We start from the raw sequence: 461,373 nt of genomic DNA on the forward strand, positions 1-461,373 counted from the left end.
TATTGCGGGGGTGATTACGGCAATGGCACTGCCGGCCAAACCCAAATATGACCCGGTGGCCTTTAGTACCTTTGTAAAGGATATTATTCGCAGCTTTGACCGCTGTTTCCGTCCAGGCGATAAGATTATTGCTAACGATGCGTTGCGCGCCCGAGTGATGGCGCTGGGAAATGGCGTCAACCTGGCGCAATCGCCGCTACAGCGTATGGAAACCCGCCTGCACACACCGGTGGGTTTCGTCATAATCCCTATTTTTGCATTGGCTAACGCCGGTATTCCCTTTAGTAGTTTTACCAGTTCTTCGGCAGTGATAAACCCTGTCACCCTAGGGGTCATTTCCGGCTTGGTTGTGGGCAAGCTGGTGGGTATCGTTGGCGCCACCTGGATTGGCTGGAAGCTTGGCTGGGGCAAGTTGCCTAAGTCCGCCAATTTCCAACATATTGTCGGTGTTGCACTCCTTGGCGGGATTGGCTTCACTATGTCGATCTTCATTGCCGAGCTGGCCTTTAGCTCTGAATATGAGCTGTTGATCCAAGCTAAAGCGGGTATCCTACTGGCATCAGTAATTGCTGGAGTGGCGGGGTTCCTGGTATTGCGCAAAGCTCCGGTGGCCGATGAGTTTGAAGTTCATGGGGAGGGGGAGCCCCTGGATGAAGGTGGCAGCGATAGCCTTGGGGAAGGGAAAGACGTAGAACAGCAGCCCAGTCGCCAGGGTTAAGTTGTTTTAGCGTTCCTGATGTCACTGCGTCTCGGTCCTGGAGGGGCCTGATTCCATTAGTTTCCAGTTCCCATTGTTAATGTACGTGAGAGAAATAAGAATTATGTATTTGAGAACACTGGCACAGGCGCTATCAGTGCTGGCTATTTCCCTTCTGCTCGGGGCTTGTGATGGCCAAACTACAGCTAATAAAAAAGCCGATTCTGAAGTCGGGGTTGATAACCAATCGACTACAACCAATCCCAAATCCGATAATGGAGATAGTGCGATGGATAGTCTGGCCCAGGCTTATGTCCTTCTAGTACTTGAACTGGGAAATTATGACGACAGCTATGTCGATGCCTATTACGGTCCGGCTGAATTGCGTGAAACTGCCACCAAGAGTAAGGCGAGCGCTGCAGATATTGCCCGGCGCGGTGAATCTTTACTGGCAGAGCTGCTAGCGGTAATCGACGGCGATGGTTCTATCGAAAACCTGCGTATGCATTACCTGAAGACACAGTTGCGGGCCCTGGTGTTCCATGCTCGTAGTCTGGCAGGAGAGAGCCCGAGAAGCTTCGCCAATGAAGCTCGAACCCTCTACGACACCGAGCCCCCGCAGCAGGATTTGGAAAGTTTTGAACCCATGCTGGAGGAGTTGGAAGCATTACTCCCAGGTGAGCAGCCCTTAAGTGAGAGGGTAGCCAGCTTCCGCAAAGCTTATGAAATTCCTGCCGATCGCCTTCAGGCCGTATTTGATGCCGCTATTAAAGAATGTCGCGCGCGCACTAAGCAGTATGTTTCGCTCCCGGCGGATGAGAGTTTTGTTCTGGAGTATGTCAGCGACAAACCCTGGAGTGGCTACAACTGGTATAAGGGGCGTTCGCACAGTCTTATACAGGTGAATAATGGCCTGCCTATTACGATAGATAGGGCTATTGACCTGGGCTGTCACGAAGGGTATCCGGGGCATCACACTTATAACGCGCTGTTGGAGCAAACTCTGGTCAAGGAACGGGGTTGGGCAGAGTACAGCGTTTACCCGCTTTTCAGTCCACAGTCATTGATTGCCGAGGGAAGTGCAAACTACGGGATTGAGCTGACTTTCCCCGGTGAGGAGAAAACCCGTTTTGAAATGGAAGTTCTCTACCCCCTAGCTGGCCTGGATCCGAAAACGGCGGAAAAGTATGAGCAGGTAATGGCCCTGGTAGATAAGTTGGGTTTTGCCGGCAATGAGATTGCCCGCCAGTATATCGACGGGGAAATTGAGGGCGCGCAGGTACCTGCGTTGTTTGAGAAATATACCTTGATGAGCCCCGCCAAGGCGGCACAGCGGAAGGATTTTGTAGATGCCTACGGCGCCTACGTAATTAATTACAATTGGGGTAAGACACTGGTTGCTGATTATGTAGAGCAGGGCAGTCAAAATAATGAAGAGCGCTGGCAGCGCTTTACCCGTTTGTTATCCTCGCCGCGCCTGCCGTCATCCCTGGATTGGTAATCATGCAGAAAGGCACTTTGAGAGAGTATTTACTATCGCGACCGGAAGCTATCGAGGATTTTCCTTTTGGCCCGGATGTAGCGGTATTTAAGATTAAGGGGCGCATGTTTGCTACCTTAAGCTGTTACCGCGGGGTGGACGCCAGTAATCTTAAGTGCGATCCCGATGAAGCCCAGGCCTTAAGGGACATCTTTTCCGGTGTTATCCCGGGTTACCATATGAACAAGAAACACTGGAATACGGTGTTGTTGGATGGCACAGTGCCGGATTATGAGATTGAGCGAATGGTAGATCGCTCATATGGCCTGGTGGTTAAGGGGCTTCGCAAGCTTGAGCGGGAGTCCCTGGAACTGGCCTATGGAGCGGAGCTGCTCTACCGTTAGAGGCCCCTGAGAATAGAAATACCCAGATTTAGTCTAGGAGAGGATGTGAACGAATTTATTGTCGATGTAACGGCAGAGAACGCCCAGCAAATTCTGATTGAAGAGTCCATGAAGCGCCCGGTAGTGGTGGACTTTTGGGCCGATTGGTGTGAGCCGTGCAAGCAGTTGATGCCGGTGTTGGAAAAACTGGCCAATGAGTATAGCGGTCAGTTTTTATTGGCGAAGGTCAATGCAGATACCGAGCAAATGCTGGCGGGTCAGCTGGGTGTACGCAGCTTGCCCACGGTAATGGTTTTAAAAGATGGCCAGCCGGTAGATGGCTTTGCCGGTGTGCAGCCAGAGACACAGATTCGTGAGATGCTGGATAAGTATCTGCCAAAACCCTGGGACATAAAGTTGCAGCAGGCACAGGCGTTAATCGGTGAAGATAAAGTGGCGGAAGCCCTGCCTTTGTTGCGTCAGGCTTATACGGAATCGTCTGAACGCACTGATATCGCCAAACAACTGGCTGCTATCTTGCTCGACCAAAACCGTGCCCAGGAAGCGGAGACTGTGCTCAGTAAAATTCTGCTGGCAGATCAGGACGCGGAATACCAGCAGCTGATGGCTCAATTGGAGCTGAAGCAACAGGCAGCGGAAACTCCAGAAATTCAGGCTCTGCAAAAGGCGCTGGAAGAAAACCCTGCGGATAGCGATTCTGCTTATCAATTGGCCGTGCAGTACAGCCAAGCCAACCGCCATGAAGAAGCACTGCAATTATTGCTGGATATTTTGCGTAAAGACATGGGCTTTGCCGATGGTGCTGCCAAGCAGACGTTCCTGGATATTGTAAAAAGTTTGGGTGCTGGCGACCCTGTTGCCACTCAATACCAGCGCAAGTTAATGACTATGATGTTTTAAAAATACTCTGCCGGTAAACAAAGGGGCCCAAGAGGCCTCTTTGTTTTTTGGGGGAGAGAAGGACGATTATTTATGTATAAGCTCTGTGTTTATATTCCCGAGTCTCACCTGGAAGCGGTAAAGCAAGCGCTATTTTCCGTGGGGGCTGGGCGTATTGGCGACTACGATAGTTGTTGTTGGCAAGTCCTGGGAGAGGGGCAGTTCAGGCCGCTGGATGGGAGTCAGCCATTTATTGGTCAGTCGGGACAGGTCGAGACTGTGATGGAATACCGTGTGGAGATGGTCTGTGCCGATGAGCTGGTGGATGCTGCTCTCAATGCAATGCGAGCAGCCCACCCCTATGAAGAACCGGCGTTTGACCTCTGGCGATTGGATGATCGCTGCAGTAGTGCCGGCTTAAATAAAGCAGAGGCCTCTTAAAGGCTATCGAGTACCTTTTGTCGTTCGTGGCTTTTTTGCTCGATCGCTTTCGCATCTTCCAGTAATTTTGAAACGCTGGTGTGGTGGGTCGGCAGTTTATTTTCGGCGGGGCTACTGTCTTCAACGATCGAGTCAGAACTCAAGTCAATAGGGTCATTGGCGGTGACTGTATTTAGAGGCTTGACGCGGTGAATACGCACGTGTGAATCCAACCCCTCCGGTACGGTGTCTGAGAAGTGCCAGTTCCCATCTTTATCTTTCCAGGTAAAAACCTCAGATGTTTGCTTGGTAGAATCCCCTTGAGGCACAAGCCCACTGGAAGTTGCCAGCTCTTCAATTTTTGAAACCGATTCCTGGGTGGTTTCGCGCACACTTTGCATAGCTCGCTCACCGGTTTCGCGAATCGCTGAAATATCCGGTTTTTGTGGCAGCCAGTCGGAGGGTGACATGATGGGTTTGCCATCTGGGCCCGGTAAAATCATTGGCAGGACAATGCCTACCAGTAATAAAGCACCGAGCATTGAGAAGTATTTCATGCAAACATCCTTTTAATGCAGGGTCATTAACTAAAGTGGCTCACAGCTTGCGATTGATGACGCCACGATGCAGCTGGTACTGGCCGATACGCGTGTCATCGAAGTAATGCTCCAGAGTACGGTGCATGATAGGAAACGCGATTTCTTTCCAGGGAATTTCATCTTCGCGAAATAGCTCCACCTCAAGAGATTCTGGCCCGGGCCCGAAATTCATATCGGTCAATTCCCCCCGGTACATCATATAAACCTGATTGATGTGAGGAATATCATAAATGGAGTAGAGATCGTCCACACGAATACTGGCCCGGGCTTCTTCCCAAGATTCCCGTAAGGCGCCTTCTTCACTTGTCTCACCACTCTCCATAAATCCGGCAGGTAGGGTCCAAAGCCCCAAGCGCGGTTGTATAGCGCGCTTGCACAACATTACTTTATTGTCGACGTAGGGGAGGACCCCGACAATAACACGGGGGTTAATGTAATAAATGGCGCCGCAATCGCCACAGGTGTGGCGGGGGCGGTCATCGCCCTTGGGAATGGAAAGTGTTACGGCGTTACTGCCGCATTGGCTGCAAAATTTCATGGCGTCAGTATACCCATGCAAGATTTGAGCGCCAGCTTCCCGACCGGTTGACGCCTATAGTTGTTAGTGATGTTGAAGTATAAAGGCGGTATCTACCCTGCGATGGCGCGTTTTTTTCTGCTCGGACTAGCGCTCCTTGTCCTTTGCGCCTGTGGCGGTAAAGGCGAAGAGGAAAAGGCGCCACCTCCCCCGCCAGTAGAAGTACTGGTTGTTAGGGAGGAGCCTGTTATCCCCCGCTTTGAATTCGTCGGACGGGTAGAGGCAACTGATGAATATCAAGTCCGCCCACGAGTACAAGGGTATATCCAGAGCCGCAATTTTACCGAGGGGGAAACCGTCCAGAAAGGGCAGTTACTGTTTGAAATTGACCCGCGCCCTTTTATTGCCGAACTGGCGAATCAGCGCGCTACTCTGGAACAATCCCAAGCCTCCCTGAGAGTTGCTGAGCGGAACTTCCACCGTGGCCGCCGTTTGGTGGCCACTGGGGCTATCAGCCAGGTACAGATGGATGAGCTTGAAGGCAATTTTGAGGAAGCGGAATCCCAAGTCGATGCCAATCGCGCCAAAGTGCAAAGCGCTGAGCTGGATCTTTCTTATACCAAAGTTTACGCGCCACTCACTGGAAGAATCGGGCGTACAGAATTTCCAGTGGGTTCCCTGGTAGGGCCAAGCACCGATCCCCTGGCCACCATCGTAAAAATGGATCCCATTTATGTGCTCTTTGAAGTGCCAGAAGAGCAACTTTATGCGGTGCAGGTGGATTCCCAGAGGCGACAGCGAGAGGGTTTAAGTCCCACTCGCCTGGATGTCCGCATTGAGTTACCCGACGGCAATTACTACCCCCATAAGGGCAAAATCGTATTTATCGATAATCAGATCGATCCCAATACCGGATCGGTAGCGGTGCGCTCCCTGTTTCCCAATCCAGGCCAACTATTAGTACAGGGCCAGTTTGCCCGAGTTTCCATAAGCGTCTACACCGGCAATGACGCCCTGAGGCCGCTGGTACCCCAGTCAGCGGTCATGGAGGATATGCAGGGCCGTTACGTCTTTGTTTTGGGCAAAGATAATATTGCGGAGAAGCGCTACCTGACCTTGGGGCAGAGGGAAGGGGAGTTGTGGGCTGTAGATCGCGGGCTTGTCGCCGGTGAATCTGTAATCGTTAATGGTTTGCAGAGGGTTGTCGCAGGAAAGCCGGTGACGCCGCAAAACACCCCTAGAAACCCCTACGATGTTGAAGCACCACCAGCCCCTCCCGCCGAGCAAAGTAGTAGTTCTGCGGCGAAATCTGGCTCTACAGACAGTCAAGGGGAGAGAGAGCTACCGGTAACTGATGGGGAGGCGGCGCCAGCAAGCCCTGAATCTGAGGGGCATGACGATGACTACAAATAGCTGTCGCTGCCCATGATTAGCGCCTTTTGTATCCGGCGGCCACGATTCGCCTTTGTTATTTCCATATTGATCACCCTCGCAGGGATACTCTCCTTGCCACAATTACCGGTGTCGCAATTCCCTGAAATAACGCCACCGACCATCAATGTCGCCGCCACGTTTGCCGGTGCCAGCGCTGAAGTAGTGCGCGATAGTGTGGCTGTGCCGATTGAGTCGCAAGTTAATGGTGTGGAGGGCATGGATTATATGTCTTCCACCAGTGGCAATGATGGCTCCTACAGTCTCACAGTGACATTCAAGCCTGGCTACGACGATGACATCGCCCAGGTTAATGTTCAGAACCGGGTGGAGCAGGCCACTCCCCAGCTACCTGAGGATGTGAAAAGGGATGGGGTGGTAGTTTCCAAGCAGAGCACCACGCTGTTACTAGTAGTCAATTTGTTTTCCCCAGATGAAAAGTTTGATGAATTATTTCTGGCAAACTACGCCGAGATTTATTTAAAAGATGAATTGGCGCGGGTGCTGGGGGTGAGCAGTGTTGTTATTTTTGGCTCGCGCAATTACGCCATGCGCCTTTGGCTCGACCCCAACCGAATGGCCTCGTTAGATGTCACCGCCCAGGATGTTATCTCTGCGGTGCAGGCACAGAACGTAGAGGTAGCTGCCGGTCAGATCGGGGCGCCACCGATCCGCCAAGATCAGCAGTTCCAATACAATATTTTGGTGCAGGGGCGCTTGGTATCTCCCAGTGAGTTTGAGGACATCACCATCCGCGCCAAGCCCGATGGTGCCATGGTAAAAGTCAAGGATGTGGCGAGGGTGGAGCTGGGAAGTGAATCTTACTCTTCCTATGGGCAATTGGATAACCAGGCTTCAGCAGTGATAGGGGTGTACCAGCTGCCCGAGGCAAATGCGATCGAAGTGGCCGATGGCATAAAGGCCAAGGTTGCTGAGCTGTCGAAGCGCTTCCCAGATGGGCTGGAAGCGGAGATTCTCTACGACACCACATTATTCGTAGAGGCCTCAATTAAAGAGGTTGTGGAAACACTGATTATTGCCCTGATATTGGTAATACTGGTGGTTTTTTTGTTTCTGCAGGATTGGCGCTCTACGCTGGTACCAGCCATTGCTATTCCCGTATCCCTGATAGGCACCTTTGCCTTAATGCTGGCATTTGGGATGACGATTAACACCATCACATTGTTTGCCTTAATCCTGGCGATAGGCATAGTGGTAGATGATGCGATTATCGTGGTGGAAAACACCCAGCGGTTAATGGCTGATGGCCTCCCGCCAAAGGAAGCCGCGCTGGAATCGATGCGTGAAGTTACCGGCCCCGTTATTGCTACTACCCTTGTTTTGTTTGCAGTTTTTGTCCCGGTAATGTTAATGCCGGGAATTACGGGGAAAATGTATCAGCAGTTTGCTGTCACCATTTCAATGGCGGTGGCCATTTCCTCCCTGAATGCACTGACATTAAGTCCGGCCCTCTGTGCCAGTTTGTTAAAGCCGAGCAAAGACGGGGAAGTAGCCGGTATTAAAGAGACCGGTATTTTTGGTTTCTTTAATAAAGCTCTGCATATTTCTACAAGTTTTTATGTGGGAATGGTGAGGACTTGTATCAAAATACCGCTTATCGGTATTGCCTCAATTATTCTGATTTTATTATTCTGTTATTTACTCTTTACCCGAATTCCTACCGGTTTTATTCCCGATGAAGATCAGGGCACGTTTATGTTACACGTGCAGTTGCCAGATGGATCTTCCCTGGAGCGAACCGGACCCATTGTCAATCAAGTGACCGATGTTCTAATGGAAGAGCCAGGTATGGCTCATGTGGTTGGAGTGCCCGGTTACAACCTGCTTACCAGCAGTGTTTCTTCCAATACCGCAATGATGTTTGCTGTGTTAAAACCCTGGGATGACCGCACGAACAGAGAAGATAGCCAGTTTGCCATTATGGATCGGGTACAGAAAAAGTTATCTGCAATTCCCGATGCGCAAGTGCTGCCGTTTGTCATTCCACCACTACCGGGTATTGGCACTGTTGGTGGATTTGAATTTGTACTCGAAGATCTACAGGGGCGCAGTATTACTGAATTGTCACAGGTCTTGTTTGACCTGCTGGGCAATGCCAATCAGCGCAGTGAAATCTCCCAGGCCTTTACCAGTTTTCAGGCCGCCACACCGCAGCTGGAATTAAAGGTGGATAAAGAGAAATCACATGTGCTTGGGGTCCCGCTGCCAGATGTGTATTTAACGTTGCAAACCTTTTTGGGTGGCTATTACATCAATGACTTTAACCTATATGGAAAGGTCTTTCGTGTAATCGCTCAGGCCGATGCACAATTTCGCGATAAAGAGGAAAATCTGGCTGGTTTTTATGTTCGTGCCAATAGTGGCGGTTTAGTACCGCTGACTTCGATCTCAACTATTACTCCGGTGGTCGCGCCACAAACAATAACCCGTTACAACTTATATAACAGCGTCACCATTAATGGGTCACCGGCACCGGGGTATTCCAGTGGCCAGGCAATGGATGCGATGGAAGACTTGGCATCAAAGTTGCCAGAAGGTTATGGATACGAGTGGACGGGCATCAGTTTACAGGAGGTGACTGCGGGTAATCTGGCCCCAATCCTGTTCTCTTTGGCCGTGATATTTGTCTACTTGTTTTTGGTCGCCCAATATGAGAGCTGGACTATCCCCTTTGCGGTGATGTTGTGTGTCCCCATTGCGATTGGTGGCGCAATGTTTACGGTATTTATCGCAGGGTCTATCAACAATCTCTATACGCAGATCGGCTTGGTATTACTGATTGGGATGGCAGCAAAGAGTGCGATTCTGATAGTAGAGTTTGCCTGCGTGGAACGCGATAAGGGTCAGTCTATTGCGGATGCGGCTCTGTCGGCCACACGCCTGCGATTCCGCGCGGTTTTAATGACGGCCATGTCCTTTATTTTAGGGGTAATTCCACTACTGGTCGCCACCGGTGCCGGCGCAGTAAGCCGGGTTTCCCTGGGGCTGGTGGTCTTTGGTGGGATGTTGGCTGCGAGTCTCTTCGCCACTTTACTAGTGCCTGTGTATTACGCCTTGGTGCAAACGGTGCGGGAAAAGCTGAAAGGGGGCTATACCCCCAAAATTGATGAGGATAAGACCGCGAATGGTGGGTCTGAATCCACCTGAGTCAAGCTGTTGATTGTGTGGTAGGGTGGTAAGTCACAAATGGATATTGTGGCATATCGCTCAGTGTTACTGCTGAAAACCGGTATGATGAATGTTAAGGAGCCTCGTAGCAGTCGGGGTAGGACACAGATTTATGCTAGAGATCATTGAACAGAAAATCGTAGGGCAAATTGAAGATTTGGAAGCGCGGGTTCCAGTAGGCCCGGATCTCCACGGGCATGCGGCAGTATTGATTGCACTTACTGATGAACCCGATCCCCAGGTTATTCTTACTAAGCGCTCAGCAAATCTCTCTACACACTCCGGTGAAGTCTCACTGCCAGGAGGCCGCTGGGATGCTACCGACCCATCACTTCAATTTACCGCCTTGCGTGAAGCAGAAGAGGAAGTCAGTCTGCCTATGGATGATGTGCGTATACTCGGCCCCCTTTGGCCACGCACTACTCGTTGGCAGGTACATGTTACCCCTTGGTTGGGAATAATTTCTCCGGAAATTCACCTGTCCCCAAACCCTGGAGAATTGGATGCAGTATTTCGAGTTCCTTTGTCATTTTTTCTGGCGGACCCACGTATTCGCACTGATCGGATTATTATTGATAATCAGGCGATTTATCTGCCGGCCTACAGATATGAAGGTTATGAAATCTGGGGCTTTACAGCAGGTGTCATAACCGAATTTTTAGTGAAAATACTGGGGGCATCAATTGGCCGCCGTGATGATGTGCCGTTGCGTGCACTCAATTAGCTCGGCTTACTATATAAGATTTGGATTTTTATTTGTTTGGGGGCTCAGGTATCGGCTCACCCAAGTCATCCCAAGCATCCAGTAGTTTTTGTATGATTTTTCCAGCATCAGGGTCGGCGTTGAGGATGGGAAATTCCGGGTCTTCAGGTAGTTTAACCTCTTCTCCTCGTCGACATTCGATTAACCAGTTGTTATCGATTTTTACGAACTTATCCCGGTATTCTCCTACGGCACCAATACGATAGCCGGATCGTGTTGCTATTACTTGTAGAGTCGCTGCTTTCCCTGAAGCGGACTGCCCATCTTTAGAAATGGAATATAGGGGGAGCTTGTGATGTGCCAACTTCCCAACTTGCTGTGAATAGTTGCGTAGCGCTCTAGTTTCTCCCTTCCCCGAATCATAATATTGCCACGTTCAAATCGACCATCGGGTGTAAATAATGATGCCCAGCCTCGGGCATCATTATTGTCGATAGTTAGTGTGTAACGGGCGAGTAGATCACTAATCGCAAATCGGTCTTTGAATAATTGTAAATTATCCATTCCCCTGCCCCTTTTGTTGTCACAAGTGGATACTAATGAGAATAGCTTCTATAGCTGAAATTGTAAGTGCATTTTCCTGGCCTGTGATCAGTGCCAATGTAATTCAAAGCTAATCACAAATTGTTTGGTTGTTTTTGAGGGAAGAATAGAAATGTTTACTTGTGTAAAGCGAGGTGCACAACCCCGTTAAATCCTTTGTCGTTTGGTGACTATTTCAGGATTTTAACCAGTGGCGGGATTTATTTGAGACATAAGTACTAGATATACTGTAAGTTTCTTATATTCTTATTTTTTCTTATTGTATACGTTATTGGGTTGTTTGAATGAGATCTCTCTCTTTTTTCTGTGTGTTGCTGGGAATCGGATTAATCCAGGCTTGTGCAATGTCTACGGTACCCCCTAAGTATCAAGGGCAATGGGCTGGAACCCAGGAATCCTGTAAGGCCTCTTCTGCAGATAATTTGATGACTCTGGCGGACAATCGAGTTCTGTTTACTGAATCATCAGGGCAATTGATGTCGGCTAGCCAGAATGATGGCAACCTTCACCTGGTATTTGATATGCAAGGCGAAGGGGAGCAGTGGAAATCAGAGGAAGTCTACTCTCTGACTTCAGGAGGAAACGTATTGGTGCGTTACACTCAAGATTCCACATTTAAGTATTTTCGCTGCAATTAATGATATTGAATGTTGCGATAATTAGCTTAAAAAAGGTAAGGGGAGCTATTACTAGAGTTTCTTCTCCTCAAACTTAGGAGACTTTGAATAATTCCTTGATGCCTCTGGTTTCCAGGACGGTTCACAATCAAGTTGCGGCCTCGCAGAAATGTCTAGACCTTTCAAGAAGTCGCAACTCAGAGTGTGGACCGCTCTGAAAACCCCGTAAGGCGAGCCTTGAAGGCCGCGGGCATTACAGCTGCGAAAAGCTCTCTCTCACTTCCATCTTTGTGCTCATGCAGATAAGTTGTAGGCTATACCCGATAATAGAAGTGTCGCCTCCAAAAGCTATAAATATAGCTCTATTGAGCTGAATAACTCTGTGAATAAGCTCTTTTTTACTGTTAATTATTAGCTAAAGATTTTAATTGGGTCTTAATGGCTTTGATAAATTTTTGTACCTTTGCCGGCGGTCTTTTTGAAAATAGATGCATATAATGAATAGGCGCAGCGGCGACAGGTGCTATCGGACAAAGAGCTCCGTTATCAACTCTTTTTCGGGCGGCAATATCAGGTAGCTGGGCAACACCTAAACCGGCTTCAGTTAACTGCATGATGTCGTGCAGGGAGTTGCAGCGTATGTTGGGTCTGACTTTTACTTGAACGCCATTTTTAAATTCATATTTTAATGGTGTGCCCTGCCAATCATTGGCAATATGTGTCCAGTTTTGTAACTCGGTAAGGTCTTCAGGAGTGCCGGACTGCTTCTCGATTAGCTGAGGGCTGGCGTATAGACTTTCACCCAATAAGCCAATCTTTGCAACTTTGGCGGATTGAAGTTCAAGATTGCCTACACGAATGGCCAAATCCACCTGGGATTCAATCAAGTCCATGGGGGAATCATTGGCTAATAGTCTAATTTTCAATTGCGGGTATTGTTCGGCCAGTCTGATGATTGCTGGAACAATCACTGACTCACACAGTGCGTGGGGAGCTGTCACAGATAGTGAACCCGCCAATTTATCGCTATTATTCTTAAGGCCTGCTAATGCTGAGTTATATATATCCTTAATCTCTTGGCAGTGGGCGTAAAACTCTGATCCAGCTTCAGTAAGGGAGAGAGAGCGGGTGCTGCGATAAAGCAACCGTGTGCCAATATCTGACTCCAACCGGGTTACGGCTTGGCTTACTGCTGATTTGGTGCGCTCCAGCCGATCGGCTGCGAGGGTGAAGCTACGTGCCTCAACTACCGCTAGGAATACCTGCATATCTTCCAGGTTTGGCTTCATTGTTTAATTTTCCTAAACACTAATATCAATCAATAGGTATTTATCACAGCTGGTGCCATGAGGCAATCTATACGCATAAGGTCGTTACCTATAGCAGAAGAGGATTTTGAAATGAGCGACATTCTGATTGAGAAAACAAAAGCCGCCAGTGAACAGTGGAAGTCTTACTTTAATAGTGGCAATGCCGCAGGCTGTGCATCTATGTATGAAGAGCTGGCTCAGATGACCGCCAAACCCTTTGGTCTGTTTGAGGGACGGAAGGATATACAAACCTTCTGGCAAAACTTGATTGATCAAGGTTTCGCCGATGTGAGTTATATAGGCGCAAAGATTGAAGTAGTGGACGAAACCTCAACTGTACTTTCAAGTAATTGGAAAATGAACAATGCACAAGGGGTCATTACACGCGAACTTTGGGTTCTGCAGGAAGACGGTACTATGCTGCTACGTGATGATCAATTTGAAGCTATAAATCCTAGTGAGAATTAAGGGTATTAGCCATGAGTGAATTTTGGTATAGCTTTACCCGCGAGAAAACCGACGAGCAATATAACCCTACACTGTGGACACGACGTCTCCCCACAGATCTTCTACTGCCGTCTCATGCTGAGTTTACCGGGAGCCGTAGCTCTACTTATCGCAGAGCGATTAAGGATGGTTTACAAACTGTCAGTTTTGGGGAAGGTGACTTTGAGGGCTCGATGGATGTTTTCAGGCCAGATGAAGTCTCAGAAAATGCTCCGGTTGTAATCTATATTCACGGTGGCTGGTGGCAGTGGTTTTCAAAAGAGCAGTTTTCTTTTCTGGCCGAGCCTTTTAATAAAGAAGGTTTTGCGGTTTATATGCCGGGTTATCGTATGGCTCCGGATTGGGAAAATGATGCTCCTATGGAGTCTATTGTCACGCAGATGCAGTGGGCAGTAGCAAGCGTGCTGAATGAGGCCGAGGCAAAAGGGGCTCCATCTGTTCATTTAGTGGGGCATTCTGCGGGGGCAGCTGGTAGCTTTGTTGCACCAAACGGACTGGAGCCAATTTGGTGTGTCAGTATCAGCCCAAAGTAAGTTTAAGGGCGCGTTTTCTCTTGCTGGGCTTTTTGATATCCGGCCACTGGTAGACAGCTTTGTGAACGATGCCATCCATATGTCGATGGAGTCTGCTGAAAAAGTTAGCCCCCAATTGTTAGAGTCTAGTGTCGACGCAACAGCATGCCCTTTACACTTAATAGTACCTGAATTTGATACTCCAGAATTTTTCCGGCAGACCAAGGAGTATCAAGAGAAAATGCTAAAAATGGGTAACCCCTGTTATTTCAAATTAGCGAATAATCGGGATCATCTTGATCTGATTGAAAAGTTGATCGATGACCGAGATGAAGTTCTAACTTATTTACTGGAGCATATGAAAGGTTAGCGACGATTTGCTATCTTTTGTTCCCGGTAGGGTTTCACTGATGTTTTTCTGTTTTATGACTGCCATAGTCGCATTGCTGAAAGCACTGGTGTGATGCCCTACTGGTGCCTCATTAGGTGAGGCCTCTCCCCCTACTTGCTCGAGTATCACTGTGCGCCTGTTTTGGTAGATCCCTACCGGATTGGCACCAAGATCGATGGTTTTCCCTCCAGATTCCCCTAACGAGTATTGTCGAAAATCCGGATAGTGCAGGGGGCTCGGCCCAGATGTGGCATTACCTTTGGCTTGCATTAGGCCTTTACATTTTTCCAGAACTCTGCTTTATGATACAGAACGACCCCGTGCAGAATCCTTTAGTGGAGAAGGAATATTCTCTTCATTTAGAGGTAGATCAATCTAGAATAAAGCCTAATTGGCGAGCTTTCAGGACTGTCTGTGTTCGATTGTTACAGCTAAACAGTGTTAGTAAATCTGAAACATATTCTCTGACGGTGGAGGGGGAGATGTTGAGCTGAGTCGCTATTTCTTTGTTTGACAGGCCGAGAGAAAGAAGCTCTAGCGTAGTAATCTGTCGAGGAGAAAGTGTTGGAGAGCTGGAATTACTTGGCCCCTCTATAATGACTACTTCACCTTCCATAAAACTATTCAACGCCTTAATTATCGTAGTTTTAGAGCTTGCTTTTGAAATAAAACCATCAGCACCCAATAGTAGCATCTGTTGAATACTAGCTTGTTGATCAATAGTAGAAATGACAACCAGAGGCAGAGCCGGGTATCGGCTTTTTATTTCTTTAAGGCCTTTGAGTCCACTGGTTCCAGGAATATGAATGTCCAACAGGATCAGGCTGATATCGTTGTGACTTGCTAAGGCGGTTATGGCCGCAGGGAAGTCATCCACCTTGATAACCTGGATATTGGGAAAGGCCTCGTGCAATATAAAGCACAATGCATCCCGGTAGAGTTCGTGATCTTCGACTATAAGTACTTTAAAAGTCATTCACCTAGCTCTTTCTACTTTTATCAACCTACCGCTTTTCATGGGATAGAATGATTCATGGTTATAGAATAAACTCTTGGGGCACCTCAAGGATACTAGAGTTTCCAGATGTTCTATCTTAGAGCTAGAGGACAGTCAATATTTTTGGCTTGGAATAGGATTTTCATGATTAACAACATTCTTAGTTTGGTTAATAAGTACGATTGGTACTTATGAGCTATTACCCACTGAACGAGAATGAACGATACCAGATCTACAGCCTGAGAAAAGCCGAACAATCTCAGAAAGTAATAACAGAACTGTTGAAAAGGTATTCCTCAGCGAATGGTCTAGTACAAGCACACCGGCTAGCTTATTTTTGGTATCAGAGAGTGTATAAGATGCGGAAAGCAATAGATGGTGTGCTGCAACGAATAGATACACTAACTCAGAAAGAGTTAAGCCCCCAGCAACTAGTAGGCGATTTAAAGAGATATAAGGACGTATTGTTACACTGCAACACAATCCATCCGCTGATTTATTCAGATTGGGAAAATAGCGAAGACTTTGTACAAATTTGAGAATTACATCAAAATCCTATCGCAATCGCTATGGTAAGTGCGACTGGGAAGATGGTACCGTGATAGGTAAGGGACGTAGTGGGATGTTGCTGACAATATTTGAGGAGAAGTTGTTATTTACTCTTTTGTTAAATTAAAAGGTAAATGGTTGGAATTGTTGGCTAAAGCAGCGATTACCCATATGGTACGTTTTAAGTTCGGAGTTTATAAAACGATAGTAAAAGGCTTAGAAGCCAATAACTTTCTCCCCCATTTATACTCATCTTGGGGAGGAGGGGGCCATGAGAACGCTAGTGATTGTATTCGACAGCATTCGTCAAGGAAAACGGATTTTAGTAGCGTGAAAAATGAGCAGTTCCGATTAGCCAAGTGGTCCCAAATATACTTCATATCTACTTTTCCATCCTCTTCTCTTAAGATGGTAGCTCACCTCTCATCAATTTAGTTTCGCATCAAATTATTTAGCAGTTTCTTTCGGAGGTAGTGTGACTCGCAAGGTATTGTGTCCACCTACAAATAAACTTAATCTATTCCTGACCATATTCTTGGTAGTATTGGTGATGGGGCTTAGCTCTTCCCAAGTAAAGAGGCAATATTCCGCGGAGCACACGGCTAAATTCTTCTCGCCTATCAAGTTAACTAAACCTGATACTCGCTACAGATTGGGTTCCCTCAATCATTCCTCCGATTTCATCGTCGCTTCAGAAGGTCTGTTATTGGAAAATGCTCCGGATCTTGTTCCCCAGGGGCAAGCATTTGGTCAGACCCCCGACTTTGAGCAACACGACCGATTCTGGCTGTACGCTAACATTGTCAATTATTCAGAAAATAGTGACTGGGTATTACACATCAGAAATTTCGATTTCCAGCAATTTAGGGTATTGATCAGGGGAAGAGATGGTCAGGTTGTTCACACTCTAAGAGACGCTGACTTTCTTGACTCTACTGACATCAGCACTATCGGTCGGGCAGTAAATATTGAGCTACAAAAGGGTGAATCCTATTTATTGGTTATTGAGTTGAACGCTAAATTTACTACTGGCTATCCATACTTGGCGTTGATGGGGGAGCATCAATACAAGCTCTGGAACCTGCAGATGGATTATACATTTAAAATAATGATCGGCATTATTCTTGGATTCATCCTGCTTGGCTTTCTTTGCTGGCTACTAATGGCAGAAATGACCTTCTTTTGGGGGTCTCTCTCTTCTCTCTTAATGCTGATCTATTACATTGAATTTAGCTGTATGCCAGCTATTTTGTGGCAATCAACTTATGAAAAAGCAACACTGTTTTGGTTGTTGGTTTCTTCGTCACTGTTATCTCTATTGGCATTTTCTGCAAGCTTCTTGCAAATCAAACGTAGTTCTGGAATATGGAATTGTGCGTTTGTGGTGGCGGTCCTGACAACAGTGTCTGTTGCAGTAGCTAGTACCATGATTTCATTTAAAGAAAGTACATTTCTATATATCTTCAATTCAATATTTGTTTGGCTGCTTATTCTAAGTTCTGGTATTTCCAAGGCCCGCAATGATGGTCATTATTACACGATTTATATTTGTGGGTGGCCTTTGCTGATAATGTTTATTTTGGAAATAACATTAGTTGTTGATCGGCCTTCCAATTCTATTGAGGAAGTCAATGAACATTATGAAATGATTCAAGTTCTCTATGTTCAGATTTTGCATATGCTTATACAGGCGATTGCACTAATACTGCGTATAAAAGCTCTATATATGGAAAAGCTGAAAATGGAAAAGCTTAATCACGAAAAGTCCCGTTTCATTGCGCAGAGCAGTCACGACTTGAGCCAGCCACTCTATTCAATGGGTATTTTTCTGGAGCACCTGAACCCACACGTTCATGGTGTGGATGGAAAAATGATGTTTGAACAGCTGAAGAATACACACCACCAGTTGAGTGAATCTTTTCATTCCATTATTGATTTATGCAAACTAGAATACGGGGGTATAATACCTGAACTTAAGTCAATACAACTGACAAATCTGTTCTCCCAACTTCAGAATGAGATGCGGATTTTAGCGGAAGCGAAATCCATTCGATTGAAGTTTCAGCCATGCTCCCTGCAGGTCCTAAGCGATCCAATACTGCTAGAAAGGATGCTGCGTAATTTGATTACCAATGCGATCAAATATACGGACGAAGGTAAGGTCGTTATTGGCTGCCGGCGGCAAGGCAAAAATGTTGTTATTCATGTTACTGATACCGGATGTGGCATTGACAATGAAGATCTGAAGCGAATCTTTGAGATTTATCAACGGTCAGGTAGAAACTCATTGGATTCTAGTGGTTCTGGTATCGGCCTATCCATTGTCAAACTTATTTCTGAATTGTTGAATCACCCTGTGGAAATTAAATCTATCCCCGGAAGTGGAAGTGATTTTACGATTTGCGTGCCTAGACTTGAACATGTTTCGCTGAAGCATGAAAAGGAAACTGAGCCAAAAGAGGACCTACCTGTAGTTGCGTTGGTTTTTCAAGATGATGACCTTAAGGATACGCTTTCTCATTGTTTGCAAAAGTGGCGCTGTCCAGTATTGACATTTACTTCGGTAGAGGATGTTTGTCAATCCAACGCCCCCCTCTCCATATTGCTGTGTGAATATGCCACTCTCAAAAATTCGTCTCTATCTTCAGATGAGGCAAGTGCACTGGCTCAGGAAATCTTGGCAGCCTGCACCTGTGACTCTGATACTAATTTGCCGGACAATTGGATTACCCTGTCTCCGACTGCCCCACCAGCTCAGTTACGTGCTTTATTGAATGCGGCAATAAGGTGTCGCCAAGGATAACTTTTAATTTGTAATGGATTGATAGGCTAAAGGTAATCCGAGGGAAGATGTTATCAAGTGAATTGTTTATCATGCTGCAAGATGATTTACTTGCAGCATGATAGGGTAGGAGTTATTACTTGATGCTAGGTAGTAATATACAACCTCTTTAGGGGTTTTATATCTCTTCTTTTTCTGAGGGTTGTTGTGGTTTGCGAGCAATAAAATTTCGTACACTCTCTACAAAAACCTTTGATGCATCCTCCCGCCCCAGTAGCAGATGTCCGCTGCTATCCAGCCCTATGAATTCGGCATTGGGAATTGTAGCGGCAATATCGCGAGCGGTTTCGACGGGAATGCGCTGGTCTCCCAATGAGTGAATTACTAAGGTTGGTACTTTCACTTGCTTGAGTCGTTCACGCACGTCAATATTAGCGGATATAGATAAAAACCGAACAGCGTTTTCTGCGGATGTCGTTAAACGCTGGAATTCATTGAACCAAGAAAGTTCTTCAGGCGTGGCGCTGGGCATGAAGATAGATGAAAATATCTGTCGACATGCAGGGTTTTCTTTTCCCCAGCCTACCTCGGTCAAAGTCATCAATGCCTCGTGCTCTCTGCGAATATCGTCTGTCGAATCTATTCGCCAGCCTGCGGCATAGCCTCCAAACAGGATCAAATGTGATACTCGTTCCGGGTGTCTGACAGCGTACTCTATGGAAGCAGCTGCACCTTGAGATATTCCGAGTAGGGCAAATTTGTCGATTTTGACAGCCGATACAACAGTCTCAAGATCACTCACAAATTTTTCAAAGGACATATTGTCCACATTCCAGTCGGAAAGACCATTTCCACGTTTGTCATAGCGGACAAAATGATGGTCAGAAGCAAGATCGCGAAATAGGGGACTCCAAATTGGGGCATCCCAGTCATGTTCAAGATGGCTGAGCCAATTAGCAGCCTTGATAATGGGGGGCCCTTCCCCCACTGAAGAATAAGCGATGCGTACACCATCATCTGAAGTGCAAAAATGGATCTTTTGCCGAGCAATAAGGTCACTTGCTTTAGAATCTTTGTCGACATCGGCGGTAGTTGGATTGTTTTCTTCGACCACTTTTCTTGTAAGTTCGATCTCGGACCGTGTATTTGGAGACCAGGTAATTCCCGCGTTGTGAAACCGCCTTGCAAAATCATGAGTTAAAGCTGTGACTTCAAAAGTGTGACCAAGGCGATCCAGTAGAGTTAGAAGTTGAGTCGCAGCATTAGGGTTGAGTGGTTCTAAGGCTTCCCATTCACGGGCCTTATTTAGTCGTTCATGGAGGTTAATATCTGGATGTGATGACAAACGGGCTAGCACTTTGCCTTGCAAACGAACTATTTCTTGTCTTTCTGCTGTTAACCACTGTTGGAATAACTCCTGGTCTGGCAAGTCGATACCATCCAGAAATGGTTGCTGTAAGCTGTCCGCAAGCGAGGCCAACTCCACAGGTGTTAAATTCTTGGCCACGATCTTTTCTTTCAGGATGTTGATATCGATTTCGATATCAGGAGCCGCAATGCCTGCGCGTTCCCGGTCTGCTACTAGTCGTTCAGTGGATGTGTCATTCACCAGGGGGCGGAGCTTACTCAATGACCAGCGCAACGCCCCGCGCGGATCATCTGGGGTTTCCCAGAAGACTTCACATAAACGTTCACGACGATGTGGTTTGGCGGTCTTCGCAAGGTAGGCAAGAAGAGCGCGTGTCCTTTTCGAAGCCGGTAAATCCACAGCTATACCATCGTGAAAAACACTTAATTCCCCAAGCATCTTCAGAAAAATTTTCATTATAATAGTAACCCCGGTGTTGGGTTGCCTGTTATAGGTAAGCTGCCATTCGTAATCCCGTTATTGGCGCTTGCAAAAGTCTTGACTGGATTTCTATCTGCCCTCCCACTATTTACAGTGGAATCCGTGACTTTTGTTGCTAAGCTGACTCCGTTAGTGTTTCGGGAAACTCTCCATGTACAATCTTTGACCCAGTATCAGACTTAGAAATAGTTATTTACCTGGGGTTGATGTCGTAATTAGTCAAAATAGCGGTACGGGTTTCTGGTATGAAAGTTCCGACCTCGACATATTTCCCACAGATTGTTTTTTCTTTTGGTGACTGGGCGGATATTAATTCTGGAGGGCGGGGCGGACAACCCGACAAATGTAGGGTAACGCTGACAGGAAGGATATAGCATGCTTTGTATGTTTTGACCTGCCCAGACTGCCTTTTCGTTATCCGCATACTGGATGTTGTTATGTGGCTTAGTGATTTTTACGGGAGGATTTCTCTCTGTGGACACCTGCTTTCAGGTCATAATTTAGGTATTTGTCTAGGTTAAATATCAGAGAATAGGTCGGTAAATAAAGTACTTCGATTTCCCTTTCTGCCCTGCCAGCCGGAATTCCAGGTTGTCATTATTCAAACGATAGAGTACGGCCTTCTCAGTATCGTTCGACTTGCTTGTTTATTGATACCTTAAGCGCACCAACGGGTATCTGCGATCTTTTGAGGTAGAACTCTCTTCCTACACAGCCGAAATGGCAATTTTCAGCTTTATTCATATCGGTATTAGCGCAAATTCCAGTTGCCAGGTTAATAACAATCTATTTTGTTTAAGCTATTTTTCAATTATTTCGGTACTGCAGTTCATATCAAATTAAACCGTCAATCCGTCCGTCAAAAACAGATTGTTATTCGCGGTATTGGTTCGTGTTCGAATAGAAAGAATTTCCATACCCATGTTTTTTCCATGGAGAGTACCTCGCTCAATCACATGATTGCTCAGCATAAAAATGTGCTACGGCACCGCATATTTAATGCAAAAGCACTGAATACGCGGTTTGAACAGCAAACGATTGGGGAGACGTTTGATGAGTGTGTATAGCGGGCAGTTGGCTTTTCTGTGGGGGGAGGATGCGTGGTTAGATCTTGCTGCGGCAAGGCGGTGGCATCTTTGGGTAAAGGGGTTTTGCAGGTGCTCCGTGTTGTGTTGGCCATTGCCTTTGGCTTGGTGGGTTGGTCGGCGAGCACGCAGGCACAAGTGCAACCAATGCCGGCATGTGATTCGAGCCTTTATCTGACGCAAACCGTGGTGCTAAACACGCCTCCAACGGAGTTGATTCGTTTCGATACGAGTTCGGACCCATTTGGATTCACTATTTTGGGAAGTGCCGCAGGGGAGGTCTATAACGGCACTGCATTCAATCCTTTGGACAACTATCTGTATGCCATCAGGCGTACGACCAACATTCTGTTAAGAATTGGCAGGGATGGGAGTGTCCAGCAACTAGGGGCTATACAGAATCTTCCAGTCCCCGATCCAGATAATTTTCCTGCGGGTTACACCTCAGGTGAAATCGATCCAATTGGTAATTACTATGTCAGACATACTGGTCCCAATAATAATCTCTATCGAATAAATATATCTAATCGTACCGCTGTTAGGATCCCTACGAGCTTAACTTTCCAGGCACAAGATCTGGCGTGGCACAATGATCGACTTTATGCCGTTGGTAGTGAGTGCTTGTTCTGCATCACGGGTCCGCTGTACGAAATTAACCCTGCAACGGGCCAGACGAGGAAGATTGGGTCTTCAGCGCAGTCGCCCTATCCGGATTTTTTTGGTGCCATGTTTGGTGCCACAAATGGCGTATTTGGAGTTAACAATGATGGAGGTTTCTATCAGTTTGATACGATAACCGGCATCGGCACCATGATCTCTGATATCCGGGGCACTGATACGAACGACGGTGCTAAATGTGTTACCACAAGCATGTCTTTCCCTGCTGACCTGGCAATATCCGTGGACGATGGCAGTGAAATCTACACTGCTGGTGATGAGGTCGTTTATACCATAGCCGTTAGCAATCTGGGGCCGTTTGAGGCTCCCGGCTCAATAGTGAATGCCCCCTTACCTTCAGGTATCCCCTCGGCCAATTGGACCTGTAGTAGCGGTGGTGGTGGTGGCAGTTGTAGTACTGCCAGCGGGGTCGGCGCCATCAATAATATATCCGTCAACCTGCCTGTGGGCGGCTCTGTAACGTTCACTCAAAGTTTGTCCGTTCCAGATGATCATACTGGTGAGTTGGTCAATGTGGCGACGGTGGACCCTCCCTCGTCGGGTGTGTTCTTCGACCCTAATCTTGACAACAATACCGACGATGACGTCAACATCACGGCGACGATCTTAGTCAGCAAGAGCGCGATTCCTTCTAGCGGCACGGCAGTCTCGGTCGAGGACACTTTGGACTATACGTTGACGGTGGATGTAGATAATGCCGTCACTGGTAGGGATGTGGTGCTGACCGACACCCTGGATAACGGCCTTGACCCAGGTCCTTTGCCAAATGGCTGTTCGGCATTGGGGCAGCAGATCACTTGCACCCTGGCTGCGGGCGCGGCCATCGGCTCATACACCTTCGCTTACTCCGCTACCGTGAACGAGGATGCGACCACCGAAGTAGATAACAGTGTCATCACTGACACTGGAGACTGCGGGACTTGTATCACTAACCACCCGGTCGACCCGACGATCTCAGTCAACAAAAGTGCGAGCCCTGCCAGCGGCACGGCGGTCTCGGTGGGTGACATTGTGTCCTATACCCTGACAGTGGATGTCGGCAATGCTGTCACCGACGGAGATGTGGTGCTGATCGACACCCTGGGTGAAGGCCTTGATGTTGATATTACCAGCCTGCCAAGTGACTGTTCGGCGTCGGGGCAGGAGATTACCTGCACGCTGGCTGCGGGCGCGGGCATCGGCTCACACACTTTCGATTACTCCACCACCGTGAGCGAGGATGCGACCACCCAAGTAGATAACAGTGTCGTCACAGACACTGGAGACTGTGGGACTTGCATCACTAACCACCCGGTCGATCCCACGATCCGGGTCAGTAAGAGTTCGAGCCCTGCCAGCGGCATGGTGGTCTCGGTGGGTGACACTCTGGCCTATTCCCTGGCGGTGGATGTCGCCAATGCTGTCACCGACGGGGATGTGGTGCTGACCGACACCCTGGGTGAAGGCCTTGACGTTGATATTACCAGTCTGCCAAGTGACTGTTCGGCGTCGGGGCAGGAGATCACCTGCACGCTGGCTGCGGGCGCGGGCATCGGCTCGCACACTTTCGATTACTCCACCACCGTGAGCGAGGATGCGACCACCGAAGTAGATAACAGTGTCGTCACAGACACTGGAGACTGTGGGACTTGCATCACTAACCACCCGGTCGATCCGACGATCTTGGTCAGCAAAAGCGCGAGCCCTGCCAGTGGCACGGCGGTGCTGGTGGGTGACACTGTGTCCTATACCCTGACGGTAGATGTTGCCAATGCTGTCACCGATGGGGATGTGGTGCTGACCGACACCCTGGACGAGGGCCTTGACCTCGGCCCTCTACCAAGTGGCTGTTCAGCATCGGAGCAGGAGATCACCTGCACCCTGGCTGCGGGTGCGGCCATCGGCTCGCACACTTTCGATTACACCGCCACATTAAACGACAACGCAACCACTGAAGTTGATAACAGTGTTGTCCCCAACACCGGAGTTTGCGAGACCTGTAGCACATCGCACCCGGTACTTCCGAGAGTGCAAATAAGCAAAACCTCAGATCCGGAAGATGGTATTGAAGTCACGGTAGGTGACACAGTCACCTATACGCTTAACGTGACGGTGAGCAATGGTCCGACCACCGAAGTGCTGACCCTGTCCGATACCCTGAGCGATGGTCAGAGTTTATTGACGGACTCCATCATCTCCCCACCAGGCGGAAACTGTCTTGTCGCGTCTGGTGGTCTCGAGTGCACTTTGGCAGTGGGTACTGCGCCAGGTGTCTACCTCTTTAGCTACCAGACTCTCGTGGACCCCGATGCAGGCGATACGATCAGCAACAACGTGGTCGCGTCGGGCGGGGGCGGAGATGATCCCGATTGCACCGTTTGTAACACCGGCCACCCGGTGGACAACCACTTGGAATTGCGGTTGGTCAAGACTGCAGGCGTGGGATCTGCACGGATCGGCGACCTGGTGCGTTACGTGCTGACCGTCGAGAACGTCGGCGTGGTGCCCGTGACGGATGCAGCTCTGGTCGATACGCCGCCGCCGGGATTCAACTATGTCGAAGGCTCGATAACCGTGGATGACGGTGATGATGCCTTCGAGCTGTCGCCCGGTCGCTACCCGCTCAGGATAGGTGGCCTCGACATTGATGTGGGTGAGCAGGCCACCATTGCCTATGTGCTGCGCGTCGGCGCTGGTGCTCGGCTTGGTACACAAATTAACTCGGCGGTGGTGCAAAGCGACACCGGTGATTCAATCTCGAATGTGGCCACCGCGCAGGTGACGGTCGAAACGGGCCCACTGCTCGATGACAGTTTGATTTTCGGCACGGTGTTTGACGACCGCGACGCCGATGGTTGGATGGACAGTGCCGCGCTGACGGGAGTGCGAGTGCAGGGTGGATTCGCATCCAGTGCCTATGCTCCCCCGGTGGCGGGTGCTACTGCGCCTTTGCTGCAGGGCATCACTCTGGGCCGTATCACAGCCCGCCAGTCCGAGGGTGATCCTGTAGAGCGGCACCAGATAGTAATTCGAAATAGTCTGGTCGAGCCCGCATTTACCGATGACTTCGTGCTTACCAGCGACCAGGGCGTGACCGTTCGAATGGACGCTGCCGGCAACACTTGGGTTGAGAAATCCGGTGAGGCAGCCCAAGGGCTTAACGCCGCCGAACCGACAGTGGAGCGTCGCCTGTTCCAGAGTGAGGAGGGGCTGGTCGTTGACTATGTGATCAGTAACGCCGGCATAGACGAGCGTGGCCTGCCGGGTGTCCGCCTCGCATCCGTGGAGGGTGTGCTGATTGAAACGGATCAGTACGGCCGTTACCACTTGGTTGATGTGCAAGGCGGCGAACGTGGCTATCGCAATTTTATCCTCAAGGTCGATCCATCCACGCTGTCTCCAGACACAGTTTTCACCACCGAAAATCCACTGGTACGGAAGATTACTCCAGGCGTGCCAGTGCGCTTCGACTTCGGTGTTCATTTGCCGGTAACCCTGTTGCCCGGCCGTACCGAGGAGGTTGAGCTGGCGCTGGGGGAAGTCATCTTTGCGCCGGGCAGTGCGGAGGTGCGCGCCGAGTACCGGCCGGCGATTGCCCGCATGGCTGAGGAGGTGGATGCCTACGGTGGCGGCGAGGTTGTCATCACTGCCGATGGACGAAGTCAGGCACTTGCTTTTCAACGTGCGATCGCAGTGCGCGACCTGCTGCTCAAGCAGGTTGAAGCAGAGCACGCACAGATGTTGAGGGTCACCGTGCGCACCGAGGTTCATGAGTTGGTCGGTGGTATCAGCGCGGGTGAGCTACTGCTGGGCACGGTGCTGTTCGACACCGACCGCTCCGAGATCCGACCGGAGTTTGAGGAGCTGTTGGATAACGTGGCTGCCCACCTGGAGGAAATGGGTAGTGGCGTTGTGGCAGTGGTGGGCCATACCGATGTGCGCGCCAGTTACCAATACAACATTGCCCTGGGTTTGCGAAGGGCCAGGTCTGTGTACAACGCCCTGGCTATGAGGTTGAGCCCGGAAGTGCGTTCCCGGATACGGGTCGAGTCCAGTGATGACCCGACAGCGTCTGTCACTTTGCCTGTCACTTCTGAAGATAAATAAGGGGCCGATCATGCAGATGAAATTACTCTATGCCGTCGTGATCAGTAATCTGGCCAGTTGTACAGCACAGGTACTTGCACAGCAAACACCAGTAACCATGACGGGAAGCTCCGAGCCATTGCATACGGGCGCTACTATGGAACCTATCTCCATAGTGCCCCCCATGCCAGCGGTTTGATGGATGGCGAATCCTATACCGTCGCCAGTGGCGACTATTTATCTAGTATTGCTGCCCGGGCCGGTGTGGGCTTAATTGAACTCGCTAGCTGGAATCTCATTGATTCCCCTTACACAATCTATCCCGGACAACAGTTGCGTTTGTCGCCGCCGCCGAGTGCATCGGTGTCACCTCAGAAGAGGCTGGCGAAGCAAGCGACAGCCTTGAAGGATGTCACTCCAAAAGGCGCCACCATCGAACATGCCCCTGCAGCGCCGCATGCCAAGGGTTTTATGAACGATGACTTTTATACCGTTGCGAGCGGCGACTATTTATATGCTATCGCTGCCCGTGCTGGTGTGAGTTTAAAGGAACTCGCGCGCTGGAATAGCATCGATCCCCCCTACAAAATCTACTCCGGTCAGCGCCTGCGTTTGTCTCCGTCACCGGTTGATGGATCGTCTATTACCGCTGTTAGTAGTGGTGTGTCGCCGGAACTGGTGTGCGCTGCCGACGGTTGTCGTACCGGTGATGGATTGCTATTCCAGCTGCGTACTCGCAGTTACGATGAGCCTCTTACGGTAGGCACAAGCAAGCAGTCCTCATCCGAGGAGCTGCAACCTGATCGCAGGGTCGCAATCGGATTGGAAAAGCCGGGACGAGCTGTAGCGCAGGGGCGGTTCTCTGTGTCATTGCCTGATAACGGCGTAATCTGGGCTACCGAAGATCCCGCACTGGGCCGGCGCGACTTGTCGGTGTCGGCCCCCACCATGGTGCCATTCGAAAATGGCGCCATCACCCGGCCGGTGCGTTTTTTCGTGCGCAGTAATTACAGCAGCTTTGTCTCGCGTATGGAGTTGGCAGTGTTCCGCAGCACCGACGTCGACTTGATCAGCCCGCTGGCAAAAGTTGCGGTTGATGTAGCTCCAGTGGCGGAGGCTCAGTGGGATAGCGCGTTGCCCCGGGAAATTCCGTTTCGAGTCGGTGATGAATTGGTCTATGTACTGCGTGCGTTTGATGTTGAGGGGCATGTTGACGAGACCTATCCCCAGCGCTTGCAACTGGTACGTCCCGACGAAGCTGAGCGCAGCCAACAACTCCTGCGAAGTTCGACTGAACGCTCCTTCGGCAGTGCGCTGAGCGAGGAGGAAGCTGAGACCCAGCGCCTGATCGACGATGTGTTCGACGAGAGTAACCTGCGCTACCAGAATATCCCGATTTACGGATCGCGAGTGCGCATACAGGGCCGCAATATTCCGGCTGCTCACACCCTGTGGATCAACGGCGACAGCTACCCGGTCGACCTGGAGCGGAAGTTCGTTGCCGAGTACCTGATGCCGGTGGGCCAGTACCGCTTTGATGTCAGGCTTGAAGGTCCTGGGGGCTCCGTTGTCGAACGCGAGCTGCCGATAGAAGTGAGCGGGCGCTACTTCTTCGGTGTGGGCATCGCCGATGTAACTGTGCGAGAGAACAGGGCCAGTGGCCCCGGCCGCGACTTGGTGCTGGATGGCCGCGATGATGACCTTCTCAGTGACGGCCGGTTGGCGTTCTACCTAAAAGCCAAAACGAAGGGCAAATACCTGATCACCGCCCAGGCAGACACCCAGGATCGGCCCCTGGAAGATCTATTCGACGGATTTACCCAGGCCGACCCACAGGATGTCTTCCGGCGCCTGGATCCGGACCTGTACTACCCGACCTACGGGGACGATTCGACCACCTCCCGGGACGTCGACACCATGGGGCGGTTCTACCTGCGCGCCGAATGGGACAAGAACGAAGCGCTGTGGGGCAATTACTACACCGGAATCACTGGCACTGAATATGCGCAATACGGACGCTCGCTGTATGGCGCAGGGCTGAACTGGCGCTCAAGTTCGGCCAACCCTTGGGGGATGCGGATACCGAGTTGCGAGTATTCGGCTCCGAGGCGCAGACCGCGCCCGGCCACAGCGAATTCATCGGTACCGGCGGCAGCTTGTATTACCTGCGCCATACCGACGTGCTGCCCGGCTCAGATCACGTCGTATTGGAGGTGCGCGACCCGGGAACCGGGCTGGTGGAGCGGCGCATCGAGCTGCAGCGCGGTGCTGACTACGAGATTGATGAACTGCAAGGCCGTATCCTGCTGACTCGGGCGCTGTCGCAAATTACCCGGGAAAACATCCCTTTCATTACCCGCGACACGCCACTGGATGGATTCGAGCAGAGGCTATTGGTGGACTACGAGTGGGTGCCATCGGGCTTCGATGCCGATGAGGTCACTGGGGGTGTGCGTGCCAAGCACTGGTTTGGTGACCATGTGGGAATAGGGCTTACCTATATCGACGAGAACCGCGCCGGTGAGGATTACACGCTGATGGGGGCCGACCTTACCCAGCAGTTTGGCAAAGGCACTTATCTGAAATTCGAACACAGTCGGACCGAGTCCACTATTGCACCAGTGTTCTTCTCCGACAACGGCGGCTTGAGTTTCTCTCGACTTAACCCGGACGGCTTGCGCGAGGGCGTGGCCAGTTCTGTCGAATCGCGGGTGAATTTCCGCGAGCTGGGTTGGACCGAGCAGGAGTGGAGCGCCGCCACTTGGTGGCGGCAGGTCGACGGTGGCTACTCGATCTCGAGGCATGACACTGGTCTCGATATCGAGGAACACGGCGCAGAGCTGTTGGGCCATTTCAACCAGGGTCTCGGTATCAACGCCCGTTATAGCGAGGCTGAGCGCGATGGTGAAACACTGGCTCAAGCGCACCTCAACAGCGAGTTGCGTATTGGTGACAACAGTGCCCTGAGCGCTGAAGTGCGCGGTATTGAGGAGCAGCGAAGAGAAGGCGATGCCACCGGCCTCTTGGGTGCGCTGCGTTATTCTCATCGATTCGGTACATCGCTGGACGTGTCCGGCACTACCCAGATGACCCTGAGTAACGATGGTGGTGACTATGCCGACAACGATGCTTATTCGCTGGCGGCGCGCTACAACTTCGCCAACCTGTCGACCCTGGGAACTGAGATAACCACTGGCGATCGCGGTGACGCGGCGACGCTCAACGGCGAATACCGGCTTACTTCACAGCACAGCTTCTACGGCGGCTACACCTACTCGACCGACAGTACCGAATACGACTCGCTCTTCAACCCTAATCGCCAGAACGGCTGGACCTTCGGCCAGCGCTGGAGATTGTCGAACCAAGTAAATTTGTTCAACGAAAGTCAGCACATCAGAAGTCGTGATGAGTCAGGGCTGGCGCATACCTTCGGTATGGACTTTTACCCAGCAATTGGTTGGAACCTGGGTTTAATCCTGAGTGATGGCGAGCTGACCAACAGCATCGGCGAGGAGGTATCCCGGAATGCGGTTAGCCTGACCGGCGGGCGTACTTCGCCCGAAACTGACTGGCAGAGCAAGTTGGAATGGCGGCGCGATAGTGGGGCTGAGCGGCGCACACAATGGGTCAGTACCCATCGCCTATCCCATAAACTCAATGAGAGTTGGAGGATTGCTGCGCGCTTTAACTACGCTGACACCGAAGACGAGCTGAACTCGTCTGAGGGAGCAAAGTTCATTGAGGGTAATGCTGGTTTTGCCTACCGGCCTTGGAGCAACAGTCGTTGGGGGTTGTTCGGGCGTTACACCTATCTTTATGACTTGGCCTCGCCGGGGCAGTTGGGTGAGGTGGACTACGACCAAAAGACTCAAGTGCTGGCATTTGAAGGTGTATACCGCTTAGACCACCATTGGGAGCTGGCTGCCAAACTGGCGCGGCGCGAGGGCGAAGTTCGCTTTGGGCGTAATACCGGTGACTGGCTTGATTCGTCCACCACTTTTACCGCAGGACAGGTCCGTTTTGAGTTTTACCAGAATTGGCACGCGCTGGCTGAGTATCGTTGGCTCAATGTAGATAATGGTGGCACTCGGCAGGGATTCCTAGCCGGTGTCGATCGAGATATTGGAAAAAACATTCGTATCGGTGCAGGTTACAACTTCACAGAGTTTAGTGATGACCTGACGAACTTTGATTACGACCATAAGGGTTGGTTCGTCAACTTTACTGCGCGCTATTGATGGTCGCATGTGCTCGCCCTGCTCAGGTCGGGCACATATACAGGTGCAGTACGGTACAGCGAGAAAGCAGGAAGCGTTGGTAATTACGAAGTTATTCAGAGGCTCCTCAGAGAATGCTTTGTAATCCAGACGGTATCTGAACCGCTGATAAAAAATCTGGCGACCTTATTAGGGGGCAATAAGCTCAATAAGGTCTTTCTCCCCCCTATATTGGGCGCATATCGCGAGCGGGCATTTAATGCCTGCTCTCAACACTTACATTACGCCTGGTCAACCAGTGATAATTCTCCGAAGATTTTCAACATAATACGGGGTGGGCATGTGAAGAGTTTATCCCTGAGGGGTACTTCTACATTCACCTTAACAACCAATGCTTTTTAGGCGTGTATATTTTTCCTCAAACATCAATTTAAGAGTTTTTCGTTCTGGATTAGACAAGTTTATTTTTCTTAGGTCAATAAGGTGAATGTGTAGGCAGGGCGTCATAGAGCTAAATTCGTGGAGGTCGTTTTTGGTGAATACAGGGAATAATTCGTTGTTATTGCTGAATTTCCTGAATAGATCGAAGCCTGCGCTGGGAGGTCCGATCATGGGATTTTTCGGGAATGTTAAATCTTTGGCTAAAAAAGCAGCCCTAAATTGATATTGGTGGAGGTCGAAAAAATCTCCTGGAAAAATATAAAGACCTGAGGGGCGCAGAGTGTTTTCGGTAATATTGATATAGCGGTCAAGGCCATATATCGAGGGTGTTGCCACCAAGCGTGATTTCTGGCCATGCAATAGCTCTATTGTGAAATCCCCATAGATATGTTTTAAGGCTGGGGAGTAGATGGAGAAAAATCCTTCAATGCTACGGGCAAAGTTATAGGTTAGTTGTTTGTTGTTGAAGGTATCTAAATTCCAGGTTGTTGTATCTTGCTGCATGGAAAACCTATTTTCTGGATTGCACAAGATAACTGCTAGCTCCTTGCATTTTGTATTAAATTTCAAGGATGTATCTAAGTGCTGGGTTGGCTGGATGAGCGGTTTGAGCAAGATGTTAAATTTCAATAATGTGAGTGATCGTTTAAATGATCGTGATATTTACTGCTGGATTACGTAGACAGAATCTTTCTGAATTCAGCTGGCTAGACTGTCACAATTCTAGTATGGATAGTTGTGTACTTGAGGGTTCATTTTTCTGTGATATACATGGGTGTTTTGTAGGTCGCTAATACTTCCAGGTGCTACAGTGAGATTGTAAGTTCCGGTATTTTTATCTGGCAGTTTGACTCTATTATTTTTTGTGATTTAAACGTAATTCAAACACGATTAGAGTTTTTTTGCAGTGGTATACATGTTTAGTGCCACGTTTTATTGGTTCACTGGTTGTGAGTCTAGTTATGTGTTGTGGGTAAAAGGTACATTAAAGCAGTAGATTTTCCGGGGTGAGGGGAAAGTTTCCTGCCTGATCTTAATTGGTGATGAGCCCAATAGGGTAATACTTCTGGATAAAGGATAAGATTTCAATGAGGAAATAGGAATGAACTTGAGAGAACTGAACGTAAAATCAGACCTTACTCTTCTTTATATAGATTTGGAGGGCGTCCGTTTTGTAACGTCTCCAATCACCCTGCCGGGACATGCAGAAAGTTGGCTGCGCGTTGGTATAACCAAAGATTGTGTTCTGGTTGTTCAGACCCCAAAGCGAGCGAGGTCGATCTATGGAGACCGACATGTTTTGTTAGTCGCCATCGTTACAGCCAAGCATAGATTTAGTGTTGAGTTAAACAAATTGGCTGGTGTTGTTTTTATGGGGGACGAATTCAAGGTGGAGAATGAACCTAAAGGTAATAAAGGTTAAGTCAATCTAGAGTCTTAACTTTCTGTTTGATGTTTTGAGGGAGTGGTCAAAGCGGTAAAAGGCCTTGAAGGCTACCTACGCCTGCTGTGTTGCAGCTTTTGCAAAGGGCTGCAGCTATTTGAGGTGAGCTGCTCCTAATATCTGTAGTCTTTAAAGTCTGCAGGGATATTAAAGAATTGTTCAAAAGCTCCTTCCAGTTAAATCAGTTTGACTGCCGAATAGTAATCCAAACGATACTTAAACAAAAATATAACTTATTTACTTAGTCGGTTACACGATGAGTACCATGTTTGACTGTTTTACTGGTTGAAATTCAATAGTGCATTGGGTGTTAAGGTTTTCGCACTCTTACGCAACCTCCCCTGCTTGTGCTGGCCCCGCACAAGCCCCTTTGCCCGGTAGCTTGCCGGGCTTTTTTTTACTCCAGTGCTGGCTCCTCATTTCTGCAACTCCAATTTTTTTCAACGCTGAATCCCACGGTCGGTTGTTTCACTGCTGGTGAATCCAGTTATCTGCTAGAAGGTGGTGTCTTTGGGGCTTTGTTATGTCCCCTTGCAACCGGGGAATTCCTCTTTCCATGCCTAAGGGAAAAAGAAAAGGAAATATGACTATGTATTACGTAGTGTCAAAACTTGAGCCTGCTGCGATGATATTAATACGCCTGTTGTTGGGGCTTGTACTGTCGGTTGTTTTTATTCTGTCCACAGTCTTTGGCGGTGACGATCAGGGGCATGCCCCGACCATTATGGTCGAGAAGGTGGCCAGCCCAGCCGTAGGGTCGGCCTTTGCAACTCACACCTCTAAATACTCAGCCAAGGCAAATGGGGGGGCGGACGTCGGGGTGGGCAACAAGGTAGCCACCGATATAGGTGGTGACCAGAAGAGTAATGAATTTTTTAGCACTCGAATTGGTGACTTTTTCAACCGTTCCATAGCTTTAAGTGCGAATGGACTTACCCTTGCCGTGGCCGCCCCCGATGAGGCTAGCGCTGTTGTTGGTATTAATGATGACCATGCAAATAGTGATTCAGCTGGTTCTGGAGCTGTCTATGTATTTTCCCGTGAGGACGGTACCTGGCATCAACAAGCGTACATCAAGGCGAGTAACTCTGATGTCTTTGACCGTTTTGGTATCTCAGTAGCCCTGAGTGCAGATGGCCATACCCTGATCATAGGTGCCTATGGAGAGGCTAGCGCCACAACCGGTATTGATAGAGGTCAGATGAATAATGATTCAGTCGGTTCTGGAGCAGTTTATATGTTTGTCCGCGCGGATGATTCATGGCATCAGCAGGCGTATATTGAGACAAATCATATCGAGACAGGTGATAGTTTCGGCGGGTCCATCGCCTTGAGCCCGGATGGTCATACTTTAGTTTTCGGAACTCCCAATGAGGACAGGGCGGCCATCGGTATTATGAGCGATCAGGCCAATGACTCTGCGGAAGATTCAGGTGTCGTATATTTGTACTGAGAGGCTGATTATTCCATAAAAATGCAACCTTTCTTGCTGCAGTAGTCCATGCAATCAAAAAATAGCCTTCCACAAAAAATCATTAAAATTGATAAGTTGAATTTACCAGTTGGCGGTTATCCGTGTATACCATCTATTATCTCTCTACTAGAGATTCGAGCATAAAGGAATTGCTGCTGAAATGTTTATAGGTATTTACGGAAAGGGGGAACTTTATACAAAAAATATTTTCATTGATTGGTAAGTGTTATTCGCAACAAAATCTACTTGTTTCCTGCGCTATGCTACAGAAAATTTGGCCGCCCAAAACTGGCGCGGCCCCACCCTGTGAGGAGTGTTCATCATTCAGCCTATTGCCAAGTGTGGTTAGGTTGATCTGGTGGCCGGTTTAGAGTGCATTCATGGGGTAATAGCTGATTACTATTTGGTGTCATCATAAGTTTGTAATCTCGAATAGTTTATTTGTGAGCAAGTTCCCTATCTTGTACCTATTACTAACCAATAAATTTCTCAAAAATAGTCTTTTTCTATTGGTCTTTATGTTCTACGTTGGTGTGCTTGCATAGTGTATATGGCTCCGAATCTACGCCAAGATCTTAAAGTCAAATTGTTGTTTAGAGATTTATCGTATTGGTAGGTTAGTTTGCATTCGTTTGAATCAGAGTGGTATTTAGGGATGAAAGTATCTTGAATTGCTTGGATTGTTGATGTGGTCTCAGTCAGAGACTCACTTGATGAGGCGCCAGTACAGTTTGTTGGATTAACCAGAGGATCGATGCCCCCCTTAAATTGTAATGTTCTGCGTTTTAGGAGATAGAAAGGCCTACCATAAGCAGAAATCAAGCCGGCTAAAAAATCCCTCTGCTTTTATTTGAGGCATTAAGGTAAATACCTCGATAGTTTAAATGGTAGATAACACGATCCAGGGTTAATTTTTTAATAAAATCTTATATGGGGATACCTTCAAAGGATTATATGTTTTCCGGTAAGTTGGTTCTTGCTGGTGAGGTGGTCAGGAGCATATTCCGCTAACTTAGAAATTTAAAAAGGGTCATCGGTATGAGTAAACTCAGTTTCGTGGAGTACCTCTGGATTGATGAAGCGGGTCCGATGCAGCAGATTCGTTCGAAGGCCAGAGCTCTTAGTTTGCCAGATTGTCCGGTAGTGACGGATTTCCCGTTGTGGACTTTTGACCGCTCCAAGACGGAGCAGTTGGATGATAGTGATTCCGACTGTTTCCTCAATCCAATTCGAGTCTATCGGGACCCACTACGTGGGCTAAATGACTATATCGTACTTTGTGAGGTACTTGAGGAAGGTAAAAAAATTCACCTGTCAAATATACGTGCCAGAATAAGAAAAACGTTAGACTGTCTGGAGAGAATTATTGAGCCACAGCTGGGTTTTGAACAGGAATATAAACTCATTTCTGATTGCTATCCGTTTCGTTTTTCAGGGGTTGAGGCCTTTTTATTGCAAAGGGTTTATTACTGTGGTGTAGGCAGTGAATCGGTTTATGGGCGAAAGGTTGCTGAGGCACATGCGAAAGCCTGTATCGATGCTGGAATTCTTATCAGTGAGATCAAAACCATAACGCTGGGGCAATGGGTATTCCGAATCGGTTATCGTGGTATTGATGGTGAATGTTGCGATGCGCTAACGATAGCGGACGATGTTTGGGTTGCCCGATACCTTTTGAATCGTGTTTGCGAAAGATTTATGGTGCGCGTATTTTTCAGCAGCAAATATCTTGATGACAGCTGGAAAGGACCTTGCATACGAACTAAGTTTTCGACCGCCATTACTCGAGACCCAGATAAGGGACAAAAGGCCCTTATGAATATTGTTAATGCGCTTAACGGGAAGTTCAATGTCGAACATGACGATGAACTTATTCGAGAAGCCCGGCCTGTCGTCAGGCAAGGTTGTGTCTATTTGGAAGGACTACACTCCGGGGTCAATACAGACCCTTATCACATCGGGTACAACCTTATTGCTTCTACCATCGATGACGTTGACGATGCTGATGCGTTGCGGTCACTGCGCGAAGCTGGCCTACTTTTGACGAAAAGCCATCGTGATACGGAAGGCAGTGCCAATACATTAAGAGACCGAAGTGGTCACACTATCCCAGCGAAAAGTGAGGGTGTTACCCGTGAGTGAATTTTGGAATTGCTTTACTCGTGAGAAAACGGACGAACAATATAATCCCGTTTTGTGGACACATCGCCTCCCTACAGATCTTCTTTTGCCGTCTCATGCAGAGTTTACTGGAAGTCGCAGTTTAACTTATCGCAAAGCGATTAAGGACGGTTTACAAACTGTCAGTTTTGGGAAAGGGGACTACTCGGGCTCGATGGATGTATTCAGGCCGGATAAAGTCCCTGAAAATGCTCCGGTTGTAATTTATATTCACGGTGGTTGGTGGCAGTGGTTTTCAAAAGAACAGTTTTCTTTTCTGGCCAAGCCTTTTAATAAAGAAGGATTTGCAGTGTATATGCCGGGTTACCGTATGGCCACGGACTGGAAAAATGATACTCCAATGGAGTCTATTGTCGCGCAGATGCAGTGGGCAGTGGCGAGCGTACTAAAAGAGGCCGAGGAAAAAGGATCTCCATCTGTATACTTAGTGGGGCACTCGGTTGGGGGGCAGCTGGTGGCATTATTACATCAGACAGATTGGAGTCAATTTGGCGTTCCGGTAACTGCTCAACGTAAATTTAAAGGTGCATTCTCCCTCGCTGGCATATTTGATGTTCGCCCATTGGTTAATAGTTTTTTCAATGATCTCATTAAGATGTCGATGGAATCTGCTGAAAAGGTAAGTCCCCAGATGCTAGTGTCTGGTATTGATACAACAAGATGCCCGCTACATTTAATAGTGCCTGAATTTGATACTCTGGAATTTTTTCGGCAGACCAAAGAGTATCAAGAGAAAATGCTAGAAATGGATAATCCCTGTTATTTCAAATTAGCTAATAATCGGGACCATCTTGATCTGATAGAAAAATTAGTCGATGACCAAGATGAAGTCCTTGCCTATATGCTTGAGAATATGAAAGCCTAGCGACGATTTAGTCTTTTGAAGTCCTCTTAGGCGGCAAAAACATTTTGCCGTTTGATGACTGCTGCTGTATCGGCGACAGTGTCAATTTTGTGTGGGAGTGAGGGGCGGCGCTTTAGAGACAAGCGTCTATATAAGTTCTATTGACGAATTATAATGGGCGCCTGTTTTCTCCTCCTGGATAGATTATGCCGAGACCCAAATCCACTGTCTCTTTGGATGAGGTGCACTGGGGTGCACTCAAAACCCTCTTCCCCTACTTATTGGAGTTCCGCCGCGCCGTAGTCTTGGCGATCCTCTGCCTGATTGGCGCCAAGGTTGCGGGTGTTACCCTGCCATTTTTGCTCAAACATATTGTCGATGACCTGGATAGTGCTGGGGGCCTGGCCCAGGCAGTGGCATTACCTTTGGGGCTGCTGTTGGCCTATGGGGCTGTGCGCCTTTCCAGCACTCTGTTTGGCGAACTGCGAGACACGATTTTTGGCCGTGTCACCGAGCGGGCCCAGCGGCGGATCGGATTGGAAGTGTTCCAGCATTTGCACAAGCTGGACCTGGATTTTCACCTGAACCGCCGTACCGGCGGGCTCTCTCGGGATATTGAGCGGGGCAATAGCGGCATCGGGTTCCTGATGCGGTTTATGGTCTTCAATATCGTACCCACGCTGGTAGAGATAGCTATGGTGGCGGGGTTGCTCTGGTGGAATTACAGCGGCTTATTTGCGCTATTAGTGCTGGCCGCAGTGATTATTTATATCGGCTTTTCAGTGGTAGCCACTGAATGGCGTACGCGCTTTGTCAGGGAGTTGAATGAGGCGGAGTCACAGGCCAGCAGCCGTGCAGTTGATAGTCTGCTCAACTATGAGACCGTTAAGTACTTTGCCAATGAGCGACATGAATCCGGTCACTATGACCGGGAGCTGGCCAGTTGGGAGAAGGCGCGGCGTAAGAACAGGCTGTCCCTGTTTGGCCTAAATAGTGGCCAGGCGCTGATTATTGCCAGCGCAATGTGTGCAGCAATGGTTCTTGCCGCAGTAGGAGTCACCAAAGGCACTATGACCATCGGTGACTTCGTATTGGTAAATGCCTTTATGATGCAGATCTTTATACCGCTAAATTTCCTCGGCTTTGTGTACCGGGAGATGAAAGGGGCACTGGCAAATATTGAGAAGATGTTCTCTTTACTTGCGGTAAAACCTGCTGTGGAAGATCTTCCCCAGGCGCCCCCCTCACCGTGATGGAGGGCCGAATTGAGTTTGATAACGTCCAGTTTGGCTACAAAGATAATCGCCAGATCCTCAAAGGTATCAGCTTTGCTGTGGAACCACGGCAAAAAGTGGCAATTGTTGGCGCTAGCGGCGCAGGTAAGTCCACCCTCTTTAAGCTCCTGTTTCGTTTTTATGACGCTAACAGCGGTTCAATTTCCATTGATGGCCAGGATATTCGCAGTGTTTCCCAGGAGTCGCTGCGCAGGACTATTGGTGTTGTGCCTCAGGATGCAGTGTTGTTCAATCAGTCGATCCGGGACAACGTGCGTTACGGACGTGTAGATGCCTCAGATACTGAGGTGGATGAGGCGATCCGCCACGCCCAGCTGGAAGGCTTTGTTCAGCAGCTGCCAGAGGGAGCCGATACCCTGGTGGGGGAGCGGGGTCTCAAATTGTCCGGAGGGGAAAAGCAGCGGGTTGCTATCGCTCGGGCCCTGCTGAAAAAGCCTCCGATTATGATCTTTGACGAAGCGACCTCATCTCTCGACAGCCACTCAGAGCAGGGCATAGTGGCATCTCTGCAGGATATTGCCCGCGAGCAGACATCATTAGTGATCGCTCACCGCCTCTCCACAATTGTGGATGCGGACTGCATTCTGGTAATGGATCAGGGCGGAATAGTCGAGCAGGGAGCCCACCGGGAATTGATGCAGGCTGATGGACACTACGCGGCCCTCTGGCGTATGCAGCAACAGGAGCGTGGAACTGAGACCCAAGCAGCCGAGGTGCCTACGCCATGACGGTTGATAAATCCCTACAGCCAGACTAATGTGGCGCCGATACAAAAAAATGATAGGCAGAGCGATATGACCATTCCTTTTCAGGCTACCAAGATAGCGGCAGCAGTGTTGGCACTGGCCCTTGTTGGCGCTTGTTCCAAAAAAGAGCAGCAGCCCGAAGAAGTTGCCAAAGCGGAAGCTGAGGCTCAGATTGTAGAGTCCAAGACTGTACCTGTGCCCTCAGGCCAAAAGGTAGAAGATGCGGATAAGCGTTTTGATATCTATGTACCGGTTGAGCTCACTGCAAATCTAAGCGGTCTCTCCGACAACCAGCGCAAAATGATTGGCCTGCTGATTGATGCCAGCCAGATTATGGATCGCTTGTTCTGGTTGCAATCCTACGGCCCAGCTGAGGAATTGCTGCCGGATATTGAAGACAACCGCGCTCGTAAGTTTGCCGATATCAACTATGGCCCCTGGGATCGCCTTAACGACAATAAGCCGTTTATTGTTGGTTATGGAGATAAGCCCCTGGGTGCTAACTTCTACCCAGCGGATATGACCCGCGAAGAGTTCGAGAAATGGGACCAGGCAGGAAAAGACGGCTTGTACTCGCTGGTACGCCGCAATGAGTCTGGCAGTCTCGAACTGGTGCCTTACAACGAAGCCTACAATGCGGACCTGAATAAGGCGGCCAGCATTCTGCGCCAGGCAGCTGAATTGGCTGAGAGCAAGGAATTTGCTAACTACCTCACTATGCGTGCCGATGCACTTCTCTCCGATAATTTCCGCCCCAGTGATATGGCCTGGATGGATATGAAGGAGAATGATATCGATGTGGTTATTGGTCCTATTGAAAACTATGAAGACCAGCTGTTTGCCTATCGTACCGCTTATGAGTCTTACGTCCTGCTGAAAGACAAAGAGTGGAGTAAAAAACTGGCCAAGTTTGCCGCTCTGCTGCCCGAGCTGCAGAAGGGTTTGCCGGTTGAGGAAAAATACAAATCTGAAGAGCCCGGTACTGATTCAGACTTGAATGCCTACGATGTACTCTTCTACGCCGGCCACAGTAATGCTGGCTCCAAGACTATCGCCATTAACCTTCCCAATGATGAGGAAGTACAGCTGGCCAAAGGCACTCGACGTTTGCAGCTGAAGAATGCAATGCAGGCCAAGTTTGACAAGATCCTGGTGCCGATCAGCGATGTATTGATCGCAGAAGATCAGCGCAAGAATATTACCTTCCCGGCTTTCTTTGCCAACACCATGTTCCACGAAGTGGCCCACGGTTTGGGAATTAAAAAGACCGTAGAAGGCGGCAATAATGTTCGCCAGGCTTTGAAGGAAACCTCCTCCGCCCTGGAAGAAGGTAAGGCTGATATCCTCGGTCTGTACATGGTTACCCGCTTGCATGAAAAAGGTGAGTTGGAAGAGGGCCAGTTGATGGATAACTATGTCACCTTCTTGGCGGGTATCTTCCGCAGCGTACGTTTTGGTGCGGCCAGTGCCCACGGTAAAGCCAACATGATGCGCTTTAACTACTTTAAGGAGCAGGGTGCCTTCACTCGCGATCCCAAGACTGGTCAATACAGTGTTGATTTTGAAAAGATGCAACAGGCGATGACCAACTTGTCTCGTTTAATCATTACTATTCAGGGTGATGGCGATTACGAGAAAGCCAAATCATTGCTGGAGACCAAAGGCGTAATTGGCCCTGAACTGCAGGCTGATTTGGATCGCTTGGCCGAGGCCAATATTCCGGTTGACGTTACCTTTATTCAGGGTAAAGAAGTACTCGGTTTGAAGTAATTTTCTTACCTTTTGTTTAAAAAACCCGGCACCCGCCGGGTTTTTTTGTGCCCCTAAACTTTATCCCCGCACGATTTGTAATTTTCCCCGCTGATTGCAGCTTAGTACTTTAAGTACTTTTTCTTATGGCGGAATTAATAGTCACGTCCAAACTAAGGAGGCGGTCTGTATCCCGGGCAAGGAAATCCAACTCTTATACACAATTGATAGAGGTTTTACATGGATATTAAACAGTCAGTTATTAAGTCATTAATATTAGGCGTAATGGGGCTATTTACAGCGTCATACTCTTTTGTAGCTTCAGCTCAGGTATCCTGTGGTGATGTTATTACAACCGCCGAAGTGCTTACACAGGATTTATCCTGTGACCTTACTGCTGCTGAGCCAGATGCCCTTACGATAGTTGGTCCTGAAGGTAGTTTGAGTATGGGAGATTTTTCTGTGACCTGTGATACAGGTGCGGGATTTGGCGGTGCTGGAATACGTATCCTGGGTCAAGGTGCGGTGTTGACTGGCGGCACCATTAATGAATGTTTTGACAATATTTTTATAGGCGGTGTGGGTTATCACACGGTGGTCGGAACTGAGCTAGTTGGTAGTGTTGACGATGGTATTGATATTGACAGTATCTTTAACAATATTAGTGGATGCATAATCACTGATAGTGGTCGGGTAGGTGTTGATATGGATGATGATTTTAATACTCTCTCTTCTTGTGTTGTATCGCTCAGTGTCTCTGATGGAATTCAGGTAGATGATAGCTTTTCAAATGTGTTCAATAATATATCTACATCCAATGGTGGAGCAGGAATTCTAATCGAGGGCTCATCCAGTAATATAATCTCCCAAAATTTAATAGCAAGTAATGATGGTGGAGGTATCGTTTTGGAATTCACGAGTTCGACTAATAATGTCATAACTGGAAATTTCTCTGAACTTAATCTTTCCTTTGATTTATATGATACGGTTGACCCCGATTGTAGTGGCACCAACACTTGGTACGCTAATGTTGCCATTACTAAAAGTCCAAGCTGCCTGGATTGAATTTTTTGGCGATTTTCGAAACTTACTAAAAAGGGAGAAGGAAAGAATACACTGCGCTCGGGACCCTATGAGGCATGGATGCCGATTAGGAGCTTACAGGGATGTATTCACTGCGTGTCTCGAGTGCGGTGTATTCTTTCCTTCCACCCCAGTAGTAAGTTGTGTCTCTTAGGCGATTCAATTGAATAGTGAGAGCTAACCTAAACTTGAGCCGCCTTTTGGTTTCTTTAAGTTTGTGAGGCGATTCAAAAAAAATAGCTGTTTGTGATGAGGCATTGATGGCTATGAACCGTAGTGTTGTTAATGCACAATAAATTTGATGCTATATTCTAATTGTTTGGCGGTTAAGCGGTATAATTGAAGCTCCCAATTGATCAATATAATTCAACTATAACAATGGATTAATTATGTCTCGTGTTCTGTACTCGGGTACTAAAAATGCATCCACTTGGGCCTTTAGGGCTTGGTTGGCATTGCGTGAACAGGAAGTTCAATTTGAGGAAGTGGTTGTAGATATTCGCCGGCCACAGCGATTCCAGAACTTACAGCGTATCGGTGAGCTATCCCCTGCGAGATCAGTACCGGTACTGGAAGAGGGGGATATGATTATTTTTGATTCCTTGGCCATTATGGAATATGCCAATGATATTGGCTTTGGTGAGCTGTTACCTCAAGATCCATTGATGCGGGCCCGAGCCCGGGCCATGCTTAGCTGGCAACATTCTGGGTTGTCCGGGTTGTGTCCACGTCTGTCCTTTGAAAGTGCATTTTATCCAGATAAACGTCTAATGACCCCTGAAGAAGAGATGGATGCGGAGCGCTTATTTGCCGCCTGGGAGGGAGAGCTTGAGCAAAATGGTGGCCCTTACTTGATGGGTGCTTTGTCCCTGGCAGATTTAGCCTTTGTGCCAACAGTGATAAGAATTTTCTCCCACGCCCCAGATTTGCAGCCCTGGCCGCTTACCAAACAGTGGATAGACCGGTTGCTGGGGCGTGACAGCGTAAAAGAGTGGATGTCAGAGGCTGCTGAACTGCCACCGGTAGTACTATCGGATTATCGGTAGGGACTAACTTCCGCAGAGATCAGGATTTTTTAGTGACTAAACCCGTTAGGTGAAGCTGAACCAGCTTCACCTTTTTTACTATTAGTGGCGTAAATTAATCGGAAAAAGAAGCAGGGTACGTATTTTTTATCGTAAGAAAGTTTCAAGCGCAATCACTGGCTAATAGTGATGCCAATGAGGTCTAAACTGTGCTGGGTTAACCAGTGCGCCAGTTGATGTTTGAGGCGATCAATTTATCAAATATTAAGGATAATATTTAGATCAATGAAAAGATTAGCCTTTAGTCTATGTTTCTTGTTGAGTAGTGGGGTACAGGCATCGTGCCACTTGGAAGAATATGAACGCTTTATCAATACTCAAAGCCTGGTAATGCTTGAAGCATCTGTAAAACTATTCGAGGAGGATAAGGAGAAGTTTAAAATTATTAAACCGTTTGTAAAATTGGAAGTGCGCAATAACAAGCTTAAGGTTTATGTGGCGAAGAAATTGAGTGAGAAGGAATCCACCGTTCTTAACTTTGAAGGCCCTATTGCGAATTACGTTCCCAGCGTATCGGTGCAAATTATGCCGGATGGCTCCATACGGGATAAAGTTGATTTGGCAATGTCTGATGATGTTTTTTATCGCACAGAGAAAACTGCCATGGCGCCACTGCAAAGTTTATATATGTTTCACGAGGGAATGAATGCAGCGGAAAAGAGAAAATTTACACGAGCAAGAAATTCCCTGAGTAAGCATATGGAGACCATTGAACAATTCTCATATATGAAAAGAGCCTTCACGATGCGTCTTGAAAATGTTTGCCCGGTAAATGGTTGAGTGTAAAATTATTTATGCTGCTATTTGAAATAAAAACGATAGCTTTGTTTCTGGCTACGGCGCTTGCAGAGATAATTGGATGCTATACAGTTTATTTGTGGTTAAAGCAGGATAAAAGTATTTGGCTGCTAGTGCCAGGAGGTATTAGCCTGGCAATATTTGCTTGGCTGCTGACATTGCATCCGGCCCCTGCGGGTCGGGTGTATGCGGCTTATGGGGGGATTTATATTTTGAGCTCAATAATGTGGTTATGGTTGGTTAATGGCGTTAAGCCCACCATTTGGGATGTGAGTGGTGCCGCTGTAGCAATGCTGGGTATGGCTATTATTATGTTTTCACCTAGGCAGATGGTTAGTTAGCTTAATTACATACACCTTACTGTTATCCAATATGAATAACGGTTGATTACTATATTTCCTGTTGGCACAAAACCTATGAGATGTAGATCTCCCTGAAGCTCAAAGAGCTTATGGGCCTGTGCAAACACCCCTTTTTTATCGAGCCAATTAATAATTGCTCTATGCTCAATCTCTCCTATAGTAGCCATGCTTGGGTGATTTCTATTGGGGCTTTCTATTAGTTCAATGTTTGATTGATCTAAAGCCATATAATTACTATATGGAGCTATTCGATCTGTAGATGAGGAGATTAATAATACCGGAATCTTGGAGGCATTGAGTAGAGGGAGAATATTGGTTTCGCTGGGTTCTATATCGGATCTCTCTAAAGCTAGGTTTGCTCCCCGGCGAATATCTTTGTCAGGAATGATCCGGCTAAGTATAGGATGATTTAGTCTTGCGTAATTATAAAAAGCTTGATCAAAAGGTAGCATTGGGGCTAGCAATATTATACCGGTTATATCAGATCTTAGGGTGGAAATATATAGTGCAGTTAGCGCACCCATGGAGTTGCCCAGTAAATATAAGTTTTTATCTTCGATTTCTCCTTTTTTAATCAAGTTGTTGATTAGCTGGTTAATGATCTTGCTATCGCCAACACCATATTTTTTAATGTTGTTTGATTCGCCGTGGCCAAGAAGATCCGGAATTATAACTTTGAATCCAAGAAAGCGAAAATATAATGCTGAATGCAGCATAAATTCTTTAGAGGCGCGAAATCCATGAAACAAAATTATCGTTCCTTTATATCTATTTTTTAGTTGCTCTCTACTGATATTGAGGTTAACAGTGCTTTTCTGGTCGTGTGCGTCGAATGTAACGGAATAGCTAAGTCTGTTTTTGGGTAGTGGTGATGCGTAATAATAGCTGACACAGTTTTCTCTATTTTTTGTGCAAAACTGATCCTTTTTAAAACCTAAATCGCTTACTTCCTCTGGCGTTATTGTTTCTGTAAATGGGAAGCTTTTAGATCTTTCTATAAGTGTGGCGATTCTCTTGGAGCAAGCTGGCATGGTTAAACAGGTGGCAATAATGATAATTGCTATATTAAATTTACTAGTGTTTCTTGCTGGCAAATAATGTCCCATGGCTGTCTCATTCAGGGGCATATTGCCTCTAAAAGATTAGATTTTAAGGGAATCGGTGCCAATAACTCCCAGCAATAAATTGTGCTTCGATATTTCCGGTGCCGCATATCTTGTGTTGTTTTTCATTAAATCAATAAGCTAGCGACAAGGATAATATATTGGGGGTTCAGGTTTTTCTCTTTGCAAAAGCGTTTGTTATTGAGGTGTTTCGAGCGAAAGACCACAGAAGCGGTTGGGGGAGATGTATTAACCAGGTGGCGACGCTTACTCTATTATTTAGCCCTCTCCTTCTTCCTCCTTTCTTTAGTGAAACCAATAAATCCGTAGCTGTACTGGCGCATATTAAAAGGAAAACCAAACTAAATTCCTATTTTATTAGGAACAATTTCTCATGGCTCTTTCTTGGCGCTGGATCAAAATCTCCTAGGCATACCCGGAACTATTAATAACGAATACAGCGCTAAGGATAAATTTGATGAAACTCCGTCGTTCAAATCTCTATAAAATCGCCATTGTCTCAATGATAGGGATATCCAACATCACCATTTCCAAGCCAGCGATTGCCGATGATGTTGAATGTGGGGATACGATAACCACATCTGTTACTCTGAACCAGGACCTCACTTGTGATGTCAGTCCCGCTTTAACAGTAATAGGCCCAGATGGACGCCTGGATATGACAGGATATGAGGTTAAGTGTGATGGTGGCGAAGTTGGAGTGCTGTTAGAGGGGCGTGCTGCGCTACTTCGAGGAGGGCAGGTTGCAGATTGTGAGGTTGGTGTTTTAGCGAATGGAAATGGATTTCATAATATTCAAGCGGTATCGTCTACGGCTAATGCCAGTGCTGGATTTCAATTGGTTAGCAATAGCAACTATATGACCGCCTGTACCGCTCAAGCAAATACTGGCGTTGGACTAATTGTCACTGGAGAGAGAAACAACGTCTTCCAGAATATCTTTGAAGAAAATACCTTGAGTGGTATTCAGATAGATGGTGATCGGTCATATATAACAGAGAATTTCTGTTTTGAGAATATTGGCTCAGGCATAGAGATTAATGATTCCAGTAATAGCTGGATCGTTGAAAATGCATCGGAAAATAATGGCACTTCAGGTGCGGGAACGGCAGGAATCTTAATGAATGACTTTGATCAGCAATATAACTTGATCATTTTAAATGTGGGGATTCTCAATGAAGATTTCGATGCGCAAGATTTAAACAGTGATCCTTGCAACAGTACTAATTTATGGAGAAATAATACCTTTGATACTGCAGACCCTAGTTGTTTGGATTGAAATACTCTTGTTGTATGGATGATTTACCTATAGTAACTAGTATGATGGTGCTGTCTGTTTTTTGCTCTAAGTTAACTGGTTGAGTCCCGATATATCCTGTGCTTTGCATAAACTAATTTACTAATTTTTGCAGAAAAATTTCTCATGGCCGTTATTGTTTTTTAGATCAAAATCAGCATGATGAATATCTTTGGAATCTGAGGTCTATTTGGGAGGTTTCTTGTGAGTGATATGTCTAGAAATGTGGTGAGTAAGTCGTTAATAACTTCTCTAGCCGTTTCTTTTTTAGCAATGCCTTTGATTTTACAGGCAAATGGTGCCGTTGAGTGCGGTGATACCATTACAAGTCGAGTAGTACTGGATCAAGACTTGCTTTGTGATGTTACCCCGGCTTTGACTGTCACTGGTCCAACCGGATATCTGGATTTGAATGGCTACACGCTGAGTTGCGATGGGGCCACAGTGGGAATTTTAGTTAATGGCATGTCAGCTATAGTATCGGGCGGGGTATTTAAAGATGGGTTTGTTTCAAATTGTAATACGGGAATTTCGGTTGAAGGTAGTGGTATTCATAATTTGTTGGGCTTAAATACGTCTGGTAACAGCTCATCAGGTATTGAGTTTGTAAGTAGTAACAATACGCTGATTCAATCAAATATATCTGATAACACTGGCACGGGTATTATTATCGCGGGGGGTAGTAATAACCTATTCTCGAATGATATTAGCCGAAATGAAATAACAGGCATACAGGTTGATGGCAGTAGTTCAATAATATCATCAAATACGGTATCAGATAATGTTTTAACCGGTATACAGATTAATAATGCTGGCAGTTGCCTTATTAGTCAGAATACAGTTGAGAATAATGGCACTGAAGGATCGAACACTGCAGGTATTTTAATGGAGTTGTTCGGTCAGACTGGAAATTCTATTGTTGGAAATACTGTTTCCGGTAATGAAGATTTTGATTTGCAAGATGATAACTCTGAACCTTGTGAGAATAGCTGGATAGGAAACACTCCTGATGCTACTACCTCTGGAGAGTGTGTAACATCAAACTAGTATTTCTTGAGGTTGGTTAATAGGCCTGTAGGTGATTCGCTATCTACTACAGGCCTATTAGGGATAGTCGTACTACTCAATGCAGGCTTCATTTGCTGAATCGAAAGTATTTCCCAGCCAGATTGCTCCGGCACAGTTACCATTTAGATCTATCAGGTCGATAGAGCCGTTATTTAAAGCGGTATTCCCGATCATTTGATTACCCGTTTGTCCTAGCCCGCTTACGAACATGCCAAAGGACGAGTTAGAGTTAAATGTATTTTGAATAAATGAGCTGTCGTCAGAGCCTTGAATAACAATGCCGCTTGGCTCATTAGAGCTTACTTGGCTGTCGGATATCAGTATTCTATCAGCGAATGTTATTATTCCATCTAGTGAGTTTTCCTCAACTGTAACTTGGTTTAGAGTATTGTCACTCCCAAATATTATTATGCCTGTACCGTTGTTATCACTGGAATTGACGTTTGTTAGAATATTATGGGTACTTTGAATAATTACTCCGGCCATAGAGGCATCAGTTGCATTAATGCCGCTTACAAAGTGAAATCCATCCCCCTGAAAACGAAGTGAAACACCGCAATTACTGATGCTGCTGGTTGAATTCTCTCCCCGGTTAGATTTGCAAACATACCATCGAGAAAGATTCCTGTTCCTACGCCGATACAGCTAATATTGTGATTGTTTAAATTGAGACTGCCATTTGGACCAATGATTGTAATAGCGGGGTCAGCAGCGCAATTTGTAATGTCGTTATCTAATACCTCTGCGGTTGTAATACTGTCACCACAACTTACGGCTAAAGTAATGCTCGATACACCTATTAAACAACAACCTGCCACTGCAATTATTGATGGCTTAATATTTGATATCCCCTTCATTGATATGTTCCTGTTGTGTTTGTCTGATATTTGAAGCGGTTGATATAGCTTAAATATCTCGAAGTCTGGCCTTTGTTTGGTTGATGGCAATAAGAATTTTTTCTCATATTGTTGGTAATCATTTCCTGGTTACTAATTGTGTGGTCGGGATAGGTTGTGGAGAGATTGGGTCTACATTATTTGATGTCTTTATGGGTGGATTTAATCCTTGGTTTTCGGTTTAAATATGCGTAATTTCCCCGCGATTATTTTTAGGGAGCCTCTTAATAACTCCGTAATGCCTCTGCGGGTCTTGAAGGCTGCAGATGTTAGGCGCAGCTCGCCGCGAATGGCCGTAGCCCTTTGCAAGAGCTGCAACGCAGCAGGTGCGGCCTTCAAGGCCCGCCCTTCGGGGCTTGCAAAGCGATTCACACTCCGCGTTGCGACTTCTTGAAAGGTCTAGACATTCCTGCGAAGCCGCGCCTTGATTGTGAACCGCTCTGCAAGCCAGAGGTATCACGAAGTTATTCAGAGGCTCCTTAGGTGGTTTTGTCGTATATATGTGTAGTGTTGGCGTTAAAAATAATGGATTGGGCCGCGGTATGGCTCTTTTCCTAAAGAAGGGGGAACTTTCTTCCTATTTTTTCAGCACTATTCTCCTATTGCTGAAAGTGCCATCGAGGATAAGACTCAACACAGCATCAAGCATGAGTTCCTGAAGGAAACTGGGGATTGAGTTCTTGAGAAGCGAGAGTTTATAAGCATAAATGCTGAAGTTCTGGTGTTTGTTTTAGCAAAATTAAGCGCAGCTGATCGTAAATTACTTTCTCTTAATGTTGTTGCGTAGGTGCTAATTAAATTTGTTTTGATGCGGTATAAGAATCTTAATTTAGCGACATTTCATATTCTAAGGAGATAAATATGAAAAGGTGTGCCCCGTTGGCGGCTGCGGTCCTACTTGCTATTGCAAGTCAGGGTGTTTTTGCCTCTGACAATGTTGCGGTCCAGAATCAAAGCGGAATAGGTAATACCGCGACAGCGGATCAAAGTGATCCAACTGTGACTTCTAACTTTATTAGCCAAACCCAAACTGGCGACAATAATACGGTATTTGCGGCCCAGGTAAATAGTAATACCACAAGCACGGTAAATCAGATACAAACCGGGACCTCAAATACTTCCACTGTTAGCCAGAATTCATCTGATACGGTGACTGCTGTTGTTACCCAGAATGGGATAACTAATACAGGCGTAATTAATCAGGTGTTGTCTACTACCAGCGTGGCAACTATTAACCAGTTTAACCTGACCAACTTTGGTACAGTTACACAGTCGAATAGCACTACTGATAATGCGGTTATCAATCAAGTGGGTGATTTAAATACGGGTACTGTTGTGCAAACCAATAGTATGACCAGTTCGGCGGTAACTGCTCAACAAGGGAACTCGAATGTGGCTACTGTGTCGCAATTTGTTTCTGACACAAATACTTCCACATTAAGTCAGCTGGGAAATAGCAATAACGCTACTGTGACGCAAACAGATAATAATAATACCAGTGCCATAAGTCAGCAGAGTGACTCCAATACGATTCTCCACTCTCAATCTGGTAGCTTTAATTTGGCAAGCACGACTCAAATTGGTTTGACCAATATGGGGTCAACTATCCAAAGCGGAATGTTTGGTGTTGCCACTTCATTGCAGCAGGGTAATTTGAACATGTTTACCGTTAGCCAAGCAAATGACTTTCAAAATGCCAATGTTACCCAGATTGGGAACAGTAATATGGTAATTATTGTGCAGTAGGGGGAGAGGAGAAGGGTATTTGAGTGCTGGTCGCTGTGCGAAGTAATCTCGCTCAGCGACCGGGCTTTTAGCTATCGATAAATAGCTTATTAGAAGCGGTAAGTAGCAGATACGCCGACGTTGCGAGGCTCAACAATTGCTACGTAGCCATCGGGGTAGCGATCCCCAACTGGCTCAAGAGTCAAGTAACCCTCTTCGTCAAATACGTTGTTGATATAAGCAGAGATGCTCCAGTCCTGGCCTTCATAGTTAGCATTCAGGCGTGTCAAAACGTAATCGCCAGCAACTCTCTCTTCGGTATTGGTAAAGTCACCGTAGTATTCACCCACATAATTTGCAGAGATACCGACGTTGAGCGCATCGGTAACCCAGAACTTTGTGCCCAGATTTGCAGTAATGTTGGGCGCAGAGTTGAGCTCATTGCCATCGGCATCAGAGTAGTCAGTACCGGCATCAGTAATTTCAGTTTCCAGCAAGCCAAGCCCGGCACGCAATTCCCATGATGGAGTCAGCATGGCGACTGCTTCAAGTTCCATACCGTAAGTCTCAACTTCGTCCATATTGACGATAACACGGGAAGAACTCAGGGCCTGGTAGCCGGAGTAGTCGTTAAAGAACAGGTTACCACTCAGGTTGATGGTGCCGTTAGCCAGGGAGCTACGTACTGCCAGCTCGTAGGTGTTAACGGTTTCTTCATCGTAGTAGTAATAGTCTTCTGCAGCGAAGTTAAGGGCGCCACCTCCGGCGTTGTAGCCTTTGCGGGCACTGGCAGAAACAACTGTGTCCTCAGTCAGATCGTATTGCAGGGCGAGTTTAGGCAGGGTGGTGGTTTTGTCGGTTTCGTCTGGGTCCAGCCCCGCGATCAAGTAGCCATTATTGAAATTGAAGTCACGACTTTGCTCTTCATTCTCCACACGCAGGCCACTGATCAGGTTCAATCGGTCAGTCAGTGCGTAGGTTACTTCACCATAAATAGCGGTAGAGGAGCTCTCGTCATCGCCGAAATAAATGGTGCTGCCGCTGCTGTCAAACTCCTGCTCTCTCTCGAAGTGCGCAAATCCGATAAAGCCGTGCAGGGTGTCACTGGTGAGGCCAAAATTCAGCTTTGCGTCGATAGTGGTATTTTGCTCGTCCATGCGAACATACTGTTGGCTGCTGGCATCTTCTTCGTAGGAATCAAAGCCCCACTGGTAATCCATATAGGCTGCCAGGACCTCGATAGAAATATCATCGCTGATTTGGTAGTCCACTTTTGCGCTGGTGGTTATGGATTCGGTGTCCATGTCGCGATAGAAATAAGTTTCGTAGTCATCAACACCGGTCAGGGTGTAGTACATACGGCCGGTATTTCCGTCTTCACTGTTAGTGGACACAGTAAACAGTGTTTTCAATTTTTCAGTAGGGGTCCACAACAACTTGCCTTTTAGGCGCTGGGTTTCCAGGGTGTTCAGGTCGAAGTCAGCGGGGTTGCCCTCGTACTCTTGAGCATTGCTGATAGTGTCGCCAGTGAGCTGTTGGGCAGTGAGGCGGAATGCTAGGGTGTCTTCAACGATCGGACCGGAAATCATACCGGAAGTATCGATGTAACCGTCCTGATCGCGGTAGCCAACGCGAGCTGCACCTTCCCAGTCGAAGCTCGGGTCTTTGGTTTTGATATAGACGGAACCGGCAATGCTGTTACGGCCGTTGCTGGTGGACTGGGGGCCGCGAAAGACTTCAATTTGCTCCACATCCCAAATACCGGAGTCGCCAGTAAGGTCTGCGACAAAAGGCTCGGCAACACCATCAATAAGTGTAGAAACTCGGGTTTTTGCACCACCGGAGAAAGAGTTAAAGCCAGTGGCTGAACCGTTGCCGGACACACCGCGAATATCTGGGGTGGCACCAGAAAGTACTACTACGTTAGAGATATTGGATACCGCATCAGTGATGCTCAGGTGCTGCATGCTATTTAAGGTTTCTTCGGTAATTACGGATACAGAAGAAGTGGTTTCCTTGAGGGAACGCTCTGTTTTCTCACCAATAACAATGACGTTTTCCATTGCTTGCGGTGCATTGTCATCCTTTTTCTCATCTGCAGCTAATACGGCAGTACTTAGTGAGGCAACAATAGCAAGCGAAACGGCGTTGCTGAGAAGGTGGCGTTTAAACATGGCGTAATCCCTAGCAATATAAAGAAGTCAGAACGACAAAGAAGATCGGCACGGAATATAATGCTAATCATTCTTATTTGCAAATATAAGAATACCGAAATAAACTTCTAATATTCTTACTTTGAGCATCGGCTTGTGTTTCAACGATTGGTCAATGCTTAGTAACCAGTCTGCTACCCCTTTGGTAGTAGTACTTCTAATTCTTAAGTGAAAACTAGAAATGTATTCCTCAGTTTTAACAGGATTCGGACTACTTGGTTGTATTCTTGCGTCCTCTGTCTTTTATTTGGGGTGTCCCAACCAACAGTGGCGTGAGCAGAGGCCGATCCAGTTTTACCCCGCTCTCCTCACCTGTCTTGCGCTTCTCGTTATCTCATGGGTGCTTTTCCATCAAAGTTTTTCGGCAATGTCCGCGTCCTTTACACTTCTTAGCACAACTATGTTAGCTCTGGGGTTGCTGCCTTTTAGTGGTGTGCTGGATAAGCCGGGCAAAGTTCTGGCAAAGAAAAAGAAGCGTATTCAAAAAGGATTAGAAGGCTATAAGCCCCAGTGGTGGGTAAAAAGCCTTTGTGCAGTTTTCTTCGGATTGTCGATCGCGATTGCCATTTCCGGATTGATTGCCTTATGGGGCCCTGGAGATGTAGCGGTCGACGATAGAAGCCAATTTGTGATGTGGATAATTACCCCTATCTGGCTAACTTTGGTGAGTTTGGTGTATCTATTCATCAATGTAAGACGCATGTTGTCCCTCTACCTGGGGCTAAATTTGGTGCTGTTTACCCTGTTGTGGATCGCGAGATCCGGAGGCTGAGGCTATGCGTGTTGAACTGATCAAAACTTATAAGAGCGTGCATACCTGGACCGGTATTCTTGCAGGCCTGTTTCTATATATCGCTTTTGTCGCTGGTGCCCTGACTATGTTTAAAGGGCCGCTCAATCAATGGGCCCTACAACCTGAGACTACCCTGCCAAGTATTTCTGTCGAAAAGTATGACAGCCTTATTACAGAGGTTTTACAGGCGCATCCTGAGGCCGCAAAGCGAATGACAGTTCACCTGCCGCTAGCTGGATTGCAGGTGGCGCCGGTGAGCTGGGAAATAGAAGATGAAGTAACCCATGATCACACTCTCTGGTATGCCAGTTTCGATGGAAATGGGAAGCTGATCACTCAGAGCTTTACCGTTTCTGCGATTGGTGAATTTGTTGACCATTTACATCGCACCGGCGGTATTCCCGGTGGCGAAGGCCATGATGCTTTCGGTACCTATGTATTGGGTGTTGTGGCGGCACTGTATTTTATTGCGCTGGTTTCTGGCTTGATTATTTTCCTGCCAACCTGGTTTAAGGATTTATTGGTACTCCGAAAGGGTAAGAACCGCAAGCGCTACTGGCTGGATTTCCACAATGTGCTGGGGATTACTTCCTTACCGTTCCACCTGATCATCGCCTTTACCGCCTTTGTGTTTGCTTTCCATGACCCGCTTTATGATGCCCTGCGCGTGACGGCCTACGGCGACTCGCCCATGTTCACTCGGCCCGCCCCCCAAGAAGTTAAGAGCTTTTCCGAGCTAGTGCCGATTGCCGAGTTAGAAACTGCGATCCAGGAGTGGGAATCCAAATTCCAGATGGCGGAAATCCTTTATATAAATTTGGATACCCGCTCACCGCGTATGCGTGTAGGTGGAATCATGCATGGCGAGGTGGTGCGCGGTGCGGAGTATGCCTATGTACTAGGCAACCCTTATTTGAGCGAGATTCCTTATAGCAGCTTTATGCCGAGCAACTTTAATGGCTACAGTGGCACAGTAATGAGCATTTTCTCCCTGCACTTTGGCAGTTTTGGTGGAAATGCAGTGCGTTGGGTGTATTTCGTGCTCGGGATTATGGGGGCACTGATCTTTTTTACTGGCAATCTATTGTGGATTGAAAGCCGCCGTAAAAAACGCAGGGCGCAGGGAGCTCTGCCGGTACAAACAACCTCATCAATGGTAATGGCAAGGCTCACAGTGGGCGTTGGTCTGGGCACTATTTTGGGTATCGCCGCCAGTATGCTGGCGGTTAAGTGGTTGCCCCATGCGCAAGTGGATATTGAATTTTGGCAGAAAACCACTTATTACACAGGCTTTTTATTTGCGGTGGCTTGGGCATTTGTTCGTCGTCCCATGGCCGCTGCTCGGCAGCTCCTTGTTTTTTGTGCCGCTGCTATCTTCCTGATACCAATTAGCTCGCTTATCAAAGGCGAGTTGCTGGGAGCTGCCACTCAGGTCTGGGCAGTGGACTTTGTTGCGCTATTGCTAGGTGTATCACTTGCTTTACTTTCAGTTCATCTTTGCAAGAGGCAGGCAAAAATCGAACCGGACAGTGTCTGGTCTGAGCTGGTGGAGAGCCCCGTAACAGAAAGCAGTATTCCAACTCCTCTGCCTAATTCTCATCCACAGGCATCGAGTTAACAGGATTGGTTAAAGAAAGGGCTCTATTCAGGGCCCTTTTTATTGCACTCGCAAGTTTCATTTTAAGAGTTGGCAGAATGTACAAGTGCTGCCATAAATACAGGCATTTTTTCCTCCCTACATATACTCCAACCTGACAACTAAACTTTTTACCGCTATTTGATGAGGCGGAGGTTCCACCTGGAAAGGCACTTTCTTCCCAGTCGCTCACAACTAATCTCTCATAGAGAAAGTATCCTTTTTCATTAATACTGACTTCAGCATCGTTTTATTACTCAAGAAGTATCGCAATATTGTTGTTTGTATGCGAAGTAGTATGAGTTTGACTTATGAAGCCAGTCATTCAACTGTTACCGCCCGCCCCTAAGTGGCCTATGCTATGCGCCACGACCTCAATATTTGTTCTACTCAATGATGCTGCGTTCTTGAAAAAATCGTCGTAAAAGCTTTCGAGCTGGACCTGTCATCTTTAAGGAGTATTAGATGAGCATGTACAGACCTGTTGCAGCAACTGTTTTATTCTCAATGATTGGAACTGCCGCTCTTGCCGCAGACCACACCTATGATGTCCTTCAGATAGGATCGGGTAATACCGCTAACTCAGATCAAAGTGACAATTCTGCTGTTGGTGATACGGTTATCCAAGTTCAGGTGGGTGATGATAATGAGGTGAATGCAACCCAGAACCTATTTACTTCCTTCAGTTTGATTCAACAATCACAGGTGGGTGATAGTAATTATATTGAGGCAACCCAAGCCGGCTCAGTTTTTTCAAGCATTCTAGTAGAGCAAATTGGTGATAATAACTCAGCGACACCCGCGCAGGAGTTTGCCGAGTTAAGTACTATTTTGATAGTGCAGATTGGGGATAATCATGAAGCCTCATTTACTCAAACAAATACACTGAATGAGTTTATTGGTATTGTTCAGGTGGGAGATACTAACGTTCTGAATGTATCGCAGACTGGCTCAGCAGCAAACTCTATCTCTATGCATCAAGAAGGTAGTGCACAGAGTGCGGCAGTGACACAAACTGCAAGTGTAGGGAATAGTATTACCACTGAGCAATATGGAAGTTCCAATACGTTAAATATAAGTCATACTCTTGCCTTTGACTCTACTGCAATTGTTGCTCAGGATGGTACAGGCAATAGCGCAAATACTCTTCAACAATCTATCGGGCACTACAGTGAAATTCGCCAGGAAGGCGAAGGCATGGATGCCTGGCACTCTCAGACTGGTGTCTACAACGAGGCATACTCTCAGCAATTTGGCGAATCAAACAGTGTAGATATTACTCAAAGCGGAGAGTTTGGTGTTGTTTATACGGAACAGCATGGCAGCACCAATACTGCTGAAATAGATCAGGCAGGTGCCTTTAATAGTGTAGATATTATGCAATTAGGGGGATCAGGAAACTCTGTAATGGTCACTCAGCTGGCTAGCTTTAATGCCAGCTCCACTTCCCAGCTAGGAAACTCAAATCAGATCACTCTTACACAAGCCAACGCTAATAATAGTGTGTCTACTACTCAAGTAGGAGACGGTAATGTGGGTATGTTAACTCAGTAAATTATAGGTTCGAGTGCTGAAGTGATAAGGGGCATATCTGTCACATTCTTTGGCTCTGTAAAAAAATAGCGGCGGCAAGCCTAATTGCCTGCTGCTTTAAGGAGTTAGTGATGAATTCGTTCAAGCCTATTTCGGTGGGTATTTTAGCTGCGATGGTTAGCGCTTTTTCAGTGGCTGCTGATAACACTTATGAGCTTATCCAAATTGGTAATGGTAATACCGCGTCGGCGGATCAGAGTGAGATAACGGTAGTTGGCAGTACCGTCATTCAGGTACAAATTGGCAATTCTAATGATGCTCAGGTAACACAGGAAGGCTTGACTATATCTAGTACAGTTATCCAACGACAAGTTGGTATCGCCAACATGTCAAATGTACTGCAGGAAGGTGCGATATCTACGACCTCTACAGTTGCTCAATATGGAGAAAGTAATACTGGTAATTCCCAGCAGTTTGATACGGAGGGAGATATAAGTGATATTTTCCAGGTGGGTTCCAGTAATACCATGCTCGTTGAGCAAGACAGTAGTCTTAATAATTCCATAAGTATTGGCCAGTTAGGGGTAAATAACATGGGGTTTGGCTCTCAGAAGAATGCATCTGGTAATGTGGGAGTGATGGTTCAGGTGGGTGAGAATCTCAACTTTATTCTGAGTCAGAATGCTGGTGAGATGAATACTGCAATAGGCTTTCAGGCCGGTAACTTACACGGAATGTCTATTAACCAGAATTTGGCCTCGGCATCTAACTCTGTAGGGATTCAAGCAGGTGGGAATAATAATAGTGCGGAGTCGCGACAGGTAGGTTTAGGACATGATAGTTTTATCTTCCAAAATGGTACCAATCTTGGAGCCCTAACTGAACAAGAGGGGTTATTTAGTACCGCGTATACGGAACAGTTTGGTGGAATAAACACGGCCATAACGCTACAGACTGTTGGGTTTAACACTGCAGAAACACTCCAGTTTAGTGGTTTACTCAATGAATCTTTAATATTGCAATTTAGCGGATTTAATACAGCGGCTGCTGTCCAAACTGGAGCCAGCAATTCTACAAGACTTAGCCAAACAACAGGCGGAAATCTTGCAGGTTCTGCCCAGTATGGTGATAACAATACGGTATTGGGTCTTCAGTAGCGTATTGATTTTAAATTCATTAGGAGATCCAGCCTCCCTCATTATATGGGGAGGCTGTCTAAAACTCACAATATGAGACAATTTTTTCTCCCAAAGGGTTTAGTGATGACTAAATTTGAGCCTCTCTCGGTAGGTGTGTTACTTGTGCTAGCCAGTGTATCCTCTGTAGCTGCCGATAACACCTATAACCTCATTCAAGTGGGGTCAGGAAATACAGCAATGGGTGAGCAAAGCGATCCCAGTGTTACCAATAGCCTAATTAGCCAAACGCAAATAGGGAATAACAATGATACTACTGGAGAGCAGCAATCATTTACCGAATCTAGCGAAATAGTTGTAGTTCAGTTGGGTCAAGGTAATACCGCAGAAGTTGAGCAAAGCGCTTCTGTTTTAACCAGTATCACAGTTACACAGATTGGTTCGAATAATTTTTCAATTATTTCACAAGATGGGGTCTTACTATCTACCATTGATTCCGTACAGCTAGGAGACGGTAATGTCAACGGTCTTGTTCAAGATAGCACTTTAGGAAGTATTATAAATATCGTGAGCATTGGTGATGGTAATAATGCTAATGTGGCACAAAATTCCAGTGTGGATATTTCTGCCAGAGGAATAACTTTAGGTGATTCAAGTAGTATAACAATTACCCAGGAGTCTGGTCAGGTGAATTCGGCAAGTGGATTTCAGTTTGGGTCAATGAATACTCTATCACTTACTCAGAACGGTGGGGCTGGTAATGCTGAGGTTACAGTGCAAACGGGAAATGCACTAAATGCTCAGACATTTCAGATTTCTGCTAATGGTTCTCGTTCATTTATCTATCAAAATAATAATAATAATTCTTTTGAAAGTCGTCAGGAAAATGTGGGTAACGTTAGTATTGGATTCCAAAATGGAACCAGCTTAGAAGGAATTCAGAATCAGATTGGTAACTTTAGTAGGGGGTTTATCCAGCAATTTGGTGGGCTGAATTTTGCTGAGCTTGCTCAGGGTGGTGATTTTAGCACTTCAGAGATCTTGCAGTTTAGCGGGCTTCTCAATAATGCAGTTGTTGTGCAGCTGGATGCATTTAATACTGTCGGTGTGATACAGACCGGTGATACAAACTCTACCCGCCTCAGTCAGGCTACAGTGGGAAATTTTGCTACCTCTGCACAGTTTGGTGATAGTAATACTATTTTGGGACTTCAATAACTTTATTGATTTCAAGCAACTTAAGTAAATCTATCTCTTCCATTTCTTGCGGAAGTTGTCTGGATTCAGGGTTTTAAGCTGAGTTTGATCTTTTAAGGGAATTATGATGACTGTATTGAAACCTGTTTTAGTAGGAATTCTGGCTGTTGTGGCCAATACGGTTTCAGTGGCTGCTGAAAACACCTATAACCTGATACAGGTCGGATCGGGAAATATGGCAACGGGTGAGCAAGGTGATTTAACGGTTAGTAATAGCCAGATTAGCCAGATACAGATTGGTAATGACAATGAGGTGACAGGTGAGCAGCAGTTGTTTACCGAGTCTAGTGAGATTTATCAGTTACAGCTGGGTGCCAGTAACTCTACCGAATCTAACCAGAGCGCAGCTATATCGTCCACCATTACCATTATACAGATTGGGAACAACAATAGTGCCGAAAATATCGGTCAAACGGGTACTGCACAATCGAGTATTGCTATTACACAAGTTGGTACCAATAACGATGTTGGCTCGTCTCAAGCCGGCGTGGTAGCTGGAGATATTAGCGCAATTTTAATTGGTGACGGCAATAACTCAAGTTTAACACAGGATAGCAGTGTCAGTGACTCTATAAGAGTAACGATAATTGGCGATTCCAATAGAAGTGGAGTATCACAAAATATTGGTTTTGAGAATTCTGTAGTTAATTTTCAGTTTGGGTCTAGAAATGATTCGAATGTTGATCAGAATTTAGGGGTGGCCAATAGTGTTCTTGTTGTGCAGTCGGGTAATGAATTGCGTTCTTTTGTAGCTCAGAGTACAGCTGCGAGTTCGTCCTCACTTGTGAGTCAAAAAAATACCGCAAACTCTTATGCAGTTAGGCAAGAGAATATAGGTAATTTAAGTGTTGGAGTTCAGGACGGTATTGGTCTGGACGCCATGCAGGATCAAATAGGTAATTTTAGTGCTGGGTTAGTCCAGCAGTTTGGAGCTTTAAATTTTGCTGAATTGGCTCAAAGTGGAGATTTTAGTACATCAGAGATGCTGCAATTGAGTGGATTTCGTAACAATGCTTTTGTTTTGCAGCTGGAGGCATTCAATACTGCTATTGCAACACAGGCTGGGGATACGAACTCTACCCGTTTGAGTCAGGCTACAGTGGGGAATTTGGCTAATTCCTCCCAGTTTGGTGACAACAATACAGTTTTGGGGCTTCAGTAATCAATATTGTCAGATGAAAGGGAGTAACCGCTCATGAAGTACAGTTCTCTTGCGGCCTGTGTTCTGTTTTCGATTTCCAGTGCAGCAGGGATAGCTGCTGATAATACCTATCAGCTCATACAGATTGGTGAAGGTAATACGGCAGAAGCTGATCAGAGTGATCCTGGCGTGAATGGAAGTACTATCATTCAACTACAAGTTGGTGCCAATAATGAGGCTACGGCAACTCAGATTTTTTTGACAGAATCTAGCACTATTGTACAGAGGCAGATTGGTAGCAATCTATCTGCCTCTGCACAGCAGAGGGGGTCACAACTAACTCAACCTCTGTTCAGTATCAGTTTGGCACGATGAGCACGGTTAATTCATTTCAAGCTAATTCTGAAAATAACTCTGCTTTTGTCTTGCAGAGTGGAATAGGACTTGATGTATCCATCTTACAGGCCAATGCCGCTGATAATTCGGCTGTTGTTCGGCAGTTTGGTAATAATAGTAGTTCTGGAATTTTTCAGGTTAATAATAGCTTTGGAAATGTAGCGGTTCTTTTTCAAGCGGGTGACAATGGAGGATTTAACATATCACAAACTACCGCGAGTGACAGCTATGCTGCTGGCGTCCAGGTGGGAAATGCTGTTAGAGTGGAAATTGAGCAAAAGTTTGTCGTCGGCGCCAGTTCTTTTGTAATTCAGCGTGGTAATAATAACTTCGTAACAGTTACTCAAGAAATTCTGGGAAATGATAGTTATATCCTGCAAAGTGGTACTAGCCTTGAGGCGACTCATGATCAGGTGGGTGAATTCAATACTGCAATTACCGAACAGCGCGGCGGTATCAATGTTGCTGCGACAGGGCAAACGAGTCAGTTTAATTTTTCTGAAACCTTCCAGTTAAATGGCTTGCTTAATCAGTCCTTAATTAACCAGATTCAGGGGTTTAATACTGCAGCGGTTGTACAGGATGGTGATTCCAACCAAGTGGGGTTAACGCAGGGAACAGTGAGTAATATAGCTACTGCCACTCAATTTGGAAATAGTAATACTGTGCAAGGGTTTCAGTAAGTTGGCTTTTAGCGGCCAATTCTATATCAGGTTAGACAACGGACGCGCCGATAATTTCCCTAGAGTTATTTAGTGACGCATCACTTGATAGGATTGTTTGAATAACTCGGCTGGTTCGGGCTTTTCCATATGCACATTGAAAATAAAAAGGTTCTAGTAGGGTGGGAAGACTTTTAATGCGTCATTAAAAACGCATAAGTATAGATTTCGGAGCCATTTAAAGTTTTGCTTTAACTGTTGCTATACTTCTCCGTATATCAAAACTCTTTAGCAAAAATTTATTCTCGAGGAAATGATGAATCTGAAGGTATGTGCATCATTGGCATTATTAACAATCTTTATTTCAAAGCCAATTTTTTCCCTGGCAGATGTTCAGTGTGGAGATACGATAACGACAGCAGAAGTTCTCAGTCAGGACCTTTCCTGTGATCTTGAAACTCAGGTCACAATAGAAGGGCCTTCCGGAAGCCTGGACATGAACGGTTATGTACTTACTTGTGAAGATAGTGATAGCGCAGGGATCTCTCTTGAAGGTTTAGGAGCTGTATTAGTAGGAGGTACCATAGACACTTGTGGAATTTCTGTCTTTTTAGAAGGCGATGGATTTCATTCAGTTCAAGGTTTGATTTCTGATAGTCCAGGGGTGGGTTTTATAGTGGAGAGTGACAATAATTCTATTAATGGCTCAATGTTTCTTTCAGGTGGCCCTGGTAGCATTGGTTTTCAACTCAATGGGGATTTCAGTCATATTTCAGGGAACTCTCTAAGTGGTAATAGTGATGCCATAGCGGGGATTGTCATTGCGGGTAGTTTCAGTCAGGTTATTCAGAATACCATTGATGGATCTATTTTTGGAATTATTATAGAGCCTCCAACTGTTAATGGATTGGTGATACAGAATGTGATATCGAATTCTTCAGATATTGGCATCGTGATGGATTTTGATATAGTGGATCCGCCTTCAATGAACTACATTATTTCGGGAAATCAGGTGACTGGTAGTAATGGTGAAGCTGATTTGGTAGATGAGACTCCTGATGCTTGCCTCTCCAGTAATACTTGGTTTGGTAACATATTTGATACTGCTAGCCCAAGTTGCTTGGAATAATTGTATTCTTGTTATTGGTGGGAGAATAGCGTGTTGCTTGCTCAATAAGTATGCTATCCAAAGCTATATAGCTCTGATTAGAACCTCTTTTGTCTTAGCGCCATGGCTAATATCAGGAGAAGTAAAAATGAGAATGTCATTGATATGGGAACGAATTTCACTGATGGGATTTCCAGGTAGCCCTGGAAAAAACTGTAAATTGCGGAAGTAAAGGCAAAAGAAAAGGTGAGTAGTGCAGATGCCATACCGTGCCCACCTTTAATTTCTGCCATGGCGAAACTGCTGGATAGCGGGTTTAGAAATCCTACAACAAAACAACATAGATAAAGTGAACCTAGCAAGAAAGTTAGAGTGGAGTGGTACTCCAGGTAGATAACAGCAGCTACTGGTATTAGTAGGGTTATCAAAATCCTCACTATTGGTAGTTTGTTGTAATTAACCAATATCCTAAATGTGAGTATGCCCAGTATATAGGTGGCGCTCAATCCAGTAACCGCGAGGTTTAATTGCATATAGGAGAGCGTGGCGCTGTACTTTAAGATTCCATGAATATTACCGATAATTGTCTGCATAATCAGTGCATAGCCAACCCCTGTTGATAACATATTTAATATGCAGCTTTTTGTTGTTAGACAGCGCTTCCATATATTTAAGACTGATTTAATCGTTGAAAGGGGCTGTCGATCTTTTCTGAGCGCAAGCTGTGAGTAGATCAGCATTGCCACCTCAATAGCTATCATTATGTAATAGGCGTATCGCCAATTAATGGGTATAAGAGTGTGGGCGAGTATTGTTGCTAAAATAGGGGCAACAATAATAGTTAGCGAAATAAATGAGGTCCGTTTCTTTACCGCTTCAGAAGAGCTGGCGTGTCGCAACATCACCGATCGCCCTATAGAGGAATAGCACCCAGTCCCGCCACCTATCAGGATGCATCCCAGGTAAAAAGTAGAAAGGCTATGTGTATTGGCGACAGTGAAAAGTCCAGCAATCGACATAATCTGAGCATATTTCAAAATGCGACCAGCACTAAAAATATCCGAGAACATGCTAAGAACAATGGCGGAGGCAGAAAACATCAGGTACAGAGTACTTATCGCCAAATGAATCTGGCTCGTCTTAACCTCCAGGCTGGAGGCAATGGTGTCGCTTAAAGGCATAGATAACATCAGCGTCATGTAGCTGACAGTTGCCAGGCCATAGGAGAGATAGTGAAAGTTCGGTTCAGTGAGCTTATTCAAAGGATTGATAGAAGTTTTGAGTTGTTTTTTCTCGTGGCTACCGGAAACTAATGTAGCTTAAGGCTGGTAGCGGTAGGTGATTTATAAGTAGTTAGGATTGGGGTTGTCGAACTTTTCTATGTGCTCCTCTAGCAAATAAATCCCCATAAAAAAGCCCCGGCAAGCCGGGGCTTTTAACCTCATATTTTAGTTATGGTTGGCCGATTGGCGCTGCGCAGGCGAGATAGACATCCAATTGATTATTGGTGAAGCTCAACCCTTCCAGTGTCAATCTCACTTGATCAAAGTCACTATTGGTGGTGGCCAGCAGTAAGCGGTGGTTATGTGCACCGTTGACTTTGAATGGGGCCAGACGATATCCACTAGTGGACTCCCCTGTAGCTACTCCATCCAGGTAAGTGCTGATTGTGATGGTGTTCAGGTAGATGATATCCAGCAGTGGTGTGGTGTGCTCTACCAGGAAACCGACCACATGGCGTCCCTCTTTAACCGAGTGGTGGTTGATTTGAATATGGGTAGAGCCACCTGCACCGCTGACAACTTCCATTCTGGCAGCATCCGATAGGACGCCGTTAAATACCCTTTCTACTGCAGTAATAGAACATCCATCGCAGGGCTGTTCGATACCGTAGCTCAGGTCTGCATCTACACCGTTAACGATCTCCAGGTCTTCAAACGCTGCACAGGATAGTCCTGATTCGAGGTCGCAGGCATCGCCGATACCATCGTTATCAGAATCTTCCTGCCCGGGATTGTGAGTCTGGGGGCAGTTGTCGGAGTCATTTTCTACTCCGTCGCCATCCATGTCTGAGTCGCAAGCATCTCCCTCTCCATCACCATCAGTATCGGTTTGGTTTGGATTTGGAATCGCGGGGCAGTTGTCGACGGTATCATCAAGGCCGTCATCGTCGCGGTCGTTATCGCAGAGGTCTCCGGCACCGTCGTTATCGCCGTCTTCTTGCCCTGGATTCGGAATCATTGGGCAGTTGTCGACGTCATCATTAACGCCATCACCATCCAGGTCTTCGTCACAGGCATCCCCAATACCGTCACCGTCAGTATCGGTTTGGTCGTTTGGCGTTAGTGGACAGTTGTCATCGGTGTTGTCTATGCCATCGCCATCAGCATCGCTATCACACTCATCGCCGACACCGTCGCCATCCGTGTCCGTTTGATTCGGGTTGGGAATGGCTGGGCAATTGTCTTCACCATCGTCGTGGCCATCGTTGTCGGTATCATTGTCATCGTCGCAAACGTCACCGATGCCGTCACCGTCCTGATCGGCTTGATCATCATTTGGAATAGCCGGGCAATTGTCGGAAGTGTCCGGGACAGTGTCACCATCCCGGTCGCTGTCACAGACATCACCAACGCCATCCTGATCGATATCCGACTGATCGCTGTTGGCAGTATCCGGGCAGTTATCGTAGGCGTTATCTACGCCGTCGTTATCGTTGTCGCCATCGCAGGCATCGCCGATTCCGTCGTTATCACTGTCTTCCTGTAGTGTATTGCTGACATAGGGGCAGTTATCGTCGTCATTGAAGATACCGTCTCCATCAAGGTCTGGATCGCAGGCGTCACCGACTGAATCCCCGTCGGTATCTGTTTGATCACTATTGGATGCCGTGGGGCAGTTATCGGCTGTGTCATCGACGCCGTCGTTGTCGTCGTCGCTATCACAGATATCGCCGCTGCCATCCCCGTCACTATCGAGTTGGTCTGAGTTGGGTATTGATGGGCAATTGTCGGCATCGTTATCGGTGCCGTCTCCATCCAGGTCTTCGTCGCATGCATCCCCGACACCATCTCCATCCTGATCGATTTGATCGGTGTTGGGGACGAGTACACAGTTGTCAACGCTGTCAGGTACCTGATCGCCGTCGACATCGGTGTTGTCATCGCAGGCATCTCCGTAACCGTCACCATCTGTATCTGTTTGATCTGCGTTGGGTACCAGCGGGCAGTTGTCATTTTCATTTTCAACGCCGTCATCATCGCGATCGCTGTCGCAGGCATCGCCGGTGCCGTCGCCGTCGGTATCGGTTTGATCATCGTTGGCAACGGCCGGACAGTTGTCATTACTATCGTCTATACCATCGCCGTCATCGTCGCTGTCACAGCTATCGCCTTGCCCATCACCATCGATATCGCTTTGGTCTGAATTGGCGGTAGCAGGGCAGTTGTCATCGTCGTTTTCAATACCGTCACCATCCTGGTCGCTATCACAGGCATCGCCGACACCGTCTTCGTCGATATCACTTTGGTCGCTATTGCCATGGCTGGGGCAGTTGTCATTCTCATCATCGACAGAGTCATTGTCGTCGTCGCTATCACAGGCGTCGCCAATGCCATCTCCGTCGTTATCGTCTTGGCTTGGGTTGTGGGTGGATGGGCAGTTGTCATCTTCGTTATCGATGCCGTCACTGTCCGCATCGTCATCGCAGGCATCGCCTATACCATCGCCATCCTGGTCGGTTTGTGAGGAGTTGGCTGCGGTTGGGCAGTTGTCGTCTTGATCGTCTACGCCATCACCGTCGTCATCGCTGTCACAGGCATCGCCAATGCCGTCTCCGTCAAGGTCGGCTTGGTCTGGGTTGGATGCGGCTGGGCAGTTATCCTGGCCATCGTCGTGGCCGTCATTGTCAGTATCGCTATCTTCGTCACAGGCGTCGCCGATGCCGTCATTGTCCTGATCTGATTGGTCTGGGTTGGCTACATCCGGACAGTTATCCAAGCTGTCGGTGTAGTTGTCCCCGTCGCGGTCGTTGTCGCATACATCCCCGACGCCGTCGCCATCGATATCACCCTGCTCACTATTTGAATCAGCAGGGCAGTTGTCAGAATCGTTGGGGACGTTGTCGCCATCCAGATCGCTGTCACAGGCATTGCCTATGCCGTCGCTATCACTGTCGGCTTGGTCCGAATTCGGGGTTTGTGGGCAGTTGTCTGAAATGTCTGGGTGGGAGTCGCCATCGTCATCAGTATCACAGGCATCACCGCTGCCGTCGCCATCTAAATCATCCTGGTCTGAATTACTAACAGCCGGACAATTGTCATTATCATCATCGATACCGTCACCATCTGAATCTGTGACGCCAGGGGGCGGGAGCAAGTCATCGGCGGCATCGCCCCGGCCTCCATCAGAACCGCAGGCACTTAAAAGTACCAATGAAAATAGTATCGCAATAAGCGAAGGTAGACGCATGGTCATAATCTCCCGAACAAAATCCATTTTTGTTATCTGTCGGACAAGCGCGGTAGACCTATAAAAAATACGCCTGCAATAATTATTTATTCTGGCGCACTTAGACTCCGGCTTATTTTTAGATAGGTGTCCTTATTTGGGTTGTACGTATTTCTAATACTAAAGTTATGGCGCACAACCGTTTATGAGTGTGATAACTATGCGTTCTTTCTCACTAAAAGTGTGATGAATGGCGAAATTTTGGCGGGATAATTTATGGGTGATAAAGCATGTAATTAGTAAAGCTAAATTCACGCCATTAAAAATACGGGAATAGATAATTTGACAGTTTGTTGTGCTGGTGGACTTGACTCTTTGTGGAGTGGAAACAGCATCTGAGTCTGATTAAGCCGCTGCAAAGGTAGGGCTTATCCCACCATTTTTAATTGGGCAGTGGCTGAAGGCGATAAGGGAAGTTCATCTTGTGGTGAATCTTAGGAGGGGCAGGGGAGACAGGAAGTTATTCCCTGTGTTTACGGGGTTTTTATTAAATTTATCGTTAAATTTGTTTTAAGTATGCTCGCCAGAAGCGTAGAAGGTTGGATTTTTGTGGAGTTTACTTTTCCTAATTGATCATAACATTTATAGCTATGTCTTTAATCCGAAATATGTCGGCTAAGTTATTCGGTAAGAGCGCTCTGTGAAGTCGCGCAATGTAAGTCAGGTGAGCATAAGGCATCACCTGGATTTGTGGGTTGTGGGCTTTCTATTTAAGGTTAAACTTCATTTCCATAAGTGATGGTTTGAATCCGACTTTTTCATAGGCTTTTATCGCTGAGCTATTTTGAGAGTAAACGTCAAGGTAGAAATCTTGAACTCCATTCTGTTTTCCCCATGCAATTAATTTCTCTATTAGCTTTGAGTTAATGCCCTTTCCTCGGTGCGCTGGTGATACATACATAAAACCTAGATAAGCATGCCGCTCATGATCAAGAGATATCTTTGAATTCCGTATCTGGGCATATCCAGTTCCAATAATCTCATCTTCGGTTTCAGCTACCAAAAGATATGAGTCATCAGATAGTATCAAATTCTCTATATCATAATAGAATGCTGATTCAGCTTTAATGGATGAGTTGTATGGCCTTTCGGCTTCGATAACGCATTGTTCAAATTTAAGTAAATCAGGAAGGTCTTCTATAAGTGCTTTTCTAAAATTTAACATCTTTATTTTCAGTGATGATAGGTTTGAAACTGAAAGCTGCTTCAGCTTGATAAGGGCCTGTATCTGACCACTACTGTGAGCCGTTATCTGTGTGATTGCGTGAGAATAGCAGATTATACTAAAAAGGGAGAAGGAAATGATACACCGGGATCGGGACCCTATGGGGTATGGACGCCGATTAGAAGTTTACAGAGATATATTCACAGCGTGTCTCGAGTGAAGAGTATTCTTTCCTTCCACCCCAGTAGTAAGTCTTGAAGCAGCTTTTGCAATTCAAGCTTTGCTTGTTTAGGAAATTAGCCCCAGAGTCCTGTCAATGGCCCAATACCCGCTGGTTATTCCAACTGGATAAATAGCGTATTTTGATCGTGTCAGAAGTTGGTTATACAAAGTTGTAATTTTCCACTTCGAGAATATCCACTGAACTGTAGATGATAAGAAAGTCAAAACCAATACAAATAATATCTGCCCCAGTTCTACACCTATATTAAAGCTAAATAACGCGGTGATTTTATGGCTGTGAGGAAGGCCTAATTCCGCTAGCGCACTGGCAAACCCAAACCCGTGAAGTAATCCAAAGCCACTGGCAACAATCGCAGGGTAGCGTCGGGTTAAACTCGTTTTACTCTGTCCATTATGCGCGTATACAATTTCTGCGGCTAACAGCATAATACTCAATGGGATCAACACTTCAACAACATCTACTCTTATGGTGAATAAGTCCAAACTTGCGAGCCCTAGAGTGAGAGAGTGGCCTACTGTAAATCCACTAATCGCTATTAAAATGCCTCTAAAGTTTCTGGCGATAAAGACTAAACATAATACGAATAGTAAGTGATCATAGCCCTCTAATATATGTAAGAAACCTGCATCAATATATTGATGGACACAATCCCAAATAGTTAGGCGGGAAGGCAAATTTATCTCTAAGACCTTGGGGCCATTAAAGAGATTAATAGTGTCACCGTCTGATTTTTCAAAATGAATTAAGCTCGATAAAGCTGGATTGGCAATCGGGTATGTGATTTTTATTGTTAGGGGATTATATAGCCTTGTAAAATTATTTGGGTGGGGGTTCCTGCATAGGTAACTCTTCACGTTGGGTCCGGCAGGCCCTGTTATCTCTGGTTGTATTTGGCAGAGTTCGCCCTTTAAGTGTATCTCAGGTTCAGTACCTGGCTGCATGATAGGCGGGATTTTCCATCGAAGGATATATCTGCTTTCCGTGACTTCTTTTAACTCAATGTATATCGGTCTTCCGTCATGAGCGAAACTAAAATTGCTAGTTGTTGTAAGTAACAATAAGAATAGAATGGCTTTGATGATCTTGTAGGGATTTTTAGTTGGCATAGGTGATGTCCATAGGTACATATGGTATCGAGGCATCCCTCTCTATTCTGTATCCTGCCAACAGCTCTTGTATCCTAAGTTGTCTGTTTTCCTCCATTTTTTCCCGTCGATAATCCTCAAGCACTAAAGGGGAGGCTTCTCTAAAGTTAGGTAGGCGGCTTGTCTTGTTTTCACTAACCAAAATCAGATGTAGACCATACGAAGATTCAAACGGACCGGACCAGGTGTTCAAGGGTAGCTGAAAGATGCTTTCTGCCAAGTTATCTCCAAAATGGCTGGCTACTAGACGGGGAGTACGATCTACATAGTTCCGATGAAAGATGAATCTGTCTCCGTAGCGGGCGGACTCCTCAAATGGAACTGACTGCTTTATTAAGTGGTTCAAGCTCTGTTTAACAGTCTTCTCTAACTTGTCCTTAGGATGACGTCTAAAATCAAAGAAAACATGAGTGAAGGTAATGGATGCTTCAATTCGATATTTTTCGTGATGAAGCTGGAAGTAGTTTTCCAAGTCTTCTTCACTAATGTCAGTGTTACTGGAAAAGCCACCATTTACATAGTCCAGCTTTTGAATAAGGCGCCGTCGTATAATCTGATCATGCCTCTGTAGGCCTAGATTAAGGGCTTCTCGGTAAAGTACTTCTTCTTTAATGTAATCATTAATCAGGTTGGACTTTTCTGGCTGAGTCAAGCCCTCCCAGTAACGCCGTGCAAAACTCTGATTAAATGTTTTTTTCTGGAATTGAAGGTGCTCAATTAGTTTATCCTCGCTTATATACAGAGTGTCTTCTCGGTAGGTTCCACTTTCTTGGATAAACAACTCTGCGACAACGAACAGCAATAAAGCGATAATAGAAAAATGTACAAGAGGTTCCCTTTTCAGAATCTCTAATTTCCGCTGCATGAAGCTTCCTCCATTGAAACCTGCAGAGAGTATTGATATCAGTATGCAAGCTACTTTTTTAGATATGCTATTTGCTTGCTGTAGCGTCGAGGTATCCTATCGGTATCAGGGGGTATACCAAATTGGGGATGTATAAGCGCGCTCCTGGATAACAGCGGGTCCTTCAGAGGGTATCTGAATATTTCCGTTGTTAATTTCTTTTACGGCCACTGCATCGTAAAGTGAATGGCGAGGAGTAGGGATTTGTAATACCCGAACATAGTAAAATGCTCTTTCGTTCACATTAAAGCTTGGATCCTGCCACAAGGTCGATAACTCAATAGAACCAATATTGTTAGTGTATTGCCCTGTTTCTCGACTAACGGTATCACCCACTGGCTTTAACTGACCTTGGTTATTAAGAGTGCGTTCCCCAGACCAAGCAACATTAATTACTTTCTCATGACTTTTTCCCGTTGCGTCTAACCAAGATTTTACCACCTGAACTCGATCCAGATTTGCTCCTTTAGGATCTTTTGTCGCGCGTATAAGTAGCTGAATTGGTTGGTCAGTTCCTTGTGGTTTGACTAAATCCCCCCCATAGGTACTCCATGGGAATAACCTAGTTCAGCAATGTTTTCAGCATCTATAGCGTCTTTAGGAAAATTCCAACCAGCAAAGACGCGCACCTGAATTCGAGGGCCTGTAGTGGCATATACTTCACGGCGTTTAAATGCAGCGAAAAGGCTTTCTCTGGTATTTTCTTCTGCCCAAGCGGCGGCGAGTCCAGAAGCAGACATGTTCCAACCTGTAGCCTTGGTTCCGCCAATGACAGTGTTAGTTCGTTTGCTGCTTGGTACTGAGTCATGAGCAAACTTGCCCCAAAAGTTGTTCTCCTCAGCAGTTGACATGCCCGTATGTGAATCTGTGGACCCTACAAACCCCAGCTTATAAGGGTTTACACCAATTTTTTTCTGTATTTCCAGCCCAGAGCGCAAGGCAGACCGGACGAAGTCACCTTTGGCAACACGGTACGACTCTGGGTCAGCTTGTAGGTAAAATGGATAATTCTCAAAGTCGGCAAAAGGATCGTCCGGGGAAAGCGTTGAATGGGTTTCTGAGTCCCCCTTAATTTGCGTTATTTCAACCAGGGGCTCCCAGCGCATGCGTGTACGTGCATACTGGGTATCAATTGGCTCACCACGCAGAGTGGTTTCTGCAAACATATAGCCTTTGGATACATTGGAGTTGTGGGGAATCGCAATGAATTCACTGCCAGTTCGTTTAGATGTCTCATCTAACCAGTGCCACAAATCTTCTGGGTACTGGCTCTGATCAGCCCCAAAAGGAAGATACTGCTTAGCTTTATCCGCCCCATCAGGGGAGACCACAACCCGGTGTAAGTTGGCCCCTGTTGGGGTTGAGCTCCATTCCCAGCCAATAAAACTGGTAAAGGTGCCTGGGTTGTTATGGCGCTCTGCAGCATCGACTATTGCGCTCCATGCACTTGTCCGGGTTTTATCCAAATCACCAAGAACCGGCTCTGGGAACTTGTTAGCCGGGTCCTGGACAGGGTCGGTGGGAGCTACTGTGCCGAGAGCCTTAGCGGGCAGTAACTCATTGAAAATATCCATACCTTCATTCATAGATACTTTATATCGGATATGCTGCTTGGCAAACCAGCGCATCATCGACTGGTATAAGGACATATCGCTGTCTAGCTCATCTGTCTTATTCACCACTGCCCTCATAACACCCAGCCCTTCAGCGTGATCTGAAACCACGAGAAAATCCAACGGAGTGTCTATACGTACTTTTGCATGAGTGTAGGGGTGAATAACCGGCTGCCCCTTGGCCCACCGATAAGCGGTGTCCGGAGTTGCCGAATAATTTTGGCTTAAGAAGGCATCGAATGAGTAGGAGGTATGAAGGTGCATATCTCCCCAGAAAACCTGAGTGGGCTCACTAGCAGCAACACTTAGGTGAGTGATGGATAATGTAACCCCTACCAGACGTGCTATTCTTTTTATGGGATTTTTCATATTTCCAATTGCCAACGTCGGCTGGCTATCTTTTTGGTGACTAGATCCTCTTAACATGTCAGGATCGTTAGGATAATCTTGGTAAATAAAGAAGTGCTTGATTAGATGCTAATCATTTGGCTTTTTGGTTTCTTTGCAAATAAAGCCAATCTCTTGACCAATTAGGACACATTTGTAGATGGCTGAGTATGGACACACGACCATTGCAACTTGGGTATTACCTATTATTGAGGCCCTAAAACCATTCTGTTCTACCCAAGAAATTTTGCAGCGTGCAGAAATTGACCCTAAATGCATAGTGGATGCGAACCAGAGAATCCCTTTAGAGAATATGAAAAAACTATGGGGGCTCGCTGAATCTATATCAGGTGATGATTGTATCGGCCTGCAAGTCACTAAGTATGTGAATCATACAAATCTTTATGCCTTGAGTTATGCCCACTTGGCCAGTAGCTCCATCAGGGAGAGCTTACTAAGATCTGCTCGATTCTCAGAAGTGGTTACCACCGCTATGCGAATCAATGTTCATGATGAACAGCAGCAAGTAGTAGTATCCTGGGAAAAGGTTGACAATTTTCCATATGATCCAAGTATTCACGCTATAGATGCCTTTATGGCTTTGCTAATAAAGTCCATCAGAAAGATATGCCCTGATGTGCATCGTCATTTGATTTCTATTAATCTGGAGAGGCCCAGACCTATCACTCTTGAGCGGCATCAATTGATGTATAAGTGCCCAATTAACTTTTCGGCGGACACTTGTGAGATTAGATTTAAACAAGAGTTTGTTGATCGAAAGCTCTCTTCGGGAAACGATGAGCTGGTCAGGGTCAACGAGCAAGCCCTAATTGGTTACTTGGAGCGTTTGCAGAAGAATGACATAGTTAGCATAACCAGTAGAGTGCTTGTTGATCTGATGGCTACAGGTAATTTTTCACAAGAGGTCGTGGCCAAGGAGCTTGGTATTAGTTGCCGTGGTTTGCATAGAAAACTAAAAGAAAGAGGTTTCAGTTATCAGACTGTGCTAGATGAAATACGCCAGTATCAGGCTGTGCAGTACCTTAAGCAAAACGATACCCCGATCACGTCAATCGCCTACAAACTTGGATTCGGTGATACCAGTAGTTTTTCCAGAAGCTTTAAAAAATGGACTGGGCAATCTCCGCGAGAGTTTCGGACTAAGCATAGTAGAGATACCTCAACAGAAATCTGTATAGATTAAGAGCGACTTTATTTATCAATAAAGGATTCGATTTGTTTGCATTAATTACTCCTAGGGCTATTGGATATTACATACCACCCAGCTACATTTGGTTGGACTATTCTATAGTTATCGAGAGAAAAGAGGGGAAGTCTAGTCTTTAAAGGGGCTGATAAAGTACTTGAATTTCTCATTCGGTATCATCAAATGCCTCAAGCTCTTCCTTGCTTCGAACCCAAGACTTAACTCTGCCAACTGTAATCCCATTATCATCGTCAAACAGGATTTCAGTGCCTTCAGGATCAAGTTCATCATAGATGGGAATAAGACTGCTTAGTCCCTCAAAAATCCAGCGACCTCTACGCCCTTTATCATTTGTCCAGTCACTTTTGTCTTCGATGCCGGACTTCCCGTACTGAATGGCCTTCTGGTAAGCTTGCTCTCTATCATCAGCTCTTAGTATCACAACATTTGAGAATGCCCGGCAGCGCCGACGCATATTGTCGAGTTCCTCATCATCAAATTGAAACCTCTCTATAATTGTTGCGACCCACCAGCCGTAGGGGCTCTTATTTCTGTCAGGGATTCTCTGGTTACTCATTTTAACTGCCTTGTACTCGCCAGTGATGGGGAAGCTAATAATCTCTTATTATGCATTAATTCCCCCGCTTGCAGTCATGTAAAACAGGAATAAAGCAGCGGCGAGATATAGGGGTACACGAATAATACCTGCAACTCTGTTTGGGCCCCACTCATCTTTATCTATGGCTGCCTTGAACTCATTTAGAGTGAAGTAACAAAATGCGCAGCCAAGTAAAAAGGAGCCTGCCCGAGTATTGAAAATGGACAGATTTAGCATCTCAGGATTCAAAAACCGGATAGCCAGCAAGCCAAGCATTGCCAGTAGGGTGGTGAGGATAATAATTTCATTAATTCCAAGTGCCTTCTTGTTCATAAAATACGATGTTCCAATTAGTGCGGGCTAACAACTAAGGCAACTTGCCAGTGATGGGCTTTTCTTTGGGGACTTACCGGTTTGTTAAACTAGTGCATGTCCTCGCAAGCTTGTATGGTTGCTCTCATCCGAACTTGATCTTAACGCCTCCACCGCGAGGGGATAGGTAGGGCCCCACCTTTGGAGCCAATTTTAGACCAAACAAAGGATCAATTGCAGCCTAATTCCCACACTAACCAACACACTTGGAGGTAGTAATGGGAGCTAGCAGTGGACAGGCGTACCCTACACAGACAAGCCGGGGATTCCATAGGAATTTATATCGGCTCGCTGCATCTGGATGAGCGGCACCAGAGTTGGTGTACTCAAGTGATAAAAACGCTAGCCGCTAACTGTTGTGCTACACCTCAATTACTCCACAATCTCATCCCTAGCGAGTTCAATCGTGGTGTGGAGAGGGCTCTTCAGTAGGCGCTGTAGTGGTGATATTAATTTCTTGGCATCAAGCACGGAGGTGAAAGTACGGATTACCTTTCCCTGTTTTGTATGTTGGCTATGAAGGCACGATTAACGGGTTCGATACACGTATATTTCGATTGGACTTCACTTTCTGAGATACCCTAAGAACATTTAGAATTTACAGTTTCACCCTTTGAGTGAAGTAAATTTTTAGGGGGTGTCGCATCAAAAAGTCCAATCCCTAAAGGGTATAAAAATAACGCCATTACTATTCCTAATAGGATGGTTACCTAAAATCCTCAGCAACATATTAAAAAACCTAAGCAATTTTGCCTGTAAGCAGAAAGGCGCTTGTGGTAAGTGACAGCATTGATAATCTTTTCTTCTGAGTTCCTTGGTGTGAGCTTAATAAAAGCACCAGGCTAAATGATTTGTTTTGTAAATAACTCAGATTATTCAAAGCGTAAAGTTAAAAAATATAGGCACAAAAATAATCTTATTGGATTTTATTAAGTTTGTTTTAGTGTCAAAGCTGCGTAAAATCAATAGATGATTATTGGTATTTTGGTCGGCGTCGATCCGCCTCTTAAAACGCCAGCTACCAAAGAAATTTAACCGAGTCAATATTTTTCTAAAATCAGCCTGTCAAAGGGGAGCGGTATTGTGACGTAAAAGCAAGTAAAAGGCGCTGACCCGAGGTGCTCGAACACCAGGGGCCAGCTAACCAAATTGATAAGCAGACTATCAAAATGGCTATATGGATCATACGCTAGAAACCCGCTCGTCTTCAATAAACTGGAGAGTATTGAGCAGTTTGGAGAGGTTCTCCAAGCTCTGGGAGCGTAGTGCCCGCCTTTTCTTCTTCTATGCCTACCGTTCTCGTGCACCACCTCATATTTCCTCAAAAAATTACTTACAAAGCCTTCCATTAAGGGTGGCCTACAAATGGTTTGAGTCTTAGAGGAAACAAAAATGTTGATCTTAAAGCGCCGGACGGGTCAAAACTTAAGGATTGGAGCAAATATCTCAATTACCGTACTGGAAGTTAAGGGTAATCAAGTGAAGATAGGCATACTTGCTCCCAAATCCCTGCCTGTTCACCGTGAAGAAATATATATACGTGTACAAAAGGAGCGGGCACTTGGAAGAGGAGATCGTTGATAGCCCCGCTGTTGCTACGGATGTCCCAAAGCATCCATGTCAAAACCATGGTGAGGTAGCGGTTTTGATATAGGGTGCCTTTGCTAGCGAACCCTAATTGCTGGATGTAATCACTGGGTTAGTGTTGAACTCACCTACCAATATGCAATAGGTGTCCAATTTATGGGCGCTCAAGATTGTTCTAATTCAAATGAATCCCTACTCAACACTATCGTTGAGTAGAGATTCATTGCGGACCCGCACGATGGGTGTTATGGGTACAGGTAGCTAAAAACTACCGGCTACCTGATTTATAAAAAACTTACTCATAATCTGTAAGGCTTAATCCTTCTTTCTTGCAAACACTTACAACTGAATCACGCAGAGCTAGTTTTCGGAGATAGCGTGCTAAATTTTTAAACGATAAGGGAGGCCTCTTAAATTCATCTGACCAAACTGATAGCATGAATAAGAAAAAATCACAGGCGCTAATAGATCCTCCAACTAAATAATCTTTACCCTCAAGCTCGTTATCAAGTAATTTCAGCATTTCTGTAATTCTTATTTCTTGAGCCTGAGTTATATTCTTAACGCCTCTTTCATCTGTAGTATGCTTTTGAGGATAAAAGTAGACCATCAATTCAGCTTGAACTGTATTAGTTAAATACATCATCCATTGAAAGAACAAAGCTCGATCAGGGGAGCCTATTTCAGGTATTAAGTTTGAGGATGGATTTGTTTCCGATAAATGAATGCAAATCGCAGCACTTTCAAATATTGGTTGTCCATTATCAATTAGTGTTGGAATTCTTCCAGATGGATTTAAGGCTAAATAATCCTGAGATTTTTGAGCATTACTTTTCCTATCTACTGTAATTAATTCGAAATCAGCTTTTAGCTCTTCAAGGATAAAGTGAGGAGCCATACTGGCATTTAAAGGATAATAATACAGATGGTACAACGAACTCTCCTTTCTAGGTTTGCTAAACGGCAGCCGGAACACAGTGTGGGCTGTCCGGTGGAGGGCGTGCCCTTCGCGGCAGGAACGAATTTCAGCAACTTGGTACGCCCAGCATGGGCGTGAACTAATGGGGTGAAAGTCCCCTGTAGGAAGATCACCATTTCATGGGGTCCATTAAATGCTAACTACTAACGAATGGCAACTACAACACAGTGAGGTCTTGTGGGGAGGAGTCCGCTAGCAAAACTGCGCGATGACGAACAGAAACATCTTAGAAGGCTTAGCCGAGTGATCTAACGGGTAGAGTCAATGATACAGTTGTGTAGTGAAAGTTCACGTTCTTATTGTCTAACTTGCTTCTGTGGAGCTGTCAACATGGCAACTGATTCAAAAATAGGCCAAGCCCGCTAGCGACCATCGCGGGGATAGAGAAAAGTGGTGGAACACGGCAGTGCTGCGGTCAGTAATGGCCAAGGTGATTAAACAGAAGTCAGAAGATGGCATAGTAGCTAAGTGCCAAGATCAATATCTTGGACACGGTGAAGGACTGAACCTAAATCCAAGAGTTAAAAGACAGGGCTTGTAGTGGTCTAATCCTTCCGGACACTTCGTTAAGATGGTAAAACTACCTAGCGAGGTGAAGTATGACAACAAAAGGTACACGCCGGAAATTCAAGCCGGAGTTCAAGAAAGACGCCGTAGCTCTTGTCTCAGAACAAGGGTATTCGATTTCCAAGGCCGCAGAGGCTGTAGGAACCACTGCTAACAATCTGCGACGCTGGATAAAGGAGCTGGAGCAGGAAGAGAACGGAGTAAGGTTGGATTCGGGCGAACGAGCTGAACTGGATCAACTGCGACGTGAAGTAAAGCAATTGCGGATGGAGAAGGAAATCCTAAAAAAGGCCAGCGCCTTCTTTGCGAAAGAAATGAAATAAAGTACGAATTTATTAAAAAGCAGCAAGGTAGCTTTCCAGTTAGAGTGCTCTGCCGAGTAATGCAAGTAAATAAGAGCAGCTATTACGAATGGTGTCGTCGTAGTGATAGCCCAATAGATGGCCAGATTTGGCAACTATGCCATCGATTGAAGGCCTTATTTGCAGAATCTCGTGAGAGTCTCGGAAGCCGTCGGTTAATGAAGCTGTTGCGCAAAGAAGGCTTTGAAATTGGGCGTTATCGAGTCCGCAAACTCATGAAAAAGCTCGGCTTGGTAGTAAAACAGAAGAAGCGATTTACACTAACCACAAATAGCAAGCACCAACTGCCAGTTGCTGAGAATCTTCTAAATAGGGATTTCTCACCGAGTGCTAAAAATCAAGTTTGGACTACGGATATTACCTACATCTGGACTTTGCAGGGTTGGTTATACCTAGCAGTGGTAATTGATCTTTATTCACGCCGGATTGTTGGCTGGCACTTAGACCGCCAGATGGAGACGGCCCTGGCAAGTCGTGCACTGGTTATGGCTATCAATTTGCGCACCCCAACAAAAGGTCTGCTGCATCACTCTGATCGAGGTAGCCAGTATGCCAGCCATAGCTACCAAGCGCTACTAAAGCAGCATGGAATGGTGTGCTCAATGAGCCGCAAGGGAAATTGTTGGGACAATGCACCTACTGAGCGTTTTTTTAGTAGCCTGAAGCGGGAATGGTTAACAGGAAACCTCTATCCGACAAGGGAGGGTGCGATAACAGACGTGAGGGCCTATATTGCGTATTACAATTCACGCAGAATACATACAACACTGGGGGACGTAACCCCTATCGAATTTGAAAAATGTGCTTAGGAAAGTGTCCGGTTGGAGTTGACCACAACAGCTAGCCTACCGATAGGTTTCCAGTCGGATAAGTTGAGGTGGCGCACTGCCATGACACTCAACTCACATGAAGAGCTACTCGACGCTGTCATTGGGTAAAGATTCATTACGGATAGGGAACCGCCCATTGCGGACCCGCACGATGGGTGGTGTGGGGGCCGGTAGCTAAAAACTACCGGCTACCCGATTTAACCGCGTGCCACAAAATATTTAAATATTATTTGTATCGTTTACGGTTTCTTCAAGCATCTCTGAAAATTCTTTGGGCTTGGCCCGATAAATCACATGATCGCCACTAAATGTACGAATTGTCCATTTTCGCTCTACTGCCCGATGCCAAGAAGGATCTTTAGCTCTATCGGCTTTCGACACCCCCTCAGGAATAAAAGCTACATAAGTGACATTGAGTTTTTTTGCCAGAGGATTCTTATACGATACAGGTTCCGTAAGTGTTTTTAATGGCTGCGTAACATCTCGTGGAAATTCGGAATTAACATCGATCCATGAGAAGTGAACTTGACCATTTACCACTTTATGTTCCTCTGGTATTGGCTGCCCCTCCATCATTGACATGCCATCCTCAGGTACTTTCGCGTCTAAAAATGTAACATGATGAATTCGCTCTGGAATACGATCGATAACTCCGGTGATTACCATGCCACCATAGCTATGACCTACAAGTACCACATTTTTCAACTTTTCAAAAATAATCAGGTTAACGATATCGTTGATATGTGTGGTTAAGTTAACATCAGGAGTGGAAAGGTGATGCCTTTCACCTAACCCCGTCAGTGTTGGCCTGTAGACGGTATGACCTTTAGCGCTAAGGTGTTTACCAACCTCCTTCCAGTCCCACCCCCCGCCTGTAGCACCATGAACCAAAACAAAGGTGTGATAATCTTTTTTTGTATCAACTTCTTCAGCAACAGTTTCAAATGTCGCAAATATTAAGAATATTACTAATGAGAATATAGTTTTCAATGAAATTCCTCTTTTTGTATTCTTGATTTTCCACCTACAGGTAAAATTGCTAATAAAGCAGTTAATGCCTCAAACTGCAGCGCGAAGCGTCCGACACCTTGACCTGGTACGCCCGCCCAGCATGGGCGTGAACTAATGGGGTGAAAGCCCCTTATAGGAAGATCACCATTTAATGGGCTTCATTAAATGCTAACTACTAGCGAATGGCAACTGCAACACCGTGACTTTTGTGGGAAGGAAGCCGCTAGTAAGACTACGGACTGAAGAATATAAGTATCCTATAAGGCTTAGCCTGGAGGGGAGGTGGCCAAGGACACCGAAGCATTGTGATCTAATGTGTAGAGTAAATGATGCAGTTGTTTGGTGAAGTTCACGTTCTTATCTAGAGAGATCTGTTAAGCCTGCTGCTGTGAAGCTGTCAGTGTGGCCGCTAGTTCAAAAGTAGACCCAACCCGCTAGCCACCTTCGAGGGTATAGACAAAAAGCAGTGAAACACAGCAGCTCCTCAATCAGCATTGACCACGATGATTAAATAGAAGTTAGCTGACGGCATAGTAGCTAAGTGCCAAGATTAATACCTTGGACAGAGTTAAGGCCTGAACCTAAACTCTACGAGTTGAAAGAGTGGGCTAGCCTTCCAGTCGGATAAAGTTGAGGTAGGATACCGCCATTATGCTTAGCTCAAATGAAGAGCTGCTCGACACTATCGTTGGGTAGAGATTCATTACGGATAGGGAACCACTCATTGCGGACCCGCATGATGGGTGGTGTGGGAACCGGTAGCAAAAAGCTACCGGTTATCCGATTTAAGATTGGTCCGTAGCTCTTTCCCATTCATCTGCATAGCCACTTGAGCGTAGATATGAACGTAGGGAGTTCATTATGTATTCGTTCCAAGCCTCAAGATCTTTATGGCCACAAACTAATCTTTCTTCCTCTATATCCTCTACAGATAAGTCAACCATAGACCAGAAGAATTTTGCTAAATGAAACGCCTCGTCTCTATCAGAAACCATACCTTTAGAAATTATAAGGCTTGTTTTTTGATCGTCGAGGACGTTTGCGTAGTGAAGAATAATATCTTTTTCTTCTTCGAACCTATATTTGATCATAGAGCGTCTTGTGCCTCCCTAATAACCGACATTCTGTCAGCAAGCCAAATGAGCTTTTGATGTAATTGGGCTGTGGTCATTTTTCGAGTGACCGTCAAGAAATAATGCTGTTTATCCCTCTCGTCAGCGATAAATTCAAGTCCTTCTGGTAAATCACATTTTTCTATTACCCAAAATACATCGACTGGGCTACCTTTGGCATGTTTCTTTTTTAGTTTGTACTGATCCTTTAAGTGCTGCCAATGAGCCGAAAACGATAGCCCCATTTGAGAATGCGGTATAACCCATTGCTTACACTGTGAAAAAAGGTAATCTTTCTCTCGAATATTGTTGTATGTTTTACCTTGTTTATCATCCATATACAGAGTCGGATGCTCACCTCTTTGTGTTGGTCGTGCAAAAAAAGCATCATAACTTTTAATGTACTCTCGAATATCTTGAATTATCCGAAACTGTTCCATATTCACATTCCATGTCTAAAATCTTAACGTTGCCAGCACACGCAGTGTGCGATCGTACCTGTGTTTGGTACGCTCAGCATAGGTGTGGACTAATCGGGTAATAGCCTCCCTGTATGAGGGTCACCATTATATGGGTTTCATTAAATGCTAACTACTAGCGAATGGCAACTGCAACACCGTGAGGTCTTGTGGGGAGGGAGCCGCTAGCAAAACTACGAGCTGACGAACAGAAACATCATATAAGGCTTAGCCTGGAGGGGAGGCGGCCAAGGACACCGAAGCTGCGTGATCTAACGGGTAGGGTAAGTAATGCAGTTGTTTAGTGAAAGTTTACGTTCTTATCTGGGGAGATCTGTTTAACTTGCTGCCGTGAAGCTGTCAGCGTGGCCGCTGATTCATAAATAGGACCAGCTAGCCGCTATTGCGGATTGGCACGATGGGTAGCGTGGGAGCTGGTAGCTAAAACTACCGGCTACCCGATTTATGCGCCTGTCCCTGCCTTGTCACAGCGACATCTATGTAGTGACCAAATAGTGCTTATTTACGATTAGCCCACGGAGAGTTATTTTCAAAAGTTGAGATATACAGATCCTCGACTTTATCTCGTGCCCACTGGGTTTTGCGTAAAAACTTGAGCGAAGACTTAATTGATGGGTCGCTCTTAAAGCAATTGATATTGATCCTGTCTGCCAAACCATCCCAGCCATAATGCTCCTGCAAACGTGTAACAACTTTCTCAAGAGTAATACCGTGTAGCGGATTATTTGGTTGATCTTTACTCATTTTTCAATTAATACTCTATGTTAAATGACGTATAATGCCGTGAATATGGTCTGATGAAGTTGGCGCGTAATCGCAAATAAAATTAGGTGACAGGCTTGCCGGCCCTTTCCCTAAACTTGCTATGTGTTTAAAGCCCTTTAATAATTATAATTGATATACTAATAAATGTGGATATAAGTAATATAGTGATACATTGTTTGAATCTTTGATTACTTCGTTTTGTTAACTTTTGAGTAAAGGTGGTATCTGTTTCGATAGCATTTTTTAATAGAATATTTGAGCTAGATTGCAATAGTTCACCTATCTTTTCAGCTTCCTCTGGGCTCATTTCAGTCTTCGATGATATTTCAGATATCCTCTGGTGAATCGATGAGAGCTCATTGTATTCAGCCTTGTTGATTTTACCTGACTGAAATAACTCTTCCTGCTTTTCTCTCAGTGTAGTTACATCCACAATTCTTCCTTACACATAACGCCTTGCACCGGCACCGCTTTGTGCTAGCGTAGCGTACAGCACAAAGCGAACGGAGTATAGGTGGTGGGATGCAGCAACTTGTTAAAAGCTTACTGGGACCAGTAACCCAATATATGGTATTTGCCAGACTCTTCAGGTTTTAAACGAATGCCGAGAGCTCTAAAGCCAGGGCAGATAATAAGAGCATGATTGCTAGCGCTACCAGCACCTATTGGTTGTTTGGCATCACCTTCGAGAATGTTGAGGGTGCATAACGAGCTAATGCTTCGCCGCTTGTTGAATTCTGACTGTGTGCTGTTTCCGACGTGAACGAAGCTATCTGTATTCCCTGATTCTAATAGAGATCTGACCGCTATTGAAACTGCCTGATATGATAAGGCACTAGAAGATAGGGCAGTCAAAATTAATGCTGCGATTATTTTCATAACTTTTAACGCCTTATACACAGGCGAGTGGAACGACGTGTAGCGAGTCCATCCCGCATCCTTTGTGGGCGATTGTGCCACAATTTGTAAGTACTACTTAACAGCATTGATCTGAACTACCGTGACATTAGCAATGCGACCACCGCGCCACCAAGTCCCTTTTGTACCAATCTTAAGCCTTTTATGGTGATACTCACGGCGCTCTTCACTTAATATCCACATACTGGCAAAGCCTTCATTAGGAATATTACCTGGAGTAGTATCTCTTATGACTCTGCCATTTTCATCAAGAATCTCTGGCCAGATCATGTGTATACCTTCAACTTGCGGATCATCCCCGTCATAAAGAAAATCCACTCTCATTCCTTGTCCCGGCTTGGCATTTTTATTCTCTTCAGATAAGTCTATCTTGTACTTGACTACAAAATCCGGATTTCTTCCAGATCTTTCTTCATAAGGTATATGTACTTTCATATACGGTGCTAACACGAAGTTGTGGGGCGCCGTAGGCGTCCCTGGCAGTTTGCTGCCGAACGCCGACGTCTTGTTATGCCCACTGGTTTTATTGCATGAATGTGATTCGCACAGCGTTCACTGTTAAGGCTAATAATGGAATGTTTGATAGAGCAAATATTAAAAACCTGATTTCAATTTTGTTAAAAGTTACTTGCACAATACTATGAATTACTCGAATACCGACATATGTCCATGCCAGAATAAAATTTATGCCATCTCCTGCGCCAAGGACTGCAAGTGATATTGCCAAAGCATAGAAAATAGTTGGTTGCTCCATGAGATGATTATAATTATCAGCTTTCCAACGAACATGGGGAGGCAGGGTTGACATTTGCTCTCCGCGAGGAGCATTCGGATCAAGCTTTAATTTAGCTTTCTTCACTGCAGGCAATCGTGTTGCGTACATCCACAACCACATAACCATTGACCAACATATCAAGGCAATTACAGGCTGAATTATTTGGGCACTTTCAATCATTCGTTGATTCCTTTTTATTATTTACTGATGTTAGAGAGCTGAACAGAGCATAATGACCATAACAGGAGCAGCTGGAGCGTTGGTCGTCCCGTGTAAGGCTGCAGGCCCAACGCCAAGCTAAGCAGCGCCGTTTACGACCTCTTTGCTTGAGCACCTGGCTAGCCTTCTAAGATGGAAATCAGCACCATAGTAGAAAAGTGGTGGTGCTAGAAAACCAGATAGTAAAATATACCAAAACGGTACTTCACGAGCAGGAAAGAGAGCTAATACTAATATTATTAAAGAGACGATAATCGGATTAAGTAATTTGCCTTTTCGGGATATTTTGGAGATTATAAAGCCTGACCAGAGATAGCTAAAGGCACATGCAAAAACCAAGATAACAAGCTCTTCGGTAGTGTATGGAGCATTGTATGGTTGAGAGCCAAACAGCATAATTTTAATAAATGTCGAGATTACGGCGATAACGAAAACACCGAGTAGCCCAAGAAATCCACCGACGAAAATTCCTTTTAAATCTATATTTTTCATAAAACTCCTATAGGAAGCTAGCAACCATATAAAAGGCGGAGCGTCAACTACGTTAGGCGCAACGTGGTGGAGCGACTTTTAATGTGCTTTGTATGTGTTTTACTCATTAATTACACAAAACCCATTACCAAAAGGATCTGAGAAATATGCAATAGTACCCCAGTCACCTCTTTCTCCGCCTTCATGCTTTCCGCCTAGTTTAACAATTCGCTTAACTATTTCATCTACGTTTTCAGCTAGAAAGTCAATATGAACGGGGGTCCAATGACGAGAATAATTTCGCTCAACTGTCTCGGTGGGGACTGCTACTGATCTAGCCCCTTTCTCTTGTAGATAAATATCACAGTTCTCTACTGAAATCACTGACATTCCACCTTGATCTCTTAGTTTTTTACAACCAAGAGCTTCTATATAAAAATTCTCAGCTTGTTTAATATTAGAAACATCAATACTTACAGAGAGCTTTATCAAAATATATCCTCTTTTATTGATTTATGAGAAATGACGGCCACAACAGTGGCGACCAATACTGGCTACGTTTTGTACAAAAATGGGAGCGCAGCGACCTGCACATAACTGCTTGTGCTTGCTAGACTGATGCACTCTAAACGGATCAGAAGAAGTTACGTCTCTACTTTAAATAAAACTGGAATTCTATGCAGCCCTTCACTTGGATTTGGCAGCCATGTAGATAGGTAATAATTTGAATGCTTTGCCAAGCATTTTGCATAAGCGCGTAATTCTTTAGGATTAATGTCCTCTGGTTTAGCATCAATCAATCTTCCATTCTTCGCAATAGTGAGAACCATTACAAAGCTGCCTTCAATATTTCCCTCTCCTAAATACTCCACATGAGGCGTGCAAAAACCGATCGAAGTAGCTGCCGCAGTGGAGATCTCTGTTAAGAGGATAGCCAGAAACATTACTTTAAATATATTGTGAATCATCAAATAAGTCCAACGCCTTGCTAATGAGCAGCCGAAGTAACGCGCAGGCTATCCTGTGGAGGCCGCGCTTTTCGCGGTCGGAACGAAATTGAGTAACTTGTTATCATCTTTTACCACGTAACTTTGCCCTTAACGCTCGTACACCTACAGGCTTTAAAGCACAGTACTTTGCAAACAGTAACTCGCCCAGAAATGGGACTAAGCTCAGTACTATACCGAACACAACCCAACTCTTACTGGCCAAACCCAATATAATAGCCAGTATTGGAATAATGGCGCCTATAAATGCGAGTACCCATTTTGACAACGAAGTGTACTCGTACTGAAAGAAGCACTTTTCACAGTGCATGCGGTTTGAAAAAGACAGCATTCTGACTTTTACCGCTTGCTTTCCACATTGTGGGCACTTTCTTATCATGGCTTACAACGCCAAGCTTCGTGACTGCTGTGAAGCGGATGCGTATCAGTGGCTCCAGCCACGGTAGTGCCGAACAAGAGTGCTTTGCTATGCATTTTCCGGTCAATCAGAAAAAAATCCCCATTCAATATCTGCTGCATTTAGGTAAAAACTCCAATTACCTCTCGGCAGTCTTTTGGAAGCAAAGCCAATAATAGGCAATGGATATTCAAGCAAGTCTTCTCCATTAGTTAAATCCTGCTCATATCGTTCTTGAATATTAGCAATTTTAAAGGATTTTCATTCTTTATGATTATATGCAGGAGAAATAGTGATAATCGAGGTTTTGCCGTTTTTTTTATCACGATACAAGATTATGAGCTACATTACCTCCTAATGCAAATTCTTCGATTTTTGATAGCACTAACGTGTTGCTCAGTTGCGGCCTGAATGGAGCTTGTATTGTGCTAATGTTTTCTAGCACAATACAAACGGAGTGTAGGATGTCAATTGTAGTAATTCGTTATGGCATTTTTGATGGATGGGGGAATTGGAATTCTAACTTAGCTAAATGCATGTTTGTGCGAATTTTCTGAATATCTGTTCCCAAGTGATTTCCAGGATTGTAAGGAATATAAATTCTCTTTGTATTTGTGAAGAATGTCAGATTGGCGGAATGTAGATGGCATTATGGCGCCATTGCAGATTTAATATACGCCTCAAGATACTTATCTCCGGCCGTATATCTCTATTTAACAAAAATTCAACTATTAAGTAAAAATATCTTTGAATTACTAGGTTAGAGAAAAAACTGCAATCTATCTGTTTTGTGGAGGTGGTCTTGAGGCGCTTATTCCTGGTGGTTGTGGATCATTTATTTTTTAAAACTCTTTGAAATTCAATAAATATTTTGTAGAGCGTTAGCGTCCAAGGATAAATGCCTTAAGGCATTTAGCTTGTGGGAGGGGTAATACTTAAGTGTCAATCTTGGCTGAAAAATTCAAATCTAAGTGTTATAAGCTGTAATTAAATGGCTGCAGATTTTCTTTGCGTTTTCATGACTATCGACATTGAATTTAGAATAGTGTTTACTAGATTCTCCATAGGCGATTTCAGATAAATTTTAAAGTGAAGGGCCAGGCTCTCTCAGTTACCGCCTATGGTTTAAATGTTTTTTTGTAGTATTTTTAATTAATAGGTTTATTTAAACGTCAATTGCTTTTAATCTCCTGTCAGTATCTATAAGTAAAAACTGATCGGGAAAGCTGTAGTGTTTGGCGCTTAAATTACCTTTTATCTTAAAAAATTTTCCGCAGTATTAAGAAGGCTTTTTGTTAAAAAATGGGCAGGCCTGTGCCTGTATATATCACAAATATTAATGGGAACTAACATGGCTACAAACACTTACATCTATAAATCCTACGCAGATGGTGAGTCAGACAGCGATACTTTGTGGGGGCAGGTACAAAATAGCCTTAATAGCTTAAGCCAGAATGGTCGCGATTCGGTAAAAATCGCAAGTTCAAACGAACATGGCGGCAATTGCCGGAGTGTCATTATTTACACAGACGACGCGGCACCCGCTGGCTCAGTTGATACATTGTCACAGACTTGGAATTACGAAACCTTCAACGATTCAGACGGATATAGCACAATGTATCAAAATGCCGTCAATTTTCTGAATGAAACCCTTAATTCCGTACAGGCATACTACTCACGACTGTCTATGATCGACGCCAAGAGTCACTCAGCACACCTCGTTGTTTGGTACCGGGAAGGTGCATAAACAGTATTATTATATTTTCGGAATTCATTGATGGCTCATAGTCGTCATCTCTTTTTACACCAATGCAAACAATTAGCCAGCCTGTGCTCGCGCGCCATAAGAGCGTAGCTCTAAAGTCGAAGTGAGCAGCTGTCAGGCTGTAGGATAAGGCGTGTGGAGATAACAAGACACAGTTAATCTGTTTGCGTAGCTTTTATATTTATATAAGGTGAGCACGTGTCAAACTTCGACCAGATGGCAAACTTTTCTAGTTCTACCAATATCGCTAGCACCTCCACTGGCTCTAACTCATCCTCTGTCGCCAAAAATTATGCGAAGAATTTCCTTACCCAAGTCAATCCCCGTACTGGTTTACTCAGCGTTACGATTCCATCGCCACCTCTAAAAGGGATTCTCTCGATGGATGTGAATCTCGGGATCACATACGCGCAGGAGACCGTAGGTTCCTATGAACAATTGTTTGGTCTACCTGTAGGATGGTCCTATTCGTTAAGTTACATTAATGATGGGATCTTGACTCTCAACGGTAGCCAAACCTATGTTTTGAGTCCGGAAAGTCCTTCTGGCTTGCAGTATTACTACCAGAAAAATCTTGAAATGACGCAGTATAGTCCAGGGCAGTACCCTAATTTGCCCTATGCCCCAAGTACCCCTTACGCATACCTGCTGACCTTTTTGGACGGCCATCATCAGTATTTCGATGTCCAGGAGAAATTGATCTGTTGGGATGACAAAAATGGAAACCATCTGCTTTTTACCTATGATTCAAGCGATGCTTCCATTACACAAGCGAAGCTTATCAGTGTTACTGATGCATACGGACAAAACCTATCGATTTCACTCAGTAGTGACTCCATCGACGTGATTTACCCAAGATCCGATGCCAACCCTAACCCGATCACCTATTCTTACCAGCTACTTGAGGGCGCACTGGTTTCCTACATTGACCCTATGGGCTTGACCACGCACTTTATTTACAACGGAGGTCTTATAAATAGCAAGCTCCTCTCGAACGTCAACTATCCCAATAAAGTCAGCTCGACGTTTGACTACAGTACAATCTACTACAAAGATAGTTCTGGACAACAAGAGCAACAAGATGTCGTGAGCAAGGTGATCAACACCTATGAAGAAGAAACCCGTAGCACAACCTATAATTATCACCCTGAGCAAAGTGGTCCAGATGGCCACAATTATCTTGGAAACCCTACGTATGAGGTCGCATCTACAACATCAGATGCTTTATTTCAAAGTAATGACAATAATTACAGGTATTACACCACGATCAACAATAACAAAACGTTGGTTGTTAATCAGTACAACAATCTGCACCTTCTTCTAAAGTCGACCACTTTCACAGCAAATGGAAGCGAACGCATCCAAGAAATAGCGTACACTTATGTTGGTGAAACGGACGGCGACTTCCCCTACAACCAGCTCGATCCGAATTATCAACTGATTGCAGAAAAGCTAAGCACCTTCTACAACGAGCAAGAAGACACCAGACCCGCTAAAATTATTCGCAGCTACACAGACAATGGTCAAATTGCCTCTATCGAAGAGTACGAACAGGTAGAGGGTGAATTACAGCTCGTCAAAAAGGGAGAGGTTGAATACGATATCAGTTTTGGTATGCCCACTTCCGTTAAGGTATACGACTACAAACCTAGAGGAGTACTTAGTCAAACACCAGAGATTATAAGAACGGACAATAAGCTTTCAGATGATAAGAAGCACATCCTCACATCCACCCGCGGGACTGAATTGAGTGGCCTATTAAATCCACTACTCGTGACCTCTGTTGAGTATGACACTGCTGGCCGTCCCAGTTCCTCCACGCGTACCTGGGGTTCAGCAGCACCAGGTCATTCTGGAATTGTGAAAACCAACACGACCTTCGAAAATATTCTTGACTCTACCGCACACACATTGACGCATGCCACAACCGATTTCTTTGGCAATACCTCTAATGAGGTTTACGATTTATGTACTGGTTTCCCAATCTCAACCAGCAACGCCGTGGGTGCGATCACTACGTATAACTATGACCTCGCTGAAGCAACCGTAATACGCACTGACCCTATGGGAAACACCACAACATGGAGCTACGATCTTACCAATAACATAATGCGAAAGCTCGATGCCAACGGTTACGAACAGAAGTACTACTACAACGGGTTTGGGCAACTTATCCAGCAAAGTGATTATCCTGTGAAGGGTGGGGCAGAGCGAACCTTAACGACGAATACTTATGATCAGCTGGGGCGTCTCAGCGTACAATTGGGTATTCTAGGCGAAGCATCAAAAGTCACATTCGCCTATAACGCACGCAGCCAATTAGCCTCTAAGACTGATGCCCTGGGCAATATATCGGGATACGAATATGATTCGGTAGCTTGCACGAAAGCAAGCTCTTTTAATTCGTTGAAGTCAACTGAAGTCACTTACGGTCCTGAGAAGTCTGGCGGCCCACTTCTTAGTAAATTCAAAAAAAGAGCTAAAAAAGAATATAAACAAAGACTTGTCGCTTCGGCTAAAAAGTTCGATAGGCACAATGCTAATCAGTACGCCTGCGCTACACGCTTGTGGAACGCTTTTCAACTCAATGTACAGACCAGTATTGGGGATCAGCAGACTCCTCAACAGTTTTCTCTAGCGAGATCCTACAATATCCTCCAAAGCCCCACCCAGTATTGTCTCGGTGGTGCAAATCTCAAGCGCACACTAGTGGCCTCGCGAGATCTAAATGGGAATATGCTTCAGAGCACTTGTACACTTGAAGGTGAAGGTACGCCTCAGACAGAAGCGTCGTCAAATCGTAGTTACAATGAACTCGGGGAATTCACACAAGAAGCCACACTGACGGAACAGGCTCGAAAATATTCTTATGATGCGGTAGGAAATAGGACTCAGATCACCCAGTTTAATGGATCACAGGTAAACAGCACCTATGATTTAAACAAGCGAGTCTCTTCTCATTCGTACACCGAGAATGGCTCGAGCATTGAAATTCATTATGAATACGATGGTGTCGGGCAGCGCACTTCCATCGAGCGCTTCGTGGATGGGGAAAGCGATGCACTGCTCAGCTACACCTACACGCTTGATGGCAATATTTCTTCAATAAGCTATCCAGACGGGAAAACAGTTTCATGGAACTACGATGTCAATACGGGCCTTCTGACTTCATCCATTGATGCGCTCGGGCATCAGTGCAGCTATTCCTACGATAGTTATGGTCGGCTCGCTAAAATTGCTCGGGACGATGGCTCTATTTCCGTGGGGATCACCTATATCACCCAGGATATCGATAAAGCTAATGTGGGAAAAATAGCCTCGGTGAGCTATTCAAATGGGGTCAAGCTCGCTTACACCTATAACGGTTATGGGCGCCCCCAACAAATCATCGCTACCAGTACGGGTGAAGGCGAGCCGATTACCCTTACCTACAGCTACGATGCAACGACCTCATTCGTAACCGCCATTAGCTACCGACACCCTGGGGGCTCAAGTGCACTCAACCGCGATGTTTCATTCGTATATGATGATGTCGGACAAGTCATTGGGGAGTCATCTGTAGACCCACAAGGCAACCCACTCGAGACCGTATCTTATAGCTATGATGCGCTAGCCAATATCAAAACTTGCACCCGCTCACTGCCTTCTTCTGAAAGTGCGGAGACAAATTACACCTACGACGCCGATAACCGGCTAAATTCCATCAGCGTGGCTGGCGCCCAAGATCAGGCTTTGAGCTACGACGAAAACAACAATCTGATTAAAGATGAAAATGGCAATAGCTACCAATACAATGCATTGAATCAACTCACACAATTCACCTCAAGTGACGGCGAGAATACGACCTACACCTATTATCCCAATGGGCTGCGTGCAACGAAGCAAACCGGTGATGAAGAAATCATTCACTATTATTACGACAACGCCAGCAATGCCAATATCATCAATGAAGTTCAGGGGGATTCAGAGGCCAGCTACATAATATCAGCATCGTCGCGACTCGCTCGTTTGCTGGAGAAAGACTCGTCATCTGAACTCCAGTCTTATCTACTCGATAGACAAAATGTTCTTCTGACTTTCGGTAATTCAGGTTCTATCAGTAGCGAGTATGTCTATGACGTATATGGCAACTGTAGGTCATCCCAGAGCGGAAGCATTGCTGACAATCCATTTGCTTATTGTGGAGAATATGCCGACTCAGAATCGAGCTTGCTCTATCTGAGGGCCCGGTACTACGCGGCGCAACGGATGAGGTTTGTGAGTCGAGATAGCTTCCTGGTTATGAACCCTTACAGCTATGCCGATGGGAACCCTGTCATGAAGCAAGATCCTTCTGGGCATCTTTCAACCGCAGCAAAGATTGGTATCGGCGTGGGCTCAGCTGTCGGTGCAACCATCTTAGGATATGGCGCGTGGAGTGCCTGGTCACGCATGGCACGTGAGAATATTCCTCAAGGTGAGCAGCCGCCAGAAGTAGAGGGGTTGGATGGTATTGTTCCTGATCATGGCAATATCGGTGCTCCTCCAAATGATGGCAATATTGACGCTCCTCCAAATATTGAAGCTTTTGGGTACGCGAATTCACCAGACCAAATATTTGATTATTTGAAGCGGGAGGGGGAGGGGTTTGATTCAGACTCAGTTGTCTCTATTGAAAGGGATGAGGGCGGGCAATATTGGTACGAAGCTTGGAGGCCCAGACCCAATGACAATCAAGATATTCTGGATGGCGCTGAAGCACTCCCGGATGTGGATCAGTTGACATTTCGGACACTCCCTCGAGGTATAAATACAAAGCGAGCTAACCGCAATAAAGATGAGGAGGTATTCGGAGATGAAGAAGAAATGGTGGAGCTAGGAGCATTGATGATGTAGGAGAAGTTGAACCTATAGAAATAACGGATAGGTTTAAATTGCATTCCTGAGTGTAGAGCACGACTTTACCATTGTGTAATGGAAAAATTGTGCTCTACACTTATTCATATCCAGAAGATAGATTATGTAAAATTTTTTGTGTATCTGCCCGCCCATTTGCAAATTGATGCAATCTATCATTGTCAATTGGTTGCCAAGCTCCGCAATGCTTTCGGGGCGCAAATTTCGTCAATCAACTTCAGAGCTCTCAAAATATATTGGTATTTCTATTTCGCGAATACTTAAAGCAACTTGCAGAGGTAATTACCCGTTGGGAGAAGCTGTTTCGGGCTCCCTCTCTGGCTCTGCGCTATCTCAAAGGCGATACCCTCGATCAATGTGAGCTGGAAAAACTAAAAGAAGTCACCGCTATATGGCGGGAGCGCTTAACAGGTATCAGTTAGTTTATGCGCTGTTTAAATGAGTCTATCGCCCGGCAAGCTAATGTTGAAGACGAGTGTACAGGCCGTTTTTGGGAGGGGCGATTTAAGTCGCAGGCTTTACTGGATGAAAAAGCCCTCGCCGCTTGTATGGCCTATGTAGACCTAAACCCTATCCGTGCTAATATTGCCAAAACGCCTGAAGACTCTGATTACACTTCTATTCAACTGCATATTCGTTCTGCAATCACCGCTGAGCAATCCAAAAGTTTACTGCCGTTTGTGGGAGATGAGCGTTTAAATATGCCAAAAGGTTTACCTTTTCAGCTGGGCCACTATTTGGAGTTGGTGGATTGAAGTGGTCGGCATCTAGATCCCAGAAAGCGCGGCGCTATCGCTGAAAATACCCCTCCCATACTTGAGCGCCTGGGTATTTCACCTGAGCACTGGCTTTACCTCAACCGAAATTTTGAAAGACGATTTAAAGGTTTAGTAGGGTCGGTTGAAGCAGTACGGAAAGCGTGTATTTTATTGAATAAACGCTGGGCCCACGGTGTGCATGATTGCCAAAATTTTCTCTCTTACCCTTCATCTCAACTCAATTGAATCATTTTTTATCCCGCCGATCGATCCCCGTTCGCCCTGTGTGCTGAAAGCCCTGGACACCAAAAATAGACAAAATACTCTGCACAATTGTGCCTCGATGCTCCTCTGGTGAGCATGGCTTTTTATTTTTGCCGATTTCTTCCTCTCCCACATGATTCATGGATGTCCTATTTGTGTTGTCACGAGGAAAGAATGCCGTACTTTCTTCAACCAATTCCTATCTTACTGGCACTCTGCGAAATTGCAGCGGACTACCCCTTTTTCAGTACTTAAGCGAACACTCTAGGAGCGAAATTGCCTGAATAACAATCAGTACAATTGCTCAATACCGAGTGCTATGTATTGGCACTAAAGCTTCAGTTACTACGAAAAACCAATAAAGCCGACCACCACAATAACGACTATAACTGGGGAGCTTGGAGTACAGCGCAGGCCATCCCATGAAGGGTTAAAAGCCCGTAGCAACCTGCTTGTATTCGTTATGTATGCCGCACCCCACGAAGCTCAAATATACCGAACCAAAAGAGACCTACACTAATAGAAAACGACAAAATTAAATTCAAAATTAGTTTTTCTTTTTCCTCAACACCAGAAATCAACTGCCTGTTATCGTAGTAAGCTCCAACTATGTACTGGTCTTTATCGATCTTTGACGTGTAGTATTCCAGTTCTAGCTCATCCCCAACTTGAAGGTCGTCAAAAATATCTTTAGAAGAGTTTGAATACTTGAATTCTAGGTCTTCAATGATAATGGTGTGTAGATAATCACCTTTTCCAACATATCTAGTTTTAATTCTTTCAAGCAAGCCAACCTGGGTAAAAACTCCTTCCCTCTGAGGAAAATCGCTATAAAGGTAGTATCCTGAGGCAAGTGCAAACACCGAAAGTACAAGTGCAGTATATCCAACCAATTTTGACTTACTATCTAATCGCTCAATCTTCATATACATAACGCTGAATGAATGCGCCGTGTTGCTGCGAAGCAGCGCTTTTAGCGGTCCAGCCCAAAGGGTGATTATTGCACGCTTTGTTAAGCATTTATTACGCCGTAACCGAGAATATTGCAACATAAACTAAAAGTAACTGACCTAGCCATGCAGGCCATTTTGAAAAATGAAGAAGCATGATGCCAGCGGCTGTTAATGACGACCCGAAGACAATGCCGTATAAAGCGTATAGTCCCTCGGCTACCCCGCATCCATCTGTAAATAGGAAGCAAGTATAACTATGGATATGCGCCAACACAGATACAAGAATTAGAATGAATCCTGCCACAATTTCAAATTTGGAAATAATTAATTTCATATTTGCCACAGCTTTATTGCCTAACCTTGTTAGCCATTTTCCATTTTTTCCTTCGAATGCTTATATATATGGTAAATGCTATATGCGATCATAAAAAACCATATAATGATGTTATCAAAGCGATCTTTGTAGAGCGCCCTTAATGCCATGGCAGAACAAATACCGACCATGACTGCATCAATGGTGAGCAATAAGGCTGCTATAGTTTTCTTCGCTTTGTCGCCATGTGCAGATTGATATCTTTCTACCAGACGATTGATTACAAGCGATGTTGTGTAAAAGCCTAAAAATATAATGGCGATATATCCAAGGAACACCCGCCCCTCTACAGAGATATTGGAAATCCCCTGCAAAAATAGAAAAGTAACGTAGGAAAAGATGGCCAGCATTATGAGCCTGCCACTTCCTCTTACAAATTCTTGTCTAGATATATTTTTCATGATCATCTGGCTAACGCCACAATAACCGAGCGGAGCCAAGCGTGGTATTGTGAGCAAAGCGAACCACGCTTAGCGGAGTCCGGTTGATTGTTTTGTTAAATTTAGTGGGCAAACTCTACTTTACCTTTGTAAAGAACAGGTCTAGACATCCACCGAACAAAAAGCATAAGCCGCCAACCCTATTAGGTATGATTCATGGGTGTCCTATTTGTGTTTCAGATATACGTAATGTCGCTGGTCCTGCGGCAATTTGGCCGATCCACATCGAAGCAATACTTAAGTAGCTTGGCGGCGACATTGATATTCCCCTCTACGGGCTGGCTATATCGAAAGCCTTTGCCGTTTTTCGCTTTAATATGCTCCTGTTACATCTGCGGAACTCCTCCGTATACGCCTGAGTTCTCTTCTTGCCCATGATGCACCTTCGTGTTAGGCCTACACCTAACTATATAAGGTGTCTACCAAACGTGGGTAAGTCTTGCCTATAATGTCTGCATAACCAGCTTACGAAATATTACGGTCAGTTTTTATGCCTCAATATTTTACTATCTGCATTGATGGAGTTTTAAGATGTTACAGGTCGGGGGTATGCCGTTTTAATTCTTGAATAATATCATCTTTTCGAGAGCTATTTATGTAGCGTAAAACTAGCCCAGGATACTTCCCGTTAGCCAAACCCAACACTCCTGACACTCTGGAAGAAAGACTTTTTCTATTGAAAGACTTAAGAACACTAGCATAATCATTTGCTTCAATATGCAATGTGAAATCCCTGTGATACCGCTGATAGATTTCATCTATGTCTATAGACGTAAATACTGAATCCAACTGCTTTGATATGTCATCCACTCCCTTTGATGTGTCATTAAATATGTTTAATCGAAACTTAATATCAAATGAAACTTTCTTAGATACTTGACTAGTCAATTCCTTCTGGAACTCGGTAAAGACAAATTTTTTAACTTTTTCAAAAATCTCAGTTGGATCCAACTCAAGGCTAACTGCAACGTATTTAATTAAGCCTTCGACACATAGTAGATTTTCCACTTCAGCAACATCAATAGTTTCGATTCCATGTGCTTTTAACGACTTCAGCTCTTCCTCTGTCCTGTAATCCCTATCTATCAGCCCCCTTACTTCTAAATGGTGTAACGAGGGAATAGATTTTAAGGCTTTTGTCGCCTCAATGACCTTTACACAGCTTCCCCTTGGTATAACTAAGTAGTCAGAATAAATAGCTTGATATATCTTATGGTCGTAACAGTTCTTTTCACCTTCAACAAACAATATCGGCTTCCGGCTACCAATTATTTCTAAGATGCTATCTTCATTTAATTCTTCATTGCAGGGAACTTCCTCCCAAAACCAAGACTCTCCGTCAAACGAACGCAGCCAAATTTTTGAATTAGTATCTCGATTCGCTGCAAAGTTTAAATCATGAGTTAAGTACACAAAGCAGCAATCATCTCGAAGTGACTCGATTTTGTCCCATAAGCAAGTTTGAAGAGACCTATGAATGTGTATCTCAGGCTCATCGATAACAACCACTGAGTTTTTTGGCGCTAGCAAACACTGACCTAAAAGATAGAAAACTATTCTTTCGCCATCACTCATTTCTGATGCAGAGTATTCTTCACCATCAATAGTTGTGGTTATAAACTTATTACTTAAAAGCTCTATCTTACGATGTGGAAATAACTCGTGCCAGGATTCTCTAAGAATGTCTAGCGAAGAGGCTGGAAGCTTAACACCTCGTTTCGACGTCTTAACCTTTTCAACATATTCTCTATTTCTTCTTTCCTCTTCTGCATATAGAAATCCCAATACAGAGTCAAAGTCCCACGACATTCCAGTAACAGGTTCGTCACCCCAGCGACCATACTTTGGATCTTTCTTCGCCTTACGCTTATTAGAAGAGTTTCCATACAAAAAACCGCTCTCTGCCTCTTCGTAGCTCATCGGCCAAACTTCTGATTCCATTTGGGCAATTCTTTGCGCTGAAATACGATGAACAAATTTGTCATCTAGTTGATTATACTCGATCCAATGCCCTAGGCGGCTTTTTCCAGAGCCATTAGCTCCAACTATAACCATCGAGCGCACATCATTAACGGCAACTTCTGTATTTGAATCACCACTTGATGGTAATAATATTGAAAACGTTTCCACTGCAATAGAGATCCTTTTTGTCTTACGCTTGCATTTGTGGCCCACGTTTTTTGTGGGCTTTATTAATTGCCTTGGTGTCTTTGCGGTTGCACATCAACTTTGTTGCAACCATTTTTAAAATCTAGCTTGGAGTAAAACTCGTCCAAAACCTGTAGGTCAGCTTTTCAAAGTGGACGATTTGTCAAAACGAACCTATTTGCCCGTGTATTACTCCTAGCTCACCAGTGCGTTTTTTTACTACGACTTTAGCTAGTTTCAATTTTAACACAGTGATTTTACCGTCATTTAGGGTAACTTCAAATTTTAATCGCCTTTATAAAGAAAACGCCTCAAGCAGCCGATGCGTCAGCGGTCGGCTAGATTTATTTGGTACGCCCAGCATGGGCGTGAACTAATGGGGTGAAAGTCCCCTGTAGGAAGATCACCGTTTAATGGACTTCATTAAATGCTAACTACTAGCGAATGGCAACTGCAACACCGTGAGGTCTTGTGGGGAGGAAGCCGCTAGCAAAACTACGAGCTGACGGACAGAAACATCATATAAGGCTTAGCCTGGAGGCGAGGTGGCCAAGAACACCGAAGCCATGTGATCTAACGGGTAGAGTAAATGATGCAGTTGTGTAGTGAAAGTTCACGTTCTTATCTGGGGAGATCTGTTTAACTTGCCGCTGTGAAGATGTCAGGGTGGCCGCTGACTCATAAATAGGCCCAGCCCGCTAGCCACCATCGCGGGGGATAGAAAAAAATGGTGGAACACAGCAGCGCTCCGCTCAGTAATGAGTAGGGTGATTAAACAGAAGTCAGCAGACGGCATAGTAGCCAAATGCCAAGATTAATACCTTGGACAGGGTGAAGGCCTGAACCTAAAACCACGAGTTGAAAGACAGGGCTAGCCTACTGATATGTTTCCAGTCGGTTAAAGTTGATGTAGCGCACTGCCATGACACTCAACTCAAATGAAGATCTGCTCGATACTATCGTTGGGTAGAGATTCATTACGGATAGGAACCGCCCATTGCGGACCCGCATGATGGGTGGTGTGGGGGCCGGTAGCTAAAAACTACCGGCTACCCGATTTATACGAAAACTGGTTGCTGGTTTGCATATCCCCATACCCTGTAACACCCATTTTCTAAGGAGTATGGGATATTGTACTTTTTCAGAACAGTTGCTATAAAGCCACTGAAGTCAGTAATTCTATCACTTAAAAGATTGCCCCTTCGCTCTCTTTTGAATGGGTCAATATCCATCCACTCGATACAGTTAGATTGACCATAACGAACCCATTCCCAATCAAGCAGCGAAAACCCAGGCATTGCCTCTAAGTCTCGTAGATATTTAAGCCTTACTTGAGGCTCGAAATCACTGTTACTTGTAATGGCATTAGCGAGTTCTCGCCACTTTGTTTTGTTCATATACGAAACAAGGCGCCGCTCTTCAATAAATTTTAGTGTTTCTTCGTTCATTGCCTACGTATAACGCCTGCCCTGTGTTTTATACACATTATTTAAGTCCACTTAGAGTTTCTGCTGCCTCTATATAATGAAGTAGCTTGGTGTATCCCTGCCAAACGGTTTTAACTCCTGGCTCGCCATCCCCTTTACGCCCCAAAAAACCTCCTAAACCTGCCAACATACGGGTTATCTCCCTCATACTTGGGGGTTCATTTGGTGGAGTAGTTTTATCTCGCATCATCCATATCATACGCCATTCTTTTTCAGAGTAGGCACTTGTACACGGTGCGTCAGGAACTCTTCGTGCATGCGTAGTTATCGAATGTAGCCGCCATCCAATAATCATATAGATCGCAATGCAGTTCAACATGCGCTGCTCTGTTCTAAAACGGTTACTTTCTATCTGGCATCCGCCTTTCACCACCCGAAAATAGGTTTCAATTTCCCACCGGCTTCGATACCACTCAATGATGACCCTTGCCTGCTTAAAGTCTTCAACTGGAAGATCAGTTAACAGCATCCACTCAATGCCTTTTTCACCCTCTGGTGGGTTTAATTCTTTAGCCAATACAGCATAGAGAGAAAGTGGTCGTTTAGATTTTCCTTTCCCAAGTAGCCGTATCTCAGTAGTGGATACACTGACTTTGGCTTTTCTTCCAGATTCACCATTCCGTTTGGGAATATCTACCGTGTATAGACCAACAGATTTCTGCTCATTCATATGATCCCAAAGCAAAACCGTTTCTTCTCCATCGAGCTCTAAAGTGCGATTGGCCTTAGCTCGAACGATATAGCTCGCCCGCCGCTGTTCACTTTGATCTTCAGCCAGTTGAAACCACTCATGAATATCACCCTCTCTATCAGCAATACTCACAATTGTACTTTCAGGGCAGCGCTCCTGTATCTGACAAGCCGTTTCGTAATGGTCTAGCCAGCGTCGACTCTCCTTATTCTTTATCGACTTGGTATAACGGGAATTAGAGCTTGATTCCTTGTCTCTCTGCCACATACTACCCTCAACAACACCCAAGTTAACTCTTGATGGCGTTATAGCGATGGAGGTGTGCAAGAGTTGCTGATTGGTCTCTTTCCGCCTAAGTGTTCCCATCTCTTTACTTTCTAAGTCAGTGGCAAAATTTAGAAAGGTGGTATCTTGAGGGATAAGAACAACGGGCTGCGCCTTGATTCTCTCAAGAGTTGCCGATTTATGGCCGCTCATAATAGAATCAAAATTGACTTTATCATTTTCGATAAAGCGATAAGCTGCAAACGTTTCTGCCCAAGTTTTGTTTGCACAGGGAATGCTATTCTTTGGATCTGAACTTAAACTACTAAGAATATTGGACAAGCGCTTATTCAAACGTGTATCACCCATAACCTGATTTTTTACTTCCTCCATGACCCAGCCCTGCATAATTATCCAATCAAATCTGTAATTCATGCCAGGTCAAACTGTAACTTATTGATTTACATAATAAAACCGGAAAAACTTGTGTATAAAACTTAGCGCCTGCCGCACAGGCGAGCAACTTGTTGCGAGTCCAGCGCACGAAGTGCGCGATTGTGCCGGCACTTGTATGGTGTTTTTACCGTAGTACTTGTATAAAACAAAGCATGTAGCTAAAAACACCAAGATTTGTATGCAGTAGTAAATATAGAAATCTGGAAATGCCCAGATAATTACAAGCACCATTGCAAATGAAAGGCTGAGTATAAAACCCGCCTGTATCTTAAACAGCCGGTTACTGCCGCCTGCTATAAACATAGAGTATGCAAGCAGCAATAACTGTACGACCAAAAATATTACTAACCCGCCACCCATTCGATTTGACGCCTAACGCCGAGCGCACGGGCGAACAAACCAGCGGTTTGTGAGTCCAGCGCAGCGGCCGTGGCGCGTTTTGTTAACTGTTGCTAATAACATGACAAACTTTCTCATTAAAAAATAGATACTTTCCTTGTTTTTCAAAGTGAGTATTTTCAGACCACCACTTTGCAGCATCAGGGTTACTTTCATTGAGCAGATTTATAGCAACACACCCCTCTACAAGATAACCAATTTCTCCTTGAGTGTTGCCACTAAGTAGTTTCCACAACTGGCCAAGTATAGTTTTTGGCCCACTGACAACTCCCACGGTTCGGCAGTTCTGTAGGCCTTCTTTAGCAAGTGGCAACTCAATACCCACCCAACTTTTACGTATCTCTAGAGGGGCTTCGCCTTGTGGAACTTCTACTATTCTTACTTTCATTTTAAACAGTTAACGCCTTTGTAACGGGCCGTGTTGTGGCGAAGCCACGCTTTTAGCGGTCCAGCCCGAAGGGCGATCGTTGACAAGCTTGTTAGGTGTTTTTACTTGGCACATTCTCTATTTAAACCTCGGAGCACAAAATTGGCATAATCCACGATCATCCAAATCCATTTCAGGAAACATATTCTCAAAATTCACCTTTGGAATATTATCTGGAGTTTCTGGATCCCTGCCGTACTGGCCACAGGCAGCACACTGCCTTATCCATTTCCTAGTTCTCGGATCTTTCAGGCACCACTCTTGAGTCTTAGTCTCAGTTCTCATGGACACCTAACGCCTCAATAAAGGGCCGGAACGCAGCGGCGAAGCCGCGGAGTGGAGGTCCAGCCCCGTAGGGGCATCTTTGATTGATTTGGTACGCCCAGCATGGGCGTGAACTAATGGGGTGAAAGTCCCCTGTAGGAAGATCACCGTTTAATGGACTTCATTAAATGCTAACTACTAGCGAATGGCAACTGCAACACCGTGAGGTCTTGTGGGGAGGAAGCCGCTAGCAAAACTACGAGCTGACGGACAGAAACATCATATAAGGCTTAGCCTGGAGGCGAGGTGGCCAAGAACACCGAAGCCATGTGATCTAACGGGTAGAGTAAATGATGCAGTTGTGTAGTGAAAGTTCACGTTCTTATCTGGGGAGATCTGTTCAACCTACTGCTGTAAAGCTGTCAGCGTGGCCGCTGACTCATAAGTAGGCTCAGCCCGCTAGCCACTATCGCGGGGGTAAACAAAATTGGTGGAACACAGCAGCGCCTTGGTCAGTAATGATCAAGGTGATTAAACAGAAGTCAGCCGACGGCATAGTAGCCTAATGCCAAGATTAATACCTTGGATACGGTGAAGGCCTGAACCCAAAATCCACGAGTTAAAAGACAGGGCTAGCTTACGGATATGTTGCCAGCCGGATATAAAATTGACGTAGCGCACTGCCATGACACTCAACTCAAATGAAAATCTGCTTGAAGCCATCCTCAGCAAAGAAAATCTTAATGCTGCATGGAAACACGTGCGAAGCAACAAAGGTGCCGCAGGCATTGACGGGATTACTGTCGATAATTTTGTGCAGCACTTCAAGGCAGTTGGCGACGAGCTCATCGAGACCATTCGACAGGGTCATTACCAGCCGCTTCCCGTCAGGCGCGTCTACATTCGCAAGCCAGATGGTGGCCAGCGTGGTCTCGGGATACCTACGATCTTTGATCGTGTTATTCAGCAGGCTATCGCCCAAATCATCGGTCCCTGTTTCGATAAAACCTTTTCGGAGTTCAGCTATGGATTCCGCCCAAAGCGATCACAGCATCATGCGGTGAAAAAGCTGCGAAAGTATATCGAGGGAGGGAAACGAATAGCAGTGGATGTCGATTTATCCAAATTCTTCGACCGGGTAAATCATGATTTCCTCATGAGTTTACTTGGCCAAAGAATCAGCGATAAGCGCGTACTCAAACTGATCGCAAACTACTTGCGTGCAGGAAGTGTAGAAGATGGATGCTGGAAAGCCTGTCATGAGGGGGTGCCACAAGGTGGCCCTTTATCGCCGCTGCTCTCCAACATTGTACTCCACTTGCTCGACAAAGAGCTGGAAAAACGCCGACACAATTTCGTCCGCTATGCGGACGATTTTGTGATTGTGGTTTCCTCTAAACGCGCGGGTGAACGGGTTATGGCGAGTATTAAACGCTTTGTTGAGCGCAAGCTTAAGCTCAAAGTTAACGATACTAAAAGCCAAGTGGTTCCTGTCAGCCGTTGTAAGTTCCTAGGCTTCTCTTTTCGGGGGCAAAGCTTGTCTGGCATGATAAGTCCCTGCTCCAATTTAAATACCGCGTCCGACAGATTACAGGGCGATCTCGTGGTATCTCTATGGAAAAGAAACTGAAAGAACTTACCGTATACCTCCGTGGTTGGATCAACTATTTTGGAATAGCGCAAGGCTATCAAAAATGTATCGATCTAGACTGCTGGATACGACGGCGATTAAGAATGAGCTATTGGAAGAATTGGCGCAGAGTGAGAACGAAAGTTCGAAATTTACTGCGTATGGGTGTGAGTGAATCGCTGGCAGTTACCTGCGGCTCGTCCGGTAAAAGTTACTGGCGAAGCGCAAAAACTGAGGGTATTCATATTGCGCTCAATAATGAGTTCTTCGAAGGGATGGGTTTGATTTCATTGCGAGATCGTTGGGTAGAGATTCATTACGGATAGGGAACCGCCCATTGCGGACCCGCACGATGGGTGGTGTGGGGGCCGGTAGTTAGAAACTACCGGCTACCCGATTTATATTTTGTAATTTAGCCAACGAAGAACACCCAACCAAAAAGCACCATTAATGAGTGCTTCTGGTTCGTTTTTCTTAAGCCAAGCCACAAAGCTATCTACGTATTGGCTAGGTATATTGTTCTTTATATAAGCTTGATCGTCTATATCTACAGCTCCATTAATACACTCTTGAAACAGATGTAATGACTGAGAAAGCTTCAAGAGATTTGTTGCCATAAAGTCCTGCTCTCCATCCCTCAAGCGAACCACAACAAAGTTACCATTTATACATATAGGGTAATCGTCACGATCAGAGCCGATAGCATAAAGAATTTCATTCTCGTAGTTGATCGCCGGCAACCAGGTTTCTTCATCGCCGAAATACATATTTGGCGCACACCAGTTCGGCAACCCAACTTCTGACATAAAAGCTATAGCTTCGTCATCAAGTCCGATATCGGACAGCCTTGATTTTGGATATTTAGAATATGAGTCAAATAGTTCGTTCATCGCTCAAAAAATATAACGTCGCCATAAAAGGCGAGAAACTTGTTGCGAGTCCAGCGCGTGAAACGCGCAATTTTTCATGGCCTTGTTAAGGCCGTATTACCTCATACAAGCACTATTTGTCAGCCATAAAAACGGCCCAAACAAATCACCAAAAGCCCAGTAAATAGTACCAAACACTGATGAAATATAAATTGCGTGATGAGTCCACTGCTCAAGCGTTGTCCCATTTGAGAGTACAGCATTGAACGTGTCTGGATTTGCATAGGCATAACCTTGCATTAATACAGCCAAACCAACAAGCAGGCCACCAAACCTTGGAGACCAGCAGGCCTCTGAATTAATACCCTCAGCAAATGTCGAGGCGCCTAAAACAAAAACATTTAGGATAATTATCAAAATTATTGGCCAAAGTCTAAATAACACCTAATTTCCTTCTAGTGCCTTAACGCCCGCAACAGGGGCGACCAATGCTATGCACATTTTGTGCGAAACTGGGAGCGCAGCGACCCGCACAAAATGTGCATAGCGTTGGGCGTCCCGCGGAGGCCCGAAGGGCCGGAGCATACTGCTTGCGTTTGTTAGGAATTTTCTCGAATCGGAGTTTTTGAGATAAAACCGCAGTACTCTCCAATTGCCCTCTCTTGATTTTTGCCTTTAGTTTTTCTGACATTTTCGAGCAAAATGTAACCCATATAGATGGACTGGAGATCTGCAACTCGAAATATATCAGTATATCCACCGGCTTTAAGGTTCGCTGAAAGCTCATCAATGGCAATTTGAGCACTTCTCTTGCTGAAATCGCTCGCTCCCCAGCGAGCATTTGGGTTTAAAACGCTCCACTCTATAGATGGGCATAGCTCTTCAGCAGCTGAGCTGTACGATAGTAAAAAAAGAAGAAAAATAGCTGCTCTCATATTATTCCTAACGCCGCAAACAGCGGTCGAAGTAAAGTGGCGCAGCTTTTGCGCAAGCAAAAGGTGTGACGCTTTGCGGCGTCCGCTGCTTTGCCTTGTCAACTGTGCTCACAGGATTACTATTTCGCCATTTTCTTTGATACCACATGGCCACATTCCTCGTTTAAAGAGGTGAAGTATCTCCGTCCACTTCCCAATCTGGTTGGAAGCATTCTCGTGTGCAGCCTGCCTTACGCAGAACAGAGCTGCACCTTTAAAACTCTCAGTATAATCATGCGGGCCATCTATCAAAAGGTGGCGTTTTTCCTTCACTTTTCGAAGTGAGGTGAGCGCGACTTTGTATAATTTCGAAGCTAGTTCTTTGGCACTATCTTTGTCTATATCAGTGACAGTAACTGGAAAAGGATTTGTATCATCTCGACTAGTTGGCAGCCAATCCCAGCGGTAGTCTGTATCCAATACAGAGCTGACAGGCTGAGCTTCAACAAGCCAGTCTATTTCCTCGATCATTTTTAAGAAGTCTGAACTTTCCATGACAGTTAACGCTCGGCTTTGGGGCGGACTTGTAGCTGCGGAGCAGCGGAAAGGCCGTCCCAGCCCCGCAGGGGCGACAACAGCCGCTTGTTATGCATTACTTCCACTTTGGCAAAATTACGTTGTCAGGGTAGTCAGGCGATGTTGTTGACATTCCCCAATAGTAAACGAACGAAACAGGCTCACTTTGATTCTGTAAGTGGCCAACGACAAACCAATGCTGAAACTTGAATAAATTTAATCTTTTTACCTCAACGATATCAGTGACTACGACTGAATCGCCTTGTTTGAGCGTTGCTACAGTATCACCGATGTAGCACTTGTCATTCTTATTCTGCCAGACAATCTCATTTTGGATTGACATTCCCGCTCTGGGAGCTCTACTACAAATGAGGCCATCGCTAGTAAGTATTTTAGTGCCCAGCATATTCTGAAACCGAGCTTCAGAACCCAACCTGTCGACGCTAGTGCAACCTAAAGGCAAGAGACAGAACACAATAATTTTCAATTTACTCATAGATGCATAACGCCGCTAGCAAGGGCAGCCGAAGCAACGCGTAGGCTGTCCAGCCCAACCCCGAAGGGGTTGGGCTGGACAGCCTGGTTATGGCTGGCGCGCTCGGGACCGACTACTAGCACTTTGCCAGCCACAGTTTGGCTGGCCACTGCCCAATATTTACGAGGGAAGAACACAGCACTTCCCCCAACCAATTCCTACCTTATTGGCACTCCACGAAATTGCACCGGGCTGCCTCTTTTTACAACAACCGAGCGAACACTCTAGGAGCGAAACTACTTGAATAGCAATCAGTAAAATTGCTCAACACTGAATGCTATTTAGTGGCACTAAGCTTTCAGTTGCCACGTAAAATCAATAAAACTGACCGCCACAATAACGCCCACAGCAGGGGCGGCTGAAGCGAAGCGTAGGCCGTCCCGCAGAGGCCCCTATAGGGGCCGACGCTAACTGCCTGTGATTGTTAGCATGTTCACTATTTGACTTCAATATCATGACTTTCCCAACTTTCAAAGTGGTTAAACCAACTAAGGATGAAAGAGCCACTAGGAGATTTTTTTACAAAGTAGCCAATTCCTTTGCCTGGCTGTTTGTAAAGGTTTACCTCACATGAGTACTCTGAAGCTCGGACATATTGTGGCGATAACGACTTTAGCACTTCTGGGATATCCTCATGCATTAAAGTGCGCTCTTCTCCATCCTTTATTAACTTCGAGCACTCATTAATTATTTGCTCGTGCTCGATACTGCCATGTTTGCTCAGAAGTTCTTTAGCCTCGCCGATTGAGTTAATAGAGTTTATATCCCACAACCAGACAAACCCTATAGTTAAGAATATAAGGATTGCTGAAACTCCAATTGCTCCAAGAAACAGCCAATGCAGTATTCTATATAAAAATTTCATATTTACTGAATGCTAACGCCTGCATCACCAGCCGGAGGTAATTGGAGGCTTTTTTGCAGCTCTACCGCAAAAAAGGTGCAAATTGCCGGAGGTCGGGTGCATGCCCTGGTTATGTTTATTTCTCGTTCCATGCTAACCCCAATTGGGCTACCACTACAAAATCACTAAATTCTACAAAGAATAAAATGTACTCATCACCGTCATCATCAAGAAATCTTAAAATCGTATGTTCTTGACTAATAAATCTATTCCAAGGGCCATCTTCTTGGTCTGATGTTGAGATAAGACCATAATACTCAATTAGATTCCAATCTAAATTATCCAAAGCCCTAGTTTTGGTATCCGATATTTTCTTATAAATATGATCGATGAATAATTGATAAGTAGTTTTGTAATCAGATTGTCTTTGTTCTATGAGTTTTCCAAACTCACCAATACTTTTTATTGTGTCTTCGACAATAGAGTTTAAACCAGTATTCTTTTCGACAAGTGTTGCACTAAATATCCTTTTCGGATAGCCGATCACACACCTTAATGCATTGAGGAAGCCATTCAACTCAATTACTGCAGGCTCTGCTCTATGAATTTCAAGATTATTTGTTTTAATGGAACGACCTCTCAAAAAACTTAACGCCAAGCTAAACGGCACAAAAAGTTGTGGTAAAGTGAAATGTGCCATGGCTTTTTGTGTCCGGTGGAGCACCAACGATGCAGAACGAATTTGAACGCCTTGTTATGTATATTAAGCTGAATAATTTTGATAAACCAAAAATACTAACGCACCTGCTAGAAAAACCCATGAAATATACTTACTAAAAATACCTTCTGCAGTTTGAATGCTAACTTCTAAGAGTTTTTTAGAAGTGTTACTTGGGCTAAGCATAGGGATAGAAACAAATACACTTTCATTTGGCTTAACTAATGAAAGACTTCCATCTGAATCACACCCTATAAACTCGCCCTGAGCATCATAGTAAGAAAGATTGCAGTCAACAAAGGATAGAGCTTTTCCTCCTATGTTTTTTAGCTCAATCTGCACATCTTTTTCATATATAGTTTTTCCCTCTTCGGTTACTCCGCGAACAGGTTTAATTGCCATACCACACACTTTTATCTCAGGTGGTAATTTTTTAATCTCGATATCTTTAATCATGGTGATGCATAACGCCGCCAGCAGGGGACGAAAAACCAGAGCGAAGCGGCGGTTTTTTGTTCCCTCTGGCTGGCCTTGTTAGGAGTATTTGATTTGATGCTGTTCATTTCCAGCTACCTCGACCATGCTCTTAAATACCCAACGGTACTCAGACTCAAAACCTACCATAAACCGTTTGAGATTGCTCAATAGGGTGATGGCCTCCTGCCAGGATATGCTGGCCTTGTGCTTCTCTGTTTTCGGTGAAGATATGCCTGTTATTGGACTTACATACTCACTTTTTATGTATGACTCTATTGAGGCCGACTTATAAAATTTGAAGCCATCAGTCTCATCACTGGCATAATTATCAATGGTAAATATTAGTTCGTGCTGCGTACCTTCAGTGTCTCGAAAAGATGCACTCAAAGATCCACCGTCACGATAGACATCAAGTGATAACAACTCAGATACTTCGGGAGTCATCTTTACTCCTAACGCCGTTAGCACCGGAGCAGCGTCAGCTGATTCCGGTGCCTGACCTGGTTATGTGTTTTACTTGAGCAATACACTTTTTAGTTGCTCCTCGTCCTCGCCATATTCTTTTACGAGATATTCTACTAACTCTAGAACACTAGCTCCAATACGATTAATGGAATTAAGATCATCTATGTCGTAGGTGATAAAAACTGGACTGCCGTTTTCTAAATAGAACCCCGTAATACTGTAATCACTCTCCCAAATAGGAATAACATCGATACCTTGAGGAGAAAAGTCTTCGTTTTCTAGCGAATATTTTAAGGGCGTGAATCTATACTCCAAATCTTCGTGAACGAATTCACCGTTCATAAGATTATGAATGGCATCAGGGAATTCCAGGTTTTTGATTTCTTTATCTCTTTTCTCTCCGATGATTATCATCTGACCTATTCCTTACACATAACAGTTATATAGTAATCATTCTGATCACTATTATCCTGATTACTATCCTGGAATCAATCTTACGCCTTGGCTAAAAAATGTTATTCAAATCAAAAGATTATTTGCTTTTATGTCAGTCGTACCAAATGTAAAAATGATCACTTTGACTACTATCCCCAAAAAAGACTACCTTTGTAACTCATTGTATTTCATCAAATTTTTTCCTGATAAAGCTATTCTGCAAAAATAACAGTCAAGATGATCAAAAATACCCCTGTATGCCCATTAATTGTTAGCGACCGTTAGTGCAGATAGGGCTGGGATTGAGCAACAGCTATGGCCTGGGTATTTCAAATGTATAGAGCCGCTGAATAATTTCATGATACTTCTGGCTAACCGGGCGTTTCACAATCAAGATGCGGTTCGACGGAAATGTCTGGACCGTTACAACGTCGTGGTGCAGGTTGCTAATAACTCTACAAGCGTCGAAGGGTGTGTCTTGAAGGCGATAGCTGCTGCATTACGGGGTTTGCAAAGCATTAGGTCCATTTGCATCGAGTTGCGCTTACTACTTATAGCCTTCAAGGTGCGCATAGAATGAGTGGCTCCGTTGCGATTGCCTTGCGTTATAGATTGCCTTGAGCATTTACGTTTCAGGGTTTGTATCAATTAACGTTCCTGATGGGGAGTAGGGCTATTCCGGGGCTGTTTAATCCACTTACGAATACCTCCCTAGAATGGTTAAAAGCCTCCGTTTTATCAGTTTATTTAAAGAATAATCTTTAGGTGTGACTTATCGGCCGAGGGGCTTTTTGCGTAAGGTAGTCAAGAGTATCTAATTGGCTTCCCTCTCTCAGGCCGCGGCTGCCTGACTTATAAGTCTACAGCCCAAAATGGTCAGTTCCGTTTATGACTAGTTCCGATACCGTCCAATCCATACACTGGTAGTCAGAAACGAGAGAGACTTATGAAGATTGATGCAGCAGTTTGCTCCAGTGCGCGATTGGCCCGAGACCGGCGCTTTGATGGGCGCTTCTATACCGCAGTGAAAACAACCGGCATTTTCTGCCGCCCGATCTGTCCCGCTCGGCCACCGCTGGAGCGCAATGTCACTTATTTCGAGACTGCGGCGGAGGCGGCCAATGCGGGCTTTAGGCCTTGTCTGCGCTGTCGCCCCGATTCTGCGCCGGGCAGTCCAGCTTGGGGATTGGTTTCGACCACCGTACAGCGCGCTTTAAAACTGATGCGCAGTGAACGCGAGCCTCAATCTGTGGAGCGGCTTGCAGAGCGTCTCGGGGTCAGCAGCCGCTATTTACGCCGTCTGTTCTCTGAACACCTGGGGGTAAGTCCCTTAGCGGTTTGGCAAACCGAGCGGGCACTGTTTGCTTTTCGTTTACTGCGAGATACGGACCTGCCTATTGCTGAAATAGCCTACGAGTCCGGTTTTAACAGCTTGAGACGCTTTAACGGCGTATTCAAACAGATCTACAAACGCACCCCATCCGAGGTGCGCAGGGAGGGACACGCAGTGCGCGCGGAGAAGGCGAGTGCCACACGGGTGCGGTTGTACCTGGATTACCGCCCGCCATTAGATTGGCAACAACTCCTGGCTTTCTTGGGAACTCGCGCTTTGGCGGGGGTAGAGCAGGTGGAGGGGGAGGTCTATTCACGCAGTTTCGAGCTGGATGCCTGTCGCGGCGTGATGGAGGTTTCTCATGATCCGGAACGCAATCGCCTGGTAGTGGAGATATTTGGCCAGGAAGGTGGGGCAGGGTTATATCTACTGAACCAGCGCCTGCGCCGGTTGTTTGATCTGGATGCGGATATTGAAGAGATCCAGACGGTATTAAATGAAGATCCACTGCTGGCGGATCAGTTGGCGAAGAATCCGGGCCTGCGCTTGCCCGGTGCCTGGGACCCATTCGAATATGCACTGCGGGCGATTCTCGGTCAGCAGATCAGTGTCGCGGCGGCGACCACTATTGCCGGACGTATCGTGGCCCGCTACGGGGAGTCTTTTGTGGACGATGCTGGCAGAGAGCGGTTTTTATTCCCAACGGCGGAGCGTCTCGCTGAGGCGGACTTTGCCGATCTGGGCTTGACCCGGGCTCGGATGAAAACCCTGCAGGAGTTTGTCGCCGCAACTTTGGATGGCCGTGTGAGTTTTGCCGATCAGTCCCTGGAGGATTGGTGCAATCAAGCCACGGCACGGCCGGGTATTGGCGATTGGACGGCGCATTATATTGCTATGCGTGGCCTGTCGATGCCGGATGCTTTCCCCGCGTCGGATTTGGGTATTCTGCAAGCCCTGGGCAGTGATGGCGAAAAGGCAAAACCCAAGCAGGCCCTGGAGCGGGCAGAGCAGTGGCGGCCCTGGCGGGCATATGGAGCCATTTTGTTGTGGCAGTCCCTGAAATCTGGAGAGAAAAAATGATTGTCTATGAGAGTTACACCACGGAATTGGGGGATGTTGCCATCGCGGCCTGCGAGCAAGAGGGAGAGGGTCTCTCCCGAGGTATAGTTGCACTCCAGTTTTATGACGATGAACGACCATTGCGTTTGGGGGCCGGTTGGCAGCGGGGCGCCTCGGAGCTGACAGATTTGGCCGCCCAGCAGTTGCGGGAATATATCGCTGGCCAGCGCAAAAGCTTTGATTTGCCTCTGGCGCCAAAGGGTACTGAATTTCAGTGCCGAGTTTGGGATGCGCTGTTGCAAATTCCCTTTGGCGAAACCCGCAGTTACAGCCAGCAAGCCCAGTGGCTGGGCCAGCCCCGCGCTATCCGTGCAGTGGCGCGGGCCAATGGTGCGAACCCGATTGCCATCGTTATTCCCTGCCACCGTGTAATCGGAGCTAATGGCAGCCTTACCGGCTACGCCGGCGGCCTGTCTTTGAAAGCGCGCTTGCTCACTCTTGAGGGTGCCAACTTTGTTCAGCAGGGCGAGCTGCTCTAGCGGGTAATATTGGGAAAAGCGCAATCATCTCTCCCTAGCCACGGCCTCTTTGGCGCGAGATAATAAGCGGTTCATAATCATATCGAGCTGGAGGCCAAATGCTGTACAGATTGGGGGATAAACAGCCACAACTGGAAGGTGAGGGCCACTATATTGCGCCCGGTGCCCATGTGATTGGAGATGTGCGTATGCTTGCGCACAGCTCCGTATGGTTTAACGCGGTGGTGCGCGGCGACTGTGCGCCGATCACTATCGGTGAATACAGCAACGTACAGGATGGCTCGGTTCTGCATGCCGATGTGGGTGTGCCATTAACCATCGGTACCGGTGTCACCGTAGGCCATAAAGTGATGCTGCACGGCTGTGACATTGGTGATTACAGCCTGATTGGTATCAATGCCGTGATCTTAAACCGGGCCAAAATCGGCAAGTGCTGTATCATTGGCGCCAATGCGTTGGTGACCGAGGGCACAGAAATTCCCGATTACTCTATGGTGCTGGGCTCTCCCGGCAAGGTAGTAAAATCTCTCGATCCCGCCACCTACGAGCTGCTCAAAGCCAGCAGCGATCACTATGCGGCCAACGGCAAACATTTCGCCAGTGAATTGGTCCCGCTTGAGGCTAAAGATGTCTGAACAACCGGTAAAAACCGTGCAGCCGAAAGAGCGCCCGGTTAAATCCCCCTGTATCTCCGTATGTGCCCTGAATGAGCAGGACCTGTGCGAGGGCTGTTTTCGCAGTGGAAACGAAATCAGCCGCTGGGGCTCCATGGATAACGATGAGCGCCGTGCAGTGTTAAAGCTCTGCACCGAGCGCGCGCGGCAAATGGGCCGAATCTGGTAAACAATCGATAGCGCTTTGTCGGGGCCGGGCCTCGCAGGGCCCGGAACTAAATGCGACTATGACCCAACCCTTTGTCCACCTAAGAATTCACTCAGAATTTTCCCTGATCGATGGCCTGGTAAGAATCAAGCCGGCCATCGCCCGCGCCCAGGAGCTGGAAATGCCAGCCCTGGCGATTACCGACCAGTGCAACCTTTACGGGCAGATCAAATTCTACCGGGCCTGTTTGGGCTCCGGTATCAAGCCGATTACCGCAGCGGATTTTTGGCTCAGCGAAGGCGGCGAGGGCAAGCCAACGCTGATCACGCTCTATGCGATGAACGCCGATGGTTACCGCAATATTACCGAGCTGATTTCCCGGGCCTGGATGGAAGGCCAGTACCACGGTAACGCCTATATCAAACGCGAATGGGTTAAAGAGTACAGCGAAGGGGTGCTGATGCTGTCTGGTGCCAAGTACGGCGATGTGGGCCGTGCCTTGGTAGCGGGGCGCCGCGCCCAGGCAGAGGAGCTGGCACGGGAGTGGGCAGAGTTATTTCCCGGCCGCTACTACCTGGAATTACAGCGCACTGGTCGCGCCGGCGATGAGGACTACCTGCACTCGGCGGTGAAGTTGGCCCAGAATCTGAACTTGCCCGTGGTAGCCACTAACGACGTGCGCTTTATGGGCGAGAGCGAGTTCGAGGCCCACGAGGTGCGCGTCTGTATCCATGAAGGCCGCGCTCTCGATGACCCCCGCCGCGAACGCCGCTACTCCGCGCAGCAGTATTTCCGCACACCGGAAGAAATGTGGGAGCTGTTTGGCGATATCCCCGAAGCCCTGGAAAACACCGTGGAGATCGCCAAGCGCTGCTCCGCACCGATCCAGCTGGGTAAGTACTTCCTGCCGGAATACCCGATTCCCGAGGGTATGACCGAAGACCAGTTCTTCGAAAAGGTCTCCTATGAAGGTATGGAGCGGCGTCTCGCCACCATCCTCGACAAATCCGCTGCGGACTATGCCGAGCGCCGCCAGGTCTACGAAGACCGCCTGCGCTTTGAACTGGATATCATTATCCAGATGGGATTCCCCGGTTACTTCCTGATCGTAATGGACTTTATCCAGTGGGCCAAAGACCACGATATCCCGGTGGGCCCGGGGCGGGGTTCCGGTGCCGGCTCCCTGGTGGCCTACTCGCTGGATATTACCGATCTGGACCCGCTGCAATACGATCTGCTGTTCGAACGATTCCTGAACCCGGAGCGGGTGTCGATGCCCGACTTCGATATCGACTTCTGTATGGAGAAGCGCGACCGGGTAATTGGCTACGTTGCGGATAACTATGGCCGCCAAGCGGTGAGCCAGATTATTACCTTCGGAACCATGGCCGCGAAGGCGGTGGTGCGAGACGTGGCGCGGGTGCAGGGCAAGTCCTACGGCCTCGCCGACAAGCTGTCCAAAATGATTCCCCCCGATGTGGGCATGACCCTGCAAAAGGCCTTCGACCAGGAAGAGATCCTGCGGGAATTCCTCGACCACGACGATGAGGGCCAGGAAATCTGGGAGATGGCCCTGCAACTCGAAGGGGTCTCCCGTAACGTGGGCAAGCACGCCGGTGGTGTGGTTATCGCCCCCACCAAGCTCACCGACTTTGCGCCGCTCTACTGTGACGAGACCGGCGCGGGTCTGGTAACCCAGTTCGACAAAAACGATGTGGAAGATGCGGGCCTGGTGAAGTTTGACTTCCTCGGCCTGCGGACGCTGACCATCATCGATTGGGCCAAGCGCATGGTGGACGAGACCCGTGCGCGCGTGGGTGAGGAACCCCTGGATATTGCCGCGCTGCCGCTGGACGATGAAGAAACCTTCAAAATGCTCAAACGGGCAGAGACCACGGCGGTATTCCAGCTGGAATCCAGGGGTATGAAGGACCTGATCAAGCGCCTACAGCCGGACAACCTGGAAGATATGATCGCCCTGGTGGCCCTGTTCCGTCCGGGTCCGCTGCAATCGGGCATGGTTGATGACTTTATTAACCGTAAGCACGGTCGCGCCCAGGTGGCCTATCCGGATGCCAAATACCAGCATGAAAAACTGCAACCGATCCTGGAGCCCACTTACGGGGTTATTGTTTACCAGGAACAGGTGATGCAGATCGCCCAGGAGTTGGCGGGCTATACCCTCGGTGGCGCCGACCTGTTGCGACGGGCGATGGGTAAAAAGAAACCGGAGGAAATGGCCAAACAGAGGGCCACTTTTGAAAATGGGGCAAAAGAGCAAGGAATTGACCCCGAACTTGCGATTAAGATCTTCGACCTGGTAGAGAAGTTCGCAGGCTATGGTTTTAACAAATCGCACTCTGCGGCTTACGCACTGGTGTCATACCAGACCGCTTGGCTGAAAGCGCACTATCCCGCCCAGTTTATGGCGGCGACCATGTCTTCGGATATGGATAAGACCGATAAGGTGGTGACCTTTATCGAAGAGTGCCGAGCCATGGAGCTGGTGCTGGTGCCGCCGGATGTGAATCTGGGCAGCTTCCAGTTCTCGGTGGATATCGACAATCGCATTATCTACGGTCTCGGTGCGATTAAGGGCCTGGGTGAAGGTCCGATTGAAAATATTATTGCGGCGCGGGAAGAGGGTGGTCCCTTTACCGATTTGTTCGATTTCTGCTCGCGGGTTGACCCGCGCAAGGTGAACAAGCGCGCGCTGGAGGCACTGGTGCGCTCTGGGGCACTGGACAGCATAGGCCCGGATACCAATGGTGCCGACGGCTTGGATTATTCCCGCGCTGTGCTGTTTAACGCGCTGGATGAAGCGGTAAAAGCGGCGGAACAGCAAAAGGCCAATGCCAATGCGGGCATGATGGACCTGTTTGGCGAAGTGGTGCCCCAGGCATCGGAAGGCGATGTGTACGAGGATTTCCGCCGCACACGCTGCTGGAGTATCCGCGAGCGCCTGGAAGGCGAAAAGAATACCCTGGGTCTGTATCTAACCGGGCACCCGATTGACGAGTATGCCGGTGAGTTACAACACCTGGTGAAGGCGCGAATCGCCGATTTGAAACCCGGCCGGGAATCGCAAAAAGTTGCGGGCCTGGTTGTGGCGATGCGGGTAATGAAAACAAAACGCGGTGATTCCATGGCTATTGTTACCCTGGATGACCGCAGTGGCCGTATTGAAGCGGCCATGTTCAGCGAGGCCTTTGGCGAACATCGAGACAAGTTGGCCAAAGATGCTCTGCTGGTATTGGATGGACCGGTTGCCACTGACGATTACAGCGGCGGCCTGAAGATGACAGTAAACAGCGTTTCCACGCTCGATGAGTTGCGCCAGAGCCGGGTGACCGGGGTGCGCTTGCGAGTGGATAGCGGCAGTGTGGCACCGGGGCTGGCCAAGCGGCTGGCCGCTTGCCTGCAACCCTATACCGGTGGTCAGTGCGGGGTCAGCCTTGAGGTTTCCCGCCACGATGCCCGGGGCTTGTACCGACTGCCGCCGCAGTGGAACGTAGAACCAAACGACCAGATGGTCCAGTCCCTCAGGGAACTGTTGGGACGTGAGCAGGTGGCGCTTCAATACGCACAACGGCGTTAAAATCTACCGGGCTCGACTGGCTGGTTCTGTACAGTTAAGCTATGCCGCTGTGATAGCCCGGTGGTAACAAAAAGAGTTAAAGGCGCAGATTTCATGAATTTTAATTTTCTCGAGTTTGAGCAGCCAATTGCAGAGCTGGAAGGCAAGATAAAAGAGCTGCAGCTTGTGGGTGATGACAACGAGCTGAATATCGCCGATGAAGTTACCCGGTTGCGGGAGAAGAGTAGAACTTTGACCGAGTCCATCTACTCCGACCTGAGCCCATGGCAGGTCGTACAGGTAGCCCGCCATCCGCAACGTCCCTATTCAAAAGACTATATCGAGCGTTTGTTTACCGATTGGGATGAGCTGCACGGCGACCGCCACTTTGGTGATGACAAGGCGATTATCGCCGGTATCGCGCGCTTAAATGGCAAGCCGGTAGCGGTGATTGGTGAAGAGAAAGGCCGCTCTGTAAACGAGAAGGTTGCGCGCAACTTTGGTATGCCGAAGCCGGAGGGTTACCGCAAAGCCCTGCGTGTTATGGAAATGGCCGAGCGCTTTAAAATGCCGGTGCTGACCCTGATCGACACCCCGGGAGCCTATCCGGGTATCGACAGTGAAGAGCGCGGTATCAGTGAAGCCATCGCCCAGAACCTGGCAGTGATGTCCCGCCTGCGCACGCCGATTATTTGTACCGTGATTGGTGAAGGTTCCTCCGGTGGTGCACTGGCGATCGGTGTGGGTGACCAGCTGAACATGCTGCAGTACTCCACCTACTTTGTGATTTCCCCTGAGGGTTGCGCCAACATTATCTGGAAAACTGTTGAGAAAGCGCCTTTGGCCGCTGAGGCGATGGGGGTGACCTCCAGCGTGTTGGAAGAGTTGGGTATTGTGGATGAAACCATCCCCGAACCTCTCGGTGGCGCTCACCGCGATCCAGATGCAATGGCCAATAACCTCAAAGACCGTCTCAGCGAGCAGCTGGACCAGCTGAGCAGCATCCCCATTGATGAGCTGCTGGAGAAGCGCTATCAGCGCCTGATGAGCTACGGCAATATCGTTTCCTAAGCTGCTTTTTTGCTTTAGGGAGTTGTTCGGAGGCTCCCTAGATCCTTTCCTGCCGCGCCAAGTGTATAAAAGTATTGCCCTTGTGTGCGGTTGGTGTTTCCTTCCTGGTCCCTTCTTTCCCTGCTCATAGATACTTGCGCTTGTGTGTCATTTTCCGCGCGATTGAGTTTTCATTTCGCTGTCCCTCTGCCTGAAAAAAAACCACTATTTACAGAGCTGCCTTGTGGTCAGTCTCCTCTATGTGGCTAGGTTATTGGACTCCCGGGAAGTCTTAGAAGGAAATAAAGTACTCAAACAGGTTGATCTACTCTTTCGATGGAGGCCGTTGAGAAAGCGGTTCAGCTGGCCCGATAGCAGACAGTCTGAAGCTTGGCGGCCGCTGTATGTCCACGCTGCCCCCATTTTGAACCCCCTTATCGAAAAGGCCTCTGAGACGGCGCTGCCTCCATGATAGAAAGTACCAACAATAAAGATTGGTGCAAAAGGCACAGGTTTGCCCGGCTGAAAATATCGACCGGTGAAGCCTGTGAGCTGAAGTCTCAGGATTAATAATTATGGCAATAATGCAGAGTAATACAGCAACGGATGCTGCGCAGATACCGACGGGTGACCAGTCGGGGCACAGGTTTGCCCTGGTGGCGCTGACCTCACTATTTTTTATGTGGGGATTTATCACCTGCCTGAATGATATTTTGATTCCCTACTTGAAAGGGATTTTCGAGCTGAACTATGCCCAGGCAATGCTGGTGCAGTTCTGCTTTTTTGGTGCTTATTTCCTGGTTTCCCTGCCTGCCGGTGCCCTGGTCAGTAAAATTGGTTATCAGAAAGGGATTGTGACTGGCTTAAGTATTTCGGTGGTTGGCTGTTTGCTGTTTATCCCCGCTGAAAGAATGGAAGTTTATGCACTGTTCCTCGGTGCTCTGTTTATTCTGGCTTCCGGTATTACTATTTTACAGGTTTCCGCCAACCCTTATGTGACAGCACTGGGCGATGAGCGCACGGCGCCCAGCCGCCTGACCCTGACCCAAGGTTTTAACTCCCTGGGTACCACTATCGCCCCTCAATTTGGTGCATTGCTGATTTTACCCGCTGCCGGCGTTGCAGCGGGTGCTGCCAGCGCTGCGGTTATTGAAGTTCCCTACCTGATCCTGGCGTCCGCGCTGGCGATCCTGGCTATCGTCTTCGCATTTTTGAATTTGCCAAAAATTGTCAGCAGCGCAACCTCCGCTGCAGCTTCCAATGCCGAAGCCGCTTCCGCCTGGAGCTACCGCCACTTGGTATTGGGTGCGATCGCTATTTTTGTCTACGTGGGTGCTGAAGTCTCTATCGGCAGCTTCCTGGTGAACTTTATCGCTGAGGATTCCATCGCCGGCTTGGAAGAGTCTGAAGCTGCCTTCTATATCTCCCTGTATTGGGGTGGCGCTATGGTCGGTCGCTTTGCCGGCGCTTTAATTATGCGCTTTATCTCTGCTGGCAAAGTGCTCGCAATCTGCTCTATCGGCTCCTGTGTACTGTTGTTGATTACTGTTACGGGTAGCGGCTATCTGGCGATGTGGGCGGTACTGGCTGTGGGTCTGTGCAACTCTATTATGTTCCCGACTATCTTTAGTTTGGCTCTGGCCAAGCTGGGCCCATCGACCAGTCAGGGCTCCGGAATCTTATGCCTGGCCATTGTAGGCGGTGCCATTGTGCCGTTGTTGCAGGGGCTTCTGGCTGACCAGATTGGTATCCAATTGGCGTTCGTTCTGCCGATCTTCTGTTACCTCTATATTCTCTACTACGGTCTCTCTGGACACCGTACAGATAAACGCGCTTAAGTTTCTTTTCTTCTCTTCTGAGCTCGTTTGCCGGCATTTTTATGCCGGCTTTTTTGTGTCCGGAATAAATGGTCAATTTGAAATGTTTTGAATGGTGGGGGAAGAGGGGGTACCGGCGATCCCTGCCAGTTTTAGAGAGGTTGGGGGTTAGGAAGCTTGGGGGGCAGTTAGATCAGACTGTTTGTTGGAATCGAGAAACTCTTTAATCGGTAAGCGATAGTTGCGGCTTACTTTCAGCTTTGCACCGCTGCTCAGGGTGAGAAAGTACTCGCCCTTGGTCAAAACCTTGATATGTACAATAAAGTTCAGGTTAACCAGTGTGGATCTGTGGATGCGTTTAAAAGTGTCCGGGCAGAGTTGTTTTTGCAGGTCTTTAATAGTGCTGCGCATTACATGGGTTTCCCCTTTGGCATGCACACACATATAGTCACCCGCCGCATCGATCCACTCGATATCCGGTTGGTTAACCATTGTGATACTGCCTCGGTCTTTAATGGCGAGACGCTGGGTTGCTGCTGCAGCGGTACTCTCTCCACTTGAGGCTTTGCTGGCACTGCTTTCAAAAGATCGCATCAGGCGATTTTTCTCTTCCTGATGACCATCCTCTCCTTTGGATAACATCTGTGCCTGGCGCTGTCGGGCGCGGTCGAGGGCGGTTTCCAGTCGGCGCGGGTCCAGTGGCTTGAGCACATAGTCAACCGCGTGGACTTCAAAAGCCTTAAGGGCGTATTGGTCGTAGGCTGTGGCAAAGATTACTAAGGGCATGGTGTCAGCCTGCAGGTTGCGCACCACATCAAAACCGTTCATTCCGGGCATCTGCACATCGAGAATGAGTAGGTCCGGGTTGTGCTCTGAAACTGCTTGGACAGCTTCCCGGCCATTGCGACAACAGGCGAGAATATCCAGGTCCTTGCGTTCTTCGAGCATACTTTTAAGTAGCCGTAAAGCCAGGGGCTCGTCGTCCACCAGTACGACGCTGAGCTTGCTCATTGAACTTCTCCCTGTGTCAGGTGGGTTGATGGGTTGGAAATTTCCAGTGGAATATTGATGAGTACTTGCATACCGCCATCAGAGTTTTTGTTTTGTTCTATTTTGAAATCTTGTGGGTAGAGCGTCGACAGGCGTTCGCGTACGTTTTTGAGGCCCACTCCCGTTGAGGAGGACTCCGGGTCACATTCGCTGGCAAAGTGATCTGGGCAGCCGGTGTCATAGACTTCCAGTACCAGGCGATCATCGGTGTTGTGAGCGTGGATGCCGATAGTGCCCCCCATTTCGTTGGGGGCTATGGCATATTTCACCGAGTTTTCTACCAGTGGTTGCAGCAACATGCTGGGCACTTGTGCGCGGCGTACGGTTTCATCGATCGACAGGTCTACGGACAACCTGTCGGCAAAGCGGGTTTTTTCAATCTCCAAATAAAGCAATACCGCCTCGATCTCTCGTTCAAGCTCAACTTTCTGCATGGGGTCTTCTTTTAGGGAGAGCCTTAAAAAATCACTGAGACGCACAACCATTTCCCTCGCTTCATCAGCTTGCTGGAATCGAATTAGGGCGTTAATGGAATTGAGCGTATTGAAGAGAAAGTGGGGGTTGAGCTGGTAGCGCAACATTTTTAGTTGCGCTTCATTGGCGATGGCCTCTGCTTGGAGTCTGCGGAGTTGCTCCCGTTCATGTACTGCTGCGACCTCCAGCATTTTTTTGTGCTCTTCATTGAGTAGGAAGTGATATTTTACCCCGCAGTAGAGGGCGCTCCAGAATAAAAATACAAATAAAGAAGCGTAATACCAGCCGCCGAACTCAGACCAGATAGAGTGTTCACCACTGAGGCGTATATAGGCCTCCATACGAACCAGGGTCCATATTCCGGAAATAACAGCGACAGCCAGAAGGTAGATCACGGTGCGGAAAGCGAGTTCTGATTCCCAGGCGACATCAAAAATCGGTTTTAGAAACAGGGATAATAAAAATGCAATAGCGCACTGGAATACTGTATTGACTGGCTCGAAGTGTGGCCACTCAGTAGGGGAGTGCCACAGGGTCAGTGAAAGAAAAGTGACCAGTAGTATGCCAACCCAGCTGACCAGCTGCAGTTTCCAAAACCAGCGGGTCGACTGAATATCAGTGTTTGGTCTCGTATCTAGACGGGTCGAGTACTGCATGATGTCCCGCGTATTTAGTATTGTGAAAAGGACGGGATAGACGCTCATCGTCGCGTTCATTATTATCTGCCGAATATTACCCTGCAGAAACGTGACCCGCCAGAGGTGATAGCGCCACACTTCCGGCTCACCCTTGAGAAAGTCCTTTTTATCTGATTTCGGGGTGAATAGTCGAGTAATTTTCGGCAATCTCGATTCAGAAGACAACACTCCTCTCTTTTTTAAAAGTGATTTAATCGGCCCGGACTCCTCCAGTTCCAACGATCAGTGGTACACCGGTTTATTCAGCTGGCTACTAATAGATTGTCTACCTGGTCAAAAATGGTAATTTGAAATTTGGTTGAGTGGATAGGTAGTTGTCGTTAAGTGTGGTAAAAATGTACAGGGCCTTTTACGGCTTGAATGAATCCACAGTCGCAGGAGCGATACTGACTTCTGCCAATAAATATGTGGTGGCGGAAAAAGTTCCGGGTGAATGGACCAGCCGCTGGTAAGAAATAGTTTAGATTTGGGGATCGGTTTCCGATGAGCCAGATGTTGCCCGAACCGGGGTTCTCCTCGAGCGAGATGGCTAAATATGATACTGATACCCGTGCCGAAGTAGCGGCCGGCGTCGCCCCGCGCTATATCAATTTAATTGCACTTACGTCCCTATTTCTGATTTGGGGATTTATTACCGGCCTGAACGATGTGCTGGTTCCGCACTTAAAAAATGTTTTTGAGCTGAGTTACACCAAAGCTGTCTTGGTGCAGTTTTACTTTTTTGCTGCTTACTTCCTGGTATCTGTGCCGGCAGGTATGCTGTTGAGGCGGGTTGGCTATCAGCTTGGGCTGGTGCTCGGGCTTTTGGTGGCCTGTGCAGGTTGCCTGGTCTTTATTCCCGCTGCCCGCCTGCAAATCTACGAAGTCTTCTTGCTGGGGCTGTTTGTCCTTGCCTCTGGTATTACTCTGCTGCAGGTTTCCGCAAATCCCTATGTTATTGCGCTGGGAAGTGCTCGCACGGCGCCCAGTCGATTGAATTTAACCCAGGCTTTTAACTCCCTGGGAACTACCTTGGCACCGGTGATTGGTGGCGCAGTTTTCTTTGCGGGACTCACTATTACCGCCGACCCGGATACAGCGGCAAGCATTATTGAGTTCAGGGCCCGGGAAGCGGCTTTAGTTGAGACCCCGTATTTCTGGTTAGCAGTGCTTCTACTGGTGATGGTCGCTTTCTTCTCCTGGATCAGGTTGCCGGCTATTCCCGAGCACCAACAGGGTGGTGGAGCGGATGGTCACGATGTGTTTTCTCTGTGGCGCTTCCCCCGCTTAACCCTGGGGGCTGTAGGTATTTTTGCCTATGTGGGTGCAGAGGTGGCTATTGGCAGTTTCCTGGTGAGTTTCTTTGGTGAACCATCAGTGGCAAAGATGGCTCCTTTTGAAGCGTCAAAGTATGTCTCTTATTACTGGGGCGGAGCGATGATCGGGCGCTTTGCCGGGGCTTTTTTGTTGCGCTTTGTTTCTGCGGGTAAAACACTGGCGGTTTGTGGCCTGGGTTCGGTGGTGCTTATTGCAATCGCGATGATGACGTCAGGCCCGATCGCGGTCTGGTCCATAGTTGCAGTGGGCCTGTGCAACTCGATTATGTTCCCGACTATATTCAGCCTGGCCTTGCGTGGGCTAGGCAAGCATACCAGTCAGGGTAGTGGTGTCCTGTGTATGGCAATTGTCGGCGGTGCAATTATTCCTCTATTCCAGGGGATGCTGGCTGATAGTGCCGGTATCCAGTATTCATTTTTGGTACCTCTGGTGTGTTACTGCTACATCGTTTATTACGGCGCTTTTTCACGAACCCTGCGCGGTAGCGCGGTGGAGTAGAACCTTCATTTATCCTTTCCGCCTTGTCTGTGATTTGGACCAGCCCATCGGATTTCTATTGGCCTATAGAGACAAGTACTGCAATTTGTTGCCATTGCGAACTGTGCCCACAGGGTGGCTATGACTTGGTTTTATGGCTGTTTGGTGAATGTGGCATCAGTAGAGCTTGATTCCGACGAGAGCTGGATTTGGAGGTAATCTCTACTATTTCGGTTCAGTGGAAGCAGACCGTGCAGATCTGTTTGTGCAGCTGATGCGCGGCATAATAAATAAGGCGATAGTTGAAGCGTGCTGGTCGCATAGCTTTGGGAGTATTTTCCAAAGGTTAGCCGTTCGCTACTTGTAGAGCCAGTTAACAAGCGTGGAATAATTTTGGGAGTTATTCGTGAATTTTAGTAAGCGATTTTCGCTGGGCTTTGTGCTCTGTGCCTCTGTGCTCGCCGGGTGTCACTCCGAGAGCCAACAAACTGAGCCAAAAGCCGATAAAGCGCAGGCTGACACCGGCACCAGTGCCGCCGAGGGCATCGACAACTGGCCTGAACTCAAGCCAGCCTTACCACGCGATGAAAAGCTGGAAGCCCAAATCACTGAAATCATGTCCCGCATGTCTCTGGAAGAGAAAGTGGGTCAGATGATCCAGGCGGAAATCCGCAGCGTTACTCCTGAAGATGTGAAGACCTATCACCTGGGTTCCGTATTGAATGGTGGTGGCGCCTTCCCGAACAACGATAAGTTTGCCACGCCGCAAGACTGGTTGGCCCTGTCTGACGCCTTCTTTAAGGCTTCTATGGACACTTCCGATGGCGGTGTTGCGATTCCCCTGATCTGGGGTTCCGATGCGGTTCACGGCCACAACAATGTGATCGGTGCGACCCTGTTCCCGCATAATATTGGTCTGGGTGCCGCCCAAGACCCGGAGCTGATTGAGCGTATTGGCAGCGCCACCGCCCGCGAAGTGGCAGTGACCGGTATCGATTGGACTTTCGCTCCCACCGTCGCGGTAGTGCGCGATGACCGCTGGGGCAGAACTTACGAGAGCTATTCCGAAGATCCCAAGATTGTTGCGGATTATGCCGAGGCAATGGTGAAGGGGCTCCAGGGCGAAAAATCCAGCGCTGAATTCCTGCGCGGCGAAAACCTGGTTGCCACTGCCAAGCACTTTGTCGGTGACGGTGGTACGAATCGAGGAATTGACCGAGGTGATAATGCGGTTCCGGAAAAAGAACTGGCAGAGGTCCATGCGGCGGGTTACCTGACATCTCTGCCGGTAGGCGTACAGACCGTTATGGCTTCATTCAATAGCTGGAACGGTGAAAAACTCCACGGCCACAAATATCTTCTGACCACTGTTTTGAAAGAGCGCCTCGGTTTTGATGGCTTTGTGGTGGGCGACTGGAATGGCCACGGTTTCGTGCCCGGTTGCACCGTAGAGAGCTGTGCAGCGGCGATTAATGCCGGCCTTGATATGTTTATGGTGCCGGCGGACTGGAAAGCCCTGTACAACAACACCCTGGCCCAGGCCAAGAGCGGTGAAATCGGTGCGGAGCGTATCGATGATGCCGTTCGCCGTATCCTGCGAGTGAAGATCCGTGCAGGTCTGTTTGACCGCAATATGCCGCTGGCAGGCAAAGACGGCATCTTGGGCAACCCGGAGCACCGCGCAATCGCGCGTGAAGCGGTACGTAAATCCCTGGTATTGCTGAAAAACAACGACAAGCTGCTGCCATTGGCTGCGGACCAGAATATTCTGGTTGCCGGCGATGGTGCGGATAACCTGTCCAAGCAGAGTGGTGGTTGGACGATTTCCTGGCAGGGTACTGGCAACACACGCGCAGATTTCCCTGGTGCGACTTCCATCTTTGAAGGTATTTCATCGGCGGTTAAAGCCGCTGGCGGTGAAGCGGTATTGAGTGCGGATGGCAGTTTCTCAGATGCGACTTTTGCCAATGGTAAGGCGCCCAAGGTTGCAATTGTTGTATTTGGTGAAGAGCCCTATGCAGAGTGGCACGGCGATATTACCAACCTGGAATACCAGCGCGGTAACAAGAAGGATTTGGCGCTGCTGAAAAAACTGCGCGAGCAGGGTGTTCAGGTAGTGAGCGTTTTCCTTTCAGGCCGTCCTCTCTGGATTAACAGTGAATTGAATGCATCCGATGCCTTTGTTGCTGCCTGGCTGCCTGGCTCTGAAGGTGCTGGTGTTGCAGATGTGCTGATTAAAGGCGCCGATGGGGAAGCCCGTTACGACTTTACTGGCAAGCTGCCATTCAGCTGGCCAATGCACAGCTATCAGAATGTCCTGAATCCTTACCACGACAATTACGAGCCATTGTTTGAGTTGGGCTATGGCCTGGCTGCTGAACAGGAATCCCTGGTGAGCAACGAATTGCCGGAGACCAGTGAATCCAGTGCCGGTGGCGGTTTGGAAGAAGCCTGGCTGTTGGTATCCCGCCCGCAGGCTCCCTGGGTGTTGAATATTGCTGAAGCTGGGGCAGAGGTTGTACCTGTACACGGTAACTTCGCGGTTAGCGGAGACGATAAGAACATCACTGTCAGCTCCATCGATATGTCTTCCCAGGAAGATGCGCGACTGATTACCTGGAAAGGTCTGCGTCCTGGCGCAGTTCAGTTGTCTGCTGAATATATGCAGGACCTGAATGTCTACCTGGAAGAGAAGTCTGCGCTGACACTGAATATCCGTGTCGATCAGCCAATTGAAAAGCCGGTGGTGGCCACCATGAACTGTGGTGATGGCTGTTCTGCCAAGGTACCGCTGGAGTCTGCGCTGAAATCCATGGAACAGAAAAGCTGGACCCGGGTTTCTGTAGATCTGCAGTGTTTTGTAAAAGCCGGTGCGGATTTCGGCAAGGTCTTTAGTGCCTTTGGTCTGGAGAGTGAAGCTCCGATGGCTATTGCGGTTGCCAACGTTAAGTTGACCCCGGAAGCTGGAGTATCTGCTGATATTCGTTGTGACGGTTAAGTTACAACACACTTAAAGGGCTAATTACCCTCAGTTCTAACCGGAGCCTGTTTTTTGGTTCCGGTTAGTGGCTGAAACAATTTGTTCTCACAGGAACGGTGCCAGTGTGATGTTCTATCCCGTTGGCACTTCTTTGCCCGCCAATCTCTTCTTTCCAGATATTACTATTTCTTTTATCTCATAAATTTTCTGCTGGGGTGGAAGGAAAGAATACACTTCACTCGAGACTCGCTGTGAATACAACTCTGTAAGCTCCTAATCGGCATCCATGCCTCATAGGGTCCTATTTCCTTCTCCATTTTTAGTATATTGGGTAGCGTTATCCCACGATAAATCTACCTCTCCTGATTTTTGTTATTTCACGCCTTCATAGTATTACTTGTCACAAAATTATTGCCGCTATTGGTGCTGTATTGAGTTGTCAGGCACTGCAAACGTGCAAACGAATAAATAATTCAATAAATTTTATTTTCTAATCTTATTTAAATTTTGGAGTGGGGTAGGCTTTGCGCAGATTCCATTTTCTCGGGAACAGAAAGGTAATTAATTTGAAATGAAGCTGCCATTCCTCACTGGTTAGTATGGCTTCGCTCTCAAAATTAGGGCTCTTGGATAGTTGGCATTCTTATTGCTGGTTATTTTTCGAGTGTTTACTTTTCAGACCTGGCCTTCCATTGAATTATGGCGGTTATGGTGGGTTGGTTCCCTATTTGATTTTTGTGCATTTTGAGGTCCTCGGTCATGGTAGTGCCGGGGGTGGTGCGGATAAATTAACTTGAAATGGAGTTGGAGGAACTAATGGCACCTTGTCATATCGTTTTTTTACCTGGACTTTTCGCGCGTGGGTGGATTTGGAATCAGGTTGCAGATGCTTGCCGGCAGCAGGGACATAAAATAACTGTTATCGAGCCATCTATCCCCGAGGTTTTTATGGGTAAGTTGGATTCGGCGCACGAAATGATTAGAGAGTGTCTCCAGTTAAATGGAGATATGGAGAATAATATTCTCGTCGGCAATTCGATGAGTGGGCTTATTACGTTAGATTTTGCCGCAAAATATCCTGAACTGGTGGCTGGGGTGGTTATTAGTGGAGCTCCGGGGCTTGAGGAATTGGAGGCAGGAGTTTCCCTTTCTGATTTACGCGGGGCGGTACCTGGAGCAGCAAATATACTTTGTGAGCGGGTCTTCCGAGATATTAACCGCCTGCCGAAACCGGACTACGAAAAGGGCGTCGCCGATATCAATACTATTTTCTCCACCAACGAAACGTTTAAGTCGGTAGTTAAATGGCTGAATATAAGTAGGAAGTATGATGTTCATAGCAGTCTGAAGAAAGTGAGATGCCCGATCAAGTTAATATGGGGAGACTTCGATCAAATAACACCGGCTGAATCCTGGCGGTTGCTGGCTTCCCAGAATGATAATTTGGATTATTGTGAAGTGTATGATTGCGGGCACAGTCCTATGCTGGAAAAGCCTGAAGAATTTTATCAGCTTCTCTCTGGGTATCTTCTTGGTATAAACAGGCCCTTGGCGCGGACTGCTTGATGACAAGCATTTCCCGGGTGGCTCGAGATACATAGCTATGACAGAAGTTGCGCTTGTCATAGCTATGTATCTCGAAGGCTGTTATTAATGTTCTCTCGAAGTTTTTTCTTCGAGAAGATATTCGGGTCGTTAGGTTCCCTGCATATAGTCTGTAATTGTTTTTTCCTCAAAGTTAATATCAGAAAACAAAGCTTGTACTTTGGGGCCTGTAGGTGATTGGGCGAGAAAACCAATCCTGGTGGGCTTGGAGGTCTGCAGGGAAAATGATCGAAGGTATGACCAGTGTCTGCTATCCTCTGAGTGATAAAAGAAGTATGTAGTTCCTTTCCTTGCAATTTTTAGATGGCTGTATTCCCTCTGGGTTTCTACATGGTAGGCATCGTCACCACCTTTATAAACGACGGTAGACGCTATGCCATTTTTGCCAGAATTAAACCTCTCAAGTAGAAGTTTTGCCCAGTTTCCCTCGTCTGCATAAACAATTAAAGCGGCTCCATCAAAGTTTTTCTCAAGGTCTACAGAGACTTTTGCGGAAAAAATAAAGTCAGTTTTCGGTGCGAAAAGTAACCTTGGGGCATTGTCTATTTGATAAGAGTTGTCGGCATTGGTGAATAAATCGCTGCCTTTTGTGGCGGTGATGGTGATTTTTGAAGGTGCGATACTTGGTTCTTGAATGGTGTGCTGTTTTTCCAGCGGATAAGGAATTCTTAAATAGTCGTAAGTTTCTGGGGCGGCTGTCATTGCTATGCAATTGCTGGCTTGAAGTATCAAAGTCAATAGGGCGGGGAATAGGTATTTCATGATTTTATATCCTTTCTAGTGGACATATACGATGAAAGGTATTGCTGAAGATTTGCTTTTGATTTTATAAGCGCCTCTATTGTTTCCATACCCTTTGGCGCAGTCTCCTGCTCAAGAATAATCCACTGGCTGCCGCCGACTTCGATACTGGCCTCAATAATTGAAGGCCAATCTATTAGATCCATGCCGATTATAGGGAGCCTCTGAATAACTCCGTAATGCCTCTGCGGGCCTTGAAGGCTGCAGATGTTAGGCGCAGCTCGCCGCGAATGGCCGTAGCCCTTTGCAAGAGCTGCAACGCAGCAGCTGTAGCCTTCAAGGCCCGCCCTTCGGGGCTTGCAGAGCGATTCACACTCCGCGTTGCAACTTCTTGAAAGGTCTAGACATTCCTGCGAAGCCGCGCCTTGATTGTGAACCGCTTTGCAAGCCAGAGGTATCACGGAGTTATTCAGAGGCTCCCTAGCTTTATTGTTAATATTCTCATCAGGAACCCAGGATTTAAAGTGAGTGGTATAGGTTCGCCCCGGATATCGTTTTAGATAGTTGATAGGATCTTTGCCTGCCGCAGAAATCCAGCCGATGTCTAACTGCAAAATGAAATTGTCATCAGTAGACTGGGATATATAGTCCCAGAAAGTTGTGTTTTGGTAAGTGGAAAATTCTTTATCGTGATTATGAAATCCAATTTTCAAACCGTACTTGGAAAGAACGGATTGCGCACTGCGAAGCTGCGATATTAACTTGTCTACCCCGTTAGGGTCCCAGCTTCTCGGGTCCCAGCCAACAATTAGGTATTCGGCACCCAGGGTCTGGTAATAAGTGGCCGTTGCATCAATTGATTCCGGGAGCAGCTGGGTAATAGAAACGTGTGCACCGCTCACTTTTAGCTTTAATTGCTCCAGTAGAGAGCGGAGTTCCTTTGGCTTTTCTTTGTACGGACCTAGTTCCGTAGCCAGTTCTATCGCATTAAAACCTGCTGCTTTTAGTCTTTTTAGGGTGCCTGAAAAGTCCCGGTTTAACTCATGGCGAACAGACCATAGTTGAACCCCGAGTTGGGGTTCAATTTTCTCAGTAGCCATATTCACTTCAATTGCGACTGATTTTAAGGTGGGTAAAGTTGTCAAGAGAAGAGCTGTAAACAGATTGCGATATAAACTTCGTAGGCTTATCACTTTTATAATCTCCCCGCAGAAAGTTCGCTGGCTGCATAGTTTGCGGCTCGAGCAGTTAATGCCATAAAAGTTAGAGAGGGGTTTTGAACTGCTGAAGAGGCGAAGCAGGAGCCATCGGTTACAAAAAGGTTGGGTATATCGTGCGATTGGTTGTGCCCATTTAAAACTGAGTTGGTTTTATCACTACCCATTCGTGCTGTGCCTACCTCATGGATGGCACTTCCAGGGGGATATTTATCACTAGTGACTTGTCCACTGACTTCATTTAGCCCCAAATTCTTAAGCATAGCTTGCATGGTCTCACAGGCATCCTCCATCATTAGGCGCTCATTTTCAGACCATTGGCAATTGATATGTAGTTGCGGGATTCCCCACTTATCTTTTTGGGTGGAGTGGAGGCTGACCTGGTTTTCGTGCCTCGGTAACATCTCTCCCTGTGCACCAATCCAAAATCCCCAGCGCCCAGGTTGTTGCAGTTTTTCTTTGAAAGATTTTCCAATCCCCTCGGAAGCAGCCATTGTCCGCCAGTCCTGCCGATAGGCGCTTCCTGAAATCTGGTAGCCGCGCTTGTAGTGTTTTCGGTAAAGTTCGGGGCGATATTGGAAATTGGGAATCAGGATGCCGGTTGGTCTCCACCCGGAGAAGTACTCATCTTCATAACCATCAATAAAGCCGTGGGCTGAGGCATTGTAATTGTGATCCATAAGGTAGTGGCCCAGTACACCAGAGCTGTTGGCGAGCCCCTTGGGGAAATGCTTGTTGGCTGAGTTGAGGAGTATTTGGGTTGAGCCCAATGTGGATGCGCAGAGGAAAACGATTCGGCCAAAATACTCTCGTTGTTGCAGGGTTTCGCTGTCGATTACCCTTACGCCAGCTACTCGGTTCTTTTGCGAGTTGTAAATAAGGCTGTGTACCACGCTATTACTGGCAATTTGTAGTTTGCCGGTTCTCATTGCGGCTGGCATGGTGGCGCTTTGTGTCGAAAAGTAGCCGCCGAATGAGCAGCCTCGTTGGCACTGGTTACGAGCCTGGCAGTTGTATCGGCCTAGGGCTACCTGTTCCCGGTTTGGCTTGGTCAGGTGAGCAGCTCTTCCAATAATGAAATGTTTATCACTGTACTGCTTTTCAAACTTGGACTTGATGTCTTGTTCACACTGGTACATCTCAAATGGTGGTTGGTATTCGGAGTCTGGCAGCTGCTCAATATTGTCCGTATTGCCACTGATTCCGGCAAAGCGTTCGACTTTGCTGTACCAGGGTGCAATATCCTTGTAGCGAATGGGCCAATTAACTCCTACGCCATCACGTTTGTTTGCGAGAAAGTCGTGGTTACTAAATCGATATGACTGCCGGAACCAGAGAAGGCTTTTGCCCCCTACTTGATTGCCGCGAATCCAGGTAAAGTCTGAGCCGGGCTCTGTGGAGTAGGGTTGTTCGTTGTCATTACAGAAAAAATGCTTGGTGCTTTCATTGAGAAAAATACTACGACTTTGTATCGGATAGGTTTCTTTTTTCTCTTTCAGGTTCATTTTAGTACGGAGTGGGAATTCCCAAGGTCCCTTGTTTTCTGTGGGGTAGTCCTGACCGTGTTTTACCATCCGGCCCCGATCTATCATCAGGGTATTTAATCCCCGTTCGGTTAGTTCTTTTGCTGCCCAGCCGCCGCTAATACCTGACCCTATAACGATTGCGTCAAATATCTGGCTTTCTTTTTGGATCAATAATTCATCATTTTGCATAGTGCTTTCCTTTAAATACGTGGCAGTGAACCCCAGGCCTTCCCGGTTTGATCCAATGGAACTGAACCTTTGAATCCACCGGGAATTGCTTGGTAAGCAAGCTCACGAGTGGCTCCGGTAAAGCTGGTGTAGTAGCCAAGGCACACCAGAAATTTAAGATTCCTGAAATCTTGCTGTAAGTCTGGGTTAAAGGGGGCTATTCCGGTGTCGAGTGATTCGAGTAGAGCAACCGATTGTTCTGGGGCAAGATGAATAAAGGGGTGTCCATACCGGGTGGTGGCACGCTCATCCAACTCATGTAAGAGCTTTTTGGTTTTTAGCTGGGTCTGCTCTTCTATGCTGTCAGTTAAATAGTGATCGACAAATAAATGGCACTCTGTTTCAGCTGCGCCGGGAGTATCCGTTGCGGGTATCAGGTAGGAGCAGATTTTGTGCAGGGTGGTGAGTTGTTCAATAGAGAAAAGCCGTGCCCGGTAGGCGTCAGTTCTTCGCGATTTGAAAAAATTATCTGCTGCCGCAAGAGCTTGCTGCTCTGTGCAGGTTAGGGCCAGAGAGGTCCCGCCCACAGTGGCCAGTCCTTGAATAAATTTCCGACGGTTTATCATCCCGGTCTCCTCTTGTTGCTTGAAGAGTTAGTTCTTTTCTAGTGAATTGATACTGGTAGGGAGATTTTGTCTTGGGGGCCTCAGCTCGTCGTCTTGATTTGTGGTGATACCCACATCTGGACGTACAAATTCAGGTATTACCTAAAGCTTTACCCCTTATTTGGGCGGGCTGATGGTGGTTTAGTGGTAATATCTTTCTAGGGAGCCTCTGAATAACTCCGTGATACTTCTGGCATGCAGAGCGGTTCACAATCAAGGCGCGGCTTCGCAGGAATGTCTAGACCTTTCAAGAAGGTAGAAGGGCTATTTGAGTATCAATGGACGCTTTACTATTCAATTTCCACGATATTGTTCTGATAATGACCAGTTATCAGTGCGCTCTTTTTGCACTGTTGTTGTTAGTGATTCGTCGCGAGCGGCGTTTCAGCAACACCTTGTTGGCGCTATTTCTGTTCTCACAAGCCGCTATTCCCCTGGATATCCTGATTAATTTTGGTGAAGGTTTCCGCAGTTGGTCCATTGAGACTTCCCCGAACTTGTTCTTTGTATTTGGCGCAGCCTACTGGTTAGAAGGTCCCCTGTTACTTTGGTATACCCGCTCCTTAACTCGCGAGGGGTTTAGGATTTCCAGGCGAGACCTTTGGTACCTGCTGCCTTTTTTACTGGCAGTCGTGTTTGAATATTTCTCCTACTGGCAATTTGATAGCGAAACCAAGACAGCCATGCTGCGTGGGGAGAATTTAACTACTGGCTCAATGTTCGATCACTTGTTGGGATTGGCTCGTGAATCGCTTCGGGTACTTTTCGGTGTTTTGTGTCTTTTTGAGGTGCGTCGATGCCGCAGGCAGATTCGAGATAATCATTCCAGTATTGAGAAAATTGACCTGACTTGGCTGTTGGTGTTGATCTGGGGCTTCTTGCTGGTTCGTATTTGGGCTCTGATGATTAACCTGGCGGTAGGGTTGGCGCAGGAGTGGCAGCTCCAGTTGGATATTGGAGCGATGGGGCTGTTTAGTAACTACGCCGTATTTGTTTTGGTTAGTGCCATGATCTTCTTTAGTCTCAGTTACTCCTCAATGTTTGAGGGCGATGGGCATAAAGTGGAGAAGTCCGGGGAAGATGTAAGTTCTGACCAGGAACAGGATGCTAATGGGGAGCCTGAGATTGATCTGGAGTTGGCAGCCCAAATTGAAAATTATATGCGGGAAGAAAAGCCTTACTTGGTTCCAGCCCTTACCCTAGAGCAGTTGTCAGGGCAGTTACAGGTATCACGCAGGTTGCTTTCACAGACGATTAATCGTCATTTTCAGTGCAACTTCTTCGAATTTGTAAACCGTTACCGTATAGATGAGGCAAAACGGATGTTGCGGGAGCCGCAAAATGCGGGGCTCACCGTGATGGAGGTAATGTTGTCCTCGGGCTTTAATACCAAGGCTACATTTAACTCCTTTTTTAAGAAAATGGTGGGTATGACGCCGACCGAGTACCGCCGGCTTAATTGCGAAGCCAGGGCTGGCAGTGAGAAGGGTGCTATAGAGCCCAACTAAAGGGCTCTAGCCGCCTTTGCTGGGTTTGGCAGTATACTTTTGAAAATTTGATTCTGGCTCGACCCCTTGTGAAACCCGTAGACCGCCCTGAAAAACTCCCAACTCTGATAAAGGGGTTGCTAAAGTCCCACCCTGCCAGCGGCCAGCTGTGGGTGGGGTTTTCTGGTGGTCTGGACTCCACTGTTCTCCTGCACCTTCTGGTAACTTGCCAGGTTCCCGTGCGTGCGCTTCATATTCACCATGGCCTGAATGCAAATGCGGACATTTGGCTGGCTCACTGTAAAGAGTTTGCTGAAAATCTGGCGGTACCCTTTACAGCCATCCAGGTTACTGTTGATTACAAAGATGGCGGATTGGAGCAGGGGGCTCGCCGGGCGAGATATGCGGCCTTCAATCAGGTGATGTCCGAAGGTGATCAAATTCTGCTCGGTCACCACGCGGACGACCAAGCTGAGACTTTCCTGCTGCGCTTAATGCGGGGCGCGGGCGTGTTGGGATTGGCCAGTATGTCCGAGAGTCGAACTATCGGAGATGGTAAGTACTTACTGCGCCCTCTGCTCGGAGCGGGGCGAAAAGAGCTAGAACAGTGGGCTGAGGCTCACGGATTGAGCTGGATTGAAGATGACAGCAATGCGGATGAGGCCCTGGAGCGTAATTTTTTGCGGCATCGAGTTGTGCCACTGCTCAACCAGCGTTGGGGAGTGAGTCGCCAGATCGCTCGGGCAGCGGAGAACCTGAGGGAGTCTGCAGACTTGCTGTCTGAGTTGGCACTTGCTGACCTGGAGGAGGCTGATTTAAAGGTGGAGCGATTTGGCGAAAGTCTGGCCCTGCCTCGCTTCTTCAGCTTTAGCGAGGGGCGCCGTAAAAACATTATGCGGCATTGGGTATTGCGCCAAGGGGGGCAGCCGCCAGAGTCGGCCCTATTAAATCAGGCGCTTTTCCAGGTGACTCATGCGGCAGAGGATGCACAGCCTGAAGTTAATTTGGGCGGTTGTGTGGTACGGCGTTTTCGGAATCGCCTTTACCTGACCCCTGAGCTGGCGCCAATTGCCAATAACTCCGATAAAAGTTGGCACTGGGATGGCCGCTCTAATCTGGCTCTGCCAGCGGGTGGCATTCTTCGGCCCTCGTCGGATTGGCCAGTGGACGATTATAGAGTGTGTTATCGGAGAGGAGGGGAGCGTGCGCACCCGGTAAATCGCTCCAGGTCACAAACGCTTAAGAAGCTCTTGCAGGAGTGGGCCCTTGAGCCCTGGCTCAGGGATCGTGTCCCATTGGTATTTTTGGGGGATGATCTGGTGGCTGTCGCGGGGCTCTTTTCATGTAAAGCAGGCTGCGCCATCCCGGATGAACCACCCGGCTGGCGGTTTTTCGATTGAGTGTTAAGGGGGTTTCTGCTACCCTGGCGCCCCGTCTAAAAGGCACCGGGAGAAGCTGGATTATCCGCCCGGGCCAGCCCTGTAAGCTCGACATTCATCGAGCGCTCAACTGACCAAGGTTTTGCATGACGCGCTATATTTTTGTAACTGGTGGCGTGGTTTCCTCGTTGGGGAAAGGTATCGCCTCCGCCTCTTTGGCCGCCATTCTCGAGGCCCGCGGCCTCAAGGTTACCATCCTCAAACTGGACCCCTACATCAACGTAGACCCGGGTACCATGAGTCCCTTCCAGCACGGCGAGGTGTATGTCACCGAGGATGGTGCCGAGACTGACCTGGACCTGGGTCACTACGAACGCTTTATCCGTACCCGGATGTCCAAGCGTAACAACTTCACCACCGGCCGCGTGTACGAAACCGTACTGCGCAAAGAGCGCCGTGGTGACTACTTGGGTGGCACCGTACAGGTGATCCCCCATATTACCGACGAGATCAAGCGCCGCGTTGTAGAAGGTGGCCGCGATGTCGATGTTGCTATTGTTGAAATCGGTGGCACCGTAGGTGATATCGAATCCCAACCGTTCCTGGAATCTGTGCGTCAGCTGCGTGTGGAAATGGGCACCAATCGCGCCCTGTTGATCCACCTGAGCTATGTGCCTTTCCTTGCAACTGCTGGTGAAACCAAGACCAAGCCGACTCAGCACTCTGTTAAAGAGTTGCGTTCTATCGGCTTGCAGCCGGATATTCTGCTGTGCCGTTCCGAGCGCGAGATCGATGAGGACTCCCGCCGCAAGATCGCACTGTTCACCAATGTGGAAGAGCGCGCTGTTGTACCGCTGCCCGATGCCAAGACCATCTACGGCGTACCGCGTCTTCTGCACAGTTACGGCCTCGACGATATCGTTGTGGAAAAACTGCAGCTGGAATGCCAGGCACCAGACCTTTCCGAGTGGGATGAAGTGGTCGATGGCAAGCTGAACCCGCAGCACGAAGTAAAAATTGCCATGGTTGGCAAATACATGGAGTTGCTGGATGCCTATAAGTCCCTGATCGAGTCCCTGACCCATGCGGGTATCAAGCATCGCTGCAAAGTGGATATCGACTTTATCAACGCTGAAGACGTTGAGGGTGAGAACGGCATTGACCTGATCAAGGATGCCGATGCAATCCTGGTTCCCGGTGGATTTGGTGAGCGCGGTTTAGAGGGCAAGCTTGAATCTGTTCGCTACGCTCGTGAAAACAATATTCCTTACCTGGGCATCTGCCTCGGTTTGCAGTCTGTGGTTATCGAGTTCGCGCGCAATGTGCTCGGCCTCGAGGGTGCCAACAGTACTGAATTCAATACTAAAACCCCGCACCCGGTTATTGGCCTGATCACAGAGTGGATCGATAGCGAAGGCAATATCGAGAAGCGCGACGAGCAGTCCGACCTGGGTGGCACCATGCGCTTGGGTGGCCAGGAGTGTCGCTTGGCTAAAGACACCAAGGCTCGCGATATCTACGGCGCCGACGTCATTGTAGAGCGCCACCGCCACCGCTACGAAGTGAACAACAACTACGTTGATCGCCTGCAGCAAGCTGGTTTGAAAATTGGCGGCTGGTCTGCAGACGATACCCTGGTAGAAATGGTTGAATTGCCGAACCATCCCTGGTTCGTTGCTTGCCAGTTCCACCCGGAATTTACTTCAACCCCGCGCGACGGCCATCCGCTGTTCGAAAGCTTTGTTGCCGCCGCAATGAAGCAGCGTGAAAACCAGGGTTAATCAGTAATCCGCCCCCGGTCTCTGTGACTGGGGGTGAGATGACAGGGAGCTGACAGTGAAAACAATTGAAGTCGGAAATATTCAGGTCGCCAACGACAAGCCCTTCGCGCTGTTTGGCGGTATGAATGTACTGGAATCCCGCGACCTGGCGATGCAGGTGGCTGAGCACTATGTAAAAGTCACTGAAAAACTGGGTATTCCCTATGTTTTTAAAGCGTCTTTTGACAAGGCCAATCGCTCTTCCATCAATTCCTATCGCGGACCGGGAATGGAAGAAGGCCTGAAGATTTTTCAGGAAATCAAAGATACCTTTAAGGTTCCCTTGATTACCGATGTCCACGAAGTACACCAGGCTGCTCCGGTTGCCGAAGTCGTGGATATTATCCAGCTGCCGGCCTTCCTGGCCCGCCAAACTGACCTGGTCGCGGCTATGGCAGCGACTGGTGCAGTGATCAACGTCAAAAAGCCCCAGTTTATGAGCCCGCCACAAGTTAAAAATGTGGTGGAGAAATTTGCTGAGTGTGGCAACGAAAATATTCTTTTGTGTGAGCGCGGTGCCTGCTTTGGCTACGACAACCTGGTTGTCGATATGCTGGGCTTTAGCACCATGATCAATGCCTCCGGCGGTGCGCCGCTGATTTTTGACGTCACCCACTCACTGCAAATGCGCGATCCTTCCGGTGCAGCTTCTGGTGGTCGCCGTGCACAGGTCACTGAGCTGGGCCGCGCAGGTTTGGCTATCGGGATTGCCGGCCTGTTCCTGGAAGCACACCCGAATCCAGACAAAGCATTGTGTGATGGCCCCAGTGCATTGCCACTGGAAAAGCTGGAGCCATTCCTGGCGCAGATGAAAGCGGTAGATGACCTGATCAAAGGTTTTGAGCCGCTGGATACGAAATAAAAAAGAGATACTTTTGCGCGCCCTGATTGGGCGCGCGGCACTTTCCCCTCTGCTATTTGGCCTGAGCGCTGTAGCAAAAAGTGCGTAAAGTCTGATTTACGAAAACCTATTTTCAGTAAGTACCAATACGGAGCCCATTGTAAATGAGCAAGATTGTCGCTGTTAAAGCCTTTGAAGTAATGGATTCTCGCGGTAACCCTACCGTTGAAGCCGATGTAATCCTGGAGGATGGTTCTATTGGCTCCGCCTGCGCCCCCTCCGGTGCCTCCACTGGCTCCCGTGAAGCGCTGGAACTTCGCGATGGCGATAAAAGCCGTTACTTGGGCAAGGGTGTCCTGAAAGCGGTTGAAAATATCAACACTACTATCGCCGACCTGCTCAAGGGTATGGATGCTTCCGATCAGCGCGCCTTGGACAAGGCGATGATTGATGCCGACGGCACTGAAAATAAGGCGAACTTCGGCGCTAACGCTATTTTGGCGGTTTCCCTGGCTGCCGCTAAAGCAGCTGCTGCTTCCAAAAAAATCCCCTTGTACCAGCATATTGCTGAGGTAAACGGCACTCCGGGCGAGTACTCCATGCCGGTACCGATGATGAATATCCTCAATGGCGGCGAACACGCTGACAACAATGTGGATATTCAGGAATTTATGGTTCAGCCGGTTAAGGCTGAATCTTTTGCTGAAGCTCTGCGCCAAGGTGCTGAGATCTTCCACTCCCTGAAAAAAGTACTGTCCAGCAACAGCCTGAACACTGCGGTTGGCGATGAAGGTGGCTTTGCTCCGAACCTGCCTTCCAACGAAGCAGCGCTGAAAGTGATTGCTGAAGCGGTAGAGAAGGCCGGTTACACCCTGGGCGATGACATTACCCTGGCTCTGGACTGCGCTTCTTCCGAGTTCTACAAAGATGGCAAGTACGATCTGGCTGGCGAAGGCAAGCAGTTCGACAGCGAAGGTTTTGCCAGCTACCTGGCCGATCTGTCCGCCAACTATCCGATCCTGTCTATCGAAGACGGTATGGATGAGAGTGATTGGGACGGTTGGAAAGTACTCACCGACAAAATTGGTGAAAAAGTACAGCTGGTAGGTGACGACCTGTTCGTAACCAACACCAAGATCCTGAAGGAAGGTATCGAGAAAGGTGTCGGTAACTCTATCTTGATCAAGTTCAACCAGATCGGTTCCCTGTCCGAGACTCTGGATGCGATCAAAATGGCTAAAGATGCGGGCTACACCGCTGTGATCTCTCACCGCTCCGGTGAGACCGAAGATACTACTATTGCAGATCTGGCGGTTGCGACTGCTGCTGGCCAAATCAAGACCGGTTCCCTTTGCCGTTCAGACCGCGTAGCCAAGTACAACCGTCTGCTGCGCATCGAAGCTGAGCTGAATGGCTCCGCTCCTTATCGCGGCCGCGCTGAATTCAAGTAATCCATTATTTGAATTAGCGTGCAAGTACTACAAAGAAGGGCCAGCCCCTCTTTGTAGTACTATAAATACGAACAAGCGAAATATCGTAATCTCGTATGAAATGGCTGCTGGCAATACTCACCATTATGCTCCTCGCCACCCAGTACCGACTTTGGGTTGGTGAAGGTAGTCTCGCCGAAGTTACCCGTCTCAAGCGTCAATTAGCCCAACAGCAAGAAAAAAATATCGCGCTGGTGCGGGAAAACCGTCAACTGTTCAGGGAAGTCCGCAGTTTGAAAGTTGGAACTGATGGTGTGGAAGCGAAAGCCCGTTATGACCTGGGACTGATCAAGGAAGGGGAAACACTGTTTATCTTCCTGGATAAGGAAGAGGCTGAAAATTGATTAAGGATTATTGGGTCATTGTACCCGCTGCCGGCGTTGGCAAACGTATGGGGGCTGATCGCCCGAAACAGTACCTGCCATTGCTCGGGCGACCACTGCTATCCCTGACTTTAAAAAATATTCTTGGGTGGCCAGGCTTGGCCGGCGTTGTAGTATCACTATCGGAGCAGGATACCTACTTCCCTCACCTGAAAGAAGCAAACCACCCCTTGGTACACACCGTCATTGGTGGAGCTGAGAGAGCAGACTCTGTTCAGTCCGCTCTGGATTTCCTGGCGGAGCGAGAAAGCGGCGATACTCCGGTTTTAGTCCACGATGCTGCACGACCCTGTGTGTCTGAGCGCGATATCTGCGCTTTACTCAGTGACGAAGTCTCACCGATGGCACTTTTGGCGCGCCCCGCAAGCGACACATTAAAGCGCAGTCATGTGACTGGCGGTGTAGCCTGTGTGGAAGAAACGGTTGACCGCGAAAGTATTTGGTTGGCGCAAACCCCGCAACGGGCCCCTCTCAGTACTCTGCACTCATGCCTTGGTAAAGCCCTGGAACAGGGGGTTGCTGTAACCGATGAAGCCAGTGCACTGGAGTTTTTTGGCCATTCACCGCAATTGGTTGCGGGTGATAGTGACAATATTAAAGTGACGCACCCCGCCGATATCATAATTGCAGAAACTATTTTACGTCTGCGCTACTCCCCGACTGAGGATAAGCGATAGTGAGTTTTCGAATAGGCCAGGGCTTTGATGTGCACGCATTTGGCCCCGGTGATCATGTAGTGCTCGGAGGAGTACAAATCCCCTATGGGTATGGTTTGGTAGCTCATTCTGACGGGGATGTTTTACTGCACGCCCTCTCGGATGCCTTACTGGGTGCTCTGGCCCTGGGAGATATTGGTAAACACTTTCCCGATAACGATGAACAATTTGCCGGAGCGGATAGCAGAAACCTGCTTCGACATGTTGTTGGGTTAATCGATGATAAAGGGTATCGCCTGGTTAATGCGGATATGACGTTGATTGCCCAGGCCCCCAAAATGGCTCCGCATATCGATGGAATGCGAGTCAATATTGCCGCTGACTGTGGTGTTGATTGCGATGCGATCAGTGTCAAAGCAACCACTACAGAAAAGCTTGGATTTACTGGTCGCGGTGAGGGTATCGCCGCGCAAGCTACTGTTTTATTAGAGCGCAAAGATGTCTGAAGTTTGGAACCTGGATTGGCCCCGAGCGCTTGGGGGTGCGGTAATTTCTGGTGATTTTCGCACAGAACCAGAAGATTTTATTGTCGATGAATTGGCTATGCCGCCGGCTGATAAAGATGGTGAGCATGTTTACTTACAGGTTAAAAAGCGCGGGGCAAATACTGCCTGGGTTGCCAAAGAGTTGGCGAAGTTAGCCGGGGTGCAAAGCAGAGATGTCAGCTTTTATGGCTTGAAAGACCGACATGCTGTTACCACTCAATGGTTCAGTGTATGGCTCGGACAAAAGCCAGAAGCAGACTGGTCGCAAATAAACAGCGATGAGATTTCATTGCTCCAGGCCTTCCGGGGACCACGCAAGTTGCGTCGCGGCGAACATATGGGGAATCGCTTCAAGATTCGGCTGCGCAATGTAGAAGGTGATCGGGACAAAGCAGAAGAAGTACTTCAGCTGATTCCCAAAGGGGTGCCCAATTACTTCGGTGAACAGCGCTTTGGGATTGATGGCAATAACCTTAGCTTGGCAAAAAACTTAGCTGAAGAAGACGGTCGCTGCCGCAAAAGCGAAAAGGCCTTCGCCATGTCTGCTGCCCGTAGCTGGCTGTTCAACCAGGTTTTGGCTGAGCGAGTCAACACCGGAACCTGGCAGAGCCCCCTCGTTGGAGAGCCTGAAGATTACCCAACCGGGCCTCTTTGGGGGCGTGGCAGAAACCTGTCAACGGATGCCCTGGGGCAGTTGGAAGAGCAAGTGTTGTCTCCGTGGCAGCCTTGGTGCAACTGGCTGGAGCACTGCGGTCTTAGCCAGGAGCGCCGGGCCATGATTTTATCCCCGGAGGCATTTCGCTATGAGTGGGAAGGTGATCATTTAATCGTCGAATTTGCCTTGCCACCGGGTACTTTTGCTACGGCTTTGCTACGGGAGATAGCTCAGCTGGTCAATGTTAAACAGTGCACATAAAATTTGTATTTAGGTGACTGGCACTGTTGCACAAATCATGGACAAGAAAAGAATATGGATCGCTTGAGACAAGAAGGTCTGGGGATGACTTCCCAGCGAACCCGTAATCGCTTGATCCAGCGATTACGGGAAGAGGGGATATCCAACGAGGAGGTACTGGATGTAATGGCATCTACACCTCGACACCTCTTTTTGGATGAGGCCCTGGCTATTCGGGCTTATGAAGATACTGCTTTGCCCATAGGGTATGGCCAAACTATTTCCCAGCCATACATTGTCGCCCGTATGACTGAACTCTTACTGAGTAGAGCCAAGTCTCTACACCGGGTTCTGGAAGTGGGTACGGGCTCTGGCTACCAAACGGCCATTCTTGCTCGTTTGGTCGAACAACTTTATTCCGTCGAGCGTGTCGAACCTCTATTGGAAACCGCTCGCCATCGGTTGGGGGAGCTGGGTTATAGCAATGTAGAGTATAAGCTCAGCAGTGGGGGCTTTGGTTGGAAAGAAGAGGGTCCTTACGATGCTATCCTGGCTGCAGCAGCACCTGCAATGATTCCTGATGAGCTGCGAGAACAGCTGGCTCCCAATGGAGTTTTGGTAATTCCGGTGGGGGCTGAGCAGCAATACCTGACGATGGTGACTCGTCGTGAGGATAGTAATAAGTTTGATGTGGAAAAGTTGGAAGCGGTACGTTTCGTGCCTTTACTCGGTGGCGTGGTTCGATGAGATTTACTGAGGTTCTAAAAAGTCGCTACCCCGGAGTACTTCTGCGGGGAATGGCAATGGGGGCTGCCGATGTGGTGCCCGGTGTTTCCGGGGGAACTATTGCCTTTATTACCGGCATCTACCAGGAGCTTTTGGACTCCCTCAGTCGAATAGGCCCGCATTGTATTACAGTGTGGCGGAAGGAGGGGTTTCTATCCACTTGGCGCTATATTAATGGGAGCTTTCTTCTCTCTCTTTTCCTTGGGGTATTGTTGAGCGTTTTTAGCTTGGCCCACCTGATTAGTGGCTTACTGCAAAATTATCCAATTGTTGTGTGGTCTTTCTTTTTCGGTTTGGTTCTCGCCTCAATTGTTCCCATCGTGAGAAATATCCCCCGGTGGTCGCCATCTGTTTTGGTTTTTCTCGCACTGGGTATTGCGCTTGCAGTAACAGTGAGCGAGATGCGGCCTTCGGAGATACCGGCAACTCCACTTACACTGTTTTTATCAGGTGCTTTGGCGATATGTGCGATGGCACTGCCGGGAATTTCCGGCGCTTTCCTGCTGTTATTAATTGGGATATACCCCAAGGTTTTAGCTGCAGTTCATGAACTCCAAATTTTAAACCTATTGTGCTTTGCGGCAGGGGCGGCAATAGGGCTGATGCTCTTCAGCCGCTTGTTGTCTTGGCTGATGCACAAATATGTAGCCAGGACATTGGCATTTCTTGCCGGGGTTTTGTTGGGTAGTTTGAAGATTATTTGGCCCTGGAAACTGCCAATGTCCGGGGAAATTGAAGCATCAAGCAAATTGGCCCCTTTGCTATCCAACACTTCTCCGCTAACTTATGTCGAGCAAACCGGCGACAGTGCTCATTTGGGGGGCGCAATTGTTGCGGCTCTAGTGGCAGCGCTCTTAGTTCTCGCTGTAGACTTCTTTGGCAAGGTGCACAGAGAGAAGTCTTGCGCCACTCCGCAATAAGATCTGGAAAATCTCGGTATGGCAGCGTTTTATCAAACTTTTCCAGAGATTTTTGGAGCTTTTCTTTAGACACTTTTTCCATAAATGCCGTGGTCTGATGTAAAAAGAGAATAATGGAATGTCATCTTTTGCAACCTCTTGAGCGCCGATGTTGGCGGAACAAACTCCCTAAAATCGGTCATTGTTTGTGGGGGGTGTTTAAAATATTAGGCTTGCTGGTTCTACTGCAGGCCGTTTCCTCCTGTTCCAGCCATAAGGCTCCCTCAAGCTCCCTACGCCAGCCCCCGAGTATCAAAATTACCCACCACACGGTTGGTAAAGGGGATACCCTCTATTCGATAGCCTGGCGTTACGGCAAGGATTTTCGCCAATTGGCGGCGATAAATGGTATCCGCTCCCCTTATCAAATATATCCTGGGCAGAGAATAAGGCTGGCGGGCTCAGTGCCAACCAAGAGCACCGCTAGTACGCAAAAGAAGCAAAAAGCGCCAGTCGCAAAAGCTAATCCTAAAACAACACAAACGACCACTGCTAAAAAATCTTTAACATCAAGCCCAAAGCGCCAATCAACAGCATCTCGCCGGAGCGGATCGGTCAACTGGCGCTGGCCCGCCAAGGGGAAAGTGATTAGTCACTTCCGCTCTGGGGACCCATTGCGTAAGGGAGTTGATATCGCGGGTGAAAAGGGTGAGTCTGTACTGGCAGCGGCTGATGGCACCGTGATCTACGCAGGAAGCGCCTTGAGAGGTTATGGAAAGCTGCTGATCGTCAAGCACAACGAGGTTTACCTCAGTGCCTATGCACACAATCACCGGTTGCTCGTAAAGGAGGGCAGCAGGGTAAAGGCGGGGCAAAGGATAGCGGAACTGGGTTCGAGTGGTACCGACCGCAACAAGCTCCACTTTGAGATTCGCAAAAACGGTCAGCCAGTAGACCCTCTTGCCTACTTACCGTAAGTTCACGGCCGCAGTAAAGCTCTGCAAATAAAAATGGACTTTTAACTAGTACCACTTGAGGTAGTCACTGTAATCGTGGCCATCCCAGGGTCAGCCGATTCAGTGGCTGTCGCCACATACCTGCGGCATTGATAGTTGTGTTATCAATGTCCGAGTGTGTTGTGCGGCTGAAATTGGCAAAGTACAAGGAGCAGGGGAAATGGAAGCACAACGGCAAGACCAGTCTTTGGCTGGCCAGGCAGAAGACTTTCCTCCTGAGTTAGACGTTGAAAATGATGAGCAGAAATTAGGTTCAACTGAAGCAGGTGTTAGTCGCACGCGGAAATCTGCGGCTAAAAAGAGTTCCGCACCCTCCCAGGCAGAGAAAAGTAGAGTTTGTAGATTGGATGGCGATGGCCATTTGCAGAAAAATCTCGACGCTACTCAACTCTATCTCAATGAAATTGGATTCTCCCCCTTATTGACCGCAGAAGAAGAGGTGTATTACGCGCGCAAGGCTTTGCGTGGAGATGCTGCGGCAAGAAAACGAATGATCGAGAGCAATCTTCGCCTTGTTGTAAAGATTGCTCGCCGCTACGTTAGCCGAGGTTTGGCACTGCTGGACCTTATTGAGGAAGGCAATCTGGGCCTGATTCGAGCAGTTGAGAAGTTTGATCCAGAGAGAGGTTTTCGCTTTTCCACTTACGCCACCTGGTGGATACGTCAGACGATAGAACGGGCCATAATGAATCAGACCCGGACCATACGCCTGCCCATCCATGTCGTGAAAGAGTTAAACGTGTACTTGCGTGCATCTCGAGAGTTGGCGCAAAAGCTGGATCACGAGCCATCCGCAGAAGAAATTGCCACCCTCCTTGAGAAGCCAGTCGAAGATGTCGAGCGTATGCTGGGGCTCAATGAGCGGGTTACTTCTGTAGATACTCCCATTGGGCCCTCTTCTGAGAAGACCTTGGTAGATACCATCCCCGATCAGCAGGAATCTGACCCAGCAGAGCTTTTACAGGACAGGGACCTTTTTGACAGCATCAACCGCTGGTTGGGAGAGTTACCTGACAAGCAGTGTGAAGTGGTCTCTAGGCGGTTTGGTTTGCGCGGTTTTGAAGCGAGCACCCTGGAAGAAGTAGGGCGTGAAATCGGTCTCACCAGGGAGCGGGTCAGGCAGATACAGGTGGATGCACTGAAACGTTTAAGAGAGGTTATGGAGAAGCAGGGGCTCGACGGGCATTCACTATTTGGTAATTTGTAGCCTCTTCTCCTTTATAAAACCCCACCGCCGATTTCTGGCTGTGGGGTTTTTTATCGCGTCTACATGCTGAGCGGAAGTCTTCGGGCTACGAGTTACTTCCTGACCCAGCGTCCCAGGTTGTCCTGGTAGTATTCTCCAGGTGATAAGCGTGCTTCCAACTTTTCAGCGGCGCGTGTTGCCACCTGGGCTATATCAATTTTATTGCGTTCAGCGATTCGAGCGTAAGCAGCTTTTCGCTTGGCATTCACTTCTTTGACCAGTTTTTCCAGTTCTGGTGAGCTGGCATCTACTATAGCGATGTATCCGCTATTGGCTTCACCAACCAGGCCCTTACTTTTGGCTTCATTTAGGGAAATTGCCATTGCAGGCAGGGCGATTAATAAGCTCAGTGCCAAAAAGGCTTTCATTAATGTCTTCATATTTGCCTCCTTAGAAAATCCCTTCCTTGTCTTCAAACAGGTTGTCCAGGTCCTTGTCGACCTTGACCCGAATTTCATGCTCAATTTTCACATTCAGGTTTACTGTAATTGGCTCACTGGGAGCCTTTACCGCTACAGTAGGTGTACACCCTGTAGCAACCATAGCGTATAGCAGCCCCATAGGAATCAGTCGGCTGGCTTTCATCTGACACTCCTCACAGTACCTCTTTGGTACCCTTTTACTTTTTGTACCTAGCCCGTGTTACCTGCCTGGTTCAGCAGGTGAGTTGGATGCCGGCAGACCCAAGTATTTTATTGAGTCAACCTTAACCGGTAATGAACCAAGCAGGCTTCTACATACCAATAAAGGCTACTTCACTCCTGACCTATTGGTCCAGCTGCTTTTCCAGGGTTTCAGTCAAATCACGACTGGCTTGCAATGAGCGCAACATGTCTGGGATATTGTTTTCAAGGTTCAGGTTGATCACCAGGTCTCGATCAGAATCGATAGCCTCACTTCGACCAACCAGCTTTAGCTGTAGTTGGAGATCTCCGCTGGCTGGATAGTCTATGCTGCCTTCCAGTGTTTGAAACTCATAATCTTCCAGTGCATTGGCTATCAACTTAAGTTGTGGGTTGCTTGCCAGCATCTGCGGAGAAAAGGCTCCGTAGTAGCGCAAGCGTCCGCCTGGAGCTTCACCCTGAAGGTGGCCGGCTTCCACAGTGATACCCTCAGGCCCCGTTACAATGGGGATTTCCAAGTTAATTAGCCCGCTGGCCTCAAAGTTCTCTGAGTCCGTCTCCTGTGCTAAAGCCTCTAGAGAAATACCTTGTGCATGTACAATGCTTTTTCGAGTCTCTTCCGCGAGACTCCAAATAAGGGCTGATGAAGTAACCTTGCCTTGCAAAAAATCAGCAGAAAAATTATGCAATGTAATATCTTTCTGTTTATCCAGTTGCAGTGATAACTGGACATTTTTCACTGGTAAGCCCGCGTTAATAGATTCTATCGATAGTGGGTATGGTGTAGGTGTGATCCAGTGCCCATCTTCGTTTTCTACTTTTAGATCTCCACTGATTCCGGTGGCAAAACTATCTTTATAGGTTGCTGCAATATCGTCCAATGAAACATGGATACTATCTTTGGACTGGGAGGGCAAAGACACAGAACCACCGGCAGAAAGTCTGCCGGAGACGATATTGAGGGGAAGGCCCTGGATCGTATCGTTTAGAGAGCGATCCGTACTAAAGGTAACTTCAGGAACGGAAAATTCAACTCCACCTGAGGATTTTGATAAGTCGTAAGAGCCGCTTAAATCAATTTCAATTGCACCTGCTTTAATTTGACTATGACTTGTTAGCTTATTTTGTTGCAGGGATAGCTTGCCTTTGGCTGAAGAATTAACCTTGTACTTTTCCGGTGTCTCAATCTCTAAATTGTTACTATTAAATTCACTGTCCAGCGCTGTAGCACCATTTTTGATGGTAACAATACTATCAAGAAAATTGAGGTCTCCAGAAAGGGAAAATTGCTCGGTGTTGATAATTCCAAACTGACTGCTTATTTCTGGGAGAGTACAGATTGTAGGCTCTGTTACTTCGCAGTGTACTGTTGGTATATCTAAGTTTACCCTGTCAGCCGCCAATGTTTTGGTTGCTATTTTTTCTCCAGATACTTTAATGCTCTCTAGCGTGAATTTTTGACCTTTAAGATTGCTTTCAATCTTTGCCTTGGCAGTTGAACTCAAATTAGTAACTGCTAATTCTCTGGATCGCTCATAAAGTTGGGGTATTTTTGTCTTTAGGTCAAAGTTACAGGCACTGATGTCAGAGAAGTGACATTGTATGTCGCTAGCGGTTAACTGTACTGTCGAGTCCCCATTGGAGCCTTGTATCGTTGCAGTTAGAGATCCTTGTTCGACCTTAATATCTCTTTGGTTGGGATTGGTCAGGTCACCTGTAATGGAGATAAGATCTTTAATGCTTGCCTGTATCTTGCTCTGATGTAATCCAGTAGTAATTAAAGGCGAGTTTTTTCCTGATGTGGAAGCTGAAATATCCAATTGAATAGTTTGGTTTGGCATCAATTCTAATTGAAAGCTATTTACTTCTGGAGAGTTAATATTGTTAAGCGAACTCAGTTGAAGTTTACTCTTAAATGCCACATCTCCATTAACACTATCTATAGGTAGTGCTGGCAAGTGCCTGAGATATAGGGGGAATTAACTATAGTATTTGCACTTGTTAGATGAAAAGTACCTTCGATATCTAATTCGGGAGATGTCGCCGATGTGCTCGAGCTAAAGTCCGCACTTAATAGCGGGGTATTGGTGTTTTTATCAGTACCTAAAGCTATATCAAGCTCGCAACTCCCCTTGATATGTCGAGGTTTAAATGGAAATAGTGATTCAAGTGTTATTTTTATTGGATTACTTATAGATAATTGGGCTTCTATATTGGAGTTTAGTTGAGCGTATGGGATTGTGGCCTTTAGATCATTGCCATTAAGTTGAATGTCAATTTCTCGGTAGCTTGAAATGGATAGCAGATTGTCTGGCAAGCTAATTGCGGTGGTAGCTATAATTTTGCCTGATACTGTCGGCTTAGTTGTGGAGCTAGCTTTAGGTTCAAATATCTCTATCAGTGGGGCTATAGATTCCAGCTCTGATACAAGTTCATTGTTTAAAATCCATGTGTCAGTTTCTAGTTTAGCAATAGTTATATCAGCTTCAGACAGAATCTTTGAGTTGTTAGTTAGTATTCTGGGTTTTAGTTTGATTTCTGACAAACCTAAAAAAGCCTCAAAATATAAATTAAGCTCGCCAAACTGGGGGTGTTTAAGGGGAGTTTCGGCATGAATTTTTGTGCTGTCGCGAGCTATATTTAGTGGGCCGCCAATCAATTGGCCATCGAGTACTATTTGCTTAACGGATATCTTGCCTGGCAAAAAGCGGGTTAGACTTTGGCTTAGGGCACTTAACGATAATGTATTACTTGTCTTGACATTATTTTCCGGGAGCTGCTCGTCGATATGGGCTTTGGTAACGATATCTTCAGCTTCCATGCTCCTAGTTAGCTTTTCTATTGATAGTTCAATTTTTTGAGTGTTATCTCGGTCATAAATAATATGGAAAGGATAGACAATTTTTACTCCCTCAAGGAGGATAATGCTATTTACACTGGACTTTAGGCGAACTTCCTGGATCGAAACTTCTTTAAAACCCAGTCGTAGTCCTGTCAGCTCCTGAATAACTACCTCTCCTGAGAAAATATTGATTAGCTGAGAGGCAACGATATCCTTTTTCCACCAGCTAGCTGCTATGAGGGCAGCTAAAAAACAAGATAGAGTTATGATGGAGATACGGAGTTTACGCACACTGAACCTCGGAATTCCCGCAAGAGATTAGCTCAAACTTAAATCTATTATTCGTTACGAAAGGGCGAAGTAGGAGTACTTTACTTCCTTACTTCTACCTTATGACGAGTTTACCAGATTGGATAATTATACTGGCTGCAATTTCTCACCATGTTGGTCAGTATCTACTGTGCTGTGGGGCGGGGCAGACAGTAAGTGCTTTATATGGGTAGATAATCGACTACCAATTAATAGTTTTCACCTATTTAGGTGATCTTGCTGATAGTTTTTGGTTTCTCCACCGCTATTGCCGCCATGTCTGTGGAGGCAGACGTGCCAAGAGTGCCGGTGGGCAAGGCTGCAAGGGCAAGTATTAATCTAACTTATCTATGCGTGGCACCAATCGCGCTGGGAAGCTATAGTCCGGTTTTTAACTTGGGTGATAAATAGTATTAGCCCGGGTAACGATATTGTTGGTCCAATTAATCGAATTCATACTGCCCCGGAAGGGCATAGAATGACTGAAGGTGTTTCAATAATGAAAGATAGCCAGCCAAAGACCATTTACCTGAAAGACTATCAAGTACCAGATTACCTGGTGGATGCTACTGATTTACATTTTGAGCTGGAACCCAAGGCAACTTTGGTCAAATCTCGTTTGAATATTCGCAGAAATCCGAAAGCGGGCACAGGGCTGCCGCCTTTAGTGCTGGATGGCGTCGAGCTGGAATTACTTTCGGTTTCTTTGGATGGAGTTTTGTTGTCTACATCTGATTATCAGGTTCTACCTGAGGGCCTGTCTATCCCTGTAGAGAAACCAGAATTTCTGCTGGAAATCCGCAATCGGATAAATCCGGAGGAAAACACATCTCTAGAGGGATTATATCTCTCTAATGGTATGTATTGCACTCAATGTGAAGCTGAAGGATTTAGAAAAATTACTTTCTATCCTGACCGGCCGGATGTTATGTCCAAATTTACCACCACCATCGTCGCGCCGATGGACCACCCAGTACTACTTTCAAATGGCAATGAAGTTGAAAGGGGTAGATATGAAGATGGTCGTCAGTTTGTAACTTGGGAAGATCCATTCACCAAGCCGGCTTACTTATTTGCGTTGGTAGGCGGGGACTTGGAGCATGTGGAAGATAGCTTCACAACAGCCTCTGGTAGAAAGGTTAAGTTACAGATCTTTACGGAAGCGAAAAATATTGGGAAGTGTGATCATGCTATGCGCTCACTTAAAAATGCGATGCGTTGGGATGAGGAAAATTACGGAAAGGAATATGACCTAGACATCTTTATGATTGTTGCTGTTGATCATTTCAATATGGGGGCTATGGAAAACAAAGGATTGAATATTTTCAATTCGGCCTGTGTGCTCGCTAGCCCAGAAACAGCAACGGATTCAGCTTTTCAGCGGATTGAGTCTATTGTAGGACATGAGTATTTTCACAACTGGTCCGGCAATCGGGTTACTTGCCGGGATTGGTTTCAGTTGAGTCTGAAGGAGGGTTTTACCGTATTTCGTGATGCGGAGTTCTCTGCTGACCTTAATTCCCGAGCGGTTAAGCGTATTGAAGATGTATCCCTTTTGCGTACTACCCAGTTTGCTGAAGATGCCGGCCCTATGGCCCATCCTATCAGGCCAGATTCTTATATAGAAATTTCAAATTTTTACACTCTGACAATTTATGAAAAGGGTGCGGAAGTTGTACGGATGATTCATACCCTCTTAGGTGCAGAAGGATTCCGCAAAGGAAGTGACTTGTACTTTCAGAGGCATGATGGCAGCGCGGTAACCTGTGAAGATTTCGTCAAGGCGATGGAAGATGCTAACAAGGTTGAACTGAAGCAATTCCGCAACTGGTACAGCCAAGCAGGCACGCCGATACTTGATGTGACAGATAGCTTTAATGAAACTGATGGCACTTATAGGCTAACTATTCGCCAGTCTTGCCCTTCATCGCCAGGTCAGGAAGAGAAGTTACCTTTCCACTTACCAATAAGAATTGGATTGCTGGGGGCTGATGGCGCAGAGCTTGTACTCAATGAGCAGGGTGATACTGAAACTGTTTTACAGTTAACAGAAGATGAGCAATCTTTTGAGTTTTCCGGACTTGCGGAGAAGCCTTTACCCTCATTGCTGCGAGGCTTCTCCGCTCCAGTAAAAATAAGGTACAACTATAGTAATGAGCAGCTTCAATTTTTAATGAGGAAGGATAAGGACACGTTTAACCGCTGGGATGCAAGTCAGCGCCTAGCATTAAATGCTTTGTGTGAGCTTCAGGTGGCTTTTCGTAAAGGTGAGGAACTACAGGTACAACCAAGTTTAATTAGTGCTTTTAAAGAGGTTTTACAGGATGTTGATCTCGATCTAGCGCTGGTTGCAGAGATCTTGCAGTTGCCCAGCGAGCAGTTTATCGCTGAAGAGTCATCATCTATTGATGCGGAAGCAATAATTGTTGCGAGGGAATTTGTTAGGAAGGTAATTGCAGGTGAATTATTTGATGAATTTCGCACGCGCTATCTAGAATTGAATACGACTAAGCCCTATAGCCCGAATGCGTTAGATATTGCGCAAAGACGACTTAAAAATACCTGTTTATCCTATATGTGCATAACAGAAACTGAGGAGGCGTTAAATATAGCCCAGGTTCAGTTTGAGAGCGCTAGTAATATGACAGATAGTGCGGCGGCTCTCGCTGTTATTATTAATCATGCACCGGAAGATCGAGCCAGGGCGTTGATTGAGCAATTTTATGAGCGCTGGAAAACCGATACTCAAGCCGTAGAACTATGGCTGAGTCAGCAGAGTTGTAGTCCCAAGCGCGGTACATTGGAAAATATTCGTGCATTTATGGATCACCCTGCTTTTGAAATGAAAAACCCCAATAAAGTAAGGTCTGTAATAGGTGGTTTTGCTAATCGTAATTTTAAGCAATTCCATAAGAGCGATGGTAGCGGGTTTGAGTTTGTTGCCGATCAGGTTCTGGCCTTGGACAAGCTAAATCCACAAATTTCAGCAAGACTGGTTATACCGATCACACGTTGGAAAAAATACTCTGGTAGCCTGGGTGAGAAGATGAAAGTTGCCCTGCAAAGGATTGCTGATTCGGGAGACCTATCTAAGGATTTGTTTGAGGTAGTCAGCAAAAGCTTGATTTAAAATAAATGCCCGCTTGGGGTATGCTGGACATACCCCATTTTCTTATAGAATTTTGTTATCTTTTTCTTCGCCTAGCTGGACTAAATGTAGCTTGTTTCCATCATTTTTTAGCTCAGTGATTGAAGTGTAATCGGGCCTAAACTGTTGTACTTTTTGGTGGTTTCGGATATGTGCAACAACTGAATTGATGACCATAAAATGGCAGAAGATAAAGGTGTCCTCTGAAAGACTTTCCAAATACCTGATTATTCCATCGCGCCAATCTTTTTGTTCTCTGTCACAGGGGTCCCACTCTCCAGTAAGTAATGTTCGTAACCAGGTTAGGCGTTGAGCTTTGGGTATTTCCTCTGGTGTAGGTATTTCCGTCAGTGCATTTTCAATTACAACCTCTATATCCCAAACTTCGGCCAAGGGCTTTGCTGTTTGCTGTGCTCTGAGTTTGGGACTGCTTATTAATTGAACTTTCTCGAGTGTGGAAAGTTTTAGGGCTAGCTCTTCTGCCTGCTTGTAACCTTCGTCTGTGAGTATTGGATCGGGGATGTGCTCCCCTTTCGCTGCTTCTCCATGCCTGATTAAAAAAATTCTTGCCATCTATGCCAACCTAAAGATAACCATTCAACCTATCGTCGGGTATATGTTGCCATAAACTGAGAAGCTCTGGTGAGTTAAACGCCCTGGCTGAGGGATGATTGCCAAATCGCTTACTGTGTTTTCCTGAAAACTCTGGCCAATCATTGCCGGGTTTCCCTGTTTCAGCAAAATTCAGCCAAGCTTGTTGCATTGATGCACTTAATAAATGGGGGTTTTCTTCAGCACCATATAGTGTTTTCAAGGACTGATCGCTATGGGTTCCAAATACATAGCCAAGCTCAACGGCGTGACAAGCCCCCAGTAAAGGCTGTGCAGCGAGAGGTTGCGCAAAGTGATAGTGATAGTTTTCCCCCTGATGGTTTTGTAGGTGTCTCAGCCCAGGCAAGGTGAATACCATATCAGTGAGCAAGAGGTTCCAGGCTCGGCTCCATTCTGGCCAGGGGTTGTCTGTCATTTTTTTTGCTAGTTGATAGTAATGCCTGAGTAAGGGCTTTAATTCGGACTCTGGAATAAGCCATTCCAAGTGAGTACATATTTGCCGGTAGTCCATGTTAAAGCTTTCAGGGTTTATAGCACTGAAAAGATTCCATTCCTCCAAATTGTTCCCTAACAAAAGGGATGTTTGGTGTGTCGGGGAGAGTTTTTTTCCAGGGGAAAAAAGGTCTCTGTCTGCGACAGGTTTAAATGGCAGTTGCCCCCATTTTGCTGTCATAGACGTGTCAGAGAGTATTGCTTTTTGGGTTTGCAGAAGAAGTTTGGTTGGACAATTTTTTAGTGAGATGCCACCAGAGATTTTCTCAAATTTATGAATGAAAGTCTTACCAACATGGTTAGCGCTTTGCTGGGAGTGAGAGGCTCTTGGGTGCCCACTTTGGACAATAGCACGCCGTATAAGACCTTTACATTGTGGAGTTTCAAGTAAGGAGGCAATACTCATTGCCCCGGCTGATTCGCCAAAAAGAGTGATATTTTTTGGATCTCCGCCAAATGCTGAGATATTTTTCCGAACCCATTGTAGGGCGGCTATTTGATCTAAAAGCCCTTCATTGCCGGTTGATGGTATATCACTAATATCCTTTAGACGCAGAAATCCCAGTGCGCCTAATCGGTAGTTTATAGTGACAACAATTGTCCGACCGCTAGCTGCCAAGTATTTACCATTGTAAATTTCTTGGCATCCTGATCCCATGTAAAAAGAGCCGCCATGAACCCAAAACATCACTGGCAGCTTTTTTCCTTGCGACATTGCGGGAGAGAATACATTCAAATAGAGGCATTCCTCTCTTTCAGGAAGATTCCCATTTTGATCTCGAACTTCCATTAAGGTGGATGAGTTTTGCGCAGCTGGTGATCCAAAACTATGTGCTTGGAAAGGGTTTTTCCAGCGGTCCAACTCTTGCGGCGGTAACCAACGTAAATTTCCCACAGGAGGGAGGGCGTAGGGGATACCCAAGAATTTATATACGCCAGTTTCCTCATCTGTAGTTCCGATGATTGGCCCGGCAGGCGTATCAACAACAGGTGTAGGTTTTTTGTTTAAGTGCCTGCCAATTTCCGGGTCTGTAGTCATTTGTAACTTCCTAATCTTGCTGAAGTTAGCACGAAAACCGTTTTTCTCCTGCCGCTGCCTAACTCCTCCTTGAAAAGGTTTTGAATTACGTCCATACAAAAGTAGTGCGCGTAAAAACGTACTGGCGTAATTGTTTTTATGGAGGGAAATTAGCAAGGCGATGTATTAGTGAATCTAGTCACGGATGGGCTCAAAGTGGGGTATTTTCCGTCTTTAAGCTCAGGCCATGAACTGTGTATTTAGGAAGTTGCACCGTTTGAAGTTGGTGAGAGCATGATTGCGAAAATCTTTGACAAATCCACGGGCTCTATCGATGAGCGATCACTGGAGGGGCTATCATTGTCCTCTCCTGGTCTAGTCGAAATGCCCGCAGATCCAGAGGATATTGCGTCTTTTGAAAAAGACGGAGTAGACCTTGTAATTGTTTTAAAGTCTGGTCAGGTCATTATCATTTCAGGGTTCTACCTGTTGGATGAAGATGGCGACCATAGTGAGCTGGTGCTAACTGGGGCAGAAGAGCCCCTTATGTTAGCTTCTAATGGAGATTTAATTTCTGCCTTTGCGGCGGCTGGTGGTGCATCGTATCCTGCACCAGCTCCAGCTAGCCCTGGTTTCTCTTGGTGGATTCCTGCATTAATTGCCCTTGGAGTTGTTGTTATTGCTATTGCGGCTAATGATGACGATGACAATGATGGCGATCGCTTCTTTATCCCCGATTCTGATGCAGATGCCGACTCGGACTCGGACTCCGACTCTGATAGCGACTCGGATTCTGACTCTGACAGTGACTCGGATTCTGACTCCGACTCTGACAGCGATTCGGATTCTGACTCTGACAGTGACTCGGATTCTGACTCTGACAGTGACTCGGATTCCGACTCTGACAGTGACTCGGATTCTGACTCTGACAGTGACTCGGATTCCGACTCTGACAGTGACTCGGATTCTGACTCCGACTCTGACAGCGATTCGGATTCTGACTCTGACAGTGACTCGGATTCTGACTCCGACTCTGACAGTGATTCGGATTCTGACTCTGACAGTGACTCGGATTCCGACTCTGACAGTGACTCGGATTCTGACTCTGACAGTGATTCGGATTCTGACTCCGACAGTGACTCGGATTCCGACTCTGACAGTGATTCGGATTCTGACTCCGACTCTGACAGCGATTCGGATTCTGACTCTGACAGTGACTCGGATTCTGACTCCGACTCTGACAGTGATTCGGATTCTGACTCCGACTCTGACAGTGACTCGGATTCCGACTCCGACTCTGACAGTGATTCGGACTCTGACTCCGACTCTGACAGTGATTCGGATTCTGACTCCGACTCCGACTCTGACAGTGACTCGGATTCCGACTCCGACTCTGACAGCGACTCGGATTCCGACTCTGACAGTGATTCGGATTCTGACTCCGACTCCGACTCTGACAGTGACTCGGATTCTGACTCCGACTCTGACAGCGATTCGGATTCTGACTCTGACAGTGACTCGGATTCTGACTCCGACTCTGACAGCGACTCGGATTCCGACTCTGACAGTGATTCGGATTCTGACTCCGACTCCGACTCTGACAGTGACTCGGATTCTGACTCCGACTCTGACAGTGATTCGGATTCTGACTCCGACTCTGACAGTGATTCGGATTCTGACTCCGACTCTGACAGTGATTCGGATTCTGACTCCGACTCTGACAGTGACTCGGATTCTGACTCCGACTCTGACAGCGATTCGGATTCTGACTCTGACAGTGATTCGGATTCTGACTCCGACTCCGACTCCGACTCTGACAGTGACTCGGATTCTGACTCCGACTCTGACAGCGATTCGGATTCTGACTCTGACAGTGACTCGGATTCTGACTCCGACTCTGACAGTGATTCGGATTCTGACTCTGACAGTGACTCGGATTCTGACTCCGACTCTGACAGCGACTCGGATTCCGACTCTGACAGTGATTCGGATTCTGACTCCGACTCCGACTCCGACTCCGACTCCGACTCCGACTCTGACAGTGATTCGGATTCTGACTCCGACTCTGACAGTGATTCGGATTCTGACTCCGACTCTGACAGTGACTCGGATTCTGACTCCGACTCTGACAGTGACTCGGATTCTGACTCCGACTCTGACAGCGATTCGGATTCTGACTCTGACAGTGACTCGGATTCTGACTCCGACTCTGACAGTGACTCGGATTCTGACTCCGACTCTGACAGTGATTCGGATTCTGACTCTGACAGTGACTCGGATTCTGACTCCGACTCTGACAGTGACTCGGATTCTGACTCCGACTCTGACAGTGATTCGGATTCTGACTCCGACTCTGACAGCGATTCGGATTCTGACTCTGACAGTGACTCGGATTCTGACTCCGACTCCGACAGTGATTCGGATTCTGACTCCGACTCTGACAGTGATTCGGATTCTGACTCTGACAGTGACTCGGATTCTGACTCTGACAGTGACTCGGATTCTGACTCCGACTCTGACAGTGATTCAGATTCTGACTCTGACAGTGACTCGGATTCTGACTCCGACTCTGACAGCGATTCGGATTCTGACTCTGACAGCGACTCCGATGCAGATGTTGATATTGACATAAATATCGATATTGACATCGATATTGATATCGACATCGGTACCATCATCATCAATATTGGAACTGGTTCCAATGACGCTGATGCTCTGGATTACGGGCTCTCTTCTACGCCAGAGACTGGAGTAGAAATGGTGGATGATGATTCTGGTACGGAGATGGATTCGCTATCTATCCCAGATTCTGACTCTGACAGTGATTCGGATTCTGACAGTGATTCGGATTCTGACAGTGACTCGGATTCTGACAGTGATTCCGATTCTGACAGTGACTCGGATTCCGACTCCGACTCTGATAGTGATTCGGACTCTGACAGCGATTCGGATTCTGACAGTGACTCGGATTCTGACAGTGACTCGGATTCCGACTCCGACTCTGACAGTGATTCGGACTCTGACAGTGACTCGGATTCCGACTCCGACTCCGACTCTGATTCCGACTCCGACTCTGACAGTGATTCGGATTCTGACAGTGACTCGGATTCCGACTCCGACAGTGATTCGGACTCCGATGCAGATGTTGATATTGATATAAATATCGATATTGATATCGACATCGATATCAACATTGACACCATCATCATCAACATTGGAGCGGATTCTAATGAATCTGATGCTCTGGATTATGGGCCGACCTCTGCGCCTGAGACTGGAGCAGATATGTTGGGCGATGATTCGGACGCTGATGCTGATTCGGACGCTGATGCTGATGCTGATGCTGATGCTGATGCTGATGCTGATGCTGATTCGGACGCTGACGCTGACGCTGATTCGGACTCTGATGCCGATGCTGACTCCAGCATTGACATAGATATCAATATCGACATTGACATCTCAATTGATATCGATATTGACACTATCATCATCAATATTGGAACAGATGGTGGCGTCGGATACGAAGGTATCCTGGATATTGGTGCCGCTGCAGAGACGGATATCGATATGCTGGATAGCGGTTCCGACTTGAGTCTTGATGACCTATTAGAATCTGCGAGCAGTGATGCTCAAATATTCGATCCTGTTGGAGATGAGGTCGGCATAGATGCCAGCCAAATTCCTAGTGAGGCAATAGGTGATATTGAGGCGCTGGCGGCAACTGATAATGCAGTAGCGTTTGATGATCCTGTCGGAGATATGTGGCAACAAAATGGCTTGAGTGACACTTAGATCTGAAAGCTAAACATTAACTTAATTACCGGGCCGTAAGGCCCGGTTTTTTTGGCTAGACTTTTGTAGCCACTCTTCAAACCGAGTCGTTAAAAGAGTGTTTTACCTCCCAGTAATTACTGATAAGTGAATATAGTGGAAGTGTTTAAACAACTATGGAAAATACCATTTGCAGTTTTTTTGGTATTTTGGGCGCTCGTTGTGGACGCCGATATTTTTAGTTCATCTCCCTCTGCTGAAGTAATTAGCCCAAGTAATATGGACATAGAGGCTAATAGCTCATTAAAGAAAATGTCTTTTCGGGAGTATGAGGAAGGAATTAAGCGAATGGAACTCAACATGCTTGAGGTGGTACATCAAGCGGTTGGGTGGCACCCATTGATCGCAGAAGCCATTGGTAATCTCTACCAACAGAGGCAGGGTGTTCGAGCTGCACGGTCTGGCTACTTTCCCCAACTGAGTGCTGGCATTGTAGCGGGGCAGGATTCCGAATATAAAAATGAGGGGGATGGGCATGCGTTCCAAGTGAATATCTCTCAAATGGTTTACGATTTTGGCAAAGTGTCTAGTAATGTTGATTTTGCCAAGGCTGGAGTACAACGATCTCAAGCAGAAGTTCTTCAGTCCATTGATGAGGTTGCAAGGAGGACTGCACGAGCAGCCATTGAAGTGCAGCGTTATCAGTCATTGCTAATAACATCTGATGCGCAAGTGCAAGGCGTATCTGCTATTGCCCAGCTTGTACAAATTCGAAAAGAACGCGGGGTTAGTTCCCGTTCCGATGTTTTACAGGCCCAGTCTAGAGTCGATGCTGCACAAGCATCAAAACAACAAGTAGAGGCTTTGCTGCGTCGATGGCGTAGCACATTGCAAAATCTAACCGGCTTCGAATCTCCATTTCGGGTTGCTATGTATGTTCCTGAGGATGTGGCTCAAGCTTGTGATGTTGTGTCGTTTGATTTGTCGTCAGTGCCTGATGTACTTATTGCTGAGGCATCTCGGGCTGAGGCTGAGGCACAGTTAAAGTCAGCAAAGGCCAATACATGGCCCACACTTACACTCGATGGCAATGTAAATCAGTATTTAGATCAAAACTATGTCGATGCCAATGCGCTTGATGATAATGAAAAAGCTATTTTCTTTAATGTTTCGATGCCTTTATACCAGGGAGGAAAGATATCTGCAGGAAGAGAGGGAGCCAGTTATGCCCTTTCATCGGCCGATGCTGCCAGAGACTCGGCACAGTTATCAGTAACCCAAAAGTATCGTGAAGCACAGGAAGAAGCAGAGGGTTTAATGCGCAGCTTGAGTGCCCTCAGTGCCAGGGAAAGCGCAATAGCTGAAACGAGGGACTTATACAAACAGCAATATGCCACTCTCGGAACGCGGACCCTAATTGACTTGTTAAATTCCGAACAAGAGCTTCACCTTGCTCGCCAGGAAAAAAATAATACAATCTTTGATTTGCATCTTCTTAAAATAGATTGTCTTCACAGCCGTGGCGGTTTGCGGGAAGCTTTCAAGCTTGATGGAACTGAAATTCAGGGTGTGGAGGTGTTGCCTTGAGTGAGAGTCAGATAGAAAATTCTGATGGTGGCAAAAGTTCATCTGTTAATTCAGAAAACACTTCTGCTGACTTCGCTCCCTGGTGTGAAGCAATCATTTCCATTGCAAGGCATTATCGAATTGATTGTTCTTCTGAGAGAGTGCGAATAGCTGGAAACTGGGGAGGCTGTACTTCTACTGAAAGTGTTGTTCGGCAGATGGCTCGGCAGGCTGGGCTTAGCGTAAAATTTTGCCCCTTCAGTGAATCTGTAATCAATTCCTGGCGCATGCCGCTGGTCGCTCAGATGGTGGACGGTCAGTTAGTTGTTATAGACTCCGTCGCTAAAGAAAATCAGTTAAGTGTTATCTACTGTGGAGATCAAGGATTAAAGAGCACGGTCCCTCTGGATGAGTTAAGAAATAGTATTCTAAGCTTGGCAGTATTTCGCCCCAGACGGACGGCAACTGACTCTCGTGTAGATGACTATGTCAAGGCTGGAGATCAGCACTGGTTTCGTAGAATTGTCCTTCGGGATTTAAAGCCTTATTTCCATGTAATGATCGCTACAACAATTGCTAATTCTTTAGCTTTGGCTGGAATTGTTTTCTCGAAACAAGTTTATGACAGGGTGATACCTGCCGAGTCTTTTCCAACTCTTTATGTGCTTTTTAGCGGTGTTGTTGTTGCGATAATTTTTGATTTCATTATGCGAACTATGCGGGTTAGGGTAACAGACTTACTGGGAAAGCGGGCTGATATTCGCATGTCGGACTTGGTCTTTGGCCATGCTATTCGAGTTAAAGATCAAGCAAGACCAAAGTCAACCGGTACATTTATATCGCAAATTCGTGATCTTGAACGAATAAGAGAGCTATTTACGTCTTCCACAGTTTTAGCTCTCGCAGATTTACCCTTCTTTATTCTTTTTCTATTTGTTATGTGGTGGGTTGCTGGGAGTTTGGCACTGATACCACTGGTTGCGGTATTTATGTTGATTATTCCGGGACTACTTCTTCAGCCTAAACTCGCGAAGCTATCAAAGGAATCAATTAAAGAAGGGGCGTTGCGTAATGCGATGTTGATTGAGACAGTTCAAGGGCTGGAAGATATAAAAGCCATGCAGGCAGAACAGCGCTTTCAGGGACAGTGGAACCATTTCAATGCTATTACCGCAGAGTCGAGTCTAAAACTTCGTTATATTGTTGGAGTATTGCTGAGCTGGACTCACAATGTGCAGTCGTCAGTTTTTGCTGTAGTTGTATTGTTCGGGGCGCCAATGGTAATGGCCGGTGATATGACAACAGGAGCACTGGTTGCAGCTTCTATTCTTGGGTCACGGATGATGTCGCCAATGGCAAATATCACTCAGGTATTAAGCCGTTGGCAGCAAGCTCGGTTTGCAATGAAGGGAATTGATCAAATTATGCAGCTACCGGTAGATAACCCGGAAGATGAAAAGAAAGTACAGAAGTCTGCTATTCAGGGAAACTACCATTTTAAGCAGGCGGTCTATTACTATGGTGATGAATCATCTGAGCCTGCTTTAGTTATTCCCGAGTTGAAGATTCAACAAGGGGAAAGAGTTGCCATTTTAGGCCGAAATGGCTCAGGCAAGTCAACTTTATTACATGCCTTGTCAGGGTATATTGAGCCAACCCGTGGTCAATTGCGGTTGGATGATGTAAGTCTGACACATATTGATCCTGCAGACGTTAGGCGAGATGTTTCCCTTCTCAGCCAAAAGACAGGCTTATTTCACGGTACTATCTATGAGAACCTGGTCTTAGGTGCTCCTTATGCCAGTGATGAAGAAATTATTTTTGCATTAGAGATGAGCGGTGCTAAGTCCTTTGTCAGTAAGCTTTCGAAAGGTTTAGGCTGTATGATTCAAGAGGGTGGTTATGGATTGTCTGGAGGGCAAAAACAATCCCTGTTGCTTGCTAGGATTCTACTGCGCCAACCGAATGTACTTTTACTAGATGAACCTACCTCTGCATTAGATGAAGCTACTGAGAAGCAATTTATCCAAGCATTATCAGAGTGGAGTGCCGAGAGGACAGTCGTAATTGCAACTCATAGAACCAGCATTCTCAGCTTTGCAGAGCGAATACTTGTATTGGATAGTGGGCGAGTTGCACTTGATGAGCCAAAAGAAAAAGCACTGTCTATTTTGTCCAGACCAAAAGGTGCAAAAAAGGGTGAAAAAGTTTCCTAGATAATAGATTGGAGTAGGTACGATGTCATTTCCTGGTGATTCTGATTTGATATCAAATCAGCGGCGAGAGCCAAAACGTGTTGCTCTCCTTGATATTGATTCTCAGAATGATGAAAAACAGTATGGGGATGATGTTGATGATGCGTCTTTAGTACGTTCTGGAAGAATAGTTTGGATGTTTTTTCTTTTACTTGCCGCATTAGGTACCTGGTCATATCTTGCCAAGGTTGATGAAGTCTCCTCTGGTAGTGGTAAGGTAGTTCCCACCTCACGTTCTCAGGTTATTCAGTCTCTGGAAGGCGGAATACTTGCAGAGCTAAAAGTTTCTGAGGGCGATATCGTAGAGCAAGGCGAAGTATTGGCCCAGCTAGATCCTACAAAGTTACGTTCAAATGTAGAAGAAATATCGGCTCGTTATAGGGCTGCATTGGCTAGTGTTGCACGCCTGAGTGCAGAGGTGAATAAGACACATTTAAAATTTCCAGAAGAGCTTGCCCAGCATGGTGAGTTAATTGCAAAAGAGAAAAAATTATTCGACACGCGGCAAAGTGGACTGGCTGAATCTTTGAAGGGGTCAAAAGAAACCTTAAAACTGGTCAATAAAGAGTTGTCAATAACGAGCTCATTAGTTGATTCTGGTGCCGCCAGCAGCGTTGATCTTTTACGTTTGCAGAGACAAAAATCAGAACTGGAAACAAAGATCCATGAAATTCGGTCTATGTATATGGTGAAAGCTCGCGAGGAGTTAGCTAACTTTAGTGCTGAAGTTGAGGCCCTCTCTTCCGTAATGGAGGGCCGATCCGATTCACTAACTAGGCTTACCCATAAATCTCCAGTAAGGGGAATCGTTAAAGCAATTGAAGTGACCACAATTGGTGGTGTTATACCTCCGAACGGTAAGATTATGGAGATAGTACCACTTGATGACCAGCTTCTAATTGAAGCTAAAATTTCTCCAAGGGATGTCGCATTTATTCGACCGGGTCAGGCAGCAAAAGTAAAAATAACTGCTTATGATTATGCCATCTATGGAGGTTTGGATGGTGAAGTGACAACCATATCTCCTGATACAATTCAGGATGAACTTGTACCGGGGGAGTATTACTACAAGGTCTTTATTCTTACCAAATCTGACTCTCTGGTTAATAAAATCGGCACTAAATTTTCAATCGTTCCAGGTATGATTGCAACAGTGGATATTAAAACTGGATCAAAAACTATTTTTGACTATTTGATGAAACCAATTAATAAGGCAAATGAAGCTCTTCGGGAGAGATAGTGGTATATTTCTAATGCTTAAAACAAGAATATTTGCTTCTGTGCTTTCTTTTTTTATTGGATTGTTCGGCTGTTCTTCCTTAGTGCAGGCTAATTCACGTCCGGTTACCCTCTCTGCTCAAATAACAATACAGAATACTTCAGGACAGGATGCTATAGGATATATTCAAAGATTGTCTATCCCTGTGGAGCATGGTTTGCAGCAGTCCTTAAAGGAGGTTAGGTATGATTACTCTGAGGGGCTTACTTATAGAAAGCATAAGAAGGGTGACTCCAAATACTTGGAATTTACGCTGGATATCCCTGCTGGTGCAACAGTTACCAGAAGAATTGATTTTGATTTAATACTATCGTCTTATAATTATGCTCAGATACCTCGGGGACGTGAGCCCTTTCCCGATAAAAGGTATCTACAGTCGTCGAAGTATATTGAATCTGACTCTTTGCCAATTAAGAAGTTATCTTTAGAGATACAGAATACTTTTATGGATGAAGAGGGCCGTTTGCGAGCAGCTTTCTTGATGCCGCAAGCAATGATTGAATATAAAATTCAACCAACAAAGGGAGCTTTGGCTGGGCTTGAATCGCGCGAGGGGGATTGTACTGAGTATGCTTCACTTTTTGTTGCGCTTGCACGATCAATGGGGTATCCGGCACGGACAACTTCTGAATTTCTATTTACAAAAAGAAAAATTTTTAAACAGCCTAACCATCATGCAGCTGAAGTTTATACTAACGGTCGCTGGATCCCAGTTGATCCTAATTTGGCGCAGGAAGGCCGTTTTGGCTATGGTTTTGGTAAGGGAAAAATCAGTAAAATTACCCTAACTAGAGATTTTACCTGGGTCTGGTCAAATTTATGGCCAAAGAGCTTTAAAGGCAATATAGACAAAACCAAGGTATCTATAGAATGGAGCATAAGGTAGTTTCTTGCGAGGGTGCCTCTTTATAGTCCTGAATGTTTTTTAAGCATGATGTCGAGACATTTCAAAATTATTTAGAGTCTCCTTAAAGCTTTAAAGGGGGCTGGCAGCCTTGGTATAAGTTCTGTTCTCACTCTATTTCAATTGCTTCCCCCATTTTCTGTAGCTTATCCAGCAAGGAGGGAATATTGCCAAAATCAGAATCTCTTCTGGACCCTTTTAAGAGAACAAGGTCAGAATTTTGTAAAAACTCAGCCAGGTAAGTAACCAGAGGTGGAGCTTCAGAGAAGTGAGGGCCGAGTATTTCAGCTGGCAGAACTGCCCGGAGATAATTCATTTCATCCCCATGGGTGACTACCCAGTTAACTTTACTGTCCAGAAGTGGACCAGCCAAGCTTTCATGTAGTTCCTTTGCTTTTTCACCCAGGTGGACGATGCGACCTAAAACGGCTATTTTACGTCCACCTTTATGGGGGGCCGCCTCAGCAAATACTGAGAATGCGTTGAGCATTGAGCTGACGGTTGCATTCCAGCTATCATCTATCAAGCTGATAGATTTATCGTGTATTTTGATATCAGCGCGTTGCAGGCGCCCCTCGTCTAGGCTAATTTCCTGAAGTCGCATCGCTGCTTCATCAAGGTCTCTGTCCAATGCATAAATTGCACAGATTGAAACGATAGCATTGTGTAACATCCCTATACTTGGGGCTGGTACCCGGAGCTCAAGTTCTCGTTTTGGAAACTTCAATTGTACCCAGCTACCACTCTCTTCATTTCGTACTCGAAGAACTTGTACCTCTGCATTTGAACTTTCGCCAAAGATAATGACTCTTTTCGCATGTTTTTTAGCTTTTTCCAGAATGTACTCAAAGCACTTGAGGTGTTCCCCAATAATTGCAATAGATGCCCCTGTTAAACCATCAAAAATACGCGATTTCCATTTTGCAGTATCTTCGACACTTTTTACCAAGTGACTAGTTTGAGACATACCAATTTCTGTAATTAAAGAGATAGTAGGTTTTACTTGTCTAGTTATCGGTCCTCGTTTTACCCAAAGTGCACTTTGTGCAACTTCAATAACTGCAACTTCATGATCTTGATTAAGGCTGGCCATCATGGAGGGAGCCCCTACGCGAGAATTATAGTTTCCAATGCTGGAAAGAATTTTTTCTCTTGGGCCTAACATTTGGGTAATCATTTTCAAAGTTGTGGATTTACCTGCGGTTCCGGTGATAGCTATTACTTCACCGTGAAATCGATCTCTTGCAGCAAGTCCAAGCTCAATGATTACCTTGAGAGGATCATCCACTAAGAGTAAAGGGAAACCATCCGGAAGGCCTGAAACTGGTTTTGCTACAATTGCTCCGGCAATTTTGTGGGCGAATGAGGGTAATTTTTTGTGATAATCCCATAACTTTGTAGGCTGTTTAGAGCTGCGCTCGTGATATGTTCTATCTAATTTGGTATGAGCAACGAATAGTATTGGATCAAGTGATTCTTCGATAAAGCTGCTTCCTGAAATTACACTGCGTACGAACCATCCTTTTGGAGGTGGAGTAATCCACTTTCCCCCAGATAAGGCCTCAAGCTGCTCTGCATCCCAAGTTTGTCCAGGGTGATGCTGAAATACAATTGGAGGAAATTTGGTGTTGTATACGGGAATTTTTGGCCTTGTTGGCAGTGTTTTATTTGCTACGTTGAATTGCGTAATCATCCCCCCAACTAAAACTGGCTTAATCTGTGACTCATTTGAAATCAGCCCAACTAGAAGCTGTAGATGAATAGGCTCAATTTCACTTTTTGCCGGTGCGCGTAATCCATAGAGGTCACGATAGATAATTCCTGGTTGCCATTTTGTGGTGGGTACTTGCCAATCACATGGGTCATGATCCATGGATTTTCCCCAATAAGGCATCGTTGTTTTCTTTATTGGCATAGCGCGGAAATCGAGCCGATAGTCTTCCTCAACTTTTTGATCTGTAGTCCAAAATGATTCGACCCATAAAATTTGTCTTGATTTGATCTCTCTTGGATAGAATCTGACACCTAGTAGTTGTAGAGGGCCACATTGAATAGGTGGAATGCGGGCGTCGATAGGTACAGCTTCAACGTGCCAATTAGATTTTAGCGGGCGAGGTTCATTGATTGTCGTACGGTTATATTGAGTCTTGTATAAATGAGGTAGCTTGCGACTTTTTCGTGGGGGAGGTGATAGTAAAACAGACCCACTGAAATCCTCGTTAATAGCTAGCTTGGTATCTAAATCTGCACACATTTTGGCGAATCGTTCTGTAAGTTCTTTAGCCTTTTCACCGCTCAGTTGTTTACTAAATCCAAAGCCTACTCCTACCGGAGCGAAAGTTATTTTCTCGACACCCCTTTCACTAAGGTGCAATCGAAATATTCCACTGTCTGCAAGGTTTCGGCGAACGGCATCAAATAAGAGGTCTCCGGCATCGTGAATTATTGGCCTGTTTTGATAGACTTCAATACCCTGAAGGTTGTGCGCACTTGTGCCTAGGATGCCGTCAGCTCCAGCATCAACAATGGCATGGCCTATGGCTATTTCATCTTCGCTGGGGGCTGGTTCCCTGTTTTTCCCCCAGTGCACGGCTACCAGCACTACATTTGCTTTTTTTCTCGCTGCTGTAATTCTTGGTAATAATGTGTCATACCACAGACTTGGCATTGTGAGTGGTAGGTGGGCACAGCCGGCTATAGTAGGGCCGGCGGCAAAATGGGGTTGGGTTGCATCGATAGAGAAAATTGCCACGTTTAGTGAACCTGCGGGCCTATAAACTGGTGTGAGGGCCTCTTCTATATTGGCGCCAGACCCACAATGGCCTATACCAGTTGAATCAATCCAATGCCTTTGCTCGAGTAGAGCTTCAGGTCCGTAATCACCGCTGTGATTATTTGCAGTCGTTACTACATCTATACCCGCTTCTATCAGTACTGACAGCATCTCTGGGCGGGCCCGGTAATAGTAAGGTGAAGCTTCCCCTTTTTCAGCACCTTGTTCACCTTCAGTACCTACGACACATTCCAGGTTTATAACACTGATATCTGCATTCTTTAGTGCTGAGATGGTTCCAAGTACCTTTTCAACACCAAATTGTGCTGTCCGATAATGCTGTCTCCGGGATAGATTGACATCGCCGCCCCAAGCTAACACCGGGAGTATATCTTGGGGTTGTAATGGCGGCTGATTTTCACTTTCAAGAGAATATTTCTCGTTTTTTTTAGTCATTTTTTGGGGTTTTAGTAGGAGTTTACGGTAAGCCACAAAGCCCGATAAGTAGTGTTCAACGTCATCGATACGCACTCTGAATGCGTGATGCCTAATAAAATAGCTGCCTACAATTTTGGCTGGATTTTGAAAGAACATTGCAAATTCTGGCCAAAAGTAGCCATTCAGGAGATACATGGCACGCTTATGTAGTGCACGATAGAAGTGTTCTAGATCGACTTGTTCGAGTAGATACTGGTATTCTGGGGACTCCTGTAGCCGACAGACCATTTTTTCAGCAGCCATCATTAGCTCAAGTAGAGTTGGAAATGTAGTAATCCTGTGTTCTACAAAGTCTAAGTGGCTGGAAAAGTTTCGAATACCGAATTGATAGTACTTTTCCTCAGGGCGGTATAGAGTCAGCTCATTTACGCAATAACTCAGCCAATGATCATGGGCTCTCCAATGGTTTGCCTGAATAAAGTATTCAAACGCTTTTTCTACTATGGTTAACCATCGAGAATCTTTACTAAACCCGTAAAGGCGCATTAGGCCAAATGCGGCTTCGCCGTCGTAATAGATGATGCGGTGCTTGTCTTTCACATCCAAGCAGGGATATTCAAGTACATGAAAGAACTGACCGGTTTCGGAGTCCTGCATGAACTCGATACCCGTTGCCAGTTGCTTCATTAGTTCCGCATATTTCTGGGTATCCTCTACTTCGGAGAATTTTACAAGTGCCAATAGGGAAACAGCATTGCCGCCAAGCTTGATTTCCGAGTTTTCCTCCACAAGAAAAGCAGCTTCATCACCAGAGGGGAGGACAGCTGTTTTTATTAGCTCTGTGGTTAGATGGGTTAATGATCGCAATATGGCTTTTTCTAGTTCTTCTTCCCGCGTCACCTCCCATGCCTCAATCATGGCGTAGGTACTACTTGCATGACGGAGGTTGTTGTAGGCCTGGATCTTTTTATCAAAGCAGGCATGCCAGCCATAGTGGAACCTTCCATTAGGTTTTACTTGTGTGCTCAGATAGCGGCTACCGCTTTCAATTAAATCGGTGACATTTTCAACGTCTAATTCATTGGTAATCCGGCGGCCAGCATTTAGACCTGGTCCATACAGATATACCGGTTCTTGATTCAACTCGCAAAAAATACCCAGCGTTGACAGAATAACAGCCGTGTTATTTTCTGAAAAATCGATCTCTGTTTGAGGTCCAAAACGTTTTTTGGCATAAGCAAGAAAATTATTCTCATTGATAATGACGTGTTTGACCTGATTGCCGCCATAGAGCATGGCATTGGCATTAAGTTCTTGCTCAAGAAATGCGATTTGACAATTTTCATCAAGGGCTAAGCCAAAACGGAAATAGGATCGCTTGGTTTCTGCAAGCACTTCTTCCAGGCCTGCGATGGTCATTATGCTTTTTCTAGTTACCCAGTCGACCCTCAACCAACAGGGCTTCATCTTGTTGGATTTGGTGGCTTTTTGTATGGATGTTGCAAGTTTCTGCCACACATCCTTAAAACTATTTGCAGTCGCGTGCCGGACAATTGCACGTTGTTTAGCATCGCTAACTGAGAAGAAGATGGTGTATGGGGGACGTAGCCTAGTCAAAGCCTGCTCAACCTGAGCACGCACTTGAACGAGCATGTTGGATAGGGACATGTCGCGACTTATCTCTCTATTAAAAAAGCGTGGCAGTATTTTTTCTGCTGGTTGGCTCGGGTGCTTTTCCTGAACGAGTATAGACGGGGAGGAAGATTCTGCTTTTAGTAGTTTGTGCTGGGGTGATGGTGTGGCAAATATTTTTTTGTTTTATCTGTCAATGTGGGTTTTCAAAACAAATCTTGTCGGATAGTATTGGGTAACCGTATTCAGAATGATTGTTGTGCAACTCACTCAGATTATTCTCTATTAACCTGTAATTAACAGTTTGGGTTAATACCAAGGTTTAGCCGTTGGGCAGGAGCATTTTCTGCCAAGAAGGAAACCCGGGATCTTATCATCTCGGGTTTTTTTGTCGGTAAATAAAGGTTGTTTGTCTCAAATTCATCTTGCTTACTGAAACTCTTCTTTGTCTGCCTCTTATTTTACTGAGGTAGGCTGCTTGCCCTCCTCCGAAAGAAGGGTACCTTGGCCGAATAGTGAAAGAACCTTCCGGGTTTGTATTTGTACCAATGTCTTGCGGGCACTCGCCGAGTGGCCTTAGCGCCATTCTTTTATCTGGAACCAGCCAACTTAAACCATACAGGACAGGTGCCTCTATCGATTTGTTGGCAGTGAATCTATTGGAGTAGTAACCATGAATGGGAAGTGGTGGAGAAGCTTGAGGAGCTTCCCTCCGTTAGTTTGGATTATTTTAATTGGCAGTTTTTTTAGCCGTGGAACTTATTTTATGGTCTGGCCTTTCCTGGCCATCCTTCTATTTGAAAAGTTTCACCTCGGCGCGGCTGAAATTGGTTTGATCTTGAGTGCATCTGCCGTTGGTGCTGCTGTGTTGGGCTTCTTTACCGGTGCGCTATCGGATCGCTATGGGCGTCGCAATATGCTATTGCTTGGCTGTATTGTGAGTATTTTTTCCTTTGCCTTGTTGGCTGTGACGCAAACCTTGTCAGGATTTATCTGTGCGATGACTCTGTGTGCTATCGGTCGCGCGGTGTGGGAGCCGCCGGCGAGTGCGCTGATAGGCGACTTAATTGACGATCAAGCCAGCCGTGAATTGGCGCTGCAATTCCGCTACTTCCTGATTAATGTGGGGGCCGCGCTGGGGCCGATTGTGGGTGTCTGGGCTGGTTTGAGTGCGCAGCAATCCACTTTTGGGCTCACCTCTCTTAGCTACTTATTCTTGGCCCTGGCCTTTGTTTGGGGTTTTGCCAGAACCGAGAGCGGACGTTTAGCAAGTAAGCAAAGGGATGCGGGCGTATCTCTGGGAAATACGCTCTCGGTATTGCGCCGTGATCAGGTATTTCTGGTGGTGATTATTGCGAATATTTTAACGCTGTTTATCTACGCGCATATGGATTCAAGCTTGGTGCAATACCTCACCCGCGCTGAAGCGCCGGGATTGGTAGAGCTGATATCCAGCATGATCTTTGTTAATGCGTCGACGATAGTATTACTGCAGTTTCCCATTATGAAGTTAATGGGGCCGCTGGCCATTAACACCCGTATTGTGATTGGGTTGGGTATTTTGTCGATCTCCCAGATTTGGTATGCCCTAAATCCGGTAGATTGGTTTTGGGGTTGGCTCGGAGCGACTTTTATTTTGAGTCTGGCTGAGGCAATTTTGTTTCCAACCATGAGCATTCAAATTGACCGGCTGGCACCATCCCATTTACGCGGTACCTATTTTGGGGCCTCTTCCTTTTATGCCATTGGCTGGTCGATGGCGCCATTAATTGGTGGAGTGATTATTCAATGGTGGAGTGGCCCGGCCTTATACGGCTTGTTAGTGGCGTTATGTGGAGTTGTGTTCGTGCTCTATCGCCTTACCGAGTATCTGTCTCGCCCTGAGTGGCCTGAGCCTGAGGGAACGGTAGTCGCGGATCGAGTTGCCAATGCGTCCTAGCACGGGATACAGAACTTAAGGGCAAAAAAATACCCCCGCCAACTCTGGTCGACGGGGGTATTTTATTTTGTGACCGCTGGGAGATTAGATCTCTGCAGCGAGACGTGAGCCCTGGTCGATAGCGCGCTTGGCATCGAGTTCTGCGGCTTCATCAGCGCCACCAATCAGGTGGGTGGTTACGCCGCGCTCTTGCAGAGCTTCGTATAGCTTGCGTGCAGGTTCCTGACCGGCGCAGACAATAATATTGTCGACTTCCAGTACTTTTTCTTCTTCGCCAATTCGGATATGCAGGCCTTTATCGTCAATTTTGTCGTAAAGGGCACCGGCAATCATCTCTACCTTGCGATGCTGTAGGCTGCCGCGGTGAATCCAGCCGGTGGTTTTACCCAGGCCCGCGCCCACTTTGGTGGTTTTGCGCTGCAACAAGTATACCTGGCGCGGAGAGCTTACTGCTTCGCGTGGCTTCAGGCCGGAGCGATTCTCCAGGGCAATATCGACCCCCCATTCGTTGAAGAACTCTTCCTTATCGCTGGCGACCACTTCATCTTCAGTGGAGTGGGGGCCATCGTGGGTCAGGTACTCCGCTACATCAAAGCCGATACCGCCGGCTCCGATAATGGCAACCTTCTCGCCAACCGGTTTCTTGTACTTCAGTACATCCAGGTAACCCAGGACTTTATCGCTCTCAATGCCGGGGATCGGTGGAGTGCGCGGCTCGATACCGGTAGCAATAATCACTTCATCAAAAGATTGCAGGTCTTCTGCTGTGGCAATGGTATTAAGTTTTACTTCAACACCGGTGACTTCCAGGCGGCGCTTAAAGTAGCGCAGGGTTTCCTGGAATTCTGCCTTGCCGGGGATCTGCTTGGCGATATTGAACTGGCCACCAATCTTATCGCTGCCTTCGAACAGGGTTACTTCGTGTCCACGCTCTGCGGCAACGGTAGATGCGGCCATGCCCGCAGGGCCGGCGCCGATTACAGCTACCTTTTTCACGTTGTCGGTAGGCAGGTAGTTTAATTCGGTTTCGTGACAAGCGCGGGGGTTTACCAGGCAGGAAGTCAGTTTCAGCTGGAAAGTGTGGTCCAGACACGCTTGGTTACAGCCAATGCAAGTGTTGATCTCGTCGGCGCGGCCTTCGGCGGCTTTGTTGACGAACTCAGAGTCTGCCAGGAAGGGGCGTGCCATGGAGATCATGTCAGCCTGTCCGGAGGACAGAACTTCTTCGGCGACTTCCGGCACATTGATACGGTTGCTGGCAACTACCGGGATAGACAGGTGCTTTTTCACCTTGGCAGTAATGTCGGTAAATGCCGCGCGGGGAACACTGGTGGCAATAGTGGGAACGCGCGCTTCGTGCCAGCCGATACCGGTATTAATAATTGTGGCGCCAGCTTTTTCGATAGCCTGGCCCAGAGCCACTACTTCATCGAAGTCACTGCCATCTTCCACCAGGTCCAACATGGACAGGCGGTAAATAATAATAAAGTTCTCACCGACGGCTTCCCGTACGCGGCGCACAACTTCGATCGGCAGGCGGATACGGTTTTCGAAGGAGCCGCCCCATTCATCGGTACGCTTGTTGGTGCGTTTCACGATGAACTGGTTAATAAAGTAACCCTCGGAGCCCATGATCTCCACACCGTCATAGCCGGCTTCGCGAGCCAGGGTGGCGCAGCGTACATAGTCATCGATCTGGCCTTCGATTTCCTCGCTGGTCAATTCACGCGGGGTGAAGGGGTTGATCGGTGCCTGGATGGGAGAGGGTGCAATCAGCTTTTCGTTGTAGGCGTAGCGGCCGGTGTGCAGGATCTGCATACAGATCTTGCCGCCCTCAGCGTGTACAGCATCGGTGACTTCGCGGTGCTGCTGGGCTTCTTCCGAAGTGGTCATCTTCGAAGCGCCTTGGAATACGCCACTCTCTTCGTTCGGGGCAATACCACCGGTTACAATCAGGCCAACGCCACCGCGGGCACGTTCGGCAAAAAAGGCCGCCAAACGGGTGAAGCCATTGGGGTGTTCTTCCAGGTTGGTGTGCATGGAGCCCATCAGCACCCGGTTTTTCAGGGTGGTGAAGCCCAGGTCCAGGGGGGCAAGCATATTAGGGTAGGCTTGGGACATGGCAAATTTCTCTTCTTGTAACCTTTAGGGTTCATTTATGTATATGCAAAAAGGTGCATATCGTTGCCCAGCAGGATAACAAGACGGCCCACTGTGAAACAGTGACTTAACCGGTCGAATTCAGTGATCAATTACGGGCCCTTTTTAACCTTTATGCGTCCCATTCTCATCTATAAATAAAGTGTTTTTTAAGGGGTCCCTGTCTCGCCGTATACAGAGCCTCCCTTACTCCTCTACCAAGCTCACCAACTTGTTTCGCAGCCATTGATTGGCGGGATCGTCATGTTGGTTTTTATGCCACAGTAGGTGCCAGTCCATTTGTGGTATCTGAAACGGAAGCTCAAACAATCGGGCTGAATACTGTCGCGCCAGGCTGGCGGGGACTGTCAGTGCCAGGTCGGTTCTCAATACCACTAACGGCGCGACCCGGTAGTGCTGGACCCTCAATTTCACATTGCGACGGCGCCCTAACTTGTTCAGGGCGATATCTTCCAGGCCAGGACCGCTCCGACGGCTGGAGACATGGATATGTTCCAGCTTCAGGTATTGCTCCAGGGTAAGGCTGGCGGAATCCGCCAAGGGGTGATCCTGGCGCAACATACACAGGTAGCGATCGTTCATCAGTCGCTGTTGTTTTATGTGTGGGGAAGTGGGTACGGGAACATCCAGGGCAAAGTCCAGGGTGTTGGCGGCCAGTTCCTTGACCAGCTGCTCCCGTGGGACCTGGAAAGACTCGACAGTAATACCTGGGGCCTCCTGCTCCAGCACTTCCAGCAACCTGGGTAAAAGGAAAGTCTCCGCCATATCGTTCATGGAGAGCCGCAAGGTTTTTCTGGCTTCCTGTGGCACAAAATGACGCTGCTCGCTAAGGCTTGCCCCCAGTAGAGAAAGAGCTTCCTGGACCTTCGGCATAATGCCCTCAGTCAGTGGCGTCGGTGCCATACCGGTGGGGCTGCGAGTGAATAGTGGGTCGTCTAACGTACGGCGAAGTCGCGCGAGAGCATTACTGACAGCCGGCTGGGTGATATGCAGTTGCTCAGCGGCACGAGTCAGGTTTCGGGTTGTGTATATCGCCTCCAGCACGGGAAAGAGGTTCATGTCGATTCGCTGTAATTGCATTGCTGCCACCGTCATCACTCTCATGAATGATTCAATATTCGCATAATAAACTTTGATGATTCAAATGCTGGAGATAGGGTTGGGGAGATCAAAAGGGGAGGGAAATAGGTGGCTGAATTTATTCTGGTACGTCACGGACAGGCTTCATTTGGGGCCGATGACTATGACAATCTCTCCGATACCGGCTGGCAACAGTCGCGCTGGCTGGGTGAATACTGGCGGGATAAGGGTATTCGTTTCGACCGGTTGCTGTGTGGCAACCTAACCCGGCACCGGCAAACTTTGGACGGCATTTGCGAGGGGCTGGAACTCCCCGGTGAAAATACCCGCAGTGTACTCCCCCAGCTTAATGAATTTGATTTTCTAGCGGTTGCCAAGCATTACAGCGAGCTATACCCGGATCGGGCACCGGGAGCAGGTGCCAGTCGCGCCGATTTTTATCGATTCCTGAAGAAGGGGATGCTGGCTTGGGCCGCCGGTGAGATCAGTCCACCGGAAACCTGGTCGCATTTTGAAGCCAGAATCGCAGATGCACTTAAAAACATTTGCGATAGCCCCAAAGGCAGCCGAACCCTGGTTGTTAGTTCGGGCGGTGCCATTGCCATGATGTTGACGCAAATATTGGGCGGCTCAATTTCCACCGTCGCCAATCTCAATATGCAAATCCAAAACACAGCCGTTAGCCGTTTATTTTTCAGTGCAGAAAATATCAGTCTGCACAGTTTCAATCATGTGCCGCACCTGGATCGGGATGGGCGTCACGAATATATCACTTACAGTTGATTGGGCAGGTAACGATGGAATTTGAATACTCAGACAAGGTAAAAGGACTGCTGGAACGCCTGCAAAATTTTATGCAGGAGTATATCTATCCCGCCGAAGCGATATTTATGCAGCAGTTGCAGGAGGATCGCTGGGGAGAGCCGGCGATTTTGGCAGAATTAAAGATTAAAGCCCGGGAAGCGGAACTCTGGAATCTGTTTTTACCGGATTCCCGTTACGGTGCCGGGCTCAATAACCTGGAGTATGCACCCCTGGCTGAGGAAATGGGGAAAGTACTTTTTGCATCGGAGGTATTTAACTGTAATGCCCCGGATACCGGCAATATGGAAGTTTTGGCTCAATACGGTTCTGAGGCCCAGCGGGAACAATGGTTAACCCCGCTTTTGGATGGAAAAATTCGCTCTGCCTTTGCTATGACCGAACCCCGGGTTGCCTCCTCCGATGCCACTAATATCGAAACGTCGATTATCCGCGATGGCGACAGTTACGTTATTAACGGTCACAAGTTTTATATCAGTGGCCTGATGAATAAACGCTGTAAAGTGATGATCGTGATGGGTAAGACCGACCCGGAAAATCCCAATCGTCACCAGCAGCAATCGCAAATCCTGGTACCCACCGATACGCCTGGAGTCAAAATAGTTCGCCCGATGACGGTATTCGGTTATGACGATGCACCGGAAGGGCATGCAGAGGTGATTTTTGAAAATGTCCGGGTGCCCGCAAGCCATTTAATTCTTGGAGAGGGGCGCGGTTTTGAAATTGCCCAGGGACGTTTGGGGCCGGGCAGGATACACCACTGTATGCGGTTAATTGGCCAGGCTCAAAGAGCGCTGGAAATGATGTCGGCACGCGCGGAGCAGCGCATTGTCTTTGGCCGCCCGATGAGCAAGCAGGGATCGGTGCGTGAAGATATTGCCAAATCCGCCTGCGAAATTGAGCAGGCACGCCTGCTGACTCTGAAGGCCGCTGCGCAAATGGATCGGTTGGGTAATAAGGCGGCCAAAGATTTAATCGCAATGATAAAAATTGTCGCGCCACAGATGGCTTGTAAGGTGATAGATCGCGCCATACAGATTCACGGCGCCGCGGGATTGGGGCAGGATTACAGCCTCGCCCATCACTATGCCTATGCTCGGACTATCCGTCTGGCGGATGGTCCCGATCAAGTCCATATGATGCAGTTGGGCAGAAACCTGGCTGCTCACTATGCCGCCGCGGAAAATCATGGAGGACTCAGTGACTGAGACGGTAAACAATTTGCGCAGCTCTGTGGAAGAGCTGCCTGTTGAGCGACTGCAAGAATATTTGTCCGGCAAAGTCGACGGTTTCAATGGGCCTGTAACGGTCACCAAATTTCCCGGTGGCCAGTCTAACCCCACGTTCAAGTTGCAGACCCCGGCGCGATCTTATGTTTTGCGGCGCCAACCTCCGGGCAAGTTATTGAAATCTGCCCATGCCGTAGATCGGGAGTACCGGGTAATGTCGGCACTCGCCGATACTAAGGTGCCGGTGCCCAAGGTATTGCACCTCTGTGAGGACCGGGACCTGATCGGTTCTATGTTTTATTTAATGGAATATTGTGAGGGCCGGATATTCTGGAATGCAGCACTGCCGGAAGTTGACGCCGAGCAGCGCAGCGCTATGTGCGATGAAATGAATCGTGTACTGGCGGCTATGCACAGTTTGGATATTAATGCCGTAGGCCTTTCGGATTACGGCCGACCTGGTAATTATTTCCAGCGGCAACTGGACCGCTGGAGCACTCAATATCGAGCCTCTGAGCTGGAGCCCATTGCCGCAATGGATGAGTTGATGGCCTGGTTGGGTGACGTTTTACCGGATGATGATGGGCGTATCGCGTTGGTGCACGGTGATTACCGGCTCGATAATATGATTTTCCATCCTCAGGAGCCCAAGGTCATAGCGCTTTTGGATTGGGAACTTTCCACACTGGGACATCCCTATGCCGACCTCGCTTACCAGTGTATGCAAATGCGAATGCCCGCTGGCAAAGATAAAATGTCCGGCCTATTAGGCTTGGATATAAAGGCCTTGGGCATCCCCTCCGAAAAAGAGTATGTGGCCAAATACTGCCAGCGAATGGGTATTGATGGGATTGATAATTGGCCGTTTTATCTGGCTTTTAGCTTCTTTCGCCTGGCAGCGATTGTTCAGGGGGTGGTAAAGCGTGCAAAAGACGGCAATGCCTCCAATAAAAATGCGGCAAAACTGGGAGCCCTGGTGGAACCCCTCGCACAAGCTGCATTGGATATCGCTGCTAACGGTTAACTTCTGAAATTATAAGGATAAGAAATGGCAAAGAATATTTTTGATCTCTCGGGAAAAATTGCCTTAGTGACAGGTGCCAGTCGGGGTATTGGTGAGGCCATCGCAAAACTTTTGGCTGAGCAGGGTGCCCATGTTTTGGTTTCCAGCAGAAAGATTGAAGGGTGTCAGGCCGTAGCTGATGCCATTGTGGATGCCGGTGGCTGTGCCGATGCGATCCCCTGTCATATTGGCAATATGGATAATATCCAGCAGGTTATTGGCGATATTCGCGAGCGATTTGGTCGCTTGGATATTTTAGTCAACAATGCGGCAACCAACCCTTATTTTGGGCATATTCTTGATACTGATCTAGCGGCCTTCGAAAAGACGGTAGAGGTCAATATACGCGGTTATTTCTTTATGTCGGTAGAAGCTGGCAAATTGATGCGAGAGCAGGGTGGTGGCGTTATTGTAAATACCGCCTCAGTGAATGCCTTGCAACCGGGTGTAGGGCAGGGTATTTATTCAATCACCAAGGCGGCGGTAGTCAATATGACCAAAGCGTTTGCCAAGGAGTGTGCGCAATTTAATATCCGGGTGAATGCTTTACTACCAGGGCTTACAAAAACCAAATTCGCCGGGGCATTGTTTTCCCACGAGGATATTTATAAAACTGCAGTTGGCCATATTCCCATGCACCGCCATGCGGAGCCGGAAGAGATGGCGGGTACAGTTTTGTACTTGGTCTCCGACGCTTCCAGTTATACGACTGGAGAATGTGTCGTTGTGGATGGTGGTTTGACTTCTTGTGGGGGGATTTAACCATGCATGATCCAATTCTCGATTTTAGCGATAAAGTCGCATTGATTACCGGCGCTGCCAGTGGATTTGGAAAATTACTAGCAGAGGAACTTGGTTCTCGGGGTGCTCGTTTGGTATTGGGAGATATCAATGAAGAGGCTTTGATGCAGTTGGCGGACAAACTGGGAAGCCAAAATATTGCTGTGCGCGCCCAGCACTGTGATGTTTCCCAAGAGTCTGATTGCGCTGCTTTGGCGCAATTGGCTCAGTCAGAATTTGGACAGCTGGATATCGCTGTTAACAATGCTGGAATCGCGCCTCCAATGATGTCTCTCAAGCAGACAGAAGAGGCCATGATGGACCTTCAGTACAACGTTAACCTAAAGGGTGTTTTCCTGGGGCTTAAACACCAATTGCCCCTATTGAAGATGACCAGCGGAGCTGTACTGAATGTTTCCTCTATGGCGGGGCTGGGCGGCGCTCCCAAGATTGCCTCTTACGCAGCGGCAAAACATGGTGTGATCGGCCTGACCAAAACGGCAGCGATGGAAAACGCCAAGTACGGTATCCGTGTAAACGCAATTTGCCCCTTCTATTGCCTCACCCCGATGGTTACCGATATTGCAACTGAAGATGCCAGCCCTGAACAAGTTCAAGCGTTTCTCGCTGAGGGATGCCCGATGAAACGCCTGGGCAAGCCGGAAGAAGTCGTAGCGGCCATGTTGATGCTGGTTTCCCCAAAAATGACTTACATTACCGGGCAGGCACTGGCAGTAGATGGCGGCCTCTCGGCCTATTGAGGTTGGGAGTCGCTGAGAAAGCGAATAGAGAATCGAAAAGGAGCCTTCGATGCCTGTAGAAATTTCACCTGATAGCCTCGGCTATTACATTGGTTTTGAAACAGAGCCCACAGATTGGTTTGAAATTGACCAGCAGAGAGTTGATAGCTTTGCTGAGTGCACCTTGGATCGACAGTTTATTCATGTAGACCCAGAGGCCGCGGCGAAAACGCCTTTTGGGGGAACGGTTGCCCATGGTTTTCTATCACTGTCACTGCTGCCTTATTTTGTAGGGGCTCTACAGATAACGGTTACAGGTGCTTATATGGGGGTGAATTATGGTTTGGATAAAGTCCGCTTTATCAACCCGGTAAAGACCGGTAGCCGGGTGCGCGTATTTGGGAAAATACTGGATATTATGGAGAAAAAAGAGTCCCACTATCAAATTAAGCTGATGGTAACAATGGAAATAGAGGGCGAGGCGAAGCCAGCTTTAGTTGCAGAGTGGATTTTCCTACAGATTACCTAGTGGGATCAGTATCAGGCCGGACCACCATGTTTCTAAGTCGCAGAGGAAAGTGGTGGTTTCGATCTGTTTGAGAGTTGTTTAAGGCGAGTTTACAAAAATGTTTCTTGTTGTTTAAGGGTGTTGAGACCCATGCGAACAATGTTCAAGTGAGAAGCGGGAATACCTTTTTTGTAGTACTCACCAGTAAAGTCAAACTGTTGGACTTCGATAAATGGTGAGAATAGGGTGCATCCCCAATAGGGGTTTATACCCCACCAGCCATATTTTCCAGCGGTTCTGGGGTTTCTTTGAAAGAAGTTGTAAGCCCTTTTGATATTGTCATATTTGAGTTTGAATTTTCTTTTGTCATTGATGCTGTGGGCATCAAATATCACCAGGCATTGTATAGAGATGCCTTGCCGGCCAAGTGCATTGGCGATTTTTATTGCAGCATTTCCCCCTCTGCTGTAGCCAAACAATATCGCTGCTTTTTTGCGCGAAATCCCATTTTTAAGGTGACGGTAAATAGTTAGCTTTCGTGTGTGGGAAAATATCCGCCCTTGAAGTTGGTTGATTACCGACTTTAGTACCGGATTTTCTCCGGCAGAAGGACCGCCGGCACCGTAGATGCCCACCACAGTGTAGTGGCTAAGTTGAGACTGTATAGGGAGTGAGAATTCGAACTGGCCGCTTGAACTTGATATCAGTTGTTTCTAGCTCCTTGAAGCCGTGCTCGATAAAATCCGGCAGTGACGCTTAGCACTTTTACGTAGTTCATCGGGTAGGGATTCTTCACTTCCATCCTGCTGTTCTGCCCGCCAATAGTGGCACAAGGCAATATACTCGCCACTATTTACCTGATTGCGTAGTGCGAGCCAGGGATCTGGCGCTGGGGTAACTGCCATCACAGTTTCTTTCCAATCCCTTAACGCCGGCTCGTACAAATGCTGCTCGGTGGAATTTGCCTTGTGAGTGAAGGCACCTAGGTGTTGGGCTGGATGAAGAAGCAATAGCAAGGCGGTTACCAAGCTACAACTTACTGTTGCACGAGAGAGTAGATGATTGACGTTTACTTTCGGCTTATAGGTTTGGGCTGTTTTATATAGATCGTCATCCAGCTGCTGCGGGGAAGTCAACGTCTCGGCTTCTTTAAAATATTGATTTTCCCAATTGCTCATAGCATTAACTCGATTACTCTTCGATAACTTCTACTTGCCAAGGTCTTCTCTCCGAACCGTATATCGCTTCGTCCAGTGCGGTTCGGGCGCGATGATATAGGGTGCGGCATTTATTGAGAGAGAGCTGCTCGATGTCAGCCACTGTTGCCAGTGGCAGCTTGCATTCCATATGCAGTAATAAAACATTGCGCAATTGAGAAGGTAAATTTTGAATCGCTGCGAGAATTCTATTCTGCTGGGGAGACTCATGCGCGGATTTCTTCGAACTGGAAAATTCCTCAAGCTTGAGCAATTTATTGACTTGGATGTAAAGCCAACTTTTAAGCAGGCGCCCGTGCAGTTCTGGTGGATTTTCCAAAAGACCACGCCAGAGTTTTTGCAAGAGTAAAGTGGTTGAAGATGGCGCCATTTGCATACAGTAGCGATACAGGGAATCTTTATGGCGGCCGTAGAGTTGACGGAACACAGCAGGTTTGCGCGACTCCTTGTAGTATTGGAATAGCGCCTCGTCAGATAGCTGGCGTAACTCTTTGAGAGACAATGTCTTGAGCCTCCGTACGCAAATTATCCCGCCTCGAACCACTGGCCGAGTATTGGTTTATGCGGCGTCAATAAAGAAGATTGTAGTATGGTTCTGCGTCGCAATTATTCTCTGGCCAGTACTTATAATTTCAGCCGATGTCACGGTACGACAGATACGAATCTTCGGGCTTGCGAAGTATAGTTGCCCCTGGTTTGAGAGGTGGTTGCTCGGGTAAGGGCCAACGCCAGATTTATCAATAAGTGATGATGCGCCTAATTAAGCCATCAAGCGTCAAAAAGAGGCTTGCTCCGGCAAGGGTAGTGGCAATTGAACAGGGCCTTGCCCCGCCCGGAGGTCTGTGAGTCGCAGGCCTACCCCAAGAAGGCGGATGGGAGCAGGGCGTTTTTCTCGACACTCCTGCAGTAGCTGGCGGAATTCAGAAATACGCCCGGCACGGCTGCTGCGCTCGTGGGTGCTGGTAGTAAAATCTGCGTACTTTACTTTAACGGTGGCGCCATTTACTTCGTAACGATCGCCGAGTTTTTCCAGGCGCTCCAGCAGACGCATATACAGCTCTGTCAGCTGTTCCAGCCATTCGTCAAAACTGAATAAGTCTTCGCGAAAGGTGCGCTCGACACTAACACTCTTGCGGGAGCCATCGCCGCTTACCGGGCGATCGTCAACACCACGGCAAAGGTCGTAAAGGCGGCGGCCAAATTTGCCAAACTTCTTACTCAGTTCAACTTGTGAAAAATTGCGTAAATCCGCGCAAGTGCGAATGCCTTGTCGATGCATTTTCTCTGCGGTTACCCGTCCCACGCCGTGAATTTTGTTGATAGGCAGGCGCAAAACAAATTGATCGACCTCGCTCGGCGTAATGACTGTCAATCCGTCAGGCTTCTGCCAATCACTGGCAATTTTGGCGAGGAATTTATTCGGGGCCACCCCGGCAGAAATAGTGATACCCAGGGTATCGTGCACCCGTTGCCGGATTTCCTCAGCGATCAGGGTGGCACTGCCGTGGCAGCGGCCACTGTCGGTGACATCCAGGAAGGCTTCGTCCAGGGATAGGGGCTCAATATCATCGCAGTAGTCGAGAAATATCTCCCGTATCTGCCCGCTGACCTCCCGGTACTTAGCCATGTTGCCGGGTACTACAATCAAATCAGGGCACAGTTTCTTGGCCTGGGCGGTAGGCATTGCGGAGCGAACCCCATAGCTGCGGGCTTCATAGTTGCAGGTAGAGATCACCCCGCGCCGGTCGCTACTGCCTCCAACGGCCAAAGGGCGTCCACGGAGATTGGGATCGTCACGCATTTCGACCGAAGCGTAGAAGCAGTCACAATCACAGTGGATAATCTTTCTCATGCTGTGATTATATACAGTGTTATGTCGTGCCAGAAAGTAATTTATGCCACTTGGACACCCGGCGATGACAGGTAGGTGAATAATGAGCAGTATTCCGTTGGTCGAGCACCCAGCTTCCGATGATGTAGCCAGGGTTTTTGCTGAGATTGATGACGAGCTGGGGGATCCCCAGTCTGTTCCGTGTCTACGCCCAACACCCGGGATTACTTGAGGCAAACTGGTACAAGTTTAAGACGGTGATGATTCACGGCTGTTTGTCGGCGCAGCTGAAAGAAGCCATTGGCCTGGCAGTCTCAGCCGATAACCACTGTGACTATGGCATTTACCATCACAGTATGTCTCTGCAAATGCTTGGGGTGGAAACGGATGAAGTGATGCGAATTCGCACTGACCCCAAGCATGTGCACTTTTCTGAAAAAGAGCACGCCCTGTTTGACTTGGCGCGCAATGCCAACAGCGCCCCTGATGACCATCGCGAGCACCTGATCGCCGCTGCGCGAAAGCTCGGTGCCGGTGATGATGAGATTCTTGAGGCGTTGGGCGTAATGGAGATGGTACTGGGGGCCAATCACATTGCTGAAGTGCTCAGCCTGGCGCCGACCCGAGTGCCTCACAAGAAGTAATAACAGGCGCCCTTGGGCGGCTGTTCTACTTGGGTCTGCCGAAAATCAGTGCCAGCACAAACATCACAAGGAAAATAAAGAAGAGAATCTTGGCTATTTCAGTTGCGGTCGAAGCGATGCCACTAAAGCCAAAGAAGGCGGCGATCAGCGCAATAACCAGGAAGGTGACAGCCCAGCGCAACATAAGAGGCTCCCAATAGAGTGGAGGGAGCCTTGGGCTCCCGTTCCGCTAATTGATAGAGTCCCGCTCCACAGGTTCCAAATGGTCGCCTGCTTTCATCAGGGTTAGTTGCTCCAGTGTGGCAAACTGGAAGCCCTTTTGCCTGAGTTGCGCAGTAATGAGGGGCAGGGCCTCCATTACCTGATGGTGCTGACCATACATGGGATGCAACAGAACCACACTTCCGTCTTTTGCCTTTTGGGATATATAGTCAGCTGCGACTTGAGCGCCGCCTGCTTGCAGTTGCTCAGTAGGATCGATATCCCAGTGAGCAATCTTGAACTGGTGATCACTTAAAAGCGTGCCCAGCTCGTCAGACATCTTTCCGTGAGGAGGGAGAAACATGGGCTTGCTGGTATAGCCATTACTTTGTAGTAGCCGACAGGTTTTTTTAATCTCTTCCTTGGCACTGCTCAAAGGCATCTGGGAAAGGTTTGTGTGTGAGTAACCATGGTTACCTAACTGATGTCCAGCCTGAATGATTGCCTGGGTCTGCTCCGGGTACCTTTCCATTTCCTGCCCTGTAGGGAAAAAAGTGGCGGTCACTTCCAAAGACTCGAGCCGCTTTAACAGTGGCTCGGTTTTGTCGGGGGAGGGCCCCTCATCAAAAATAAGCGCTACCCATTTATCCTTGCCGGTAATTGCCTGGGCACAGATTGAAAATACAAAAAGCCAAATGCAAATAGCATTAATTATTATTTTCATTTTTTAGGGTTTCCACAGATAGAAAAAAAGCCGTCAATGACGGCTTTTTTCTTTGAACTTGTTTAGCGCTCCAGCTGGTCCAGCTTGCCCTTCTTGCCGTCCCACTCCTCGGCATCGGGTAATGGGTCTTTCTTCTCAGTAATATTGGGCCATACCTCGGCGAGTTCTGCGTTCAACTCGATAAATTCCTGCTGATCGTCCGGAACCTCATCCTCAGAGAAAATCGCGTTGGCGGGGCACTCCGGCTCACACAGGGCGCAGTCGATACACTCGTCTGGGTGAATTACCAGGAAATTGGGGCCTTCGTAAAAACAGTCTACCGGGCAAACCTCTACACAGTCGGTGTATTTACACTTAATGCAGTTTTCCCCAATTACGAATGTCATGTTTGTCCCTCGATAGTGCCACTGAATTCTTCGTGCAGCGGATTTTATCAATTACTGGCGCGAATTGTAGTGGCTTTTCAGTCGATTTAGTTCACTGTTTATAACAGGATGAATTGGGCGACCAGGGTCGCCCGGTCTTTTACTTCAGTAACTTGCGTAACGAATAGAGCGCTTCCAGTGCCTGGCGTGGCGTCAAATCGTCCGGATCAAGCTCCTCAAGGGCATCCACGGCCGGGTGGCTTGGGCTGCCAAACAGATCTACCTGCTGGGGGGAACCAGGGCCCGCGGCCATTGGCACAGTGGCTTCTTCCGGCTCCTGTTTGGGGGCCGGTGCAGGCGTAGCAATAGGAGCTGGCACATCTACCGACTGGGCGCCGGCTTCCAATGCTGCCAAGCGCGCGCGGGCCTCGGTCAATACATCACTGGGGATGCCGGCCAGTTTGGCCACCTGCAACCCGTAACTTTTAGAGGCGGGCCCTTCCTGGATGCGGTGCAGGAAGACAATTCCCTCGCCGTGCTCGGTGGCATCCAAGTGGATGTTGGCGGCCTCAGAGCATTGGCTGGGCAGGTCAGTCAGTTCAAAGTAATGGGTGGCGAACAGTGTAAAGGCGCGCACTTCCCCTGCCAGGTAGTGGGCACAGGCCCAGGCCAAGGACAGGCCGTCGTAAGTGCTGGTACCACGGCCAATCTCATCCATCAGTACCAAGCTGTGCTCGGTGGCATTGCGCAGGATATTGGCGGTCTCGGTCATTTCCACCATAAAGGTGGAGCGGCCACCGGCCAGGTCATCGGCACTGCCGATGCGAGTGAAGATACGATCGAGCAAGCCGATCTGGGCACTGTCGGCGGGTACGTAACTGCCACAGTGGGCCAACAGGGCAATCAATGCTGTCTGGCGCATATAGGTAGATTTACCGCCCATGTTTGGACCGGTAATCACCAACATGCGGCGGTCGTCGTGCAACTCAATATCGTTGGCCACAAAGGGCTCGTCCAATACCTGCTCCACCACCGGGTGGCGCCCGCCGGTAATATGCAGGCCCGGCTCAGTGCCCAGTTCTGGGCGGCACAGGCGCAAATCGTCAGCGCGCTCGGCCAAGCATGCCAGCACGTCTAATTCGGAGATACCTGCTGCGGCGGCTTGGAGCTCTGCCAGGGACTCATTCAACTGATTGATCAGCTCTTCGTACAATGCCTTTTCACGAGCTAGCGCGCGGCTCTTGGCGGAGAGCGCCTTGTCTTCAAACTCTTTTAGCTCGGGCGTGATAAAGCGCTCTGCATTTTTCAGAGTCTGGCGGCGAATGTATTCAGCTGGCGCCTTATCGCTTTGCCCGCGACTGATTTCAATAAAGTAGCCGTGCACCCGGTTGTAACCCACCTTAAGGGTGGGAATACCGGTGCGCTCTTTTTCCCGCTGCTCCAGTTGCACCAGGTAATCGCCGGCGTTTTCACTGATAGCGCGCAGCTCGTCCAGTTCTTCGTCGTAGCCGGTAGCAATAACGCCACCGTCGCGAATTACTACCGGAGGGTTTTCAATAATGGCATCTTGCAGCAGCTCTACGGTTTCTGGCCACTCGCCGATCTGGCTGCACAATTCATTCAATAAAGTTGCGTCAGATTCCGCTAACTGTTGCTGGATTTCCGGGAATTGAGCTAGGGACTGGCCCAGGCGAGCCAAATCGCGAGGACGTGCAGAGCGCAGTGCCAAACGGCCCAGGATTCGCTCCATATCGCCCACAGGTTTGAGGGCATCACGCAGAGGCTCAAAGCCATAATCAGCAATTAATGCTGCGATAGCATCCTGGCGGTTGCGCAAGGTGGTTAGCTGGCGCAAGGGGTTGTTAAACCAGCGGCGCAGCAAGCGGCTACCCATAGCGGTTTTACAGCTATCGAAGACCGACAATAGGGTATTGTCATCGCCACCGTTCAGGTTCAGGTCAATCTCCAGATTGCGGCGGCTGGCACCATCCAAGGCGACTGTCTCATCACCACTTTCCGTCAGCAGGCCGCGAATATGGGGCAGCTCGGTACGCTGGGTGTCCCGTGCGTATTGCAGCAGGCAGCCGGCAGCGATCACAGCACCGTGCATATGGCTACAACCAAAGGCCTCCAAGTTCATGGTGCCGAATTGCTGGTTGAGCAGACGCAAAGCACTCTCAAGTTCGAACTCCCAAGGTGCGCGGCGGCGCACGCCCGCGCGGCGCTCGATTTCTGCCGGCAGGCTAAGGTCTTCCGGCGCAAGCAGTTCAGCGGGATTGTGGCGCTGCACCTGCTCGGCGAGAGCTTCCAGAGTATCTGTTTCCTGAACCACAAAACGACCGGTTGCCAGGTCCAGCAGTGCCAGGCCAAATACATCGCCCAAGTGTGAAATAGCAGCCAGGAGGTTATCGCGGCGATCGTTGAGAAGTGCCTCGTCGGTGACCGTGCCCGGAGTAACAATACGTACTACCTGGCGCTCAACCGGCCCCTTGCTAGTGGCGGGATCACCGATTTGTTCACAGATGGCAACGGACACACCAGCTTTAATCAGCCGCGCCAAGTAGCCCTCAGCTGCATGGTAGGGAATACCGGCCATGGGGATAGGTTCCCCCCGGACTTGCCACGGGCAGTAAGGGTGACATCCAACAGCTCAGCCGCCTTCTTGGCATCATCAAAGAACAGCTCGTAAAAGTCCCCCATGCGGTAGAACACCAGCTCTTGGGGGTGCTGGGCCTTGATGCGCATGTATTGCTGCATCATGGGGGTGTGTTCGGGTTTCGCGGCCTTGGTCTTGTTTGCGGTTTTTGGCATTTTTTCTAAGAAAATCAGTAAGTTACAAAAGTGTTTGCAAACCCCAAGAGCCCCGCAGGAGTGGCGGCCGGCTCAGATTGGGGTAGGGGGCAGGTTTCCTCGGGGGCTTAATAAGCAGAAGCGTTCGATCAAATAATGAACGGCAAGCCCAAACCTGATGTTCTTGAAGCATGCAATCGGGATAGATCTGAACAGAAAGGTCCAGGCCAAAGTTCGAAGGGCTTCTTTATAGGAGGCGCAGAATAGCAGAGTGGGGGGCAAACCACTATGGATAGCTTATCAACTGCAAGTGGAATGGCCAGCAGCGACCCGGTGATTTTATGAGAGCGTTGTAGGGAAGCGGGACGTTTTCGTCTTTGAGGTAAGGACCGTCACTTTTCTTTGCTCTAAAGAGTCTGCTGCTGATCTCAATAAAAAAGATTCCTGACTCAGTAAGGTCGAGTACTAAGCAAGCCAACTCTTTACGCGGTAGCGCACCCCTCCAGATGGGACATGTGTGCATAGTAGGCTGATGAAATACAGTACTGCTAACTAAGTCCTGCTTCACATATCAGAATTCAAAAGACGCTGCTCCTATTTCTGGGGAAAATTCTATAACTTGTTGATTTTTAAAGGATGTGAAAAATGATATAAAGCAGGGAGAGCGCGGAATTATAAAGACGCTGCTTTATATCTACTTGTTTCGTTTCGTGCCACTCAATGTATTTTTTTGATTTTATTGGGTTTTTAAGCAGGCTTTGATTGAGGACAGTAGAATTATAGAGAAGGGTGATATGTAGACGCTGCTTTTGAATTAACTGTTATTGTGGCGGTCATTTTTTAGGTAGTTTGAAGTTGCTGCAAGCACCAATCTCTTCCTGAGCACATTTCTCCAGAGAGTTTTCCTGCAAGTTGGCACCGCAGTTCCGTTCAAGTGCCTTCGTTTTAAGTCAACAAGTTCTGCAAGTTAGCTGCCGCATTGTGGAGTGCCAATCAGATAGATAAGTGGTGGAGAAAGTATGGTATTTTTCCCTGTAAATATATCGGGCAGTGGCCAGCCAAAAGTGGCTGGCAGAGAGCAAGAAGGTTGTTCAGTATGCGCCAGCTATAACCAGGCCAGGCAAGATCGCCCAGCCGGTGGCTGGGCTGGACAGCCTACGCTTCGCTTCGGCTGCCCTTGCTGGCAACGTTATAGGGCTAGAAATTGAGCCAAATTCACAAAGACCAAAAATTAAGTGTATATCTGTGGAAATTCATGGTTTGTCTTTTTGTCTCAAGCTTGATTCCCATGGCATATGTACTTTGGCCAGTTTCACCAGGGTTAAAGGGAAATTGGTTTGGTGTTGCTGTGGTTTCAGCAGTTTGTTCAGCATTATTGACTGCGGCTTTACCGGTAAATAACGCTCGTTACTATGTCCCAAGTAGTGTTGTGGTGGGCGTGTTATTTTATGGGATAATTCAGGGTTACTTATTATACAATGGGGCCCCATAACTAGGCCAAGCAGGCTCGCCCAGCCCCTGTGGGGCTAGGCTGGACAGCCTACGCGGCGCGCTTCGCACGCAAACGCTCCGGCCGCCCCTGTTGGCAACGTTATGCATCTATACCGATAAGTGAGTAATCTCAAAAATGTCGATGGAATTGTTTATCTTTCTTGCTTTGGATGTTCCGTTGGAAACAAACAATCTAAATGAAGTGGCGAAGAATCTAGAGCCACGAGTCGTCTATGAAGAAAACGTTAATCTCGAAAAGCATAGCGGATTCTTGCCAGTAACCTTGAGAGGAAGTAAATCTGGTGTGGAAACGTACAGTATTGACTATTCAAGTCTAGAAAATTATCTACCAAAAAATGAGAGTTTAAGCTCCTCAAACACAAAGGTTTTGCAGCTGCGCTGGGGTAGTAGTCCAGAGGAGAGCGTCGTTGCATTCTATACTGCTTCATTGCTCTCAACTCACTTCAATGGTGTGGTTTTTGATCCTATGAGTGGTGTGTATCTAAATGAAAACCAGGTGCGCCAGGCGCTATCGACCTTCAGCGAAGGCCCGGAGTAACGCCATGCATAACAAGTGACTATGGTTACTCGTCAAGTTTTTAAGCCATACTTTCATCCCAATAGGTGTTATTTTTCACCATCGTATTCAGGATGGTAATCTGCTTTCTCATGCAGGCAATCAGAGCAACCTTTTTAGGTTTGCCAGCGTCGACTAATCGCTTATACATCGGCTTTAATTTGGGATGATGCTGAATGGCTGACATGATGGAGACAAACAAAACTGTTCGTACACGATGCCTTCCTCCTCGAATATATCTCTTTCCCTGGAAGCTGCCGCTATCACGGTTCATCGGAGCGATACCGACAAGTGCAGCGATTTCTTTACGGTTCAATTTTCCTAGTTCGGGAAGTTCACTCATCAGCGTATAAGCCAATACATTTCCGACCCCTTTGGCACTCAACAATAGGTCGCGCCTTTGCCGCCACTCAGACACACTGTTAACCAGTTTATCCAGTTGCTTGTCGATACCTTGTAACTCTTTCTTGATGGTGTTTAGAATGGTCTGGATAGGTTTGTGTACTGATTTCGGCATCCTCTGAAGCCGATTCTTTTGCATTGTACTCATCTCTAAACACTGACTTCTTACAGCCAGTAAGTCACTGATCTCCCTAAGCTTTTCTGGCTTTAGCTCCGATAGTCTTGGCTTCATGGCCTCACCAAAATGTGCAATATCCATTGCATCTAGCTTGTCAGTTTTGGCGAGGCGCCCTGCGGATTTAGCGAAGCTTCTTATCTGTGAAGGGTTGCAAACAACAACAGGTAATCCTGCTCTGTCAGCGGCGCAAACAAACTCTAATTCGAGTCTTCCTGTAGACTCTATTAATACTCTTTGAGGTTTAAGAGGTTGTAATTGTTTAATGGCATCCTTAATGCCATTTTTATCATTGGCAACACTAAAGAATTGGCCAGTAGGTCTCACATAAATATCGAGTTGTTTACTGCTGGTATCGATACCGACATTGATCTCTTGAGGTTCCATAAGATAAGCTATCTCCGCCTTGCTATTCGGGCTCGAGGCCCACATGACTATCCGAGTTATGCCTAGTGAGTGTCTGTCACGTTCCTACTTGTTAACGGTCTTTATAAACCGGCGCAGCAACGAACTGTGACAAACAAGGCCTTCGGTGGCCGCCGAAGGTGGGTCTCAATTTACCCGTTAGCGAAAAGGATTTTCAACATCAGAATCGGGCAAGAACAACCATACAAGCAGCGGCAGAGCGACAGCCAAAGCTACGCACATTTTGTGTTACTCGCTGGCGCTCAAACATTAACACAAAATGCGCTCCGCGCTGGCTGCGCCTGCGCTGGGCGTTAAGCGATCCCATGAAAGAAATTACGTTTGAAACTGATGTTTTCAATCTTACTGAAGAGAAGGATAACTTTATCAATCCTTGCTGCTTTGGCGAAGATGCTGCTGACTGGTTTAAACCTCAAATGGAATCAGCCGGCATTGAGGTTCTTGATACCTACCAGGAGGATTGGGGCTGGGAAATCAGCTGTTCTTTCAAAGGTAATAAATACTTTATAGGCCTTGGTGGCACACCAGAGACTGAGGGTAAGAATAATGGTGAGTGGCGTGTTATGGTCACAAAGCCTCGCTCTATTGTCCAGGTGCTTACGGGAAAAAATAAGCTTTCAGACGAAGAATCAATATTAGGTGTTTTGTCTGGAATCATTACAAAAGCGGGGTTTAGTAATGTGTCCACCTGTAGCGCTTAACAAGGGCCAGCACAATCGCCAAATGCGAAAAACGCATTTGGCTGGACTCGCGAAAAGCGCTCGCCTGTGTGGCCGGCGTTAAGTGATACAGGCATGAAAAGTTTTTTATTAATCTTAATGTTCGTACCGTCAATTCTATTGGCTCAAGACAGATATAAATGTGCCGATTTTATAGATACTGAGAAAAAGGCGATTAGCTGTGCTATGTGGCATTCTAGAGTTATCTCTGAACTTTCGATAAGCGGATACAAATTTAAGGCTATTGAGACCGAGGGCAATTGGACTGTTGAGCATACTAATTTAGACCCAAGTGGCTCCACCTATATTGTGTCCATAAATCACAATGGTGAACTAATTGAACTTAATAGCAAGTAAATCACTTAACCAGTGCAGGCAAAATCGCCCTCAATCGGGCTGGACGTCGCTGACGCTCCGCCTTTGCTGCAAGCGTTATTGTGGCGGTCATTTTTTAGGTGGTTTGAAGTTGCTGCAAGCACCAATCTCTTCCTGAGCACATTTCTTCAGAGAGTTTTCCTGCAAGTTGGCACCGCAGTTCCGTTCAAGTGCCTTCGTTTAAAGCCAACAAGTTCTGCAAGCTAGCTGCAGCATTGTAGAGTGCCAGTCAGTTAGTTAACCGGTGGGGAAAGTATGGTATTTTTCCAAGTAAATTTATCGGGCAGTGGCCAGCCAACGTTGGCTGGCAAAGAGCAAGTAGGTTGTTCTGTGCGCGCCAGCTATAACCAGGCCAGGCAAGATCGCCCAGCCGGAGGCTGGGCTGGACAGCCTACGCTCCGCTTCGGCTGCCCTTGCTGGCAACGTTATTGTGGCGGTCATTTTTTAGGTGGTTTGAAGTTGCTGCAAGCACCAATCTCTTCCTGAGCACATTTCTTCAGAGAGTTTTCCTGCAAGTTGGCACCGCAGTTCCGTTCAAGTGCCTTCGTTTAAAGCCAACAAGTTCTGCAAGCTAGCTGCAGCATTGTAGAGTGCCAGTCAGTTAGTTAACCGGTGGGGAAAGTATGGTATTTTTCCAAGTAAATTTATCGGGCAGTGGCCAGCCAACGTTGGCTGGCAAAGAGCAAGTAGGTTGTTCTGTGCGCGCCAGCTATAACCAGGCCAGGCAAGATCGCCCAGCCGGAGGCTGGGCTGGACAGCCTACGCTCCGCTTCGGCTGCCCTTGCTGGCAACGTTATTGTGGCGGTCGGTTTTATTGATTTTTCGTGGTAACTGAAGGTTTCGTGCCACTAAATAGCATCTGGTATTGAGCAATTTTGCTGATTGCTATTCAGGCAGTTTCGCTCCAAGAGTGTTCGCTCGGGTGTTGTAAAAAGAGGCAGTCCGCTGCAATTTCGCGGATTGCCAGTAAGATAGGAATTGGTTAGGGAAAGTGCGGTATTCTTCCCTCGTAAATATTGGGCAGCGGCCAGCCAAACTATGGCTGGCAAAGTGCTAGTAGTCGGTCCCGAGCGCGCCAGCCATAACCAGGCTAGGCAAGCTCGCCCAACCCCTTCGGGGCTGGGCTGGACAGCCTACGCTCTGCTTCGGCTGCCCTTGCTGGCAACGTTAACTGTTGTACGCACTATGAGACTTTTTACTGATTTTTATACAAAGGTTGCACTTAAGCTTTATCCATTCCGGTGGTTATTAGTTGTGTCCTTTTTTCTTCCTTTTATAGGTTGGTCTCCTGTCTCGACGGCATTGCTGGTAATGCTGTGGGTGTGGACCAATTTAGGGCTGTTTATTGTTTTAACTTATGGGCCTATAAACCATTTTGAGGGTTCTATTATATGGAGTGATGGGTGGCGGCCTATAGCTTGGATTTTCCTAATCCCCATCCTACTGGGAGCCTTGGCTGCAACAGTTCTAATTCCATATGTTCTTGTACACATTAGTTAACAAACCGCAGCAGGCGCTCCCGTTGGTCGCTGGGACAGCCAAAACGCTGCGCTTATTTGTCCGCCCCTGTGCGGGGCGCTAAGTTTTATACACAAGTTTTTCCGGTTTTATTATGTAAATCAATAAGTTACAGTTTGACCTGGCATGAATTACAGATTTGATTGGATAATTATGCAGGACTGGGTCATGGAGGAAGTAAAAAATCAGGTTATGGGTGATACACGTTTGAATAAGCGCTTGTCCAATATTCTTAGTAGTTTAAGTTCAGATCCAAAGAATAGCATTCCCTGTGCAAACAAAACTTGGGCAGAAACGTTTGCAGCTTATCGCTTTATCGAAAATGATAAAGTCAATTTTGATTCTATTATGAGCGGCCATAAATCGGCAACTCTTGAGAGAATCAAGGCGCAGCCCGTTGTTCTTATCCCTCAAGATACCACCTTTCTAAATTTTGCCACTGACTTAGAAAGTAAAGAGATGGGAACACTTAGGCGGAAAGAGACCAATCAGCAACTCTTGCACACCTCCATCGCTATAACGCCATCAAGAGTTAACTTGGGTGTTGTTGAGGGTAGTATGTGGCAGAGAGACAAGGAATCAAGCTCTAATTCCCGTTATACCAAGTCGATAAAGAATAAGGAGAGTCGACGCTGGCTAGACCATTACGAAACGGCTTGTCAGATACAGGAGCGTTGCCCTGAAAGTACAATTGTGAGTATTGCTGATAGAGAGGGTGATATTCATGAGTGGTTTCAACTGGCTGAAGATCAAAGTGAACAGCGGCGGGCGAGCTATATCGTTCGAGCTAAGGCCAATCGCACTTTAGAGCTCGATGGAGAAGAAACGGTTTTGCTTTGGGATCATACGAATGAGCAGAAATCTGTTGGTCTATACACGGTAGATATTCCCAAACGGAATGGTGAATCTGGAAGAAAAGCCAAAGTCAGTGTATCCACTACTGAGATACGGCTACTTGGGAAAGGAAAATCTAAACGACCACTTTCTCTCTATGCTGTATTGGCTAAAGAATTAAACCCACCAGAGGGTGAAAAAGGCATTGAGTGGATGCTGTTAACTGATCTTCCAGTTGAAGACTTTAAGCAGGCAAGGGTCATCATTGAGTGGTATCGAAGCCGGTGGGAAATTGAAACCTATTTTCGGGTGGTGAAAGGCGGATGCCAGATAGAAAGTAACCGTTTTAGAACAGAGCAGCGCATGTTGAACTGCATTGCGATCTATATGATTATTGGATGGCGGCTACATTCGATAACTACGCATGCACGAAGAGTTCCTGACGCACCGTGTACAAGTGCCTACTCTGAAAAAGAATGGCGTATGATATGGATGATGCGAGATAAAACTACTCCACCAAATGAACCCCCAAGCATGAGGGAGATAACCCGTATGTTGGCAGGTTTAGGAGGTTTTTTGGGGCGTAAAGGGGATGGCGAGCCAGGAGTTAAAACCGTTTGGCAGGGATACACCAAGCTACTTCATTATATAGAGGCAGCAGAAACTCTAAATGGACTTAAATAATGTGTATAAAACACAGGCGGGGCGTTATGCATCACCATGATTAAAGATATCGAGATTAAAAAATTACCACCTGAGATAAAAGTGTGTGGTATGGCAATTAAACCTGTTCGCGGAGTAACCGAAGAGGGAAAAACTATATATGAAAAAGATGTGCAGATTGAGCTAAAAAACATAGGAGGAAAAGCTCTATCCTTTGTTGACTGCAATCTTTCTTACTATGATGCTCAGGGCGAGTTTATAGGGTGTGATTCAGATGGAAGTCTTTCATTAGTTAAGCCAAATGAAAGTGTATTTGTTTCTATCCCTATGCTTAGCCCAAGTAATACTTCTAAAAAACTCTTAGAAGTTAGTATTCAAACTGCAGAAGGTATTTTTAGTAAGTATATTTCATGGGTTTTTCTAACAGGTGCGTTAGTATTTTTGGTTTATCAAAATTATTCAGCTTAATATACATAACAAGGCGTTCAAATTCGTTCTGCATCGTTGGTGCTCCACCGGACACAAAAAGCCATGGCATATTTCACTTTGCCACAACTTTTTGTGCCGTTTAGCTTGGCGTTAAGTTTTTTGAGAGGTCGTTCCATTAAAACAAATAATCTTGAAATTCATAGAGCAGAGCCTGCAGTAATTGAGTTGAATGGCTTCCTCAATGCATTAAGGTGTGTGATCGGCTGTCCGAAAAGGATATTTAGTGCAACACTTGCCGAAAAGAATACTGGTTTAAACTCTATTGTCGAAGACACAATAAAAAGTATTGGTGAGTTTGGAAAACTCATAGAACAAAGACAATCTGATTACAAAACTACTTATCAATTATTCATCGATCATATTTATAAGAAAATATCGGATACCAAAACTAGGGCTTTGGATAATTTAGATTGGAATCTAATTGAGTATTATGGTCTTATCTCAACATCAGACCAAGAAGATGGCCCTTGGAATAGATTTATTAGTCAAGAACATACGATTTTAAGATTTCTTGATGATGACGGTGATGAGTACATTTTATTCTTTGTAGAATTTAGTGATTTTGTAGTGGTAACTCAATTGGGGTTAGCATGGAACGAGAAATAAACATAACCAGGGCATGCACCCGACCTCCGGCAATTTGCACCTTTTTTGCGGTAGAGCTGCAAAAAAGCCTCCAATTACCTCCGGCTGGTGATGCAGGCGTTAAAACTATGAGTAAGTCTTACCTCAATCTATCTATCCTAGGTGTGGCGTTGCTTTTTATGGTAATTTTCTTGGCATACTCTGAGCTTGAAAAAAGTCACGAAATTGTCAGCTACGTGAGCCGCCCGGATATTGCGCAAAGATATGCGCTGAAATCGGCGAGGGATGACTTTCAGAAAAATAGAGTTGGCTTTATCTGGGTCTTTGAAATTGACGGTGTGTTAACTGTCTATGGTTTAGATGAAAAACAAGTTTCAAAGATTGCCAAAGTATTCGTTCAAGATAGATACTGGAGTTTACGGTGCTGTAGTGTTTTAGGAGAATACAAGTATCCGGATGATATCATTACTGGCGACGAACCATCTGAATTTGGTTTGATAGTCGGGGCGTATATCAGAAACCCCTATTTTGTAACTCTATACAACCGGGAAATGGCAAGGCTCCTGGGCGTAGAGTTTTAACAAAGCAAGGCAGTTCGTTCCGGCCCTGGGGGCCTCCACCGGACATCTTACTTTGTGTACTTTATGCGCAGTTCGCCACGCTCACTATTTGCGCATTAAGCACACAAAGTAAGCTGCCTCTGCTCGCGGCGTGTGTGCCAGGCATGGCATTTAACTAGAGAGGTGAAAGTCCTCTTACCAGGTATTCGTGGAGCCGAAGGTTAGCGAAAGGGCAAAGTTAATATCGCGAGGTATTGGCTGGAGGAAGCCCAACGCAAATTCACGGGGTGATGAACAAGAACTGGATATGAGGTGTGACGTAGGTGGAGCCAGTGGGCACGTGACCATAAAGCTCTCCATCCACAATTGGCCTACGTTTTATAAATCCAGCATCTACGTGAAGAAAGTTAAATGTCTTACCCTGGGAGGTCTATGGGTTGTTAATGGAGTAACTGAAAACTGAGAGATTGGTTTTGACCGATCCATAGAAGTCAGCAGAAGGCATAGTAGGTAGATTTCGTGCTACTGAAGGCCTGAACAATTCTGGACAGTATTATTAATGCAGAGCTTGATGACTGCATCTGACAAGTAACTTAGTTACCAGAGAAAAAATTTTTTTTCTGGGTGAACATCAAACTGGAAACTTAATCATACATTGTCCAATTTCCCATCTCTTTTAATGCAGCGAATTCTAGATAGGAATAATCTGTTTCGAGCATTACAACAAGTTTCTCGTAACCAGGGTGCACCAGGTCTCGATGGTATGACGGTAAAACAGTTGCCGGAACATCTTAAGCAGACCTGGATTGCTACCCGACAAAAGGTGCTAAGTGGTAGCTATCGCCCTCAACCGGTGAAACGCGTCTTTATACCAAAAGGCAATGGAGGCCTGCGTCCATTGGGTATACCAACGGTGCAAGATAGATTGATCCAGCAAGCTATCGCACAGATACTCAGTGAGCAATGGGAGCTGAAGTTTCATGCTCTTAGTTTTGGTTTTAGACCAAATCGATCGGCACACCAGGCGATTAGACAGGTCCAAAACTTTGTCCGGCAAGGAAAGCGCTGGACGATCGATATGGACTTGAAATCCTTCTTTGATGAAGTGAATCATGACAAGCTCATGCTAACACTGAAGCAAAGCGGAATACCGGCTGGTGTGCTGGGGTTGATAAACCGATACCTAAAAGCGCCAACGGTAGTCGATGGCAAGGTAATAGCTACAATAAAAGGCGTCCCGCAAGGTGGGCCGTTATCTCCGCTTCTAGCGAATATTGTGCTTAATGAACTGGACTGGGAGCTGCACAAGCGGCAACTCAGTTTTGTACGATATGCCGATGATTTTCAAATACTGGTGGGAAGTCGTCGGTCTGCAGAGCGGATAAAAGTAAGCCTTACGCACTTCATCAAATGTAAGCTGAAGCTCACAGTAAATACTGAGAAGAGTGCAGAGGATCACTTCTGGAAGCGGAGCTTTCTAGGATTTAGATTGCTGAAGAAGGATGCCCGGATAAAGGTATCAGAATCATCGATTAATAAATTGAAGGCAAAGATCAGAATGGTCACCCGCCGAACACGAGGCCGCAAGTTTACTCAGATCATAGAAGAGTTAAAGAAGTCCCTGCTTGGTTGGAAAGCGTACTTTGACATCAGTGAAGTACTGAGCCCTCTGAAAGATCTGGACAAGTGGATAAGGCGGAAGTTGCGATGTTATTTATGGAAGCAATGGGGACGTAGTGGTTACCGCAGATTAAGAAGGCTGGGCGTTGATCGTTTTTTAGCGTGGAACACGGCCAAATCAGCGCATGGACCATGGAGGCTAAGCAAAAGTCCTGCCCTTTACAGAGCATTGCCAAATAGATACTTTAGGAACTTGGGGCTGCCGGAATTGGCAGATAGGAAGGGGAATAGAATTGAACCGCCATGGTACGTGACCCGTATGCCTGGTGGTGTGGGAGGAGGGGCATCGTGAGGTGCCTCCCTATCCCGATTATGTTCTCACAAGAATTTAAGTATGGATGAAATCGTTTGGCTTAAGAGGATTGAGCCTTTTAAATACACGAGCAAACCATTCCACTATAAAAAGTCGAATTGGTGCAATATTCAAAAACGTCAATTCCGCTCATATATTGTTCGCATATCAATGAGAGAGCGTCGTAGCTACCCAGGACCAGTTCGTAGTTACTGGCGCCAATTACGATTTGAGGCCATAAAATATTTCGAGTCTAAGTGGGGTGAAGTGCCTCAGGCTATTCGGGGTAGGCATGTTCCACCAAACTCCGTACTATTTAAATCAGAAGGTTGGTCGCAATGGGCAAGATCTTAGACATAAATCGGGTAGCCGGTAGTTTCTAGCTACCGGCCCCCACACCACCCATCGTGCGGGTCCGCAATGGGCGGTTCCCTATCCGTAATGAATCTCTACCCAACGATCTCGCAATGAAATCAACCCCATCTCTTCGAAGAACTCATTATTGAGCGCAATATGAATACCCTCAGTTTTTGCGCTTCGCCAGTAACTTTTACCGGACGAGCCGCAGGTAACTGACAGCGATTCACTCACACCCATACGCAGTAAATTTCGAACTTTCGTTCTCACTCTGCGCCAATTCTTCCAATAGCTCATTCTTAATCGCCGTCGTATCCAGCAGTCTAGATCTATACATTTTTGATAGCCTTGCGCTATCCCAAAATAGTTGATCCAACCACGGAGGTATACGGTAAGTTCTTTCAGCTTCTTTTCCATAGAGATACCACGAGATCGCCCTGTAATCTGGCGGACGCAGTATTTAAATTGGAGCAGGGACTTATCATGCCAGACAAGCTTTGCCCCCCGAAAAGAGAAGCCTAGGAACTTACAACGGCTGACAGGAACCACTTGGCTTTTAGTATCGTTAACTTTGAGCTTAAGCTTGCGCTCAACAAAGCGTTTAATACTCGCCATAACCCGTTCACCCGCGCGTTTAGAGGAAACCACAATCACAAAATCGTCCGCATAGCGGACGAAATTGTGTCGGCGTTTTTTCCAGCTCTTTGTCGAGCAGGTCGAGTACAATATTGGACAGCAGCGGCGATAAAGGGCCACCTTGTGGCACCCCCTCATGACAGGCTTTCCAGCATCCATCTTTTACACTTCCTGCACGCAAGTAGCTTGCGATCAGTTTGAGTAAGCGCTTATCGCTGATTCTTTGGCCAAGTAAATTCATGAGGAAATCATGATTTACCCGGTCGAAGAATTTAGATAAATCGACATCCACTGCTATTCGTTTCCCTCCCTCGATATACTTTCGCAGCTTTTTCACCGCATGATGCTGCGATCGCTTTGGGCGGAACCCATAGCTGAACTCCGAAAAGGTTTTATCGAATCTGGGACCGATGATTTGGGCGATAGCCTACTGAATAACACGATCAAAGATCGTAGGTATCCCGAGACCACGCTGGCCACCATCTGGCTTGCGAATGTAGACGCGCCTGACGGGAAGCGGCTGGTAATGACCCTGTCGAATGGTCTCGATGAGGTCGTCGCCAACTGCCTTGAAGTGCTGCACAAAATTATCGACAGTAATCCCGTCAATGCCTGCGGCACCTTTGTTGCTTCGCACGTGTTTCCATGCAGCATTAAGATTTTCTTTGCTGAGGATGGCTTCAAGCAGATTTTCATTTGAGTTGAGTGTCATGGCAGTGCGCTACGGCAATTTTATATCCGGCTGGCAACATATCAGTAGGCTAGCCCTGTCTTTTAACTCGTGGAGTTTGGGTTCAGGCCTTCACCGCATCCAAGGTATTAATCTTGGTATTAGGCTACTATGCCGTCGGCTGACTTCTGTTTAATCACCTTGATCATTACTGACCAAGGCGCCGCTGTGTTCCACCAATTTTGTTTACCCCCGCGATGGTGGGGCCTACTTATGAGTCAGCGGCCACGCTGACAGCTTTACAGCAGCAGGTTGAACAGATCTCCCCAGATAAAAACGTGAACTTTCACTACACAACTGCATCATTTACTCTACCCGTTAGATCATATGGCTTCGGTGTTCTTGGCCACCTCGCCTCCAGGCTAAGCCTTATATGATGTTTCTGTTCGTCAGCTCGTAGTTTTGCTAGCGGCTTCCTCCCCACAAAACCTCACGGTGTTGCAGTTGCCATTCGCTAGTAGTTAGCATTTAATGGAATCCATTAAACGGTGATCTTCCTACAGGGGACTTTCACCCCATTAGTTCACGCCCATGCTGGGCGTACCAAGGCGCTCAAATACGTTCCGGCCCGTTGGGCCTCCACCGGACACAAAAGGCCGTGGCTCGTTTCACTCTGCCACAACCTTTTGTGCCGTTTAGCTTGGCGTTATGTGAGCAGGAAATAGAGCATATGGACATCGCGATACAAATGATTGATCAAGCTTGGCAATTACTTGTGCGTATTCCATTTTGGTTGTTGTTGTCCACACCATTGATAATCGCTCTCTACTTTTATGCAAAGAAAATCAGAAGCGTGCAGTGGAATATGGCAATAAAACTGTTGCTTTTTGTTCCACTTTCGGCCGTCTTACTTGCTCCAATGCCGGTTGGCATGTTCATAGCACTCGTGCCTAATGGTTTTTTGCTCTTTAGTGGCCTTGAGTACTACAGTAGGGTTTTTGCCTGGTGTGTTTCATCCATACTCGTATCAATGATAGTTTGTTACTTCGTAGGCAAGAAATACCTGAGACCCACATAACAAGTGACTATGGTTGCTCGTCAAGTTTTTAAGCCATACTTTCATCCCAGTAGGTGTTGTTTTTCACCATCGTATTCAGGATCGTAATCTGCTTTCTCATGTAGGCAATCAGAGCGACCTTTTTAGGTTTGCCAGCGTCGACTAATCGCTTGTACATCGGCTTTAGTTTGGGATGATGCTGTATGGCCGACATGATGGAAACAAACAAAACCGTTCGTACACGATGCCTTCCACCCCGAATATATCTCTTTCCCTGGAAGCTGCCGCTATCACGGTTCATCGGGGCGATACCGACAAGTGCAGCGATTTCTTTACGGTTCAATTTTCCTAGCTCGGGAAGTTCACTCATCAATGTATAAGCCAATACATTTCCAACCCCTTTAGCGCTCAACAATAGGTCCCGCCTTTGCCGCCACTCAGACACACTGTTAACCAGTTTATCCAGTTGCTTGTCGATACCTTGTAACTCTTTCTTGATGGTGTTTAGAATGGCCTGTATAGGTTTGTGCACTGATTTAGGCATCCTCTGAAGCCGATTCTTTTGCATTGTGCTCATCTCTAAACACTGACTTCTTACCGCCAGTAAGTCACTGATCTCCCTAAGTTTTTCTGGCTTTAGCTCCGATAGTCTTGGCTTTATGGCCTCACCAAAATGTGCAATATCCATTGCATCTAGCTTGTCAGTTTTGGCGAGGCGCTCTGCGGATTTGGCGAAGCTTCTTATCTGTGAAGGGTTGCAAACAACAACAGGTAATCCTGCTTTGTCAGCGGCGCAAACAAACTCTAATTCGAGTCTTCCTGTAGACTCTATTAATACTCTTTGAGGTTTAAGAGGTTGTAATTGTTTAATGGCATCCTTAATTCCATTTTTATCATTGGCAACACTAAAGAACTGGCCAGTAGGTCTCACATAAATATCGAGTTGTTTACTGCTGGTATCGATACCGACATTGATCTCTTGAGGTTCCATAAGATAAGCTATCTCCGCCTTGCTATTCGGGCTCGAGGCCCACATGACTATTCGAGTTATGCCTAGTGAGTGTCTGTCACGTTCCTACTTGTTAACGGTCTTTATAAACCGGCGCAGCAACGAACTGTGACAAACAAGGCCTTCGGTGGCCGCCGAAGGTGGGTCTCAATTTACCCGTTAGCGAAAAGGATTTTCAACATCAGAATCAGGCAAGAACAACCATACAAGCCGCAGAAATCGCTCCCTTTGGTCGCTGGGACAGCCAAAACGCTACGCTTATTTGTCTGCCCTTGTGCGGGGCGTAAAAGGTACGTCAATGATTAGAGCGATTCTCGTAATAGTTTCCCTAATCATAATATCGGGTTGTGTTGGTTTGGCTATTGGTACTTACGGGAAAAAAGAGTGGGCCAGAACAGAATTCAGTCTAGGGAATGAGAGAAATCAATTCTCTTTCGAAAAGAGAGATTCGCCTTACTCAGACCTTGAAATTATTGAACGTTGGGGAGATCCTGATTCTGTAGATCTGTTTGAGTATTGTAAGGTGCTTATTTATAAAGACGGAACATCATGGGCTGGTGCAGGAGCATTTGTTGGCGTAGTGCCAGTTCCGCTCGCGGTACCAACTGGAACGTATAAGAATCGCTTTTATCTTCGTAACAATGCAGCTGTTGGCTTAATTCAAGAGTACGGAGAAATAGATCGTGCTGTTGGCTATACATGTGGTAGCAATGAGTGCGTGGCTAGCGCTGGAGAAAAGGTAAATGAGTCTGAGCTTGATACTAAAGTGGCAGTAACACAATGGTGTGCCAAGTCCCTTTAACAAACGTAGGTAGTATGTTTTCGGGCCTGCGCGGGATGCCCAGCGCTGTGCACATATTGTGCGCGTTGCTGTGTGCGTTATTTGTCACTTTAGGAGCTATCCATGATTTCTGAAGATTTCTCCGAAAGGATTGAGAGCTTTGATGAATGCTTAAGCCTGAAGCTCTCAGAAGTCGACAATATACAAGGTGGAGATTCACTCCTTTACCGAAAAATTCTTTATGTTTCATTTTTAGACTCACTGGCAGCGTGCGTTTATCCAAATTCAGGAAACAAGGTTAGGTTTACTGGACTTATCGATCGATTTTCTCATTAGCCTGATCGGGATAGGCTTTGTATCGTACACATCGCAAGGTTTTGTTCACTAAACTTCGAGCTTTAGCCAGGAAGGCTCAGGCATGAGTCACTCATAATGTTAAAAGAGTGGCAAAATGACTTAGACTACACAGGAATAGTTAGAGGCGAGAAAAACCCAACTTATAGCGATTTTAAGAAAATATGGCCAAAAAGAGCTAGCGAAAGTGGGCTGCCTTATCAGCTTTCCGATTTTAAATTAGTAAATCTGCTGTATCGGTTGAGAAATGTATTGGTTTATTAGTTCCAGTCTCCCGGCCGGGAATTAGGTCCCATATTGCCAGATTAGCATTTTTTCCAGTTGTTCAAAACTATTGATGGAAATCATAAGCTAATTCCTTTGCATTTTGAGTTAGTATATTCATCAGAGTTTTTAAGTGATCTATGTGGAAAAATCTTAAGGAATGTTGTTGCATATCTTAGGGAAAGCAATATAAATCCTTTCCCGAATCATTATTCAGGTGACTACTGGCTGTAGTATCTAAACAAATAACAAGCAGTGGCGGTCGGACCCAGTTTTCGCTCCTGTCTCGCTGAAACCTTCTCTCATTGAGTAGACGCTTGTCTACTCAATGGCGTAAGAAAAAAATAAATCAAGGCTAATAATTTTTTGGTGTTAAGCATTTGCAGTATTTTGCTAGAATAGGTAGGTACCCTTGTTAAGGATAAAAGATGAAATATGGAATGCTGATAGCCCTGGTCGGGGTTGTTACTATATCGGGCTACTTTATACTTGAATCAAATCAAGAGAGTAGAAATTCAGATTTTGATAGAGAGGTACGCAAACCTCGCGACTTCAGTGAACAGAAGAATACCTTGTCTAAAGGGGATAATCGTAAGATAACAAATGAAGAAGCGGGTCAATTAATAGTAATGGAAGAGGCTGGGATTGGAAAATCCGTTGATGAGGGCGAAGTGATGCCCCCAACTTTTGTCGATCGGCAGGAAGACGAGCACTCTCATGATAATGGCCATGATAGTGGTATAAAGTATTTGCTGACCATTAATAATGATATTAATGGTGAGTATACGCCTACAAACCCAGATTTCAGTCGTCACGGAACCCCCATTTCTATCAATGAAGAAAGCATTCGAAGCCTTAGAAAAAATGAACTACTAAATTTTCCTCTCGATAAAAACCGTACTCTTTTGGTCGAAAGTGTCGATAAGAAAAACAGTGGCGCCGTCAATGTCCGATTTTCAGTTGCGAATGAAGACAATATTTATCGAGGCTTTATTACTGTTGGCAATAAAGCTACCTTTGGCCGTATCATTACTCCGGAGGGAGGGTATGAGTTAGAGGTTGTTGATGGTAAGGGGTGGATTGTTAATACAAGTTATATTGATGACAAAATGCCAGAAGATGGTATCGATTACGTGGCACCAAGAAATTAAAAAATTATAATGGAGTAAAGTATATGAATAATAAAGTATGGTTAATTTGTCTTCTTGTTTTAGGTTTCTTTTGGGAGGAGTGTAGTGCTGACGAGGTCACAGTATTAGTTTTATATACAGAGGCAGCACAAAGCTCGGTTGCAGGAGGGGCTATTGAAGATAAGATAGATAGCTATATAGAAGCAAGTAATGATACTTATCGTGCTAGCGGTATTGACATTACTCTTTCCTTGGCAAGTGCACAGCTTATTACCAATGTTGACGATACGAGTACGAATAATACGCAAAACTATAGTTATGAAGATGCGCTAGATGACCTGACAGGTGGTTTGAGCCCCTTTCATAATGTCCCAAATTTGCGTAATACTTATGGTGCTGATTTTGTTGTTTTGTTGCGCGATACGGACAATGATTGGGGGGTACGGATGGATTGATAATGATGGCGGCAGGAGTGATCTCGCATACAGTATCGTTCGCATCAAGAATCCAATGGAAACATTTACTCATGAAATTGGTCACAATATGGGGCTGGCTCATTCTCGCCGCCAGGTGGCAGACGGTGGTGTTCCTGGAATAGAAATATACGCCGCAGGCCATGGTCTGGATAGAAATTATCCGTCGGAGTTTGGTTTTGTGACGGTGATGGCATACGGGTCTGCTTTTAATGGCGCACCAAGGTTGGCACTTATGTCAAATCCTTCTATAAACTGTGATTCTGGTACTAGTGTTAGCCCATGCGGAATTATTGAGACAGATCCCGATGATGGGGCTAATAGCTCGAAAGTCCTCAATGCTAGAAAATCTATATATAGGAATTATCGTCTTGCCCCTACCGTAGCATCAATATCATTTAATGATTCTAATCTATTATCTTGTTTGACCTTTTCACAATTTACTCTTATCCCGGTCTTTACATATCTGAATTGTGCAAACTTTAACATTGAATCTCTGGCTGGTTTAGAGGGTCTTACAGGCTTGACCTATGTAAACATACAAGATAACAATATCTACAGCTTGCAGCCATTGCTTGAATTGCCCAATCTTCAAACTGCTGTAGTTTCCGGAAATGATAATGCAATTTGTTCACAGCTAACTCTTCTTGAAGAAAAACTTGGAGCAAGTAATGTGATACGATCTGATGGATGTTTTCCATTGGCGGCAGTGCTCGTTTCTATAAACACTTTGTTGCTTTAAATCTTGCAGGAGATTGTAAGGGTGGCGTGTATGGTGCTGCAGTTTCATTGTGGCACTATAATAAATACATATACATATATTTTATGTGCAGATTTTTCTGCTTCTATTTCATAAATTAGAAGGTCTTATTTTTACGCAATAAATACAATCTCTTAATGTTGCTGGCAGGTCAATTTATAACTCAATAAATGGCTCATTTGGTGGTCATATATACCGTCCAGTTATTGATTAAGTTTTCGGGGGATTCGCTAAAATTTGACTCTGTATGTTTTTTACTTTATTAGATTTTGTGCGTTTATAGTGACCCACTAATCCCGAGTGCCAGTTCAGGTCTAATTGGGAAGTGGATAGGTATTTCTTAGAAGAGAGGTTCTTTTATACGCTATAAATGGAGAAGCATTTAAGTGCTTCTCCATTTTAATAAAATATTATTGGTTTGCTCAAAAAATTTTCACGCAATAATATTCTGGTATTCAAGATTGTTTAGTTTGTTGATTTATAACATAGGGCTTATTCAATCCATACTCTAGTATAGACCCGTTTCTGTTCTGGAGTATCAATAAACCCATCCCGATCATGTAGGACTTTGGTGTTGTCAACAAACACCATGTCTCCAGTGCCCATATAGAAGCTTAATGTATTTTCGGCGCTGTTCAGTTCGTTGTCTAATATATCTAGAGCTTCGACTACTTCTTGTGATAAAGGCTTGTTCACGCGCTGATGGCCTTTCTCAATCCAGTACCGCATATAACGAATGCTGAGCTTTTCGTTTGAATATTCGAAAATAGGAAAACAGTTCTCAAGTATGTTTTTTATGTTTTTGTCACTGCCTGGAGTAACTAAATCTCTAATATAATTGTTGTACAGGATCTCCAGTTTTTGTGGAGCAGTTTTCCGTAAGTTTTCATGAACTTGAGCCGCAGAAACGATTTTCGATTTTCCACCCTCAATTGCTGGAGTAAGACAGCATAATCCAAGTATCTTTGGTTGTACGGTACGTTGTGAGCTATCAGTATGAACGCTAGTGGGTGCATTTGTCTGAGATACAGGAATAGCTTCGCTAGTGTAGTCTTTTCCTGTGTCGAGAATCCCATAAAGCCGACCATAAGTATCTATAGTATTGCCCATTGCCAGGCTAAGCTTTAGGAATAGTAGGTTAAGCGTTGGCTTACTTAATGATTCCTCGCCCTGTATCCATGCCACACCACTACCATGCTCTATTTCATATTTTATCTGGTTGGCAAGCTGGTCGAACTCAGGTGTGGCAACTGATTCTTGGGTCAGGTTATCAATCGGGCTGTTTTGTTGTTTGGCCCAGCTCTCCAAAGCCTCGACTTCAGATTTCCAGTTTGAAGGCCACAGAAACTTCCAGTTGGAAGTTGCGGTCATATCATTAGCAGTCCAGGCTTGAGCTTGAACTACTTCACTTGGGGCTAAGTTAGTCATTTACTTGCACCTTAAATAATACGTGTAGTGGATAGCCGGCTAGTGGTGAGAAAAAATCTGGATCTAGGTCGAGGTGCTCTTGAGTCACTGAAAGTTCTTGAACAGTTGGTAGGGATCTAAAGCCAGCTTGTGTGAGAGCTTCAAAATAGTGTGAAAAATTTTTATGCACGCATCGCACTGAAACTGGTTTTCCATCTCTGCGCCATATTTTTCCTTCAAATGTTTGATCTATACCATCTAGATAAGTCATGTTGCCGTGTTGAAAGTAGAACGGAGGAACTTCTTCCCTCATGAACGGAAGGCAAGGGTGAGGCACCGTAAAAATAAAGGTACCCCCTTTGTTTAGTAGATTCTTGACCTTGCTTATCACTTTTGTCATTTCTTCTATGGTTAGATAGTTGAAAAGAAATACAGCGATAGCATGGTCAAATTTATCTCTAGGGAATTCTGTAAATGTAACGGCATTTCCAACTGCATATTCTGCTTTCGTCAAATTTCCAGCAGAAGCTGTTTCCTTTGCCTGGGAAATCATCTCTGAGGAAGAGTCAACACCAAAGATTGAACCTGCTCCCTTATCGAGCAGCATCCTGGATACATAGCCTTCACCGCAGCCCATATCCAATATGTTTTTCCCGGAGATATCTCCGATTGCTTCCAAAACTTTGGGGCGAGCGGTGAAATCACTGAGTAGGATTTTCTCAGAGCGGTTCCAGCTGTGAGCTTGTTTGTTATAGATGGTTTCAGTTGATAGTGGTAAGTTCATCCCGAACTGCTCCTTCAATTTTAGGGATAAAGTATGCTATGCAGTGGTGTGTGTATTGGTGTTTACTACATGGCTGGTGAAATTTTAGGTATTTGCGGCTTTAATTATTTAAGTTTAATTGCTGTTTTGATAAGGCTAGCATTTTAAATATATAAAATTAGTCGTTTCCAGGAAGTCCATTTGGTAGTTTTTTGTATTCTGCAGCTTATTTTGGGTGGGCATGCTGGCAGTTTTTTATTGTTTGGTTTTGTTGCTTAGTTGAGTATGCAAAGCTGGAGGAGGAGCGTCAAGGTCTTTTCTTTGAGATGGAATATTCATAATTTACATTTTATTTATATTTTTCATGCCGGCTCAGGTTAGCAGTACTTTTGTTTTTAGAGTTGACATATGTCAAATAAAACTTATTTTTTGGGGTTGAATTTAATGGATTAAATTCGCTTTAAGATGCTGTTTGGGTAGGGGGAATGTAATCAGAAGTATGTTTTAGCTTGTAGTATTCAATTCTCTTAGGTTGGCTTGCTGTGCTTGATTAACGGCGCCTCTAGTTCCCCATATTCTTGGCGTCTCGATACTTAGAATAATTTTTTAGGATATCTTTTCCTTGGCTAGTCTGATGTTATTGTACTTTTGATTTTCTGGCGTCTAGGCATCTCGTTAAGCGTGATTTGATATGAGAGCAACCGCGATTGATTCGGTCGTTTTTTGCGATATTTTTAGTACATCAGCAATGCGTAAAGTTTTCTCGGATGAACAACGCGTGCAGTACTATCTCGATGTTGAAGCGGCGCTGGCCAAAGTACAGGCGGGGCTAAATATAATCCCTGCAGAGGCTGCAGAGGACATTACTCAACACTGTGATGCCAAGCAGGTAGATTTTGTAAAGCTTAAGGAGCAAACGGAGCTGATTGGTTACCCGGTGCTGGGTGTTGTAGAGCAGCTAGTGGCACTGTGTAGTCGAGATTTAGGGCAGTGGTGTCATTGGGGGGCTACTACTCAAGATATTACGGATACGGCAACCGTCTTACAGATTAGGGCGGCGCTTGAAATTGTTGAGACGGAGGTCAATGCAATCGCAGATGCTTTAGCAAGCCTGGCCAAGCGTTTCAGGGATACGCCTATGGTTGGGCGCAGCAATCTTCAACAAGCGGTACCTATAACGTTCGGCTACAAGGCGGCAGTTTGGTTGGCTGGTATTCATCGCCATCAAACGCGCTTAAGAGAGATAAAGTCTAGGGCGTTTGTAGGGGAATTTGGTGGTGCGGCGGGTAATCTTTCTTCCCTGGGGCATCAGGGGCTAGAAGTTCAAAGAGGAATTATGCAGGAACTCGATCTCGGAGTCCCTTGTATCGCCTGGCATACGATGAGAGATCGCGTTACCGAAGTGGCTTGTCTATTGGGGCTGATTACTGGCACCTTGGGAAAAATAGCCCTCGATATAAAACTAATGGCACAGACAGAAGTCGGGGAGGTGGCGGAGCCTCTTATATCTGGCCGGGGTGCGTCTAGTACAATGCCCCAAAAACACAATCCTCTATCAGCAGTTCTTATCAGCGGTACTGTCCCAGTGGTTAGACAGCAGGTTGCCTCTTTGCTGGAAGCGATGGTTGAAGACCATGAGCGGGCTACGGGCCCGTGGGAGATAGAGTGGATTGTTCTGCCGGAAATATTCTGTCTTACCGCATCGGTATTATCCCAGGCACGTTTTGCGCTAGAAGGACTTCAGGTATTTCCAGAAAAAATGATGCGAAACTTGGAAATGACTGGAGGTTTAGTGCTCTCTGAGGCTGTAATGATGGGACTGGGACCGAAACTGGGGCGTGAGAATGCCCACGATTTGGTTTACCAGATTTGCTGCCAGGCAATGGAGACGGGTCGTCCTTTTTCTGACTTGTTAAAGGAAGATAGACTGGTGTCGGGGGCTCTCTCTGATGCGGAGTTAGATCAACTTCTTGACCCTCATAACTATCTTGGATCATGCGGGGAGATGGTTGATGCAACGCTTGCTGGAAAAGAGCGCTGACTCAGTAACCTGCCGTTTCCCAATTGTCAGTGCTAGCTGCTGTGGATTGATTCTTGTGTCCGCTGCTCTTAATGCAAACTCTCTAAGATTAGAGTCTAAATATTTATCTTGGCTGGTTGTTATTTTTTCAGTCAACTATTTTATTTTTAAATAGATACCTGAAGAAAATGTAGGTTATTTATTTAAAGATAGGGATTCTATAGCTGGAAGAAACTTAAAAATTAACACAATCAAGAATCGATGCTTATTACTTGTGGTGTAACATATACAGTAATTTATTCGGTTCATGTTGTATTTAACTGGTGATCTGAAGGGTGGGGTGATGGGCAAGTTTAAATTGGCATTGGCACAGTTGCCGTCAGTGAAAGGAAATATTGAACGCAATATTGAGTCACATGTCCGTGCTGTAAAAGTCGCAGTAAGGAAAAAGGCCTCTATTGTGGTGTTTCCCGAGCTTTCATTAACTGGTTATGAGCCGGATCTGGCTGAACAATTAGCGCTTAAGATCGACGATCCACAGTTAAGCCCTCTAGCGGAGGTGGCAGCTGACAGTGGTGTTTGGCTAGTTGTGGGTGCGCCTATTCGTCAGAAGAATGGTATTGCGATCGGTTCGCTCGTATTTTCTCCTCAGGGTGAGATTTCTGTTTATTTGAAAATACATTTGCACCCTGGAGAAGAAAAGTGGTTTGTTCCCGGAGTTGAATATCTATCACTGAACATCGAAGGTGAGACCGTAGCTCTGGCTATTTGTGCAGATGTGTGTAACCCAGGTCATGTTGCCGCCTATGAAAAGCAGGGGGCTTCAGTTTATGTGGCGGGGGTATTGATTACTCCGACGGGATACCCGGAGGATAGTCAACAGTTGGCAAATTATGCTTTAGAGCACAATTTATTGGTGGCTATTGCGAACTTTAATCAGCCGACGGGTGGTTATTCCACAGCCGGCTGTAGTGCAGCTTGGGGCCCCGAAGGTGAGATTGTCAGTGCGAGTGATACAGCCAGCCAACTAGTTTGCGTTGAGCGTGATGATGAAGGGTGGTGTTCGGAGATTGTGTCTCTTTAATTGTGCAACTCTATAAATGGTAGTTGCCAATAGCTCCCTTCATTGACTCGCTTCCAGCTCTGCTACTAAAGCTGTCACCAATCCGGCTGCGGGCAGGGCTCGTGCGAGAGGGGCTCCTTGTCCGGCCCATTGAACGGCATATTCGTCATTGCCCGCTTTTGCAGCTGCTTGAGCCAGGGCTTTGCCCGCGGAGTAAGCGATCGGGTAATCCGGCAGAGGGGGAGCGCCCTTACTTAGTGCTTTATAGAATTGGTTGCTGATACCGCGAGCGGGGCGCCCGGAAATATTGGCGGTGATCTCTGTGTGCTGTGCGCGCTCACTTTGCAAGGCGCTGCGGTAGCTGTCGGAGGCCGCAGATTCCGGACAGAGGACAAATGCGGTTCCCATTTGCACGGCGCTAGCCCCGAGAGATAGTGCAGCGCGAATGCCAGCGCCATCCATAATGCCACCCGCAGCAACGATTGGTAGGCTACTGTGGCAACACAGCAATCGCACCAGCGCCAGAGTTCCAATTTCCTGGTCGCCCTCTGGGTGGAAGACCCCCCTATGCCCACCAGCCTCAATACCTTGGGCAATTAAAACATCGATATCAGCATCCTCAGCCAGTTTGGCTTCTTGAGGAGAGGTTGCCGTGGCCATCAAGATAATCCCTGCACCTTTTAGTGCGGCGATAAACTCTTCTGACGGTAGGCCAAAGTGGAAGCTGACAACCGGTGGCTTTTGCTCGAGCAAAACTTCCAGCATGGCCTTATTGCCGATAAATGTTGAGTAGGGTTCATTGATCAGCTTGGGAACCGGTGCATCGAGGGCGGCAAAATGTGGGGCGAGATGGGAAAGCCAGGCTTGCTCCCGTTGGGGATCTTTTGTCGGGGGCTGGTGGCAAAAGAGGTTTACATTAAAGGGGTGCTCGGTCTGGTCGTGAGTACAACGAATTTCATCTACGGCTTTTTCCACTGAGCAGGCGCCGAGTCCAAGTGAGCCGAGTCCTCCTGCATTGGATACAGCGGCGGCGAGAGCGGGTGTGGATACCCCGGCCATGGGTGCTGCAAAGATGGGATGGGAAATTCCGAGTTTTTCGAGTAATGGATTCATGGCCCTGCCTGTGAGTTGCGCTCCCCTTCTGGGCCACCTTAGTGCAGATTGTGCGAGGTAGCTATACCTCGCAGGCGTTACTGCTGCAAAAGTTTTTGGGGAGCGCGAACAGCAATCCTAGGTGGATTGCTTACAGGTGCAGGTTGAAACCGATGTATGGGCCTTTGATTTCAATATCGCTCTGCAAGTCGTCGAGCTCTTCCAGGTCGAGAGTCATTACGCGATAACCTGCTTCGATGGCAAAGTCGACAGCTGGTACAAAATCCCAGCGCACTTTAGCTGTCAGGTCGGTATGGGTATCGCCACGGTAGGCTGTTGCATTGCCTTGGGCAATTACAGACCAGCCGGTAAATGGAAGATCAAAGCGCGCCATGCCGTAGGCCATTGGCAGGTAGCCAGTGAGGTCGACAGTCTCTGCCTGGGTATCGCTCACTGCGGTAAATTCACCGTCATACATACGCGCGGTCAAACCGACATCCAGGTTTACCCAGTTGTCCAAAATTTCGTAGTAAAGGGTAGCGTCGGTATGGGTGAGGTTCAGATCTGTGCGGATTTCTGAATTGGCAGTGAAGGTTTCATCATCAAAAGTAACGGAGGTGGCCAGGGTATCGTCACCGTCGGTATCGATATTGCTGTGGGCCAGAAGCACATTGGGCACCAGGGGAATGGGGTGTTCCAGGGCAACCTGCAAGAAGGTAATGTTATCTTCCGAGAGGGACAGGTTATCCAGCTTGTATTCGTCGGTACCGATATTACCGCTGTAGCCTGGCAGCCATGCGCCGGCAGTAGCATCAAGGCCGAGGATAGTATCTGCGCTTGCGGTGCCGCAGGCGAGGAGGGTACTCAAGGCAAGTGCGGATTTCTTCATTGACTTCACTCCGTGATGAATTTGTCGCGGAGTTTACAGATAAATTTTTCCCGTGCCGTGGCTAAGTTGCACATTTTTACAAATCTTTAACGTTTTGCACTGGTAAAAATGGTGCGCTTGGGTATTGCCTGTTAGTAAATTGATCGCTTTTTTCCTGCCCCACTAAATAGCTGCTTCGAACAACATCTGTTGTAGCGCGCTGGCGGGATTGCTCAATGTTCGGCCCCGGTGACTGATTACGCCAAGGTTTCGTAGTACTTGCAGCTTTTTGACTGGCAGCACTGCCAGGCTGCTGTCCACCAATGTGTGGGGCAGAACACTCCAGCCGAGACCGACACAGGCCATCATCTTAATGGTTTCCAGATAGTTGGTTGCCAGTTTCGCGGTGAGTTTTAACCCTTGGGCATCAAACTCTCTTTTGATCAGGCGCCCGGTATAGGTATTCATATCCGGCAGTATGGCGGGATAGTTGGCGAGGTCGGTGAGTTCCAGTTCCGGCAGCTTTGCCAGGGGGTGATCCGGGGCGGCCACCACAACACAGGGGTCGGGCCAGATCACTTCGGCATTCAGGTGCGGATACTCCTTAAGTGCCAGGGTGACCACGGCCAATTCATATTTGGCGGCCATCAGGGCTTCGTAAGCTTGTTCCGAGTCGACAAAATCGATGTCCAAGGCAACCTGTGGGTAGCGGAAACTGAACTCTTTCAGCACTGGAGGTAGATGATGTAGACCCACGTGATGGCTGGTGGCGATACGCAAGCTGCCGCTGACCGAGTTGCTCAAAGCGCGCAATTCCCGCTCGGTGTCGCTGATTTCATTAAGTATATGGCGGGCGCGGGGCAGCAGGGCGCGACCGGCATCGGTGAGCTGCAATCGCCGTCCGATGCGGTCAAACAGCGGGGAGCCCAGTTGCTGTTCCAGGGCAGCCAGACGCTTACTCATGGCGGGCTGGGTCAGGTGCAGCAGCTCGGCGCCTTCAGATACCGAACCCTGTTCGGCGATTGCCAGAAATGCCCGCAGCCACTGTAGTTCCAAGTTGTTTCCCCTGAAGCGGTTTGTCGATAAAGGCTCAAATTGAGCCGCTGGATAAATGGCAGTGACGCCAGAAGATGGATATTACCCCAGTTTGGCTTTCGAATTCCATTTAGGAATACTTTGGATAATAAATATAAATTGGTGTTATTTGGTGGGTCTGGGTAGACTCAGGCTCTTAACTACTGAGAGGAATGGCTGTGGCAGGGCAAACACTCTACGACAAACTCTGGCAGGACCACCTGATCAAGAACTGTGATGATGGCTCCTCACTTATCTATATCGACCGCCACCTGATTCACGAGGTGACCTCCCCCCAGGCGTTTGAAGGCCTGCGTCTGGCTGGTCGCAAACCTTGGCGCAAGGATTCGCTAGTCGCCACTCCCGACCACAATGTGCCTTCCGAGGCGGCCGAGCGCGCCGCTGGCGTCAGTGGTATTCGCGATGATATCTCCCGAATCCAGGTACAGACCCTGGATGAAAACTGCCGTGACTTTGATGTAGTCCAGTTCGGTATCAATGAGCCGGGACAGGGTATTGTGCATGTGATCGGCCCGGAAACAGGTGCGACACTGCCGGGTATGACGGTGGTTTGTGGCGACTCACATACCTCCACCCACGGGGCGCTCGGCGCCTTGGCCCACGGTATTGGCACTTCTGAGGTGGAGCATGTGATGGCTACCCAGTGCCTTACCCAGAAGAAAATGAAGAATATGCTGGTTCGCGTCGACGGCCAGCTGCGCCCAGGTGTCACGGCTAAAGATGTGGTGTTGGCGATCATTGGCAAAATTGGCACTGCTGGCGGTACCGGTTACGCGATCGAGTTTGGCGGCGAAGTGATGCGTAATATGTCCATGGAAGGCCGTATGACCGTGTGCAATATGGCCATTGAAGGCGGTGCTCGCGCGGGGATGGTGGCGGTAGACCAGATCACTCTCGATTACGTGAAAGGCAAGCCCTACGCACCGAAAGACGAAATGTGGGATCGGGCAGTTGAGGCCTGGAGCCACTTGCACTCCGATGACGATGCGGTATTCGACGAAGTCGTGGTATTGGTCGGTGAGGATATTGAGCCGCAAGTCAGCTGGGGCACTTCCCCGGAGATGGTGGCGCCGATCAGCGCCCAGGTGCCTACCCCCAGTGACGAGAGCGATGCCACCAAGCGTACGGGCATGGAGCGAGCGCTGGAATATATGGGGTTGAACGCTGGGCAGAATATCAGCGATATCAAACTGGATCGCGTATTTATCGGCTCCTGCACCAACTCCCGGATTGAAGATCTTCGCGCAGCAGCAGAAGTTGCCAAGGGTCGTTACAAGGCGGATAGCGTCAAGCAGGTGCTGATTGTTCCGGGCTCCCAGGCGGTAAAAGCCCAGGCTGAGCGCGAGGGGTTGCACGAGATTTTTGTTGAAGCCGGTTTTGAGTGGCGCGAACCGTCCTGTTCCATGTGTCTGGCGATGAATGCGGACAAGCTGGGGGCGGGAGAGCACTGTGCTTCCACCTCCAACCGCAACTTTGAAGGGCGCCAGGGTTACGGTGGCCGCACGCATCTGGTGAGTCCCAGTATGGCGGCAGCGGCTGCAATTGCCGGCCACTTTGTCGATGTGCGAGAGATGGCACCGGTACAGCTGGAAGAGGAGATGGCCTGATGAAAGCGTTTACCCAGCACGAGGGTCTCGTGGTACCAATGGATCGGGCCAATGTGGATACCGACCTGATCATCCCCAAGCAGTTCTTGAAATCCATTAAGCGCTCTGGCTTTGGCCCGAACCTGTTTGATGAGTTGCGCTACCTGGATGAGGGGGTTCCCGGGCAGGACTGTTCCGGCCGTCCGCTCAATCCGGACTTTCCCCTTAATTTCCCCCGTTACCAGGGTGGTTCAGTGCTGATTGCACGGGAGAATTTTGGCTGCGGTTCCAGCCGTGAGCATGCGCCCTGGGCATTGGAAGATCACGGCTTCCGCGCAATTATCGCGCCCAGCTTTGCCGATATCTTTTTCAATAACTGTTTTAAAAATGGTCTTTTGCCGATTGTCCTGGCGGAAGATGTCGTGCATCAGTTGTTTGAGGAAACACACGGGCAGGAGGGCTACGCGCTCACCATCGACCTGGAACAGCAGCATGTGCGCAAGCCCTGTGGCGAGCTGATTCCATTTGAAGTGGATGCCTTCTACAAGCACTGTTTGCTAAATGGTCTCGATCATATCGGTCTGACCCTGGAGCACGCCGACGATATTCGCGCTTATGAGCAGGCGCGCCGAGAGAAAGCCCCTTGGCTTTTTGATGCGGTTCAGTAATTAAAGGAAATTCCTGTGACGAAAAAAGTAATGATTCTGCCGGGTGACGGCATTGGTCCGGAAATTGTTGAACAAGCCATGGCGGTGCTGGAAGTTGCATCGGGAAAATTCAATCTGGGGCTCAGCTTTGAGCAGGGCCTGATTGGTGGCTCATCTATCGATGCCCACGGTGAGCCTCTGACCGACGAAACTCTGAAGGCGGCGGGTGACTGCGATGCGGTGCTGCTCGGCGCTGTAGGCGGCCCCCAGTGGGATACCCTGGAGCGGGAAATTCGCCCGGAAAAAGGCCTGTTAAAAATTCGCAGCGGACTGGGCCTCTACGCAAATCTGCGCCCGGCGATTCTCTACCCGCAACTGGCCGATGCCTCTTCGCTAAAGCCTGAAGTGGTCGCCGGCTTGGATATTCTGATTGTGCGCGAATTGACCGGCGGCATTTACTTTGGTGAGCCGCGCGGTATCAAGACATTGGAAAATGGTGAGCGTCAGGGCTTTAACACCTACGTGTACAGCGAATCAGAAATTGAACGCATTGCCCGCTCTGCCTTTGAGGCGGCACAAAAGCGCAATGGCAAACTCTGTTCTGTAGACAAAGCCAATGTACTGGAAGTGACAGTACTCTGGCGCGAGGTGTTGGATCGCCTGGCTTCGGAATATCCCGATGTAGAGCTGTCCCATATGTACGTGGACAACGCGGCGATGCAATTGGTGCGGGCGCCCAAGCAGTTTGATGTGATGGTAACTGGCAATATGTTTGGCGATATCCTCTCCGATGCTGCCGCCATGCTTACCGGTTCCATTGGTATGCTGCCCTCCGCCTCCTTGAACGAAAGCGGTTTTGGTCTTTACGAGCCCTGCCATGGCTCCGCTCCGGATATTGCTGGCCAGGGTATCGCCAACCCACTGGCGACTATTTTGTCTGCTGCCATGATGTTGCGCTATTCCCTCGATATGAATGAGGCCGCAGATGCGATTGAAGCAGCAGTGAGCAAGGTGTTGGAGCAGGGTTTGCGCACTGCCGATATTTATACCGGCGGCTGCCAGAAAGTCTCTACCGCAGAGATGGGCGCTGCCGTTGTAGCCGCACTTTAAGTTTCGATTCCACAAGTTTCGAAACCGCAATTTTCGATTCCACTATCGCGCCGCTTTCCCGGCGGCGCACTTTGACCACCTCACATACAGGACACCGCAATGCAAAGAATAGGTTTTATCGGCTGGCGCGGCATGGTCGGCTCGGTATTACTGGAGCGCATGCGAGCAGAGGATGACTTTGCCCATATCGCCGAACCGGTTTTTTTCTCAACTTCCAATGCCGGAGGCACGGCGCCGGACATCGGCAGGCCGCTGCCGCCACTGGGCGATGCTTACGATATTGATGCACTGAGCCAGCTGGATGCGATTGTCAGCTGTCAGGGTGGCGATTACACCAAGGAAGTTTTTACCCGCTTGCGCGAGGCCGGTTGGCAGGGTTACTGGATTGATGCGGCTTCCAGCCTGCGAATGCAGGATGATGCTGTGATCGCGCTGGACCCGGTTAATCGCGATGTGATTGACCGCGCAATTGATGCCGGACAGAAAAACTTTATCGGTGGCAACTGCACCGTGAGCCTGATGTTGATGGCTCTGGGTGGGCTGTTTAAGGCGGGCATGGTCGAGTGGGTTACCGCCATGACTTACCAGGCGGCCAGCGGTGCCGGTGCGCGCAATATGCGCGAATTGATTGCGCAGATGGGTGCGCTGCGCGATGGTGTGGCAACAGAGCTGGCCGACCCGGCCAGTGCCATTCTGGAGATTGATCGCAAAGTAGCAGCAGATATGCGCTCAGCGGAATTCCCCACCGCAGAATTTGGCGCGCCACTGGCAGGCAGTTTGTTGCCCTGGATCGATACTCAATTGGAGAATGGCCAGAGCCGCGAAGAGTGGAAGGCGCAAGTTGAAGCAAACAAGATTTTACAGACCGAAACCCCGATTCCTGTAGACGGCACTTGCGTACGTATCGGTGCCATGCGCTGTCACAGCCAGGCTTTCACCATAAAATTGAAAAAAGATTTGCCACTTGCCGACATTGAACAATTGTTAAATGGTGCCAACGACTGGGTAAATGTAGTGCCCAATGAGCGTGAGGCTACGGTGCAGAACCTGACGCCAACAGCAGTTACCGGAAAGTTGGATATTCCTGTCGGTCGACTGCGTAAATTGAGCGTTGGTCCAGAGTACTTAAACGCCTTTACTGTAGGGGATCAGCTGCTATGGGGCGCCGCAGAACCCCTGCGCAGAATCCTGCTGATTTTACTCGGCAAACTGTAACTGGTACGGACCTGAGTAAGTCCTCTACTAAGTGTGGAAATAGGCCACTTTAGTGGAGGACTTTTTGCCAAGCTGTGAACTTCTTCGCGTAAAAAACGGCTACTGTTTGTCATAGCGCCTTTTTCGAATTTTCCCCACGGGTATAATCGCCCCTCATTTTCCCTTTCCAATTCAATGAAGTGATTTGCCATGTCCGAAGCCACCCGCGAACTGGTCATTGTCGGTGTTGATAACGCCGCCTTTGGTCCCCTGCTGGAAGTACTCGAAGAGCGTGAAGTAATTTCCGCCGAGCAGCTGAGTTTGCTGGAGACTGACGAACGGGAAGTAGACCCCCAGGTATTTGCCAATCGCAATATTCCGGTAGAGTCCCTGGAGAAATTTACATTTAACGATAAGCAGGTCGTGATTCTGCTGAGCGCCGGCGATGCCGTTGAAGCCGCCATGGCTGCCGCAGAGCAAAATGGCGCCTGGATTGTCGACGTGGCCAACAATACCCGTGGCGATGAAAGTGTTGCCCTGGTACACCCAATGTTTAACAGCGGGGAACTCGCTTCTGCCGAGCGCCGTGTTGTTGCGCTGCCAAGTGCCGGCGCCTCCATGGTGGCGGAAGCCCTGGCGCCCCTGAAAGATAAACTGCAAGCGGTAGAGGTACAGCTCAACCAGCCGGTGTCTGCCCTGGGCAAGGCCGCAATTGATGCGATGGCGGCACAAACCGCGCGGATGTTTAGTGGCCAGGACGCAGAAATTGATCCAGAGATTGGCCACCGATTGGCGTTTAACCAGCTCAGTGCCTGCGAGGCCCTACTCGCGAGTGGCCACACCCTCAGTGAGCTGACTTTGGTTCACGACCTGCGCCGCTTATTTGGAGACGCGGTAGCCGTCGATGCCAGCATCAATACGGTCTCTGTTTTCCACGGTCAGCTAGCTAATTTGGGCGTCGCTTTAACGGAAGATGTCGACCTGGAAAAAGTGCGTGCGCTGCTGGCAAATGGCGCTGGCCTCAACATGGCGGAGCAGCCCTCGGCAGAAAGTGCGGTGGGCAGCGACGTGACAATCATCGGCCGCTTGCGCCAAAGCCTACTTAACAAGCGACAGTTAAATCTTTGTGCGGTGTCTGACAACCTGCGCAAAGATGTAGCAATAAACTGTGCACAAATTGCTCACTTGTTGCTAAAAAACTACTGATAATTAATACTTAGCGGCCATAGTGAAGGTGTAATCTTAACTTTTGCCTGGCTGAAATTGGCGAGATATTCGCCATATTTGGCGGCTGCCTAAACGGCGGCCAAATCGTCGAACGATTACCGTTCAGTAATGGGGATGTTCTGAAGGCGCGCTTTTCGGAAGCCCTGGGAAGGTTCTAACAATAAAGGGAATCGGATATGCGTGTGCGTAAGTTGGCACTTGCAGTTGGTCTAGTCGGTGCACTGGGAAGCAACGCGGCTCTGGCGCTTGGACTAGGTGAGATCAAGCTCAACTCGACCCTTAACCAGCCTCTCGATGCGGAAATCGGATTGCTGCAAACTCGCGGTTTGGAAGATACCGAAATTAGGGTTCGCCTCGCAGGCCCTGAAGAATTTGAGCGAGCTGGTGTCGAGCGTTCTTACCTTCTCACTTCTTTAGATTTTGAAGTAGATTATTCAGGTGGCAAGCCGGTTATCCGTATTTCCAGCCGTGAAGCAATTCGCGAGCCCTTCTTGAATTTCCTTGTTGAGACTCGTTGGCCCAGTGGCCGTTTATTGCGCGAATATACGCTGTTGATGGACCTGCCGGCGTTTTCTCCTACCGCAGCACAACAGCCCGTGCGTGCGGCTGAGCGCGAACGCCAACAAGTGCGTCGCAATACCCCGGTACAGCAGCCTCAGCGACGGACAACACCTGCGCCGAGCAGTAATCAAGCTCCGGCACAGCCGACTCCCACTGAAAGCGTTACTCCTGAAAGTCGGGAGGCGGCGCGTCCACAACCTCGCTATGTGTCCACAGAAAGTGGTGACAGTAGCCAAGTTTACGGCCCGGTAAGTTCTTCAGATACCCTCTGGGAAATTGCACTGCAAAATCGTGCCAGCCGCGAGTTTTCTGTGCAGCAGACTATGCTGGCGATCCAAAGGCTGAATCCGGAAGCCTTTATTAATGACAATATTAATCTGTTGAAGAAAGGCGCCGTTCTGCGTCTGCCTAATACAGAAGATCTGCGCACACTGACTATGACTGAGGCCATCTCTGAAGTGGCCCAGCAAAATGATTCTTGGCGTCAGCGCTCCGAAGTGGAAGTGACCACAGGTGCACCACTGGATGCCCGCGCAGTTGAGGAAGAGTCTTTCACCAGTGAAACGGTTGAAGGGCGTGTGAGTCTTGTTACACCTGGGGATAATGAGTCTGTATCTTCGGGCTCTGGAGCTGGCTCTGAAGACAGTGCAGCGCTTGAAGGCAATCTCACTATGGCTGAGGAAGAGCTGGATAAGTCCAAGCTTGAAAACTCAGAATTGCGTGAGCGGATTTCCGAGCTCGATGAGCAGATTGACACCATGGAGGCGCTGGTCGAGGTTTCCAGTGAAGAGCTGGTAGCTGCGGTCGAGGCTGCTGAGCAGTCCGATGCGCTGCTCAATCCCACTGTGGTGGATGATGCTGAAGCGGAGCTCGCAGATGACAGCCTTGCTGTCGACGATAGTGAAGAGCCAGAGGGTGCAATCGACGCAGAAGAGGAAGCTGCTGAAACTGAGCCGGCTCCATCGGAAGAGCGCAACCGGGTAGTGGCTGTGCAAACCAAACCCAAGCCCACCTTTATGGAGCAGCTCGCCGATAATGGATTGCTGATTGGCTTGGGCGGTGGGGGCTTGTTGGCCGCTATATTTGGTCTGTTTACCTGGCGTCGCCGCAAGGCCGAGCAAGAGGCGCAGCAAGAACTTGAACAGCAGATGGCTATGGAACATGAGCCGCTGGATATTCCTGAGCAAATTGCCGAACCCGATGAAACTCTCGCTGCAGTAGAAAGTATGGAGGCCGACGACACTTTCGATCTGGGCGATCTCGGCGATGTAGGCACTGATGACCCTATTTCTGAAGCGGAGATTCACCTGTCCCTGGGGCAGTACGAGGAAGCTGAAAGCAAGCTTTTGCTGGGGCTGGAAAAAGACCCGCAGGTGGTCGATGCACGCCTGATGTTGATGGAGGTCTACGCCCACAACCAGGATGTTGAGAGGTTTGACGACCACTATCGCCAGCTGCTCAGTATCAGCGACGGCCCAGCTGCCGATCGCGCCGCGCGCCTGCGTGAATCCATTGTTGGTGCACCGGATTTTGAAGCCCCGGCTATGGGTCTATCCAATGAATCCTTCGAGGCAGCGCAGCTCGACGATATTGGCGCGGCCCTGGACGATGACTTCACAAGTGCGGAACCGGATCTCGACAGCAGCGATAGCCTGGAGCCTGACACGTCACTCCTCGACGATCTGACCATGGATCTGTCATTGGATGAAGACAAGTCTGATTCTGACCAGGAATTGTCCTTGGATCTGGATTTGGATAGTAGTTTTGAAGAGCCGTTACAGGTGGCTGCGGAGCAGGGCGAATCCTTCGATACGGAGTTCAGCCTGGATGATTTGGATCTGGACGGTGCTCTCGATGGTGATAGTCAGGAAACCAACCTCGCGGCATCTGAGCCAGAAACTGAAAACGACTTAAATCTTGACGAGCTTGATTTGGGTGAACTGGATCTGGGTGATTTGGGCTCAAGCAATCAAGGGTCCGCTTTGGTCGAAGACGATTTGGGGCTAGAACCTTCTGATAACACAGATGAAAGTGTCGAAGCTCCAATAGAATTCGACACCTCCGACTTGGATCTCGATTCTCTCGACCTGGAGCCGGAGGCACCAGAAAACAGTGCGGCCTCAGTTGAGGCTCAGCTGGAAGAAAAGGCAACTACCAGCGGTGGTTCCGTTCCGGGCCTGGATTTTGAGCTGGATCTTTCCATGATGGAGGAAGAGACCCAGCCGAAGGCGGAAGAAGAGGCTTCGTTTGAGCTGGATACGGCCTTTGAGTCGGATGATGCTCTGGAGTTGGATTCAGCTGACAGTGGTTTGAGCGAAGAGATCTCCCTGACAGAAGGGGTCTCCTCTGCCCAGGAGCCTGCAGAAGAGTTATCTATGGATGACTTCTCTGAGGGCGATCTGGAGATGATCGGCGGGGACTTGGATTCCGAGCTGGATCTCGACGGTATCGACCTGGATGATATTGCTGCGGATCTCAACGCAACTGAACAGCCCTCGGCAGAGGTAGCTGCGGCCAGCAGTGAGCCGGTAGCAGATTTATCCCTCGATGCCGACCTGGATTCTCTCGATGCCGCAGGTATGGAGCTGGCCGGGGCTAGCGACCTGGACTTCAATGCGGATGCTATTGAAGAGGAGTTCTCCCTGGAGGAGGAGCTGGCTCTCATCGATGAATCCACTGAGGGTGATTTGACTCTTGAGCCAGAACCCCTGGTTGAAGCTAAGCCTGAAGCGATAGAGCAGGTTGAGGCGATTGTCGAAAAGCCGTCAGATTCTGACTTTGGTGACCTCGACTTCAACCTGGAAAGCGACCTCAATTCAGAGTTGAGTTTGCTGGAAGGCGGCGATGAGATGGCGACCAAGTTGGAGCTGGCTCAAGCTTATATGGATATGGGTGACGAAGAGGGCGCTAAGGATATCCTCAAAGAGGTCGCCCAGGATGGTGGCGGTGAACACAAAGACCGCGCCGAGGAAATGCTGGAGCGGATGGTGTAAGCTAGCAGCGTATTCCGTTTTTGAAAAAACCTCGCACTGGTTGCGAGGTTTTTTTATTTTTACCGGGAAGTTCCCGGCAGCGATTTTTACCCGGCGCAGTGGCAGCGGGGAGAGCAAGTGGTTTTGGTGATATGAGTCAGGTGACGCAAAGGGAATATATTTACAAGCCCAATGGGGAGGTTCCTGAAGGTGAGGGGCTGCCCGAAGGGCTGCGCCGTATAGCCCTGGGCGTTGAGTACTGCGGAGCCAAGCTGCACGGTTTCCAGAAACAGAAGTCTGCATCGGAGACTGTCCAGGCTCATCTGGAGCGGGCTTTATCCACTATTGCAGCGGAGGATGTGACCCTGGTTTGTGCCGGGCGTACCGATGCGGGCGTTCATGCTACCAATCAGGTCATCCACTTTGATACCCGAGCGCAGCGCCCGGACCGCGCCTGGGTGCAGGGAGTTAATACCAAGTTGCCGGATTCAGTGCGGGTGCGCTGGGCGCGGGAAATGCCGGCGCAGTTCCATGCACGTTTTTCCGCTCACGCCCGCAGTTATCGCTACCTGATCCACAGCGCACCGACCCGCTCGGCCCACAGCGCCGCTGAGGTAACCTGGACCCAGCATTCGCTGGACCTGGAGGCGATGCGTGAGGGAGCCAGCTACTTGATCGGCCGCCACGACTTCACCAGCTACCGCGCCTCTCAGTGCCAGGCCAAGAGCCCGGTGCGCGAAATTACCCGCCTGGATATTGCCTCGGTGGGTCAGCTGGTTGCCTTGGAAATTAGTGCTAACGCATTCCTCCACCATATGGTGCGCAATATCACTGGGGTTTTGATGGCAGTGGGGAGAGGGGAGCGTCCACCAATTTGGGTAAAAGAGGTGCTGGATCAGCGGGACCGCTCCGCCGGAGGTGTTACTGCGCCGCCGTTTGGCCTGTATCTCGTTGATGTGCGCTACCCGGATCATTTCCAGCTTCCCCAGTGTGAGCCGGGGCCACTGCTGGTGCCACAGCCTTTGGGTGCTTTGCTATCCAGTTAGACTGCTGAATTTTTCGAGGCTAAAGCAAATCTGGGAGAGGGCGTGCATTTCGCGCCTTCTGACTATCTGCTAGTATCCGTCGTTCCCTCTTTTGATCGGCCAGCCGGCTGAGTCCAGGTTACACGATGCAAGTAAAAATATGCGGCATCACTTGTATAGAAGATGCCCTGATGGCTGTAGATGCAGGTGCCGACGCGTTGGGCCTGGTATTTTATAAGCCGAGCCCGCGCAATATCGATCTTGATATGGCAGCTAAAGTTGCAGCGGCAGTTCCCCCATTTGTCACCCTGACGGGGTTATTTGTCGATGCGGCACAGAGTGAGGTGGACGCTGTACTGGAATCGGTGCCGCTTAACCTGTTGCAATTCCACGGCGATGAAAGTGCCCGTTTCTGCGAACAATTCCGGCGCCCCTATATCAAAGCGTTGCGGATGAAAGATGACCTCGATGTCAAAGCCGCAATGACTGAGCACCCCAAAGCCCGGGGCTTTCTATTGGATGCCTACAGGCCCGGTATCCCCGGTGGTACCGGAGAGACCTTTGATTGGGACAGGGTTCCCCAAGATAGCAGTCGCCCGATCGTTCTTGCCGGTGGCTTGAATCCCGCGAATGTAACTGCAGCAGTAGAAGCTGCGCGCCCACAGGGGGTGGATGTGAGCGGAGGTGTAGAGCGTCAGCCGGGACGCAAGGATCGAGAAAAAGTTTTTGCGTTTGTCAGCGCTGCGAAGAGATAGATTTAGAGGCGGTACCGGAAGTGCCGCCCGCCGGCTTGGCCGGCGCGAGCCAGCAAATACCAGCAGATCGACGCATCTGCGCCAGTATTTTCTGGCGACGTTTGAATAGTTCAGGGAGAACTACGGCTAATAGTATTGAAGCGGCACAGGGAAGTGCCGCCCGCCGGCTTGGCCGGCGCGAGCCAGTAAATACCAGCAGATCGACGCATCTGCGCCAGTATTTTCTGGCGACGTTTGAATAGTTCAGGGAGAACTACGGCTAATAGTATTGAAGCGGCACAGGGAAGTGCCGCCCGCCGGCTTGGCCGGCGCGAGCCAGTAAATACCAGCAGATCGACGCATCTGCGCCAGTATTTTCTGGCGACGTTTGAATAGTTCAGGAAGAACTACGGCTAATAGTATTGAAGCGGCACAGGGAAGTGCCGCTCGCCGGCTTGGCCGGCGCGAGCCAGCAAATACCAGCAGATCGATGCATCTGCGCCAGTATTTTCTGGCGACGTTTGAATAGTTCAGGAAGAACTATTCAAACAGTAGGTAAACAGAAAGAAAGTTTTAACCCACGTGACCACGGAGTATGAGTGTGAGTAAGCCAGGTGCTATCGATTTTTCCACCTTCCCGGATGCGAGCGGACATTTTGGTCCCTACGGCGGTCGCTTTGTATCGGAGACGCTGATCAGCGCATTGGATGAGCTTCAGGCAATGTATAGCCGCCTGAAAGATGATCCGGATTTTGTCGCTGCCTTTGATCACGATCTGGCGCACTACGTAGGCAGGCCATCGCCGCTGTATCTTGCTGAGCGACTGACTGAGCAGGCGGGCGGTGCGCGAATCTGGCTTAAGAGGGAAGATCTGAACCATACCGGTGCGCACAAGGTAAATAACACGGTGGGCCAGGCACTGCTGGCCAAACACAGCGGTAAAACCCGTGTTATTGCCGAAACCGGCGCTGGTCAACACGGTGTGGCTACGGCAACCGTGGCAGCGCGTCTCGGTTTGCAGTGTACGGTTTATATGGGTGCGGAAGACGTTAAGCGCCAGTCCCCCAACGTATACCGTATGAAACTGCTCGGGGCAGAAGTGGTGCCGGTGGAATCCGGCTCCAAGACCCTAAAGGACGCCATGAATGAAGCCATGCGCGATTGGGTAACCAATGTCGATAATACTTTCTACATTATCGGCACTGTGGCTGGTCCTCACCCTTATCCGCAATTGGTGCGCGACTTCAACTCTATTATCGGCCGTGAAGCCCGTCGCCAGAGTCTGGAGCGCTTTGGCCAGTTGCCCGATGCGCTGGTGGCCTGCGTCGGTGGTGGTTCCAATGCGATTGGCCTGTTCCACCCGTTCCTGAATGACGCTGAAGTGAAAATGTTTGGTGTCGAAGCCGGCGGTGAAGGCCTGGCTTCTGGTAAGCATGCTGCACCACTGAATGATGGTATTCCCGGTGTTCTGCACGGTAACCGCACCTACCTGATGGAAGATGATGACGGCCAGATTATCGAGACTCACTCGGTTTCTGCGGGGCTCGACTACCCGGGTGTTGGCCCTGAGCACTCTTGGCTGAAAGATATCGGCCGGGTGGAATATGTCACCGCCGATGATGATGAAGCCCTGGATGCCTTCCGTCGACTCACTCGCACTGAGGGTATTTTGCCGGCATTGGAATCCAGCCATGCAGTCGCGTACGCGCTCAAGTTGGCGGCTTCCATGAGCCCTGAGCAGAATGTCCTGGTGAATCTCTCCGGCCGAGGCGATAAGGATATTTTCACCGTTGCCGCTATTGACGGTATCGAGGTGTAGCAATATCACCGCCCGCCTCTGAGGCGGGCAAAATGGGTGAGGATCAAATAATTGAGCTGGCTTTTTGCCAGGAGTAGCTCAGGGAATAAACTGTGACAGAACAAAATAGAATTGATCGCCGCTTTGCCAAGTTGCGCGATGAGGGCCGCAAGGCACTGGTAACTTATATTGTCGCTGGCGATGGCGGCTTGGACAATACTGTGCCGCTGATGCATCAGTTGGTGGCCAGCGGGGCCGATGTTATTGAACTGGGGGTGCCATTTTCCGACCCCATGGCAGAGGGCCCGGTAATTCAGAAAGGGCATGAGCGAGCACTGGCCAATGGGGCTTCGCTGCGCAAATGTTTGGCATTGGTGAAAGAATTTCGTCAGTCGGATAGTGACACCCCGGTAATCCTGATGGGCTATGCCAACCCTATTCAGCGTATGGGTGAACTGGAGTTTGCTGAAGCGGCGTCTACTGCGGGTGTCGATGGTGCCCTGACCGTAGATCTGCCGGCTGAAGAGTCCGGTTCCCTGAATGCCTTTTTGGCGGAGCGCAACCTGCGCAATATCTTCCTACTAACGCCTACCACCACTGAAGAGCGTATTCGTGAAATTACCGATGTTGCCAGCGGCTTTGTTTACTATGTATCCCTGAAAGGGGTTACCGGAGCAGGCCACCTGGATTTGGATTCGGTGCGTGACAATCTGGACCATATTCGCCAGTTTACCGATCTGCCCCTGTGTGTTGGCTTCGGTATCAAAGATGGTACCTCGGCCCGCCAGGTCAGTGCCCATGGCGACGGTGCTGTAGTCGGTAGCGTGCTGGTGTCGGCGGTAGATGCGGCGGCAGACCTGGAAGCCGCTAAAACGGCGGTTGGGGCTATTGTCAGCGAGATGCGCGAAGCCCTGGATCGCTAAAAGCAGCTATAGGTCTAAGCACAAAGCTGGCCAGAAAGCCAAAAATAGCGGCTGATCTGGCCGGGTTTGTTGTTCAGCTTAGTGTTTTAATTCCTAGCCTGAAACCCACTGGTCGGTAAAATGTGCCGGCCCAAAGAAAGCCTCCGGATTTGGAAACGAGATGAGCTGGTTAGAAAAAATTGTCCCTGCGGTAATTCGCACAGAGCGTCGCACCGGCAGCAGCAAGGTCCCCGAGGGGGTTTGGAAGAAGTGCGTCAAATGCGATGCGATGCTTTATCGCCCGGAGCTGGAACGCAATCTGGATGTGTGCCCCAAGTGCGATCACCACTTTAGAATCGGCGCCCGTCGCCGCCTGGATATCTTCCTCGACGAGGAAGGTCGTGAAGAGCTGGCCACCGATGTGCAGCCGGTTGATCGTCTGAAGTTTAAAGATGTTAAAAAATATAAAGACCGCTTGGTACAGGCACAAAAGTCCACTGGTGAGAAGGATGCGCTGATTGCCATGCAGGGCAGCCTGAATGGTGCCCCCCTGGTAGCGGTAGCATTTGAGTTCGCTTTCCACGGTGGCTCCATGGGCTATGTGGTCGGTGAGCGCTTTACCCGTGCCGCTCAGCGTGCCTTGGAGCAGCGTATCCCGCTGGTTTGTTTCTCTGCTACCGGTGGTGCCCGGATGCAGGAGGCCCTGATCTCCCTGATGCAGATGGCTAAAACCTCGGCGGTGCTGGAAAAAATGAAGATGGCCGGTGTGCCTTATATCTCCATTATGACCGACCCGGTATACGGTGGTGTTTCCGCATCCCTGGCCCTGCTGGGTGATATCAACGCGGCGGAGCCCGGAGCGCGCGCTGGTTTTGCCGGCCCGAATATTATCGAGCAGACCATTCGCCAGAAATTGCCGAAAGGTTTCCAGCGCAGTGAGTTCCTGCTGGAGCACGGCGCAATTGATATGATTATTCCTCGTAAGGAAATGCGCTCTACAGTGTCCCGCATATTGGGTAAACTGACCGGCAACTGATTTCCATTCCCTTGGGGTTATGCTGTGATCAGCTTAATTTCCGCTGATTGCAGCCCCCATCATCGATGTTTTCAACTATGCCTTCACTGCAAGATTGGCTCTCCCGTCTGGAGCAGCTGCACCCTTCCGAAATTGAATTAGGTCTTGAGCGCGTCGCATCTGTGGCCGATGCACTGGGTATCCAGAAACCGGCACCGACAGTGATTACTGTGGCGGGCACCAATGGTAAGGGTTCCTGCGTGGCCACTATGGAGGCGCTGCTGTGTAAGGGGGGCGCTCCGTAGGCGCTTACAGTTCCCCACACCTTCTGCGCTTTAACGAGAGGGTACGTATCGGGGGTGAAGAGGTTGCCGATAAAGATCTCGTGCTGGCGTTTGAGGCTATCGAGGTTGCTCGCGGTGAGACCAGCCTGACCTATTTTGAATACACCACCCTGGCGGCGCTCTGGTTATTTCAAAGGGCAGGCGTCGAGTTTGCACTTCTGGAAGTTGGCCTGGGTGGACGCCTGGATGCAGTTAACCTGGTGGATGCGGATCTCGCTATTATCACTAGTGTTGCCATTGATCACGAGGACTGGCTTGGCAGTGACCGGGAAATAATCGGCCGTGAGAAAGCCGGTATCCTGCGTGCCGGGGCGCCTTTTGTCTGTGCTGATAACAATCCCACCCAATCTGTGCTGTCTGCGGCAGAAAAATTGTCCAGTTCCAGTTACTTTATAGGTCAGGATTTCTCTCTGAATTTGGGAGAGGGTAAAAAAGAACTTTACCGCTTTGGTAAGTTGGAACTTGTGATCCCCCCGATCAGCTTGCCGCGCCCAAGTATCGCTGCTGGGATTACCGCGCTGGCTCTGCTCAATGTATTGCCCCAGAGTGGGATCGAATCTGCACTGGCTGAAATTGCCCTGCCTGGGCGCTGTCAGCAGGTTCAATGGCAGGGGCGCAACTTGCTGTTGGATGTGGGGCACAATCCGGCAGCGGCCGAACACTTGGCTAAATGGCTTGCAGATCACCCTGTAGATGGTGAGACCCATGCGCTGGTAGCGGCTATGGCCGATAAGGATTTGGTGGGACTCTTCGCGCCTTTACGGGGTGTGGTGGATGCCTGGCACCCCGCAGAGTTGCAGGGCAATAGCCGCGCTGCGAGCGGAGAGACCTTGCTGGAAGGTCTGGCCGCAGCAGGTGTTGAGGCAACGAACGCCGATAGCCGCTGTCCAACGGTCGCCGATGGTTTACAACAGCTGCTGCCGACCATTGGTCCACAAGACAGGTTGCTTGTATTTGGTTCCTTCTTTACTGTGGCTGAGGTTCTGCAGCAGATGCGAGACGAAGGTAATGGAGAATTGCGAGGGTAAACCCTCCCGCCGAGGGCGATTGAACGACGGATTTAAGCAGCGCATTGTCGGTGCGCTGGTTTTGGCTGCGCTTGCCGTTATTTTCTTGCCCAGCCTGTTGGACCGGGAGGCCGCAGGCAATATCAGTGAAACCAGCCAGATTCCGGCGGAGCCGGATATACGCCCTATTGAAATTGCCGAGCCACAGCCGGTAGCGGATGCTGTGCCAGCACCGGCGCCCGGTGAGGCTTTCCAGCCGGATCTGCCGGAGAACTTCTCCAACCCGAAGGCTCCAGTAGCTGATGAGGGAGAGGAACGGTCAGAGATCGCCAAGAGTGATGAGCCGGAGGAAAAACTGCCCGCGCCGAAGAAGGGAGCCTCGCCCCTTGTGGATGCCTATGGCCTGCCTGTGGCCTGGGTGGTTCAAGTGGCTTCCTACCGGGATGAGTCCAATGCGGACAAGCTGCGTTTGCGCCTGATGAACGAGGGCTACAGTGCCTATACTCGGGCGGTGGATACAGATAAGGGTCGCCTGGTGCGGGTCTTTGTTGGGCCAAAGGTCAACAAGGCCGATGCCCATCAGCTGAAAAAAGAATTGGATACCCTTCTGAAAGCCCAGACCCTCGTGCTTCAGTTCAAGGCCTGATCGGGCCTTTGACTTCAGGTTGCCACCATTTCAGCCCGAGGCGGATGGTGGCAACTTGCTGGCAGACTTCCACTTTGCACTTTTATTCGCAATTAACCGATTGCCACTGCGCCAAACGTCCAGGGAAAGCGGTACTACAAGTAATAAATTCCAATCGGTTGGCCTACGGCTTCACGCGCTTAGTCCCTTCAGTTAGAATGCGCGCTCTTCGCGGCAGCAGCCGCCACGCAGGTAGGATTGAATGAATTGGGCTGACTGGATCATTCTGGCTATTGTGGGTATCTCCACGCTTATCGGCCTTAGTCGAGGTTTCATCAAGGAAACCTTGTCTCTGCTTACCTGGATTGCCGCCTTTATCGTCGCCATGATGTTTCGCGACCAGCTGGCGCCAATGCTATCCAACCTCGTCGACACCCCCTCCCTCCAAATGATTGCAGCTTTTGGCATCCTGTTTATCGGCACCTTACTCGCTGGCGCCGGTCTCAACATGGTGCTTTCTGCCTTTGTTGAGGCAACTGGGCTATCCGGTACAGATAGAGTGCTGGGAATGGCGTTTGGCTTGGTGCGGGGGGCCATTGTCGTGATGGCGCTGTTGATCCTGGCCCCGGCATTGGTGCCGGTGGAGCAGGACAGCTGGTGGAGTCAGTCTGTTTTGATTCCCCATTTCCTCGAATTTGAGGATAGTGCGCGGGAGCTGGCGGGCTCCGTTAAGGAATTCTTCGTAAAGTTGTTTTAAATAGAGCGCCAAAAGCGCTCTTCTCGAGTCAATAGGGTCAAATATATGTGTGGTATCGTCGGTATCGTCGGTAAGAGTGACGTCAATCTGCAGCTCTATGATGGGCTCACTCTGCTACAGCACAGGGGACAGGATGCCGCCGGTATCGTTACCTGTGACGATGATCGCCTGAACCAGCAGAAAGCCAATGGTCTGGTTCGCGACGTATTCCGCGCGCGCCACATGGAGCGTCTGAAAGGCAATTTTGGTATTGGTCACGTCCGCTACCCCACTGCCGGCAGCTCCGGCCCGGCGCTGGCTCAGCCGTTCTACGTGAACTCTCCCTACGGCATCGCCATGGCTCACAACGGCAACCTCACCAATGTGCACGAGGTGGTCGATGAGATCTTCCAGCAGGACCTGCGTCATATCAATACAGATTCTGACTCGGAAGTGTTGCTGAACGTGTTCGCCCACGAGCTGCACAAGTTGCACAAGCTGCAGCCGAAAGCCGAAGATATCTTCAGTGCGATGCGCTCTGTACACAAGCGCGTGCGCGGCGCCTACGCTTGCGTTGCCCTGATTGTCGGTTACGGTATTGTCGCTTTCCGCGATCCCAACGGAATTCGTCCACTGGTTTACGGCAAGCGTGAAACCGAGAAGGGCACCGAATATATGGTGGCTTCCGAGTCCGTGGCTCTGGACGTACTGGGTTACACCCTGGTGCGCGATGTCGCTCCTGGCGAAGCGCTCTATATCGAGCTGGATGGCACTGTGCACTCCGAGCAGTGTTCAGATAACCCGTCTTTGACTCCCTGTATTTTTGAGCATGTGTACTTTGCCCGTCCTGACTCCATTATGGATGGCGTATCGGTACACAAGGCGCGTTTGCGTCAGGGTGAGCATCTGGCGGACAAAATTCTCAGCATGCGCCCGGATCACGATATCGACGTGGTTATCCCGATCCCGGATTCTGCCCGCACGGCAGGTCAGACGGTAGCCCACCGCTTGGGGGTGAAATTCCGTGAAGGTATGGTGAAGAACCGCTATATCGGACGGACCTTTATCATGCCCGGTCAAAAGCAGCGCAAGAAGTCGGTTCGCCAGAAGCTCAACGCCATCGAGCTGGAATTCCGTGGCAAGAATGTGTTGCTGGTAGATGACTCCATTGTGCGCGGTACTACCTGTAAGCAGATTATCCAGATGGCCCGCGATGCCGGTGCTGCCAAAGTGTACTTCGCCAGTGCTGCACCAGCGGTAAAATACCCGAATGTTTACGGTATCGACATGCCCTCCGCCACTGAGCTGGTGGCTCACGGTCGCACCACCGAGGAAATCTGTGAGGAGATTGGCGCAGACTGGTTGATCTACCAGGAGCTGGAAGATTTGGTGGTCAGCTCCAGTGGCGGCAAGCAAAAAATTGATCGCTTTGATTGCTCTGTATTCGACGGCAATTACATCACCGGTGATGTGGACGAGGAATACCTGAACGATCTGCACGCTCAGCGCAATGATACGGCGAAGCGTAAAAAGGCCGACGCCAACGCTTTGTAATTCGCCCTTTGGGGGAATATCTAAATATCCTTCACCTGATTGGCGGGCGGCAAAAAAACCGTTTTTGTAGCCTGCCAATAGTAAAAAAGCGTAAGCGTCCTTTTCTCGCGGCAGAAGAGGGCGCCAGTTAAGATCGTTTCGGTTAAGATGACTGCTTCCAAAAATACTGACCAGGAAGCGGTATATGTTTGAAGACGACGGTTACGCTCTGGAAACCCTGGCGGTGCGCGCCGGCCAGGTTCGCTCACCGGAAGGAGAGCACTCCGAGGCACTTTACCTCACCTCCAGTTATGTTTTCCCCTCCGCTGCAGAGGCTGCTGCGCGCTTTTCTGGCGAAAGCTCCGGCAACGTCTACTCCCGCTATACCAACCCCACAGTACGCACTTTTGAAGAGCGCATCGCTGCTCTCGAAGGCGGTGAAGCTGCGGTAGCCACTGCTAGCGGCATGGCTGCCATTCTCAGTATTTGTATGGCGCTACTGAAAAGTGGCGACCACGTTATCTGTTCCCGCAGTGTTTTCGGCACCACCACGGCTTTATTTGGCCGTTATATGGAAAAGTTCGGCGTGCGGGTGAGCTATGTCGATTTGACCGATATGGATGCCTGGAAGCAGGCCGTAGATGGTTCCACCAAGCTGCTGTTTATGGAGACGCCTTCCAACCCTCTGTGTGAAGTAGCCGATATCCGCGCGTTGGCACAGGTCGCCCACAGCGCTGGTGCCATGCTGGTGGTCGACAACTGTTTTTGTACCCCGGCACTGCAGCGACCTCTATCCATGGGCGCCGATATTGTGGTGCACTCCGCAACCAAATTCCTCGACGGCCAGGGGCGGGCCCTGGGCGGTGTTGCCGTTGGTCGCAAGGAAGTAATGGATGAGTTGGTGGTTTTCCTGCGCACTGCTGGACCGAGCATGAGCCCGTTTAATGCTTGGGTATTCCTCAAAGGGCTGGAAACTTTAAAGTTGCGTATGCAGGCGCATTGCACCAATGCACTCGACTTGGCTTGGTGGCTCGATGAGCAGGAGATGGTGGAGAAGGTAAATTACACCGGCTTGCCTAAACACCCCCAACACCGCCTAGCGCGGGAACAGCAGGACGCTTTTGGCGCAGTGCTGAGTTTTACTGTGCGCGGTGGTCGCGAAGCTGCCTGGAAAGTGATCGACAATTGTAAAATCCTCTCCTGCACTGCCAACTTGGGGGATGCAAAAACCACTATTGTGCACCCTGCCACGACAACCCACGGCCGCCTTAGTGATGAAGATAAGGCTCGCGCCGGAATTACCGAAAATTTGATTCGTGTTTCGGTAGGGCTGGAAAATGTTGAGGACCTCAAGCGCGACCTGATGCGTGGATTATCCCAGTTATAAGCGCGCCCAGCTACCTATGATTATTAGGGAGCCTCTGAATAATTCCGCAATACCTCTGCGGGCCTTGAAGGCTACAGATGTTAGGCGTAGTGGCCACAGCCCTTTGCAAGAGCTGCAACACAGCAGATGCGGCCTTCAAGACCCGCCCTTCGGGGCTTGCAGAGCGATTCACACTCTGCGTTGCAGCTTCTTGAAAGGTCTAGACATTCCTGCGAAGCCGCGCCTGGATTGTGAACCGCGCTGCATGCCAGAGGTATCACGGAGTTATCCAGAGGCTCCCTGGCGGACAGTGGAATACTGCCCGCCGCTTCCGGTAGCGTTTGCGTTGTTTAATGCCCCTGCCGGTGTGCAGAAATAGCCCCCTTTAGAAAAATTGAGCAGTAATGGATTTGCCGTGCAAAAAATAGTTTCCGCCATAGTGTCTGATATCGGCAGCGTTTTATTGGGTAAAGAGCGCCAGGTGAAGTTGGCGTTGGCCTGTTTGTTATCAAAAGGCCACCTGTTGATCGAAGACCTACCGGGTATGGGTAAGACCACCTTGGCCCATGCACTCGCACAGGTGCTGGGGCTAACTTATAAGCGGGTGCAGTTCACCAGTGATATGTTGCCGGCGGATATTCTTGGTGTTTCGATATTTGATCGGGAGTCCAGCCAATTTCACTTTCACGAGGGACCTGTGTTTAGCCAGGTGTTATTGGCGGATGAGATTAATCGCTCATCGCCAAAAACCCAGAGTGCGCTGTTAGAAGCTATGGAAGAGCGCCAGGTGAGTGTCGATGGCGAGACCCGCACACTGCCCCAGCCATTTTTTGTGATTGCCACGCAAAACCCGATGCAACAATCGGGCACCTTTGCATTGCCGGAATCCCAGCTGGATCGCTTCCTTATGCGTATCAGTCTTGGCTACCCCACCCGGGAGGCGGAGCGGGCTTTGTTTATGGGGGCCGATCCGAGACAGCAGCTGGCGAAAATAAAACCCAGAATTGATATTGCCACACTCGGAAAAATGCAAAGCCTGGTTGGACAGGTGAAAACTTCTGACAGTCTGCTGGATTACCTGGAGCGACTGGTTTTGCAAACCCGCCAGAGCCCGGATTGCGCAGTGGGTTTATCACCCCGAGGCGCTTTGGCCCTTTTGCGCGCAGCCAAAGCCTGGGCGTTGATTCACAATCGCGGCCATGTATTGCCTGAGGATATCCAGGCCGTGTTGCCGGCGGTGGCAGGTCATCGGCTACAGAGCGATGGCAGTAATGGTGAACAGTTGGTGGAGCGATTGTTGCGCCAAGTGGATGTGATCGCAGCTTGAGTCGATGAGTGTGAGTTCCTCCAGTCGAAGCACTTCCCGCAACCCCCTGCATATGCTGGTGCAGTCTTGGCGTGGCCTGACGCAGCGCTGGCTTAGTCGCCGGGCACCGAGGGCCCGTGCTATCACTTTGAATCACAGTCGTTTATTTATTCTGCCCACTCGCGCAGGCCTGGGTTTCTTGTTGGTGATTGCACTTTTATGGCTACTGGGCACCAATTATGAAAACAACCTGGTTTTCGCTCTGACATTTTTGTTGGTTAGCATTTTGGCGGTGCTGCCACTACACACCTTTGCCAATTTAAGTGGCGTGCACTTGCGCCTTCTGGATACCCGGGCAGCTTTTGCTGGTGATTTTGCCGAGGCGGAAATTAATGTCAGTTGTGAGGGCAAGCGGGAGCGGGAATGGCTCGAGCTGAGTTGGCCACCGGAGCAGGGCAGTCGCGTGGATTTGTGCGAGCAGAAAAGTGCGGATATTTGTATCTCTATGCCGGTAGTAAAACGTGGGCGAGTGCAGGCACCTCGGTTGAGGGTTGAAAGTCGTTTCCCTCTCGGGTTATTTCGCTGCTGGAGCCGCATTGACCTGGATGTCGAATTTTTGGTCTACCCCCGCCCTATCTCTGCAGGCCCATTACCTGTAGGCGAAGCTATCGCCGAGGGAAAGTTTGGCGAAGTGCAGCGGGGTGGAGAGGACTATGCTGCGCTGAAACCCTATCAAGCGGGTGATTCCCTTCGTCATGTAGCCTGGAAGCAATATGCGGCCGGGCGCGATCTCTACAGTAAGGATTACGAGCGCAAAACTGACACGCGGTTGTGGCTCGATTGGGATTTGCTCGAAGGCAAGGGTGTGGAAATGCGTTTGAGCAATCTCTGTGACTGGGTCCTGCAAGCGGAAAAACAAAGCGTTGCTTATGGTTTGCGCCTGCCTGGCGTTTCGCTAGAACCCTCGCTGGGGGCTGAACATCGGCAGCAGGTTTTACAGGCATTGGCTCTGTACCCGGGGCGAGGCCAGTGATGATTGCGAATAAGGATTTATTGCCCAGGGAGAGTTTGCTGTGGATTTTTGCCGCCCAGTTTGTCGCCCTGTTGCCGCAATTCACAATGCTTCCTCTGTGGGTGGCTTTTGCTTGGGCCTTTGCGGTTTTTTGGCGTCTGGAAGTCTTTCGCGGGCGCAAGGACTTACCGGGGCGAACGCTAAAAATAACAGTGATTGCACTGACGTTGGCAGGACTGGCTCTTTCCTACCGGCGCTGGTTTGCTCTAGAGCCAATGATCGCATTGTTGGCAATTTCCTTTACCCTGAAAAATCTTGAGTTGGTCAGTCGCAGGGATGCCTTTGTCAGCTTGCTGCTGGCCTATTTCGTTGCTGCAACCCTGTTTGTCCAGGAGCAGACCATCCCCTACGCGCTTTACGGCCTGTTTAGTGTGTTAGTGATTACTGCAGCCCTGGCGGCACAGTTGGGGCAGTTCAGCGCGAGTCCGCGCCGGGCTCTCGGATTGTCTATGCGTTTGATGGCGCAGGCCACACCGCTGATGGTGCTGTTGTTTTTGGTTATGCCGAGGCTGGGGCCGCTCTGGTCAGTACCGCAAAATACTTCCGCTGGGCGCACTGGAGTCAGTGATTCGATGGCCCCGGGAGACTTTACTGAGCTTTCCAAATCCAGCAAGCCAACCCTGCGCATCTCCTTTGATGGGCCGGTTCCCCCTCCTGAACAACGCTATTGGAGAGGGTTGGTGTACTCGGAATTTAATGGTCGAACCTGGCGTCAAGGTTATGGAGTAGATCCTCGCAATGGCGGGCGGGTGTATTGGAAGAGTGGTGAACAGGTACTGCCACAAGTGGGGCCCCGTTATCGCTATCAGGTAATTCAGGAGGCGAGTCGGAGCCCCTGGTTGTTCGCTATGGCGCAGCCGGCTTCGGAGAGCCCGGGCGTTGGAGAGACTGCGGATGATCGCCTGGTAAAGCGGACCCCGGTTTTTAACCGCTTTTCCTATCAGGTTAGTTCCTGGCCGAGGGAAACCCTGCCGACTCCAACTTCTCTCAGTAATGTGGAGCGGCGCAGGAATCTGCAGCTTCCCAGTTATGGTAATAACCGTACCCGCCAGTGGATGGCTTCCCTGCGGGGTCAGGGGCTCAGTGCTGAGGCGGTTTCCTCCCAGCTGCTGACGCACTTCAACAACGCTTTCACTTATACCTTGAATCCCCCGGCACTGGGAGGCGATACCATCGATGAATTCCTTTTCGATAGCCAACAGGGGTTCTGTGAGCACTTTGCCGGTAGTTACGTGTTTGCCATGCGCGCAGCGGGAGTGCCGGCGCGGGTGGTGGCAGGGTATCAAGGTGGCGAGTGGGTGAGTGGCGAAGAGTACCTGCTGGTACGGGAATACGATGCCCACGCCTGGGCTGAAATCTGGCTTGATGATCGCGGCTGGCAGCGTGTAGACCCCACTGCGGCAGTGGCACCAGAGCGTGTACGCGACGGTCTGGAGAGTGCAGCCGGTGAGGAGTTTATGCAGGACTCCCTATTTCCCTTGCACCGTTTCGGTATTCTCAGCCAGTTGCGTTTGCAGTGGGATATGATCAACTACCGTTGGTATCAAACCGTAGTGAGCTTCAATGCCGACCGGCAACAGAATTTGTTGCAGCGAATATTTGGTGACCTCTCCCCGATGCGTATGGCCTTGTTGCTGGGGGTTCCGATTTTTGTGCTCCTATTGGGTATCAGTTTTTGGGCCGCTCGCACCGCAGGCAGGCCCAAGTTGACGCCTGCGGAAAAACTGTACCAGCGCTTTTGCCAGCGTATGGCCCGCAACGGGATCAGGCGGCGTTCTGGTGAGACGGCAGGTAATTACGCTCGCCGAATTGCCGAGGAGAGAGTGGAGTTGGCGAATTATGCAGGGGCCGTGACAGAGGCGTTTGAAGCGGTGAGCTACGGTGGCGATGCTCGCGCATTGAAAAAACTGCGGCAGCTATCAAGCTGGTATTTCTGGTTGCGGCACTCGGCAAATATGACGCCGCACAAGCGTGAGTTGGCAGGTTATTAATCATTGAGTTATTTCGTATCTAGAATGCCAACCCAATTGCAAAGGTTTCTGTTGGGCTATAGCGGCACCTCCCTGGCAACCGGGTTGCAGGTGATATTGCTGCCCTGGATTGCGCTGACGATCGTGGATCTTCCGGCCCTGCAATTGGGGTGGATTCAGGCATCAGTATTGCTGCCAAACCTGGTATTCCTGTTGTTTGGCGGTGCTTTGGCGGATAGGCGAGACCCGGCTCTGGTGTCGGCTCTGGCCTGCTTGGGCCTGGCGCTTTGCCATACCGCATTGTTGTTGTATTTCACCTTCCATGTCCTGAATTTATCCACCTTGATGGTTTACGGAATTTGCCTGGGGGTGTGCAGCGCTTTTTTACAGCCGGCACGGGACAACCTGGTGCAGCGCAGTGCCCGCAACCGCAAGGGGCAGGCCACTGAGCGAGGCGTGCAAAAAACCGTAACCTGGATGATGTTGGCGCAGTACGGCGGCCAGGCGGTGGGCATGCTGCTAGCGAGTCGATTTGACCAGTGGGGCTTGCAGCTCTTGCTGGGTGTACAGATTGCCGTTGTGCTAGTGGCTTCATTATTACTTTTTTCCTTGCGCCAGCCTCAAGAGCGTCAAAAGGCACCACAGAAGCGACCCCATACCCTGATTCTGGATGGTCTCAGTCAGGCATGGAAACATCCGGTATTGCGGGAGCTGACCGCATTGATGGCATTCAATGGCTTTGTGCATATCGGGGTTTTCCTGGTGGTCTTACCGCTGCTGGCTGAGGACTACGGTCGCGGTGCCGGTTACTACGCGACCCTGCAGCTGGCATTTATAGCGGGCACGGTGATCGCGACGGTGACTATGTTGAGACGGGGGCAGGGACAAGAGCCAGGGCGAGGAATTTTGATGTGCTTGCTTTACAGCGCAGCACTCTTGATTGCTATCAGCCTGGGGCCAACAAAGTTTGGCTTGATCCTGTTGTGTCTGTGTTGGGGGGCGGTTGCGGCAGCCTCTGCAGGGCTGGGGCGAGGCATTGTGCAATTGCTGGCGCCGGCGGATTATCGCAGTCGCATTATCTCCATTTATCAATTTGCCCTATTTGGCTCTGCGGCGCTGGGGGCCCTGGCTGCGGGTGTTTTGAGCGAGGTTGCAGCGCCTCTGACGACACTATTGTGGGCGGGAATCCTGAGTTTATTGGCATTCGCACTGGTTGCCCTGAGTGGGGCTCTAAGGCAGGTTAAAATTTCCGATAGCGAGGTATAGGAATCCCGCAACGACCAAATCTGGTTGAGCCACCATATATTTAACAGGGAACTGCGGTTATGGAGGTGGGGTTTGGTATCAGTAAAAAGTGCCAAATGGTCACAGAGAGTCACGACAAACAGCCATGCGCTGGACCTTGAAGCCGGTGTATTTAGCCTGGATGATCCAAAAGCGATAGCCAAATCCCTGAAGAGTGCAGCTGAGGCCAGTCAGCAGCGCAAATCAGAGCCTTTCCGCTCAGCCATGTCTATGCTCACTTTTTATATCAATCGTGCGGGTCCCCATTTGCCTGTGCGCAGGCGCAGAATCCTGGAGGCCGCGAAAAATGAATTGCGTGAGCTTTATGGGCGTCCGCGCCGGCATTGAGCCGGCGCAGGGTAGAGGCGATGAAGTCTTTTAGGGGGCTAGGCAGGGCAAGCAGCGCACGTAGAGTCCGCGCGGGTCGCGGAAGCTCTGCAGTTCGCCGATTGGTGCCAAAACCGGTTGTAAGCTGTTTAACCAGGCGCCGAGTGGCAGGTTTGCCTCAAGGCTGGCGGCGATACGTGCATCCACATTATCGCTCAGGGCGCGCAGGAATCTTTCGCCGGGAGTCAGCTCGCGCTGGATCTCTATTACATCGTATTCTTCGATCTCAGCAAGCTGTGCGGCGTCGGCAATGGCGTCGTTGAGATTGCCCAGATCGTCTACCAGCCCCAGGTTTTTGGCCGCGCGCCCGGTCCAGACCTGGCCCTGGGCAATTTTGTGCACTTCCTTGGGAGTGCTGCCACGGGACTCGGCCACAATTCTCAGGAACCTGGCGTAGGTATTATCCACTCCCTGTTGCAGGATACTGGCGGCTGCCTCGGGTAGGGCACGATCCAACCGCATGCTGCCGGCCAGGTCTGAAGTGCCCACACCATCGGTATAAATACCCAGTGCCTCAAGGGAATCCTCAAAGGTCGGGAAGGCACCAAATACGCCAATGGAGCCTGTCAGGGTTGCGGGAGAGGCCCAGATTCGATCGCCGCCGGTAGCAATCCAGTAGCCTCCAGATGCGGCCAGACTGCCCATGGAGATAACGACAGGGATATCGGCTTCGCGGGTGGCGAGTAACTCTTGTCGAATTGCTTCTGACGCGAAGGCGGAGCCGCCGCCACTGTCAATGCGCAGAACCAGTGCATCAACTTCTTTTTTGCGCGCCTGTGCGATTAGTTCTCCCAGGCTTTCGCTGCCGATTCTGCCGGCGGGGGCTCGGCCATCGACAATAGAACCGCTTGCCGTGATTAAGGCAATCTTATTGGGTTCTTTTTTGGCGGCGACTTCGCTGAGCTTTTGGCTGCGTAAATAGGTGAGGGCATCGATGGCCTTATAACTGCGTTCATCGTTCTCATCTTCACCGATGGTTTTGCGTAGCTCTCGAACTGCCAAGTTGCGGTTGGCGAGTTGGTCGACCAGTTTATTGGCCAGAGCAGTACGTGCCCAGTCGCCCTCATGCTGCTGCAGTTTCTGGGGTAACTCGTCGATAAATAGATCGATGCTTTCAGTTGGCAGGTTGCGAAGGCCGGTCACCTGTTCGGTGTACTCACTCCAGAGTTCATGCAGCCAGCGCTGGTTATTCTCACGGGAAGCCGGAGACATGTCGTCGCGAGTATAGGGTTCGATAAAATCCTTGTAGTCGCCAACGCGGAACACGTGGAAATTAACTTTGAGCTTTTCAAGGGCGCTTTTATAGTAATTTCGATAGACGCCAAAGCCGGTGAGCATCACGGAACCCATTGGATTCAGGTACACCTTGTCGGCGTGGCTGGCGAGGAAATATTGCGCCTGGGTGTAGTTATCACCCACCGCATAAATGGGCTTGTCGGCAGCCTTGAAGCGCTGCAGGGCTGCGCCAATCTCGTCGAGCTTACTGAGACTGCCGCCGACCATATTGTCGAGTTCCAGCACCAGTGCGGAAATGCGTTTGTCTTGTGCGGCTTTGTCGATAGAGTCGACAAGATCCTTAACCCTGATTTCCGCTGGCCCCTGGGAGCCACCGAAGAAAATCGGTAATCCGCTGGGCTGGCTGAGCTCATCTACCAGAAATCCACTCGGAGCCACTCGAAGGGCCGCGCCCTGTGGGACTACCAGCTGTTCGTCCTTGCCAAAAATTGCGATACCCAGGAATACCAGTATTAACAGGAACACCAGGTTGGTAAACACTCGCCTCAGCCAGGTAATTGAGCCGCCAATGGCACCAAAAAAGCTGCGGAACAGTCCTTTCTCATTGGATGAATCAGTCAAACCTCAAAACTCCTTAGTGCGCTGAGGGGCAAGCGTTGTCTATTTATCAGTTACAAAATCACAAGCAATGTGAATCTCGCCAAGGCTTATTGCATGCGATGCCAGCGGCTGCTCATCATTGATGAAAAGAATAGGATAAGGCTAAGGACTACCAGTACGCCATCCTGCCAGCCGCGTGTAGGCATCATTACGTCGACAATACTGGCAGTGATATACAGCAAAAGAATAAAACAGAGCCACAGATAGCTACGATAGTGCTGCTTTAGTAACCCGGGTAGTACCAACAGCAGTGGTATGGTCTGCAAGCACCACAGGAATAATGAGCCGCCTTCGAGGAATAGATTCCAGGCGACAAACAGTACGAGCATGCCGATATAACAAATCCAGTTAATTCGCAGCGCTATCTTGAGCTTGCGCTGTACAGAATCGTTCACACTTTATCCTCTAGTTGTCGCCGTTATGCGAATTATCCAGCGTCTGTGCCAGGCTGCCGACTCGCTTGCCCAGTGCCCGGCACAGGGTTACTTCGTCATCGGAAAGCGATGTGGCGTGTTCACCGGACCAGTGTGAGGCACCATAGGGTGTGCCGCCAGTGCGGGTGCGCATTAAGGCGGCTTCGGAGTACGGGATGCCGGCGATCAACATGCCGTGGTGCAGCAGCGGCAGCATCATGGATACCAGCGTAGTTTCCTGACCACCGTGAAGACTGCCAGTGGCGGTAAATACCGCAGCCGGCTTACCGGTAAGGCTGCCATCGAGCCAAATATCACTGGTTTGGTCAAGGAAATAGCGCAGCGGAGAGGCCATGTTGCCAAAGCGGGTGGGGCTGCCCATCAGTAAACCGGAGCAATTGCGCAGGTCCTCGATTGTACAGTAGGGGGCGCCTTCGGAGGGGACCGGCGGCTCGCTGGCTTCGGTGTCTGGGGATACGCCAGGCACGGTGCGCAGGCGAGCGGTAATCCCGCTGGCCTCTACGCCGCGAGCCAGTTCGGTGGCCATGCGCGCTGTGGCGCCGGTGCGGCTGTAGTAGAGGATGAGGACATAGCCTTCGTTGTCCCGATCCATCAGATCAGCCCCAGTACATTTTCAGGGGGTCGTCCTATCACTGCTTTGTCGCCTTTTATAACGATCGGGCGTTGGATCAAAATAGGGTTTTGAGCCATTGCGTCAATTAACTGGGATTCGGCCAGATCTTTGTCTTTCAGGTTTAACTGCTTGTAGGGTTCTTCACCAGTGCGCAACAACTGTCGTGCATCAATATCCAGTTTGTGCAGCAACTGCTGAATATCCTCGGCAGACGGTGGAGTTTGTAGATAGAGAACCACCTCCGGTTCAATACCGTTATCCTGCAATAGCTGTAGGGTTTGGCGGGATTTTGAGCAGCGGGGGTTGTGGTAAATCGTCCACATTGTGGCGGCATCCTGTTACTGTTTGGCGTATTCTAACCGAAGAATGTTGCGGAGTTCTAAGGCGCTTCTGAATAATCCCCCCAACGTCCTGCGGGGTTTTCGGGAGCTCCTTGGCTATTTGGGGCAGTAATACTGCGGCCTGGGCGAGATGTCCAGGCATAGAGAGATCACGATGAGAAGCACCGTTAAGGATTGGGGAAACCACTGGCTGCGCTTTGCGACGTCACTGTGGAAACTGTTTGATGAAAAGGATTGTCGGCAACGCGCGGCTGCTCTTACTTACCTGACACTGTTTGGCATAGTTCCCCTAGTGACGGTCAGCTACGCCATGTTGTCACTGTTTCCCGACTTTGCCGGCTTGCAGAGTAGGTTACAGGATCAACTGTTCACCCACTTTTTGCCTCAGAGTGGGCGCGAGATCCAAAAATATATCAGCAGTTTTTCCGAACAGGCACAGCGTTTGACTGGCGTTGGTATCGCGATGCTGATTATTACTGCCGGTTTGACCCTTCGCGGTATCGAGGGGACCTTTAACTCTATCTGGGACGTCCAAAAAGGCCGCAGCGGCGTTTCGAGTTTTCTTTTGTATTGGGCGATATTAAGTCTGGGTCCAATCCTATTGGGGGCGGGCCTGGCGACAAGTACTTTTGTCTTTTCACAAAAATTTTTCGTGGGTGGGGCCGATTCCTTTGAGGTAACTTCGTTGTTATTCAGGGTTCTGCCGTTTATTTTCAGCTCCATAGTTTTTACCCTACTGTTCATAGCTGTGCCCAATTGCAATGTCCCGTTGCGCCACGGAATAGAGGGGGGATCATAATCTCGATTGCTTTCGAGGTTATGAAGTACTTATTCGGCTTGTTGGTAGCGCGGAGTTCAGTCCAGGCAATTTATGGGGCATTCGCTGTTGTTCCCCTGTTCCTGCTTTGGATTTATCTGATGTGGATACTGGTACTGGCCGGCTGTGTGTTGGTGCGCACACTATCGGTTTATCAAGCTGCGACCCAGGAGCGGGAGCATTCTGACCTGGTTGCCCTCCTTATTGTTCTCTGGCAGATGTATAAGAAATGCGCGCAGGGGAGGCCTCTGAAGGAGCGCGATATTTCCCGTATGGGAATCAAGTTTGTTCAGTGGCGAAGGTTGCGGAATATCCTTCAGGCTAATCGTATGGTAACCCAGACCGATCGCAATGATTATGTTTTGCTGAGGGATCTGAATACGGTGTCTCTGGTTGAATTGGCTGGCTGGTTGAGCGTGGATTGGATGCCCAGTGGAATTCCTGCGAGTCTGGATGGATTGCCCTGGTATGGAGAGGTAGAGCAACGCTTTGCCAATGCCAGAGAGTCAACCCGGGAGCAATTAGGTATTACTGTTGGAGAGTTGTTCCTGGAGGCCGAGCAAAAGGAAGCTGAAGATAAGCCCCTTGAGCTGGGCCACGACGGCGGGACTGATGATAAGCAAACAAACTCTGAAACCGGGGGAGAAAGTGGGCCTGATGAAAATAGTCAAAGTGAAGATGACAAGAGCAGCAGCGGTCACCTTTCTTTTGTTGGTATGCGGAATAAGCGCCTGCGCTAAAGACGATAAATCGCTTCTAGCCATTGATGGGGGAGGGTTGGATGTATCGGGCAAAGTTTTGCTGGTTAACTACTGGGCAGAGTGGTGTAAGCCCTGTCGAGAGGAGATCCCGGTCCTAAATCAACTGGCCAAGGGTAACGACAATGTCGTTGTTGTCGGGGTGAACTTCGACAATTTACCGGTTGCGGAAATACAAAAACAGGTGGAAAAGTTGGGCATTACTTTTCCCGTCCTAGTGGCCGAACCGCAAGGGCGCTGGGGGCAGGAGAAGCCGGAGGTGCTGCCTTCTACGTTCATTATTGGTACCGATGGACGCTGGCAAAAAACATTGGTTGGGCCGCAGGATAGAGACGACTTTATTACGGCTCTCAATTTATAGTAAGTACTAATGCTGGTAAAAGTCGGCGGGGTATCAGTGGGTTCTTAGAAGCTCCCAAACTTTATAAAACTATAACTAACACATCTATAGGCTTGTGACGGATCGCTGATAGCATGCCGCCACTTTCCCCTTTCGTTCCGGGTGGGACCCAGACCTTATGCATATCAGTTCATTTGCTTTTCTGCTTCTATTTATTGTTTTTCTATACGGACTTTTTCGCTGGCAGCGAGGCCGTGACTCCCTCGCACCAGCAGTGCTGGCAGGCCTTATTCTTGGGGTTATCTTTGGAGGCACCCTGCAACTGTCTCGCGGATGGGGGGCTGCGCCCGCAGAGGTAATACCTTGGGTAGAGATGATAGGGGACAGTTACGTAAATCTATTGTATTTACTCGTGATGCCCCTGGTGCTGACTTCCATATTAGTGGCGGTAGTTAAAGTCAGCCATACCCAGGCGCTGGGCAAAATCAGTATTTCAGTCCTGGGGGTGCTATTAGGAACAACGGCGGTGGCCGCTCTAATTGGCGTGGCTATGGCCGAGTTATTTGGTTTGTCGGCTGCGGGATTGGTTGAGGGTTCCAGGGAAGCTGCGCGAGTGGAAGTGCTGAATGCGCGCATTGGCAAGGTCACAGACCTTTCCATTCCTGAGATTATTACCTCTTTTGTGCCGCGCAATATTTTTCTGGACCTGACCGGAGCTCGCTCTACTTCTGTTATAGCGGTGGTTATATTCGCGGTGCTTTTAGGGCTGGCAGCCTTGGCGGTGCGCCGTGAATTTCCCGAAGAGGGCGCAGCGATTGAACGCTTCGTTCATGTGGCTCAAGTCTGGGTTATGAAGCTGGTGCGACTAGTGATGGCTTTTACCCCTTACGGCGTGATGGCTTTGGTTACAGGCCTGATCGCTAAATCCAGTATGGGGGATATTCTTAACTTATTGAGTTTTGTGCTGGCTTCCTTTACCGCTATTGGTTTGATGTTCCTGGTGCACGGTCTGCTGCTACTGTTTAATGGTATCAATCCGCTGCACTATTTCACCAAGGTATGGCCGGTGCTGGTTTTTGCCTTTAGCTCCCGCTCCAGTGCTGCAACTATTCCCCTGAATGTCGAGACTCAGGTGGACCAGCTGCGTACGTCTCCAGCAATTGCCAATTTCTCTGCATCTTTCGGTGCGACTATTGGGCAAAACGGCTGCGCCGGTATTTATCCGGCTATGCTGGCAGTGATGGTGGCAGTGCCGATGGGGATCAATGTATGGGACCCGGTATGGATTGCTACTTTAGTGGCGGTTGTAATGATCAGTTCTTTCGGTATAGCGGGCGTTGGTGGAGGGGCGACCTTTGCAGCCTTGGTGGTACTGCCGGCAATGGGGTTGCCAGTTACTATCGCGGCACTGCTAATTTCTGTTGAACCTCTGATTGATATGGCGCGAACCGCGCTGAATGTTAACGGCGCTATGACCGCTGGCACCCTGACACAACGCTGGCTTGGCGATGAAGTGCCCGGCCCGGAAGTTGTAGAGGGGTAAGTTAAAGGGAGAGTATCCGGCTTTCAGTTATGTGTGCTTTTTGAATTTGCTGACGTTTACCAGTTCCCTGTCAACCGGTTTCAGTGATCGACGTTATAGTCAGTGCTGTTAACTTGTTGAGTTTTTTGTTCACGGAACTGGAGCAACTTATGAATAAACTGATAGGGCTGTCAGTACTGGCGTTAAGTCTTGGTTTTCCACTCGCACTGCAGGCGGAAAGCAGCAGTGGGGGCGATGGACACGATCACGGTGACCATATTGAAAATCGACTTGACCGCAAGGGGGATCGTATTGAAGATCGCCTGGATGAGAAGGGTGACCGTATTAACGAGCGCTTGGATCAGCGGTCTGAGCGGGCGGCAGCTAATGGGAGAGATAAATTAGCTGCACATTTGGATAAAAAAGGTGATCTTATCGATAGTCGTCTGGACAATAAAGGTGAGAAAATTAACGAGCGCCTCGATGAAAAGGGTGAGCGAATAGATAATAGATATGATCGTAAGAATGAGCGCGGCGAGCGGAAAAAAAGCACCACCGCAGATCCCGTGACAACGATAACGATTAATCATTACCGGTTTTAGCTGGCATTATCTATTGGGTTGTGGCGAACTGAGGAGCTTCTGACTAATTCCGTAATATTTCTGTGGGCCTTGAAGACTGCAGATGTTAGACGCGGCTTACTGTGCATGGCCTTTGCCCTTTGCAAGAATAACGCAGTAGCTGCGGTTTTTGAGGCCCGCCCCATGGGGTTTTCAGAGCAACTCATACTCTATGCTGCGACTGCTTAAAAGGTCTAGACATTCCTATAAAGCCGCGCCTTGGCTGTTAGTTGCCCTGAGATTCTGATGTATCACGGAATTATTTAGCAGCTCCTCAATCGCTGTAGAAGGGTTTCATCCTCGTCAAGGGACCTCAATCGGCTTTTATGGATCAGTTTCTCGCTTCAGTAGAAAAGCGGGCATTCACTATGGCGAAATATGCTGTAGGGGACCGTGATGATGCGCTGGATATAGTTCAGGACTCTATGCTTGCACTCGTCAAAAGCTATAGCTGCCGAGACCGTGCTGAGTGGCGCCCATTATTTTTTACCATTCTTAATAACCGCATAACCGATTGGCATCGTCGCAAGAAAAACCTGTCCCGTTGGCAGCTGTTGAAAGATAAACTTCCTATTAATAGCGAAGGCGATGAATGGGATTTGAGTGAATTTCCCGACCCCAACGGCCGCAGCCCAGATAGTGCCTTGATCGGTGAACGTACGATTGATGCCATTGACCGCGCCATTGAAAAGTTACCTCTGCGTCAACAGCAGGCTTTTTTATTGCGCTGCGTTGAAGGCTTTAATGTCAGTGAGACAGCAGGGGCTATGACTTGTAGCGAGGGAAGTGTGAAAACTCACCTATCTCGAGCATTGCGCAGCCTGCGGGTTTATTTGGAGGCGATGGAATGAGTAATTTGGGTAATAATTCATCGACTAACCAGAAGCGTATACTCGGAGCCGCCAGTGCCGCTGTTATACGTAGAGAGAAGTCACTCGATACGGAAACCCTGGCCGAGTTACGAAGAATCCGCTCCGCAGCGCAAGATCAAAATAATAAAAAACGGTACTTTTTACCCAGCACTTTGTATCCCTACCTTCCAGTTACCGCGGCTTCTGCCGCAGTGCTATTTCTTGCTCTATGGTGGCCCAGTTCTGTGACTAACAATGAGAATCGTACAGAGCTATTAGTGAGCGGTGATTGGCTCCTGGACGAAGATATGGATATCGAGATGATTGAGGATATGGAGTTTTATCAGTGGTTGGCGGAGGAGTTGGATGGACACTCTTCGTAGTGTTTTATTCATCATATCTATGTGTGCGCTCATATTTCCAGGTATTACCGAGGCGGAGGACGCTGAGCCTCTGCCGGAGGAATTCCTGCTATTCCTGGAAGAGTGGGTCGATCAACAAGGTGATGTTGTTATCCCAGAAGAGCCCGAGTTGGTTCAGGGCCGCAGGCAAACCCAGGAAGATACCAAAAGCAGAGATATATGGCTGGGGGACAGTCATGACTAAAACCCTGGTCGCAACTTGTTTGATGGCAGCCTCGCTACTTTGGGCTGGTATGGCATGGTCGGTGGAGTGGAGCAGCCTAAGTGAAAGTGATCGGAAGCTGTTACAGGGCATGGAAAAACGCTGGCCCAATATGTCTGAGAGCCAGCAGGAGAGGTTGTTGCGGGGTGCCCGCCGATGGAACTCAATGAGCCCTGAGCAGCGTGACAATGCTCGGCAGCGCTATGAAAAATGGCAGTCTCTGCCCCAGGAACGTCGTAATCAGCTGCGGGAATCTTATCGACAGTACCGCGACCTGCCGGAAGGTAGGCGTGAGAGTATCCGTGAGGCCCGTGAGAGATATCGACAGATGTCCCCCGAACAGAGAGAGCAAATGCGTGAGCGCTGGCGTGAAGCTAGGGGCGATAGGGGTGAATTGCCGAGGCCCAGAGGTGATAGGGCTCGGGGAGAGCGAGCGCAAGGGGATAGACTCAGGGAAGATGGGCCGAGGAGGGATAGGTCCGATGAGAATAGACCTAGAGGAAACCGGCACAGAGAAGACCGACCAAGGGGCGACCGGGCGAGAGGAGATAGGCCCAGAAGGGAGCACGAAAGGGGGAGAAGGCACCAGGATTCTCGGCCAAGGCGTGATCGAGAGGCCAGTGACCGACGAGAGGGTGATGAGGAGACTGATAGTTCATCTGGGGCTCCTGAATAGTGCCCTGCCATTCAAATTCCAATCCTGAGAGGCTGGCTTATCGTTTTACCTCGCTGCTACGACAGTGTAATTCAGCGTCTATTCAGATCATCTTAAGTAATCTGGCTCCCGTTGATGACTAGCGGGAGAGATATCGTGCAACTATACAAACAGCTAATCGCGGGTGCGGCAGTTGCGGCACTGGTGGGTCTAAGTTCTACTGCCAGCGCGGGCCCCCGAGGCTATGCTGCGGGTGGCTATGATTATGCGCGAGTTACCGAGGTTACTCCCGTCTACACCGATGTTCAGGTTGTTACACCGACGACTCAGTGTCGCGATGAACAGGTTGCCTATCGCGAGCCGACTTCCCCGGCAGGTACTGTAGTGGGGGGACTTATAGGTGCTGCAATCGGCAATAACTTAGGCGATCACGGCCACCGTGGACGCTACGGTTATCATCGCAGTCACAATCGTGGCGGCGCCACAATCGCAGGGGCTTTGGTGGGCGCCCTGGTAGGTAACCAGATCAGCCGTGCCAATGCTCCAATCCACTATGCAACAGAGTCCCGTTGCCATGTTGTAGATGAATACTCTGCAAGAAGGGAATTAGTCGGATACGATGTCCGCTATCGGTATAATGGGCAAGTTTACTTGACCCGCACTGACCATCATCCGGGCGATAGAATCCGGGTCCATGTCGACGTCTCACCGGCTCTTTGAGCCAGGTTGAGGGCGGCAGGGAGTTTATAAAGGGTGGAAAATTGGATATCCACAGGAGCCGCACCGTGAAACTGAATCGTACCTTACTTGGCTTTATTGCTTTTACCGCTGTGTTTTTGCCGGCGCTCTGCAGTGCCACGGTACACAGCTACCCCGCTTATGAGCGGGAGAGTTTCCAGCCCCACTTTCTTCGTGTGCAAGGGGGAGAAATCTCAAGGGATCGGGCTGCTTCAATCGTAAAACAACGCTTCGGTGGAAAAATTCTCGCCATTTCTGAGACCAAGAAACAGGGGCGAGCCGTGTATCGGGTGAAAGGACTGTCGGCCAAAAGCCAGGTTTATGTGGTGTTTGTCGATAAACAGAGCGGCCGTATATCCCGCTAGCAGAATAATTGCGAGCCGCAATAAGGTAATTACTATGCGCGCACTATTAGTTGAAGATGAAGCATTACTGCGGCAGCAGCTGGCAGAATCCCTGCGCACGGCCGGGTACACCGTTGACGAAGCCCCCGATGGAGAAGAGGCACTTTATCTGGGAAGGGAATATCCCTACGACGTTGCAGTAATGGACCTGGGTTTACCCAAAATTGATGGTATCCAGGTTATTGAAACACTGCGCCGTGAAGAGAAGCATTTTCCTATCCTGATTTTAACGGCTCGGGGACACTGGCAGGAAAGGGTCTCCGGCCTGGAAGCTGGCGGGGACGATTACCTGGTCAAACCCTTCCATACTGAAGAACTGCTCGCACGGTTGAATGCCCTGGTGCGCCGTTCCGCAGGTTTCTCATCGCCGACGATTAAAGCCGGACCTATCGTTCTGGATACCAGTGCTCAACGGGTTAGTGTGGATGAAGTTGAATTGGACCTGACTTCGTTTGAGTACAAGGTACTTGAATACCTGATGCTACATCCGGATGAGGTGGTGTCAAAAACCACCCTGACAGAACATATCTATGAACAGGACTGTGACCGGGACAGTAATGTGATAGAGGTTTTTATTGGACGCCTGCGGAAAAAAATTGATGCGGCAGCCAAGCTTAAGCCTATCGAGACTCTGCGCGGGCGCGGCTATCGCTTTGTGATTCCGCAGTGAGATCCATCAATTTCCCCCTGCTCTCCTATATTCTGGGTTCCTTAAAGGGGCGTCTGGCCCTGGTTACCAGTCTTGTGCTGGTCGGCTTTATTCTTCTTATCTCTGGAGTCCTCGAGCACGCCTATCGCACGTCCCTGAATGAAGCCAAGCAGCGGGAGCTGCAGGTTTACATTTACACCCTGCTGGCGGTTGCTGAGCCGGAAGGTAAAACCCTGATTCTGCCCCCGAGTTTGCCCGAACAACGCTTCAACCAGCCTGATTCCGGCTTGGTGGGCGCTGTTATTGATCGGGAGGGTGAGATTATCTGGCGTTCGGAGTCAGCCCTGGCAATGCCGCAGCTGGAGTTCTATCCGCTTTCCCAGGGGCAGGAGTCCTATTCGCAGGTATCGGTTCCGGGAGAAGAGGGAAGTTATAGCAGTTTCCGCCAAGGGGTTGCCTGGGGGCTGGAAGATGAAAATTTGTTTACCTTTGCAGTGCTCGAGGATGCGGCCCCGCTACAGGCTCAAGTGGGGCAGTTTCGCTCAACCATGTGGCACTGGTTGGGGTTGGGAGCATTGTTATTAATCCTTGCACAGTGGTTGGTTCTGCGCTGGGGGTTTGCCCCGCTGACAGCCCTGGCTAATGCGCTTCAGGAAATACAGCGTGGGGGTGCTGATCGATTGGAGGGTAATTTTCCTCGGGAGCTGCGCCCACTGACAGATAACTTAAATCTGTTGATTGAAAATGAGCGCCGCCAGAGAGAGAAAACCCGGCATACATTAGCTGACCTGGCCCACAGCCTGAAGACGCCATTAGCGGTATTGAAAGGTCTCAAATTTTCTGGAGATTCAACAACTGCCGGCAAGACGCTAACGGATCAGGTGCAGCGGATGGACAGTATTATCAGCTATCAACTGCAGCGGGCAGTAACCAGTTCGCCGAAATCCATTATAAGGGGGACACCGGTCGCGCCACTGCTTCATAAAATACTGGATGCGCTTGAAAAGGTGTATCGCAGTAAGCCGTGTGATGTCGAAAGTTCCTGTGCTGAAAACGCCTTGTTTTATGGTGACGAAGGTGACCTGATGGAAGTCCTGGGTAACTTGCTGGATAACGCTTATAAATATGGTGACGGGAAATTATCGATTGCTGTTGAGAATATGGAGGATACTCGCAAACTGTCTATTCGGGTTAAAGACAATGGCCCAGGGCTGGACAGTGAGAAATGGCAAGCGGTTACCCAGCGGGGCGTTCGCGCTGATGAACAGCAACCTGGGCAGGGTATTGGACTTGCCGTGGTAGTGGATATTGTTGAGAGCTATGAAGGGCAAATAAATGCAGCCCCCCTTCCTCAGGGAGGTACGGAAATTACGGTACAACTGTAATTTCCGTTTTGCTCGACAAGTCGTTTAACTAGAACCAATTTTCCTGCATGTCGAAAGGAACGCTATTGCCTGATTTCAGCAGTGCGATAGCTGTCTCTGTTTTTGGCAGCTCCCATTCAAAATAGTATTTTGCAGTGTGTAATTTGCCCAGGTAAAAATCCTGAGCTTCACTGTTAGGATTCTTTTCCAGTGCTTTTTCTGCGATAACTGCCTGCTGTAGCCACAACCAGGCGACTACGGTACAGCCAAATAAATCCAGGTATAGGGTGGCATTACCCAGGCCGCGATCCACATCTTCCTGAAGCTGGGAGAATAATGCAAAACTTGTCTCATCCAACTTTTCCAGGGCTTCTTCCATCATTTTGGCCATAGATTCGAGCTTAGGTTTATCCCTGGCCTGCATAATCGTATTGCGGATCTCTGCCTGTAACAGTTGGTAGCCAGCAAGATTTTTTGACGGTACTTTCCGGGCCAGTAAATCCAGGGCATGGATGCCTTCTGTACCTTCGTGAATTGCGTTAAGGCGATTGTCTCGATACAACTGCTCTACCGGGTATTCACGAATATAACCCGCTCCCCCCAAAACCTGAATCGCCAATTCATTAGCTTTTAGGCAGTACTTGGAGGGCCAGGATTTTACTACGGGAGTTAGTAGATCGAGCAGTGTTGCAGCATTGTTGCGCTGCTCTTCTGTAGGGGCTGTATGCTCATCCTCGTAAAGTGAAGTGGCATAAACACTCAAGCTTAAGCCACCTTCAGCATAGGCCTTTTGCATTAGTAGCATACGGCGAACATCGGTATGCTGGACGATAGGGACCTGTTTGGATTCAGGATCTCGATTGGAGGGCATGCGCCCTTGTGGGCGGCCCTTGGCGTACTCAAGGGAGTAAGTGTAACCCTGGTATCCAAGTACAGAAGCGCCAGCTCCCACACTGATACGAGCCTCATTCATCATCTGGAACATATACTTCAGGCCCTGATGGGGTTCACCGATCAGGTAGCCTACAGCGCCACCATCCTCACCAAAGCTCAAAACCGTTGATGTGGTATTACGGTAGCCCATTTTATGTAGCAGGCCTGCGAGTTTTACATCATTGCGTTTTACCGGTTTCTCCTGCTCGTCCAGAAGGAATTTGGGAACCAAAAAAAGTGATATTCCCTTCACACCTGCGGGTGCGCCTTTAATTTTTGCCAGAACCAGGTGAACGATATTCTCAGTGAGGTTTTGATCGCCACCAGAAATATACATTTTCTGCCCGTGAATGCGGTAGCTGCCGTCTTCTTCTGGTAGGGCGCTAGTGCGAATGTCTGACAGCGCGGAGCCCTGATCCGGTTCAGTTAGTGCCATAGTCCCGGCAAAACGCCCGTCCAACATTTGTGGAAGGAATTGTTTTTTAAGCGACTCGCTGGCGAAAGTGCGCACCAAATTGGCCGCGCCAATGGTCAAGAATGGGTAGCTAGCACTGGCAACGTTTGCTGCAGCCATATAAGCGAGTGCTGTGCGCAGAATAACTTCTGGCAATTGCAGCCCGCCTTCCTCAGCATCACAGTGAGCGGCAAGAAATCCTGCAGAGGCAAAAGCATCCCAGGACTGTTTGGTTTCTTCGATAACGCTGACGTTTTCACCATCAAAGCTCGGTTCAATCTCATCGCCTTTGGCGTTGTGATTAGCGAAAAACTTTTCTGCAATGGTATGTGCAGTATTCAGTGTTGCATCAAAAATTTCACGGGAATGCTCACTGTACCGAGGGCGATTGATTAGGGCCTCGGTATCTAAAAATTCGTAAAGCAAAAAATCGATTTCACGCTCGTTGAGCAGCTGATGGGCCATGTTTACCTCTTACATTATTCTTTTTGGGTAATCCGTTTAATTTCCAGGTAGTTTTCCATTGAATATTTTTATGCTGGAACACTACGATTCAAGTGTATATGTAAACGTGGAGAGGGTGCACTGGGCAATGACTGATTCTATGAATAGACTTGGCGATTATTAGAGTGCTTTTACTCGGATATTCTTTGAAATACTGGTGCTGCTTCTGCAACGGGCTTTGGAACCACCTTGCGCCACAGTTGGGAGGATAGTTCAGTTGAGCTTTGTCGGCACCCGGAAGCAATCCAGTTGCCCAGTGCTTGAGCTACATCAGGCCATACTATCCGAAGTGGAGGGGGGCAGTTGGTTAGCCACTTGTCGATCGTATAGGCATTTATCTGTTTTACGATTGTGGCCAGTTTGAGCTGATCGAGCGCTTTGGCATTGGCTTCCTGCTCAAATTGATTGGCGAGAGGCCTACTGAGAATGGGTTTTCCCAGAGCCAGGGTTTCAGCCAATAATTCAAATCCGCTATTGCAGATTACTGCTTTAGAGGTTGCCAGATCCTTTTGAAAACCATTAATTGAGGGGGCCTTAACTTGAATATTACTAGAGGTAGGTAAATTGTGGGGTATACCGTAGACGATAAACCGATAGGGCAGCCTGGAAAGTTCGTCCAGCATCGGAATAGGCTGTTCGAAAGGCAAGTAAACTAGAATATGTTCACCCAATTCTTGGGAGAGTTCAGGTTTCTGAGGGACGATTGGCGGTAGTATTGGGTTGCCGAAGTGGTGCCAATGCAAACCGATACTCTCTTGTGTTGGGGCAAATGATTTTAGTACTGTGCGGGATGCCCACTTATTGCGAGGTGCAGGGATCGGGAATTCAAAGGCGTATTGATGGCCGATACCGATGCTGCGTTTTTTCTTAAATTTTGCTGCCCAGGCCGTAACAGGTTCATAGTCACTGATAATTAAATCAAAATTATTAACCGGCAGTGTTCTTGTATCCTTGATGAATCTTACTGCATTGATGTTTCGTAGTGTTGCGAAACTATTCAAGCGGCCGTGACTGTGGATAAAAGTCATTCCCTCCCGCCACCAATAGTCTCCAAAAGAAGACATCTCAAATAAGCTTTCTCTTGGACGGCCTGAAAATAACCACTGGACCTCGAGATTTGGATACTTTTCGAATTGCTTGGCCAGCGCGCGGGAGCGACTTATATGTCCGTTACCCGTGGATTGAACGCCATAAAGTATCTTCATAAAAAGGCGGCACTCACAATTAAGCTAACGCTGGTCCCCAAAATGGCACCAGCACAAATATCGGAGGGAAAATGAACCCCTAAGCCAACCCTGGCAGCTCCCACCCCTGTGGCCCAGATATAACCAAAACTCCACATGGGACTTACCTGTATAGACATTGCGGTTATGAATAAAAAGGCGCATGAGGTATGGCCTGATGGCAAACTGAATCGATCATGCGCCACAATTACCGGACGCATACCGGGAATTGCCTGAGGCGGCCTAAGGCGACGAGTTGTATTTTTTATTCCCCAGTACAGGCTGCGTTCTAGAGCGACGGCTGTACATGCCAGGTACAGTAGTTGAATGGCTGAATTAAGCCATACATAAGTGAAAAAAAGTGCCCCGGCCGCCCATCCATCCCCAGATTTGGATAGCCATAAATAGCGCCGGCGTGAGCTGGGGCGGGATGCCCGCTCAACCATATACAGTACGGCGGACACATCAAAACTCTTCAAATTCATCGGTAAGCCTCGCATGCCGACAAGTTACAAATCGATTATTGCACGGACTTGACCGATTTATGTCGCAATAATGAAATCTAGATTAGGCTGGAGGGAATGTGCGAAAGGGCATATTTTGAAGTGGGAAAGCAAAGAAATATCTGACGTGCAATTCCTTTAAATCTGAAATGGAAAGTAATTTGGTTAATTAATGTCAGTAATCTACAGGTCTATTTTGTAGCATTTAATACACTTACTTATTTGAAAAATATTGAAAAATTAATATTGGATAAAGGTTGTGATAATTGCGCGTTTTAACTTAGTTTAAGTAAGAGTCAAGAAGAGGAGGGGGTTGGAGGGGCGATAGCACCTCCAAAAAATAGTTGATATGTCAGTCCCACCTAGGCGGCAATATCAAATGCCTGAATCAATTCAAAGCGTGGCACGCAAGTACCATTTTTAGAAACCGATTCTTTAAACATACTTTGTGGCCGCACCCAGACACCATAGCTCCCATAAAGGGCGCGATAGACAACCATTACCTCTTCAGTTTCACTGTGTTTTGCTGTATGTAAAACCTCGTAAAGATTTCCTTTGTAGTGGCGATATAGGCCGCGTTGCATAGATACCTCTAACTCACGTGATGGGGGGCAAGCTGTAATTGTTCGATGCGATTTGCATGTAGCACTGCAGTGCCTGAGTAACGATGTTCGCCTGTAGAAGTAAACTCAAACTTATAGCTGCGGTGAAGACTGAAAAACCCTCTCTTATCTTTTCTGATTCGAGTACGCACCAAAAGCACGGTGTCATCTAGCAGTTGAACACCGAGCTGTCGGCAATGTTCAGAGGCTGCTCGCCGGACATGTTCCTTAGCTGCCATACTGGCCCAGATATACCAGAGAACCAAAAAGAACAGGGAGAGCCACAGTATGTCGCTAAGAGTGTAATACATTGCTATACAGTTGCTATGATCGCTTTCTTGCAAGAATAACACCTAAGGAGCGCCAATGTCCGGCACGATTTTAATAACCGGTTGTAACCGTGGAATTGGGCTCGAAATGTGTGCTCAGTTTGCCGAGATCGGCTGGAAGGTTCTGGCTTGTTGCCGGGAGCCTGAAAAGGCAGTGGAACTTGAGGTACTTCAGCAGCGCTACCCCTCCTCAATACAGTTGATACGCTTAGATGTAACCGACTATGAGCAGATGATCTCGCTGGGCAAGGCATTCCAGGGGGAGCCAATTGACATATTGCTTAACAATGCGGGCTACTACGGACCCAAAGGAGTAGGGTTTGGGTCTGTTGATCGTGGAGAGTGGCGGCGAGTCTTAGAGTCCAACACTATTGCCCCCTATATGATGGCTGAAACATTCTGCGAAAACGTTGCGGCTAGTGAGCACAAATTGATCGCGGTCATGAGTAGTAAGGTGGGTAGTATCGCCGATAATCGCTCTGGTGGCGGGTATATTTATCGAACATCTAAAGCTGCCGTTAATCAGGTAGTTAAGAGTCTATCTATTGATTTAGAGCCTAGAGGAATCACAGTTCTCACTTTACACCCGGGATGGGTGAAAACGGCTATGGGAGGCCCGGGAGCCCTTATTTCTGCTGAGGAAAGTGTTGCTGGAATAAAAAGGCTGCTTTTAGCTGCAAATTTGGCAAAAACAGGTCGATTTTTTAACTATGACGGAGCAGAAATTCCTTGGTAATGCTTGTAATGGCGTGTGACAAAACTTCGCCAAGAATCCTCTAGAATGCGGCTCCCGCACACAGTATACAGGTCTGATACAAGGTCTTGAGAATCTGCTCGATTTAAGTGCCGAACTCATTGTATTTACTTCTGAGCGCACACCTGCTTGTCCTGCAACGAGGTTTTCTATTGATTGCAAGATTAGGCAAGAATGTGGAAGAAGCCTTCTATCGCCTCGGGTGAAAACTCCTTGAAAATGACTCCCATACCACGGAGTGACACAAGAAAACCCTTTTACTGAATTGGCGGGTTTTACGTTTTAGGCAAGGATGCCTACGAAGGAGTGAAAATCATGAAATGGCTCGGTAGTTTAACCCGCAGTGAGAACTTTTCCCCCAGGTTACTGAAGTCGCCAATTCTAGCGGTTCTTATAGTCGCGGCATTGGTGGGTTACCTGGGAGGGATGCCAATTTGGGTAGCGGTACTGGGAGTTGTTGCTTATTACTCCAGAGGTCGTGATTTGCGGGCCGGTGCCTATAACCTCGCTTGTGTAGTGACCGGACTTGGATTGGGTCTAGGGGCACAAGCGGCAGCTTACAAATGGCAGATTGATCCAAGTATATTGATTGGACCAATTGCATTGATTTTTTCCATTATCAGCGTTTGGGCTATGGGGTTGGTGACAGGTGTTCGGAATATTCCCAGCTATACCATTGGCATCCTTATTGCGTTTCTCGCTCAGTTGGATGTCACACTGGATACCTACTTTCAATTAATCGCTACCGTATCTATTGGGGCAGTATTTGCCGGGCTGATCGATATTTTTTGGCCTCGTCAGGAAAGTACAGTGGGGACTTGTTGATTACTAAATTTTCTGCAGTGAGTATTGCGCGAAAAAGATGATCAGGTGCTAAATAAGTTTGTGTAGAGATATTATCCGGTGTTAAAGCGTATAGTGGTGTCAACGGCAATGGTGTTCGTTATAGCTTTGGCCTTTACTGAGCCCTATGAGCCCGAATTTAGTATTGAACAGAAATACTACAGAATAATTCTTCTTTGATGTAACTCGTTTTTTCGATTTTTTCAGCTTGAATTATGGGGAGGTAGGTGTGAAAGAAGATTTTTGGCATGATAAGTGGGAAAGAAATGATATTGGTTTTCATGAGACTTCCGGAAATTCATTGCTGATAGAGTTCTTTCCCAGGCTCGATTTGTCTTCAAGTGGTCGTATTTTCTTGCCGCTATGCGGAAAGACCAAAGATATCGCTTGGTTACTGCAGCAGAATATCTCAGTTGTAGGCTGTGAACTTAGTGAAGACGCAGTCAGGCAACTATTTATTGAAATGTCAGTGGCACCCAAAATAAGAGAAGTTGGCAGCCTGAAGTGTTACTCCAGTTTAAATATTGATATTTTCGTTGGTAATATTTTTGAACTGAGTAGGGAAGAGTTGGGGCCGGTTGCAGCCATTTATGACCGAGCTGCTCTGGTAGCCTTACCTACAGATATTCGCGAGCGATATGTCAGGCATTTACTGGATATTACCCAGGTCGCACCGCAACTTTTAATATCCTTTCAATATGAACAAGCCCGGATGCCAGGCCCTCCATTTTCTGTCGGCAGTCATTTGATTTATGAATATTATGATGCAGATTATGACTTGCAGGTTTTGACGGTAAGAGACGTTGTCGGGGGGCTAAAAGGAAAGGTTCCTGCTAGAGAAGAGGCGTGGCTGTTAATACCAAAGTGATAAAGGTTTCTCTGCAAGCTAAGTTTCTGGTAGAGAATGAGAGCCAAGTATTAGTTTTTCCTTTTTTGATTTTGGCCACTTCTTAATGGCTATCTCCATTTTCAAGGCGGTTGATTTATCGGGTAGCTCTACAGAGAACACGAGCGTAAGGGGCCCCTTGCCTCGTAGTGCTTTTGCCGCTTTTGGGCCATCACTACAGTGCTCAGCAAAGCGCCTCTCCAAATCATTGGTTATACCGGTATAGAGTGTTCCTCTGGCCGTTCGAACAAGATAGAGAAACCAATTCACGCCCAGCTCTTCCTTCTTTTTTACATAGCCCATAGATTCAAGAGAATAAATCCTGCTGCTCATTAGTGCGAGGTGGCGGCTTGAACTGGGAGCAATCCAAGGTTAGGCGCCGATGATCCAAGCCCAGCTTCTTAACTGCTACCTGAAAGCGTCTTTGGAGTAGTTGAGCAAATATTCCTGTGCCAATGCGCCTTTGGGAAAACTCACTTTGATAGTCCTTACCTGCACGGCTTTGCTGTACCAAGCTCATGACATGCTTTGCCCTTTCTGGGTAGTGTACCTCCAACCATTCCCGAAATAGAGGGGCAACTTCATGGGGGAGACGCAATAGGATATATGCGGCTCTTACAGCCCCTGATTTCCGCGCAGCTGAAAGAATCGATTCCAGTTCGCAGTCATTGAGAGCGGGGATCATAGGTGCAGCGAGCACCGCAGTAGGAATACCCGCTGAACTCAGCTGTTCAATTGTTCGCAGACGAGCTGCAGGGCCAGCGGTCCTTGGTTCAAGCTTGCGCTTAAGGCCGTTATCTAGTGTGGTTACGCTGATAGCGACTTGTACTAGGTTGTCTTGTGCCATTTCAGCCAGAATAGGGAGGTCCCGCAAGATTAGTTGGCTTTTGGTGATAATGGTGACCGGATGGCGAAATTCCAGCATGATTTTTAGGAGGCCTTGAGTTATCTGCTTTTCCCGCTCCAAGGGTTGATAGGGGTCGGTATTGGCTCCCAGTGCGATGGGGCTGCACTGGTAGTGTTTCTTTCGTAAAGCCCGCTCTAGCAGTTCAGCTGCGTTCGGCTTATAGAAAATCTTGGTTTCAAAGTCTAGGCCGGGTGACAAATCCATATAAGCGTGGGCAGGACGGGCGTAGCAATAGATACAGCCATGTTCACAGCCTCTGTAGGGATTTATCGATTGAGAGAACGGAATATCAGGTGATTGATTGGTTGAAATGATAGTTTTCGATTTTTCTTCAATGGAGGAGGTTTTTAACCTCACCGGCTCATCTGGTTCCGTTTGCCAGCCGTCATTTTCACTGGAGCTGTACTGCTTAGCAAAGCGCCCTGGGAGGTTGTTGGCAGTTCCTCGGCCTCTATACAATGGCGCTGATTTGTTGTGAGAGTGATCTGACATTGCGATAACAATAACTGTATTAATGTACAGTTTACGCTGTACTTTTGACGAATTGCAAGGCCTTGTGGATTTAACTGGATAGTGTGAATACGGTTCCCTGAGAGGCTGAGCCCCTCAGGGTTTACCTGTTTTTATAAGCTGGACTCAGGCAGTGCTGCAGGATTGTATTTTGAATCCATTGTTAGACCTGATCTTTCGTCATCCCAAATCATGTGTACTACTTTCCATGACTCGCCATCATTAAGGAGCTGAATACTATTTACTCCTCTTTTAATGAACTGAGTTCTTTCTTTATCGGACCAGGCTTCATAGATGCTGAAGGCATGGGCAATATTCCCAAATCGCTCAATGATGTTGTGGATCTCTATCTCGTAAAACGGACGGCCGGCAATCAGATTTTCAAAATTTTCGGGATATTCCTGTACGGTTAGGATTGTTGATTGAGGCATACCATTGCTATCAACAAATGTACGAATCATTTTTGCGTCAGAAGTAAATAATGATTCCTGCCTCTTCCAGTCCCGTTTAAATCCCGCAGGACCAGAAATTCCGCTGTAAAGTTCATCTATAACCTTTTGTATTTTTAGCTTGTCCTTCATGGTCTTCTCCTTGTTATGCTTCAGTATGAAATCCAACTGTCGGAATGTAGCTATATCAGTACCAATTGGCGTTAAAAGTAGATTGTTGATGGGGTGAATTTTCGGAGTGCCAATAGTATTTTATTAGTTTAAGTTGAGCTTAGTGTTTTTTGTTGTTTGTGTCATCAGCTCTATGCGGGTTCGATATTGTTTGCCTTTAGGATCTGTGAGGCATTTGTACCTATTGGTAATCGGCTGAATAACTGGTTGATATATAGCAACATTGCTTTTTCTATTTCTAATCTCCTTTTTCTGGCGGGCTAGCAATAGCCACTAATTTGATATGTGAACCCTTTTCGGCGAGTTTTTATAGGAGCATCACTTAGATAATGTTTTTTGGTCCCTGTTTTTGTCTAAGATGAGTAAATAGGCCATTTGCTTTTATGTGAAGTATGAGTCGAGAGCATTACTCCAGAGAGTTGGGGCCGCAAGAAGCGCTATATATTGAGTTGACCAGGCAGTCACGAGGTGGATTGCAGCTTATTTCATTTATTAGGGTTTGTGAGCCATTAAGTGTAGAGGATGTACGCCAAGGCTTTAGCTACTTGCATTCGCGCCACCCGTTTTTGCGTGCCCGAGTAGCTAGGGGGCAGCGACTACGATGGGTGTGCGATGTTGATTTTTGTGACATTCCGAATCAAATCATTCCGCTAGAAGAGGCGATAAAGTTTGAAGAAGCATTTATGTTTCATGGGATGAGTTGTTTAGATAGTGAAAAATGCGTTTACAGTCTTACCTTGTACACCAATCAAATGGGAGATGTAGAATGGATTGTTATTGCTAGTATCCATGCCGCACTTGATGGAAGAGCCATAGTGACGCTTTTTTTGGACCTTGATAATTATCTATGCTCCCATAAAAAACCTATTGGAGTTCCATCACTCCCATTATTGGAGAGTATTGCTGATAGGCTTGGAAGTGCAGGGTTTTCTAGTGAGGAAGAATTTCAACACAAGAATAAAGCCGGATTTTTTGGGCAACAGAAAAGAGTGCAAGCGTTCATGAGCGGAGAGCATGTGCTACCTCCTACTCTGTACCAATGGAAAGTGTCGGCCGGATTATAAAGGTTGCAAAGAATAACCTTATAAAGCCAACAGCACTATATAGTGCCGTAGCAGTACTGGCAGCGCGAGTTTTAGAAACTGAAAAAAACTTGTCAGAAATAATTATTGCCTTGGATGCGAGGCAGCTTTGTACTCCGCCGATTCCATTTGAGTCTGTTGGCTCATTCTCCCAAACGGTTAGTTTAAATGTACCGCTAGAGAGTACCTCGATGGGAGTTATCAAGATCGCTAAATATTTACAATCTCAAATTGACTCAGTGATGATTGGAAAGTTGCCTCTGACCAAAAATCTGAGTGCTGGGTATAATATAGAAGAAATTATTCAGGTGGCTCATGAAATTACAGCAAAGCATGATACTTTTTTGTCAGGAATTTGCCTGTCAAACTTGGGGAGTATGAGGTTTGTGGCTGAAAATATGCGTTACTTTGAGCTGGAGAGGGGAATGGTTACCCAGCATAATGGTATAAGTCCATTAATGATTGTTACTTATACAACATATCGCCATGGAGTTTTTGTGTTGGGGTATTGTGAGCCCTTAATGAGTAAGAAAAATGTGAGCCTTTATGTCGATGAATATAAAAAAATAATAAATAGTACCGTTTCTGAAGTGCAAGATTGAGCAAGATGGAAAAGTTGATTTTTCTAGCCCTCTAATTTGTCAGGGGATGGCGGCTATTGTCTTGTTGTGGTTTTTGTGTCTGTAATTTTAAATTTAATTCTTTTGTTGTTTTGTGTGCGAATAACTTTTATATAAAAAGCTAAATCTTGAGCTTAAAGAGGTGATATAAATTGCAAAACTCAGATGGGCGTAAAGTTGCAAAGGGTTTCAAGTTGAAATTTTATCAATGAGGTTTCTTTCGGGGCGGGTTTAGTTGTGAGGGTATGGGATGTTAATATGCTAATTCATAATATTGTCTATACTGAATGACTGTCCTCGCTGTGAAAGGATGTAAGCCTAGCTAATTTTCTAGACCATGCAGAAGATCTGCAGTACCAGGTGCTTTCTGCCCTGGCTAAAAAGATCCCATTAGCTAAAAGGTAGAGTCTGTTTACACAATCTTCGATATAGAAAAATGGCTGCAGGAACTGCTTTAAAAAACAATGTTGCGTTCATAGGTCGATATATGGAGGTGTTACATGATCTCTTTTCTAAGGGCTAGAGTATTTGTTTTTGATAAGCAGATTTTATTTTTTAGCTTAGTGGCTGATTATGCGAGGTCTCTAGTTGGTGGTTTGGTAATAATTGTGACCAGCTTGGCGATGAACATTGATTCAGTAGACAGGTCTCAATATTTTCTGCGAGAAGGGGAGAGGTCGGATAATTACACTTGGATGCCATAATAAATGGCTTAGGAGGTTTTTGGGTGTAATAAAGGATAGAATTACGAAGTAGAGATTTAATCGCAAATGGTTATATCAGGACATTTTTCCAGTCATCGGCTTATGAGTAGACGATGGCTGCTTAGAAAGAATAGGTGACAATGGTAGCTACTTATGCGACTTTAATGATTGATAGACAGAAAAAACGCTAGGAATGATTTTATTAAAGAGCGAATGAGAAACTTATGAGTCATAGCGTAGGAGAATGATCTTGGATGCCTATACTGAAGCAGTCGGCTTGTTGCTAGGCCCCAAAGTGCAACGACTGAACCTTACTGGATAGGCTTGGAGTTTGTATGAATAGTGGATCCCTACTAGTACAAAACAAGTTCTGTATAAAATATATTTTGAAATTTAGCATGGTGTGTTTATATGTTGGCACGGTGATCATTGTATGTTGGCAGTGACATGTATGACTTATCGAATAGTAAATGTGTCTTTGAATGCTGTGTCTCATTAACCAGTCAATAGATTGTTTAGTGCTTCTTAGAGAGCTACAGGAACACTTTAAATGATTTAATTGTAGATGGTAGTTCCAGATGAGCTTGTTGTCGGATTTTAGCGTGAGCGTTGCTGTATTTGAGTCTTGGATATATTGGCAAAGGGAGTGGCTCGGTGAGTGATGTAGTCACTGTTGTAGGGCAAGGATTATACCTTGCTGTCGCTGCAGTTATAGGTTTGGGTATCGCGAGAATATTGCGGATTGATAATACGCTTGGTTGTCTTGTTGCCGGAGTGCTGGCAGCTTTATTGCTACCCATAATTGACTATGATACAGGTTTGCGCGCAACCAGTATCAGGGAGTTGGTTTTTTTGTTATCTTGCCGGTGTTAATTTTTGAGTCTGCATGGCAATTGGAGCCAAAAATTTTAAAGCGCTGGATTGGTCCTGTACTGTTATTTTCTACGGTAGGTTTGGTGATTTGTGCCGTTCTTATCGCAACAATTACTTATTACGGTATCGGCCATCCAGAGGGTTTTCCCTGGGTGGCGGCTATGTTAACGGGAGCTATTTTAGCGGCTACAGATCCAGTTTCTGTAGTTAATAAGTTGCGCCAGGAAAAAGCGGGAGAGGATCTCTTAACTTTGGTGGATGGAGAGAGCCTCTTCAATGACGCCGCAGCGGTAGTTCTCTATTCCTTAGTGTTGGGCTTGGCGACTTATGGTCTCGTTGAAAATTCTTCGATGGCGGCCGAAGCTCCATCGTTGGGTGTAACTTCCGTAACGCTATATTTTTGTATGGTATTTTTTGGGGGGGTTGCTATTGGGCTTATATGTGGCCTGATAACCACTCTAATCATATTATTTTTACGCTCCTCTAGTGCGGCACTTATGACTTTAGTGATCGCTGCGTTTGGGAGTTTTTATCTGGCAGAGAGTATTTTTCATGTATCAGGTATTATTTCGGTAATGGTATGTGCAATTGTTGCTCGAGGGTGTTTAAGTAAGCAAAATGATACCTATTTGGTTCATGCAGGCCCAACTTGGGAGTGGATGGGATTATTTTTTACCGGCATTATTTTTGTAATCATGGGGTTGGTAATTACCTTTGAAATGTTTAGCCATCAGTGGCTGGCAATGATTATTGCTACAGCGGCCGCTCTAGGAGCCAGAGCATTATCCGTATTCTTAGTGTCACCTTTAACTCGCTTTGTTGGCCCTTCAATACCTAAATCCTGGCGGTTGTTGATGAGTTGGGGGGGCTGCGAGGAGTTATTGCGGTCGCCTTGGTGCTTTCTCTTCCGGTTGAATTGCCCTATTGGTGGACAATTCAATCTATGGTATTTGGTGTAGTTCTTTTCTCCTTGTTGGTACAGGGTACCACCAGTGGTCGCCTAATTCACAAATTAAACCTTTGAGTTAGTCGCCCTAATTATCCTGCAGTTAGGCTAATAGCGGCGGGATTATCAGCTGCCAACCACACGGCAACAAGAAGCAGGCTGAGCGCGAAAAACTTATTTTGTAAACTTCTATTTTTATCACTCGCAAGTGCTTTTGATAAAGTCCGGCCAAAAGTGATCCATGAAAAGTGTGTTATAAGGTTAAGTATAGTAATCATAATAATTAAGGTGATAACACTACTCTCGGCACCTTCCCCCTGTTTTGGTGCAAATACGGAAAACATGGTAATTACTATCATCCAAGCTTTAATGTTCATGCTTTGAATAAACATTCCCTGCCAAATACTGACTGATTTTATTGTGGTATCACCAGGCGCTTTACTGGGTTGTATGAAAACGTAAGCAAGGTAAATTAAATAGATGGAGCCAGTCCATTGTAGGATGGTCATTACCAAAGGGTAGTGAATGAGCCAGCCCATAAATCCGAAGCCGACTAATAAGGCCTTAACTAGAAACACAATGTCGATGCCCGCCAGCAAAGGTAAGGAGCCGCGAATGCCCAAGCTAGCCCCAGCTGCAGCAAAAGTGATATTGGCTGGGCCTGGGCTAAAAATTAGGGGGAACATTACTGCTAACCAGGCCAACACAAACTCTAAGCTCATATGTATTACTCGTATTGATTCAGTGAGGTAACCAAGAGATATAGGCACACTCCCTGAAGGTGAACTTTATTTTCTTGGTGGTAGATGAGGTTAAGGGGAGTGGGGGCGAGTTTCTTGTACAAAATTGCGCTACACAGATTTTAGGTAGCGAGCGGGTGTAATGCCGAATGCACGTTTGAAGTTACGGCTCAAATGGCTCTGGTCAAAGAACCCACAATCGATAGCTACATCTGCAATCTGAGCCCCTGTGCGAAATAATGTGCGGGCCTTTTGGGCTTTCAGGAGTATTAGGAATTGGTGGGGGGAACACCAAATTGGGTATTGAAACTACGGATAAGCTGATATCGATTCATGCCAGTTACTTGACATAGCTCATCCAGAGTCACATTTCTCTGCCAGTTTTCTTGTAAGTAAGCGCGGGCTCTCAAGGCGCCCTGCTTATTTGGCGATGACTTTGGGTAGATTTTTTGGTCGCCATGTCGAGCAAAAAGTTGACTGATTGCTAAGGTAAGTAAAGTGTCTGTTGATAGGGATAGAGTGTTCACTTCAAGGCTACTATGCAGCTTGTAAAGTAGCTGAAACAGCTCAGGGTCATCCAGTAGCGGCCCTTTTAGAAATGGTACGGGTGTTTGGTTGACTTGACTGTGCTCCCTAAGGGTCTCCTCAATAAGAGCTGTGTCAAAGTAAAACATACGGTAGTGCCAACCGGAGTCACTGCCGGAAAAGCCGGTGTGAATTTCCCCTGGGTTGAGTGCAGCGAGGGTTCCTTGGGGGAGGGTTACAGTCTCCCCGCGATAATCGAGCTTCTCTACACCGGAGAGGAAGATCCCGATAGCAAGCTCATCGTGCCAATGCTTGGCAAAGGAAAATTTGTGAAAGTAGGCGTGAAAAAGCTCTACGCCACTATGGCTTGGGCTCCGCCAGGCTTTAGAGAATTCCTTTTTCATTGATATTTCCCATATGAGAAGTGACTATTACCATACAGAAAGGAAGGGTGGTAACGCAAAGTTACAGGTGGGAGTGGAGAAATGAAAGAGCGGGAGGAAAATAGCTGCGGTTATATCCGCAGCTATTTGTGCTTATTATTAGCTAGGGATTATCTTTAGCTGGGTTTGGTGCCCCTCATATACTTGAGGTAGTTAGCTAGAGCTAAAGTTATGACACTGGAGATCATCAAGCAATAAGTGGCGATGATCATGACTGATCCAGCTTCAGTGCCAATTAGAATACTGTGTAACAGACCCAAAATTAGGCCCGGTAAGCTGAGGCGGTGTAGCCAGATTGCAATGAGCTTTCGGTTCGCGCGCATTGTTCCAGCCAAGGCTGACCCAATTAACGCCCAAAATGCAATAGCTCCTATTGAAACGCTGGTTTTATAGAATCCATGAAAAAAAGTAGGTATTAGGTTGCCGAGTGTAGAGTGTCCAGTTCTAATAGATGTGGCAGCAATAAATAAGCCTGCATGCAGAAGAAAGGTAACACAAACCATACTTCCAAGAATGATATGCACCTTTCTGGTAACTATTTTTCGGGAGGCTAGTGGATTGGCTAGTGCCAAGCATACTTGTAGCCACAGTAAGAAAATACTGTAAAGCCCGAATAGTTTTGAGAGTATGTAGGCTAATTGTCCCTTAGGTATTTCATAAGTAAAGTAGTCGGCAATACTGCCAGTCGTATCACTCCAGAGTACAACTGGTGTTATTAGGGTAAAGCATAGTGCTAGAGCTTTAAAAGCTGTAAGAGTGATCGGTGCAATAAAAGTTGCTTCCGTGGATGTATTGGCTTGCTGCATGATGTCGCTTTTATAAGTGAGTGCAAATATTAAATATTCTTAATGCATTCTTTGTCGTTAATGCATTGCTCTAAGTTGGCCTTAGCTTGCTGTTCGGTCAGCGCTTTAGTGCCAGCAACGGGAAGCTCAGCTTCAATCCAACCTCTTATGCCGTAGGGATTGAGTATGGCAGTTTGCTGCAATCCCCGCCGGCGAAGTATTTTAGCCATCTCAAAGCCCCTAAAGTCTTTAACGCAATAACTTATAATGATGTCGGCGCTCTCCAGTGATTTGGGGAGCTGATTGCCTAAGCTGCGTATGGGAATGTTTACAGCTCCTGGAATATGGGCCTCGGCAAATTCATTGCTTTCTCTAGTGTCAACAAAGACAACGTTCTTGCCGCTTCTTATGTGATCGAATAGCTCCGAGGCTTTAATCTCAGGTACAAGCCTTGTAGAACTGTTAAAAGCTACTTTAGTATTTTTTGTGCATTGCTGATCTGGTATTAGATTGGTTTGGCTGGCTATAACCTGTTCTTGGCTATCACTGTCTATCCACTCGTAAATGTTGCTAAAAAGCTGGCTGTAGCAGTCAAGTGTAATATTTTCCTCACCATAATCTCTTTGCAGCTTCCTAAATGCAGTTTCTACGACGATGGATTCCGGATTTCTATTGGGGCGCCATAGATTTACTTCAATATCATTGATAACGCTTGCTAGCTTTACCAGCTTTGGATCTGAAACTTCGAAGGACTCTACTAGTACTTCAAATGTTGATTGGTGCTGGGTGCGATGAAAGGTTGCACCTTCGGAGTCAAAACTTGCTGATTTTTTTGGCTCAAAAGTATCGCCATGTAGGGGGTGGATAATTATTCGGCTGCCGGGATCCAAATGCTGTGAAAGTAACCATGCTGATGCCCACTTGTCTGGCCCAAGTCCATGCGTGGTGTGGTAGGTGGGTTCAGGCTCCCTGGGGGATGGGGAAATTTCAGCACGGGATGAAAGAGATATTGCAGTTGTTAGCAGGAAGAAGGGTAAAAATCTTAACTTGAACACAGAGCATTCCACTACTAAGGCACAAAAATTGCTAATTTGTATGCGGTAAAGTTTATTTGTCTTGAAAGCTTAGCAAGAATTTATTTTGTGGTGGAAGTGGTTTTTTACTGGTGCTCAGTAATAGTGAGAAGTAGTTTCACTGAAATTATATTTATCCCGTCTTGCTATTTTTGTCACTATTGACAGGTGAGTAGAATTTCCTAACTTCCTTATTTCTTGCACATTGCTTGGCGTTTCTTTTTGTATACTGCAGAAAATTGCGTCATCCAGCGCATTCAGTAATGTGTTGGTTGTGGTTTTACGGAAAAAGACACACAAACCTTGGTTTAGTGTGTGATGCATATAGGGTGTATGGATTACTGTTGGAAGTGCAGTTTTGAGCAAGTGGTATCAGTACCTATTTAGTTCTTTTAATTTCTGCAGAGCTTTCTTTCAGTTGACTGTGTGGATGGCCGAGTTGCTTGGCTTTCTAGCTGCCCGTTGTGCGTCGATTAGTTCAAGGTGCAAATTGGGAAGGCATGTTCATGCGCAGCTCAGCTTATAATCATTCACGGCTTTTGGTGTTTCAAAATAATGCCAGGCAGCTGTTGCAATACTTGTTTGTCTCATTGGTATGTGTTTCGGCATTTACGTACGCTGAAGTGGCAGTGGATGAGGATGTTTCTCCCTGGCAGCTTTCTATCGTTGGTGCCAGCACCGGTGATGTGATTCTAAGTGGTGATGATGCGGCATTAAGCCTAGGAATTTCAGAAATTTGTGTAGCTGAAAACCAGGTTTCCGAAGAGTTTTCCTCCAGTTCTAGTGAAGATCTCTCCTCGCTTGGGTTTCATAGCTTTGGTAGTGAAGCTCTATCGTTACGCAATGAGCGCGCCACTGTAACTGCCCAAACTGATCAAGTCCTGCTGGCCCCAACGGTGCTCAGCGATTCAGATGAAATTACTCTCAGCGCCCTCATTAATTCATCAACGGACGCTGGAGCCGGTACTGATTCACTCACTATCTATCTGACTGATTCTGAATATGTTGGTTATGGAGTCCAGTATCAAGGCGATGGTTCAACCGGCGTATGGGCTCTGGTTCAATTTACAGATGCCGAGAGTCAATCCAATTTAGCTCAGGTGGCTGCAACTGATAATCATCCAACAACTGGACAAACGGTTACTTTAAATCGTTCTGGCGATACGTTGACGGTTACTGTAGGAGGAAGTGATATTGGTCTTACCTATACTGTAGGTGAGGGCATTGGTGATCTTTCTCGCTACGGCATACGTTCTACCTCACTTGGCGTTAGCGACAATAATTACCTAGATGACCTAACGCTGACTTTCTCTTCTACTGCTACTTGTCCAGCCTTGGCTGATACAGGTGAGTGGGATGATGCCTACTCTCTGCACTTTGTATATCAAGAGCTGTTGCAGCAGGGAGAATTGATTGCACGTTTATCCAGCCATACCAATAGTGGATCTGGCATTGCTGGTATCGCCCTACGAAATGGCACGGAAGCAACTGATAAAGCCATTGCATTGGTAGTGGACCCGTCTGATAACAGTATTGGACTTTTCACCCGAGATACGGATGATACAGTCAACACGCTAATTACCACCGGACAGACTGGCGCCTTGCCCCAGTGGTTAAGATTAGTGCGTGATGGCGACACGATTACAGCTTATATCTCTACTGATGGTGCAAGTTGGACTCAGGTAGATAGTGTTTCGATCAGCTTCGACGATATTGTTAAGGCTGGAATTGCAGTGGCAGTTACTGGCAGTGAAGCGCAAACGCTGGAATACGATAACCTGAGTGTTTTAAATGAACTATCTGGCGATATTACTTCAGATATAGAGCTTGCTGCACATCAAACCTATGTAGTGACAGGGGATGTGGATGTTAATAGTGGGGTGACTCTAACTATTAATGAAGGCGTGACAGTCCTATTTGAGGATTATTTCACCTTTGAGGTGAACGGCAATCTCACAGCTACTGGTGAAGCAGACGCGCCGGTAATATTTACTAGTGCACAGGCCTCGCCAGCTAAAGGTGATTGGTCTGGCATTGAAGCAAAAAGCGGTAGCGTAGTGAGCTTGGACTATGTGACTTTGGAATACGGAGATCGTGCTCTTTACGCAGCCCCTGGTAGCACCTTTAGTCTCAGCAATAGTACATTACAGAATTTTTCAAAGAGCGGTATTTATGCCTACAATTCTACTGGCGTAATTAGTAATAACACCATTCAGTATGCAGATAATGCTGGACTGTATTTGCATCTCGTTGCAGATGTAACCGTCAGTAATAATATTGTCAGTGATAATAAATACGGTATTTACATTCATGGTGCTAGTGGTGGAGTTACCACCCCAACCATTACCGACAATCAAATTATCGATAATAGTAGTTACGGCTTTTATTTATATGGTGCAGGAAATGCCAGCTACGACCCCCTTCCAGTAATTAATGGAAACAGTATTTACAGTAACGGTACCTACAACGTATATACAAAAAACTATGGAAGTGGATCAACGACAAACGTTGATGCAACAGGTAACTGGTGGGACGCCACCGATCCTGGTTCTATTTCTCCAACAATTTATGACCATACCGATACTGGTAGTGACTCCAATCCATTTATCGATAATGGTGGGTTCTTGGATGCTGAAGATGGAGTGGCAGTAGTCAGTCATTCATTGATAGGTACCCTAACAGAAGATACTACTTTGCTTTCGGGCAATACCTACACCATGTTAGGACACCTCTACGTTGGTTCAGGTACGGTACTAACTATAGAGCCAGGTGCGCGTATTGAGTCGGGTGGAGGCTATCGAATTGTTGTTGATGGAACTCTAAAAGCCATAGGCACCAGTGAATCGCCAATTGTATTTACCAGTGATGAAGAGTCTGCATCCAGTGGTCAGTGGAAAGGTATTCGCGTTGACGAAGGCGGCTCGGTAGAACTGGACTATGTGACGTTGGAGTATGGAGAGTATGGTCTTTATGCGCAGTCAGGTAGTAGCTTTAGTTTGAGCAACAGTGTTGTGCAATATATTGAGGAAGATGGTGTTTATGCCTATAACGCCAGCGGCTCAATAATTAACAATACTATTCAGTATGCTGAAAATTCTGGGGTATACCTATACGGTGTAGCAGATGTCACCGTCAGTGATAACGTAGTTATTGATAACAAATACGGGTTTTACATTAAGGGCTATAGCGGTGCTGCTACCACCCCAACGATCACGGGTAACACCGTTACCGGTAGCAGTAGCTACGGCTTCTATTTGTATGGGGTAAAGGACGCAGGCTACGATCCACAGCCTACGATTACGGGCAACAGCATTTACAGTAACAACAGTTACGATTTATATACCAACTATTACGAAAGTGGTGTGCTTACCGTTAATGCCACGGGCAACTGGTGGAACACCACGGATCCAGGAGATATTGGTCCAGAGGTTTACGATTATAACGACAGTACCTCTTATCGTCCGATAGTAGATTTCAGCGGTTTTCTGGATGCGGAAGACGGTAGTGCAGTAATCACGAATGGCTTAAGTGGTTATTTAACAGAAGATACCACCTTGGTGGCGGGTACAACTTACACCTTCGAGAGCCACGTACATGTGCAGAGTGGAGTAACTTTGACGATAGAACCCGGCGCTCGTATTGAAGTGGGGGAAGGTTTCGTCTCAAGGTTTATGGCACTTTGGATGCACAGGGCACCAGCGATAGCCCGATTGTATTCACCAGTGATGAGAGCGCACCCGCTGCCGGAGATTGGTATGGCATCGTGGCACAAAGTGGCGGCACGGTGGATTTGGATTATGTAACAATAGAGTACGGGGATTACGGTCTTTATGCTGCCTCGGGCAGTACCTTTAGTCTCAGCAATAGTACCTTGCAGCACTTTGATGGGAACGGTGTTTATGCCTATAACGCTAGTGGCTCAATTAATAACACGACTATTCAATATGCAGGTAATGCTGGGGTATACCTATATGGTGTAGCGGATGTCACGGTCAGTGATAACTCAGTAATCGATAACAAATATGGATTTTATATTAAGGGCTATAGCGGTACTGTTACCACCCCAACGATCACGGGTAATACCGTTACTGGTAGTAGTAGCTACGGCTTCTATTTGTATGGGGTAAAGGACGCAGGCTACGATCCACAGCCTACGATTACGGGCAACAGCATTTACAGTAACAACAGTTACGATTTATATACCAACTATTACGAAAGTGGTGTGCTTACCGTTAATGCCACGGGCAACTGGTGGAACACCACGGATCCAGGAGATATTGGTCCAGAGGTTTACGATTATAACGACAGTACCTCTTATCGTCCGATAGTAGATTTCAGCGGTTTTCTGGATGCCGAAGATGGTAGTGCAGTGATCGACAATGGCCTGATTGGCTACCTAACCGAAGATACCACTCTGTTAGCAGACACGACTTACACCTTAGTGAGTTCGCTGCACGTAAAAAGTGGTGTGACCTTGACGATCGAGCCGGGTGCGCGTATAGAAGTGGGTGGACGATTTAGCCTCAAGGTTTACGGTACCTTAGATGCACAGGGCACCAGTGATAATCCGATTGTATTCACCAGTGATGAAAGTACACCTAGTGTCGGAGACTGGTTTGGCATCGTGGCGCAAAGTGGCGGCACGGTAAATTTGGATTATGTAACAATAGAGTACGGGGATTACGGTCTTTATGCTGCCTCAGGCAGCACCTTTAGTCTCAATAATAGTACCTTGCAGCACTTTGATGAAAGTGGTGTTTATGCCTATAACGCTAGTGGCTCAGTAAGTAATAGCACCATTCAGTATGCTGAAAATGCAGGGGTATACCTATACGGTGTAGCGGATGTCACCGTCAGTGACAACGCAGTTATCGATAACAAATATGGATTTTATATTAAGGGCTATAGCGGTACTGCTACCACCCCAACGATCACGGGTAATACCGTTACTGGTAGTAGTAGCTACGGCTTCTATTTGTATGGGGTAAAGGACGCAGGCTACGATCCACAGCCTACGATTACGGGCAACAGCATTTACAGTAACAGTAGTTACGATTTATATACCAACTATTACGAAAGCGGTGTGCTTACCGTTAATGCCACGGGCAACTGGTGGAACACCACGGATCCAGGAGATATTGGTCCAGAGGTCTACGATTATAACGACAGTACCTCTTATCGTCCGATAGTAGATTTCAGCGGTTTTCTGGATGCCGAAGACGGTAGTGCAGTGATCGACAATGGCCTGATTGGCTACCTAACCGAAGATACCACTCTGTTAGCAGACACGACTTATACCTTAGTGAGTTCGCTGCACGTAAAAAGTGGTGTGACCTTGACGATCGAGCCGGGTGCACGCATAGAAGTGGGTGGACGATTTAGCCTCAAGGTTTACGGTACCTTAGATGCACAGGGCACGAGTGATAGCCCGATTGTATTCACCAGTGATGAGAGCGCACCCGCTGCCGGAGATTGGTATGGCATCGTGGCGCAAAGTGGCGGCACGGTGAATTTGGATTATGTAACAATAGAGTACGGGGATTACGGTCTTTATGCTGCCTCAGGCAGCATCTTTAGTCTCGATAATAGTACCTTGCAGCGTTTTGATGAGAGCGGTGTTTATGCCTATAACGCTAGTGGCTCAATTAGTAACAGTACCATTCAATATGCGAATGAATATGGGGTGAATCTGATCGGTACTGCGGATGTCACCGTCAGTGGCAATATGATCATGAATAATCGTGTCGGCATTCGTATTTCAGGGTTCAGCAGTGGGGTTACCACTCCAGTTATTACTGGCAATACCATTGCTGGTAATAGCAGCTACGGCTTTTATTTGTATGGAAGGAGGGACGCAGACTACGATCCGCAACCCGTGATCACTGGTAACAGCATTCATAGTAATAGTGGTTACGATATATTCACTGATTATTACGAAAGTGGGGCGCTCACTGTCAATGCCACGGGCAACTGGTGGAACACCACGGATCCAGGAGATATTGGTCCAGAGGTCTACGATTATAACGACAGTACCTCTTATCGTCCGATAGTAGATTTCAGCGGTTTTCTGGATGCCGAAGACGGTAGTGCAGTGATCGACAATGGCCTGATTGGCTACCTAACCGAAGATACCACTCTGTTAGCAGACACGACTTATACCTTAGTGAGTTCGCTGCACGTAAAAAGTGGTGTGACCTTGACGATCGAGCCGGGTGCACGCATAGAAGTGGGTGGACGATTTAGCCTCAAGGTTTACGGTACCTTAGATGCACAGGGCACGAGTGATAGCCCGATTGTATTCACCAGTGATGAGAGCGCACCCGCTGCCGGAGATTGGTATGGCATCGTGGCGCAAAGTGGCGGCACGGTGAATTTGGATTATGTAACAATAGAGTACGGGGATTACGGTCTTTATGCTGCCTCAGGCAGCATCTTTAGTCTCGATAATAGTACCTTGCAGCGTTTTGATGAGAGCGGTGTTTATGCCTATAACGCTAGTGGCTCAATTAGTAACAGTACCATTCAATATGCGAATGAATATGGGGTGAATCTGATCGGTACTGCGGATGTCACCGTCAGTGGCAATATGATCATGAATAATCTTGTCGGCATTCGTATTTCAGGGTTCAGCAGTGGGGTTACCACTCCAGTTATTACTGGCAATACCATTGCTGGTAATAGCAGCTACGGCTTTTATTTGTATGGAAGGAGGGACGCAGACTACGATCCGCAACCCGTGATCACTGGTAACAGCATTCATAGTAATAGTGGTTACGATATATTCACTGATTATTACGAAAGTGGGGCGCTCACTGTCAATGCCACGGGTAATTGGTGGAATACTACGGATACGGAATCGATTGAAGCAGAAATCATAGATTACGCTACCAGTTCCTCCAGCGCCAACTATAAGCCGATCGTGGATTACAGTGGCTATTTAAATAGAGCTAATGGAAGTTCAGTATATGATCACTACCTCCGCTTCGATATCGACACCGATACGAGTTTGGTCGCAGGTTCCTATATTGTTGTTGACAATATAAACGTAAATAGTGGTGTGAGTTTAACCCTAGAAGCAGGAGCAGTATTGGTATTCCCTGCTGGTCACTCACTAACAGTAGAGGGAGATCTGGTAGTTAGTGGTTCCAGCTCCCAGCCGGTACTATTCACCAGTGAGGCCCAATATCCTGCGGCAGGTGATTGGCAGGGTATCGTCGTAGCAAGTGGTGGCAGTGTCAGTATTGATAATGCTTACATCCAATATGCAGAAACTGCAGTTTCTGCGACTTCACCCTCTGCGTTCAGTGTTACCAACAGCATTATTACTGACTTTAGCGAAAGCGGAATCAGTGTTAACAATCTTGCTGGTGGCACTATTGCCAATAACTTAATCCAAAATACGGATTACACAGGTATAGGGATAGCCCTGGATACTGCATCGTCAGCAGTAACTGACAATATTGTTACTGGCTTGAATTACGGTGCATATATTACCGGGGCCTCTTCACCGAGCTTAACGGGTAATAGTTTTATCGATAATAATTATGGTATTTACCTGAATGGTTCGGGCAGTGATGCAACCAATCCCACCCCCACGATTACCGGCAATGATCTCTATGGTAATACCAACGGCAGCTTGTACCTTAATAACTATGGTAGTAGCTCGGCGCTGGTGTTGAATGTTACTGGCAACTGGTGGGGCAGTGCTTTACCAGAGTGGGGTGTAGATATTATCGGGGTTGATTCGCCAGAGACTGTCGTAGATCACAGTAATGCCCTTGCTGCAGAGAGCCGCGTAATAACATCTAACTTAAATGGGAATTACGAATATTTCTCCCCGAATAGTGATGGCAACCAGGATACATTAGCCATTACTGCCACCTTGAGTTCAAGTAGCACTTGGAGTCTGGAAATCAGTAATAAATCCGGAACTGTTGTGAATACTTTCTCTGGAACTGGTACAGCTATTAATATCGATTGGGATGGTACTGACAGTGGCAGTACCGTATTGAATGATGGTCGTTACTATTTATTCTTGAAGGTAACTGATGCGGAGAATACCAGTTATCGCGCGGGTGCTATTTGGGTAGAGCTGGATAATACCGCCCCTATAGCATTAATGAACAATGTTAATGATGGCGATACTTTATCAACTGGGACCACGACACTGGAGATTGAAGGTAGTGCTATCGACAATTTCTTCGTTGACTACTCCGTGGATTACCAATTGAGCGGTGATATCGATAACTGGGTAAGTCTTAAGTATTCAACATCAGAGATCAGTGAAAGCACCTTGGCTGAGTGGGTACTTAACTCCGTTGATGGTACAGTTGAGGCGCCGGCCAGTGGTGACTATCAAATACGTTTGATTGCCACTGATCGGGCTGGCAATATCACCACTATTATTCGCACAATCACCCTTGATCTACTCAGTATTACCAATGTCAGCCGCAATCAAACCACAGTGAATCCGATTGCCGATGAAAGCCTGATAATCAGCTTTGACTTGTCTGCCGGCGCTACCGTTACGTTGGATATTAAAGACGAGCAAACTGAAGAGCTGGTTCGCAGTGTGGTGGAAACCTTTGATAGTGCGGGTAGCTATTCCCTGAGTTGGGATGGCAAGGATGACGAGGGTAATTATGTTCCGGAAGAAGCATATACCTACTTCCTGACTGCAGTGAGTGGCAGTGTGGAAGGGGTGTATGTTATTGAAGATGGTGGAAGTACCAGCGATATCTTAATGGGAAGCATGGATACCACCATGAATGCGGTACAAAACGACTTTATGAAAACTGAAGTTACGCCCACGGCGAATGTGCGTGTCTATATGGAGGTCACGCCAGATGGGGGAGATACTCATATTGTCTATGATAATGTCCCCATGGAGGCCGGTACCCACTATATGACTTGGGATGGTCGCACCGCTGATGGCGTACTTACTACTGGGTCTTTTTACACCTATGTGCCAGCACCTGAAGTTCTGCCCACCAACGTGGTAATTATTGACGGCATAAACCCAAGTATCAGCGGCACACTGGACGCACCCAATATCGAAGTTAAATCCGATCCTTATTTGATGTACCACAGCTACGATCAAATCTCGAAAGTAGCTTACTTGTTGGATCAGGACTCCTACGTAACCTTCAAACTGTTACCGCCGGATATCGGTGACCCGACAGATGCCGGAGCGATCACCTTGATCGATAACCAGCTGCAAGCCGCTAATGACAGCGATGGTGCAGTAGCCACTCACGAGGTGGAGTGGACCGGTTATGAAGAGAGCGATGGCAACGCGATTATGGTCTCGGATGAAGGTGTGTACAGTTTCTGGATAGAAGCGACTTCGGCAACTACCGGAGCCAGTACCACTTACTACGGCGCATTGCAGCTGTATCAATAATGATTAGGGCGCTAGCGGTGTTTTAGTTCACCGTTAGCGCCTAACTGACAAGTCGGCGTTAAATCAAAAAACAACCAAGAGAACAACGTGAAAGCCTTACTAAAGTCCAACGTGGTCATTGTGACTTGTGCATTGCTATGGTGTGCCTGCGTTTACGCAGAAGAGGATATTGCTTACCTAGCCCCGGGCAAACAGGGGTACTGGCAGGTATGGGTAATGGATACCCAGGGCCAACAACACCGGCAACTCACCCACTCAGCCTTCGATAAAAATAGCCTTAGCTGGTTTCCCGATGGCAAGCGTTTGCTGGTAAATGGCAGCCAGGGTGAACTGCATGAAGTGGGGCTGGCCAACGCCAAAGAATTACCAATAACAATGCCGCTAAAAGGTTTTATTGATGCGAGCCTAGCGCCGGATGGAAAATCTGTAGTCTTTTCTCTCAGTACCTCCGACAGTGTTGACGATAACAACTTGTGGCGATTGCCATTGGATGGCAGCGACCAGCAAAAGCTCACCAATATGCGTCATATGCAGCACGAACCCCGCTGGCATCCAGATGGCAAGACCGTGTATTTCTTGTCCGGGGATGGTGGCGAAGCCCACGATATCTGGGCGCTGGATTTAGTTTCCGGAAGCAAGCGGCAACTGACTTTTAATAGTCTTTACAATTTTGATGTTGTCGCCGACACAAAAGGCCGATTGGTATTTTCCAGTAACCGTGCCGGCAACTACGACCTGTGGTTGCGCGAGAGCAACGGAAAACTCAAACAGCTCACCACCGATGCCGCACTGGATGCCGCTCCCAGCTGGTCCCCGAAAGGTGATGCCGTTGTATTTCAGTCTACCCGCGACGGCGCCTATAACCTGTGGAGGTTAACACTTGAGAGTGGTGAGTTAACCCAGTTGACCCAATTTACCAGCGGTGCCCGTAAACCCCTATGGCGGCCGCAGTCCGCGCAAGGCAAGTCAGTACTATGAATAAGATGTTAAAAAAAATCGGCCTCACCGCAGTATTGGCCGCTCTGGTTACGCCCTTGGCTGGCTACGGACTGTCTATTTCCGGGGTCAATATTGAATCCCGCTCGTTTGTCCCCGCCCAAGGGGAACAGTTCGCACTGAATTACCATATTGATACGCAAGCCAATGTCACGATTAATATCTACGACGCTCGTGACCTGCTGATCAAAACGGAATACCGCGAACAGCTGGCGGCGGGCGATCACCAGTGGCAGTGGGACGGTACCGACCAGCAGGGGCGCCCGGTACCCGCAGAGGCTTATCACTACACCATCAGTGCAACAGCCGGTGAGCAAACTGCCGAGTACGACCTGACTGATATTACCGGTGGTGAAAGTGTTGCGGTCAACGATCTGAGTTGGAATGCGGAGCAGGGCAGTGTGGATTACACCCTGCCGCAAATGGCCCGCGTCGCAATTCGGGTGGGATTAAAAAATAACGGCCCACTGCTGAATAATATTATTGACTGGGTGCCGCGTGGGTCTGGCCAACAAACAGAAGCCTGGGATGGGGAGGATGCCTCCGGTGCCCTGAATTTAAAGGGCCACCCAGCACTGGAATTAATTCTCAATGCCTTCGCCTTGCCCCGCAATACCATTCTGGTGAGCGGGGATAAATTATCTTCTGACGCCCGTTTTGTGCAGGATATGCCGTGGGGACAAAGCCCACGACAAAAAAAGAAATCCCATCGCCCGCGTATTCACGCCCCCGCGCAACGGGACGCATTGAGCCGGGGAGATTTCCCGCTAGAAATTTCACTGGTGGGGGACTACCGCAAAAATAGCGAAGGCACCCCGATAGTTAGCGGCACTGTACCGGTACGCATTAATGTACAGCCGGAGCATATCGCGCAGCTGGCCTCAAAAAGGTTTGAGCCGGTGTACTTTGTCGACGGACAGTACATTTATGAGAACGAGGTGGGTTACTTCCCCACCACTTATCGCTGGGACAGCCGCAACCACAACCCTGGCGAGCACTATCTCACGGTAAATTTACGCGGCTACCTGGGCAACTTTGGTATGGCCACCCTAAAAGTGGTTATTGAAAAACCCCAAACTGAAGGCTCAGCGAACACTCTCGCTCATAAAGATTAACTCTAATGCGAATTAGATATTCAGAAGGATGTGAACCATGAAGCGAACGACGGAATTAATCCAGATTCTATCCCTGGCAATCATTGCGCTTTTTGCCAGTACTGGAGCTTACGCAGCCAAGCCGAGCGCCCATATCCAGCAGGTCTCCCAAGCTGAAGCCCAAGCGGCGGTTGAACAAAAGGATTACAAGCGGGCGCGAGCCTTGTACAACCGCCTGCTGCGGCAGCAACCGCAAAATTACCCGGCCATGATTGAATTGGCCCAGCTGGAAAAGAAGTTAGGCAAGTACGAAAAAGCCAAGAAGCACGCTTCAGTGGTATTGAAACAAAATAGAACCCATCGCCAAGCCCTGCAATTATTGGCCCAAATCGCCATTCAACAGCAGCAGTGGGCAGAAGCGGAAACCTATTTCAGCCGCCTAATAAAAAACCACCCGGAGCACGGCCACGCCTATCTTGGCTTGGCCCAGGCTTACCAGGCACAGGGCAAGGATGAGCAGGAACAAACCGCTTTGAAAGATTATCGCCTGTGGCGTGCCGCACAATAATATCGTCCGATTTGTACTGAATAAGAATCACACTCCTGGCCAGTAGTTGGGGGATAGGGAATACCCATGAGCAGTTTTGCCAACAAAATACTAAAAACACCGCTAAAAGCCCTTGCTGGATTTAGCAAAACCTTGGAAGGCGCCCGGCGCGTCTGCGCAAGCGCGAACTCGATTCGTCCGCCCCTAGCTTCAGCGATGCTGGCTTTAACCCTGGCTATTGCTGCCAGCCCTACCCAGGCGCACACCTTTGGTGGTGGTACCGGCTCTAACAGTGATGATAGCGGTGGCGGTGATAGTGGTGTTGGGGGAGGCTGCCCCAAAGAGTCCGTTGAGGGGGGACGGTCGTACTTTTCAGCGGTCAGGAACGCCATAAAGAAACTGATATGGTGGTGAAAGGCAGCTACCCGATTCAAATTATACGTAAATACAATAACCAGTCAGATTACGATAGTGCCCTGGGGTATGGCTGGGCTTTCGATCACGACTACCGCTTGTATGAGTATCCCGATGATAAAGTAATAATCCGCTATTGTGCCGGGCACCGCGCTGAGTTTGTTTACAGTGGCGGTGCCTATGTGAGCGATGTAGCTGGGTTGCGTGGAACCCTGAGTGAAGATAGCGATGGTACCTACACCTTTGCCCACAATAATGGACGTAAAGATTACTACGATGCTGAAGGCCGACTGACAGCACGGGAAAATAAAAACGGTCAGCGCCTGGAGTTTACTTACAGCAGTGAACGCTTTCCTATCGTCGGTACTTCTCTTTATTCCGTCGATCCCTCTAAGCCGATGACGGTGGCCTATAGCTACCAGTTGCAAAAAATTGAAGAGCGCCTGGCAGATGGCAGCCTGAGTGGCAACTACGTTAGCTTCAGTTACGATAGCGACACCGGCCGTGTTACCCAAGCGGTGGACCACACCGGCCGCACTATTGTTTATAGCCACGATACGCTGGATGATAGTGAAGGTAATGCCCTAACTTCAGGCAACCTGATTAAGGTCACTGGCCTGGAAGGGCTGGTATCCACTTATAAATACGAAGATAGCAACGACGGCCACAATCTAACCTACTTCCAGGTGGGTGAAAATGCTACGCCCTATGAGGAAACCTACGATTCTGAAGATCGGGTAATCAAAGAGGTCTATGGTAATCTAATCTTTGAGTTTGACTATGTCACCGAGGGTTATGAAACCGAAGTCACTACCACTATTACCGATGCTGATGGTAATAACCCCTATACCACTACCGAGCGCTACGTATTTAACGAAGATGGCCGCACAGTGGAGTACGAGGACCAAGCGGGCTATCTCACGGTAAAAACCCGCGATGCCAACAACAATGTTACTCGTGAAGAGCGCTATGGCCTAGCTGATGACAATGGCGATCGTAACCTAGCGCGCGCTATCGATTACACCTACAACACTGATAACCGTCGTTTGAGTAAAGCTGTTAACCTGGCTAGTGGTGAAATCATTACTACCAGTTGGACTTATGAGGGGGGTGGGTAGCCAGTAAAGAGGTAGTTTCCTCGACTGATACTGCTACAGTGTTCCGAACCGAATATACCTTTAATTACGATAGCGATGGCAACCCTGAGACTCTGGCCAGCACCAAAAAATTAAAGGCCGACGGAAGCTATCAAACTACTAGCTATAGCTACAATGCCCGCAATCAGTTCACTACTACCACTTATGCCGATGGTAGCCAGTATGTGCTGGAGTACGAGAGTGACAGCCTCTATCCCACCCGTGTGTATTGGAAAGACCAAAACGGCAATACCCTGACCACCGGCGAGCAGACCTTTACCTATGACCAAGCGGGTAACCGCCTGACCGCCACTGATGCCATGGGTAACACTACTACCTACACTTATGATGATAAAAACCGCCCGGTTCAAGTAACCAATGCTCTGAGTGAGGAAACGCACTACACCTACGAAGACAATAATTTAGTACAGGTGGAGTCTGGGCGCAGTACCGATAGTGTCAGCCAGGAGGTTACAGCCGGACAGATTATTCTACTGAATTACGACGGCAAAAACCGTATTACCAGTATCGGGCGCCAAGACAGTGTTGGTGCTGAAGCTACCTACCAAAGTTATACCTATGACAGTTTGGGGCGACGCCTGAGTGTGAGCGATGCGCTGGGTAATGGCAGCAGCTATGGCTACGATCTACGCGGTAACCTGACCAGTTTCAGCGATGTCGATGACAATACTACCACCTACACCTACGATGCTTTGGGCAACCGTACCCAGGTTACTGATGTCAAAAACCGCGTAACCCTGTACAGCTACGATGAGATGCACCGCCTGGTACAAACCGAGAACCAGGCCCTGAGTCCGAGCTTGGTGACCAGTTACAGCTATGATGCAGCTGATAACCTCCTCACAGTTACCGATCCAGAAAATAACACCACTACCTACACTTACGATCGTTTACGCCGCAAAACTGCCGAGCAGCGCCCGGGGGGAGCGGTAATTACCTACAGCTATGATGAACGCAATCGTCTGGCCAGTAAAACGGGGGCTCGTGGGCAGGTACTGCAATACACCTACGAGGACTGGGGTGGGCTGGCAGGTATTGAACATTTTGCCAGTGCTACGGATTACATCGGCAACAATGCCGAACGCACCCAGGGTTTTACATATAATAATAACGCTCGACTCACACAGACTACTGACTCGGCTATCCAGGTTGGAGCGCTCTACACCCATAGCTACGATGCCCTCAACCGCCTGGAGCAAACTGCCAGTCACTATATACCGGGAGGTGACCGTACCCTAGCTTATAGCTACAACAGCAGGGGTAGCCTTAGTGGTATCAGCCTGGATAATACTGCTGAATCCGGTGGCACTTTAGTCAGTCATATTTTTACCTACGACGACTATAGTCGCTTAAATAGCGCCACTTTGGCTGCCAATACCCATACGCTGAATTATGACAGTGCCGATCGCTGGACAGACGTCACTTATGCCTCTGGCGTCAGTCGTACCAACACCTACAACGATGATAACACCCTGGCCAGCGCGACTCTGGTAGATGCCAACAGTACCACTCTTGAGGCGCTTAGCTACGCCTATGATGCGGTCAACAACATCGAGGGCTATACCGATAATGACGGCACCAAGGTATTTACCTATGACGGAATGGACCGCCTTACAGGTGCTGATTACCCAGATGCCACCGGTCTTACAGACGAACAATTCGATTACGACGGGGTAGGCAATCGTGAGGACCCGAGCGACAGTACCGTCTACGAATATAACACTAACAATCAGCTGGTCAGCCAAAATAATGAGGCATTGATTCGCAGCTATGATGATGACGGTAATTTAACGTCCATTACCGGAGCAGAAAATAAAACCTTTACTTATGACCGAGAAAATCGCCTCGCTAGCTACACGGATGGCAGTACTTCGGCCGGTTACGGCTATGGTACAAGTGGTCGGCGCTTGTACAAAACTGTTGATGGCACCACCACCTGGTTTTTATGGGGTGGTACTCAAGTAATTGCGGAATTTATCGAGGCGGACGGCTCAGCTAGCCTAAGCAAGCGATATGATTACCTGCCAGGTGCATATGCACCGCTGCAAGTAACTGATAGCAACGGCACTTATGAAGTATTTAGTGACCACCTAGATACGCCCCGGGTGCTGGTTGATGCGACGGGTCAAGTAGTCTGGCGTAGTGTGCGTACTGCATTTGGTGAAACCACTGTTGATGAAGATGTCGATGGCGATGGAACGACGGTGGTGTTTAATGTGCGTTTTCCGGGGCAGTATTATGACTCGGAGAGTGGACTGCACTATAACTATTTCCGTGATTATGACCCAAGCATTGGTCGGTACATTCAGTCTGACCCTATTGGGTTAAGTGGCGGATTAAACACCTACGGATACGCACTCCAAAACCCTCTATCCTATATAGATTTACTTGGCTTAACAGCATGCACTTGGGGCGATACAACATTTACATGTTCCTGTAAAACACGTACTCGTACAGCGCAGGAAAATTGTAGGGCTGCTGGTGGTATTCCATTATTTCCAGATCTGTTAAAGGATGATAAATCTGAAACTGAACCTGAAAGTTGCCCAGTTGATGGAAGTGATAGTCTCCAGTCATCTCCTGGTTCCCCTGATAATGATCCAGAAGATGAGGGAGATGAGGGAGATGAGGGAGATGACAAGGACAAAACTGAAGTAACACAATCCCCAAAGCAAGCACCAAAGCAAGGAGAGCCAGACTCCATCCATGAGCAATTAGATTCGGACGGAAATGTTCGCTCCAGAACATTTTATGATTCAAATGGAAGATCATTTAATCGTCAAGATTACGATCATAGTCATGGAGGCATGCAACCTCATCAGCATTCCAGGGATTTTGATGCTAGTGGACGACCGACTACAAAAGAGGTCGTTGGGCCTGTCCCAGAAGGCTATGATAGTTCGGCTACACCTCAGTAAAAGGATAAGAAATCATGAGTTATTTTTCATTTGGAGAAATTTTCTTTGACTCGCCTGAACATGATGTTATTTCTGTCTCCTTTGAATTGGTTCAGTTAGCATTGAGTTCAAATTTATATGTTTTACTTGGATGCAATATACCTCAGAAAGTAGTATTTGAAATGTTAGATAAAGAAAGGCAGCTGTTTAATGACTCAATGCCATTTTTGCTAACAGCGACACCATTGTCGGATGTGTCGGATGAACTGATTTCACCCTATGCCCTTGTTGAGGATGATGATAGTTGTCAGTCTTCTTCCCTATTCTCTGGAATTAATAAAATTCGGAGTTTTTTGGAAGGGGTGATAAAAGTTGCCGAAGTTGAAGCTGTAGATATTTATTTTAGTGAGGGCTACGCTGAAGAATTTAATGTGCAATCGGGTAAGCCAGATGAGGTGTATCAATATTTGTCAGGTGAGTGCGAAAAAAATGGAGATATGCCGCAAGTGAAGTTTACCCTCAAAGGGTTGCACAATCCAAACAAAAAACAAAAAGGACAGTCATAGATTTGATAGGAACAAAAAAGATTCTAGGACAGCCAAAGAAGGGAGGATGGAGCCAGTAACAAAACTGACTCCCTCTCTGGCGGCTCTTTCTCTTTGATTAAGAGGTAAAGAAGGCGAAATGCTGGGAATTGGTAGTTAGGTTTTGGGAATCGCTATTTTTGGATAAAAGAGCAGCTATCGAGCACTTGGAGTAGGGATAAATTAGAAGGGCGTAGCTGAGAGGAAGCGCCGGCAATCAGCTATACCATGTACCCAGCGTTTATCGAGTTGGATGCAAGCTTGCTTTACCGCCTCCACCGATCCCACTAAGCCTTTAAAGCGACTTTCAAAATTTCGATTGAGATATCGCCAGTGCTTGGGTGAAATGCTGAGCCGTTCAAGGATAGGGGGCGTGTTTTCAGTAATACAGCCTCGTTTTCTGGGGTCTAAATGCCGACCACTCCAGTCTACCAACTCCAAATAGTGATCCAATTGAAAGGGTAGCCCTTTTGGCATATTCAAACGATCACCGCCGACAAATGGAAGTAAATTTTTTGGCTGCTTGCCTGAGACTGCCGATGAAATCCTGGACAGCCATAGATTGAAGATTCGAAATCTTGGAAATGAAATTCCTGGACACCCAAAGATTGAAAATTCTAGGACTCTAGGACTCTAGGACTCTAGGACTCTAGGACTCTAGGACTCTAGGACTCTAGGACTCTAGGACTCTAGGACTCTAGGACAGCCAAAGAAGGGATGATTAAGAGGTAAAGGAGACGAAATGCTGGGAATTGGTAGTTAGGTTTTGGGAATCGCTATTTTTGGATAAAAGAGCAGCTATCGAGCACTTTTGGAGTAGGGATAAATTAGAAGGGCGTAGCTGAGAGGAAGCGCCGGCAATCAGCTATACCATGTACCCAGCGTTTATCGAGTTGGATGCAAGTTTGCTTTACCGCCTCCACCGACCCCACTAAGCCTTTAAAGCGACTTTCAAAATTTCGATTGAGATATCGCCAGTGTTTGGGTGAAATACTGAGCAGATTCTAGGACAGCCAAAGAAGGGAGGATGGAGCCAGTAACAAAACTGACTCCCTCTCTGGCGGCTCTTTCTCTTTGATTAAGAGGTAAAGGAGACGAAATGCTGGGAATTGGTAGTTAGGTTTTGGGAATCGCTATTTTTGGATAAAAGAGCAGCTATCGAGCACTTGGAGTAGGGATAAATTAGAAGGGCGTAGCTGAGAGGAAGCGCCGGCAATCAGCTATACCATGTACCCAGCGTTTATCGAGTTGGATGCAAGCTTGCTTTACCGCCTCCACCGATCCCACTAAGCCTTTAAAGCGACTTTCAAAATTTCGATTGAGATATCGCCAGTGTTTGGGTGAAATGCTGAGCCGTTCAAGGATAGGGGGCGTGTTTTCGGTAATACAGCCTCGTTTTCTGGGGTCTAAATGCCGACCACTCCAGTCTACCAACTCCAAATAGTGATCCAATTGAAAGGGTAGCCCTTTTGGCATATTCAAACGATCACCGCCGACAAATGGAAGTAAATTTTTTGGCTGCTTGCCTGAGACTGTCGTACGAATACGCTGTTGAATCGAAGTGTAATCAGATTCTTCAGGTGTCTTGGCAATATTGGCACGGATCGGGTTGAGGTCTACATAAGCCATACAGGCGGCAAGGGCTCTTTCATCCAGTAAGGCCTGGGACTTAAAACGGCCTTCCCAAAAGCGACCTGTACACTGGTCCTCGGCATTGGCCTGGCGAGCGATAGATTCATTTAAGCAGCGCATAAACCAGCTAATATCCATTAGGCGCTCCCGCCATAGGGAAACAACTTCTTTTAGTTTGGTTACCTCACAGTGATCGAGGGCATCGCCCTGAAGATAGCGCTGAGCTAAGCTGGAAGCCTTAAATAGCTTTTGCCAGCGAGTAATTACCTCTGTAATAGACCACTTGTTAGCCGATTCTGTGTCAATATATAGCACTATATGGTAGTGATTACTCATTACCGCATAGGCGGCAATATCTAGAGCAAACGCCTCGGCCAACTTATACATACGGCTTTCAATCCATTCGCGCCGATGCTCATAATCTTTTCCGGATTCAGTATCTCTACCACACAGAAATGCACGCCGCACACAGCGGGAAACGCAGTGATAATAGGGTGTTGTATCCAGAGATATCTGGGCACTTCGCGGTAGAGTCATTGGCTGTACGCACAATTTGCTGTATGAACATACAGTATTTTGTGAGATTTTAATCTTTTGTCAATCAATAGGGCTGGCGGTTTATACTTTTTATTTCGTGGGTGTCCAGAACTGTTGGTTTCCTTCGGGAGTACGGGCATATACAGAGAAATTTTAGGGAAGATAATTCTGGATTCTCGGATGTTGCGTGAGCATAGTGGGTTGCAATGGGGAAATGATTCGAGAGTACATAAATAATCAAGAGGTGGAAGAGTGTCATTAAGAGTAGATGCAACTGGCGAAACTGTAACTAGACCCTTCTGGGGGGCACCATACTAGCCACGATGCGGGTGGTTGCTGATTGAAAAAATTGTATGAAATTTATCAATAAGAATATTATTGGCTGGAGAGCTTCGTGGGTTTTTCAATATTCAACGTAGTATTTTTTGTGTTGTATTGTTATGTTTGCATGAAGAAACCACCATTTTCAGCAGGGTGGTATAGATTTAAACTCGTTATTCTAGTATTGATATTGGGTTATTTGACAACCTACGGGATAGTTAACGTAAGTAACGCGATAGGTGTTACCAATGAAAGTGTAATGAAGGGGGTTGTCTATTACTCTGTATTTTTATCGATTGCTTTGCTGATTTGTGCTTCGATTATCCTAAAGCAAATAATGAATGTAATTGCAAAAATAAAGTAGAAAAAGCAGAAAAAGCGAAATAAAAAAAGAAATAAAAAGGACACCCATAGATTGAAGGTTCCATAGATTGAAGATTCAAAATCTTAGAAAAAGATTCCCGGATAGGTGGAGATTCTAGGACCAGAGCAAGAAAAGGACAGCCATGGATTGGCATGCTTTATCGCCGCTGCTCTCCAACATTGTACTCGACTTGCTCGACAAAGAGCTGGAAAAACGCCGACACAATTTCGTCCGCTATGCGGATGATTTTGTGATTGTCGTTTCCTCTAAACGCGCGGGTGAGCGGGTTATGGCGAGCATTAAACGCTTTGTTGAGCGCAAGCTTAAACTCAAAGTTAACGATGCTAAAAGCCAAGTAGTCCCCGTTAGTCGTTGTAAGTTTCTGGGTTTTTCTTTCCGTGGAGCAAAGCTTGTCTGGCATGATAAGTCACTGCGCCAATTTAAATACCACGTCCGTCAGATTACAGGACGGTCCCGTGGCATTTCGATGGAGAAGAAAATGAAAGAGCTTACCGTATACCTCCGTGGTTGGATCAACTATTTTGGAATAGCGCAAGGCTATCAAAAATGTATTGATCTAGACTGCTGGATACGGCGGCGATTAAGAATGAGCTATTGGAAGAATTGGCGCAGAGTGAGAACGAAAGTTAGAAATTTACTGCGTATGGGTGTGAGTGAATCGCTGGCAGTTACCTGCGGCTCGTCCGGTAAAAGTTACTGGCGAAGCGCAAAAACTGAGGGTATTCATATTGCGCTTAATAATGAGTTCTTCGAAGAGATGGGTTTGATTTCATTGCGAGATCGTTGGGTAGAGATTCATTACGGATAGGGAACCGCCCATTGCGGACCCGCACGATGGGTGGTGTGGGGGCCGGTAGCTAGAAACTACCGGCTACCCGATTTAGGCATCACCCTCAACTCTATAAATTAACTCTAAAAAAATGCACCTACATCTAAACTCTAGCGTAACATCTGAGCCGATAACACACCGTCACTTTTATTAGGCTTGGCGCTGATGCCTTTGATTAATAGCCAAAGACCAAATGTAATTTCAAAAAAAGCACCCGGCATCATAAAATATCCCAAGATTTGTGGCGGATCGAGTAGTAAAATATTTGAAAAGCCATAAATGATCATTGACATATATGTGAAAATACCCCAAAGAACCAACCACCTAGGCACGTAATTTGAAACGTAAAATAAATACATGAAAATAGTCGCGCCGATACCCATTATAATTAAAAGGACATCCCACATCGAACCACTCATTTTCACAAAAATGCTTGCCAATGTATGCAACTGTGCATCTTGGAATACATTCGAGTACTCTGGATTCTTTAGAACCACTATAACGGTCAATGTAATAACTGTTGCGACAAAGCCAAGAAGCCCTTCTCCAAATCGGAAAAGCAGTGCCAAAAAAGCTAGATTTTTGTTTATTGTTTTTGTTACTAAGTACTGTGCCCACGATGCCCAAATGACAGCTATAAACATGACAATATCTATAGTCTGAGTAAGCCTAAACTTTACCTCTACCTCATCAAACACCCCATAGGCGTAAATCCCTTTCTTGAAAAGTAGCGAATTGAACATTCCAAGGATTATGTAAATCAAGTATGCCGCGCCTAAGTGCTTCGCATATAATTTAAGTGATGATTGAGTACTCTCCATTAATAATTGCCTTTTTAGCTTCAGATGTCTCTAACATGCCTAACATTTATATAGTAATCATTCTGATCACTATTATCCTGATTACTATCTCGGAATCAATCTAGTTGGAGAGAGATAAATTTTCATTTTAAATCAGAAGGTTATACGAATTTGGGCTAATCTTACAAAATGGAAAAACGATCATCATGACTACTATCAAGCAATATCAGAAAGCTCTTAACTTGTTGAATTATATACTATTTCAGAGTTATTTATCGTTAGTAAGAAAATAACGGTCATGATGATCGAAAATCTGACGAGCTAGCGCTTGCTAACTTTATTTGGACCTCGTGTAAGATAGGTTGAAACGGCAAAAACATACAGAAAGTGGGCTATAAACAGAGTGGAATCCTAGGAACAGTTACTCTGAATAGCTGACGATTGAGTAGTAGAAGTCTTGTGGGAAAAATCAGCTCTATTTTTGTTTGAAGTAGTAATTTATGTGGTGGTTATCTGCTTAAAAGATCAAAGTATTAAGGCGGCTAAGGAGAGGTTCTGGCTCTCCTTAGCCGAGTTTAGGGCGTGAAGCAGCTAAAAGATAGGGCTGTGTGCAGTATTGCTGCTTGACACTGATTATTGAGAGCTGGTTGAGCGGCTAGCTTCTATAGTGGCGATGTGAGTACATTATTGAACTTAGGTGAAAGCTATTTTTGAGTGTTAGTGATTTTACTATACGCAGGATGAGGATCTCGATAGATCTTGCTGGCTTTGAAAGCCTGTCAATTCAATCAAGCATGGGATTTGAAATACTGTACACAAAGCCGCTGCTTCAGCTCTTCCCGTTGTAGGGTTTACGAGCTATAGACTCATTAAGTAGTACAAAAGCAAACTTGTGATCAGTAGCTATTATTTATTACCGCTTGTTCTTTTTAATACGAAGATAGACCTCCTCACGGTGCACGGATATTGACTTTGGGGCGTCTATGCCGATGCTTATCTGGTTTCCCTTAACTTCCAATATTGTGATTGAGATCTTTGCCCCAATTCTGAGGTTTTCACCAACTCGGCGGTTTAAAATTAACATATTTCGTTCCTGCTGATTTGCAAAATAGAAGATGGCCTTCCGTAGTGGGAAGACTCAAGAAGTAATGTGTGGGATTTGAAAGAGGTGGGGCGCGAGAACGATAGGCATAGAAGAAGAAAAGGCGGGCGCAACGCTCCCAGAGCTTGAGGACACTCTCCAAGCTGCTGAATCTACTCCACTTTATTGAAGACGAGCGGGTATCTAGCGTATGATGCATATAGCCAGTGCGTCCTGAGTATTTTTTTTTTTTTTATAAATAAAAAAAAATACGTGCTATCCAGGAGATGGAGGTCGGCCCTCCGTTATCGCTTTGCAGGAAGTGATAACAAACCCCCTCAAGGTGATCGGAGTAAAGAGCTTTGGTTAGAAGCGCTTGAGGAAAAGGCGTACGAGATACGTCAGGTATGTTGTGTAGAGACGAATGCAAATGAACCACTGATGAGGTGTCGAAAGCGTATTACCAAGATGATGTCAAAACCCGTGCACTGGCTAAGTGCGGGGATAAGCTTGGAGGTTACCTGTTTACCGACCGAGTGGCATCCGGCATAGAGGTGGCGTGAACACACAACAGGCTTTTGGGTGGAACAGGAGAACCTGTCGTCCAGGTGTTAAGGAAGAGCGTCAAGTAGAGGCCCTGCAAGACGTTGAGTACCAAGACTGGTCACAGGGGCGGAACAACCCGTAGTAGTGGAGAAGCGGCTGTAATGGACGTGGAGCGAAGGGGTTGTCGTATTCGGCGACTAACCGTGTAATCAACCCAGATGGGGAGGAATTAACGATTAGCGCAAAGCCATTCAATATTCCCAAGCGAGCGGTTTGGGAAGCGTGGAAGCAGATCAAGGCCAATGGCGGCGGAGCGGGGATTGATGAGATAACGATAGAGCAATATGAATCGAATCTCGCCAAAAACCTGTACAAGCTATGGAATCGGATGTCATCTGGCAGCTATTTTCCATCAGCCGTCAAACGAGTGGATATTCCGAAACTCGATGGCAGCCTGCGACCACTGGGTATCCCCACAATCGAAGATCGCATTGCACAAATGGTGGCTAAGCAACTGCTGGAGCCAGAATTGGAGAAGGTATTTCACCCTGACTCCTACGGCTATCGGCCAGGCAAATCTGCTATAGACGCAGTGCGCCGAGCTCGACAACGATGCTGGGATAGAATCTGGGTAGTTGATTTAGATATCAAGGGTTTCTTTGACAATATTAATCACGAACTCCTGCTGAAGGCATTAGATAAACATAATAATCATCAGTGGGTCAGGCTCTATGTACAGCGCTGGTTAACGGCTCCAGTACAACATCGGGACGGACAGCTTGAAGAGCGAACACAAGGTACTCCACAAGGGGGTGTAATCAGCCCTCTACTGGCAAACTTGTTTTTGCACTACGCGCTGGACGCCTGGATGGTGAGAACGCACAGAGATATTCCTTTTGAGCGTTACGCGGATGATGCTGTTTACCATTGTCGTAATCCTCGAGAGGCGGATCGCTTACTGGCGGCTCTAAAAGCACGCTTGACTACCTGCGGGCTTGAGGCTCATCCAGAGAAAACGCGCAAGGTCTATTGCAAGAACAGTAATCGTAAAGACTCCCACCCAGTGATCCACTTTGACTTTCTGGGCTTTCGATTTGGTCCCAGAAAAGCAAGGAATCGCCAAGGACAGATCTTCACCGCATTTAGTCCTTCAATGAGCCCTAAGGCCTTCAAGAGGATTAAGGATAAGGTCAGGCAATGGCGAGTAATAAACTGGGTGGATCGATCACTATCTGAAATGGCAAAAGTACTTAATCCCGCAATACAGGGTTGGCTGAACTACTATGGTCACTTTGGGCGGAGATATGGTGTTTATCGACTTCAGAAGTATCTTGACCAAACGCTGATGCGTTGGGCCAGGAAGAAGTTTAAGCATCTGAAGCGAAGCTGTTTCAAAAGTTGGGCCTTTATTGGAAAAGTTCGTCAACAAATGCGCGGCTTGTTTGCACACTGGAGAATGGGAAGATTGAAAATGTGCTGAATACGAAGAGCCGTATGAATTGAGAGGTTCACGTACGGTTCTGTGAGAGGTCGAAGGGGAAGTTCCTTTGGTCTACTCGACTTTTGATAGTGTCTGTATCAATTTGGTTAGCTGACCCAGGGTGTTGGTAGCACCTTGGGTCAGCGCCTTTTACTTATTCTTATATCTCGCTACCGTTCTCCTCTTGAAGGAATAGATCGTTTAGGAAATTCTGGTACTTCTCTTTAGGAGAGAGCCGAATCAAGCCCAACTAAAAATAACAAAATACTAATAGAGATCTATCGATTTTACGCATCTTTGATATGGAAACAAACTTAATTGTTTCTAACAGGATAATTTAAGCGCCTTTTATTTACCTATGCGCTAGTGTGATGAAGCTCAATCAAAGAGTTTCTCTCGTAAAATACAAACACCTGGTAGGCCAGCTTCAAACTCTTAGAATCTATGTATTAAACATAAAAAATCTGAAAAATTTTGGTAGAAATATCGTAAGTGTTTTCTAATGAAAACCCTGAAGGTTTAGGAATAATTGCCAAAGGTAACTTGCTACGGGGCCCATTGGATTAGAAGCTTGTCTTGCCACGCGTACTTCCAGTTCTTGCGGTTTTGGGATCCCTTCCACTGCAATGGGAGATAATAAGCCCTGTTCAAGCTCCGCTTCTATCATATGTTCTGGTAGCGTACCCCAACCCATACCTTGAAGAATAATTTCTTTTTTAGTTGGAAAATCGTTGACTCTCCATTGATCGCCCCCTTCAAGCACCCCGTAGGTTTTAGTGGATGACTTCCTACCACTGATGATCACCTGGGGATGGCGTAGCATAATCTGCCTTGGGACTTCCTCGTATTGGGTAAGTAGGGGAGAGTCGCCAGCGATCACAGAAATGAATTTCATATTCATTAGATGAATGGATTCAAGCTGGTCGTAAGTTTCAGTCCACGGAATAATAGCTATGGAAACCTGGCCTCCCTTTAATAAGTCCAGTGGCCCGAGGCCATTTTCGGAATAGACCTCCAAGTGTGTTTTTGGGTACTCAATTTTGCACTGACGGATTGCGCTGAGTATTGGGCCGACCGGTATGGCGGAAGTAAACGCAATACCTACTTCCAGTTCTTCTCCTGCGACCAGCTGTTTAGCTAAGCTCTCAAACGAGTGGGCTTCAGCTAGTACATGTTTGGATTGTTCATACAGGGCTTTGCCGTCAGCTGTGAGTGTGCTCCTGTATTGGTCCTGATCAAATAGTTGTAGATTGAGGTCTGCCTCTAATTTCTTGATGGCGGCGCTTATAGTGGGCTGTGTTCGGTGAAGTGTCTGGGCAGCAGCTTTTAGCGAGCCCCCTTCAACTATCGCCTTAAAATATCGTAATTGTTCCAAAGTCATAGTGGCGTGAGTTAAGAGAAAATATAGGTAAGTTTCTGATGCAGCATATTTGAGGATCTCAAACTGAAAATAGCCATTAACTGGCTTTCTTTTATGAAGCATCTTTTCTGTTGTGCTGACAACATGAGTAATCTGCACTCGATACCATTTGCCAGTGCTTGCAAACTGGACAGCATCAACACCGCTGATCATTTTGAATGAGTAGCTTTTTACGTAAACCAGCTCTTTGTTTTTCTTCTGCCAGCAGAAGCTGGGAGTCTGCGTGCACCTTTTTACTTCATACCTGCGCGGTATCATCACCCGATATCAATTGAACCAACACGTTAGGTAAAAGCTAACAAGAGGTTAGGTTATAGTCAATATCATTAGCTTAAGTCTAGCTTTATCCTTATCTCCCTATCAAGAAGTGACCTATTCGTGAGGCATTGCGAGCGGTCGCGCTTTATCCAAACAGTTGAACGATATTGAGGTGAGTTATGATCAAACGGACAGACGTGTTAATCGTTGGTGGAGGCTTTGCTGGTGTTTCTGTGGCCCAAAAGTTAGCTAAGCAGGGTATGCAGGTGGTATTGGTTGACCGAAAGGACCATTTTGAAGTGACCTTTGCCACATTACGTAATGCGATAGCGCCTAGCTTACTGACTGCTAATCCACGTAAATATTATCGTGACTTTATTCAGAGCGATTTTGTTCAAGCAGATGTGGTTTCCATGGATGACCGGATAGCAAAGTCATCGAATGGATTAGAGATCCACTTTAAGCAGGCAGTTATCGCGACAGGCAGTCGCTACCCAACCTTGCCGATAGCTAAATCCACATCAGCTTATACGATTTCCGAGCGTGAGCAAGAAATGCGGAATGAGCAAAAAATACTGGCGAAATCTCAGTCAGTTTTGATTGTAGGAGGCGGTACCGTTGGCGTGGAGCTGGCCGGGGAAATTAGCAGCGCTTTTCCCAATAAAACCGTGACGTTAGTCCATTCTAAAGATGTACTACTTGGCCATCTTAAGCCTAAAGCTCAGAACAAGGCGCTAGAACAGCTTACGGCTAAAGGCGTTAGCGTACATCTCAATACCCGGTTAGTTAAAGAAGGTGCAATTTACCGCTCTATGAATACTCAAGAAACTTTCAAGGCAGACTTGATTTATGAATGTGTAGGTATGTCGCCAAATACCGGGTTTCTAAAAACAGAATTACCCGGTGTGTTAGATAAGATGGGATTAATTAAAGTGGACGAATATATGCGGGTTAGGGGCTATTCTAATCTTTATGCGATAGGTGATTGCTCTACTCTGGATGAAAATAAGCACGGCTATTTAGCAAACGTTCAAGGAGGTATCTTAGCGAGCGTTATCATTAATCAAGCCAAAGGTAAAAAGGTTAAGCCTTATAAAACACCTAGTTATGCCATTGTTACGCCGACCGGCACAGAGACAGGCGTAGCTCAAATGCCCTTTGGTGTTTTTACTTCAAAGCTATTTGTTAACCTGAAACAAAAAGACATGGGGATAGGCCATATGCTTAAAGCGAGCGGTACAACTCCAGACTTACTTAGCTAGAACTTTTTGGTATACAGTAGAGCACCTCTAATTAAAATCTACCAGTCTCTAAGATCCTCTGAATAGACATTCTCACTGGCCATTGAAAAATCAAGTAAGAGATAGTCCAGATACTTGCCATACCTGCCAGATGCGTATGAGGCGGCATAGGGGTGTTACAGCCATTAGTAGTAGTTTATTTACATAGTTAGGTTCCCCGTCTGGATTGATTAAAGCAAATAAGAGGGCCTTTTCTTCTTAATTTGCGGTATTGCGTATTTACGTTCTTCAACGTAATGTTTGTGCCGAAAGCATGAGAATGTAAGAAGTGAGCCCCGGCTCTAATGGGTTTCTACTAGGTACCAGTAAGAGCTGGCGGAGGTCCCAAACTCATGGAAGGCTCCTTTTGTGTGATGAATATTTTTCATAGGCTGTAATCTCAATGGGAAATTGAGCATAGGTAGGAGGTCTGTATGTTTATAGGAGAGGTGTCAAGAAGGACGAATCTCACTGTAAAAGCGATAAGATTTTATGAGGAAAAAGGCCTTATTGCCGTTCCTAAAAGGCAGGGCAGATATAGAGTCTATACGGCAGAAGATGTTGAAATTCTTACTTTGATCTCAGAAGCCAAAGTACTTGGGGTGACTTTGGCTGAGTTGAAGGATGTTATTCGGTACCATAATGGAGAGGTTGATTGGGCTCGAATCAGAGTTTTCCTGAAGAAAGTAAAAAGAAAAATTGAGGCTGAATTGAAATCACTTTCTAATAAAGCTGAAAAGGTTGATCAATGTATTGCGTCTATAGATTCCTGTCATAAAAGCCTTGACTCTCCCCTTAAGGGGAGACGGTAGACTTTTCATCATGTCTTTAAGCAATAGTATGAAGCGATGAAAAATATCCTACTTTTAAATGGCAATCCAAAGAAGAACAGTTTTGTTAAGCAGTTGAGCGATGTCTATGAGTCTGAAGCAAAGAAACAGGCAAATGTTCGGCGATATAACCTGTCGGAAATGGACTTCAATTCGAATTTAGAGTTTGGGTATGATGATTATCAAGTATTGGAGGATTGTCTATCTGAATTTCAAGAGGCTCTTAAATGGGCACAGCATATTGTTGTGATGTCGCCTATTTGGTGGGGCGGATTGCCAGGAAAGCTCAAAGGCTTGATTGATCGATCTTTTCTTCCCGGAATTACCTTTAAATTTGAGAGTGGTAGTGCAGAGCCCATAAAGCTTCTTAAAGGCAAAACATCAAGAATGATTTTGACAATGGATGCGCCTACGGAATATTTAGAAGAACAAGCAAAGCCAGTATTAGAGCAGCTTGATCGATTTACTCTTCAATACTGTGGTTTTTCAAAAGCAGAGGTTAATTTATTTGGTTCAATGATTTTGTCTGATAAGAATCAACAGGGCTCCTGGTTGAAAGTTGTTAAGGAACTTGGTGCTAACTGTATATAACCTAGAACAAATCAATCTATGTTAATTACGACTTCCTATTCCGATAATTCTCTCTGCAATTGGGGGCCCGGTGTGGATTGGCAATACGAAATGAGCCGTAAGGTCAGTATATATGGAGGACAAAAGGGAGCTGTGGATCTTCGCTGTAGAACCGCTTTTGTGCATATTTCATACAAATAGTTGGCTGATCACGCCACTTATCACAAGAATCAGGCAAAATTCATATGGACGTCAGGTGTTGTAAAGCCTGAATAGATACATTGGTTGCTTATTACTTCATATTTAAGCAAGGATATGTCATGAGGCACCTTTATATTTCAATGGCTCTACTCTCACTCCTAACTCTGAGTGTTAACAGTTATAGTCAGGATACACCGACAGCTCTTGAAGGGCCCTATCTTGGACAGAAACCTCCTGGGTTAACACCAAAGTTGTTTGCTCCTAATCCCTCGAAAGAGTATCGGGATTGGGGTGGCTACTTCACGCCTGATATGCAGGAGTACTACGTTACAAGAAGATATCACCAAAGTGGCGAGTCTTCGAAAGTTGTATTCAAGCTTGAGGGTAATCGTTGGTATGAATCGGAAGTGGCCTGGGGTGGTTATATCTCACCTGATGGTCAAACAATGTATTCTAGAAATCGATATAGAGAGCGCACAGATAATGGTTGGTCAGAACCTAAAAGCCTGGGGCCACTATTTGAAGACTTTCGTATCATGCGCCTTACGGCTTCTGCAAAAGGAACCTTTGTATTTGATGAAGTAGGTTCAAATGGAGATGGTATTCTTCGATATTCGCATCTGCTAGATGGTAAGCGTGAAGCGCCAAAACCTTTTGGAGAGCAGATAAATACAGGCAAGTGGACTGCTCATCCGTTTATTGCCCCTGATGAGTCCTACATTATCTGGGATAGTGAAAGAGAGGGTGGATATGGTGATAGCGATATGTACATCAGTTTTCGTCAACAAGATGGCTCATGGGGTGCGGCTATTAACTTCGGTGATAAGATCAATTCAGAAGGGGAAGATGGTGGTGGATATGTAACACCCGATGGGAAATATCTTTTCTACTGCCGCCGTTGTACCCCGCCGAATTTTGAAATAATGTGGGTAGATGCGGAGTTTATTGAGGCCCTTAGGCCTAAATAAAATTTACACTAAGCTACGCCTAGTTCTCTGTATCTATCATCATGTTGCTAAATTTAAATTCTTTAATGATATTTCCGGTCTTCACGATACATGAAGCCCCGGTTGATCCCGCAGCAACCTGTTAAGTTGTATAGAATCCTTTCACCAAGTGAGAAGGTGAGCACCACACCAAGTATGTGAGCGTTCACCTTTATGTGTTAGCCTCTATTAGCCACAAACTACCGAAAACTTGAAACAATGTTGATAGAAATCAGGTTAGATTAAGGTTTGTGCAACTAGAATACGCAATAAATATACACGTCACAAAATACCTGTTCTTTCTGATAGCCATTTCTCTATTTGGAACCGAAGTTCAGCCTGAGATATTTGTTGTAGAACATGTAGCTAATGCCGGAGTTAAAATTAGTCCGGGAGATCGTTCAGTGTTAGTAGATTGGGGCCCCATGGTCGGTTAAAATTTATCAATGATAGAGATTGTCTTGTATTACTTGAGTTGATTTAAAATGTATGAATGGATTCCTTAAGTATTTTAGTCGTGTTCTCCTTACAGTTTCAGGTTGCCTATTTATTTTAGGTTTAGTTTCTGTGTTTTATGTGGAGGTCAATCCTGTATACGTCAATACAAAGGAGATTACACTATATCAAAATGGGTATACTGATCCGGTCGGAAGGTTTGGTTCTTATGCGAAGAATAATGGAGGGAATACAAACTTTGTTTTATTTAGATACAAATATACGGTAGGTAAATCGTCATATAGTGGAGCCTGGATGAAAATAGGCTCTCCCTCAACGATAGGGCGAATGCGAACTGTATATTATAATCCAGTCCTGCCAATGTTCTCAGTTCTTGAAAAGGGAATCTCCTTGTTTTGGGTAATCTTTCTTGGAATGTTGGGGTATGGACTTCTGGAAGTTCGCAATTGGCTATATCGATAAACACAACTTGTAAGGTTAATTCTGCAGGAAGTAATTATTTACTCTTGCTTGATTTTATACTTTTGGATATGGCATAACTTTTATAAAAATAAACTGTGAAATTATTATGAAAACTATCCTTTTTGTGTGCTGCTTTATGATCTGCTTAGGTATCAATGCAGCTGAAGTTGAAAACTGTACAAATTCTGAAATTAGCAATGAATATTTTGGGGATTTTTCAAATATTCAATTCCATGAGGAGTCTAATTTAAAAAATGTTGCTCAAGAAAACCTTATTCAATACGCTAAAGAAATTACAAAAGTTGCAAATTGGGACTATAAGCTAAGTGGCCCAGATGAGCATTACTTACCAATTTTAATTGACTATCTTAAAAATCCAGCAGGTTTGGGTCATGAAATAGAGTGTATGTGGTTGTTGTATGAGGAGGGAGATGTACTCCGACGTTTCACTGATGATCAAAGTAATGTATCTAGGAGTGGCTATGCCTTATTTAAAAAGGACGAGTTATCAGCTTATTTCTACAGCCAAATTATATTGCTTTAGCAGTGTAGAAATTATAAAAGGTGATATAGATATCTCAGTTTTCGAGACTTTATATTAATAATAAAGGAGTGTCTTTTTGACTAAAGGTGAATGCAATTGTGGAGAGATAGCTTATGAGATACAAGAATCCCTCACAGATTTATATATGTGCCACTGTTCAATCTGCCGTCGTTCCACAGGGAGTGGCGCTATTACTGTAGCTATTGTGCCTACCGAGAAGTTTAATTGGGTTAAAGGTAAGGAGAACCTTAAGTATTGGTCTAAGCCCGGACATGATTGGCATACAAATTTTTGCGCTACTTGCGGTTCGACTCTGCCCGGAGAGAATGATTCTTTAAATACTTACATTCCTGCAGGAAGCTTGGTGGATGGTAACGAAAATCTAAAAGTGGTTCATCATTTATGGGTTGACTCAAAGGCCTCTTGGGAAGTAATAGGTGACGCCGGGAAGCAGCATCCCAAGGGGTTTGGACCTTAAATTATTTAACCTCCTGATTTATTGCGCTTTGTATTTTTACTCACTATTACGTGTGTAGTGACAGGGAGGTTAATTTTGGAGTGAGTTTTGTCTCTGGAACTTGGGAATACAAATCAGTTTTAGGTGTATTACTACTGGAGTGGAAGGAAAGAATACACCGCACTCGAGACACGCTGTGAATACATCCCTGTAAGCTCCTAATCGGCATCCATACCTCATAGGGTCCCGAGCGCAGTGTATTATTTCCTTCTCCATTTTTAGTATCTCGGCTGTAATAGCCAGAGGGATAACTCATTCTTCTCTTCAGAAAATTGCCGAAACAAGCTCGTATCCTCTATCTAATGTCCAAATAAAAGCAATTGCGCTACAGAGTCCAGCAACAGAATAGCGTATCCGGATTTCCCATTCCTTTCTCCACAGCCTGGCCAAATAGGCAAGGGGCCATATGGCAAGAATTATGAGTACTTGCCCGGCTTCTATTCCCAGGTTGAAGGCCAAGAGGCTTTGCCAGATATTCGGGGAGTCAACTTGGAGTATTTCATGTAATACAAAAGAAAAACCCAGGCCATGGAGCAGGCCGAGCATGCAGGTGCCGATAAAAATTGTACTTTCGCTGCCTGTGATCTTAGTGTCTTCCCGGTGTAGTGATATCCAGGCCATATAGATTATGGATAGGGCGATACCGGTTTCTACCATAGGTACGAACCAGCTGACTGTGGGAACAAAGCCAAAGAATCCGGCTGAGAGGGTGATACTGTGACCAATGGTAAAGCCGGTAGCGCGCCACAAGAGTAGCGGTAGGCTGAGTGCACCGAGGCTTAGGCAGAGTACAAATAACACGTGGTCCAACCCCTTCAGGATATGGGCGATGCCCTCCGCCAGAAAAGTCTTCATAGCGTCTATAGTGGAGTGGGTAATCAATAGTGGCTCTTGCATAAGACCACGTGAGCGAAAGACCTGGGTCTTACCTGGGTTGTAATCCAGTACCAGGTTGGCGGTGTCTTCCTGGTTGGGGAGGCCGGGGTTAAGAGAGCTGGATAGTTGGTATTCTCCAAGGGGAGCTTCCAGAGGGTAGAAGATCTGAATATCAACCAAGGTGTCACCCACATACAACCTTTGATTGGTATCTTCAGGTAAGTATTGCTGCAAAAATGCCTGCTGTGCCTCCTCCAGCGTTGCAAAATCCGGTTCATTTCCTATCCGATACAGGCGCACGGCTTTTACATCGCCTTTTATCTGCTTGTCAGTATTGCGGAGAAAAGTGGCGCTCTCTGCAATATTACCGAGCCCTAGAGGTGCTAGCTCCAGCTGCTGAAAATCCACATAATGCACCAAATCACCTTGATTCAAGGAGTTTTTGGTATAGGGCGCGGGTTGTGAGAGTTTGCCAGTATAGGGGTCGCGCCCCAGTCCTGTTTTATCTGCCAGTAAATAGGGCATAGGCACTCTCATATATAGGTTGGCACCACTGGCTGTGTGCTCTATATGGAAAATCCGTACATTGAGGTTGAGAAGGAAATGCGCTTGTGCTTGCCCGCTGATGCTGGATATGAGGAGATATAGAACAATCATCGCGGGCAACTTGAGTGTGCTATTTTTCATGGCTCTAGCTATTTCTCTATTTTATTCTTACCGTACGGATAGGGGAGTAAATCCAGCGATTTTCCAGTGGTTATCAGACTGGATAATTGCGATATTGGCCCGGGTCTCTTGCGGTCTTTGTTCAAAGTGTCCCCAGCTTCGGTCCTCTACTACCGCCTGCCAACTTGTAATCAACCGGAATCCTTTGTTGCCATTCAGGTTAATTTGGCTGGAGTACTCGACTTTAAGATTTGAAATAGCACTGATTGATCCCAAGCCACCACTCGTTGTTTGGGGGCGATAAATTTGTGCCAGATTTGAATAGGTACTTTCGAATCCTTCCTTGGTAATCAGGTTTTTTAGCTTTAATTCCAGATTGATCGGTAGAGGCTCTTTAAATGCGGCTGCAACTTTTAACAGTAGCTGTTCTGTTACTTGGCCCAAGTCTCGTTTTTTAGCGGTTCCTGGGAGGTTTACCCGGTATTCTTCTGGAAGATTGAGGTACAAAGCGCCAGCTGAGATTATTATGGCGGTATAGAGAATAGTTGAACCCTTACGGCCTATAAGTGAGTGTTTGGTGGATAGCGTCAATACAATTATCGTAATAATAAGAAATGAAAATAGGATAGCCATAGGGACCGCTAGGCTAGGGGTTTCTATTACAAGTGGATCGCTATTTGGAGGTCGGTAATCGTATAGGTAGTTGTGCCACTGAATATCAGGAAATGAGGGAATTACATGGGTGGGGAATGCGCCTGTGGGGTCCTGAATAATGGTGGGAACGGAGTTGATTGTATCGGTGAATAGATTCCAGTCTACGGTAACACTCTGGGGCAGTGCATCGATGGAAAATTTTTCCCGGTAGCCAATCATCACTGAGCCCATTTCAATAGTGTCATTCTCTGAAATCTGTGAGTACCCGCTATTATTTGCGCGAAGAAAAACAGTCTCAATGCTGTTCGGCTGTGAGGGTGCTTGATCAATAGAAGTTGGATTTTTATTATTTAGATAGCTGCGTACTGTGTGGTGCAGGAAGGCTTTACTTTCTGGTGTTAATGGTTGCCAGGCATCGAAAGGCTGATTAGTCCACTCCAGTAAGTCCTTGGTGCGCACGAGTATCTCATGGCGTATCTGGCGGGGCTCTACGTAGAGGAAAGACATTAGTGGGTAGCGGTTATGCCGACTAATATTGGTGTTCTTAAAATGTGTATTCCATGGGTCTTTCCAGTCGATAATGAGTGGTTCAGGTTGGGATAGGTAGTGAAAGCCGCTGATAGGTGTTTGCCCGTGGCGACTGGTAAAGCCAATTGTCACGGATGCCAGCTTATCACTACCGATGGGTGGTTTTAGTTGCAGGTCTGAAAGTCCACCGATTGGATATTTCAGCTGAGTTAAAAGAATCTTTTTATCTGCCGGGAAATCCGGCATTTTTATGCCGGTGCGGGGATCGGTTTGCCCAGCAAAAGGGGAAATTCTAGGTTTTCTCTGGGCTACTCGAATTGAGATGAGTTTGTGCTTAATGCTCTTATTTCCAGAGAGTACTTGAAAATCGAAAGATTGCTGGGTTTTTGCTGATTGTGCCAGTCGATAAATGTCTGCTGTATCTTCAATTCCTGGCCAAAATAGTTTGGCATCGTTTGCTGATATCTCGAATCTAATGTTTAGGATATTTTTTTGTATATCGATCTCCGCGATGTTGTTGGCGGTCTCAGCGCCACTTAAACTGATGAAATCAGCCTTGCTGGTTGTTGATAATGCACTGCTGAATAATATCAGGACCAGGCTGATTAGTATTTTTTTGAATGATAAATAAAATTTCGTTTTGGGAGTCATGTGTTGCTTGAGCAGAGTTGATCAGTTGCACATTATTCGTTTTTGAAGGGGGTTAATTTAGTCTGGTACTTCAAGATCAGTACCGAAGGCTATATTGACTTCCCCATAGATTTTCCCAGTCAGCTTTGTATAAATTACTTTTCCGCCATAAATAGTAGGTACGAATACAACCTCAGTAGGGGCAGCTGGTAACTTTTCGGACCCCGGCTTGGTACTGCTGGGGTCCCAGGTCGGAAATTTCACTTGCCAGTTACTGATGGCCCATTCCACTCTGAGGGCGTCGAGATCGCCAATGTGGTTGCTCCGCAAATGCTCGACATGAAAAGTTAATTTATCACTGTTGCTCAATGCTGGCGGGAAGCGGGTCGTGGTTTGCTTTGGGTGAGGGGAGGCTATACGAGTGCCGGGCAAGTAAGCGTCCCCGATTGCCGAAGTCGTATTTTTCTTTTGTAGTTCTTGAGACCAGAGAGCGTCACTGAATCCGGATGCCAGTAACAGAAGAGTAATACTGAAAAGCTGCGATAGGGTTTTAGTCGGAATCATCTTCTTGTATAGAGTTTACTTATGGGTTTTATGTCTTTAGGCAGCTTAGTTGATGATTCAAGTCACAATAGGAGAGTAGATTGGTATGGCGTGGAGTTTCGTTTTGAAACTTGAGTAAGTTGGTGTTGCCAGTTTTGGGGGATACGGGGATTTAATTGATGACGACTAGATGATTCGGTAGTTCATCTTTAATGGTGCTGGTGGGTATCGCTTCGTGAAGTAGATCTCCGCATTGCTCAATACAAACCAGTAATGCCTCTCCTGCTTTTCCCCGCTTCATTTGTTGCACAAAATTTTCCACTACTCTCTGCCAGTTGTCATTGGTGATGTATTGAGCAATGCCTCTGTCGGCCAGTATTTCTACATAGTGTTCGGCTTCTGAAACAAATATCAGTAGCCCGAGTCGATCCTTGGTTGCGTGTAAATCCTGCTCCAGAAATTGCCTGCGAGCTAAGTTTGAAGCTCGCCAGAATTTTATTTTCTTTGGTACCAAGCGCATGGTGATGGGGCGCCAGCGGAATATTACTGCCAGGACAATAAATACAATCCACTGAAGCGTCACCGCCTGTTGAAGGTTGATCCAGAACGGCAGAAATTCGATCAGAGGGGATACTAACAGTGTTAGGAATGCGGCCCATAAGGTAGAGATATAAAGGTAGTTGTCCGCTTCCTTGGCGACCACAGCCATGACTTCAGCGTCGGTGCGGGACTCTACTTCCTTGATTGCCTCTGCTACCTGGCGTTGATAAGTATTGGTGAGCATTACCATCCTCCCGATGCGCCCCCTCCGCCAAAACCTCCGCCGCCCCCGCTAAACCCGCCCCCAGAGCTGCCGCCGGATAGACCTCCGCCAAATCCACCTCCACCATAGTAGCCGCCGTAGCGCCCCCGCTTAAAAATGCGGCTCTGTGCAGGTGAACCCAGTGCGGCACTGCCGAAGAGGTGTAGCATGACCAGCAGAAGGAACAGGCCGACCAGTACAGCAATTCGGCGTCCCTCTTTGGTTTCTACGGGTTCAGCGACATATTCATTTTTCGTCGCGGCGATAATTGATCGAACCCCTGCATTGATTCCGCCGCTAAAATCGCCATTACGAAACTCTGGCAGTACTTTGGTTTGGATAATATTTGCCGCCAGTGCATCGGTTAGGGCTCCTTCCAGGCCGTAGCCTACTTCGATACGGACCTTTCTATCATTGGGCGCAATTAGGAAAAGCACTCCATTGTCTTTGTCTTTTTTTCCTAGCTTCCACTTGCGTGCCAGTTGGTTGGCATACTCCTCTATAGTGATGCCCTGAAGCTCGGGGATGGTGGCGACAACCAGCTGATTGTCACTGTCGCGCTCATACTGCTGTATCAACTCAGTAAGTTGGTATCTCTCATCGGCCTTTAACAACTCTCCCTGATCTACTACCCGGCCGGACAGCGCTGGAAACTGTACATCGGCCCAGGCTGTTAAGGCACAGACCAGAGCGATCAGGGTGGTTATGGTAAGACTGGGGCGGTTCATTTTGGGGTCGATGGCGCCTGTCTATTGGAAGTTGAGGAGCCTCTAAATAACTCCGTAATGCCTCTGCGGGTCTTGAAGGCTGCAGATGTTAGGCGCAGCTCGCCGCGAATGGCCGTAGCCCTTTGCAAGAGCTGCAACGCAGCAGCTGTGGCCTTCAAGGCCCGCCCTTCGGGGCTTGCAGAGGTATCATGGAGTTATTCAGAGGCTCCTTAACCTCAGGTGCCTTATCGGCATCTTTACTGGTGGCTTCGAAAGTTTCTCGAAGCGGCATATCCCTGTAGAGCACGGCATGCCAGATTCTTCCTGGAAAAGTGCGAATCTCGCGGTTGTAGCGCTCTACAGCCTGGATATAATCCCGGCGCGCGACACTGATGCGGTTTTCGGTGCCCTCTAACTGAGATTGCAGTGTGAGGAAGTTCTGGTTGGCTTTGAGGTCGGGGTATCGCTCTACCACCAACATAAGGCGGGATAGCGCGCTGGTTAACTGGCCTTGTGCTGCTTCGAACTGTTGCAGCTTGGCTGGGTCATTGAGAAGGTTGCCGTCAACCTGGAGAGAGCTGACTTTGGCCCTGGCCTCAGTGACGGCTTGTAGGGTTTCCCGTTCGTGGGATGCGTAAGCTTTTACGGTTTGCACCAGATTGGGAACCAAATCGGCACGGCGCTGGTATTGGTTTTGAACCTGGGCCCAGGTGGCTTTAACCTGCTCGTCATAGGTTGGGATATTGTTGACACCACAGCCGCTGAGGGTGGTTGCCAGCAGCAGTAGCAGTGAGCTCTGCCAAAAGGGCCAGCCGCTGGGGAGCGCAGAGGTCATGCGGAATATCCTTATTCTCACGTGAACCCATCAAGAATAGTCCGCCTGACTCCCAGCGCTGGAGAAGGCATCACCATGGAGCCAAAATGGCGTTAAAAGCAACAATATTTAAGGCCAAAGTCCAGATATCCGATATGGACAGGGATTATTACGCCGAACATCCGCTCACTTTGGCGCGACATCCCTCGGAAACAGATGAGCGTATGATGGTGAGGCTACTGGCTTTTGCACACAATGCGGCAGAAACGCTGGAGTTTACCCGGGGATTGTCCTCCGATGAGGAAGCGGATCTCTGGCAAAAGAACTTGAGCGGGGAAATCGATCTCTGGATCGAAGTAGGGCTTCCCACTGAGGAACGAATTCGCAAAGCCTGCAACCGCTCGAAGCGCGTTATCGTATACAGTTACGGGCGCCGTGCAGCACCAATCTGGTGGCAGAAACAGGCGAGCCAATTGGAGCGCTTTGATAACCTTACCGTCTACCATTTAGCCGCTGATGCCACTGAGCAATTGGCGGCTATGGCTGAGCGCAATATGGACCTGAGTGCAACAATTCAGGATGGTCATATCTGGCTCGCTGATAGTGACAACAACGCGGAGATTACTCCGGAAACCTGGAAATAGGAGCAGACAACTTAATGCCTTCTTTTGACATTGTATCTGAAGTGGATAAGCACCAACTCACCAACGCTGTGGATCAGGTGAATCGCACTATTACCAACCGCTTCGACTTTAAAGGTGTGGATGCGGAAGTGGAGATGAGTGAGTTCTCCCTGGTAGTTCGCGCTGAAGTGGACATGCAGGTAGACCAGATGGTGGATATGCTGCGTGGCGCACTGATCAAATGCGATATCGATCCACTGGCGATGGATGTAGGTGATAAAGAGCAATCCGGCAAGCAGGTCAAATTGGACGTGACCCTGAAAAATGGCCTTGACAAAGAACTGTCAAAAAAGATTGTTAAGCTGATCAAAGATGAAAAGCTCAAGGTACAGGCTGCCATTCAGGGTGAGCAGGTGCGTGTTACTGGCAAGAAGCGCGATGACTTGCAGCAGGTGATCGCCTTGTTACGCGGTAAAGAGCTGGAACAGCCATTGCAGTTTAATAACTTCCGCGATTAATTGGTTTTGCAGTGATCAAGCGTACTCTCTTCAGTGTTCTATCCGTGCTGTTGTCGCCACTGGCGATAGCCGCAGAAATTACCCCGGCTAGGTTGCTGGCCAGCTATTGGGTTGATAGTAGTGCAGGCCTGGATATTTCCGGCTTAAGTTTTTGTTCTGGAGATCTGCTGGCAGTCTCCGATAAGAATTCTGAAGAGATCTACACGCTTGAACTTCGCGATGGCAGTGCCGACCTGGTATCACATCTTCGCTTAAACGGCCTTGGGATACCGGAGCAGGATGAGCCTATCAGCGCTTGGGAAGGCTTCAAGGAGTTGTTCCGCCCGGCAGAAGATCTGGACTTTGAAGGTGTTACCTGTAGCGATGGCCAGGTCTATCTGGTCAGTGAGCATTACAACCGTATTGCCATCGTAGATATCGAGGGAAATGCGCGCTGGCAGGAGCATAGCTGGTCGGCATTAGCCAGGTCCCGGGGGTTTCTACAGAAGACCAATGCTTCCAGCGAGGGGTTGGTGAAAGCCGACGATACTTTCTGGGTAGCCATGGAGCGCGAACCCCGTGGTTTGTTGAGGCTTAATGCAGATGGTGAGGCCAGTACACTGACTCTGCCTCAAGTAGATGGCCTGGACTTTGCCGGCCGCTCAGAGGACTTGGCGGGATTGGATTACCACGACGGCGCACTCTTTACCTTGGAGCGCAATGCCCACGCCGTGTGCCGCAGGGCACTTCCTAGCCTGGAAGCAGAGTGGTGCCTGGATTATCGCGCCCTTGAAGAATCTCCCGAGCGGGTTTATGAAGAAACCCGCTATGGAAAGGGCGAGGGGCTGGCAGTCGGAGAGCAGGGTATTTTCGTTATCCTCGACAACAATAATGTCGGCCGTGCCCAGGCGCCTGACGACAAGCGCGCGCTGTTGTTGCATCTGGCAATGCCAGGTGAGGCCAGTAGGCAGCAATAGCTGACTCTGTTTGGTGTCGCGCTCTCTGGGAGTCGGCGCCAATCTCACTCCTTTAGTTCCCTCTGCTTCATTAAGTCTTCCCCTCTTTAAGATCTTCTCCAGCCACTAGCGCTAAAATTGTTTAGGGCAATTGGGGTAACTATGCTGTGTACCAATAGCTATTGGGACCTTACAGCTTGGTAGTGCCTGTTGGCCGCAGGGAATCTCCCGGTTCTTAAATCACTTTGGCGATAAATTGGAAGGGTCGTGATTAAGCGTATTTTTTTAACTATCCTAGGTGCGCTGTTGCCGTCCTCAGTATTGGCAGCTGACATTATTCCCGCCAAAAAAATAGCTCACTACTGGGTGGATGATAGTGCCGGGCTAAGCATATCTGGATTGAGCTTTTGTGATGGCAGAATGCTTACGGTGTCAGACAAGCAATCCAGGGAAATCTACCAGATAGTACTCGGAGACAGGCGCGCAACCCTGGAGCCTTATATCAAGCTCGCCGGGCTCCGGGTTCCTAAAAAAGATCGGCCGACCAATTTTTGGTATTTCTTACTGGAACTTACTCGCCCAGCCGCAGCGATGGATTTTGAAGCCATCACCTGTGCCGATGATAAATTCTATTTGTTGAGTGAACGTTACAACCGCATAGCCGAAATAAATATGGAGGGAAAGGGGCATTGGTTAGAAAATATGTGGTCGGCCACGGCTAAAGCCCAAGGTTATATGCACGGGTACAACCTCTCCGGTGTAGGGCTACAGAAGGTGGGCGATGACTTTTGGATGGCTATAGAGCGGGATCCCCGTGCCCTGGTAAAACTCGGCCCCAAGGGAAGTGTACAGATTTTTACTCCGCCGCCAGTAAAAGGGCTGGATTTTCGTGATGAGTCGGAAAATATGGCAGGACTCTATTACTATGATGGCGCTTTGTGGACCCTGGAACCGAATGCCTATGCAGTTTGCCGCAGAGAATTACCCAGCTTGAAAGCTGAGTGGTGCCTGGATTACTGGGAACATGAAAACTCCTCTGAACTCGGCTACGAGGTATCGCGGACCGGTGGCAAGGGAGATGGTTTGGCTATTGGAGAGCGGGGCGTTTTTATTGTGTTTGACAATGATAATATCAGCCGTATTCACGACCCTCAGGATCGCAGAGCACTCTTATTACATCTGGCTCTACCAGATCAATCTGACTAAATACCAATAGAGACTTTCTATTATTGGGGTTCGAATAGTTGGGTTGTGTTTAATGGGGAATGTAATGATCAAGACAGTTTTCCTCGCAATTAATTTCATATTTTTAGCATCCGTGGGAATGGCTACTGAGATTTTTTTGGCCAAAGATATTGCTGATTACTGGATAGATAATAGCTCGGGTGTAGGTCTATCTGGTTTGAGTTTTTGTGGCCAATTAATAACGATATCTCCTAAAGAATCGGAAAAAATATATAGAATCAATTTGCACGGTCAGAGTGCGACATTAGAAAAATACCTGAAAGTTAGCGGCCTGCCTCCGCCCAAAAGGGGAGTGGCTGATAATGTTTCTCACTTTGTTATGGATTTATTGCGGCCTAAATCCGCAATGCGTTTTGGTGGAATATTTTGTAGAGACGACGGTACATTTTTATTGAGTGAACGTCACAATCGAATAGCAGAAGTGGACACAGATGGGAGTTCACGCTGGATTAATAACAAGTGGTCATCAGCAATAGAACACCTGGGTTATTCGCTGGGATTCAACAATGGCGGGGAGGGAATAGTTGAGGTTGGCGATGACTTGTGGGTAGCTTTAGAGCGGGAACCCAGGGGATTGTTAAAGGTGGGAAATAAAGGAGAGTTTCAAGTTTTCTCTTTGCCTTCTGTAGTGGGGCTGGATTTTGGAGACCACCCGGAGAATCTGAGAGGACTTGATTATCATGACGGCGCTCTTTTTACTCTTGAAAGCAACGCATATGCGGTATGCAGAAGAACTCTGCCGAGCTTGCAAGCTGAATGGTGCTTGGTTTACCGTGAGATTGAAGAATCCCCGGAGCGCGCCTATGAAGTATCTCGGTTGGGGGGAATGGGGTCTGGAGTTGCTGTAAATAACCAGGGGGTATTTGTGGTTTTCAATAACAATAATATCAGTCGTGCCCGTGATCCCCAGGATCGCCGCGCGCGGTTGTTACATTTGGCTTTCCCCGACGGTAAACAATAGGGGCGTAAAATAGGTGGTAGTTGAGAAGTTACCGGCACTGCTAGAGGAAATACGGGCTTGTCGCCTCTGTGAAGAACAGCTTCCTCTGGGGCCGAACCCAGTTTTGAGGGCCGCAGTATCTGCACGCTTACTGATCGTCGGCCAAGCCCCGGGCACCAAGGTCCACTCGACCAGTATCCCCTGGAATGACCCCTCAGGAGATCGCCTGCGAGATTGGCTGGCGATTGAGCGGGACACCTTTTACGACGAATCCCAGATTGCCATTATTCCCATGGGCTTCTGTTACCCTGGGCGCGGCAAGGGCGGTGACCTGCCGCCGCGACCCGAGTGTGCCGCCACTTGGCACCAGCGCCTAATGGCACAACTACCCAACTTGCAACTGTCGCTGTTGGTGGGACAATACGCCCAGCGCCATTACCTCCCGCACTGGTATGGCAGTATTACCGAGAATGTTCGCCATTACCGCGATGCTCTGCCAGCGGGATACTTTCCCTTGCCGCATCCCAGCCCGCGCAATACCTTGTGGTTGCGTCGCAGGCCCTGGTTTGAGGAGGAAGTTGTGCCCGAGTTGCAACACCATGTTAAAAAGATATTGAAGGTTTAAAAATGCCGGTTCCGGACAAAATAAAGATCCACCCCTCTTGGTACGATGTTTTGGGCGGGGAGTTTGACCAACCCTATATGGCCCAATTGCGTCAGTTTTTAAAGGGGGAGAAGGCTGCCGGCAAGAAGATCTACCCAGCCGGTGGCCAGATCTTTAACGCCTTTAACTCCACACCTTTTGATCAGGTAAAAGTTGTTATCCTGGGTCAGGACCCATACCATGGCGTTGGCCAAGCCCATGGTCTGTGCTTTTCTGTGATGCCCGGAGTACGCATTCCCCCATCGCTGCAAAATATTTATAAAGAGTTGCACTCCGATATGGGTATTCCTCCTGCACACCACGGTTGCCTGCAACCATGGGCAGAGCAGGGCGTGCTTTTGCTAAATGCCACCCTTACTGTTGAGGACAGCAAGGCCGGCGCCCACCAGGGGCAGGGTTGGGAGCAATTTACGGATGCGGCGATTCACAAGCTAGCGGAACAGCGTGAAGGGCTAGTCTTTGTTCTTTGGGGGAGCTATGCCCAAAAGAAGGGAGGCTTTATCGACCGCAATAAGCATTTAGTGTTGCGTGCTCCACATCCCTCTCCTCTATCTGCGCACCGGGGTTTCTTTGGTACCCGTCCTTTTTCCCAGGCAAATCACTGGTTGCAACAGCGTGGAGAAAAGCCTATTGAGTGGGCTTTGCCAGAGGCGGGTCAATTGAAGCGGATTGCTGTGGAGATTTAGTGGCTTGACCCGGATAGGTGTTATCTATCCGGGTTTGTATTTATCCAGAGAGCCAAAAATTCTATTCCTGTTATCCTTCTCTTGGCTTCTAGATAAAAAATCTTTCTATTTTTTAGTGGTTATATGCGTCAACTCTCTGCTTCGGCAGTGTTTTGTGATGAGAGTCTTTAGAGGCTTGAAAGCCAATCAGAGCTATTATCTATTTTTGGCTCTTTTGAAGTTATTTATCTGTCCGATAAAGTATCACTTGTGAAATCTAAGGTGGAATTGCTATGAAAATGATGACCTGCAAGGAGTTGGGAGGCGCCTGCGATGTAGAGTTTCGTGGGAATAACTTTGAAGAGGTGGCGGAGCTTAGCAAGATGCACGGAATCGAGATGTATCGAAAAAATGATGCACAGCACTTGCAAGCTATGAAAAAAATGCAGGATTTGATGAAAGATCCAGAATCAATGCAGAAGTGGTATGAGTCAAAGAAGGCAGAATTTTTAGCTCTCCCGGATTGTAAATAGAAAAATTAGTATTTTATGGGTAAAAATCATTTGAGCGTAAAAAATGGCGCTAAAATCGTGCTGGAATTGACTGTGGATATAGGGCTTGAGTAAATCAGAAAGTATTTTCAGTTGAGTGGTGATATATTAATTGCTCAATAATCTTCTCTGTTTTGGATTAGCGGCCCTTCACAGGGTGTTTCTTTTTGGTTTCAACGGCCTTCCAAAGAGGTCGCATTAACAGCCGGGCAAACGCAAAGCCGACAAAAAACAAGTTACAGATATAGGCTAAAAAATAAGGGCCAAACTCTCTTTCGAAAAATATGCCAGTAGCGTTGAGGGTGCTGACGATAACTACCGATGAAGCGATACTGAAAAGCCCATAGTAGGTAACTTTCATTACAATAGACACAAATTTAAAGTGTCTTTTTTTCCACAGATAGACAATAAAGCCTGTGGTGGCTATTCCCATCAAGGAGCTGCTTGTAGACCAAACATAGCCAGCATCGATACGGAAGTTCAAAAGTGCCAAAGAAAAGGCGGCGAGCAGTGCGCTGAATAGGCTGATATAGACAATCATGGCCAGGGACACCACATGACCCCTAGAGATACTCTCTATTCTCCTTGATTGAAATGTGGCAACCATTGCCGCAAATCCTGCCAGCACTATGGATATTTCAATAATGACAAGCAATTGATCGATTTGTACCGACAGTTTTTCCATCTTCCGCTATTGTCCCAAGCAGAAAGGTTAAATAGGAAAGTTGATAACAGTATATGAGTGAAATGGAGAGCTGGTAAGTTGTTTCCCGTCTCACAATTAGCTTTATTTTAACCCGCTTGCTATATGGTTAATAATTGTTGTTAGGTGTCGGTGTCCAATGGTTGGCGCCACACTTTTAGCTGAAAATTAGCCGGACGCCGCCGTTTTCTCCTTGTCGGTTCGGCCTAGTTCATTTTCTTTAACAGCTACCCATAATGGGCGCATAAGCAGTCTTGAAAATGCATAGCCGACGACAAATAGGTTGCAAACAAAGGATAAAAAATACGGCCCATACTCCCTGTTGAAAACGATCCCTAGCGCATTCATGATATTGATAATAACTACTGAGCCGGCAATGCCAAAAAGAAGGAAATAGGTAACCTTGGCAACAATTGAAACAGATTTGAGTCGTTTCTTTATCCATAGATAGCCGATAGAAAACGACGTAGCCACACTCATGGCAAAACTGCTTACTGACCACAGGGTGCGATCAGCGAGATCAAAATTGGATAGAGTCAGGGTGAAGGCAGCCAGTAATGCGTTGATCAAACTGATATAAATAATCATCGCGAGGGATACAATTCTTCCTTTGCCAAGATTTCTGCCTTTTCTGGGTTGGAGCGTGCCAACTATTGCAGCAAAGCCTGCCAGAATAATACAGCATTCAAGAACGACAATTAGTTGGTCTAACTCCTTCAATATTGCCTCCCTCACTGCTTTATTTAGCTGAAATTTTGAAGCCCAGGGAAATATCCATAAATATAGTAGCGGTAGTAAGCTGCGTTTTGAGTGGTGCAAACCTTTTTACTTTCCAGAGGTTTTTTCTGGTTGTTAAATCATAAACAAAAAAGGCGACTAAAAAGCCGCCTTTTTGATTAAAAGTACTTTTCCGGTTTAGGCTAGCGGATCGGCGTCTGCATCGTAGGGAAGTTCCTCGATATCCAAAGTGCGGCCATCTTTCAGGTGTAAGGTTTCACCTGCGGCCACTTTGGCGATGGTGAGTACGGCGAGTAGCTGAATGCCTTCTTTGCTATGGCAGGCTTCCACCAGATTGCCAATACTTTGCTTTCCATCTCCAAAGATCTCCATGCCCGATTCAGGGAGATCCCCTGAAGCGCAGCTGGCCCGGTAAAGGCGACGTTTGGCGGCGCCGCGGAATTGCATACGGGCAATTACTTCCTGGCCGGTATAGCAGCCTTTTTTAAAACTCACGCCACCGAGCAGGTGCAGGTTGGTCATCTGCGGGATAAACATCTCTGTCGTGGCGGCGTCCACCTGGGGGATACCGGCTTCAATTTGACGCATTTGCCAGCAGTCATAGCCGGTAGCTTCACACTCTGGTGATAGCTTTTGCCACAGTTGCTGGACCTTGCTGGTGGGTACCAGGATGGCTAGTTGCAGGTCGGTAATACATTGGGCAACGCAGCGCTCCCCTTCGAAGTCAAATAGCTTCACCTCGCCGACAGAGGGTTGCTCGAAGCCCAGCAGTTTGGAGGTGCGTTCTGCCACATCGCGCCCCTGCAGGCCCAACCAGTGGGTTTCATCACTGATGTCTCGCAGCTCTGTTTTGAAAAAGACGGCGTACTTGGCCAGCGCTTGCTGGGCGATGGGGGCCAAATCCTTCGGCAACCGGAAGATGAACTCACTTTGCGAAAGTTTCAGTGCACTAAAAGCACTGATCATACGCCCCTTGGGGTTGCAGTGAGCTCCCAGGGTGCTGTGTTCATCGGGAAGGTTGATCAAGTCACAGGTGAGCTGCCCCTGTAAGAACTTCTGGCTGTCGGGTCCGGTAATGGAAATAGCTCCGATTGGGCCCAGGTCCAGCAGGTGCAAACTCTGAGGGTCTTCGCGACTAGTGAGAGGGAAGTGAGCTTTGCTGCCCTCCCAAATGGCGCCCTCGTTGCTGAGAAAATCCTGCCACTGTTGCTGATCCATAATCCTGCCACCTGCATTTGTATTCGGGGCATAATTTGGGGGTCCTTCGCGCCCTTTTCAAGTTTGGTGGGGCAGGGGGTATACTGCGCTTTTTATCTGGTTGGAAAGAAGTATGGATCGCAACCGCCTGTTTTGGGCCAGTCGCCGTGGCATGTTGGAATTGGATCTGGTGTTGCTGCCGTTTCTGGATAATGTTTATGAGACCCTGGAGCCAGAGGATCAGCAGCGCTATATCCGCCTGCTCGATGAGCAGGATCAGGACCTGTTCGCCTGGTTCTTGCGTCGAGAAGATCCGGCTGACCCGGACTTGAAGCGCATAGTGCAGATCATCCGTGACAACACCGGACTCCAGGAATAGCTCGACACCCCCGCTTTATGAGCGCAGCGCCCGCTTAAGTTGCGTCGTTGCGCCTTCCTTTCTTTTGCATTTGCTCCTTTTGCTGATCACCTTCCTGGCGATCTTGCTGGTCTGGTTGTGTAACTTGCCTTTAGTGTTATCAGGGCTGGCGAGCCTTTTTGTTATGGTTTACGCCGGGATAGAGTGGCGCCGGGTAAAAACTGTGAGAGGCCATTTATCGACCCGTGAGCGAAGGTGGTTTTGGCACCCTGATGGCGCAGATCGTCGCGAATTCCAGTTTGTAAATGAGCTGGTGTTGTGGTCCTGGTTGGTAGTGATTAATGGTCGGGACAGGGCTGGGCGCCGGCTCCGCTTGGTGTTGGCCAAGGATATGCTGGCGCCGCAGGATTGGCGCAGGCTACAAGTGGCACTGCGCTATTCTCGTTAGCTGTTCGGGATCGAAGTAGCAGGCCAGTCCATAGGCTGCCTAAATAAACTGACGTTGGCCGGCAAAGTTCTCTGGCACCAAAATCGTGTCCATAGCAAGTTCACGCAGCTGGGGGTAGTCGAGGGAGTAGTGCAGTCCACGGCTCTCGCGACGATCCAATGCGGAACGAATAATCAGTTCGGACACCAGCGAGAGGTTGCGCAACTCAACCAGGTCGTTGCTGATACGGTAATTGGCGTAGAACTCTCGAATTTCTTTCTGTAGCAGTTTCACCCGGTGTTGAGCGCGCAAGAGTCGCTTGCGGGTGCGCACGATACCTACGTAGTCCCACATAAAGCGGCGCAGTTCATCCCAGTTGTGGGAGATCACCACATCTTCATCAGAATCAGTGACTCGCGATGCATCCCAACCAGGTGATGGGCGAGGGGCTTGTACCATCCCCAGGTGCTCGTCGATATGCAGGGCTGCGGAGCGTGCATAAACCAGACATTCTAATAGCGAGTTGCTGGCGAGGCGGTTGGCGCCATGGAGGCCAGTAAAGGTGGTTTCGCCAATGGCGTAGAGCTGATCCAGATCTGTGCGCCCATGGCGGTCGACCATAATGCCGCCGCAGGTGTAGTGGGCTGCAGGTACGACAGGAATAGGCTCGCGGGTGATATCAATACCGTAGCGAAGGCAGTTGCTATAGACCGTTGGGAAGTGATCGCGCACAAACTGAGGATCTTTGTGGGAGATGTCCAGGTAAAGGCAGTCTGCTCCCAGTCGCTTCATCTCGTGGTCGATAGCGCGGGCGACGATATCCCTTGGTGCCAACTCACCCCGCTTGTCGAAGCGGTCCATAAACCGGCTGCCGTCTGGAAGTTTGAGCACCGCCCCTTCGCCGCGCAAAGCCTCTGTGACCAGTAAGGCCTTGGCCTTGGGGTGATAAAGGCAAGTGGGGTGGAATTGATTGAACTCCATATTCGCCACGCGGCAACCGGCGCGCCAAGCCATCGCGATCCCATCGCCGCTAGCACCGTCTGGGTTACTGGTATAGAGGTATGCTTTGCTGGCACCACCGGTGGCCAGAACGACAGCTTTTGCCTGTACCAGCTCAACTTCATCGGTGTTTTTATCAAGCACATAGGCGCCAGCGCAGCGGAATCGGCCTTTCTGCGGATCGGGCTGGCGAATCAAGTCGATGGCGACGTGGTGCTCAAAACAGTCGATATTTGGGCTGTTCAGTACCTTGGTGATCAGTGTGCTGTGCACCGCTCGGCCGGTGGCATCGGCGCTATGGATAATGCGCCGGTGGCTGTGCCCCCCTCTTTGGTAAGGTGGTAGCCCTCTTCTTCTCGGGTGAAGTCCACTCCCTGATCAATCAACCAGCGGATTGCAGCGGTGCTCTCTTCTACGGTAAAGCGTACTGAAGCGGGGTGGCAGAGTCCTGCACCCGCGTCTAATGTGTCTGCAATATGCGACTCAACCGAATCCATCTCATCCAGCACTGCGGCGATGCCTCCCTGGGCGAACCAGGTGGAGCCATCTTGCAATCTCTGCTTGGAGAGCAGGGCCACGCGATACTGGGAGGCGAGATGCAGTGCCAGTGTAAGGCCTGCTGCACCGCTTCCAATTACGAGAACGTCGTAGTTTGCCTGGGCATTCATAGATTTCAATTATGTTTAAGGGTCGCGTAGTATAGCGCCTCCTGATTATTCGTCGATTTGACGTGGAACTTATGTCCTATTGTCATTGTCATCAACACAGTAAAAGAAACGCCTGCGCCGGTGGCCCCGCAGTCAAGTTTTGTGGCGCCCGCAGTGTGGCTGGATATGGGAGTTGGGGATGACAGCGCATCAGGCGTCAACGAGTGACCGTGAGTTGGTGGAACGGGTACAAAAAGGGGACAAACGTGCTTTTGATCTTCTTGTGCTCAAGTACCAACACAAAATTGTTGCTGTAGTGAGTCGGTTCATTAAGGACCACAGTGAAGTACAGGATGTAACCCAAGAGGCTTTTATCAAGGCTTATCGTGCTCTTGCCAATTTTCGTGGCGAGAGCGCTTTTTACACATGGATGTATCGGATTGCGATTAATACCGCCAAGAACCACCTGGTTTCCCGCAGTCGTCGGCCGCCATCTTCTGATGTTGAACTGGAAGATGCTGAGTTTTACTCGGGTGCTGATCTGCTGCGCGATAACGAGACACCTGAGAGCCAGATGTTTCGCGACCAGCTGGAAGCGGCGGTGCATCGCGCCATTCGCGCACTGCCAGAGGATCTGCGCTCAGCGGTAACGCTGAGGGAGCTTGAGGGACTTAGCTACGAGGAAATCGCCGAGGTTATGGGATGCCCGGTGGGAACCGTGCGCTCTAGAATATTTCGCGCACGGGAGGCGATAGACCGGACAGTCCAGGCCGTGATGGCCGGCGAGCCGGAAACACTGGGTGACAGGGGTTAAAATTGCGGAAAATTTTCCCAGTCGGGGAAACCAACTGCTCAGACTCCGGTCATAACATGTAACCAAATATGGTGCTTGTGGGCACCAAATAAATGATTGCACAAGAGGGTTAACCCCTATGTCCCACGGGAATCATCAGGAACGTCTTAACGAGTCGCTCTCGGCGCTCATGGATGGCGAAGTCAGCGAACTGGAGCTGCAACGGCTTCTGAAGGCCAGCGCGGCCTCTGAAGAGTTGGGTGAGCGCTGGTCGCGCTACCAGCTCGCGGCGAGTGTTATGCGCCGCGAACAGGTCGCACCGGTAGACACCGGTCTTGCAGCGAGTATTTCTGCCGCTATCGATGAGGAGGAGCCCCTGTCCCAAAACGGCAATGGGGGAGCTGCGGTTGCTGGCAATCTGGTTAACAATCGCTGGTGGCGCCCGCTGTCCCGTGGTGCTGTTGCTGCGACGGTGGCCTTTGCTGCCATTTTGGGTGTGCAGCAAATGACTGATTCTCCGCAGAACACCATCCAGGGTGGGAGCCAGCCAGTAGCATCGGTTGAGCGTGAAGCCCAACCAGTGGTTCAGTCTGCTCCGCAGCCTTCCGGTTTTTATGTGCCCGCTCCCTCTACGCGCTCTGTGAGCACTGCGGCTCCCCGCTTTGTACCCGAGCAGCGCACAGGTGTTGTGGGGCAGGCTGTAATACAGCAGGCACCAACCCCCGAGTTGATGCGCCACCTGAATCGCGTAATGATTCAGCACTCAGAACAAGCCGCTCATGTGGGCAGTCAGGGCATGGTGCCTTTTGCTCGCGCCACTTACGGCGAACAAGTTGGAATGTAGTGTGACGAAAGTCGAAACCAGGGGGCGCCGAATCCTCTGTGGGATTCTCAAGGCCAACGGTCTACTGTTGGCCTCCTCGCTGTTGGCTCCCATGTCATTTGCCCAGGTCGGCACAGGGGTTGAACCCAGTGCCCCCACCACCATAAATCTCGATATGAGTACTGCTCCTGCAGCGGCCCCAGCTGTAGTGGAAGTTGCTATGACAGACGGGGGCTCGGCTGAGGTGGAAAGTCCTGCCGCAGCACTGTCCGATCCTGCAACTGTAGCCCCGGAAGGTGCTGCTGGTACCGTGCCGGCGCAAGAGGCGGTGACATCTGGTGTAGTTAATCTTAATCCGGCGAATCTCAACCCTGCAGCGCAGAGCGGCCTGGTAAGCCCGGGTGTGGCGAGTAACAACGAGGTTGAGCATTGGCTAGCCAAGTTGGCAAAGGCAGTAACTGAGCTTGAATACAGTGGTCTGGTGACCTTTGAGCATGCGGGCCTCCTGGAGACCTTGCAGGTTGTTCACGCGGTTCGAGAAGGTGAGCAGGTAGAGCGCGTGCGCTACCTCAGTGGTGAGCCTAGAGAGTTGATCAGCCACGGCAGTGCCGGAAATTGCGATGTCAGTGCTTCGCCAAGAAATCGTGCTACAGCATGGAACTCGGCGGGCCAACAACAGGCTCAGCGCGCCTACCAATTTATCTTGCGGGGTGAGGAGCGAATCGCGGATCGCGATGCTGTTGTGATTGAGGCGCGACCGAGGGATCGCTATCGCCTGGGGCTGGTAGTGAGTCTCGATAAACAGACTGGACTGCCGTTGAAGACCATGCTGGTTAGCACTCAGGGCCGCGTATTGGAACGTTACCAGTTTGTACAACTGGATCTCGCCCCTGTAGAGGATGCCGCACTTCAGGCGGTCTCGAATAATGCCCGGCGCATCGATAATCGGAATGAGTGTACGGCTTCACAGAGCCGTTGGCAGGTGGGCTGGTTGCCCGACGGTTTCCGGGTAGTGTCCGTCAAGCCGTTATCTGATGGCGATATGATGGTGTTTAGCGATGGGCTGGGAGTGTTCTCTGTATTTGTTCAGCGCCTCGGTCCAGAACTTGAGGGCTTTAAAGGTCGCGCAATCCGCGGAGCCACAACAGCCTATATGGACCGATTGGAAATTGAAGGTGTTGCTTACACTGTGACAGTGGTGGGTGAAATTCCCGAAACTACAGCTCGCCGTGTCGCCAGCTCAATTACCGCAAAGAGCTAAGTGAGCATATAGGTGCTGCAAGAGCGTGGCCGGGTAGTGGCCATAGAGTCCGATGCTATCTGGGTGGAGACCACCCAGAGTAGCGCCTGTAATGGCTGTTCTACCAAAAGCAGCTGTGGGACTGGGTTGCTGGGCGATCTGTTTTCTTCTTCGACCCGCGTTAAAGTAGCTCTCAACGGTTTTTCTGCTGATAAAATCCACCTCGATGATGTGGCGGTAATTGGTATTACCGAGAATGCCCTGACCAGTAGCGCTTTGCTGGTTTACCTCGTCCCCTTGATGTCCCTGGTGCTAGTTGCACTGATTGGGGATTCGCTCTTCGCTGAGCCCGGTGCTGTAATTGGGGCCTTGATCGGTCTGGTCTTCGGTGCTTTGGGCGTTCGCTGGTACAGTAGGTCCCAGTCGCAAAACCCCACCTACACCCCGGTACTGCTGCAGATTGAGCCCTCCCAAAAGAAATAGTCCGCCGCCTCCGTCTTCGCCAGCTAACCCTAATCTCCCTGACCTAAACTGAGAGTTCCATTTATTGCCTGGAGGCTCTGCCAATGAGGGCTCGCTGTTTTGATGAGCGCTGGCCTCTACGTACTGCATTTGTCATCTCTCGTGGCGCTCGCACTGAGGCTCAGGTTGTGGTGGCGGAGCTTAGTGATGGTGAAATCTCTGGCGTCGGTGAGTGCACGCCTTATGCTCGCTATGGAGAAAGTGCTGCCTCTGTTTTGCACCAGTTACAGCCAATGCTCAAAGAGGTGAGCGATGGGTTGACCCGAGAGCAATTACAGCTGCGTATGCCTGCCGGAGCGGCGCGAAATGCATTGGATTGTGCGCTGGCAGATTGGGAGGCTAAAAAAGCGGGGCGTCTACATCCGGCTCCGGATTTTCTCCCTACCGTACAGACATTAGTTGTTGATAGTCCCGAGGCAATGGCAAGTGCTGCGAAAATTGCTGTGACGGCGGGAGCTGAGGTTCTCAAGTTGAAACTTGATGACCAACATGTGCAAGAAAGGGTGTCGGCAGTACGCTCTGCAGCACCGGATGCCAGGTTGGTGATTGATGCCAATGAGGCATGGCGAAAAGAGACCTTGTTACAGAGATGTCATGATTTAAGCGAGCTGGGGGTGGCGATGCTTGAGCAGCCACTTCCTGCGAGTGAAGATGAATTTTTGGAGAACTTTGAACACCCGCTGACGATTTGTGCGGACGAGAGTTGCCATACTCGGGAAGACCTGCCGAAGTTGCTCAAACGCTATGAGATGATCAATATCAAGTTGGACAAAACTGGCGGGATTACCGAGGCCCTGGCACTGGCAGATGAGGCGACTGAACTCGGCCTGGAAATTATGCTGGGATGTATGCTTTGTACCTCTCGGGCTATCCGCGCAGCCTGGCCCTTGGGAAGTCGAGCGAGCTTTCTGGACCTGGATGGGCCCACTTGGCTGGCCCGCGATGTGGAGTCCCCTCTGCGTTTCGAGGCAGGAAGAGTTTATTGGTCGTAAGTCAGCAGATCAATTAGTGCTTGCAGGTAGTCTTCACTTGCCGCATCAGCTGATATTGGGGGAATTCAAGGGTAATACAGGGCAGTGTTTGTTCTGCGCACCAGGTGCCGAATGATCCTGGGGTCTGGTAACCCACATCCCCAACCAGAGGGAGCTTAAAATCGCTGGCAAGCTGCATTCCCAGAGGGCTGTTGCTGGGGTCCTCGACACAGGCAAGGGGCTCGTGAATGGAAACGGTCCAGGTCGGTCCCAGCTTTGCAAGCAGCTGGCAAAGTGCAGAGGTCTCGGGTTCAGAGGCGGCGCTATCACCTGTACTTAACCGAACATCGCGTTTTTCCGCAGCACTGTTCCACCGGTAGACATTGCCACTGCCATCCCAATTTGCAGTGGCAAAGTTGCGGTTGAGATCTACGCCGCGTGCGTTGGCCCTGGTGCCCAGCTGGCAGCCATCCGGATTGACAGCGAGGATTACGTGATGCCTCAATGAATTGGTGGCGAGGGCCCGCAACGCGCAGGATAGAGCGACGACTGCGGCGACTTCATCTCCGTGGGTACCGGCCATTATGAGGCCGTGGTGGGTACCGGTTTGCGCGGGAAAATAGAGTAGGGGGGCGCCCAAAACACTTTGGCCGTAGAGCTCAGTGGGCAGGTGAAACTGACCGCGTTCTGGGCGCGGGCGCATTTCGGACATCGTTAACTCTTTACACAGTTTTACAGTCTGTTGTAGAACTTTGGTGACTAGATCGCCACTAAGTCGTTACTGAGAGTCCCTAAGGGGCTGGACAAGCCAAGGCTCGCCCTTGAAAGGACTCGAAAATCCAATGGTTTCATATTAGAAGGGATCACTAGGGGTAACAAACCTATGGTTAAACGTTGTACACAATATCTACTGGTTCTTTGTCTGCTGGTTTCCGGGGCTGCCAGTGCCCGCGGACTGCCTGAACTTACAGAGTTAATCGAAGATAACTCTCCGGCAGTCGTCAAAATCAACACGGTTGATCGCAACCGCACTAGTCGCAGCAGCCAGCCGCAGCTTCAACAGGAAATTCCTGATATCTTCCGCCACCTTTTCGAGCCGCGCCAGCGCCAGCAGCGCCCGGTAGCGAGTATGGGGTCCGGCTTTATCATCTCTGAAGACGGTTATATCGTAACCAATAATCACGTGGTCGATGGTGCGGACCAGGTAACCGTTACATTGACTGATCGTCGCGAATACGAGGCGCAGGTTATCGGCAAGGATGTGCGCTCCGACCTGGCCCTGTTAAAGATCGACGCGGAAGACCTGTCGTCAGTACGCTGGGGGGATTCCGAAGAACTGCAGGTAGGAGAATGGGTTGTCGCTATTGGCTCTCCCTTCGGCTTGGACTACTCCGCAAGCGCCGGGATCGTCAGTGCGATGGGGCGCAGTATCCCCAATGAGAGCCGCGAGAATTACGTTCCTTTTATCCAGACAGATGTTGCAATTAACCCCGGAAATTCCGGAGGCCCGCTGTTTAACCTGGATGGCGAAGTGGTGGGTATCAACTCTCAGATCTATACCCGCAGTGGCGGTTCTATCGGGCTCTCCTTCGCTATTCCCGCAAGCCTTGCCCAGGATGTGGTTGCCCAGTTAAAAGAAAAAGGACGGGTGGATCGCGGGTGGCTCGGAGTGGGAATCAGTAATGTCGACCGCAATATGGCGGAAGCCATGGGCCTTGGTAAGCCCGCCGGCGCCCTGATCGATCAGGTGAGCCCTGGGTCGCCCGCAGCTCAAGCGGGAATTATGCCCGGTGATATCATTTTGCGCTTCCATGGTCAGAAGATAGGGGTTTTTGGTGACCTGCCGCACGTTGTAGGCCAGATTCGACCGGGTACACAGGCCCAGGTGGAGTTGATTCGCAATCGTAAACCCGAGCGCCTGAGTGTCACTGTCGGCACCCTGCCGGGTTCTGAAGATGAAGTGAGGCAAGTGGCAGCCAATCCCAGCTCTGGAGTGGGTGGGCGCCTGGGTGTCGTGGTTGAGGAAATTCCCGATATCCTGAAACAGCGCTGGAATGTGGAAACTGGGGTGCTGGTGAAGCAAGTGATTCCAGGCAAGCCCGGTGCCAAAGCAGGTTTGCGCAGTGGCGATATCATCGCGCAACTTGGTTTTGAGGAAGTTGGCGACATTAGTGACTACAAAACTGTCGTCAAGGATCTGCCGGAGGATGAGCTATTGCCGATTCGCTTCTTCCGCGCCGGGCAGTCCACTTTCCGTACAATTAAGATCGAAAGCTAGCCGCTTTCCAGCGATTGGTGGCCCATTGGGCCACCTAGCTCTCACCTCTGTCCATGAGTTCTGTTAGACTTGCGCCACACAGTTGGCACTATAGCCAGCTAATCATTTGATTTTGCAAGGGTTTTTATTCCGCAGTGGCCACAGATCTCTCTCATATCCGCAATTTCTCCATTATTGCCCATATCGACCACGGGAAATCTACCCTGGCTGACCGCTTTATCCAGGACTGTGGTGGCCTCTCCGATCGGGAGATGGCTGAACAGGTGCTGGACAGCATGGAGCTCGAGCGCGAGCGTGGGATTACCATCAAGGCGCAGAGTGTGACGCTCGACTATAACGCGCGCGATGGTAAGACCTATCAGCTGAACTTTATTGATACCCCGGGGCACGTGGACTTCTCCTATGAGGTATCCCGCTCTCTGGCTGCTTGTGAAGGCGCACTGTTAGTGGTTGATGCTGCTCAGGGCGTTGAAGCCCAGTCGGTTGCCAACTGTTATACGGCCATTGAGCAGGGACTAGAAGTTATCCCGGTCCTGAACAAGATGGACTTGCCGCAAGCAGACCCAGAAAAGGTTGCAGAAGAGATCGAGGACATTATCGGTATTGATGCCGCCGAAGCGACCCGTTGCAGCGCCAAATCCGGCCTGGGTGTCGAAGATGTGTTGGAAGATCTGGTGCGCTTGGTGCCGCCGCCCGAAGGCGATGTGGGTGCTCCTCTGCAGGCGCTGATTATCGACTCGTGGTTCGATAGTTACCTGGGCGTTGTTTCTCTGGTGCGTGTTGTCCAGGGCACGCTGAAGACCAAGGAAAAGATTGTCACCAAGTCTATCGGTCGCGCCCACGTTGTGGACAGCGTCGGTATTTTCACGCCCAAGCGCCATGAAACCGGTGTACTTCGCGCTGGTGAAGTGGGCTTTGTAGTGGCAGGCATCAAGGATATTCACGGTGCCCCGGTGGGCGATACCCTGACCCATGCCAAGGGCGCCGATGACATCGATATGCTGCCGGGCTTCCAGAAAGTTAAGCCCCAGGTCTATGCCGGCCTATTCCCGGTCAGTTCTGATGACTATGAGGCCTTCCGGGACGCGCTGGAGAAACTTTCCCTGAACGATGCTTCCCTGTTCTATGAGCCGGAAACATCCGATGCACTGGGCTTTGGTTTTCGCTGCGGCTTCCTCGGTATGCTGCACATGGAAATTATCCAGGAGCGCCTGGAGCGTGAGTACGACCTGGACCTGATCACTACCGCGCCGACGGTGGTTTACGAGGTTGAGCAGTCAGATGGCGAGACTGTGATGGTGGACAACCCATCGCGTCTGCCGGATGTAGGTTCCATTGAGGAGATGAGGGAACCGATTGCCGAGGTGAATATTCTTGTGCCACAGGAGTATTTGGGTAATGTAATTACTCTGTGCGTAGAGAAGCGGGGTATCCAAAAGGATATGCAGTATGTGGGTTCCCAGGTGTCCCTGCGCTATGAACTGCCGATGAGTGAAGTGGTCATGGACTTCTTCGACCGCCTCAAGTCTGTAAGCCGTGGCTTTGCCTCTTTGGATTACAGCTTTGTCCGTTTTGAAGCGGCTAAGTTAGTGCGCCTGGATATCCTGATTAATGGTGACCGTGTAGATGCCCTGGCCTTGATCGTCCACCGCGATAACGCGCAGCAGAAAGGCCGTGCTATGGCGGAGAAGATGAAGGAGCTGATTCCTCGCCAGATGTTTGATGTGGCTATCCAGGCGGCCATTGGTGGCCAAGTAGTCTCCAGAACCACGGTGAAGGCGTTGCGTAAAAATGTGACGGCCAAATGTTACGGTGGTGATGTTACCCGTAAGAAAAAGCTGCTTGAGAAACAGAAAGCGGGCAAGCGCAGAATGAAGCAGCTGGGTCGTGTTGAAGTACCTCAGGAAGCATTCTTGGCGGTGCTGAAGGTGGATCAGTAGAGTTTAGACTCTGCGCCACGACAAAAATAAGGAATAGTAGAGAAAAGTAATGGATATCAATTTACCTCTGATTCTGCTTTGGTTAGTTGTGATTAGTGGCGGAATCTGGTTGGTCGACAGCCTGTTTTTCGCCCGTCAACGGAAAAAGAAAGTTGGGGACCAGCAAGCCGACCCAATCGTCGTTGAGTATGCGAAGTCTTTTTTCCCAATTCTGGCGATCGTATTTGTTCTGCGCTCTTTCCTCGTTGAGCCCTTTCAAATTCCCTCGGGCTCAATGATTCCAACGCTGGAAGTCGGGGATTTTATCCTGGTTAACAAATATGCCTACGGCGTACGCTTGCCAGTTTCCCGTACCAAGGTTATGGATGTAGGCGAGCCCAAGCGTGGCGATGTTATGGTGTTTTTCCCACCTCACAACAACGATACCTATTACATCAAGCGGGTGATCGGATTGCCCGGTGACAGAATAGAGCTGAAAAACAATGTGCTCTATGTGAACGGTGAGCTGGCTCGCCAAGAATTGATCCGAGCTATTCCTCCGAGCAATCCACAAACTGAGGTTATGTGGGAAGATCTCGATGGTTATCGCCACGAGATGCAGAAAAGTGTCCATCCCAGGCAGTACAGCAATTTCAGTGGTGTAGTGCCTGAAGGGCATTACTTCATGATGGGCGACAACCGCGATAACAGCCTGGATAGCCGGGAGTGGGGTTTTGTTCCAGAGAAAGATATCGTTGGCAAAGCTTTCGCCATTTGGATGCACTGGGACAAGCTGCTCAGTTTGCCCAGCTTTAAGCGTGTAGGCTCAATCCAATAATGAAACCAACCGGGCGGTGGTCCGGTGATTTATAAAGGGTAGAGGGCAAAGTAATGGGTAATAAGCTCAACTTCTCAATGCAGGGGCAGCGGGGAATGGGGTATTGGGGATGGTTGCTGGCACTGGCACTATTGGGATTTGCTCTGACTTGCGTATCTAAGATGGCTCCGGCCTATGTAGATGCTCGCTACGTTAATGAGGGGTTAAAAACCCTTGGTCAGAACCCCAACCTTGAAAATATGACTAGTGGTCAAATCAAGAAAGAATTGGGCCGTTTTTTCCTGATAAATAATGTTCGGGGTGAGCCGACCAAATCGGTGCAAGTAGTTCGAGGGGCCAAGAGTACTGTGGTAAGTATCAATTACGAGTTGCGCCAGCCATTGATGTACAACGTTGATGTTGTGATGAAGTTTAATAAGCAGCTCGACACGGCAAAGCCAGAACTTTGCTGTGATGCGCTGATCGATCTGGAGCAATTCCGCAAACGTGACTGATCTTTTATTGGAACGCCTTTGCAAGCGCCTCGGCCATGATTTTGATCAGGCCGAGCTGCTTGAGTTGGCTCTTACTCACCGATCCCATGGGAGTCGTAATAACGAGCGCCTGGAGTTTCTCGGCGACTCGATACTCGGGTTCACTATCGGCGCGGCACTTTACGAGCAGTTCCCCAACGGGCGCGAGGGGCAGTTGAGCCGCTTGAGGGCACAATTGGTTAGCGGTGAAACCCTGGCAAAACTTGCGCGGGAGTTGGAAATTGGCGATTGCCTGCGCCTCGGTGAAGGTGAAATGAAAAGTGGTGGCTTTCGTCGGGCATCGATTCTGGCCGATGCCGTAGAGGCTCTTATTGGGGCCATCTATCTGGATGCCGGTTTGGAGGCTGCGCGCGCCCGGGTACTTGAGTGGTTTGCATTGCGCTTGCAGGGCCTATCATTAGAGACCGTGAAGGATCCCAAAACCCGCTTGCAGGAGTGGCTGCAGGCACGAAAAAAACCTCTGCCGGAATATAAAGTCGTAGATGTTTCTGGCGCTGAACACGCACAGCATTTTGTAGTGGAGTGTCGTGTCAGTGGCCTTACGCAGCCCGTAAAAGGCGAAGCCAGTAGTCGCCGTAATGCTGAAAAGACTGCGGCGGTGGAAGCCTATAAGCTCCTCACCGGGCAGGACTAACCTTACAATAGAAACGACGCGCCGGATCCATTTCCCGCATCGTAATGACAGCCCCTTGTATCACTGGGGGCGCTTCTGGCTCCGGGGCTTCCCGGAGACCTCCAACTCTTTCGGAGAAATTTCTTGAGCGAACAACCTTCTCGCTGTGGCTATGTCGCGATTGTCGGCCGCCCCAATGTGGGAAAATCCACACTGTTGAACCACCTGCTGGGGCAGAAACTCGCGATTACTTCGCGCAAGCCGCAGACCACCCGCCACAATATGCTCGGTATTAAAACCGAAGGTCCAAACCAGATTATTTTTGTCGATACTCCGGGTCTGCACTCCGACCAAGAAAAAGCGATTAACCGCTATATGAATCGAGCTGCCGCCAGTGCTGCGCGGGATGTGGATGTAGTGGTGTTTGTTGTAGAGCGCACTCGTTGGAGTGAGGCAGACCAGTTGGTGGCAGATAAGCTGCGCGGTATTAAATGCCCATTAATTATCGCCGTGAACAAGGTGGATCAGCTCGAGGATAAAGCTGATCTACTGCCCCAGCTACAAGCCCTGGCTGAGGAGCATCCAAAAGCTGAAATTGTTCCCATATCAGCCTTGCGCAACGTAAATCTGGATACTTTGGAAGAGGTTATTCTGAAGCACTTGCCTGAGGGGCAGCATTTCTTTCCCGAAGATCAAGTGACTGACCGCAGCTCGCGCTTTCTCGCAGCAGAAATTGTTCGCGAAAAGATTATGCGTCAATTGGGTGCCGAGGTTCCCTACCAAGTTACTGTGGAGGTAGAGGAGTTTGCCCAAGAAGGTAAGGTCTTGCATATCAGCGCTGCTATTTTGGTTGAGCGGGCGGGCCAAAAACGTATCATCATTGGAAATAAGGGCGAGCGAATCAAACAGATTGGCAGCCAGGCTAGAGAAGATATGGAGCGCTTGTTTGATAGCAAGATAATGCTCAATTTGTGGGTGAAGGTGAAATCTGGCTGGTCTGATGATGAGCGGGCTCTGCGCAGTCTCGGTTACAGAGACGAGTAATCATCAGGGCAATTTCCCCTGGACCTATGAAAACGCCTCAACCGCCTCAACCCGCATATATCCTCCATTCGCGGCCCTATAAAGACTCCAGTTTGATCCTGGAGCTTTTCACTCCCGATTACGGCCGGTTGGGCTGTGTCGCCCGTGGGGCCCGCCGTGACAAGCAGCGCCGCCAACAAGCATTGCAGCCTTTCACCCCGTTGCTTGTCACATTGATGGGAGCGGGTTCACTTAAAACGCTCGGTCCAGTCGAGAATGTTGGTGTACCACTATGGCTCAAGAGCCGAGCGGTTTATGCGGGCCTTTATGCCAATGAACTGATGGTAAGGCTCCTTCCCGAGGGCGAGGCGCATTACACGCTGTTTGCAGCTTATCAGAGCCTGCTGGAATCTCTGTCTCAGCTGGAGGGACTCTCCAACGCTGAACTGGAAGGTCCGCTTCGTTGCTTTGAGTTACAACTGCTCCTGGAGCTCGGTACCTGCCCGTCCCTCAAAATTTGCGGCCCGCAAGGAGACCCTGTAAGTGAAGATGGGGTTTATCGCCTGGATGATGAGTGGGGTTTAATTCCTGTTCACCGCTCCAAAGATGAGAGTCTGGGAGAGTGTTTTTTTTCAGGTGCCGAACTATTGGGGATGGACAGCGCTATGAATGGGGGTGTCTGGTCAGGTGAGGCTTTAGCACCTGCAAAGCGCCTTACACGATTATTGTTGAGGAAAGTATTGGGGGATAAGCCTTTGCAGAGCAGAGAGCTTTTTCGACAGGTTTACGGAAAAAAATGATTGTTAGTATTGGCACCGATATTTGTAACTACGACCGTATTGAGGTGGCGTGGCAGCGCTTTGGTGATCGCTTTGTTGAGCGTGTTCTTAACAGTGCGGAGAGGAAGGACTTTTATGCTATGGCTGAGCCCATCCGTGCTGCATATCTGTGCAAGCGATTTGCGGCGAAGGAGGCTGTAGCCAAGGCCTTGGGCACTGGGATTGGTGAAGGGGTTTCCTGGCAAGACATCGATGTCCGTCGCCGCAAGGGAGCTGCACCGCAGGTGGTGCTGGCGGGCGCAGCTGAGGAGAGGGCCGAAAAACTTGGTGTGGACAGAATCCACCTCAGCCTGTCTGATGAAAAAGACTCGGCCCTGGCATTCGTCGTATTTGAATCCTGCTAGGCAACTACCTCCAGGCCAAAGAGCGCATCCAAGTCCTGTTCAGAGGCCCACTCGCGCAGCGCCCGGATCTCCCTGAGAACAGCATTGAGTTTGCGCTGGTCAAAGGCTTGGGCATCGGAGCCTTGGATAGTGCGCAATGCCTCTTGTAACACGCAAGTTGATTCTCTCAAGCGTGAAACTCCGCAATAGCAGCAGCCACCGTGCATGCGATGAGTGAGTTCGAACATGCCCTTGTAATCCCCAAGGTTGTATAACCTTTCCAGTTCTCTCTCATCTGAACTGAGACCGTCAATCAACATGCGCAGCATGTCCCTGGCCAGCTTGGCATCGCCGTTGGCGAGGGTCAGGCATTCGCCAATGTCTACCAGGCGCATCTCCTCAATCTTCACTTTTTCTGCGGCCTGGGGAGTGATGATCTTAAGCCAGCGCTTGATCATATGGGAGAGCTGGGCCTCGCTAACAGGCTTGCTTAAGTAGTCGTCCAGTCCCGCAGACAGCAGGCGTGCTTTTTCTTCGGCGCCGGCGTGGGCGGTGAGGGCAATGATTGGAGTACGGCGGCCGGTCTCCTGCTCACGAATCAGGCGTGTAGCTTCGATACCATCCATCTCGGGCATTTGAATATCCATAAATACCAAGTCGAAAGCTCCCTGCTGCCAAAGCTGTAGAGCTTCTTCGCCGCTTGCTGCAATAACGACTTCTACATCTTGTGCTCGCAGAAGTTCGCCGACCAGTCGGCGGTTTGCCGCGTGGTCATCCACTGCCAGCACACGCGGTGGTGCGGGCCACGGTAGTGCCTGTACCCCGCCACTAACCCGCTGTTGCCCCTGCTGTGGTACTGCTCGTTTCAGGGATCGCAGCAAATTGTCTCGGGTGACGGGTTTGCTAAGGAAAGTGAGAGTGCGGGTGCGCAGTTGGTCGTAGCAGCGACGCAATTCAGCGGGTGGGCCCAGTACGATCACGCGGCACTGATAGGTATCAACCAGCGACTGCACTTTGCTACTGAAATTATCAAAATCACCTTTGGCAGTAGCTGTATCGATAATAACCGCATCCGGTAGGGCATCGTGCCGCCACATTTGCTCGATTGCCGGTTGCAGAGTATCGGTATCGCCGAGTTCTATGGGCTCCACTTGCCATTGGCTGAGTAGCTGGGCTACCTGGGTCCGTGTAACTGGGTTGGGGTCTGCAAGTAAAATTCGGCAGCCTGGATATTGAATACGCGGATACATGCCTCGATTGCGTTCAGCCTGGAGGGAAATTTGCACCCAACAGGTGCTGCCGTCATTGGCTGTTTCTTCAATACCTGTGCAGCCGCTCATCCTCTCAACTAGGCTGCGGGCTATAGACATCCCTAAACCATTTGCGCTGATTTGTTGGGTGAGCTGTGGGGACTTACTGGTGAGGATGTTCTCAATTTCACGGCGACCAGCCTCGTCAATACGGTTACCCAGGCCGGTAACCGAAATACGGAGTACAAGTTCTGAGTTATTAACGCTATGTACTGACAAGCGCACGGGGATATTGCCATTTGCCGAGCTGCGCACCGCGTTACCCACCAAGTTTGTAAGTATTTGCTTAATTCGTAATGGGTCTCCGATTAAAGTGGGAGGGAGTTGAGAATCGATCAAAGGCACCAGTTCCAGATGGTGCTCATAGGCGTTTGGGGCCAGTATTTGCAGGGTCTCTTCAAGTAGTAAGCCAAGGTCCATAGGGATATGGTCAAGGACCAGGTTGCCGGACTCAATGCGGGAAAAGTCCAGGATGTCGTTGATGGTAGTCAACAGGTTTTCCGATGAGCGTAAAATGGTTTGCAGGTAATCCTGCTGTAGCTCATCAATTCCAGTTTTTAACAACAGGTTGGTAAAACCGATAATTCCATTTAAAGGTGTGCGAATCTCGTGACTGGTATTGGCTAGGAACGTCGATTTAATCCTGCTTGCTTCCTGCGCCCTTTTACGTGCTAAGTCCAGCTCAATATTTTGTTCTTCCATACTGTCCAGCGATTGGCGCAGGTCATCCATAGACTGGAGCAAGTTGGCTTTGTATTCCTGTTGGTAACTGGACAGGTTTTCAGCCATCTCGTTAATTTGGTTTCCCAGTTGAGCGAGTTCTCGATTCTCCGTTTCATGGGTGCGTCGATCAAACTCACCTCTGCCAATCGCCTCCAGAGTATGTCCCATTCTAATCAGGCTGTGAGCAAAGCGCTCAGACATGATGACCGACCAGGCCAGCGCGGCTAGGGTACAGAGAATCAACCCCACCAAGCCTACGAGTAAAACTTGGTAAGTTCCCACCAGGAAATAGGGGCGATGTAGCTCAATACTTATCCAGCAGGTGGTGATATCGCCTTTCAATGGTTGTAAAACCTGAAGGGTCTCATCATCTTCAAAAATAAAGGGTTCGCGCTTGTTAAGGGTGTCCCTGCTAATGGGGGTGCGTGGACGCGGCCCGACACTGGCCAGCAAGCTGAGTCTGGTGCTGGGGTTGAGGGCTAGCTTGGGGCTGGGTTCGGTGGAGTAGACATGAACAGATCTGACCATATCTTTTTCCAGCATTAGCGCCAGCAAACTTTTACGCAGCCATTCCATTCTAAGTTCAGCTGGATGGCCCCCGCTCATCTCAATTAGTTCAGCTAGCTGTTCGGCGCTGGCTCGACCGTGGCTTAATAGTAATTGGCGACGATCGTGCATTTGCTGCAGGGTGAAAACGAGAGCGAGGAGCAAGGACAGAATTAGTGCGGGTGCTACAGTAAGGCGAAATACCAGGGTTCGTAAGGATCGAGGTTGCTCTGGTTCCTCGATTGAGAGAATAGGGTTGCCTGGGGCCATGTTAAGAGGGGCCTTGTACGATTATTTTTCCCTCATTTTACCGTTATGTACATCTGAGCGCACTCATTCACTTATCAGAAAACGCTTCTTTTTTGTCACAATATGCGCGTTTTAGAGGCTCAAAGATTCACTTTGCCAAGATTAGATAGCGCGGCATAGCCATCTGAATAATACCGCTTCAGGTATAACTCCCTTAATAACCAGGGTAGGGAGTAGACCAAAGTAGACGGTATTTAGTGCGTAGTACCGCTTGCTGTACACTTGGATCCCGCGAGATTTTTCTGGAATTTATTGCATTATGGATTATCCAACAATTGCTGACTGCGTAGGCAATACCCCGCTGGTTAAACTACAGCGCCTGCCAGGTGATACCAGTAATACTGTTTTGCTCAAGCTGGAAGGCAATAACCCTGCGGGTTCGGTAAAAGACCGCCCGGCACTTTCAATGATCAACCATGCGGAAGCTGCAGGATATATTTCTCCGGGAGATACCCTGATAGAAGCGACCAGCGGTAATACGGGAATTGCCCTGGCAATGGCTGCAGCGATTAAGGGCTATCAAATGATATTGATTATGCCCGACAGTGCTACCGAGGAGCGCAAGGCTTCAATGACAGCTTATGGCGCTGAGTTGATATTGGTTAGCGCTGAAGAAGGTATGGAGGGTGCGCGGGACTTAGCTTTGCAAATGCAGGAGGATAAGAAAGGATTGGTACTGAACCAGTTTGCCAATAGCGATAATCCCCTGGCTCACTATGAGGGAACCGGTCCGGAGATTTGGCAGCAGACCTCTGGAACGGTGACTCACTTTGTCTCCTCAATGGGTACAACCGGTACCATTATGGGATGCGGGCGTTACTTGAAGGAGCAAAATCCCGATATTCAAATCGTTGGATTGCAGCCAACTGAAGGCTCCAGTATTCCGGGGATTCGCCGTTGGCCGGAGGCATACTTACCTAAGATTTTTGTTCCTGAGCAAGTGGATATGGTCATGGATATGGACCAGCGAGAAGCTGAGGATATGACTCGCAGGCTGGCGAAAGAAGAGGGTATCTTTTGTGGCGTTTCCTCTGGAGGAGCGGTAGCCGGTGCTTTAAGGCTGTCTGCGCAGCTAGAAAAAGCGACGATTGTTGCAATTGTCTGTGATCGTGGAGATCGTTATTTATCTTCAGGACTTTTTGCCGCCCCAAAATAGTTCTTACTTTTATTCTCTAATTTATCTTATTTTATTGATCAATGCTGGAAATAAAGTACTTTAATTCCAGCATTGTTCCTGATGTCTACTCGGAAAAACGTTGTGAGATTCGCAGCTCTTTAAAGTGATTCGCCAATCAATTTACAATCATCTCTTTTGCCCCTTTTTTTGGGGAGAGCCTCTAATCCTCTTGCTATATGTGCATTGCCAGTTACAAAAAGCAATAACTAAGCTGGTAAATACAAAAAACTGATAGTTTGTAAAGTTCGGTAAAGCCTTGTTTCATGTTCACGTAGAGGTGGAGAAATTCACTTTTAAGTAATAAATGCAACCTGTTCACTTCTATCGATTTCCCCAATATCACAATTTTGGTTTTCTATAGGCATTGGTTTTGCAGGTTTACTGTTGGTTAAAAGGTCAACAAGCTGCACAAGACTTATACCCTCCCACTCAAATTGGTACGAAAAACTGCTGAATTTCGCGCAGCTTATTGAAATGTATACAGAAAATCATGGACTTTGGTGAGTTCAAACCTATGATAGAGAAGCGCTTAATCCAGCATGAGCACTGAGTAAATGTGCTGCTAAGCCAGGTAACGACAAAATTATGCCAATAACACAAATGACTCTTGTTAAAACATGGTTCAAGTAAGAAAGCATCATTCCTATGGTGGAGAAGGTGAACTCGACCTTGAATCCTGGTTGCGCCATGTACAGAAACTCGCGGGCCTGGATGGTTCTGCGATAGTAACTTTGCGGCGCGCAGCTGAGGTGAGTGCCGAAGCAGAACAGCGCGCAATTGAGGCAGAAAATATCTGGGCTGAGGGCGCTAGCAGTTTTGCTACTGGCCTTGAGATGGCTGAGATTCTCGCCGACTTACAAATAGACTCGGAAGCACTTGTCGCGGCGGTGCTGTACCGTGCCGTACGTGAGAAACGCCTGCCACTGGAAGCTGTGGAAAAAGAATTTGGTGAGCGAGTTGCCAAGCTGATTCGTGGCGTTTTGCGTATGGCTGCGATTCGCAGTCGCAGCGCAGATACCGGAGAAGAAAGCCCGAGTGGTGCGGTAGAGGAACATTCAGAGAATATCCGGCGTATGCTGGTGGCATTGGTCGACGACGTGCGAGTCGCTTTGATCAAACTCGCTGAGCGCACTTGTGCCATTCGTGCTGCAAAAAACTCAGAGCCGGCTAAACGCCAAAGAGTTGCTCGTGAAGTGGCCGATGTTTATGCACCCCTGGCCCACCGCCTGGGAATTGGTCATATCAAATGGGAATTGGAAGATCTATCTTTTCGCTATCTTGAGCCGGAAGATTACAAGCAGATTGCTCGCTTGCTGGATGAGAAAAGACTGGCTCGGCAGCAGTATATCGATGAGGTATTGGAGCTATTGCGCTCTGAACTCGAGCGCGCCCATATTGAAGGTGATGTTTACGGGCGAGCAAAGCATATCTATAGTATCTGGCGGAAAATGCGCCGAAAAAATATCGGCTTCTCCCAGGTCTATGATATTCGCGCAGTGCGTATTCTTGTCCCAACAGTAAGGGATTGCTATGCGGTTCTGGGTATAGTGCACAACCTCTGGCGCAACATACCGAATGAATTCGATGATTATATCGCCTCCCCCAAAGAAAACGGTTATCGCTCTCTGCACACGGCTGTAATTGGCCCCGAGCGAAAGGTGCTCGAGGTTCAGATCCGAACTTTTGCTATGCATGAAGAAGCGGAATACGGTGTTTGTGCTCACTGGCGTTACAAGGGCACTGATCTTAAGAGCGAGAGTAAAGATAGCTACGAGCAAAAAATATCCTGGTTGCGTCAGGTGCTCGACTGGCATGAAGAGGTGGGAGGTAACCCACTACAAGATGATTTGCGCTCCAGTGAGGCAGATTCACGTATTTATGTATTTACCCCCGGTGGTCATGTTGTAGACCTGCCTCGGGGTGCAACACCATTGGACTTTGCCTACAAGATTCATACAGAAATTGGTCATCGTTGTCGCGGGGCTAAAGTAGATGGCCGAATCGTGCCGCTCAACCACCGGTTGGAGACAGCCAATCAGGTTGAAATCCTCACAGGAAAACTCGAAGCGCCGAGTCGCGATTGGCTCTCTTCGGGCATGGCCTATATCACTACCTCCCGTGCCCGAGCCAAGATTATTCACTGGTTTAAGCAGCAGGCTCGGGATCAGAATATCGCCGATGGCCGCAGTATTCTCGACCGGGAATTTAAGCAGCTGGCGCTGAGTGATTTCGATTTCGATAAGTTGGCAGCCAAGCTCAATATGCATTCCCTAGAGGACCTCTATGCGGCAGTGGGTGCCGGTGATATAGGCGTGGGTCAGGTTCTCAACGCAGCCCAGCGAATGGTGAAGGTCGACAATGTGCCTCGGGTACCATCACTGACGGCTCCAGTTGCCCGGGGAGAAGGCAAGGCTGATGTCTATATCGACGGAGTGGGTAATTTGCTCACCCACATTGCCGGCTGTTGTAACCCTGTTCCAGGCGATGAAATTATGGGGTATATCACCCTTGGGCGCGGGGTTTCTATACATCGTAAAGACTGCGCAAATATGCTGCGTATGCAGGTTGAGGAGTCTGAAAGGGTACTCCAGGTAAGTTGGGCGGAAAAACCCCGCGAACTTTACGCCGTTGAAATTATGATCGAAGCCTACGATCGCCAGGGCCTGTTGCGGGATGTCACGGTGATGCTGGACAGTCAGAAAATTAATATTACCGCTATGCAAACCCGCTCTAATAAGAACAAGCATACGGTAGAAATGATCGTGACTGCTGAGATCCACAACTTTGAAGAGTTGAGCCAGGTTTTACATCGGATCAATCAACTACCCAATGTGGCAGCTGCAAAGCGGCGAATTCTGCGCTGAACGTTGAGTAAGGAATAACGTGGAAAAGAATTACTCTGTGGAGGACCTCCTCCACTTGATGGCTCAGCTTCGCAGCCCTGAGGGCGGTTGCCCTTGGGACCTGAAACAGGACTTTGCCAGTATTGTCCCCTCTACGATTGAAGAGGCCTATGAGGTAGCAGAGGCTATTGAGCAGGAAGACTTTGAGCACCTGCACGAAGAGCTCGGAGATCTGCTCTTCCAAGTCATTTTTTATGCCCAGTTAGGGCGTGAGAAAGACCACTTTGATTTCCCCCAGATTGTTGACACTTTGGTACGCAAACTAGTGCGCAGGCATCCCCATGTCTTTCCCAGTGGAACCCTCTACGGCGACCGCTCTGCCGAAGCTCTTGATGAAGCTGAAGTAAAGAGGAGTTGGGAGGCGATTAAAGAGGCCGAACGCGCTGCCAAAGGGGATGCAGGAACCCTGGCAGGAGTAGCTGTGGGGCTGCCGGCTTTGACGCGTGCAGCCAAATTGCAGAAGCGCGCCTCCCGTGTCGGTTTTGACTGGCCCAATATTGATGGTGTCCTCGATAAGATTGAGGAAGAGGTTGCAGAGCTGCGGGAGGCTGTGACAAATGGGGATACGGAGCATGCAAAGGAGGAGCTGGGGGATCTGCTTTTCTCTTGTGTGAACGCATCTCGCCACCTGAAGGTTGATCCTGAGGCGGCTTTGCGGGGGTGTAGCAGGAAATTTGAGCGGCGTTTTGGTTATGTTGAGTCCAGTTTACACAGTGAAGGGCGGCAAGTATCAGAGGCAACGCTGGAGGAACTGGACAGACTTTGGGACAAGGCCAAAGTTCAGCGGGAGCCTGGTGCTGATAGCTAGGGATCTTAACAGGCTTACGTAGAGCGGAGCTTTGTGCCCCTTATAGTACTCTGTGGCTTGTATGGATTGTGGGGGCATCGGTAGCAATCTTGCCCAATCTGAGGTGTGAGTGTAAGGTAGCGCTCTTTTAGCGCGGCGGCTTTTGGTTCGTCGATAGTATTGGAGGCTTACTGAACATGCGAATTATTCTCTTGGGCGCGCCGGGGGCCGGCAAGGGCACTCAGGCTCAATTCATAACAGAGAAGTTCGGCATTCCGCAGATCTCCACCGGCGATATGCTTCGCGCTGCGGTGAAGGCGGGTACCCCTCTTGGCCTACAGGCCAAGGATGTTATGGACGCGGGAAAATTGGTTTCTGACGACCTGATCATTGCGTTAGTTAAAGAGCGCATTGCCCAGGAAGACTGCGCTAAAGGGTTCCTGTTCGATGGCTTCCCTCGCACCATTCCCCAGGCTGAAGCCCTTCTGGAAGCCGATGTACATATCGATCATGTTCTGGAAATCGCTGTTGACGATGAAGAAATCGTAAAGCGTCTCTCGGGCCGCCGGGTTCATGAAAACTCTGGTCGCGTCTATCACATCGTATACAACCCGCCCAAGGCTGAGGGTGTCGATGATGTGACTGGCGAGGCACTGATCCAGCGTACAGATGATACTGAAGAAACTGTTCGCAACCGTTTGGCGGTTTATCACGAGCAGACAGCACCGCTGGTAGGCTTCTATCGCGAGCTGGAAGCACGCTCTCCTGAAGCGGCTCCCAAGTACAGCAAGGTAATGGGTGTTGGCGGTATGGATGAGATTCGCGAGAAAGTGTTGGAAGCGCTCAGCTGAGATCGTCACTAACATTTTTTAAAAGCCCCCACTTGGGGGCTTTTTTGTATCTCCAGAAGTGATATTGAGCGAGTTGATCACGGCGGTATTGGCCTGGCAGTATGCGCTCTTCCCTGCCTGATAACTGGCAGGATTTCTTGAAAGGATAAGATTTCTAACGGGGTGGTTTATGTCTACGGCAATAATTTTGATGAATTTGGGTACTCCAGCTGAGCCTACACCTACAGCAGTAAGAAGTTTTTTGCGGGAATTCCTTTCAGATCCGAGGGTTGTCGAGATACCGCGGCCAATCTGGCTGACCATATTGAACTGCTTGGTACTGCCTTTTCGTCCACAACGTATTGCCCCTGCCTATGCGGAAATATGGAATAGCAGTGCAGATGAAACAAAAGTGGAAGGATCGCCGCTTCTCTACTATACGCAGAAGCAAGCAGAGCTGTTGCAGCAGCGTTTAAAAGCAAAAGGTTGCGATGTCGCTGTTGAATATGCCATGACTTATGGTGAGCCCCGCCTCGACAACACCATAGAAACTCTGCGCGAGAAAGGTTTCGAGTCTTTTATAGTGCTTCCCCTATATCCCCAATATTCGGCTACCACAACTGCAGCAATTTATGATCAGGTGGCGCAAATTTTTCGCAATAGTCGCGATATTCCGGATATTTCTCTGATTCGAGATTATTACCAAAATCCGCTCTACATAAAATCCCTGGCCAATTCAGTAAAAGAACACTGGGAAAAAGCAGGGCCAGCGGAAAAATTGTTACTTTCATTTCACGGTATCCCAAAAGCCAATGTGGATAAGGGGGACCCCTATTATCGCCATTGCATGGAAACCGCACGGTTATTAGCGGATGAACTAGAAATCAGTGAGGATAAGTGGCAAGTCACATTTCAATCGCGCTTTGGTAAGGCAGAGTGGCTACAGCCATACACCGATAAGACCCTTATTGAATGGGGTAAAACAGGAGTTAGTAGTGTCGATATAATTTGCCCGGCTTTTTCTGCGGATTGCCTGGAAACATTGGAAGAAATTTCGGTAGAGAATCGCGCTAATTTTATTGATGCTGGGGGCAGTGACTACCGATATATTCCCGCATTAAATTTGCGTGAGGATCATATAGAGGCGCTTGCGGAAATTGTGCAAACTAAGCTCAATGGGACAAAATAATTTCTACCAAAGTGCTAAAACGGGACCCAAAAGTGAAAATTGATAAGAAAAAGATACTTTTTTTATAAAAAGTTTCTCATTTTTCGCTTTTTTACTTGCAATGCCGGGTATTTTTATTAACTTTGATAAAGTTGTATCGAAATAGGCGGTGCGGCGCTCTGCATAAGTAATAAAAACGGCCGATTCCAGTTTTTATTCGATAGCTAAAAGGCAATGCTGCCGGCACACTTTTGGATGTACTTCTTCTTTCAGTGAGGAGACAAGGGATGGCAAGAGTAGTAAAAAAAGGTACACGCGCGAAACGAGCAACTAGTGCGACCGCAGCGTCGCCAGCGGTCGTGAAAGCGCAGAAGGCGGTAGATTCAGCGACGAAATCGCTGGATGCGCAAATGGACCGTGTTGCTAAGGCTAAGGCTCGAGCGCAGAAAAGTAATGCGGCAACAGCGAAAACCTCGCTGGCCAGTGCCAATAGTAAGGCAAAGGATTTGCGCGCCAAGCTTGCAGCGGCAAAGATGGATCTTGCCAAAGCTAAGGCTATGGATGCCGTACACATGGCTGAAGCTGCTGCAAAAGAAAAGGTGGAAAGTCTCTCTAAGAGCCTCTCCAGCAAAGCAGATAAAGAGTTGGCTGCCGCACTCAAGGCATTTGAAGCACGCTGGGTAAAAACCAAAGAAAAGGCTCATGCCAAGAAATTGAAGGCTGCTGAGAAGAAGGCTGAAGCTAAGGTTAAAGCAGCTGCAAAGAAAGCTGCCGCTAAAGTTAAAGAGTTAGAGAAGAAGGCTAAAGCCAAATTAAAAGCCGAAACTCAAAAGGCCAAGAAGAAACCTGCAACCAAGGCCACGGCAGCGAAAAAGCCTGGACGCCCCAAGAAGGCCGCTACAGCGACGGCGAAAAAAGCCGGCCGCCCAAAGAAGGCAGCTTCAGCAGCTAAGCCAGCAAAAAGAGTCGGACGACCCAAGAAAGCGACTGCGACAGCAGCTGCTAAGAAGGCTCCAGCCCGTCGAGGCCGTCCACCGAAGGCTGGTGCTGCCCGTCGAGGCCGGCCACCGAAAAAGGCCGCCTAGGGTCATATATATGGGCTCAACGAAGTGAACTTTGGCAGGCTCCTCATAAACCCCGGTTAGTCCGGGGTTTTTTAGTTGCGGGTTGCGATATTGGGCATGACTCCCCTCCGCTCCCGTGCCACAATTCCCTCCCTTTTTTATGACCAGGATTAAGAACGCTGTGAAAATACTTGCCCTGGATACAACGTCGGGCGCCTGTTCTGTTGCTCTCATATCTGATGGCCAGCTGATTGAGCGTTTTGTACAGGCAGAGCGCGATCACACCCGTCGCCTTTTGCCAATGGTGGATGACGTTCTCGCAGAAGCCGGCATAAAGCTGGCAGACCTGGATGCTCTTGCTGTCAGCCGCGGGCCGGGGTCATTTACTGGTCTCCGTATAGCAATTAGTAGTGTGCAGGGGTTGGCTTATGCTGCAGATCTACCGGTGGTTCCGGTTTCCAGCCTCGCAGCCCTAGCACTTGGAGCTCGGCGATCGCACCCGGACTGGGGACAGTCACCGGTCGTGGCAATGCTGGATGCTCGTATGCAACAAGTATATTGGGGGGTTTACTCCAGTGACTCTCCCTGCGATAGCTTGATCCCGGAGGCGGTACAGAACCCGGAGGAGGTTCTGCTGTCTTTAGAGAAATCGGAGATTTGTACTCCGATCTATGGGGCGGGCCCGGGATTACATTATGAGGCTTTTGAAGGGGCGTCATTGGCTGCCGTTGATCAAGCCAGCCTCATTCACGCTCGGGATATAGCGCAGCTGGCAGAACCACTATGGGAGCAGGGCCATACAGTGACCGCTGAAGAGCTTGAGCCTGTTTATTTGCGCAATGAAGTGACTTGGAAGAAAAGACAAAAAATCCGATCTTAATAACATATGGAAACATTTCAGATTGTAATTTTGGCCCTGATACAGGGGCTGACAGAGTTTCTGCCCATCTCCAGTTCCGCACACTTGATTTTACCTTCTGAGGTATTGGGTTGGCAGGACCAGGGGCTGGCCTTTGATGTCGCTGTTCATTTTGGCTCTTTACTGGCAGTAGTTTTCTATTTCCGCAAAGATATTTGGGTGCTGATTAGGGATGGTCTAGGAGGATTTACGGATAAACAATTTACCGATGAGGGGCGGCTGGCCTGGTTAATTGTTCTCGCTACTATACCTGTGGGGCTGATAGGCCTGGTATTCAAAGGGTTCATAGAAACTCACCTGCGTTCAGCCGGTGTTATCGCTGCTACGACTATTGGCTTTGGTATTTTACTGTGGTGGGCTGATGCAAAGGGGCGCAGGGTCGAATCTCTAGCCCAGTTAAATTGGAAAAAAGCACTTCTGATTGGCTTGTCACAGGTGTTGGCCCTGATCCCTGGCACCTCCCGCTCTGGTATCACAATGACTGCTGGTTTGATGCTTGGCATGAAGAGAGAGGCTGCAGCGCGCTTTTCGTTCCTGATGTCTATTCCTGTTATTGCCCTCAGCGCTATTTTGTTAACGATTGAATTACTTGCGCTGGAAAGTGTTCCATGGAATGACTTGCTGCTTGGTACCGTTTTATCTTGTATTAGTGCTTATTTGTGTATTCATTTTTTCCTTCAATTTATTAGCCGCATTGGGATGGCTCCATTCGCGATTTATCGCTTGGTTCTCGGTGTAATACTTATTTGGATGGTATGGGGGTAGAGGAAATGGCAACAGTTGCATTTATTGGCTTGGGAGTGATGGGATATCCCATGGCGGGGCATCTTTCTAATGCTGGCCACATGGTGCGAATTTACAATCGCACTGTTAGCCGTGCGGATCAATGGCTACAAGAATATGATGGAGAGAGCTTTGCAACGCCCGCTGAAGCCGCAAAGGGCGCGGAGGTTGTTTTTGCCTGTGTAGGCAATGACAACGATCTCCGCCAGGTGGTGACAGGAGAGCAGGGGGCATTCACGAGTATGAATGACGGGGCTTTGTTTGTAGATCATACAACAGCCTCTGCCGATGTTGCTCGGGAATTGGCAGTTGCAGCTGGCGAAAAGGGAATCGGTTTTCTGGATGCCCCTGTCTCTGGAGGCCAGGCCGGCGCTGAGAATGGTGCTTTAACGGTTATGTTTGGGGGAGATAAGGCAGACTTTGATAAAGTGCAACCTCTTATCGACTGTTATGCGCGGGCGAGCAACCTGATGGGGCCAGTAGGTAGCGGCCAGCTGTGTAAAATGGTCAATCAAATTTGTATCGCGGGTGTCGTTCAGGGGCTTGCTGAAGGTTTACATTTTGCCAAGGCAGCTGGCCTCGATGGAGAGCAGGTTGTCAATGTGATATCCAAGGGGGCGGCACAGAGCTGGCAAATGGAAAACCGCTCAAAAACTATGTTAGCTGGGGAGTATGACCACGGTTTTGCTGTGGATTGGATGCGTAAGGATTTGGCTATAGTCCTTCAAGAGGCACAACTTAACGGAGCTTTACTGCCCGTAACTGCCCTGGTAGATCAGTTTTATAGTGAGGTACAAGCTATTGGTGGTGCTCGTTGGGATACTTCCAGCTTGTTTGCACGATTAATGAATGTGCGCTCTTTCGATTAATCCCTCCAATCAATAGCTACCGGGGTTAAGTTTGATCCCGGTGCCGCTTCTTCTTGTTACTATTTAATGAAAGTTTTATTACTCTCCGCTTATGATGCGGACAGTCACAAGCGTTGGCGTAAAGGGCTGGCAGCGGCATTTTCTGATTGGCAATGGACCGTACTAACCTTACCACCGCGATACTTTAGCTGGCGAATCCGTGGTAATAGCCTTTCTTGGGGCCGAGGGGAAACTGCGCAAATATTGAAGCAGCGTTGGGACCTTATTGTTACAACCTCAATGACCGATCTAAGTGCCTTGCGCGGTTTAGTTCCTGAAATCGTTAGGGTGCCTACAGTTGTATATTTTCATGAGAATCAATTTGCTTACCCAGTGAGCTCTGATGCGTTTCGATCGGTAGAACCCCAGTTGTTGAATATTTACACGGCCTTGTCCGGTGATCTGGTCTTGTTTAACTCTGAATACAACCGCAGTACCTTGTTAGGAGGAGTAAAGAAATTACTCAAGCGCTTTCCTGATTGTGTTCCTCCCGGAATTTGTGAGGAGATTGAGGAAAAGTCGCGAGTTCTTCCTGTGCCAATAGAAGACATCGTTTTTGATAGTGCGAAAACTGAAGAGGCCTTTTCCTGGGACTCCTGCGCAGAGAGCATTTATGGGGGCGAGATAGGTCAAGATACTTTGATTATCAGTTGGGCGGCCCGTTGGGAATATGACAAAGGCGCGGACCGATTGCTGGATATCCTTCGGGGCTTGAAAGCCAGAAATGTTAAGTTTCTTGTTAATCTAATGGGGCAGTCATTTCGTAATAGCCCTGCTGAGTTTGCTCAAATACAAGAAGAGTTTGCCGACCATTTATTGGTACTCGGGTATCTCGAAAGTGCTAAAGACTATCGTCAAGTACTGCGACATAGCCATATATTCCTTTCTACGGCTTACCATGAATTCCAAGGGTTGGCGGTGATGGAAGCAGCTATTCTCGGTGCGACTCCACTGGTGCCAGATGAACAGTGCTACCCAGAGTTCTATTCCGAAAACTTCTGTTATTCAGACTGTAATGATGCAGTAAAAAAGCTGGAATCAATGTTTTTGTCAATTCTATCGGGTTCAAAATTAAAAAAAGTTGATTTAAGTAATTTCTCAGGAAAAGTGATTTGGGCAGAATATAGGAAGCAGTTCTTAAATCTGGTTCAGAGTTAGGCCGGCTTCTATAGAAGTCGGGTTTATAAAGGCGCCCAAAGTTATTGGTGAGTAAAAGCAGCGCCCTGAAAATTTCTAATCAGGGCCTGTTAAGCGAAATCCTAGCTAATTGGATACATGATCTATTGCTTTCAATAGCCCTTTATCTGGGATGTTACTGGGAAGAATACAAGAAGGAATATCTGAATGGCCAAGATTTTTACCATAAAGTAAGTTGCAAGCCATAATCTTGTGGCCCTCAGTTGTAGGGTGTACCGGGTCTCCAGTTGGGATAATATTTCCTTGGTCTACTAAGAAAATATTTTTGGTATTGGAGGCCTCTGATAATGACTTCCTGATTTTTTGATTATAAAAGTCCGTACAGTAATTTTTCGGATCTTGTCCGTCTAAATCACTTCGACGAGGGATAGTTGAAATTACGAATGCAATTTTCTCAGTTGGAATATCTATGCTCTCAAAGTAATTTTGTATTCTATCTGTTATTGATATGCCTTGAATATTATTGGGTGATGATATTATCTTACTAACGACCATATTTAGCTTCTGGGCGGATTCACTATTTTCTTCTATAGGAAGGCTACAATCAATCGCGTTATTCATGCTAAGGAAGGTGATGTCGTTAGTCCCGAGCTGTATAGGTATGACAACGCTATCTTCAGAGGTTATATCCCGCGTTAAATTGCAGGCTTGATTAGTGAGCCAGCCAGCACTAGTTTCGCCCTCCCTGCACATTTCGCTGAGAAATTGATTGAAGTTCTTGATGGAATTGAGGCAGTTGGTGAAATTGTAGCCAGGGGTGATTTGATGGCCTATCGGATCAAGATAGCAAAGTAAATCGCTGGTTGTAGCTCCAGGTATCCCAGAGTGCCAGTAATTCTTGGTCTGTTGAGACATATCGTCAGGGCCTGATGGTCCAGTGATAGTGCCAATCGTTTCTAGTTGTTTTCCATTGTATTTTAGAATTAGCTGCTCACTGGTAGATTCTTGATCTATAGGAAAGATTGAGTTGCCATCGGCTGCTTTGGCAAGATAGTTCCAGATCTGGCTACGAAATCCGTTTGAATTATAAGGAAGTGTTGTCATACCGTAAGTAATCGAATCACCAATAAACCATAGCTTAATACTGCTACTATCTGAATGTTCATTGGGCTGATTGGGGGGCTGACTAGGTTGTGAAGGTTCTGTTGTGAGTGTACCCGTGCAGTTGCCAATTATAATTGGTGGGGTGTTTTCTCCAGAGTAATTTGCATTAAACCCAAAAGCTCGGGCCTCTCCTGCCGGAATAGATGATTCACTAGTAATAGTTATAGTCCCGTTACTTTCTGCGACTTGTGCATTCCAGAAGTGTGTGATTGATTGGTTACCTTGCCAGTTCCACTGTAGCTGCCATTTATCGAGAGAAGTCTTTCCTTTATTATAAATAACCACATTTGCCATAAAGCCACTCCCCCAATCGTTTTGCACTGCATATTCCACATTACACTGGCCTGAAGGTTCACTGGGTTCTTCCGGTATAGTAGGGGGAGTGTCAGGTTTGGGCTGTTGTGGTGGGATTTTCGATGATTCAAACCATTTTAAGGCATAGGTTCGAAATTCACTTTCTGACGGAAGGGAGGAGTTTTCCATATAATAGTTATCTAAGAATGCCCTCGCGTCCTTATAGTACTCTTGGTGAGTCTTATAAATCTCCTTTTTATTACCATCCTTGTCAATCAGCCAGTAGCCAGCGAATTCATTGATCCAGCTATCATACTCATTGTCATACATTTGCCAGTACAAAATAAATGGAGCACCCCATTGGAGTGCCGTTTTTATTACATTGCGTGATAGCAAATCCTGGGCTTCGCCAGAGCGGGCTTCCCAATCCTTAAACCAGGACTCTCCGTAACCATATTCGCCAATGAAAACCCGCTTTTCAAATGGCAGCCCAGATTTTTTGGGAAGATTTGAGTTGATAAATTCCAGAGCTGAAGTCAACTCACTATGTAGAGTGGCAAAATCTGAATGCTTTTCTTTGGTAGTGAGATCGTAAGCTGAATAAGACACCAAATCTACATTAGTATGGGGAAGTACGGCATTGGTTATTCGTTCTTTGCCCTGCATTGCAGATTCAACCCTATTGACCTCAATATAGTGATATAAGTTAACGTCAGAGTGGGTGATATTTGCTTTGGCATCGTCAATGGCTTTTTGTCTAATATTGATCTAGTCAATTAGACCCTGTAAACGCTTAGGAGGGATAGTTTCCTGACCGTCATCTCTAGTACCATCAGTTTTTTGAACCAGGTTCCAATCGCCTTCCCAATGCCCGATCATGAATGTCTTACCGGAGCCGCTATATTCAGTTAGTAAATATTCAGCCAATGAATAAATTTTGTCATATTGCCACTTTAGCTCTTCTTCACTCATTCCTTTGTTATCCATCCAGGAACCGGAGTCCTCGACCCAAAACATGTAGATGGAGAAATCCATTTCCAAGACTTGCTGAAATTCTGGTATTTCTTCCAGCATTCGCTTGAATTGATAGTCGAGTCCAGAGTTACTTAGCTCGCTATATAGGCTCGGAGAAAGGGCAATCTTGAGTAAGTTAGAGCCCATTGAGTAAATGGCTTCAGCACTTTCAACAAGTGATCCCTTATCTGTAAATGTATACCTGGGGTTTATCGTTTGAGTGCCTAAAATAAAATTGTATTGTGAAAGGGGGTCTAACAGGTCTCGTGAAGGTGGGGGCGGATCTGGTTCATTGATGGTGTTGTTGCAACTAGCGTTAATATGAGCAGGCTTCTGTTCACCACCCGAGTAGCGAATATTAAAACCAAAAGATTGGGCTTGGCCAACGGGTACTCTTACGTAGCCTTGTTTTCCAACTACAGAGATCAGGTTTTCATCCTGGGCTGAAGTAGCATTCCATATATGTGTGACTTCTTGGTCTGAGGGCCATTGCCATGAAAGTTCCCAATCACTTATTGGCTCGGTACCTGTATTACGTACAACCACTGAAGCCATATATCCGTCTTCCCATTCACTCTGTATCGTCATTTGTACATCGCACTTTTGACCGGCCAGGGATGGTAGGGATAAGAAGGTCAATATGGAAAAAACTGAGAGGGGGAGAAGTTTAGCGTGCATTATATATGTATCTATATGGATTACTGCAGAGTAGTCAGATATTGATAGCTACATAAAGTTCACATATTTATAGTCAGGGGCGTCAAATGCTAAAAGGACCGATTATTAATGTTATTCAACTTCCACCTTATTTTCTATCAAGACAATTTTGAATGTTAAGTACAGATGTTTGCCTAATTAATTATTTTTGTGAACAATTAGTCAACCTATGGAATATAATTGGAAACTGATTGAGTGCTAATTTTGAATGGCGAAAGTTTTTTACATTTCCTCTCTAAACGTAATTAAATTCCCCTAATCTATCCTTTCTTTACACTCATTTTTAGATTGTACTTGCTTGAATTGTAAATATTTAGATTTGCCGTAGTTCAGAAAATCTTCGCATATTTAAAATTATTTAACTTTCGACTCTAAATTAACGGATTTATGGCGGGCAATTACTCTGCGGGTGCTACCAAATACAGCCAGTTAGGGTATTCTGAACATGCGTACTAGAGCTGTACTCTCAGTTTTAGTGTGCTGACAGCAGGGAGGTTATGGCTACTATGTGTATTTTAAAAATAATAAGGCCGCTTTTCAGGATGAGATAATAAAAGCCAAGATTACATTGGCTAACTATCTAGAGAGCCGCGTCCGAGTCGATCGGAAGTGGCTTATTCAGCTATCAATTTTCAACGAAAAGGATACGCCTTCACTTCTGTGAACTGGCGAATGTACTCCTGCGTGTATAGATTCTGGAGAAAAAATGAAAAAAATAATTAATGGTTACGTCATTGCTTTAATGGTATTTATTGGAGCTTCTTCCACTGTTAAAGCATCTGACTGGCGTGTTGGTGTTGGTAAGTATGATATAACTGGCCCGGCAGCAGATGTTGGAATGGTAGGATATGGAGAAACGGGGCAGACAACCAAGGGAATTCATACCCGTTTATGGTCCCGCGCATTCATAATTTCTGATAGCTCTGAAAATGAACGTTTGGTATTCGTATCAGCAGATTTGCAAGGTATTCCGCAGGGCGTGAAGCAGGGTGTCGTAGATAAATTAAAAAATCTCTATGGTAATAGTAAGTACACCGAAAAGAATGTAATGCTGACTGCTACACATACCCATGTAGGTCCTGGGGGGTATGATCATTATGTTATGTTGAATATGAGTGCTCTCGGGTATGCGGAAGATAACTATGACGCTATTGTTGATGGTATTTTTCAGTCAATCGTTGAAGCGGACAGTGGACTAACCGCAGGTGATATCTTTATTGATCAGGGGATCTTGCTCGATACCAGTATCAATCGAAACCCAGACCCTTATTCAGAAAATACTGATGCAAGCGACTATCAATACGATACCAATAAAACCATGACCCAACTCAAGTTGGTCGATACAAACAACAAAGCACTGGGAGTTATTAATTGGTTTGCAGTACACAATGTCTCTTTAGGGACAGAGCAGCGCCAACTTAGCGGGGATAATAAGGGGGCGGCGAGTCAGTTACTCGAGTCTTGGGCTACCGAGAAGGGTGCTGCAAGTCAATTTACTGCGGCATTTGCCAATAGCAATTTAGGTGATGCGTCTCCGAATATTTGTGGCCCCAGGGATGGATGCGGAAATTCTGAGTATGAAAGTTTACTTTTAGCAGCTGAAAAGCAAGTTGCAAAAGCCCAGTCGCTTTTCCAGTCAGCTAATGTAAAACTTGAAGGTGGGTTAGATTATCGACATCAACATATCTATTTCCCTGGCTATACCGTAGCAGGTGAATTTACCGGTGAGGGGCAAATGGATATTTGTGAAGGTGCTGTCGGCTGGTCATTTACTGCAGGATCAAGTTGGGACGGTCCCAGCAATATTGATGGTATTTTTGAGGGAATGTCTGTTGAAAATGAGGGGGTGGATTGGGATAGAGATGTGGGACTATTCGAATCGGCGATTAATGGTTACCCCCTTTTTGGCCTGATGAGTGCATTCTCTGCAGCCGCTGTATATGAGGATACTCAGGATGACCCCTGCCAGTACCCCAAACCTACATTTGTAGAGCGTGAGGTAATAGGTCAAGCACTTTATACCCCTTACCTACCTTTCCAAATATTTCGCATAGGCTCACTTGCTTTGGTCGCCGCGCCGGGTGAAATGACGACTATGGCAGGTCGACGTCTTGAAGCAGAAGTCTTGTCAGCTTTTGAAGGAAGCGGTGTAAACACTGTGGTGATTGCTGGTTTGGCAAATGCCTATTCCGGTTACATAACTACCCCTGAAGAGTTTGATAGGCAGCACTATGAGGGAGCACATACCATATACGGTCCCAATACCCTTGCTGCCTATAGACAGATTTATACCGAAATGACATATGCTATGGTCAATGGCGTAGATATTACCGCAGGGCCCTCTCCGGAAGATCTGTCTGATGACCAAATCATTAATGTAATTGGGGTTGTTTATGATGATAAACGTCTGTGGGAGTCTTTTGGTCAAGTCTGGGATGATGTAGGTACCAGCTACAGTGCTGGCGATACTGTATCTGTCACTTTCCGTTCTGGTCATCCCCGTAATGACCTGAAGACTGAGAGTACATTTATTGAGGTACAGCGTAAAGTTAATGGTAGTTGGGAAACTTATCTTACCGATGACGATTTAGATACTCGTTTTATCTGGACTCGAGATACTGCCATCGACTGCATGGCTTGTTCCTTTGCTGAAGGACAGTGGACTATTGGAGAAGATACTCCATCTGGTACCTACCGAATAAAGCACTATGGAAATTGGAAGAGTGGTTGGAGCGGAAATATTTCCAGCTACTCAGGTAAGTCGAGCAATTTTATCGTCAATAATTAACATTCTCAAATAGCTGATTGGGGTACCCGGTCGGCTATATGCAGCGAACAGGATTTATAAGCTTATTTATATTGGATTGAATAAAATGTTGATGTTTGCGTGTATAAGACTATAAGCTAATTAAATTTATAGAAAAAGCCAAGTATCCAGCTTGTTATTTCTATATCAATATATGGTAATTTAGCATTGCTTCTGTGAATTTTAAAATTATTAGTAACAAAGAGTCTCATTTGGGAGGGTAAATGAGGCTCTTTTGTCAGGATTTGCTTCTTTGTAAACTAATTAATATTGACATTTCCCTCGAGATTTTATCTTAATTTTTTTGTGTAGCCTTTTGTGCCCTTCTGTAATCAATTTTTCCTGACACTATACTCAAGATTGATATAATTTAATCTAGATTTAAAGTAGTTCTGCCGTGTGCCTCATTGAGGTCGCGACAGATTGACTAAAGAGATTGCAGGTACTTTTGCAGATATTTAGTTTAAATTCCGCAGAAATTTACAATATCTATTCTTAGCCTCTAAATGTAGGGAACCCGGATGGATCCGGTTGTTTTATGACAATACAACTATTTGTCAGTGGTTGATAGGATTTAACTTTTGATACAGCTTTATATCGAAGATTCTAAAGGTGCTCGTTATACGGTACGTGCTGGTCATATGTACAAGGCAAGCCCCGGCGAGAAAGTTAATGTTACTGAATTTCTGGGAATGTTTGATAGCAATACGCTCCAGCTGGTCTATGACCAGTATCTAGGGGCATATATCACTCGCACACCAGGTATGGCTTATGAGAAAAGTGCCTCTTATACCTCGCCAAGTGACCCTCCTGGGTATCTGAATGAGCGAGATAAGGCTATCTATAGGGCGATACTGCAAAGCCGCTTAGTTATTGAAGAGGCTCCCTTACCACATTCGGCGTTAGCTGACCTACAAACGGAATTAGTGGCTAAGATTCGTATGGGTTTGCATCAAGTTATTGTAAAAGAGGATGCGGATACAAGTTTGAACAATGAATCCGATTGTAGTTATGCCAACTTGTGGCGGACTATGAATATCCTTAAGTATTCGGAAAAAACATCTTCCTTTGACAACTGGCGCCTGCCAATATGGTCACGAGATTTTGCTAAAGTAGAGGCGATGGTAACCCCAGCACGCCAGTCATTTGAGCTAAGTACAGAAGCGATCAATTATGTGCTTTATGACGAGGGCTCGGAGAAGGTACACGCCGAGTGTGCGACCTTATTGTATAGAGGTTTAGTAGAAATATTAGGGTTTAATTCAAACTCCGTTTCCAAGAAGCAGCTTCACCTAAGTTTTAATATAGCTGAGGTTATCTATAGTGATCAGACCCTTCAGGAGGCTGTTTCCCGTTTTGCTAAAGATTACGTGAAAACGAAATATAGATTGTCAATAACGGAGTCAAATGTTGGTGGTGTTTTCGAAGTAATATTAACGATAGCACTTTCGGCACTAACAAAAGGTGATGTTTCTGCTAATTCTCTGGCTAAGAATATACGGCTGGTGAATTCATTTAGAAAAATTGGTAATTTAATGTTTGAATTTGCCCGGTTGAAGCGGCAGAGAAAACTACTTACCGAAGTATCAAATAATGCATCAAGTAAAAAAAGGCCAGTATTGCCCAATATAAGAATCTCTCAGGTGAGCGTTAATCGATTAAATAGTAAAGGCTCGTCTCGAAATAGTAATAGTGGCCATTTTCCAAGTCACACATATACTAATTTACTTAATAAAACCCCTAAAGAGGATTCTAGTCTGAGCTCCAATGAGCTTAACTGCACTAAAGATATTTCTGAAGATGTTGATATTACGTGCAATGAAGTAGGTGTAAATTATAATAATGATAATTGCCAAAACACTATAAATAAATTTGAGGTGGGGCGGTCGGTAAATTTAAAAACCGGCGAGGTACAGATTACTGTAGTTGATGCTGTACTAGGAGGCCCGCTGCCTCTATTTATATCTAGAACATATCGTAGTAGCAACCTTCGGGATAGCGGATTGGGTTATGGATGGACTCATACATTTAGTGAGCGTTTAGTATGGCGTCCAGGTAAGTCAATTCTATTCTTTAATGCTGAGGGTCGAATAATCAGTATACCTGCCCCCGGAAATAGTTGTTGCAGTCATAATATTTTTGAGAAAATCACGCTAACCCGTGTAAATGATGAACATTGGGTTATCTCTCGCTATGGGGTTCCCAATGGGGCGCAAAAACATTTTAAAGCTATTGGAGAGACCGGCGCATTAAAAATTTCTGAAATTCGAGATTGTCACAATAATTTTTATTTGTTTCACTATAGTGATGATGTTCTTGCTTCAATTGAGAGTAGCTTTGGTGAGACTATAATTATAAGTTCGTCAGGAGAATCACCTGAGAGCCTTCATGTTAATACAATTACAAAAGATACCCACTTTGGTAATTCTAAAATTCTTGCTCAATATACGTTTGATAGCGAGAACAACTTGATTAAGGCTGTTGACAAATCTGGCAATAGTGAAAAGTACGAATATCATAATAATATTATTACGCAGAGAGTATTGAAAACTGGTTACCGACTCCATTTCCAATGGAAAGCAACCAACCCTTTTGCTCGTTGCATACGCCAGTGGGGAGATCCGATCGCCGGAAAAGCTACTTGTAGTTATCAATTTTCTTGGGATGATGATAATTACGGAGTTACAGTTAGTGATATTCGAGGCGGAAGCCAGTATTTTCGCTTTAATGAGTACGCACAACTTACCTATTATCGAGATGCTGAGGGTGGAGAAACACTGAACTCTTACAACGAGCAAGGCCAAGTAACTAGGGTCATGCTGCGTAATAATAACGATACTGTATGTGAAGAACTATTCCGGTATGATAAGCAGACCCGATTAATTAACACGGCTGATGTTACAGGTAATAACTACCATCTTGAATATGATGAAAAAGGTCGTCTCAAGAAAATTTCTGCGCCATTCAATAATACTTGGCTATATAGTTACAACAAACAAGGGCAGATTTCCACTGTAAAAGATTCGTTCAATAATAATATACGGTATAACTATACTTCCTCTGGTTTATTAGGAACCATTACTAACTCAGATGGAAAAACTAATCGCTACCTATGGAGCGCGGGAAGGAAGTTGTTAAAGATTGTAGAACATTTAAATTACTCATTTAACTATCGACATATCAATGATGATATTCAGAGTCTCATCAAGGGTAATAGCGTTGAGGAAATAGATTGTGGGTATGGTGTTCTAACTTTAGCTAATACTGTGGTAGCTGATGGAGATAATAAAGCTGACTACAGCTTCAACCACTATGGAATGCTTGAAGAGATAACAGATGAATTTGGAGCCAAAACAGTTTATACCTATGACGCTCTTCTTCAAGTAGAAACCCGTACTAATTCTGATGGCGGAAGGTTGGAGTATAGCTATGATGGTGAGAGAAATTTGATTGGCCTAAAAAATGAAAAGGGACAGTCTTACCGACTAAAATACGACCTTAATAATCGCCTAATAGAAGAGGTTGATTTTGATGGTTGTGTTACCCGCTATGTCTATAATTGCGCAGGCCATTTAGTAACCGTAACATTGATAGCCTGCATACAAGGAGATGAGGAGATCGATGTTCATTTTGAGCGAGATCGGTTAGGTCGGCTGTTAAAAGAAAGCTCTAAAGAAGGTATTAGCAAATTCAGATATGACTGTACAGGAAATTTGATTAGCGCCGAGAATCGTCATTGTAAATTACGATGGGAATATGACAATGATAGTCGTGTAATAGCAGAATGGCAGGGTGCAAATAAGTTGAGCCATCAATACGACATGGCAGGCAATCGGATATCTACAACACTGCCTGATGGTAAGATATATAAGCTTCCTTTTGATAATGCTAGTGGATTACTAAATTATTTTTCCGATAGGAATAATAATATTCAAAGTGCTCCAAATGCCCATGCAGATCTATGTGAAAATACTCATAAACAGCCAAGGGGTAGCTTGGACCTTTTAAAAAATTATGACCCCCAAAGTCGTGTACAGGGCATTTCTGTTAGAGCGCCCAATAAGTATAGTGAGTTTTCGTTAGATTGTTTTGGTATATTTGTTGACCTGTTTTTTAAGCTCGATCCAGCACTAGAGGCTGCAGCAGTTAAGGATAGTTTACCTGATGTTTGTAGCAGACACAGAAATATTTTAGGGCAATACTTTGATGGTGGATTAAATCTTTGTAAATTTGATCCGGCTAACTTTATCTTTTCATGTTCTCACTTGGATAATTGGAAACACTTTCCCACCAAAAATTTCAATAAAAATGGTAATGGTTGTAAAAATAACACTATTTACAATTGCGGACAGCAAGAGCCCGGGGTTGAGGATAGGCGAGCAGAGGGGGCGCCACAACAACTTCGATACCACTATAATTACCGTCAACAGTTAGTAAGGGTTGATGAAATAAGGGTTGAAAAAGGGGTGGAGAAATTTCACGATATAATTCTATACCAATATGATCCCCTGGGCCGATGTGTCGAAAAGAACAGCTTTAATGAAAACACCAAATTTCTTTGGAGTGATACTTCTATTCTTCAAGAGCTTTAGTGTGGAAGCCTATATCAAAAAAATGCTCGGCAAACCCATTAGGTTTGCCGAGTGCCTGGGAGTTTAAATGGCTGGATTGGATGTGGTTTTTACCTGATCGATTTCTGGTGAGATCCAGTCTCCAACAGGGGATTTACTGTAAAGAGAAAAATCAATCCCTAATGCTTTGAGATATTTTGCACATTTACCACAACAGGGTTTCGAAACGCCAATAACACCTCCTTGAATGGGTCTGTTATTCTCGGCGCAGGCTTTTAATAATTGCATTTCGGCATGAAATGTTTTCCTTTGCCTTCTAATCGGGCTAAGAACGAAGCAGTCAGTAATGTTGGTGAATCCGCGAGTTCGTAGATCTTTCAACGCTTTGACAGTGGCTGCTTCCACAGCGCTATTGTTTCCGCCGTGAGCCCCAAAGCTACTATTATGGGCAACGAGTAAAGTTCCTTTACCAGCAATTGCACATGCCACAGTCTCTACATCTCTCATGGCTTGCCGTACTGAATCTTGAGGATTGTGTAAGTGAGTGAACTTGTAGGTAAGTATTTGTCTTGCCACCAAGTCAAGGGGTTTAGATCACTGGGGACGACATTTTTATAAAAAGCATTTCTTTGAAGTGAAGCGGGCCCAGTTGTGGGGTCGATGTCTTCAGTAACAAATTTTGGCATGGGTTTATTCTCTTTAGTGTTATCGTATGAAATAATTGCTTGCGCAAAAATTATTTATAGATATTTCTCAGAAATATAAAGGCTATCCCTTGCCGCCTTCTCCCTATTTATGGCTCCTGGTTGTGTAATGAAATTGTTTAGGTTGGGTCGATTGATGCTGTACTATCTGCTTTGTAAGATTTTGTGTGAGCTTTTGAGAGGGTTGTAAAGTTTGAATACTTTATTGCTTGAGGGTAAGTTTTAACGCCACTATCTAAAAGTAGGTGTTGATCTCGAGAAGCTTTGATGGTGTAAAACGATAGGTTGCCAAGTTTTGAAATAGATATTCTTGATGGAGGGTTCCTTAGATTTCTACACGCCTTTATATAAACTTGGGTAGATGCTTTTGGAATAAGTTCAATGTTTTGTCCTGATGATTGGGATACAAAATTTTTTTTAATATCTATACAGGCATTATTATTGTTGAGTCCGAAAAGTGTGAAGATATTGTCTCGGCGCGCCTCCCCTATTATAACTATGGATATCAATTCTTGTGAGAATGTCTTTGCTCGGAGCATTGGAGACCTCTCTCGATTTCTTAGTGTTTTTGTTGTTTTGTGGAATATTTTTACAGTATCGGTCTGGTGTCAAGTAAATAATTGTAAAGTTCTTAATGTTTGCTTTTTATTGATTGGGGACTTTTTAGTGGCTGCGCGAATAGATCTTTTTGAATAGCGATTTCTTGCGCCAAATCTGATCAATTAAAAGTTGTTTGAGTGGTTTTCTTTGGATTTCAGGAATCCCTGACTTGGTGTCTAGGGGGGATATTTTAGTAATGTTAATACTCGGAATATCTTTATTACCAAGAAGGGAATTATTTGATGCTTTGCTATATCTAGTTTTTGAAATTTTATGTTTGGAATGTTGGATTTTAATCTCGGGGTGGAGATAAAAGATTGGAGGGGTAAATTTGGATGGAAAGGTGAGGTGGAATATTGATTTCTGTGATTTGATAAGTGGCACTATGGTGTAAAAATAGAGGCTGCTTAGTTTTCCACGTTATAGGATGGTATGCGATAAGATGACTGATTTGTGCGGTAAAATGTTTATAAGGCTCAATGTCAGTGTCTATGATGTTTCTACGCTATAAGTTACTAAATTAGCTAAATTAATCTTGTAACATTTCTGGCTTCCATTCTTAGGAATGATTATCTTTTACTTTTAAGTTTTTTAACTATTCCTGTGATTTTTAAATTGGTAGACATGAGGGTAAGTGGCTGCAATTAGGGTTTATTTGGCAGGAAGTTGGGCTGCTTGATGGGCGACTGTATATTCCAAAAAAAAATACTGTTATTACTTTACAGAATAGAAAAAGCTGGTACCTTAGGTGCAAGATTGTTTATTTGAGCAGGTCTAATAACCGTTAATACAGATGTTAAAGGAGTTTGTTTGTAGGCGATGTACCCACATATGTCTGGGTGTTGAGAGTGTTGCTGATGTGGTTTTGTCACAACTCTCTAATTGGGGTAAGAAATCACTGTATGAATAATTCTAGCTATTGGATAGTCGTAAATACCCAGTAGATTACTCGGGTATAGTGAAGAATTAACTTATTTTTATTATTCCCAGTTGTTGCTGGGGTTTATTGCTGGTTTATATTTCAGCTTCTGCTATAGCGTTTTGCACATCTTTTGGGGTGTGGGTTACCCAAGATAGTATCCCTGAAGTTTCCCGTAATAGGTCAGTAAAGCATACATTGATTTTGAGGTTGTTATATAGTTTACGCTTATTCTGCAATTTAAAATGAACTGTAAAAAGAAAGTATCTATCGTATTTTATCCTGGGGCGCACTCCTTGGATGTGATGGGGCCAGCGGAGGTCTTTTCACTTGCAAATCAACAGTTAAAGGATAGGGGCTTTAGTTGTGATGATCAGTATGAGGTAGAATTTTTAGCTGAAGATGGAGACACCAAGCAAATATCATCAGGTTTAAGGATCTGCTCTGACAGATGTTTCACTGATTCAACAGGAATTCATACACTTCTTGTAAGCGGTAATCTTGGAGCTACTGATAATCTTAAGATAAGTGAATGTCTAAATCGATGGCTGTCTCTGCAGTCTGGCTTGGTTAAACGTATAGGTTCTATTGGTAACGGGGCTCTGATCCTTGCAAAACTAGGTTTGCTTAATGGTCGGAGGGCTACAACCCACTGGAGATACATTGACCATCTGAAGAAGTTTCCAGAGGTGGATGTTGATTCAGAGTCAGTATTTGTTAAGGATGATCATATATATACCTCAGCGGGTGTCAGTGCTGGTGTTGATATGGCTTTGGCAATGGTGGAGGATGATTTTGGTCGGGGTATTGCCTTAGCTGTTGCTCAGTTGATGGTTTTATATCTCAAGAGAGATGGAGATCAGAAGCAAAGTAGTACTTATCTTATGAGTCAGTTAAAAAGTGATCGATTTTTAGAGCTGGTTCAGTGGATTCACAATAATCTGGATAAAGCTTTATGCGTTAATAGTCTCGCGGAAAAGACATCAATGAGTCCGAGAAACTTTGCTCGCTGTTTTACTCGAGATATGGGAGTAACGCCAGGTCGGTTCGTTGAGAAAATTCGTATTGAAAAGGTTTGTCAGCTTTTAGCCACTCAAGTGTTGACTCAGGAGCGTATAGCTACCATCTGTGGTTTTAAATCTCAAGAGCAGCTTAGAAGAGCATTTCGCCGAAATAAAGGTATGCTGCCAAGGGAATACCGTCAAAAATTATCATAAATGATTTTGGAGGCGGCTTAGTCAATAGAGCTGCCTCATTTTCTTTTAGAGATTTCCGTTCTTCTCATCTGATCCTTGATTTGCTTTCCTCTGAGTGTGCATCCACTAGATATATATCTGAATCTGAGTTGAGTAGATCTAATAAGCCTTCACTATATAATAGCCCTTTTTTAGCCTTGTAACCGAGTAAAAACCTTTTAGTTGGCTTTCATTCTTACATAAAAACTGACACAGTTTGGTTCTTCCCATAATAGGGTTCTGCTGAGACTGGCTCAGCAGGCTTCATTAGTAGAAATTAAGTTTTCACGTAAACTTGAAGTACTAATTCCCGCAGATGGAGGGCTGTCCATATTTGGGGGTATGGTATTTATAGCGAAGTAAATGATAAATGGATGAACTGTGATCTTCTCGGCCTCTATTAGAGTTGCTTCGGTAGCGAATGGTAGCTGATACAGCCTTGAGATTATAATCACGGTATCTATATAAGTGGGATGAGAAAAATAGCGCAAGATTTTTAGCACTATAAAGTTAGGTATACGAAAGGGGAGGAAGCCTTTGGTGGGGGTAGCTTTTTTGAGGCCCTGATATTGTTGATACACTGTAGGAATTTCTGCCATACCCTTTGTAATATTGGATTCTTGAAACATATTCAATACGTCCCATAATTTTGGCTGGATTGTCGTTGAAAACTAGATGTATTTAAGCTCGTTAAAACAAGTGCCACAGCTAGGCGTGTACTCAGAATGTAGACCCAAATTTTTTGGTCTGATAATTTTAAATATCTATTCTCCCGTATAAATTAATATATGACTAGCTACTCAATCTAAACTTTTTTGTAAGTGCTTGTCTGGGTAAACTTTTTGGACATCAAAAACAATCTTTCAAGGTGCGCAGTAGCGATTGCCATTAAGTATGCCTCTTGGTTTGCAGATATACTTACTCTACCTGTTAATGGATATGATCTTAAGGAATACAAATTATTAGCTCTAGCCCTATGAGTTGCACTCGCTTGTGAGTCAAACCTCCTCTGGGATATCTCTGTGCTTGGAATAGCCCATGTCAATAAATCTGATAGATCTGATTATCCTGGACTACCGGAAATTGATATATAGTGGCCTAAATAGCTTAAGACCGCCCATATAGAGTGGCGGTTCGATGTATAGGATGGAGAGGTAAGGTGGACTATCGATCTTCTAAAAGCCCGGTACTTAATCTTTGGGGGCGATTTGGTAGCTCAGCATTGGGCCGCTGGCTGGTATCTAAATTAGTGGCACTTAAGGCGCCGTATTTTCGTTCAATCAAGCCACGTTTCCTGGAATTATCACCGGGTAAAGTGGAGGTTTTACTGAATAAGCGTTGGAGCGTGACAAATCATATTGGTACTGTACATGCTATCGCCATGTGTAATGCCGCTGAATTAGCTGGCGGTGTTTGTTTGGATGTGTCATTGGATCGACGCTTTCGCTGGATACCGGTAGGGATGGAGGTCAAGTATTTAAAGATGGCGAAGACTAATCTTCGAGCCGTTTGTGAGTATCCAGAGTTTAAATCCATTGAGGCTGGCGATGTTGTTATGCCTGTGAGCGTTATTGATACCAATGGAGAGGAGGTGTTTCATGCCGATATTACCATGCGTGTATCAGAGCGCCCCAGTGCGAAGTAGTAGAGTTGTCATTTGAGGTCAACTCCTGGTGTGGTTACAAGGGAAATTGCCTTACTTTGGGTCTGAGTATGGAGAAGAGTATGCCGGCTAGGAGGCGATGAAGTGTGCTCTACTCATAAATCTCGTAGAATATTTCTTTGTTCAGTCTTGATGTATTTGGAGGGTTTATGAGATTGGCTTGGCAGATAGAAAATTCGACATGCGTCTTTGGTGGTGAAAATAAAGCTGTTACGGAGCATGAGTTACACCGATCGGAAAGTACTGCCTTGGCGACTGATGATATTTATCAGGACCTTTCCGAGGTGTTACAGCTTGCAATTTCCAAGCTTGATGAAAATGTAAATGATACTTCTCTGTACTTCCTGATTAGTTGGGAGTCTGTATCTGCTTCTATGACTGTATCTGTAGTTGATGATAGTCGGAGCAATGACTCTAAAGTAGTTGTGCACTGTCACTTTGCTGGACTGGCTTCCCAATATGATGCTGAGCTGAAGAGGCAGGAGGCTTTGGTTAAATGGTCGGATGAACTTAGGTTTTGGTGTAAAGAGTATCTATCTACTGATCAAGGTTTTTCACAGTTTTCTCTGGTTGCATTGTTCGCGGCAGGCTCCAGAGATACTGCTGTGATTCTTTAAAATATAGCTGAAAGCGATGCTTATATAGTGTGAACAACTAGGACGGGGAGGCGAGGCTTAAAATGCCCTCCCTGTACAAATAACATAGAAAATGGAGATTTCTATGAATGTTTACTATTTGTGTATTGGGCTCTTAGCGGCATTATCTCTTCTGCTTGGTGCCTTGGTTACTGTTGGGCGCGGTAAGTATGAGGTTTTAGTTGGGCATTCTTTCGACCCCGATAATACCCTGCACAAATGGGTAAGGGCCCATGCAAATACAGCAGAATATGCTCCCCTTTTGATGGTGCTTATTTACTTGGTAAGCTTAGGGCAGTCTTCTGCCTGGGTTTGGTGGCTTGTTATTCTGCTGACCGCTTGTCGATTTCTTTTTGTTGCAGGTATCTTATTTCCCTCCACTATGGCAAAGCCTAACCCAATGCGCTTCTTGGGTGCCGTAGGCACTTATATCTTTGGATTGGGGCTTTGCTTGGCGCTGGTGCAGCAAGCCCTGAGGCTTTGAGTTGGTTGCAAACGCTTTCAAACCTTATATTGGTTGGTGCTTAAACTGATCAAAATCGATTGGTCTATCGATAGCTTTTAACTTTTTGCCAGCCGGCAAGAACTGTTTACGATTCTGACTGTATAAAAAACAACCTAACAAGTTTCCCTGCAGGGTGGTTGACCGAATGCGACACTTGTCGCACACTAGCCCTGACTGTCACACGGGAAGATAAAATGAAAAAGGTAAAACCGTCCCCATCAGAACTTGCGCTGCTGAAAGCCCTTTGGAGGCAAGAACCGCTGAGTGCAAGAGAGTTGCATGATCGGGTGGGACCTGAATTGGGTTGGTCATACTCCTCTACTCGAAAGACACTAGACCGGATGCGGGATAAATCGTTTGTGACTCAATCTGAGATCCATGGAATCCATGTTTATAGCCCTGCGATTGAGAAGGTGGAAACCCTGGCGTCATATGCAAAAGATTTCGCTGAAAGAGTATTAGAGCTTGATGGCCCCCTTCCTGTGTCGATGTTTGCCGGCAGTAAGTTAATGAGTGATAAGGATATCGAGGAGCTTCAGGCAGTGCTCGATTCCTGGCCAGACTCTGAGCCTGTCAACAAGGATGGTGAATAGGCTATGGCCGAGATAGTCTCTACAGTTCTACCATTTGCACTGGATTTTCTAGCTACTTCTCTCTTCTCAATATTGTGGGCGGGGTTGGTTTTTATTGTTATTTGGCTGGCAACAGCGAGAAATAAAGGCAGCTTTAATGCGATATACCAATGGCGAAGTTTATGGTTGTGTGCAATGGTCGCTGCCGGTTCCCCATTTTTTCTTGCGCAATTGAGCGACCAGTTAACGTTGGGTATGGCTCCGGATCTGAATTTTGAATTACCGCCAGCTTATGAGGCTACCTCTATACCACCAGTTAACATAGTTCTGCATGAGTATGTATCTACCTCTTTAAGTTCTGTTGAATTACTGGCTTTTCTTTGGTTGCTTATATATCTGTGCGGGGTGTTTTTTACCTTATCTAAAACGGTATTGAGTCAGTTTTTCTATGGCAAGAAATTGAGTTTAATAGCAAATAATAAGCTTTCTGTTGTTAAATTTGACCAGTTTTTTACTTCATCTCAAAGCGATTTTCTAATCAGAAGTAAAACTCAAGTATTTATAACACACTCAACGATTACACCATTTGTGATTCAGCTATTCAGTCGCAAATTAGTGCTTCCCTCCTATATTTTATCAATGAATGAAACGGAGCGTCATCTAATCATTGAGCATGAAATTATGCACTTGAAAAGGCTTGACCCCTTGTTGATTCTGATTGTGCATATATTTACTTGCATCCTATGGTTCAATCCCTTCTTAGGTTGGATGAAGTCTCGATTCAGCTGGGCGATAGAGCTGGGGTGCGATCGCGAAGTTCTAAAGTCATGTAAACGAGAATTACACCGTGTTTATGCACAAGCAATGATTGACACTCTTCGACGGAACTCTGATCAAAGAACAAGTGACTGGGTTGTAGCTTTCTCTTTCTCTGATGGTACAAGTCAGGTTCCTTTTTTCCGACGCAGACTTTTGAATATTATGGAAGCCTCAAGGATGGGGGCTAATAATGGAGAATTAGGTGTCTATTTGCGCACTATGCTGTTCTGCGGTTTTTCAACCATTTTAATACTCGGAGGGCTACTGTTAAAACCGGGATTGACAATGGCTTCAGTGGAAATTACCAAATTAACAGTCCCGGTTGAGAGTGCCCGTGTTAGTAGCCCGTTTGGCGATTTCAGTAAAATTCGTAACAAGCCCCATGAAGGCACCGACTTTGCGGCACCCATCGGTACTCCGGTAGTTTCAGCTGAAAGTGGTGTTGTAATAGTTTCTACTGATGATTATAAGCATAAAAATTATGGGAAAATCATAATTATTGATCATGGTGATAATACGAAAACTCTGTACTCCCATTTAAATGAGCGGGAGGTTGAGGCGGGGCAGTCAGTACGAGCCGGCCAGGCGATAGGAACTGTGGGTATATCAGGGCGTGTAACAGGGCCACATCTTCACTTTGAGCTTATCAAAGAAGGCAAGCGAATCAACCCAGACACTTTGCTTGCGAAGTAAGGGGAGTGTGATTTATTACTTAAGAAAAGTAGGGTTACCCGTGAGGCGATTAACTATTTTCTTTCTGATCGATATCTGGAGGATGGCTTTGTTGCTGGTTCTTTTGTCGATTCAAACATTGGCGATAGCAGGGCCGTTATTGGAAAACCATTCCAATGTTAAATCGGTACAATATGATTTATCTTTTACATTGCCCCTACCCAATGATCTATCCTTGGTACATCAAGATGAAGGGATGCAGCGTAGGGAGGTGGCCCCTCCATATAGAGTTGAGGAAGAATATCTAGAGCGCACAAAAAAAGTTCAACTAGCTAAAAACCAAGGGGTTTTATCACTATTGGTGGATAGTGGAGTCGATCGTGCAGAAGCGTATAAAATAATTCAGGCTTTGTCGGAACATGTCAATGTCAGTATCCTACCAGTTGGTAAGGAATTTAACTTAACAATAGATACCACTGGAAAGCTTAATAAGCTTACCTTGGTTGTTGGCTTTGCAGAGAGTTTGGAGTTGGTTAGACATGGAGACAATTATAGGGCTAATCAATTTGAATCTCCTGTCGATGCCAGGAAATACTACGTTAAAGGTGAAATTTCGGGCAGTTTATACCAAAGTGGAAAAGAGTCTGGCCTATCTAATTCTGTGCTCACAAAACTAAATGAAATATTTAGTTATTCCGTAGATTTTCAACGGCAGATTCGAGCAGGTGATCAGTTCTCTGTTTTCTATGATACCTTGTTCAATAGCCAAACTGGAAAGGAAAAACTAAATAGAATTTTATTTGCTGAGCTTATTCTTAGTGGAGAAAAGATAAGTTTATATCGGTTTTCTACTGAGGGACCTCAGGGGGTGGATTATTTTTACCCTGATGGCCAAGGCTCTAGAGGGTTTCTAATGCGTACTCCGTTAGAGAATGCAAGGTTGTCATCTTATTTTGGGCGCCGCAAGCACCCAGTCCTAGGGTATACCCGAGTACATAAAGGTTTGGACTTTGGAGCCCCTTTGGGCACGCCGATATTGGCTGCAGGTGATGGTATTATTGAGCGAGCTTCTTATTTTGGTAGTTTCGGCAACTATATTCGTATTCGCCATGGCTCCGGGATAAAGACAATTTATGCGCACCTTAAGGGGTACGCGAAAGGAATTAGTAAAGGGGGAAGAGTAAAACAAGGGCAGGTAATCGGTTACCTTGGCGCTACAGGTCGTGTGCAGGGGCGTCACTTGCACTATGAGATTCATAAAAATGGTACGGCTGTTGATCCATTAAGGCTTGACCTCCCTATTAGTAAGGGGCTGGTAGGAGATTCTTTAAATCAATTTTCTCGACAGGTTCAAAAGATTCAAGATGAATTGATAAAGTACGCTCAACAAAATCAGTTTGATTCATAATTAAGCTTTTTTTATCTTTTTTATTTCTCTCTCACCTTATTATATTCAGGGTTTAACTGACTTACATTTTTGTTGGTAGCGAATTTTTTCTTAAAGCAATATTGAGTATAAAATTAAACTAGGTTAAATATGATTAGAGCTATTCTGCTGATAGCCATTCTGGTGCTGTCTAATTCACTAATTGCAAAGCCCCTCATTACCAAGGTTTCTGAATCTTTTGAGTTAAGTGGATCTAAAATATACACAGTTGACTCTGATATTCTCAAACGCAAATACGACTTGTACGTGAAGTTACCATCAGGTTACTCGAACGATGACAATAAAAATAAGACCTACCCGATAATTTACCTTAATGATGGGCCTCATACATTTAAGGTTGCCTCGGGTGTTACACACTTTAAGGATATGGATAAAGCCATCGTAGTTGCTATTTCATTCGCTCACGGAGAAAACGGGCAGTATAGTCGAGTTCGAGATCTCACTCCCGTAGTCGATAGTGGGTGGAAGCGTTATACAACTGGTGGAGCCAGTAAGTACTTACAGTTTATTGAAAAAGAAGTAATGCCCTTTATTGAGGGGAGCTTTAGGGGGGATCCCACACGTAGGATTCTTTCAGGTCATTCATTGGGTGGATCTTTTGGTGCTTGGGTATTACTTACTGATCCTACCCACCAACGACGGACACTCTCTTAAGCGATAAACTACGCAGCAGAGGTGCTCTATGACAAGATCAAATAAACCAACCAAAACCACTCGTAAACAGTACTCAGAGGAATATAGAAAGGATGCCCTAGCACTTGCGCTCAAAGTTGGGGTAAGCGTTGCCGCTAAACAGCTTGGGTTACATCCTTCTCAGATTTACGGATGGCGAAGCAAGGCTAAGTTACATCAGAGCCGAGGGGATGCCGAGAGAGAGCTGGCCACAGAGAATGCTCGCCTTAAGCGGCAGCTGGCTGAGCAGGCAGAGGAGCTAGCGATCTTAAAAAAGGCCGCAGCGTACTTTGCAAAGAGCCTGAAATGAGGTACGCCTTCATGCAAAAGCACAGGCATGAATTCAGCATCAAAGCGATGGCCAAGGTATTGAACGTATCTCGCAGTGGGTTTTACGACTGGGTGTCAAGATCGGCCGGCCAATCCAGGTACCAGCAGTACCGAATGCAGCTCGATAGCTTGGTACAGCAGCGCTTTATAGCCAGTAAAGAACGTAGTGGCTCTCCTCGCCTGACGAAGGAATTGGCCAGTGAGGGGAGTAAATATAATCAAAAAACAATTGCTGCCAGCATGCGTCGACAGGGCCTACGGGCTAAAGCCGCCAAGAGATATAAAGCCACAACCTATTCAAAACATGGTCTGCCAGTAGCTCCAAATCTGCTCGAGCAGAACTTCAATGCTGAAGGGCCGAATCAGAAATGGGCTGGGGATATAACCTACCTGCGAACGGAAGAAGGTTGGTTATATCTGGCTGTAGTGATAGACCTATATAGTCGGCTAGTTATTGGTTGGGCGATGTCAGAAACGATGACAGCTACATTGGTCTGTGACGCTCTTCAAATGGCTTTATGGCGACGTAAGAAACCTACGAATGTTATCGTGCATACTGACAGGGGAAGCCAGTATTGCTCTAAAGATTATCAATCTTTGATTACAGCTTATGGTCTGCGGTGCAGCATGAGCGCCAAAGGTAATTGCTATGATAACGCTTGTGCAGAAACATTCTTTCACTCACTTAAGGTAGAAGCAATCCATGGTAACCGCTTTCCCACAAGGTGCCTCATGCGAGAGACCGTATTTGAGTATATAGAGATAGACTACAATCGAAATCGCTTACACAGCGCCAATGGCTATCTCAGCCCTGAGGCGTTTGAGGAACAACTAGTCGCTTAGTGGTGTGTCCGTTGTTGATGGGTAGGATCATACCAATCCACAGTTGTTTTCCACTTATATCCTGACAAGTCCTTCTCTTTGGTTTAAGGATGAAATGATCTTTGATTTGGAGAATAAATATGCAAGCCATAACAACACACTGCCTGTAAACGTCTATATTGCCACTGGCGCTTTGGAGACAATACAAAAGAGCCACATGCGTAATGATATGGTAGATGGGCATAAGAGATTTCTTGCTAAATTACAGTCGCGTAATTATCGTGGATTAAAGCTTAGTGGAGAGGTGGTGAGCGGTACGGACCACTATTCCACTTTCCCGGTGGGGTTGGCAAAAGGTTTAAGGTGGGTATATCAGGATTTGTGGGCAATATAATAATTTTCGCGGTAAAAGAAGAGCTATAGCCGCCCGCGACAAATGGTAGATCTGTTATGCTATTGGAATTATGCGCGTTTGCCACTTTGTCCGGTCATTACTGCCGCGCCAATCATATGGGCTAAACGTAGAGCTTCAGGGACATACCCAGTGTCAGTGGTTTGCTCTAACACCTGGGCGGCAATCTCCGGTTCACATCCCTGTACTTGAAAATGGAAGTTATTGTAGTTATGGATACTCCCAGCTTTCATCCGGGTTTCTTTACGCAGTAGATAGTCAGGAAAATTTTGCAGCGCTTTATCAATGGCTTGAATGTCTGGTGGTTTTCGCATTAACGCGATACAAGGGCGCTGTAAGATATCGGCCAGCTTGGGTAGATCAATAATATTGAAACCACCCACTGCTACTCCATCGGTCAATACGACATTTACCTGGCTGTAGAATTTACTTTCTTTCAGCAGTGTGGCAAGTGTTTCTGTAGCTTCCATCCCATCTTTGCTTACCTGCCCCCAAAGCATCCCCTCAAAGCGAGTTTTGGTGCAGACAATACCGCTTACTTTTACCGGCGCACCCCTTCGTTTTTCAAAAGGGGCGTCATCAAAACCGATAACTCGGATCTGCTTCCTTAATCGTAATAATTCTGCCAGAGGCTTCATTATTTCTTGTTGCCCTGAAGAAATAAGTAGGGAAATAACTTTAGTTTTTCCTCATGGCTTAATGATTCCATGCGACGGATATTATTTTCTGGAATACTCTCTGGATCTGGATATAGATCAATCATTTTTTCCAGGTTTTCTTCTCTCAGCAGGTGTAAGATAGGATAGGGTGCGCGATTAGTTAGGTTTTCTGCATCGGCGGCTGCAGTGCCAGCAAATTGATAATCTGGGTGGAAGCTGGCTAATTGATAGGTGCCTACATAGTCGTTGCGTTCCAGTAACCACTCTGCTAAATCCAGGAACTGGTTGTAGTCGCTGAATTTCCCTAGGTGATTAGGGATAATCAATAAGGTGGTAAGCAATTCAGATTCCGAAGTGGTATCGAGCCGACGTAACTCCGTCAATAGATCACTGAGTAGCGCCTCGTCTCCTGTGGCAGGACTCACCTTGAGTCGAATTTGCCCTGCACGCAGAGGTTTGCGTGCGAAAGGGCAGAGGTTGAGACCGACAACCACATCAGTAAGCCATTGTTCTACCGCCTGAGTAACAGCTTTTTCCATTTGACTGCTTACCACATAAGATCATCGGGGATCTGAAAGTCTGCATAGGGATCATCTTCATCTACCACTGCTGAACTTTCAGCAGGCCTGATTACGATATCGCTATTGCGCTCCGCAATTTTCTCGGCAATAACCCGTGGAACCAGCTCAAATTGTTCTCCCTGGACAACAATCATCAGGCGCCCCGCAATCAAGTGATCCCTTAATTCTTCGCTGACATAGATGGTTTTGATTTTTTTGTCGAAAGTGAAATTGTAAGTAGTTTCGCCCGAATAAGGTTGGCGATTTTTTTCCACCAATTGCTTGATTTGTGCGGCAATAGCTTTTTGCTGCGCTGCCGCATCCCGCTCAGCATTGAGGGCGCGATCACGAGCGGCTTTCTCTGCTTGAACCTTTTGTGCTGCGAGCTTTGTTTCATCAACCTGGGGTTGTGAAGACTTCTTCGCAACTTTCTGTTGCTTCCGCTTATCTTTGCTGATTTGTTTGGCTTTCTTTTTATCGACAAGTCCTGCCTGGAGTAGTTGGTCTTGCAATGAGGCCATAGTTTCTTCCCCGTAACAATCTAAGGTTTGGCAGCTGTCACCTGAGTAGGTTTTGCTAACACGCCTGGTTAAAAAACGATCAATTGTGTGAGTGAATACTCGTGGGAGTATTTTACCCGAAGATCGCTGTGCAACCGATAGTGATTTTTAAGGGGTCCATGGCTTACCTGAGGTAGCGGTTGCGATGATTTCATCGGGCTCTTTGCCGTCAGTCAGCATTTGTGCGCCGCCTGGAATCACCAGGGCTGAACCGGTAGCAATTGCAACGCGCTTGCCACTGGGAGTATCAATATTGCAAGACGATACCCTTAGCTGCCGTCCCCGGTGGAGGACCTGAGCTTCCAAAATCAAGTCGCCGCTGTTGAGTTTTGCGGGACGTGCAAAGCGAATGTGCATATCCAGGGTGGCAAAAATTGATCCGGCAGGTAAAGTTGAGTAAACCGCACCTCCCATAGTGAAATCTGCTGCCCATGCCAACAGGCCGCCGTAGATGGATAGGGTTCCATTGGAAAACCAGGGGGATGAGGGCATTGTCGAGATGCAGCGACCATTTTCCACTTCCACTGCACGGTAGCCGGTAAGCATCCAGATGGGGTGGGTTCTTCCTTCACTGATAGTGGTTCGCTGGAGCTCTATGGGAACCTGCTCTGATAAGTGTGCCATATCGCAGAAGAACGTTTTTGGGGGAGGGCGAAGATAGGGGTCGGGTGTGTCCGTTGGCCCTAGGTCAGGCATGGGCAGTTCCTGATCTGGGTTGACTGGAAAGTCGGCAATAAGGCAGCGGGTACTACCGAAAGCCAAGGTCCTCCCCTCCTGATCGTTAATCTGGATACTTGATAACCCCACCTGGCTACCTGAATGAACAGTCGTAGCTCTGCCTACAATATTTTGGGTGCTGCTGGTGATGGGGCGGATAAAGCACATATTTAACTCTGACGTGCTCAGTACCTTCCCTGCTGGCAAGGTGGTCCAAATGGCGGATGCCAAGGGGGCGTCCGCAAACATGGCATAAATACCTCCCCAATAGATTCCTGTGCCATCGGCCAGCCAGGGTGTAATGGGCATGGAGTAGGTGGCCTTTCCCAGACCTGCCTCAGTGGGAGTCATTCCGGTTAGGCGCCAAAATGGGGGACCAGGTAAGCTGCCACGAATATAGCGTTTAAATGTGGCTAGGCCGGGTTGTTGTAACGCTCTGAGGTCACAGATGGCTCCGCGATGAACTTCGTCGGTAATATTGGTCATCCCCCAGCCTCCAGTTGCATCTATGGAAAGGGTAATGTGGAGGGATTCTGGATGCGAGAAAGAGAGAAAATTGCTATGAAGCTTAGTACTTTATGGCTGCAAGTTTCTCTCCATGAATGGTAACTATGGTGCTAAATCAGGTAGTTTGGCTACGATATGGGTCTTGGTAATAGGCTTATCTTCCATATAAAGGTTGATCGTATTCTGGATCTCAGGGGAGGCCATAAATAAATTATGACCTGCATTTTCCACTGTTACTTTGATGGCATTTTTGAACCCTGATATAGCTTCATGCTGGCTCTCTAGGTAGGTTCTTCCATCCAAGGTGCCGCTTAGTAATAAGACGGGAATGTTGCTGGTCGGCTTATTCCGGAATTTATCACCGAGGTCCAAATGTGGCGCCATGTTATCGTAGTGAAGTGAGAAGTTCAGATAATCTTGAAGTAGGGATTGTTTAGCCTGTGCTACGACTTGTGACTTACGTTCCCTGGTAATTCCGGAGGCTATATCCATTGCTATTGACATTGGGTGTAAGGTTATGGGAGTGCCGGGTTGTAGGAATTCACTAGGAAAATGGCGTCTGGGGACTTTATCAAAATTTAGAGTCTTGCCTTGATCCAAGTCGCGGTAAAATCGGAGAAGAAGGCTGGCACTTTTGGGATCAGCAATAAATGCCGAAGCAATTTGTTGCATATCCCTACGCTGTAGAAGGTAATCGGCTTTACTGCCATCTCGTTGAGGGATTTGAATTTTCAATGGTTGCAACTCCAGCTTTTTGTGGACTCTACTTATTAGAGTCTTGATATCTGGATAGCGTGCTTTTGCATTAGGCTGTTGATCGATAGCTTGTTGCAGTCGATCTAAGTAGTAGTCTGTTCGGGCGGGTAGCTTGATAGTTTGAGCTAAACCTTCAACGCTGGATAAAATTAGCTTATCAATGGTTCCTTCGATTTCTTTTATCGCTGCCAGAGATAGATGGCTTCCATAGGAGGTGCCCCATAATACCATTTTCTCGGCGCCCAGGTGGATTCTTAGATCATCGAGATCGCGAGCGCTTTCTAACGTGTTATAGGCTGTTAAATTTACGCCATTGGCTTCCCAAAAATCCAAACACTCCCTCAGGGCTTTGCGGTGGTAATCGATATACTGAGAGTCAGTGGTGGCTTCAAGAGGCGGTACAATTTGTTTGGATTCACAATTGGGGAGGTCGTTAGAGCGACCGGTGCCACGTTGATCCAGTGCGATCACATCTCCATATTCCCGCAGTGCCATAAACATATCGAATCGATAGTTGACTGCCATAATTCCTGAGCCGCCAGGGCCTCCCGCCAAGTATATAATTGGTGGCCCTGCTTTCTCTCCTGTGGCCGGAAATCTTATATAGTGAAGGGAGATTTTACGACTGTTCTTTTTGCTGCGATCTTCAAGTACCTGAATAGCCCCACTATAGCCTTCTGCCGTTTGTTTGCTCCATGTGGTAAAAGTATAGGCTTCCTCATTGTTAATAGGAGTTGCGGCCCCTTTAATAGAGCTGGCTAGTAGCATGAAAACTGCTGCTGCAAGAGTAAATATATTTTGGAGCTTTTTCTTCATTGTTGTTAGGTATTCCTTTAGGTTTCTGTTTAAATATTTTATTTTTCCAAGTGGGGGAAGCCGCTAAATAACCTTAAGTGAAACTTTCTCAGTCACGGCCGAAAAATACAGTTCCATTCATTTTTAAGTCGTTCATTGAGCCTATGAGATAATTGTGGATTTCCGTAGTCCCATATGCTGATGCATCATTAATTTTATTGCTTAAGCCGGAACTAAATAAGCTAGGGGCAAAAGTTCTATATATTCTCATGGTAAAAGCATCAATTTGGTGGCCTCAAGAGAGGGTGGGTTCTGAAAAGCCACGCAAAATACAATATGTGGGCTGTATTTTTTGGCATACAGTAAGAGTGGTACCATTGGATTCTATAACCACAGGCTTCGGGGGTGGCTTTTTTCTTCATATGACTCCTGTATGCTTTTGTTATAGGAATTACAGTGATAAAAGCAGGCTTTATAATTCAAGAGGCTGTTTTATTTTTATTATTTTCCTCTTTCTGACTTAAGATGTTCGAGCTATGGGATACTGACTAAAGCAGCTTTCTCTTATTGGGGCTTGCTACTCCCTTGCTGTAGGTTTGTTTTATATAGCCAGTCCAATCCTTGAATAGCTGTTGTTGGAAATGAAGTGCCATGATTTGCTCCGGGAATAATGAGTAGCTTGCTTTCTATCTCAACTCCTTTTTCTTCGATTAACTTTCTGTGAAGTTTCTTTGCTCCCCCTACCATATCGTTGCGGGTTTGACTCTTTACTGGAGTTTCTAGGGAGCCTACTCCAACAAACACCTTCCGGGGAATAGGGCTGGGAGCGGCTTTGATGCTGAGAATGTTCTCACTGTCGTACCATATAGAGGGGCTGCCGAGGATGTAGTTGTTAAAACCGGTTGGTCTGGTAAGCAGCATATAAGTACCTAGTAGGCCTCCTAGAGAATGTCCTATAAAAGTATGCCCACTTCCAGTTAGGCGATAAGAGTTGGATAGGTGGGGCAAAATGACGTCATGGATGAAAGTTGCATGCTCAGTTGCTTTGCCTGTCAAATACTTCCAGTTGTTGTCTGTAGTGGGGGTGAAATCTCGAATGCGGCTGACTTGATCGCTTGAGCCTTTTGAGTATGACAGTCCAACCAGGATGACTTCTTGTAGCTTACCAAATTCCATCGGCACTTGGGTTGCACCAGAAATGGTCTGAAAGGCCGAGTCTCCATCTGTTATCAACACCAAAGGATATCGACGATGAGGGGCGTTCATGTAACTTTTTGGCAGTTTAATGAATAGGGGGTAAATCCTTTTACTGGCTGGGTCCGCTAGTTCCAGGCTATGGCTGCGGGGGATTTGGAAGGGGATGGTATCCGTGTTGACCGAGCTCGACAGGCCTAGGGCAGGGCATAGAATAAAGAATAAACAAGCATAGAGTTTATTCATTATGAAGCAATCGGCTCAGCACTTAGCAGCCTGCCAAAAAGAAATCTAGTTGCAAATCTGGGCTTTTTGTAAGGTGATTTGATATATCCCATAAACGAAAGTGCCACTTGCTTAGTAAGTTACCACTAGGTCGGCTCTAATAAAAAGTCAGGAAAGTGCTTCAGCATAGCGAAATAATTGTAGATTGAAAACCGTTTGCATAAGTTTTTAGTCAAAAAAATGTGATTTTTTTCTAATAGGATGAAGAGTATGAATCTTTTCTGGATTTCAGATAAGTATGAGAATTTAATTTATTACTATGAAGTTGGAAGAAGTTAGTAATGCTATTTTTGTATTCCGCAATGTAGTTTTTCTGCGCTTGAGGTTGTTCTGTTAGTGGTGCCACCTATTGCTCTTTTATTTTTCCTCCTTTTGAAGGTTAATAGGCTACGATTTGATTAGTTTTGGTTTTTTTGCCTTACTATCAAATTTTTTGTTGGTTGCAATTTAGGCGTTGGTTTTTCCCACCTATTGGAGGTGGTCGTTTATCGTGTGTTTTCTTTGTCTGTTCTTTTGGGTTGAAGGGGGATTGTATTTCGATAAAACTAAAGTCTTAGATTAGTGTGCGATTTAAAAAGAAGGTTATGCTTGTACAACAAAAATAATTTGATCAAAAGCAAAATTGGTCGACTGCTTGTTTTCTTAGTGGCCCCTGGTGAATCTCTGTAGATTGCAAGATGATATTGCAAAATTTTCCAGAAGCTCGAAAAAACTAGTCGATCAGATGAGGCGGTTTACTAGAAAATGGAAAATTCTTATCAGGATGATGTGGCTCACTGGGTAGGGGAATATGGATTAGATTTGAAGCGTTACTTTTCATCCAGGGTTAACCTGTCCGATGTTGATGATTTGGTACAAGAGGTTTTTATTCAGTTATATGTTCGAATCAAAAAGTATGGGGGGAAATCGAAAATCCAAGAATATATATTTATGCTATGGCAAAAAATCTTCTAATTAGTCATGGCAGGCATCAGAAGTCGCGGTGCGGTGGTCTTCATGATTCAATTGATTACAAGGTGGATATTCCTTATATGATCAGTCCTGAACGTACGGTAATGGGAATACAGGCCTATGCTCGTGTACTCGAAGCCATTTTGGGGTTGCCGCCAAGGGCTGGCGCAGCTTTTCGTTTTCACCGATTTGAGGGGATGACTTACCAGGCAATTGCTGAACAGATGGGGATTTCTAAGGAGTCGGTTAAAGAGCTAATACAGCGCGCATTGGTCAAGGTTAGGCAAGTGGTGGAAGAAATACCATGAGGGTACTGATCTCCATTGAATATTATTCTGAGGTTGTGCCGGTTAGCAGGTGATTCTGTATGGGGTATAGAGTTGGGTAATGAGACTTCTTGGAATAATTAGTGATAAACCGCTATATCATTTGCGTATTCTTATAGAGGATGCCGTTGTAGTCTAGCGATTTTTTGGTCTGAAATTCTGCTACAGTTTAAGAAATATAAATTTTATTTTTTTATCCCCCTTCTTTATCATTTGTGCGTCTTAGGTTTTGTTGTACCTGAAAAAGGTTTATATCAGGTCAATAACCCAATAATACCGACAATAAAGAGAGACGTAGTGTGATGATGAAACCTGTCAAAAAGAAAACATTGATTGCACAAGCGATTTATCAATCTGGACATTCATACCAAATTACTCCTTGGTACAGTACTATTCTTGCCTCTCTGGCAATTGCAGTTGCTCCTACCATTTCCATTGCCCAGGAGAATGAAGAAACTAAACGTCCCGGCCAGGCAATTGAGGAAGTTACGGTTACCGCGCAGAAAATTGAAGAGAGTATTCAGGATGTACCAATTGCAGTATCTGCACTCAGTGGCGACAATATGGATGATCTTAAAATTGAGCGTGGAGAAGAGCTGCTTCGTGCCGTCCCCAATGCTAATTTTTCCAAGTCCAACTTCAGTACCTACAACTTCTCTATTCGCGGTATAGGCACTAAGGCGGTTTCTGCTGCTTCTGACCCGGCAGTTGCGGTGAGCTTTAATAATACGCCTTTAATTCGTAATCGATTATTTGAGCAAGAGTTTTTTGACGTCCAGCGTGTAGAAGTGTTGCGCGGCCCACAGGGGACGCTTTATGGTCGTAATGCTACTGCGGGTGTGGTTAACATGTTGCCAATTATGCCTGAGGACGAGTTTTCCTCTGAGATTAAGGCAGAGGTAGGCAGTTATGACTCCAAACGCGCCAGCGGTATGTTTAATATGCCTCTTGGTGAAACTATGGCGCTGCGCTTATCCGGAGCTATGACCAAACGCGATGGCTTTGATTACAACACTTATACCGGCAATGATGTTAATGACCGTGATTTGTATTCTACTCGTGCAATATTTGAGTGGGAGCCTAGTGAATCTTTTAGTGCCAATCTAATTTGGCAGCACTTTGAGGAGGATGATAAGCGCTCGCGTACGGGCAAGCAGCTTTGTACTAAAGATCCAGGCCGAACACATATTGGTGACACTGAACTAACAGGCTTTACGCCTGTGTTTTTTAGTCAGGGTTGTTTGCCGAGTTCGATTTATAGTGAGGAGGCTTACAGTGCACCCAATGCTCAAGGTTTTGCAAGTATTTTGGCCACAGGGTTAATTTTCACGAGCTATGGCCAGGTCATCGATTGGTATACTGATCCTTATGCAGGTACGACTCAGTCTCGAGATCTTCGCAAGATTGAGACTAGTTATGACCCGGTATTTCGTGCCGAGAATGACCTGGTGCAACTGAATTTTGAATGGGGCCTGTCGGATTCCCTCACATTTTACTCTCAGTCAACCTATGCGAAGGATGATTACTACTCCTCCCAAGATTATAACCGTTATGTATCAGATCCCATCTTTAATGATGGTGGCGACCTAGAGCCCACTCCTGGAGGAATTTATACCGACCCACAATTGGGGCCGGCAGAAGGATTGTTAGCGGTTGATATTAGTCGATCGGATAACAAGCAGTGGAGCCAGGAATTCCGGTTGCAGACATCCTTTGACGGTCCTTGGAATTTCTCGGTAGGCACAAACTATTTGGATTTCAAAACCCAGGATGACTATTTTGTATTTAATAACATATTCAGTATGTTAGCAGAGTATCTATACAATTCTGGGTACGATGAAAACTTCCTCTTATATTCACAAAACTGTACTGATCCGGAAGAAAATATTGGTTCGGATTGTATGTATGTTGATCCTAACTCAATAGAGAATATTGATGAGGAAGGGCACAACTATTTTCTGAGCCGAAATTTAGTAGAAGTTAGTTCCTGGGCATTGTTTGGTGAAGCATATTGGCAAATTAATGAGGATGTAAAACTCACTACCGGTCTTCGCTATACTGATGATCGAAAACGCTCTACGCCAGTTCCCAGTCAGTTACTACTGGGGACTTATTATGATCCAGAAACTGGCGAAGTTTCCTCTGGTAATCTCTCTGGAGGACTTGTACATCGTGGTTATCCAGAGGGTGAGCAAGTCACGCAAAACTGGAGTGAATACACTGGACGTGCAGTTCTGGATTGGCGTACGGAAACGCCTTTTACGGACGAAACAATGCTCTATGTATCTTTTGCCCATGGATACAAGGGAGGTGGTACTAACCCTCCTCGAGCTGAGGTTGATCCAGAAATAGTTCAATTTCAGCCATTAGAGGATTCATTTGAGCCTGAGTTTGTAAATGCGATTGAATTTGGTAGTAAGAACATTCTATTCGATGGCAGTTTATCGTTAAATGCTAATGCCTTTTACTACGACTATACCGACTACCAGGTCTCTCAAATTGTTGACAGAATTTCTCTCAATGAAAACTTTGACGCAGAGACGATGGGAGTTGAGCTGGAGCTAGCCTGGCAGCTTACAGAAGCAACTCGGGTAGATATGAATTTAGGATATCTTAAAACCCGAATTGCCGATGGAGAGGAGTCTATTGATGTAATGGATCGTACACAGGGCAATGAAGATTGGGTACTGGTACGCCCCAGTATTCAAGTCCCATCTAATTGTATTGCTCCTGTAGATTTAGTAGAAACAGTTATGAGTGCACCTAACATATTTGCTATCTGGTCACTCTGTTCTGGCTCCGCGCGGTATGGTTCATTTTCACCCGAGATTGAGGTCGAAGACTGGTTGAGACATGATTTGGCTTACGGGGTCGACCCTTATAACCCTCTAACTGATGCTCCAAATGGAGGTCGGGGTTTTGCTGCTGACTTAAGTGGCAATGAGCTACCCAATGCGCCACGCTTTACTTTTAATTTCGGTGTTGAGCATACGATACCTATTGAGAATTGGGATTTAACTCTGCGCGCAGATTACTATCGCCAATCAGAGACTTATGCTCGGGTTTATAATACTGAATATGACCGTTTGAAGGCTTGGGGTAATCTCAATGCTTCTGTCAGCTTAAGTAATCCGAATTCCGATCTATATATGCAGCTTTATGTAAAGAATATATTTGATGATGCGCCTATCACGGATATGTTTACCAATAGTGATGATTCGGGTCTTACAACTAATGTCTTTACTTTAGAACCACGGATCGTCGGCTTTAATATTAGTAAAGGGTTCTGATTTTTACGTGGTGAATTGCTACATTCTTTATGATTTGGATGGTGAGAGGTAGCGGTAGGTTGGTGTGGGGAATTTTTGCCAGCCTACTGTTATTCCTATAACGCCCCGTATTAGCTTTCTCCCATGTATTTTTATTGTTCGGGTGAGGTTGTAGGTACCTCTGTATAATGTTGGATTTGTTATCTTGTTGTTATGTTAGTAAAGGTAAATATCTTTAAGTCGAAGATAAAAATATAAATTTCTACCTTAGGACGATCCCAAATACCACTAGTTTTACTAGTGGTATTTGGAGGTTAGGTGTGGCTTAGGGGACAGTGTAGGAAGATTGAGGGTTTGTTGATATTACACCGTTGATTACGCATGCGCTACCGGATCCCACACTAGGGATTTGAGCATTGGAAAAAGTAATTCTTCCATTTGACTGGTTAAATGATCCAGTAAGATTTCCAGCACATTCACCTGTTACCGCTTTCACAGATACATTTTGTATGGTTACAGTATTGTTAGCATTTCCGACGAGGTCATAGGGTAAGTTATTAAATACCACTCTATTGCACATATTTAGGAACCCCCTGATAATGCCATGCTGCCTACCTCAGCGCTGGCTCCAGTTGAACTCACACTGCCAGATAGTGAGCAGTTGAGCGAAATGCCTTTTTGAACGGTGAAAGTACCTACATTTGCGAGGCCTATAGCGCCTGAGGGCGACCAGGTTTCCGCATTTGCTAGCCCGATTATCCCAAAAGATGCCATGCAGAAAGAAGCTGCAGTAAGGATGTTTTTCATGGTAATAATATTCCTTATGTCTCTGTTAATTATTGATTTAGACGCATCGCTTGTACTTCACTTTATATGCGTCATTTTTATAAGTGATCATCATCGCTGGGGGTAATGAAATTTGGTTGTATTCAATAATAAGCTTGGGACAAATCCCAATACCTCCCACCAGTAAAGACGAATTGAGGCATTTGTTGGGGGGTGTCCTGTCTAAATAGACGTGAATTTAATTTTCAGTCGTAATTTTTTCTAGATTTAAGTGGTTAATTGTTTTTATTTTCGCGGGATTTAATTGTTGTTAGGTTTAAGTGCGCATATAAGAAAATATTTTATGCTTTTGGTGGGTTATTAAAAAATGTCTATTGTAAAGCTCTGTAATTTAAGGTTGTGTAGTTGTAGGAAAGTAAGAGTTGATATTGGTATTTTATTGCTGTTTAGGCTGGTGGGGTATCTCATAGTGTAAGTGATTTAAAATTTAATTAATCAATATTGAAAATTTAAATATAAGGTGGCCGTCTTAGTGTATTGTAGAATTATCGGTGGGAGTTTCTGATTGGTTTAGTATGTATTTCTTGTAATAGGAATATTTCGAAAGAGGTCTAGAATAGATTCAAATAAACACTGACCTGCTGTTTCACTTCTGGCTGGTACAGCCTGCGAGTTCACTTGTAAATTAGGATCACTATGGATATTTGCGGTGTCGATGATAATAAGCGCTTTTTTATCGCTAAGTAAATTAAGGTGTGGCTATATGGAAGATTAACGTTAGCGGTGGATCTAACAACCTCACTGATGTAGTAGCTTCGAATGAGATTTGGGTGCAGATACTTATACCCTGCCATCTTTACAATCTTTAGGGGACTAATTGCTGGAATGAGGAAGTACACTAAGCCTTATTCCCTGCTTCTCAGGTTGTTAAAACGCCCGCTATAGTTCATCAAGCGTCAAAAGTTGCTCTCGGAATCTTAGATAGACCCAATTGAATCGCTGCCTGGCACTAAAAGGCAAAAGCATCCCTGTTTCAAGGTGTATTGAGGAGTGTATGAGGGAAGAGCCAAGCTTTTGCCGATTTCTGTCGCTTGTAGGCTGTATTTACGAGGCTCTGGGCAATTTTGTTTGGTTTTTGCTCTCCCTGCTCCAGATTCATATTGCTATACTCCGCGCCCTTGAAAGCCCCCTGTCTTTATATGGAGAACTTGATGTCTGATTCACAGTGCGATATTGGCTTTATCGGCGCCGGTGTGATGGGTAAGAACCTGATCCTGAACCTGGCCGACAATGGCTATAGGGTCTGTGCCTTTGATTTGGATCACAACCGGCTGAATGCGCTGCTGGAGCAGGACAAGAAAGAGCGTGGAGACCTGCCTGCGCGTGTTGAAGCCTGCAACTCTTACACAGAGCTGTTGGCGAAGGTTAAAGCCCCGCACTTGATTATTCTCTCGGTTCCGGCTGGAGCCCCCGTTGATGACGTATGCAGCAAGCTACTCGATGCGGGCTTGAAGGCTGACGACATCGTTGTTGATACTGGTAACAGCCTGTGGACCGACTCTGTAGAGCGGGCTAAACGGTATGAAGGCAAATTGATTTTCTTCACCACCGCAGTATCCGGTGGCGAAGTGGGTGCTCGTTTTGGGCCGTCCCTCATGCCCAGCGGCGACCGTTATGCCTGGAGTCGTATTGAGCCAGTTTGGCATGCTATCGCCGCCAAAGTGGATAAAGCCAGCGGCCAGCCGATTGAGCGCTTTGAGCCTGGCAACCCGGTTCGCGAAGGTGAGCCCTGTGCGGCTTATATCGGCCCGATAGGCTCAGGCCACTATGTGAAGATGGTGCATAACGGTATTGAATATGCCGATATGCAGATGATCTGTGAGGCCTACCATGTGATGCGCACGGCGCTGGGTATGGCCCCAGAGGAAATTGCAGAAGTATTCCGCGAGTGGAACCGAGGCCCGCTGAACAGCTATCTGATCAATATCAGTGCGGAAGTGCTCTCTACCTTGGACTCCGTGACAGAACAACCGCTGGTAGACGTTATCCTCGACCGAGCAGGGCAAAAAGGTACTGGTCTCTGGACAGCCATGAGCAGCCTGGAAGTGGGCTGTCCGGCCCCGAGTATTGCCGAAGCGGTTTACGCCCGTTCATTATCTACCCGGAAGGTATTGCGTACCCGCGCAGCGAAGAAACTGCAAGGGCCTGAGTTGACACCAGTGGCTCCAGAGCAACGGGAAGAAGTGATTGCACAGCTGCACGACGCTCTCTACTGCGCAAAGATCTGTGTTTACGCTCAGGGCTTCGATTTGATGAAGCTGGCTGCGCGGGAGCAGGGATGGCAGTTGAACTTCTCTGAAATTGCCAGAATTTGGCGTGCAGGTTGCATCATTCGAGCAGTGTTCCTGCAATCTATTAGCGATGCTTACGATCGAGATTCCAAGCTTTCCAACTTGCTACTGGATGATTTCTTCACCCAGCAGATTGCCGATCACCAGGCCAACTGGCGCCAAGCGGTGGCGAGCGCCACTCTGAATGGTATTCCGGTGCCGGCCCTGTCATCGGCGCTCAATTACTACGATGCCTTCCGCACCGAGTCGCTGCCGGCGAACCTGCTACAAGGACAGCGTGATTTCTTTGGAGCCCATACCTTTGCGCGTGTGGACCAACCTGAGCAGCGCAAGTACCACGTTCAGTGGACCGAACCTGGCCGCCCAATGGTTGAGATCTGATTGATGGGGTAGGGGGAGGTGATACGTGCCATTCAGGGACGTATCACTATGTGAGTTCCCTAAAGAACGACCTCTTCTACCTCTTTGGCCAGAGCCTCCGCCTCTTGGCGGCTGGCTTTGGCCACCAGTTCCTCAACGCTAGCTGACTCGGTGTTGACGCCACCGAAGGCGGAGAGCAAGTCTTTGGTCAGGGCTGAGATCTCCAGAGCCATCACCGCAAAATCTGCATCAAACCGCTGGGCTGCACTTTCTGCATCGGCACTATCGGCTTTCTCCAGAAGCTCGTCACTGAATTTGATACGCTTTAGGGACAGCTGATCATCTACCAGGAATTCAACGCCCCCACGCCAGGTCAGCCCCAGCTTGTGCACTTGTAGTCCTGCCACCAAGTGATTGTGAATTTCCTCGGCACAGAGGTCCTGGTTTTTACAGCGGATAACACTGCCGCTGTCTTTGGGATCGCGCAACTCGCATTCGTGGCCAAAATCAAATTGAAGCGGTGCTTCAGGGGCACTGAGCCAGTGGGTCATCGTTTGCTGTGGCAGGTTCTTGGCGGAGAGTGGTACCACGGCAAGGCTACTGATAGCCTCGCGGAGGTTCTCCAGCAGTTCCTCGGCGGCGGAGGCAGAAGAGGCGTCAACCACTACCCAGCCATCCTGAGGTGCAATATAGGCATATTGCAGACGGGACCGGGCGAATGCCTTGGGACGCATTTCAAGGAGAATCTCGTCTTTAAGGTTTTGCCGCTCCTTGCGACCTACCTGCCTGGCTTCTTTTTCAGAAATAGCTTGTGCCAGCTCTTCAACTTTCTCATTGACTACCGCAGCAGGAATCACTTTTTCTTGCTTCTTAGCACAGACCATTAGGTAGCCATTAGTTGCATGCACCAACAGGCTGCCGTGGCGCCCTAGTGGAGGCACCCAGCCATAGCGAGTGCTGTCCTGACTGCCACAGGGAACAAATGCATGAGGCTCCAGCAATTCGTTCAATTTTTCAGCATCCAGGGAAAATTCTTTCGTCAAACGATAAATACGGAGGTTTTTAAACCACATACATCAGGCCATCTGTTTTCAGTTGCGAGTGCGGCCTGCATTATGCGGAAACCGGGGCGGGGCATCTAGAGCCTGTTAACACTAAATTGATGGGTTCTTTAAGTAGTTATCAAGCTCCAGAATATTACTGGTCCAAGGCGGTGAAAATTTGTTCAGCCGAACTTGTCAGGCCTGGCTGAACAAAGGTTTATTTGAGAATACTGTCTATTGCTTTGCCACTATCCTGCGAGAACTCTTCTGACTTATGGCCAAGCAGTTGTAGTGCGGTTGCGGCTATCTGATCCTGAAAAACGGCTTCTCCCCTGGATACTTCTCCCAAGGCCTTAATGTCTGGGCCCAGCGCGGCAATCCAGATCTCATTGGAGCCAGGTATTCCCGCTTTGTGGGGGTGGTCTTCTTTACCGAAGTATTGGGTCAGGGCCGGGCCACTGGCGTGGTGGGGCCAGGATTCAGCGGTGTTGCCGCGCCCGTGGTCAACGGTAATGAGTAGGTTGGTATTGTCTCGGTATTGATCAAGAGATTGCAGTGTCTGCCAGAGTTTGGCGAGTATCATGTCGCTCCGATGTGCGGAGTGGATATACTGGTGATATTCCTCATCGTGGGCAAAATCGTCAGTTTCACCCAGGGCAATGTACATTACCTTGGGCTTTTTGCTAATTAAGTACTCTTTTGCAAATCCATAGGTAAATGCATCGGGCCGCACGTTTTCCCAGAAAACCGGCAGTTGCCCCTGCAAATCATTGAGAAACCCTGCTCTTTGGCTCAATTTTGGCCAATCGGCAGCTTCCAGCCCCGCGTTAATGTAAATACCACTGCGATCACGATTAAGTATCGAGGAGAATACCCCCCAGCTACCGAATGCAGCGATTTGGCCTTTGTACTCAGATTTGCTGTTTAGCCACTCGAGAAAGGTAGTATTGGCATTGGGAGTTGGGTCGTTACTATTGATTTTGGGGTCGGCGGAGCCGGTTAAAATCTCATTGTAACCGGGATAGGAAAACCACCAGCTATTGGTAACTTGTGCTTTAGACCCCTTGTCGCGATTGCCAATTAAAACCCCTTCTTTAGCCACTGTTTGCCAGATAAAAGGTAATAATTTTTGACGTTTTTCGGTGAGTGAATCGCCGTGAAAGTGATTGATAAGGTCTTGTTTATTTTCAGTGAACTTTGTGTGGTTGAGAAGTTCAGGGTCATAACCTGAGAACACTTCCTGCCAGCGCAAACCGTCGATAGTAACTAATACGAGGTTGTCTGCGGCAAGGGATTGAGTAGAAAGAAACAGGGCCAGGATTGCTGTAGTCAATCTGTTCATTGAAAGAGCTCTTTGCATATTTTTGGGTTATTTATATTTGTCACAAATAATCAAAATTATTTTTCGACTATATTTATTATTTATTGCACTTTGTTTTTGAATCTACTGCTTGACTAAACATACGCACAATCGGCTAGCATTTCCAGCCGATTGTGTGGCTGCCAAAAAAATCTTAGAAATCAATAGTTGCAGAGAGTGAGGCTGTCCGTGGAGCACCAATCCAAGCACCGCCAGAGACGACAGTTCCTAAGTAATCCTCATCCAGTAAATTATTTATCACTAAATTCAGGTTGGCTCCCCGTAGTACCGGGCTAAATTCTTCCAGATTCATGCCCAGGTAGGCATCGACAACTATATAGGAGTCGGCTGTCCAGCTATTGTCTAAGTCGACAAAGCGATCTCCAGTAAACTTACTGGAGATGCCGCCGTAAAATATTTCAGAATTCCAATCCAGGCCAATCACATAGAGTTGATCAGCTATTCCGACCACATCATTCCCTGGCGTTATTCCTTGAGTTTCATCTACCGCTGAATTTCCTGAGCCAATGTAGGTAGTGTCCAGCAGGGTATAGGATGTATAGAGATTTAGAGTTTCTGATAGATCGTAGTCCAGGAAAAGTTCCAGACCATCAGATTCGATTCCACCGGCATTAAAATAAGTCCCATTGGTACCAATCAAATAGTTATTACCCGCGGAAGTATTGTTATCCAAGAAAATGATCCGGTTTTCAAAATCATTTTGAAAGTAGGTGGCAGTTGCCGAGAAATTATCGGCGGTATAGCGAAGCCCGAGCTCTGTGGTCTCTGAGGTTTCGGGTTCGATATTGTCGAGATCTGAATCGGGCCGCTCTAATACGCTGTCTCCAATCGCCTTAAAGTTTTCAGCGTAGCCTGCGAACAGCTCTGCACCTTCCAGGGGTGTTTCCCAAATCAAACCGGCGGAGAGCAGGATGTCTGAGTCAGAATCAACACTTGCATCGGAAGACTCCTGAAACAGATCTTCCCTTTCAACATCGACAAAGAACTGCTTGGCGCCCAGTGTCAAAGTGAGAGTGTCGATGGTCAGGGAGTTCTGTAAATACCACTTTGTGCTGGTTGAGGGGTAACTGCGGTCGTATTGCACCCAATAGGGTGTTGAATTGAAACTGGCACCTTGAGTCGCATCAGTGATTTTGTGCCAATCGCGGTGTTCGTCACGGGTGGAGTCTTCATACCAGAGGCCGCCTCGTAGCTCATTGTCTAACCCGGCGATGGTGGTAGCGTATGTAAAGTCTAGAGTCAGTCCGGTACGCTCTTTCTCATAATGAGTGTGCCGATAAGACATCGTGGGTATGGCGCCCTCTGCATAGCAATCTGGATTGTAGGCCGGTCCTGAATCGCCATAGATATTGGTGACTGACGCTATACATGTTTCATCGTAAGTAAGGGCGTTGCCATTGGCATCAACAAAATAAATGATGCCCGACTGGCTACCGCCATAGGCAGTTGAGCCGCCGAGGAACTCGGACTCGCCCTGTTCACTGTCATCTGTAATATCAACCAGGTAAGGGGGCACCCAGTCCCCACGGCCTTCGTTGCTGTGGTAGTAGAGTCCGGCCTGTAGATTGAATGAGTCTGTCAGGTCAAAATCGAACTGGGTGTAGGCCAGCAGGTTCTCGCGCAAGGTAGACCAGCCACGGCGATAGAGTTGATCGATATAGGGAATACCGGACCAGTTGCCGGTAAGGAAATCGTTTTCAGGGTACTCTTCAAATTGGGCGTCCGAATAGACTCGTTGATAATTATCTTCGTGGATATCGTCGTAAGATAGGTAGGCCTTGATGGTACCAGCTTCCAAGCTGGTCACTAGTTTTGCCGCGATGTGCTCTCGTTCATTCTCAGCAGTTTCAGTAATCCAGTCGGTCGCTTCCTGGTTAGAGTATGAGATCCAGGCTTTGCTGTTCCCGGCAAAAATACCAGTGTCATAGCGAAAATATACTCTCTGTGCATCAAATTCGCCTGTGGACAGTTCTATTCGACTGCGCTGTGTGTCCAAAGGATCATCAGTGCGATAATCAATAGTGCCTCCCAGGGCTTCGTGGGAACGTGAAGCGATATCTGAAGTACCCTGTGATACTTCTACTGAACCGATATTACCCGGATCAACAAAGCGGTTTGCTTTTGAGCCTCCACCGTAATTCGAACCGCCATTGGGAATACCATCGATGGTGGTGCCAATTTGCTGTTCATCTAAGCTGTTAGTAAATCCGCGAATACTGATATTGGTTGACCAGTCGTCAAAGCCGTAAGTATCTCCTTCATTGACTGAGACACCGGGGAGGTTATCGATCAATGCATTAACGCTGGTGATAGAGGACTGTTGCTTGCGCATTGCCTCAGATACTTCGCTGCTGTTAAAAGTGCTACCGGAGCCCAGAACCATTACTTCTTCAATTTGTGCGTTGCTGAGGTCTTCAGCGGTCACGGGACTGGCACTCATTATTGTGGCCACTGAAATGGCGGCTGCCAGGTAGGTCTTTTTAGTATTCATCGGGATACCCCAGTTTGTAGTGATTCAGCAAGTTTTAACCAGCCTGGTTAGCGGCTTGGGTTATTTGCGCGCGTACATTGACGCGTCTTGATGAATAATTCTTTACAGGGGTTAAACTCTTTTTACCCGTTGATGAATTAGCGGTATTTTGGAGGTGCCCGATACAAGAGTCACTTGTGACTGGTGGAATAATGTACTTAGAACTGGTGGTGATCTGGGGAGTAATATTGAATGGAGCTATGGAAATTAGAGCATTTGCGCTTTGGGCCGGGTTACTCCGGCCCTACATAAGCAAAATTAAATGGCAGCTTTTAATGAAATGCCGGTGCACGCTTCAATTGTTCCCCAGAGAACTCCCAGAACAGCATTCCAGACTTTCTCAATGGTGACTAACAGGAGTCCACGTAAAGTGTTGGCGAAGTTCTTGGCCATATCCTCCAGGGAGTCGAGAAAGTAATCTTGCAGATCGCCAGATATTTCATTAGATGCAATAGCTTTAACAATCATTTTTGTTTGCTGAGCCATTGCGGATAACTGGCGCTCGGAAAACCCCCTGAGTTCAGAAATATCACTGTTGATTACCGCAGAAGCTGCCCCTTTGATATCGGCAACGAGTTGGTTAACGTCAATAGACATAGTAATTTCCTCAGCGATTCAGAAAAGACTCATAAGTGAGTGCTTGGTCCATGGAAATAACAATTTCATTTTTGAATAGAGAAACAGCGGTTGCGTTTAGGCCCTTATCTTCATCTACCGTGCGCATCATGTTCAAACTTTCTGAAATTTTCTCCAGTGAAGCAACACTGGGGGTTCCCGCTCAAAGCTAATATTCCTGCCGGAGGTTTCCAAGTAGTTGTTAATCTTTTTGAGTAGTTTACTTTCAGGTGCGGGGCGGGTTTTCGATTGCATTGCCAGCGCATCCACTTTGCCGATCAATGCATGGTATCTCTCATCTCTTTTTGAGTAAGAATCTTTGTTAGTTCCACTGGAAACTGAAGAGAAAAATTCCATTATCTCTACATTGACAGTGGTTAAATCGGAGTATAGCGCAGCATCATAGCGCGGCGCCATTTGTGAGCATCCGCTAACTAGAATGGTAAGATAGGCTAAAACTGCAAAGATTGTTCTCGGCTGCCTTATCATGATCGCTCCCTCTTTAATTTTCATTTTAATAGTTCAATTCGGTTCTTTTCAGCCACCTAAAGAATGGCTGAGAGATATACAGTTCTTTCCAATTTTCTCGCCTGGGTACCCATTTATACCGGTTCCAATATCTCATGCGAGGTCGGCGAAATACTGGGATCATTTTTCTTTTCAAAGTAAGTCAGCAGTAAGCGAACAGCCTCCTGATTATCGAAATATCGGGAGTGAACTCGAGCTGCCAGTTTGTCCGGAAAAGTACCGTAAGACCCAATAATTCTCTCATAACAGTGGTGGCGTGCTGGGACCGCAGAACCACTGGCAAACCAGTCTGAGTGAGACTTGATATCAATCCACTCGATTAGATCTTTTCTTTGTGACAGTTGCTCTACTTCATTCTGCAGCCAAGGAGCTTGCTTACCCAGAACTTCGATTAGGGACCCCATTGTTAGGATACGGATTGGTTTACCGATGGGCGGAAGATCGGCAAAAAGGTCTACAGTAACAACACTGCCAAAACTATGTCCGACAATAGTTACGGAATCGTAGTCGTATAGTTTAATACTGTTTTCGAGCTGTTCTCTGACCCGTCGGATAATCTCAAAGCGGACTGCAGGCTTGCCCTTGGCCGCCGGCTCATTGGTGAGATAGCGCTTACAAAAGTCAGAAATATCTACTAGTAAGGCAACCGGCATAACAGCAACAACGGCAGTAGCAATCAGCCAGATCCGCCAGCCCCCTATATACTCAACACCTTGCTTGAGCTGTTGTACTGCGGGATAAAACGGGCTGTCACTGGTGGGCTCAACAGCTTCGACAAACAAAATGATGGTACCAATGTACCAAACAATAAAGGCTAATGCTGAAAGCGTTAAACCAAATGTCAGGTACTTTCGTTTAAGCACCCCTTTCCAAATATGGAGGTTGGCCAGCCAGAACCAGATTAGGGAGAAGCCTCGGGCTAAGCGGACTTTCAGGCTCTGCTGGGTAATACTAGGAACCAAGTCGTTCCAGTAAGCTTCAACCAGATCAAGCTCCTGTTCATCGTTGACCCTCAGGCGGTTGATGCCGGCGGGGACGGTAGGATCAGAAATCTGAGTGAGAGGCATACGCTCACTGGCTGCGATCATTCCCTCGGTGAACTCTGACAGTTGGGCGGTGCTGGTGACTCGTGTCAGTCCGGGCACCAGCATAATTAAGCTTCTTCTCATTGTTATTCCAATTGGCTCTATTCTGGAGATATAACCTTCTGCCAAGGTTTGCTCCTGCCTTTGTTTTTTCTGTGTGAAAATCGTTTCAGTAAGTGAGTATTTCCATATATAAGTACGCTAGCCAGTAGCTAGCTGCGGTGTATCTCAGTGTTGAAATTTTGTGCGATGGCCAGCTCTATACTAACCGAAGGACATTGGATATAGGTGCATGTCAACTGAATGTTACTCGATTTATATGTGATACAAAACGAGATGTAAATATAGAAAAGAAAAAGATTTATTGATTGGGAGGGGAAAAGCCGCTTCGTGGTTCTTTTCTTAAATTACTTGTCGGAAGTTATTTCATCGCGGTTAAGGGGGAGACTAGCGAAGGTGAAGATCTGTTGCTGCTTACACCGCACTCTATGGGGGAATCAGAAGCGACAGGTTAAAATTTACTCTACGGTTTCTTTTTGTAGTTCAACTAAAATAAATTCGTTGCCGTAGAGATCTTCAAAGTGGGCAAACTCTGCACCCCCTTCAGAAGTGGGTGGCTTGCTGAAGTGAACGCCATTTTTTGCAAGTTTTTTATATTCTCTGTCAAAATTATCTGTATAAATAACGGCACAAGGCTGCCCTGTAGTTTGTGCTCCCACTTTCTTTTGCTGGCTTTCAGAAGTTGCCTGAAGTAACCATATACCCATATCTTTTTGTGCCGGAAGTCGAATATGAACAAATCGATGCGGTGCTGCTTGAGAGTCAATAAATACTTCAAACCCCAATTTGTCACGATAAAAGGCAATAGCTTCTTCATAGTTGTTGACTAGGATTACCAGTCTGCCAATTGAGTTCATTAGGGGCTCCGTGATTGGCCTTATTGCTACTTCGATAAGAGGGATTATTTCTTTTTGGTTAATAGGTGTACAGTTTTTCAAATAGTTTTTATTTGAGTAGCCTATACCAAAATGAATGCTTTTAGCGTGAAGCTGATTAGCTGTAAAAGTTTACTGAAGTTACAAGATATTTGAACTGTACATGTTGAAAGCGGTGTCAGTTTCTGGGCCTTTACGCCAAGGTTGCCAAGTATTGGAATGAAAGACAGTCTCACCATTGTTGGCCATCTATGATGGAAACCGGACTTTCTATTGTTTATAGCCGATTACAGTGACTGTAAACGATCAGTATATTAATTAATGATTTTGAGGGATGGTTGGCAAAGTGAAAAGGATTTCATGTTTTTCTAAAGCTATAAACTCCGTTATGGTTTTTGTTGTTGTAGTGCTGTGCCTACTCGAGCCCAGGTCTTCGATTGCTTGTACCCGAATACTCTATGAAACTGGTGATAAGACCTATATTACTGCCCGTAGCATGGACTGGAGTGATACCGATGCAGCTATGGCATTTTGGGTTTTCCCTCAGGGGATGGAGCGCAATGGTGGCTTAGGCCCAAAATCTATTACTTGGACATCGAAGTTTGGCTCAATTGTTATCAGCATTTACGATGCAGCTACAACTGATGGGCTCAATGAAAAGGGCCTCGTAGGCAACCTTTTATACTTGGCTGAGGCAGATTATGGGAGTGCTGCCGATAGGGGTAAGCCGACTATCTCTGTTGGGGCCTGGTTGCAATACATCCTGGATAACTACGCAACGGTTAATGCTGCGGTAAAGGGGTTAAAGAGTGATCCATTCACCGTGGTTGGCGCAGATCTTCCCAATGGGAGACCCGCAAGTGCGCATATTGCAATTTCAGATCCCAGCGGTGATTCCGCTATTTTTGAATATCTTGACGGTGTGCTAAAGATCCATCACGGTAAGCAGTTTACGGTAATGACTAATTCACCACCTTATGATCAGCAGCTGGCAATCAACTCCTATTGGAATTCAATTGGAGGCCAAAACTTTCTACCGGGTACAATTAGTGCGGCGGACAGGTTTGTACGGGCGAGTTATGCTTTAAAAACATCACCAGAATATAAAAAGTATCGCGATGCATTAGCATCCGCATTCTCCCAAATTCGTGCTGTCAGCGTGCCGCTGGGAATGGATGATCCCGATAAACCCAATATAGCCTCAACATTGTGGCGGTCGGTTATTGATCAAAAAAGTAGCCGCTACTATTTCGACTCTGTTATTAGTCCATCAGTAATTTGGCTGGATATGGATAGTGTTGCTATTGAGCCGGGATCTAAAGTAATGACAATGAAATTAGATACTCCAATGGATACTGGTGGGGAAGTGGCATCTAAGTTGAGTCCTTCAGAACCCTTTAAGTTCCTCGCTCCAGGTAGCTGAATAAATACGATAACGAGAAGAGTCTAAGTCAATGCATGAATCATTTACTGTTCGGGAGATGACACGTAAAGAAGTGGAATTACTGGTTGACTGGGCTGCACTTGAAGGCTGGAATCCGGGGTTGCACGATGCAGAAATTTTCTGGAAAACAGATCCAGAAGCTTACATTGCGGCGGAAGTTCGGGGTGACTTGATCGGAGGAGGGGCAATTACTGCGTACGGTGATGATTTCGGTTTTATGGGATTCTTTATCGTTAGGCCTGAATTCAGAGGTCATGGGTTTGGTAACAGGCTTTGGTATATCCGACGGGACCGCTTAAAAACCCGGTTGAGGCCTGATGCAAGCATCGGTATGGATGGGGTATTTGCGATGCAGGATTACTATGGCCGCGGCGGTTTTAACTTCTCCCATCGGAATCTCCGTTATCGAGTCGAACTTTCTGCTTTTGAGGGTGTGAGTGCTCAATGCCCTGATGAAATTATCCCGCTTAGTGAAGTTTCTTTGGATCAAATAATTGCTTACGACAGGACCTGCTTTCCCGCAAGTAGACGGGTATTTCTGAAAGCATGGATTTCCCAGCCAGAGGCTCTGAGTTTGGGCTATGTCCAATTTGGAAGTCTTTGTGGCTATGGTGTAATCAGGCGTTGCCGCAATGGATGTAAAGTCGGTCCTCTGTTTGCAAATAGCTATAAAGTGGCAGATATGTTGTTGAAGCGACTGGTCTCATTTGCAGATGATGGACCTATCTTTCTGGATGTGCCGGAAAATAATCCTGCGGCTATGTCGCTGGCCAAGCACTATGGAATGGAGGAAGTTTTTGGCTGCGCAAGGATGTACCTGGGGCCAATGCCGGATATTGCGCGGGATCGAATTTTTGGTGTAACGACATTTGAGCTGGGTTGATGCACACGAGAAATTTGGAGGGTTACGCTGGGCGCCCGCCTCATCCCCGCTGGCCTGATCAGGCCCGCATTGCAATTCAGTTTGTCTTGAATTTAGAGGAGGGATCAGAATCCACCAAGCTAAACGGCGATACCCAATCTGAATCTTACCTGCATGAACTTCCTGGCAGGCCTGCACGGGTTGGAGGGCGGGATTTCAGTGTAGAGAGTATGTATGAGTATGGTTCTCGCGCTGGCGTCTGGCGGCTTCTCGATATCTTTAATACTTGCAACGTACCTTTAACAGTTTTTGCTACCGGTCAGGCGTTAGAGCTTAATCCGGTTTTAGCGCTGGCCCTGGTTGAAGCGGGACATGAGATTGCTGGCCATGGATACCGGTGGATTGATTATAAAGATACTCCTAAGGGTCGAGAAAAACACGATATTCAGCTCACTGTTAAGATAATCGAGCAGTTAACCGCTAGGCCTCCGTTTGGATGGTATACAGGCCGGGTAAGCTCCCATACTAGATCATTGGTACGGGAAATTGATGGATTACTGTATACGTCAGATTCCTACAGTGATGATTTACCATTCTGGGAACAGAAATCAGATTCATTGGTGGTGATTCCCTACACCTTGGTGAATAACGATATTCAGTACCTGCTGCCCAGTGGGTGCACGACTGCCGATGATTTCTTTTTATTGCTAAAAGGCGCTTTCGATCAGCTTTGGCGGGAAGGGAGCGTGAGTCCTAAGTTGATGAGTGTTGGACTACATGGGCGAGTCAGCGGCCACCCTGCCAGGGCTGCTGGAGTTTATCGTTTCTTGAAATATATCCAGGGATTCGAACCCATTTGGCTTTGTCGCCGCAACGAGGTAGCGCAACATTGGATCTCCAATTTCTCTACCGCTAGATAACTTGGGCGGTAGCTTTCCAGATTGCTTGTGTGCGGAAAATTTAGGCCTTCTGTATCCCCGTAAGTTTTCCTCTGTTATAGCAGCCGTTTCTGCTCTGAGGCTTTTGGAACTTCCCCGGCCACCTGCGGAGTTAAGAAATATTAAAATAGCCCAGTGGCTCTCTAACAATAGCTAGAAAGCAGTTTTTAGTGTGATTGATACGTTGGGTGTAGTAATTGGAGGGCGGAGTGGAAAGGCAAGGCTTCGGGCCTCGGGGTAATCCGAGGCCCGATCGGGCGGTTAGTCGCGAGTGGGAATTGCCTGGACCACTTTAATAAAGTAATCCCAGAAATTGGCGACACTCTGGATATGTACTTTCTCTTCAGGAGAGTGAGCGCGGCGAATAGTTGGGCCAAAGGAAACCATATCCCAGTTGGGGTAGGGCTTGGCCAGCAATCCGCACTCCAGGCCGGCGTGAATGACTTTTACTTCAGCTTCCTCGCCAGTCATATCTTTATAGACATCCTTCATCATCGCCAGCAGCGGTGAATCGGGATTTGGTGTCCAGCCAGGGTAGTCGTTGTCCAGTGTTGTTTCTGCACCTGCCAGCTGGAAGGTGGCGGCGACATTGAGGCCGTGTTGGTCGCGGGCACTGTCAGAGAGGCTGCGTACAAGACATTGGATTTTTACTCGATGCTCACCGTTCTCCTCCATTGTTACAACACGGGCCAGGTTGTTGGATGACTCAGCAATGCCTTCGAGAGCAGTGCTCATTCGCTCAACACCATTGGGGCAGCAGCGGATTGCGCGAATAAGGGTCAATTGGCTATCTGCGTCCAGGGTGTTGGCTGGAGTTTCGGTAGCTTCCAGGGTGATATCCAGTGCCGCTTCGTTGTCCAGTTCACGGGCAATTTGAGCGCTTTCGCTTCTTACAATTTCCTGTACTTTATCGACCGCTACTGAAGGCACAACCAGGGTTGTGAAGGATTCGCGGGGAATCGCATTGCGCAGGCTACCGCCATCCAGGCTGGCAATACGCAGCTCGGGGACCTGGGTTAGAGCGGCGTGGATAATGCGGTTTGCGATCTTGTTGGCATTGCCCCGGCCTTTGTCGATATCCAAGCCTGAATGCCCGCCACGGAGACCGCGAACAGAGAGTTTTACTGCTTCGGCACCGGGCAGGATCGCTTCTGGCGTATAGGGCAGGCTGACATTGACGTCGACACCGCCGGCACAGCCGATATACAGCTCGCCTTCATCTTCAGTATCCAGGTTGAGGAGCAGGTCAGCTTCAAAATAGCCAGGCTTAAGATTCTTGGCGCCGGTCATGCCCGCTTCTTCGTCAATTGTCAGCAGGGCTTCCAAGGCGGGGTGGGGAATATCAGTAGATTCCATCAGGGCCAGGATTGCGGCAACACCAATACCATTGTCTGCGCCGAGCGTGGTGCCTTCCGCAGTTACCCAGTCTCCATCCACGTAGGGTTTGATTGAGTCGGTGAGAAAGTCGTGCTCAGTGTCGGCATTCTTCTGTGGCACCATATCCACATGGCTCTGCAAGGCCAGTGTCTTGCGGTTTTCCATCCCTGGAGTGGCCGGCTTCTTGATAACAATATTGCCGATTTCATCCAGCTGAACGCCTAGGCCGCGTGCTTTAGCGAAGTTAACGATATGCTCCACTACGCGGTCTTCATGCTTGGATGGGCGTGGAATTTCACAGAGCTTGGAAAAGTGTGCCCACAGTGGAGCTGGGTTCAATTCAGCAATATTGCTCATGAGTGGCCTCGATTTATTCTATTGGTGCCGGAGCTATAAGCTAGCTGGCCGATCAAAGGCGGTGGGCTTTGGCCCCCGGCAGGAAAGCCCGGCGAGCGCCGGGCTTGGGTAAATGTGCAGGAATTTATTTTTGAGCCGCGTCGGCAGCCTTAGTTTTTTCAGCGTTCAGTTCAAAGGCGATGCGTCGTTTGTCTACATCGACAGATGCTACTTTAACTGAAACTTCCTGTTCTAGGTGGAAGCGTTGTTCATTGTGCGTAAGAACCAGGTGCTTGCCATCGAAGGCGGGCAGATTCTTCTTATCGCCATTCATGCGCACAAAGCCGTCAATACCAAAGTCGTCGAGTCGCACGCCGATGCCTGCGCCGTTTACCAGTGTGATTTTCCCTGTAAATTCCTGGCCAACTTTCTTCTCGATAAACTGAGCGTAGAGCCATTGCTCAAGGGCTCGGTTGGCCTGGCGACCGCGAACCAGGCTTTCCTGCAGGGATTCAATTTTATCATCGGCCAGGGTGGAGGCTTTCTCTCCCTGCGCAGCAGCGCGCAGAACGCGGTGGTTGTGCAGGTCGTTGTACTTGCGAATTGGAGAGGTGACGGTGGCGTAGGCCTCGAGGCCCAGTCCCAGGTGAGCCCCTACCTTGTTATCGAGCTGGCCCGGGCGCAGCATACGCTTGAGCACGGCGAGCAGGTTGTTCATCTGCGGCTCTTCATGGTTTTCCAGGTGCTTAACCAGTGCAAGGTAATGCTCCAGTTGCCCCAGATCGGCCTCTGCATGCTCAGGCAGCAGTTCTTTCAGCAGGCTGCGAACTTCTCCCATGCGCTCTTCGCGGAAGCCCAAATGAACAGAGAAGCAGCCCTGCTCAATCTCGGCGAGTTTGCCACCCATACTGATATTGGTAGCGAGCATGGCTTCCTCGACCATTCGCTGAGCGATATTGCGTTCCTGCTTTTCGATACGCTCGATCTTGCGCTGATCGTTCAAGCGGATTTCATAGTCCGGGCGATCTTCCATTGCCAGTGAGTGGCTGGCACGGTATGCGGCGCGCGCTTCGTAGATCGCCGCCAAATTACGCAGACTGTCCTGTTGCTCCTGGGGCACGGCGGAGTCGTCACCCTCAATAAAGCGGCTGACTTGTTCATAGCTCAGTTTGTGCTGGGAGCGAATAGCGGCAAATTCATAGCGGCTATTGCCAATGGTGCCATCGCTATCGATATCGATATGGATAACCAGGGCGGGGCGCAGCTCGCCGGGAACCAGGGAGAACAGGTTCTCACACAGGTTGCGTGGCAGCATAGGTAGGGTTTCGCCTGGTAAATACTGGCTGTGGGCCCGATTAAACGCCTCTTTATCCAGGGGGCTGTTCTCATCAATTAGCGACGATGGGTCTGCAATAGCAATGTGCAGGGTCCAGCCCCCGTCACGGCTGCTTACGGCCAGAGCGTCGTCCATATCGCGAGTGGTTTCTGCATCGATAGTTGCGAAGCCCAGCTCGGAAAGTTCGGTGCGCTCACCGGTAACTGTTGTCAGTTTCTCCGCAATTGTGTCCGCCTGCTTTTGTGCAGCGGCACCAAATTGCTCAGGTAGCTTGAATTGGGCGACAACATAGGCGTGTTCGATACCGGGCATATCGGGCTTGCCGATAACGGTTTCCACCTTGGCCTGGGCTCTGCCGTCTTTAAATGGATGGCGGTTTACTTTGCAGGCAATAAACTCTCCCGGCTGGGCCTTGCCGCGAGCCTTGGGAGGGAGAAAAATCCAGCGGGACAGGCCATTTTGCGTGGGCTGGATAAAGTGGCCCTGGCCGCGCTGTACATACTGGCCAACAAGGTAGTCGAGCTGGCTGTCGATCAATGCATCGAGCTCTGCCGCGAGTTTACCCTTGTTCTCTTCGGAGAGACTTACTCGAACCCGGTCACCGGGAAATACACGCTCCATTTCATTGGGAGGTAGGAAGGCTTCCCTCCCGTCATCCAACTCAACGAAGCCAAACTTGCCGTTACTGCCGCGAACCCGGCCTTCGGCAAACTCCTTACTGGAGCGAATATCTGTTTTCAGTTGCGAAAGTTGTTTTAGAGCGTCGGCATTCAGCATCGAGTTTATCTCTATGGGTCGATTTGGGCGCGGATTCTACCAGACCATGCGCAGAGGATGTAACGCGCTTAGGCGGTGGAAATGATCTTAGTTGTCAGTGTTGTGAGGTTTTCAAAAATTTTTGAAAAAATAGACATGTTAAGGAAGGCTTCAAAAGGTGGTTCTTTGCCAGAAGATTTATACAGGAATCGTGTTCTCTTGAGGGGCAGTTATAGGAAATTTATGCGAGAGCCGCCAGCGGTAGGAGAGGGTCCGGTATTCAATACCAATTGATGGAGAAATAAGAGCGTAGAGCTAGCCGCCTGGATTAATGACTGGGCGGCCCAAGTTATTCCGGGGTGAATGCCCGTCCTAAAACTGTGCTTCTAGTGTGATGCTTTAGCTATTGCAAGGCTCATGTGTGCAAAATATGCAAACTTTGTCTGTGGAAGCTGGATATAATCTTATTCCAGATAAAAACAGATAAGGGCTGTGGTTGTTCCCCAGCTGTAGAACCGGCCTTCCGGAGAGGAACAGTTAATGAGTATTTTTTCCCATTCCGCCTACGATAAACACGAACAAGTGGCGTTTTACCAAGATGCAAAGAGTGGCTTGAAGGCCATTATCGCGGTACACAATACGAATTTGGGTCCTTCACTGGGTGGCTGCCGCATGTGGCCCTACGCCGACGATGGCGAGGCCCTGAATGATGTTCTTCGCCTTTCCCGTGGTATGACTTATAAGTCTGCGATGGCTGGTCTCAAGTTGGGTGGTGGCAAAGCCGTAATTATTGGTGATCCGCGCAAGGAAAAGACCCCTGAGTTACTGCGCGCTATGGGTGAGTTTATTAATACCCTGGGCGGCCGCTATATCACCGCTGAAGATTCCGGCACAAGTGTGTCTGATATGAGTGTTATCGGTGAGACAACCGAGTTTGTTTCCGGCCTGTTTGCGGGCTCCGAGTATGGTGGTGATCCTTCCCCTTCGACTGCTTACGGTGTATTTGTCGGCCTGAAAGCTGCGGTGGAACACCGCTGGGGCAAGACTGACCTGACCGGCTTAAAAGTGTCTATTCAGGGTGTGGGCAACGTTGGTTTCCGCCTGGGTAAACTATTGAAAGATGCCGGTGCGGAACTGTTTGTCACCGATATTTTCCAAGACAACATCGATCGCGCGGTTACCGAGCTGGGTGCCATAGCCGTAACTGCCGATGAGATTTTTGACCTGGACGTAGATCTGTTTGCCCCCTGTGCGATGGGAGCAATTCTCAACGATGACACCATCAGCCGCTTGAAAGTGCAGGCTATTGCTGGTGCGGCCAACAACCAGTTGGCGGAAGAGCGCCATGCTGAAGTGCTTCGCGAGAAAGGTATTTTGTACGCACCGGACTATGTCATTAATGCTGGCGGTATTATCGACGTTTACTACCAGCAAAAAGGTGATTACGACGCTGAAGAAGTGCGCGCTCATATCGAAGAGATTGGCAGCACGATGAAAGAAGTGTTCGAGCGTGCCGATGAAACCGGCCAGACCACCGCTCACGTAGCGGACCGGGTTGCCGAGGAGCGCTTTGGTCACCATACGGTTGTAGGTGAGGCCGAAGATAAGTCTGGTACTGTGGCAGCGTAATGTTTTCAGCGCAGGAGTAGAGCTGGTGACCTGATTCCTTGGGCGATTGTCATCTCGCTTCTCTCTGTGATGTATTGATTTGGGCACTTCGGTGCCCATTTTTTTGCCTGGAATATTTGCTAAATTGCAGTTGGTAAAAGGTTTTGCTGACACTCTGGAGGAAAGCTGGCCTAAACTTGCCATCCTGAAATTGCGGTTTTTTAAAAGGGAGTGACAATATGGACTTGCGTCCGCTACTTATCAGCGTTGCCATCGCTATTACTGGCCTTACCGCTTGCGGAAAGTCTACCGATGATACGCCTCATGCGCTTTCGGTGGATAAGGAAGCAGCAGCCAGTAGTAAGGCTGCTGCATCCGATAAAGAGGCGTATGTCCCGCCACCCAAGTTGGAGATTCCTTTCCATAAGGAAGTATTGCCCAATGGCTTGACGGTGATTGTGCATGAAGACCACAAAGCCCCCGTTGTTTCTACCAATCTCTGGTACAAAGTAGGCTCTAAGGATGAGCCGCCAGGTAAAACCGGATTTGCTCATTTATTTGAGCACTTGATGTTTAACGGTAGCGAAAACTTTCCAGGGGAATATTTCGAACCCTTCCAGCGCTCTGGGGCCACCGATATGAATGGCACCACCAGCAATGACCGTACCAATTATTTTGTCACCGTGCCCAAAGGCGCCCTGGATATGGCGCTGTGGATGGAGTCCGACCGAATGGGGCATTTCAAAGGTGCAATTACCCAGGAGGTTTTGGACGAGCAGCGCGGTGTTGTAAAGAATGAAAAGCGCCAGGGGGAGAATGCACCTTATGGCAAAGCGTTCGATATTATTGCCAAGAGCACCTTCCCCAAAGGACACCCCTATTCGTGGACGCCGATTGGCTCGATGGAGGACCTGGATAACGCCAGTCTTGAAGATGTCAAAAAATGGTTTGAGGACCATTATCAGCCCGCTAATGCAGTTTTGGTAATTGCGGGTGATGTTACGGTCAAAGATGCGATGGCCAAGGTGCGCAAATATTTTGGTGATATCCCGAGCACAGGAGTACAACCGCGCATTAAGAATTGGGAATTACCCACCCAAGTGAAAAAGAGGGAGGTGGTTTACGACCAGGTGCCCCAAACTCGAATTTACAAGGTTTGGAATGTGCCTGCAGTGGGTAGTGAAGTTGAAGACGCGCTGGAATTAATGACTTCCCTTCTCGCTAATAGAAAAAACTCTCTTCTTTACCGCCGTTTGGTTCGCGATGAGCAAGTGGCCACCAGTGTCAGCGCTTTTTATTACGGCCGTCAGCTTGCAGGTCAGTTGATGATTATCGTCGACGTGAAACCTGGGCAGTCTGTAGAAAAAGTTGAAGATTTACTGAATAAAGAATTAAAGGAATTCGCAAAAAATGGTGTGAATGCAGATGAGCTGCGCCGGGTTAAACAGAGTGAGTTTGCCGGGCTGGTAAAGGGGTTGGAAAAAACCGGTGGTTTTGGTGGTAAGAGTGACATCCTTGCCCAGTCGGAGTTTTATTTTGGCGATCCCGGAGCCTTGATAGAAGGCGTGGAGGATTATGCAAAAGTATCCGCTCTCGAAGTTCAAGAAGTGGCTGAGCAGTGGTTGAAAGAGGACTCCTACACCTTAATTATGGAGCCGAAGCAGAAGTATACGGCAGCGGCGGAGGGTGCTGACCGCAGTAAACTTCCTGAGGTAGACAAAAATGTAGAGCTGGAACTGCCAAAACAAAAAGAATTTACCCTCAAAAATGGATTAAAGGTTGTTCTGGCCGAACGCCACGATACTCCCGTTGTACTGATGAATCTACAATTTCGCAGTGGCGCCTCCGCAGATAAAAATAAGCCGGGTCTGGCTTCAGTTGCGGCGCAAATGCTGAACGAAGGTGCGGGTGATCTGGATAGCCTGGAATTTAGCTCTCGCTCAGAAGAGCTTGGTGTAAATATTGGTGGTGGTAGCGGCCTTGATTATAACAATATCAGCATGAGTGCCCTTAAGACGCAGCTGGAGCCATCGCTGGAGCTATTTGAGAAGGTGGTTACTGAACCTCGTTTCCCAGAGTCCGACCTGGAGCGGGTTAAGTCCAATCGCCTGGATGCAATAGCCCAGGAAAAAGCCCAGCCTCAGGGCTTGGCTATGCGTGAACTGCCGCCGCTGCTATTTGGAGAAAACCACCCTTATGGCTCTCCCTTGACGGGATCGGGTACTCCCGAGGGAATTAAGTCCATAACCCGTGAGGATCTGGTTAATTTCCAAAAGACCTGGGTGCGACCGGATAATGCAACCCTGACGATCGTGGGGGATGTTACTGAAAAAGAAATAGAGCCTCTGCTGAATGAAACTCTCGGAAAGTGGACTGCTCCTAAATCAGAGCTTCCCAAAATTGAAGTTGCCAAGGTGCCCCGCCCAGAAAAAGCTCGAGTTTATTTGCTTGACCGGCCCGGCGCACAACAGAGTTATATCATGGCAGGTCTGCTGATGCCGCCTTGGCAGCCGCAGGGAGCTGAAGCTTTTGATGCGATGACAAATATTATTGCCGGAAAGTTTACGTCCAGGGTCAATATGAATCTTCGTGAGAACAAGCATTGGTCCTATGGTGCCCGCGCGGTTTCCCTGGATACTGAAGGGCAGCGTCCCTATATTCTCTTTGCTCCTGTGCAAACTGATAAAACAGCTCCAGCCATTAAAGAATTGGTAAAAGAGTATGAGGAGTATTTAGGGGAGCGCCCTATTACTGCGAAAGAGCTTGAGGACTACCAGAATGATGAAGTCCTGAAGCAAAGTGCTCGATTCCAGACCAAAGGGCAGTTGCTTTCCAGTATTAATTGGCAGGTGGAGAAGGGGCTTCCAGAGGAATATATTGCCGAATACCCACAGCGGGTTTCAGCACTGAATAAGGAAAAAGTGGAGGCCTCCGCGAAGGAGTATCTTGCGCCAGATCAATTCACCTGGGTGATTGTTGGGGATCTAAGTAAGATTAAAGGCGAGGTTGAAGCCTTGGATATTGGCCCCGTTGAGGTGCTTCCAGCAAAGGACTGACTGAAATTATTTCCCCGCCCTGTTTGGGCGGGGAAATAAGGTTTAAGCTTTAAAACTGGGGCGCTCTTTAAGTTGTTCACGCCAGCGGACTACGTGGGGGTGCTCTTCAGTATTGGGTCGTAAGTCCTGAATCTTTCCGAAGTCCATGCAGGTCACCATGGCAATATCTGCTACGGAGAAGTAGTCTTCAACCAAGTATTGATGATCTGATAAATGATCGTTAAGGATGCCAATAAATTTCATGGCCTCCTTGCCGCAGTCCTTCCCAAACTCTGGATAAACGTTCATCCGGTCTTTAAAGAAACCAGTTACATGCTGAAAATTCATAGCAATGTGATACATCATGTTGAAATCAGCACGACGATTCCACATTTCAACCTGAGCCTTTTCTTTTGCATTTCTGCCAAATAGAGGGGGCTCTGGATGTAGTTCTTCAATATATCGTTGAATGGCGGCTGATTCGGAAATATGTGTGCCGTCCTCAAGCTCCAGTAAAGGAACTTTTTTCAAAATATTCTTATTCCCATACTCTGCTGTAAGGTTTTCCCCTTTAGCGATATCTACTGTTACATATTCGATATCCACACCTTTTTCTGCCATAAACATGCGAACACGTCGACAGTTTGGTGCTGCTGCGAACTCATAGATTTTCATAGAGGCTTCCTCTCGCCTGGGTAATTGCGTAGATTGTGCGATCTTGGTAAAGGACGTTAAGAATCTAAAAGAGATCTACTGGGGACGACAATGACAACAAAGACCAACCGAAGCTACTTTGTCAACCGCGCAGCCGCCGTGGCTTTGTCGGTATTTGCTGGGCTTTTTAGTTTACAGGCTGGGGCCGAGAGCATCGCAATTTACGCTGGCAAATTATTTGATAGCAGTAATGGAAAATTATTGGAAGACCGCACCATTCATATTGTCGATGGGCGGGTTGAGTCAGTACAGAAGGGGTTTGCCAAGCGCGATCGAGAGCGCTTGGTCGACTTGAGAGAATATACGGTATTGCCAGGTTTGATGGATATGCACAGCCATCTCACTTACGAGTTTGGGCCGCGTGCTTATATGGAGTCTTTCAGCTGGAATACTGCCGATTTTACCTTGCGCGGCGTGGATGCTGCACATCGCACTCTGCAGGCTGGATTCACCACGATTCGAAATCTTGGTGATCACGACAATGTGACTGTGAGTTTACGTAATGCAATCAACAAAGGCCTGGTGGAAGGTCCGCGTATTTATACGGCGGCAAAGACAATCGCAACTACCGGTGGGCACGCTGACCCCACCAATGGGCTCAGGCAGGACTTGATGGGAAACCCTGGCCCGGTGGATGGTGTTATTGATGGGCCGATCAGCGCGCGCAAAGCGATTCGTCAGCGCTATAAGGACGGCGCTGACTTGATCAAGATCACCGCGACTGGTGGAGTCTTGAGTGTGGCAAAGAGCGGCCAGAACCCACAATTTATGCAGGATGAGCTGGAGGCAATTGTTGAGGCTGCTAAGGACTATGGTTTCACAGTTGCAGTACATGCCCACGGTAAGGAGGGAATGATTCGCGCAATTCGTGCTGGAGTGGACTCCATTGAGCACGGCACCTATATGGATAATGAAGTGATGGACCTGATGCGCCGTAACAACACCTGGTTTGTGCCGACTCTAATGGCTGGTGAGTGGGTGACAGAAAAATCGGCGATTGAAGGCTTCCTACCAGACCTGGTGCGCCCGAAAGCCGCGACTATGGGGCCTTTAATGCAGGATACTTTTAGCCGCGCTCACAAGCGCGGAGTAAAAATTGCGTTTGGAACCGATACCGGTGTTACCCGTCACGGCGATAATGCCCGTGAATTTTTACTGATGGTGCAGGGTGGAATGAGCCCGGCCGATGCATTGCGTTCAGCGACTTGGAACGCGGCCCAGCTGCTGCAAGTACAGGATGAACTGGGCAGCATTAGCGAGGGCAAGATAGCTGATATTATCGCTGTGGCTGGAAATCCCCTGGAAGATATTTCGGAAATGCAACGGGTTCTGTTTGTAATGAAAGAAGGCGTTATTTACAAAGAGTCCAGCGAGTTGCCAAGTGATGTGTTTCTTGAGCAAGATATCAGCGGTTAGTCGGTAGAGAAGAATGGCAGTGAAACAGCAAGGCTGTTGTGCTGTTTCACTGCTGGCAAGACATTAGCTACTACGGGGCAGCAGGGAAGAATCGAAATACGCTGTGAATATATTCAAGCCCCGAATGGCCCCAAGCACCGTGTATCCTTCCTGCCTCCGTATGTGAGTAGCTATTGCTCCGTATTAGTCCTCGAGTTCGTATACCAGATCCAGATTGACGGTAAGGGTGGTTTCTCCCGGCGATATAGGGGTGGAAGCGCTGTCTGCCATCCTGGCCTTTTCAGCGAACATCATGGGGCGTGGCATACCGCCGTTGCCATTTTCTGAAATACTGACAATGCGACGCACTTTTGTACCCAGCGCTTTGGCGTACATTTCTGCACGTTCCTGGGCGTCTTCAAGGGCTTTTTCCCGGGCTTTGGCTTGAACTGGAGCAGGTTCACCAATTTCGAAGCTCGGACCGTTGATCTGGTTGGCTCCAGCGGCAGTAAGATTGTCCAAGACCTTGCCGAGTTCATCCAGTTTGCGAACCTTCACGCTGACGGTATTTCGCGCGGTGTAACCAGTGATCCGGGGTTTTTTGTTTTGCTGGTACTGGTAGCGCGGAGACAGGTTAACGCCTGTGGTTTGAATATCTTTCTTGTTGATACCCGATTTTTTGATGGCGGCCATTAAAGACTCCATCTGATTGGCGTTATCGCGCATTGCCTGTTTGCTGTCCTCTGACTCGGTTACCACTCCGACAGAAATTTTTGCGATATCAGGAACCTGACTTGCCTCCCCCCGTGCAGCGATGGATACCATGGTCCCCCGGTCTTCTGGAGCCCGCTCGTTACCACAGGCGGTGGCGAGCAGGGCGAGAAGGGAAATTACTGAAATTTTTACTGCTTTCATAACGCTTCCTTATCCATTGAGTGCTGATTGTTGCGACGAAAATGGCGCCATTATTTTATAGATTGAATCCTGAACCGCAGCTGAGCCGGTGTGCCTTTTAGGTGTGAAATATGCTCTAGCGGCGGTGGTAAAAATCACTTTGTCCTCTTTGCTCTGAAGCTTTAAGAGTTAAAAACCTGCTGGTAAGTTTCATCCTTATCGTGATAGATGGCGAATCCCAGCCTGAGAAACTGTTGTCGCCGATCACACAGAACTGCTCGAGCCTTGAGCTCTTCCTGAACCCTCTGTGAGATTTCTGGTTGTGAGCAGTCAAATGTGAAAAAGTGGCCGTGACCTTCTTCCAGATCATGACAAATCAAGTTGTTGCGATTCAAGATGGGATGGTCTGAGTTATCCATGCTATTCAGGAATCGGGTTTGCGCATTGAGAACATAGCTATGTATTTTCTCGATGGTAATGCCTTCGCGATGGAATAAATCGAAAATAGCCAGGGCTTTGTAGAGTGTTGAATAGTCCATGGTCGCCCCAGCAAAGCGCAGCCAATTGTCGCTATATCCGACTTCTCCCGAGCGATTCTCCAGCTCAGCCATTTCTGCGAACCAGCCGGTATTTACAGGGCGCAGTGTACAGTTCGCAGGAATTGTCATAAAACACAGGCCTTCACCGGCGCCTAGGTACTTATATGACCCTGCCGTAAAAAAAACCTTGTCTGCAACGGTTGAAAGATCGATTGGGCGGGCAAAAAAACCGTGATATCCATCGATAACGAATTGTGTGCCATGCGGTTTCTGTTCCGCAACCTCCAGCAGCCGGGGAAACACCACACCGGAGTCAAAAAATACCAGGCTGGCATAGGCCAGATGGTATTCATTTTTATGTAGTTCGGTTTCAAATCTTTCCGCCAGGGTGGCGTAGGGTTCTTTGGCAACTCTTGTTACCTCTACTTGAGGAAGCTCTTCCAGACGTTGTAATTGTCGAGTAAAACTGTAGAACTCTCCGTCTGTAGTGAGAATGCGCAATGGTTTACTGGGATCGAATGAACTCAGTAGCCGATACACTAGTTCATGGGTATTTGGAGCTATAGCGATCAAGTCTGCCCTGGGTAGGTTGAGGGATTTTGCAATCGCCGCTTGCCATGAGGGTATCTTCTCCTCAAAAATTGGCCCCCATTTTTCATCGGCCAGAAGTGCTGAATCGCGCCAGTACTGCTGTACTGCATCAAGGGTAACATCGGGCCAGTAATGGTGGGAGTGGCAAGCCATGTGCAGCATGGAAGAGGGACTGCCACTGGGCGCCTGAAGGAACTCGCGATAGAATTTTTTATACATATGCGTTTAGCTTTAAAAAGCCGATTTATTTGTTATGGGCTGATTGTAGAGCTTGGCAACAAGAAGGAGTAGAGGGTGAAGTACTTACACACGATGGTTCGCGTAACCAATCTGGATGAATCTCTGACATTTTACTGTGAAAAGCTGGGCCTGCAGGTCGTTAGTCGAAATGATTATGATAAAGGGCGTTTCACCCTAGTATATCTCGCAGCCCCCGAGGATCTTGAAGCGGCCAGGGAGAATAAGGCCCCGACACTGGAACTCACTTACAATTGGGACCCGGAAAGCTACACTGGCGGGCGGAACTTCGGACACCTGGCATATCGGGTAAATGATATTTACGGGGTGTGCCAACGCATGATGGATCAGGGAGTGGTTATCAACAGACCCCCGAGAGACGGCCATATGGCATTTCTTCGCTCCCCAGATGGGATTTCCATTGAGTTGCTGCAAAGTGGAGAGCCTCTCCCACCACAGGAGCCCTGGATGTCTATGGAAAATCAGGGTGAGTGGTAGTCCGGGATAGTTGAAACCTGAGATAAATTCTGACGGCCAAGAAAAAGAGAAAGTGAGTGAAAAATACCAGTTGTATTCTACTGGCCGGAGAGACGGCTGCGCGGCGCATACGTGAAGAGGGATTGTCCCAGAGGCAATTTTCGACGCTGGTCGGCGCTTCCGGCGGTCCCAAGTGGCTGGTGATTAGCCAGTTGGATCGGGTATTGATGGGGGAGTTCTTCAAAGGGCGGGGCGAACCAATTGTCACCTTGGGATCATCTATCGGTAGTTTTCGCAACATGTGTTACGCAATGGCAGAGCCGCTGTCAGCACTTGAGCGATTAGAGCATCACTACATTTACCAAACCTATTCAGACAAACCTTCCCCTGAGGAGATTACTGCCGGCGGTCGCAAGATGCTACAGGCAGTGTTGGGTGCTGAAGGTGCTCGCGAGGTAGTGGAAAATCCCATTTGGCACAGCCACTTTGTGGCGGTCAGGGGCAGGGGGCCACTGGCCAGTGAAAACAAGGCACTGTTGGCGCCGGCATTACTCGCCTCGGCACTGGCAAATGCTGTATCTCGCAACAGCCTGAGCGCTTTTTGGGAGCGGGTGGTTTTTCATTCGCAAGAGTCGGCAGGCATTCACTTCCAGAACCTGAGCACCGAAAATATTCCGCTGACTGAGCAGAATACCTGTGCTGCTGTACTGGCCAGTGGCTGTATCCCTTTGGTTATGACAGGGGTGCAGACACCGGAGGGAGCTCCACAGGGTAATTATCGCGATGGCGGTATCACCGATTATCACTTTGATCTGCGCTTTCGCCACCCCCAGGGCCTAGTGCTCTACCCGCACTTTTTCCCCTATATGGTGCCCGGCTGGTTTGATAAAGGGCTCTCCTGGCGACGGGTTCGCGGAGATGCCATGCAATCCACTCTGGTTGTGGCTCCTTCGCCCAAATTCGTTGCCTCCTTGCCCTATGGCAAAATTCCAGACCGCAATGATTTCTACAAGCTCGACCGTGAAGACCGTTTGAAGTACTGGGGGCGGGTGGTTGATCTCAGTCGCCGGGTGGCAGATGATTTTTATGAAATTTGGCAAAGTGGCCGGGCAACTGAACATCTAATTGAGGTGGGTGCGGAGGATGTCCCTCATATGTTGGAGCAGGTCAGGGCAGCATAGGTATGGTGCAGGAATTTAACAGTCCCCAGGAAGAGTACCGCACAACCCAGGAGAGGGTTTATTTTCAGGTGCGGGATGCCATTCTGCGGGGAAAGTTTTTGCCGGGTAGGGCGATTACTATCCGGGGTCTGGCCTCGGAGCTTAATTGCAGTCCAATGCCGGTTCGCGAAGCGTTGCGTCGCCTGACCTCGGAGCGGGCCCTTGAGCTGTCAGATACCCGCCGGGTCAGGGTGCCGACAATGACCCCGGAAAAACTGGCAGAGATTTGTGCCGCTCGCGTGGCCCTGGAGTGTCAGGCCGCTGAACAGGCACTGCCATTGGTCGGGGATGCTGAATTAGCGCAACTTCGGGAGCTGGATGAGCGTGTAACAGAAGCTCTCGCTCAGAAAGACATCGAGCGCTATGTAACTACTAATCTGGAATTTCACTTTACCCTTTATCGCCTGGGGCAGCCCCATATCATCCTGTCCCTTATCGAGAGCCTGTGGCTACAGACAGCTCCCCTCCAGCACTTGGTTTTCCAGCGCTTTGGCGTGCAGGAGCTGCCAGACCGGCATCAAGATCTGCTCGAAGCTATTGCCAGTAAAGATGAGTTGAAGGTGCGCAAAGCCATTCAGCAGGATATTGAAGAGGGGCTCGGCTCTATCTCTGCAGAGGAGCTGCTGTAGCGGCTCCTTCCCCCCAGTTGACTATTTAGTTCCCTTTTTTTCTCCTCGCACTGGCGCGATTCGACCTTATGTTTTCGGTAAGGGCAGATAGACCTTGCGCTTCTGTCGATGGCCCCACTAGAATGTGATCACAAATTAGTGGTAACGATTTGGCCTTTTGAGCCCGATTGGTGGGCGCTGAGCAAGGCCTGTGAAAGCCAGGAGAGAAATATGAACAAGACTGAGCTGCAGCAACACGACCGTGAGCACCTGCTACACCCATTTACTGACTTCCATGACTTGGGCCAGCAGGGGACCCGTGTGATTACCAGCGCCGAGGGCGCTTACATCACCGATATTGATGGCAACAAAATGCTTGATGGCATGTCAGGCCTCTGGTGTTGCAACCTCGGCTACAGCCGCAAAGAAATCAGCAATGCGATCTACGAGCAGCTGAATACCCTGCCTTTCTATAACAGCTTCTTCCAGTGCACTACGGTGCCCTCGATTGAACTCGCCGACGCCCTGGCTGAAGTGACCCCGGCGCATATGAACAATGTGTTCTTCACGGGTTCCGGTTCCGAGGCAAATGATACTAACCTGCGCCTGATCCGCCGTTTCTGGGATATCCAGGAAAAGCCGGAGAAGCGCATCGTTATTTCCCGTAAGAATGGCTATCACGGCTCTACCATTGCCGGTGCCAGCCTGGGTGGCATGAGCGGTATGCACAAGCAATTCCAGCCGCTCGACTACATTGAGTACGTACAGCAGCCCTACTGGTTTGGTGAGGGCGGCGATATGTCTCCAGAGGAGTTTGGTATCCAAGCGGCTCGCAGCCTGGATGAGAAAATCCAGGAGCTGGGCCCGGATAATGTTGCGGCGTTTATCGCTGAGCCAATCCAGGGTGCTGGCGGCGTAATTATCCCGCCGGAAACCTACTGGCCGGAAGTCAAGAAGGTGCTGGACCAGTACGACATCCTGCTGGTGATGGATGAAGTGATTTTTGGTTTCGGTCGTACCGGTGAGTGGTTCGGTGCCGACTATTATGGCATGAAGCCCGACCTGATGACTTTCGCCAAAGCAGTAACCAATGGCTACTTCCCCCTGGGCGGTACCATGGTGAGTGATCGTGTCGCTGAGGTGATCAAAACCAAAGGTGGCGAGTTTACCCACGGTTACACCTACTCCGCGCACCCGGCTGCCTGTATGGCAGGTCTGGCAACTATCAATATTCTGCGCAACGAGAAGATTATCGAGAATGTCCGCGATGTAACCGGCCCCTACCTGTCCAAGCGTTGGGCTGAACTGGCGGAGCATCCGATCGTTGGCGAAACCCGCAGTCTGGGTATGGTCGGTGCCTTGGAGCTGGTAAAAGATAAGGCCAGCCGCGCTCGTTTTGATGATGACTGCACCGCTGGTGCGGTATGTCGTGACCTGAGTATCAAGCACGGTTTAGTGATGCGCGCCGTTGGCGATGCCATGGTTATCGCACCACCGCTGATTATGACCACTGAACAGGTCGATGAGCTGGTAGAAAAAGCGCACCGCGCCCTGGACGACACTGCTAAAGCACTGGCGTAACATAGCGGCAAGATACTCTGTTGCAGAGGCGGTCTGATACCCCGTTTTCCATGATTTGAATGGAAAAGGGATGCCGGGCCGTCTCTGCGTTTAGATTGGATCACCCCAGGCACCTTATGTCTCAAGAAAAAGAATTCACTGCCCAGCCCGATCTGCTGGAGCAGTCGCAAAAATTCCTGGCAGAGCACTCGGACCTAAAGTGGATCGAAGGCTTTATGTTCGATATCAATGGCGTGCCGCGAGGGAAGTGGTTGCCGGCAGAAGCTGCGGAGAAATTGCTCAAGGGCAGTCTGCAAATGCCGCGTAGCGCGGTCAGTCTCGATATCTGGGGGCGGGATATCGAAGACAGCCCGCTGGTATTTGCCAGTGGAGACAGCGATGGCGTTTGTCTGCCGGTTTCGCCTATTAGCCTGGCGCCCTGGCATCGCGAGTCCACTGCCCAGCTGCATATGCAGTTGCATGAGGCAGATGGCTCCTCTCTTTATGCTGATCCCCGCAGCCAGTTGCAACGTGTGGTAGAGCGTCTCGGCATACTGGGTTATACCGCCGTGTGTGCGACCGAGCTGGAATTCTATCTGCTCCGCGATGAGGTGGATCATCTGGCGCGTCCGCGCCCGGTTAGCGATAACGACGCCGAGCTGGTGCCTTCCACCGACGTTTACGATCTGTCCGAGCTCAATGCACAGCGACACTTCTTTGCCGATGTGCGAGCTGCCTGCGAGGCACAGGGTATTCCCGCAGATTCAGTATTGTCGGAGTGTGCGCCGGGACAGTTTGAAATCAACCTGTTGCACAGTGCCGATCCCGTTAAAGTGGCCGACCAAACATTACTGTTTAAGCGCTTGTTAAAAGGGGTGGCGCGCAGTCACGGCTTCCGCGTGAGTACCATGGCCAAGCCTTTCGGGGATCAGGCGGGTAACGGAATGCACGTGCATATGAGTTTGATCGACGCCAATGGGAAGAACGTTTTTGATGACGGTTCTGACACTGGCTCCGATTTACTGCGTTATGCCGCAGCAGGAATGTTGGCGACTGCCAACGATGCGATGGCGTTTTTCGCACCTCACAGCAACTCCTATCGCCGCTTCCAGGAGAGCTCTCACGCACCGCTGAACCTCTGCTGGGGATACGATAATCGCACTACAACTTTGCGTGTGCCCGCCAGTGATCCTGTGGCACGGCGTATCGAGCACCGCATTGCCGGGGCGGATGTAAACCCCTATCTGGTGTTAGCTGCGATTCTCACTGGTGTGTGTCATGGCATTGAGAACCAGATGGAAGCGCATGCACCTGTGGAAGGCGATGCCTATCAGGTGGAGAGTGAGAAGTTGATCAATACCTGGAGTGGTGCACTGGAGCGCTTTGAGCAGAGCCCTTTGTGGCGCGAGTACCTTGATCCGCGCTTTGTGGAATTGTTCTCTCTGTTGAAAAGACAGGAGCAAGCAGAGATAGCTGCCCGCGTTACCGATGTTGAATACCAGAGTTATCTGCATCGGGTATAAACATTGGCGGTGTGCTTTAGCGTCGATTGCCGTTTTAGTGAACGGCTTTCACGACAGGAGAGTTAGTGGGGAGTATTTCCTCTGCTATACCTAAATTTAAGTGCGTAATGTACTTGAAACTCTCCTCCTGAAAGTGTGTTCGAGAAATCTGGCCCGCCTTTTGGCGGGCATTTTTTTATTTTCGATTGACTTATTTCCACTTCCTGTTCGTATTAATCCCTTCTTTTAAAGTTGCCATGGCTTGAGTGCATCGACTGACACGGTGTGCGGTTGCTGGGCTTTTGTTGCTATTTTGGCTTGCGAGCACACATCCTTGGGCCAGGATACCAAGAGTGTGGACCGCTTCCGCCTAGCAGTCATTTCTCCGCCAGTGTATTCTTCCGCTTTACCAGCGAGGCACCCCAGGCGGTCGGCTTTTAGACGTTGGCATTCGAAGAATGTCTGTGCGAGAGCGGATAATGTTATGGGGTATAAGAATATTGCAGATGGGGAAACTATGACCGCCTTGGGAAATTGTGCAGACGGTCCAACGGCTGGCGAGACGCAGCCACTAAAAATATGCCTTTTGGGGTATCGCAGCAATCCACACAGTGGTGGTCAGGGCATCTACCTGCGCTACCTAAGTAAAGCACTGGTAGATGCTGGTCACTCCGTGGATGTTATTTCTGGCCAGCCCTACCCAGAACTCGATGAGCGCGTAAAACTCATCAAAATGCCAGGGTTGAATCTCTATGAAGTTGAGCGTCCAGCGCGGGCCTTGAAACCTCGCCACCTGCTGTCGTGGGCGGATTTTTTTGAATGGTGGAGTAAGCTTACCGGCGGTTTTGCCGAGCCTTATACGTTTGGCCGTCGGGTAAATAAATACCTGCGCAAGCACGGCAAACAATACGACATTGTTCACGATAACCAATCACTGTGTTACGGCTTGCTGGATATCGAGAAAAATGGATTGCCTGTTGTCGCGACAATTCATCACCCCATTACCCGGGATCGTCAACTGGCAATAGATGCCGCCCCCGATTGGCGTTTTCGTTTGCTGGTACGTCGCTGGCATAATTTTTTGAATATGCAGATTAAGGTGTCGCGGAAACTTCGCCATATCGTGACCGTTTCCAGGCAATCTGAGCGGGATATTATCGAGCAGTTTGGCGTGGCTCCCGAGCAGATTCACCTGATTTACAACGGTATTGATACCGAATTATTCAACCCAGGGGCAGAGAATAAGCGCTTGCCTCTGCGAATTATGACCACCGCATCGGCAGATCAGCCGCTCAAAGGTCTGCGCTTTTTATTACAGGCGCTGGCGGAATTGCGCCAGGAATATGAAAACATAGAGTTGTTGGTGGTTGGCAAATTACGCGAAGGTGGCGCTACGGAACGCTTGCTTCACGATCTGGATCTTCAGGATAGGGTTCAGTTTGTCTCCGGTATTTCTAACGAAGAACTGGTCGATAATTACCGCAAGGCTACAGCGGTAGCTTGCCCATCGCTCTACGAGGGATTTGGTTTACCTGCCGGGGAGGCAATGGCATGTGGTGCTCCGGTAGTATCCAGTGACGGGGGTGCTTTGCCTGAGGTGGTTGGGGATGCCGGAATTGTGGTCCCTGCAGGAAATCACGAAGCTTTGGCTAATGCCCTGCGCCAGGTTTTATCCAGCGAAGCGCTGCGAAAAGAACTCAGTGAGAAAGGTCGCCAGCGCATTGAAAATAAATTTTCCTGGAAAATCGCTGCAGAGAGTTTGGTGAAATATTACCGGGAAATTCTCGGACATACACTGGCGGAACAACCCAGTAGTCATGAAATAGAAACTCCGAATATGCGCAGTGCGGAGGCGGCTTGATGATTACTGTAGATCCCCAGCACTTAAATCTTCGCCCTGGCCAAAAAGTCCTCGACTTGGGGTGCGGTGAAGGGCGCCATTCCATTCACTTGATGATCACCGATGAGGTTGATGTTTACGGCATTGATCTGTGTTTTGATGATGTGCGCACTGCCAGTGAGCGAGCGGAACCTTTTCGCTCTCCCGAGCATTCAAAAGGTCGCTTGCAGTTTGGAGTTGCCAATGGCTTGCAACTACCATTTGCCGATGGGAGTTTTGATGTGGTTATCTGCTCAGAGGTACTTGAGCATATCCCCGATTACAAGTCTGTCCTGGCTGAGATTAACCGGGTATTAAAACCCTCCGGTATTTTTGCCGCGACAGTACCGGCATTTCTTCCCGAGTGGGTGTGCTGGAAACTCAGCGATGAATACCATCAGGTTGAGGGTGGGCATATCCGGATATTCCGCGAGCGCGAGCTGCGAGAGGATATTGAAAAGCTGGGGCACCACTATTTTGCCCGGCATAAGGCCCATGCGTTACATGCACCTTATTGGTGGTTAAAGTGTTTGTTTTGGGACAAGCCCGATTCCCGCTTGGTCTCTGCCTATCACCGCCTGTTGGTGTGGGATCTGATGAAGAAACCAGCCTTTACCCGGATTCTCGAAAAACTATTGAACCCGCTGTTGGGAAAAAGTATTGCTCTCTATTTTGTGAAACCTGCCGGGTCGACACAACGAGTGGATGCGTCCCTCTCTCTGCCTGAGGGAGCTGAGGCATGAGTAAAATTTCTGTGCCGGCAAAAGCTTCTGGTCTTTTCCCTGAAGGATTTATCCAGGATAGCGCCGCCTATATTCTCTCCCAGCAGCTCCCCGATGGCTCAATTCCCTGGTTTAACGGGGGCTATGCCGACCCCTGGGATCATGTTGAGGCCGCTATGGGGCTCGCCATTGCCGGAGAGTTTAGTGCTGCTGAAAACGCCTATTGCTGGTTGGCTGAGATTCAGCTGGAAGACGGCAGTTGGTGGGCCGCTTATAAAGATGGCGATATTGACAACCGGGAGCGCCGTGAAACCAATTTTGTTGCCTATGTGGCAACAGGAATTTGGCAATACTTTCTGATTAGTAGAGACACACTGTTTTTACAGCGCTATTGGCCGATGGTAGAACGTGCAATCGAGTTTGTATTGCGCTTGCAAACGGAATTTGGCGAAATTCATTGGGCGGTAGATTCAGAGGGCGCCCCTATGGAAGATGCCCTGATCACTGGTTGCTCTTCCATTTATAAAAGTCTGGAATGCGCAATTAATATTGCCCACCAGCTAGGGGTTGCTCGCCCTCAATGGATACTTGCCCGGGAAGCTCTGGGCGATGCGCTGCGCAATAAACCGGAGCGCTTTGATCGCACCTGGGAAAGCAAGGCGCGCTTTTCAATGGACTGGTTTTATCCCGTATTAACCGGTGCCTTTTCTGGTGAGGCAGCGCAGTTGCGTCTTCAGCAGCGCTGGGATGAATTTGTCGTGGCTGGTTTGGGTTGTCGTTGCGTCAGCGATGAGCCCTGGGTGACGGTGGCTGAGTCCTGCGAACTCACCATGTCCCTAATCGCTGCTGGCCAGCGTTCGCGGGCGGAAATTTTGTATCGCGGCTTGCACCGCTGGCAGGATAAAGATGGGGGCTACTGGACCGGTTATGTCTACCGGGATGAGGCCATCTGGCCGGAGGAAAAAACCACCTGGACTGTAGGGGCCATGCTTCTGGCTGCCGATGCGCTCGCCGGATTAACGCCAGCGAGCGAGCTGTTTACATCGGTGCGCCTGCCCCTAAATGCGGCGCAGGATTCCCAGGGTGTCGACAGTTTCGACGAGCTCGAATTGAGCGGAAGCCAGGGCTAGTTTGTAAATATCGTAGGGCGCCTGGCCGCCATCGGCGGGGTCCGGGAAAATGTCGTGGATCGCCAGGTAGCCACCGGGCACGATATGGCGGGACCAGCTGCGATAATCGGTCATGGCCGCTTCCAGGGAGTGGCCGCCGTCAATAAATACGAGACCCAAAGGGGTATTCCAGCAGCGTGCAGCTGTTGCGGAGGGGGCGACGACGGGAACAACCCAGTCATCCAATTCAGCCGCGCGAATATTCGCGCGGAAAGTGCGAAAACTGTCCATTAAATTGGCCTGGCCATCAAACAGTTCGGGATCGTGATACTCCTCTCCGGGCTGGTGCTCTTCAGATCCTCGATGGTGGTCCACGGCGAACAGGACGTTATCGGTCAGCTTACAGGCACTGGCCAAGTAAATTGATGATTTGCCGCAGTAGCTGCCCACTTCAAGACAGGGACCCAGTGAGCTGGCTTCAGCTGCCAGGTGGTAGAGAGCTTCCCCTTCATGGGCGGCGAGGAAACCTTTAATTGCTCGAATATCAATAGGTAGATTTAGGGACATGGGTAAACGCTTGCTATTTTTCGTGGCCGAAACACTAAACTGCCACTAATACAAAAGCAATTGGGTTTTTACTCAGGGCTCCGTAAATCCCATAAAATATAAGTAGAAATTAAAATATGCGTAAGGATCACAGGCCCTATTGGCTCAAGCGACTGCAGCTGCGTTGGCGAAAATGGCGAACAGAGTATTTCCTTCTGCCACAATTCGATGCGGTTGGGGTTGAGCCGGAAGTAATGGACCCGGGTTCTGTCCATGTTTTTGGCGGAAATGTTCGGCTCGGAAATTATCCTCACTTAATCTCCAACAACGAGAAGTGTATTCGCTTTACCACTTTTGGGCACAAGGGGGAGAGGCATTTATTACTATTGGGGATTTCGTATTGATCTCTCCAGGGGTACGTATTTCTGCGGCTCAATCTATTGAGATTGGCGACGCCTGTATGATCGCAGCCAATGTGTATATTTCCGATTCTGATTGGCATGGGCTCTACAATCGCACGCGGCCCTTCCGTTGTACCTCCCCGGTGCGCCTGGGTAACAATGTTTGGATTGGAGATAGTGCAACCATCTGCAAAGGTGTCACTATCGGTGATAATTCTGTAGTGGGAGCCGGCAGTATCGTCACCAAGGATGTCCCCGCAAATACGGTTGTCGCCGGTAATCCGGCAAAACCCATTAAATCAATTAATCCCAAGCGGCGAATGATTACCCGGGAGGCATTATTTGCCGATGCCTTTCGCCAAGCGCATAATCTGGATGAATTGGATAAGATGATGTTGGGTGGGAACACCTTATTGGGTTGGTTGCGCTCGGTATTCTTTCCCCGCCGTAGCGATTGAATGTGCAAGTATTAATAAAATGAAAAAAAGAAAAAGTATTGTCCTGATTGGAATGCCCGGCGCCGGTAAAAGTACGCTGGGGGTGTTGTTGGCAAAGGAGCTGGCACTGGGGTTTACAGATACTGATGTTTTGATCCAGTCCAGAGAGGGCAAGACTTTGCAGCAAATTATGGCTGAAAGTGATTATCTTAATCTCCGCGCCATTGAAGGGGAGGTTTTAGCTGAGGCCACCCTCCCCAGTGATGTTATTGCCACTGGAGGAAGCGCAGTCTATAGCGATGAGGGTATGGCGAATCTACGCAGTCAGGGTGTGGTAGTGTTTCTTCAGTGTTCAGCGGAGGAACTGCGTCGGCGTATCCACAATTATGAAAGCCGTGGCATAGCGAAGGCGCCCGGGCAGTCTTTTGCGGACTTATTTGAAGAGCGACAGGCCCTTTACCGGCAATATGCAGAAATAACGGTGGATTGTGACAGTAAATCACTGCAGGAAACGCTTAATCATTTACTTAATGCGCTGCAGGAGCTTGCAGAGTAACCGAAATTTTCTCAGTAAGCCCCATGCGTTAAAGCAAGGGGCTTTACTTTTCACACTTTTGGCTTAAAGTGGCAGTTGGGTGGTGTACTTCACCTGCTTGAGGGCAAAGGTGGAGTTGACTGAGGCCACGTTTGGCAGGTGTACCAGGGAGCGCTTCAGTAATTGCTCATAGTGTTCCACACTATCCACTACAACGCGCAGGACATAGTCTTTGTCTCCGCTGGTGGAATAGCACTCTACTACCTCCTGGACATCCTGAACTGCTGATTCAAAGTTGTTCAGGGATTCCTCATCGTGATTGTGGATGGTAACGTAGCAGTATACGGTGACACCTAGATCCAATTTGCGTGGGTCCAGCAAGGTAACACGGCCACGGATAATACCTTCGGCTTCCAACCGCTTGATTCTGCGCCAGCAGGGAGTGTGCGAAAGACCGACTTTATCGCCCAGCTCTGCCATGGAGTAATCTGCGTTCTCCTGCAGCGCTCGCAGAATCTTACGGTCAAAATCATCCAGGTCTGTCGAACGCTTCATAAAGACTCCTATCCTATAAAAATTATCTAAATCGAAACTTCTATCACAAATTTACGCATATTTGCGTGAATAAAGCAATGCTCTATTGCGCTTAACGAACTAGTATGACCTGACTAAACCGTTTCGGGATAGGTGCAGTGTGCCCTCAGCCGCTCTGGGACTTTGCGGCAAATATAAAAACAGGCGCACATGACCACAGAAAACGGACTATTCGGAAGAATAATGACTAATAACTCGAACCGGGTTTCGAGAAGAATAATTAACCGGAAGTAGGTGTATGACTGAAAAAGTAACCAGTCCTCAAAGTACGGCGGATTCCCAAGTAAAAAAACAGGTTTCATTGGACGACCGCTACACCATGCTCAAGGGCCGTGTGCTCCTTTCAGGTATCCAGGCCCTTGTGCGCTTACCCATAGATCAGATGCGAATGGACCGGGATCGCGACCTCAATACCGCGACTTTTATCTCCGGTTATCGGGGGTCTCCCTTAGGTGGCTACGACCTGCAGTTATCCAGGGCGAAAAAACTGCTGGGAGAGTACAACATCCGTTTCCAGCCTGGCGTCAATGAAGAGTTGGCGGCTACGGCAGTTTGGGGTTCCCAGCAGGTGGGCTTGTTCCAGGGCGCAGAAGTGGATGGCGTCTGCGGGATTTGGTATGGCAAGACACCGGGTGTCGACCGCTCCTGCGATGCATTTCGCCATGCCAACGCCGCTGGCTCCTCTCCCAAAGGTGGCGCACTGATCGTTGCTGGCGATGACCACGGTTGTAAGTCATCCTCCTATCCAGGGCAGTCTGAATTTGCCTTTGTGGATATGCATATTCCAGTACTTAACCCCGCCACCGTGCAGGAAGTGTTGGATTATGGTCACTATGGGCTGGAGCTGTCTCGCTTTAGCGGCTGCTGGGTGGCAATGATCACCCTGGCAGAAAATATGGATAGCTCTGCGACCGTGGAAGTGGACCCTGAGCGGGTCAAATTCCACTACCCGGATATTGAACGTCCCGAGGGCGGCCTGAATATTCGCAAGCAGGATAACCCTCTCGAGCAGGAAGAGCGCCTGTGGCGCTACAAGCGACCTGCTGCGCTGGCTTTTGCCCGCGCCAATAAACTCAACAAGGTTGTCCTGGAAAATCCTGAGGCGAGCCTCGGCATCGTCACCACCGGTAAGGCCCATCTGGACTTGATGCAGGCCTTCGAAGACATGGGTATCGATGAGCAGAAGGCCAAGCAGCTCGGTATCCGAATCCTTAAAGTGGGTATGACTTACCCGTTGGATGTGCCGGGTATCCAGGAGTTTGCCCGTGGCTTGGATACGCTGCTGGTGCTTGAGGAAAAACGCAGTTTGATGGAAGTACAGCTGAAAGAAGAGCTGTACAACGTCCACGTGAAGGACCCGAATTTCCCGCGTATTCTCGGTAAAGTGGATGATAGTGATCAGCCGCTGATGCCCGCTTATGGCGAGCTGTCGCCAGCGATTATTGCCCAGGTATTGGGTTTTGTTTTGGGTGAGGACAAGTTGGATGAAGGCGGCAAACACCGCTTGATGCGCCTCAATGCGCTGGCTGAACGTATTTCCCAGCAGACTGGCTCAAGTGTGTCTCGCTTGCCTATGTTCTGTGCCGGCTGCCCCCACAACCGTTCCACCAAGGTGCCGGAGGGAAGCCGTGCCCTGGCAGGTATTGGTTGTCACTATATGGCCCAGTGGCTGGACCGGGAGACTTATACCTTCACCCAAATGGGTGCCGAAGGAGTTAACTGGGTAGGGCAGGCGCCGTTTACAACTGAAAAGCATGTCTTTGTAAACCTGGGTGATGGTACCTATTTCCACTCCGGCATTTTAGCTATTCGTGCTTCCGTGGCTGCCAAGGTCAATATCACTTACAAGATCCTGTTTAATGATGCGGTCGCCATGACAGGCGGCCAGCCCCACGATGGTGAGTTGGCTCCGGACATGATCTGTCGCCAAGTTTTGGCAGAAGGGGTTCAGAAAGTTGTCCTGGTGATGGATAACCCGGATAAATACAAGGGTGCGCTGTCCTTCCCCAGTGAAGTTGAAATTCATCACCGGGATTACTTGCCCGTTGTAATGGATGAGCTGCGTGAGGTTGAAGGTTGTACCGTTATTATTTACGACCAGACCTGTGCCACCGAACTGCGCCGCAAGCGCAAGCGCGGGCTACTGCCTAAAGCCGAGGGGCGCCCCTTTATCAACGAGCTGGTGTGTGAAGGCTGTGGAGACTGCGTCCAGCAGTCGAGCTGTATCGCTGTTGAGAAAGTGGAAACGGCGCTGGGCGATAAACGCAGGGTGAACCAAACCGGTTGTAATCAGGATATGTCCTGCGTTAACGGCTTCTGCCCCTCATTTGTCACGGTGAAGGGTGGCAATATTGCCAAGGGCGCCGGGGTAGGTGACGTGTTGCGAACTGAAGCGGCCAAGTTGCCCTCGCCACAGCTTCCGGGCTTACAGCAGCCGTATAATTTCCTGGTTACCGGCGTTGGCGGTACGGGTGTAGTGACCATTGGCGCCTTGCTAGCGATGGCGGCACATATCGAAGACAAAGCGTGCAGTACCCTTGATCAGACCGGATTGGCTCAGAAGGGCGGAGCGGTTTACTCCCATATTCGCTTTGCGGCTGCGCCCGAGTCTTTGCAGGCAGTACGTATTTCCGACGGTCGTGCCGATGCCCTAATGGCCTGTGACCTGATTGCAGCCGGCAATGTGGCAGCTTGTTTGGTTAAACTGGATAAATCTCACAGTCGCGCGGTAGTGAATACCCACTTGAGCCCAACGGCGGCAACGGTTCTCGGGCGTGAGGATGTCCACTCACCGCAAGCGGTATTGGATACGGTGAGTGGCGCGGTTAATGAGCTCAGCTCTGTAGAAGCGCATCGCCTGACCAAGGCAGCTCTGGGAGATACGCTTGCCGCCAACATTTTTATGCTCGGCTACGCCTGGCAGAAAGGGTTGATTCCGCTAACTGAAGCCTCCCTACTGGAAGCGATCCGCTTAAACGGTGTCGCTGTGGAAGGTAATCTGCAGGGATTTGCTGCAGGGCGGTTGGCGGCAGAAAATCGCAACGCTCTGGACAAGCTGTTGACCCACGAAAAAGTTGCGGTAGAGGCACCACAAACTCTTGAAGCGATTGTCGCTCACAGGGTGGAGCACCTCACCGGTTATCAAAATGCGGGCCTCGCCGAGCGTTACCGCAGTTTGGTCGATACGGTGAAATCTGCTGAGATTTTAAAAGTGCCCGGGAATGTCCAGTTGGCCGAGGTGGTTGCGCGCAATTATGCAAAATTGCTTGCCTATAAGGATGAGTACGAGGTGGCTCGCCTATATACCGATAGCCGCTTTACCGAATCGCTAAAAGAGAACTTCAGTGGTGACTTTACCCTGGAGTTCAATTTGGCTCCCCCATTACTGGCGCGCTTCGATAAAGGCTTGGGGCGTCCCCGCAAAATGAAATTTGGCGGTTGGATGTACAAGGCATTTGGTGTTTTGGCGAAGCTGAAGTTCTTGCGTGGATCGGCGCTTGATATTTTTGGCTATACAGCTGAGCGAAAAATGGAGAGGGCACTGATTAGCGAATATGAAGAGTTGGTTAAGAAAGTTCTGGGCCAATTAAATTCGCAGAATCACGCTGCTGCAGTTGAGCTACTTCAATATCCGGATATTATCCGGGGCTACGGCCCGGTGAAGGAGGCCAATATTGAGAAAGCGAAAGAACAGCGAAATATCGCATTAAATCGATTTGAAAACCCGGTTCGGGATATAAAACTATCAGCGGAGGTTGAGGTTTTTGACCCAGCTAAGGCACAGCAAGTAGGTTAATTGCCCGTTTGATAAAGTGGCTCAAGGACTGTCTTGAGCCACTTTATAATCCCCTACCAAACCCCTTGTAGTCGTATGGCGAATTGGTTGGTTTTATCTCCAGTAAAATCATCGTCACCGAGGGTGATGTTCATCATTACGCGGACTTTGGGGTTGAAATAGTAATTGACCCCAAATGTAAAATTACTCGCTCGCAGCTGGCGAAAATCCCGATTCTCTATAGCGGTATATCTTGCGGCAACTTCCCAGGCACCCTCTGGAGGAGATGGTTTGATAGATTTAAATACCCCCAACTTGGAGTCGTAGGGTTTATGTTGGCCGGTAATTGCCCAGCTTCCCATAATGTACCAGGCGTGAACATCCTGTCCGCCAATAAAGCATCCGCTTATGGGGTCGCAAAAAAACTTGGAGGAAGACCGAAGAATTCCTCATAGGTCAATTCAGAAAGGTATATCTTCCCTGTGAAATGACCATACGCATACTCCGCTTGGCCGAATAGAGGGCCGTAAGTCGCAGCTAGCTCGAAACCGGTAGTATTGACCCGGCCTCCGCCATCTCCAAGGAAAAACTCATCGTCACCAAACTCGCCAAAAAAATTATCTGATCCGCCAGGTGTGATTGCTATCAGCTGCTCCGGCCCTCGTCGGCCCGCATAGGCAACTTCAGCAGTGATATCGGGACTGTCCTGATTCGCTTTTTCGTAGCTACGGTATACACCCAGATGAACTGTTGATAAAACATCGTTAATTGGAGCCCAGGTCAGTCGAGTTGCTGCGCCAAACCCCGAGTTCCTGGGATCGCCTGGGTCCCGTAAGTTGAATAACGTAAAACCAAATGTATGACAGCACCAATGCTTATGCCAGTCGATACCTTGCTGACGCCCACGCCCAGAATAAATACCTGCAGCGCTGGTAAATGCCCGCTCCATGAGCACTAGGTCATTGGAGCTTGTCAGCTCATTGATTGAGCGGCTGGGTTTAAAGTTGCCGATGGTTAGTTTTCCCGTATAGAACTTTGTTGCTAAATAGACGTCTCGCAATCCTCCAGTCCCATCGGATGCAAAGTCTCTCTCAAGTTTGTAGTTCCACTTCCAGATTTTGCCTTTCATTGACAACCTTACGCGGCGAAAGTCTGTGGTGTTAACCGGGTCTTCCAGATCTTTATCAAAAATATATGTATCGAAGTGAATTCTTCCGCCTAGTTGTGCGGAGAAGTTCCCATCGTCAGAGACAATTTTCAGTCCACCTTTTGTTTCGGCTTCATCAGCGATGGCTGGGAAGTAAAATAAAAATATTGAAGTGGCACAGCATGCTCCCCAATATTTCATTGAGCGCCTCTATTTGAGAGTTGTCATTGGTCACGGAAGAAGTGCTATTTGAGTTTAGCAATAGAAAAGGTTGGGGCGTGGCGGTGTGATGAGAAGAGGGGCGCAGAAAGCCTGCGCCGAAAATGCTCAGGGTGACATATTAAAGGCGCTCTAGCTTGTAACCACTGTCACTCAAAAACTTGATAACGCTACGATCGCCTACTAGGTGGCCAGCGCCGACAATAACGAAAAGAGATTTGTAATTTGGCCCCTTTAGGGCAATTTTTTCTGCCATCTTTTCATTGCGTTCAAAGAACAAAGTGTCATAAAGAGGTTTATATTCAGGGTTCTCTGTTAGACCATCCAGGATGATTAGGCGGTTTAATTCATCCTCATCACCTCTTTTCCATGCGCCGGTCAGCTTGGGCAAAAAGGATGAAATATCCCCAATTTGCTCGAGGGTTTGTTGAAATAATAATGCAGGGTTGTCCAGGCCATTTAACATTTGGAACTGTTGGAGAACTCCTTCCAGTTCCAGAATAGATTTCCCATCTTTTTTAGCTTTCAACAGAAAATGGCGATCAATGCCGAGCTCTGGATTGAGGCCGTGGGCTTGCATCTCAATCATGCTTATGGAAATCATGGCAATGGCGGGACGCTGCCGGATAAACATAGCTTCGGGCATATTCCGCTTTCGCATCCAAGATTTTAATTGGCTATAAAGCTCCGGTGGTAATTCGTCTTTTAAGGTGCGTTTTCCCTGGTATACAGACTCCATCTTGATTCGCTGCTGCAACAGGCTATCGCCTTCTGCAGCTAGAATATCGGCCTCGACGGCAATGGCGTCACTTTTGGTATAGGCTTGCTCGATTTTTTGATCTAAGGGGGTAAAAATCCTCAGTTGCCAAGTGAACAGAGCCTAATAAGTAAATGGTTTTACTATCTTTGGTCGCTTTCCAGAAGACACCTTTGTCGCTCTCAGCAGCTGAAGCACCTATTGTTAGCAGAAGCAGCGTAAAGGCGAGAAAGTAACTTATTTGTCGGTGAAGCATTTTCAGGTCCCTGAGTGGTTTGCCATTGCAAATACTATCACTAACACTTTCGGGTGCCAGGGGAGCTTTTGCGTATGGAGTCACTGGCTTGCAAATTAGTGATGATTTACTGGGAAATTATCTTATTGGAAGTCAAAATAGACCTTTTGGTTTGTTGCCACGGAAGTCAAATTGAAAGTTGTACAATTTTTGCCCAATCTAGAGCCCGGAATCACAGCAACTCTTGCGCTTGAGTTTGCAAGTGAACTGGTCAAAAACGGCCACGAGTCTCTGGTGATTTCTGCTGGTGGGCCATTGGAGGCGCGGTTTCGTCTGCACGGTAGTGACTTTATCAGCTTTCCAAAAACCACTGAGTCAATATGGTCTTTGCGGCATAAATCCCGCCTGCGTAAGATTCTTACGGGGTTGAACCCGGATATTGTCCATACCTATGGCCGTTTAACAGCTTTTCTAGCTTGGCGCGCCTTAAAGAGTGAGCCGGCTACAAGTCGGCCCAAGCTGGTACCTCTTGTGGATAAACCTTTTCCCAAAAGTTACTTAAATAAAGGTTTTCTGTCGGGAGATGGAATTATCGCAACCTCGCATGGGGTTGCAGAGAACCTGAGGAATTCCTCTGCCAAAATTGTTGAAAACTCCGTAGAGGTTATTTATCGCGGTATCAATATTCGCGAGTTTGATCGAGAGAAACCAGTGGCGAGCCAGTGGCAATTGAAGCTTTTGAATAGTTATCCTCAGCTGGAAGGGAAAAACTGGTGGCTGATGCCGGGAGAGATCTCTGCAAGTGGGGGGCAAGAAGAGTTTTTACATATGTTGGCCCAAGCTGCTGCACACAACGAAGATATTCATGGAGTGATTGTAGGGGCTTTGATGGATGATGATTTACGCTATTTGAAAAAACTGGAAGGGCTCGCGCAAGAATTGGATCTCGGTGGCAAGGTAACTTTTCTCGGTGAACGCCGTGATATGCGTGAGTTGTATGCAACTTCCCAGTTAGTTTTTCAACTCGCCAGTGAGAAGGATGAGAATGCAAAGTATTCCAAGGAAGCAATGGCGATGGGGCGCCCGGTAGTCGCTTATTCTGGAGGCTGTACGGGTGAGGTTTTGCAAAATTATTTCCCCGAAGGGTTGGTGGAGCGAGGTGATATTAAATCTTTAATACAAACAAGTTTGAATTTGCTGAACAAGCCAAACAACTCGAACCCTCAAGAGTTTAGTTATGCAGCTTCAGCTGGAAAAACCATAGATTTTTTTCAGAATCTTATAAGTTAATTTGGTGGGCACGCGAGTCGCTAGTAGTTGGGCTATAGCATTGAGTCTTTAAAAACTAAGATGTCCATTTAAAGAGGCAAAATCAAAGCCGGGGTTGGGTGTATTGGTTCTGGCGTTTGAAAAGTGACTGTATCTTAATGAAAGGATGTAGCCTCTGGAAAAGCGGTACCCAAGAGCAAAGTGCAGGGCAAAATTTAGTTTGGTGCTCAATCCGATATCACCGAAGTTCTTTTGGCTTAAGTAGGACGCGCCTGCACCTGCTTCAGCAAATCCGCCCTGAAATTCATTTCGAGGGTACCAGCGGAGAATTGGTTTAATTTCGAGAATATTTTGCTGCTGTTTCTCGCTTCGATGCTCAATTCGCATATGGGAGTAACTGCCTTGGCCCCACCATTGTAGTGAATTATTGCCAAGGCTAAATGAAGACAGTAAATGTGAGTAGCTAAATCCAGCCATTTCTGAAGCCGAGATAGAGCGATACTGCATCAATTCATTCCCAAGTCCTTTGCCTGCACTTACAATGAATTCAGATTCCGCGTGGATTGGCGGAGTAAGGAAGAGTCCGCAGGAAAAAATATAGGCGCAGTATTTAAAAGCACTGCACTTATCGTTAAAGGCCACTGATTTATGCATAGCTTCGCGGTACTAACTGATAGGGCTGTTTTAAAGACTAGTGGGAAAGGGTTCGATGGCAAGCTCCCTAAAGAGGCTTGCCACCGGCTTCTTCCTTTTCTAGCGCCACTGCCGTTTCAGTTGTCGAAGTGCGTCAGAATGTAGTTGCCTCGCGCGCTCCTGGCTAAGCCCTAACTGCTCACCAATAACCCGAAAAGAACAGTCCTTGTCAGAAATTAACCCGTACCTCAAGTTGAGGACTGTCCTTTGTCGTGCGGGGAGACGGGCAACAGCTTCACGGAGGCGCTGAGCTAGCTCCTGGTTGGTTACCAGTTCATCGGTATTGTACAGCTCGTCAGCTGGCGCATAGTCCAGTCTGGTGCTGCTTTGGTCATCTGCAACCGGGTCATCCAGAGAGCCGGTGGGCCCAGGTAGCTTTAACAGGCTCTGAATTCTCTCAATGTCCAGTCCGGTGTGGCGGGCTAGGTTGTCATCAGATGCGGGCTGCCCCTGAGCACGGACTTCGCCAATGGCCCTGTAGATTGCTCTTAAATCATCCTGAACATTAGCCGGTTGTCGGACTAGATCTTCGTTGCGCCTTAAGGCTAATTGAATTTCTTGCTGAATCCACCAGTAGGCATAGGTGGAAAATCGATATCCCATTTGTGGTTTGAATCGCTCAATGGCTTTCATTAATCCAACATTGCCTTCTTGAATTAAATCGATAAAGGGCACAGATGGGTTGCGAAAGCGTTTTGCGATAGCAATAACCAAGCGCAGATTACATTGGATCAGTTTTTTCCGCTGTTTTTGAAAACGTTGTAATAGCCCGATTATCCTGCTGCGACTGCGCCGATCCAAATGTTCACTTGTGAGGAGGATTTCCGTGTGAGCAATGATTAATCCATGGTCGTAGGCACCGGTGCTTCCTCGTTGTTCCACTCCCTCACTTCGCAGCTGGACCAGTTCGGTGCCGCTTTCCTGGAGGTTGAATATTAGCTTTTCCTCCAGGTCACGTAGTAGGCAGGTGGTGCTGTGTTCTTCCTCCGGGGTCAGTAGTTCAAGCCTATATAGATGCTTGAGATAGCTTTGCATTGGGGTGGTGCCGCTCTCGGAGAGGGATTCACCCGTTGCGTGGATCTCTTCCACGCCTGGGCCTTGCTCGACCTGGGGGTCGGGCTCGCTAGCGCCCTGGCAGGAGTCAGAGAGTGGTTCGCCTGTATCCTTCAGCCATTCTTCATCCCTTGAGTAAAAATGTTCTCGGGACAAGTGCTTAAACCTTCTGTTGGCTGTGTAAGTACTACACGCTGTTTAGCCTCTCAAGGCGCTTTTGGCGCCTATTCCTTTCTCACTATAGAAGAGTGTTGCTGAAAGTGCCTGGGTTGGTTGAAATTAGGAGGGTGGATTATTGACGGGAAATGATTGGGGTGGGTGCAGGCACCCACCAAGAGGGGCGCGGATACTACTTAACGCGTTTTACGCGAAGCTTTGGTCCACCGTCGGCAGGTTTCATAAAAAAGGAGCCGAACATGGCTCGTTCTACAACCACAAGGTCGCCGATTTTCCAATTTACTCCCTTAGAGTCATTTTGTTTCCACGTTTGGCCATTATTGAGGGAAATTAGACGCTTCTGGTGCGCTGCCATTTGGATTGCGACTATTTTCGCCTCAATATGTTTGGGGGCCTCTTCAGCTATCCGTTTTTGTTCTTGGCCAAACTCTTTAACTGCTTGCTGATCAAGGGAGTTGGCGATCCGGTCATAGCATCTGAGACGACCTTCTTGGGGTTTAATTTCAGAGCAGGATTTGACTTGGTTCTTTAACGAGTCCGCAAATATTGGCGAGGAGGAAAGTGCTAGCAGGGCAAAAATGATGAGGGCTTTCATAGTTCAGGGTGTCGACTTATTTGCTAATTATGACTTTTATTCTGCCTGACATGGTTGGCATGAACAAATAGATTTGGGAAAAGGCTCACACTTTTCAGCTTGCCAACATGAAAGAATTTGCGCAATAGCACAGATGGCCTGAGAAGCGGCCTTAATGGCTAATTTATTTGAGATGTTGGGTTAGGTTTGAAGTCAGGGGGTGACTAACTATGCCTCTAAAAGTCTGGCAAGCTATCAATAAGCAAAAAATCATAAAAGTTAACTATCCAGGGGCGGAAAGATGAAGGGGTTGCTAACACCTGCAGCACTGTTTGCTGTTGTGATTGGGTATGTGTCTTGCGAAGGAATAAGTCTCGCGGTGTCTGACCGGTCTGCAGCTTATGCTGTGGGGATCGTGCTTAGTGAGAGTGATGATCAGTCTGTTGACTACAACCAATACTCGGGAGACGCTCAAGATATAGAGCTGTTTGATGGCTCGCATATGATGGAGTTTGAAGGTGATGTATTTGCCGATGCTCCGGAGCATATGCCGCCAGTTGGGGAAGGCTCAGGTGCAAAAGATGGCGATGAAAAGGGCTTCGGTGAATAGTTGATTAGCTACCGAGTACAATTTCGATCAAGAGTTTCATGGACAAGCGCCCGAGACCGAAGTTCGGATTCTTGTCCATGGGGCAGGGTCTCTATTTCTTCTGGGCGCTAAAATGCTTCCCGCTTATGCCGTTGCTGTCTCTACCCATTAAGTAGAGGTAGGTGGGCATAATATCTTCTGCAGAGGTTACCGACTGGGGGTTTTCTGCTGGGTAGGCAGTTGCTCGCATTGTTGTACGGGTTGCCCCAGGGTTTAGGGAGTTGACCCGGGTATTGGAAACCCCTTCCAGTTCATCGGCGAGTACCTGCATCAGTCCTTCAGTGGCAAACTTCGATACTGAATAGGCCCCCCAGTAGGCTCTCCCTTTAACCCCAACGCTGGAGCTTGTAAAGACAACAGAGCCTGCTTCTGATTCCTCTAGCAGGGGCAGCATTGCCTTTGTTAGTCCAAACGCTGCATTAACATTCACCTGCATTACTTGTTGCCAAGTGTTGAAATTGTAATTGCCGATAGGGGTGCGTTGCCCGAGTAGGCCGGCATTGTGCAGGAGTCCATCCAGGCGGCCAAACTCGTTGCGAATAGCTTCTGCAAGGCTCTCGAAATCCTCTATTTTTGCTGCACCCAGGTCCATGGGGAAAATAGCCGGCTGTGGCCCACCGGCAGCCTCGATTTCGTCATAGACTGCTTCTAACTTGGGAGTTGTACGCCCTAGCAAAATTACCGTCGCCCCGTGAGCGGCAAAAGTCTTTGCTGCAGTTTTACCTATGCCGTCTCCGGCACCGGTGATAAGAATAATCTTGCTCTTTAATAAGTCGGAGGGCGCTTGATAGTCGCCAACAAAGTCTGACATGAAATATCCCGATACTGTCACCGGGCTTGGGTGCCCGGTATTACTTCAAGTTTCAAAAATAGTGTTGTTCTAGAAGGGGCCAAATTTCATTGGCGGAATTTACCAGGTGGTCTGCCCCCCAATTGGCGGGGTTATCTGTTGAGTCAATATAACCATACCCGCAAGCGATAGTTGGCATACCAGCCTTTTGGCCGGCGATGATATCGCGCTTGTGGTCGCCGATATAAATTGCTTCAGCGGGAGCGCAGCCAATCTGGCTGCAGGCTAAAAATAGGGGCTCGGGGTCCGGCTTGGATTTGCTGACGTGGTCAGGGCAAACAATTGCAGAGGCTGGCGGTAGATGGGTAAAGGCTTCCATCAGAGGAGTGGTGTAGGCCTCCGGTTTATTGGTGACAATCCCCCAGGGAAGGTTTTTTCAACCAGGTTGTCGAGCAGATTGTCGATGCCAGGGAAGGTGGTCGTCTTCTCTGCAAGGTGTGCGAGGTAGAGGTCCAGTAACCTTTGTAGTAATCCTGGGAAGGCAGGGTCACCTTCTTCTTTGTTAAACCCCAATGTGACCAGCGCCCTGGAACCATTGGATACGGTTCCCCGGATCGTCTCGTCAGGCAGTGGAGGTAATTGTTCCTGTTGGCGCAGTTGATTTAATACAACAATAAAATCTGGCGCTGTATCAAGCAGGGTACCATCCAGGTCAAATAAAACGGCTTTCATTTTGCAGTTCACTTATTCTGGTTTGCTGGCATACATCAAATAATTGACGTCGACATCCCGGGGGTTCAATTTGTAGCTTCGGGTAACCGGGTTATAAGTCATACCGGTTATATCGTGCGCTTCCAGGGACTCATCGCGCAGCCAGGCGCCCATTTCTGAGGGGCGGATAAACTTACTGTATTCATGAGTGCCCTTGGGCAGTAAGCGTAGGACATATTCCGCTCCGACTACGGCAAACAGCCACCCTTTAGGGGTGCGGTTGATCGTAGAGAAGAATAGTTTGCCGCCGGGTTTTACAAGTTTCGCGCAGGCGCGAATGACAGAAGAGGGGTCTGGTACATGCTCAAGCATCTCCAGGCAGGTAACAATGTCAAAGCTCTCGGGCGCTTCTTCTGCCAGTTCCTCTACTGCCACTTTGCGATAGTTGACGCTGACGCCACTTTCGAGGGCGTGGAGTTTGGCGACATTGAGTGGGGCTTCCCCTAGATCGATACCAGTAACATCGGCTCCCCTCTGTGCCATGGTTTCAGCCAGGATACCGCCACCGCAGCCCACATCGAGGAGCTTCTTACCGGCAACCGGAGCATACCCATCAATGTAATTTGCACGCAGTGGATTGATTTCGTGTAGTGGTTTGAACTCGCCTTCCTTGTCCCACCAGCGGCTGGCAAGTTGCTCAAATTTGGCGATTTCTGAGGGATCTACATTGCTCATGAACTTCTTTGCAAACTCCGTCGCTCGTAACCGGCACTTTTCAGTGATTGGGCCGGAATCAGTTATCTAGCGTAAATTTCCGCTGATTCTATCACGCCATATTTGCGCCCGCTGGATAACCTCAGTTTCGTTTAAGGTTTGTAGCTGGCGCTCCTTTAAAAGTTGTCGCCCTGCAACCCAGACATCGCTGACATTGTGTCCTCCGTTGGCATAAATCAACTGGGACACGGGGTCATGCAAAGGCTGCTGCTCTAGACCGCCGAGGTTGATAGCAGCAATGTCTGCGCTTTTACCTACCTCCAGGCTTCCGGTTATATCTTCAATTCCCAGTGCTTTGGCTCCGTTGATGGTCGCCATACTCAGTGTCTTATGCGCGGGTAGGGCTGTTGCGTTCCCGCTAACAGCTTTTGCCAGTAGTGCGGCTGTGTTGGCTTCGGAGAACAGGTCTTGGGTGTTATTGCTCGCGGCGCCATCGGTGCCCAGGGAAACGTTGATGCCGGCTTCCAGCATGTCATAGGTCGGGCAAAAACCTGAGGCGAGCTTGAGATTGGATGATGGGCAGTGAGAAACATGGGCGCCACTTGAGCTCACTAGCTCAATATCTCGCTGGTTGGTGGCCACCATATGTACACAAAGTGTCTGCGGCCCTAGCAGTCCGAGGCGGAATAGCCGCTCGGTGGGTCGCTCTCCAGTAGCATTCAGGGCGCTTTCAACTTCAGCGTGGGTCTCGTGGAGGTGCATTTGCATGGGGATCTGCGCTTCGGCAGAGCAGACTGCAATTTTTTCCAGTGTTTTATCCCCCACGGTATAGGGGGCGTGGGGTGCAAATACCACCTCAATTCGATCGTGCGCACGGTAATCATCGCGTAACGCCAATCCTTTGTGTAGGGCCTCATCGCTATTGCGGCTCCAGGGGGTTGGGGCATCCAGCACGGGGAAGGCGATATGGGCCCTGATTCCGCTCTCCCGCGCAGCAATGGCGACGGCTTCCGGGAAGAAGTACTGATCAGAAAAAGTGGTAGTACCAGAGCGCAGCATCTCGGCAATCGCTTGCCGGCTGCCGTCAGCTACAAATTGCGGACCTACCCAGCGTTGCTCTGTCGGCCAGATGTGTTGCTCCAGCCACTCTTTAAGGGGGCGGTCATCAGCGTAGCCGCGCAATAGCGTCATGGGTGCATGGTTGTGAGTATTGATTAACCCTGGAATTAGTGCGTGTTGCCCCAGGTCGACTTCATCTTTTGCCTTAAAGCGAATTGAGGCCTCAGCTGTGGGTACCAGGGCAGAGATTTTGCCCTTTTCTATTGCGAGCGAACAATTTTCGTACACTTTTTTCTCGGGTACGACGGGTATGATCCAGCGTGCGTGGATCAGGGTATCGACAGCTTGTTGCATGAGGACTTATCTGGTGGCTGCTGTGGGGGTGTTTTACTGTAGCCGCAGTCAAAGGGGGCGACAACTGTGGTTTGGGTTGCAGTTTTATATCTCATAGTCCTGCGGCTCCAAACATCTCAAACTATGGTAGAATCGCCCGCTTATCCCGGGCACAGTACGTACGCCCGCGCTATAAAAGGAACGCCGTAAGCCATGGGCGAATTAGCCAAAGAAATCTCTCCGATTAATATCGAAGAAGAACTCAAGCAGTCTTATCTCGACTATGCCATGAGCGTGATTGTCGGGCGCGCACTGCCGGATGTACGCGATGGCCTCAAGCCGGTACACCGCCGCGTGCTCTACGCGATGAGCGAGCTTAAAAACGACTGGAATAAACCGTACAAGAAATCAGCGCGTGTCGTTGGTGATGTAATCGGTAAATATCACCCGCACGGAGACACTGCGGTCTACGACACTATTGTACGTATGGCGCAGCCGTTTTCTATGCGTTACACCTTGGTAGATGGCCAGGGTAACTTCGGTTCTATCGATGGTGACAGTCCAGCTGCCATGCGATACACCGAAATTCGTATGGATAAGTTGGCCCACGAGCTGCTGTCCGACCTCGATAAAGAAACTGTTAATTTTGTCGATAACTACGATGGTTCCGAGCAAATGCCGGAGGTGTTGCCTTCGCGTGTGCCGAACCTCTTGGTCAATGGTTCCTCCGGTATTGCGGTAGGCATGGCCACCAATATCCCTCCCCATAATCTGGGTGAGGTGATCAAGGCTTGCCTGGCTCTGATCAATAATTCCGAGTTGACCGTCGACGACCTGATGGAGTACATCCCCGGGCCGGACTTCCCCACGGGCGCCATCATCAATGGCCGCGCCGGTATTCTCCTTGCCTACCGCACTGGCCGTGGCCGCATTTATGTGCGTGCCAAAGCAGATGTGATCCGCGATGACAAGACCAATCGCGAAACCATCATCATTACTGAGATCCCCTTCCAGTTGAATAAAGCGCGCTTGATCGAGCGTATTGCTGAGCTGGTGAAAGAGAAAAAGATCGAGGGTATCTCTGAGCTGCGCGATGAGTCCGACAAAGACGGCTTGCGCGTAGTGATTGAGCTTAAGCGGGGAGAGCTGGGTGATGTGGTTCTGAATAACCTCTATTCCCAGACCCAGCTGGAAAGCGTCTTCGGTATCAATATGGTGGCCCTGGTCGATGGCCAGCCCAAGGTATTGAATCTCAAAGAGCTGCTCGAGCACTTTATTCGCCACCGTCAGGAAGTGGTTACCCGTCGCACGGTCTACCTGTTGCGCAAAGCCCGCGAGCGCGGTCATATCCTGGAAGGTCAGGCAATTGCTATTGCCAATATCGACCCGGTTATTGAGCTGATCAAATCTTCCGCCACGCCGGCAGATGCCCGCGAGGCGCTGCTGGCCAAGGGTTGGAAGGTAGGGAATGTACAGCAGTTCCTGGAGCGCGCTGGCGCCGATGCCTGCCGACCGGACGATCTGCCGCAAGAGTTTGGTTTGCGTGATGGTGTTTACTACCTGTCTCCGGCCCAGGTCCAGGCTATCCTCGAGTTACGCCTGCACCGTCTGACCGGTATGGAGCATGACAAGCTGCTGGCAGAATACCAGGAGCGACTGGAACAGATTGCTGAATACCTGCATATCCTCGGTAGCTTCGAGCGTCTGATGGAAGTGATCCGCGAAGAGTTAGAGCAGCTGTCAAAGGACTTTAACGATGAGCGTCGTACCGATATCGTTGCGTCTCGCCAGGATCTGACCGTTGAAGACCTGATTACCCCGGAAGATAAGGTAGTAACTATCTCCCACGGTGGTTATGCCAAGAGCCAGCCTCTGACGGATTACCAGGCCCAGCGCCGTGGTGGTATGGGTAAATCCGCGACCCAGGTAAAAGACGAGGACTTCGTCGAGCATCTATTGATCGCCAACTCCCATGACACCCTTCTGTGCTTCTCCAATAAGGGCAAGGTGTACTGGCTGAAAGTCTACGAAGTGCCCACCGCTGGCCGAGCCTCCCGTGGTCGCCCAATGGTTAATATGCTGCCTCTGGAAGAGGGCGAGCGTATCAGTAGCATGATGCCGGTGTCCGAGTACGACGAAAATCACTTTATCTTCTTCACCACTGCCAATGGCACCGTGAAGAAAACCCCCTCACCGCTTTTGCCCGTCCCCGCAGTGTTGGTTTGCGTGCAATTGAATTGGAGGAGGGCGATCGCCTGGTAGCCACTGCGATTACCGATGGTGAGCGCGATGTAGCGCTGTTTACCAGCGCCGGTAAGGCAGCGCGCTTCTCCGAGTCCAATGTCCGCTCTATGGGCCGTGTTTCCCGTGGTGTTCGCGGTATTCGTATGCAGGAAGGTCAGCAGGTTATCGCTATGGTTATCCCTGAAGAGGGTGGCTCTGTGATGATGGCTACTGAGAATGGTTACGGTAAGCGCACAGCTATCAGCGAATTCCCCACTAAGGGACGCGGTACCCAGGGTGTTATTGCGATCGCGGAAAGTGAACGTAACGGTGCCTTGGTTGGGGCCTGTCAGGTGCACCCAGGTGAGGAGATGATGTTGATCTCCGACCAGGGCACTCTGGTGCGTACCCGTGTTGATGAAGTGTCTGTACTTGGGCGCAACACGCAGGGGGTGCGAGTGATTCGCCTGAAGGCTGGCGAGAAGCTGGTTGGCCTCGGTCGCATTGAAGAGACCGAAGATGACGGTGAAGAAAACGGTGGGGAAGAGTGACCCACCGCTCCAGACCACTAAGAAAGGCTGCGTTTATCGCGGCCTTTCTTGCCTTTGGCTCCCACGAAAAACGCTAAAGGCGCGATATCTATCCCTCTGAATGGCAATTTGTGCGTAGACACATCTAGTTGTATTTGAAACCTTTTTTGTATTGTGGAAATCAGCTCATGAGGAAGTTTAATTTCTGTGCAGGCCCTGCCGCTTTACCGCAGCCCGTACTGGAGCGGGCGCAAAGGGAGTTGCTCAATTGGCAAGGGCTCGGTTGCTCTGTAATGGAGGTCAGCCACCGCTCTCCAGAGTTTGTTGAAGTAGCTGAGCGGGCCGAACAGGACCTCCGCGATCTGCTCAGTGTGCCGAGCAACTACAAAGTGTTGTTTCTTCAGGGCGGGGCAACTGGGCAATTCAGTGCCGTGCCCTGGAATCTTCTCGGTGCCGGCTCATCCAAAGCTGAATTTATACACTCCGGTAGTTGGGCGGCCAAGGCGATCAAAGAGGCTCGTCGCTATGGTGAGGTAAATGTGGTTGCATCCAGTGAGGATCGCAACTTCAGCTATGCACCTGCGGCAGACAGCTGGCAGTCGAGTGGTGATGCGGCTTATTTCCACTATACCCCCAACGAGACAATTGGCGGTGTTGAGTTTGGCTATGTGCCGGAAGTGGAGTGCCCGCTGGTGGCGGATATGTCCTCAACTATTTTGTCTCAACCGATTGAGGTGGAAAAGTTCGGCGTTATCTATGCCGGCGCGCAGAAAAACATTGGCCCCTCAGGTATCGCTGTAGCCTTGGTTCGGGATGATTTACTCGATCGCTCACTGGAAAATATTCCTCGCAGTTTGAGCTGGAAGGTGGCTGCAGAAGCGGGCTCTATGGATAACACGCCGCCTACTTTCGCTTGGTACTTATCTGGTCTTGTCTTCCAGTGGTTGAAAGATCAGGGGGAGTTGATGCGATGGCTAAGCAGGCCGATGCTAAATCCAAAATGCTGTACGACTTCCTCGATAGCAGTGACTTTTTCTCCAGTCCGGTTGAGGAGGGAAGTCGCTCCCGCATGAATGTGCCCTTTGTATTGGCTGACGATCGCCTGGATAAGCAGTTTTTGATTGAGTCAGAAGAAGCGGGTTTGTTGAGCTTAAAGGGGCACCGCTCTGTGGGTGGTATGCGTGCGTCGCTATATAACGCCGTTCCCATGGAGGCAGTGGAAGCGCTTGTGGCATTTATGGCGGATTTTGAAGCGCGCAAGGCTTAGGTGGTTAATTCAATCTTGATGATTTCTAGAGAAAGTAGATAGACGAATGGCAGAGGAAACTGTGAGTGGCGACCAGCGACTGCTGGAGCTGCGCAATCAGATCGACAGTATTGATGGAGAGATTGCTCGCTTAATTAGTGAGCGGGCTCGCTGTGCCCTGGAGGTTGCAGAGGTTAAGAAAGCTACTGGCGAGGATGCTCTCTATTATCGGCCGGAGCGTGAAGCACAAGTGCTGCGCAAGGCTATGGAGCGCAATAATGGCCCGCTGACTGATGAAGAAATGGCGCGACTGTTTCGCGAAATTATGTCGGCCTGCCTGGCCTTGGAAGAGCCCGTCAAAGTGGCCTACCTGGGCCCTGAAGGTACCTTTACCCAGCAGGCGGCATTAAAGCACTTCGGCAACTCTGCCCAGAGCCGGCCGCTGGCGGCAATTGATGAAGTTTTCCGTGAGGTAGAAGCAGGGGCCGTCAGTTACGGTGTTGTGCCGGTAGAAAACTCTACCGAAGGGGTGATCAATCACACCCTGGACAACTTTATGCACTCCAACCTGAGTATCTGCGGTGAGGTGGAGCTGCGTATCCATCATCACTTGATGATCTCAGATGTAACGCGCCCAGAGTCAATCACTCGTATTTATTCCCATGCGCAGAGCCTGGCGCAGTGCCGCAAGTGGCTTGATGCCCATTATCCCAATGTGGAACGTGTTGCAGTTGCCAGCAATGCGGATGCGGCCAAGCGCGTTAAGGGTGAGTGGAATGCTGCGGCGATAGCTGGCGATATGGCAGCGGAACTCTACGGGCTGAAGGTGCTGTCGGAGAAAATAGAAGATCGCCCGGATAATTCCACCCGCTTCTTGATTATTGGTACCCAGCAAGTGCCTGCGAGCGGGGATGATAAAACCTCATTGATGGTATCAATGCGCAATGAGCCAGGTGCTCTGCACGATCTCCTGGAGCCGTTTCGTCGCTACAGTGTCGATTTGACTCGGGTAGAGACCCGGCCATCGCAGTCTGGCAATTGGACCTATGTGTTCTTTATCGATTTTAGCGGCCACCGCGATACCCAGGGGATTGCCGAGGCGCTAAAAGAGGTTGGAGGCTGTGCCTCAGATCTGAAAGTGCTGGGTTCCTACCCTCGCGGAGTGCTGTGATGGCGCAAGCTCAAATTGGCCGACTGCTGGTTGTTGGGATCGGTTTAATTGGGGGGAGTTTTGCCCTTGCACTGAAAGCTGCTAGGGCTTGCCGAGAGGTTATCGGGGTCGCTCTGGAAGAGAGTGTCTGCGATGAAGCCAGGGCGCTCGGTATTGTTGATCGGGCCAGCACCAGTCTAGAGCTGGTATTGCCGCAGCTGGAGCCGGGCGATTTGGTGTTTGTGGCTGTGCCGACACTGGCGATTGAGTCTGTATTCGCGCAGCTTAAAGAACACCTGCCGGCGGGAGTCACTGTGACAGATGGCGCCAGCGTAAAAGGTAGCGTGGTGGTAGCGGCAGAAAAAGTGTGGGGAAGTGCTCCAGATTTTTTGGTGCCAGGGCATCCAATCGCTGGCTCTGAAAAAAGTGGTGTTACCGCGGCGAGAGATGACCTCTATAGGGATCACCGCATTATCCTGACGCCGCTTGCGAATACAGGGGCTGCTCATTTGCAGCTCGTGGAGCGAGCATGGCAGGCCGTGGGAGCTGAGCCCCTGACAATGTCAGTGGAGGAGCACGACGAGGTTCTGGCTGCTACGAGCCATCTTCCCCATGTCATCGCTTTTAGCCTTGTGGACACTTTGGCCCACGATGCGGAAAACGAAAATATCTTCCGCTATGCGGCGGGAGGCTTCCGTGACTTTACTCGTATCGCTTCCAGTGACCCGGTTATGTGGCGAGATATTATGCTCGCCAATCGGGATGCCATCTTAAAGGCCATCGACCTATACAGCCTCAACCTTTCTTCCCTACGCGACGCTATTGCCTCCGGTGATAGCGCTGCCCTGATGGGGGTTTTTACTCGCGCCAAAGCGGCACGGGATCACTTTACCAAAATGTTGGCAAAACAAGCGTATTCGGAACCTATGCAAGAACAAGAGATTACTTTTATCGTGCAGCCGGGCGAGGCTGTAAATGGCAAGCTCAGGGTGCCGGGGGACAAATCCATGTCGCACCGCTCAATTATGCTGGGCTCCCTGGCCGAGGGAGTTACAGAAGTTGAGGGCTTCCTGGAGGGCGAGGATGCACTGGCAACCCTGCAGGCTTTCCGCGATATGGGGGTGGTAATTGAGGGGCCGGATAATGGTCGGGTTGTAATTCATGGCGTGGGTCTTAATGGCTTGCAGGCACCGCCCGGACCGCTATATCTCGGTAACTCCGGGACCTCCATGCGCCTGTTGGCTGGATTGCTTGCCGGGCAGGATTTCGACGTAACACTCACTGGTGATGAGTCCCTGTCAAAGCGCCCGATGAATCGCGTGGCTAACCCCCTGCGTGAGATGGGTGCAAATATTGAGACTGGCCCGGAAGGCCGTCCGCCGCTTTTGATTAAGGGTGGTAGTGCGTTGAAAGGGATTGATTACCCGCTGCCGATGGCCAGTGCCCAGGTGAAATCAGCGGTATTGCTGGCTGGGCTCTATAGTGAGGGTCAAACGTCTACCGTTGAGCCGGCGCCCACTAGAGATCATACCGAGCGCATGTTGCAGGGCTTTGGTTATAAGGTGGAGCGGGATGGTGCTCAGGCTAAGTTGGTGGGCGGTGGCTCACTGAAATCCTGTCGCATCGATGTGCCTGCCGATATTTCTTCAGCTGCATTCTTTATGGTTGCTGCCGCTATCTCTCCCGGTTCCGATGTTGTGCTGGAGCATGTGGGGATCAATCCCACCCGCGATGGGGTTATCAATATCCTCCGTGCAATGGGCGGCAATGTTGAATTGCTGAATATGCGCGAAGTGGGCGGTGAGCCGGTGGCGGATATTCATGTTCGCTATGCGCCCTTGAAGGGAATTCGCATCCCTGAGGATCAGGTGCCCCTGGCGATTGATGAGTTTCCCGCATTGTTTGTTGCGGCAGCTTGTGCAGAAGGTGAGACCGTCCTGACTGGTGCGGAGGAGTTGCGGGTCAAGGAAAGTGACCGGATTCAGGCGATGGCAAATGGCTTGATTGCACTTGGGGTAAAAGCTGAGCCAACACCGGACGGTATCGTGATCCAGGGCTGCAAAGAGGGTGTGGTATTTTCTGGAGGCACCGTCGATAGCTTGGGGGATCACCGTATTGCTATGGCGTTTGCAGTGTCATCGCTGCGCGCAAAGGATACAATCCGCATCCTTCACTGCGCCAATGTGGCGACCTCATTCCCGAACTTTGCCGAACTGGCAACGGGCGCGGGTCTCAAGTTGCAGTTGGCGTGACACGGGCATTCAGGTTTGGGCGGTTGTGGTTCGCTTGAGTGCATCCGCCAGAGATGTTGAGTTGTAAAGAAAATATGAGTGATACAAACGGGTTGCCACCAGTAGTTACCATTGATGGTCCCAGTGGTTCGGGTAAGGGAACCATTGCAAAGCTTTTGGCTGATCGCTTGAGCTTTTCCTTGTTGGACTCCGGGGCCCTTTATCGGGCTGCCGCTTTGGCCGCACTTAATAAGGAGGTTGACCTCTCCAATGACAAGTTGCTGACTGAATTGGCGAAAGACCTCGATGTACGCTTTACCGTGAGTGCCGGTCAGTTGCAGGTGTGGCTGGAAGAGAGTGATGTCACCGCAGATATCCGTATGGAGCGGGTAAGCATGGCCGCGTCCAAGGTCGCGGCAATTCCCGGAGTGCGGGCAGCGCTGCTGCAGCGCCAGCGGGACTTCCGTCAAGCCCCCGGCTTGGTTGCCGATGGTCGGGATATGGGCACTACCGTGTTTCCCGACGCGCCGGTCAAGGTTTACCTAACCGCCAGCGCCGAGGAGCGCGCTAACAGGCGTTTCGCTCAGTTGCAGGATAAGGGGGTTTCTGTTAGCCTCCGCGACCTGCTGGAGGACATCCGTGCCCGAGATGCACAGGATATGAACAGAAAAGCCTCCCCCTGGCTCCCGCTGAGGATGCGGTTGAGCTGGATAGTACGGGGGTGAGTATCGATGAAGTCCTCCGAAAAGTGCTCGATTTAGTTCAGGACCGTATTTCACCCTGAAGCTCGGGCAGTAAATAGTTTTCTAACGACAGCGGCCGGGATCAGCCAGAATCGCCCGGCCGTTATCGTAATCCGACCCGCGTGCTGGCAGCGCGGTTGGGGTCGCGGCTGGCGGTTGACTAGACTTAACAGTTACCAACGGCTGGACCCAGCACTATAGGTAATGTAATGAGCGAGAGCTTTGCTGATCTATTTGAAGAGAGCCTGAAAAGCGTTGAAATGGCACCGGGCGCAATTGTTACTGGTGTTGTAATCGACGTAGATAAAGACTGGGTTACCGTTCACGCGGGCCTGAAGTCTGAAGGCGTTATCCCTGCTGCACAATTCGCCAACGATAAAGGTGAAGTTGAGCTGCAGGTGGGCGACGAAGTACAGGTTGCCCTGGAAGCTGTAGAAGACGGTTTCGGTGAAACCCGTCTGTCCCGCGAAAAAGCCAAGCGCGCTGAAGCCTGGAAAATCCTCGACGCAGCTCACGCAGCTGACGAAGTGGTTAAAGGTGTTATCAGCGGTAAGGTTAAAGGTGGCTTTACTGTTGATGTTGCCAATATCCGTGCGTTCCTGCCCGGCTCTCTGGTTGACGTTCGTCCGGTTCGCGACACCGCGCACCTGGAAGGTAAAGAGCTCGAGTTCAAAGTTATCAAGCTGGACTCCAAGCGCAACAACGTAGTTGTTTCCCGCCGCGCCGTTATGGAAGCTGCCACCTCCGAAGAGCGTGAAGCTCTGCTGGAAAGCCTGCAGGAAGGCATGAGCGTCAAGGGTATCGTGAAGAACCTGACCGACTACGGTGCTTTCGTAGACCTGGGCGGTATCGACGGCCTGCTGCACATCACCGATATGGCTTGGAAGCGCATCAAGCATCCGAGCGAGATCGTGAATGTTGGCGACGAGATCGAAGTAAAAGTACTGAAGTTCGACCGCGAGCGCAGCCGTGTATCCCTGGGCCTGAAGCAGTTGGGCGAAGATCCTTGGGTATCCATCAAGCAGCGTTACCCAGAGAACAGCCGCGTGAAGGCTGTTGTAACCAACCTGACCGACTACGGCTGCTTTGCCGAGCTGGAAGAAGGTGTGGAAGGTCTGGTACACGTTTCCGAAATGGATTGGACCAACAAGAACATTCACCCATCCAAAGTTGTCCAGGTTGGCGACGAGGTAGAGGTGATGATCCTGGATATCGACGAAGAGCGTCGTCGTATCTCCCTGGGTATCAAGCAGTGCCAGGAAAATCCGTGGGATGCCTTCGCGCGTAAATTCGCTAAGGGCGACAAGATCTCCGGTAAGATCAAGTCCATCACTGACTTTGGTATCTTCATTGGTCTCGATGGCAGCATCGACGGTCTGGTTCACCTGTCCGACATCTCCTGGAACGAAGCTGGCGAAGAAGCTGTTCGCAAGTTCAAGAAAGGCGACGAAATCGAGACTGTTATCCTGGGCATCGATTCCGAGCGTGAGCGTATCTCCCTGGGTGTCAAGCAGTTGGAGTCCGATCCATTCTCCGACTACGTTACCACCAGCGATCGCGGCAGCATCGTTGTAGGTACTGTTAAGGAAGTTGACGCTAAGCAAGCAGTAATCACCCTGGCGGACGAAGTAGAAGGCGTACTGCGCGCTTCTGAAATCAGCCGCGACAAGGTTGAAGATGCTCGCAACGTTCTGAAAGAAGGCGAAGAAGTAGAAGCTAAGATCACCAGCGTGGATCGCAAGAACCGCGTGATCAGCCTGTCTATCAAAGCCAAAGACCAGGACGACGAGAAGCAAGCTATCAAGGATCACAGCAAGAAGCAGTCTGAACAAGTTCAGCCCGCTACTATCGGTGACCTGATTAAGGCTCAAATGAATAACAAAGACTAATCGTCTTTGAGTGTTCATAGCTTCAAATGGATCATTTGGAGCGACCCGAAAGCCGGACTGGGGTTGCCCAGTCCGGCTTTCTATTAGATGATTGGTGCTCTACTCCAGAATAATCAATGACTTACAAAGGTTGCGGAGCGCATGACCAAGTCCGAACTGATCGAAAGGATTGCGTTGAGGTTGGATCAGCTGCCAGTTAAGGATGTAGAGCTGGCGGTAAAAGTGGTGCTCGACACCATGTCAGATGCCCTGTCCCAGGGTGAGCGTATAGAGATACGCGGCTTTGGTAGCTTTTCTCTTCACTATCGAGCCCCGCGTACGGGCCGGAATCCCAAAACTGGGGATGCGGTTGATCTCGCCGGGAAATATGTCCCGCATTTCAAGCCTGGCAAAGAATTACGCGACAGAGTGAATCGAAGTATGCATGATGAGGCGAGTATCGAAGTATGATTGCTCCCTGGCAGCAGTATATGTACTGCTATTAACAGGGATGAGCTTCGTCGTTATTCGATAAAGTTATTTTGTGGAACGTGGAGGTTCCCTTGTCATTTTTGCGTTGGCTGACACGCATCGTCTATGGGGTCGTCGCCCTGCTGTGTATTGCTTTGGGGGTCTATTTCGCAGTTGCCAATCCGGAGACTGTCGCGCCAAATATTGTGGGCTATCAACTGCCGTCGGGAAGCGTGGGCTTCTGGCTTATCGGTTTCTTGTTATTGGGGTTGCTTCTGGGTTTTGTTGTCAGTCTGCAGCCTATTTTTATCAAGCGTCGCCAAGTACGGGCGCTCGAGAAGCAGTTGAAGAAAATGGAGCGGGAGCTACACTCCGCCCACCGCAAGGCCTCTGGAGACTGATTTGCTCGATTTTACCTATTTCTTTTTCCTGCTTGCGGCAATCGCGATCGGCTGGGTGCTGGGGCGAGGCAGTGCCAAAAAGAAAGTAGAAGATTACAGTGAGCAAGAACATGCCTTAGTGCGTTCATACGCGCAGGGCCTGAATTATTTGTTGAGCGAGCGCCACGACGACACCATCGATAAATTTATTGACTCCCTAGAAGTCAGTCAGGCTACTTTTGATACCCATCTGGCCCTTGGGAGCTTATTGCGCCGAAGAGGTGAATACGACCAAGCGATTCGAGTCCATCAAAATCTACTTGGTCGTCCCAGTTTGTCCAGAGTTAGTCAAAATAAGGCCCAGCTTGAACTCGCGTGCGATTATATTTCTGCGGGCTGGTTGGATAGGGCTGAGCGCTTGCTGCAAGAGTTGGTTGAAACTTCCCAGGAACTGAAGGCTGTTAGTCTGGAGCGCCTGATTGAGGTCTATCGGGATGAAAGAGAGTGGGCTAAAGCAATCCATGCAGTAAACCTGTTGCACGGTCGACGGTTCAAGCGCCTCTCAGCTGACTGGGCGCCGGTTCAAGCTCATTTTTGCTGTGAATTGGCAGAGGAGTCTATAGCGGCAAAGGATTACCTCAGTGCGCGGAAGCATATCGACTCCGCCCTGAGTTATGAGCGCAGCTCGGTACGGGCAAATTTGCTGTGGGGGCGCCTTGAATACCTGCTTGGCAAACCAAAAGAGGCTATCAAGGTATTGCAGCGAATTCCCAAGCAAAGTCCGGACTATATTCCTGAAATCCTCGAGTTGTTGATCACTTGTTACGGGGATTTGGGGGATGGCAAAGGATTGGATCGCTATCTTGAATCCTTGTTGAGGGAGCACCCATCGAATAGCGTATTAATTGCCCTGACCGAGCGTATTCAAAAGCAAGATAGCGAGGCCGCAGCGGCGGCATTTATGGGGAAGCAGCTGGCGCTGCGCCCATCATTGAGGGGGTTGGGACGTTTTCTCGATCTTCATATAGACAGTACAGAGGGTAGGGCGAGAGAGAACCTAGCCTTACTCAAAACATTAATTGATCAACTAATAGCAAGTCGCCCTCACTACCGCTGCAGCAATTGCGGGTTTTCGGGCAACCAGTTGCACTGGTTATGCCCGAGTTGTAAGCACTGGGATTCGGTGCGCTCCGTTAAGGGGATTGAGGGCGAGTAGGTTAACTATTGCTTCGCTTGTCAGGCCGACTGCTTGGTCGGGGCATTTTTTTGAAATGAATGAGGTATTTCTTGCAGTCTAAAGTTTCTTCTCCGGTTATCGTTGCTCTGGATTACGACAATGCTGAGTCTGCACTGGCAATGGCAGATCAGCTCGACCCGTCGCTGTGTCGGGTCAAGGTTGGTAAGGAGCTGTTTACTGCGGCTGGTCCGGATCTGGTGAAGACCCTGGTTGACCGGGGCTTCCAGGTATTTCTGGATCTTAAATTTCACGATATTCCCAATACTGTTGCAAAGGCAGTTAAAGCCGCTGCGAAATTGGGTGTATGGATGGTTAATGTCCATGCAAGTGGTGGTGAGCGGATGATGTCGGCTGCCGCCGAGGCCTTGCAGGAGTTTGGCGAAAATAAGCCTCTATTAATTGCAGTCACGGTACTTACCAGTACAACCGCTGAGGAGTTGGCTGCAGTTGGAGTAGCTGCTCCGCTGGAAAAGCAAGTGTTGCACCTAGCTTCTCAGGCTAAATCCTGCGGACTAGACGGGGTAGTCTGCTCTGCGCGAGAAGCTCAGCTACTGCGAAGTGAATGCGGCGTCAATTTTTCTTTGGTGACGCCAGGGATTCGCCCCGCGGGCTCTGATGCTGGGGATCAGCGCCGGACTTTGACTCCTTCTGAAGCTTTAGAACAGGGCTCTGACTACTTGGTTATTGGCCGGCCAATTACTGCTGCTCCCGAGCCTCTATCGGCCTTGAAGTCAGTACTGGCTGAACTGGCAGGTTAGGATGGTTATCTTGCTTCGCGACTTGTAATGATGTGTAATTAGGCCTGAGCCGACAGAAAGCTGCATGTTGATATCATGGCGTTGCTTGGGGGGGGTAATAGTAGTCCCAAAGTGAAACTGATAATTCACTGGGAGTTAACCATGAAATTGACCTACCGATTATTTTCTGTTGTTTTTGCACTGGCATTTTCGCTTTTTCTAAACCCTTCTGTGTACGCGGGGGAGTCGGAAAGTGTTGAGGCCAAAGAAGTTGTGTTGTCAGTCAATGTCAATAGCGCCTCAGCGATTGAGCTTGCTGAGAGGCTGGATGGCATTGGCGAGGCACGAGCACAATTGATCGTCAAATATCGCGAAGAGCATGGCCCGTTCACCTCTGTAGAGCAGTTGTTGAATGTGAAAGGGATAGGTGCGGCAACCCTGGATAAAAACAGGGGTGTAATTCGGCTCTAGTGAACACTGATCCCGGCTGATAGGTTTTTCATAGCCTCCGGTCGGGATTTTGAACTGATAAACAAGAGAGTCGTAATACATGAGTCGCCTTGGTGTCGTTCAGTTGCAATTCCCGGTAAGATGTAACGCCTGGATTGCATCAATCATAAAGCCTCAAATTTTATTGTGTTCTACATCTCGTTCTGATCTTCCCTCAATTGTTAGTGAATATTTCCTAGTTGGCTGGCCCTTTGGGTTGTCCAGCCGGGCTGCGTAGGTATCTGCAATTATTTGGTGTGAGTGTAATTGGAAAGATTGGTTTACGTGGAAGTGATAAAGGGTTAGTTGCTTGAGTAGTATGGCTTTGGAGTGGGTGGTTCCGTTACTGTTGGCTGTGGCAACAAGTTACGGCGCTACCTCGGTGTTTATCGTGCGAATGCGCAATTTTGCGCTCGATGTACCAAATAACCGTTCGATGCACTCTGTGCCTGTTCCTCGCACCGGGGGTTGGGCTTTTTTGCTGGGCTGCCTGGTTGCGATAGTGGTGAGTCCGCTAATTTTATCTCCATTGGTGTTGGCCGCATTTACGCTTCTATTGGTGGTATCCGCATTGGATGATCTAAGGCATGTGGCTATACATTTTCGGTTTTCGGCTCATCTTGTGGCGGTGGCCTTGCTTTTGTTTGCGCTGCCGGAACAGTTGAATTGGTGGTTTTACCCGGTATTTATTGTGGCTGGGGCCTGGGCTATTAACCTCTATAACTTTATGGATGGGATGGATGGCCTGGCGGGATCAATGACGCTTGTTGGCTTTTCTTCTTTGGGAGTGATTTGCGCTTTAAATGGAGATGCCGAGCTAGCTTGGTTTTGCGCTTTAGTGGCAGTTTGCGCGTCAGTTTTTCTGGTTTTCAATTGGCCCTCGGCGAAGATTTTTTAGGTGATGCCGGCTCCACAGGTATAGGTTTAGCGGTGGTTGCTGTTAGTTTATTTGGCTGGCAGCGGGAAGCGTTTGAATTATGGATGCCGCTGGTGATATTCGCACCATTTTGGTTAGATGCTACTTATACACTATTAAAAAGAATGGTGGCAGGTCAGCGTTGGTGGGAGGCGCATCGTGAACACTTCTATCAAAGATACGCAATTCGAGTTGGAGTAAAGAAAGCGCTCATTCTACAGTTGGGTGCGATGATATTTTTCTCTTCCGTGGCACTTGCAGTTGCTGTATTTGAGAGGATTTGAGCTGCCCCTGTTGAGAGGTGGCTTTATGTTTGTATGTAGATTCCGGGGAGTCATGTGACAAGAGTTTGGCGAAGTGTAAAGAGAATCCATAAGCCGGTGCTGATGTTGGCATTTGATATGCTGATGCTGAGCTTGGCCTTTCTGCTGGCTATGGCAATCCGGCTCAATGGCGTCGCACAGTTTCTTGAGTGGCGAATGTTTGCTTGCCTGGGGTTAACATTAGTCGCTACTAGTTTTATTTTCTTACGGCTAGGTTTGTACCGGACAATTATCCGATACATGGGGCAAAAAGCTATTATCGCGGTTCTGCAAGGGGTGACCCTTTCTGCCGTGATGCTGGCGCTCTTTTCCTACTTGACTACGGCAGGGGTTCCTCGTTCTGTCCCTGTGATCTACTGGTGCTTTGCGTTTATTGCTGTGGGTGGGTCCCGCTGGTTGGTCCGCCTTTACTATCAGACTGCACTGGAAATCCATAAAACCCGAGTGGCCATTTATGGTGCTGGTACTGCGGGTCTGCAAATGTATAAGGCACTGGTTCACGGGCAGCTATATAAGCCTGTCGCCTTTTTTGATGATAATGCCTCCAAGCAAAAGACCTTTATCGATGGGTTGCTGGTGTATAACCCCGCAGACATACTTGAAGTTGTTGCAGGTAAGGACATAGCAGAAGTTATTTTGGCTATGCCGGGAGTGCCTAGGCGCCGCCGCAGGGAGATAACCAAGGCGCTCAGAGAGCGAGGCCTGGTGGTAAAGGCGATTCCCGGAGTGGAGGAGCTGCTCGACGGAGTGGGGCGAGCAGAGGATGTTTCACAGACGTATGAGAATATCCTGGGGCGAGCTCCTGTTGAGCCTCAGAAGGAGCTCGTTTCTGGCTCCATCAGCGGCAAGGTGGTTTTGGTTACTGGTGCTGGCGGGTCCATAGGGTCAGAATTGTGCAGGCAGATATCGCAATGGAAGCCTGCCAGGCTGGTTGTAGTTGAGTCCTCTGAGTATGCCCTCTATCAGATAGAGCGCGAGCTGCGACAGCAGCACCAGGATGATGGGGTCCAGTTTGAGGTAACCGCGCTGCTTGGCGATGTGCGTAACACTGAGCGTATGGCGGAAATCATCCAGGGTTTCTCTGTGCATACAATTTACCATGCAGCCGCATATAAGCATGTGCCCCTGGTTGAGCAGAATGTCGTTATTGGTGCCGACAATAATGTCCTGGGTACCCTCTCCGTACTTGAGGCCGCAGAGCAGCATGGAGTTGAGCAGTTTGTGCTTATCTCTACTGATAAGGCTGTTCGGCCAACCAATGTGATGGGGGCCACCAAAAGATTTGCCGAGCTGATTTGCCAGGATTTTGGCCGCCGCTTTAATAAGATGCGCGTGTGCATGGTCAGGTTTGGTAATGTTATCGGCTCTTCCGGTTCAGTAATTCCCTTGTTCACGGATCAGATCAACGCTGGTGGTCCGGTAACGGTAACCCACTCAAAAGTAACTCGTTACTTTATGACAATTCCCGAAGCAGCTCAGCTGGTATTGCAGGCTGGGAGCATGGGGCGGAATGGGGATGTATTTGTTCTCGATATGGGTGAACCGGTTCGCATCTACGATCTGGCCGAGCGCTTGATTCGCTTGATGGGGCACACGGTAAGGGATGAAGAAAACCCTGATGGCGATATTGAAATTCAGCTCACTGGATTGCGCCCTGGGGAGAAATTGTACGAAGAATTGTTGTTGGGGGATAACGTGCTAGGCACGGACCACCCAATGATTATGCGCGCCGAAGAGGAGCGTCTCGACAGTGAGGCTTTGCAACTTCTGGTTTCGGAGCTCAGGGATGCGTGCGGCTCTCATGATTGCGAGCAGGTCCGCAGGATTCTTTGCCGGGCAGTAAAAGGCTATTCGCCCAAGCAGGGATTGGTCGATGTTGTCTGGTCGAGGCAAGGGCAGGTGCGGAAACCAAGTGGAGGAGCGACGGTAGAGAGGTTGCCGCTGGCCGGGGAGGCTGGCCCCCGCTAGCTGGTTATTTTGAGCGGCTAACCAACAGGGTTGGTCGCCATTTACCAGCCTCTGTGTAGATTAAAAATATTTGAGCAGAAAAGAAAAAGCCCGGATAGATGGAATCTATCCGGGCTTTTGTTTGGCTCCGCCTGCTGGGCTCGAACCAGCGACCCAATGATTAACAGTCATTTGCTCTACCAACTGAGCTAAGGCGGAATTTAATCTAACTTATAGAGCGCAAATTAAGCTGCGCTTTGAAATTTGGCTCCGCCTGCTGGGCTCGAACCAGCGACCCAATGATTAACAGTCATTTGCTCTACCAACTGAGCTAAGGCGGAATATCTTTTCGGCTGTGCCGTTGAGATGGCGCGTATATTATAGAGCACTTCCGAACAGGTCAACCCCTTTTTTCATCTTTAACTAATTGATTTGTCAGGAGATTATTTTTTGGGGTCATGCGCAAAATGCCGCAGGTCAGAGTTGGGAAGGGTAGGACGCTATTCTCTTGTAATTGTGGGTCGTATGACGACAGCCTACAATCCTGTGTTGCATGAATGATTAAGCGGTTGGGGGAAGTGTATGGAGTCGCGACCTTTTAAGGTGGAATCCAAGTATCAGCCAGCGGGCGATCAGCCTCTGGCGATAGAGCAGTTGTCAGAGGGGATTGATGATGGTCTGAGCCATCAAACGCTGCTGGGTGTTACCGGTTCGGGTAAGACCTTCACTATGGCGAATATTATTGAGCGCCTGCAGCGGCCGGCCATTGTGATGGCCCACAATAAGACGCTGGCGGCTCAGCTCTACGGGGAGTTTAAAGAGTTTTTCCCCAAGAATGCCGTGGAGTATTTTGTCTCTTATTACGACTACTACCAGCCGGAAGCTTACGTTCCCTCTTCGGACACCTTTATCGAAAAGGATGCATCCGTAAACGAGCATATCGAGCAGATGCGCCTCTCGGCCACCAAGGCACTTATTGAGCGGCGCGATGTGATAGTGGTCGCCACAGTTTCGGCAATTTACGGTTTGGGTGACCCCGATAAATATTTGAAGATGGTCCTGCATCTGGATCGCGGCGATCTCGTTGACCAACGCACTATCCTCAGGCGCTTGGCTGAACTGCAATACACCCGCAACGATGCAGATTTCCGTCGCGCTACTTACCGGGTGCGTGGCGATGTTATCGATATCTACCCGGCAGACTCCGATTTGGAAGCGGTGCGCTTGTCTCTTTTTGATGAAGAGATCGAAGAGATCACCATATTTGACCCGCTGACTGGGGAGCAGCTCAGGAAGGTGCCCCGGGTGACCATCTTCCCCAAGAGCCACTATGTGACGCCGCGAGAGACGATCGTCAGTGCTATCGATGAAATCAAAGATGAGCTGCGAGGACGCCTGGAGCAATTGCGTGGAAACAACAAGCTGGTTGAAGCGCAAAGGTTGGATCAGCGCACCCGCTACGATGTGGAAATGATGCAGGAGTTGGGTTACTGCAATGGCGTGGAGAACTATTCCCGCTATCTCTCCGGTCGTGAATCTGGCCAGCCGCCGCCCACGCTATTCGATTACTTGCCCAGCGATGCGTTGCTGTTTATCGATGAAAGCCATGTAACGGTGCCGCAAATCGGCGGAATGTATCGCGGAGACCGATCGCGCAAGGAAACCCTGGTGGAGTATGGCTTCCGCCTTCCATCGGCCCTGGATAATCGCCCCCTCAAATTTGAGGAGTGGGAAGGCTTGGCACCCCAGACGGTTTTTGTGTCCGCAACCCCAGGGGTCTATGAGCAAGAGAATGCGGGGCAAGTGGTCGAGCAGGTGGTTCGCCCGACAGGGTTGGTGGACCCGGAAGTCGAAGTTCGCCCAGCATTGACCCAGGTAGATGATGCCCTGTCTGAAATTCACCGTTGTGTGGATGCCGATCAGCGAGTACTGATAACCGTATTGACCAAGCGGATGGCGGAAGACCTGACTGAATATCTCTCCGAAAGTGGTGTTCGTGTCCGCTACTTACACTCCGACATTGATACTGTCGAGAGGGTGGAAATTATCCGGGACCTGCGTATCGGCGAGTTTGACGTGCTAGTTGGCATTAACTTGCTGCGAGAAGGCCTGGATATGCCGGAAGTTGCCCTGGTGGCAATTTTCGATGCTGATAAAGAGGGCTTCCTCCGTTCCGATCGCTCGCTGATCCAGACCATTGGGCGGGCTGCGCGAAATCTGGAGGGGAGGGCGATTCTCTATGCGGACAAAGTCACCGGCTCTATGGAGCGCGCACTTGAAGAGACTCGTCGTCGCCGCGAGAAGCAGTTGGCCTTTAACGAGGAGCATGGCATTACTCCAAAAGGTATCCGCAAGAGTGTGGCGGATATTCTGGAGGGAGCGGTGGCCCCCGGCGTGCCGAAGAAAGGGCGTCGCAAAGTTGCCGAGGGTAAAGGTGAGTACAAGGTGGATGTTGAGGCCCTTACCGATAAGCAGCGCTGGGCCCGAGTTGCCGAGCTGGAAGAGCAAATGTACCAGCATGCGAAGAACCTGGAATTTGAAGCAGCAGCAAAATTGCGCGATGAGATTACCCACTTAAAAGGTGTGGAATAATCCTTGCTGAAGGGCGGGACTTGGATCTACATTTTGATAGTCCCGCACCGCCTTGTTGGTGCTTGGTTACTCTTAAAAAATTTCACACAAAAGTTCAGTAAGTTGTTGAAAACACTGAAAAGCGGTGCTAAAGTTCGCGCTCTTCGCAGCACTGGGTTCCCCCGCTGCAGAGTTTTAGACCCGTAGCTCAGTTGGTTAGAGCGCTGCCTTGACATGGCAGAGGTCGGCGGTTCAAATCCGCCCGGGTCTACCACCTTTCTGAAGGATGGATAGCCCATCCAGATCAACAGTTTCATGAATGATTTCATGCGGTCTTTGGTAGGGATCGCCACTGAGAACAAAGGATAAACAATGCCCGTTGTTACTCTCCCCGATGGTTCCCGTCGAGAATTTTCTGCTCCGGTTTCCGTACACGATGTAGCCGCTGATATCGGCCCTGGTTTGGCAAAAGCCGCACTTGCTGGCGTTGTAGACGGCAAGGAAGTCGATACCAGTTACGTTATTGATACCGACGTAAATCTGGCAATTATTACTGATCGTCAGCCCGAGGGCCTGGAAGTGATCCGTCACTCCACGGCGCACTTGCTGGCACAAGCAGTTAAACAGCTGTACCCCACAGCCCAGGTCACCATTGGCCCGGTTATCGAAAACGGCTTCTATTACGATTTCGCCTATGAGCGTCAGTTTACGCCGGAAGATCTTGAGAAGATCGAAGAGCGTATGGAAGTGCTGGCGAAAGAAGACATTACTGTCAGTCGCCGCCTGATGCCGCGCAAAGAAGCGGTTAAGTACTTCCGCGAAATGGGCGAAGAGTACAAGGCTGAGATTATCGACAGCATCCCCAGCGATGAAGATATTTCTCTCTACCGTCAGGGTGATTTTGAAGATTTGTGTCGCGGTCCCCACGTACCTTCCACCGGAAGATTGAAAGCGTTCAAGCTGACCAAGGTGGCTGGCGCATACTGGCGCGGTGACTCCAACAATGAAATGTTGACCCGTGTTTACGGCACTGCCTGGGCCAACAAAAAAGAACTGAAAGCTTACCTGCGCCGCATCGAAGAGGCAGAAAAGCGCGATCACCGCAAGCTGGCGAAGAAATTTGACCTTTTCCATATCCAGGAAGAGGCGCCCGGCATGGTGTTCTGGCACCCGAACGGCTGGACCATTTACAGCACTATCGAGCAGTATATGCGTCGCCGCCAGCGCGAATTCGGCTACAAAGAAATCAAGACTCCACAGCTGGTAGATTTCAGCCTGTGGCGCAAGTCCGGTCACGCCGATAAGTTTGGCGATGACATGTTCACGCTGACCAGTGAAGAGCGTCAGTTCGCCATTAAACCGATGAACTGTCCTTGTCATGTACAGGTATTCAACCAGGGTCTGCGCAGCTACCGCGACCTGCCGCTGCGTCTGGCGGAGTTTGGCTCCTGTCATCGCAGCGAGCCCTCCGGTTCCCTGCACGGCCTGATGCGCGTGCGCGGCTTTGTACAGGATGATGGCCATATCTTCTGTAGCGAAGACCAGATTCAGTCAGAAGTTTCTGACTTTATGGATCTGCTGCACTCCGTTTATAAGGATTTCGGCTTCCAGGACGTTATCTACCGTCTCTCCACTCGCCCGGAGAAGCGCGTAGGTTCCGATGAGAGCTGGGATAAGGCTGAAAAAGCCCTGGCCGACGCACTGGATGCCGCTGGCCTGCCGTGGGAAGAGCTGCCGGGTGAAGGCGCTTTCTACGGACCGAAGATCGAATTCTCCCTGAAAGACTGCCTCGGCCGTGTATGGCAGTGCGGTACCATTCAGGTGGACTTCTCCATGCCGGGCCGCCTGGATGCCCAGTTTGTAGCGGAAGATGGCTCGCGCCAGTCCCCGGTAATGCTGCACCGCGCAGCCCTGGGTTCCTTCGAGCGCTTTATCGGAATCCTGATTGAGCACTACGAAGGTGCGTTCCCCACCTGGCTCGCGCCGCAGCAGGTGGCGATCATGAATATCACCGATCGCCAGGCCGAATATTGTCGCAATTTGCAAGATCGTTTGGGTGAGCTGCAATACCGCGCCACAGCTGACTTGAGAAACGAGAAGATCGGCTTTAAAATCCGCGAGCACACGCTTCAGCGTGTTCCTTATCTATTGGTAATTGGCGATAAGGAAGTAGAAAGTCAGACCGTGGCAGTACGTACCCGTAGCGGTGAAGATCTTGGTACAATGACGTATGAGTCATTCCTCGAGATCCTCGAGCAAGACGTGAATCGTCGCGGTCGTTTGACAGAAGATAATGCATAACAACTTGGCAACTGGGAGACCATAGCTATTAAACGAGACACTAAGGGACGGTCCAAAAAGGCCCGCATAAACGATCAGATTGAAGCGTCAGAACTCCGCCTGATAGGCGCTGATGGCGAACAGGTAGGCATTGTCTCCCTGGATGAAGCGCTGGAAGCTGCACAGAAAGCTAGCTTGGATCTCGTTGAAATTGCCTCGGACTCCACGCCGATAGTCTGTAAGATCATGGACTACGGCAAGCACGTATTCGAAGCTAAAAAAGCTAAGAATGCCGCCAAGAAGAAGCAGAAGCAGCAGCAGATCAAGGAAATGAAATTCCGCCCGGGCACCGATGTCGGTGACTACCAGATCAAGCTGCGCAACCTGGCCCGCTTCCTGGAAGCGGGTGATAAGGCCAAAGTATCCCTGCGTTTCCGTGGCCGCGAAATGGCTCACCAAGAGCTCGGCATGGAAATGATGCAGCGCATCGAAAAGGACCTTGAAGAGCTGGGCACCGTAGAGCAGCGACCGAAAATGGAAGGTCGTCAAATGCTGATGGTGATTGCTCCGCTCAAAAAGAAAAAGTGAGGTTTGGGGAAGTCATTCCCGGGATCTCCTTTGAGAAGTGGTTGGGCGACGGCTGCCTCCCCACTCTCGCAGTGCCGGTAACTTCGGTTGTCGGCAGTTACTAAAGGTGCCTGTTTTACAGGCGAATATTAACTTTGGAGTACAAAATGCCGAAAGCAAAGACTCACAGTGGCGCTGCCAAGCGCTTCAAGAAGACGGCTGCGGGCTACAAGCACAAGCACGCTAACAAGAGCCACATCCTCACCAAGATGACCACCAAGCGCAAGCGTCAGCTGCGTGGCACCCAGACTATGAACAAGTCTGATGCTGGACTGGTCGATCGTATGCTGCGCGCCAAGTAATTGGCCCAAATCGCAAAGGTTTAAGAGGATAGAAGTATGGCCCGTGTAAAACGTGGTGTAGAGGCGCGTCGTCGTCACAAGAAGATTCTGAAGCAGGCTAAAGGTTACTACGGTGCGCGTTCACGCGTATTCCGCGTTGCCAAGCAGGCAGTAATTAAAGCTGGTCAGTACGCATACCGTGACCGTCGCGTTAAAAAGCGTAACTTCCGCGCTCTGTGGATTACTCGTATTAACGCCCAGTCCCGTGCTGAAGGCCTGAGCTACAGCCGCCTGATCGCAGGTCTGAAAAAAGCGGACATCGCACTGGATCGCCGTGTACTGGCTGATCTGGCTGTTTACGATAAAGTCGCTTTTGCTGCCGTAGTTGAAAAAGCTAAGGCAGCCCTGGCAGCGTAAGCTGTCACTTCAGTTGTAAAACTGAATACTCAAAATAGGGAAGGGCTGTAGTGGCCCTTCCCTATTTTTTTATGGAGTTTCCGCTATTTTTTACCGGTGGCGGTGCCTGGGGAAATTCCCTCCGGTACAGAAAGTACCGGCCGAACAAAGCAGAAAAAATTAATCGAAGTTGGATTCAAACGGGAACAGTTCGATGCAAGATTTGCAGTCCCTCACCGAGCAGGCTATGGAGCTGGTGGAGAAGGCCGATGGCCTCGCCGCACTGGATCAGGTGCGTGTTGATTACCTGGGCAAAAAGGGCCAGCTGACGGCACTGCTGAAAGGCCTTGGCAAGCTGTCGGCTGAGGAGCGTCCGGCGGCGGGTGCCAAGATCAACGAAGCCAAGCAGCAGGTTCAGGAAAAAATTAACGCGCGCCGCACTATGCTGGAGCAGGCCGCCATCAATGCGAAGTTGGCCGAAGAGACCATTGATGTCACTCTGCCGGGGCGCGGCGAAGAGCAGGGCAATGCCCACCCCATTACGCGCACCTTAAAGCGCGTGGAAGAATTCTTTGCGAGCATTGGCTTCTCTGTTGAGAACGGCCCGGAAGTCGAACAGGACTACTACAACTTCGAAGCGTTGAATATTCCCGCGCACCACCCCGCGCGCGCGATGCACGACACCTTCTACGTGGACCCCACCACCGTACTGAGAACCCACACCTCCTCAGTGCAGATCCGCACCATGGAGAAAAAGTCTCCACCGCTGCGTATTATCTGCCCGGGCCGCGTATACCGCTGCGACTCCGATGTCACCCACTCGCCCATGTTCCACCAGGTAGAAGGCCTGGTAATCGGCGAGAACATCAGCTTCGCCCACCTGAAAGGCACCATCGACCAATTCCTGCGCGCCTTCTTCGAAGCGGAAGTACCGGTGCGTTTCCGTCCGTCTTACTTCCCGTTCACCGAGCCTTCCGCAGAAGCGGACATCCAGTGTACCGCCTGTTCCGGTGAAGGCTGCCGCGTATGTTCCGGCACCGGCTGGCTGGAAATTCTCGGCTGCGGCATGGTGCACCCGAACGTCTTCGCCGCCTGCGATATCGACAGCGAAAAATACTCCGGCTTTGCATTCGGTATCGGTATCGAGCGCCTCGCCATGCTGCGCTATGGCGTCAACGACCTGCGCTTGTTCTTCGATAACGATCTGCGCTTCTTGAAACAGTTCTAGGCCAAGTGACAGCGCGAATGGCAATGGCCCTTCGCAACAGCAGTCGAATTGTGGAGGCCTGGGAGGCGAAACAGCCCCAGGCGAAATGCGCACCAAGTTGCGCTGACGGAATACAGAAAGAGATCAACTATGAAAATCAGCAACTCCTGGTTGCGGGAATGGGTAAACCCGGAACTCACCACACAGGAACTGGCCGATCAAATCACCATGGCTGGCCTGGAAGTGGATGGCATAGAAAAAGTAGCGGGTGATTTTTCCGGAGTGGTTGTCGGCGAGATTGTCGCCTGTGAACAACACCCCGATGCAGACAAACTGCGCGTGTGTAAAGTGGCCGGTCACCCCGACGGTGAAATGCAGGTTGTATGCGGTGCTCCCAATGCGCGCACCGGAATCAAAATTCCTTTTGCCCTGGTCGGCGCCAAGCTGCCGGGCGATTTTAAAATCAAGAAAGCCAAGCTCCGCGGTGTAGAGAGCTTCGGCATGCTCTGCGCACAGACCGAACTGGAACTGGGCGAAGACAACGACGGTATCTGGGAGCTGCCAGAAGACGCACCCACCGGTACCGATCTGCGCGAATACTTGCAGCTGGACGATGAGACCATCGAAGTGGATCTCACCCCGAACCGTTCCGACTGCCTCGGTGTTGCCGGTATTGCTCGCGAAGTGGGTGTATTGAATCGTTGCGCCGTTCAGGGCCCGGAAGTTGCTCCGGTACCCCAGCAGATCGACGAGAGCATGCCCGTATCCCTGCTGGCCGAAGCCGCCTGCCCGCGCTACGTAGGTCGTGTGATTCGCAATATCGATATCAAAGCGGTAACGCCTCTGTGGATGCAAGAGCGCCTGCGTCGCAGCGGCCTGCGCAGTATCGACCCGGTAGTAGATGTTACCAACTATGTTTTGCTGGAACTGGGCCAGCCCATGCACGCCTTCGACCTGGAGAAACTCTCCGGCGGCATCAAAGTGCGTATGGCGGAAGCCGGTGAAGAGCTGACCCTGCTGGACGGCCAGGAAGTCAAACTGAAAGAGGGCACCCTGGTAATTGCCGATGAGGAAAAACCTCTGGCGATGGCCGGTATTATGGGTGGCTTGGATTCCTCCGTGACCACGGGCACACAGCATATCTTCCTGGAAAGCGCCTTCTTCAGCCCGCTGGCCATTGCCGGTAAGGCTCGCTCCTACGGCCTGCACACCGATTCCTCCCACCGTTTCGAACGCGGTGTGGACTACCACCTGCAAGAGAAGGCGGTGGAGCGCGCTACCCAGTTGCTGCTGGATATCGTTGGCGGTGAACCCGGCCCGGTACACGTGCGCGAGCTGACTGAAATTATGCCCGCCGAGCGCCACATTACCCTGCGCCGTGCGAAGGTAGAATTGGGCCTGGGCATCAAACTGGCCGATGACGAAATCGTCGATATCCTCACCCGCCTGGGCCTGGAAAAAATCGACCAGAACGACGAAGGCTGGACCTTCCTCGCCCCCAGCTTCCGTTTCGATATCGCTATCGAAGCAGACCTGCTGGAAGAGCTGGCCCGTGTATACGGCTACAACCGTATCCCCAGCGAAAGCTTTACCGCCGAGCTGGAAATTGCCCCGCGCCCGGAGAGCACCATTGCCCAGGACAACCTGGAGCAAACCCTGCTGAGCCGTGGCTACTACGAAGCGATTACTTTCAGCTTTATCGATAGCGACAGTGCCGCGCTGTTTGATCCGGAAGCCGACCCGGTGGCCCTGCAAAACCCGATCAGCGCCGAGCTGGCGGTTATGCGTACCACCTTGCTGCCGGGCCTGTGCAAAGCGTTGCAGTACAACCTGAATCGCCAGCAAAACCGCGTGCGCCTGTTTGAAACCGGCCTGCGCTTTGTGCCGGGTGCCGAGCTGCACCAAGAACAGATGATTGCCGGTCTTGCCTACGGCAGCCGTTACGCAGAAAACTGGACTGGCAGCAAAGACGCCGTGGATTTCTTCGACGTGAAAGCCGATGTAGAAGCCCTGTTGGCTCGCACCGGTGTTGCCGATGAGTTCCACTTTGTCGCTGGCCAACACCCCGCGCTACACCCCGGCCAAACCGCCAAAATTATGCGCGGCGACCGCGAAGTAGGGGTTATCGGTGCCCTGCACCCGCAGTTGCAGAAGAAGTTGGACCTGTCCAAGCCCGCCTTCGTATTTGAACTGAGCCTGGAAGCGATCGGCGAGGGCAAAACCCCCGCTTTCCGTCCGCTGTCCAAATTCCCGGAAGTGCGCCGCGATCTGGCCCTGTTGATTGACGCAGAGGTTCCTGCCGCCAGCCTGGTGGAAACTGCTGTCGAAGTTGCAGGTGAAACCTTGACGGACCTCAAGATATTTGATGTCTACCAAGGCAAAGGTATTGATTTAAATAGAAAAAGTGTCGCTTTGGGGTTGACGTTTCAGCATTCGTCACGCACCCTTAATGACGACGAAATCAATGCCGCTGTAGATGCGGTGGTCGGAAAACTAGAAGAAAAATATAACGCTAGTCTGCGCTAGTAGAGCATGATGCTCTCGGGTGCAGGCTGAATTGCACCCCGAGAGCGTCTGCTACCGGGTTGAAAGCCGCCGCGGTTTGGGCCGCTTCCGATCTGGAGTCGACGCCTCTGAATCAATTGGTAGGATCCAATGACAGAGGCACTGACCAAGGCCGGGCTCGCCGAGAAACTGTACGAAGAGCTGGGCTTTAACAAGCGCGAAGCGAAAGAGATCGTCGAATATTTCTTCGAGGAGATCCGCAATGCGTTGGAAAGTAACGAGCAGGTCAAACTCTCCGGCTTTGGCAATTTCGACCTGCGCGATAAAAGCCAGCGTCCCGGTCGCAATCCCAAGACCGGCGAGGAAATCCCCATCTCGGCCCGCAGGGTAGTCACTTTTAAACCCGGGCAAAAACTCAAGACACGAGTAGAAGAGCATGCTGGAACCGAGCAATAACGCTCAGCTGCCTGCAATCCCCGGTAAGCGCTATTTCACCATTGGTGAAGTGAGTGAACTGTGCGCCGTTAAACCCCATGTCCTGCGTTACTGGGAGCAGGAATTCCCCCAGCTGAAACCCGTCAAACGTCGCGGCAACCGTCGTTACTATCAGCACCAAGATGTCATCATGATCCGCCAGATCCGTGCGCTCCTGTACGAAGAGGGCTATACCATTGGTGGAGCCCGCCAGCAGATCGAAACCGGCAGCGAGCGGGCAGAGGTGGTACAACTTCAACAAGTACTGCCCGAAGTGATCGCAGAGCTAAAGGACGTGGTGGCCCTGCTGGAAGGGAAAAATAATTTATAAAAAACTGTAAACCTGGGCTTGCAATCCAGCCGCACTCAGGTATGATTCACGCCACATCGAGATACGATGTCTTTAAAAATCAATCACTTAGCGAAGTGAGTGATTTTTCAAAATCGGAGCGTAGCGCAGCCTGGTAGCGCACCACACTGGGGGTGTGGTGGTCGTCGGTTCAAATCCGGCCGCTCCGACCATACATATCGTTGCATCGCAACGGCCAAGAAACCCGCTTTTTAGCGGGTTTTTTTGTGGCTGGGGTTTTGATTAGGCGAGAAGTAGAGCTTTCAAAGCTCTGTACTTGGATATTCCTTCTTGAATGGTAGTTATTAAATAGGTAGATTTAATAACTCGTGTATGTTCAAAGGATTGAGTATGCCTCTAGATGATTCTTCTCTTAAAGCCGTTTTATCCGCTCATTATCCAGGAATTCAGATTACTGGGAGGGCTAGTAAGTCGGGGCAGCGGACAGTCTATTTTTGCCATTTTAGGGATTTTGTACGACCTGGGGGAGATGAGGGGGAGGTTTGCTCTTGGTCCAGCTGGGCAGAGGTTGTAGTTAAAGTTGCGAATGGATCTAACCGGGTAGAGGTGGCAAGATCACAACAAGAAATTTCCGTTCTCAGGGAAATCAATTCACCCTTTTATCCAAAATTACATCACTTTGAGCTTCTTACTTTTGATCCAAGAACAGATGAGAAGTTACCTCGAAAGCTATCTGTGACCATTGAAGAAAAAATCTCAGGGCAGCCACTATCTGAGTGTATAGATGGGTTTCAAACTGAATCTTCTGTAATTAAATTAATGTTGCAGCTCGTAACTGGATTAAATGTTCTATGGTCGGGTAGGCGTAAATATGTCCATCGAGATATTAAGCCTGAGAATATACTAGTTCGCGACGATTATAGTATCGTTATTATTGATTTGGGTATTTTAAGGGAGACTCTGTCCAAAGGAGTTACAGCAAGTGTGGCTCATATGGGCCCATGTACCCCCGAGTATGCAAGCCCCGAACAAGCAGCAAACCGAAAGTTAGAGATCTCGTATAAGAGCGATATGTTTAGTATTGGTGTACTTGCTTACAAGCTTCTATCAGGGATTAACCCATTCTCCTCTAGGGGTGAGTCTACCTGGGATGAGATCCTCCGGAATATATTAAATATCCACCCCCCACCTTTGAGGGAAGTTGCTGGAGTATCAAATGAGTTATCGGCCATTGTTGAAAGGTTAATGGAAAAAGAGCCATATCGGCGGTATAGACGCCCCGAACGGCTTTTGAATGAT

Annotated in this window: 395 protein-coding genes, 4 tRNA genes and 10 pseudogenes (2 of these 409 cut by a window edge); 252 read left to right on the top strand and 157 right to left on the bottom strand. The window is 48.1% G+C overall.

The annotated features are described in order from the left end of the window. The 5 genes from nhaA to P0078_RS20250 form a co-directional block, all read left to right on the top strand. Positions 1-718: the final stretch of a Na+/H+ antiporter NhaA gene (nhaA, locus tag P0078_RS20230; RefSeq protein WP_282931697.1), read on the top strand. The gene continues 758 nt to the left of window position 1, outside the view; only the last 718 of its 1,476 coding nucleotides appear in the window; its start codon lies beyond the left edge, outside the window; it ends in the stop codon at positions 716-718. Positions 719-821: 103 nt separating this feature from the next. Continuing rightward, positions 822-2,198, top strand: a complete 1,377-nt coding sequence (locus P0078_RS20235; protein WP_282931698.1) for a hypothetical protein — start codon at positions 822-824, stop codon at positions 2,196-2,198. A 2-nt stretch (positions 2,199-2,200) separates the two neighbouring features. Further along, a complete protein-coding gene (locus P0078_RS20240) occupies positions 2,201-2,581 on the top strand; it encodes an MmcQ/YjbR family DNA-binding protein (protein ID WP_282931699.1) in 381 nt (126 codons plus the stop codon). Between the two features lie 45 nt (positions 2,582-2,626). Continuing rightward, entirely contained in the window at positions 2,627-3,481 is an 855-nt protein-coding gene (gene trxA, locus P0078_RS20245; protein WP_282931700.1) for a thioredoxin, read from the top strand. 72 nt (positions 3,482-3,553) lie between these two features. Further along, the gene (locus tag P0078_RS20250; RefSeq protein WP_282931701.1) at positions 3,554-3,901 is read left to right on the top strand and encodes a YqfO family protein; all 348 of its coding nucleotides are present in this window, start codon (positions 3,554-3,556) and stop codon (positions 3,899-3,901) included. Here the strand turns inward: P0078_RS20250 and P0078_RS20255 are convergent. Next, positions 3,898-4,437, bottom strand: coding sequence for a DUF4124 domain-containing protein (locus P0078_RS20255; RefSeq protein ID WP_282931702.1), 540 nt, complete (start codon positions 4,435-4,437; stop codon positions 3,898-3,900). The two genes, P0078_RS20250 and P0078_RS20255, sit on opposite strands and share 4 nt — an antisense overlap. Before the next feature lie 40 nt (positions 4,438-4,477). Next, entirely contained in the window at positions 4,478-5,017 is a 540-nt protein-coding gene (locus P0078_RS20260; protein WP_282931703.1) for an NUDIX hydrolase, read from the bottom strand. Positions 5,018-5,086: 69 nt separating this feature from the next. On the opposite strand from P0078_RS20260, the gene P0078_RS20265 reads away from it, so the two are divergent. The 3 genes from P0078_RS20265 to P0078_RS20275 all read left to right on the top strand — a co-directional run bounded on the left by P0078_RS20265 (position 5,087) and on the right by P0078_RS20275 (position 10,340). After that, positions 5,087-6,409, top strand: a complete 1,323-nt coding sequence (locus tag P0078_RS20265) for an efflux RND transporter periplasmic adaptor subunit (protein ID WP_282931704.1) — start codon at positions 5,087-5,089, stop codon at positions 6,407-6,409. 12 nt (positions 6,410-6,421) lie between these two features. Further along, on the top strand, positions 6,422-9,595 hold the full coding sequence (locus P0078_RS20270; RefSeq protein ID WP_282931705.1) for an efflux RND transporter permease subunit: 3,174 nt from the start codon (positions 6,422-6,424) through the stop codon (positions 9,593-9,595). Between the two features lie 133 nt (positions 9,596-9,728). Next, positions 9,729-10,340, top strand: coding sequence for an NUDIX hydrolase (locus P0078_RS20275; RefSeq protein ID WP_282931706.1), 612 nt, complete (start codon positions 9,729-9,731; stop codon positions 10,338-10,340). 28 nt (positions 10,341-10,368) lie between these two features. Here P0078_RS20275 and P0078_RS20280 read toward each other — a convergent pair whose 3' ends face one another. Then, complete coding sequence (locus tag P0078_RS20280; protein WP_282931707.1) at positions 10,369-10,683, bottom strand: nuclear transport factor 2 family protein; 315 nt, start codon at positions 10,681-10,683, stop codon at positions 10,369-10,371. Next, positions 10,602-10,883 (bottom strand): nuclear transport factor 2 family protein, encoded by a 282-nt coding sequence (locus tag P0078_RS20285; protein WP_282931708.1) that lies wholly within the window; start codon positions 10,881-10,883, stop codon positions 10,602-10,604. Before P0078_RS20285 ends, P0078_RS20280 begins: the two co-directional genes overlap by 82 nt. A gap of 383 nt (positions 10,884-11,266) precedes the next feature. Here P0078_RS20285 and P0078_RS20290 point away from each other — a divergent pair, with 383 nt between their 5' ends. After that, complete coding sequence (locus tag P0078_RS20290) at positions 11,267-11,560, top strand: hypothetical protein (RefSeq protein WP_282931709.1); 294 nt, start codon at positions 11,267-11,269, stop codon at positions 11,558-11,560. Between the two features lie 383 nt (positions 11,561-11,943). On the opposite strand, the gene P0078_RS20295 is transcribed toward P0078_RS20290, so the two are convergent. Continuing rightward, positions 11,944-12,828 (bottom strand): LysR family transcriptional regulator, encoded by an 885-nt coding sequence (locus P0078_RS20295; protein ID WP_282931710.1) that lies wholly within the window; start codon positions 12,826-12,828, stop codon positions 11,944-11,946. Positions 12,829-12,939: 111 nt separating this feature from the next. Here P0078_RS20295 and P0078_RS20300 point away from each other — a divergent pair, with 111 nt between their 5' ends. The 3 genes from P0078_RS20300 to P0078_RS20310 are packed head-to-tail and all read left to right on the top strand — an operon-like array spanning position 12,940 to position 14,238. After that, positions 12,940-13,317, top strand: coding sequence for a Cif family virulence factor (locus P0078_RS20300; RefSeq protein WP_282931711.1), 378 nt, complete (start codon positions 12,940-12,942; stop codon positions 13,315-13,317). 11 nt (positions 13,318-13,328) lie between these two features. Next, positions 13,329-13,889 carry an alpha/beta hydrolase gene (locus tag P0078_RS20305; RefSeq protein ID WP_282931712.1) on the top strand — a complete coding sequence of 187 codons (561 nt, stop codon included), beginning with the start codon at positions 13,329-13,331 and terminating at the stop codon, positions 13,887-13,889. Continuing rightward, positions 13,867-14,238, top strand: a complete 372-nt coding sequence (locus P0078_RS20310) for a hypothetical protein (protein WP_282931713.1) — start codon at positions 13,867-13,869, stop codon at positions 14,236-14,238. The genes P0078_RS20305 and P0078_RS20310 overlap by 23 nt, the downstream gene beginning before the upstream one ends. On the opposite strand, the gene P0078_RS20315 is transcribed toward P0078_RS20310, so the two are convergent. Together P0078_RS20315 and P0078_RS20320 are read right to left on the bottom strand one after the other, a co-directional pair. Then, a complete protein-coding gene (locus tag P0078_RS20315) occupies positions 14,215-14,529 on the bottom strand; it encodes a hypothetical protein (RefSeq protein ID WP_282931714.1) in 315 nt (104 codons plus the stop codon). The two genes, P0078_RS20310 and P0078_RS20315, sit on opposite strands and share 24 nt — an antisense overlap. A gap of 100 nt (positions 14,530-14,629) precedes the next feature. Beyond that, positions 14,630-15,235 carry a response regulator transcription factor gene (locus tag P0078_RS20320; RefSeq protein ID WP_282931715.1) on the bottom strand — a complete coding sequence of 202 codons (606 nt, stop codon included), beginning with the start codon at positions 15,233-15,235 and terminating at the stop codon, positions 14,630-14,632. 1,045 nt (positions 15,236-16,280) lie between these two features. Here P0078_RS20320 and P0078_RS20325 point away from each other — a divergent pair. Further along, complete coding sequence (locus tag P0078_RS20325; RefSeq protein ID WP_282931716.1) at positions 16,281-18,608, top strand: sensor histidine kinase; 2,328 nt, start codon at positions 16,281-16,283, stop codon at positions 18,606-18,608. Positions 18,609-18,765: 157 nt separating this feature from the next. On the opposite strand, the gene P0078_RS20330 is transcribed toward P0078_RS20325, so the two are convergent. Further along, a complete protein-coding gene (locus tag P0078_RS20330; protein ID WP_282931717.1) occupies positions 18,766-20,412 on the bottom strand; it encodes a bifunctional AfsR/SARP family transcriptional regulator/alpha/beta hydrolase in 1,647 nt (548 codons plus the stop codon). Positions 20,413-21,572: 1,160 nt separating this feature from the next. On the opposite strand from P0078_RS20330, the gene P0078_RS20335 reads away from it, so the two are divergent. The 3 genes from P0078_RS20335 (at position 21,573) to P0078_RS24790 (ending at position 30,502) form a co-directional block, all read left to right on the top strand. Continuing rightward, positions 21,573-26,285, top strand: a complete 4,713-nt coding sequence (locus P0078_RS20335; protein ID WP_282931718.1) for a DUF6923 family protein — start codon at positions 21,573-21,575, stop codon at positions 26,283-26,285. A gap of 10 nt (positions 26,286-26,295) precedes the next feature. Further along, positions 26,296-26,463: a hypothetical protein gene (locus P0078_RS20340; RefSeq protein ID WP_282931719.1), complete on the top strand. Its 168-nt coding sequence runs from the start codon at positions 26,296-26,298 to the stop codon at positions 26,461-26,463. A gap of 1,888 nt (positions 26,464-28,351) precedes the next feature. Continuing rightward, a complete protein-coding gene (locus P0078_RS24790) occupies positions 28,352-30,502 on the top strand; it encodes a hypothetical protein (RefSeq protein ID WP_502867285.1) in 2,151 nt (716 codons plus the stop codon). Between the two features lie 360 nt (positions 30,503-30,862). Here P0078_RS24790 and P0078_RS20350 read toward each other — a convergent pair whose 3' ends face one another. After that, the gene (locus P0078_RS20350; RefSeq protein WP_282931721.1) at positions 30,863-31,426 is read right to left on the bottom strand and encodes a hypothetical protein; all 564 of its coding nucleotides are present in this window, start codon (positions 31,424-31,426) and stop codon (positions 30,863-30,865) included. A 598-nt stretch (positions 31,427-32,024) separates the two neighbouring features. On the opposite strand from P0078_RS20350, the gene P0078_RS20355 reads away from it, so the two are divergent. From P0078_RS20355 to P0078_RS20400, 10 genes and pseudogenes are all read left to right on the top strand, one after another. Beyond that, entirely contained in the window at positions 32,025-32,345 is a 321-nt protein-coding gene (locus P0078_RS20355; protein ID WP_282931722.1) for a hypothetical protein, read from the top strand. A gap of 610 nt (positions 32,346-32,955) precedes the next feature. Then, a complete protein-coding gene (locus P0078_RS20360; protein ID WP_282931723.1) occupies positions 32,956-33,819 on the top strand; it encodes an FG-GAP repeat protein in 864 nt (287 codons plus the stop codon). A 1,059-nt stretch (positions 33,820-34,878) separates the two neighbouring features. After that, positions 34,879-35,982 (top strand): glutamine synthetase, encoded by a 1,104-nt coding sequence (locus P0078_RS20365; RefSeq protein ID WP_282931724.1) that lies wholly within the window; start codon positions 34,879-34,881, stop codon positions 35,980-35,982. After that, positions 35,975-36,886 (top strand): alpha/beta hydrolase, encoded by a 912-nt coding sequence (locus P0078_RS20370; RefSeq protein ID WP_282931725.1) that lies wholly within the window; start codon positions 35,975-35,977, stop codon positions 36,884-36,886. Before P0078_RS20365 ends, P0078_RS20370 begins: the two co-directional genes overlap by 8 nt. Before the next feature lie 185 nt (positions 36,887-37,071). Further along, positions 37,072-38,888, top strand: a pseudogene (locus P0078_RS20375) (ABCB family ABC transporter ATP-binding protein/permease). Between the two features lie 66 nt (positions 38,889-38,954). Further along, positions 38,955-40,676 carry a DUF8614 domain-containing protein gene (locus P0078_RS20380; protein WP_282931726.1) on the top strand — a complete coding sequence of 574 codons (1,722 nt, stop codon included), beginning with the start codon at positions 38,955-38,957 and terminating at the stop codon, positions 40,674-40,676. 219 nt (positions 40,677-40,895) lie between these two features. Further along, complete coding sequence (locus tag P0078_RS20385) at positions 40,896-41,720, top strand: right-handed parallel beta-helix repeat-containing protein (RefSeq protein ID WP_282931727.1); 825 nt, start codon at positions 40,896-40,898, stop codon at positions 41,718-41,720. A gap of 407 nt (positions 41,721-42,127) precedes the next feature. After that, on the top strand, positions 42,128-42,784 hold the full coding sequence (locus P0078_RS20390) for a glutathione S-transferase family protein (RefSeq protein ID WP_282931728.1): 657 nt from the start codon (positions 42,128-42,130) through the stop codon (positions 42,782-42,784). A gap of 327 nt (positions 42,785-43,111) precedes the next feature. Then, entirely contained in the window at positions 43,112-43,603 is a 492-nt protein-coding gene (locus P0078_RS20395; protein WP_282931729.1) for a hypothetical protein, read from the top strand. 14 nt (positions 43,604-43,617) lie between these two features. After that, positions 43,618-43,962, top strand: a complete 345-nt coding sequence (locus P0078_RS20400) for a YnfA family protein (RefSeq protein WP_282934650.1) — start codon at positions 43,618-43,620, stop codon at positions 43,960-43,962. A 5-nt stretch (positions 43,963-43,967) separates the two neighbouring features. Here the strand turns inward: P0078_RS20400 and P0078_RS20405 are convergent, their stop codons facing one another. Continuing rightward, a complete protein-coding gene (locus tag P0078_RS20405; protein ID WP_282931730.1) occupies positions 43,968-45,110 on the bottom strand; it encodes an alpha/beta hydrolase in 1,143 nt (380 codons plus the stop codon). A gap of 454 nt (positions 45,111-45,564) precedes the next feature. Here P0078_RS20405 and P0078_RS20410 point away from each other — a divergent pair, with 454 nt between their 5' ends. Both P0078_RS20410 and P0078_RS20415 read left to right on the top strand, forming a co-directional pair. Then, a complete protein-coding gene (locus tag P0078_RS20410; protein WP_282931731.1) occupies positions 45,565-46,386 on the top strand; it encodes a right-handed parallel beta-helix repeat-containing protein in 822 nt (273 codons plus the stop codon). A 231-nt stretch (positions 46,387-46,617) separates the two neighbouring features. Continuing rightward, the gene (locus tag P0078_RS20415) at positions 46,618-47,451 is read left to right on the top strand and encodes a NosD domain-containing protein (RefSeq protein WP_282934651.1); all 834 of its coding nucleotides are present in this window, start codon (positions 46,618-46,620) and stop codon (positions 47,449-47,451) included. Between the two features lie 72 nt (positions 47,452-47,523). Here P0078_RS20415 and P0078_RS20420 read toward each other — a convergent pair whose 3' ends face one another. Further along, positions 47,524-48,039, bottom strand: coding sequence for a right-handed parallel beta-helix repeat-containing protein (locus tag P0078_RS20420; RefSeq protein WP_282934652.1), 516 nt, complete (start codon positions 48,037-48,039; stop codon positions 47,524-47,526). Next, a complete protein-coding gene (locus tag P0078_RS20425) occupies positions 47,985-48,329 on the bottom strand; it encodes a hypothetical protein (protein ID WP_282931732.1) in 345 nt (114 codons plus the stop codon). The genes P0078_RS20420 and P0078_RS20425 overlap by 55 nt, the downstream gene beginning before the upstream one ends. Positions 48,330-49,229: 900 nt before the next feature. On the opposite strand from P0078_RS20425, the gene P0078_RS20430 reads away from it, so the two are divergent. After that, entirely contained in the window at positions 49,230-50,114 is an 885-nt protein-coding gene (locus tag P0078_RS20430) for a hypothetical protein (RefSeq protein WP_282931733.1), read from the top strand. Between the two features lie 89 nt (positions 50,115-50,203). Here P0078_RS20430 and P0078_RS20435 read toward each other — a convergent pair whose 3' ends face one another. Beyond that, positions 50,204-52,267, bottom strand: a complete 2,064-nt coding sequence (locus P0078_RS20435; protein WP_282931734.1) for a TonB-dependent receptor — start codon at positions 52,265-52,267, stop codon at positions 50,204-50,206. 406 nt (positions 52,268-52,673) lie between these two features. Between P0078_RS20435 and P0078_RS20440 the strand changes: the two genes are divergently transcribed. The 9 genes from P0078_RS20440 to P0078_RS20480 all read left to right on the top strand — a co-directional run bounded on the left by P0078_RS20440 (position 52,674) and on the right by P0078_RS20480 (position 61,989). Then, a complete protein-coding gene (locus P0078_RS20440) occupies positions 52,674-53,078 on the top strand; it encodes a hypothetical protein (protein WP_282931735.1) in 405 nt (134 codons plus the stop codon). 4 nt (positions 53,079-53,082) lie between these two features. Continuing rightward, the gene (locus P0078_RS20445; RefSeq protein WP_282931736.1) at positions 53,083-54,717 is read left to right on the top strand and encodes a PepSY-associated TM helix domain-containing protein; all 1,635 of its coding nucleotides are present in this window, start codon (positions 53,083-53,085) and stop codon (positions 54,715-54,717) included. Between the two features lie 483 nt (positions 54,718-55,200). Beyond that, positions 55,201-56,289 (top strand): hypothetical protein, encoded by a 1,089-nt coding sequence (locus P0078_RS20450; protein WP_282931737.1) that lies wholly within the window; start codon positions 55,201-55,203, stop codon positions 56,287-56,289. Positions 56,290-56,399: 110 nt separating this feature from the next. Further along, positions 56,400-57,425, top strand: coding sequence for a hypothetical protein (locus tag P0078_RS20455; protein ID WP_282931738.1), 1,026 nt, complete (start codon positions 56,400-56,402; stop codon positions 57,423-57,425). A 105-nt stretch (positions 57,426-57,530) separates the two neighbouring features. Further along, entirely contained in the window at positions 57,531-58,622 is a 1,092-nt protein-coding gene (locus tag P0078_RS20460; RefSeq protein ID WP_282931739.1) for a hypothetical protein, read from the top strand. Positions 58,623-58,725: 103 nt separating this feature from the next. After that, positions 58,726-59,823 carry a hypothetical protein gene (locus P0078_RS20465; RefSeq protein ID WP_282931740.1) on the top strand — a complete coding sequence of 366 codons (1,098 nt, stop codon included), beginning with the start codon at positions 58,726-58,728 and terminating at the stop codon, positions 59,821-59,823. 33 nt (positions 59,824-59,856) lie between these two features. Further along, positions 59,857-60,177: a hypothetical protein gene (locus tag P0078_RS20470; RefSeq protein ID WP_282931741.1), complete on the top strand. Its 321-nt coding sequence runs from the start codon at positions 59,857-59,859 to the stop codon at positions 60,175-60,177. Further along, positions 60,174-60,881 (top strand): hypothetical protein, encoded by a 708-nt coding sequence (locus tag P0078_RS20475; RefSeq protein WP_282931742.1) that lies wholly within the window; start codon positions 60,174-60,176, stop codon positions 60,879-60,881. The genes P0078_RS20470 and P0078_RS20475 overlap by 4 nt, the downstream gene beginning before the upstream one ends. A gap of 292 nt (positions 60,882-61,173) precedes the next feature. Next, positions 61,174-61,989, top strand: coding sequence for a hypothetical protein (locus tag P0078_RS20480; protein WP_282931743.1), 816 nt, complete (start codon positions 61,174-61,176; stop codon positions 61,987-61,989). Positions 61,990-62,066: 77 nt separating this feature from the next. On the opposite strand, the gene P0078_RS20485 is transcribed toward P0078_RS20480, so the two are convergent. The 6 genes and pseudogenes from P0078_RS20485 to P0078_RS20515 all read right to left on the bottom strand — a co-directional run bounded on the left by P0078_RS20485 (position 62,067) and on the right by P0078_RS20515 (position 71,974). Next, positions 62,067-63,230: an MFS transporter gene (locus P0078_RS20485; RefSeq protein WP_282931744.1), complete on the bottom strand. Its 1,164-nt coding sequence runs from the start codon at positions 63,228-63,230 to the stop codon at positions 62,067-62,069. A 190-nt stretch (positions 63,231-63,420) separates the two neighbouring features. Continuing rightward, positions 63,421-66,465 (bottom strand): thrombospondin type 3 repeat-containing protein, encoded by a 3,045-nt coding sequence (locus P0078_RS20490; RefSeq protein WP_282931745.1) that lies wholly within the window; start codon positions 66,463-66,465, stop codon positions 63,421-63,423. 718 nt (positions 66,466-67,183) lie between these two features. Continuing rightward, the gene (locus P0078_RS20495; RefSeq protein ID WP_282931746.1) at positions 67,184-67,642 is read right to left on the bottom strand and encodes a GNAT family N-acetyltransferase; all 459 of its coding nucleotides are present in this window, start codon (positions 67,640-67,642) and stop codon (positions 67,184-67,186) included. A 288-nt stretch (positions 67,643-67,930) separates the two neighbouring features. Then, positions 67,931-68,992, bottom strand: a complete 1,062-nt coding sequence (locus tag P0078_RS20500; RefSeq protein ID WP_282931747.1) for a HupE/UreJ family protein — start codon at positions 68,990-68,992, stop codon at positions 67,931-67,933. Then, a complete protein-coding gene (locus P0078_RS20505; protein ID WP_282931748.1) occupies positions 68,982-69,896 on the bottom strand; it encodes a peptidylprolyl isomerase in 915 nt (304 codons plus the stop codon). Before P0078_RS20505 ends, P0078_RS20500 begins: the two co-directional genes overlap by 11 nt. A gap of 105 nt (positions 69,897-70,001) precedes the next feature. Beyond that, positions 70,002-71,974, bottom strand: a pseudogene (locus P0078_RS20515) (DUF3604 domain-containing protein). Positions 71,975-72,095: 121 nt separating this feature from the next. Here P0078_RS20515 and P0078_RS20520 point away from each other — a divergent pair. Continuing rightward, entirely contained in the window at positions 72,096-73,139 is a 1,044-nt protein-coding gene (locus tag P0078_RS20520) for an AraC family transcriptional regulator (protein WP_282931750.1), read from the top strand. 169 nt (positions 73,140-73,308) lie between these two features. On the opposite strand, the gene P0078_RS20525 is transcribed toward P0078_RS20520, so the two are convergent. Then, the gene (locus tag P0078_RS20525) at positions 73,309-73,719 is read right to left on the bottom strand and encodes a DUF4288 domain-containing protein (RefSeq protein ID WP_282931751.1); all 411 of its coding nucleotides are present in this window, start codon (positions 73,717-73,719) and stop codon (positions 73,309-73,311) included. Positions 73,720-73,767: 48 nt separating this feature from the next. Further along, positions 73,768-74,073 carry a hypothetical protein gene (locus P0078_RS20530; RefSeq protein ID WP_282931752.1) on the bottom strand — a complete coding sequence of 102 codons (306 nt, stop codon included), beginning with the start codon at positions 74,071-74,073 and terminating at the stop codon, positions 73,768-73,770. Positions 74,074-75,504: 1,431 nt separating this feature from the next. Between P0078_RS20530 and csrA (P0078_RS20535) the strand changes: the two genes are divergently transcribed. Further along, a complete protein-coding gene (gene csrA, locus P0078_RS20535) occupies positions 75,505-75,693 on the top strand; it encodes a carbon storage regulator CsrA (RefSeq protein WP_282931753.1) in 189 nt (62 codons plus the stop codon). Positions 75,694-75,994: 301 nt separating this feature from the next. On the opposite strand, the gene P0078_RS20540 is transcribed toward csrA (P0078_RS20535), so the two are convergent. Continuing rightward, positions 75,995-76,633, bottom strand: coding sequence for a glutathione S-transferase family protein (locus P0078_RS20540; RefSeq protein ID WP_282931754.1), 639 nt, complete (start codon positions 76,631-76,633; stop codon positions 75,995-75,997). Between the two features lie 644 nt (positions 76,634-77,277). Between P0078_RS20540 and P0078_RS20545 the strand changes: the two genes are divergently transcribed. Next, positions 77,278-78,416, top strand: a protein-coding gene (locus P0078_RS20545) for an IS3 family transposase (protein WP_282930492.1) whose coding sequence is annotated in 2 segments (ribosomal slippage) — positions 77,278-77,527 and positions 77,527-78,416 — 1,140 coding nt in all. Because the reading frame shifts where the segments join, the coding sequence is not laid out codon by codon here. Positions 78,417-78,656: 240 nt separating this feature from the next. Here the strand turns inward: P0078_RS20545 and P0078_RS20550 are convergent. The 11 genes from P0078_RS20550 to P0078_RS20600 all read right to left on the bottom strand — a co-directional run bounded on the left by P0078_RS20550 (position 78,657) and on the right by P0078_RS20600 (position 85,155). Next, the gene (locus tag P0078_RS20550; protein ID WP_282931755.1) at positions 78,657-79,427 is read right to left on the bottom strand and encodes an alpha/beta hydrolase; all 771 of its coding nucleotides are present in this window, start codon (positions 79,425-79,427) and stop codon (positions 78,657-78,659) included. An 806-nt stretch (positions 79,428-80,233) separates the two neighbouring features. Then, positions 80,234-80,539: a hypothetical protein gene (locus tag P0078_RS20555; protein ID WP_282931756.1), complete on the bottom strand. Its 306-nt coding sequence runs from the start codon at positions 80,537-80,539 to the stop codon at positions 80,234-80,236. Beyond that, a complete protein-coding gene (locus tag P0078_RS20560; protein WP_282931757.1) occupies positions 80,536-81,000 on the bottom strand; it encodes a hypothetical protein in 465 nt (154 codons plus the stop codon). The genes P0078_RS20555 and P0078_RS20560 overlap by 4 nt, the downstream gene beginning before the upstream one ends. A 537-nt stretch (positions 81,001-81,537) precedes the next feature. Continuing rightward, on the bottom strand, positions 81,538-81,783 hold the full coding sequence (locus tag P0078_RS20565) for a VF530 family protein (RefSeq protein WP_282931758.1): 246 nt from the start codon (positions 81,781-81,783) through the stop codon (positions 81,538-81,540). Between the two features lie 127 nt (positions 81,784-81,910). Next, positions 81,911-82,237 (bottom strand): hypothetical protein, encoded by a 327-nt coding sequence (locus tag P0078_RS20570; protein WP_282931759.1) that lies wholly within the window; start codon positions 82,235-82,237, stop codon positions 81,911-81,913. A gap of 110 nt (positions 82,238-82,347) precedes the next feature. Beyond that, complete coding sequence (locus P0078_RS20575; RefSeq protein WP_282931760.1) at positions 82,348-82,683, bottom strand: hypothetical protein; 336 nt, start codon at positions 82,681-82,683, stop codon at positions 82,348-82,350. A 93-nt stretch (positions 82,684-82,776) separates the two neighbouring features. After that, positions 82,777-83,157 (bottom strand): hypothetical protein, encoded by a 381-nt coding sequence (locus tag P0078_RS20580; protein ID WP_282931761.1) that lies wholly within the window; start codon positions 83,155-83,157, stop codon positions 82,777-82,779. A gap of 88 nt (positions 83,158-83,245) precedes the next feature. Further along, complete coding sequence (locus P0078_RS20585; protein ID WP_282931762.1) at positions 83,246-83,677, bottom strand: MAPEG family protein; 432 nt, start codon at positions 83,675-83,677, stop codon at positions 83,246-83,248. A gap of 117 nt (positions 83,678-83,794) precedes the next feature. Beyond that, positions 83,795-84,208 (bottom strand): hypothetical protein, encoded by a 414-nt coding sequence (locus P0078_RS20590; protein WP_282931763.1) that lies wholly within the window; start codon positions 84,206-84,208, stop codon positions 83,795-83,797. Positions 84,209-84,307: 99 nt separating this feature from the next. After that, complete coding sequence (locus P0078_RS20595) at positions 84,308-84,679, bottom strand: VOC family protein (RefSeq protein WP_282931764.1); 372 nt, start codon at positions 84,677-84,679, stop codon at positions 84,308-84,310. Positions 84,680-84,831: 152 nt separating this feature from the next. After that, positions 84,832-85,155, bottom strand: coding sequence for a hypothetical protein (locus tag P0078_RS20600; protein WP_282931765.1), 324 nt, complete (start codon positions 85,153-85,155; stop codon positions 84,832-84,834). A gap of 1,787 nt (positions 85,156-86,942) precedes the next feature. Between P0078_RS20600 and P0078_RS20605 the strand changes: the two genes are divergently transcribed. From P0078_RS20605 to P0078_RS20620, 4 genes are all read left to right on the top strand, one after another. Continuing rightward, complete coding sequence (locus P0078_RS20605; RefSeq protein WP_282931766.1) at positions 86,943-87,338, top strand: hypothetical protein; 396 nt, start codon at positions 86,943-86,945, stop codon at positions 87,336-87,338. 216 nt (positions 87,339-87,554) lie between these two features. Beyond that, positions 87,555-92,231: an RHS repeat domain-containing protein gene (locus P0078_RS20610; RefSeq protein ID WP_282931767.1), complete on the top strand. Its 4,677-nt coding sequence runs from the start codon at positions 87,555-87,557 to the stop codon at positions 92,229-92,231. A gap of 257 nt (positions 92,232-92,488) precedes the next feature. Beyond that, positions 92,489-92,674, top strand: coding sequence for a hypothetical protein (locus P0078_RS20615; RefSeq protein ID WP_282931768.1), 186 nt, complete (start codon positions 92,489-92,491; stop codon positions 92,672-92,674). 3 nt (positions 92,675-92,677) lie between these two features. After that, the gene (locus P0078_RS20620) at positions 92,678-93,007 is read left to right on the top strand and encodes a hypothetical protein (protein WP_282931769.1); all 330 of its coding nucleotides are present in this window, start codon (positions 92,678-92,680) and stop codon (positions 93,005-93,007) included. Positions 93,008-93,735: 728 nt separating this feature from the next. Here P0078_RS20620 and P0078_RS20625 read toward each other — a convergent pair. From P0078_RS20625 to P0078_RS20655, 7 genes are all read right to left on the bottom strand, one after another. Beyond that, the gene (locus P0078_RS20625) at positions 93,736-94,200 is read right to left on the bottom strand and encodes a hypothetical protein (protein ID WP_282931770.1); all 465 of its coding nucleotides are present in this window, start codon (positions 94,198-94,200) and stop codon (positions 93,736-93,738) included. Positions 94,201-94,297: 97 nt separating this feature from the next. Continuing rightward, positions 94,298-94,561 (bottom strand): hypothetical protein, encoded by a 264-nt coding sequence (locus P0078_RS20630; RefSeq protein WP_282931771.1) that lies wholly within the window; start codon positions 94,559-94,561, stop codon positions 94,298-94,300. 29 nt (positions 94,562-94,590) lie between these two features. Next, positions 94,591-95,007, bottom strand: a complete 417-nt coding sequence (locus P0078_RS20635; RefSeq protein WP_282931772.1) for a hypothetical protein — start codon at positions 95,005-95,007, stop codon at positions 94,591-94,593. Positions 95,008-95,574: 567 nt separating this feature from the next. Next, on the bottom strand, positions 95,575-97,170 hold the full coding sequence (locus tag P0078_RS20640) for a DUF4435 domain-containing protein (protein ID WP_282931773.1): 1,596 nt from the start codon (positions 97,168-97,170) through the stop codon (positions 95,575-95,577). Positions 97,171-98,246: 1,076 nt separating this feature from the next. Further along, positions 98,247-98,636: a DUF6678 family protein gene (locus P0078_RS20645; protein WP_282931774.1), complete on the bottom strand. Its 390-nt coding sequence runs from the start codon at positions 98,634-98,636 to the stop codon at positions 98,247-98,249. Between the two features lie 37 nt (positions 98,637-98,673). Beyond that, complete coding sequence (locus P0078_RS20650; RefSeq protein ID WP_282931775.1) at positions 98,674-100,038, bottom strand: IS4 family transposase; 1,365 nt, start codon at positions 100,036-100,038, stop codon at positions 98,674-98,676. 490 nt (positions 100,039-100,528) lie between these two features. Next, positions 100,529-100,873: a hypothetical protein gene (locus P0078_RS20655; protein ID WP_282931776.1), complete on the bottom strand. Its 345-nt coding sequence runs from the start codon at positions 100,871-100,873 to the stop codon at positions 100,529-100,531. 988 nt (positions 100,874-101,861) lie between these two features. Here P0078_RS20655 and ltrA (P0078_RS20660) point away from each other — a divergent pair. Together ltrA (P0078_RS20660) and P0078_RS20665 are read left to right on the top strand one after the other, a co-directional pair. Further along, positions 101,862-102,806, top strand: a complete 945-nt coding sequence (gene ltrA / locus P0078_RS20660) for a group II intron reverse transcriptase/maturase (RefSeq protein WP_282931777.1) — start codon at positions 101,862-101,864, stop codon at positions 102,804-102,806. After that, entirely contained in the window at positions 102,791-103,132 is a 342-nt protein-coding gene (locus P0078_RS20665; RefSeq protein WP_282931778.1) for a group II intron maturase-specific domain-containing protein, read from the top strand. Before ltrA (P0078_RS20660) ends, P0078_RS20665 begins: the two co-directional genes overlap by 16 nt. A 72-nt stretch (positions 103,133-103,204) precedes the next feature. Here the strand turns inward: P0078_RS20665 and P0078_RS20670 are convergent, their stop codons facing one another. The 9 genes from P0078_RS20670 to P0078_RS20710 all read right to left on the bottom strand — a co-directional run bounded on the left by P0078_RS20670 (position 103,205) and on the right by P0078_RS20710 (position 108,618). Further along, positions 103,205-103,696, bottom strand: coding sequence for a hypothetical protein (locus tag P0078_RS20670; RefSeq protein ID WP_282931779.1), 492 nt, complete (start codon positions 103,694-103,696; stop codon positions 103,205-103,207). Positions 103,697-103,792: 96 nt separating this feature from the next. Continuing rightward, on the bottom strand, positions 103,793-104,119 hold the full coding sequence (locus P0078_RS20675; protein WP_282931780.1) for a hypothetical protein: 327 nt from the start codon (positions 104,117-104,119) through the stop codon (positions 103,793-103,795). A gap of 155 nt (positions 104,120-104,274) precedes the next feature. Continuing rightward, complete coding sequence (locus P0078_RS20680; protein WP_282931781.1) at positions 104,275-104,610, bottom strand: hypothetical protein; 336 nt, start codon at positions 104,608-104,610, stop codon at positions 104,275-104,277. A gap of 108 nt (positions 104,611-104,718) precedes the next feature. Then, entirely contained in the window at positions 104,719-105,144 is a 426-nt protein-coding gene (locus tag P0078_RS20685; RefSeq protein ID WP_282931782.1) for a hypothetical protein, read from the bottom strand. 992 nt (positions 105,145-106,136) lie between these two features. Then, positions 106,137-106,565 (bottom strand): hypothetical protein, encoded by a 429-nt coding sequence (locus P0078_RS20690; RefSeq protein ID WP_282931783.1) that lies wholly within the window; start codon positions 106,563-106,565, stop codon positions 106,137-106,139. A gap of 115 nt (positions 106,566-106,680) precedes the next feature. After that, positions 106,681-107,244, bottom strand: a complete 564-nt coding sequence (locus tag P0078_RS20695) for a hypothetical protein (RefSeq protein ID WP_282931784.1) — start codon at positions 107,242-107,244, stop codon at positions 106,681-106,683. Positions 107,245-107,307: 63 nt separating this feature from the next. Next, complete coding sequence (locus P0078_RS20700; RefSeq protein WP_282931785.1) at positions 107,308-107,718, bottom strand: hypothetical protein; 411 nt, start codon at positions 107,716-107,718, stop codon at positions 107,308-107,310. Between the two features lie 78 nt (positions 107,719-107,796). After that, on the bottom strand, positions 107,797-108,183 hold the full coding sequence (locus P0078_RS20705) for a hypothetical protein (protein ID WP_282931786.1): 387 nt from the start codon (positions 108,181-108,183) through the stop codon (positions 107,797-107,799). Positions 108,184-108,252: 69 nt separating this feature from the next. Then, the gene (locus tag P0078_RS20710) at positions 108,253-108,618 is read right to left on the bottom strand and encodes a hypothetical protein (protein ID WP_282931787.1); all 366 of its coding nucleotides are present in this window, start codon (positions 108,616-108,618) and stop codon (positions 108,253-108,255) included. 967 nt (positions 108,619-109,585) lie between these two features. On the opposite strand from P0078_RS20710, the gene P0078_RS20715 reads away from it, so the two are divergent. The 7 genes from P0078_RS20715 to P0078_RS20745 all read left to right on the top strand — a co-directional run bounded on the left by P0078_RS20715 (position 109,586) and on the right by P0078_RS20745 (position 118,857). Further along, a complete protein-coding gene (locus P0078_RS20715) occupies positions 109,586-111,052 on the top strand; it encodes a DNA-3-methyladenine glycosylase 2 (RefSeq protein ID WP_282931788.1) in 1,467 nt (488 codons plus the stop codon). After that, on the top strand, positions 111,049-111,570 hold the full coding sequence (locus tag P0078_RS20720) for a methylated-DNA--[protein]-cysteine S-methyltransferase (RefSeq protein ID WP_282931789.1): 522 nt from the start codon (positions 111,049-111,051) through the stop codon (positions 111,568-111,570). Before P0078_RS20715 ends, P0078_RS20720 begins: the two co-directional genes overlap by 4 nt. 98 nt (positions 111,571-111,668) lie before the next feature. Next, on the top strand, positions 111,669-112,205 hold the full coding sequence (locus tag P0078_RS20725; RefSeq protein ID WP_252085074.1) for a gamma carbonic anhydrase family protein: 537 nt from the start codon (positions 111,669-111,671) through the stop codon (positions 112,203-112,205). Continuing rightward, the gene (locus tag P0078_RS20730) at positions 112,198-112,413 is read left to right on the top strand and encodes a DUF1289 domain-containing protein (protein ID WP_282931790.1); all 216 of its coding nucleotides are present in this window, start codon (positions 112,198-112,200) and stop codon (positions 112,411-112,413) included. The genes P0078_RS20725 and P0078_RS20730 overlap by 8 nt, the downstream gene beginning before the upstream one ends. Positions 112,414-112,471: 58 nt before the next feature. Continuing rightward, positions 112,472-115,990 (top strand): DNA polymerase III subunit alpha, encoded by a 3,519-nt coding sequence (gene dnaE / locus P0078_RS20735; RefSeq protein ID WP_282931791.1) that lies wholly within the window; start codon positions 112,472-112,474, stop codon positions 115,988-115,990. A 93-nt stretch (positions 115,991-116,083) separates the two neighbouring features. Then, entirely contained in the window at positions 116,084-117,040 is a 957-nt protein-coding gene (locus P0078_RS20740; protein ID WP_282931792.1) for an acetyl-CoA carboxylase carboxyltransferase subunit alpha, read from the top strand. 554 nt (positions 117,041-117,594) lie between these two features. Continuing rightward, positions 117,595-118,857 carry a sugar MFS transporter gene (locus P0078_RS20745; protein ID WP_282931793.1) on the top strand — a complete coding sequence of 421 codons (1,263 nt, stop codon included), beginning with the start codon at positions 117,595-117,597 and terminating at the stop codon, positions 118,855-118,857. Positions 118,858-119,004: 147 nt separating this feature from the next. Here P0078_RS20745 and P0078_RS20750 read toward each other — a convergent pair whose 3' ends face one another. Further along, on the bottom strand, positions 119,005-119,847 hold the full coding sequence (locus tag P0078_RS20750) for a LytR/AlgR family response regulator transcription factor (RefSeq protein ID WP_282931794.1): 843 nt from the start codon (positions 119,845-119,847) through the stop codon (positions 119,005-119,007). Next, positions 119,844-121,016 (bottom strand): sensor histidine kinase, encoded by a 1,173-nt coding sequence (locus tag P0078_RS20755; protein ID WP_282931795.1) that lies wholly within the window; start codon positions 121,014-121,016, stop codon positions 119,844-119,846. The genes P0078_RS20750 and P0078_RS20755 overlap by 4 nt, the downstream gene beginning before the upstream one ends. Positions 121,017-121,541: 525 nt before the next feature. Here P0078_RS20755 and P0078_RS20760 point away from each other — a divergent pair. The 3 genes from P0078_RS20760 (at position 121,542) to P0078_RS20770 (ending at position 127,398) form a co-directional block, all read left to right on the top strand. Then, the gene (locus P0078_RS20760; protein ID WP_282931796.1) at positions 121,542-122,873 is read left to right on the top strand and encodes a sugar MFS transporter; all 1,332 of its coding nucleotides are present in this window, start codon (positions 121,542-121,544) and stop codon (positions 122,871-122,873) included. A gap of 385 nt (positions 122,874-123,258) precedes the next feature. Beyond that, positions 123,259-125,850 (top strand): glycoside hydrolase family 3 protein, encoded by a 2,592-nt coding sequence (locus P0078_RS20765; protein ID WP_282931797.1) that lies wholly within the window; start codon positions 123,259-123,261, stop codon positions 125,848-125,850. A 798-nt stretch (positions 125,851-126,648) separates the two neighbouring features. Next, positions 126,649-127,398: an alpha/beta fold hydrolase gene (locus tag P0078_RS20770; RefSeq protein ID WP_282931798.1), complete on the top strand. Its 750-nt coding sequence runs from the start codon at positions 126,649-126,651 to the stop codon at positions 127,396-127,398. Positions 127,399-127,527: 129 nt separating this feature from the next. Here P0078_RS20770 and P0078_RS20775 read toward each other — a convergent pair whose 3' ends face one another. From P0078_RS20775 to P0078_RS20790, 4 genes are all read right to left on the bottom strand, one after another. Beyond that, positions 127,528-128,199: a DUF1349 domain-containing protein gene (locus tag P0078_RS20775; RefSeq protein WP_282931799.1), complete on the bottom strand. Its 672-nt coding sequence runs from the start codon at positions 128,197-128,199 to the stop codon at positions 127,528-127,530. Then, positions 128,196-129,278 (bottom strand): sugar phosphate isomerase/epimerase family protein, encoded by a 1,083-nt coding sequence (locus P0078_RS20780; RefSeq protein ID WP_282931800.1) that lies wholly within the window; start codon positions 129,276-129,278, stop codon positions 128,196-128,198. Before P0078_RS20780 ends, P0078_RS20775 begins: the two co-directional genes overlap by 4 nt. Before the next feature lie 95 nt (positions 129,279-129,373). Beyond that, positions 129,374-131,110 (bottom strand): GMC oxidoreductase, encoded by a 1,737-nt coding sequence (locus P0078_RS20785; protein ID WP_282931801.1) that lies wholly within the window; start codon positions 131,108-131,110, stop codon positions 129,374-129,376. Positions 131,111-131,121: 11 nt separating this feature from the next. Then, positions 131,122-131,715: a gluconate 2-dehydrogenase subunit 3 family protein gene (locus P0078_RS20790; RefSeq protein ID WP_282931802.1), complete on the bottom strand. Its 594-nt coding sequence runs from the start codon at positions 131,713-131,715 to the stop codon at positions 131,122-131,124. A gap of 317 nt (positions 131,716-132,032) precedes the next feature. Between P0078_RS20790 and P0078_RS20795 the strand changes: the two genes are divergently transcribed. From P0078_RS20795 to rpoS, 13 genes are all read left to right on the top strand, one after another. Beyond that, a complete protein-coding gene (locus tag P0078_RS20795; RefSeq protein ID WP_282931803.1) occupies positions 132,033-133,262 on the top strand; it encodes an AraC family transcriptional regulator in 1,230 nt (409 codons plus the stop codon). Positions 133,263-133,330: 68 nt separating this feature from the next. Further along, positions 133,331-134,641, top strand: coding sequence for a tRNA lysidine(34) synthetase TilS (tilS, locus tag P0078_RS20800; protein WP_282931804.1), 1,311 nt, complete (start codon positions 133,331-133,333; stop codon positions 134,639-134,641). A 125-nt stretch (positions 134,642-134,766) separates the two neighbouring features. Then, on the top strand, positions 134,767-136,401 hold the full coding sequence (pyrG, locus tag P0078_RS20805) for a CTP synthase (RefSeq protein ID WP_252085084.1): 1,635 nt from the start codon (positions 134,767-134,769) through the stop codon (positions 136,399-136,401). Between the two features lie 55 nt (positions 136,402-136,456). Next, positions 136,457-137,302 carry a 3-deoxy-8-phosphooctulonate synthase gene (gene kdsA / locus P0078_RS20810; RefSeq protein WP_413664888.1) on the top strand — a complete coding sequence of 282 codons (846 nt, stop codon included), beginning with the start codon at positions 136,457-136,459 and terminating at the stop codon, positions 137,300-137,302. 143 nt (positions 137,303-137,445) lie between these two features. After that, positions 137,446-138,732, top strand: a complete 1,287-nt coding sequence (eno, locus tag P0078_RS20815) for a phosphopyruvate hydratase (protein ID WP_282931805.1) — start codon at positions 137,446-137,448, stop codon at positions 138,730-138,732. A 95-nt stretch (positions 138,733-138,827) separates the two neighbouring features. Then, positions 138,828-139,115, top strand: coding sequence for a septum formation initiator family protein (locus P0078_RS20820; protein ID WP_282931806.1), 288 nt, complete (start codon positions 138,828-138,830; stop codon positions 139,113-139,115). Beyond that, positions 139,112-139,831, top strand: coding sequence for a 2-C-methyl-D-erythritol 4-phosphate cytidylyltransferase (gene ispD / locus P0078_RS20825; RefSeq protein ID WP_282931807.1), 720 nt, complete (start codon positions 139,112-139,114; stop codon positions 139,829-139,831). Before P0078_RS20820 ends, ispD begins: the two co-directional genes overlap by 4 nt. Further along, a complete protein-coding gene (ispF, locus tag P0078_RS20830) occupies positions 139,831-140,316 on the top strand; it encodes a 2-C-methyl-D-erythritol 2,4-cyclodiphosphate synthase (RefSeq protein WP_282931808.1) in 486 nt (161 codons plus the stop codon). Before ispD ends, ispF begins: the two co-directional genes overlap by 1 nt. After that, positions 140,309-141,271 (top strand): tRNA pseudouridine(13) synthase TruD, encoded by a 963-nt coding sequence (gene truD / locus P0078_RS20835; RefSeq protein ID WP_282931809.1) that lies wholly within the window; start codon positions 140,309-140,311, stop codon positions 141,269-141,271. The genes ispF and truD overlap by 8 nt, the downstream gene beginning before the upstream one ends. Positions 141,272-141,325: 54 nt before the next feature. Next, positions 141,326-141,997 (top strand): protein-L-isoaspartate(D-aspartate) O-methyltransferase, encoded by a 672-nt coding sequence (locus P0078_RS20840; protein WP_282931810.1) that lies wholly within the window; start codon positions 141,326-141,328, stop codon positions 141,995-141,997. Next, the gene (locus P0078_RS20845; protein WP_282931811.1) at positions 141,994-142,956 is read left to right on the top strand and encodes a DUF368 domain-containing protein; all 963 of its coding nucleotides are present in this window, start codon (positions 141,994-141,996) and stop codon (positions 142,954-142,956) included. The genes P0078_RS20840 and P0078_RS20845 overlap by 4 nt, the downstream gene beginning before the upstream one ends. Positions 142,957-143,150: 194 nt before the next feature. Continuing rightward, the gene (locus tag P0078_RS20850) at positions 143,151-143,912 is read left to right on the top strand and encodes a peptidoglycan DD-metalloendopeptidase family protein (protein ID WP_282931812.1); all 762 of its coding nucleotides are present in this window, start codon (positions 143,151-143,153) and stop codon (positions 143,910-143,912) included. 199 nt (positions 143,913-144,111) lie between these two features. Then, positions 144,112-145,158 (top strand): RNA polymerase sigma factor RpoS, encoded by a 1,047-nt coding sequence (gene rpoS, locus P0078_RS20855; RefSeq protein WP_282931813.1) that lies wholly within the window; start codon positions 144,112-144,114, stop codon positions 145,156-145,158. 92 nt (positions 145,159-145,250) lie between these two features. On the opposite strand, the gene P0078_RS20860 is transcribed toward rpoS, so the two are convergent. From P0078_RS20860 to P0078_RS20875, 4 genes are all read right to left on the bottom strand, one after another. Next, positions 145,251-145,577: a YdbL family probable chaperone protein gene (locus P0078_RS20860; RefSeq protein ID WP_282931814.1), complete on the bottom strand. Its 327-nt coding sequence runs from the start codon at positions 145,575-145,577 to the stop codon at positions 145,251-145,253. 10 nt (positions 145,578-145,587) lie between these two features. Beyond that, the gene (locus P0078_RS20865; protein ID WP_282931815.1) at positions 145,588-145,782 is read right to left on the bottom strand and encodes a YnbE family lipoprotein; all 195 of its coding nucleotides are present in this window, start codon (positions 145,780-145,782) and stop codon (positions 145,588-145,590) included. Positions 145,783-145,963: 181 nt separating this feature from the next. Next, entirely contained in the window at positions 145,964-147,742 is a 1,779-nt protein-coding gene (locus P0078_RS20870) for an intermembrane phospholipid transport protein YdbH family protein (protein ID WP_282931816.1), read from the bottom strand. 17 nt (positions 147,743-147,759) lie between these two features. Further along, complete coding sequence (locus P0078_RS20875; RefSeq protein ID WP_282931817.1) at positions 147,760-148,953, bottom strand: hypothetical protein; 1,194 nt, start codon at positions 148,951-148,953, stop codon at positions 147,760-147,762. Between the two features lie 517 nt (positions 148,954-149,470). Here P0078_RS20875 and pepN point away from each other — a divergent pair. Continuing rightward, entirely contained in the window at positions 149,471-152,101 is a 2,631-nt protein-coding gene (gene pepN / locus P0078_RS20880; RefSeq protein ID WP_282931818.1) for an aminopeptidase N, read from the top strand. 42 nt (positions 152,102-152,143) lie between these two features. On the opposite strand, the gene P0078_RS20885 is transcribed toward pepN, so the two are convergent. Continuing rightward, a complete protein-coding gene (locus P0078_RS20885; protein WP_282931819.1) occupies positions 152,144-152,692 on the bottom strand; it encodes a histidine phosphatase family protein in 549 nt (182 codons plus the stop codon). A gap of 10 nt (positions 152,693-152,702) precedes the next feature. Continuing rightward, positions 152,703-154,262, bottom strand: a complete 1,560-nt coding sequence (locus P0078_RS20890) for a carboxylesterase/lipase family protein (RefSeq protein WP_282931820.1) — start codon at positions 154,260-154,262, stop codon at positions 152,703-152,705. 273 nt (positions 154,263-154,535) lie between these two features. Between P0078_RS20890 and P0078_RS24795 the strand changes: the two are divergent. Further along, positions 154,536-154,799, top strand: a pseudogene (locus P0078_RS24795) (BapA/Bap/LapF family prefix-like domain-containing protein); the annotation flags it as partial. 96 nt (positions 154,800-154,895) lie between these two features. On the opposite strand, the gene P0078_RS24800 reads toward P0078_RS24795, so the two are convergent. Continuing rightward, entirely contained in the window at positions 154,896-156,767 is a 1,872-nt protein-coding gene (locus P0078_RS24800) for a hypothetical protein (RefSeq protein WP_502867300.1), read from the bottom strand. Positions 156,768-158,159: 1,392 nt separating this feature from the next. On the opposite strand from P0078_RS24800, the gene P0078_RS20900 reads away from it, so the two are divergent. The 4 genes from P0078_RS20900 to P0078_RS20915 are packed head-to-tail and all read left to right on the top strand — an operon-like array spanning position 158,160 to position 163,998. After that, on the top strand, positions 158,160-159,599 hold the full coding sequence (locus P0078_RS20900; protein ID WP_282931822.1) for a TolC family outer membrane protein: 1,440 nt from the start codon (positions 158,160-158,162) through the stop codon (positions 159,597-159,599). Beyond that, on the top strand, positions 159,596-161,794 hold the full coding sequence (locus P0078_RS20905; RefSeq protein ID WP_282931823.1) for a type I secretion system permease/ATPase: 2,199 nt from the start codon (positions 159,596-159,598) through the stop codon (positions 161,792-161,794). Before P0078_RS20900 ends, P0078_RS20905 begins: the two co-directional genes overlap by 4 nt. A 22-nt stretch (positions 161,795-161,816) precedes the next feature. Further along, positions 161,817-163,073: a beta-barrel domain-containing protein gene (locus P0078_RS20910; RefSeq protein WP_282931824.1), complete on the top strand. Its 1,257-nt coding sequence runs from the start codon at positions 161,817-161,819 to the stop codon at positions 163,071-163,073. 13 nt (positions 163,074-163,086) lie between these two features. Further along, positions 163,087-163,998 carry a transglutaminase-like domain-containing protein gene (locus P0078_RS20915; RefSeq protein ID WP_282931825.1) on the top strand — a complete coding sequence of 304 codons (912 nt, stop codon included), beginning with the start codon at positions 163,087-163,089 and terminating at the stop codon, positions 163,996-163,998. A 127-nt stretch (positions 163,999-164,125) separates the two neighbouring features. On the opposite strand, the gene P0078_RS20920 is transcribed toward P0078_RS20915, so the two are convergent. Next, complete coding sequence (locus P0078_RS20920) at positions 164,126-168,895, bottom strand: CapA family protein (protein ID WP_282931826.1); 4,770 nt, start codon at positions 168,893-168,895, stop codon at positions 164,126-164,128. 637 nt (positions 168,896-169,532) lie between these two features. On the opposite strand from P0078_RS20920, the gene P0078_RS20925 reads away from it, so the two are divergent. Beyond that, on the top strand, positions 169,533-170,798 hold the full coding sequence (locus P0078_RS20925; protein WP_282931827.1) for an MDR family MFS transporter: 1,266 nt from the start codon (positions 169,533-169,535) through the stop codon (positions 170,796-170,798). An 84-nt stretch (positions 170,799-170,882) separates the two neighbouring features. On the opposite strand, the gene P0078_RS20930 is transcribed toward P0078_RS20925, so the two are convergent. Both P0078_RS20930 and P0078_RS20935 read right to left on the bottom strand, forming a co-directional pair. Further along, positions 170,883-172,919, bottom strand: a complete 2,037-nt coding sequence (locus P0078_RS20930; RefSeq protein ID WP_282931828.1) for an NADPH-dependent 2,4-dienoyl-CoA reductase — start codon at positions 172,917-172,919, stop codon at positions 170,883-170,885. A 225-nt stretch (positions 172,920-173,144) separates the two neighbouring features. After that, positions 173,145-174,038 (bottom strand): LysR family transcriptional regulator, encoded by an 894-nt coding sequence (locus P0078_RS20935; protein ID WP_282931829.1) that lies wholly within the window; start codon positions 174,036-174,038, stop codon positions 173,145-173,147. Between the two features lie 108 nt (positions 174,039-174,146). Between P0078_RS20935 and P0078_RS20940 the strand changes: the two genes are divergently transcribed. From P0078_RS20940 to P0078_RS20965, 6 genes are read left to right on the top strand one after another with little or no spacing between them, the layout of a single operon-like run. After that, positions 174,147-174,821 carry a histidine phosphatase family protein gene (locus P0078_RS20940; RefSeq protein WP_282931830.1) on the top strand — a complete coding sequence of 225 codons (675 nt, stop codon included), beginning with the start codon at positions 174,147-174,149 and terminating at the stop codon, positions 174,819-174,821. A 14-nt stretch (positions 174,822-174,835) separates the two neighbouring features. Continuing rightward, positions 174,836-176,068: an acyl-CoA dehydrogenase family protein gene (locus P0078_RS20945; protein WP_282931831.1), complete on the top strand. Its 1,233-nt coding sequence runs from the start codon at positions 174,836-174,838 to the stop codon at positions 176,066-176,068. Further along, positions 176,061-177,113, top strand: a complete 1,053-nt coding sequence (locus P0078_RS20950) for a phosphotransferase (protein WP_282931832.1) — start codon at positions 176,061-176,063, stop codon at positions 177,111-177,113. Before P0078_RS20945 ends, P0078_RS20950 begins: the two co-directional genes overlap by 8 nt. A 24-nt stretch (positions 177,114-177,137) precedes the next feature. Then, positions 177,138-177,914: an SDR family oxidoreductase gene (locus P0078_RS20955; protein WP_282931833.1), complete on the top strand. Its 777-nt coding sequence runs from the start codon at positions 177,138-177,140 to the stop codon at positions 177,912-177,914. Between the two features lie 2 nt (positions 177,915-177,916). Next, complete coding sequence (locus P0078_RS20960; RefSeq protein ID WP_282931834.1) at positions 177,917-178,693, top strand: SDR family NAD(P)-dependent oxidoreductase; 777 nt, start codon at positions 177,917-177,919, stop codon at positions 178,691-178,693. A gap of 49 nt (positions 178,694-178,742) precedes the next feature. Then, on the top strand, positions 178,743-179,201 hold the full coding sequence (locus P0078_RS20965; protein WP_282931835.1) for a MaoC family dehydratase: 459 nt from the start codon (positions 178,743-178,745) through the stop codon (positions 179,199-179,201). A gap of 89 nt (positions 179,202-179,290) precedes the next feature. Here P0078_RS20965 and P0078_RS20970 read toward each other — a convergent pair whose 3' ends face one another. The 4 genes from P0078_RS20970 to dinB form a co-directional block, all read right to left on the bottom strand. Continuing rightward, positions 179,291-179,815, bottom strand: coding sequence for a hypothetical protein (locus tag P0078_RS20970; protein ID WP_282931836.1), 525 nt, complete (start codon positions 179,813-179,815; stop codon positions 179,291-179,293). A 78-nt stretch (positions 179,816-179,893) separates the two neighbouring features. Then, positions 179,894-180,358, bottom strand: coding sequence for a hypothetical protein (locus P0078_RS20975; RefSeq protein WP_282931837.1), 465 nt, complete (start codon positions 180,356-180,358; stop codon positions 179,894-179,896). 13 nt (positions 180,359-180,371) lie between these two features. Then, complete coding sequence (locus P0078_RS20980) at positions 180,372-180,899, bottom strand: RNA polymerase sigma factor (protein ID WP_282931838.1); 528 nt, start codon at positions 180,897-180,899, stop codon at positions 180,372-180,374. Positions 180,900-181,172: 273 nt separating this feature from the next. Beyond that, complete coding sequence (dinB, locus tag P0078_RS20985) at positions 181,173-182,249, bottom strand: DNA polymerase IV (RefSeq protein WP_282931839.1); 1,077 nt, start codon at positions 182,247-182,249, stop codon at positions 181,173-181,175. 149 nt (positions 182,250-182,398) lie between these two features. Here dinB and P0078_RS20990 point away from each other — a divergent pair, with 149 nt between their 5' ends. Further along, complete coding sequence (locus P0078_RS20990; RefSeq protein WP_282931840.1) at positions 182,399-182,872, top strand: carboxymuconolactone decarboxylase family protein; 474 nt, start codon at positions 182,399-182,401, stop codon at positions 182,870-182,872. A gap of 25 nt (positions 182,873-182,897) precedes the next feature. Here the strand turns inward: P0078_RS20990 and P0078_RS20995 are convergent, their stop codons facing one another. The 5 genes and pseudogenes from P0078_RS20995 to mutS form a co-directional block, all read right to left on the bottom strand. After that, on the bottom strand, positions 182,898-183,056 hold the full coding sequence (locus P0078_RS20995) for a DUF1328 domain-containing protein (protein WP_282931841.1): 159 nt from the start codon (positions 183,054-183,056) through the stop codon (positions 182,898-182,900). A gap of 45 nt (positions 183,057-183,101) precedes the next feature. Further along, positions 183,102-183,797: a polysaccharide deacetylase family protein gene (locus P0078_RS21000; protein ID WP_282931842.1), complete on the bottom strand. Its 696-nt coding sequence runs from the start codon at positions 183,795-183,797 to the stop codon at positions 183,102-183,104. A gap of 62 nt (positions 183,798-183,859) precedes the next feature. Next, positions 183,860-184,183: a ferredoxin FdxA gene (fdxA, locus tag P0078_RS21005; protein WP_108732342.1), complete on the bottom strand. Its 324-nt coding sequence runs from the start codon at positions 184,181-184,183 to the stop codon at positions 183,860-183,862. Between the two features lie 139 nt (positions 184,184-184,322). Then, on the bottom strand, positions 184,323-184,412 hold the full coding sequence (locus P0078_RS24805; protein ID WP_502867301.1) for a hypothetical protein: 90 nt from the start codon (positions 184,410-184,412) through the stop codon (positions 184,323-184,325). After that, positions 184,395-186,973, bottom strand: a pseudogene (gene mutS / locus P0078_RS21010) (DNA mismatch repair protein MutS); the annotation flags it as partial. The gene P0078_RS24805 and the pseudogene mutS, both read right to left, overlap by 18 nt. Before the next feature lie 1,606 nt (positions 186,974-188,579). On the opposite strand from mutS, the gene P0078_RS21015 reads away from it, so the two are divergent. Further along, the gene (locus P0078_RS21015) at positions 188,580-189,002 is read left to right on the top strand and encodes a hypothetical protein (RefSeq protein ID WP_282931843.1); all 423 of its coding nucleotides are present in this window, start codon (positions 188,580-188,582) and stop codon (positions 189,000-189,002) included. A 40-nt stretch (positions 189,003-189,042) separates the two neighbouring features. On the opposite strand, the gene P0078_RS21020 is transcribed toward P0078_RS21015, so the two are convergent. Then, complete coding sequence (locus P0078_RS21020) at positions 189,043-189,984, bottom strand: IS110 family RNA-guided transposase (RefSeq protein WP_282931844.1); 942 nt, start codon at positions 189,982-189,984, stop codon at positions 189,043-189,045. Between the two features lie 344 nt (positions 189,985-190,328). On the opposite strand from P0078_RS21020, the gene P0078_RS21025 reads away from it, so the two are divergent. The 6 genes from P0078_RS21025 to ltrA (P0078_RS21050) all read left to right on the top strand — a co-directional run bounded on the left by P0078_RS21025 (position 190,329) and on the right by ltrA (P0078_RS21050) (position 197,738). Further along, a complete protein-coding gene (locus P0078_RS21025) occupies positions 190,329-190,724 on the top strand; it encodes a hypothetical protein (protein ID WP_282931845.1) in 396 nt (131 codons plus the stop codon). A gap of 2,064 nt (positions 190,725-192,788) precedes the next feature. Then, the gene (locus P0078_RS21030) at positions 192,789-194,153 is read left to right on the top strand and encodes an IS4 family transposase (RefSeq protein ID WP_282931846.1); all 1,365 of its coding nucleotides are present in this window, start codon (positions 192,789-192,791) and stop codon (positions 194,151-194,153) included. A gap of 36 nt (positions 194,154-194,189) precedes the next feature. After that, entirely contained in the window at positions 194,190-194,600 is a 411-nt protein-coding gene (locus tag P0078_RS21035; protein ID WP_282931847.1) for a hypothetical protein, read from the top strand. 63 nt (positions 194,601-194,663) lie between these two features. Continuing rightward, entirely contained in the window at positions 194,664-195,227 is a 564-nt protein-coding gene (locus tag P0078_RS21040) for a hypothetical protein (RefSeq protein ID WP_282931848.1), read from the top strand. Further along, complete coding sequence (locus tag P0078_RS21045; RefSeq protein WP_282931849.1) at positions 195,212-195,787, top strand: hypothetical protein; 576 nt, start codon at positions 195,212-195,214, stop codon at positions 195,785-195,787. The genes P0078_RS21040 and P0078_RS21045 overlap by 16 nt, the downstream gene beginning before the upstream one ends. Positions 195,788-196,445: 658 nt before the next feature. Next, positions 196,446-197,738, top strand: coding sequence for a group II intron reverse transcriptase/maturase (gene ltrA, locus P0078_RS21050; RefSeq protein WP_282931850.1), 1,293 nt, complete (start codon positions 196,446-196,448; stop codon positions 197,736-197,738). A gap of 432 nt (positions 197,739-198,170) precedes the next feature. Here ltrA (P0078_RS21050) and P0078_RS21055 read toward each other — a convergent pair whose 3' ends face one another. Genes P0078_RS21055 through P0078_RS21065 form a run of 3 tightly spaced genes read right to left on the bottom strand, consistent with a single transcriptional unit; the run spans position 198,171 to position 199,368 of the window. After that, positions 198,171-198,749, bottom strand: a complete 579-nt coding sequence (locus P0078_RS21055) for a group II intron maturase-specific domain-containing protein (protein ID WP_353057018.1) — start codon at positions 198,747-198,749, stop codon at positions 198,171-198,173. Next, on the bottom strand, positions 198,730-199,155 hold the full coding sequence (locus P0078_RS21060) for a reverse transcriptase domain-containing protein (protein WP_353057088.1): 426 nt from the start codon (positions 199,153-199,155) through the stop codon (positions 198,730-198,732). The genes P0078_RS21055 and P0078_RS21060 overlap by 20 nt, the downstream gene beginning before the upstream one ends. Before the next feature lie 3 nt (positions 199,156-199,158). Beyond that, entirely contained in the window at positions 199,159-199,368 is a 210-nt protein-coding gene (locus P0078_RS21065) for a hypothetical protein (protein ID WP_282930962.1), read from the bottom strand. A 691-nt stretch (positions 199,369-200,059) separates the two neighbouring features. Here P0078_RS21065 and P0078_RS21070 point away from each other — a divergent pair. Continuing rightward, positions 200,060-200,479, top strand: a complete 420-nt coding sequence (locus P0078_RS21070) for a hypothetical protein (RefSeq protein WP_282931852.1) — start codon at positions 200,060-200,062, stop codon at positions 200,477-200,479. A gap of 28 nt (positions 200,480-200,507) precedes the next feature. On the opposite strand, the gene P0078_RS21075 is transcribed toward P0078_RS21070, so the two are convergent. Beyond that, positions 200,508-201,449, bottom strand: coding sequence for an IS110 family RNA-guided transposase (locus P0078_RS21075; protein WP_282931853.1), 942 nt, complete (start codon positions 201,447-201,449; stop codon positions 200,508-200,510). Between the two features lie 316 nt (positions 201,450-201,765). On the opposite strand from P0078_RS21075, the gene P0078_RS21080 reads away from it, so the two are divergent. The 5 genes from P0078_RS21080 (at position 201,766) to P0078_RS21100 (ending at position 205,211) form a co-directional block, all read left to right on the top strand. Further along, entirely contained in the window at positions 201,766-202,269 is a 504-nt protein-coding gene (locus P0078_RS21080; protein WP_282931854.1) for a hypothetical protein, read from the top strand. 102 nt (positions 202,270-202,371) lie between these two features. After that, on the top strand, positions 202,372-202,584 hold the full coding sequence (locus tag P0078_RS21085; RefSeq protein ID WP_282931855.1) for a hypothetical protein: 213 nt from the start codon (positions 202,372-202,374) through the stop codon (positions 202,582-202,584). A 710-nt stretch (positions 202,585-203,294) separates the two neighbouring features. Continuing rightward, positions 203,295-204,017 carry a protease inhibitor BamI-like protein gene (locus P0078_RS21090; RefSeq protein WP_282931856.1) on the top strand — a complete coding sequence of 241 codons (723 nt, stop codon included), beginning with the start codon at positions 203,295-203,297 and terminating at the stop codon, positions 204,015-204,017. Between the two features lie 23 nt (positions 204,018-204,040). Beyond that, positions 204,041-204,451: a M12 family metallo-peptidase gene (locus tag P0078_RS21095; protein ID WP_282931857.1), complete on the top strand. Its 411-nt coding sequence runs from the start codon at positions 204,041-204,043 to the stop codon at positions 204,449-204,451. Then, positions 204,426-205,211, top strand: coding sequence for a reprolysin-like metallopeptidase (locus P0078_RS21100; protein ID WP_282931858.1), 786 nt, complete (start codon positions 204,426-204,428; stop codon positions 205,209-205,211). Before P0078_RS21095 ends, P0078_RS21100 begins: the two co-directional genes overlap by 26 nt. A gap of 510 nt (positions 205,212-205,721) precedes the next feature. Here the strand turns inward: P0078_RS21100 and P0078_RS21105 are convergent. Together P0078_RS21105 and P0078_RS21110 are read right to left on the bottom strand one after the other, a co-directional pair. Then, a complete protein-coding gene (locus P0078_RS21105) occupies positions 205,722-206,657 on the bottom strand; it encodes a TauD/TfdA family dioxygenase (protein ID WP_282931859.1) in 936 nt (311 codons plus the stop codon). Then, positions 206,650-207,420 (bottom strand): class I SAM-dependent DNA methyltransferase, encoded by a 771-nt coding sequence (locus P0078_RS21110; RefSeq protein WP_282931860.1) that lies wholly within the window; start codon positions 207,418-207,420, stop codon positions 206,650-206,652. Before P0078_RS21110 ends, P0078_RS21105 begins: the two co-directional genes overlap by 8 nt. Positions 207,421-208,090: 670 nt before the next feature. On the opposite strand from P0078_RS21110, the gene pcaB reads away from it, so the two are divergent. Next, positions 208,091-209,440, top strand: coding sequence for a 3-carboxy-cis,cis-muconate cycloisomerase (gene pcaB / locus P0078_RS21115; protein WP_282931861.1), 1,350 nt, complete (start codon positions 208,091-208,093; stop codon positions 209,438-209,440). Between the two features lie 322 nt (positions 209,441-209,762). After that, complete coding sequence (locus P0078_RS21120) at positions 209,763-210,503, top strand: carbon-nitrogen hydrolase family protein (protein ID WP_282931862.1); 741 nt, start codon at positions 209,763-209,765, stop codon at positions 210,501-210,503. A gap of 39 nt (positions 210,504-210,542) precedes the next feature. On the opposite strand, the gene P0078_RS21125 is transcribed toward P0078_RS21120, so the two are convergent. From P0078_RS21125 to P0078_RS21135, 3 genes are all read right to left on the bottom strand, one after another. Beyond that, on the bottom strand, positions 210,543-211,595 hold the full coding sequence (locus tag P0078_RS21125; protein WP_282931863.1) for an NAD(P)H-dependent flavin oxidoreductase: 1,053 nt from the start codon (positions 211,593-211,595) through the stop codon (positions 210,543-210,545). 130 nt (positions 211,596-211,725) lie between these two features. Beyond that, positions 211,726-212,463, bottom strand: coding sequence for a TIGR04219 family outer membrane beta-barrel protein (locus tag P0078_RS21130; RefSeq protein WP_282931864.1), 738 nt, complete (start codon positions 212,461-212,463; stop codon positions 211,726-211,728). A gap of 162 nt (positions 212,464-212,625) precedes the next feature. Then, complete coding sequence (locus P0078_RS21135; protein ID WP_282931865.1) at positions 212,626-213,498, bottom strand: LysR family transcriptional regulator; 873 nt, start codon at positions 213,496-213,498, stop codon at positions 212,626-212,628. Between the two features lie 197 nt (positions 213,499-213,695). On the opposite strand from P0078_RS21135, the gene leuC reads away from it, so the two are divergent. The 23 genes from leuC to P0078_RS21250 all read left to right on the top strand — a co-directional run bounded on the left by leuC (position 213,696) and on the right by P0078_RS21250 (position 239,899). Beyond that, entirely contained in the window at positions 213,696-215,144 is a 1,449-nt protein-coding gene (gene leuC / locus P0078_RS21140; RefSeq protein ID WP_282931866.1) for a 3-isopropylmalate dehydratase large subunit, read from the top strand. Further along, entirely contained in the window at positions 215,144-215,791 is a 648-nt protein-coding gene (leuD, locus tag P0078_RS21145; protein WP_108732431.1) for a 3-isopropylmalate dehydratase small subunit, read from the top strand. The genes leuC and leuD overlap by 1 nt, the downstream gene beginning before the upstream one ends. A gap of 30 nt (positions 215,792-215,821) precedes the next feature. Continuing rightward, a complete protein-coding gene (leuB, locus tag P0078_RS21150) occupies positions 215,822-216,880 on the top strand; it encodes a 3-isopropylmalate dehydrogenase (RefSeq protein ID WP_502867302.1) in 1,059 nt (352 codons plus the stop codon). 99 nt (positions 216,881-216,979) lie between these two features. Further along, positions 216,980-218,095: an aspartate-semialdehyde dehydrogenase gene (gene asd / locus P0078_RS21155; protein ID WP_282931868.1), complete on the top strand. Its 1,116-nt coding sequence runs from the start codon at positions 216,980-216,982 to the stop codon at positions 218,093-218,095. A 189-nt stretch (positions 218,096-218,284) separates the two neighbouring features. Next, entirely contained in the window at positions 218,285-219,280 is a 996-nt protein-coding gene (locus tag P0078_RS21160) for an Asd/ArgC dimerization domain-containing protein (RefSeq protein WP_282931869.1), read from the top strand. Between the two features lie 197 nt (positions 219,281-219,477). Beyond that, the gene (locus P0078_RS21165; RefSeq protein WP_282931870.1) at positions 219,478-222,855 is read left to right on the top strand and encodes a motility hub landmark protein FimV; all 3,378 of its coding nucleotides are present in this window, start codon (positions 219,478-219,480) and stop codon (positions 222,853-222,855) included. Between the two features lie 131 nt (positions 222,856-222,986). After that, entirely contained in the window at positions 222,987-223,880 is an 894-nt protein-coding gene (gene truA / locus P0078_RS21170) for a tRNA pseudouridine(38-40) synthase TruA (RefSeq protein WP_282934656.1), read from the top strand. Positions 223,881-224,005: 125 nt separating this feature from the next. Further along, entirely contained in the window at positions 224,006-224,614 is a 609-nt protein-coding gene (locus P0078_RS21175) for a phosphoribosylanthranilate isomerase (RefSeq protein ID WP_282931871.1), read from the top strand. A gap of 20 nt (positions 224,615-224,634) precedes the next feature. Next, entirely contained in the window at positions 224,635-224,856 is a 222-nt protein-coding gene (locus P0078_RS21180; protein WP_282931872.1) for a hypothetical protein, read from the top strand. 332 nt (positions 224,857-225,188) lie between these two features. Further along, entirely contained in the window at positions 225,189-226,412 is a 1,224-nt protein-coding gene (gene trpB, locus P0078_RS21185; RefSeq protein WP_108732438.1) for a tryptophan synthase subunit beta, read from the top strand. Positions 226,413-226,504: 92 nt separating this feature from the next. Further along, the gene (trpA, locus tag P0078_RS21190; protein ID WP_282931873.1) at positions 226,505-227,314 is read left to right on the top strand and encodes a tryptophan synthase subunit alpha; all 810 of its coding nucleotides are present in this window, start codon (positions 226,505-226,507) and stop codon (positions 227,312-227,314) included. Between the two features lie 160 nt (positions 227,315-227,474). Beyond that, positions 227,475-228,329 (top strand): acetyl-CoA carboxylase, carboxyltransferase subunit beta, encoded by an 855-nt coding sequence (gene accD, locus P0078_RS21195; protein WP_282931874.1) that lies wholly within the window; start codon positions 227,475-227,477, stop codon positions 228,327-228,329. Positions 228,330-228,406: 77 nt separating this feature from the next. Continuing rightward, positions 228,407-228,613 (top strand): hypothetical protein, encoded by a 207-nt coding sequence (locus P0078_RS21200; protein WP_282931875.1) that lies wholly within the window; start codon positions 228,407-228,409, stop codon positions 228,611-228,613. Between the two features lie 47 nt (positions 228,614-228,660). Beyond that, entirely contained in the window at positions 228,661-229,680 is a 1,020-nt protein-coding gene (locus P0078_RS21205) for a bifunctional folylpolyglutamate synthase/dihydrofolate synthase (protein ID WP_282934657.1), read from the top strand. Continuing rightward, positions 229,661-230,305, top strand: a complete 645-nt coding sequence (locus tag P0078_RS21210) for an SPOR domain-containing protein (protein ID WP_282931876.1) — start codon at positions 229,661-229,663, stop codon at positions 230,303-230,305. Before P0078_RS21205 ends, P0078_RS21210 begins: the two co-directional genes overlap by 20 nt. Before the next feature lie 241 nt (positions 230,306-230,546). Next, a complete protein-coding gene (locus P0078_RS21215; protein WP_282931877.1) occupies positions 230,547-231,041 on the top strand; it encodes a CvpA family protein in 495 nt (164 codons plus the stop codon). 45 nt (positions 231,042-231,086) lie between these two features. Then, a complete protein-coding gene (gene purF / locus P0078_RS21220) occupies positions 231,087-232,574 on the top strand; it encodes an amidophosphoribosyltransferase (RefSeq protein WP_282931878.1) in 1,488 nt (495 codons plus the stop codon). A gap of 184 nt (positions 232,575-232,758) precedes the next feature. Further along, positions 232,759-233,940: an O-succinylhomoserine sulfhydrylase gene (locus P0078_RS21225; RefSeq protein WP_282931879.1), complete on the top strand. Its 1,182-nt coding sequence runs from the start codon at positions 232,759-232,761 to the stop codon at positions 233,938-233,940. A gap of 394 nt (positions 233,941-234,334) precedes the next feature. After that, complete coding sequence (locus P0078_RS21230) at positions 234,335-235,246, top strand: AAA family ATPase (protein ID WP_282931880.1); 912 nt, start codon at positions 234,335-234,337, stop codon at positions 235,244-235,246. Positions 235,247-235,250: 4 nt separating this feature from the next. After that, positions 235,251-236,258: a DUF58 domain-containing protein gene (locus P0078_RS21235; protein ID WP_282931881.1), complete on the top strand. Its 1,008-nt coding sequence runs from the start codon at positions 235,251-235,253 to the stop codon at positions 236,256-236,258. Next, a complete protein-coding gene (locus P0078_RS21240; protein ID WP_282934658.1) occupies positions 236,258-238,288 on the top strand; it encodes a transglutaminase TgpA family protein in 2,031 nt (676 codons plus the stop codon). The genes P0078_RS21235 and P0078_RS21240 overlap by 1 nt, the downstream gene beginning before the upstream one ends. A gap of 36 nt (positions 238,289-238,324) precedes the next feature. Further along, positions 238,325-239,533: an MFS transporter gene (locus P0078_RS21245; RefSeq protein ID WP_282931882.1), complete on the top strand. Its 1,209-nt coding sequence runs from the start codon at positions 238,325-238,327 to the stop codon at positions 239,531-239,533. 72 nt (positions 239,534-239,605) lie between these two features. Next, entirely contained in the window at positions 239,606-239,899 is a 294-nt protein-coding gene (locus tag P0078_RS21250) for a DUF3175 domain-containing protein (RefSeq protein ID WP_282931883.1), read from the top strand. Positions 239,900-239,929: 30 nt separating this feature from the next. Here the strand turns inward: P0078_RS21250 and sppA are convergent, their stop codons facing one another. From sppA to arsC, 4 genes are all read right to left on the bottom strand, one after another. Next, positions 239,930-241,795, bottom strand: coding sequence for a signal peptide peptidase SppA (sppA, locus tag P0078_RS21255; RefSeq protein ID WP_282931884.1), 1,866 nt, complete (start codon positions 241,793-241,795; stop codon positions 239,930-239,932). Positions 241,796-241,881: 86 nt separating this feature from the next. Continuing rightward, a complete protein-coding gene (locus P0078_RS21260; RefSeq protein WP_282931885.1) occupies positions 241,882-242,229 on the bottom strand; it encodes a DUF2069 domain-containing protein in 348 nt (115 codons plus the stop codon). Positions 242,230-242,239: 10 nt separating this feature from the next. After that, on the bottom strand, positions 242,240-242,860 hold the full coding sequence (gene wrbA / locus P0078_RS21265; protein ID WP_282931886.1) for an NAD(P)H:quinone oxidoreductase: 621 nt from the start codon (positions 242,858-242,860) through the stop codon (positions 242,240-242,242). After that, a complete protein-coding gene (arsC, locus tag P0078_RS21270; RefSeq protein ID WP_282931887.1) occupies positions 242,860-243,204 on the bottom strand; it encodes an arsenate reductase (glutaredoxin) in 345 nt (114 codons plus the stop codon). Before arsC ends, wrbA begins: the two co-directional genes overlap by 1 nt. A gap of 172 nt (positions 243,205-243,376) precedes the next feature. On the opposite strand from arsC, the pseudogene P0078_RS21275 reads away from it, so the two are divergent. The 12 genes and pseudogenes from P0078_RS21275 (at position 243,377) to P0078_RS21330 (ending at position 252,585) form a co-directional block, all read left to right on the top strand. After that, positions 243,377-244,779 (top strand): annotated as a pseudogene (locus tag P0078_RS21275) (YihY family inner membrane protein). 37 nt (positions 244,780-244,816) lie between these two features. Continuing rightward, positions 244,817-245,158, top strand: a complete 342-nt coding sequence (locus P0078_RS21280) for a TlpA family protein disulfide reductase (RefSeq protein ID WP_282931888.1) — start codon at positions 244,817-244,819, stop codon at positions 245,156-245,158. 157 nt (positions 245,159-245,315) lie between these two features. Then, entirely contained in the window at positions 245,316-246,680 is a 1,365-nt protein-coding gene (locus tag P0078_RS21285) for an L-cystine transporter (RefSeq protein WP_282931889.1), read from the top strand. Positions 246,681-246,829: 149 nt separating this feature from the next. Further along, a complete protein-coding gene (locus P0078_RS21290) occupies positions 246,830-247,261 on the top strand; it encodes a hypothetical protein (protein ID WP_282931890.1) in 432 nt (143 codons plus the stop codon). 344 nt (positions 247,262-247,605) lie between these two features. Further along, positions 247,606-248,130 carry an RNA polymerase sigma factor gene (locus P0078_RS21295; protein WP_282931891.1) on the top strand — a complete coding sequence of 175 codons (525 nt, stop codon included), beginning with the start codon at positions 247,606-247,608 and terminating at the stop codon, positions 248,128-248,130. Then, a complete protein-coding gene (locus P0078_RS21300) occupies positions 248,127-248,513 on the top strand; it encodes a hypothetical protein (RefSeq protein WP_282931892.1) in 387 nt (128 codons plus the stop codon). The genes P0078_RS21295 and P0078_RS21300 overlap by 4 nt, the downstream gene beginning before the upstream one ends. Next, positions 248,497-248,736, top strand: a complete 240-nt coding sequence (locus P0078_RS21305; RefSeq protein WP_282931893.1) for a hypothetical protein — start codon at positions 248,497-248,499, stop codon at positions 248,734-248,736. Before P0078_RS21300 ends, P0078_RS21305 begins: the two co-directional genes overlap by 17 nt. Next, positions 248,729-249,430 (top strand): DUF3106 domain-containing protein, encoded by a 702-nt coding sequence (locus tag P0078_RS21310; RefSeq protein ID WP_282931894.1) that lies wholly within the window; start codon positions 248,729-248,731, stop codon positions 249,428-249,430. Before P0078_RS21305 ends, P0078_RS21310 begins: the two co-directional genes overlap by 8 nt. 135 nt (positions 249,431-249,565) lie before the next feature. Further along, a complete protein-coding gene (locus P0078_RS21315) occupies positions 249,566-250,129 on the top strand; it encodes a glycine zipper 2TM domain-containing protein (RefSeq protein WP_282931895.1) in 564 nt (187 codons plus the stop codon). Positions 250,130-250,194: 65 nt separating this feature from the next. Then, entirely contained in the window at positions 250,195-250,512 is a 318-nt protein-coding gene (locus P0078_RS21320; RefSeq protein ID WP_282931896.1) for a PepSY domain-containing protein, read from the top strand. Positions 250,513-250,546: 34 nt separating this feature from the next. Next, positions 250,547-251,221 carry a response regulator transcription factor gene (locus P0078_RS21325; protein WP_282931897.1) on the top strand — a complete coding sequence of 225 codons (675 nt, stop codon included), beginning with the start codon at positions 250,547-250,549 and terminating at the stop codon, positions 251,219-251,221. Continuing rightward, positions 251,218-252,585, top strand: a complete 1,368-nt coding sequence (locus P0078_RS21330; protein ID WP_282931898.1) for an ATP-binding protein — start codon at positions 251,218-251,220, stop codon at positions 252,583-252,585. The genes P0078_RS21325 and P0078_RS21330 overlap by 4 nt, the downstream gene beginning before the upstream one ends. Before the next feature lie 28 nt (positions 252,586-252,613). Here the strand turns inward: P0078_RS21330 and P0078_RS21335 are convergent, their stop codons facing one another. The 5 genes from P0078_RS21335 to P0078_RS21355 all read right to left on the bottom strand — a co-directional run bounded on the left by P0078_RS21335 (position 252,614) and on the right by P0078_RS21355 (position 257,136). Then, positions 252,614-254,416 (bottom strand): acyl-CoA dehydrogenase, encoded by a 1,803-nt coding sequence (locus P0078_RS21335; protein WP_282931899.1) that lies wholly within the window; start codon positions 254,414-254,416, stop codon positions 252,614-252,616. Positions 254,417-254,586: 170 nt separating this feature from the next. Beyond that, on the bottom strand, positions 254,587-255,660 hold the full coding sequence (locus P0078_RS21340) for an MJ1255/VC2487 family glycosyltransferase (RefSeq protein ID WP_282931900.1): 1,074 nt from the start codon (positions 255,658-255,660) through the stop codon (positions 254,587-254,589). After that, positions 255,657-256,163 carry a phosphatase PAP2 family protein gene (locus P0078_RS21345; RefSeq protein ID WP_282931901.1) on the bottom strand — a complete coding sequence of 169 codons (507 nt, stop codon included), beginning with the start codon at positions 256,161-256,163 and terminating at the stop codon, positions 255,657-255,659. The genes P0078_RS21340 and P0078_RS21345 overlap by 4 nt, the downstream gene beginning before the upstream one ends. 380 nt (positions 256,164-256,543) lie before the next feature. Continuing rightward, positions 256,544-256,765, bottom strand: a complete 222-nt coding sequence (locus P0078_RS21350) for a DUF1653 domain-containing protein (RefSeq protein WP_282931902.1) — start codon at positions 256,763-256,765, stop codon at positions 256,544-256,546. A gap of 8 nt (positions 256,766-256,773) precedes the next feature. Then, positions 256,774-257,136 (bottom strand): DUF3301 domain-containing protein, encoded by a 363-nt coding sequence (locus tag P0078_RS21355; protein WP_444894505.1) that lies wholly within the window; start codon positions 257,134-257,136, stop codon positions 256,774-256,776. Positions 257,137-257,149: 13 nt separating this feature from the next. Here P0078_RS21355 and P0078_RS21360 point away from each other — a divergent pair, with 13 nt between their 5' ends. The 3 genes from P0078_RS21360 (at position 257,150) to tmpT (ending at position 259,577) form a co-directional block, all read left to right on the top strand. Further along, the gene (locus P0078_RS21360) at positions 257,150-257,848 is read left to right on the top strand and encodes an SDR family oxidoreductase (protein WP_282931904.1); all 699 of its coding nucleotides are present in this window, start codon (positions 257,150-257,152) and stop codon (positions 257,846-257,848) included. Between the two features lie 333 nt (positions 257,849-258,181). Beyond that, the gene (locus P0078_RS21365) at positions 258,182-258,691 is read left to right on the top strand and encodes a DUF1097 domain-containing protein (RefSeq protein ID WP_282931905.1); all 510 of its coding nucleotides are present in this window, start codon (positions 258,182-258,184) and stop codon (positions 258,689-258,691) included. 247 nt (positions 258,692-258,938) lie between these two features. Beyond that, positions 258,939-259,577 (top strand): thiopurine S-methyltransferase, encoded by a 639-nt coding sequence (tmpT, locus tag P0078_RS21370; protein WP_282931906.1) that lies wholly within the window; start codon positions 258,939-258,941, stop codon positions 259,575-259,577. Positions 259,578-259,595: 18 nt separating this feature from the next. Here tmpT and P0078_RS21375 read toward each other — a convergent pair whose 3' ends face one another. From P0078_RS21375 to P0078_RS21385, 3 genes are all read right to left on the bottom strand, one after another. Then, positions 259,596-259,928 carry a GIY-YIG nuclease family protein gene (locus P0078_RS21375; protein ID WP_282931907.1) on the bottom strand — a complete coding sequence of 111 codons (333 nt, stop codon included), beginning with the start codon at positions 259,926-259,928 and terminating at the stop codon, positions 259,596-259,598. Further along, entirely contained in the window at positions 259,903-260,994 is a 1,092-nt protein-coding gene (locus tag P0078_RS21380) for a PA0069 family radical SAM protein (RefSeq protein WP_282931908.1), read from the bottom strand. The genes P0078_RS21375 and P0078_RS21380 overlap by 26 nt, the downstream gene beginning before the upstream one ends. A gap of 131 nt (positions 260,995-261,125) precedes the next feature. Further along, a complete protein-coding gene (locus P0078_RS21385) occupies positions 261,126-261,593 on the bottom strand; it encodes a hypothetical protein (RefSeq protein ID WP_282931909.1) in 468 nt (155 codons plus the stop codon). 431 nt (positions 261,594-262,024) lie between these two features. Here P0078_RS21385 and P0078_RS21390 point away from each other — a divergent pair, with 431 nt between their 5' ends. From P0078_RS21390 to P0078_RS21400, 3 genes are all read left to right on the top strand, one after another. Further along, complete coding sequence (locus tag P0078_RS21390; RefSeq protein WP_282931910.1) at positions 262,025-262,696, top strand: hypothetical protein; 672 nt, start codon at positions 262,025-262,027, stop codon at positions 262,694-262,696. Beyond that, a complete protein-coding gene (locus tag P0078_RS21395; RefSeq protein WP_282931911.1) occupies positions 262,672-263,316 on the top strand; it encodes a hypothetical protein in 645 nt (214 codons plus the stop codon). Before P0078_RS21390 ends, P0078_RS21395 begins: the two co-directional genes overlap by 25 nt. Before the next feature lie 1,588 nt (positions 263,317-264,904). Then, the gene (locus tag P0078_RS21400; protein ID WP_282934659.1) at positions 264,905-265,870 is read left to right on the top strand and encodes a cation:proton antiporter; all 966 of its coding nucleotides are present in this window, start codon (positions 264,905-264,907) and stop codon (positions 265,868-265,870) included. A 79-nt stretch (positions 265,871-265,949) separates the two neighbouring features. Here the strand turns inward: P0078_RS21400 and P0078_RS21405 are convergent, their stop codons facing one another. The 5 genes from P0078_RS21405 to P0078_RS21420 all read right to left on the bottom strand — a co-directional run bounded on the left by P0078_RS21405 (position 265,950) and on the right by P0078_RS21420 (position 269,417). Continuing rightward, positions 265,950-266,579 carry a LysE family translocator gene (locus P0078_RS21405; RefSeq protein WP_282931912.1) on the bottom strand — a complete coding sequence of 210 codons (630 nt, stop codon included), beginning with the start codon at positions 266,577-266,579 and terminating at the stop codon, positions 265,950-265,952. 129 nt (positions 266,580-266,708) lie between these two features. Next, positions 266,709-266,894 (bottom strand): helix-turn-helix domain-containing protein, encoded by a 186-nt coding sequence (locus P0078_RS24685; RefSeq protein ID WP_353057089.1) that lies wholly within the window; start codon positions 266,892-266,894, stop codon positions 266,709-266,711. After that, positions 266,867-267,526 carry an AraC family ligand binding domain-containing protein gene (locus P0078_RS21410; RefSeq protein WP_282931913.1) on the bottom strand — a complete coding sequence of 220 codons (660 nt, stop codon included), beginning with the start codon at positions 267,524-267,526 and terminating at the stop codon, positions 266,867-266,869. The genes P0078_RS24685 and P0078_RS21410 overlap by 28 nt, the downstream gene beginning before the upstream one ends. 155 nt (positions 267,527-267,681) lie before the next feature. Then, a complete protein-coding gene (locus P0078_RS21415) occupies positions 267,682-268,371 on the bottom strand; it encodes a hypothetical protein (RefSeq protein ID WP_282931914.1) in 690 nt (229 codons plus the stop codon). A gap of 29 nt (positions 268,372-268,400) precedes the next feature. Beyond that, positions 268,401-269,417, bottom strand: a complete 1,017-nt coding sequence (locus P0078_RS21420) for a chromate resistance protein ChrB domain-containing protein (RefSeq protein WP_353057019.1) — start codon at positions 269,415-269,417, stop codon at positions 268,401-268,403. A gap of 512 nt (positions 269,418-269,929) precedes the next feature. Here P0078_RS21420 and P0078_RS21425 point away from each other — a divergent pair. From P0078_RS21425 to P0078_RS21465, 9 genes are all read left to right on the top strand, one after another. Continuing rightward, on the top strand, positions 269,930-273,226 hold the full coding sequence (locus P0078_RS21425) for a right-handed parallel beta-helix repeat-containing protein (protein WP_282931916.1): 3,297 nt from the start codon (positions 269,930-269,932) through the stop codon (positions 273,224-273,226). Beyond that, a complete protein-coding gene (locus P0078_RS21430) occupies positions 273,208-278,826 on the top strand; it encodes a right-handed parallel beta-helix repeat-containing protein (RefSeq protein ID WP_282934660.1) in 5,619 nt (1,872 codons plus the stop codon). The genes P0078_RS21425 and P0078_RS21430 overlap by 19 nt, the downstream gene beginning before the upstream one ends. Before the next feature lie 87 nt (positions 278,827-278,913). Next, positions 278,914-279,804, top strand: coding sequence for a TolB family protein (locus tag P0078_RS21435; protein WP_282931917.1), 891 nt, complete (start codon positions 278,914-278,916; stop codon positions 279,802-279,804). Continuing rightward, complete coding sequence (locus tag P0078_RS21440; protein ID WP_282931918.1) at positions 279,801-280,937, top strand: FlgD immunoglobulin-like domain containing protein; 1,137 nt, start codon at positions 279,801-279,803, stop codon at positions 280,935-280,937. The genes P0078_RS21435 and P0078_RS21440 overlap by 4 nt, the downstream gene beginning before the upstream one ends. A 37-nt stretch (positions 280,938-280,974) precedes the next feature. Next, complete coding sequence (locus P0078_RS21445; protein ID WP_282931919.1) at positions 280,975-281,484, top strand: tetratricopeptide repeat protein; 510 nt, start codon at positions 280,975-280,977, stop codon at positions 281,482-281,484. Between the two features lie 66 nt (positions 281,485-281,550). After that, on the top strand, positions 281,551-281,877 hold the full coding sequence (locus tag P0078_RS21450) for a hypothetical protein (RefSeq protein WP_282931920.1): 327 nt from the start codon (positions 281,551-281,553) through the stop codon (positions 281,875-281,877). Beyond that, entirely contained in the window at positions 281,868-282,995 is a 1,128-nt protein-coding gene (locus P0078_RS21455; protein ID WP_282931921.1) for a DUF6531 domain-containing protein, read from the top strand. Before P0078_RS21450 ends, P0078_RS21455 begins: the two co-directional genes overlap by 10 nt. A gap of 38 nt (positions 282,996-283,033) precedes the next feature. Continuing rightward, on the top strand, positions 283,034-285,952 hold the full coding sequence (locus tag P0078_RS21460) for an RHS repeat domain-containing protein (protein WP_282931922.1): 2,919 nt from the start codon (positions 283,034-283,036) through the stop codon (positions 285,950-285,952). Positions 285,953-285,966: 14 nt separating this feature from the next. After that, positions 285,967-286,497 carry a hypothetical protein gene (locus P0078_RS21465; RefSeq protein ID WP_282931923.1) on the top strand — a complete coding sequence of 177 codons (531 nt, stop codon included), beginning with the start codon at positions 285,967-285,969 and terminating at the stop codon, positions 286,495-286,497. Between the two features lie 201 nt (positions 286,498-286,698). On the opposite strand, the gene P0078_RS21470 is transcribed toward P0078_RS21465, so the two are convergent. Together P0078_RS21470 and P0078_RS21475 are read right to left on the bottom strand one after the other, a co-directional pair. After that, a complete protein-coding gene (locus P0078_RS21470) occupies positions 286,699-286,992 on the bottom strand; it encodes a hypothetical protein (RefSeq protein WP_282931924.1) in 294 nt (97 codons plus the stop codon). Between the two features lie 705 nt (positions 286,993-287,697). After that, entirely contained in the window at positions 287,698-288,684 is a 987-nt protein-coding gene (locus tag P0078_RS21475) for a transposase (RefSeq protein ID WP_282931925.1), read from the bottom strand. 827 nt (positions 288,685-289,511) lie between these two features. Between P0078_RS21475 and P0078_RS21480 the strand changes: the two genes are divergently transcribed. Beyond that, positions 289,512-290,198, top strand: a complete 687-nt coding sequence (locus tag P0078_RS21480; RefSeq protein WP_282931926.1) for a group II intron maturase-specific domain-containing protein — start codon at positions 289,512-289,514, stop codon at positions 290,196-290,198. Positions 290,199-290,329: 131 nt separating this feature from the next. On the opposite strand, the gene P0078_RS21485 is transcribed toward P0078_RS21480, so the two are convergent. Both P0078_RS21485 and csrA (P0078_RS21490) read right to left on the bottom strand, forming a co-directional pair. Continuing rightward, the gene (locus P0078_RS21485) at positions 290,330-291,040 is read right to left on the bottom strand and encodes a DUF4386 domain-containing protein (RefSeq protein WP_282931927.1); all 711 of its coding nucleotides are present in this window, start codon (positions 291,038-291,040) and stop codon (positions 290,330-290,332) included. A gap of 892 nt (positions 291,041-291,932) precedes the next feature. Continuing rightward, a complete protein-coding gene (csrA, locus tag P0078_RS21490) occupies positions 291,933-292,103 on the bottom strand; it encodes a carbon storage regulator CsrA (protein ID WP_282931928.1) in 171 nt (56 codons plus the stop codon). Positions 292,104-292,827: 724 nt separating this feature from the next. Here csrA (P0078_RS21490) and ltrA (P0078_RS21495) point away from each other — a divergent pair. Next, positions 292,828-294,126 carry a group II intron reverse transcriptase/maturase gene (ltrA, locus tag P0078_RS21495; RefSeq protein WP_282931929.1) on the top strand — a complete coding sequence of 433 codons (1,299 nt, stop codon included), beginning with the start codon at positions 292,828-292,830 and terminating at the stop codon, positions 294,124-294,126. Positions 294,127-294,625: 499 nt separating this feature from the next. Here ltrA (P0078_RS21495) and P0078_RS21500 read toward each other — a convergent pair whose 3' ends face one another. Continuing rightward, positions 294,626-295,804, bottom strand: coding sequence for a LysR family transcriptional regulator (locus tag P0078_RS21500; protein WP_282934661.1), 1,179 nt, complete (start codon positions 295,802-295,804; stop codon positions 294,626-294,628). Between the two features lie 179 nt (positions 295,805-295,983). On the opposite strand from P0078_RS21500, the gene P0078_RS21505 reads away from it, so the two are divergent. The 6 genes from P0078_RS21505 (at position 295,984) to P0078_RS21530 (ending at position 301,611) form a co-directional block, all read left to right on the top strand. Then, positions 295,984-297,066: an NAD(P)/FAD-dependent oxidoreductase gene (locus tag P0078_RS21505; RefSeq protein ID WP_282931930.1), complete on the top strand. Its 1,083-nt coding sequence runs from the start codon at positions 295,984-295,986 to the stop codon at positions 297,064-297,066. Positions 297,067-297,518: 452 nt separating this feature from the next. Next, complete coding sequence (locus P0078_RS21510; protein WP_282931931.1) at positions 297,519-297,896, top strand: MerR family transcriptional regulator; 378 nt, start codon at positions 297,519-297,521, stop codon at positions 297,894-297,896. A gap of 36 nt (positions 297,897-297,932) precedes the next feature. Further along, a complete protein-coding gene (locus tag P0078_RS21515; protein WP_282931932.1) occupies positions 297,933-298,505 on the top strand; it encodes an NAD(P)H-dependent oxidoreductase in 573 nt (190 codons plus the stop codon). A 299-nt stretch (positions 298,506-298,804) separates the two neighbouring features. Next, a complete protein-coding gene (locus tag P0078_RS21520) occupies positions 298,805-299,653 on the top strand; it encodes a TolB-like translocation protein (RefSeq protein WP_282931933.1) in 849 nt (282 codons plus the stop codon). A 1,042-nt stretch (positions 299,654-300,695) separates the two neighbouring features. After that, positions 300,696-301,133, top strand: coding sequence for a hypothetical protein (locus P0078_RS21525; protein WP_282931934.1), 438 nt, complete (start codon positions 300,696-300,698; stop codon positions 301,131-301,133). Between the two features lie 76 nt (positions 301,134-301,209). Then, positions 301,210-301,611, top strand: coding sequence for a GFA family protein (locus P0078_RS21530; RefSeq protein WP_282931935.1), 402 nt, complete (start codon positions 301,210-301,212; stop codon positions 301,609-301,611). A 303-nt stretch (positions 301,612-301,914) separates the two neighbouring features. Here P0078_RS21530 and P0078_RS21535 read toward each other — a convergent pair whose 3' ends face one another. The 6 genes from P0078_RS21535 to P0078_RS21560 all read right to left on the bottom strand — a co-directional run bounded on the left by P0078_RS21535 (position 301,915) and on the right by P0078_RS21560 (position 307,891). Continuing rightward, complete coding sequence (locus P0078_RS21535) at positions 301,915-303,213, bottom strand: HupE/UreJ family protein (RefSeq protein ID WP_282931936.1); 1,299 nt, start codon at positions 303,211-303,213, stop codon at positions 301,915-301,917. Between the two features lie 27 nt (positions 303,214-303,240). Further along, positions 303,241-305,025, bottom strand: a complete 1,785-nt coding sequence (locus P0078_RS21540; protein WP_282931937.1) for a hypothetical protein — start codon at positions 305,023-305,025, stop codon at positions 303,241-303,243. 57 nt (positions 305,026-305,082) lie between these two features. Further along, on the bottom strand, positions 305,083-305,568 hold the full coding sequence (locus tag P0078_RS21545; RefSeq protein ID WP_282931938.1) for a hypothetical protein: 486 nt from the start codon (positions 305,566-305,568) through the stop codon (positions 305,083-305,085). Between the two features lie 151 nt (positions 305,569-305,719). Further along, positions 305,720-306,331, bottom strand: coding sequence for a TPM domain-containing protein (locus P0078_RS21550; protein WP_282931939.1), 612 nt, complete (start codon positions 306,329-306,331; stop codon positions 305,720-305,722). Then, positions 306,331-307,077 carry a TPM domain-containing protein gene (locus P0078_RS21555; RefSeq protein ID WP_282931940.1) on the bottom strand — a complete coding sequence of 249 codons (747 nt, stop codon included), beginning with the start codon at positions 307,075-307,077 and terminating at the stop codon, positions 306,331-306,333. The genes P0078_RS21550 and P0078_RS21555 overlap by 1 nt, the downstream gene beginning before the upstream one ends. A 154-nt stretch (positions 307,078-307,231) precedes the next feature. Beyond that, positions 307,232-307,891, bottom strand: a complete 660-nt coding sequence (locus tag P0078_RS21560) for a LemA family protein (protein ID WP_282931941.1) — start codon at positions 307,889-307,891, stop codon at positions 307,232-307,234. A gap of 86 nt (positions 307,892-307,977) precedes the next feature. On the opposite strand from P0078_RS21560, the gene P0078_RS21565 reads away from it, so the two are divergent. From P0078_RS21565 to P0078_RS21600, 8 genes are all read left to right on the top strand, one after another. Further along, a complete protein-coding gene (locus P0078_RS21565) occupies positions 307,978-308,514 on the top strand; it encodes a YaeQ family protein (protein ID WP_282931942.1) in 537 nt (178 codons plus the stop codon). A gap of 14 nt (positions 308,515-308,528) precedes the next feature. Further along, positions 308,529-309,011 (top strand): YajQ family cyclic di-GMP-binding protein, encoded by a 483-nt coding sequence (locus tag P0078_RS21570; protein WP_108733959.1) that lies wholly within the window; start codon positions 308,529-308,531, stop codon positions 309,009-309,011. Positions 309,012-309,022: 11 nt separating this feature from the next. Further along, complete coding sequence (locus P0078_RS21575) at positions 309,023-309,967, top strand: esterase-like activity of phytase family protein (protein ID WP_282931943.1); 945 nt, start codon at positions 309,023-309,025, stop codon at positions 309,965-309,967. A gap of 246 nt (positions 309,968-310,213) precedes the next feature. Further along, positions 310,214-311,152: a hypothetical protein gene (locus P0078_RS21580; RefSeq protein WP_282931944.1), complete on the top strand. Its 939-nt coding sequence runs from the start codon at positions 310,214-310,216 to the stop codon at positions 311,150-311,152. A gap of 64 nt (positions 311,153-311,216) precedes the next feature. Next, entirely contained in the window at positions 311,217-312,152 is a 936-nt protein-coding gene (locus P0078_RS21585) for an SdiA-regulated/phytase-like domain-containing protein (protein ID WP_282931945.1), read from the top strand. 13 nt (positions 312,153-312,165) lie between these two features. Further along, a complete protein-coding gene (locus P0078_RS21590; protein WP_282931946.1) occupies positions 312,166-312,756 on the top strand; it encodes a uracil-DNA glycosylase family protein in 591 nt (196 codons plus the stop codon). A 2-nt stretch (positions 312,757-312,758) separates the two neighbouring features. Next, entirely contained in the window at positions 312,759-313,481 is a 723-nt protein-coding gene (ung, locus tag P0078_RS21595; protein ID WP_282931947.1) for a uracil-DNA glycosylase, read from the top strand. Between the two features lie 272 nt (positions 313,482-313,753). Then, positions 313,754-313,993, top strand: a complete 240-nt coding sequence (locus P0078_RS21600) for a DUF1059 domain-containing protein (protein WP_282931948.1) — start codon at positions 313,754-313,756, stop codon at positions 313,991-313,993. Between the two features lie 157 nt (positions 313,994-314,150). On the opposite strand, the gene P0078_RS21605 is transcribed toward P0078_RS21600, so the two are convergent. The 3 genes from P0078_RS21605 to ygfZ form a co-directional block, all read right to left on the bottom strand. Then, on the bottom strand, positions 314,151-314,696 hold the full coding sequence (locus tag P0078_RS21605; RefSeq protein ID WP_282931949.1) for a hypothetical protein: 546 nt from the start codon (positions 314,694-314,696) through the stop codon (positions 314,151-314,153). 186 nt (positions 314,697-314,882) lie between these two features. Further along, positions 314,883-315,434 (bottom strand): hypothetical protein, encoded by a 552-nt coding sequence (locus P0078_RS21610; protein WP_282931950.1) that lies wholly within the window; start codon positions 315,432-315,434, stop codon positions 314,883-314,885. 195 nt (positions 315,435-315,629) lie between these two features. Continuing rightward, entirely contained in the window at positions 315,630-316,670 is a 1,041-nt protein-coding gene (gene ygfZ, locus P0078_RS21615; protein ID WP_282931951.1) for a CAF17-like 4Fe-4S cluster assembly/insertion protein YgfZ, read from the bottom strand. Positions 316,671-316,782: 112 nt separating this feature from the next. Between ygfZ and P0078_RS21620 the strand changes: the two genes are divergently transcribed. Both P0078_RS21620 and P0078_RS21625 read left to right on the top strand, forming a co-directional pair. Continuing rightward, positions 316,783-317,028: an FAD assembly factor SdhE gene (locus P0078_RS21620; protein WP_282931952.1), complete on the top strand. Its 246-nt coding sequence runs from the start codon at positions 316,783-316,785 to the stop codon at positions 317,026-317,028. Next, positions 317,003-317,455, top strand: coding sequence for a protein YgfX (locus P0078_RS21625; protein WP_282931953.1), 453 nt, complete (start codon positions 317,003-317,005; stop codon positions 317,453-317,455). The genes P0078_RS21620 and P0078_RS21625 overlap by 26 nt, the downstream gene beginning before the upstream one ends. A 39-nt stretch (positions 317,456-317,494) precedes the next feature. On the opposite strand, the pseudogene nadB reads toward P0078_RS21625, so the two are convergent. Then, positions 317,495-319,023, bottom strand: a pseudogene (gene nadB / locus P0078_RS21630) (L-aspartate oxidase); the annotation flags it as partial. A gap of 256 nt (positions 319,024-319,279) precedes the next feature. On the opposite strand from nadB, the gene rpoE reads away from it, so the two are divergent. From rpoE to ycjG, 5 genes are all read left to right on the top strand, one after another. Then, positions 319,280-319,894 carry an RNA polymerase sigma factor RpoE gene (gene rpoE / locus P0078_RS21635; protein WP_282931954.1) on the top strand — a complete coding sequence of 205 codons (615 nt, stop codon included), beginning with the start codon at positions 319,280-319,282 and terminating at the stop codon, positions 319,892-319,894. 118 nt (positions 319,895-320,012) lie between these two features. Beyond that, on the top strand, positions 320,013-320,717 hold the full coding sequence (locus tag P0078_RS21640) for a sigma-E factor negative regulatory protein (RefSeq protein WP_282931955.1): 705 nt from the start codon (positions 320,013-320,015) through the stop codon (positions 320,715-320,717). A gap of 1 nt (position 320,718) precedes the next feature. Continuing rightward, the gene (locus P0078_RS21645) at positions 320,719-321,957 is read left to right on the top strand and encodes a MucB/RseB C-terminal domain-containing protein (RefSeq protein ID WP_282931956.1); all 1,239 of its coding nucleotides are present in this window, start codon (positions 320,719-320,721) and stop codon (positions 321,955-321,957) included. A 12-nt stretch (positions 321,958-321,969) separates the two neighbouring features. Next, on the top strand, positions 321,970-322,419 hold the full coding sequence (locus P0078_RS21650; RefSeq protein WP_282931957.1) for a SoxR reducing system RseC family protein: 450 nt from the start codon (positions 321,970-321,972) through the stop codon (positions 322,417-322,419). Between the two features lie 83 nt (positions 322,420-322,502). Beyond that, on the top strand, positions 322,503-323,450 hold the full coding sequence (gene ycjG / locus P0078_RS21655) for an L-Ala-D/L-Glu epimerase (protein WP_282931958.1): 948 nt from the start codon (positions 322,503-322,505) through the stop codon (positions 323,448-323,450). Between the two features lie 13 nt (positions 323,451-323,463). Here ycjG and mpaA read toward each other — a convergent pair whose 3' ends face one another. Continuing rightward, positions 323,464-324,141: a murein tripeptide amidase MpaA gene (gene mpaA, locus P0078_RS21660; RefSeq protein WP_282931959.1), complete on the bottom strand. Its 678-nt coding sequence runs from the start codon at positions 324,139-324,141 to the stop codon at positions 323,464-323,466. A gap of 171 nt (positions 324,142-324,312) precedes the next feature. Here mpaA and P0078_RS21665 point away from each other — a divergent pair, with 171 nt between their 5' ends. From P0078_RS21665 to acpS, 8 genes are all read left to right on the top strand, one after another. Then, positions 324,313-325,707: a Do family serine endopeptidase gene (locus P0078_RS21665; protein WP_282931960.1), complete on the top strand. Its 1,395-nt coding sequence runs from the start codon at positions 324,313-324,315 to the stop codon at positions 325,705-325,707. A 134-nt stretch (positions 325,708-325,841) separates the two neighbouring features. Next, positions 325,842-327,647 (top strand): translation elongation factor 4, encoded by a 1,806-nt coding sequence (gene lepA / locus P0078_RS21670; protein ID WP_282931961.1) that lies wholly within the window; start codon positions 325,842-325,844, stop codon positions 327,645-327,647. A 49-nt stretch (positions 327,648-327,696) separates the two neighbouring features. Then, positions 327,697-328,464 carry a signal peptidase I gene (gene lepB / locus P0078_RS21675; protein ID WP_282931962.1) on the top strand — a complete coding sequence of 256 codons (768 nt, stop codon included), beginning with the start codon at positions 327,697-327,699 and terminating at the stop codon, positions 328,462-328,464. 53 nt (positions 328,465-328,517) lie between these two features. Then, positions 328,518-328,958, top strand: a complete 441-nt coding sequence (locus P0078_RS21680) for a DUF4845 domain-containing protein (protein WP_282931963.1) — start codon at positions 328,518-328,520, stop codon at positions 328,956-328,958. Beyond that, positions 328,951-329,631: a ribonuclease III gene (rnc, locus tag P0078_RS21685; protein ID WP_282931964.1), complete on the top strand. Its 681-nt coding sequence runs from the start codon at positions 328,951-328,953 to the stop codon at positions 329,629-329,631. Before P0078_RS21680 ends, rnc begins: the two co-directional genes overlap by 8 nt. Positions 329,632-329,754: 123 nt before the next feature. Further along, positions 329,755-330,654, top strand: coding sequence for a GTPase Era (gene era / locus P0078_RS21690; RefSeq protein WP_282931965.1), 900 nt, complete (start codon positions 329,755-329,757; stop codon positions 330,652-330,654). Positions 330,655-330,746: 92 nt separating this feature from the next. Continuing rightward, on the top strand, positions 330,747-331,433 hold the full coding sequence (recO, locus tag P0078_RS21695; RefSeq protein WP_502867286.1) for a DNA repair protein RecO: 687 nt from the start codon (positions 330,747-330,749) through the stop codon (positions 331,431-331,433). Continuing rightward, entirely contained in the window at positions 331,430-331,816 is a 387-nt protein-coding gene (acpS, locus tag P0078_RS21700; RefSeq protein WP_282931967.1) for a holo-ACP synthase, read from the top strand. The genes recO and acpS overlap by 4 nt, the downstream gene beginning before the upstream one ends. Here the strand turns inward: acpS and P0078_RS21705 are convergent. Next, on the bottom strand, positions 331,813-334,644 hold the full coding sequence (locus tag P0078_RS21705) for a response regulator (RefSeq protein WP_282931968.1): 2,832 nt from the start codon (positions 334,642-334,644) through the stop codon (positions 331,813-331,815). The genes acpS and P0078_RS21705 overlap by 4 nt on opposite strands. Before the next feature lie 298 nt (positions 334,645-334,942). Between P0078_RS21705 and cysM the strand changes: the two genes are divergently transcribed. From cysM to P0078_RS21755, 10 genes are all read left to right on the top strand, one after another. Continuing rightward, positions 334,943-335,839 carry a cysteine synthase CysM gene (gene cysM / locus P0078_RS21710; RefSeq protein WP_282931969.1) on the top strand — a complete coding sequence of 299 codons (897 nt, stop codon included), beginning with the start codon at positions 334,943-334,945 and terminating at the stop codon, positions 335,837-335,839. A gap of 638 nt (positions 335,840-336,477) precedes the next feature. Next, positions 336,478-338,724, top strand: a complete 2,247-nt coding sequence (gene relA / locus P0078_RS21715) for a GTP diphosphokinase (protein WP_282931970.1) — start codon at positions 336,478-336,480, stop codon at positions 338,722-338,724. A 19-nt stretch (positions 338,725-338,743) separates the two neighbouring features. Next, the gene (mazG, locus tag P0078_RS21720; RefSeq protein ID WP_282931971.1) at positions 338,744-339,571 is read left to right on the top strand and encodes a nucleoside triphosphate pyrophosphohydrolase; all 828 of its coding nucleotides are present in this window, start codon (positions 338,744-338,746) and stop codon (positions 339,569-339,571) included. 176 nt (positions 339,572-339,747) lie between these two features. Beyond that, on the top strand, positions 339,748-340,401 hold the full coding sequence (adk, locus tag P0078_RS21725) for an adenylate kinase (RefSeq protein ID WP_282931972.1): 654 nt from the start codon (positions 339,748-339,750) through the stop codon (positions 340,399-340,401). 169 nt (positions 340,402-340,570) lie between these two features. Further along, on the top strand, positions 340,571-341,569 hold the full coding sequence (gene hemH / locus P0078_RS21730) for a ferrochelatase (RefSeq protein WP_282931973.1): 999 nt from the start codon (positions 340,571-340,573) through the stop codon (positions 341,567-341,569). Positions 341,570-341,835: 266 nt separating this feature from the next. Next, positions 341,836-342,633: a hypothetical protein gene (locus tag P0078_RS21735; protein WP_282931974.1), complete on the top strand. Its 798-nt coding sequence runs from the start codon at positions 341,836-341,838 to the stop codon at positions 342,631-342,633. Between the two features lie 160 nt (positions 342,634-342,793). Next, positions 342,794-343,492 (top strand): tRNA (adenosine(37)-N6)-threonylcarbamoyltransferase complex dimerization subunit type 1 TsaB, encoded by a 699-nt coding sequence (gene tsaB, locus P0078_RS21740; protein ID WP_282931975.1) that lies wholly within the window; start codon positions 342,794-342,796, stop codon positions 343,490-343,492. A 6-nt stretch (positions 343,493-343,498) separates the two neighbouring features. Beyond that, positions 343,499-344,296, top strand: coding sequence for an undecaprenyl-diphosphate phosphatase (locus tag P0078_RS21745; RefSeq protein ID WP_282931976.1), 798 nt, complete (start codon positions 343,499-343,501; stop codon positions 344,294-344,296). A 5-nt stretch (positions 344,297-344,301) separates the two neighbouring features. Further along, entirely contained in the window at positions 344,302-345,183 is an 882-nt protein-coding gene (locus P0078_RS21750) for an NAD(P)-dependent oxidoreductase (RefSeq protein WP_282931977.1), read from the top strand. 66 nt (positions 345,184-345,249) lie between these two features. Next, on the top strand, positions 345,250-346,380 hold the full coding sequence (locus tag P0078_RS21755) for a tRNA-queuosine alpha-mannosyltransferase domain-containing protein (RefSeq protein ID WP_282931978.1): 1,131 nt from the start codon (positions 345,250-345,252) through the stop codon (positions 346,378-346,380). A 105-nt stretch (positions 346,381-346,485) separates the two neighbouring features. Here the strand turns inward: P0078_RS21755 and P0078_RS21760 are convergent, their stop codons facing one another. Further along, complete coding sequence (locus P0078_RS21760; protein WP_282931979.1) at positions 346,486-348,483, bottom strand: cellulose binding domain-containing protein; 1,998 nt, start codon at positions 348,481-348,483, stop codon at positions 346,486-346,488. 102 nt (positions 348,484-348,585) lie between these two features. Continuing rightward, the gene (locus P0078_RS21765; RefSeq protein ID WP_282931980.1) at positions 348,586-349,419 is read right to left on the bottom strand and encodes a cellulose binding domain-containing protein; all 834 of its coding nucleotides are present in this window, start codon (positions 349,417-349,419) and stop codon (positions 348,586-348,588) included. An 835-nt stretch (positions 349,420-350,254) separates the two neighbouring features. On the opposite strand from P0078_RS21765, the gene P0078_RS21770 reads away from it, so the two are divergent. Together P0078_RS21770 and P0078_RS21775 are read left to right on the top strand one after the other, a co-directional pair. Next, positions 350,255-352,336 (top strand): neutral/alkaline non-lysosomal ceramidase N-terminal domain-containing protein, encoded by a 2,082-nt coding sequence (locus P0078_RS21770; RefSeq protein ID WP_282931981.1) that lies wholly within the window; start codon positions 350,255-350,257, stop codon positions 352,334-352,336. Between the two features lie 599 nt (positions 352,337-352,935). Beyond that, positions 352,936-356,946 carry a DUF6531 domain-containing protein gene (locus P0078_RS21775; protein WP_282931982.1) on the top strand — a complete coding sequence of 1,337 codons (4,011 nt, stop codon included), beginning with the start codon at positions 352,936-352,938 and terminating at the stop codon, positions 356,944-356,946. Positions 356,947-357,009: 63 nt separating this feature from the next. On the opposite strand, the gene P0078_RS21780 is transcribed toward P0078_RS21775, so the two are convergent. Together P0078_RS21780 and P0078_RS21785 are read right to left on the bottom strand one after the other, a co-directional pair. Continuing rightward, positions 357,010-357,432: a nucleic acid/nucleotide deaminase domain-containing protein gene (locus P0078_RS21780; RefSeq protein ID WP_282931983.1), complete on the bottom strand. Its 423-nt coding sequence runs from the start codon at positions 357,430-357,432 to the stop codon at positions 357,010-357,012. 316 nt (positions 357,433-357,748) lie between these two features. Beyond that, on the bottom strand, positions 357,749-358,168 hold the full coding sequence (locus P0078_RS21785) for a hypothetical protein (RefSeq protein ID WP_282931984.1): 420 nt from the start codon (positions 358,166-358,168) through the stop codon (positions 357,749-357,751). 1,225 nt (positions 358,169-359,393) lie between these two features. Between P0078_RS21785 and P0078_RS21790 the strand changes: the two genes are divergently transcribed. Beyond that, positions 359,394-360,365 (top strand): GlxA family transcriptional regulator, encoded by a 972-nt coding sequence (locus P0078_RS21790; protein WP_282931985.1) that lies wholly within the window; start codon positions 359,394-359,396, stop codon positions 360,363-360,365. 272 nt (positions 360,366-360,637) lie between these two features. On the opposite strand, the gene P0078_RS21795 is transcribed toward P0078_RS21790, so the two are convergent. Beyond that, positions 360,638-361,012 carry a hypothetical protein gene (locus tag P0078_RS21795; RefSeq protein ID WP_282931986.1) on the bottom strand — a complete coding sequence of 125 codons (375 nt, stop codon included), beginning with the start codon at positions 361,010-361,012 and terminating at the stop codon, positions 360,638-360,640. Positions 361,013-361,542: 530 nt separating this feature from the next. On the opposite strand from P0078_RS21795, the gene P0078_RS21800 reads away from it, so the two are divergent. From P0078_RS21800 to P0078_RS21840, 9 genes are all read left to right on the top strand, one after another. Further along, on the top strand, positions 361,543-362,028 hold the full coding sequence (locus tag P0078_RS21800; protein WP_282931987.1) for a hotdog fold domain-containing protein: 486 nt from the start codon (positions 361,543-361,545) through the stop codon (positions 362,026-362,028). A 167-nt stretch (positions 362,029-362,195) separates the two neighbouring features. Beyond that, positions 362,196-362,663 (top strand): hypothetical protein, encoded by a 468-nt coding sequence (locus P0078_RS21805; RefSeq protein WP_282931988.1) that lies wholly within the window; start codon positions 362,196-362,198, stop codon positions 362,661-362,663. Positions 362,664-362,766: 103 nt separating this feature from the next. Beyond that, positions 362,767-363,165: an MAPEG family protein gene (locus P0078_RS21810; protein ID WP_282931989.1), complete on the top strand. Its 399-nt coding sequence runs from the start codon at positions 362,767-362,769 to the stop codon at positions 363,163-363,165. A gap of 215 nt (positions 363,166-363,380) precedes the next feature. Beyond that, entirely contained in the window at positions 363,381-363,779 is a 399-nt protein-coding gene (locus P0078_RS21815; RefSeq protein ID WP_282931990.1) for a BlaI/MecI/CopY family transcriptional regulator, read from the top strand. 3 nt (positions 363,780-363,782) lie between these two features. Continuing rightward, entirely contained in the window at positions 363,783-365,270 is a 1,488-nt protein-coding gene (locus P0078_RS21820; protein ID WP_282931991.1) for a M23/M56 family metallopeptidase, read from the top strand. 88 nt (positions 365,271-365,358) lie between these two features. Continuing rightward, on the top strand, positions 365,359-366,657 hold the full coding sequence (locus tag P0078_RS21825; RefSeq protein ID WP_282931992.1) for a M23 family metallopeptidase: 1,299 nt from the start codon (positions 365,359-365,361) through the stop codon (positions 366,655-366,657). A 129-nt stretch (positions 366,658-366,786) separates the two neighbouring features. After that, positions 366,787-367,350: an alpha/beta hydrolase gene (locus P0078_RS21830; RefSeq protein WP_282931993.1), complete on the top strand. Its 564-nt coding sequence runs from the start codon at positions 366,787-366,789 to the stop codon at positions 367,348-367,350. Between the two features lie 28 nt (positions 367,351-367,378). Next, positions 367,379-368,541 (top strand): IS3 family transposase gene (locus P0078_RS21835; RefSeq protein ID WP_282931542.1). Its coding sequence is split into 2 segments (ribosomal slippage): positions 367,379-367,637 and positions 367,637-368,541, totalling 1,164 coding nucleotides; the frame shifts between segments, so codons are not numbered across the junction. A gap of 94 nt (positions 368,542-368,635) precedes the next feature. Then, complete coding sequence (locus P0078_RS21840) at positions 368,636-368,914, top strand: alpha/beta hydrolase (protein WP_282931994.1); 279 nt, start codon at positions 368,636-368,638, stop codon at positions 368,912-368,914. A 68-nt stretch (positions 368,915-368,982) separates the two neighbouring features. Here P0078_RS21840 and P0078_RS21845 read toward each other — a convergent pair whose 3' ends face one another. From P0078_RS21845 to P0078_RS21870, 6 genes are all read right to left on the bottom strand, one after another. Beyond that, positions 368,983-369,570: an endonuclease dU gene (locus P0078_RS21845; protein ID WP_282931995.1), complete on the bottom strand. Its 588-nt coding sequence runs from the start codon at positions 369,568-369,570 to the stop codon at positions 368,983-368,985. Beyond that, positions 369,570-370,130: a DUF1415 domain-containing protein gene (locus P0078_RS21850; protein WP_282931996.1), complete on the bottom strand. Its 561-nt coding sequence runs from the start codon at positions 370,128-370,130 to the stop codon at positions 369,570-369,572. Before P0078_RS21850 ends, P0078_RS21845 begins: the two co-directional genes overlap by 1 nt. Positions 370,131-370,138: 8 nt before the next feature. Continuing rightward, on the bottom strand, positions 370,139-370,672 hold the full coding sequence (locus P0078_RS21855) for a DUF2058 domain-containing protein (protein ID WP_282931997.1): 534 nt from the start codon (positions 370,670-370,672) through the stop codon (positions 370,139-370,141). A gap of 147 nt (positions 370,673-370,819) precedes the next feature. Beyond that, positions 370,820-371,914: a PaaI family thioesterase gene (locus P0078_RS21860; RefSeq protein ID WP_282931998.1), complete on the bottom strand. Its 1,095-nt coding sequence runs from the start codon at positions 371,912-371,914 to the stop codon at positions 370,820-370,822. Positions 371,915-372,037: 123 nt separating this feature from the next. Beyond that, complete coding sequence (locus P0078_RS21865; protein WP_282931999.1) at positions 372,038-373,507, bottom strand: alpha/beta hydrolase; 1,470 nt, start codon at positions 373,505-373,507, stop codon at positions 372,038-372,040. Positions 373,508-374,050: 543 nt separating this feature from the next. Continuing rightward, positions 374,051-374,926, bottom strand: a complete 876-nt coding sequence (locus P0078_RS21870; RefSeq protein WP_282932000.1) for an alpha/beta hydrolase — start codon at positions 374,924-374,926, stop codon at positions 374,051-374,053. Between the two features lie 783 nt (positions 374,927-375,709). Between P0078_RS21870 and P0078_RS24690 the strand changes: the two genes are divergently transcribed. From P0078_RS24690 to P0078_RS21880, 3 genes are all read left to right on the top strand, one after another. Beyond that, positions 375,710-375,919, top strand: coding sequence for a sigma factor (locus P0078_RS24690; RefSeq protein WP_353057020.1), 210 nt, complete (start codon positions 375,710-375,712; stop codon positions 375,917-375,919). After that, on the top strand, positions 375,841-376,224 hold the full coding sequence (locus tag P0078_RS21875; RefSeq protein WP_282934662.1) for an RNA polymerase sigma factor: 384 nt from the start codon (positions 375,841-375,843) through the stop codon (positions 376,222-376,224). Before P0078_RS24690 ends, P0078_RS21875 begins: the two co-directional genes overlap by 79 nt. 320 nt (positions 376,225-376,544) lie before the next feature. Beyond that, complete coding sequence (locus tag P0078_RS21880; RefSeq protein ID WP_282932001.1) at positions 376,545-379,532, top strand: TonB-dependent receptor; 2,988 nt, start codon at positions 376,545-376,547, stop codon at positions 379,530-379,532. A 304-nt stretch (positions 379,533-379,836) separates the two neighbouring features. Here the strand turns inward: P0078_RS21880 and P0078_RS24810 are convergent, their stop codons facing one another. Next, positions 379,837-380,091, bottom strand: a complete 255-nt coding sequence (locus P0078_RS24810) for a PraA/PraB family alkane oxidation protein activator (RefSeq protein ID WP_502867287.1) — start codon at positions 380,089-380,091, stop codon at positions 379,837-379,839. 2 nt (positions 380,092-380,093) lie between these two features. Next, positions 380,094-380,318: a PraA/PraB family alkane oxidation protein activator gene (locus P0078_RS24815; RefSeq protein WP_502867288.1), complete on the bottom strand. Its 225-nt coding sequence runs from the start codon at positions 380,316-380,318 to the stop codon at positions 380,094-380,096. 1,190 nt (positions 380,319-381,508) lie between these two features. Between P0078_RS24815 and gnd the strand changes: the two genes are divergently transcribed. Then, positions 381,509-383,029, top strand: a complete 1,521-nt coding sequence (gene gnd / locus P0078_RS21885; RefSeq protein ID WP_282932002.1) for an NADP-dependent phosphogluconate dehydrogenase — start codon at positions 381,509-381,511, stop codon at positions 383,027-383,029. A 59-nt stretch (positions 383,030-383,088) separates the two neighbouring features. On the opposite strand, the gene rdgC is transcribed toward gnd, so the two are convergent. The 7 genes from rdgC to P0078_RS21920 all read right to left on the bottom strand — a co-directional run bounded on the left by rdgC (position 383,089) and on the right by P0078_RS21920 (position 391,107). Then, positions 383,089-384,081, bottom strand: coding sequence for a recombination-associated protein RdgC (gene rdgC / locus P0078_RS21890; protein WP_282932003.1), 993 nt, complete (start codon positions 384,079-384,081; stop codon positions 383,089-383,091). Between the two features lie 187 nt (positions 384,082-384,268). Next, the gene (locus P0078_RS21895) at positions 384,269-385,393 is read right to left on the bottom strand and encodes an alkaline phosphatase family protein (RefSeq protein ID WP_282932004.1); all 1,125 of its coding nucleotides are present in this window, start codon (positions 385,391-385,393) and stop codon (positions 384,269-384,271) included. A gap of 172 nt (positions 385,394-385,565) precedes the next feature. Beyond that, the gene (locus P0078_RS21900; protein WP_282932005.1) at positions 385,566-387,923 is read right to left on the bottom strand and encodes a TonB-dependent receptor domain-containing protein; all 2,358 of its coding nucleotides are present in this window, start codon (positions 387,921-387,923) and stop codon (positions 385,566-385,568) included. A gap of 297 nt (positions 387,924-388,220) precedes the next feature. After that, entirely contained in the window at positions 388,221-388,559 is a 339-nt protein-coding gene (locus P0078_RS21905; RefSeq protein WP_282932006.1) for a hypothetical protein, read from the bottom strand. A 132-nt stretch (positions 388,560-388,691) separates the two neighbouring features. Next, the gene (locus tag P0078_RS21910) at positions 388,692-389,090 is read right to left on the bottom strand and encodes a hypothetical protein (protein WP_282932007.1); all 399 of its coding nucleotides are present in this window, start codon (positions 389,088-389,090) and stop codon (positions 388,692-388,694) included. Between the two features lie 89 nt (positions 389,091-389,179). Beyond that, positions 389,180-390,274: an alpha/beta hydrolase family protein gene (locus P0078_RS21915; RefSeq protein WP_282932008.1), complete on the bottom strand. Its 1,095-nt coding sequence runs from the start codon at positions 390,272-390,274 to the stop codon at positions 389,180-389,182. Between the two features lie 434 nt (positions 390,275-390,708). Further along, positions 390,709-391,107 (bottom strand): VOC family protein, encoded by a 399-nt coding sequence (locus P0078_RS21920; RefSeq protein ID WP_282932009.1) that lies wholly within the window; start codon positions 391,105-391,107, stop codon positions 390,709-390,711. 364 nt (positions 391,108-391,471) lie between these two features. On the opposite strand from P0078_RS21920, the gene P0078_RS21925 reads away from it, so the two are divergent. Genes P0078_RS21925 through P0078_RS21935 form a run of 3 tightly spaced genes read left to right on the top strand, consistent with a single transcriptional unit; the run spans position 391,472 to position 394,351 of the window. Next, positions 391,472-392,548 (top strand): linear amide C-N hydrolase, encoded by a 1,077-nt coding sequence (locus P0078_RS21925; protein ID WP_282932010.1) that lies wholly within the window; start codon positions 391,472-391,474, stop codon positions 392,546-392,548. Positions 392,549-392,579: 31 nt separating this feature from the next. Further along, positions 392,580-393,452, top strand: coding sequence for a GNAT family N-acetyltransferase (locus P0078_RS21930; protein ID WP_282932011.1), 873 nt, complete (start codon positions 392,580-392,582; stop codon positions 393,450-393,452). Continuing rightward, the gene (locus P0078_RS21935; protein ID WP_282932012.1) at positions 393,452-394,351 is read left to right on the top strand and encodes a polysaccharide deacetylase family protein; all 900 of its coding nucleotides are present in this window, start codon (positions 393,452-393,454) and stop codon (positions 394,349-394,351) included. The genes P0078_RS21930 and P0078_RS21935 overlap by 1 nt, the downstream gene beginning before the upstream one ends. Before the next feature lie 279 nt (positions 394,352-394,630). Here the strand turns inward: P0078_RS21935 and P0078_RS21940 are convergent, their stop codons facing one another. Continuing rightward, the gene (locus tag P0078_RS21940) at positions 394,631-396,103 is read right to left on the bottom strand and encodes an aminoacyl-histidine dipeptidase (protein WP_282932013.1); all 1,473 of its coding nucleotides are present in this window, start codon (positions 396,101-396,103) and stop codon (positions 394,631-394,633) included. Positions 396,104-396,227: 124 nt separating this feature from the next. After that, positions 396,228-398,195: a VacB/RNase II family 3'-5' exoribonuclease gene (locus P0078_RS21945; RefSeq protein WP_282932014.1), complete on the bottom strand. Its 1,968-nt coding sequence runs from the start codon at positions 398,193-398,195 to the stop codon at positions 396,228-396,230. 519 nt (positions 398,196-398,714) lie between these two features. On the opposite strand from P0078_RS21945, the gene P0078_RS21950 reads away from it, so the two are divergent. Further along, the gene (locus P0078_RS21950; RefSeq protein WP_282932015.1) at positions 398,715-399,803 is read left to right on the top strand and encodes a Glu/Leu/Phe/Val dehydrogenase dimerization domain-containing protein; all 1,089 of its coding nucleotides are present in this window, start codon (positions 398,715-398,717) and stop codon (positions 399,801-399,803) included. A 218-nt stretch (positions 399,804-400,021) separates the two neighbouring features. After that, a complete protein-coding gene (locus tag P0078_RS21955) occupies positions 400,022-402,838 on the top strand; it encodes a M16 family metallopeptidase (RefSeq protein WP_282932016.1) in 2,817 nt (938 codons plus the stop codon). A gap of 42 nt (positions 402,839-402,880) precedes the next feature. Here P0078_RS21955 and P0078_RS21960 read toward each other — a convergent pair whose 3' ends face one another. Beyond that, positions 402,881-403,492 carry a glutathione S-transferase family protein gene (locus tag P0078_RS21960; protein WP_282932017.1) on the bottom strand — a complete coding sequence of 204 codons (612 nt, stop codon included), beginning with the start codon at positions 403,490-403,492 and terminating at the stop codon, positions 402,881-402,883. Positions 403,493-403,582: 90 nt separating this feature from the next. Here P0078_RS21960 and P0078_RS21965 point away from each other — a divergent pair, with 90 nt between their 5' ends. Beyond that, positions 403,583-404,947, top strand: a complete 1,365-nt coding sequence (locus P0078_RS21965) for a metal-dependent hydrolase family protein (protein ID WP_282932018.1) — start codon at positions 403,583-403,585, stop codon at positions 404,945-404,947. A 183-nt stretch (positions 404,948-405,130) separates the two neighbouring features. Here the strand turns inward: P0078_RS21965 and P0078_RS21970 are convergent, their stop codons facing one another. Both P0078_RS21970 and P0078_RS21975 read right to left on the bottom strand, forming a co-directional pair. Further along, positions 405,131-405,841: an SIMPL domain-containing protein gene (locus tag P0078_RS21970; protein WP_282932019.1), complete on the bottom strand. Its 711-nt coding sequence runs from the start codon at positions 405,839-405,841 to the stop codon at positions 405,131-405,133. 161 nt (positions 405,842-406,002) lie between these two features. Next, positions 406,003-407,169: an aminotransferase class V-fold PLP-dependent enzyme gene (locus P0078_RS21975; RefSeq protein ID WP_282932020.1), complete on the bottom strand. Its 1,167-nt coding sequence runs from the start codon at positions 407,167-407,169 to the stop codon at positions 406,003-406,005. 75 nt (positions 407,170-407,244) lie between these two features. Here P0078_RS21975 and P0078_RS21980 point away from each other — a divergent pair, with 75 nt between their 5' ends. From P0078_RS21980 to P0078_RS22015, 8 genes are all read left to right on the top strand, one after another. Further along, positions 407,245-407,685, top strand: a complete 441-nt coding sequence (locus tag P0078_RS21980) for a VOC family protein (protein ID WP_282932021.1) — start codon at positions 407,245-407,247, stop codon at positions 407,683-407,685. A 56-nt stretch (positions 407,686-407,741) separates the two neighbouring features. After that, positions 407,742-408,845: a hypothetical protein gene (locus P0078_RS21985; RefSeq protein ID WP_282932022.1), complete on the top strand. Its 1,104-nt coding sequence runs from the start codon at positions 407,742-407,744 to the stop codon at positions 408,843-408,845. 2 nt (positions 408,846-408,847) lie between these two features. After that, positions 408,848-409,513: a GntR family transcriptional regulator gene (locus tag P0078_RS21990; protein WP_282932023.1), complete on the top strand. Its 666-nt coding sequence runs from the start codon at positions 408,848-408,850 to the stop codon at positions 409,511-409,513. 210 nt (positions 409,514-409,723) lie between these two features. Then, positions 409,724-411,073: an aspartate aminotransferase family protein gene (locus P0078_RS21995; RefSeq protein ID WP_282932024.1), complete on the top strand. Its 1,350-nt coding sequence runs from the start codon at positions 409,724-409,726 to the stop codon at positions 411,071-411,073. A 116-nt stretch (positions 411,074-411,189) separates the two neighbouring features. Further along, positions 411,190-412,575: a glutamine synthetase family protein gene (locus P0078_RS22000; RefSeq protein WP_282932025.1), complete on the top strand. Its 1,386-nt coding sequence runs from the start codon at positions 411,190-411,192 to the stop codon at positions 412,573-412,575. 463 nt (positions 412,576-413,038) lie between these two features. After that, entirely contained in the window at positions 413,039-414,415 is a 1,377-nt protein-coding gene (locus P0078_RS22005; RefSeq protein WP_353057021.1) for a glycosyltransferase family 4 protein, read from the top strand. Further along, a complete protein-coding gene (locus P0078_RS22010; RefSeq protein ID WP_282932026.1) occupies positions 414,415-415,176 on the top strand; it encodes a class I SAM-dependent methyltransferase in 762 nt (253 codons plus the stop codon). Before P0078_RS22005 ends, P0078_RS22010 begins: the two co-directional genes overlap by 1 nt. Further along, positions 415,173-416,285: a prenyltransferase/squalene oxidase repeat-containing protein gene (locus P0078_RS22015; protein ID WP_282932027.1), complete on the top strand. Its 1,113-nt coding sequence runs from the start codon at positions 415,173-415,175 to the stop codon at positions 416,283-416,285. Before P0078_RS22010 ends, P0078_RS22015 begins: the two co-directional genes overlap by 4 nt. Here P0078_RS22015 and P0078_RS22020 read toward each other — a convergent pair. Beyond that, positions 416,214-416,831 (bottom strand): class I SAM-dependent methyltransferase, encoded by a 618-nt coding sequence (locus P0078_RS22020; RefSeq protein ID WP_282932028.1) that lies wholly within the window; start codon positions 416,829-416,831, stop codon positions 416,214-416,216. The genes P0078_RS22015 and P0078_RS22020 overlap by 72 nt on opposite strands. Before the next feature lie 116 nt (positions 416,832-416,947). On the opposite strand from P0078_RS22020, the gene P0078_RS22025 reads away from it, so the two are divergent. Genes P0078_RS22025 through P0078_RS22035 form a run of 3 tightly spaced genes read left to right on the top strand, consistent with a single transcriptional unit; the run spans position 416,948 to position 418,204 of the window. Next, positions 416,948-417,214 (top strand): hypothetical protein, encoded by a 267-nt coding sequence (locus tag P0078_RS22025; RefSeq protein ID WP_282932029.1) that lies wholly within the window; start codon positions 416,948-416,950, stop codon positions 417,212-417,214. Beyond that, complete coding sequence (locus tag P0078_RS22030) at positions 417,211-417,669, top strand: acyltransferase (RefSeq protein WP_282932030.1); 459 nt, start codon at positions 417,211-417,213, stop codon at positions 417,667-417,669. The genes P0078_RS22025 and P0078_RS22030 overlap by 4 nt, the downstream gene beginning before the upstream one ends. 19 nt (positions 417,670-417,688) lie before the next feature. Continuing rightward, entirely contained in the window at positions 417,689-418,204 is a 516-nt protein-coding gene (locus P0078_RS22035) for a shikimate kinase (protein ID WP_282932031.1), read from the top strand. A 63-nt stretch (positions 418,205-418,267) separates the two neighbouring features. On the opposite strand, the gene P0078_RS22040 is transcribed toward P0078_RS22035, so the two are convergent. After that, positions 418,268-418,738, bottom strand: coding sequence for an Lrp/AsnC family transcriptional regulator (locus P0078_RS22040; protein WP_020413378.1), 471 nt, complete (start codon positions 418,736-418,738; stop codon positions 418,268-418,270). A 277-nt stretch (positions 418,739-419,015) separates the two neighbouring features. Between P0078_RS22040 and P0078_RS22045 the strand changes: the two genes are divergently transcribed. Beyond that, on the top strand, positions 419,016-422,573 hold the full coding sequence (locus tag P0078_RS22045) for an indolepyruvate ferredoxin oxidoreductase family protein (RefSeq protein ID WP_282932032.1): 3,558 nt from the start codon (positions 419,016-419,018) through the stop codon (positions 422,571-422,573). A 53-nt stretch (positions 422,574-422,626) separates the two neighbouring features. On the opposite strand, the gene P0078_RS22050 is transcribed toward P0078_RS22045, so the two are convergent. The 3 genes from P0078_RS22050 to P0078_RS22060 form a co-directional block, all read right to left on the bottom strand. After that, on the bottom strand, positions 422,627-422,914 hold the full coding sequence (locus P0078_RS22050) for a porin (protein WP_282932033.1): 288 nt from the start codon (positions 422,912-422,914) through the stop codon (positions 422,627-422,629). A gap of 44 nt (positions 422,915-422,958) precedes the next feature. Then, a complete protein-coding gene (locus tag P0078_RS22055) occupies positions 422,959-423,900 on the bottom strand; it encodes a porin (RefSeq protein ID WP_282932034.1) in 942 nt (313 codons plus the stop codon). A 139-nt stretch (positions 423,901-424,039) separates the two neighbouring features. Continuing rightward, on the bottom strand, positions 424,040-424,795 hold the full coding sequence (locus tag P0078_RS22060) for a TraB/GumN family protein (RefSeq protein WP_353057090.1): 756 nt from the start codon (positions 424,793-424,795) through the stop codon (positions 424,040-424,042). A gap of 307 nt (positions 424,796-425,102) precedes the next feature. Here P0078_RS22060 and P0078_RS22065 point away from each other — a divergent pair, with 307 nt between their 5' ends. Continuing rightward, complete coding sequence (locus P0078_RS22065) at positions 425,103-426,200, top strand: glycosyltransferase (protein ID WP_282932035.1); 1,098 nt, start codon at positions 425,103-425,105, stop codon at positions 426,198-426,200. Between the two features lie 48 nt (positions 426,201-426,248). Here the strand turns inward: P0078_RS22065 and P0078_RS22070 are convergent, their stop codons facing one another. From P0078_RS22070 to P0078_RS22080, 3 genes are all read right to left on the bottom strand, one after another. Further along, on the bottom strand, positions 426,249-426,833 hold the full coding sequence (locus P0078_RS22070) for an acyloxyacyl hydrolase (protein WP_353057022.1): 585 nt from the start codon (positions 426,831-426,833) through the stop codon (positions 426,249-426,251). A 99-nt stretch (positions 426,834-426,932) separates the two neighbouring features. Beyond that, entirely contained in the window at positions 426,933-428,081 is a 1,149-nt protein-coding gene (locus P0078_RS22075; protein ID WP_282932036.1) for a sigma-70 family RNA polymerase sigma factor, read from the bottom strand. A 193-nt stretch (positions 428,082-428,274) separates the two neighbouring features. Beyond that, complete coding sequence (locus P0078_RS22080; RefSeq protein WP_282932037.1) at positions 428,275-428,697, bottom strand: hypothetical protein; 423 nt, start codon at positions 428,695-428,697, stop codon at positions 428,275-428,277. A 280-nt stretch (positions 428,698-428,977) separates the two neighbouring features. On the opposite strand from P0078_RS22080, the gene P0078_RS22085 reads away from it, so the two are divergent. Then, on the top strand, positions 428,978-429,286 hold the full coding sequence (locus P0078_RS22085) for a hypothetical protein (RefSeq protein ID WP_282932038.1): 309 nt from the start codon (positions 428,978-428,980) through the stop codon (positions 429,284-429,286). 91 nt (positions 429,287-429,377) lie between these two features. Here the strand turns inward: P0078_RS22085 and P0078_RS22090 are convergent, their stop codons facing one another. The 4 genes and pseudogenes from P0078_RS22090 to P0078_RS22105 form a co-directional block, all read right to left on the bottom strand. After that, positions 429,378-430,136 carry a YciK family oxidoreductase gene (locus tag P0078_RS22090; RefSeq protein WP_282932039.1) on the bottom strand — a complete coding sequence of 253 codons (759 nt, stop codon included), beginning with the start codon at positions 430,134-430,136 and terminating at the stop codon, positions 429,378-429,380. Positions 430,137-430,188: 52 nt separating this feature from the next. After that, positions 430,189-430,847, bottom strand: a pseudogene (locus P0078_RS22095) (HAD-IA family hydrolase). A gap of 12 nt (positions 430,848-430,859) precedes the next feature. Further along, positions 430,860-431,561 carry a bifunctional 2-polyprenyl-6-hydroxyphenol methylase/3-demethylubiquinol 3-O-methyltransferase UbiG gene (ubiG, locus tag P0078_RS22100; RefSeq protein ID WP_282932040.1) on the bottom strand — a complete coding sequence of 234 codons (702 nt, stop codon included), beginning with the start codon at positions 431,559-431,561 and terminating at the stop codon, positions 430,860-430,862. 66 nt (positions 431,562-431,627) lie between these two features. After that, on the bottom strand, positions 431,628-432,953 hold the full coding sequence (locus tag P0078_RS22105; RefSeq protein ID WP_282932041.1) for a TRZ/ATZ family hydrolase: 1,326 nt from the start codon (positions 432,951-432,953) through the stop codon (positions 431,628-431,630). Between the two features lie 192 nt (positions 432,954-433,145). Between P0078_RS22105 and gyrA the strand changes: the two are divergent. The 14 genes and pseudogenes from gyrA (at position 433,146) to P0078_RS22175 (ending at position 449,444) form a co-directional block, all read left to right on the top strand. Next, positions 433,146-435,706 (top strand): annotated as a pseudogene (gyrA, locus tag P0078_RS22110) (DNA gyrase subunit A). Positions 435,707-435,873: 167 nt separating this feature from the next. Next, positions 435,874-436,952: pseudogene (serC, locus tag P0078_RS22115) on the top strand (3-phosphoserine/phosphohydroxythreonine transaminase). A gap of 46 nt (positions 436,953-436,998) precedes the next feature. Continuing rightward, positions 436,999-438,102, top strand: coding sequence for a prephenate dehydratase (gene pheA / locus P0078_RS22120; protein WP_282932042.1), 1,104 nt, complete (start codon positions 436,999-437,001; stop codon positions 438,100-438,102). Further along, a complete protein-coding gene (locus P0078_RS22125) occupies positions 438,102-440,333 on the top strand; it encodes a bifunctional prephenate dehydrogenase/3-phosphoshikimate 1-carboxyvinyltransferase (RefSeq protein WP_282932043.1) in 2,232 nt (743 codons plus the stop codon). The genes pheA and P0078_RS22125 overlap by 1 nt, the downstream gene beginning before the upstream one ends. 74 nt (positions 440,334-440,407) lie before the next feature. Continuing rightward, positions 440,408-441,096 (top strand): annotated as a pseudogene (gene cmk / locus P0078_RS22130) ((d)CMP kinase). Positions 441,097-441,264: 168 nt separating this feature from the next. Further along, positions 441,265-442,944, top strand: a complete 1,680-nt coding sequence (rpsA, locus tag P0078_RS22135) for a 30S ribosomal protein S1 (protein ID WP_108733850.1) — start codon at positions 441,265-441,267, stop codon at positions 442,942-442,944. A 141-nt stretch (positions 442,945-443,085) separates the two neighbouring features. Beyond that, positions 443,086-443,394 carry an integration host factor subunit beta gene (ihfB, locus tag P0078_RS22140; protein WP_282932044.1) on the top strand — a complete coding sequence of 103 codons (309 nt, stop codon included), beginning with the start codon at positions 443,086-443,088 and terminating at the stop codon, positions 443,392-443,394. 92 nt (positions 443,395-443,486) lie between these two features. Beyond that, a complete protein-coding gene (locus P0078_RS22145) occupies positions 443,487-443,795 on the top strand; it encodes a lipopolysaccharide assembly protein LapA domain-containing protein (RefSeq protein WP_282932045.1) in 309 nt (102 codons plus the stop codon). Position 443,796: 1 nt separating this feature from the next. Beyond that, positions 443,797-444,990: a lipopolysaccharide assembly protein LapB gene (gene lapB / locus P0078_RS22150; RefSeq protein WP_282932046.1), complete on the top strand. Its 1,194-nt coding sequence runs from the start codon at positions 443,797-443,799 to the stop codon at positions 444,988-444,990. 71 nt (positions 444,991-445,061) lie between these two features. Beyond that, on the top strand, positions 445,062-445,769 hold the full coding sequence (gene pyrF / locus P0078_RS22155; protein WP_282932047.1) for an orotidine-5'-phosphate decarboxylase: 708 nt from the start codon (positions 445,062-445,064) through the stop codon (positions 445,767-445,769). 141 nt (positions 445,770-445,910) lie between these two features. After that, positions 445,911-446,219 (top strand): ComEA family DNA-binding protein, encoded by a 309-nt coding sequence (locus P0078_RS22160; RefSeq protein WP_282932048.1) that lies wholly within the window; start codon positions 445,911-445,913, stop codon positions 446,217-446,219. Between the two features lie 337 nt (positions 446,220-446,556). Continuing rightward, on the top strand, positions 446,557-447,135 hold the full coding sequence (locus tag P0078_RS22165) for an MraY family glycosyltransferase (protein ID WP_282934666.1): 579 nt from the start codon (positions 446,557-446,559) through the stop codon (positions 447,133-447,135). After that, positions 447,111-447,437 carry an MraY family glycosyltransferase gene (locus P0078_RS22170; protein WP_282932049.1) on the top strand — a complete coding sequence of 109 codons (327 nt, stop codon included), beginning with the start codon at positions 447,111-447,113 and terminating at the stop codon, positions 447,435-447,437. The genes P0078_RS22165 and P0078_RS22170 overlap by 25 nt, the downstream gene beginning before the upstream one ends. A 54-nt stretch (positions 447,438-447,491) precedes the next feature. Beyond that, positions 447,492-449,444, top strand: a complete 1,953-nt coding sequence (locus P0078_RS22175; RefSeq protein WP_282932050.1) for a polysaccharide biosynthesis protein — start codon at positions 447,492-447,494, stop codon at positions 449,442-449,444. A 122-nt stretch (positions 449,445-449,566) separates the two neighbouring features. Here the strand turns inward: P0078_RS22175 and P0078_RS22180 are convergent. After that, a tRNA-Asn gene (locus P0078_RS22180) sits at positions 449,567-449,642 on the bottom strand. A gap of 46 nt (positions 449,643-449,688) precedes the next feature. After that, positions 449,689-449,764: transfer RNA gene (locus tag P0078_RS22185), tRNA-Asn, on the bottom strand. A 241-nt stretch (positions 449,765-450,005) separates the two neighbouring features. Here P0078_RS22185 and uvrB point away from each other — a divergent pair. The 12 genes from uvrB to P0078_RS22245 form a co-directional block, all read left to right on the top strand. Then, the gene (gene uvrB / locus P0078_RS22190; protein WP_282932051.1) at positions 450,006-452,015 is read left to right on the top strand and encodes an excinuclease ABC subunit UvrB; all 2,010 of its coding nucleotides are present in this window, start codon (positions 450,006-450,008) and stop codon (positions 452,013-452,015) included. A 176-nt stretch (positions 452,016-452,191) separates the two neighbouring features. Continuing rightward, positions 452,192-452,268, top strand: a tRNA-Val gene (locus P0078_RS22195). Positions 452,269-452,366: 98 nt separating this feature from the next. Then, positions 452,367-454,295 (top strand): threonine--tRNA ligase, encoded by a 1,929-nt coding sequence (gene thrS / locus P0078_RS22200; protein ID WP_108733842.1) that lies wholly within the window; start codon positions 452,367-452,369, stop codon positions 454,293-454,295. A gap of 27 nt (positions 454,296-454,322) precedes the next feature. Further along, the gene (gene infC / locus P0078_RS22205) at positions 454,323-454,862 is read left to right on the top strand and encodes a translation initiation factor IF-3 (RefSeq protein WP_282934667.1); all 540 of its coding nucleotides are present in this window, start codon (positions 454,323-454,325) and stop codon (positions 454,860-454,862) included. A gap of 146 nt (positions 454,863-455,008) precedes the next feature. Next, positions 455,009-455,203 carry a 50S ribosomal protein L35 gene (gene rpmI / locus P0078_RS22210; protein WP_020413351.1) on the top strand — a complete coding sequence of 65 codons (195 nt, stop codon included), beginning with the start codon at positions 455,009-455,011 and terminating at the stop codon, positions 455,201-455,203. 36 nt (positions 455,204-455,239) lie between these two features. Further along, positions 455,240-455,599 carry a 50S ribosomal protein L20 gene (gene rplT, locus P0078_RS22215; protein ID WP_108733840.1) on the top strand — a complete coding sequence of 120 codons (360 nt, stop codon included), beginning with the start codon at positions 455,240-455,242 and terminating at the stop codon, positions 455,597-455,599. A gap of 193 nt (positions 455,600-455,792) precedes the next feature. Continuing rightward, positions 455,793-456,806 (top strand): phenylalanine--tRNA ligase subunit alpha, encoded by a 1,014-nt coding sequence (pheS, locus tag P0078_RS22220; protein WP_282932052.1) that lies wholly within the window; start codon positions 455,793-455,795, stop codon positions 456,804-456,806. A 129-nt stretch (positions 456,807-456,935) separates the two neighbouring features. Beyond that, the gene (gene pheT, locus P0078_RS22225) at positions 456,936-459,311 is read left to right on the top strand and encodes a phenylalanine--tRNA ligase subunit beta (RefSeq protein WP_282932053.1); all 2,376 of its coding nucleotides are present in this window, start codon (positions 456,936-456,938) and stop codon (positions 459,309-459,311) included. Between the two features lie 129 nt (positions 459,312-459,440). Next, complete coding sequence (gene ihfA / locus P0078_RS22230; protein ID WP_108733837.1) at positions 459,441-459,746, top strand: integration host factor subunit alpha; 306 nt, start codon at positions 459,441-459,443, stop codon at positions 459,744-459,746. Then, on the top strand, positions 459,727-460,095 hold the full coding sequence (locus tag P0078_RS22235) for a MerR family transcriptional regulator (protein WP_108733836.1): 369 nt from the start codon (positions 459,727-459,729) through the stop codon (positions 460,093-460,095). The genes ihfA and P0078_RS22235 overlap by 20 nt, the downstream gene beginning before the upstream one ends. Before the next feature lie 114 nt (positions 460,096-460,209). Next, positions 460,210-460,286, top strand: a tRNA-Pro gene (locus P0078_RS22240). A 178-nt stretch (positions 460,287-460,464) separates the two neighbouring features. Continuing rightward, positions 460,465-461,373, top strand: partial view of a serine/threonine protein kinase gene (locus P0078_RS22245; protein WP_282932054.1) — the 5' portion only. The gene runs 18 nt beyond the window's last position; only the first 909 of its 927 coding nucleotides appear in the window; it begins with the start codon at positions 460,465-460,467; the stop codon falls past the right edge of the window.

Source organism: Microbulbifer sp. VAAF005 (genome assembly GCF_030012985.1).
Taxonomy (GTDB): Bacteria; Pseudomonadota; Gammaproteobacteria; order Pseudomonadales; family Cellvibrionaceae; genus Microbulbifer.

Coding starts and splice junctions, on each gene's coding strand:
- P0078_RS21295 (WP_282931891.1), top strand. CDS start 247,606: ATGGATCAGTTTCTCGCTTCAGTAGAAAAGCGGGCATTCACTATGGCG.
- P0078_RS20710 (WP_282931787.1), bottom strand. CDS start 108,618: ATGATAATCATCGGAGAGAAAAGAGATAAAGAAATCAAAAACCTGGAA.
- gnd (WP_282932002.1), top strand. CDS start 381,509: ATGTCTGATTCACAGTGCGATATTGGCTTTATCGGCGCCGGTGTGATG.
- P0078_RS22125 (WP_282932043.1), top strand. CDS start 438,102: ATGGCGCAAGCTCAAATTGGCCGACTGCTGGTTGTTGGGATCGGTTTA.
- P0078_RS21880 (WP_282932001.1), top strand. CDS start 376,545: ATGATGAAACCTGTCAAAAAGAAAACATTGATTGCACAAGCGATTTAT.
- P0078_RS20505 (WP_282931748.1), bottom strand. CDS start 69,896: ATGCAGCGGAAATTAGAGATTCTGAAAAGGGAACCTCTTGTACATTTT.
- P0078_RS20840 (WP_282931810.1), top strand. CDS start 141,326: ATGGATCGCTTGAGACAAGAAGGTCTGGGGATGACTTCCCAGCGAACC.
- P0078_RS20475 (WP_282931742.1), top strand. CDS start 60,174: ATGAGCACGGTTAATTCATTTCAAGCTAATTCTGAAAATAACTCTGCT.
- P0078_RS20490 (WP_282931745.1), bottom strand. CDS start 66,465: ATGGATTTTGTTCGGGAGATTATGACCATGCGTCTACCTTCGCTTATT.
- P0078_RS20365 (WP_282931724.1), top strand. CDS start 34,879: ATGAGTAAACTCAGTTTCGTGGAGTACCTCTGGATTGATGAAGCGGGT.
- P0078_RS21175 (WP_282931871.1), top strand. CDS start 224,006: ATGCAAGTAAAAATATGCGGCATCACTTGTATAGAAGATGCCCTGATG.
- P0078_RS20725 (WP_252085074.1), top strand. CDS start 111,669: ATGCTGTACAGATTGGGGGATAAACAGCCACAACTGGAAGGTGAGGGC.
- P0078_RS20635 (WP_282931772.1), bottom strand. CDS start 95,007: ATGATCATGAAAAATATATCTAGACAAGAATTTGTAAGAGGAAGTGGC.
- P0078_RS20260 (WP_282931703.1), bottom strand. CDS start 5,017: ATGAAATTTTGCAGCCAATGCGGCAGTAACGCCGTAACACTTTCCATT.
- P0078_RS20470 (WP_282931741.1), top strand. CDS start 59,857: ATGAAGTACAGTTCTCTTGCGGCCTGTGTTCTGTTTTCGATTTCCAGT.
- pepN (WP_282931818.1), top strand. CDS start 149,471: ATGAAAGATAGCCAGCCAAAGACCATTTACCTGAAAGACTATCAAGTA.
- P0078_RS21605 (WP_282931949.1), bottom strand. CDS start 314,696: ATGGAAAAACTGTCGGTACAAATCGATCAATTGCTTGTCATTATTGAA.
- ltrA (WP_282931850.1), top strand. CDS start 196,446: ATGCAGCGAATTCTAGATAGGAATAATCTGTTTCGAGCATTACAACAA.
- P0078_RS21525 (WP_282931934.1), top strand. CDS start 300,696: ATGAAAACTATCCTTTTTGTGTGCTGCTTTATGATCTGCTTAGGTATC.
- P0078_RS20320 (WP_282931715.1), bottom strand. CDS start 15,235: ATGACTTTTAAAGTACTTATAGTCGAAGATCACGAACTCTACCGGGAT.
- P0078_RS21550 (WP_282931939.1), bottom strand. CDS start 306,331: ATGCTCACCAATACTTATCAACGCCAGGTAGCAGAGGCAATCAAGGAA.
- P0078_RS21345 (WP_282931901.1), bottom strand. CDS start 256,163: ATGAATTTGAAGAGTTTTGATGTGTCCGCCGTACTGTATATGGTTGAG.
- P0078_RS20750 (WP_282931794.1), bottom strand. CDS start 119,847: ATGAGCAAGCTCAGCGTCGTACTGGTGGACGACGAGCCCCTGGCTTTA.
- P0078_RS21340 (WP_282931900.1), bottom strand. CDS start 255,660: ATGAAGATACTTTATGGCGTTCAATCCACGGGTAACGGACATATAAGT.
- P0078_RS20740 (WP_282931792.1), top strand. CDS start 116,084: ATGAATTTTAATTTTCTCGAGTTTGAGCAGCCAATTGCAGAGCTGGAA.
- P0078_RS20670 (WP_282931779.1), bottom strand. CDS start 103,696: ATGAACGAACTATTTGACTCATATTCTAAATATCCAAAATCAAGGCTG.
- P0078_RS21510 (WP_282931931.1), top strand. CDS start 297,519: ATGTTTATAGGAGAGGTGTCAAGAAGGACGAATCTCACTGTAAAAGCG.
- P0078_RS21390 (WP_282931910.1), top strand. CDS start 262,025: ATGAGTCGAGAGCATTACTCCAGAGAGTTGGGGCCGCAAGAAGCGCTA.
- csrA (WP_282931753.1), top strand. CDS start 75,505: ATGTTGATCTTAAAGCGCCGGACGGGTCAAAACTTAAGGATTGGAGCA.
- P0078_RS21285 (WP_282931889.1), top strand. CDS start 245,316: ATGCATATCAGTTCATTTGCTTTTCTGCTTCTATTTATTGTTTTTCTA.
- P0078_RS20775 (WP_282931799.1), bottom strand. CDS start 128,199: ATGAAATACCTATTCCCCGCCCTATTGACTTTGATACTTCAAGCCAGC.
- ygfZ (WP_282931951.1), bottom strand. CDS start 316,670: ATGGATCAGCAACAGTGGCAGGATTTTCTCAGCAACGAGGGCGCCATT.
- P0078_RS21090 (WP_282931856.1), top strand. CDS start 203,295: ATGAAATATGGAATGCTGATAGCCCTGGTCGGGGTTGTTACTATATCG.
- P0078_RS21240 (WP_282934658.1), top strand. CDS start 236,258: ATGATTGCGAATAAGGATTTATTGCCCAGGGAGAGTTTGCTGTGGATT.
- P0078_RS20250 (WP_282931701.1), top strand. CDS start 3,554: ATGTATAAGCTCTGTGTTTATATTCCCGAGTCTCACCTGGAAGCGGTA.
- P0078_RS21840 (WP_282931994.1), top strand. CDS start 368,636: ATGATCTTTGATTTGGAGAATAAATATGCAAGCCATAACAACACACTG.
- P0078_RS22020 (WP_282932028.1), bottom strand. CDS start 416,831: ATGTCCCTAAATCTACCTATTGATATTCGAGCAATTAAAGGTTTCCTC.
- P0078_RS20645 (WP_282931774.1), bottom strand. CDS start 98,636: ATGAACGAAGAAACACTAAAATTTATTGAAGAGCGGCGCCTTGTTTCG.
- P0078_RS20605 (WP_282931766.1), top strand. CDS start 86,943: ATGGCTACAAACACTTACATCTATAAATCCTACGCAGATGGTGAGTCA.
- P0078_RS21470 (WP_282931924.1), bottom strand. CDS start 286,992: ATGCCAAAAGGGCTACCCTTTCAATTGGATCACTATTTGGAGTTGGTA.
- acpS (WP_282931967.1), top strand. CDS start 331,430: ATGATTGTTAGTATTGGCACCGATATTTGTAACTACGACCGTATTGAG.
- P0078_RS20255 (WP_282931702.1), bottom strand. CDS start 4,437: ATGAAATACTTCTCAATGCTCGGTGCTTTATTACTGGTAGGCATTGTC.
- P0078_RS20650 (WP_282931775.1), bottom strand. CDS start 100,038: ATGCAGGGCTGGGTCATGGAGGAAGTAAAAAATCAGGTTATGGGTGAT.
- P0078_RS21865 (WP_282931999.1), bottom strand. CDS start 373,507: ATGAAGAAAAAGCTCCAAAATATATTTACTCTTGCAGCAGCAGTTTTC.
- P0078_RS21900 (WP_282932005.1), bottom strand. CDS start 387,923: ATGAATACTAAAAAGACCTACCTGGCAGCCGCCATTTCAGTGGCCACA.
- P0078_RS21380 (WP_282931908.1), bottom strand. CDS start 260,994: ATGTCAGATCACTCTCACAACAAATCAGCGCCATTGTATAGAGGCCGA.
- P0078_RS21870 (WP_282932000.1), bottom strand. CDS start 374,926: ATGAATAAACTCTATGCTTGTTTATTCTTTATTCTATGCCCTGCCCTA.
- P0078_RS20430 (WP_282931733.1), top strand. CDS start 49,230: ATGAAAAGGTGTGCCCCGTTGGCGGCTGCGGTCCTACTTGCTATTGCA.
- P0078_RS24690 (WP_353057020.1), top strand. CDS start 375,710: ATGGAAAATTCTTATCAGGATGATGTGGCTCACTGGGTAGGGGAATAT.
- dnaE (WP_282931791.1), top strand. CDS start 112,472: ATGACCCAACCCTTTGTCCACCTAAGAATTCACTCAGAATTTTCCCTG.
- P0078_RS21920 (WP_282932009.1), bottom strand. CDS start 391,107: ATGAACTCAATTGGCAGACTGGTAATCCTAGTCAACAACTATGAAGAA.
- P0078_RS21815 (WP_282931990.1), top strand. CDS start 363,381: ATGAAAAAGGTAAAACCGTCCCCATCAGAACTTGCGCTGCTGAAAGCC.
- P0078_RS20700 (WP_282931785.1), bottom strand. CDS start 107,718: ATGATTAAAGATATCGAGATTAAAAAATTACCACCTGAGATAAAAGTG.
- P0078_RS21830 (WP_282931993.1), top strand. CDS start 366,787: ATGATTAGAGCTATTCTGCTGATAGCCATTCTGGTGCTGTCTAATTCA.
- P0078_RS20400 (WP_282934650.1), top strand. CDS start 43,618: ATGCTGCTATTTGAAATAAAAACGATAGCTTTGTTTCTGGCTACGGCG.
- trpB (WP_108732438.1), top strand. CDS start 225,189: ATGAGTGTGAGTAAGCCAGGTGCTATCGATTTTTCCACCTTCCCGGAT.
- P0078_RS21960 (WP_282932017.1), bottom strand. CDS start 403,492: ATGAAAATCTATGAGTTCGCAGCAGCACCAAACTGTCGACGTGTTCGC.
- P0078_RS20590 (WP_282931763.1), bottom strand. CDS start 84,208: ATGAAAAATATAGATTTAAAAGGAATTTTCGTCGGTGGATTTCTTGGG.
- P0078_RS21500 (WP_282934661.1), bottom strand. CDS start 295,804: ATGATACCGCGCAGGTATGAAGTAAAAAGGTGCACGCAGACTCCCAGC.
- P0078_RS21160 (WP_282931869.1), top strand. CDS start 218,285: ATGTCCGAAGCCACCCGCGAACTGGTCATTGTCGGTGTTGATAACGCC.
- P0078_RS21755 (WP_282931978.1), top strand. CDS start 345,250: ATGAAAGTTTTATTACTCTCCGCTTATGATGCGGACAGTCACAAGCGT.
- wrbA (WP_282931886.1), bottom strand. CDS start 242,860: ATGGATCGGGACAACGAAGGCTATGTCCTCATCCTCTACTACAGCCGC.
- P0078_RS22090 (WP_282932039.1), bottom strand. CDS start 430,136: ATGTCAGACTTTGTTGGCGACTATCAAGCGCCCTCCGACTTATTAAAG.
- mpaA (WP_282931959.1), bottom strand. CDS start 324,141: ATGTCCGAAATGCGCCCGCGCCCAGAACGCGGTCAGTTTCACCTGCCC.
- P0078_RS21760 (WP_282931979.1), bottom strand. CDS start 348,483: ATGCAGGGCAAAGAACGAATAACCAATGCCGTACTTCCCCATACTAAT.
- P0078_RS22085 (WP_282932038.1), top strand. CDS start 428,978: ATGAAGGGGTTGCTAACACCTGCAGCACTGTTTGCTGTTGTGATTGGG.
- P0078_RS20530 (WP_282931752.1), bottom strand. CDS start 74,073: ATGAACAAGAAGGCACTTGGAATTAATGAAATTATTATCCTCACCACC.
- P0078_RS22160 (WP_282932048.1), top strand. CDS start 445,911: ATGAAATTGACCTACCGATTATTTTCTGTTGTTTTTGCACTGGCATTT.
- P0078_RS20410 (WP_282931731.1), top strand. CDS start 45,565: ATGAAACTCCGTCGTTCAAATCTCTATAAAATCGCCATTGTCTCAATG.
- P0078_RS21750 (WP_282931977.1), top strand. CDS start 344,302: ATGGCAACAGTTGCATTTATTGGCTTGGGAGTGATGGGATATCCCATG.
- P0078_RS21790 (WP_282931985.1), top strand. CDS start 359,394: ATGAACTGTAAAAAGAAAGTATCTATCGTATTTTATCCTGGGGCGCAC.
- P0078_RS20745 (WP_282931793.1), top strand. CDS start 117,595: ATGGCAATAATGCAGAGTAATACAGCAACGGATGCTGCGCAGATACCG.
- P0078_RS21110 (WP_282931860.1), bottom strand. CDS start 207,420: ATGAACTTACCACTATCAACTGAAACCATCTATAACAAACAAGCTCAC.
- P0078_RS21905 (WP_282932006.1), bottom strand. CDS start 388,559: ATGTCTATTGACGTTAACCAACTCGTTGCCGATATCAAAGGGGCAGCT.
- P0078_RS20425 (WP_282931732.1), bottom strand. CDS start 48,329: ATGAAGGGGATATCAAATATTAAGCCATCAATAATTGCAGTGGCAGGT.
- P0078_RS20240 (WP_282931699.1), top strand. CDS start 2,201: ATGCAGAAAGGCACTTTGAGAGAGTATTTACTATCGCGACCGGAAGCT.
- P0078_RS20680 (WP_282931781.1), bottom strand. CDS start 104,610: ATGAGAGCAGCTATTTTTCTTCTTTTTTTACTATCGTACAGCTCAGCT.
- dinB (WP_282931839.1), bottom strand. CDS start 182,249: ATGAGAAAGATTATCCACTGTGATTGTGACTGCTTCTACGCTTCGGTC.
- P0078_RS20405 (WP_282931730.1), bottom strand. CDS start 45,110: ATGCCCCTGAATGAGACAGCCATGGGACATTATTTGCCAGCAAGAAAC.
- P0078_RS21350 (WP_282931902.1), bottom strand. CDS start 256,765: ATGCAACGCGGCCTATATCGCCACTACAAAGGAAATCTTTACGAGGTT.
- asd (WP_282931868.1), top strand. CDS start 216,980: ATGCAAAGAATAGGTTTTATCGGCTGGCGCGGCATGGTCGGCTCGGTA.
- P0078_RS20755 (WP_282931795.1), bottom strand. CDS start 121,016: ATGCAGTACTCGACCCGTCTAGATACGAGACCAAACACTGATATTCAG.
- P0078_RS21845 (WP_282931995.1), bottom strand. CDS start 369,570: ATGAAGCCTCTGGCAGAATTATTACGATTAAGGAAGCAGATCCGAGTT.
- P0078_RS20655 (WP_282931776.1), bottom strand. CDS start 100,873: ATGAAAGTAAGAATAGTAGAAGTTCCACAAGGCGAAGCCCCTCTAGAG.
- P0078_RS21535 (WP_282931936.1), bottom strand. CDS start 303,213: ATGAAAAATAGCACACTCAAGTTGCCCGCGATGATTGTTCTATATCTC.
- P0078_RS21475 (WP_282931925.1), bottom strand. CDS start 288,684: ATGACTCTACCGCGAAGTGCCCAGATATCTCTGGATACAACACCCTAT.
- purF (WP_282931878.1), top strand. CDS start 231,087: ATGTGTGGTATCGTCGGTATCGTCGGTAAGAGTGACGTCAATCTGCAG.
- uvrB (WP_282932051.1), top strand. CDS start 450,006: ATGGAGTCGCGACCTTTTAAGGTGGAATCCAAGTATCAGCCAGCGGGC.
- P0078_RS22025 (WP_282932029.1), top strand. CDS start 416,948: ATGCGTAAGGATCACAGGCCCTATTGGCTCAAGCGACTGCAGCTGCGT.
- P0078_RS21100 (WP_282931858.1), top strand. CDS start 204,426: ATGATTGGGGGGTACGGATGGATTGATAATGATGGCGGCAGGAGTGAT.
- P0078_RS21680 (WP_282931963.1), top strand. CDS start 328,518: ATGGGTAATAAGCTCAACTTCTCAATGCAGGGGCAGCGGGGAATGGGG.
- P0078_RS20770 (WP_282931798.1), top strand. CDS start 126,649: ATGGCACCTTGTCATATCGTTTTTTTACCTGGACTTTTCGCGCGTGGG.
- P0078_RS21235 (WP_282931881.1), top strand. CDS start 235,251: ATGAGTGTGAGTTCCTCCAGTCGAAGCACTTCCCGCAACCCCCTGCAT.
- P0078_RS21215 (WP_282931877.1), top strand. CDS start 230,547: ATGAATTGGGCTGACTGGATCATTCTGGCTATTGTGGGTATCTCCACG.
- P0078_RS20295 (WP_282931710.1), bottom strand. CDS start 12,828: ATGAAGCCAAACCTGGAAGATATGCAGGTATTCCTAGCGGTAGTTGAG.
- P0078_RS21570 (WP_108733959.1), top strand. CDS start 308,529: ATGCCTTCTTTTGACATTGTATCTGAAGTGGATAAGCACCAACTCACC.
- P0078_RS24815 (WP_502867288.1), bottom strand. CDS start 380,318: ATGAAAAACATCCTTACTGCAGCTTCTTTCTGCATGGCATCTTTTGGG.
- P0078_RS20965 (WP_282931835.1), top strand. CDS start 178,743: ATGCCTGTAGAAATTTCACCTGATAGCCTCGGCTATTACATTGGTTTT.
- P0078_RS21765 (WP_282931980.1), bottom strand. CDS start 349,419: ATGACGATACAGAGTGAATGGGAAGACGGATATATGGCTTCAGTGGTT.
- P0078_RS20820 (WP_282931806.1), top strand. CDS start 138,828: ATGAAATGGCTGCTGGCAATACTCACCATTATGCTCCTCGCCACCCAG.
- P0078_RS21000 (WP_282931842.1), bottom strand. CDS start 183,797: ATGAAAATAATAATTAATGCTATTTGCATTTGGCTTTTTGTATTTTCA.
- ubiG (WP_282932040.1), bottom strand. CDS start 431,561: ATGAGCAATGTAGATCCCTCAGAAATCGCCAAATTTGAGCAACTTGCC.
- adk (WP_282931972.1), top strand. CDS start 339,748: ATGCGAATTATTCTCTTGGGCGCGCCGGGGGCCGGCAAGGGCACTCAG.
- P0078_RS20945 (WP_282931831.1), top strand. CDS start 174,836: ATGGAATTTGAATACTCAGACAAGGTAAAAGGACTGCTGGAACGCCTG.
- P0078_RS21970 (WP_282932019.1), bottom strand. CDS start 405,841: ATGAAAGCAGTAAAAATTTCAGTAATTTCCCTTCTCGCCCTGCTCGCC.
- eno (WP_282931805.1), top strand. CDS start 137,446: ATGAGCAAGATTGTCGCTGTTAAAGCCTTTGAAGTAATGGATTCTCGC.
- P0078_RS21025 (WP_282931845.1), top strand. CDS start 190,329: ATGAAAGAAATTACGTTTGAAACTGATGTTTTCAATCTTACTGAAGAG.
- P0078_RS22035 (WP_282932031.1), top strand. CDS start 417,689: ATGAAAAAAAGAAAAAGTATTGTCCTGATTGGAATGCCCGGCGCCGGT.
- rpoS (WP_282931813.1), top strand. CDS start 144,112: ATGGAAGCACAACGGCAAGACCAGTCTTTGGCTGGCCAGGCAGAAGAC.
- P0078_RS20415 (WP_282934651.1), top strand. CDS start 46,618: ATGTCTAGAAATGTGGTGAGTAAGTCGTTAATAACTTCTCTAGCCGTT.
- P0078_RS20935 (WP_282931829.1), bottom strand. CDS start 174,038: ATGCAATTACAGCGAATCGACATGAACCTCTTTCCCGTGCTGGAGGCG.
- P0078_RS21465 (WP_282931923.1), top strand. CDS start 285,967: ATGAGTTATTTTTCATTTGGAGAAATTTTCTTTGACTCGCCTGAACAT.
- P0078_RS21040 (WP_282931848.1), top strand. CDS start 194,664: ATGGCATATTTCACTTTGCCACAACTTTTTGTGCCGTTTAGCTTGGCG.
- leuB (WP_502867302.1), top strand. CDS start 215,822: ATGATTCTGCCGGGTGACGGCATTGGTCCGGAAATTGTTGAACAAGCC.
- P0078_RS20305 (WP_282931712.1), top strand. CDS start 13,329: ATGAGTGAATTTTGGTATAGCTTTACCCGCGAGAAAACCGACGAGCAA.
- P0078_RS21665 (WP_282931960.1), top strand. CDS start 324,313: ATGGTTAAACGTTGTACACAATATCTACTGGTTCTTTGTCTGCTGGTT.
- P0078_RS21450 (WP_282931920.1), top strand. CDS start 281,551: ATGAGCAGTTTTGCCAACAAAATACTAAAAACACCGCTAAAAGCCCTT.
- P0078_RS20685 (WP_282931782.1), bottom strand. CDS start 105,144: ATGGAAAGTTCAGACTTCTTAAAAATGATCGAGGAAATAGACTGGCTT.
- P0078_RS21425 (WP_282931916.1), top strand. CDS start 269,930: ATGCGCAGCTCAGCTTATAATCATTCACGGCTTTTGGTGTTTCAAAAT.
- P0078_RS20270 (WP_282931705.1), top strand. CDS start 6,422: ATGATTAGCGCCTTTTGTATCCGGCGGCCACGATTCGCCTTTGTTATT.
- csrA (WP_282931928.1), bottom strand. CDS start 292,103: ATGTTAATTTTAAACCGCCGAGTTGGTGAAAACCTCAGAATTGGGGCA.
- P0078_RS21165 (WP_282931870.1), top strand. CDS start 219,478: ATGCGTGTGCGTAAGTTGGCACTTGCAGTTGGTCTAGTCGGTGCACTG.
- P0078_RS21505 (WP_282931930.1), top strand. CDS start 295,984: ATGATCAAACGGACAGACGTGTTAATCGTTGGTGGAGGCTTTGCTGGT.
- accD (WP_282931874.1), top strand. CDS start 227,475: ATGAGCTGGTTAGAAAAAATTGTCCCTGCGGTAATTCGCACAGAGCGT.
- P0078_RS20860 (WP_282931814.1), bottom strand. CDS start 145,577: ATGAAGACATTAATGAAAGCCTTTTTGGCACTGAGCTTATTAATCGCC.
- P0078_RS22050 (WP_282932033.1), bottom strand. CDS start 422,914: ATGGGAAGCTGGGCAATTACCGGCCAACATAAACCCTACGACTCCAAG.
- P0078_RS20385 (WP_282931727.1), top strand. CDS start 40,896: ATGGATATTAAACAGTCAGTTATTAAGTCATTAATATTAGGCGTAATG.
- P0078_RS20625 (WP_282931770.1), bottom strand. CDS start 94,200: ATGAAGATTGAGCGATTAGATAGTAAGTCAAAATTGGTTGGATATACT.
- ltrA (WP_282931777.1), top strand. CDS start 101,862: ATGACACTCAACTCAAATGAAAATCTGCTTGAAGCCATCCTCAGCAAA.
- P0078_RS22055 (WP_282932034.1), bottom strand. CDS start 423,900: ATGAAATATTGGGGAGCATGCTGTGCCACTTCAATATTTTTATTTTAC.
- pyrG (WP_252085084.1), top strand. CDS start 134,767: ATGACGCGCTATATTTTTGTAACTGGTGGCGTGGTTTCCTCGTTGGGG.
- P0078_RS21225 (WP_282931879.1), top strand. CDS start 232,759: ATGTTTGAAGACGACGGTTACGCTCTGGAAACCCTGGCGGTGCGCGCC.
- P0078_RS20450 (WP_282931737.1), top strand. CDS start 55,201: ATGAGCATGTACAGACCTGTTGCAGCAACTGTTTTATTCTCAATGATT.
- P0078_RS21735 (WP_282931974.1), top strand. CDS start 341,836: ATGGCAAGAGTAGTAAAAAAAGGTACACGCGCGAAACGAGCAACTAGT.
- P0078_RS20360 (WP_282931723.1), top strand. CDS start 32,956: ATGTATTACGTAGTGTCAAAACTTGAGCCTGCTGCGATGATATTAATA.
- P0078_RS20390 (WP_282931728.1), top strand. CDS start 42,128: ATGTCTCGTGTTCTGTACTCGGGTACTAAAAATGCATCCACTTGGGCC.
- P0078_RS20315 (WP_282931714.1), bottom strand. CDS start 14,529: ATGCAAGCCAAAGGTAATGCCACATCTGGGCCGAGCCCCCTGCACTAT.
- P0078_RS21375 (WP_282931907.1), bottom strand. CDS start 259,928: ATGAGCAGCAGGATTTATTCTCTTGAATCTATGGGCTATGTAAAAAAG.
- P0078_RS21600 (WP_282931948.1), top strand. CDS start 313,754: ATGAAAATGATGACCTGCAAGGAGTTGGGAGGCGCCTGCGATGTAGAG.
- P0078_RS21565 (WP_282931942.1), top strand. CDS start 307,978: ATGGCGTTAAAAGCAACAATATTTAAGGCCAAAGTCCAGATATCCGAT.
- P0078_RS21795 (WP_282931986.1), bottom strand. CDS start 361,012: ATGTTTCAAGAATCCAATATTACAAAGGGTATGGCAGAAATTCCTACA.
- P0078_RS20960 (WP_282931834.1), top strand. CDS start 177,917: ATGCATGATCCAATTCTCGATTTTAGCGATAAAGTCGCATTGATTACC.
- P0078_RS20440 (WP_282931735.1), top strand. CDS start 52,674: ATGTCCGCGTCCTTTACACTTCTTAGCACAACTATGTTAGCTCTGGGG.
- P0078_RS20285 (WP_282931708.1), bottom strand. CDS start 10,883: ATGGATAATTTACAATTATTCAAAGACCGATTTGCGATTAGTGATCTA.
- P0078_RS21125 (WP_282931863.1), bottom strand. CDS start 211,595: ATGAATCCATTACTCGAAAAACTCGGAATTTCCCATCCCATCTTTGCA.
- truA (WP_282934656.1), top strand. CDS start 222,987: ATGAGTCAGGTGACGCAAAGGGAATATATTTACAAGCCCAATGGGGAG.
- P0078_RS20630 (WP_282931771.1), bottom strand. CDS start 94,561: ATGAAATTAATTATTTCCAAATTTGAAATTGTGGCAGGATTCATTCTA.
- ycjG (WP_282931958.1), top strand. CDS start 322,503: ATGAGGGCTCGCTGTTTTGATGAGCGCTGGCCTCTACGTACTGCATTT.
- P0078_RS20920 (WP_282931826.1), bottom strand. CDS start 168,895: ATGTCCCTATCCAACATGCTCGTTCAAGTGCGTGCTCAGGTTGAGCAG.
- P0078_RS20665 (WP_282931778.1), top strand. CDS start 102,791: ATGGAAAAGAAACTGAAAGAACTTACCGTATACCTCCGTGGTTGGATC.
- P0078_RS21440 (WP_282931918.1), top strand. CDS start 279,801: ATGAATAAGATGTTAAAAAAAATCGGCCTCACCGCAGTATTGGCCGCT.
- P0078_RS20795 (WP_282931803.1), top strand. CDS start 132,033: ATGGACGCTTTACTATTCAATTTCCACGATATTGTTCTGATAATGACC.
- pheS (WP_282932052.1), top strand. CDS start 455,793: ATGCAAGATTTGCAGTCCCTCACCGAGCAGGCTATGGAGCTGGTGGAG.
- P0078_RS22165 (WP_282934666.1), top strand. CDS start 446,557: ATGGCTTTGGAGTGGGTGGTTCCGTTACTGTTGGCTGTGGCAACAAGT.
- hemH (WP_282931973.1), top strand. CDS start 340,571: ATGTCTACGGCAATAATTTTGATGAATTTGGGTACTCCAGCTGAGCCT.
- P0078_RS20495 (WP_282931746.1), bottom strand. CDS start 67,642: ATGTTAAATTTTAGAAAAGCACTTATAGAAGACCTTCCTGATTTACTT.
- P0078_RS22070 (WP_353057022.1), bottom strand. CDS start 426,833: ATGCATAAATCAGTGGCCTTTAACGATAAGTGCAGTGCTTTTAAATAC.
- P0078_RS21445 (WP_282931919.1), top strand. CDS start 280,975: ATGAAGCGAACGACGGAATTAATCCAGATTCTATCCCTGGCAATCATT.
- P0078_RS20585 (WP_282931762.1), bottom strand. CDS start 83,677: ATGATTGAAAGTGCCCAAATAATTCAGCCTGTAATTGCCTTGATATGT.
- P0078_RS21200 (WP_282931875.1), top strand. CDS start 228,407: ATGCCTTCACTGCAAGATTGGCTCTCCCGTCTGGAGCAGCTGCACCCT.
- P0078_RS21820 (WP_282931991.1), top strand. CDS start 363,783: ATGGCCGAGATAGTCTCTACAGTTCTACCATTTGCACTGGATTTTCTA.
- P0078_RS24810 (WP_502867287.1), bottom strand. CDS start 380,091: ATGTGCAATAGAGTGGTATTTAATAACTTACCCTATGACCTCGTCGGA.
- P0078_RS22045 (WP_282932032.1), top strand. CDS start 419,016: ATGACTGAAAAAGTAACCAGTCCTCAAAGTACGGCGGATTCCCAAGTA.
- P0078_RS20715 (WP_282931788.1), top strand. CDS start 109,586: ATGAAGATTGATGCAGCAGTTTGCTCCAGTGCGCGATTGGCCCGAGAC.
- P0078_RS21745 (WP_282931976.1), top strand. CDS start 343,499: ATGGAAACATTTCAGATTGTAATTTTGGCCCTGATACAGGGGCTGACA.
- P0078_RS21480 (WP_282931926.1), top strand. CDS start 289,512: ATGGATTGGCATGCTTTATCGCCGCTGCTCTCCAACATTGTACTCGAC.
- ihfA (WP_108733837.1), top strand. CDS start 459,441: ATGACAGAGGCACTGACCAAGGCCGGGCTCGCCGAGAAACTGTACGAA.
- P0078_RS20720 (WP_282931789.1), top strand. CDS start 111,049: ATGATTGTCTATGAGAGTTACACCACGGAATTGGGGGATGTTGCCATC.
- P0078_RS21860 (WP_282931998.1), bottom strand. CDS start 371,914: ATGACCAATATTACCGACGAAGTTCATCGCGGAGCCATCTGTGACCTC.
- rpoE (WP_282931954.1), top strand. CDS start 319,280: ATGACAGCGCATCAGGCGTCAACGAGTGACCGTGAGTTGGTGGAACGG.
- P0078_RS21520 (WP_282931933.1), top strand. CDS start 298,805: ATGAGGCACCTTTATATTTCAATGGCTCTACTCTCACTCCTAACTCTG.
- P0078_RS20350 (WP_282931721.1), bottom strand. CDS start 31,426: ATGCAGCAAGATACAACAACCTGGAATTTAGATACCTTCAACAACAAA.
- P0078_RS21130 (WP_282931864.1), bottom strand. CDS start 212,463: ATGAAGAAATCCGCACTTGCCTTGAGTACCCTCCTCGCCTGCGGCACC.
- P0078_RS21895 (WP_282932004.1), bottom strand. CDS start 385,393: ATGAACAGATTGACTACAGCAATCCTGGCCCTGTTTCTTTCTACTCAA.
- P0078_RS21950 (WP_282932015.1), top strand. CDS start 398,715: ATGAGTATTTTTTCCCATTCCGCCTACGATAAACACGAACAAGTGGCG.
- rpmI (WP_020413351.1), top strand. CDS start 455,009: ATGCCGAAAGCAAAGACTCACAGTGGCGCTGCCAAGCGCTTCAAGAAG.
- P0078_RS22000 (WP_282932025.1), top strand. CDS start 411,190: ATGTCTCAAGAAAAAGAATTCACTGCCCAGCCCGATCTGCTGGAGCAG.
- P0078_RS20455 (WP_282931738.1), top strand. CDS start 56,400: ATGAATTCGTTCAAGCCTATTTCGGTGGGTATTTTAGCTGCGATGGTT.
- P0078_RS20500 (WP_282931747.1), bottom strand. CDS start 68,992: ATGCCAACTAAAAATCCCTACAAGATCATCAAAGCCATTCTATTCTTA.
- P0078_RS21910 (WP_282932007.1), bottom strand. CDS start 389,090: ATGAAAATTAAAGAGGGAGCGATCATGATAAGGCAGCCGAGAACAATC.
- leuD (WP_108732431.1), top strand. CDS start 215,144: ATGAAAGCGTTTACCCAGCACGAGGGTCTCGTGGTACCAATGGATCGG.
- P0078_RS21015 (WP_282931843.1), top strand. CDS start 188,580: ATGTCGATGGAATTGTTTATCTTTCTTGCTTTGGATGTTCCGTTGGAA.
- P0078_RS21930 (WP_282932011.1), top strand. CDS start 392,580: ATGCATGAATCATTTACTGTTCGGGAGATGACACGTAAAGAAGTGGAA.
- P0078_RS20290 (WP_282931709.1), top strand. CDS start 11,267: ATGTCTACGGTACCCCCTAAGTATCAAGGGCAATGGGCTGGAACCCAG.
- P0078_RS20355 (WP_282931722.1), top strand. CDS start 32,025: ATGAACTTGAGAGAACTGAACGTAAAATCAGACCTTACTCTTCTTTAT.
- P0078_RS20910 (WP_282931824.1), top strand. CDS start 161,817: ATGTCATTTCCTGGTGATTCTGATTTGATATCAAATCAGCGGCGAGAG.
- P0078_RS21955 (WP_282932016.1), top strand. CDS start 400,022: ATGGACTTGCGTCCGCTACTTATCAGCGTTGCCATCGCTATTACTGGC.
- P0078_RS21515 (WP_282931932.1), top strand. CDS start 297,933: ATGAAAAATATCCTACTTTTAAATGGCAATCCAAAGAAGAACAGTTTT.
- P0078_RS21455 (WP_282931921.1), top strand. CDS start 281,868: ATGGTGGTGAAAGGCAGCTACCCGATTCAAATTATACGTAAATACAAT.
- P0078_RS21045 (WP_282931849.1), top strand. CDS start 195,212: ATGGAACGAGAAATAAACATAACCAGGGCATGCACCCGACCTCCGGCA.
- P0078_RS20785 (WP_282931801.1), bottom strand. CDS start 131,110: ATGCAAAATGATGAATTATTGATCCAAAAAGAAAGCCAGATATTTGAC.
- P0078_RS21210 (WP_282931876.1), top strand. CDS start 229,661: ATGGAGAATTGCGAGGGTAAACCCTCCCGCCGAGGGCGATTGAACGAC.
- P0078_RS21935 (WP_282932012.1), top strand. CDS start 393,452: ATGCACACGAGAAATTTGGAGGGTTACGCTGGGCGCCCGCCTCATCCC.
- P0078_RS20990 (WP_282931840.1), top strand. CDS start 182,399: ATGACGAGCTGGGGGATCCCCAGTCTGTTCCGTGTCTACGCCCAACAC.
- P0078_RS20865 (WP_282931815.1), bottom strand. CDS start 145,782: ATGAAAGCCAGCCGACTGATTCCTATGGGGCTGCTATACGCTATGGTT.
- P0078_RS21105 (WP_282931859.1), bottom strand. CDS start 206,657: ATGACTAACTTAGCCCCAAGTGAAGTAGTTCAAGCTCAAGCCTGGACT.
- P0078_RS20845 (WP_282931811.1), top strand. CDS start 141,994: ATGAGATTTACTGAGGTTCTAAAAAGTCGCTACCCCGGAGTACTTCTG.
- P0078_RS21325 (WP_282931897.1), top strand. CDS start 250,547: ATGCGCGCACTATTAGTTGAAGATGAAGCATTACTGCGGCAGCAGCTG.
- P0078_RS22015 (WP_282932027.1), top strand. CDS start 415,173: ATGAGTAAAATTTCTGTGCCGGCAAAAGCTTCTGGTCTTTTCCCTGAA.
- fdxA (WP_108732342.1), bottom strand. CDS start 184,183: ATGACATTCGTAATTGGGGAAAACTGCATTAAGTGTAAATACACCGAC.
- pheT (WP_282932053.1), top strand. CDS start 456,936: ATGAAAATCAGCAACTCCTGGTTGCGGGAATGGGTAAACCCGGAACTC.
- P0078_RS22005 (WP_353057021.1), top strand. CDS start 413,039: ATGGGGTATAAGAATATTGCAGATGGGGAAACTATGACCGCCTTGGGA.
- truD (WP_282931809.1), top strand. CDS start 140,309: ATGTCTGAAGTTTGGAACCTGGATTGGCCCCGAGCGCTTGGGGGTGCG.
- P0078_RS21965 (WP_282932018.1), top strand. CDS start 403,583: ATGACAACAAAGACCAACCGAAGCTACTTTGTCAACCGCGCAGCCGCC.
- P0078_RS21945 (WP_282932014.1), bottom strand. CDS start 398,195: ATGCTGAATGCCGACGCTCTAAAACAACTTTCGCAACTGAAAACAGAT.
- P0078_RS21365 (WP_282931905.1), top strand. CDS start 258,182: ATGAAATGGCTCGGTAGTTTAACCCGCAGTGAGAACTTTTCCCCCAGG.
- P0078_RS22040 (WP_020413378.1), bottom strand. CDS start 418,738: ATGAAGCGTTCGACAGACCTGGATGATTTTGACCGTAAGATTCTGCGA.
- P0078_RS20555 (WP_282931756.1), bottom strand. CDS start 80,539: ATGATCAAATATAGGTTCGAAGAAGAAAAAGATATTATTCTTCACTAC.
- P0078_RS20930 (WP_282931828.1), bottom strand. CDS start 172,919: ATGTCCCAAGCCTACCCTAATATGCTTGCCCCCCTGGACCTGGGCTTC.
- P0078_RS21385 (WP_282931909.1), bottom strand. CDS start 261,593: ATGAAGGACAAGCTAAAAATACAAAAGGTTATAGATGAACTTTACAGC.
- P0078_RS20580 (WP_282931761.1), bottom strand. CDS start 83,157: ATGAAAGTACATATACCTTATGAAGAAAGATCTGGAAGAAATCCGGAT.
- P0078_RS20705 (WP_282931786.1), bottom strand. CDS start 108,183: ATGACTCCCGAAGTATCTGAGTTGTTATCACTTGATGTCTATCGTGAC.
- P0078_RS22080 (WP_282932037.1), bottom strand. CDS start 428,697: ATGAAAGCCCTCATCATTTTTGCCCTGCTAGCACTTTCCTCCTCGCCA.
- P0078_RS21030 (WP_282931846.1), top strand. CDS start 192,789: ATGCAGGACTGGGTCATGGAGGAAGTAAAAAATCAGGTTATGGGTGAT.
- P0078_RS21620 (WP_282931952.1), top strand. CDS start 316,783: ATGGATCGCAACCGCCTGTTTTGGGCCAGTCGCCGTGGCATGTTGGAA.
- pheA (WP_282932042.1), top strand. CDS start 436,999: ATGGCAGAGGAAACTGTGAGTGGCGACCAGCGACTGCTGGAGCTGCGC.
- P0078_RS21290 (WP_282931890.1), top strand. CDS start 246,830: ATGAATAAACTGATAGGGCTGTCAGTACTGGCGTTAAGTCTTGGTTTT.
- ihfB (WP_282932044.1), top strand. CDS start 443,086: ATGACCAAGTCCGAACTGATCGAAAGGATTGCGTTGAGGTTGGATCAG.
- P0078_RS20565 (WP_282931758.1), bottom strand. CDS start 81,783: ATGAGTAAAGATCAACCAAATAATCCGCTACACGGTATTACTCTTGAG.
- P0078_RS20885 (WP_282931819.1), bottom strand. CDS start 152,692: ATGGCAAGAATTTTTTTAATCAGGCATGGAGAAGCAGCGAAAGGGGAG.
- P0078_RS20690 (WP_282931783.1), bottom strand. CDS start 106,565: ATGAAATTTTTATATAGAATACTGCATTGGCTGTTTCTTGGAGCAATT.
- P0078_RS21085 (WP_282931855.1), top strand. CDS start 202,372: ATGATTTCTGAAGATTTCTCCGAAAGGATTGAGAGCTTTGATGAATGC.
- pcaB (WP_282931861.1), top strand. CDS start 208,091: ATGAGAGCAACCGCGATTGATTCGGTCGTTTTTTGCGATATTTTTAGT.
- P0078_RS21485 (WP_282931927.1), bottom strand. CDS start 291,040: ATGGAGAGTACTCAATCATCACTTAAATTATATGCGAAGCACTTAGGC.
- P0078_RS21020 (WP_282931844.1), bottom strand. CDS start 189,984: ATGGAACCTCAAGAGATCAATGTCGGTATCGATACCAGCAGTAAACAA.
- P0078_RS21850 (WP_282931996.1), bottom strand. CDS start 370,130: ATGGAAAAAGCTGTTACTCAGGCGGTAGAACAATGGCTTACTGATGTG.
- P0078_RS20695 (WP_282931784.1), bottom strand. CDS start 107,244: ATGGCACATTTCACTTTACCACAACTTTTTGTGCCGTTTAGCTTGGCG.
- P0078_RS21405 (WP_282931912.1), bottom strand. CDS start 266,579: ATGAGCTTAGAGTTTGTGTTGGCCTGGTTAGCAGTAATGTTCCCCCTA.
- P0078_RS20925 (WP_282931827.1), top strand. CDS start 169,533: ATGAATGGGAAGTGGTGGAGAAGCTTGAGGAGCTTCCCTCCGTTAGTT.
- P0078_RS20380 (WP_282931726.1), top strand. CDS start 38,955: ATGACCATTCCTTTTCAGGCTACCAAGATAGCGGCAGCAGTGTTGGCA.
- P0078_RS21975 (WP_282932020.1), bottom strand. CDS start 407,169: ATGTATAAAAAATTCTATCGCGAGTTCCTTCAGGCGCCCAGTGGCAGT.
- P0078_RS20460 (WP_282931739.1), top strand. CDS start 57,531: ATGACTAAATTTGAGCCTCTCTCGGTAGGTGTGTTACTTGTGCTAGCC.
- rplT (WP_108733840.1), top strand. CDS start 455,240: ATGGCCCGTGTAAAACGTGGTGTAGAGGCGCGTCGTCGTCACAAGAAG.
- P0078_RS20275 (WP_282931706.1), top strand. CDS start 9,729: ATGCTAGAGATCATTGAACAGAAAATCGTAGGGCAAATTGAAGATTTG.
- P0078_RS21805 (WP_282931988.1), top strand. CDS start 362,196: ATGAGATTGGCTTGGCAGATAGAAAATTCGACATGCGTCTTTGGTGGT.
- P0078_RS20340 (WP_282931719.1), top strand. CDS start 26,296: ATGCAGATGAAATTACTCTATGCCGTCGTGATCAGTAATCTGGCCAGT.
- P0078_RS20265 (WP_282931704.1), top strand. CDS start 5,087: ATGTTGAAGTATAAAGGCGGTATCTACCCTGCGATGGCGCGTTTTTTT.
- P0078_RS20445 (WP_282931736.1), top strand. CDS start 53,083: ATGCGTGTTGAACTGATCAAAACTTATAAGAGCGTGCATACCTGGACC.
- relA (WP_282931970.1), top strand. CDS start 336,478: ATGGTTCAAGTAAGAAAGCATCATTCCTATGGTGGAGAAGGTGAACTC.
- P0078_RS20520 (WP_282931750.1), top strand. CDS start 72,096: ATGGCTGAGTATGGACACACGACCATTGCAACTTGGGTATTACCTATT.
- P0078_RS21640 (WP_282931955.1), top strand. CDS start 320,013: ATGTCCCACGGGAATCATCAGGAACGTCTTAACGAGTCGCTCTCGGCG.
- P0078_RS20300 (WP_282931711.1), top strand. CDS start 12,940: ATGAGCGACATTCTGATTGAGAAAACAAAAGCCGCCAGTGAACAGTGG.
- ung (WP_282931947.1), top strand. CDS start 312,759: ATGCCGGTTCCGGACAAAATAAAGATCCACCCCTCTTGGTACGATGTT.
- P0078_RS20235 (WP_282931698.1), top strand. CDS start 822: ATGTATTTGAGAACACTGGCACAGGCGCTATCAGTGCTGGCTATTTCC.
- P0078_RS20730 (WP_282931790.1), top strand. CDS start 112,198: ATGTCTGAACAACCGGTAAAAACCGTGCAGCCGAAAGAGCGCCCGGTT.
- cysM (WP_282931969.1), top strand. CDS start 334,943: ATGGATTATCCAACAATTGCTGACTGCGTAGGCAATACCCCGCTGGTT.
- P0078_RS21395 (WP_282931911.1), top strand. CDS start 262,672: ATGGAAAGTGTCGGCCGGATTATAAAGGTTGCAAAGAATAACCTTATA.
- P0078_RS21915 (WP_282932008.1), bottom strand. CDS start 390,274: ATGAGAAGAAGCTTAATTATGCTGGTGCCCGGACTGACACGAGTCACC.
- P0078_RS21415 (WP_282931914.1), bottom strand. CDS start 268,371: ATGCAGCAAGCCAATACATCCACGGAAGCAACTTTTATTGCACCGATC.
- P0078_RS20620 (WP_282931769.1), top strand. CDS start 92,678: ATGCGCTGTTTAAATGAGTCTATCGCCCGGCAAGCTAATGTTGAAGAC.
- P0078_RS21305 (WP_282931893.1), top strand. CDS start 248,497: ATGGACACTCTTCGTAGTGTTTTATTCATCATATCTATGTGTGCGCTC.
- lepB (WP_282931962.1), top strand. CDS start 327,697: ATGGATATCAATTTACCTCTGATTCTGCTTTGGTTAGTTGTGATTAGT.
- P0078_RS21310 (WP_282931894.1), top strand. CDS start 248,729: ATGACTAAAACCCTGGTCGCAACTTGTTTGATGGCAGCCTCGCTACTT.
- P0078_RS22105 (WP_282932041.1), bottom strand. CDS start 432,953: ATGCAACAAGCTGTCGATACCCTGATCCACGCACGCTGGATCATACCC.
- P0078_RS20600 (WP_282931765.1), bottom strand. CDS start 85,155: ATGATTCACAATATATTTAAAGTAATGTTTCTGGCTATCCTCTTAACA.
- P0078_RS20560 (WP_282931757.1), bottom strand. CDS start 81,000: ATGGAACAGTTTCGGATAATTCAAGATATTCGAGAGTACATTAAAAGT.
- P0078_RS20480 (WP_282931743.1), top strand. CDS start 61,174: ATGATGAATCTGAAGGTATGTGCATCATTGGCATTATTAACAATCTTT.
- P0078_RS21785 (WP_282931984.1), bottom strand. CDS start 358,168: ATGCTCCGAGCAAAGACATTCTCACAAGAATTGATATCCATAGTTATA.
- P0078_RS21940 (WP_282932013.1), bottom strand. CDS start 396,103: ATGAGCAATATTGCTGAATTGAACCCAGCTCCACTGTGGGCACACTTT.
- P0078_RS21410 (WP_282931913.1), bottom strand. CDS start 267,526: ATGAAAAAGGAATTCTCTAAAGCCTGGCGGAGCCCAAGCCATAGTGGC.
- P0078_RS20760 (WP_282931796.1), top strand. CDS start 121,542: ATGAGCCAGATGTTGCCCGAACCGGGGTTCTCCTCGAGCGAGATGGCT.
- P0078_RS21545 (WP_282931938.1), bottom strand. CDS start 305,568: ATGATTCCGACTAAAACCCTATCGCAGCTTTTCAGTATTACTCTTCTG.
- P0078_RS21555 (WP_282931940.1), bottom strand. CDS start 307,077: ATGAACCGCCCCAGTCTTACCATAACCACCCTGATCGCTCTGGTCTGT.
- P0078_RS21585 (WP_282931945.1), top strand. CDS start 311,217: ATGATCAAGACAGTTTTCCTCGCAATTAATTTCATATTTTTAGCATCC.
- P0078_RS20975 (WP_282931837.1), bottom strand. CDS start 180,358: ATGAGCAATTGGGAAAATCAATATTTTAAAGAAGCCGAGACGTTGACT.
- P0078_RS22235 (WP_108733836.1), top strand. CDS start 459,727: ATGCTGGAACCGAGCAATAACGCTCAGCTGCCTGCAATCCCCGGTAAG.
- rdgC (WP_282932003.1), bottom strand. CDS start 384,081: ATGTGGTTTAAAAACCTCCGTATTTATCGTTTGACGAAAGAATTTTCC.
- P0078_RS21560 (WP_282931941.1), bottom strand. CDS start 307,891: ATGACCTCTGCGCTCCCCAGCGGCTGGCCCTTTTGGCAGAGCTCACTG.
- P0078_RS21990 (WP_282932023.1), top strand. CDS start 408,848: ATGGTGCAGGAATTTAACAGTCCCCAGGAAGAGTACCGCACAACCCAG.
- arsC (WP_282931887.1), bottom strand. CDS start 243,204: ATGTGGACGATTTACCACAACCCCCGCTGCTCAAAATCCCGCCAAACC.
- P0078_RS20575 (WP_282931760.1), bottom strand. CDS start 82,683: ATGAAAATAATCGCAGCATTAATTTTGACTGCCCTATCTTCTAGTGCC.
- P0078_RS20790 (WP_282931802.1), bottom strand. CDS start 131,715: ATGATAAACCGTCGGAAATTTATTCAAGGACTGGCCACTGTGGGCGGG.
- P0078_RS21080 (WP_282931854.1), top strand. CDS start 201,766: ATGATTAGAGCGATTCTCGTAATAGTTTCCCTAATCATAATATCGGGT.
- P0078_RS21780 (WP_282931983.1), bottom strand. CDS start 357,432: ATGAGAGATGTAGAGACTGTGGCATGTGCAATTGCTGGTAAAGGAACT.
- P0078_RS20465 (WP_282931740.1), top strand. CDS start 58,726: ATGATGACTGTATTGAAACCTGTTTTAGTAGGAATTCTGGCTGTTGTG.
- P0078_RS21810 (WP_282931989.1), top strand. CDS start 362,767: ATGAATGTTTACTATTTGTGTATTGGGCTCTTAGCGGCATTATCTCTT.
- P0078_RS21095 (WP_282931857.1), top strand. CDS start 204,041: ATGAATAATAAAGTATGGTTAATTTGTCTTCTTGTTTTAGGTTTCTTT.
- P0078_RS20780 (WP_282931800.1), bottom strand. CDS start 129,278: ATGGCTACTGAGAAAATTGAACCCCAACTCGGGGTTCAACTATGGTCT.
- P0078_RS21540 (WP_282931937.1), bottom strand. CDS start 305,025: ATGACTCCCAAAACGAAATTTTATTTATCATTCAAAAAAATACTAATC.
- P0078_RS21075 (WP_282931853.1), bottom strand. CDS start 201,449: ATGGAACCTCAAGAGATCAATGTCGGTATCGATACCAGCAGTAAACAA.
- P0078_RS20915 (WP_282931825.1), top strand. CDS start 163,087: ATGCTTAAAACAAGAATATTTGCTTCTGTGCTTTCTTTTTTTATTGGA.
- P0078_RS21120 (WP_282931862.1), top strand. CDS start 209,763: ATGGGCAAGTTTAAATTGGCATTGGCACAGTTGCCGTCAGTGAAAGGA.
- P0078_RS21995 (WP_282932024.1), top strand. CDS start 409,724: ATGAACAAGACTGAGCTGCAGCAACACGACCGTGAGCACCTGCTACAC.
- P0078_RS20435 (WP_282931734.1), bottom strand. CDS start 52,267: ATGTTTAAACGCCACCTTCTCAGCAACGCCGTTTCGCTTGCTATTGTT.
- thrS (WP_108733842.1), top strand. CDS start 452,367: ATGCCCGTTGTTACTCTCCCCGATGGTTCCCGTCGAGAATTTTCTGCT.
- P0078_RS22010 (WP_282932026.1), top strand. CDS start 414,415: ATGATTACTGTAGATCCCCAGCACTTAAATCTTCGCCCTGGCCAAAAA.
- rpsA (WP_108733850.1), top strand. CDS start 441,265: ATGAGCGAGAGCTTTGCTGATCTATTTGAAGAGAGCCTGAAAAGCGTT.
- P0078_RS21035 (WP_282931847.1), top strand. CDS start 194,190: ATGATTAAAGATATCGAGATTAAAAAATTACCACCTGAGATAAAAGTG.
- P0078_RS21705 (WP_282931968.1), bottom strand. CDS start 334,644: ATGGCCCCAGGCAACCCTATTCTCTCAATCGAGGAACCAGAGCAACCT.
- P0078_RS20330 (WP_282931717.1), bottom strand. CDS start 20,412: ATGAAAATTTTTCTGAAGATGCTTGGGGAATTAAGTGTTTTTCACGAT.
- P0078_RS20525 (WP_282931751.1), bottom strand. CDS start 73,719: ATGAGTAACCAGAGAATCCCTGACAGAAATAAGAGCCCCTACGGCTGG.
- P0078_RS21300 (WP_282931892.1), top strand. CDS start 248,127: ATGAGTAATTTGGGTAATAATTCATCGACTAACCAGAAGCGTATACTC.
- P0078_RS20955 (WP_282931833.1), top strand. CDS start 177,138: ATGGCAAAGAATATTTTTGATCTCTCGGGAAAAATTGCCTTAGTGACA.
- P0078_RS20890 (WP_282931820.1), bottom strand. CDS start 154,262: ATGACTACAGACCCGGAAATTGGCAGGCACTTAAACAAAAAACCTACA.
- P0078_RS20995 (WP_282931841.1), bottom strand. CDS start 183,056: ATGTTGCGCTGGGCTGTCACCTTCCTGGTTATTGCGCTGATCGCCGCC.
- P0078_RS21335 (WP_282931899.1), bottom strand. CDS start 254,416: ATGGCCCATCAGCTGCTCAACGAGCGTGAAATCGATTTTTTGCTTTAC.
- P0078_RS21855 (WP_282931997.1), bottom strand. CDS start 370,672: ATGGCCTCATTGCAAGACCAACTACTCCAGGCAGGACTTGTCGATAAA.
- P0078_RS21360 (WP_282931904.1), top strand. CDS start 257,150: ATGTCCGGCACGATTTTAATAACCGGTTGTAACCGTGGAATTGGGCTC.
- P0078_RS21770 (WP_282931981.1), top strand. CDS start 350,255: ATGAAAAAAATAATTAATGGTTACGTCATTGCTTTAATGGTATTTATT.